400 protein-coding genes, 5 tRNA genes, 3 rRNA genes, 10 pseudogenes and 1 riboswitch (1 of these 419 running past the window's edge) are annotated in these 455,966 nt (G+C 60.0%); of the genes and pseudogenes, 240 read left to right on the plus strand and 178 right to left on the minus strand.

The genetic code is table 11. The features are described 5' to 3' along the window. Positions 1 to 391: 391 nt before the first annotated feature. Positions 392 to 1,117: an ArsR/SmtB family transcription factor gene (locus AB7M23_RS09255; RefSeq protein WP_099773461.1), complete on the plus strand. Its 726-nt coding sequence runs from the start codon at positions 392 to 394 to the stop codon at positions 1,115 to 1,117. Positions 1,118 to 1,186: 69 nt separating this feature from the next. Here the strand turns inward: AB7M23_RS09255 and AB7M23_RS09260 are convergent, their stop codons facing one another. The 6 genes from AB7M23_RS09260 to AB7M23_RS09285 all read right to left on the minus strand — a co-directional run bounded on the left by AB7M23_RS09260 (position 1,187) and on the right by AB7M23_RS09285 (position 7,244). Beyond that, complete coding sequence (locus tag AB7M23_RS09260; RefSeq protein ID WP_099773462.1) at positions 1,187 to 2,140, minus strand: adenosine deaminase; 954 nt, start codon at positions 2,138 to 2,140, stop codon at positions 1,187 to 1,189. A 133-nt stretch (positions 2,141 to 2,273) separates the two neighbouring features. Then, entirely contained in the window at positions 2,274 to 3,629 is a 1,356-nt protein-coding gene (locus AB7M23_RS09265; protein ID WP_454240664.1) for an 8-oxoguanine deaminase, read from the minus strand. Positions 3,630 to 3,749: 120 nt separating this feature from the next. Next, positions 3,750 to 4,436 (minus strand): SDR family oxidoreductase, encoded by a 687-nt coding sequence (locus tag AB7M23_RS09270; protein ID WP_102053401.1) that lies wholly within the window; start codon positions 4,434 to 4,436, stop codon positions 3,750 to 3,752. Positions 4,437 to 4,935: 499 nt separating this feature from the next. Next, the gene (locus AB7M23_RS09275) at positions 4,936 to 5,520 is read right to left on the minus strand and encodes an IMPACT family protein (protein ID WP_065761675.1); all 585 of its coding nucleotides are present in this window, start codon (positions 5,518 to 5,520) and stop codon (positions 4,936 to 4,938) included. Between the two features lie 9 nt (positions 5,521 to 5,529). Further along, positions 5,530 to 6,192, minus strand: a complete 663-nt coding sequence (locus tag AB7M23_RS09280) for a TetR/AcrR family transcriptional regulator (protein WP_099773466.1) — start codon at positions 6,190 to 6,192, stop codon at positions 5,530 to 5,532. A gap of 134 nt (positions 6,193 to 6,326) precedes the next feature. Next, complete coding sequence (locus AB7M23_RS09285; protein WP_065761677.1) at positions 6,327 to 7,244, minus strand: LysR family transcriptional regulator; 918 nt, start codon at positions 7,242 to 7,244, stop codon at positions 6,327 to 6,329. A gap of 114 nt (positions 7,245 to 7,358) precedes the next feature. On the opposite strand from AB7M23_RS09285, the gene AB7M23_RS09290 reads away from it, so the two are divergent. The 13 genes from AB7M23_RS09290 to AB7M23_RS09350 all read left to right on the plus strand — a co-directional run bounded on the left by AB7M23_RS09290 (position 7,359) and on the right by AB7M23_RS09350 (position 27,844). Beyond that, complete coding sequence (locus AB7M23_RS09290; RefSeq protein WP_065761678.1) at positions 7,359 to 8,705, plus strand: aspartate aminotransferase family protein; 1,347 nt, start codon at positions 7,359 to 7,361, stop codon at positions 8,703 to 8,705. A 70-nt stretch (positions 8,706 to 8,775) separates the two neighbouring features. Further along, entirely contained in the window at positions 8,776 to 10,269 is a 1,494-nt protein-coding gene (locus AB7M23_RS09295; RefSeq protein ID WP_065761679.1) for a CoA-acylating methylmalonate-semialdehyde dehydrogenase, read from the plus strand. Between the two features lie 574 nt (positions 10,270 to 10,843). Next, positions 10,844 to 12,380: ribosomal RNA gene (locus AB7M23_RS09300) — 16S ribosomal RNA — on the plus strand. Between the two features lie 84 nt (positions 12,381 to 12,464). Beyond that, positions 12,465 to 12,541: transfer RNA gene (locus tag AB7M23_RS09305), tRNA-Ile, on the plus strand. 6 nt (positions 12,542 to 12,547) lie between these two features. Further along, positions 12,548 to 12,623: transfer RNA gene (locus tag AB7M23_RS09310), tRNA-Ala, on the plus strand. Positions 12,624 to 12,877: 254 nt separating this feature from the next. Next, positions 12,878 to 15,768 (plus strand): 23S ribosomal RNA (locus AB7M23_RS09315). Positions 15,769 to 15,904: 136 nt separating this feature from the next. After that, a 5S ribosomal RNA gene (gene rrf / locus AB7M23_RS09320) occupies positions 15,905 to 16,020 on the plus strand. The 16S, 23S and 5S rRNA genes sit together here with 2 tRNA genes alongside, the layout of an rRNA operon. Positions 16,021 to 16,155: 135 nt before the next feature. Further along, positions 16,156 to 19,623 carry an exodeoxyribonuclease V subunit gamma gene (gene recC, locus AB7M23_RS09325; protein WP_454240665.1) on the plus strand — a complete coding sequence of 1,156 codons (3,468 nt, stop codon included), beginning with the start codon at positions 16,156 to 16,158 and terminating at the stop codon, positions 19,621 to 19,623. Next, positions 19,623 to 23,300, plus strand: coding sequence for an exodeoxyribonuclease V subunit beta (recB, locus tag AB7M23_RS09330; RefSeq protein ID WP_454242160.1), 3,678 nt, complete (start codon positions 19,623 to 19,625; stop codon positions 23,298 to 23,300). Before recC ends, recB begins: the two co-directional genes overlap by 1 nt. Beyond that, positions 23,297 to 25,381 carry an exodeoxyribonuclease V subunit alpha gene (recD, locus tag AB7M23_RS09335; protein WP_454240666.1) on the plus strand — a complete coding sequence of 695 codons (2,085 nt, stop codon included), beginning with the start codon at positions 23,297 to 23,299 and terminating at the stop codon, positions 25,379 to 25,381. Before recB ends, recD begins: the two co-directional genes overlap by 4 nt. Positions 25,382 to 25,496: 115 nt before the next feature. Further along, entirely contained in the window at positions 25,497 to 26,072 is a 576-nt protein-coding gene (locus AB7M23_RS09340) for a YfiR family protein (RefSeq protein WP_454240667.1), read from the plus strand. Positions 26,073 to 26,077: 5 nt separating this feature from the next. Then, positions 26,078 to 27,340 (plus strand): diguanylate cyclase domain-containing protein, encoded by a 1,263-nt coding sequence (locus tag AB7M23_RS09345; protein WP_454242161.1) that lies wholly within the window; start codon positions 26,078 to 26,080, stop codon positions 27,338 to 27,340. A gap of 3 nt (positions 27,341 to 27,343) precedes the next feature. Further along, the gene (locus tag AB7M23_RS09350; RefSeq protein WP_099773471.1) at positions 27,344 to 27,844 is read left to right on the plus strand and encodes an OmpA family protein; all 501 of its coding nucleotides are present in this window, start codon (positions 27,344 to 27,346) and stop codon (positions 27,842 to 27,844) included. Between the two features lie 8 nt (positions 27,845 to 27,852). Here the strand turns inward: AB7M23_RS09350 and AB7M23_RS09355 are convergent, their stop codons facing one another. Beyond that, positions 27,853 to 28,800: a LysR family transcriptional regulator gene (locus tag AB7M23_RS09355; protein WP_099773472.1), complete on the minus strand. Its 948-nt coding sequence runs from the start codon at positions 28,798 to 28,800 to the stop codon at positions 27,853 to 27,855. Between the two features lie 136 nt (positions 28,801 to 28,936). On the opposite strand from AB7M23_RS09355, the gene AB7M23_RS09360 reads away from it, so the two are divergent. Beyond that, positions 28,937 to 30,463: a CoA-acylating methylmalonate-semialdehyde dehydrogenase gene (locus AB7M23_RS09360; protein ID WP_065759307.1), complete on the plus strand. Its 1,527-nt coding sequence runs from the start codon at positions 28,937 to 28,939 to the stop codon at positions 30,461 to 30,463. 10 nt (positions 30,464 to 30,473) lie between these two features. Continuing rightward, the gene (gene mmsB, locus AB7M23_RS09365; RefSeq protein ID WP_454240668.1) at positions 30,474 to 31,361 is read left to right on the plus strand and encodes a 3-hydroxyisobutyrate dehydrogenase; all 888 of its coding nucleotides are present in this window, start codon (positions 30,474 to 30,476) and stop codon (positions 31,359 to 31,361) included. Between the two features lie 60 nt (positions 31,362 to 31,421). On the opposite strand, the gene AB7M23_RS09370 is transcribed toward mmsB, so the two are convergent. After that, positions 31,422 to 31,766 (minus strand): cupin domain-containing protein, encoded by a 345-nt coding sequence (locus AB7M23_RS09370; RefSeq protein ID WP_065759305.1) that lies wholly within the window; start codon positions 31,764 to 31,766, stop codon positions 31,422 to 31,424. 283 nt (positions 31,767 to 32,049) lie between these two features. Here AB7M23_RS09370 and AB7M23_RS09375 point away from each other — a divergent pair, with 283 nt between their 5' ends. From AB7M23_RS09375 to ggt, 3 genes are all read left to right on the plus strand, one after another. Next, positions 32,050 to 32,640: an NAD(P)H-dependent oxidoreductase gene (locus tag AB7M23_RS09375; RefSeq protein WP_099773473.1), complete on the plus strand. Its 591-nt coding sequence runs from the start codon at positions 32,050 to 32,052 to the stop codon at positions 32,638 to 32,640. 67 nt (positions 32,641 to 32,707) lie between these two features. After that, positions 32,708 to 33,604, plus strand: coding sequence for a LysR substrate-binding domain-containing protein (locus tag AB7M23_RS09380; RefSeq protein WP_454240669.1), 897 nt, complete (start codon positions 32,708 to 32,710; stop codon positions 33,602 to 33,604). Positions 33,605 to 33,721: 117 nt separating this feature from the next. Continuing rightward, a complete protein-coding gene (gene ggt, locus AB7M23_RS09385; protein ID WP_454240670.1) occupies positions 33,722 to 35,389 on the plus strand; it encodes a gamma-glutamyltransferase in 1,668 nt (555 codons plus the stop codon). 62 nt (positions 35,390 to 35,451) lie between these two features. Here ggt and AB7M23_RS09390 read toward each other — a convergent pair whose 3' ends face one another. Then, a complete protein-coding gene (locus AB7M23_RS09390; RefSeq protein WP_454240671.1) occupies positions 35,452 to 37,371 on the minus strand; it encodes a methyl-accepting chemotaxis protein in 1,920 nt (639 codons plus the stop codon). A 425-nt stretch (positions 37,372 to 37,796) separates the two neighbouring features. Between AB7M23_RS09390 and pcaH the strand changes: the two genes are divergently transcribed. Next, complete coding sequence (gene pcaH / locus AB7M23_RS09395) at positions 37,797 to 38,516, plus strand: protocatechuate 3,4-dioxygenase subunit beta (protein ID WP_065759301.1); 720 nt, start codon at positions 37,797 to 37,799, stop codon at positions 38,514 to 38,516. Positions 38,517 to 38,527: 11 nt separating this feature from the next. Further along, a complete protein-coding gene (gene pcaG, locus AB7M23_RS09400; protein ID WP_454240672.1) occupies positions 38,528 to 39,133 on the plus strand; it encodes a protocatechuate 3,4-dioxygenase subunit alpha in 606 nt (201 codons plus the stop codon). 67 nt (positions 39,134 to 39,200) lie between these two features. Here the strand turns inward: pcaG and AB7M23_RS09405 are convergent, their stop codons facing one another. Beyond that, a complete protein-coding gene (locus AB7M23_RS09405; protein WP_454240673.1) occupies positions 39,201 to 40,919 on the minus strand; it encodes an FAD-dependent oxidoreductase in 1,719 nt (572 codons plus the stop codon). A 175-nt stretch (positions 40,920 to 41,094) separates the two neighbouring features. Between AB7M23_RS09405 and AB7M23_RS09410 the strand changes: the two genes are divergently transcribed. The 4 genes from AB7M23_RS09410 to AB7M23_RS09425 all read left to right on the plus strand — a co-directional run bounded on the left by AB7M23_RS09410 (position 41,095) and on the right by AB7M23_RS09425 (position 44,773). Beyond that, entirely contained in the window at positions 41,095 to 41,871 is a 777-nt protein-coding gene (locus AB7M23_RS09410; protein ID WP_065759298.1) for an IclR family transcriptional regulator, read from the plus strand. 124 nt (positions 41,872 to 41,995) lie between these two features. Continuing rightward, complete coding sequence (locus AB7M23_RS09415) at positions 41,996 to 43,045, plus strand: Gfo/Idh/MocA family protein (RefSeq protein ID WP_454240674.1); 1,050 nt, start codon at positions 41,996 to 41,998, stop codon at positions 43,043 to 43,045. Between the two features lie 17 nt (positions 43,046 to 43,062). Next, on the plus strand, positions 43,063 to 43,878 hold the full coding sequence (locus tag AB7M23_RS09420) for a sugar phosphate isomerase/epimerase family protein (RefSeq protein ID WP_330521896.1): 816 nt from the start codon (positions 43,063 to 43,065) through the stop codon (positions 43,876 to 43,878). A gap of 16 nt (positions 43,879 to 43,894) precedes the next feature. After that, the gene (locus tag AB7M23_RS09425) at positions 43,895 to 44,773 is read left to right on the plus strand and encodes a DMT family transporter (protein ID WP_454240675.1); all 879 of its coding nucleotides are present in this window, start codon (positions 43,895 to 43,897) and stop codon (positions 44,771 to 44,773) included. 6 nt (positions 44,774 to 44,779) lie between these two features. Here AB7M23_RS09425 and AB7M23_RS09430 read toward each other — a convergent pair whose 3' ends face one another. Further along, positions 44,780 to 46,120, minus strand: a complete 1,341-nt coding sequence (locus tag AB7M23_RS09430) for an MFS transporter (protein WP_065759294.1) — start codon at positions 46,118 to 46,120, stop codon at positions 44,780 to 44,782. Between the two features lie 302 nt (positions 46,121 to 46,422). Here AB7M23_RS09430 and quiC point away from each other — a divergent pair, with 302 nt between their 5' ends. Together quiC and AB7M23_RS09440 are read left to right on the plus strand one after the other, a co-directional pair. Next, a complete protein-coding gene (gene quiC, locus AB7M23_RS09435; RefSeq protein ID WP_454240676.1) occupies positions 46,423 to 48,330 on the plus strand; it encodes a 3-dehydroshikimate dehydratase QuiC in 1,908 nt (635 codons plus the stop codon). A gap of 76 nt (positions 48,331 to 48,406) precedes the next feature. After that, positions 48,407 to 49,075: a TetR/AcrR family transcriptional regulator gene (locus AB7M23_RS09440; RefSeq protein WP_065759292.1), complete on the plus strand. Its 669-nt coding sequence runs from the start codon at positions 48,407 to 48,409 to the stop codon at positions 49,073 to 49,075. 37 nt (positions 49,076 to 49,112) lie between these two features. Here the strand turns inward: AB7M23_RS09440 and AB7M23_RS09445 are convergent, their stop codons facing one another. Both AB7M23_RS09445 and aroQ read right to left on the minus strand, forming a co-directional pair. After that, positions 49,113 to 49,967, minus strand: a complete 855-nt coding sequence (locus AB7M23_RS09445) for a shikimate dehydrogenase (protein ID WP_454240677.1) — start codon at positions 49,965 to 49,967, stop codon at positions 49,113 to 49,115. After that, positions 49,964 to 50,419: a type II 3-dehydroquinate dehydratase gene (gene aroQ, locus AB7M23_RS09450; protein WP_454240678.1), complete on the minus strand. Its 456-nt coding sequence runs from the start codon at positions 50,417 to 50,419 to the stop codon at positions 49,964 to 49,966. Before aroQ ends, AB7M23_RS09445 begins: the two co-directional genes overlap by 4 nt. Before the next feature lie 167 nt (positions 50,420 to 50,586). On the opposite strand from aroQ, the gene AB7M23_RS09455 reads away from it, so the two are divergent. Next, a complete protein-coding gene (locus AB7M23_RS09455) occupies positions 50,587 to 51,753 on the plus strand; it encodes an alkaline phosphatase family protein (RefSeq protein WP_454240679.1) in 1,167 nt (388 codons plus the stop codon). A 27-nt stretch (positions 51,754 to 51,780) separates the two neighbouring features. Here AB7M23_RS09455 and trmA read toward each other — a convergent pair whose 3' ends face one another. From trmA to AB7M23_RS09470, 3 genes and pseudogenes are all read right to left on the minus strand, one after another. Next, positions 51,781 to 52,866, minus strand: a complete 1,086-nt coding sequence (trmA, locus tag AB7M23_RS09460; protein WP_454240680.1) for a tRNA (uridine(54)-C5)-methyltransferase TrmA — start codon at positions 52,864 to 52,866, stop codon at positions 51,781 to 51,783. Then, positions 52,863 to 54,158, minus strand: a complete 1,296-nt coding sequence (locus AB7M23_RS09465) for an NCS2 family permease (RefSeq protein WP_330521904.1) — start codon at positions 54,156 to 54,158, stop codon at positions 52,863 to 52,865. Before AB7M23_RS09465 ends, trmA begins: the two co-directional genes overlap by 4 nt. Positions 54,159 to 54,468: 310 nt before the next feature. Continuing rightward, positions 54,469 to 54,615: pseudogene (locus tag AB7M23_RS09470) on the minus strand (hypothetical protein); the annotation flags it as partial. Between the two features lie 255 nt (positions 54,616 to 54,870). On the opposite strand from AB7M23_RS09470, the gene AB7M23_RS09475 reads away from it, so the two are divergent. The 3 genes from AB7M23_RS09475 to AB7M23_RS09485 are packed head-to-tail and all read left to right on the plus strand — an operon-like array spanning position 54,871 to position 57,498. Beyond that, positions 54,871 to 56,310 (plus strand): cytochrome ubiquinol oxidase subunit I, encoded by a 1,440-nt coding sequence (locus tag AB7M23_RS09475; protein ID WP_454240681.1) that lies wholly within the window; start codon positions 54,871 to 54,873, stop codon positions 56,308 to 56,310. A gap of 3 nt (positions 56,311 to 56,313) precedes the next feature. Beyond that, positions 56,314 to 57,321: a cytochrome d ubiquinol oxidase subunit II gene (gene cydB / locus AB7M23_RS09480; protein WP_065759285.1), complete on the plus strand. Its 1,008-nt coding sequence runs from the start codon at positions 56,314 to 56,316 to the stop codon at positions 57,319 to 57,321. 21 nt (positions 57,322 to 57,342) lie between these two features. After that, entirely contained in the window at positions 57,343 to 57,498 is a 156-nt protein-coding gene (locus AB7M23_RS09485; protein WP_330521907.1) for a DUF2474 domain-containing protein, read from the plus strand. 76 nt (positions 57,499 to 57,574) lie between these two features. On the opposite strand, the gene AB7M23_RS09490 is transcribed toward AB7M23_RS09485, so the two are convergent. Beyond that, on the minus strand, positions 57,575 to 58,699 hold the full coding sequence (locus AB7M23_RS09490) for a methyltransferase (protein ID WP_454240682.1): 1,125 nt from the start codon (positions 58,697 to 58,699) through the stop codon (positions 57,575 to 57,577). Positions 58,700 to 58,798: 99 nt separating this feature from the next. Continuing rightward, a complete protein-coding gene (locus AB7M23_RS09495; RefSeq protein ID WP_454240683.1) occupies positions 58,799 to 59,479 on the minus strand; it encodes a LuxR family transcriptional regulator in 681 nt (226 codons plus the stop codon). 200 nt (positions 59,480 to 59,679) lie between these two features. Here AB7M23_RS09495 and AB7M23_RS09500 point away from each other — a divergent pair, with 200 nt between their 5' ends. Next, positions 59,680 to 60,456 (plus strand): ferredoxin--NADP reductase, encoded by a 777-nt coding sequence (locus tag AB7M23_RS09500; RefSeq protein WP_065759281.1) that lies wholly within the window; start codon positions 59,680 to 59,682, stop codon positions 60,454 to 60,456. A gap of 44 nt (positions 60,457 to 60,500) precedes the next feature. On the opposite strand, the gene mscL is transcribed toward AB7M23_RS09500, so the two are convergent. Next, positions 60,501 to 60,914: a large-conductance mechanosensitive channel protein MscL gene (mscL, locus tag AB7M23_RS09505; protein ID WP_330521911.1), complete on the minus strand. Its 414-nt coding sequence runs from the start codon at positions 60,912 to 60,914 to the stop codon at positions 60,501 to 60,503. A 174-nt stretch (positions 60,915 to 61,088) separates the two neighbouring features. Between mscL and radA the strand changes: the two genes are divergently transcribed. Further along, positions 61,089 to 62,456, plus strand: coding sequence for a DNA repair protein RadA (gene radA, locus AB7M23_RS09510; RefSeq protein ID WP_065759279.1), 1,368 nt, complete (start codon positions 61,089 to 61,091; stop codon positions 62,454 to 62,456). An 80-nt stretch (positions 62,457 to 62,536) separates the two neighbouring features. On the opposite strand, the gene AB7M23_RS09515 is transcribed toward radA, so the two are convergent. Both AB7M23_RS09515 and AB7M23_RS09520 read right to left on the minus strand, forming a co-directional pair. Further along, positions 62,537 to 64,063 carry a nucleobase:cation symporter-2 family protein gene (locus AB7M23_RS09515; protein WP_099773489.1) on the minus strand — a complete coding sequence of 509 codons (1,527 nt, stop codon included), beginning with the start codon at positions 64,061 to 64,063 and terminating at the stop codon, positions 62,537 to 62,539. Between the two features lie 232 nt (positions 64,064 to 64,295). Beyond that, positions 64,296 to 64,661 carry a PilZ domain-containing protein gene (locus tag AB7M23_RS09520; protein ID WP_454240684.1) on the minus strand — a complete coding sequence of 122 codons (366 nt, stop codon included), beginning with the start codon at positions 64,659 to 64,661 and terminating at the stop codon, positions 64,296 to 64,298. 185 nt (positions 64,662 to 64,846) lie between these two features. Between AB7M23_RS09520 and AB7M23_RS09525 the strand changes: the two genes are divergently transcribed. From AB7M23_RS09525 to yjiA, 3 genes are all read left to right on the plus strand, one after another. Further along, positions 64,847 to 66,913, plus strand: a complete 2,067-nt coding sequence (locus AB7M23_RS09525) for a carbon starvation CstA family protein (protein WP_065759276.1) — start codon at positions 64,847 to 64,849, stop codon at positions 66,911 to 66,913. Positions 66,914 to 66,931: 18 nt separating this feature from the next. After that, on the plus strand, positions 66,932 to 67,129 hold the full coding sequence (locus tag AB7M23_RS09530) for a YbdD/YjiX family protein (RefSeq protein ID WP_065759275.1): 198 nt from the start codon (positions 66,932 to 66,934) through the stop codon (positions 67,127 to 67,129). Positions 67,130 to 67,215: 86 nt separating this feature from the next. Continuing rightward, the gene (gene yjiA, locus AB7M23_RS09535) at positions 67,216 to 68,178 is read left to right on the plus strand and encodes a GTPase (RefSeq protein WP_099773491.1); all 963 of its coding nucleotides are present in this window, start codon (positions 67,216 to 67,218) and stop codon (positions 68,176 to 68,178) included. An 8-nt stretch (positions 68,179 to 68,186) separates the two neighbouring features. Here yjiA and AB7M23_RS09540 read toward each other — a convergent pair whose 3' ends face one another. From AB7M23_RS09540 to AB7M23_RS09555, 4 genes are all read right to left on the minus strand, one after another. Beyond that, positions 68,187 to 68,780, minus strand: coding sequence for a hypothetical protein (locus tag AB7M23_RS09540; protein ID WP_454240685.1), 594 nt, complete (start codon positions 68,778 to 68,780; stop codon positions 68,187 to 68,189). A 159-nt stretch (positions 68,781 to 68,939) separates the two neighbouring features. After that, positions 68,940 to 69,512, minus strand: a complete 573-nt coding sequence (locus AB7M23_RS09545) for a hypothetical protein (RefSeq protein WP_454240686.1) — start codon at positions 69,510 to 69,512, stop codon at positions 68,940 to 68,942. 153 nt (positions 69,513 to 69,665) lie between these two features. Next, positions 69,666 to 70,919: a serine hydroxymethyltransferase gene (gene glyA / locus AB7M23_RS09550; RefSeq protein WP_065759272.1), complete on the minus strand. Its 1,254-nt coding sequence runs from the start codon at positions 70,917 to 70,919 to the stop codon at positions 69,666 to 69,668. 163 nt (positions 70,920 to 71,082) lie between these two features. Further along, positions 71,083 to 74,922, minus strand: coding sequence for a sensor domain-containing protein (locus tag AB7M23_RS09555; RefSeq protein ID WP_454240687.1), 3,840 nt, complete (start codon positions 74,920 to 74,922; stop codon positions 71,083 to 71,085). 313 nt (positions 74,923 to 75,235) lie between these two features. On the opposite strand from AB7M23_RS09555, the gene ettA reads away from it, so the two are divergent. Beyond that, a complete protein-coding gene (gene ettA, locus AB7M23_RS09560; protein WP_065759270.1) occupies positions 75,236 to 76,900 on the plus strand; it encodes an energy-dependent translational throttle protein EttA in 1,665 nt (554 codons plus the stop codon). A 280-nt stretch (positions 76,901 to 77,180) separates the two neighbouring features. After that, positions 77,181 to 78,520: pseudogene (gene gdhA / locus AB7M23_RS09565) on the plus strand (NADP-specific glutamate dehydrogenase). Here gdhA and AB7M23_RS09570 read toward each other — a convergent pair. The 4 genes and pseudogenes from AB7M23_RS09570 to AB7M23_RS09585 all read right to left on the minus strand — a co-directional run bounded on the left by AB7M23_RS09570 (position 78,517) and on the right by AB7M23_RS09585 (position 81,802). Continuing rightward, positions 78,517 to 79,014 (minus strand): GreA/GreB family elongation factor, encoded by a 498-nt coding sequence (locus AB7M23_RS09570; RefSeq protein ID WP_099773496.1) that lies wholly within the window; start codon positions 79,012 to 79,014, stop codon positions 78,517 to 78,519. The pseudogene gdhA and the gene AB7M23_RS09570 sit on opposite strands and share 4 nt — an antisense overlap. Positions 79,015 to 79,088: 74 nt before the next feature. Beyond that, positions 79,089 to 79,301, minus strand: a pseudogene (locus AB7M23_RS09575) (hypothetical protein); the annotation flags it as partial. A gap of 83 nt (positions 79,302 to 79,384) precedes the next feature. After that, positions 79,385 to 81,238 carry an Lnb N-terminal periplasmic domain-containing protein gene (locus AB7M23_RS09580; protein ID WP_454240688.1) on the minus strand — a complete coding sequence of 618 codons (1,854 nt, stop codon included), beginning with the start codon at positions 81,236 to 81,238 and terminating at the stop codon, positions 79,385 to 79,387. A 75-nt stretch (positions 81,239 to 81,313) separates the two neighbouring features. Then, on the minus strand, positions 81,314 to 81,802 hold the full coding sequence (locus tag AB7M23_RS09585; protein WP_099773498.1) for a DUF3015 domain-containing protein: 489 nt from the start codon (positions 81,800 to 81,802) through the stop codon (positions 81,314 to 81,316). A 274-nt stretch (positions 81,803 to 82,076) separates the two neighbouring features. Between AB7M23_RS09585 and AB7M23_RS09590 the strand changes: the two genes are divergently transcribed. The 5 genes from AB7M23_RS09590 to AB7M23_RS09610 all read left to right on the plus strand — a co-directional run bounded on the left by AB7M23_RS09590 (position 82,077) and on the right by AB7M23_RS09610 (position 86,762). Then, complete coding sequence (locus tag AB7M23_RS09590) at positions 82,077 to 84,515, plus strand: Lon protease family protein (RefSeq protein WP_065760626.1); 2,439 nt, start codon at positions 82,077 to 82,079, stop codon at positions 84,513 to 84,515. Between the two features lie 168 nt (positions 84,516 to 84,683). Then, positions 84,684 to 85,025, plus strand: coding sequence for a PA4575 family protein (locus AB7M23_RS09595; RefSeq protein ID WP_065760625.1), 342 nt, complete (start codon positions 84,684 to 84,686; stop codon positions 85,023 to 85,025). Between the two features lie 101 nt (positions 85,026 to 85,126). Then, positions 85,127 to 85,615: a TIGR00645 family protein gene (locus AB7M23_RS09600; RefSeq protein WP_065760624.1), complete on the plus strand. Its 489-nt coding sequence runs from the start codon at positions 85,127 to 85,129 to the stop codon at positions 85,613 to 85,615. Positions 85,616 to 85,752: 137 nt separating this feature from the next. Continuing rightward, the gene (locus AB7M23_RS09605; protein ID WP_065760623.1) at positions 85,753 to 86,058 is read left to right on the plus strand and encodes a DUF6482 family protein; all 306 of its coding nucleotides are present in this window, start codon (positions 85,753 to 85,755) and stop codon (positions 86,056 to 86,058) included. A gap of 86 nt (positions 86,059 to 86,144) precedes the next feature. Continuing rightward, complete coding sequence (locus AB7M23_RS09610; RefSeq protein WP_065760622.1) at positions 86,145 to 86,762, plus strand: FKBP-type peptidyl-prolyl cis-trans isomerase; 618 nt, start codon at positions 86,145 to 86,147, stop codon at positions 86,760 to 86,762. Between the two features lie 85 nt (positions 86,763 to 86,847). Here the strand turns inward: AB7M23_RS09610 and AB7M23_RS09615 are convergent, their stop codons facing one another. The 3 genes from AB7M23_RS09615 to AB7M23_RS09625 all read right to left on the minus strand — a co-directional run bounded on the left by AB7M23_RS09615 (position 86,848) and on the right by AB7M23_RS09625 (position 88,608). Then, positions 86,848 to 87,078 carry a PA4570 family protein gene (locus AB7M23_RS09615; protein WP_099773501.1) on the minus strand — a complete coding sequence of 77 codons (231 nt, stop codon included), beginning with the start codon at positions 87,076 to 87,078 and terminating at the stop codon, positions 86,848 to 86,850. 122 nt (positions 87,079 to 87,200) lie between these two features. After that, a complete protein-coding gene (locus tag AB7M23_RS09620) occupies positions 87,201 to 87,542 on the minus strand; it encodes a zinc ribbon domain-containing protein YjdM (RefSeq protein ID WP_065760620.1) in 342 nt (113 codons plus the stop codon). Positions 87,543 to 87,639: 97 nt separating this feature from the next. Beyond that, entirely contained in the window at positions 87,640 to 88,608 is a 969-nt protein-coding gene (locus AB7M23_RS09625; RefSeq protein ID WP_454240689.1) for a polyprenyl synthetase family protein, read from the minus strand. A gap of 252 nt (positions 88,609 to 88,860) precedes the next feature. Between AB7M23_RS09625 and rplU the strand changes: the two genes are divergently transcribed. The 5 genes from rplU to AB7M23_RS09650 all read left to right on the plus strand — a co-directional run bounded on the left by rplU (position 88,861) and on the right by AB7M23_RS09650 (position 92,652). Beyond that, positions 88,861 to 89,172 (plus strand): 50S ribosomal protein L21, encoded by a 312-nt coding sequence (gene rplU, locus AB7M23_RS09630; protein ID WP_065760618.1) that lies wholly within the window; start codon positions 88,861 to 88,863, stop codon positions 89,170 to 89,172. A 34-nt stretch (positions 89,173 to 89,206) separates the two neighbouring features. Continuing rightward, entirely contained in the window at positions 89,207 to 89,464 is a 258-nt protein-coding gene (rpmA, locus tag AB7M23_RS09635; RefSeq protein ID WP_065760617.1) for a 50S ribosomal protein L27, read from the plus strand. Between the two features lie 193 nt (positions 89,465 to 89,657). Beyond that, on the plus strand, positions 89,658 to 90,881 hold the full coding sequence (gene cgtA, locus AB7M23_RS09640) for an Obg family GTPase CgtA (protein ID WP_065760616.1): 1,224 nt from the start codon (positions 89,658 to 89,660) through the stop codon (positions 90,879 to 90,881). Positions 90,882 to 91,063: 182 nt separating this feature from the next. After that, on the plus strand, positions 91,064 to 92,182 hold the full coding sequence (gene proB, locus AB7M23_RS09645; RefSeq protein WP_330521913.1) for a glutamate 5-kinase: 1,119 nt from the start codon (positions 91,064 to 91,066) through the stop codon (positions 92,180 to 92,182). Between the two features lie 11 nt (positions 92,183 to 92,193). After that, positions 92,194 to 92,652 (plus strand): CreA family protein, encoded by a 459-nt coding sequence (locus tag AB7M23_RS09650; protein WP_099773504.1) that lies wholly within the window; start codon positions 92,194 to 92,196, stop codon positions 92,650 to 92,652. 59 nt (positions 92,653 to 92,711) lie between these two features. Here AB7M23_RS09650 and mksF read toward each other — a convergent pair whose 3' ends face one another. Genes mksF through mksB form a run of 3 tightly spaced genes read right to left on the minus strand, consistent with a single transcriptional unit; the run spans position 92,712 to position 97,514 of the window. Beyond that, complete coding sequence (mksF, locus tag AB7M23_RS09655; RefSeq protein WP_454240690.1) at positions 92,712 to 95,540, minus strand: Mks condensin complex protein MksF; 2,829 nt, start codon at positions 95,538 to 95,540, stop codon at positions 92,712 to 92,714. Next, positions 95,537 to 96,247, minus strand: a complete 711-nt coding sequence (gene mksE / locus AB7M23_RS09660) for an Mks condensin complex protein MksE (RefSeq protein ID WP_065760612.1) — start codon at positions 96,245 to 96,247, stop codon at positions 95,537 to 95,539. Before mksE ends, mksF begins: the two co-directional genes overlap by 4 nt. Beyond that, a complete protein-coding gene (gene mksB, locus AB7M23_RS09665; RefSeq protein WP_065760611.1) occupies positions 96,237 to 97,514 on the minus strand; it encodes an Mks condensin complex protein MksB in 1,278 nt (425 codons plus the stop codon). Before mksB ends, mksE begins: the two co-directional genes overlap by 11 nt. A 176-nt stretch (positions 97,515 to 97,690) precedes the next feature. Between mksB and AB7M23_RS09670 the strand changes: the two genes are divergently transcribed. From AB7M23_RS09670 to can, 3 genes are all read left to right on the plus strand, one after another. Then, a complete protein-coding gene (locus AB7M23_RS09670; protein WP_454240691.1) occupies positions 97,691 to 98,476 on the plus strand; it encodes an energy transducer TonB in 786 nt (261 codons plus the stop codon). Further along, a complete protein-coding gene (rimI, locus tag AB7M23_RS09675; protein WP_099773507.1) occupies positions 98,469 to 98,921 on the plus strand; it encodes a ribosomal protein S18-alanine N-acetyltransferase in 453 nt (150 codons plus the stop codon). Before AB7M23_RS09670 ends, rimI begins: the two co-directional genes overlap by 8 nt. Before the next feature lie 76 nt (positions 98,922 to 98,997). Further along, positions 98,998 to 99,636 (plus strand): carbonate dehydratase, encoded by a 639-nt coding sequence (gene can, locus AB7M23_RS09680; RefSeq protein ID WP_065760608.1) that lies wholly within the window; start codon positions 98,998 to 99,000, stop codon positions 99,634 to 99,636. A 48-nt stretch (positions 99,637 to 99,684) separates the two neighbouring features. On the opposite strand, the gene AB7M23_RS09685 is transcribed toward can, so the two are convergent. Beyond that, positions 99,685 to 100,842, minus strand: a complete 1,158-nt coding sequence (locus AB7M23_RS09685; protein ID WP_454240692.1) for a hypothetical protein — start codon at positions 100,840 to 100,842, stop codon at positions 99,685 to 99,687. Positions 100,843 to 100,964: 122 nt separating this feature from the next. On the opposite strand from AB7M23_RS09685, the gene AB7M23_RS09690 reads away from it, so the two are divergent. Then, positions 100,965 to 101,531 carry a D-Ala-D-Ala carboxypeptidase family metallohydrolase gene (locus tag AB7M23_RS09690; RefSeq protein ID WP_454242162.1) on the plus strand — a complete coding sequence of 189 codons (567 nt, stop codon included), beginning with the start codon at positions 100,965 to 100,967 and terminating at the stop codon, positions 101,529 to 101,531. Here AB7M23_RS09690 and AB7M23_RS09695 read toward each other — a convergent pair. Next, positions 101,485 to 102,363, minus strand: coding sequence for a LysR substrate-binding domain-containing protein (locus AB7M23_RS09695; protein ID WP_102051833.1), 879 nt, complete (start codon positions 102,361 to 102,363; stop codon positions 101,485 to 101,487). The genes AB7M23_RS09690 and AB7M23_RS09695 overlap by 47 nt on opposite strands. Positions 102,364 to 102,627: 264 nt before the next feature. Between AB7M23_RS09695 and AB7M23_RS09700 the strand changes: the two genes are divergently transcribed. After that, a complete protein-coding gene (locus AB7M23_RS09700) occupies positions 102,628 to 103,245 on the plus strand; it encodes a LysE family translocator (RefSeq protein WP_065760605.1) in 618 nt (205 codons plus the stop codon). A 153-nt stretch (positions 103,246 to 103,398) separates the two neighbouring features. Here the strand turns inward: AB7M23_RS09700 and AB7M23_RS09705 are convergent. Continuing rightward, a tRNA-Met gene (locus tag AB7M23_RS09705) sits at positions 103,399 to 103,475 on the minus strand. A gap of 183 nt (positions 103,476 to 103,658) precedes the next feature. Between AB7M23_RS09705 and AB7M23_RS09710 the strand changes: the two genes are divergently transcribed. Continuing rightward, entirely contained in the window at positions 103,659 to 104,876 is a 1,218-nt protein-coding gene (locus AB7M23_RS09710; RefSeq protein WP_454240693.1) for an MFS transporter, read from the plus strand. Positions 104,877 to 105,260: 384 nt separating this feature from the next. Then, a complete protein-coding gene (locus AB7M23_RS09715; RefSeq protein WP_330521924.1) occupies positions 105,261 to 106,415 on the plus strand; it encodes an MFS transporter in 1,155 nt (384 codons plus the stop codon). 156 nt (positions 106,416 to 106,571) lie between these two features. Here the strand turns inward: AB7M23_RS09715 and ychF are convergent, their stop codons facing one another. From ychF to AB7M23_RS09755, 8 genes are all read right to left on the minus strand, one after another. After that, positions 106,572 to 107,672, minus strand: coding sequence for a redox-regulated ATPase YchF (ychF, locus tag AB7M23_RS09720; protein ID WP_065761927.1), 1,101 nt, complete (start codon positions 107,670 to 107,672; stop codon positions 106,572 to 106,574). A 21-nt stretch (positions 107,673 to 107,693) separates the two neighbouring features. Continuing rightward, positions 107,694 to 108,278, minus strand: a complete 585-nt coding sequence (gene pth, locus AB7M23_RS09725; RefSeq protein ID WP_065761926.1) for an aminoacyl-tRNA hydrolase — start codon at positions 108,276 to 108,278, stop codon at positions 107,694 to 107,696. Between the two features lie 78 nt (positions 108,279 to 108,356). Further along, positions 108,357 to 108,953: a 50S ribosomal protein L25/general stress protein Ctc gene (locus tag AB7M23_RS09730; RefSeq protein WP_099773530.1), complete on the minus strand. Its 597-nt coding sequence runs from the start codon at positions 108,951 to 108,953 to the stop codon at positions 108,357 to 108,359. Positions 108,954 to 109,092: 139 nt separating this feature from the next. Next, complete coding sequence (locus tag AB7M23_RS09735) at positions 109,093 to 110,034, minus strand: ribose-phosphate pyrophosphokinase (RefSeq protein ID WP_099773531.1); 942 nt, start codon at positions 110,032 to 110,034, stop codon at positions 109,093 to 109,095. A 47-nt stretch (positions 110,035 to 110,081) separates the two neighbouring features. Beyond that, positions 110,082 to 110,156 (minus strand) — tRNA-Gln (locus AB7M23_RS09740). A 34-nt stretch (positions 110,157 to 110,190) separates the two neighbouring features. Continuing rightward, positions 110,191 to 111,042 (minus strand): 4-(cytidine 5'-diphospho)-2-C-methyl-D-erythritol kinase, encoded by an 852-nt coding sequence (ispE, locus tag AB7M23_RS09745; protein WP_454240694.1) that lies wholly within the window; start codon positions 111,040 to 111,042, stop codon positions 110,191 to 110,193. Position 111,043: 1 nt separating this feature from the next. Further along, positions 111,044 to 111,661, minus strand: a complete 618-nt coding sequence (lolB, locus tag AB7M23_RS09750; protein ID WP_454240695.1) for a lipoprotein insertase outer membrane protein LolB — start codon at positions 111,659 to 111,661, stop codon at positions 111,044 to 111,046. Positions 111,662 to 111,665: 4 nt separating this feature from the next. Next, the gene (locus AB7M23_RS09755) at positions 111,666 to 113,393 is read right to left on the minus strand and encodes a tetratricopeptide repeat protein (RefSeq protein ID WP_454240696.1); all 1,728 of its coding nucleotides are present in this window, start codon (positions 113,391 to 113,393) and stop codon (positions 111,666 to 111,668) included. 189 nt (positions 113,394 to 113,582) lie between these two features. On the opposite strand from AB7M23_RS09755, the gene hemA reads away from it, so the two are divergent. From hemA to AB7M23_RS09785, 6 genes are all read left to right on the plus strand, one after another. Further along, a complete protein-coding gene (hemA, locus tag AB7M23_RS09760) occupies positions 113,583 to 114,860 on the plus strand; it encodes a glutamyl-tRNA reductase (RefSeq protein ID WP_065761007.1) in 1,278 nt (425 codons plus the stop codon). Further along, a complete protein-coding gene (gene prfA, locus AB7M23_RS09765; protein ID WP_065761008.1) occupies positions 114,857 to 115,939 on the plus strand; it encodes a peptide chain release factor 1 in 1,083 nt (360 codons plus the stop codon). The genes hemA and prfA overlap by 4 nt, the downstream gene beginning before the upstream one ends. Next, positions 115,940 to 116,770, plus strand: a complete 831-nt coding sequence (gene prmC / locus AB7M23_RS09770) for a peptide chain release factor N(5)-glutamine methyltransferase (protein ID WP_454240697.1) — start codon at positions 115,940 to 115,942, stop codon at positions 116,768 to 116,770. Beyond that, on the plus strand, positions 116,764 to 117,519 hold the full coding sequence (locus tag AB7M23_RS09775) for a molybdopterin-synthase adenylyltransferase MoeB (RefSeq protein ID WP_454240698.1): 756 nt from the start codon (positions 116,764 to 116,766) through the stop codon (positions 117,517 to 117,519). The genes prmC and AB7M23_RS09775 overlap by 7 nt, the downstream gene beginning before the upstream one ends. Continuing rightward, the gene (gene murI, locus AB7M23_RS09780; RefSeq protein WP_454240699.1) at positions 117,512 to 118,309 is read left to right on the plus strand and encodes a glutamate racemase; all 798 of its coding nucleotides are present in this window, start codon (positions 117,512 to 117,514) and stop codon (positions 118,307 to 118,309) included. Before AB7M23_RS09775 ends, murI begins: the two co-directional genes overlap by 8 nt. 115 nt (positions 118,310 to 118,424) lie before the next feature. Beyond that, on the plus strand, positions 118,425 to 118,943 hold the full coding sequence (locus AB7M23_RS09785) for an acyloxyacyl hydrolase (RefSeq protein ID WP_065761012.1): 519 nt from the start codon (positions 118,425 to 118,427) through the stop codon (positions 118,941 to 118,943). A gap of 50 nt (positions 118,944 to 118,993) precedes the next feature. Here the strand turns inward: AB7M23_RS09785 and phrB are convergent, their stop codons facing one another. The 4 genes from phrB to AB7M23_RS09805 all read right to left on the minus strand — a co-directional run bounded on the left by phrB (position 118,994) and on the right by AB7M23_RS09805 (position 123,385). Further along, positions 118,994 to 120,421, minus strand: coding sequence for a deoxyribodipyrimidine photo-lyase (phrB, locus tag AB7M23_RS09790; protein WP_454240700.1), 1,428 nt, complete (start codon positions 120,419 to 120,421; stop codon positions 118,994 to 118,996). A 29-nt stretch (positions 120,422 to 120,450) separates the two neighbouring features. After that, entirely contained in the window at positions 120,451 to 121,338 is an 888-nt protein-coding gene (locus AB7M23_RS09795; protein WP_454240701.1) for a MerR family transcriptional regulator, read from the minus strand. Beyond that, complete coding sequence (locus tag AB7M23_RS09800; RefSeq protein ID WP_454240702.1) at positions 121,328 to 122,296, minus strand: YbgA family protein; 969 nt, start codon at positions 122,294 to 122,296, stop codon at positions 121,328 to 121,330. Before AB7M23_RS09800 ends, AB7M23_RS09795 begins: the two co-directional genes overlap by 11 nt. Before the next feature lie 102 nt (positions 122,297 to 122,398). After that, positions 122,399 to 123,385 carry an NAD(P)/FAD-dependent oxidoreductase gene (locus AB7M23_RS09805; RefSeq protein WP_454240703.1) on the minus strand — a complete coding sequence of 329 codons (987 nt, stop codon included), beginning with the start codon at positions 123,383 to 123,385 and terminating at the stop codon, positions 122,399 to 122,401. Positions 123,386 to 123,572: 187 nt separating this feature from the next. Between AB7M23_RS09805 and AB7M23_RS09810 the strand changes: the two genes are divergently transcribed. Continuing rightward, on the plus strand, positions 123,573 to 124,475 hold the full coding sequence (locus tag AB7M23_RS09810) for a TIGR01777 family oxidoreductase (RefSeq protein WP_454240704.1): 903 nt from the start codon (positions 123,573 to 123,575) through the stop codon (positions 124,473 to 124,475). 13 nt (positions 124,476 to 124,488) lie between these two features. Continuing rightward, a complete protein-coding gene (hemH, locus tag AB7M23_RS09815) occupies positions 124,489 to 125,502 on the plus strand; it encodes a ferrochelatase (RefSeq protein WP_454240705.1) in 1,014 nt (337 codons plus the stop codon). A 64-nt stretch (positions 125,503 to 125,566) separates the two neighbouring features. Here hemH and AB7M23_RS09820 read toward each other — a convergent pair whose 3' ends face one another. Both AB7M23_RS09820 and upp read right to left on the minus strand, forming a co-directional pair. Continuing rightward, positions 125,567 to 126,841 carry a uracil-xanthine permease family protein gene (locus AB7M23_RS09820; protein WP_065761019.1) on the minus strand — a complete coding sequence of 425 codons (1,275 nt, stop codon included), beginning with the start codon at positions 126,839 to 126,841 and terminating at the stop codon, positions 125,567 to 125,569. A 2-nt stretch (positions 126,842 to 126,843) separates the two neighbouring features. Further along, positions 126,844 to 127,482, minus strand: coding sequence for a uracil phosphoribosyltransferase (gene upp / locus AB7M23_RS09825; protein ID WP_065761020.1), 639 nt, complete (start codon positions 127,480 to 127,482; stop codon positions 126,844 to 126,846). Positions 127,483 to 127,644: 162 nt separating this feature from the next. Here upp and AB7M23_RS09830 point away from each other — a divergent pair, with 162 nt between their 5' ends. The 3 genes from AB7M23_RS09830 (at position 127,645) to AB7M23_RS09840 (ending at position 129,150) form a co-directional block, all read left to right on the plus strand. Then, positions 127,645 to 128,202 (plus strand): hypoxanthine-guanine phosphoribosyltransferase, encoded by a 558-nt coding sequence (locus tag AB7M23_RS09830; RefSeq protein ID WP_065761021.1) that lies wholly within the window; start codon positions 127,645 to 127,647, stop codon positions 128,200 to 128,202. A gap of 123 nt (positions 128,203 to 128,325) precedes the next feature. Next, complete coding sequence (locus tag AB7M23_RS09835; protein WP_454240706.1) at positions 128,326 to 128,793, plus strand: hypothetical protein; 468 nt, start codon at positions 128,326 to 128,328, stop codon at positions 128,791 to 128,793. A 69-nt stretch (positions 128,794 to 128,862) separates the two neighbouring features. After that, on the plus strand, positions 128,863 to 129,150 hold the full coding sequence (locus AB7M23_RS09840) for a PA4642 family protein (protein WP_102051843.1): 288 nt from the start codon (positions 128,863 to 128,865) through the stop codon (positions 129,148 to 129,150). Between the two features lie 54 nt (positions 129,151 to 129,204). Here AB7M23_RS09840 and mqo read toward each other — a convergent pair whose 3' ends face one another. Further along, positions 129,205 to 130,710 (minus strand): malate dehydrogenase (quinone), encoded by a 1,506-nt coding sequence (gene mqo, locus AB7M23_RS09845; protein ID WP_065761023.1) that lies wholly within the window; start codon positions 130,708 to 130,710, stop codon positions 129,205 to 129,207. A 605-nt stretch (positions 130,711 to 131,315) separates the two neighbouring features. Next, the gene (locus AB7M23_RS09850; RefSeq protein ID WP_454240707.1) at positions 131,316 to 131,549 is read right to left on the minus strand and encodes a hypothetical protein; all 234 of its coding nucleotides are present in this window, start codon (positions 131,547 to 131,549) and stop codon (positions 131,316 to 131,318) included. A 172-nt stretch (positions 131,550 to 131,721) separates the two neighbouring features. On the opposite strand from AB7M23_RS09850, the gene AB7M23_RS09855 reads away from it, so the two are divergent. After that, positions 131,722 to 132,306: a YajG family lipoprotein gene (locus AB7M23_RS09855; protein WP_065761025.1), complete on the plus strand. Its 585-nt coding sequence runs from the start codon at positions 131,722 to 131,724 to the stop codon at positions 132,304 to 132,306. 69 nt (positions 132,307 to 132,375) lie between these two features. Here AB7M23_RS09855 and AB7M23_RS09860 read toward each other — a convergent pair whose 3' ends face one another. Next, complete coding sequence (locus tag AB7M23_RS09860) at positions 132,376 to 132,582, minus strand: hypothetical protein (RefSeq protein WP_454240708.1); 207 nt, start codon at positions 132,580 to 132,582, stop codon at positions 132,376 to 132,378. Between the two features lie 161 nt (positions 132,583 to 132,743). Here AB7M23_RS09860 and AB7M23_RS09865 point away from each other — a divergent pair, with 161 nt between their 5' ends. Continuing rightward, positions 132,744 to 133,004, plus strand: a complete 261-nt coding sequence (locus tag AB7M23_RS09865) for a hypothetical protein (protein ID WP_454240709.1) — start codon at positions 132,744 to 132,746, stop codon at positions 133,002 to 133,004. A 98-nt stretch (positions 133,005 to 133,102) separates the two neighbouring features. Here AB7M23_RS09865 and AB7M23_RS09870 read toward each other — a convergent pair whose 3' ends face one another. Further along, on the minus strand, positions 133,103 to 134,269 hold the full coding sequence (locus AB7M23_RS09870) for a 1-acyl-sn-glycerol-3-phosphate acyltransferase (RefSeq protein WP_099773545.1): 1,167 nt from the start codon (positions 134,267 to 134,269) through the stop codon (positions 133,103 to 133,105). Positions 134,270 to 134,390: 121 nt separating this feature from the next. On the opposite strand from AB7M23_RS09870, the gene AB7M23_RS09875 reads away from it, so the two are divergent. From AB7M23_RS09875 to AB7M23_RS09885, 3 genes are read left to right on the plus strand one after another with little or no spacing between them, the layout of a single operon-like run. Beyond that, positions 134,391 to 134,573 (plus strand): CPXCG motif-containing cysteine-rich protein, encoded by a 183-nt coding sequence (locus AB7M23_RS09875; protein WP_409276743.1) that lies wholly within the window; start codon positions 134,391 to 134,393, stop codon positions 134,571 to 134,573. Beyond that, positions 134,573 to 134,833, plus strand: coding sequence for a putative signal transducing protein (locus AB7M23_RS09880; RefSeq protein WP_102051847.1), 261 nt, complete (start codon positions 134,573 to 134,575; stop codon positions 134,831 to 134,833). The genes AB7M23_RS09875 and AB7M23_RS09880 overlap by 1 nt, the downstream gene beginning before the upstream one ends. Positions 134,834 to 134,845: 12 nt before the next feature. Then, positions 134,846 to 135,466, plus strand: coding sequence for an SOS response-associated peptidase (locus AB7M23_RS09885; RefSeq protein WP_065759151.1), 621 nt, complete (start codon positions 134,846 to 134,848; stop codon positions 135,464 to 135,466). A 53-nt stretch (positions 135,467 to 135,519) separates the two neighbouring features. Here the strand turns inward: AB7M23_RS09885 and AB7M23_RS09890 are convergent, their stop codons facing one another. Next, a complete protein-coding gene (locus tag AB7M23_RS09890; RefSeq protein ID WP_371917185.1) occupies positions 135,520 to 136,362 on the minus strand; it encodes a methyl-accepting chemotaxis protein in 843 nt (280 codons plus the stop codon). 12 nt (positions 136,363 to 136,374) lie between these two features. Then, positions 136,375 to 137,661: pseudogene (locus AB7M23_RS09895) on the minus strand (HAMP domain-containing protein); the annotation flags it as partial. Positions 137,662 to 137,815: 154 nt separating this feature from the next. On the opposite strand from AB7M23_RS09895, the gene AB7M23_RS09900 reads away from it, so the two are divergent. Then, positions 137,816 to 138,634, plus strand: a complete 819-nt coding sequence (locus AB7M23_RS09900) for a M48 family metallopeptidase (RefSeq protein WP_454240710.1) — start codon at positions 137,816 to 137,818, stop codon at positions 138,632 to 138,634. Positions 138,635 to 138,712: 78 nt separating this feature from the next. Here the strand turns inward: AB7M23_RS09900 and AB7M23_RS09905 are convergent, their stop codons facing one another. The 3 genes from AB7M23_RS09905 to AB7M23_RS09915 all read right to left on the minus strand — a co-directional run bounded on the left by AB7M23_RS09905 (position 138,713) and on the right by AB7M23_RS09915 (position 141,558). Then, a complete protein-coding gene (locus AB7M23_RS09905; protein WP_065759148.1) occupies positions 138,713 to 139,300 on the minus strand; it encodes a TMEM165/GDT1 family protein in 588 nt (195 codons plus the stop codon). A gap of 87 nt (positions 139,301 to 139,387) precedes the next feature. Next, a riboswitch (yybP-ykoY riboswitch) is annotated at positions 139,388 to 139,508 on the minus strand. A 37-nt stretch (positions 139,509 to 139,545) separates the two neighbouring features. Further along, complete coding sequence (locus AB7M23_RS09910) at positions 139,546 to 140,544, minus strand: methyltransferase (protein ID WP_454240711.1); 999 nt, start codon at positions 140,542 to 140,544, stop codon at positions 139,546 to 139,548. Between the two features lie 48 nt (positions 140,545 to 140,592). Further along, entirely contained in the window at positions 140,593 to 141,558 is a 966-nt protein-coding gene (locus AB7M23_RS09915) for a 2-hydroxyacid dehydrogenase (protein WP_454240712.1), read from the minus strand. Between the two features lie 232 nt (positions 141,559 to 141,790). Here AB7M23_RS09915 and AB7M23_RS09920 point away from each other — a divergent pair, with 232 nt between their 5' ends. The 11 genes from AB7M23_RS09920 (at position 141,791) to AB7M23_RS09970 (ending at position 156,415) form a co-directional block, all read left to right on the plus strand. Continuing rightward, positions 141,791 to 142,360 (plus strand): acyl carrier protein, encoded by a 570-nt coding sequence (locus AB7M23_RS09920; RefSeq protein WP_454240713.1) that lies wholly within the window; start codon positions 141,791 to 141,793, stop codon positions 142,358 to 142,360. A gap of 10 nt (positions 142,361 to 142,370) precedes the next feature. Further along, positions 142,371 to 143,648: a beta-ketoacyl-[acyl-carrier-protein] synthase family protein gene (locus tag AB7M23_RS09925; RefSeq protein WP_454240714.1), complete on the plus strand. Its 1,278-nt coding sequence runs from the start codon at positions 142,371 to 142,373 to the stop codon at positions 143,646 to 143,648. A 3-nt stretch (positions 143,649 to 143,651) separates the two neighbouring features. After that, positions 143,652 to 144,713: a beta-ketoacyl synthase gene (locus AB7M23_RS09930; RefSeq protein ID WP_454240715.1), complete on the plus strand. Its 1,062-nt coding sequence runs from the start codon at positions 143,652 to 143,654 to the stop codon at positions 144,711 to 144,713. Further along, on the plus strand, positions 144,710 to 146,008 hold the full coding sequence (locus AB7M23_RS09935) for a beta-ketoacyl-[acyl-carrier-protein] synthase family protein (protein ID WP_454240716.1): 1,299 nt from the start codon (positions 144,710 to 144,712) through the stop codon (positions 146,006 to 146,008). The genes AB7M23_RS09930 and AB7M23_RS09935 overlap by 4 nt, the downstream gene beginning before the upstream one ends. Next, complete coding sequence (locus AB7M23_RS09940) at positions 146,005 to 147,213, plus strand: beta-ketoacyl synthase N-terminal-like domain-containing protein (protein WP_454240717.1); 1,209 nt, start codon at positions 146,005 to 146,007, stop codon at positions 147,211 to 147,213. Before AB7M23_RS09935 ends, AB7M23_RS09940 begins: the two co-directional genes overlap by 4 nt. A 39-nt stretch (positions 147,214 to 147,252) precedes the next feature. Next, positions 147,253 to 150,123 carry an aminotransferase class III-fold pyridoxal phosphate-dependent enzyme gene (locus AB7M23_RS09945; RefSeq protein ID WP_454240718.1) on the plus strand — a complete coding sequence of 957 codons (2,871 nt, stop codon included), beginning with the start codon at positions 147,253 to 147,255 and terminating at the stop codon, positions 150,121 to 150,123. Between the two features lie 9 nt (positions 150,124 to 150,132). Continuing rightward, positions 150,133 to 150,870, plus strand: coding sequence for an SDR family NAD(P)-dependent oxidoreductase (locus AB7M23_RS09950; RefSeq protein WP_454240719.1), 738 nt, complete (start codon positions 150,133 to 150,135; stop codon positions 150,868 to 150,870). Continuing rightward, positions 150,867 to 151,628 carry an SDR family NAD(P)-dependent oxidoreductase gene (locus AB7M23_RS09955; protein WP_454240720.1) on the plus strand — a complete coding sequence of 254 codons (762 nt, stop codon included), beginning with the start codon at positions 150,867 to 150,869 and terminating at the stop codon, positions 151,626 to 151,628. The genes AB7M23_RS09950 and AB7M23_RS09955 overlap by 4 nt, the downstream gene beginning before the upstream one ends. A 77-nt stretch (positions 151,629 to 151,705) precedes the next feature. Then, positions 151,706 to 152,914 carry a DUF1302 family protein gene (locus AB7M23_RS09960; protein WP_454242163.1) on the plus strand — a complete coding sequence of 403 codons (1,209 nt, stop codon included), beginning with the start codon at positions 151,706 to 151,708 and terminating at the stop codon, positions 152,912 to 152,914. Positions 152,915 to 152,948: 34 nt separating this feature from the next. Continuing rightward, positions 152,949 to 153,785: an outer membrane lipoprotein-sorting protein gene (locus AB7M23_RS09965; protein WP_454240721.1), complete on the plus strand. Its 837-nt coding sequence runs from the start codon at positions 152,949 to 152,951 to the stop codon at positions 153,783 to 153,785. A 17-nt stretch (positions 153,786 to 153,802) separates the two neighbouring features. Next, positions 153,803 to 156,415, plus strand: coding sequence for an efflux RND transporter permease subunit (locus AB7M23_RS09970; RefSeq protein WP_454240722.1), 2,613 nt, complete (start codon positions 153,803 to 153,805; stop codon positions 156,413 to 156,415). Positions 156,416 to 156,460: 45 nt separating this feature from the next. On the opposite strand, the gene AB7M23_RS09975 is transcribed toward AB7M23_RS09970, so the two are convergent. Together AB7M23_RS09975 and AB7M23_RS09980 are read right to left on the minus strand one after the other, a co-directional pair. After that, a complete protein-coding gene (locus tag AB7M23_RS09975) occupies positions 156,461 to 156,862 on the minus strand; it encodes a MerR family transcriptional regulator (protein ID WP_454240723.1) in 402 nt (133 codons plus the stop codon). A 181-nt stretch (positions 156,863 to 157,043) separates the two neighbouring features. Next, the gene (locus AB7M23_RS09980; RefSeq protein ID WP_454240724.1) at positions 157,044 to 157,619 is read right to left on the minus strand and encodes an NAD(P)H-dependent oxidoreductase; all 576 of its coding nucleotides are present in this window, start codon (positions 157,617 to 157,619) and stop codon (positions 157,044 to 157,046) included. A gap of 152 nt (positions 157,620 to 157,771) precedes the next feature. Here AB7M23_RS09980 and AB7M23_RS09985 point away from each other — a divergent pair, with 152 nt between their 5' ends. From AB7M23_RS09985 to qhpG, 9 genes are all read left to right on the plus strand, one after another. Further along, a complete protein-coding gene (locus AB7M23_RS09985; protein ID WP_454240725.1) occupies positions 157,772 to 158,401 on the plus strand; it encodes a LysE family translocator in 630 nt (209 codons plus the stop codon). 136 nt (positions 158,402 to 158,537) lie between these two features. Continuing rightward, the gene (locus tag AB7M23_RS09990; protein ID WP_454240726.1) at positions 158,538 to 160,220 is read left to right on the plus strand and encodes a fatty acid--CoA ligase; all 1,683 of its coding nucleotides are present in this window, start codon (positions 158,538 to 158,540) and stop codon (positions 160,218 to 160,220) included. 301 nt (positions 160,221 to 160,521) lie between these two features. Next, positions 160,522 to 162,399 carry a DUF1302 domain-containing protein gene (locus AB7M23_RS09995; protein ID WP_102051854.1) on the plus strand — a complete coding sequence of 626 codons (1,878 nt, stop codon included), beginning with the start codon at positions 160,522 to 160,524 and terminating at the stop codon, positions 162,397 to 162,399. A gap of 27 nt (positions 162,400 to 162,426) precedes the next feature. Beyond that, positions 162,427 to 163,791, plus strand: coding sequence for a DUF1329 domain-containing protein (locus AB7M23_RS10000; RefSeq protein ID WP_454240727.1), 1,365 nt, complete (start codon positions 162,427 to 162,429; stop codon positions 163,789 to 163,791). A gap of 236 nt (positions 163,792 to 164,027) precedes the next feature. After that, complete coding sequence (locus AB7M23_RS10005) at positions 164,028 to 166,748, plus strand: LuxR C-terminal-related transcriptional regulator (RefSeq protein WP_454240728.1); 2,721 nt, start codon at positions 164,028 to 164,030, stop codon at positions 166,746 to 166,748. Between the two features lie 123 nt (positions 166,749 to 166,871). Continuing rightward, positions 166,872 to 168,779 (plus strand): sigma-54-dependent Fis family transcriptional regulator, encoded by a 1,908-nt coding sequence (locus AB7M23_RS10010; protein WP_454240729.1) that lies wholly within the window; start codon positions 166,872 to 166,874, stop codon positions 168,777 to 168,779. Next, positions 168,776 to 170,497, plus strand: a complete 1,722-nt coding sequence (locus tag AB7M23_RS10015) for an ABC transporter ATP-binding protein (RefSeq protein WP_330521934.1) — start codon at positions 168,776 to 168,778, stop codon at positions 170,495 to 170,497. The genes AB7M23_RS10010 and AB7M23_RS10015 overlap by 4 nt, the downstream gene beginning before the upstream one ends. After that, positions 170,487 to 171,161, plus strand: coding sequence for a subtilisin-like serine protease QhpE (qhpE, locus tag AB7M23_RS10020; RefSeq protein ID WP_454240730.1), 675 nt, complete (start codon positions 170,487 to 170,489; stop codon positions 171,159 to 171,161). The genes AB7M23_RS10015 and qhpE overlap by 11 nt, the downstream gene beginning before the upstream one ends. Then, positions 171,158 to 172,468: a flavin-dependent monooxygenase QhpG gene (gene qhpG / locus AB7M23_RS10025; protein ID WP_454240731.1), complete on the plus strand. Its 1,311-nt coding sequence runs from the start codon at positions 171,158 to 171,160 to the stop codon at positions 172,466 to 172,468. The genes qhpE and qhpG overlap by 4 nt, the downstream gene beginning before the upstream one ends. A gap of 3 nt (positions 172,469 to 172,471) precedes the next feature. Here the strand turns inward: qhpG and AB7M23_RS10030 are convergent, their stop codons facing one another. Next, the gene (locus AB7M23_RS10030; protein WP_102051860.1) at positions 172,472 to 173,965 is read right to left on the minus strand and encodes an aldehyde dehydrogenase family protein; all 1,494 of its coding nucleotides are present in this window, start codon (positions 173,963 to 173,965) and stop codon (positions 172,472 to 172,474) included. Positions 173,966 to 174,153: 188 nt separating this feature from the next. Further along, a complete protein-coding gene (locus tag AB7M23_RS10035) occupies positions 174,154 to 175,779 on the minus strand; it encodes a methyl-accepting chemotaxis protein (RefSeq protein WP_454240732.1) in 1,626 nt (541 codons plus the stop codon). Positions 175,780 to 176,261: 482 nt separating this feature from the next. Between AB7M23_RS10035 and peaA the strand changes: the two genes are divergently transcribed. From peaA to AB7M23_RS10070, 7 genes are all read left to right on the plus strand, one after another. After that, a complete protein-coding gene (peaA, locus tag AB7M23_RS10040; RefSeq protein WP_454240733.1) occupies positions 176,262 to 177,839 on the plus strand; it encodes a quinohemoprotein amine dehydrogenase subunit alpha in 1,578 nt (525 codons plus the stop codon). A 78-nt stretch (positions 177,840 to 177,917) separates the two neighbouring features. Further along, positions 177,918 to 179,348, plus strand: a complete 1,431-nt coding sequence (gene peaB / locus AB7M23_RS10045; protein WP_102051863.1) for a quinohemoprotein amine dehydrogenase maturation protein — start codon at positions 177,918 to 177,920, stop codon at positions 179,346 to 179,348. Position 179,349: 1 nt separating this feature from the next. Beyond that, entirely contained in the window at positions 179,350 to 179,673 is a 324-nt protein-coding gene (gene qhpC / locus AB7M23_RS10050) for a quinohemoprotein amine dehydrogenase subunit gamma (RefSeq protein ID WP_065759130.1), read from the plus strand. 29 nt (positions 179,674 to 179,702) lie between these two features. Next, positions 179,703 to 180,821: a quinohemoprotein amine dehydrogenase subunit beta gene (gene peaD, locus AB7M23_RS10055; RefSeq protein ID WP_065759129.1), complete on the plus strand. Its 1,119-nt coding sequence runs from the start codon at positions 179,703 to 179,705 to the stop codon at positions 180,819 to 180,821. Between the two features lie 162 nt (positions 180,822 to 180,983). After that, entirely contained in the window at positions 180,984 to 182,060 is a 1,077-nt protein-coding gene (locus AB7M23_RS10060; protein WP_454242164.1) for a diguanylate cyclase domain-containing protein, read from the plus strand. 135 nt (positions 182,061 to 182,195) lie between these two features. Continuing rightward, positions 182,196 to 183,803 carry a response regulator gene (locus AB7M23_RS10065; protein WP_454240734.1) on the plus strand — a complete coding sequence of 536 codons (1,608 nt, stop codon included), beginning with the start codon at positions 182,196 to 182,198 and terminating at the stop codon, positions 183,801 to 183,803. After that, positions 183,800 to 184,492: a sensor histidine kinase gene (locus tag AB7M23_RS10070; protein ID WP_454240735.1), complete on the plus strand. Its 693-nt coding sequence runs from the start codon at positions 183,800 to 183,802 to the stop codon at positions 184,490 to 184,492. Before AB7M23_RS10065 ends, AB7M23_RS10070 begins: the two co-directional genes overlap by 4 nt. A gap of 260 nt (positions 184,493 to 184,752) precedes the next feature. Here the strand turns inward: AB7M23_RS10070 and AB7M23_RS10075 are convergent, their stop codons facing one another. After that, positions 184,753 to 188,124, minus strand: a complete 3,372-nt coding sequence (locus AB7M23_RS10075) for a M10 family metallopeptidase C-terminal domain-containing protein (RefSeq protein ID WP_454240736.1) — start codon at positions 188,122 to 188,124, stop codon at positions 184,753 to 184,755. Between the two features lie 187 nt (positions 188,125 to 188,311). Here AB7M23_RS10075 and AB7M23_RS10080 point away from each other — a divergent pair, with 187 nt between their 5' ends. From AB7M23_RS10080 to AB7M23_RS10090, 3 genes are all read left to right on the plus strand, one after another. After that, entirely contained in the window at positions 188,312 to 188,812 is a 501-nt protein-coding gene (locus AB7M23_RS10080) for a methylated-DNA--[protein]-cysteine S-methyltransferase (protein WP_454240737.1), read from the plus strand. 91 nt (positions 188,813 to 188,903) lie between these two features. Continuing rightward, on the plus strand, positions 188,904 to 189,548 hold the full coding sequence (locus AB7M23_RS10085; protein WP_330521942.1) for an MBL fold metallo-hydrolase: 645 nt from the start codon (positions 188,904 to 188,906) through the stop codon (positions 189,546 to 189,548). 91 nt (positions 189,549 to 189,639) lie between these two features. After that, positions 189,640 to 190,332 carry an OmpA family protein gene (locus AB7M23_RS10090; protein ID WP_065759119.1) on the plus strand — a complete coding sequence of 231 codons (693 nt, stop codon included), beginning with the start codon at positions 189,640 to 189,642 and terminating at the stop codon, positions 190,330 to 190,332. A gap of 61 nt (positions 190,333 to 190,393) precedes the next feature. On the opposite strand, the gene AB7M23_RS10095 is transcribed toward AB7M23_RS10090, so the two are convergent. The 3 genes and pseudogenes from AB7M23_RS10095 to AB7M23_RS10105 all read right to left on the minus strand — a co-directional run bounded on the left by AB7M23_RS10095 (position 190,394) and on the right by AB7M23_RS10105 (position 193,730). Next, positions 190,394 to 191,290 carry an acyltransferase gene (locus AB7M23_RS10095; protein WP_454240738.1) on the minus strand — a complete coding sequence of 299 codons (897 nt, stop codon included), beginning with the start codon at positions 191,288 to 191,290 and terminating at the stop codon, positions 190,394 to 190,396. A 3-nt stretch (positions 191,291 to 191,293) separates the two neighbouring features. Continuing rightward, positions 191,294 to 193,390 (minus strand): phosphate acetyltransferase, encoded by a 2,097-nt coding sequence (gene pta, locus AB7M23_RS10100; protein ID WP_454240739.1) that lies wholly within the window; start codon positions 193,388 to 193,390, stop codon positions 191,294 to 191,296. A 32-nt stretch (positions 193,391 to 193,422) separates the two neighbouring features. Further along, positions 193,423 to 193,730: pseudogene (locus AB7M23_RS10105) on the minus strand (DUF3565 domain-containing protein). Here AB7M23_RS10105 and AB7M23_RS10110 point away from each other — a divergent pair. Further along, the gene (locus tag AB7M23_RS10110; RefSeq protein ID WP_065759116.1) at positions 193,729 to 194,214 is read left to right on the plus strand and encodes an FKBP-type peptidyl-prolyl cis-trans isomerase; all 486 of its coding nucleotides are present in this window, start codon (positions 193,729 to 193,731) and stop codon (positions 194,212 to 194,214) included. The pseudogene AB7M23_RS10105 and the gene AB7M23_RS10110 sit on opposite strands and share 2 nt — an antisense overlap. A gap of 145 nt (positions 194,215 to 194,359) precedes the next feature. Further along, complete coding sequence (locus AB7M23_RS10115; protein WP_065759115.1) at positions 194,360 to 194,842, plus strand: glutathione peroxidase; 483 nt, start codon at positions 194,360 to 194,362, stop codon at positions 194,840 to 194,842. Positions 194,843 to 194,865: 23 nt separating this feature from the next. Here AB7M23_RS10115 and AB7M23_RS10120 read toward each other — a convergent pair whose 3' ends face one another. Then, positions 194,866 to 196,077, minus strand: coding sequence for a glycosyltransferase family 4 protein (locus AB7M23_RS10120; protein WP_454240740.1), 1,212 nt, complete (start codon positions 196,075 to 196,077; stop codon positions 194,866 to 194,868). A gap of 176 nt (positions 196,078 to 196,253) precedes the next feature. Here AB7M23_RS10120 and AB7M23_RS10125 point away from each other — a divergent pair, with 176 nt between their 5' ends. After that, positions 196,254 to 197,570, plus strand: coding sequence for a methyl-accepting chemotaxis protein (locus tag AB7M23_RS10125; protein ID WP_454240741.1), 1,317 nt, complete (start codon positions 196,254 to 196,256; stop codon positions 197,568 to 197,570). A 55-nt stretch (positions 197,571 to 197,625) separates the two neighbouring features. Here the strand turns inward: AB7M23_RS10125 and cysZ are convergent, their stop codons facing one another. Further along, complete coding sequence (cysZ, locus tag AB7M23_RS10130) at positions 197,626 to 198,384, minus strand: sulfate transporter CysZ (RefSeq protein ID WP_454240742.1); 759 nt, start codon at positions 198,382 to 198,384, stop codon at positions 197,626 to 197,628. Positions 198,385 to 198,650: 266 nt separating this feature from the next. On the opposite strand from cysZ, the gene AB7M23_RS10135 reads away from it, so the two are divergent. Both AB7M23_RS10135 and trxB read left to right on the plus strand, forming a co-directional pair. Further along, on the plus strand, positions 198,651 to 199,250 hold the full coding sequence (locus tag AB7M23_RS10135; RefSeq protein ID WP_330521949.1) for a peroxiredoxin: 600 nt from the start codon (positions 198,651 to 198,653) through the stop codon (positions 199,248 to 199,250). A gap of 126 nt (positions 199,251 to 199,376) precedes the next feature. Next, on the plus strand, positions 199,377 to 200,339 hold the full coding sequence (gene trxB, locus AB7M23_RS10140; RefSeq protein ID WP_065761145.1) for a thioredoxin-disulfide reductase: 963 nt from the start codon (positions 199,377 to 199,379) through the stop codon (positions 200,337 to 200,339). Between the two features lie 93 nt (positions 200,340 to 200,432). On the opposite strand, the gene nadC is transcribed toward trxB, so the two are convergent. Then, positions 200,433 to 201,281, minus strand: a complete 849-nt coding sequence (gene nadC, locus AB7M23_RS10145) for a carboxylating nicotinate-nucleotide diphosphorylase (RefSeq protein ID WP_102051869.1) — start codon at positions 201,279 to 201,281, stop codon at positions 200,433 to 200,435. 175 nt (positions 201,282 to 201,456) lie between these two features. On the opposite strand from nadC, the gene ampD reads away from it, so the two are divergent. The 3 genes from ampD (at position 201,457) to AB7M23_RS10160 (ending at position 205,035) form a co-directional block, all read left to right on the plus strand. Further along, positions 201,457 to 202,023, plus strand: coding sequence for a 1,6-anhydro-N-acetylmuramyl-L-alanine amidase AmpD (gene ampD / locus AB7M23_RS10150; RefSeq protein WP_454240743.1), 567 nt, complete (start codon positions 201,457 to 201,459; stop codon positions 202,021 to 202,023). Next, the gene (ampE, locus tag AB7M23_RS10155) at positions 202,020 to 202,853 is read left to right on the plus strand and encodes a regulatory signaling modulator protein AmpE (RefSeq protein WP_099773570.1); all 834 of its coding nucleotides are present in this window, start codon (positions 202,020 to 202,022) and stop codon (positions 202,851 to 202,853) included. Before ampD ends, ampE begins: the two co-directional genes overlap by 4 nt. A gap of 1,477 nt (positions 202,854 to 204,330) precedes the next feature. Continuing rightward, positions 204,331 to 205,035 (plus strand): methyl-accepting chemotaxis protein, encoded by a 705-nt coding sequence (locus AB7M23_RS10160; RefSeq protein WP_371917186.1) that lies wholly within the window; start codon positions 204,331 to 204,333, stop codon positions 205,033 to 205,035. 27 nt (positions 205,036 to 205,062) lie between these two features. Here the strand turns inward: AB7M23_RS10160 and AB7M23_RS10165 are convergent, their stop codons facing one another. Next, the gene (locus AB7M23_RS10165; RefSeq protein WP_454240744.1) at positions 205,063 to 205,839 is read right to left on the minus strand and encodes a TatD family hydrolase; all 777 of its coding nucleotides are present in this window, start codon (positions 205,837 to 205,839) and stop codon (positions 205,063 to 205,065) included. Positions 205,840 to 205,841: 2 nt separating this feature from the next. After that, the gene (cra, locus tag AB7M23_RS10170; RefSeq protein ID WP_102051872.1) at positions 205,842 to 206,837 is read right to left on the minus strand and encodes a catabolite repressor/activator; all 996 of its coding nucleotides are present in this window, start codon (positions 206,835 to 206,837) and stop codon (positions 205,842 to 205,844) included. A gap of 286 nt (positions 206,838 to 207,123) precedes the next feature. Here cra and ptsP point away from each other — a divergent pair, with 286 nt between their 5' ends. The 3 genes and pseudogenes from ptsP to AB7M23_RS10185 all read left to right on the plus strand — a co-directional run bounded on the left by ptsP (position 207,124) and on the right by AB7M23_RS10185 (position 212,672). After that, positions 207,124 to 209,985, plus strand: a complete 2,862-nt coding sequence (gene ptsP / locus AB7M23_RS10175; protein ID WP_454240745.1) for a phosphoenolpyruvate--protein phosphotransferase — start codon at positions 207,124 to 207,126, stop codon at positions 209,983 to 209,985. Beyond that, on the plus strand, positions 209,985 to 210,935 hold the full coding sequence (pfkB, locus tag AB7M23_RS10180) for a 1-phosphofructokinase (protein WP_454240746.1): 951 nt from the start codon (positions 209,985 to 209,987) through the stop codon (positions 210,933 to 210,935). The genes ptsP and pfkB overlap by 1 nt, the downstream gene beginning before the upstream one ends. A gap of 2 nt (positions 210,936 to 210,937) precedes the next feature. Further along, positions 210,938 to 212,672 (plus strand): annotated as a pseudogene (locus tag AB7M23_RS10185) (PTS fructose-like transporter subunit IIB). Positions 212,673 to 212,677: 5 nt separating this feature from the next. On the opposite strand, the gene AB7M23_RS10190 reads toward AB7M23_RS10185, so the two are convergent. The 5 genes from AB7M23_RS10190 to AB7M23_RS10210 form a co-directional block, all read right to left on the minus strand. Then, the gene (locus AB7M23_RS10190) at positions 212,678 to 213,859 is read right to left on the minus strand and encodes an aminotransferase class V-fold PLP-dependent enzyme (RefSeq protein WP_454242165.1); all 1,182 of its coding nucleotides are present in this window, start codon (positions 213,857 to 213,859) and stop codon (positions 212,678 to 212,680) included. A 31-nt stretch (positions 213,860 to 213,890) separates the two neighbouring features. After that, entirely contained in the window at positions 213,891 to 214,124 is a 234-nt protein-coding gene (locus AB7M23_RS10195) for a DUF3820 family protein (protein ID WP_083199871.1), read from the minus strand. 114 nt (positions 214,125 to 214,238) lie between these two features. Further along, positions 214,239 to 215,732: a diguanylate cyclase gene (locus AB7M23_RS10200; protein ID WP_454240747.1), complete on the minus strand. Its 1,494-nt coding sequence runs from the start codon at positions 215,730 to 215,732 to the stop codon at positions 214,239 to 214,241. A 305-nt stretch (positions 215,733 to 216,037) separates the two neighbouring features. After that, positions 216,038 to 217,327 (minus strand): OprD family porin, encoded by a 1,290-nt coding sequence (locus AB7M23_RS10205; protein WP_454240748.1) that lies wholly within the window; start codon positions 217,325 to 217,327, stop codon positions 216,038 to 216,040. 257 nt (positions 217,328 to 217,584) lie between these two features. Then, the gene (locus AB7M23_RS10210; protein WP_330521960.1) at positions 217,585 to 217,809 is read right to left on the minus strand and encodes a hypothetical protein; all 225 of its coding nucleotides are present in this window, start codon (positions 217,807 to 217,809) and stop codon (positions 217,585 to 217,587) included. A 290-nt stretch (positions 217,810 to 218,099) separates the two neighbouring features. Here AB7M23_RS10210 and AB7M23_RS10215 point away from each other — a divergent pair, with 290 nt between their 5' ends. Then, on the plus strand, positions 218,100 to 219,671 hold the full coding sequence (locus tag AB7M23_RS10215; RefSeq protein ID WP_454240749.1) for a methyl-accepting chemotaxis protein: 1,572 nt from the start codon (positions 218,100 to 218,102) through the stop codon (positions 219,669 to 219,671). Here the strand turns inward: AB7M23_RS10215 and AB7M23_RS10220 are convergent. The 4 genes from AB7M23_RS10220 to norR form a co-directional block, all read right to left on the minus strand. Further along, positions 219,668 to 220,456, minus strand: coding sequence for a YkgJ family cysteine cluster protein (locus tag AB7M23_RS10220; RefSeq protein ID WP_454240750.1), 789 nt, complete (start codon positions 220,454 to 220,456; stop codon positions 219,668 to 219,670). The two genes, AB7M23_RS10215 and AB7M23_RS10220, sit on opposite strands and share 4 nt — an antisense overlap. After that, on the minus strand, positions 220,434 to 220,751 hold the full coding sequence (locus AB7M23_RS10225) for a hypothetical protein (RefSeq protein WP_454240751.1): 318 nt from the start codon (positions 220,749 to 220,751) through the stop codon (positions 220,434 to 220,436). Before AB7M23_RS10225 ends, AB7M23_RS10220 begins: the two co-directional genes overlap by 23 nt. A 78-nt stretch (positions 220,752 to 220,829) precedes the next feature. Continuing rightward, complete coding sequence (locus AB7M23_RS10230; RefSeq protein ID WP_065758893.1) at positions 220,830 to 221,729, minus strand: chemotaxis protein; 900 nt, start codon at positions 221,727 to 221,729, stop codon at positions 220,830 to 220,832. A gap of 71 nt (positions 221,730 to 221,800) precedes the next feature. Beyond that, positions 221,801 to 223,354: a nitric oxide reductase transcriptional regulator NorR gene (norR, locus tag AB7M23_RS10235; RefSeq protein ID WP_454240752.1), complete on the minus strand. Its 1,554-nt coding sequence runs from the start codon at positions 223,352 to 223,354 to the stop codon at positions 221,801 to 221,803. A 156-nt stretch (positions 223,355 to 223,510) separates the two neighbouring features. Between norR and hmpA the strand changes: the two genes are divergently transcribed. The 9 genes from hmpA to alaC all read left to right on the plus strand — a co-directional run bounded on the left by hmpA (position 223,511) and on the right by alaC (position 233,532). Beyond that, a complete protein-coding gene (gene hmpA, locus AB7M23_RS10240; protein ID WP_065758891.1) occupies positions 223,511 to 224,692 on the plus strand; it encodes an NO-inducible flavohemoprotein in 1,182 nt (393 codons plus the stop codon). Between the two features lie 333 nt (positions 224,693 to 225,025). Next, positions 225,026 to 225,532: a disulfide bond formation protein B gene (locus tag AB7M23_RS10245; protein ID WP_454240753.1), complete on the plus strand. Its 507-nt coding sequence runs from the start codon at positions 225,026 to 225,028 to the stop codon at positions 225,530 to 225,532. Positions 225,533 to 226,092: 560 nt separating this feature from the next. Beyond that, positions 226,093 to 227,040 carry a ubiquinol oxidase subunit II gene (cyoA, locus tag AB7M23_RS10250; protein ID WP_065758889.1) on the plus strand — a complete coding sequence of 316 codons (948 nt, stop codon included), beginning with the start codon at positions 226,093 to 226,095 and terminating at the stop codon, positions 227,038 to 227,040. Positions 227,041 to 227,043: 3 nt separating this feature from the next. Beyond that, positions 227,044 to 229,065, plus strand: coding sequence for a cytochrome o ubiquinol oxidase subunit I (gene cyoB / locus AB7M23_RS10255; protein WP_065758888.1), 2,022 nt, complete (start codon positions 227,044 to 227,046; stop codon positions 229,063 to 229,065). Positions 229,066 to 229,068: 3 nt separating this feature from the next. Then, positions 229,069 to 229,692 (plus strand): cytochrome o ubiquinol oxidase subunit III, encoded by a 624-nt coding sequence (gene cyoC, locus AB7M23_RS10260; RefSeq protein WP_454240754.1) that lies wholly within the window; start codon positions 229,069 to 229,071, stop codon positions 229,690 to 229,692. After that, positions 229,693 to 230,022: a cytochrome o ubiquinol oxidase subunit IV gene (gene cyoD, locus AB7M23_RS10265; RefSeq protein WP_065758886.1), complete on the plus strand. Its 330-nt coding sequence runs from the start codon at positions 229,693 to 229,695 to the stop codon at positions 230,020 to 230,022. A 10-nt stretch (positions 230,023 to 230,032) separates the two neighbouring features. Further along, positions 230,033 to 230,920, plus strand: coding sequence for a heme o synthase (cyoE, locus tag AB7M23_RS10270; protein WP_330521966.1), 888 nt, complete (start codon positions 230,033 to 230,035; stop codon positions 230,918 to 230,920). 125 nt (positions 230,921 to 231,045) lie between these two features. Next, on the plus strand, positions 231,046 to 232,176 hold the full coding sequence (locus AB7M23_RS10275) for a hypothetical protein (protein ID WP_454240755.1): 1,131 nt from the start codon (positions 231,046 to 231,048) through the stop codon (positions 232,174 to 232,176). A 123-nt stretch (positions 232,177 to 232,299) separates the two neighbouring features. Next, a complete protein-coding gene (alaC, locus tag AB7M23_RS10280; protein ID WP_065758900.1) occupies positions 232,300 to 233,532 on the plus strand; it encodes an alanine transaminase in 1,233 nt (410 codons plus the stop codon). A gap of 53 nt (positions 233,533 to 233,585) precedes the next feature. On the opposite strand, the gene AB7M23_RS10285 is transcribed toward alaC, so the two are convergent. Further along, entirely contained in the window at positions 233,586 to 234,065 is a 480-nt protein-coding gene (locus AB7M23_RS10285; protein WP_454240756.1) for a GNAT family N-acetyltransferase, read from the minus strand. Positions 234,066 to 234,207: 142 nt separating this feature from the next. Between AB7M23_RS10285 and AB7M23_RS10290 the strand changes: the two genes are divergently transcribed. After that, positions 234,208 to 234,585 (plus strand): YkgJ family cysteine cluster protein, encoded by a 378-nt coding sequence (locus AB7M23_RS10290; RefSeq protein WP_065758882.1) that lies wholly within the window; start codon positions 234,208 to 234,210, stop codon positions 234,583 to 234,585. A gap of 128 nt (positions 234,586 to 234,713) precedes the next feature. Then, positions 234,714 to 235,253, plus strand: coding sequence for a hypothetical protein (locus AB7M23_RS10295; RefSeq protein ID WP_454240757.1), 540 nt, complete (start codon positions 234,714 to 234,716; stop codon positions 235,251 to 235,253). Here the strand turns inward: AB7M23_RS10295 and AB7M23_RS10300 are convergent. Next, entirely contained in the window at positions 235,226 to 235,705 is a 480-nt protein-coding gene (locus tag AB7M23_RS10300) for a DMT family transporter (protein ID WP_454240758.1), read from the minus strand. The genes AB7M23_RS10295 and AB7M23_RS10300 overlap by 28 nt on opposite strands. Positions 235,706 to 235,804: 99 nt before the next feature. Here AB7M23_RS10300 and AB7M23_RS10305 point away from each other — a divergent pair, with 99 nt between their 5' ends. The 3 genes from AB7M23_RS10305 (at position 235,805) to AB7M23_RS10315 (ending at position 240,198) form a co-directional block, all read left to right on the plus strand. Next, positions 235,805 to 236,713 carry a LysR family transcriptional regulator gene (locus tag AB7M23_RS10305; RefSeq protein WP_454240759.1) on the plus strand — a complete coding sequence of 303 codons (909 nt, stop codon included), beginning with the start codon at positions 235,805 to 235,807 and terminating at the stop codon, positions 236,711 to 236,713. Positions 236,714 to 236,842: 129 nt separating this feature from the next. Further along, entirely contained in the window at positions 236,843 to 237,232 is a 390-nt protein-coding gene (locus AB7M23_RS10310; RefSeq protein ID WP_454240760.1) for a lysozyme inhibitor LprI family protein, read from the plus strand. Between the two features lie 389 nt (positions 237,233 to 237,621). Continuing rightward, positions 237,622 to 240,198 carry a sensor domain-containing protein gene (locus AB7M23_RS10315; protein ID WP_454240761.1) on the plus strand — a complete coding sequence of 859 codons (2,577 nt, stop codon included), beginning with the start codon at positions 237,622 to 237,624 and terminating at the stop codon, positions 240,196 to 240,198. Between the two features lie 142 nt (positions 240,199 to 240,340). Here AB7M23_RS10315 and AB7M23_RS10320 read toward each other — a convergent pair whose 3' ends face one another. Together AB7M23_RS10320 and AB7M23_RS10325 are read right to left on the minus strand one after the other, a co-directional pair. Then, positions 240,341 to 240,607, minus strand: coding sequence for a hypothetical protein (locus AB7M23_RS10320; RefSeq protein WP_454240762.1), 267 nt, complete (start codon positions 240,605 to 240,607; stop codon positions 240,341 to 240,343). Positions 240,608 to 240,623: 16 nt separating this feature from the next. Beyond that, a complete protein-coding gene (locus tag AB7M23_RS10325) occupies positions 240,624 to 241,283 on the minus strand; it encodes a M24 family metallopeptidase (RefSeq protein WP_454240763.1) in 660 nt (219 codons plus the stop codon). A 176-nt stretch (positions 241,284 to 241,459) separates the two neighbouring features. Between AB7M23_RS10325 and AB7M23_RS10330 the strand changes: the two genes are divergently transcribed. From AB7M23_RS10330 to AB7M23_RS10340, 3 genes are all read left to right on the plus strand, one after another. Next, complete coding sequence (locus AB7M23_RS10330; RefSeq protein ID WP_454240764.1) at positions 241,460 to 241,849, plus strand: hypothetical protein; 390 nt, start codon at positions 241,460 to 241,462, stop codon at positions 241,847 to 241,849. Between the two features lie 64 nt (positions 241,850 to 241,913). Further along, complete coding sequence (locus AB7M23_RS10335) at positions 241,914 to 242,393, plus strand: sterol desaturase family protein (RefSeq protein WP_454240765.1); 480 nt, start codon at positions 241,914 to 241,916, stop codon at positions 242,391 to 242,393. Between the two features lie 158 nt (positions 242,394 to 242,551). Further along, a complete protein-coding gene (locus tag AB7M23_RS10340) occupies positions 242,552 to 242,821 on the plus strand; it encodes a metal-sensing transcriptional repressor (RefSeq protein WP_065758873.1) in 270 nt (89 codons plus the stop codon). Here the strand turns inward: AB7M23_RS10340 and AB7M23_RS10345 are convergent. From AB7M23_RS10345 to AB7M23_RS10385, 9 genes are all read right to left on the minus strand, one after another. Next, entirely contained in the window at positions 242,818 to 243,123 is a 306-nt protein-coding gene (locus tag AB7M23_RS10345) for a cyd operon YbgE family protein (RefSeq protein WP_065758872.1), read from the minus strand. The genes AB7M23_RS10340 and AB7M23_RS10345 overlap by 4 nt on opposite strands. Continuing rightward, complete coding sequence (gene cydX, locus AB7M23_RS10350) at positions 243,113 to 243,229, minus strand: cytochrome bd-I oxidase subunit CydX (RefSeq protein WP_065758871.1); 117 nt, start codon at positions 243,227 to 243,229, stop codon at positions 243,113 to 243,115. Before cydX ends, AB7M23_RS10345 begins: the two co-directional genes overlap by 11 nt. Positions 243,230 to 243,303: 74 nt before the next feature. After that, on the minus strand, positions 243,304 to 244,443 hold the full coding sequence (gene cydB / locus AB7M23_RS10355; protein WP_454240766.1) for a cytochrome d ubiquinol oxidase subunit II: 1,140 nt from the start codon (positions 244,441 to 244,443) through the stop codon (positions 243,304 to 243,306). A gap of 10 nt (positions 244,444 to 244,453) precedes the next feature. Next, complete coding sequence (locus AB7M23_RS10360; protein WP_454240767.1) at positions 244,454 to 246,028, minus strand: cytochrome ubiquinol oxidase subunit I; 1,575 nt, start codon at positions 246,026 to 246,028, stop codon at positions 244,454 to 244,456. Then, on the minus strand, positions 246,025 to 246,234 hold the full coding sequence (cydP, locus tag AB7M23_RS10365) for a cytochrome oxidase putative small subunit CydP (RefSeq protein ID WP_065758868.1): 210 nt from the start codon (positions 246,232 to 246,234) through the stop codon (positions 246,025 to 246,027). Before cydP ends, AB7M23_RS10360 begins: the two co-directional genes overlap by 4 nt. A 232-nt stretch (positions 246,235 to 246,466) precedes the next feature. Then, on the minus strand, positions 246,467 to 247,672 hold the full coding sequence (locus AB7M23_RS10370) for a benzoate/H(+) symporter BenE family transporter (RefSeq protein ID WP_454240768.1): 1,206 nt from the start codon (positions 247,670 to 247,672) through the stop codon (positions 246,467 to 246,469). A gap of 159 nt (positions 247,673 to 247,831) precedes the next feature. Next, entirely contained in the window at positions 247,832 to 249,322 is a 1,491-nt protein-coding gene (pdxR, locus tag AB7M23_RS10375) for a MocR-like pyridoxine biosynthesis transcription factor PdxR (protein WP_454240769.1), read from the minus strand. A gap of 107 nt (positions 249,323 to 249,429) precedes the next feature. Beyond that, on the minus strand, positions 249,430 to 249,888 hold the full coding sequence (locus tag AB7M23_RS10380) for a GNAT family N-acetyltransferase (protein WP_409280907.1): 459 nt from the start codon (positions 249,886 to 249,888) through the stop codon (positions 249,430 to 249,432). Positions 249,889 to 250,026: 138 nt separating this feature from the next. Next, positions 250,027 to 250,302, minus strand: a complete 276-nt coding sequence (locus AB7M23_RS10385) for a DUF3077 domain-containing protein (protein ID WP_454240770.1) — start codon at positions 250,300 to 250,302, stop codon at positions 250,027 to 250,029. A gap of 690 nt (positions 250,303 to 250,992) precedes the next feature. Between AB7M23_RS10385 and AB7M23_RS10390 the strand changes: the two genes are divergently transcribed. Beyond that, positions 250,993 to 251,931: a hypothetical protein gene (locus tag AB7M23_RS10390; protein ID WP_454240771.1), complete on the plus strand. Its 939-nt coding sequence runs from the start codon at positions 250,993 to 250,995 to the stop codon at positions 251,929 to 251,931. Positions 251,932 to 252,144: 213 nt separating this feature from the next. On the opposite strand, the gene AB7M23_RS10395 is transcribed toward AB7M23_RS10390, so the two are convergent. Then, the gene (locus tag AB7M23_RS10395) at positions 252,145 to 252,906 is read right to left on the minus strand and encodes a DUF4145 domain-containing protein (protein WP_454240772.1); all 762 of its coding nucleotides are present in this window, start codon (positions 252,904 to 252,906) and stop codon (positions 252,145 to 252,147) included. 205 nt (positions 252,907 to 253,111) lie between these two features. Next, on the minus strand, positions 253,112 to 254,008 hold the full coding sequence (locus tag AB7M23_RS10400) for an EcsC family protein (RefSeq protein ID WP_454240773.1): 897 nt from the start codon (positions 254,006 to 254,008) through the stop codon (positions 253,112 to 253,114). Between the two features lie 544 nt (positions 254,009 to 254,552). On the opposite strand from AB7M23_RS10400, the gene AB7M23_RS10405 reads away from it, so the two are divergent. Beyond that, positions 254,553 to 255,014, plus strand: coding sequence for a hypothetical protein (locus tag AB7M23_RS10405; protein ID WP_454240774.1), 462 nt, complete (start codon positions 254,553 to 254,555; stop codon positions 255,012 to 255,014). 46 nt (positions 255,015 to 255,060) lie between these two features. On the opposite strand, the gene AB7M23_RS10410 is transcribed toward AB7M23_RS10405, so the two are convergent. Beyond that, positions 255,061 to 255,780, minus strand: a complete 720-nt coding sequence (locus AB7M23_RS10410) for an SDR family NAD(P)-dependent oxidoreductase (RefSeq protein ID WP_454240775.1) — start codon at positions 255,778 to 255,780, stop codon at positions 255,061 to 255,063. A gap of 217 nt (positions 255,781 to 255,997) precedes the next feature. On the opposite strand from AB7M23_RS10410, the gene AB7M23_RS10415 reads away from it, so the two are divergent. Then, positions 255,998 to 256,726, plus strand: coding sequence for a hypothetical protein (locus AB7M23_RS10415; RefSeq protein ID WP_454240776.1), 729 nt, complete (start codon positions 255,998 to 256,000; stop codon positions 256,724 to 256,726). A gap of 235 nt (positions 256,727 to 256,961) precedes the next feature. On the opposite strand, the pseudogene AB7M23_RS10420 reads toward AB7M23_RS10415, so the two are convergent. Beyond that, a pseudogene (locus tag AB7M23_RS10420) lies at positions 256,962 to 257,270 on the minus strand (transposase); the annotation flags it as partial. A 413-nt stretch (positions 257,271 to 257,683) separates the two neighbouring features. Between AB7M23_RS10420 and AB7M23_RS10425 the strand changes: the two are divergent. The 3 genes from AB7M23_RS10425 (at position 257,684) to AB7M23_RS10435 (ending at position 260,021) form a co-directional block, all read left to right on the plus strand. After that, on the plus strand, positions 257,684 to 258,808 hold the full coding sequence (locus AB7M23_RS10425; RefSeq protein ID WP_454240777.1) for an alkene reductase: 1,125 nt from the start codon (positions 257,684 to 257,686) through the stop codon (positions 258,806 to 258,808). A gap of 93 nt (positions 258,809 to 258,901) precedes the next feature. Further along, positions 258,902 to 259,207 (plus strand): ArsR/SmtB family transcription factor, encoded by a 306-nt coding sequence (locus tag AB7M23_RS10430; RefSeq protein WP_454240778.1) that lies wholly within the window; start codon positions 258,902 to 258,904, stop codon positions 259,205 to 259,207. Between the two features lie 352 nt (positions 259,208 to 259,559). Then, positions 259,560 to 260,021, plus strand: coding sequence for a hypothetical protein (locus AB7M23_RS10435; RefSeq protein ID WP_454240779.1), 462 nt, complete (start codon positions 259,560 to 259,562; stop codon positions 260,019 to 260,021). 197 nt (positions 260,022 to 260,218) lie between these two features. Here the strand turns inward: AB7M23_RS10435 and AB7M23_RS10440 are convergent, their stop codons facing one another. Beyond that, positions 260,219 to 261,181, minus strand: a complete 963-nt coding sequence (locus tag AB7M23_RS10440; protein WP_454240780.1) for a DMT family transporter — start codon at positions 261,179 to 261,181, stop codon at positions 260,219 to 260,221. Positions 261,182 to 261,196: 15 nt separating this feature from the next. Further along, entirely contained in the window at positions 261,197 to 261,433 is a 237-nt protein-coding gene (locus AB7M23_RS10445; protein WP_065758858.1) for a hypothetical protein, read from the minus strand. A 122-nt stretch (positions 261,434 to 261,555) separates the two neighbouring features. Between AB7M23_RS10445 and AB7M23_RS10450 the strand changes: the two genes are divergently transcribed. Further along, positions 261,556 to 262,437, plus strand: coding sequence for a LysR family transcriptional regulator (locus tag AB7M23_RS10450; protein ID WP_454240781.1), 882 nt, complete (start codon positions 261,556 to 261,558; stop codon positions 262,435 to 262,437). A gap of 257 nt (positions 262,438 to 262,694) precedes the next feature. On the opposite strand, the gene AB7M23_RS10455 is transcribed toward AB7M23_RS10450, so the two are convergent. The 6 genes from AB7M23_RS10455 to AB7M23_RS10480 form a co-directional block, all read right to left on the minus strand. Continuing rightward, positions 262,695 to 264,056, minus strand: a complete 1,362-nt coding sequence (locus AB7M23_RS10455) for a purine-cytosine permease family protein (RefSeq protein ID WP_454240782.1) — start codon at positions 264,054 to 264,056, stop codon at positions 262,695 to 262,697. A 14-nt stretch (positions 264,057 to 264,070) separates the two neighbouring features. After that, the gene (locus AB7M23_RS10460) at positions 264,071 to 264,745 is read right to left on the minus strand and encodes a cysteine hydrolase family protein (RefSeq protein WP_065758855.1); all 675 of its coding nucleotides are present in this window, start codon (positions 264,743 to 264,745) and stop codon (positions 264,071 to 264,073) included. A 595-nt stretch (positions 264,746 to 265,340) separates the two neighbouring features. Continuing rightward, entirely contained in the window at positions 265,341 to 265,562 is a 222-nt protein-coding gene (locus AB7M23_RS10465; RefSeq protein WP_065758854.1) for a formate dehydrogenase subunit delta, read from the minus strand. After that, positions 265,559 to 268,447: a formate dehydrogenase subunit alpha gene (fdhF, locus tag AB7M23_RS10470; RefSeq protein ID WP_454240783.1), complete on the minus strand. Its 2,889-nt coding sequence runs from the start codon at positions 268,445 to 268,447 to the stop codon at positions 265,559 to 265,561. The genes AB7M23_RS10465 and fdhF overlap by 4 nt, the downstream gene beginning before the upstream one ends. Beyond that, entirely contained in the window at positions 268,444 to 270,006 is a 1,563-nt protein-coding gene (locus AB7M23_RS10475; protein WP_454240784.1) for a formate dehydrogenase beta subunit, read from the minus strand. The genes fdhF and AB7M23_RS10475 overlap by 4 nt, the downstream gene beginning before the upstream one ends. Continuing rightward, the gene (locus AB7M23_RS10480; RefSeq protein ID WP_454240785.1) at positions 270,003 to 270,479 is read right to left on the minus strand and encodes a formate dehydrogenase subunit gamma; all 477 of its coding nucleotides are present in this window, start codon (positions 270,477 to 270,479) and stop codon (positions 270,003 to 270,005) included. Before AB7M23_RS10480 ends, AB7M23_RS10475 begins: the two co-directional genes overlap by 4 nt. Positions 270,480 to 270,866: 387 nt before the next feature. Here AB7M23_RS10480 and AB7M23_RS10485 point away from each other — a divergent pair, with 387 nt between their 5' ends. Continuing rightward, complete coding sequence (locus tag AB7M23_RS10485) at positions 270,867 to 271,496, plus strand: hypothetical protein (protein ID WP_454240786.1); 630 nt, start codon at positions 270,867 to 270,869, stop codon at positions 271,494 to 271,496. Between the two features lie 106 nt (positions 271,497 to 271,602). On the opposite strand, the gene AB7M23_RS10490 is transcribed toward AB7M23_RS10485, so the two are convergent. Then, positions 271,603 to 272,100, minus strand: a complete 498-nt coding sequence (locus tag AB7M23_RS10490) for a GrpB family protein (protein WP_454240787.1) — start codon at positions 272,098 to 272,100, stop codon at positions 271,603 to 271,605. A 119-nt stretch (positions 272,101 to 272,219) separates the two neighbouring features. Beyond that, positions 272,220 to 272,304 (minus strand) — tRNA-Leu (locus AB7M23_RS10495). A 108-nt stretch (positions 272,305 to 272,412) separates the two neighbouring features. Between AB7M23_RS10495 and queA the strand changes: the two genes are divergently transcribed. The 6 genes from queA (at position 272,413) to AB7M23_RS10525 (ending at position 278,502) form a co-directional block, all read left to right on the plus strand. Next, positions 272,413 to 273,462, plus strand: coding sequence for a tRNA preQ1(34) S-adenosylmethionine ribosyltransferase-isomerase QueA (gene queA / locus AB7M23_RS10500; protein ID WP_065758841.1), 1,050 nt, complete (start codon positions 272,413 to 272,415; stop codon positions 273,460 to 273,462). A 14-nt stretch (positions 273,463 to 273,476) separates the two neighbouring features. Then, positions 273,477 to 274,592, plus strand: a complete 1,116-nt coding sequence (tgt, locus tag AB7M23_RS10505) for a tRNA guanosine(34) transglycosylase Tgt (protein WP_176717408.1) — start codon at positions 273,477 to 273,479, stop codon at positions 274,590 to 274,592. A 46-nt stretch (positions 274,593 to 274,638) separates the two neighbouring features. After that, positions 274,639 to 274,977, plus strand: coding sequence for a preprotein translocase subunit YajC (gene yajC / locus AB7M23_RS10510; RefSeq protein WP_065758839.1), 339 nt, complete (start codon positions 274,639 to 274,641; stop codon positions 274,975 to 274,977). Between the two features lie 63 nt (positions 274,978 to 275,040). After that, positions 275,041 to 276,909: a protein translocase subunit SecD gene (gene secD, locus AB7M23_RS10515; protein ID WP_065758838.1), complete on the plus strand. Its 1,869-nt coding sequence runs from the start codon at positions 275,041 to 275,043 to the stop codon at positions 276,907 to 276,909. A 9-nt stretch (positions 276,910 to 276,918) separates the two neighbouring features. Further along, positions 276,919 to 277,830 carry a protein translocase subunit SecF gene (gene secF / locus AB7M23_RS10520; protein WP_330522003.1) on the plus strand — a complete coding sequence of 304 codons (912 nt, stop codon included), beginning with the start codon at positions 276,919 to 276,921 and terminating at the stop codon, positions 277,828 to 277,830. A gap of 123 nt (positions 277,831 to 277,953) precedes the next feature. Beyond that, a complete protein-coding gene (locus AB7M23_RS10525) occupies positions 277,954 to 278,502 on the plus strand; it encodes a glycine zipper 2TM domain-containing protein (RefSeq protein WP_454240788.1) in 549 nt (182 codons plus the stop codon). A 103-nt stretch (positions 278,503 to 278,605) separates the two neighbouring features. Here the strand turns inward: AB7M23_RS10525 and suhB are convergent, their stop codons facing one another. Then, positions 278,606 to 279,421 carry a type III secretion system regulator SuhB gene (suhB, locus tag AB7M23_RS10530; protein WP_065761348.1) on the minus strand — a complete coding sequence of 272 codons (816 nt, stop codon included), beginning with the start codon at positions 279,419 to 279,421 and terminating at the stop codon, positions 278,606 to 278,608. 145 nt (positions 279,422 to 279,566) lie between these two features. Between suhB and trmJ the strand changes: the two genes are divergently transcribed. The 21 genes from trmJ (at position 279,567) to AB7M23_RS10635 (ending at position 298,200) form a co-directional block, all read left to right on the plus strand. Beyond that, a complete protein-coding gene (trmJ, locus tag AB7M23_RS10535; RefSeq protein ID WP_454240789.1) occupies positions 279,567 to 280,340 on the plus strand; it encodes a tRNA (cytosine(32)/uridine(32)-2'-O)-methyltransferase TrmJ in 774 nt (257 codons plus the stop codon). Further along, positions 280,341 to 281,108, plus strand: a complete 768-nt coding sequence (gene cysE / locus AB7M23_RS10540; RefSeq protein WP_065761350.1) for a serine O-acetyltransferase — start codon at positions 280,341 to 280,343, stop codon at positions 281,106 to 281,108. Positions 281,109 to 281,260: 152 nt separating this feature from the next. Next, a complete protein-coding gene (iscR, locus tag AB7M23_RS10545) occupies positions 281,261 to 281,752 on the plus strand; it encodes a Fe-S cluster assembly transcriptional regulator IscR (protein WP_454240790.1) in 492 nt (163 codons plus the stop codon). Positions 281,753 to 281,794: 42 nt separating this feature from the next. Next, positions 281,795 to 283,009 carry an IscS subfamily cysteine desulfurase gene (locus tag AB7M23_RS10550; protein ID WP_454240791.1) on the plus strand — a complete coding sequence of 405 codons (1,215 nt, stop codon included), beginning with the start codon at positions 281,795 to 281,797 and terminating at the stop codon, positions 283,007 to 283,009. Between the two features lie 46 nt (positions 283,010 to 283,055). Further along, positions 283,056 to 283,442, plus strand: coding sequence for a Fe-S cluster assembly scaffold IscU (iscU, locus tag AB7M23_RS10555; RefSeq protein ID WP_002552476.1), 387 nt, complete (start codon positions 283,056 to 283,058; stop codon positions 283,440 to 283,442). A gap of 28 nt (positions 283,443 to 283,470) precedes the next feature. Continuing rightward, entirely contained in the window at positions 283,471 to 283,794 is a 324-nt protein-coding gene (gene iscA / locus AB7M23_RS10560) for an iron-sulfur cluster assembly protein IscA (RefSeq protein ID WP_454240792.1), read from the plus strand. An 8-nt stretch (positions 283,795 to 283,802) separates the two neighbouring features. Continuing rightward, positions 283,803 to 284,324 (plus strand): co-chaperone HscB, encoded by a 522-nt coding sequence (gene hscB, locus AB7M23_RS10565; protein WP_454240793.1) that lies wholly within the window; start codon positions 283,803 to 283,805, stop codon positions 284,322 to 284,324. A 41-nt stretch (positions 284,325 to 284,365) separates the two neighbouring features. Continuing rightward, the gene (gene hscA / locus AB7M23_RS10570) at positions 284,366 to 286,228 is read left to right on the plus strand and encodes a Fe-S protein assembly chaperone HscA (RefSeq protein WP_454240794.1); all 1,863 of its coding nucleotides are present in this window, start codon (positions 284,366 to 284,368) and stop codon (positions 286,226 to 286,228) included. 3 nt (positions 286,229 to 286,231) lie between these two features. After that, entirely contained in the window at positions 286,232 to 286,573 is a 342-nt protein-coding gene (gene fdx, locus AB7M23_RS10575) for an ISC system 2Fe-2S type ferredoxin (RefSeq protein WP_454240795.1), read from the plus strand. 14 nt (positions 286,574 to 286,587) lie between these two features. Further along, complete coding sequence (iscX, locus tag AB7M23_RS10580) at positions 286,588 to 286,788, plus strand: Fe-S cluster assembly protein IscX (RefSeq protein WP_065761357.1); 201 nt, start codon at positions 286,588 to 286,590, stop codon at positions 286,786 to 286,788. Positions 286,789 to 286,878: 90 nt separating this feature from the next. After that, a complete protein-coding gene (gene ndk / locus AB7M23_RS10585; protein ID WP_065761358.1) occupies positions 286,879 to 287,304 on the plus strand; it encodes a nucleoside-diphosphate kinase in 426 nt (141 codons plus the stop codon). A 28-nt stretch (positions 287,305 to 287,332) separates the two neighbouring features. Next, a complete protein-coding gene (rlmN, locus tag AB7M23_RS10590; protein ID WP_454240796.1) occupies positions 287,333 to 288,478 on the plus strand; it encodes a 23S rRNA (adenine(2503)-C(2))-methyltransferase RlmN in 1,146 nt (381 codons plus the stop codon). Positions 288,479 to 288,491: 13 nt separating this feature from the next. After that, entirely contained in the window at positions 288,492 to 289,250 is a 759-nt protein-coding gene (pilW, locus tag AB7M23_RS10595; RefSeq protein WP_099773610.1) for a type IV pilus biogenesis/stability protein PilW, read from the plus strand. Then, positions 289,250 to 290,302, plus strand: coding sequence for a RodZ domain-containing protein (locus AB7M23_RS10600; protein WP_454240797.1), 1,053 nt, complete (start codon positions 289,250 to 289,252; stop codon positions 290,300 to 290,302). The genes pilW and AB7M23_RS10600 overlap by 1 nt, the downstream gene beginning before the upstream one ends. A 3-nt stretch (positions 290,303 to 290,305) precedes the next feature. Continuing rightward, the gene (gene ispG / locus AB7M23_RS10605) at positions 290,306 to 291,415 is read left to right on the plus strand and encodes a flavodoxin-dependent (E)-4-hydroxy-3-methylbut-2-enyl-diphosphate synthase (RefSeq protein ID WP_065761362.1); all 1,110 of its coding nucleotides are present in this window, start codon (positions 290,306 to 290,308) and stop codon (positions 291,413 to 291,415) included. Between the two features lie 23 nt (positions 291,416 to 291,438). Then, positions 291,439 to 292,728: a histidine--tRNA ligase gene (gene hisS, locus AB7M23_RS10610; protein ID WP_065761363.1), complete on the plus strand. Its 1,290-nt coding sequence runs from the start codon at positions 291,439 to 291,441 to the stop codon at positions 292,726 to 292,728. 39 nt (positions 292,729 to 292,767) lie between these two features. Beyond that, positions 292,768 to 293,409: a YfgM family protein gene (locus AB7M23_RS10615; RefSeq protein ID WP_454240798.1), complete on the plus strand. Its 642-nt coding sequence runs from the start codon at positions 292,768 to 292,770 to the stop codon at positions 293,407 to 293,409. Further along, positions 293,402 to 294,553, plus strand: a complete 1,152-nt coding sequence (gene bamB, locus AB7M23_RS10620) for an outer membrane protein assembly factor BamB (protein ID WP_454240799.1) — start codon at positions 293,402 to 293,404, stop codon at positions 294,551 to 294,553. The genes AB7M23_RS10615 and bamB overlap by 8 nt, the downstream gene beginning before the upstream one ends. Before the next feature lie 116 nt (positions 294,554 to 294,669). Next, the gene (der, locus tag AB7M23_RS10625) at positions 294,670 to 296,136 is read left to right on the plus strand and encodes a ribosome biogenesis GTPase Der (protein WP_099773612.1); all 1,467 of its coding nucleotides are present in this window, start codon (positions 294,670 to 294,672) and stop codon (positions 296,134 to 296,136) included. 136 nt (positions 296,137 to 296,272) lie between these two features. Next, entirely contained in the window at positions 296,273 to 297,421 is a 1,149-nt protein-coding gene (locus tag AB7M23_RS10630; protein WP_454240800.1) for a pyridoxal phosphate-dependent aminotransferase, read from the plus strand. Further along, on the plus strand, positions 297,409 to 298,200 hold the full coding sequence (locus tag AB7M23_RS10635; protein WP_065761960.1) for an amidohydrolase: 792 nt from the start codon (positions 297,409 to 297,411) through the stop codon (positions 298,198 to 298,200). Before AB7M23_RS10630 ends, AB7M23_RS10635 begins: the two co-directional genes overlap by 13 nt. Positions 298,201 to 299,062: 862 nt before the next feature. Here AB7M23_RS10635 and AB7M23_RS10640 read toward each other — a convergent pair. Both AB7M23_RS10640 and AB7M23_RS10645 read right to left on the minus strand, forming a co-directional pair. Then, a complete protein-coding gene (locus AB7M23_RS10640; protein ID WP_454240801.1) occupies positions 299,063 to 301,444 on the minus strand; it encodes a PepSY domain-containing protein in 2,382 nt (793 codons plus the stop codon). 104 nt (positions 301,445 to 301,548) lie between these two features. Then, positions 301,549 to 303,801: a TonB-dependent receptor gene (locus tag AB7M23_RS10645; RefSeq protein WP_454240802.1), complete on the minus strand. Its 2,253-nt coding sequence runs from the start codon at positions 303,799 to 303,801 to the stop codon at positions 301,549 to 301,551. A 219-nt stretch (positions 303,802 to 304,020) separates the two neighbouring features. On the opposite strand from AB7M23_RS10645, the gene AB7M23_RS10650 reads away from it, so the two are divergent. Together AB7M23_RS10650 and AB7M23_RS10655 are read left to right on the plus strand one after the other, a co-directional pair. Further along, positions 304,021 to 304,701, plus strand: coding sequence for a Fe2+-dependent dioxygenase (locus AB7M23_RS10650; protein ID WP_099773616.1), 681 nt, complete (start codon positions 304,021 to 304,023; stop codon positions 304,699 to 304,701). Positions 304,702 to 304,704: 3 nt separating this feature from the next. Beyond that, complete coding sequence (locus tag AB7M23_RS10655) at positions 304,705 to 305,463, plus strand: tetratricopeptide repeat protein (protein WP_454240803.1); 759 nt, start codon at positions 304,705 to 304,707, stop codon at positions 305,461 to 305,463. A gap of 72 nt (positions 305,464 to 305,535) precedes the next feature. On the opposite strand, the gene AB7M23_RS10660 is transcribed toward AB7M23_RS10655, so the two are convergent. Next, a complete protein-coding gene (locus AB7M23_RS10660) occupies positions 305,536 to 306,699 on the minus strand; it encodes a type III PLP-dependent enzyme (RefSeq protein WP_065759367.1) in 1,164 nt (387 codons plus the stop codon). 504 nt (positions 306,700 to 307,203) lie between these two features. On the opposite strand from AB7M23_RS10660, the gene AB7M23_RS10665 reads away from it, so the two are divergent. Continuing rightward, positions 307,204 to 308,787 carry a peptide chain release factor 3 gene (locus AB7M23_RS10665; RefSeq protein ID WP_163934046.1) on the plus strand — a complete coding sequence of 528 codons (1,584 nt, stop codon included), beginning with the start codon at positions 307,204 to 307,206 and terminating at the stop codon, positions 308,785 to 308,787. An 83-nt stretch (positions 308,788 to 308,870) separates the two neighbouring features. Here the strand turns inward: AB7M23_RS10665 and AB7M23_RS10670 are convergent, their stop codons facing one another. From AB7M23_RS10670 to AB7M23_RS10715, 10 genes are all read right to left on the minus strand, one after another. Beyond that, a complete protein-coding gene (locus AB7M23_RS10670) occupies positions 308,871 to 313,958 on the minus strand; it encodes a dermonecrotic toxin domain-containing protein (protein ID WP_454240804.1) in 5,088 nt (1,695 codons plus the stop codon). 142 nt (positions 313,959 to 314,100) lie between these two features. Continuing rightward, positions 314,101 to 315,069, minus strand: a complete 969-nt coding sequence (locus tag AB7M23_RS10675) for a peptide ABC transporter ATP-binding protein (RefSeq protein WP_330522011.1) — start codon at positions 315,067 to 315,069, stop codon at positions 314,101 to 314,103. Beyond that, a complete protein-coding gene (locus AB7M23_RS10680; RefSeq protein ID WP_065759371.1) occupies positions 315,069 to 316,037 on the minus strand; it encodes an ABC transporter ATP-binding protein in 969 nt (322 codons plus the stop codon). Before AB7M23_RS10680 ends, AB7M23_RS10675 begins: the two co-directional genes overlap by 1 nt. A 10-nt stretch (positions 316,038 to 316,047) precedes the next feature. Beyond that, on the minus strand, positions 316,048 to 316,980 hold the full coding sequence (locus tag AB7M23_RS10685; protein ID WP_454240805.1) for an ABC transporter permease subunit: 933 nt from the start codon (positions 316,978 to 316,980) through the stop codon (positions 316,048 to 316,050). A 10-nt stretch (positions 316,981 to 316,990) separates the two neighbouring features. After that, entirely contained in the window at positions 316,991 to 318,001 is a 1,011-nt protein-coding gene (locus AB7M23_RS10690) for an ABC transporter permease subunit (protein ID WP_099773622.1), read from the minus strand. A 74-nt stretch (positions 318,002 to 318,075) separates the two neighbouring features. Next, positions 318,076 to 319,671: an ABC transporter substrate-binding protein gene (locus tag AB7M23_RS10695; RefSeq protein ID WP_454240806.1), complete on the minus strand. Its 1,596-nt coding sequence runs from the start codon at positions 319,669 to 319,671 to the stop codon at positions 318,076 to 318,078. A 74-nt stretch (positions 319,672 to 319,745) separates the two neighbouring features. Next, positions 319,746 to 321,125, minus strand: coding sequence for an OprD family porin (locus AB7M23_RS10700; RefSeq protein ID WP_454240807.1), 1,380 nt, complete (start codon positions 321,123 to 321,125; stop codon positions 319,746 to 319,748). Between the two features lie 92 nt (positions 321,126 to 321,217). Then, the gene (locus AB7M23_RS10705) at positions 321,218 to 322,828 is read right to left on the minus strand and encodes an ABC transporter substrate-binding protein (RefSeq protein ID WP_454240808.1); all 1,611 of its coding nucleotides are present in this window, start codon (positions 322,826 to 322,828) and stop codon (positions 321,218 to 321,220) included. Positions 322,829 to 323,081: 253 nt separating this feature from the next. Next, a complete protein-coding gene (locus AB7M23_RS10710) occupies positions 323,082 to 324,707 on the minus strand; it encodes an ABC transporter substrate-binding protein (protein ID WP_454240809.1) in 1,626 nt (541 codons plus the stop codon). Positions 324,708 to 324,966: 259 nt separating this feature from the next. Next, positions 324,967 to 325,680: an SIMPL domain-containing protein gene (locus AB7M23_RS10715; protein ID WP_102053710.1), complete on the minus strand. Its 714-nt coding sequence runs from the start codon at positions 325,678 to 325,680 to the stop codon at positions 324,967 to 324,969. A 200-nt stretch (positions 325,681 to 325,880) separates the two neighbouring features. Here AB7M23_RS10715 and AB7M23_RS10720 point away from each other — a divergent pair, with 200 nt between their 5' ends. The 4 genes from AB7M23_RS10720 (at position 325,881) to AB7M23_RS10735 (ending at position 330,174) form a co-directional block, all read left to right on the plus strand. Then, positions 325,881 to 327,140, plus strand: a complete 1,260-nt coding sequence (locus AB7M23_RS10720; RefSeq protein WP_065759379.1) for an ATP-binding protein — start codon at positions 325,881 to 325,883, stop codon at positions 327,138 to 327,140. Further along, positions 327,137 to 327,697 carry a response regulator transcription factor gene (locus AB7M23_RS10725; RefSeq protein ID WP_099773628.1) on the plus strand — a complete coding sequence of 187 codons (561 nt, stop codon included), beginning with the start codon at positions 327,137 to 327,139 and terminating at the stop codon, positions 327,695 to 327,697. The genes AB7M23_RS10720 and AB7M23_RS10725 overlap by 4 nt, the downstream gene beginning before the upstream one ends. 110 nt (positions 327,698 to 327,807) lie before the next feature. Further along, positions 327,808 to 328,749, plus strand: coding sequence for an AEC family transporter (locus AB7M23_RS10730; RefSeq protein WP_065759384.1), 942 nt, complete (start codon positions 327,808 to 327,810; stop codon positions 328,747 to 328,749). A gap of 51 nt (positions 328,750 to 328,800) precedes the next feature. Beyond that, a complete protein-coding gene (locus tag AB7M23_RS10735; protein ID WP_454240810.1) occupies positions 328,801 to 330,174 on the plus strand; it encodes an amino acid permease in 1,374 nt (457 codons plus the stop codon). A 26-nt stretch (positions 330,175 to 330,200) separates the two neighbouring features. On the opposite strand, the gene AB7M23_RS10740 is transcribed toward AB7M23_RS10735, so the two are convergent. From AB7M23_RS10740 to gatC, 6 genes are all read right to left on the minus strand, one after another. After that, positions 330,201 to 330,578, minus strand: coding sequence for a carboxymuconolactone decarboxylase family protein (locus AB7M23_RS10740; RefSeq protein WP_065759386.1), 378 nt, complete (start codon positions 330,576 to 330,578; stop codon positions 330,201 to 330,203). 10 nt (positions 330,579 to 330,588) lie between these two features. Next, the gene (locus AB7M23_RS10745; protein ID WP_454242166.1) at positions 330,589 to 331,632 is read right to left on the minus strand and encodes a calcium/sodium antiporter; all 1,044 of its coding nucleotides are present in this window, start codon (positions 331,630 to 331,632) and stop codon (positions 330,589 to 330,591) included. A 61-nt stretch (positions 331,633 to 331,693) separates the two neighbouring features. Next, complete coding sequence (locus AB7M23_RS10750) at positions 331,694 to 332,065, minus strand: septal ring lytic transglycosylase RlpA family protein (protein ID WP_065759388.1); 372 nt, start codon at positions 332,063 to 332,065, stop codon at positions 331,694 to 331,696. A gap of 91 nt (positions 332,066 to 332,156) precedes the next feature. Next, complete coding sequence (gene gatB / locus AB7M23_RS10755; protein WP_065759389.1) at positions 332,157 to 333,602, minus strand: Asp-tRNA(Asn)/Glu-tRNA(Gln) amidotransferase subunit GatB; 1,446 nt, start codon at positions 333,600 to 333,602, stop codon at positions 332,157 to 332,159. A gap of 11 nt (positions 333,603 to 333,613) precedes the next feature. After that, complete coding sequence (gene gatA / locus AB7M23_RS10760; RefSeq protein ID WP_065759390.1) at positions 333,614 to 335,065, minus strand: Asp-tRNA(Asn)/Glu-tRNA(Gln) amidotransferase subunit GatA; 1,452 nt, start codon at positions 335,063 to 335,065, stop codon at positions 333,614 to 333,616. Between the two features lie 16 nt (positions 335,066 to 335,081). Then, positions 335,082 to 335,369, minus strand: coding sequence for an Asp-tRNA(Asn)/Glu-tRNA(Gln) amidotransferase subunit GatC (gatC, locus tag AB7M23_RS10765; protein ID WP_065759404.1), 288 nt, complete (start codon positions 335,367 to 335,369; stop codon positions 335,082 to 335,084). Between the two features lie 203 nt (positions 335,370 to 335,572). Between gatC and mreB the strand changes: the two genes are divergently transcribed. From mreB to tldD, 8 genes are all read left to right on the plus strand, one after another. Further along, positions 335,573 to 336,610 carry a rod shape-determining protein MreB gene (gene mreB / locus AB7M23_RS10770; protein ID WP_008371426.1) on the plus strand — a complete coding sequence of 346 codons (1,038 nt, stop codon included), beginning with the start codon at positions 335,573 to 335,575 and terminating at the stop codon, positions 336,608 to 336,610. 139 nt (positions 336,611 to 336,749) lie between these two features. Next, complete coding sequence (gene mreC / locus AB7M23_RS10775) at positions 336,750 to 337,814, plus strand: rod shape-determining protein MreC (protein ID WP_454242167.1); 1,065 nt, start codon at positions 336,750 to 336,752, stop codon at positions 337,812 to 337,814. Then, the gene (gene mreD / locus AB7M23_RS10780) at positions 337,814 to 338,302 is read left to right on the plus strand and encodes a rod shape-determining protein MreD (protein ID WP_099773634.1); all 489 of its coding nucleotides are present in this window, start codon (positions 337,814 to 337,816) and stop codon (positions 338,300 to 338,302) included. Before mreC ends, mreD begins: the two co-directional genes overlap by 1 nt. Before the next feature lie 34 nt (positions 338,303 to 338,336). Then, positions 338,337 to 338,942: a Maf family protein gene (locus AB7M23_RS10785; RefSeq protein ID WP_099773635.1), complete on the plus strand. Its 606-nt coding sequence runs from the start codon at positions 338,337 to 338,339 to the stop codon at positions 338,940 to 338,942. Positions 338,943 to 339,027: 85 nt separating this feature from the next. Next, complete coding sequence (rng, locus tag AB7M23_RS10790; RefSeq protein WP_065759393.1) at positions 339,028 to 340,485, plus strand: ribonuclease G; 1,458 nt, start codon at positions 339,028 to 339,030, stop codon at positions 340,483 to 340,485. An 88-nt stretch (positions 340,486 to 340,573) separates the two neighbouring features. Further along, positions 340,574 to 344,389, plus strand: a complete 3,816-nt coding sequence (locus AB7M23_RS10795) for a YhdP family protein (RefSeq protein ID WP_454240811.1) — start codon at positions 340,574 to 340,576, stop codon at positions 344,387 to 344,389. Beyond that, a complete protein-coding gene (locus tag AB7M23_RS10800; protein WP_454240812.1) occupies positions 344,389 to 345,240 on the plus strand; it encodes a carbon-nitrogen hydrolase family protein in 852 nt (283 codons plus the stop codon). Before AB7M23_RS10795 ends, AB7M23_RS10800 begins: the two co-directional genes overlap by 1 nt. Positions 345,241 to 345,242: 2 nt before the next feature. Beyond that, a complete protein-coding gene (gene tldD / locus AB7M23_RS10805; RefSeq protein WP_065759396.1) occupies positions 345,243 to 346,682 on the plus strand; it encodes a metalloprotease TldD in 1,440 nt (479 codons plus the stop codon). A gap of 42 nt (positions 346,683 to 346,724) precedes the next feature. Here the strand turns inward: tldD and yjgA are convergent, their stop codons facing one another. Further along, positions 346,725 to 347,249, minus strand: coding sequence for a ribosome biogenesis factor YjgA (gene yjgA, locus AB7M23_RS10810; RefSeq protein WP_065759397.1), 525 nt, complete (start codon positions 347,247 to 347,249; stop codon positions 346,725 to 346,727). A 108-nt stretch (positions 347,250 to 347,357) separates the two neighbouring features. Here yjgA and pmbA point away from each other — a divergent pair, with 108 nt between their 5' ends. After that, positions 347,358 to 348,704 carry a metalloprotease PmbA gene (gene pmbA / locus AB7M23_RS10815; protein ID WP_454240813.1) on the plus strand — a complete coding sequence of 449 codons (1,347 nt, stop codon included), beginning with the start codon at positions 347,358 to 347,360 and terminating at the stop codon, positions 348,702 to 348,704. A gap of 228 nt (positions 348,705 to 348,932) precedes the next feature. Then, positions 348,933 to 350,315 (plus strand): TldD/PmbA family protein, encoded by a 1,383-nt coding sequence (locus AB7M23_RS10820; protein WP_454240814.1) that lies wholly within the window; start codon positions 348,933 to 348,935, stop codon positions 350,313 to 350,315. A gap of 104 nt (positions 350,316 to 350,419) precedes the next feature. Here the strand turns inward: AB7M23_RS10820 and AB7M23_RS10825 are convergent, their stop codons facing one another. The 10 genes from AB7M23_RS10825 to AB7M23_RS10870 form a co-directional block, all read right to left on the minus strand. Then, a complete protein-coding gene (locus AB7M23_RS10825) occupies positions 350,420 to 350,692 on the minus strand; it encodes an HPr family phosphocarrier protein (protein ID WP_065759401.1) in 273 nt (90 codons plus the stop codon). A gap of 18 nt (positions 350,693 to 350,710) precedes the next feature. Continuing rightward, positions 350,711 to 351,565: an RNase adapter RapZ gene (gene rapZ, locus AB7M23_RS10830; RefSeq protein WP_099773637.1), complete on the minus strand. Its 855-nt coding sequence runs from the start codon at positions 351,563 to 351,565 to the stop codon at positions 350,711 to 350,713. A gap of 2 nt (positions 351,566 to 351,567) precedes the next feature. Then, positions 351,568 to 352,032: a PTS IIA-like nitrogen regulatory protein PtsN gene (ptsN, locus tag AB7M23_RS10835; protein WP_409276621.1), complete on the minus strand. Its 465-nt coding sequence runs from the start codon at positions 352,030 to 352,032 to the stop codon at positions 351,568 to 351,570. 12 nt (positions 352,033 to 352,044) lie between these two features. Continuing rightward, complete coding sequence (hpf, locus tag AB7M23_RS10840) at positions 352,045 to 352,353, minus strand: ribosome hibernation-promoting factor, HPF/YfiA family (protein ID WP_065760933.1); 309 nt, start codon at positions 352,351 to 352,353, stop codon at positions 352,045 to 352,047. Between the two features lie 83 nt (positions 352,354 to 352,436). After that, positions 352,437 to 353,930 carry an RNA polymerase factor sigma-54 gene (locus AB7M23_RS10845; protein WP_065760932.1) on the minus strand — a complete coding sequence of 498 codons (1,494 nt, stop codon included), beginning with the start codon at positions 353,928 to 353,930 and terminating at the stop codon, positions 352,437 to 352,439. Positions 353,931 to 354,109: 179 nt separating this feature from the next. Continuing rightward, positions 354,110 to 354,835, minus strand: coding sequence for an LPS export ABC transporter ATP-binding protein (lptB, locus tag AB7M23_RS10850; protein ID WP_454240815.1), 726 nt, complete (start codon positions 354,833 to 354,835; stop codon positions 354,110 to 354,112). Further along, positions 354,835 to 355,359 carry a lipopolysaccharide transport periplasmic protein LptA gene (gene lptA / locus AB7M23_RS10855; protein ID WP_065760930.1) on the minus strand — a complete coding sequence of 175 codons (525 nt, stop codon included), beginning with the start codon at positions 355,357 to 355,359 and terminating at the stop codon, positions 354,835 to 354,837. Before lptA ends, lptB begins: the two co-directional genes overlap by 1 nt. Further along, a complete protein-coding gene (lptC, locus tag AB7M23_RS10860; RefSeq protein WP_454240816.1) occupies positions 355,346 to 355,918 on the minus strand; it encodes an LPS export ABC transporter periplasmic protein LptC in 573 nt (190 codons plus the stop codon). Before lptC ends, lptA begins: the two co-directional genes overlap by 14 nt. A gap of 8 nt (positions 355,919 to 355,926) precedes the next feature. Next, a complete protein-coding gene (locus tag AB7M23_RS10865) occupies positions 355,927 to 356,451 on the minus strand; it encodes a KdsC family phosphatase (protein ID WP_065760928.1) in 525 nt (174 codons plus the stop codon). Beyond that, complete coding sequence (locus tag AB7M23_RS10870; protein ID WP_065760927.1) at positions 356,451 to 357,425, minus strand: KpsF/GutQ family sugar-phosphate isomerase; 975 nt, start codon at positions 357,423 to 357,425, stop codon at positions 356,451 to 356,453. The genes AB7M23_RS10865 and AB7M23_RS10870 overlap by 1 nt, the downstream gene beginning before the upstream one ends. Before the next feature lie 257 nt (positions 357,426 to 357,682). On the opposite strand from AB7M23_RS10870, the gene AB7M23_RS10875 reads away from it, so the two are divergent. From AB7M23_RS10875 to AB7M23_RS10935, 13 genes are all read left to right on the plus strand, one after another. After that, positions 357,683 to 358,492, plus strand: coding sequence for an ATP-binding cassette domain-containing protein (locus tag AB7M23_RS10875; protein ID WP_065760926.1), 810 nt, complete (start codon positions 357,683 to 357,685; stop codon positions 358,490 to 358,492). Then, positions 358,493 to 359,290 (plus strand): lipid asymmetry maintenance ABC transporter permease subunit MlaE, encoded by a 798-nt coding sequence (gene mlaE, locus AB7M23_RS10880; protein WP_065760925.1) that lies wholly within the window; start codon positions 358,493 to 358,495, stop codon positions 359,288 to 359,290. Continuing rightward, entirely contained in the window at positions 359,290 to 359,757 is a 468-nt protein-coding gene (mlaD, locus tag AB7M23_RS10885) for an outer membrane lipid asymmetry maintenance protein MlaD (protein ID WP_065760924.1), read from the plus strand. Before mlaE ends, mlaD begins: the two co-directional genes overlap by 1 nt. Before the next feature lie 9 nt (positions 359,758 to 359,766). Further along, positions 359,767 to 360,420, plus strand: a complete 654-nt coding sequence (locus AB7M23_RS10890) for an MlaC/ttg2D family ABC transporter substrate-binding protein (protein ID WP_454240817.1) — start codon at positions 359,767 to 359,769, stop codon at positions 360,418 to 360,420. Beyond that, positions 360,417 to 360,722, plus strand: a complete 306-nt coding sequence (locus AB7M23_RS10895; RefSeq protein ID WP_454240818.1) for an STAS domain-containing protein — start codon at positions 360,417 to 360,419, stop codon at positions 360,720 to 360,722. The genes AB7M23_RS10890 and AB7M23_RS10895 overlap by 4 nt, the downstream gene beginning before the upstream one ends. A 115-nt stretch (positions 360,723 to 360,837) precedes the next feature. Further along, entirely contained in the window at positions 360,838 to 361,077 is a 240-nt protein-coding gene (locus AB7M23_RS10900; protein WP_065760921.1) for a BolA family protein, read from the plus strand. A 21-nt stretch (positions 361,078 to 361,098) separates the two neighbouring features. Continuing rightward, positions 361,099 to 362,364 carry a UDP-N-acetylglucosamine 1-carboxyvinyltransferase gene (gene murA, locus AB7M23_RS10905; protein WP_065760920.1) on the plus strand — a complete coding sequence of 422 codons (1,266 nt, stop codon included), beginning with the start codon at positions 361,099 to 361,101 and terminating at the stop codon, positions 362,362 to 362,364. 106 nt (positions 362,365 to 362,470) lie between these two features. Beyond that, a complete protein-coding gene (hisG, locus tag AB7M23_RS10910; protein WP_454240819.1) occupies positions 362,471 to 363,106 on the plus strand; it encodes an ATP phosphoribosyltransferase in 636 nt (211 codons plus the stop codon). 127 nt (positions 363,107 to 363,233) lie between these two features. After that, complete coding sequence (hisD, locus tag AB7M23_RS10915; RefSeq protein WP_065760918.1) at positions 363,234 to 364,559, plus strand: histidinol dehydrogenase; 1,326 nt, start codon at positions 363,234 to 363,236, stop codon at positions 364,557 to 364,559. Between the two features lie 2 nt (positions 364,560 to 364,561). Then, positions 364,562 to 365,608 (plus strand): histidinol-phosphate transaminase, encoded by a 1,047-nt coding sequence (hisC, locus tag AB7M23_RS10920; RefSeq protein ID WP_065760917.1) that lies wholly within the window; start codon positions 364,562 to 364,564, stop codon positions 365,606 to 365,608. 119 nt (positions 365,609 to 365,727) lie between these two features. Next, complete coding sequence (locus AB7M23_RS10925; protein WP_454240820.1) at positions 365,728 to 367,014, plus strand: CynX/NimT family MFS transporter; 1,287 nt, start codon at positions 365,728 to 365,730, stop codon at positions 367,012 to 367,014. Positions 367,015 to 367,138: 124 nt separating this feature from the next. After that, positions 367,139 to 367,609, plus strand: coding sequence for a nuclear transport factor 2 family protein (locus AB7M23_RS10930; protein WP_065760915.1), 471 nt, complete (start codon positions 367,139 to 367,141; stop codon positions 367,607 to 367,609). 43 nt (positions 367,610 to 367,652) lie between these two features. Continuing rightward, the gene (locus AB7M23_RS10935) at positions 367,653 to 367,952 is read left to right on the plus strand and encodes a GIY-YIG nuclease family protein (protein WP_065760914.1); all 300 of its coding nucleotides are present in this window, start codon (positions 367,653 to 367,655) and stop codon (positions 367,950 to 367,952) included. On the opposite strand, the gene yejK is transcribed toward AB7M23_RS10935, so the two are convergent. Continuing rightward, the gene (yejK, locus tag AB7M23_RS10940; protein ID WP_065760913.1) at positions 367,933 to 368,940 is read right to left on the minus strand and encodes a nucleoid-associated protein YejK; all 1,008 of its coding nucleotides are present in this window, start codon (positions 368,938 to 368,940) and stop codon (positions 367,933 to 367,935) included. The two genes, AB7M23_RS10935 and yejK, sit on opposite strands and share 20 nt — an antisense overlap. A gap of 410 nt (positions 368,941 to 369,350) precedes the next feature. On the opposite strand from yejK, the gene AB7M23_RS10945 reads away from it, so the two are divergent. Then, complete coding sequence (locus AB7M23_RS10945) at positions 369,351 to 369,632, plus strand: HU family DNA-binding protein (protein ID WP_009398256.1); 282 nt, start codon at positions 369,351 to 369,353, stop codon at positions 369,630 to 369,632. A 51-nt stretch (positions 369,633 to 369,683) separates the two neighbouring features. Here AB7M23_RS10945 and rlmF read toward each other — a convergent pair whose 3' ends face one another. The 5 genes from rlmF to AB7M23_RS10970 form a co-directional block, all read right to left on the minus strand. After that, positions 369,684 to 370,646, minus strand: a complete 963-nt coding sequence (gene rlmF, locus AB7M23_RS10950; protein WP_454240821.1) for a 23S rRNA (adenine(1618)-N(6))-methyltransferase RlmF — start codon at positions 370,644 to 370,646, stop codon at positions 369,684 to 369,686. Between the two features lie 108 nt (positions 370,647 to 370,754). Continuing rightward, complete coding sequence (locus tag AB7M23_RS10955; RefSeq protein ID WP_065760911.1) at positions 370,755 to 373,601, minus strand: valine--tRNA ligase; 2,847 nt, start codon at positions 373,599 to 373,601, stop codon at positions 370,755 to 370,757. A gap of 170 nt (positions 373,602 to 373,771) precedes the next feature. Further along, entirely contained in the window at positions 373,772 to 374,167 is a 396-nt protein-coding gene (locus AB7M23_RS10960) for a DNA polymerase III subunit chi (protein WP_065760910.1), read from the minus strand. Between the two features lie 5 nt (positions 374,168 to 374,172). Then, positions 374,173 to 374,601 carry a DNA polymerase III subunit chi gene (locus AB7M23_RS10965; RefSeq protein ID WP_065760909.1) on the minus strand — a complete coding sequence of 143 codons (429 nt, stop codon included), beginning with the start codon at positions 374,599 to 374,601 and terminating at the stop codon, positions 374,173 to 374,175. A 53-nt stretch (positions 374,602 to 374,654) separates the two neighbouring features. Continuing rightward, positions 374,655 to 376,148 carry a leucyl aminopeptidase gene (locus AB7M23_RS10970; RefSeq protein WP_330522033.1) on the minus strand — a complete coding sequence of 498 codons (1,494 nt, stop codon included), beginning with the start codon at positions 376,146 to 376,148 and terminating at the stop codon, positions 374,655 to 374,657. 282 nt (positions 376,149 to 376,430) lie between these two features. Here AB7M23_RS10970 and lptF point away from each other — a divergent pair, with 282 nt between their 5' ends. Both lptF and lptG read left to right on the plus strand, forming a co-directional pair. After that, positions 376,431 to 377,546 carry an LPS export ABC transporter permease LptF gene (gene lptF, locus AB7M23_RS10975; protein ID WP_330522034.1) on the plus strand — a complete coding sequence of 372 codons (1,116 nt, stop codon included), beginning with the start codon at positions 376,431 to 376,433 and terminating at the stop codon, positions 377,544 to 377,546. Then, positions 377,539 to 378,600 carry an LPS export ABC transporter permease LptG gene (gene lptG, locus AB7M23_RS10980; protein ID WP_065760172.1) on the plus strand — a complete coding sequence of 354 codons (1,062 nt, stop codon included), beginning with the start codon at positions 377,539 to 377,541 and terminating at the stop codon, positions 378,598 to 378,600. The genes lptF and lptG overlap by 8 nt, the downstream gene beginning before the upstream one ends. Positions 378,601 to 378,671: 71 nt before the next feature. Here the strand turns inward: lptG and AB7M23_RS10985 are convergent, their stop codons facing one another. The 16 genes and pseudogenes from AB7M23_RS10985 to gap form a co-directional block, all read right to left on the minus strand. After that, positions 378,672 to 379,169, minus strand: coding sequence for an RDD family protein (locus tag AB7M23_RS10985; RefSeq protein ID WP_454240822.1), 498 nt, complete (start codon positions 379,167 to 379,169; stop codon positions 378,672 to 378,674). A gap of 94 nt (positions 379,170 to 379,263) precedes the next feature. Next, positions 379,264 to 379,476, minus strand: coding sequence for a cold-shock protein (locus tag AB7M23_RS10990; RefSeq protein WP_065760170.1), 213 nt, complete (start codon positions 379,474 to 379,476; stop codon positions 379,264 to 379,266). Positions 379,477 to 379,823: 347 nt separating this feature from the next. Beyond that, a complete protein-coding gene (gene gcvT, locus AB7M23_RS10995) occupies positions 379,824 to 380,948 on the minus strand; it encodes a glycine cleavage system aminomethyltransferase GcvT (protein ID WP_454240823.1) in 1,125 nt (374 codons plus the stop codon). A 30-nt stretch (positions 380,949 to 380,978) separates the two neighbouring features. Beyond that, complete coding sequence (locus AB7M23_RS11000; RefSeq protein ID WP_099773650.1) at positions 380,979 to 382,355, minus strand: L-serine ammonia-lyase; 1,377 nt, start codon at positions 382,353 to 382,355, stop codon at positions 380,979 to 380,981. Positions 382,356 to 382,419: 64 nt separating this feature from the next. Then, complete coding sequence (gcvP, locus tag AB7M23_RS11005) at positions 382,420 to 385,275, minus strand: aminomethyl-transferring glycine dehydrogenase (protein ID WP_454240824.1); 2,856 nt, start codon at positions 385,273 to 385,275, stop codon at positions 382,420 to 382,422. Positions 385,276 to 385,284: 9 nt separating this feature from the next. Next, positions 385,285 to 385,668 (minus strand): glycine cleavage system protein GcvH, encoded by a 384-nt coding sequence (gene gcvH, locus AB7M23_RS11010; RefSeq protein WP_330522038.1) that lies wholly within the window; start codon positions 385,666 to 385,668, stop codon positions 385,285 to 385,287. Positions 385,669 to 385,943: 275 nt separating this feature from the next. Further along, a complete protein-coding gene (locus AB7M23_RS11015) occupies positions 385,944 to 387,452 on the minus strand; it encodes a sigma-54-dependent transcriptional regulator (protein WP_454240825.1) in 1,509 nt (502 codons plus the stop codon). 115 nt (positions 387,453 to 387,567) lie between these two features. Next, a complete protein-coding gene (locus AB7M23_RS11020) occupies positions 387,568 to 387,927 on the minus strand; it encodes a DUF5064 family protein (protein ID WP_454240826.1) in 360 nt (119 codons plus the stop codon). Between the two features lie 52 nt (positions 387,928 to 387,979). After that, positions 387,980 to 388,909 carry a carbamate kinase gene (gene arcC, locus AB7M23_RS11025; RefSeq protein ID WP_065760163.1) on the minus strand — a complete coding sequence of 310 codons (930 nt, stop codon included), beginning with the start codon at positions 388,907 to 388,909 and terminating at the stop codon, positions 387,980 to 387,982. A gap of 105 nt (positions 388,910 to 389,014) precedes the next feature. Next, positions 389,015 to 390,025: an ornithine carbamoyltransferase gene (locus AB7M23_RS11030; RefSeq protein ID WP_065760162.1), complete on the minus strand. Its 1,011-nt coding sequence runs from the start codon at positions 390,023 to 390,025 to the stop codon at positions 389,015 to 389,017. A 69-nt stretch (positions 390,026 to 390,094) separates the two neighbouring features. Beyond that, complete coding sequence (gene arcA, locus AB7M23_RS11035) at positions 390,095 to 391,351, minus strand: arginine deiminase (protein WP_065760161.1); 1,257 nt, start codon at positions 391,349 to 391,351, stop codon at positions 390,095 to 390,097. Positions 391,352 to 391,383: 32 nt separating this feature from the next. Then, positions 391,384 to 392,811: an arginine-ornithine antiporter gene (gene arcD, locus AB7M23_RS11040; protein ID WP_454240827.1), complete on the minus strand. Its 1,428-nt coding sequence runs from the start codon at positions 392,809 to 392,811 to the stop codon at positions 391,384 to 391,386. Between the two features lie 573 nt (positions 392,812 to 393,384). Beyond that, a complete protein-coding gene (locus tag AB7M23_RS11045) occupies positions 393,385 to 394,140 on the minus strand; it encodes a methyl-accepting chemotaxis protein (protein WP_371917225.1) in 756 nt (251 codons plus the stop codon). Between the two features lie 102 nt (positions 394,141 to 394,242). Further along, positions 394,243 to 395,523, minus strand: a pseudogene (locus AB7M23_RS11050) (PDC sensor domain-containing protein); the annotation flags it as partial. Positions 395,524 to 395,648: 125 nt separating this feature from the next. Further along, a complete protein-coding gene (locus tag AB7M23_RS11055; protein ID WP_454240828.1) occupies positions 395,649 to 396,047 on the minus strand; it encodes a YbaN family protein in 399 nt (132 codons plus the stop codon). A 214-nt stretch (positions 396,048 to 396,261) separates the two neighbouring features. Further along, positions 396,262 to 397,263: a type I glyceraldehyde-3-phosphate dehydrogenase gene (gap, locus tag AB7M23_RS11060; protein ID WP_099773652.1), complete on the minus strand. Its 1,002-nt coding sequence runs from the start codon at positions 397,261 to 397,263 to the stop codon at positions 396,262 to 396,264. 267 nt (positions 397,264 to 397,530) lie between these two features. Here gap and edd point away from each other — a divergent pair, with 267 nt between their 5' ends. From edd to AB7M23_RS11110, 10 genes are all read left to right on the plus strand, one after another. Beyond that, a complete protein-coding gene (gene edd / locus AB7M23_RS11065; RefSeq protein ID WP_454240829.1) occupies positions 397,531 to 399,357 on the plus strand; it encodes a phosphogluconate dehydratase in 1,827 nt (608 codons plus the stop codon). After that, the gene (locus AB7M23_RS11070) at positions 399,354 to 400,310 is read left to right on the plus strand and encodes a glucokinase (RefSeq protein ID WP_454240830.1); all 957 of its coding nucleotides are present in this window, start codon (positions 399,354 to 399,356) and stop codon (positions 400,308 to 400,310) included. Before edd ends, AB7M23_RS11070 begins: the two co-directional genes overlap by 4 nt. Before the next feature lie 47 nt (positions 400,311 to 400,357). Next, entirely contained in the window at positions 400,358 to 401,083 is a 726-nt protein-coding gene (locus tag AB7M23_RS11075; RefSeq protein WP_065760153.1) for a response regulator, read from the plus strand. Beyond that, positions 401,064 to 402,524: an ATP-binding protein gene (locus AB7M23_RS11080; protein WP_065760152.1), complete on the plus strand. Its 1,461-nt coding sequence runs from the start codon at positions 401,064 to 401,066 to the stop codon at positions 402,522 to 402,524. Before AB7M23_RS11075 ends, AB7M23_RS11080 begins: the two co-directional genes overlap by 20 nt. Positions 402,525 to 402,696: 172 nt before the next feature. Next, complete coding sequence (locus tag AB7M23_RS11085) at positions 402,697 to 403,959, plus strand: ABC transporter substrate-binding protein (protein ID WP_454240831.1); 1,263 nt, start codon at positions 402,697 to 402,699, stop codon at positions 403,957 to 403,959. Positions 403,960 to 404,045: 86 nt separating this feature from the next. Then, positions 404,046 to 404,954, plus strand: coding sequence for a carbohydrate ABC transporter permease (locus AB7M23_RS11090; RefSeq protein WP_065760150.1), 909 nt, complete (start codon positions 404,046 to 404,048; stop codon positions 404,952 to 404,954). Next, entirely contained in the window at positions 404,947 to 405,792 is an 846-nt protein-coding gene (locus AB7M23_RS11095; protein ID WP_454240832.1) for a carbohydrate ABC transporter permease, read from the plus strand. The genes AB7M23_RS11090 and AB7M23_RS11095 overlap by 8 nt, the downstream gene beginning before the upstream one ends. 3 nt (positions 405,793 to 405,795) lie before the next feature. Further along, a complete protein-coding gene (locus AB7M23_RS11100; protein WP_099773657.1) occupies positions 405,796 to 406,971 on the plus strand; it encodes an ABC transporter ATP-binding protein in 1,176 nt (391 codons plus the stop codon). A 53-nt stretch (positions 406,972 to 407,024) separates the two neighbouring features. Then, entirely contained in the window at positions 407,025 to 408,371 is a 1,347-nt protein-coding gene (locus AB7M23_RS11105) for a carbohydrate porin (RefSeq protein ID WP_454240833.1), read from the plus strand. Between the two features lie 119 nt (positions 408,372 to 408,490). Next, positions 408,491 to 409,345, plus strand: coding sequence for a D-hexose-6-phosphate mutarotase (locus tag AB7M23_RS11110; RefSeq protein ID WP_102052837.1), 855 nt, complete (start codon positions 408,491 to 408,493; stop codon positions 409,343 to 409,345). On the opposite strand, the gene hexR is transcribed toward AB7M23_RS11110, so the two are convergent. Then, entirely contained in the window at positions 409,338 to 410,198 is an 861-nt protein-coding gene (gene hexR, locus AB7M23_RS11115; RefSeq protein WP_218060847.1) for a MurR/RpiR family transcriptional regulator, read from the minus strand. The two genes, AB7M23_RS11110 and hexR, sit on opposite strands and share 8 nt — an antisense overlap. Positions 410,199 to 410,411: 213 nt before the next feature. On the opposite strand from hexR, the gene zwf reads away from it, so the two are divergent. Genes zwf through AB7M23_RS11130 form a run of 3 tightly spaced genes read left to right on the plus strand, consistent with a single transcriptional unit; the run spans position 410,412 to position 413,273 of the window. Then, positions 410,412 to 411,881, plus strand: coding sequence for a glucose-6-phosphate dehydrogenase (gene zwf, locus AB7M23_RS11120; protein ID WP_065760144.1), 1,470 nt, complete (start codon positions 410,412 to 410,414; stop codon positions 411,879 to 411,881). After that, positions 411,868 to 412,581: a 6-phosphogluconolactonase gene (gene pgl, locus AB7M23_RS11125; protein WP_454240834.1), complete on the plus strand. Its 714-nt coding sequence runs from the start codon at positions 411,868 to 411,870 to the stop codon at positions 412,579 to 412,581. Before zwf ends, pgl begins: the two co-directional genes overlap by 14 nt. A gap of 17 nt (positions 412,582 to 412,598) precedes the next feature. Next, positions 412,599 to 413,273 carry a bifunctional 4-hydroxy-2-oxoglutarate aldolase/2-dehydro-3-deoxy-phosphogluconate aldolase gene (locus AB7M23_RS11130; RefSeq protein ID WP_065760142.1) on the plus strand — a complete coding sequence of 225 codons (675 nt, stop codon included), beginning with the start codon at positions 412,599 to 412,601 and terminating at the stop codon, positions 413,271 to 413,273. A gap of 300 nt (positions 413,274 to 413,573) precedes the next feature. Here the strand turns inward: AB7M23_RS11130 and leuA are convergent. The 3 genes and pseudogenes from leuA to xseA form a co-directional block, all read right to left on the minus strand. Further along, positions 413,574 to 415,249, minus strand: a pseudogene (leuA, locus tag AB7M23_RS11135) (2-isopropylmalate synthase). 311 nt (positions 415,250 to 415,560) lie between these two features. Next, positions 415,561 to 416,379 carry a M23 family metallopeptidase gene (locus tag AB7M23_RS11140; protein WP_099773661.1) on the minus strand — a complete coding sequence of 273 codons (819 nt, stop codon included), beginning with the start codon at positions 416,377 to 416,379 and terminating at the stop codon, positions 415,561 to 415,563. A 3-nt stretch (positions 416,380 to 416,382) separates the two neighbouring features. Next, positions 416,383 to 417,762 (minus strand): exodeoxyribonuclease VII large subunit, encoded by a 1,380-nt coding sequence (xseA, locus tag AB7M23_RS11145; RefSeq protein ID WP_454240835.1) that lies wholly within the window; start codon positions 417,760 to 417,762, stop codon positions 416,383 to 416,385. Positions 417,763 to 418,266: 504 nt separating this feature from the next. Between xseA and AB7M23_RS11150 the strand changes: the two genes are divergently transcribed. Next, positions 418,267 to 418,557, plus strand: coding sequence for an immunity protein (locus AB7M23_RS11150; protein ID WP_454240836.1), 291 nt, complete (start codon positions 418,267 to 418,269; stop codon positions 418,555 to 418,557). A 643-nt stretch (positions 418,558 to 419,200) separates the two neighbouring features. Here the strand turns inward: AB7M23_RS11150 and AB7M23_RS11155 are convergent. Further along, a complete protein-coding gene (locus AB7M23_RS11155) occupies positions 419,201 to 420,088 on the minus strand; it encodes a LysR family transcriptional regulator (protein ID WP_454240837.1) in 888 nt (295 codons plus the stop codon). 102 nt (positions 420,089 to 420,190) lie between these two features. Between AB7M23_RS11155 and AB7M23_RS11160 the strand changes: the two genes are divergently transcribed. The 4 genes from AB7M23_RS11160 to guaA all read left to right on the plus strand — a co-directional run bounded on the left by AB7M23_RS11160 (position 420,191) and on the right by guaA (position 424,774). After that, the gene (locus AB7M23_RS11160; protein ID WP_454240838.1) at positions 420,191 to 420,961 is read left to right on the plus strand and encodes a TSUP family transporter; all 771 of its coding nucleotides are present in this window, start codon (positions 420,191 to 420,193) and stop codon (positions 420,959 to 420,961) included. Positions 420,962 to 421,004: 43 nt separating this feature from the next. Next, the gene (locus tag AB7M23_RS11165; RefSeq protein WP_102052829.1) at positions 421,005 to 421,562 is read left to right on the plus strand and encodes a sugar ABC transporter ATPase; all 558 of its coding nucleotides are present in this window, start codon (positions 421,005 to 421,007) and stop codon (positions 421,560 to 421,562) included. An 85-nt stretch (positions 421,563 to 421,647) separates the two neighbouring features. After that, positions 421,648 to 423,117, plus strand: coding sequence for an IMP dehydrogenase (guaB, locus tag AB7M23_RS11170; protein ID WP_099773668.1), 1,470 nt, complete (start codon positions 421,648 to 421,650; stop codon positions 423,115 to 423,117). A 79-nt stretch (positions 423,118 to 423,196) separates the two neighbouring features. After that, entirely contained in the window at positions 423,197 to 424,774 is a 1,578-nt protein-coding gene (gene guaA / locus AB7M23_RS11175) for a glutamine-hydrolyzing GMP synthase (protein WP_065761731.1), read from the plus strand. 155 nt (positions 424,775 to 424,929) lie between these two features. Here guaA and AB7M23_RS11180 read toward each other — a convergent pair. After that, positions 424,930 to 425,124 (minus strand): annotated as a pseudogene (locus AB7M23_RS11180) (PH domain-containing protein); the annotation flags it as partial. Between the two features lie 148 nt (positions 425,125 to 425,272). Between AB7M23_RS11180 and AB7M23_RS11185 the strand changes: the two are divergent. Then, positions 425,273 to 425,674 (plus strand): Rid family hydrolase, encoded by a 402-nt coding sequence (locus tag AB7M23_RS11185; protein ID WP_083199902.1) that lies wholly within the window; start codon positions 425,273 to 425,275, stop codon positions 425,672 to 425,674. Between the two features lie 218 nt (positions 425,675 to 425,892). Here AB7M23_RS11185 and AB7M23_RS11190 read toward each other — a convergent pair whose 3' ends face one another. After that, the gene (locus AB7M23_RS11190; RefSeq protein WP_099773671.1) at positions 425,893 to 426,264 is read right to left on the minus strand and encodes a PH domain-containing protein; all 372 of its coding nucleotides are present in this window, start codon (positions 426,262 to 426,264) and stop codon (positions 425,893 to 425,895) included. A gap of 213 nt (positions 426,265 to 426,477) precedes the next feature. Between AB7M23_RS11190 and AB7M23_RS11195 the strand changes: the two genes are divergently transcribed. Continuing rightward, positions 426,478 to 427,851, plus strand: coding sequence for a multicopper oxidase family protein (locus AB7M23_RS11195; protein WP_102052858.1), 1,374 nt, complete (start codon positions 426,478 to 426,480; stop codon positions 427,849 to 427,851). Further along, entirely contained in the window at positions 427,851 to 428,333 is a 483-nt protein-coding gene (tadA, locus tag AB7M23_RS11200; protein ID WP_454240839.1) for a tRNA adenosine(34) deaminase TadA, read from the plus strand. The genes AB7M23_RS11195 and tadA overlap by 1 nt, the downstream gene beginning before the upstream one ends. 43 nt (positions 428,334 to 428,376) lie before the next feature. Here the strand turns inward: tadA and mltF are convergent, their stop codons facing one another. Continuing rightward, on the minus strand, positions 428,377 to 429,837 hold the full coding sequence (gene mltF, locus AB7M23_RS11205) for a membrane-bound lytic murein transglycosylase MltF (RefSeq protein ID WP_065761800.1): 1,461 nt from the start codon (positions 429,835 to 429,837) through the stop codon (positions 428,377 to 428,379). A 260-nt stretch (positions 429,838 to 430,097) separates the two neighbouring features. On the opposite strand from mltF, the gene purL reads away from it, so the two are divergent. Both purL and AB7M23_RS11215 read left to right on the plus strand, forming a co-directional pair. Further along, on the plus strand, positions 430,098 to 433,997 hold the full coding sequence (purL, locus tag AB7M23_RS11210) for a phosphoribosylformylglycinamidine synthase (RefSeq protein ID WP_330522052.1): 3,900 nt from the start codon (positions 430,098 to 430,100) through the stop codon (positions 433,995 to 433,997). Between the two features lie 5 nt (positions 433,998 to 434,002). Then, positions 434,003 to 434,314 carry a Nif3-like dinuclear metal center hexameric protein gene (locus tag AB7M23_RS11215; protein ID WP_099773673.1) on the plus strand — a complete coding sequence of 104 codons (312 nt, stop codon included), beginning with the start codon at positions 434,003 to 434,005 and terminating at the stop codon, positions 434,312 to 434,314. Positions 434,315 to 434,390: 76 nt separating this feature from the next. Here the strand turns inward: AB7M23_RS11215 and AB7M23_RS11220 are convergent, their stop codons facing one another. Then, a complete protein-coding gene (locus AB7M23_RS11220) occupies positions 434,391 to 434,912 on the minus strand; it encodes a L,D-transpeptidase family protein (protein WP_065759974.1) in 522 nt (173 codons plus the stop codon). Positions 434,913 to 434,941: 29 nt separating this feature from the next. After that, positions 434,942 to 435,496: an NUDIX hydrolase gene (locus AB7M23_RS11225; protein WP_102052824.1), complete on the minus strand. Its 555-nt coding sequence runs from the start codon at positions 435,494 to 435,496 to the stop codon at positions 434,942 to 434,944. Positions 435,497 to 435,630: 134 nt separating this feature from the next. Here AB7M23_RS11225 and AB7M23_RS11230 point away from each other — a divergent pair, with 134 nt between their 5' ends. From AB7M23_RS11230 to purT, 5 genes are all read left to right on the plus strand, one after another. Beyond that, entirely contained in the window at positions 435,631 to 436,230 is a 600-nt protein-coding gene (locus AB7M23_RS11230) for a CoA pyrophosphatase (protein WP_065759972.1), read from the plus strand. A 40-nt stretch (positions 436,231 to 436,270) separates the two neighbouring features. After that, positions 436,271 to 436,795 (plus strand): gamma carbonic anhydrase family protein, encoded by a 525-nt coding sequence (locus tag AB7M23_RS11235; protein WP_454240840.1) that lies wholly within the window; start codon positions 436,271 to 436,273, stop codon positions 436,793 to 436,795. Further along, entirely contained in the window at positions 436,795 to 437,007 is a 213-nt protein-coding gene (locus AB7M23_RS11240; RefSeq protein ID WP_454242168.1) for a DUF1289 domain-containing protein, read from the plus strand. Before AB7M23_RS11235 ends, AB7M23_RS11240 begins: the two co-directional genes overlap by 1 nt. A gap of 52 nt (positions 437,008 to 437,059) precedes the next feature. After that, positions 437,060 to 437,527, plus strand: a complete 468-nt coding sequence (locus AB7M23_RS11245; RefSeq protein WP_065759969.1) for a VUT family protein — start codon at positions 437,060 to 437,062, stop codon at positions 437,525 to 437,527. 95 nt (positions 437,528 to 437,622) lie between these two features. Continuing rightward, on the plus strand, positions 437,623 to 438,804 hold the full coding sequence (gene purT, locus AB7M23_RS11250) for a formate-dependent phosphoribosylglycinamide formyltransferase (RefSeq protein WP_065759968.1): 1,182 nt from the start codon (positions 437,623 to 437,625) through the stop codon (positions 438,802 to 438,804). A gap of 75 nt (positions 438,805 to 438,879) precedes the next feature. Here the strand turns inward: purT and AB7M23_RS11255 are convergent, their stop codons facing one another. The 3 genes from AB7M23_RS11255 to AB7M23_RS11265 form a co-directional block, all read right to left on the minus strand. Beyond that, positions 438,880 to 440,184 carry an MFS transporter gene (locus AB7M23_RS11255; protein WP_099773674.1) on the minus strand — a complete coding sequence of 435 codons (1,305 nt, stop codon included), beginning with the start codon at positions 440,182 to 440,184 and terminating at the stop codon, positions 438,880 to 438,882. A 290-nt stretch (positions 440,185 to 440,474) separates the two neighbouring features. Further along, positions 440,475 to 441,695 (minus strand): transporter associated domain-containing protein, encoded by a 1,221-nt coding sequence (locus AB7M23_RS11260; protein ID WP_454240841.1) that lies wholly within the window; start codon positions 441,693 to 441,695, stop codon positions 440,475 to 440,477. Positions 441,696 to 441,708: 13 nt separating this feature from the next. Further along, positions 441,709 to 442,521: a cytochrome C assembly family protein gene (locus AB7M23_RS11265; protein WP_065759966.1), complete on the minus strand. Its 813-nt coding sequence runs from the start codon at positions 442,519 to 442,521 to the stop codon at positions 441,709 to 441,711. 196 nt (positions 442,522 to 442,717) lie between these two features. Here AB7M23_RS11265 and ffh point away from each other — a divergent pair, with 196 nt between their 5' ends. From ffh to AB7M23_RS11320, 11 genes are all read left to right on the plus strand, one after another. Beyond that, positions 442,718 to 444,094: a signal recognition particle protein gene (gene ffh, locus AB7M23_RS11270; protein WP_065759965.1), complete on the plus strand. Its 1,377-nt coding sequence runs from the start codon at positions 442,718 to 442,720 to the stop codon at positions 444,092 to 444,094. A 245-nt stretch (positions 444,095 to 444,339) separates the two neighbouring features. Next, positions 444,340 to 444,591, plus strand: a complete 252-nt coding sequence (rpsP, locus tag AB7M23_RS11275) for a 30S ribosomal protein S16 (RefSeq protein ID WP_065759964.1) — start codon at positions 444,340 to 444,342, stop codon at positions 444,589 to 444,591. A gap of 5 nt (positions 444,592 to 444,596) precedes the next feature. Beyond that, positions 444,597 to 445,133, plus strand: a complete 537-nt coding sequence (gene rimM, locus AB7M23_RS11280) for a ribosome maturation factor RimM (RefSeq protein WP_099773676.1) — start codon at positions 444,597 to 444,599, stop codon at positions 445,131 to 445,133. A gap of 3 nt (positions 445,134 to 445,136) precedes the next feature. Further along, entirely contained in the window at positions 445,137 to 445,889 is a 753-nt protein-coding gene (gene trmD, locus AB7M23_RS11285; protein ID WP_454240842.1) for a tRNA (guanosine(37)-N1)-methyltransferase TrmD, read from the plus strand. A 42-nt stretch (positions 445,890 to 445,931) separates the two neighbouring features. After that, on the plus strand, positions 445,932 to 446,282 hold the full coding sequence (rplS, locus tag AB7M23_RS11290) for a 50S ribosomal protein L19 (protein ID WP_065759961.1): 351 nt from the start codon (positions 445,932 to 445,934) through the stop codon (positions 446,280 to 446,282). A gap of 94 nt (positions 446,283 to 446,376) precedes the next feature. After that, a complete protein-coding gene (locus AB7M23_RS11295) occupies positions 446,377 to 446,784 on the plus strand; it encodes an acyl-CoA thioesterase (RefSeq protein ID WP_065759975.1) in 408 nt (135 codons plus the stop codon). Between the two features lie 120 nt (positions 446,785 to 446,904). Then, a complete protein-coding gene (gene xerD, locus AB7M23_RS11300) occupies positions 446,905 to 447,801 on the plus strand; it encodes a site-specific tyrosine recombinase XerD (RefSeq protein WP_454240843.1) in 897 nt (298 codons plus the stop codon). 136 nt (positions 447,802 to 447,937) lie between these two features. Next, positions 447,938 to 448,669 carry a thioredoxin fold domain-containing protein gene (locus AB7M23_RS11305; RefSeq protein WP_065759959.1) on the plus strand — a complete coding sequence of 244 codons (732 nt, stop codon included), beginning with the start codon at positions 447,938 to 447,940 and terminating at the stop codon, positions 448,667 to 448,669. A gap of 79 nt (positions 448,670 to 448,748) precedes the next feature. Further along, positions 448,749 to 450,053 carry a homoserine dehydrogenase gene (locus tag AB7M23_RS11310; RefSeq protein ID WP_102052906.1) on the plus strand — a complete coding sequence of 435 codons (1,305 nt, stop codon included), beginning with the start codon at positions 448,749 to 448,751 and terminating at the stop codon, positions 450,051 to 450,053. Between the two features lie 27 nt (positions 450,054 to 450,080). Further along, a complete protein-coding gene (thrC, locus tag AB7M23_RS11315) occupies positions 450,081 to 451,490 on the plus strand; it encodes a threonine synthase (RefSeq protein WP_065759957.1) in 1,410 nt (469 codons plus the stop codon). A 183-nt stretch (positions 451,491 to 451,673) separates the two neighbouring features. After that, complete coding sequence (locus AB7M23_RS11320) at positions 451,674 to 452,135, plus strand: response regulator (RefSeq protein ID WP_454240844.1); 462 nt, start codon at positions 451,674 to 451,676, stop codon at positions 452,133 to 452,135. Here the strand turns inward: AB7M23_RS11320 and AB7M23_RS11325 are convergent. Next, the gene (locus AB7M23_RS11325; RefSeq protein ID WP_454240845.1) at positions 452,099 to 452,977 is read right to left on the minus strand and encodes a TIGR02285 family protein; all 879 of its coding nucleotides are present in this window, start codon (positions 452,975 to 452,977) and stop codon (positions 452,099 to 452,101) included. The two genes, AB7M23_RS11320 and AB7M23_RS11325, sit on opposite strands and share 37 nt — an antisense overlap. 20 nt (positions 452,978 to 452,997) lie before the next feature. Further along, on the minus strand, positions 452,998 to 454,197 hold the full coding sequence (locus AB7M23_RS11330) for a CaiB/BaiF CoA transferase family protein (protein WP_454240846.1): 1,200 nt from the start codon (positions 454,195 to 454,197) through the stop codon (positions 452,998 to 453,000). A 143-nt stretch (positions 454,198 to 454,340) separates the two neighbouring features. Between AB7M23_RS11330 and AB7M23_RS11335 the strand changes: the two genes are divergently transcribed. Further along, positions 454,341 to 454,883, plus strand: coding sequence for a YaeQ family protein (locus tag AB7M23_RS11335; protein ID WP_454240847.1), 543 nt, complete (start codon positions 454,341 to 454,343; stop codon positions 454,881 to 454,883). A gap of 46 nt (positions 454,884 to 454,929) precedes the next feature. Then, on the plus strand, positions 454,930 to 455,966 hold the 5' portion of the coding sequence (gene recJ / locus AB7M23_RS11340) for a single-stranded-DNA-specific exonuclease RecJ (RefSeq protein ID WP_454240848.1). It continues 673 nt past the right edge of the window; only the first 1,037 of its 1,710 coding nucleotides appear in the window; the start codon lies at positions 454,930 to 454,932; the stop codon falls past the right edge of the window.

Consider the following 455,966-nt stretch of genomic DNA (forward strand, 5'->3'; position numbering starts at 1 on the left):
TGTTACGTCAATGAAAGAACATAATTATTAAATAAAACGCTACGAGACATGGTTTTCGTGGCGTGAAGGTTAGAGGGTTGAAAAGGCCGCTTATATCAACCGGCATTAATTTTGTTCAAGGTTGAGGGAAGCACAGAGTATTGTCGGCGTAGCCTCGGGTTTAAGTGATTTTTGTTTCCATGCGCAGGCTTATACTGGCGTTGTCATCGTTTAACAGCGTGAGATGCTTCCATGGCAGGGAACGAACTGCGGGCCTCCCATCATTTGATTTCATCGATCTAGTAGTTGTCTGCGAAACAGTCGGCTCTCTGCGCTCACGGGAGCGGAGCATCGCTGTTGATAGTGTCCTGATCAATTGGCAAAGAGTGACTTTTTCTCGGGGAGTGAAGAGATGAAATCTGTTTCGAGTATAAGCAAAGTTGCAACCTTGCTGGCTGACCCAAAACGTAGCGCCATGCTCTGGGCGTTGATTGATGGGATGGCTCGGCCTTCGGAGGAACTGGCCGTGATGGCCGGGCTGACGCCCTCCTCGGCGTGCGCGCATTTGGCCAGGTTGTCGGCCAGTGGCCTGTTGAAGCTGGAGGCGCGCGGACGTAAACGTTACTTCAAGCTCGCAACGCCCGAGGTTGGGGCGGCCGTTGAGGCGCTGGCCAGTGTTCAGGTCCTCGGGCTTGAGGTGAAAGGCAGCGCGGCCGAGAAAGGCAACCCCAGCATTCCCTTGTCGATGCGTCGGGCACGTTTGTGTGGCGATCACCTGGGAGGCGAGTTGGCGGCCGACCTCTATCAGCGGTTACTTGACTGCGGTTGGTTGGAGTTGGTCGAGCAGCAGCTTGAAGTGACTCAGGAGGGGCGTGTGGAGTTTGCCCGTCTGGGCATTTACATTGAGGCGTTGGCTCAACGACAGCGCAAGATAGGCGTTCCGTGCAATTGTTGCAGTGAGTGGAGTGAGCGGCGTCCGCATCTGGGCGGGGCGTTGGGAAGCAGCGTATTAAAATTGTTTATCCAGTCTGGTTGGGTTCGCGTGAACGATGATTCACGCGCCTTGCATATCACCTCAGCCGGTATGCACAAGATTCGTCAGATGGCTCAACCCGTCGTGGCCAAGGTGGCTGGCTGAAGGCCGTTATCTGTTAGTGTCGCGCGCTAGTTTGGGGTAGTGGCTGGACAGCCACTACCCCATCTGGGCTCAGGCCTTGATCAGACGTGCATCCAGGCTGTTCTGCGCCAGGCGACGGGCCTGGTCTTGGGTCATGCCCAGGTGGGTGTACAGGGCATGGAAGTTTTCCGTGACGTAGCCACCGAAGTAGGCCGGGTCGTCGGAGTTGACCGTGACCTTCACACCGCGCTCGAGCATGTCGAGAATGTTGTGATGGCTCATATGGTCGAACACGCAGAGTTTGGTGTTGGACAGTGGGCAGACGGTCAGTGGAATTTGCTCATCGATGATGCGTTGCATCAATCGCTCGTCCTCGATGGCCCGAACCCCGTGGTCGATACGCTGGATTTTCAGCAGGTCCAGTGCCTCCCAAATGTATTCCGGTGGGCCTTCTTCGCCCGCGTGGGCAACGGTCAGGAAACCCTCGCTGCGGGCGCGGTCGAATACCCGCTGGAACTTGCTGGGTGGGTGGCCGAGCTCCGAGCTGTCCAGGCCAACGGCAATGAATGCATCGCGAAAGGGCAGCGCCTGATCCAGCGTTTTCTGGGCTTCTTCCTCGCTCAGGTGACGCAGGAAACTGAGGATCAGGCCGCTGCTGATACCCAATTGCTTGCGGCCATCTTCCAGTGCGCGGCCAATGCCTCTGAGCACCACTTCAAAAGGAATGCCGCGGTCGGTGTGGGTCTGAGGGTCGAAGAACGGCTCGGTGTGAATCACGTTCTGCGCCTTGCAGCGTTGCAGGTAGGCCCAGGTCAGGTCGTAGAAGTCCTGCTCGGTGCGCAGTACATCGGCGCCTTGGTAATAGAGGTCGAGAAACTCCTGCAGGTTGTTGAACGCGTAGGCCGCGCGCAGGGCTTCGACATCGTTCCAGGGCAGGGCAATCTTGTTGCGTTCGGCCAGGGCGAACAGCAACTCGGGCTCCAGCGATCCCTCCAGGTGCAGGTGCAATTCTGCTTTGGGCAGCGCGTTAAGCCAGTCGTACATAATCGTTTCTCTTCAGGTACAGATGCCGTCATTCTAGCGTGCCTGCACACTGCTAGGATGAGTGATCACGACAGTAATCCCATCGATGGCGCTGTATATGCCATCGATGAGAGCGTGCATTGGCTTCAGTTGCTTAGCCTGCCATCAACGCCGCTGCAGCCTGGCGATGGTTGGCGATGAGTGCTTTGAGGTCCAGGCCGTCGATGTGCCCATCGATGACACGCCAGCGGCCACCGACCATCACTCGATCAGCGCGGTCTGCGCCGCACAGCAGCAGGGCTGAGAGCGGATCGTGGCTGCCGGAGAAGCGCAGTTCGTCGAGTTTGAACAGGGCCAGGTCGGCCTGTTTACCCGGCGCCAGTTCGCCGATGTCGTTGCGCCCGAGCAATTGTGCAGAGCCTTGGGTTGCCCAGCCCAGTACCCGTTCCGGCGTAATGGCTTGCGCACCATAGCGCAGGCGTTGCAGGTACAGGGCCTGGCGAGTTTCCAGCATCATGTTGGAGGCATCGTTGGACGCAGAGCCATCCACACCCAGCCCGACCGGCGCACCGGCATTGCTAAGGTCCATGGTCGGGCAGATACCCGATGCCAGGCGCATGTTGGAACTCGGGCAATGGCAGATGCCCGTGCCGGCTTTGCCGAGGCGGGCGATTTCATCGGGGTTGAAATGAATGCCGTGGGCCAGCCAGGTGCGTGGCCCAAGCCAGCCGACACTGTCCAGGTAGTCAACGGTGCGCAGGCCGAAGCGTTGCAGGCAGAAGTCTTCTTCGTCCAGGGTTTCTGCCAGGTGTGTATGCAGGCGTACATCCATTTCTTCCGCCAGGCTGGCGCTGGCCTGCATGATTTCGCGGGTGACCGAGAAGGGCGAGCAAGGGGCCAGGGCAATCTGGATCTGCGCGCCGTCGCCGCGCTCATGGTAGTTGTGGATAAGCCGCTGGCTGTCCGCCAGGATCACTTCGCCCTGTTGCACAGTTTGCTGCGGCGGCAGCCCCCCATCGGCTTCGCCCAGGCTCATCGAGCCGCGTGTGAGCATGGCACGCATACCCAGTTCCCGCACACTTTCGACTTGCACATCGATGGCCTCTTCCAGGCCTTCGGGAAACAGGTAGTGGTGATCGGCTGCCGTTGTGCAGCCCGACAATAACAGTTCAGCCAGTGCAACCTGGGTGGCCACTTTAAGCCGTTCGGGGGTCAGACGAGCCCAGACCGGGTAGAGCGTTTTGAGCCAGGGGAACAGTGGCTGGTTGACCACCGGCGCCCATGCGCGGGTGAGGGTCTGGTAGAAGTGATGATGGGTGTTGATCAGCCCGGGCAGCAGCACGTGCTCGCGGGCATCGAAGATCTGATCGCAGGGGGCGGCGGGAGATTGTCCCAAGCCAAGAACTTCGTGGATACGGCCATTTTCGATCACCAGGCCGCCGCTGGCGTCAAGGGTGTTGGCGGTGAAAATGGCGAGGGGGTTTTTCAACCAGATGCGGGTCGCAGGCATGGTGCCGGCTCCTCTGAAAGTGGGTTCAGGTTAGCCAGCTCAGTGTTGCCCTGTCTGCTGATCCAGGTCCGCCATGGAGGCGAGACCTGGAGTCTACTGTTTCAGCGGTGGTGATTCAATTCACCAGATCAGGGGCTCGCCTTTGTAGTTGATGAAATACAGGCCACCCCGGCCGCTGTTTGCCTTGACCTGTTCAACCATGCCTCGGGTGCTGGTGGCGACATCAATTTCGGCACCTTCACCGCCCATGTCGGTCTTCACCCAACCCGGGTGCATGGCCAATACGGTCAGGCCGGGGATTTCCAGGGGGCCGTAGAAACTGTTGATCATTGAGTTCAGCGCGGCCTTGCTGGCTTTGTACAAGGCCAGTTCTGGCGCATCGGGAATGCTGATACTGCCTAGGATTGAGCTCATGAAGGCGATCACGCCCCCGTCTGTCTTTACCTGATGGGCAAAGCGCTGGGCGACACGAATGGGCGCTACAGCGTTTGTCATGAACAGTTGACCGACCTCATCGAGGTTCGCGTGCTCAGCGTTCTGGTTGTCCGGGCCCTTGACGCCGGCATTGATGAACAACAGGTCGAAGGTCTGCCCCTTCAGGCGCTGTTGAAGCGCGTCAAGTTGGGCGCTGCTGTTCATCTCCAGTGTCTCGACCTGAACATTCGACACTGCGTTCAGCGCAGCGGCTTTTTGCGGGTCGCGGACGGTGGCTACGACGTTCCAGCCTTCTTCGTTCAGACGCTGCACCAGGCCAAGGCCCAGGCCGCGTGACGCGCCAATGATCAATGCGTTTTTCTGGGTGCTCATGCGTAGGGTTCCTTTCAAGGAGGCGCACGGCATTGCCGCTCACACTGCAGGGTTGAGGGCATTTACCAATGCATGTGCCGAGGCTCATTTGGGAGTGACCTTGAAGCATACTCCAGCCTTCAGCCAAGGTGCAGTTCGGTCGCGATGACGCGGCGGGGCGCCTTCGTCATGACGTTGCACTGAGTGTCAGGATTGTTCAAAAAACAACCAGCTTGCCACAGGCGTGACCGTTCAAGCGCTTGGCTAAGGCGTACACGGTTTATCCACAGGTTGCTCCACAGTATCTGTGTGCAAGGCGAAAACAGAGGTATAAGCGTCAGTGGGCAGTCTTCGATTGGCTATAAATCAACCTAAGCGTCTGATTTTCGGGCAATTGAAGCGCTGTCATCAAATATTGATCAAAATATGATCGTTTGCTTGCAGGCCACGTTTTAAAAGGGCTGTAGAGGAATGCTCAGAGCTTATCCACAGCCAGGCCCACAGTGGATGTGGGCAACTGTCAGGTACGTTCCAACAGGATCCGGCCGCGGCTGAGGTCCGCCAATTGGCGCTGGAGAGGCTCGATGTGCGCTTCGCCAAGGGCAATCTGCACGTCGACGCCATTGGCGGTGAATTGCTCATCCAGCACCAGGCCGTCGACTTCTGCGACGCGTAGTTTGAGCAGTGCCAGTTCGCTGAACGTGCAACTGCAGCGCAGGCCGACTCGGCTGACCAGGCGTCTTTTATCGGCCTGCTGCAGGCACTTGTTGGCGCCACCACCGTAAGCCCGTGCCAAGCCTCCAGTACCTAATTGAATACCGCCGTACCAGCGGATCACCAGCACAACGACCTGGTCGCAGTCCTGGGCTTCAATGGCGGCGAGAATTGGCCGGCCTGCGGTACCACCAGGCTCGCCATCGTCGCTGCTACGGTACTGCTGACCGATTTTCCAGGCCCAGCAGTTATGGGTTGCAGCCAGATCACTGTGTCGCTCAATGAATTGTTGAGCTTCAGTTGGGCTACTGATCGGGCCTGCGAGGGTAATGAAGCGGCTTTTACGGATTTCTTCGCGAAACTCGCAGGTGTCCAACAGAGTTGAAGGCATAAACGATGTTCAATTGGGAGGTGTCAGGCCACAGCCTTTGAGGATGATGTGGATAAGGTTGTTGCTGGCTTCTTCCATGTCCTGCTTGGTCAGGCGGCTACGGCCGGTGACCTGGCAGATCTGGGTCGCGAAGTCTGCGTAGTGCTGGGTACTGCCCCATAACAGGAAGATCAAATGTACTGGATCGACGGGGTCCATCTTGCCAGCGTCGATCCAGCTCTGGAAGACCGCTGCCCGCCCCTGGAACCAGGTGCGATAGTCCTGGTTGAAGTACTCGCTCAGGCACTGGCCGCCACTGATGATCTCCATGGCGAAGATGCGTGAGGCTTGTGGGTTGCGCCGCGAAAACTCGATCTTGGTGCGAATATAGTTGCTCAGCGCAACAGCGGGATCGTCATCGCTGTTCAGGGTGTTGAAGGTGCTGTCCCATAGTTCGAGGATGTTGCTCAGCACCGCAACGTAAAGTCCCAGCTTGTTGGTGAAGTAGTAGTGCAGGTTGGCCTTGGGCAGCCCGGCGTTCTGCGCAATGGTGTTCATGCTGGTGCCTTTGAAGCCATGGCGGGCGAACTCGTCTTCGGCGGCCTTGAGAATAGCTTGCTCGTTCTTTTGGCGTATGCGACCAGCAGGTTTGCCGGAGGCTGTCAGGCGATGCGCAGGGACTTCCAGGGTCATGGGGCGTTTCCGGAAAATACGAAGTAAATGCAGAGCAACAGATAACCCAGTCACGGCTATCAGGCAAGCATCTACCCGCTAAAAAACGCAATCTTCGTGTTTTTTTGGGTGTTTGGTACTGCTGTGCCAGCCTCTTAGCGGGTCGCGGCAAGGCTTTCCAGAAAGCTCTCCAGTACCAGGTGTGGTCGGCGGCCTTTACGGGTTACCCAGGACAACCCCAAATCATAAAAGCGTTCGCTGGCTTTGAGGGCTCGCAAGCGTCCCTGTTGCACCCAGGAACTGGCGTAATGGTCTGGCAGATAACCGATGTAGCGCCCGGTCAGGATCAGAAAGGCCATGCCCTCGCGGTCCGAGGCACTGGCGGTGCAGTTGAGCACTTGATAGTGAGCCTGAATGTCGGCGGGCAAGCGAAACGTCGGAGCAATGGCGTCCTGGGTGTTCAGGCGTTCGTCGTCGAGCTGGCGATCGTCGACGTAGAACAATGGATGCCCCACGGCGCAGTAGAGCAGTGAGCGCTCGCTGTACAGTGGCTCGTACTCCAGCCCGGAGAGCGGGCTGGTTTGTGGTACCACGCCAACATGCAGGCTGCCGTCCAGCACACCTTGCTCGACCTGACTGGGTGCAATCATGCGGATCTGGATACGCACGTCGGGGCCACGATCCTTGAGTTGTGCCAAGGCATGGGTGATCCGCATGTGTGGAAGGGTGACCAGGTTGTCGGTCAGGCCGATGTTCAACTCGCCTCGCAGGTGCTGGTGCAGGCCGTTGACTTCGGTGCGAAAACTTTCAAGTGCGCTGAGCAACTGAAGCGCAGATTGATAGACCTCGCGGCCTTCCTCGGTCAGCGAGAAACCGGCACGGCCCCGTTGGCACAAGCGCAGGCCAAGGCGCTGCTCCAGGTCGCTCATCTGCTGGCTGATTGCTGATCGACCAATGCCCAGTACGTTCTCGGCAGCCGAAAAGCCGCCGCACTCCACCACGCTGCGGTAGATCTTCAGCAAGCGAATATCGAAATCACTGACCTGGGCAAGGGGCTCCGGGCGACGGCTCATAGTTTAGTGCTCGGTTATCTAAAGATTAGAAAAGTAGGCTTTTTCAGACTTTATAGCCGTGACAACTTAGCTGCAACAACACATATCACCCAATCGCCTTGCGAGGTTTGTCCGATGAACATGCCTGAACACGCACCGAACGGTCTGGCCAGCCAGCTCAAGCTGGATGCGCACTGGATGCCGTATACCGCCAATCGTAACTTCCAGCGTGATCCGCGCCTGATCGTCGCCGCTGAAGGCAGTTATCTGACCGATGACAAGGGCCGCAAGATCTACGACGCACTGTCGGGCTTGTGGACCTGCGGTGCCGGCCATACCCGCAAGGAAATCCAGGAAGCCGTGTCGCGTCAGTTGGGTGTCCTCGACTATTCGCCAGCCTTCCAGTTTGGTCATCCGCTGTCGTTCCAACTGGCCGAGAAGATCACCGACCTGACCCCGGGCAATCTGAACCACGTTTTTTATACCAACTCGGGCTCTGAGTGCGCCGACACCGCCGTGAAGATGGTGCGTGCCTACTGGCGCTTGAAAGGTCAGGCGACCAAGACCAAGCTGATCGGTCGTGCCCGTGGCTATCACGGCGTGAACATTGCCGGTACCAGCCTCGGCGGGGTGAATGGCAACCGCAAGATGTTCGGCCAGTTGCTGGACGTCGATCACCTGCCTCACACCGTGCTGGCCAGCAACGCCTTTACCAAGGGTATGCCTGAAGAAGGCGGTATCGCCCTGGCTGATGAGATGCTCAAGCTGATCGAGCTGCATGACGCCTCGAACATTGCTGCGCTGATCGTTGAGCCGCTGGCAGGGTCTGCAGGCGTATTGCCGCCACCGAAGGGCTATCTGAAGCGTTTGCGCGAGATCTGTGACCAGCACAACATTCTGCTGATCTTCGATGAAGTGATTACCGGTTTTGGTCGCATGGGGGCGAACTTTGGCGCTGAGGCCTTTGGTGTTACGCCAGACCTGATGTGTATCGCCAAGCAGGTCACAAACGGCGCCATTCCGATGGGGGCCGTGATTGCCAGTACTGAGATCTACCAGACCTTCATGAACCAGCCGACTCCCGAGTATGCAGTGGAGTTCCCCCATGGCTATACCTACTCGGCGCACCCAGTTGCCTGCGCGGCAGGTATTGCGGCCTTGGACCTGTTGCAGAAAGAAGGCCTGGTTCAGGCTGCCGCTGAGCTGGCGCCGCACTTCGAGAGCGTGCTGCACGGCGTGAAGGGTGCGAAGAACATCGTTGATATTCGTAACTACGGCTTGGCGGGTGCGATCCAGATTGCTGCGCGTGACGGCGATGCCATCGTTCGCCCTTATGAAGCAGCGATGAAACTGTGGAAAGCCGGTTTCTACGTCCGCTTCGGCGGTGACACCCTGCAGTTCGGACCAACCTTCAACGCTAAGCCGCAGGAGCTGGACCGTCTGTTCGATGCAGTCGGCGAAGCGCTGAACCAGGTCGACTGAGCCCTTCTATATATAAGTAGCAGGCGCGGGCAGCCCCGCGCCTGGACTAGCACCCTCTCTGGAGTTCTGCATGAGCATTGTTCAACATTTGATCAACGGCGATCTGGTGTCTGGCGGCGAGCGTACCGCCGAGGTCTTTAACCCGTCCACGGGTCAGGTTATCCACAAGGTAGCGTTGGCCAGCAAGGAAACGGTCCAACAGGCTATCGATGCCGCCAAGGCAGCGTTCCCTGCCTGGCGCAATACACCTGCGGCCAAACGCGCTCAGATAATGTTCCGCTTCAAGCAACTGCTGGAAAAGAACGAAGCGCGTATCTCCCAGTTGATCAGCGAAGAGCACGGCAAGACCCTGGAAGACGCCGCTGGTGAACTGAAGCGGGGTATCGAGAACGTTGAGTTTGCCTGTGCCGCACCCGAAGTACTGAAGGGTGAGTACAGCCGCAATGTCGGCCCGAACATTGACGCCTGGTCCGACTTTCAGCCGCTGGGTGTGGTTGCCGGCATCACTCCGTTCAACTTCCCGGCGATGGTTCCACTGTGGATGTACCCACTGGCCATCGTTTGTGGCAACTGCTTCATCCTCAAACCGTCTGAGCGTGACCCAAGCTCGACGTTACTGATTGCTCAACTGTTGCAAGAGGCTGGCCTGCCTGACGGTGTGCTCAACGTGGTGCACGGCGACAAGGTTGCCGTGGATGCCCTGATTGAAGCACCTGAAGTCAAAGCACTGAGCTTTGTAGGTTCTACGCCAATCGCGGAGTACATCTATAAAGAAGGCGCTGCCCGTGGCAAGCGCGTACAAGCGCTGGGTGGTGCGAAGAACCACGCAGTACTGATGCCGGATGCCGACCTGGATAACGCGGTCAGCGCACTGATGGGTGCCGCTTACGGTTCCTGTGGCGAGCGTTGCATGGCGATCTCGGTTGCCGTATGTGTCGGTGACCAGGTCGCTGATGCATTGGTGGCCAAGCTGGTGCCACAGATCAAGGCGCTGAAAATCGGTGCAGGCACTTCCTGTGGTCTGGACATGGGGCCGTTGGTTACCGGGCAGCATCGCGACAAGGTGGCAGGCTATGTGGAAGACGGTCTCAAGGCCGGTGCCGAACTGGTTGTTGATGGTCGCGGCCTGAGTGTCGCCGGTCATGAGGAAGGCTTCTTCCTGGGGGGCTGCCTGTTTGACCGCGTGACGCCAGAGATGCGCATCTATAAAGAAGAGATCTTCGGGCCAGTGCTGTGCGTCGTACGGGTTAACAGCCTGGAGGAAGCAATGCAGCTCATCAACGAGCACGAGTACGGCAATGGCACATGTATCTTCACTCGCGACGGTGAGGCCGCTCGCTTGTTCTGCGACGAAATCGAAGTGGGTATGGTCGGTGTCAACGTGCCGCTGCCGGTACCGGTGGCTTACCACAGCTTTGGTGGCTGGAAGCGTTCGCTGTTCGGTGACCTGCATGCATATGGCCCGGATGGGGTGCGTTTCTACACCCGCCGCAAGGCAATCACTCAGCGCTGGCCACAACGCGCCAGCCATGAGGCTTCGCAGTTCGCATTCCCAAGCCTGTAAGTGCGGCTAGAAAGAGAGGGGAGGCCGTAAGGCCTCCCCTCTCTTGTTTTAGCCTATTTGGGCGTGATGCATAGAAACGTTACAGATAGTCCTTGACGTGCTGTTTTATATCTCTATAATTCGCCCCACTTCCGGCGCAGTCGAAACGGAAAACTTCTTGTTAATCAACGAGTTAGATGTTTAGTGATGGTGCTGGAAGTGCTTCGGTCGAATAGATCGGCAGCGGTGAAAAAGGTGGTTGACAGCGACTTGAAACGCTGTAGAATTCGCCTCCCGCTAACGAGAGATCGAAGCGAGTCAAGTGGTTGAAGTTGAACGGAAAATTTTGAAAAACTTCAAAATAAACGCTTGACAGAGACAGAGGAAAGCGTAGAATGCGCGCCTCGGTTGAGACGAAAAGCTCTTAACCAACCGCTCTTTAACAATCGAATCAAGCAATTCGTGTGGGTGCTTGTGAAATCAGACTGATAGTCAAAAAGATTATCAGCATCACAAGTGACTACACGAGAAATCGAAATAGTCATTTGAGATTGCTGAGCCAAGTTTAGGGTTTTCTCAAAACCCAAGCAGTATTGAACTGAAGAGTTTGATCATGGCTCAGATTGAACGCTGGCGGCAGGCCTAACACATGCAAGTCGAGCGGATGACGGGAGCTTGCTCCTTGATTCAGCGGCGGACGGGTGAGTAATACCTAGGAATCTGCCTGATAGTGGGGGACAACGTTTCGAAAGGAACGCTAATACCGCATACGTCCTACGGGAGAAAGCAGGGGACCTTCGGGCCTTGCGCTATCAGATGAGCCTAGGTCGGATTAGCTAGTTGGTGAGGTAATGGCTCACCAAGGCGACGATCCGTAACTGGTCTGAGAGGATGATCAGTCACACTGGAACTGAGACACGGTCCAGACTCCTACGGGAGGCAGCAGTGGGGAATATTGGACAATGGGCGAAAGCCTGATCCAGCCATGCCGCGTGTGTGAAGAAGGTCTTCGGATTGTAAAGCACTTTAAGTTGGGAGGAAGGGCAGTAAGCTAATACCTTGCTGTTTTGACGTTACCGACAGAATAAGCACCGGCTAACTCTGTGCCAGCAGCCGCGGTAATACAGAGGGTGCAAGCGTTAATCGGAATTACTGGGCGTAAAGCGCGCGTAGGTGGTTCGTTAAGTTGGATGTGAAATCCCCGGGCTCAACCTGGGAACTGCATCCAAAACTGGCGAGCTAGAGTAGGGCAGAGGGTGGTGGAATTTCCTGTGTAGCGGTGAAATGCGTAGATATAGGAAGGAACACCAGTGGCGAAGGCGACCACCTGGGCTCATACTGACACTGAGGTGCGAAAGCGTGGGGAGCAAACAGGATTAGATACCCTGGTAGTCCACGCCGTAAACGATGTCAACTAGCCGTTGGAATCCTTGAGATTTTAGTGGCGCAGCTAACGCATTAAGTTGACCGCCTGGGGAGTACGGCCGCAAGGTTAAAACTCAAATGAATTGACGGGGGCCCGCACAAGCGGTGGAGCATGTGGTTTAATTCGAAGCAACGCGAAGAACCTTACCAGGCCTTGACATCCAATGAACTTTCCAGAGATGGATTGGTGCCTTCGGGAACATTGAGACAGGTGCTGCATGGCTGTCGTCAGCTCGTGTCGTGAGATGTTGGGTTAAGTCCCGTAACGAGCGCAACCCTTGTCCTTAGTTACCAGCACGTAATGGTGGGCACTCTAAGGAGACTGCCGGTGACAAACCGGAGGAAGGTGGGGATGACGTCAAGTCATCATGGCCCTTACGGCCTGGGCTACACACGTGCTACAATGGTCGGTACAGAGGGTTGCCAAGCCGCGAGGTGGAGCTAATCTCACAAAACCGATCGTAGTCCGGATCGCAGTCTGCAACTCGACTGCGTGAAGTCGGAATCGCTAGTAATCGCGAATCAGAATGTCGCGGTGAATACGTTCCCGGGCCTTGTACACACCGCCCGTCACACCATGGGAGTGGGTTGCACCAGAAGTAGCTAGTCTAACCTTCGGGGGGACGGTTACCACGGTGTGATTCATGACTGGGGTGAAGTCGTAACAAGGTAGCCGTAGGGGAACCTGCGGCTGGATCACCTCCTTAATCGACGACATCAGCTGCTTCATAAGCTCCCACACGAATTGCTTGATTCATTGAAGAAGACGATTAGGTTAGCAACCTTCGATTGGGTCTGTAGCTCAGTTGGTTAGAGCGCACCCCTGATAAGGGTGAGGTCGGCAGTTCGAATCTGCCCAGACCCACCAATTGCTGGGGCCATAGCTCAGCTGGGAGAGCGCCTGCCTTGCACGCAGGAGGTCAGCGGTTCGATCCCGCTTGGCTCCACCACCCCTCTTGCTCAACCGTGTCAAAGCTTAGAAATGAGCATTCCATTGTGATGATGGTGAATGTTGATTTCTGAACTTTTTCAGAATCGTTCTTTAAAAATTTGGGTATGTGATAGAAATAGACTGAATAGCACTTTCACTGGTGTTTATTCAGGCTAAGGTAAAATTTGTGAGTGTCTCTTAAGTCTTTAAGAGTATTGCGAATTTTCGGCGAATGTCGTCTTCACAGTATAACCAGATTGCTTGGGGTTATATGGTCAAGTGAAGAAGCGCATACGGTGGATGCCTTGGCAGTCAGAGGCGATGAAAGACGTGGTAGCCTGCGATAAGCTTCGGGGAGTCGGCAAACAGACTTTGATCCGGAGATCTCTGAATGGGGGAACCCACCTAGGATAACCTAGGTATCTTGTACTGAATACATAGGTGCAAGAGGCGAACCAGGGGAACTGAAACATCTAAGTACCCTGAGGAAAAGAAATCAACCGAGATTCCCTTAGTAGTGGCGAGCGAACGGGGACTAGCCCTTAAGTTGATTTGAGATTAGCGGAACGCTCTGGAAAGTGCGGCCATAGTGGGTGATAGCCCTGTACGCGAAAATCTCTTACCAATGAAATCGAGTAGGACGGAGCACGAGAAACTTTGTCTGAATATGGGGGGACCATCCTCCAAGGCTAAATACTACTGACTGACCGATAGTGAACTAGTACCGTGAGGGAAAGGCGAAAAGAACCCCGGAGAGGGGAGTGAAATAGATCCTGAAACCGTATGCGTACAAGCAGTGGGAGCCTACTTTGTTAGGTGACTGCGTACCTTTTGTATAATGGGTCAGCGACTTATATTCAGTGGCGAGCTTAACCGAATAGGGGAGGCGTAGCGAAAGCGAGTCTTAATAGGGCGTTTAGTCGCTGGGTATAGACCCGAAACCGGGCGATCTATCCATGGGCAGGTTGAAGGTTAGGTAACACTGACTGGAGGACCGAACCGACTACCGTTGAAAAGTTAGCGGATGACCTGTGGATCGGAGTGAAAGGCTAATCAAGCTCGGAGATAGCTGGTTCTCCTCGAAAGCTATTTAGGTAGCGCCTCATGTATCACTGTAGGGGGTAGAGCACTGTTTCGGCTAGGGGGTCATCCCGACTTACCAAACCGATGCAAACTCCGAATACCTACAAGTGCCGAGCATGGGAGACACACGGCGGGTGCTAACGTCCGTCGTGAAAAGGGAAACAACCCAGACCGTCAGCTAAGGTCCCAAAGTCATGGTTAAGTGGGAAACGATGTGGGAAGGCTTAGACAGCTAGGAGGTTGGCTTAGAAGCAGCCACCCTTTAAAGAAAGCGTAATAGCTCACTAGTCGAGTCGGCCTGCGCGGAAGATGTAACGGGGCTCAAACCATGCACCGAAGCTACGGGTGTCACTTAGGTGACGCGGTAGAGGAGCGTTCTGTAAGCCTGTGAAGGTGAGTTGAGAAGCTTGCTGGAGGTATCAGAAGTGCGAATGCTGACATGAGTAACGACAATGGGAGTGAAAAACTCCCACGCCGAAAGACCAAGGTTTCCTGCGCAACGTTAATCGACGCAGGGTTAGTCGGTCCCTAAGGCGAGGCTGAAAAGCGTAGTCGATGGAAAACAGGTTAATATTCCTGTACTTCTGGTTATTGCGATGGAGGGACGGAGAAGGCTAGGCCAGCTTGGCGTTGGTTGTCCAAGTTTAAGGTGGTAGGCTGAGATCTTAGGTAAATCCGGGATCTTAAGGCCGAGAGCTGATGACGAGTGCTCTTTAGAGCGCGAAGTGGTTGATGCCATGCTTCCAAGAAAAGCTTCTAAGCTTCAGATAACCAGGAACCGTACCCCAAACCGACACAGGTGGTTGGGTAGAGAATACCAAGGCGCTTGAGAGAACTCGGGTGAAGGAACTAGGCAAAATGGCACCGTAACTTCGGGAGAAGGTGCGCCGGTGAGGGTGAAGGACTTGCTCCGTAAGCCCATGCCGGTCGAAGATACCAGGCCGCTGCGACTGTTTATTAAAAACACAGCACTCTGCAAACACGAAAGTGGACGTATAGGGTGTGACGCCTGCCCGGTGCCGGAAGGTTAATTGATGGGGTTAGCTAACGCGAAGCTCTTGATCGAAGCCCCGGTAAACGGCGGCCGTAACTATAACGGTCCTAAGGTAGCGAAATTCCTTGTCGGGTAAGTTCCGACCTGCACGAATGGCGTAACGATGGCGGCGCTGTCTCCACCCGAGACTCAGTGAAATTGAAATCGCTGTGAAGATGCAGTGTATCCGCGGCTAGACGGAAAGACCCCGTGAACCTTTACTATAGCTTTGCACTGGACTTTGAATTTGCTTGTGTAGGATAGGTGGGAGGCTTTGAAGCGTGGACGCCAGTTCGCGTGGAGCCATCCTTGAAATACCACCCTGGCAACTTTGAGGTTCTAACTCAGGTCCGTCATCCGGATCGAGGACAGTGTATGGTGGGTAGTTTGACTGGGGCGGTCTCCTCCTAAAGAGTAACGGAGGAGTACGAAGGTGCGCTCAGACCGGTCGGAAATCGGTCGTAGAGTATAAAGGCAAAAGCGCGCTTGACTGCGAGACAGACACGTCGAGCAGGTACGAAAGTAGGTCTTAGTGATCCGGTGGTTCTGTATGGAAGGGCCATCGCTCAACGGATAAAAGGTACTCCGGGGATAACAGGCTGATACCGCCCAAGAGTTCATATCGACGGCGGTGTTTGGCACCTCGATGTCGGCTCATCACATCCTGGGGCTGAAGCCGGTCCCAAGGGTATGGCTGTTCGCCATTTAAAGTGGTACGCGAGCTGGGTTTAGAACGTCGTGAGACAGTTCGGTCCCTATCTGCCGTGGACGTTTGAGATTTGAGAGGGGCTGCTCCTAGTACGAGAGGACCGGAGTGGACGAACCTCTGGTGTTCCGGTTGTCACGCCAGTGGCATTGCCGGGTAGCTATGTTCGGAAGAGATAACCGCTGAAAGCATCTAAGCGGGAAACTTGCCTCAAGATGAGATCTCACTGGAGCCTTGAGCTCCCTGAAGGGCCGTCGAAGACTACGACGTTGATAGGTTGGGTGTGTAAGTGCTGTGAGGCATTGAGCTAACCAATACTAATTGCCCGTGAGGCTTGACCATATAACACCCAAGCAATTTGCGTCGAAAGGCCAGATTGCGGTGTTGTGAAGACGAAACGAACCGAAAGTTTGCGACTCACAACTATCACATACCCGATTTGCTGGAGCGTCGAAAGACGGTCTGGTACACAGAATTTCTTGACGACCATAGAGCATTGGAACCACCTGATCCCATCCCGAACTCAGCAGTGAAACGATGCATCGCCGATGGTAGTGTGGGGTTTCCCCATGTGAGAGTAGGTCATCGTCAAGATTAAATTCCGAAACCCCTATCTGCACATGCAGGTAGGGGTTTTGTCTTTGTGGCCTGGAAAACATCGCCAGCGAGGCCTGTCTCTGCAGCTCATGCTAAGGTTCGAGCCTCTTCACACCGCACCAAGGGATACTCATGCCGCACACCTCCAATCTACAGCCCGGCTTTATGGTGGTTCATGGCAACCGTCTGGATGAACTGCGAAGCCTGGTCGTGGGCTGGATGCGCCGCAATCCGCTGTTGCCGCTGGAGAATGAGATCGCATTGGTGCAAAGCAACGGCATTGCACAGTGGTTGAAGTTGGCTCTGGCTGAAGATCCTGAAGAAGATGATCAGGGCGGTTGCGGTATTGCTGCTGCCATTGACGTGCAACTGCCTGGCAGTTTCATGTGGCAGCTGTACCGCAAAGTGTTGGGGCGTGAGGAGATTCCGGAAACCTCGTTACTCGACAAGGCGCCGCTGACCTGGCGTTTGATGCGTCTACTACCTGAGGTCATTGATCGGCCGCATTTTGAGCCGTTGCAGCGTTTTTTGACCGACGATGCCGATTTGCGCAAGCGCTATCAACTCGCAGAGCGCTTGGCTGATCTGTTCGACCAGTATCAGGTGTACCGCGCCGACTGGTTGCAGGACTGGGCAGAAGGGCACCACCTGCTACGCACCGCACGTGGTGAGTCGAAGCCCTTGCCTGCGGCTAATTGCTGGCAGGCCGAATTGTGGCGAGCGCTGTTGCTGGACGTCGGTACTGAAGGCATGGCGCAGAGTCGTGCGGGTGTTCATCAGCGCTTTATTCAGCGTATCAACGAATTGCAGGAAGCCCCTGCCGGCTTGCCGTCACGGGTTATCGTCTTCGGTATTTCTTCGTTGCCGGCCCAGGCGCTTGAGGCGCTCGCGGGGCTATCTCGTTTCAGTCAGGTGCTGCTGTGTGTACTCAACCCTTGCCGACACCACTGGGCTGATATCGTCGCGGACAAGGACCTTCTGCGTCACCAGTACAAGCGTCAGCAGCGTAAGAGTGGCACCCCGGCAATGATCGATGCCGATGTACTGCACCAGCATGCCCACCCGTTGTTGGCGGCGTGGGGTAAGCAGGGCAGGGATTACATCAATCTGCTCGACAGTTATGACGACCCGAACAGTTATCGTGCGGCGTTCAGCGAAGGGCGTATTGACCTCTTCAGCGACAGCGAACCGCAGAATCTGCTCAACCAGTTGCAGGACGACATCCTCGAGTTGCGGCCGCTGACCGAGACGCGCGCGCTGTGGCCAAGCGTCGACCCACTCAAGGATCGCTCGATACGGTTTCATATTGCGCATAGCCCGCAGCGAGAAGTCGAGATCCTGCACGATCAGTTGCTCGCTCGCTTCAGTGCTGATTCAACCTTGCGCCCTCGCGATGTGATTGTGATGGTGCCGGATGTTGATACCTATGCTCCGCATATTCGTGCCGTATTTGGGCAGATCGCCCGTGACGATTCACGGTTCATCCCCTTCACCTTGGCCGATCAGGGGCAGCGTGGCCGCGATCCGCTGCTGATCGCCCTGGAGCATCTGCTCAAGCTTCCCGACAGCCGCTTCCCGGTCAGCGAGATTCTTGATCTGCTCGACGTCCCGGCCCTCAGGGCGCGTTTCGGGATTAAGGAAAGTGACCTACCGACACTGCATCGCTGGATTGAAGGTGCGGGAGTGCGCTGGGGCTTGAATGCCGAGCAGCGGGCGACACTTGAATTGCCTGCCGGGCTGGAACAGAACAGCTGGCATTTCGGTTTGCGCCGCATGCTGCTGGGGTATGCCGTGGGTGCCGGAGCAAGCTGTGACGGCATCGAGCCCTACGATGAGATCGGTGGGCTGGACGCGGCGTTGATCGGCCCGCTGGTTGCTCTCATTGATGCGCTGGAGGTGGCTTATCGCGAACTGTCCAGCCCAGCTTCTGCAGGCGACTGGGGAGCGCGTTTGAATGCGTTGCTGCAGGTGTTTTTCCGTGCAGAAAACGAGCATGACGACTATCTGCTGGTGCAGTTGCAGTCGCTGTGCGAGGACTGGCTAGAGACCTGCGAGATGGTCGGTCTTGAAGATTTGCTGCCGCTGACCGTGGTGCGTGAAGCCTGGCTGGCCGGGCTTGATCAGGGGCGCCTGTCGCAACGTTTCCTCGCCGGCTCCGTGAACTTTTGCACCCTGATGCCGATGCGGGCAATCCCCTTCAAGGTGATCTGTCTGCTGGGGATGAACGACGGCGACTATCCGCGAGCCCAGCCGCCTCTGGACTTCGACCTCATGGGCAGTGACTACCGTCCGGGTGATCGCTCGCGCCGCGAAGATGACCGTTACTTGTTGCTGGAGGCGCTGCTGTCGGCACGCGATCAACTCTACGTCAGTTGGGTAGGGCGCAGTATTCGTGACAACAGCGAGCGGCCGGCTTCGGTACTGATCGGGCAATTGCGTGATCATCTGGCAGCTGGCTGGACGCTTGCTGGTGGCGAAGCGCAGGACATGGACTCGCTGCTCCATGCGTTGACGGTCGAGCATCCACTGCAACCCTTCAGTGCTCGCTACTTCCATCAGGGCAGTGGTCTGTTCAGTTATGCCAATGAGTGGCGTGCGTTGCATCTGACGGATGCGGGGGAAGCCATTGAGCCGCCTGCCTTGGAGCCTTTCGTGGCTGACGAGCCACTGACCTTGCCATTGCTGCAGGATTTTCTAAGGCATCCCGTACGGCATTTTTTCAGTCAGCGTTTGAAGGTGTTCTTTGAGTCTGCTCAGGCACCGCTGGCTGATGAGGAGCCCTTTGTGCTCGATGCGCTGCAGCGCTACAGCTTGAGTGAGAACCTGTTGGCTGCAGCCCTGGCCGACACGCACGACAGCGAGCGCGCGCTGCTGGCTCAGGCCAACCGCCTGCAAGGGCGTGGCGTGCTGCCGATGGCCGGTTTTGGTGATTGCCTGCGTGACGAGCTCATTGAACCGTTGCCCGACCTGTTGCAGCGTCACCGTCAGCTTTTGGAGCAGTGGCCGCATCGTGTCGACAGCGCCCTGCCCATTCGTTTCGAGTATCGTCACTTGCGTCTTGATGGCTGGCTGGGCCAAGTCTATCGCCGTGAGGGCGATGACCTGTTGAGCATCACTACGTTACCTAACACCATCGGCAGCGGCCGTACCTTGAAGTGGCACCGCTTGATTCACAGTTGGGTCATGCACCTGGCCGCGTGTGCCGTGGGGCTGCCCTTGCACACGGCGGTGGTGGCCAGCGATCAGACCTTGTTGCTCAAGCCATTGGAAAAGGACGCTGCCGAGCAGTTTCTGGGCCACTTGTTGTTGGCTCGACAGGCCGGTATGTCGTCACCGCTGCCCGTGGCGGCGAAGACTGCATTCGCCTGGCTTGAGCAAAGTGATCCAGACAAGGCCCTGGCGGCAGCAGCCAAAGCCTATGACGGTGATGGCATCAGCCATGATGGCGAGCGCAGCGAAAGCACTGCGCTGGCTCGACAGTTCAGTGATTTCGCCGCCCTCACGGCCAGTGAGGAATTCGAAGGCTGGTGTGAGTCGCTTTACCGTCCACTGTATGACGCCGGCTGGCAGTCTGTTGGCCGTGAGGAGGGCCGCTCATGATGCTTGAACCACAACCGCCTTTGGCCCTGAGCTTTCCGTTGCACGGTAGCCAACTGATTGAAGCCAGTGCTGGCACCGGCAAAACCTTCACCATTTCCGCTCTCTATCTGCGCCTGGTGTTGGGGCATGGTGGCGAGCAAGGTTTCGGTCGTGAGTTGTTGCCGCCACAGATTCTCGTGGTGACGTTCACTGATGCCGCAACCAAGGAGTTGCGCGAGCGTATTCGCACGCGTCTGGCAGAGGCCGCACGCTTTTTCCGTGGGGATCTGCTGGAGGCCGACAGCCTGCTGCAACAACTGCGCGAGCAGTTTGATCCCCAGCATTGGGCGGCCTGTGCCAATCGGCTTGAGGTTGCGGCGCAGTGGATGGACGAGGCTGCGGTTTCGACCATTCACAGTTGGTGCCAACGCATGCTGCGTGAGCATGCGTTCGACAGCGGCAGCCTGTTTACCCAAACCCTGGAGACCGATCACAGCGATCTGCTGGGCCAGGTCATGCGCGATTATTGGCGCCGCTTCTGTTATGGCATGCAGGGCGACGCTTTGCAGTGGGTGCGTGCCAACTGGGGCAGCCCCGATGCCTTGTTGCCCAAGGTGCGCGCGTTGTTTGGTCGCCAGCGGGTGGCCAGTGACGCCGATGAACCGCAGGCACTGATCGACGGCGTTCTACAGCAACGTGCCGAGTACCTGCGTGAGTTGAAAGCGCCTTGGGCCCAATGGGCTGCCGAGTTGTTGCAACTCTGCCATGAAGGTCTCGCAGCCAAGCAGGTCGACGGGCGCAAGATGCAGGCGCGTTACTTCGAGCCCTGGTGTGAAAAGCTGAGGGTGTGGGCTACTGAAGAGCAGGCTGAGGAACTCGACCTCGGCACTGGCTTCACCCGCTTTACACCGGAGGGTATGGCAGAAGCCTGGAAAGGTGAGCCGCCACGGCACCCGGCCCTTGAGGCCATGTCGACCCTGCGTGAGCGTTTACAGGCCCTGCCGACTCCAGATGCCAGCCTGCTGGAGCATGCGGCGGCCTGGGTCGGCTCTCGCTTTGAGCAGGAAAAGCGGCGCCGTGCTGAAATGGGCTTCGACGACATGCTGTTGCGACTCGACAGTGCCTTGAGTGGTCCTGCCGGTGAACGCCTGGCCGGGTTGATTCGTGAGCAATTCCCCATCGCGCTGATCGACGAATTCCAGGATACCGATCCCGTCCAGTATCGGATCTTTCAGCGCATTTACCGCATTGAAGAAAACCTGCGCGAGACCGGGCTTTTCCTGATTGGAGACCCCAAGCAGGCTATCTATGCGTTCCGTGGTGCGGACATCTTTACCTACCTGCGAGCCCGTGAGGCCACCGCGGGTCGATTGCATACACTCGATACCAACTTTCGCTCCAGCCAGGCCATGGTTACTGCAGTCAACCATGTGTTCCAGCGTGCCGAGCAACGTACGCAGGGCGCCGGCGCTTTCCTGTTCCGACGCGAAGACGACAACCCGGTGCCGTTCCAGGCGGTCAAGGCTCAAGGCCGAAAGGAGACGCTGCAGGTCGGCGGTCAGGTCGTACCGGCGCTGAATATCTGGCAGCTTGTCAGTGACGAGCCGGTTTCGGCTGCGGTCTACCGGAAACAAATGGCTGCCAGCTGTGCCACTGCCATTGTCGCCTTGCTTAGCGGCGGGCAGCAGGGACGCAGTGGTTTTGTGCAGGCTGAGGGCGAGCTGCGGGGCTGCCAGCCTTCCGATATCGCCATTCTGGTTCGCGACGGCCGAGAGGCGCAGTTGGTTCGCGAAGAACTCGCCGCACGTGGGGTGCGTAGTGTTTACCTGTCGGACAAGGATTCGGTGTTCTCCGCCCAGGAGGCCCATGACCTGTTGTCCTGGCTCAAGGCCTGTGCCGAGCCGGATGTAGAGCGCTTGCTTAAAGCCGCGCTGGCCAGTGTTACCTTGAACTTGCCTCTGAGCGCGTTGGATCAACTGAACCAGGATGAGTTGGACTGGGAACGTTGGGTGATGAAATTCCGTGAGTACCGGCACCTGTGGCGTACTCAGGGCGTTCTGCCGATGTTGCGCCGCCTGCTGCATGACTTCAATTTGCCGCAGGTGCTGATCGCGCGCAGCGATGGCGAGCGGGTACTGACCAACCTCCTGCACCTTGCAGAGCTGTTGCAGCAGGCGGCAACCGAGCTGGATGGCGAGCAGGCACTGATTCGTCACCTGAGCGAACACCTGGCCTCTGGCGGCCAGGCGGCTGAAGAACAGATTCTGCGCCTGGAAAGTGATGAGCAACTGGTCAAGGTCGTGACCATTCACAAGTCCAAGGGGCTTGAGTATCCGTTGGTGTTTCTCCCATTCGTGTGCAGTACCAAACCGGTTGATGGCAAGCGCCTGCCACTGGCCTGGCACGACAGTGAGCGTCAGGCTCAACTGACCCTGACGCCTAACTCTGAGCAGATTGCGCTGGCCGATGATGAGCGTCTGGCCGAGGACCTGCGGTTGCTTTATGTCGCCCTGACGCGCGCACGCCATGCGTGCTGGCTGGGCGTGGCTGACCTCAAGCGGGGGACCAGCAAGGAGTCACTGCTGCACCGATCGGCGCTGGGCTACTTGCTGGGTGGCGGTGTGCCCTTGGATAACTCGGCAGCGCTCGGGCAATGGCTGGCGGCGCTCAGCGATGGGGCCCCGGCAATTCGCTGTGAAGTATTGCCCGAGGCAGAGGCGGCGTGCTTTACCGCAACGCGAAATACGGCCGAGCTGGCACCCCAGAGACTACCCCGCCGCCGTGCTGCCGAGAACTGGTGGATTGCCTCCTACAGTGCGCTGCATATCGGTGAAGACCTTCTGGCGCTGGACAGCTCCCAGGCGCAGCAACTGCTCGACGATGAGCGTGCCGATCCGCTGGTGCTTTCTGAAGCGTTGCCCGGTGGCAGTGATCTCCACCGTTTTCCCCGTGGCCCCAATCCGGGTACCTTTCTGCATGGCTTGCTGGAATGGGCAGGGCGCGAAGGCTTTGCCCGTGTTCGTGAGCAGCCGCATCTCCTGGAAAAGACCGTTGCACAACGCTGCAATCGGCGTGGCTGGACGGGCTGGATTAGCACCTTGAACCACTGGTTGGGGCAACTGATCGAGACGCCAATGCCGTTGGCGCCGAACAGCCCGCCCGTGGTCCTGGGCGAGCTACACCAGTACCAGATCGAGATGGAGTTCTGGTTCGCCAGCCATCAGGTGGATGTCGCCTGCCTTGATCGTCTGGTGGCGCAGTACACTCATAACGGCGAAAACCGTGCAGCCGCCAAGCCGGCACTGCTCAATGGCATGTTCAAAGGCTTTATTGACCTGGCCTTCGAACATGACGGTCGCTACTACGTGACCGATTACAAATCCAACTGGCTGGGCGCGGAGGATTCCGCCTACAGCGAGCAGGCCATGGAAACGGCGATTCTTGAGCATCGGTACGACTTGCAGTACGTCCTCTATCTGTTGGCCCTGCACCGGCAGTTGCGTGTTCGCCTGCCCGATTACGACTATGACCAGCATGTTGGCGGTGCCGTGTTCATGTTCCTGCGTGGGGCGCGTTCGTCGTCCAGAGGCGTGTACTTCGTCAAACCACCACGGGAATTGATTGAGCAACTGGATGCACTGTTTCGTGGCAATTGGCAGCCGCAACAACAGGACCTGTTTGGAGAGCAGCAGCCATGAGCCGTACCTTCACCGACCTTTTGCCATTGCCGCTGGACGCGCAACAGTTGTCGGCCCTGCGCCCCTTGAGCGAGATCAACGATCTGCTGATCCTGCTTGACCGTTGGGTTGAACGCGGTTGGTTACGCGCTCTGGACCGGGCCTTTGTTGCGTTTCTTGGCGAGCTCGACGGGCGTGCCGACCCTCGGGTGTTGCTGGCCGCCGCACTTGCCAGCCATCAGTTAGGGCATGGGCATGTCTGCCTGGATGTGGGCGAGACCCTCGCCGAGCCGGATTTCGCGTTGTCTCTGCCGCCTGAGGGTGACCTCCTGGCGGGGCCGGTGTTACTGCCGTCACAATTGCTTGAGCACCTGGATCAGGCGACCTGGTGTGCAATCCTGTCGAGCAGTGCGCTGGTGGCCCATGCCGGGAATGACGCGCAGACAGACAGACCGCTGGTGCTCTGCGGCCAACGCTTGTACCTGCGCCGGTACTGGGGCTATGAGCGCCAGGTCGACAGCGCCCTGCGTCAGCGTCTGGCACAGCAGGAGGTTGCGGCGGTCGACTTGCGTGCACGGCTTGACCAACTGTTCGAGAGCGGTGCTCCGGCAGGGCAGGTCGATTGGCAAAAACTTGCGTGTGCACTGGCGACCCGTGCGGGGTTCAGCATCATCACGGGTGGCCCCGGCACGGGTAAGACCACGACAGTCGTGCGGTTGCTGGCGTTACTTCAGGCTCCCGCAGTGGATATGGGGCGTCCGTTGCGTATTCGCCTCGCCGCACCGACGGGCAAGGCGGCTGCGCGCCTGACTGAGTCCATCGGTCAGCAAGTGCAGCAATTGGCTGTCAGTGAAACCGTGCGTGAACATATTCCCACCGAGGTCTCGACGGTTCACCGTCTTTTGGGCAGTCGACCTGGTTCGCGGCACTTCCGTCACCACTCGGGCAACCCGCTGCCGTTGGATGTACTGGTGGTCGATGAAGCCTCAATGATCGACTTGGAGATGATGGCCAACTTGCTGGCAGCCTTGCCGCATCATGCCCGGCTTATTCTGTTGGGTGACAAAGACCAATTGGCGTCGGTCGAGGCCGGTGCGGTACTGGGTGACCTGTGTCGTGATGCCGAGGCGGGTTGCTATAGCCCGCAGACTCAGCGCTGGCTGGAGCAGGTCAGTGGCGAACAGCTTGCCGACAGTGGGCTGCAGCCGGGCTCCGCAGAACAGCATGCTCTGGCCCAGCAAGTGGTCATGCTGCGTCACTCCCGACGTTTTGGTGAAGGTAGCGGTATCGGACAACTGGCGCGCTTGGTCAACGCTCAACAAGCGGAGCCGGCGAGGGCGCTGTTGGCAACGGCCATGCATGCGGATCTTCACCTGCTGAGCCTGCGTAGTGAGCAGGATCGAGCACTCGATCGATTGCTGCTGGACGGTATCGGACGTGGAGAAAGCGACGCCAAGGGCTATCGGTACTATCTGCAGGTGATGGGCAGTGAGCGTCCGCCCGAGAATGCCCCGCTGGATGATCCGCGCTGGGGCAACTGGGCCTTGGCGGTATTGCGGGCGTTCGAGACGTTTCAACTGCTCTGCGCGGTGCGAAAAGGGCCTTGGGGGGTAGAGGGGTTGAACCTGCGTGCTACCCAGGCCTTGTCCCGCGCGGGGCTGATCGACAGTGACGCGGTTTGGTACGAGGGCCGCCCGGTGTTGATGACCCGTAACGACTATGGGCTGGGTTTGATGAACGGTGACATCGGTATCGCCCTGCGGTTGCCGGAGGGAGGGAGTGGCGGCAAGCAGGTGCTGCGCGTTGCGTTCCCACGCAGTGACGGCAAGGGCGGTGTGCGCTTCGTGTTGCCAAGCCGGCTGAGCGATGTTGAAACGGTTTACGCGATGACGGTGCATAAGTCCCAGGGCTCGGAGTTTGCCCATACCGCGCTGATTTTGCCGGATGCCTTGAACCCGGTGTTGACCAAGGAACTGATCTACACCGGTATTACGCGCGCCAAGCACTGGTTCAGCCTTATTGAACCGCGGCAGGGTGTATTTCAGGAGGCGGTACGGCGCAAAGTGAAGCGGCTTTCGGGGCTGATGCTGGATCAGACCTGAGTGCTGCGATGCTGCCACACTCCGGATTGCCTCTTGGGGGGGATGGCTCGCGGGGAAAATGGGCATTGTGCTATCTTTGCCCAATTGTCGTGCCCCATTTTGAGAGAATTCCCACATGAACGTGGCCGCCCCGATCCCGGGACGTGTGATGAGCTGGATGCTTGGACTGCTGGGCAGTTTTCTTTTCCTGTGTACCAGCGTGGCCTGTGCTCAGGCTGACAGTAATGCGGCCCATGCGGAGCTTCGTGCCAAGGCTGTCACGCAGGTGGTGCTTGGAATTCTCAGTTATGCGCGTTGGCCGGTTGAACCGGCTCAACTGCGTCTGTGCCTGGTTGGGCCCACCGAATATGCCGATGATCTGGTCAAAGGGACCACCCAGGCCACTGGCCGTCCGGTGTTGGTGCGCCGACTGCTGACCGGTGCTCCACGGATTGTCGATGAGTGTGACGCGGTCTACATCGGTAAGCTCAGTGCTGAAGCGCGCAGCCAGTTACTCAGCGAGATCATTGGTCATCCGCTCCTGAGCATCAGCGAAGCGGACGATCCCTGTACGGTGGGTAGCCTGTTCTGTCTGCGGGTCAATGACACCCATGTGGCTTTTGAGGTCAACCTCGATTCGGTTGCCCGCAGCGGCGTGCGTATTCACCCCAGCGTACTGCAGCTGTCGCGGCGTCGGGCGGTGCAGCCGTGACCCGCCTGCGCAATGGCCTGGGGCGTTTGACCCTGCGTGCGGTGCTTGGGCGACGGCATTTGAGCGTTGCCTTGCTGGCTGTCGGGCTTGCGGGAATCTCTTTGACCCTGATGGGTGTCCTGACGCTGCGAGCCTACGCCAACCACAACTTGCACCTGATCGCCCGGTCGATCAACTACACCGTAGAAGCCTCGGTCGTGTTCAATGACAGCAGTGCGGCCAATGAGGCGCTGGCGCTGATTGCTGCGACTGAAGAAGTCGCCGACGCGAAGGTATTCGACGATAACGGGGATCTGCTGGCGCGCTGGCAACGCCACGACGATGGCATGCTGGCGCCGTTGAAGCGGTACCTGGCGAGCACGTTGCTGGAAGATCCCATCAACCTGCCAGTGGTGCACCAAGGGCAACAGGTCGGTCGAATCGAGCTGGTCGGTCAGGGTGATAGCCTGATGCGCTTTCTGCTCAGTGGCCTGATCGGCATCATGCTGTGTACCGTACTCAGTGCCTTCGGTGCGTTATCCCTGTCGCGTCGTTTGTTCGGCGATATCGTCGGCCCTTTGCGCAACCTTGCCAATGTGGCACATGCGGCACGTTGTGAGCGTCGCTTTGACCGGCGCGTCCCGCCTGCACAGATTGCCGAACTCAACGAGTTGGGCCATGACTTCAATGCGTTGCTTGATGAGCTGGAAACCTGGCAGCACCATCTGCAAAGCGAAAACGCAACCTTGGCGCACAAGGCCAGCCACGACAGCCTCACCGGGTTGCCGAACCGGGCGTTTTTCGAGGGGCGTCTGAGCCGAACCCTGCGTAGCGCGTCGCATAGCCAGGAATCTGTGGCTGTGCTGTTTATCGACAGTGATCATTTCAAGACCATCAATGACACCTACGGTCACGCTGCTGGCGATGAAGTGCTGATCACCGTGGCCAATCGGGTGCGGGCACAGTTGCGTGAGCATGATCTGGTCGCGCGCCTGGGCGGTGATGAGTTTGCGGTGCTACTGGCGCCTATTCAGCGAACCGAAGATGCCGAGCGTATTGCCGACAAGATCATCGCCAGCATGCGCACCCCGATTCATCTGCCTGACGGGCAGGTAGTGGTTTCATCCCTGAGTGTTGGCCTGGCGGTGTATCCCGATGATGGTGATACGCCGACTGAACTGCTTAGCGCTGCGGATGCCGCCATGTATCACGCCAAGCACCTCGGTCGAGGTGGGCGGCACAACGCAGAGTCGGAGCACTCTGCGGCTAGCACAAAAAACAGGAGTTAAACCGTGAGCCGTTCTATCAACCGTCTGCGCTTTCATTTTGTCGCTCTGACGCTTGCTTTGGTTACCCTTGTGGGTTGCCAGAGCGTGCCCCCCAAAGGCCTGAGTGCTGAACAAATTGCGCTCCTGAAGCAGGAGGGGTTCGTTTTGACCGATGAAGGCTGGATGTTCGGTTTGCCTGGCAAAGTCCTTTTTGGCAGTGACCTGGACAGCTTGAATGCGCAGAGCCGGAAAATCGTCGAGCGTATCGGCAAGTCGCTGCTCTCGGTCGATATTCAGCGGGTACGCGTGGACGGTCATACCGACTCGTCGGGCAAGGCCCGTTACAACGAGCAGTTGTCGCTACGCCGTGCGGCCAGTGCAGCAAGCGTGCTGATAGCCGTCGGCATGCGCCCGGAAAACGTTGAGACCCGCGGGCTGGGTAGCCGTGAGCCGGTTGCCAGCAATGACACTGCCGCCGGCCGCACGGAAAATCGTCGGGTCGCTATTGTCGTTGCTTCCGATTAATCAACGAACTAGTCAATAAACACCGTCGAGCGCGACTCGCCCATCAACAGCGCGGTGTTCAGCTCGGTCACTTCGCGGATGTAATCCCACAACAGGGTAATCCGCTTCAACTTGCGCAGATCCTCGCGGCAGTACATCCAGAACTGCCGGGTAATCTCTATTTCCTGCGGCAGGATCGGCACCAGGCGCGGATCCTGTGCGGCCAGGAAACACGGCAAGATGGCCAGCCCGCGGCCCTGTTGAGCGGCCACATACTGAGCGATCACGCTGGTGCTGCGCAGGTTGGCGCTGGCTGCGGGCAACAGGTTGGCCAGGTACAGCAGCTCGGAACTGAAGGCTAGGTCATCGACGTAGCTGATAAACGAATGATCGGCCAGATCACTGACCCGTTGAATCGGTGCATGGTTGTCCAGGTATTCCTGGGTGGCATACAGGCGCAGTCGGTAATCGCACAGTTTGCAGCACACATACGGTCCGTGTTCCGGGCGTTCCAGGGCAATGACAATATCGGCCTCGCGTTTGGACAGGCTGATGAAGTGTGGCAGCGGCAGGATGTCCACTGAAATGGCCGGGTAGTGGTCGAGGAAGTGGCTCAACTGCGGGGTCACGAAAAAGCTGCCGAAGCCTTCGGTGCAGCCCATGCGCACATGCCCGGAGAGGGCAACGCCGGAGCCTGAGACCTGCTCGCAGGCCATGTGCAGGGTACTTTCAATGGACTCGGCATAGCTGAGCAGGCGCTGGCCTTCTGCCGTGAGCACGAAACCACTGGTACGTGATTTCTCGAACAGTAATGTGCCCAGCGCCACCTCCAATGAGGCGATTCGCCGCGACACGGTGGTGTAGTCCACGCCCAGCCGCTTGGCTGCGCTGCTGGCCTTGCGGGTACGCGCCACTTCAAGGAAGAACTTCAGGTCATCCCAGTTCAATGAACCGAGGGAGGTGATGTTTTTTTGCATGTTGGACCGGATTTTATGTGCGTTCTTATTAGAAGTTTGCACATCTATACTCCAAATCAGCCCCTTGACCAAGTGCCCGTCGCGCTTGACGCGCCGAAGGCGATCTCTCCCTAACAACAAATTCAGGAGAAGCCCCATGAACGCATCCCTTACGCCCAACCAGACCAAGGTCGACCAGGTTCGCCTGCTGATCGACGGCCAGTGGGTCGAGTCGAAAACTACAGAATGGCGTGACGTGGTAAACCCTGCGACCCAGCAGGTGCTGGCGCGGGTACCCTTTGCTACTGCCGATGAAGTCGATGCGGCCATTGCGGCGGCTCAACGTGCGTTCAAGACCTGGCGTGATACGCCGATTGGTGCGCGGATGCGCATCATGCTCAAGCTGCAGGCACTGATTCGCGAGCATTCCAAGCGCATCGCGCTGACCCTCAGTGCTGAGCAGGGCAAGACCATTGCTGATGCTGAAGGCGATATCTTCCGCGGCCTGGAAGTGGTCGAGCACGCATGCTCCATCGGCACCCTGCAGATGGGCGAGTTTGCCGAGAACGTTGCCGGTGGTGTTGATACCTACACCCTGCGCCAGCCGATCGGCGTCTGTGCCGGCATTACCCCGTTCAACTTCCCGGCGATGATCCCGCTGTGGATGTTCCCGATGGCCATCGTGTGCGGTAATACCTTTGTCCTCAAGCCGTCCGAGCAGGACCCACTGTCGACCATGATGCTGGTGGAGCTGGCCATCGAAGCCGGTGTGCCGGCTGGCGTACTGAACGTTGTGCATGGCGGCAAGCAGGTGGTTGATGCCCTGTGTACTCATCAGGACATCAAGGCCATTTCGTTCGTCGGTTCGACCGAGGTCGGTACCCACGTCTACAACCTGGCGGGCCAACACGGCAAACGCGTGCAGTCGATGATGGGCGCGAAGAACCATGCCGTCGTGCTGCCGGATGCCAACCGTACGCAAACCCTCAATGCACTGGTGGGTGCCGGTTTTGGTGCGGCCGGTCAGCGCTGCATGGCCACCTCGGTTGCGGTGCTGGTGGGCAAGGCGCGTGAATGGCTACCGGAACTCAAAGAACTGGCGTCCAAGCTCAAGGTCAATGCCGGCAGTGAGCCGGGCACTGATGTCGGCCCGCTGATTTCCAAGCGTGCCAAGGAGCGCGTACTGGGCTTGATCGAGAGCGGTATCCGTGAGGGCGCGAAGCTGGAACTGGACGGCCGCGACGTCAAGGTTCCTGGCTACGAGGAAGGCAACTTCATTGGCCCGACCCTGTTCTCCGGCGTGACCACCGACATGCAGATCTACACCCAGGAAATCTTCGGCCCGGTGCTGGTGGTGCTGGAGGTCGATACCCTTGATGAGGCCATCGCCCTGGTCAACCGCAACCCCTTTGGCAACGGCACTGGCCTGTTTACCCAAAGCGGCGCAGCGGCACGCAAGTTCCAGAGTGAAATCGATGTTGGTCAGGTTGGTATCAACATCCCAATCCCGGTCCCGGTTCCGTTCTTCAGCTTCACCGGTTCGCGCGGTTCCAAGCTCGGTGACCTGGGCCCTTACGGCAAGCAAGTGGTGCAGTTCTACACTCAGACCAAGACCGTCACGGCCCGTTGGTTCGATGACGACAGCGTCAACGACGGTGTGAACACCACCATCAGCCTGCGCTAAGGAGATCGTCATGCGTATTGCATTTATCGGCTTGGGCAACATGGGCGCGCCGATGGCGCGCAACCTGATCAAGGCCGGGCATCAACTGAATCTGTTTGACCTGAACAAGACCATCCTGGCCGAGCTTGCCGAGTTGGGTGGCCAGGTCAGTGCCTCGCCACGGGAAGCGGCAGAAGGCAGCGAGCTGGTGATTACCATGCTGCCAGCCGCCGCCCATGTGCGCAGAGTGTACCTGAGTGAAGACGGCGTGCTGGCGGGTGTGCGTGCCGGTACCCCGGTAGTGGATTGCAGCACCATCGACCCGCAGACGGCTCGTGATGTTGCGGCCGCCGCCGCCAAGCAGGGTGTCGCGCTGGCCGATGCGCCGGTTTCCGGTGGCACGGGCGGCGCCCAGGCGGGCACACTGACCTTCATGGTGGGCGCGAGCGCTGAACTGTTTGCCACCTTGCAGCCGGTACTGGCGCAGATGGGCCGCAACATCGTTCATTGTGGCGATGTCGGCACCGGGCAGATCGCCAAGATCTGTAACAACCTGCTGCTGGGTATCTCGATGGTGGGGGTGTCCGAAGCCATGGCGCTGGGCAATGCCCTGGGTATCGATACCAAGGTTCTGGCGGGGATTATCAATAGCTCCACTGGGCGTTGCTGGAGCTCGGATACCTATAATCCGTGGCCGGGCATCATCGAGACGGCACCGGCTTCGCGCGGCTATACCGGCGGTTTTGGCGCCGAGCTGATGCTCAAGGACCTGGGGTTGGCGACTGAGGCGGCACGCCAGGCTCACCAGCCGGTGATTCTCGGCGCGGTGGCGCAGCAGTTGTATCAAGCGATGAGTTTGCGCGGTGATGGCGGCAAGGACTTCTCCGCGATCGTCGAAGGTTACCGCAAGCCTGAATAGCAAGCTGCGTTGATCACGGGCAGGCCGGCTCCTGTGCAGGAGCTGGCCTGTCGGCTTTGCTTACGCAAAGACGAAGTACTTGCGTACGGTCTCCACCACTTCCCAGGTGCCGCGCATTCCCGGTTCGACGATGAAGATGTCTCCCGCCCGCAGGTGGATCGGCTCTTGGCCATCAGGCGTGATCACGCAGTAGCCTTCCTGAAAGTGGCAGTATTCCCACTTCTCGTAATTGACCCGCCATTTGCCAGGCGTGCAGATCCAGGTACCCATGATCTTGCTGCCATCCTCGCTGGTATAGGCGTTGAGGTTGACGGTGTGCGGGTCTCCGGCGAGTTTCTCCCATTTGCAGGCATCGAGTACCGGTAACGGGTGGGTGTCGCGCAGAACGACGATCGATTTCGACATGAGGGCTCCAGGCAGGCTGAGGAAGTGAACCCGCAGCCTAGCGGGCGGCTCAGCCCCCCGGTTGTCTGGACTCGACATCAAGCTGTCCAGAAGCGCACAAGTCATGAGCCCTGCAATAGATACGCGACTGCAATAATTCGCGTTCAATTCGTGCGCTCCAGTCAAAAGCGTTTTGCCGTCGAGGTGGTTTTTCCGGGCTTTGTTCGTCGTTAACCTGCCCGGCATTCAATTCCATCCGGTTCGCCATCCCAATGGCGTCGACCGGGCACCCGATGAGGCCCCGATGAAAAAAGTCCTGTTGCTCAATGGCGGCAAGAAATTCGCCCACTCCGATGGCCGCTTGAATGAAACCCTGCATGAGGCAGCGCTGGCGTTTCTGGATCGTGCCGGCTTTGACGTCAAATCCACCTACATCGACGGTGGTTATGACAATGCTGAAGAGGTGCAGAAGTTTCTCTGGGCGGACGTGATCATCTATCAAATGCCCGGCTGGTGGATGGGCGCGCCCTGGACCGTCAAGCAGTACCTTGATGAGGTCTTCACCGCCGGTCACGGCAGCCTCTATGCCAGCGACGGTCGAACCCGTTCCGACGCGTCGCAGAAGTACGGCAGTGGCGGCCTTGTTCACGGCAAGCACTACATGATTTCGGCCACCTGGAATGCGCCGCAGCAGGCGTTCGATGACCCTGACGACTTCTTTGAAGGCAAGGGTGTGGACGCCGTGTACTTCCCGTTTCACAAGGCTAATCAGTTCCTCGGCATGACGGGGCTTCCGACTTATCTGGCGGTGGATGTGATGAAGCGCCCGAACGTCGCTGCTGCCGTCACTGCGTATGAGCAACATCTGGCCCGGGTATTCCAGATCCCGGCTTGATGGGTGCTTGCACAAGCCTTTGCAAGCCGCTATCAATCAGCGTTTGGTCGCTGCACAAGGTGTTCGCGTGAAAGCCAGGTCCGATGAGTTACAGGTGTTCGTCTCGGTGATCGAGTGCGGCTCGATTTCCGCTGCGGCCGAGCAGGTCGGGCAGACCCCATCGGCGGTCAGTCGAACCTTGTCACGCCTTGAAGCCAAGCTGTGTACCACGCTGATCAATCGCACCACCCGGCGCATGGACCTGACCGAGGAGGGCCGGTTTTTCTTCGAGCGGGCCAAGGCGATTCTTGCGCAGATGGATGAGCTTGAAGAGCGTTTGTCGTTACACCGTCAGACGCCGTCCGGGCGGCTGCGGATCAACGCGGCGGCGCCGTTCATGCTGCACGCTATCGTCCCTTGGGTGGAGGAGTTCCGTGAGCACTATCCGGACATCCAACTGGAGTTGAACACGGACGACCTGATCATTGACTTGCTGGAGCAGGGTACCGATGTGGCGATCCGCATTGGCGAACTGTCCGACTCCAGCCTGCATGCCCGTTCGCTGGGCTGCAGCCCGCTGCAGATCCTGGCCAGCCCCGAGTACCTGGCGCGGCATGGCACGCCACGGCAGGTTGAAGACCTGGCCGGGCACTCGCTGTTGGGCTTCAGCCAGACCGAGACGCTCAACCACTGGCCTTTGCGCCATGCTGAAGGCGATCGTCTACCCATTCGTCCGAGCCTGTCGGCATCCAGCGGCGAAACCTTGCGCCAATTGGCCTTGGCCGGGGCAGGCATCGCGTGTCTGTCGCACTTCATGAGCCACGAGGACGTGCGTGCCGGACGCCTGCAGCTGATCCTTGCCGATGCCAACAGCGGCTATCGCCAGCCGATCCATGCGGTGTACTACCGCAATACGCAACTGGCCCTGCGCATTCAGTGCTTTCTCGATTTCATTCAGCAAAAGCTGGCGGTCTACGCCTGTTGAGATTTCTGGCGGCGACAGAGGCTGTCTAAACGCGGCTGTTTTCGCTTCGGTGTTTGATATGTCGTTCGACATCAGCCTTAATGGGTGTTCAACGAAAACAACACTAAGGAAGCTTTCATGCGCGTTGTGATGTTCCGACTCCTGACCCTCAGTGCCGCGATTATCGCCAGTTCTTCGGCCTACGCCGTGACCCTGGACGGTGGCGCGGTCGCCGCGCCCGATCAATATGGTGCACAGGTAGCCGCCGAAGTCCTGAAAAAAGGCGGTAACGCGGTGGATGCTGCCGTGGCGACTGCATTCACGCTGGCGGTGACTTACCCCGAGGCTGGCAATATCGGCGGCGGTGGTTTCATGACCCTGTACATGGACGGCAAGCCCTATTTCCTCGACTACCGCGAGATCGCCCCGAAAGCGGCGAACCGCACCATGTACCTGGACGATAAAGGCGAGGTCATCGAGAACCTCAGTCTGGTCGGTGCACGTGCCGCTGGTGTCCCGGGTACGGTGATGGGGTTATGGGAGGCGCATCAGAAATTCGGCAAGCTGCCTTGGGCCGAGCTGCTGACCCCAGCAGTCGGTTACGCCAGGAATGGCTTTAAAGTGGCCTCCAAACAGTACCAGTACCGTGAGGACGCCCTGGGTCTGTTCAAGGACAGCACCAACTTCAATGACTATTTCGGCAGCATGAAGGTCGGCGAAACCTTCAAGCAACCCGAGTTGGCGCAAACCCTGGAGCGTATTGCCAGCAATGGCGTCAGTGAGTTCTATCAGGGCAAGACCGCCGACCTGCTGGTGGCTCAGATGCAGGCCGACAAGGGCTTGATCAGCAAAGATGACCTGAAGGATTACAAGGCTGTCTGGCGTGAGCCGATGCGCATCGACTGGCGCGGCAACACGGTCTACACCGCGCCGTTGCCAAGCTCTGGTGGTATCGCGCTGGCGCAACTGCTGGGCATCAAGGAAAACCGCGCTGCCGACTTCAAGGGCGTTGAGTTGAACTCGGCTCGTTATATCCACCTGCTGGCCGAAATCGAGAAGCGGGTATTTGCCGACCGTGCCGACTACCTCGGCGACCCTGCGTTCAGCAAGGTGCCAGTTGAGCAATTGATTGCCAAGGACTACCTGCTCAAGCGTGCCAAGGAGGTCAATCCGACGGCCATCTCTGAGACGGAGAAAGTTCGCCCGGGCCTGGAACCGCATCAGACCACGCACTTCTCCATCGTCGACAAGCAGGGTAACGCCGTCAGCAACACCTACACCTTGAACTGGGACTATGGCAGTGGCGTTGTCGTCAAGGGCGCTGGCTTCCTGCTCAATGACGAGATGGATGACTTCAGTTCCAAGCCTGGCGTAGCCAACGCCTTCGGTGTGGTCGGCGGCGACGCCAACGCCATCGAGCCAGGTAAGCGCATGCTTTCGTCAATGAGCCCAACGCTGGTAACCCGCGACGGCCAGGTCACCCTGGTTCTGGGCACGCCGGGTGGTTCGCGGATTTTCACCTCGATCTTCCAGGTGTTGAACAACCTCTATGACTACAACCTGCCGCTGGAGAAGGCCGTTGCTGCGCAGCGTGTGCATCATCAGTTGCTGCCTAAGGACACTATCTATTACGACGCTTATGCGCCGTTGAATGGCAAGGTGGCTGATGATCTGAAGAAGATGGGGTACACCCTGGAAGATCAGGGTTGGGAGATGGGGGATATCCAGGCGATCCGGGTCAATGGCACGGCGCTGGAAACCGCCTCCGATCCACGTGGCCGGGGTGTGGGCCACGTGGTGAAGTAACCGGCCTTATCGCTGGCACTGTAGACGCCTGCTGGTGTCGGCAGTGCCAGCGATGTTTCAGGTCAGACGCGGAAGTGGCTGACCATCATCTGCAACTGGTTACCCAGCCGTGCCAGCTCGACGCTGGACGCCGCGGTTTCTTCACTGGCTGCGGAAGTCTGCTCCGAGACATCGCGTACATTGAGGATGCTGCGGCTGATTTCCTCGGCTACGGCACTCTGCTGCTCGGCGGCTGCGGCGATCTGCTGATTCATCGACTGGATGTTCGACACCACGCGGGTGATGTTCTCCAGTGATGCACCGGCTTTACGCGTCAGTTCAACGCTGCTGTCGGTCAGGTTACGGCTGTTCAGCATGACGTTGGCGACCTGTTGGGTACCGCTTTGCAGGCCTGCTACCAGTTCTTCGATCTCTTCGGTGGATTTCTGCGTGCGCTGGGCCAGGCCGCGAACCTCGTCCGCGACCACGGCAAAACCACGACCGGCTTCGCCTGCGCGGGCCGCTTCGATGGCGGCATTCAGGGCGAGCAGGTTGGTCTGCTCGGCGACCGACTTGATCACGTCCATGACGCTGCCGATCTTCTGGCTTTCCTGTTGCAGGTGCCCCATGGCGTCGGTCGAGCGCTTCACTTCTTCGGCCAGGCGTTCGATTTGGGCAATGGCCTGGGCGACGACCTCATCACCCGCACGGGCCTGACCGTCAGCATCGGTTGCCGCTTCTGAGGCCAGCTCGGCGTTGCGCGCCACCTCCTGCACTGTCGTCGCCATTTCATGCATGGCGGTTGCCACCTGATCGGTTTCGACCTTCTGGCTGTTGACTCCGGCATTGGTTTCCTCGGTGACCGCCGAGAGTTCTTCCGCTGCGCTGGCGATCTGGGTGACGCCGTCACGGATGCCTGTGATCAAGTCACGCAGGGTGCTGCCCATGCGCTGTATGCCTTGCTGTAAAACGCCCAACTCGTCTCGGCGGGTCACGCGTAGCTCATGGGTCAGGTCGCCTGCAGCGATTTTCTCGACCACCTTGAGGGTGTCTTGCAGCGGGCGGGTAATCTGGCGGGTAATGATAACCGCGGCCAGTACGCCGAACAGCAGTGCCAGCAGGGTGCTGATGAGTTGCAGTGCACGCGCCTGGGCGCTTTCGTCATCACGACGATCCAGTTGGATCTTATAGAGCTGATCGCTGTATTTGACGATATCGGCGCCTTGTACGGTCATTTCCTGGCGAGCTACGGCGATCTCGGCAATGGCGCTCTTGAAGGTGAGTACGGCGTCACGGTAGGCGAGGATGGCGCTTTCGAACTGCTTCGCGCGGGTGGTTTCGCGTGGCAGGTGATCGTTCAGTTGGCGGACTTCAGTCAGGGCGGCATCCAGTTGTCGCAGAGCCGCCTGCTCGGTCGAAGTACTGAGGTCGGCAATGTAGCTGCGCACTTCCAGGCGCACCATCATCAGTTGTTCCTTGACCCGCGTAATGGCCTGGAATTGCTCAAGACGACGAGGGTCGCCCTCTGGCAAGGCCAGGACATCGCGGTTGATCGACTCGATCAACTCGATGGCGCTGGCGGCGGCTATACCCATCGCATCGCGGGCGGCCAGGGTGGTTCTATAACCGTTGCGCATCTTGTTCAGTGATACCTGATACGCGCTGATGGTCTTGGCCTGCTGCTGCAGCAGTTTGATGTTCTCGGGGCTCTTGAAGCTATTCAGCAGTTTCTGCTGTTGCGCGCTGAACGTGTCGAGTTTGGCTTGAACATTGGCGGCGCTGGTGTCATCGCCGTTGGTCAACATGTATTGCAGGCGCGCAATGCGCATGTTCGTCAGGTCGCTGTTGAGCTGAGTGATGTCGCTCATCCAGTTGCTACGGTCGATCAGGCCACCAAGGCTGGTCCAGCCTGTCAGCGCCAGAAGGCCGGTCAGTAACAGCACCAGGCCGAAGCCCAGGCCGAGTTTCACATTGACGCTGATATTGGCAAACCAGCTGTTCATACCATCCCTCCAGGAACGTTTTACGGTCTTGATCCCGATCGCTGGAAGGTTGTTTTTCTTGGTGCCAGGCGATCCATACGCTGGCTTTATCGGCGGCAGTTCGGGTAGCTGAAACGCTTTTTCAGCAATTCCTACGAAATTGATCAACAAAGTGTTTAGTGAATGTTTCTGCGGCGTTCAGGGCTTCTTCAACGTCTCCTGAATCAAGCCTGCCAGCGCTTGGCCGGTGGAGCCGTGCGTATACCTTTTCGCCATAGCCTATGAAAACTCTTGGGTTAGGCGACGTGAGCGCGCTGCGCTATACATAACCAATTGGTTATGTTTCCCATGGTTCTTTTCAGTTCCCGTCGAAGCCGTCTTGGCCGACACTGGGTGCTCGCCTGCTCCTCCCGGGCTTTTCCACATCCAATAACAAGGAGAACGGCATGTCCGCCACAGACGACAGTCGCTTCGCTATCCGTGATCGCAATTGGCACCCGAAAGCCCTGACCCCCGACTACAAGACCTCTGTTGCCCGGTCGCCGCGTCAGGCACTGGTGAGCATTCCTCAGTCGATCAGCGAAAGCACCGGTCCAGACTTCTCTCACCTGCAGTTTGGTCAGCATGACCATGACCTGTTGCTGAATTTCAACAACGGCGGCCTGCCGGTTGGTGAGCGCATCATCGTTTCCGGTCGAGTGTGTGACCAGTACGGCAAGCCGATCCCGCATACCCTGGTGGAGATGTGGCAGGCCAACGCCGGTGGCCGTTACCGGCACAAGAACGACCGTTACCTGGCGCCTCTGGACCCTAACTTCGGCGGTGTTGGTCGAGCCTTGACCGACCGTGATGGCTACTACAGTTTCCGCACGATCAAGCCCGGTCCTTACCCATGGCGTAACGGGCCGAACGACTGGCGTCCGGCGCACATTCACTTCTCTATCAGCGGCCCGTCGATCGCTACCCGGTTGATTACCCAGCTGTACTTTGAAGGTGATCCGCTGATTCCGATGTGCCCGATCGTCAAGTCGATCGCCAATCCTGAAGCGGTACAGAGCCTGATCGCACGCCTGGACATGACCAACGCGAACCCGATGGATTGCCTGGCCTATCGTTTCGACATCGTGCTGCGCGGCCAGCGCAAGACGCACTTTGAAAACTGCTAAGGAGCCCCGCCATGCCTACTCAACTGCTGCCGGAAACCCCTTCGCAGACCGCCGGTCCTTACGTTCATATCGGCCTGGCACTGGAGGCCGCCGGTAACCCGACTCGCCCTCAGGAAATCTGGAACCGTATGGCGCGTGCCGATGCCCCGGGCCAACAGATCCTGGTGTTTGGCCATGTATACGATGGCAATGGCCATCTGGTGCGCGACTCGTTCCTGGAGTTCTGGCAGGCTGACCACGAGGGTCACTATCAGCCAGATTTCAACCTGGAAAAGCCATTCAACAGCTTCGGTCGTACTGCCACGACCTTTGATGCGGGCGAGTGGAACCTGCACACCATCAAGCCGGGTGTCGCGCTGAATGCCGCCGGTGTGCCAATGGCACCGCACATCAACGTGAGCCTGTTTGCCCGTGGTATCAATATCCACTTGCAGACCCGCTTGTGCTTCGATGATGAAGCCGAGGCCAACGCCAAGTGCCCGGTACTCAACCTGATCGAGCAGCCGCAGCGTCGCGAGACCCTGGTTGCCAAGCGTTGTGAAGTGGACGGTAAACTGGCCTACCGCTTCGACATTCGTATTCAGGGTGAAGGCGAAACGGTGTTCTTCGACTTCTAAGCCTGTAGCGCCATAAAGAAGCCCGCCAATTGGCGGGCTTCTTTATGGGCTGCTGTTTGTAGTGGAGTTACTCGTAGGCTGTTGCGCCGGCAATGTGGCGTCCAGCGATGTAACCAAAGGTCGCGGCCGGTCCCAGGTTGATGCCGCCTGCCGGGTAGTGGCCGCCCATGATGCTGGCCATGTCGGTACCTACCGCATACAACCCGGCAATGGGCTGGCGTTGCTCATCAAGCACCTGGGCGTGCTCGTTGGTCTTGAGGCCAGCGAAGGTGCCGAAGCAGCCCGGTTCAACTTTAACTGCATAGAAGGGGCCTTTCTCGATCGGCGCGACGCAAGGATTGGGGCCATGCAAGGCATCCCCTTGTTTACGGTTGTAGGGTGTAGAGCCACGGCCGAACAACGGGTCTTCGCCGTTGCGCGCATGGCGGTTGTATTGCTCGACGGTCGTACTCAAACCCTGGGGGTCGATACCGCAAGCCTGGGCCAGCGCTTCAAGGGTGTCGCCTTTCTTCAGGTAGCCGGAGCGTACGAAGGGTTCGACCGGCAGTGGGAACGGGCGGGAAATCCCCAGGCCATAACGGCGCTGGAAGGCATGGCTGCAGATCAGCCAGGAGGCCACCTCTTCACCCGGCGCCGCAGCGACCATGGCACTGACATAGTCATAGTAACCGCCGGCTTCGTTGACGAAGCGCTTGCCGTTCGCCAGTACACCGATAATGCCTGGCTTGCCACGTTCGATGATGTGCGGGAAGTGACCGAACGTGCCGTCCTTGTATGGCACCCTGGAGACCGGTGCCCAGGCGACCGGGCTGAGCAGGTCGTCAGCCACCCGGCCGCCGACGCTTTCGCCCAGGCGCAGGCCGTCGCCGTTGGCGCTCAGTGGCGGCAAGGCCAGGTGTTCGTTGCCGGTGGGCGTACGCGGGAACAACGCCTTGCGACGTTCGATATCGTTGGGGAAGCCGCCTGCCGCCAGCACTACCGCATGACGCGCGCGGATCTTAACGGGGCCGTTGCGTGTTTGCACGACGGCGCCAGCCACCCGGTTGTTTTCGTGAATCAGTTCGCTGGCCGGGGCCGACTCCCAGAGCAGTACGCCGAGGTCTTCGGCAGACTTGGCCAGCCTGGCCACCAGTGCAACACCATTGACCAGGTGCATGGCCCGACCGTTGAGCGCCAGGTCGAGCAGGTGCCGGCTGAAGCGCTTGGTCACGTGGAGCAGCGAGCGCCAGGAGCGGGTCAGGGTCAGGAAGGCCGCGAGGTCTTTGCCGGCCATGATCGGCATGCCCATGAACGAGGTTTCGCGCATGGTCTTGCGCAGGCGTTTGAGCAACTTGCCGACTTCGCGAGCATTGTAGGGGGCGGCGATAACCGAACGTCCGCCCGTTCCGGCGCCGGGTGTGTCGCCATGAATATCGGCGATAGCGTTGCCATCGGAAAACTGCAGGGCAGTATGGCGTTCGAAGAACGAGACCATGTGAGGCGCGGCCTCCAGAAACGCATCGATCATTACGGGATCGAAGCGCTCGCCCAGTTCGTGCTCAAGGTAGGTACGGGGCAGTGAACGGTCTTCAATGATACCGGCGCGTTGTGCCAGTGGATTGCAAGGTACCCACATCCAGCCACCGGACCAGGCAGTGGCGCCGCCGAACACCGGGTCTTTCTCGACCACGATGACCTTTTTACCGTGCCAGGCGGCTGTCACGGCGGTGGATAAACCGGCAGCGCCGGAACCGATGACCAGGACATCGCAGTCCACCGTGGTGTGCAAAGAGGTGTCGGCAGGCATTTGAGATCTCACGTTCAGGGTCGAATAGTTTTGTTTTTGGAACTCAATTCCATATTCTATGGTTGCTGTCCGATATCGCCAAGTGCAAAGCGGGCAAAATGGGCGAAGATCGAACAGTGGTTTGCGCTTTCGCCGACGCTCTTTAGAATCGGCAAAATTTTTAGGGACCGTGACCATGGCCGGTAGTCAGATTGAACGTGCGTTAAGCCTTCTCGAAAGCCTCACCAGCGCCCCGCGCGGCCTGCCAATGCAAACGCTGGCTGAGCAACTGGACATCCCCAAGAGTGCTACCCATCGCATGTTGGCCGAGCTGATACGCCTCGGGTATGTGCGGCAAAACCCGGAAAACAGTCGTTATCTGCTGAGTACCAAGCTGGTCGCTTTGGGCTTTCGTTACCTCTCCAGCGCTGGCGCCGATGTGGTTCAACCCGTCCTTGATCAATTGGCCCAGCAAACGGGTGAGCTGGTGCGTCTTGGAGTGATCGACGGCGAGCGCCAAACCTGGATCGCCAAAGCTCAGGGGGCTCGCTCGGGGTTGCGTTATGACCCCGATATGGGCCGGGATGCGCCATTGTTTTACACCGCTTCCGGGCATGCCTGGCTGGCCAGCCTGAGTGATGCGCAGGCCTTGCTGCTGGTGGAGCGCCAAGGGATTGCCCAGCGGGAGGACTTTGGCCCCAATGCCCCGGCTTCCAATGCCGATTTGCTCGAGCGTCTGCGCATTGCCCGTGAGCATGGTTATGCCTGGGTCGTTGAGAGCTCTGCGGTAGGCACCTCGGCACTGGCGGCAGTGGTGCGTCACCCGCTGGACGGGCATGTGGTCGGGGTGCTCAGCGTCGCCGGGCCCAGTGCCCGTATGAGTGAGGCGCGTATGCATGAACTGGCCCCTGCATTGCTGGCTGCGACGGCAGAGTTGTCGGCAGCCTGCCCTGCTTCGGAGTTGTTCCTCTAGCGTTTCTGCCGCGCCATAGCGAATGGCAGCCCTCAGGGCTGCCATTTTTTTTGCTTGCAAGAAAAGTGGAACTGAGTTCTAAATAAAATGCGAATAACAACAACTCACCACGAGGAGCTCGGGCTTGAATCAGCCATTGCGAATTGCCTTGATCGGGGCAGGGGTCATGGGCCGCCAGCACTATCAGCATTTACGAACACTCGACCAGGCACAGCTGTGCGCGGTGGCCGACCCGAATGAAAGTGCGGCTGAGTTTGCTGCCGAGTGCGGTGTGGCGTACTACGCCGATTACCGGCAGATGCTCGCTCTCGCCCGGCCTGAGGCCGTCATCGTCGCCAACCCGAACGCGCTGCATGTGAGTACGGCACTCGACTGCCTGGCGGCAGGGGTGCCTGTGTTACTGGAGAAACCGGTGGGTGTGCAGCTAGGGGAAGTGCGCGAACTGGTCGCGGCCTCGAAGGCTACCGGGTTGCCGGTTCTGGTTGGGCACCACCGTCGACACAATCCCTTGATTGCCCGCGCCCATGAAGTGATATCGCGTGGCGTTTTAGGGCGTTTGACCACCGTCACCGCGCTCTGGCAGTTGCGCAAGCCAGACAGCTACTTCGATATCCCGTGGCGGCGCGAGGCTGGCGCGGGGATGTTGCTGACCAACTTGATCCACGACCTCGACCTGTTGCGTTACTTGTGTGGCGAAGTTCGCCAGGTGCAGGCGATCACCAGCAACGCGGTACGCGGCTTTGGCAATGAGGACTGCGCGGCGGTGTTGCTCCAGTTCGATAACGGCGCGCTGGGCAGCCTGACCGGCTCTGATGCCGTGGCCGCGCCCTGGAGCTGGGAGCTCGACAGTGGCGAGAACCCGGTCTACCCGCGTCAGGCCGATCAGCCCTGCTACCTGTTGGCAGGTACCGCTGGGGCCCTGAGCATTCCTCAGCTCAAGCGCTGGTACTACGCCGAAGCCGGGGAGGGTTGGCATCAACCACTGCTGCAGGTGCAGGAGCCGTTCACTGCCGATGAGGCCCTGCGCCTGCAGCTGCTGCACTTTATCCAGGTCGCTCGTGGCCAGGTTCAGCCGCTGGTCAGTGCGGCTGATGCAGGGCGCACGCTGGCCCTGATCGAAGCCATCCGCGAGGCCGCGCGTACTGGTCGCGCCTGCGCCCCTGCCTGTCTTTAAGCCTTGAAGGAGTCATCATGAATCAACGTGTTATGTCGCTGGCGGCCTTGACGGTGCTGGAGTTGTCCCCGGTGCAGATGGTTGAAGTGGCCGCCCGGGCCGGTTACAGCCATGTTGGCTTGCGCCTGGAGCCCGCCACGCCAGAAGAGCACCATTTCCCCTTGGTACGTGACGCCGAGCTGCGTCGTCAGACCGCTGCACGCCTGCGTGACACCGGTATCAAGGTGCTGGATGTGGAAATCCTGCGGCTCAAACCCGATACCCGTGTCGGGGATTTTGAAGCCTTGCTGAGCGTCGGCGCCGAGTTTGGCGCCACGGAGCTGCTGGTGGCCGGTAACGATCCCGATGAGCAGCGCCAGACCGATAACTTCGCGGCCCTGTGTGACCTTGCCGCTCGCTATGGCCTGCACCCCCATCTGGAGTTCATGCCGTGGACTGATGCGAAGAACCTTACCCAGGCGCGGCGCATTGTCGAGAACGCTGGGCGCGACAATGGTTGCGTGCTGATTGACGCCTTCCACTTCGACCGCTCGGGGTCGTCACTGGAAGCGCTGCGACAACTGCCGCGTTCACGCATGCGCTATGCCCAGTTGTGTGATGTGGCGGGGCCGCGCCCTGACGATATGGCTGAAATCCTGCGTCAGGCGCGTAACGAGCGGCGCTTTCCGGGAGATGGCGATTGCGATCTGCAAGGGTTGTTGCGTTGCTTGCCCAGTGACCTGCCGCTGAGCCTGGAAATTCCTACACGGCAGTTGCTTGAGCAGGGCGTCAGTGCTCTAGAGCGTGCAACGCTGGCACTGGAAAAGACCCTTCAGGTGTTGAGCCTCCGTTGACCTGCGAGCATTGTTGATGACCCGTCCCGCTGCATTAGGTGATGCCACTCGGCCGTTGAAAGGCATTGTTTTGATTGTGGTGGCGACGTTTCTGTTCGCCAGTCACGATGCTTTGTCGAAGTACCTCTCAGGGTTTTACCCGATTCTATGGGTCGTGTGGGCTCGCTACCTGGTTCATACCCTGTTGATGATGGCCATTTTCCTGCCGCAGTCGGGGCTGCGCCTGTTGCGTACGCGTCGACCGGCGCTGCAGGCGTTACGTGCACTATGTCTGCTGGCGACCAGCCTGCTGTTCACCACGGCACTGCAGTTCATCCCGCTGGCCGAAGCGACTGCGGTGAACTTCCTGGCTCCTTTGCTGGTGACGGCGCTGTCTGTGCCGTTGCTGGGAGAGCAGGTTTCCCGAGGGCAATGGCTGGCCGTTCTGGTCAGCTTTGTCGGGGTGTTGGTGATCGTTCATCCGGGAGGCAATCTGTTTACGCCTGCGGTGTTGTTACCGTTCTGTTCGGCGCTGGGTTTTTGCTTCTATCAATTGCTGACGCGCAAGCTCAGTGAAGTCGACAGCCCTAGCGCCAGTAACTTCTTTACCGGTGTCGTGAACACGTTGGTGATGAGTGCGTTGGTGCCTTTCTTCTGGCACACGCCAACCTGGGAGCATGCTGCGCTGGCCGTGGTGCTTGGAGCGTTCGGAATGATTGCGCACCTGTTCCTGACCCAGGCGTTCAGGCATGCAGCACCGGCCATGCTGGCTCCGTTCAGCTACTGCCAGGTGGTGTTTGCGGGCGTATTGGGGTTTGTTCTGTTCGGACACAGCCCGGACAAGGCCGGGCTGGTGGGGATTGCACTGATATGCCTGAGCGGGCTGTGCGCTGCGTGGTTGCAGCGCAAACCCTAGATGCCCTTAGTCAGTGACGGTAGGGATCTTGCGTGGAGCCATGAAGTACATCCACAGCAGGGCGCAGAAGTACATGGCGGGGATCATGGTGAACAGTACGGTGTAGTTGTTTTGGGTGACGGTCAGAACGTAGCCCACCAACTGCGTCATGAACATGCCGCCGATGGCTGCACACATGCCGCCGAAGCCGAACACCGTGCTCATCATGTGCTTCGGTGTGTAGTCCATCACCAGGCTCCAGATGTTGGCCGTCCAGGCCTGGTGTGCGGCGATGGCCAGGGAGATGGCCAGTACCGCGACCCACAGGCTGCTGGCGCCCGCGGCGAAGATCACGCTGACGATGGTGCCGGCGAACAGCAGCATCGAGAGCAACCGCGCCTTGATGGGGGCCATGCCGCGACCAATCAGGAACGAAGACAGGATGCCGCCACCGACACTGCCGAAGTCGGCACTCAGGTAAATCACGATCAACGGGATACCCATTTGGGTCACGTTGATGCCCAGGCTGTACTGCTGATTGAGAAATGGTGGCAGCCAGTACAGATAGAACCAGAACACTGGCGCGGTCAGTGAGTAGGCCAGGGCAAAGGCCCAGGTGCCACGCATGCGCAGGATACGAGAGAACGGCACGCGGGCTTGTTCAGGCTCGGTAGCATTCTGGATGTAGGCCAGTTCGGCCTGGCTGACTGTCGGGTGGTTTTCCGGGTTGAAGTATTTCAGGGCCCAGAACGTCACCCAGACGAGCCCGAGCATGGCCATCGCGATAAACGCAGCCTGCCAGCCCCAGACGCTCAGGATCAGTGGCAGCAGCATTGGCGTGAGCATTGCACCCACGTTGGTGCCGGCATTGAAGATGCCGGTAGCAACGGCGCGTTCGCCAGCCGGGAACCACAGGCGTGTGGTCTTGACGCAGGCCGGGTAGTTGGCCGCCTCGGTCAGGCCGAGGATGAACCGGCAGACCATGAAGCCGACAGCAGAGGTCGCCAGGCCATGTGCGCCTGTCGCGATACTCCAGAGGAGTACGGCGCAGAAGAACACTCGCTTGACGCCGACCCGGTCAATCAGCCGTCCTTGCAGGACGAAACCGATGGCGTAGCCCACCTGGAACCAGAAGTTGATGTTGGCGTAGTCCATCGCTGTCCAGCTCATTTCCTTGGCCAGGATGGGCTGCATGACACCGAGGGCGGCGCGGTCGATGTAGTTCAGTGTGGTGGCGAAGAACACGAGGGCGAGCATGTACCAGCGGGTCTTGCCCACGGCCATGGCGCCACGAATCTTGTCGCCGATACCAGCATGCGGGGTGTTGCCCAGAGGCTGGGCCGAACGGGAGCTTTGTGTGTGGATCATTGTGGGTTACCCGTATTTTTTATGTTTATGGTCAAGCCAGGGTATTGGGTGACGCGCGGCGGTCGCCGAAGTACGCGGCGGTCGATTGATTGGCAGTGGTCGAGAAGCTTTTGGCTTTTTGAGCACGACTGCCCCGTGACGAAATGGTGCGCTACTGCCCGAAAATGGGTCAATTCGTCGAATGCTAATTTGTTCGATAATCGAACACAAAACTAACTAGTTCGTACCTTTTGTGTTGAGCTGCTAAAGTGGGTTGCCAATAATTCGTTCATTGCGCCATGCCTGCCTATCGGAGCCAGAAAATGCAGCGTTCGATTGCCACCGTATCCTTGAGCGGTACCCTGCCGGAAAAACTTGAAGCGATTGCCGCCGCCGGTTTCGATGGCGTCGAAATATTCGAAAATGACCTGCTCTATTACGCCGGCAGCCCTCGCGAGATTCGTCAGCGATGCGCTGATTTGGGGCTCGCGATCACGCTGTTCCAGCCGTTTCGGGACTTTGAAGGGTGCCGCCGCGATCGCCTGGCGCGCAACCTGGACAGGGCCGAGCGCAAGTTCGACCTGATGCAGGAACTGGGCACCGACCTGGTGCTGGTCTGCAGTAACGTTGCCAGTGACTCGTTGGGCGAGCGGCAGATACTGGTCGATGACCTGCGGCTGCTGGCCGAACGTGCGGGGGCTCGTGGCCTGCGTATCGGCTATGAGGCGCTGGCCTGGGGCCGCCACGTCAATACCTGGGAGCAAGTCTGGGATATCGTCAGGGAGGCCGATCATGCCAGCCTGGGGATGATTCTCGACAGTTTCCATACCCTGTCGCTCAAGGGCGACCCACGGGGTATTGCGCAGGTGCCGGGCGAGAAGATTTTCTTCGTGCAGATGGCCGACGCGCCAATCCTGGCCATGGATGTGCTGGAGTGGAGCCGTCATTTCCGCTGCTTCCCTGGGCAAGGTGAATTTGATTTGCCGGGGTTTCTTGCTCCGATTCTTTCGACAGGGTATCGCGGTCCGCTGTCGCTGGAGATCTTCAACGATGGCTTCCGGGCTGCGCCGCCACGGGCCAATGCGGCCGATGGCTTGCGTTCGCTGTTGTACCTGGAAGAGAAGACGCGGCTGTTGCTTGAGCAGTCTGGCCCGTTGCCGGATGACAACCTGCTGTTCACGCCGCCAGCGGCCAGTGCCTACGACGGCATCGAGTTTCTTGAGTTCGCGGTGGATGACGCACTGGGCGCCAAACTCTCGCATTGGCTGGAGCGCCTCGGGTTTACCAAGGCCGGTGAACACCGTTCGAAGAATGTCAGCCTGCTGCGTCAGGGCGATATCAACCTGATCCTCAATGCCGAGCCTTACTCCTTTGCCCACAACTTTTTCGAGAGCCATGGGCCTTCGCTTTGCGCTACGGCCATTCGAGTAAAAGACAGCACGCAAGCGCTGGCACGGGCGGTGGCGTATCACGGGCAGCCTTACCGCGGCCTGGTAGGCCCCAACGAGCGCGAGTTGGCGGCGGTGCGTGCGCCCGATGGCAGCCTGATCTATCTGGTCGACCAGGATGCCGAAGGGCGGACTATCTACGACACTGATTTCAGCCTGGTGCAGCAACCTGCCACGTCCCTGGGCCTGACCCGTATCGATCACATGGCGCTGGCGTTGCCGGCCGATGGCCTGGACAGTTGGGCGCTGTTTTACAAGAGCCTGCTGGACTTCAGTGCCGATGACGAGGTCGTGCTGCCCGACCCTTACGGCCTGGTCAAGAGCCGTGCGCTGCGCAGCCGTTGCAGTTCGATCCGCTTGCCCTTGAACATCTCGGAGAACCGTAATACCGCGATCTCCCATGCCCTGTCGCATTACCGTGGTTCGGGCGTGCATCACATTGCGTTCGATTGTGATGACATCTTTGCCGCAGTGAAGCAGGCCAAGGAAGCCGGTGTTGCCCTGCTCGACATCCCGCTCAACTATTATGACGATCTGGCCGCACGCTTTGACTTCGATGACGAGTTCCTCAGCGAACTGGCCTATTACAACGTGCTGTACGACCGTGATGCCCAGGGCGGCGAGCTGTTTCACGTGTACACCCAGCCATTTGAAGAGCGTTTCTTCTTCGAAGTGCTGCAACGACGCAACGGATACAGTGGCTACGGTGCGGCCAACGTAGCGGTGCGTTTGGCGGCGATGGCCAAGGCACGCAGCGGCAGCCAGGCACAAGTTAAACTTTAGGGGAACAGGCTTCGACTTCCTTCTCAGGCATGCGGGCCTCATAATCACGATGTTCACAGATGGCCATGAGTCCCGTATGACGACAACCCCAGCACTTTGCGCCGCCCCTACCGAGGCGGTGCGCAGAAGCCGCAAGAACAACCCTGAAAAGACGCGGGAGAGCATTCTTCAGGCGGCAATCTGCGAGTTTGTCCAGCAGGGGCTCGCAGGGGCCAGGGTCGATGCGATTGCCGAGCGCACGCATACCTCGAAGCGCATGATCTACTACTACTTCAGCAGCAAGGAGCAGTTGTACATCGAAGTGCTGGAGAAGCTCTACGGCGACATTCGCAGCACGGAAAGCAGTTTGCACCTGGCGGAGCTGGAGCCGCGTCAGGGCATTCGTCGGTTGGTCGAGTTCACCTTCGATCACCACGACCGCAATGTCGACTTTGTGCGAATCGTCTGTAACGAAAACATGCACCACGGTGACTACGTCAAACGCTCATCGGCCATCAGCTCGATGAACAAGACGGTGCTGATGGCGCTGGATGAGATTCTGCGCCGCGGTGCTGCTGAAGGGCTTTTCCGCCAAGGCCTGGAAGCCCTCGACGTGCATTTGCTGATCAGTTCGTTCTGTTTCTATCGGGTCTCGAACCGACATACGTTCGGTGAGATCTTCCAGGTCGATTTCGAGGACAGCGCAGTGAAGGCGCGCCACCGCGAAATGATTTGCGAGTCGGTGCTGCGCTACCTGCAGGCATGAGCCAAGTGCCGCTGCCGCTTGGCAGCGGCTAAACGGATCAGTTCTGAAAACTGCTGAAGTGCTCGATCATCCGCTGGGCATCGGCCGGTACGCCGCTGAACAGCTCAAACGCCTTGACTGCCTGAAACACGGCCATCGTTCCGCCATTCAGTGTCTGGCAACCCAGCGCCCGAGCTTCGCGAAGCAACTCGGTCTCCAGTGGGAAATACACGATTTCAGCTACCCACAGGTTGCTGCGCAGCAGCGCTTTGGGCACCGGCATGCCGGGTAGTTTGGCCATGCCCATCGGCGTGGTGTTGACCAGGCCGTCGGCCTCTGCCATTGCCGCTTCCAGGTCATGCCCAACACGAGCGGGAGCTCCGGGGAAATGCTGGTTGAGGTTATCCACCAGCGCCTGGGCTCGAGCGGACTCGACATCGAAGATGACCAGTTGCGCAACGCCTTCGCCCAGCAAGGCATGAGCCACTGCGGCGCCAGCGCCGCCAGCACCCATCTGCACCACCTGCCGACGTTGTACACCTGTGAGGCCACGGCGAAACCCTTCGGCAAAGCCCAGGCAGTCGGTGTTGTGGCCGATGCGTTTGCCGTCCTTGAGCAGCACGGTGTTGACCGCGCCAATGCCCCGTGCCTCTGGCGACAGCTCATCGAGCAGCGGCAAGATGGCCTGTTTGCACGGGAAGGTGATGTTCAGCCCGGTGAAGCCCATGTGCTCGGCGGCTGTCAGCAGTTCTTCCAGGGCACTGCTGTCGAGCTTCAAGACGTCAAGGTCGATCAGGCGATAGAGGTAGTTAAGACCTTGTGCCGCCCCTTCATGCTCATGCAGTGCAGGGGTGCGTGAAGCCTGGATGCCGGCGCCGATCAGGCCGGCGAGAACGCTGGGTTTATGGTTCATGCCGATTGCTCCTGAGTCGACAGCCATTTAGCGAGATGTTCCAGGGCCAAGCGGTAGCCGTTGATGCCGAAACCGCAGAGCACGGCAACGGCAATGGACGAGACATAGCTGTGATGGCGGAACGACTCACGGGCATGCACGTTGGAAATGTGTACTTCGATAACCGGAAGCTCCACGGCTACCAAGGCGTCGCGGATGGCGACTGACGTGTGGGTCCAGGCTGCCGGATTGATCACGATGGCCGCATATCGACCACGGGCCTGGTGAATCCAGTCGAGTAGTTCGCCTTCATGGTTGGTTTGGCGAAAATCGACTTCCAGCCCCAGTTGGGCGGCACTGCGGCTGCACAGGGCGGACACATCAGCCAGGGTTTCGCGGCCATAGGTAGCCGGCTCTCGGGTGCCTAACAGGTTGAGGTTGGGACCATTGAGGACCAGGACGGTACGACTCATCGGTGGGCTCCGTTGTTGTTCTTGAGTGAGGAAACGCTGTCTCGAGCAAATTGTACTAACTGGTTAATTTGGTCAATTGGCGAGAGCCGGGTTGGCGTTTTTTCTGTTCGCTGATCGAACAGGGTGTGCTAAACCTGTTGTTTAACAACCTGACCACGGAGGGAAATATGGCGGTGCAGAGGGAAGAGAGGCCGTCACTGGAGGCGACCTGGCCGGGGCTTGCTCACCTCACCCAGTCGATTCTGGCGTCATTGGGGGGGAGGGCGTTCAACAACACCTTCAGGTTGGAGGCGGCTTCGGCAACCTGCCTGTTGTTGATCGACGGTCTGGGGTGGCACTTGCTGCACGAGCATGCGCACCGAGCACCATTTCTCGCTGCATTGATGCGCCCTGACGGGTGTTTTCGCGTCGGCTTTCCTGCGACTACCGCGACCAGCCTGGCCTCTATCACTTCGGGCCTGGCCAGTGGCGCCCACGGAATCGTGGGTTGCAGTTTTGCCCTTGACGCGCAGACGGCGCTTTCTCCGCTGACCTGGAGCAGTTCGGCGCTGCAGGGGGAGGGCGCGTGCAGCCCTGTACCTGCGCCCGACGATTTCATCGTTCCGCGCATGGCCTGGTCAAAGGCGGCAGAGCAGGGGATCGCCATCAGTACACTGATGCTTGGTCGCTACGCCACATCGGACTTTTCCAGAGCGATCTACCGTGCTGGCGAGATTCTTCCGGCAGCGGCTTACGAAGCTTATCCGGCATTGGTGCGCAAGGCCCTTGAGGTAGAGCGTCCGGCCTTGTGTTTCGCTTACTTCGGTGACCTGGATTTTGCTGGGCACGTGCATGGGCCGGGCTCCGAGCCGTGGCTCAAACAGCTGGAGATTGCTGACCAATTGGCCCAGTCGATTGCCCTGTACCTGCCCGCAGGTGCCGATCTGAAGGTCATCGCGGACCATGGCATGGTCCGGCTGGACGACGCACAGGTGGTCGATTTCGATGAGGATGCAGCCCTGCAGCAAGGCGTACATGCCGTGGCTGGGGATATACGGGCGCGTCATGTCTACGTGGCGGAGCATCAGCTGGACCGGGTGCTGGCACGCTGGCAAGAGCGCCTCGGCGACGCCTATACGGTGCTGAGCAAGGCCCAGGCAATCAAGCAGAGTCTGTTCGGTGACGTGGTGCTGAGCGGGGCCGAAGCCCGTATTGGCGACCTGATCGTGATACCCCGTGGGCATGGGGGGATCATTCGCAGTCAGGTGGAGAAGCACGCCAGCCAGTGGTTGGGCCACCATGGCGGGCTGGCTGACGAGGATCAATGGGTGCCCTTGTTGCGGTACACCCCCTGACCCTCTTGCCATCAGGATGGCTGTCGATCAACGTCGTACCAACAACACCCCGCTTTCCATGTGGTGGGTGTAGGGGAACTGGTCGAACAATGCACAGCGCTCGATACGGTGTGTGTCGTGCAACTGGGCGATGTTGGCCGCGAGGGTCTCCGGGTTGCAGGAGATGTACAGGATGTTGTCGAAACGTCGTGTCAGCTCACAGGTATCCGGGTCCATGCCCGCACGCGGTGGATCGACGAAGACGCTGCCAAACTGGTAGCTCTTCAGGTCGATCCCTTCCAGGCGACGGAAGGGGCGCACATCATTGAGCGCTTCAGTCAGTTCTTCGGCGGACAGGCGCACCAGGCGTACGTTATCCACAGCGTTGTCATCGAGGTTGTGCAGGGCGGCATTGACTGACGTCTTGCTGATCTCGGTGGCCAGTACCTTGCGAACCCGGGTAGCGAGCGGCAAGGTGAAGTTACCATTGCCGCAGTACAGCTCCAGCAAGTCGTCCTCGCGCTCACCCAGCGCGTCATAGGCCCAGTTCAGCATCTTCTGGTTGACCGTGCCGTTGGGTTGGGTGAACGCGCCTTCGGGCTGACGGTAGCGGAAACTGCGTCCAGCCACCTGCAGCTCTTCAACCGCATAGTCGCGACCGATCACCACACGCTTGCCCTTGGAGCGACCGATGATGCTTGCATTCAGGTCGCTGGCCAACTGCCGCGCTGCAGCCTCCCAGTGCTCGTCCAATGGACGGTGATAGCACAGGGTAATCATCGCGTCACCGGCCAGGGTGGTGAGGAACTCCACCTGGAACAGTTTGAAGCTCAAGGCCGAGCTGGCTTGCCAGGCGGCTTTGAGCTTGGGCATCAGTTCGTTGATACGCAGGCTGGCGATCGGGAAGTCTTCGATCAGGATCGGCGTGTGCTTTTCGCCAGGGGCGAACATTGCATAGAAGCGCTGCTCGTTTTCACGCCACAGGCGGAACTCGGCACGCAGGCGATAGTGCTCGCGCGGTGAGTCGAATACGGCCGGTTCCGGTGCTGCGAAAGGCGCCAGCAACTCGCGCAGGCGAGCGACCTTGGCGTCCAATTGTTGGCTGTAAGTTGCAGGATCGAGGACAGCACTCATGCGTTGAACCAGCCCAGTTTGATGACGAACAGAATTGACAGAATCACCAGCGCCGAATTGACCTCGCGGCCACGGCCAGAGATCAGCTTGATCACCGTCCAGGAAATGAAACCAAAGGCGATGCCGTTGGCAATCGAGTAGGTCAGCGGCATCGCCAGGGCCGTAATGACCACGGGTGCGGCTTCAGTGATGTCGTCCCAGTTTATTTCGGCCAGGCCCGAGGCCATCAGTACGGCGACGAACAGCAGCGCCGGCGCCGTAGCATAGGCGGGCACGCTGCCGGCCAACGGTGCAAAGAACAGCGCCAGCAGGAACAGCACGGCGACCACGACTGCTGTCAGCCCGGTACGTCCACCGGCGCTGACACCAGCGGCCGACTCAATGTAGCTGGTGGTGGTCGAGGTACCCAGCAGCGAACCGGCCATGGCTGCAGTACTGTCGGCGATCAGGGCGCGCCCCATCTTCGGCATGTGGCCGTCCTTGCCCATCAGGCCAGCACGTTTGGCAACGCCAATCAGGGTGCCCGAATTGTCGAACAGGTCGACGAACAGGAAGGCAAAGATCACGCTGATCAGACCAATGTCCAGGGCACCCTTGATATCCAGTTGCAGGAAGGTTGGCGCCAGTGACGGTGGCATCGACATTATCCCGCCGAATTCGCTGAAGCCCAGCGTGATGGAGGCCAGGGTGACGGCGAGAATGCCGATCAGCACGGCACCACGCACCTTCAGTGCTTCCAGTGCGACGATCAGGAAGAAACCCAGGGTGGCGAGTATCGGTGCGGGTTGCTTCAGGTCGCCCAGGCCGACCACGGTTGCCTTGTGGGCGACGACGATGCCAGCGTTGTGCAGGGCGATCAGTGCCAGGAACAGACCGATACCGGCTGCAATCGCCGAGCGCAGCGGCAGCGGGATGCTGTTGACGATCCATTCGCGGATACGAAAAATCGACAGCAGAAAGAACAACACGGCGGAAATGAACACTGCCCCCAGCGCGACTTGCCAGGTGTGGCCCATGTTCAGGACGACGGTGTAGGTAAAGAAGGCGTTCAGGCCCATCCCTGGTGCCAGCGCGATCGGGTAGTTGGCGATCACGCCCATGACGGTCGAGCCGATGGCGGCAGCCAGGCAGGTGGCGACGAAGACCGCGCCTTTGTCCATGCCGGTTTCGCCGAGGATGCTGGGGTTGACGAACAGAATGTAGGCCATCGCCAGGAACGTAGTGACGCCCGCCAGGATTTCGGTGCGCACGTTGGTGTTGTGTGCTTTTAGTTGAAACAGCCTTTCCAGCATGCCTGCTCCCGTGGCGCGCGCTGGCGCCGTGAATGATCGACCCAACTAGCAAAGCACAGACCATACCGGGAGGCTGTGTATTTTCCTTGGGTCGGGAAAAAGCCGCGCATCATACCAGCATGATCGACGAGGAGTAATGCAGATACGCCCATCTTGGGCGCCGGCATGGCACCCGCAGGAGGGCGTGGCGTTGTCTATAAGGGTTTGACCGTGTGCAAGTGATCGCGGGTGGCCAGGCTTGGGAACAGTTTTATCCACAGCCCGGTCACCAGCAGCGTTCCAACACCGCCCCGGCGGCACCCAGTACGGCCAACACCGCCAGGTCAAGGTCAAGCACGCTGCCGGTCAATGGATAGAGGTGCCAACCGATGGCCACGGTGAGCATTTGAAAGCCGCTGGCAGTGAATACCCGAGCGAACCAGAAAGCCCGAGAGTGGGCGGTCAGCGCACCAAACAGCTACCTCGTAAAGGGGGTGAGGCAACCGGTCACGCGGCAATCGACCACATAACCTGCGCAGGCGTTCGGGACTATTCTGTTTTTCATACGTTGATCTGCGTCAATAGTTGCAGATGCAACGAATCGGCCCCGTGGCCGTAAATCCCTACGATTGCTGTTTCCAGAACAACTCCAATGTGTGGCACTCAATAGCCGTGGGGGCAGTTGGCGCAAAGGCATTCGCCGCGCGCCAGATTACCTGACAGAGGAAGCACTATGTTCGGTTTGGAGGCACTCGATCTCGCCCGAATCCAGTTCGCGTTTACCGTCTCGTTCCATATCCTGTTCCCGGCCATCACCATTGGCCTGGCGAGCTACCTGGCGGTGCTCGAAGGCCTGTGGCTCAAGACTAACAACAGCGTTTACCGCGACCTGTATCACTTCTGGTCGAAGATCTTCGCCGTGAACTTCGGTATGGGCGTGGTATCCGGTCTGGTCATGGCGTACCAGTTCGGCACCAACTGGAGCCGTTTCTCCGATTTCGCCGGGGCCGTCACTGGGCCTTTGCTGACCTACGAGGTACTGACCGCCTTCTTCCTTGAGGCCGGTTTCCTTGGCGTCATGCTCTTCGGCTGGAACCGTGTAGGCCGCGGTCTGCACTTTTTCTCCACCCTCATGGTCGCGCTTGGCACCTTGGTCTCGACCTTCTGGATCCTTGCCTCGAACAGCTGGATGCAGACCCCACAGGGTTACGAGATCATTGATGGTCGAGTGATTCCGGTGGACTGGCTGGCCGTCATCTTCAACCCGTCCTTCCCTTATCGTCTGGCGCACATGGCGACCGCGGCGTTTGTCTCGACGGCATTCTTTGTCGGTGCTTCGGCGGCCTGGCATCTACTGCGTGGGCGCGACAACCCGGCGATCCGCAAGATGCTATCGATGGCCATGTGGATGGCCTTGATCGTCGCGCCGGTTCAAGCGGTTATCGGCGATTTCCATGGGTTGAACACCCTCAAGCACCAGCCGGTGAAAATCGCTGCCATTGAAGGGCACTGGGAAAACGTCGGGGACGAGCCGACCCCGTTGATTCTGTTCGGCATCCCCGACATGAAAGCCGAGACCACCCATTTCAAACTGGAGATCCCGGCACTGGGCAGCCTGATCCTGACCCACAGCCTGGATAAACAAGTGCCGGCGATGAAGGAGTTCGCCCCTGAAGACCGGCCGAACTCGACTGTGGTCTTCTGGTCGTTCCGGATCATGGTCGGCCTCGGCATGCTGATGATTGCGGTCGGCCTATGGAGTGTCTGGTTGCGCCTGCGTGGCAGCCTCTACAGTTCGCGGCCATTCCTCTACGTTACCCTGTGGATGGGCCCGTCCGGTTTGATCGCAGTACTCGCCGGGTGGTTCACCACTGAAGTCGGTCGTCAGCCGTGGGTGGTCTATGGCCTGATGCGTACCGCCGACGGTGCGTCGAATCATAGTTACACCCAGTTGGGCGTGACGCTGGTGATGTTCGTGGTGGTGTATTTCGCGCTGTTCGGCGCAGGTTTGGGCTACATGATGCGCCTGGTGCGCAAGGGGCCGAAAACTGACGAAGGCAAGGAAGTCAGCACTGGCGGTCCTGGCCAGCAACGCACACCGGCACGGCCGCTGTCTGCTGCGGGTGACGATAACCACGACGGCGAAAACCTCAGCCTGAACAAGGGGAACTGAATCATGGGTATCGATCTACCGCTGATCTGGGCCGTGATCATCATCTTCGGGATCATGATGTACGTGATCATGGATGGTTTCGATCTGGGGATTGGCATGCTCTTCCCCTTCATCAAGGACGACCGTGACCGCGACGTGATGATGAACACTGTTGCGCCCGTCTGGGACGGTAACGAAACCTGGCTGGTGTTGGGCGGCGCGGCATTGTTCGGCGCCTTCCCGCTGGCCTATGCCGTGGTGCTGTCAGCGCTGTACCTGCCGTTGATGCTGATGCTGGTCGGGCTGATCTTCCGTGGCGTGGCCTTCGAGTTCCGTTTCAAGGCCAAGGCCGACAAGCGTCACATCTGGGACAAGGCGTTCATTGGTGGCTCGCTTGCGGCCACCTTCTTCCAGGGGGTCGCGTTGGGTGCCTTCATTGAAGGCTTCAAGGTGGTCGACCGTTCCTACGCCGGTGGTAGCCTGGACTGGTTGAGCCCGTTCAGCCTGTTCTGTGGCGTGGGCTTGGTAGTCGCCTACACCTTGCTGGGCTGTACCTGGCTGATCATGAAAACCGAAGGCAAGTTGCAGAAGCAGATGCACGATCTGGCGCGGCCGTTGGCGTTGGTGCTTCTGGCGGTGACCGGCATCGTCAGCCTGTGGACGCCGCTTGCGCACCCGGACATCGCCACGCGCTGGTTCAGCCTGCCGAATCTGTTCTGGTTCCTGCCGGTACCGATCCTGGTGCTGGTCACCCTCTATGGTCTGCTCAAGGCAGTGGCGCGTAATGCCCACTACACCCCGTTCCTGCTGACCCTGGTGTTGATCTTCCTGGGCTACAGCGGGCTGGGTATCAGCCTGTGGCCGAACATCATCCCGCCATCGATCTCTATTTGGGATGCTGCTGCGCCACCACAAAGCCAGGGCTTCATGCTGGTCGGCACCTTGTTCATCATCCCGTTCATTCTGGGTTACACCTTCTGGAGCTACTACGTGTTCCGCGGCAAGGTGACCCACGAAGACGGCTACCACTAGGGTTTGAATGGAGGGTGTGAAATGGCTGTTAAAGAAACCGTTAACGCCGAAAAAAAACCGCTCTGGCAACGCTTGGGTTGGTTGGCGGTGATCTGGACGGGCAGCGTCGTGACCTTGGGGATATTCGCTTGGCTGATGCGCCTGTTCATGAGCGCTGCCGGCCTTAGCACCCATTAGGCAAACTCCCATTACCGCCTTGCGGCGGCCTCTCACCCTTCGTAGCGGTTCGCTACGAAGGGTTTTTTTTGCCTGTTCACTTGCGCGCTTTCAACACCACGAACTTGGGGTTGGCCCCGACTTGTTCGACGCCACGGAACAGCCGCGCCAGTTTGCTGTGGTAACCCAGGTGGCGGTTACCGACGATGTAAAGTGCACCGCCGGGGACCAGTGCTTCGCGGGCCTGCTGGAACATGCGCCATGCCAGAAAGTCGCCGACCACCTGCTGCTGATGGAACGGCGGGTTGCACAGCACCACGTCCAGTGAGCGCTCGGGCTGGCTGGCCAGGCCATCGTCGGCGCGCACTTCCACGTCACGCTCACCCAGCGCCGCGTGCCAGTTTTCACGGGCCGACTGAACCGCCATATAGGACTCGTCGACCAGTGTGTACTGTGCCTGAGGGTTGGCCAGCGCACTGACGATCGCCAGCACACCGTTGCCGCAGCCAAGGTCGGCGACCCGCGCTTGCCCGAGGTTCTTGGGCAGGTAGGGAAGGAAGGCCCGTGTGCCGATGTCCAGGCCTTCGCGGCAGAACACGTTGGCATGGTTGAGCAGGTTCAACGCCGGTTCGTCCAGACGATAGCGGGTCGGGTAGGGCGAGGTGAAGGGGGCTTTGCTTTCTGCCGTGGCAATCAGCAAGCGTGCCTTCTTGCGCGCCAGGGAGGCCTGCACCGGGCCGATGTACTTTTCCAGCAGATCGCCAGCGGCACGTGGCAAGTGCTTGATCATCGCGCCAGCGATGACCTGAGCGCCTGGAGCCAGATGCCCCTGCAGGCGAATCAACTGCTCTTCAAGCAACGCCAGGGTTTTGGGAACGCGCACCAGCACGCGTTCGAACGGGCCTTGCCACGCGGCACTGGCCGGAACGAAGGTGACACTGTCAAAGGGCTGACCGTTACGCGGCAGGTTCTTTTCCAGACCGAGCCTTGCCAGGTATGAGTCGCCACTGCTGACCACCTGCACATGACGGCTCAAACTGATGGCCAAGGCACCGAAACTGTCATTCAGTACCAGCACCCGAGCACTGCTCGGCAGCGCCTGTTCGGCCAGGTGCTCAAGCAGGTACTCGTCGGCGGCATCAAACGCTTGTAGGGGGTCGTTGGCTTGTTCGGGTTGGCGGATCAGGTCAAGTTCGGCAAAGGGGTTGATCAGCAAGGGCATGGCATAAGGCTCTGGGGCATCGGCGGCCGTCGCGGCGAGCGACGGCAAGTTGACGACGATTCTACAGGGTTTACACCGCACTGACTGGCGCTTGGCGCGTCATAAAAGGCCATTCATGGCGGCCCGGACAACCGCGCTGGTCTTGTTGTTGGTATTCATCTTGGCCATGACGCTACGGATATGGAAATTAACGGTGCTTTCAGACAAGGCCAGAATACAGGCGATGTCGGCCGCGGTTTTGCCCTCGGCGGACCACTTGAGCACTTCGATTTCCCGAGCAGTCAATTCATATGTCAGGCGTTTGGGTGGGTGAATGCGCTCTACGATCAGGGTGTGTATCAGGTTACATAGCCATAAGGTATGGCAGACCTTGTCAAAGAACTCGGCAGTCGTTGTAGGGCCGTTCGCCCGAAGCACGCTGAGCATGCTCTGATTGCCGCGAGCGTCGTGTATGGCCAGGCTCCAGCCGAAACGCAGGCCAAAGGACTGTGCTTCCTCCCAGTATTCGGGAACCTCGGCAAAAGCGTTGTCATCCCAGAGAATGGCGGCAAGTGATTGCTGACAATGGGTTGCTATGGGGTCAATCTTTATGTAATCGCCCTGTTGGTAGCGCGTGTTCCATTCACTTGGAAAGTTGTTCAGGAGTATGTACTGAGGGGATTGGGTCGCAACGTGCCTGCGGATCGTGAACCCCAGGAAGTCCATGCCGAGTTGCTTTGCCAGGGACAGTGCAATTTCAAACAGCTGCTGTTCGTTGTGTTCATTGAGCAGCTGTTGCATCTGCTTCTGGTTCCAATAGGGCATGGCAAGTCACCTCCTTTTGATGGATCCAAACTCCGTGTGTTTTTGATTGTAGGAAAAGTCCTAGTATTTGCTTGGGTTATTTTGCGATAGCAGGTGCAGGTATCGCTTACTAATCGTCCGTGTTTATGCGGCGCATTTTGCGAGACACTGGTCTTAATCGACGATTGGAGCAGGTCATGACTGCAAGCGAGGAGAAGTTCACGCGTCAAACGCTGTTGGATGTTCAGCCGCTGACCCCGAGTCTGTTCAGTTTGCGGATTACGCGTGACCAGGGGTTTCGTTTCCGTGCCGGGCAGTTCGCGCGCCTGGGCGTGACACGGGCTGATGGCAGTGTGGTCTGGCGTGCGTACTCAATGGTCAGCGCCCCGCACGATGAGTACCTCGATTTCTTTTCCATCGTGGTGCCGGGAGGAGAGTTCACAAGCGAACTCAGCCGTTTGCGTCAGGGCGACAGCCTGCTGATTGATCGCCAGGCCTTCGGGTTTCTGACCCTGGACCGCTTCGTGGGTGGACGTGATCTGTGGTTGTTGGCAACCGGCACGGGTATCGCTCCCTTTCTATCAATCCTGCAGGATTTTGAAGTATGGGAGCGGTTTGAACGCATCAAGTTGGTGTATTCGGTGCGTGAGGCTCGGGAGCTGGCTTATCAGCCGCTGATTGCGGGCCTTGAACAGCGCGATTACTTGGCCGAGTACGCGGGTGCGTTGCAGTTCATTCCCATCGTTACCCGTGAGCAACACCCGGGTGCACTCAACGGGCGCATCACTCGATTGATCGAGAATGGCGAACTGGAGCGTGTTGCCGGTGCAGCACTGACGCCCGAACATTCACGGGTGATGATCTGTGGTAACCCACAGATGATCGATGACACCCGAGCGCTACTCAAACAGCGCGACATGCAATTGAGCCTGAGCCGTCGGCCCGGCCAGGTTGCAGTGGAAAACTACTGGTAGCAGGCATCAGGCGCTGGCGCACGCGGGCGCCAGCGTTGTGTCGCTTACGGCTTGTTGCTTTGGCTCTTGAGCAGGTCACGAATCTCAGTCAGCAGCTCTTCTTCCTTGGTGGGGACGGGGGGCGCGCTGGGTGCTACGGCTTCTTCGCGCTTGAGCCGGTTGATCGCCTTTATCCCCATGAAAATGGCGAAGGCGACGATGATGAAGTCGATGACGGTCTGGATGAACTTCCCGTAGGCCATGACCACTGCGGGCACATCACCTTCGGCGGCTTTCAGGGTGACTGCCAGGTCGCTGAAGTCCACCCCACCAATCAACAGCCCAATGGGTGGCATCACTACATCGCCGACAAAAGATGAGACGATTTTGCCGAAGGCCGCGCCGATAATGATACCGACCGCCATGTCGACCACGTTGCCTTTGACCGCAAAGGCTTTGAATTCACTGAGCACGCCCATGGTTTATTCCCTGTAACAGATGAGATTGGTGAAAGCAGTGTAAATCAGCTATGCGAGTCATGCTTATCGCTGCGGCTACAGACTGTGGTTATACCGAAAAGTTTTGTCTTCCAGGGTTGGCCCCATGGGCTTGCCTGCTCGGCTATCATGGCGGTTTTTCCAGGAGACCGCCCCATGGCCAAAGCCAAGCGCATGTACGGCTGCACCGAGTGTGGTGCGACCTTTCCGAAGTGGGCCGGGCAATGCGGTGAATGCGGCGCCTGGAATACCCTGGTCGAAACCGTGTTGGAAAGTGGCGCAGCCGCAGCGCCCAGTGGCCGCAGTGGCTGGGCGGGGCAGCAGGCGCAGATCAAGACCCTGGCAGAAGTCAGTGTCGAAGAAATTCCGCGTTTCACCACGGCCAGTGTCGAGCTTGACCGTGTGCTGGGTGGCGGGCTGGTGGATGGTTCGGTGGTGTTGATCGGCGGCGACCCGGGTATTGGCAAGTCGACCATCCTGCTTCAAACCCTCTGCAACATTGCGACCCGACTTCCGGCACTTTATGTCACGGGCGAGGAGTCGCAGCAACAAGTGGCCATGCGTGCGCGCCGCCTGGGTTTACCGCAGGACCAGTTGCGGGTCATGACCGAAACCTGCATTGAGAACATCATCGCTACCGCCCGGGCGGAAAAGCCCAAGGTGATGGTTATCGACTCGATCCAGACCATCTTCACCGAGCAATTGCAGTCGGCCCCTGGCGGTGTCTCGCAGGTGCGCGAAAGTGCGGCCTTGTTGGTGCGTTATGCCAAACAGAGCGGTACGGCCATTTTCCTGGTCGGCCACGTGACCAAGGAAGGCGCCTTGGCCGGGCCGCGCGTGCTGGAGCATATGGTCGATACCGTGCTGTATTTTGAAGGTGAGTCCGATGGACGCCTGCGTTTGCTGCGGGCCGTGAAGAACCGTTTTGGTGCCGTCAATGAACTGGGCGTGTTCGGCATGACCGACCGTGGCCTCAAGGAAGTCTCCAATCCTTCGGCCATCTTCCTCACCCGTGCCCAGGAGGAGGTTCCCGGCAGCGTAGTCATGGCCACCTGGGAGGGAACTCGGCCGATGCTGGTGGAAGTTCAGGCGCTGGTTGACGACAGCCACCTGGCGAATCCTCGGCGAGTGACGCTTGGTCTGGATCAGAACCGGCTGGCAATGCTCCTGGCGGTGCTGCACCGCCATGGTGGCATCCCGACCCATGACCAGGACGTGTTCCTCAACGTAGTCGGTGGTGTGAAAGTGCTGGAAACCGCCTCCGACCTCGCACTGTTGGCGGCGGTGATGTCGAGCCTGCGCAATCGCCCCTTGTCCCAGGACCTGCTGGTGTTCGGTGAGATTGGCCTGTCGGGCGAAGTCCGCCCGGTTCCCAGTGGGCAGGAGCGCCTCAAGGAAGCCGCCAAGCATGGCTTCAAGCGCGCCATTGTTCCCAAGGGTAATGCGCCAAAGGAAGCCCCTGCAGGCTTGCAGGTCATTGCGGTCACGCGCCTTGAGCAGGCGCTGGATGCGTTGTTTGAGTAACGCGTCAGGCCTGCAAATGAGAAGGACCGGCGATTCCTCGTCGGCCCTTGCGCGGCTCAGTCGATCAGTCGATCAGTAGATCAGTGTTCAGCCGCAGCGGTTCGTCGTTCTGACGGTGCGCCATGGCCGTGGTCGTGTTCGCTGATGACCGGAATCTCCTTGCCGTCGGCATCGAACAACTTGCCGTCCTCGAAGTAATCACCGTCGCGCAGGGCGGAAATGTCCGAGTAATTGATCGTGCGCTCGTAAGCGGCAGCAAACACCGACTGTTGATCCGAGTTGCCAGTCGTGAAGTGGTTGAACGTCAGGTTCAGAAGAATCGCCATGATCGCCGCCGAGCTGATGCCGGAGTGGAAGATGGTTTCAAACCAGCTTGGGAAGTGGTCGTAGAAGGTCGGTGCAGCGATCGGGATCATGCCGAAGCCCAGCGAGGCGGCGACGATGATCAGGTTCATGTTGTTGCGGTAGTCCACTTTCGACAGCGTGCGAATACCGCTGGCAGCAACCGTGCCGAACAATACGATACCGGCACCGCCCAGTACTGAGGTTGGTACGGCGGCAATGATGCGCCCCATGATTGGCAGAAGCCCCAGCACCACCAGAATCACCCCGCCGGTTGCCACTACGTAGCGGCTCTTGACGCCCGTCACAGCCACCAGGCCAACGTTCTGGGCGAAGGCGCTCTGGGTGAAGGAGCCGAAGATGGGGGCAAGGATGCTCGACGCCATGTCGGCGCGCAGGCCATTGCCCAAGCGCTTGGAGTCAACCTTGGTGTCGATGATTTCGCCAACCGCGAGAATATCCGCGGAGGTTTCTACCAAGGTCACCATGATCACGATGCACATCGACAGAATGGCGGCGATGTGAAAGGTCGGCATACCGAAATGGAACGGTTCAGGAAAGGCCACCAGCGGGCCGTCCAGCACCTTGGAGAAATCCGCCATGCCCAATGACCAGGCAATCAGTGTGCCGATGACCATGGCCAGCAGGATCGACAGGCGAGAGATCGCTGCGCTACCGAGTTTGCTGAGTACCAGCACGATGGCGAAGGTCAGGGCCGCCAGGCCGATGTTGGCCATGCTGCCAAACTCTGGCGATTTGCTGTTGCCCCCCATGACCCAGCGCGCCGCCACGGGCATCAGTGTCAGGCCGATGGTGGTAATGACAATACCGGTGACCAACGGCGGGAAGAACTTGGTAATGCGTGAGAAGACGGGCGTGATCAGGAAGCCTATCAGCGATGCGGCCATGACCGCACCCAACACGCCAGGCAGACCTCCACCGCCTTCACTGCTGAGAATGGCGCCCATGGTTGCCACGCCTGCGAATGAAACGCCCTGTACCAATGGCAACTGGCAGCCAAAGAACGGTAAGCCGAGGGTTTGTAGCAGTGTTGCAAGCCCACCTGCGAACAATGAGGCCGCAATCAACAAACCGATATCTGCCGGCCCCAGTCCCGCGGCCTGGCCGAGAATCAAGGGAACCGCAACGATACCGCCGTACATGGTCAATACGTGTTGCAGGCCGTAAGCCAGGTTGGCGCCGAGGCCTAGGTTTTCGTCTTCGGGACGTTGCGCTGAAGACGTGCTAGCGGAGGACGTATTCATGAGGAGCAGGGTCTCTGTTTTATTGTTGTGGGCCTACTGTAGACAACAAGTGGCGATCATTACCAGAAGAATTGTATACAATTTTTAGATAGCCCGAGCAGATCTGTTGCACGCAATCGGTGTGCCATATTTTCTCATTAATGGTATGCAGGGCGTTTGGCAGGCGCGCCAACGGAGCCTTTTAGCGATCGCTAAAGGCTCTGGTGGGGATTGGGTAGTTGGCTAAACGTTCCTACGCTTCGATCAGTTGCCGCAGTTCGCGCTCAAGTTCTTCCGGGTTGGCCAGGTTCAGTTCGATCAGTCGCCGCAGGTGCGAAATGGAGTCCAGATCAATGAACTGGCAAACGAAACCCATCTGGTTGCCCTCCTCGTGACGCAACTCCACGTGCATCTTCACTTCGTCGTGGTCGTTGAGGTGTATCGAGGCATCGAAACCCTCGATAGGGTCGCCCTGCCAGCCCTCGGGGCATTCGATCAACAACCCCTTGAGCGACAGATCCAGCAGTTTGACGGGCCATCGTCGATCACCTTGCACCAGCTCGGTGCGGGCATCGAAGGGAACACGTTTGAAAAGCCGACGTTCGTGATGGTCGCTCATGGCCAAGCCCTCCGGGGTTCGCAGTCAACTATAGTCCAGCGCTTGTCAGGTACGCGTGTTAGGTGCATAACAGAGCCATGAGTTTCCTGCTCGGGAGGCTCTAGATCGTAGCAGGTATGGCAATGTGCGATGACTCGCCCTAGACTCGTCGGGCAGTCTTTCAATCCACTAGCTGGAAGCTAATCATGAACAACAATAATAGCCTGCTGCGCCACTTGCCGTGGCTAGCGCTGGCAATCATCGGAGCCTGTGCGTTGGGTGTGGTTGCCCTGCGTCGCGGTGAAGCCATCAATGCCTTGTGGATTGTAGTCGCGGCGGTGGCTATCTACCTGGTTGCCTACCGTTACTACAGCCTGTTCATCGCCACCAAGGTGATGCAGCTCGATCCACGTCGGGCGACACCGGCGGTACTCAATAACGATGGTCTGGACTATGTCCCGACCAACAAGCACATCCTGTTCGGCCACCACTTTGCCGCGATTGCTGGCGCAGGGCCGCTGGTCGGACCGGTTCTGGCTGCGCAGATGGGCTATCTGCCCGGTACGCTCTGGCTGATTGCCGGTGTGGTGCTGGCAGGTGCTGTTCAGGACTTCATGGTGTTGTTCCTGTCCACCCGTCGCAACGGCCGTTCGCTGGGTGACATGGTCCGTGAAGAGATGGGCCGGATTCCGGGCACCATTGCCCTGTTCGGCTGCTTCCTGATCATGATCATCATCCTCGCGGTGTTGGCGCTCATCGTGGTCAAGGCCCTGGCCGAGAGCCCATGGGGCATGTTCACGGTGATGGCGACCATCCCGATCGCGATGTTCATGGGCGTTTACATGCGCTACATCCGCCCGGGGCGTATTGGCGAAATCTCGCTGATGGGTGTTGTCCTGCTGTTGCTGTCGATCTGGCTGGGCGGGCAGGTTGCTGCCGATCCGACCTGGTCCAAGGTCTTCACCTTCACCGGCGTACAAATCACCTGGCTGTTGGTGGGTTACGGCTTTGTGGCTGCCGTACTGCCTGTGTGGCTGGTGCTGGCACCCCGTGACTACCTCTCGACCTTCCTCAAGATCGGCACCATCGTAGGTCTGGCGATCGGCATTCTGGTCATCGCGCCTGAGCTGAAAATGCCCGCGCTGACCCAGTTCACCGACGGTACCGGCCCTGTCTGGAAAGGCACCCTGTTTCCGTTCCTGTTTATCACCATCGCGTGTGGTGCGGTATCGGGCTTCCATGCCCTGATCTCCTCGGGTACCACGCCGAAGCTGCTCGACAACGAAACCAACGCCCGCTACATCGGCTACGGCGGCATGCTGATGGAATCGTTCGTAGCCATCATGGCCATGGTCGCTGCTTCGGTGATCGAACCAGGTGTCTACTTCGCCATGAACAGCCCGCCTGCCGTAGTCGGTAGCGATGTGGTCGCGGTGGCGCAGACGGTCAGCAACTGGGGCTTTGCCATCACGCCAGATGTGCTTGAGGGCGTAGCCAAGGACATCGGTGAGCACACCATCCTGGCCCGTGCGGGCGGTGCCCCGACCCTGGCGGTCGGTATCGCGCAGATCCTGCACCAGGTGCTGCCGGGTGAGAACACCATGGCCTTCTGGTACCACTTCGCGATCCTGTTTGAGGCGCTGTTCATCCTCACGGCGGTGGATGCGGGTACCCGTGCCGGACGCTTCATGTTGCAGGATCTGTTGGGCTCCTTCATTCCGGCGCTCAAACGCACTGAGTCGTGGACTGCCAACCTGCTGGCAACAGCCGGTTGTGTGGCCATGTGGGGGTATCTGCTGTACCAGGGCGTGATCGATCCGTTGGGCGGGATCAACACCTTGTGGCCGCTGTTCGGTATCTCCAACCAGATGCTGGCGGGCATTGCGCTGATGCTGGGTACTGTGGTGTTGATCAAGATGAAGCGCCAGCGCTACATCTGGGTCACCCTGTTGCCTGCTGTCTGGCTGCTGATCTGCACCACCACCGCGGGCTTCATCAAGCTGTTCGATCCGAGCCCGGCGGTCGGTTTCCTGGCGCTGGCCGACAAGTACAGTGCGGCACTGGATGCCGGTCAGGTACTGGCACCGGCCAAGGACATCAACCAGATGCAACACGTTATCTTCAACGCCTACACCAACGCGGCGTTGACCGGCCTGTTCCTGTTCGTGGTGTTCAGTATCCTGTTCTTCGCACTGAAGGTCGGTATTGCCGCCCTTGGCAAGAAAGAGCGTAGTGATAAGGAAACCCCGTTCCACCCTGTGCCGGACGCGTAAACACTGAGGAATGCAGTCATGTTCAACGACCTTGGTCGACTGGGTAAGTACCTGGGGCAGGCAGCCCGCCTGATGGTCGGTATGCCCGACTACGACACTTACGTCGAGCATATGCAAACCAAACACCCGGACAAGCCGGTGATGAGCTACGAGGCGTTCTTCAGGGAACGTCAGGAGGCGCGTTACGGGGGGAAGGGTGGGCCCAAGTGCTGTTAACCTTGGCTGACGGCCTGTAATAAACCTGTGGGAGCACGGTACGCCGCGCTCCCACAGTCATTTTTAGCGTTCAGGAGATTTTGCGCGTGCTACCTCCAATCCCCGTTACCGTGCTCAGTGGTTTTCTCGGTGCAGGCAAGACCACCTTGTTGCGCCACCTGCTCAAGGCCGAGCACGGCCTGAAGATCGCCGTGATCGAAAACGAATTCAGCGATGCAGGTATCGACACGGAGCTGCTGGGTGACGAACCGGTGCAGGTCATGACCCTGGCCAATGGTTGTGTTTGCTGCAGCATCCATACCGACCTGACCAAGGCCCTGTTCCTTTTGCTGGAGCGCCTGGACAGTGGCGAGATCGCCTTCGACCGTTTAGTGATCGAATGCACCGGCCTTGCCGACCCCGCACCCGTGGCACAAACCTTCTTCATCGACGAAGAACTGCGTGAGCGCTACATCCTTGATGGCATTATCACCTTGGTCGATGCGGCGCATGCCGACCTCCACCTGACCCAGACCATTGCCCAGGCCCAGGTCGGTTTTGCCGATCGCCTGCTGGTGAGCAAAACCGATCTGGTCGATGCCGCCCAGTTCCAGGCCTTGAGCGAGCGTCTTGGACGGATCAATCGTCGTGCGCCGATTCATGTGGTAGAGCACGGCAAGATCGACCTGTCCGAGTTGCTTGATGTGCGCGGCTTCAATCTCAATGCCGACCTGGGTGGTGGTCTGAGCTTGCGCCCGGTTGCACAAGGCAATAGCGGTGACCGCATAAGCAGCATGGTACTGCGTACCGAGAAGCCCCTGAACATCGACCGGCTCAGCGACTTCATGAATCGCCTGCTCGAAGACCATGGCCGACAGCTGTTGCGTTACAAAGGGGTGCTCAATATTGAAGGCGAGCCACGCCGGCTGGTGTTCCAGGGTGTCTTGAAGTTGTATGGTTTCGACTGGGACCGCGCCTGGGAGCAGGACCAGACGCGGGAGAGCGTCGTGGTGTTCATCGGCGACGATTTGCCTGAAGAACAGATTCGCTCAGCATTCGAGCAGCTGTAGGCTGCTTGTTAACTGGCGCTCAACCAATCGACGTCGCGGGCAAGGATGTTCAAGCGCAATTTGGTGCCCGACGGTGCATAACCAGCGGTCAGGTAGCCGCCGTTACCCTGACCGATGAGCGTCATGCTCATGCTCGCCCCGGTAGCCGCTTCTTCAAGGTTGATCATGGCGAAATCGGTAGGTAGGTTCGAGAGGTCGACCGCTTGGTTGTTGTGCGCATGGCGTAACTGCCAGGCGCAAGGATCAACGCCATCAATCGGGCACGCCTGAGGTACGCCTTCGGCGGTCATGAATACGCCGTGGTTCAGGTATTTGCCGCTGCGCACGTAGAGTCGATACAGTCCTTCGCTGTGTCGGAAATAGAACTCCGTGGGCGAGACATCGCTCACCACATGAAAATCTATCAGGCCGTCGTTGCGGTCTTGCTCCCAGTCTTCGTCGGTACCGCCGAGTGCACCCAGGGCCTGCGAGACTTCCAGCCCTTCAGGTCGTGCAGGGTGAGGCACGATAACGGGACGGTCGGTGGCTTCGTCCAGAGCGATGAGGCTGTGGCCGTTTATCAGCATGTAAGCGGTAAAGGAAAGTTGTTTATCGGTAGGCATAGCAGGTGATCTCCTGATCAGATTTAGCTCCCGTCTTGGGCCTTTCGCCGGTATGACGTGCATCCAGAGGGGCGAGAACCAAGGTAATTTCCCCACGCCGGTGAGGGCAGGAGGAACAATGCCCTGATGGTCGTACCGTGGGGCATTGCGGTTCTATCCTCAGAACTCATCCGGGTAGCTCAGCCAGGGTGCATTGCGCTCCTGGATATCCAGAATGAAACCCAGTGGGCTCCCTCCCGCCGTGTTGAGGTAGGTAGGCTCAGCGTCATGTCGGCTGCTCCGATGCACGAATCCTTTACCTGCACGCTGCAAAAACATGCCAACACGATCATGTTTTATATGCTCAAGTGACGTTTCGCCACGTTGTGGATGGATCAGCTTGAAGGGGATGGGCTCCCGCTCCTTGATCATAAATGCGCCAATGTGGCCATTATCATCGGCACTGATGCCTCGGCCAAAATACGGGCCAAGTGAGCGGACATACAGGTAGTAACCTTCGGGAGCATGCCTGAAGTACAGGGTCAAGGGCTCCACGGTGTTGCCGTTGGCAGGCGGTTGATGGCCTAGCAAATGGGCGTCACTTCGGGGTTGCAACGCCCCGGCCAAGAAGCCTTCGCCGCCGAACGGGGCGATGACTTCTGCCGGAGTTCCCCGCAGGACGTCAAGGCAATGAATGGGGTATGCCTGAGTACGCAGGTGGGCGAGGAACGAGTTCTGTCGATGGGTGGGCATGGTGTTCGCCTTGTAGTTCATTGAGTGACAAAGGCACATGGGCCTTCGTATTCGCTGAACCTAATGACAAGGCGGTTGCCCGCTGCGTTAATTAATTACGCAGGCGAAAAAAAGCCCGGCTCAAGGCCGGGCTCTTCATTCAGCGAACCGCGATCAAGCGCCGTATACCGGCAGCTTGGCGCAGATGGCCTTGACCTTCTCACGAACGGCGTCGATCACCGCTTCGTTGTTCAGGTCGTCCAGGATGTCGCAGATCCAGCCAGCCAGTTCCTTGCACTCAGCCTCTTTGAAGCCGCGAGTGGTCACAGCCGGGGTACCGAAGCGCAGACCGGAGGTGACGAACGGGGAGCGTGGGTCGTTGGGTACCGAGTTCTTGTTGACGGTGATGAAGGCTTTGCCCAGTGCAGCGTCAGCGTCTTTACCCGAGATTTCCTGCTTGATCAGCGAGAGCAGGAACAGGTGGTTCTGAGTGCCACCGGAAACGACGTCGAAACCGCGCTCGATGAAGACGCTGGCCATGGCCTGGGCGTTTTTCACCACTTGTTGCTGGTAAGCCTTGAACTCCGGCTGCAGCGCTTCCTTGAAGCAGATGGCCTTGGCGGCAATCACGTGCTCCAGCGGGCCGCCTTGGGCACCCGGGAATACGGCCGAGTTCAGCTTCTTCTCGATCTCTTCGTTCTTGCGAGCGAGGATCAGGCCGCCACGTGGGCCACGCAGGGTCTTGTGGGTAGTGGTAGTGACCACGTCAGCGAACGGAACCGGGTTCGGGTAAACGCCAGCTGCAACCAGACCGGCAACGTGAGCCATGTCGACGAACAGGTAGGCACCGACCTTGTCGGCGATTTCACGGAAGCGCGGGAAGTCCAGCACTTGCGAGTAGGCGGAGAAGCCGGCAACGATCATCTTCGGCTTGTGTTCCAGGGCCAGACGCTCGACTTCGTCGTAGTCGATCAGGCCGTTGGCATCGATACCGTACTGAATGGCGTTGTACAGCTTGCCCGAAGCGCTGACGCTGGCGCCGTGGGTCAGGTGACCACCGTGTGCCAGGCTCATGCCCAGGATGGTGTCGCCAGCTTGCAGCAGGGCCAGGTAAACGGCGCTGTTGGCTTGCGAACCTGCGTGTGGCTGAACGTTGGCGTAGTCTGCGCCGAACAGCTGCTTGGCGCGGTCGATGGCCAGTTGCTCGACCACGTCGACGTACTCGCAACCACCGTAGTAACGCTTGCCTGGGTAACCTTCGGCGTACTTGTTGGTCAGAACCGAACCCTGGGCTTCCATCACGGCCGGGCTGGTGTAGTTTTCCGAGGCGATCAGCTCGATGTGCTCTTCCTGGCGCTGAGCTTCTTGCTCCATGGCGGCAAAGAGATCGGCGTCGTACTTGGCAATGGTCAAATCACGGCTGAACATGGCGGTCCTCAAGGATCGGGCTGGAAAAGGGAGGCATTCTACCTCATCGGCTTTTGTCTGGCATATGAAAGGGCATCATGTCGCAGACAAGTGGGGCTCATTTGCCGCTGTTTGTGTTGCCCGGCGCCATCCCCGAGCCTGTACAAGGGGGGGATGCGCAGGGTTACTGGAACATGAACAGCGTTTCGTTGCTGAACTGGGCTTCAAACTGGTGGGCCGGCATTGGCCGACCGAACAGGTAGCCCTGAACCTCATCACAACCGTGTTCTCGGAGGAACTCCAGCTGTTCATGGGTTTCCACACCCTCGGCGATTACTGCCAGGTTCAGGCTGTGGGCCATGGCGATGATCGCACGGGCGATCTGGCCATCCTGCTCGCCTTCGGGCAGGCCATCGACGAAGGTGCGGTCGATCTTCAGCACGTCGATCGGGAACTGCTTGAGGTAGTTCAGTGACGAATAGCCAGTACCGAAGTCGTCGACCGCAATGCTCAGGCCGAGGTTTTTCAGGCTGGCGAGTATCTGCATGGCCTCGTTGACCTCGCGCATCAAGATACTTTCGGTCAGCTCCAGTTCCAGGCACGCCGGTGGAACGCCGGTTTCGTTGAGGATCGTGGCGATGCGGGTACCCAGTTGCCCATCGGAAAACTGTCTCGCAGAAATGTTCACCGAAACTTTCGGTACCCGTACCTTGGCCTGGTGCCACTCTTTGAGCTGACGACTGGCTTCACGCAGTACCCAGTCACCGACATCGACCACCAGCCCCAACTCCTCAATCACCGGAATAAAGTCGCCCGGCGGTACCAGGCCACGGGTTGGGTGGCGCCAGCGCAGGAGCGCTTCGGCGCCGGTCAGGCGTTTGCCGTCGCCGCTGAACTGCGGTTGGTAGTACAGGATGAACTCGTTCTGCTCCAGTGCATGGCGCAGGTCGCTTTCCAGCTCCAGGCGCTCCAGCGCACTGGCGTTCATATCCGCCTGGTAGAACTGGAAGTTGTTCTTGCCGCGCTCCTTGGCGTGGTACATCGCGGTGTCGGCGTTTTTCATCAGTTGGCTGAGTTCGCTGCCATCCTGAGGGCTCAGGGCAATACCGATACTGGCGGTGACGAAGAACTCGCGGTTTTCCAGCACAAAGGGACGAACCAGGCTGTTGAGGATCTGTTCGGCCACATTGATGGCGCGGTTCAGCGCCATCTCGCGGGTTGCGCGTGGTTGCAGCAGCAGCGTGAATTCGTCGCCGCCCATGCGCGCAACGGTGTCGTCAGTGTCGACACAGTCGAGCAGGCGTTCGGCCATGTCCTTGAGCATACGGTCGCCGGCCGCGTGGCCAAGGGAGTCATTGATCGGCTTGAAACGGTCCAGGTCGAGGAACATCAGCACCACCCAGGCCTTTTGACGATCAGCTTGCTGCAGTGCGGTGTGCAGGCGGTCCTGGAACAGCGTGCGGTTCGGCAGGTGCGTCAGGGCGTCGTAGTAGGCCAGACGGTGAATGCGTTGTTCGCTGGCCTTGCGCTCGCTGATGTCGGTAAAGAAACACACATAGCTGGCCAGGTCGCCTTCGTCGTCGAGCACAGCGGTAATGCCGACCCAGGCCGGGTAATGCTCGCCGGTGCGACGTTTAAGCCAGACTTCACCTTCCCAGGTGCCGCGGATGTGCAACTGTTTGACCACGTAGCGCAGGTGCGCTTCCTGCTGTTCGTCGACCGTCAGCATATTTGGCAGTTGGTCGAGCACCTCTGCTGCGCTGTAGCCGCTGACGCGGCTGAAGGCTTCGTTGGACTGGACGATATAGCCCGCCGGGTCGGTGATCAGGATGGCCGAAGTCGAGTGCTCAAACACTGTCGCAGCCATGCGCAGGTCTTTTTCAGCGCGGCGCTGCTGGCTGATGTCACGGCCGACGCCGAGTATGCCCTCGAACCGATTGTGCTCATCCCAGACCAGTACCAGGCGCAGTTCGATCGGGATCTTGCGACCATCGGCGCGCAGGCAGTCGAACAGGAACAACTGAGTGGGAAGCTGGGTACGCAATTGCTCCAGTTGTTCTGGAGCGTGCAGGGCACGGTTGAGGCGTTCGATCAGGCTGTAGATGCCGGTCAACTGTGCCGGGTTGGCAATGGTCGATTGCCAGCCGTTCTCGAAAATCCAGTCGACCTCGTAGCCCAATACCGCGTGTACCGAGGGGCTGACATAGTTGGGCTTCAGCATGCTGTCGGTGGAGAAGATGACGTCGCTGATACTTTCGGCAAGCATGCGGTAACGCTGTTCGCTGTCACGCAGCGATTCGCTGGCCTCTATCTGCTCGGTAACGTCTTTGGCCACGCCAATGATGCGGGTGACGTTGCCATCGTTGTCGCGGGTCAGGACCTCTTCGCGAATATCATAACGACGCCAACCCTGGTCACGGTGACGGAAACGTAGCTGGCAGTGCAGTTGTTCCAGGTAGCCACTCTCGCGCTGTTGCTGACGCATCCGGTTGTAGAGTGTGGCGTCTTCAGGGTGCAGAAGGATTTCCCAGAATCGCTCGCCCATCGTCTCCAGTTCGGTACGGGAGTAACCCAGGGTCTGGCCCAGGTGCCGATTGCTGAAGATCATCCGTTGGTTTTGCACGTCCTGCACGTAGAGTTGATCCGGTACGGTACGGACCACGTTCGACCAGAAACTTTCACGCTCCAGCAGCGACAGCTCGACCTGCTTGCGGCTGGTAATATCGCTGATGCTGAGGGTTACCGCTTGATAGTCAGCGCGTTGCTCGGGGAAACGCACCGTCAGCCACAGGTGCAGCTCCTGGTCATCGGCACCACTGAGGCGAACCTCCAGCTCAAGCTGATGTTGATTGTTCAGGACGGCTTCGACCAGTTGCAGGCCAATCCCTTCGTTGTGTGTATCGCCAGCAATCAGGCGTTGCCAGGCACCGTTGCGGCATTCAACCCCCAGCAGTTGCAGGGCGACTTGATTGACCTCGGTGACTTTCAACTCCTGCAGCAACGTGTTGCGCAGGGACCGGTCAAGCAGCAGGCGGTGCTCAAGCTGGTCTTGGCCACGCAGGCGCAGTCGTTCAAGCGTATTGATCAGGCCGGACAAGTCCAGCACACAAAGGGCGACCCCTGTCCCTTCGAAAATATCCTGGTAGCGTCGGCGTCCTTCTTGCAGTGCGCGTTGGCGCTTGCGCATGCTGGCCAATGCCAGCAGCGGCAGCAGGGCGCAGATCAGGCCAAGCAGGCATTTACTGATCAGAGCAGGCAACAGTTGCTGACGACTCAATTCGGCATCGTAGAGGCCGCGCAGTTGCCAGTCGCTGTTATCGAGGAATGTCAGCAGTACGCTCTGCAGTGGCTCGGCGTTGGCTGGCCGTGGCGTTTCAGGTGAGCGATGTTGATTGATGATTTCAGCCGTTCGGCTGTTTTCCAGCAGCCACAAGGGGCGGGTGGGGTTGTCCAGGTGTTCGGCCAGCGCGCTGTAATACTCAGGGCTCAGGCGCAGCAGCCAGTAACCGCTGGTCGGCCGATCTGATTGGCGTAGCAGCAGGTAGATGTAACTGTTGTCACTGTTGTTACTGAAGTAGTACGGGTGGCCATTGCTCAGCCGTATCAATTCTTCAATAGCATGCTGGTCAGGCGATTCGCCGAGGCTGTCGCGCAACGGGCGTGCCTGGCTGTCGAACCAGGCGATGCTGCGCAGTGAGGGCAGTGCGCGCTGCAGATTGGCCACCACCTTCGGTAGCGCGCGGTCGTCCGGGGGCAGCGGGTAGGGTTGAACCTGATTGAGTGCGGTCTGAGCCTTGAGGGCCATGTTCAGGCTCAGGTGATCGGCCAACTCGTTGCTGGAATCCAGGCTGTGTTGGCGCTCATCGGCAAGGGTATGGTGGTACTGATCAATCAATAGCCAGAACAGCAGGCCGAGCAGCAGCAATACCAGGATGGCCAACACCCCTTTCAACGAACCGCGCAACAATGAACCCGAGCTGGAGGGGGCGGTACGCAGGGAGGACGGCTGAGTAAGATTGGTCAAACGTTGATCCTGCGGTATGGCTGGCTGTGGCAGGTTTGAGCTGCTTATTGGGTGCGCACCCTCACGCTCAGCCGTGCAGGCCGATGCGTACTCATAAGCTGGACGCCCGAAGGGCGCTTAGCATGCCTTGAGTTGTGGCGAAGTGCCAGTCCTGTTCGCAGATCCCGACAAAGTGCCATGTCGGCGGCCCAGGCCTGTCTGGTCCTGAGCTTGGGCCTGACGGCTATCGGTTGGCCAAGTTAATAGTCGCTTTTACTTTTTTACGTCATACAATTGGCCCCTTGAATTTACTTGCTTACAGGAGCTCAACGTTTTGGCTCAATACGTCTACACCATGCATCGGCTGAGCAAAGTTGTTCCGCCGAAGCGGGAAATCTTGAAGAACATCTCCCTGTCGTTTTTCCCCGGCGCCAAGATCGGCGTGCTCGGCCTCAACGGTTCGGGTAAATCCACCCTGTTGAAAATCATGGCGGGTGTTGATACCGAGTTCGACGGTGAAGCACGGCCAATGCCGGAGCTGAATGTCGGTTACCTGCCGCAGGAACCACAGCTCGACCCAACCAAAACCGTGCGTGAAGTGGTCGAAGAAGCGGTCAGCGTGATCAAGGATGCCCAGGCTCGCCTGGACGAAGTCTATGCGGCGTACGCCGATCCTGACGCCGATTTCGACAAGCTGGCCGCTGAACAGGCCAAGCTTGAGGCGATTCTGCAGGCCAGCGATGGTCACAACCTGGAGCGTCAGCTGGAAGTGGCGGCCGATGCCCTGCGTCTGCCTGCCTGGGACGCCAAGGTCGAACACCTGTCGGGTGGTGAAAAGCGTCGTGTAGCACTCTGCCGCCTGCTGCTGTCGGCACCGGACATGCTCCTGCTCGACGAACCGACCAACCACCTGGATGCCGACTCTGTCGCCTGGCTCGAGCACTTCCTGCACGACTTCCCGGGTACTGTGGTAGCGATTACCCACGACCGTTACTTCCTCGACAACGTCGCCGGCTGGATCCTCGAACTCGACCGTGGCGCCGGTATTCCGTACGAAGGCAACTATTCGGGCTGGCTGGAAGCCAAGTCGGATCGTCTGGCCCAGGAATCCAAGCAGCAGTCGGCCCATGAAAAGGCCATGAAGGAAGAACTGGAGTGGGTGCGCAAAGGCGCCAAGGCACGCCAGTCGAAATCCAAGGCTCGTCTGCAGCGCTTCGAAGAAATGCAATCGCAGGAATTCCAGAAACGCAGCGAAACCAACGAGATCTATATCCCGGCTGGCCCGCGCCTGGGCGACAAGGTCATCGAGTTCAAGAACGTCACCAAGGGTTATGGCGACCGTGTACTGATCGACAACCTGTCGTTCAGCATGCCTAAAGGCGCCATTGTCGGTGTGATCGGTGGTAACGGTGCCGGTAAATCGACCCTGTTCCGCATGCTGATGGGCAAGGAAACACCAGACTCGGGCACCATCGAGATCGGTGAAACCGTGCAACTGGCCTGTGTCGATCAGAGCCGCGAAGACCTGGACGGCAACAAGACCGTGTTCCAGCAGATCTCCGATGGTTCCGACCAGATCCGTATCGGTAACTACGAAATCCCTTCGCGTACCTACGTGGGTCGCTTCAACTTCAAGGGCGGCGACCAGCAGAAGTTCGTCAAGGACCTCTCCGGTGGTGAGCGTGGCCGTCTGCACCTGGCCCTGACCCTGAAGGAAGGCGCCAACGTCCTGCTGCTCGACGAACCGTCCAACGACCTGGACGTGGAAACCCTGCGTTCGCTGGAAGAAGCCCTGCTGGACTTCCCGGGCGCCGCTATCGTGATCTCTCACGATCGCTGGTTCCTGGACCGCGTGGCCACCCACATCCTGGCCTACGAGGACGATTCCCAGGCGGTATTCTTCGAGGGTAACTACACCGAGTACGAAGCCGACCGCAAGAAGCGTCTTGGCGAAGCTGCTGCCCAGCCGCACCGGGTACGGCACAAAAAACTGGCATAACCGCTCGCGGTTTTGCACTGGAACGGGGCCTTCGGGCTCCGTTTTTTTTTTGCCGAAAAATGTGGCGTACCTGTTGCCTGAAAGGCAGCCTCTCTAAGGCTAAGCATGCGCTGGCCCAGGCAAAACAGCCTGGCTGAAGACGCGCTTGAATGTGTATACATTTACATAAATGCACCATTTAATTTCAAAAAAACGACATTTTGCACTGTCGCAGTGCGCCTTGACTTGATAAAGTCCCGGGAAAAATTCTTACAAGCTAATCATCTGCCGAGACCTTCCCATGATCGAATCCGTCGAAGACTTCCTCGCACGCCTGAAAAAACGTGACCCAGCCCAGCCTGAATTCCATCAGGCGGTGGAAGAGGTACTGCGCAGCCTCTGGCCCTTCCTGGAAGCCAATCCGCACTACCTGCAGGCCGGTATTCTTGAGCGTATGGTCGAGCCTGAGCGCGCGATCCTGTTCCGCGTGTCGTGGGTCGACGATCAGGGCAAGGTCCAGGTCAACCGCGGTTATCGTATCCAGATGAGCAGTGCCATTGGCCCTTACAAGGGCGGCTTGCGTTTCCACCCGTCGGTCAACCTAGGCGTGCTGAAGTTCCTGGCCTTTGAACAGGTCTTCAAGAACTCCCTGACCTCGCTGCCCATGGGCGGCGGCAAGGGCGGCTCTGACTTTGACCCCAAAGGCAAGAGCGACGCTGAAGTGATGCGCTTCTGCCAGGCGTTCATGAGCGAGCTGTACCGCCACATTGGTGCCGACCTTGACGTACCGGCCGGTGATATCGGCGTCGGCGCACGGGAAATCGGCTTCATGTTCGGCCAATACAAGCGCCTGGCGAACCAGTTCACCTCCGTGCTGACCGGCAAGGGCATGACCTACGGCGGCAGCCTGATCCGCCCTGAGGCGACCGGTTACGGTTGCGTTTACTTTGCCGAAGAGATGCTCAAGCGTCAGAACCTGCGCATTGACGGTCGCCGTGTTGCCATCTCCGGTTCCGGCAACGTGGCCCAGTACGCCCCGCGCGCAAGGTCATGGACCTGGGTGGCAAGGTGATCTCCTTGTCCGATTCCGAAGGTACCCTGTATTGCGAAGCGGGCCTGAATGATGAGCAATGGGACGCGTTGATGGCGCTGAAGAACGTCAAGCGTGGCCGCCTCAGTGAGATGGGCGGGCACTTTGGCCTGGAGTTCCGTGCCGGTCAGCGTCCCTGGAGCCTGCCGTGTGACATCGCCCTGCCGTGCGCCACCCAGAACGAACTGGACGCTGACGATGCCCGCACCTTGCTGAGCAATGGCTGCCTCTGTGTGGCCGAAGGTGCAAACATGCCGACCACCCTGGAGGCAGTGGATATCTTCCTTGAGGCCGGCATCCTCTTCGCTCCAGGCAAGGCGTCCAACGCCGGTGGCGTGGCCGTGAGCGGGCTGGAGATGTCGCAGAACGCCATGCGCCTGTTGTGGACTGCTGGCGAAGTGGACAGCAAGCTGCACAACATCATGCAGTCGATCCACCACGCCTGCGTGCATTACGGTGAGGAAAACGGTCGAATCAACTACGTCAAAGGCGCCAACATTGCCGGCTTCGTCAAAGTTGCCGATGCCATGCTGGCTCAAGGCGTCGTTTAAGCCTCCGGTTCGATGGCGATGATCTCGATCGACTGATCACCCGCCGGTCGTCGCCACACCACTTCGTCCCCTGGCTTGGCGCCCAGCAGCGCCCGGCCCAGGGGTGAACCCCAGTTGATCAGGCCGCTTGCGGCATAGGCCTGATCTTCTCCGACCAGTTGAACCTGATGCTGCTGACCGCTTTCATCGGCAAAGGTCACGTGGCTGCCAATCTGCACCTTGTCCCGTGATGCCGCTGGCGCAACCACCAGCGCACTCTGCACCTTGGCATTGAAATAGCGCAGGTCACGCTCGGTCTCCACGAGCCGCTGCTTGTCTGCCTGCTCACCTTGGGCGAGCAGTTCACTGCGCAGCGTGTTCAATTCGGCGACACGCTCATGCAGCAAGGTAAGACCTCGGGCGGTGACGTAGTTGGGTTGCTCGCTGATCTGACGTTCAACGGGCTGATCAGCCTGGTCACCGGCTTGATCTTCATTGACGAATGCACGACTCATGAACGGCTCCTTCTCAGGAGACCCTGCTGACAGACGTGCGCACTCTGGCTGACCCGGTTGCGACCTGTTTGCGTCGCCGCATCGCGGTCTTTCTCCTGCTGCCATTGTTCTTCGTGATCGTCCCAATGGCGGGCACGGTAGTCTTGCAGGTCCTGATGCTCCTGCATGGCCTGGCACTGGCGAAAGCCATTGTCCCAGCCGGCCTCATATTGGCGGTTGTGCAGGTAGCGTGGTACATCTTTGCGAAAGTCGCCAGCTATTAAAGCTGCGGCCTGACAACCGTCACGGTCGTCTCCCGAGTGCTATTGGCAATCGCCGAAAAGGCCAGTGCACAAAGATCCGTACACAGGGGCCAGTACACAGCGGCTAATCAGTAGTTGTACCACTTGAGCTCAAGCATCACCTCGTTCTGCGCTGTGGTGAACGCGCTGAAATCGCGTTTTGCGCTCAGGCGCAGGCCGAGGTTGTTCGACAGCTCCCACTGCTGGTTCAGGCTCAGGCTTCGGCGCACTTCGCCATTGGTAAAGTAATCGCCCTTGGCCTCCAGGCTCAGGTTGCCCAGCCCGTTACGCCACAAAAGGCCGGTGTTGAAGCCCGCTGCTGGCGCAATGAAGCCGGCGAAGTCGGCGTTGTGCTCGACCCTTACGGTTCCAAGGGCAAAGCCGAGCATTTCGTCGCTCAGCGCCCAAGTGCCGCCAGCGCCGCCATTTACATGACTGACCAGGGTTTCGTCACCCTCCCTGCCAAGCACCCGCTCCAGGCCACCTGCGACTTGCCATGACCAGGGTTGCAACAGGGCGTTGCGCGGGGTCAGCGAGCGAATGGTCGCCAGGTCCAGGCGTTGCAGTTGCCACTGGTTGTTTTCGTACTGGCGTAGTTTCAGCTGGAGGATTTCGATTTGCGCCCCCAGCGGGAAGCCATACATATTGTCGTTGAGGTCGTGGTAAGCCATGCGCAGGCCATACTCGGCGAACGCACGGTCTTCTCGTGTGCCCACCCCTAACTGCCAGGTGCGCGACTGATGGCCATCTTCGGGCAGCCCTGGCCGCTTTATATCGAGCTCAGGTGGAGGGTTGCGGTTGATCGCTCGCAGCAGTTCAAAGCTGCGTTTGGCGCGCGCCGGATCACGCTCCTGGCCATTGGCACGGTAGCGTTCCAGGCGGTAGGCGGCGTCTTGCACCAAGGCCTGGCGGTCACGTGGCAGTGCGCTGAACACCGGGCTTTGCAGTTGTGCGGTATCGGCACTGACGGCCAGCACCTGGCGCTGCTCCTCGGCATCCAGTGGCGCTGCGCGCTCCAGCAATTCACGTTCGCGCGAAGGCCGATAGTCGATACGCTCCACCAGCCCCGATTGCTTGACGGCCTTGACGGTGTCGGTAGGAATGGCCGTGAGCGGGAACTGCGAGGTCAGGTCCAGGCTTGGGCGAGCCACCTGTAGCAACTCGAGCAAACGGTAAGAGCAGTTTTCGTCAAAGAAAAAGTAGTCGAAGCGAATCTGTTTGAGTTCCCACACGTGCTCGACCATGCGCCCGGTTTCTTCCGGGGTCAGGTTCAAGCGGTACTCCCACAGGTCGCGGTTTTCCAGGCTGCGGTATTCCGAAAGCTTTTCCTGATAGGGCACCAGTGCAAACAGGCCCGGATAGCCGCCCATCAGGCCTTTCCAGGCATAAAGGATGCTGTTGTCGTTGCCTTCTATGTAGGCGCCAAAGTTGATCGCGTAACTCAGTAACGCCGTGTCGTTCTTTTGCACATCGGCCTGATCGATACGCAGCAGGGTATGGCCGAACATCGATGAGGGGCTGTTCAAGTAGGCTGCCGGGAAGATCATCACCGCACTGTGTGGCGAAACATCCTTGAACCACTGAGGGTATTCCTTGCAGTCCGGTGCGGGCAGGTCATTCAACTGCAGTTGTTCGCGCAGCCAGCGGGTGCGTGCCGGGAACACGCACTGCGCATGCTTGTCACCCAGGCTTGCTGGTGCATAGAGCGCCTGGAGCGTGGCCTTCAACTCCAGATCAGGGTGATGCCCTCCGTCTTTGGCGAGAAAGAAACGTTGGTCGTCGACATAACTTCGCCAGCCACCAAGCTTGGCGGTTTCGTAGTGACCCAAAGCGATCCAGTAGCGATCATTGGCCAACTGGTTCAGGCGGTTGTCGTCGAAAACGGGAGCTGCATGCAACGGGGCGCAGGCACAGAGCGCCAGGTAGGCAAGGCGTTTGAGCATGTCGGGCAACTACGTCTGAATGATGCCGATAGAGGCGAAGAACAACCCGCCCCATCAGGGGCGGGTAGGCCGAGCTTAAGCCTGGGTCGCGTATTTGGCCAGGCGTGGGTCGCTTTTCAAAACTGCCAGGGTATTGGTGTGGACATCTTCAGCGGTGATGTCTGCAGTCTTGAAGATCTCCTGGAAATGTTGGTGGGTGACGGCGGCGAAGTGCGCGCGGTCTTCGGGCGCTACGCCAAGAACGACGGCGTACGTGGTCAGTGCTTCACCTTGGCCTTTGGCCATGTCTTCAGACAGTTCGTTCATCATGCCATTCATGGCGAACCACGACTTGCCGCCATACGTCAGCGCGGCATTGGTCGCGCAGCCGTTAGTGCCGGACGTCATGCCGAACGTTGCGTTACCGGAGGTGCCATTGGTGGTCGATGCAAGGAAGTGGGCCGGTGTACCGCGCTGGCCCTCGAACAGCAGGTTGCCCCAGCCGCAATCCGGGCCGCCAGGCGCCTGGGCCATGGCGTTCAGGGATGCGGCGGCGAACAGAGTACCCAGAAGAATCCGTTTCATAGCATTGTTCTCTTTCTAAGAAGTACAAACCAAAGGTCAGGGTTATCTGGCATATCGGTGAGACCAGTAGCCAGCGCGGGTCGGTTATTTACCCAGCCGCGCAGCCTTCAGTTTAGGCACGATCTAACAGTTCGCTGGTTAATTGCGAAAGATTGCTGGCGGCGCACGTGCAGCGCAGGTTTCGCCCTGTTGCAGAAAGCGTTGAAGAGCCTTGCAAGCCGCAGGTTCCCGGCGCCAGAATGCTTCATCTGCCCCGCCGAAGTAAGGAAGCCCGATGCCCGATCCTGTTGCTGCGAGCCTGCGTCTTGCGCCAGAAGCCTTGACCCGGCCGTTTTCCGCTGAACAGTTCGCTTTTACCACCACCAATGATCTGGAGCCCTTTCGCGGTGTGCTTGGCCAGGAACGTGCCGTCGAAGCCTTGCAGTTTGGCGTCGCCATGCCGCGTCCTGGGTACAACGTTTTTGTCATGGGTGAGCCCGGCACCGGGCGCTTCTCATTCGTCAAGCGCTACCTGAAAGCCGAAGGCAAGCGCCTGCATACCCCCTCGGACTGGGTCTACGTCAACAACTTCGATGACCCGCGCGAAGCCAAGGCACTGGAGTTGCCGCCTGGCAGCGCCGGAGCGTTCATCGCTGATATTGGCGGCTTGATCGACAACCTGCTGGCAACCTTCCCGGCGGTGTTCGAGCACCCCTCGTTCCAGCAGAAAAAAAGCGCCATCGACCGCGGTTTCAATCAGCGCTATGACCGTGCCCTTGATGTCATCGAGCGGGCGTCCCTGGAAAAGGACGTTGCCCTGTATCGTGACAGCAGTAACGTTGCCTTCACCCCGATGAGTGACGGCAAGGCGCTGGATGAGGCCGAGTTTGCGCAGTTGCCTGAAGCCGAGCGTGAGCGTTTCCACGAGGACATTGCCGCACTGGAAGAGCGTCTGAACGAAGAGCTGGCCAGCTTGCCGCAGTGGAAGCGCGAGTCGAGCAACCAGTTGCGTCAGCTCAACGAAGAAACCATTACCCTGGCCTTGCAGCCGCTGTTGTCGCCGCTCTCGGAAAAGTACGCGGAGAACGCCGCCGTCTGCGCCTATCTGCAAGCCATGCAGGTCAACTTGTTGCGCACGGTGGTCGAACAACTGGTCGACGACAGCAAAAGCGACGCGGTGGCCCGCAAGATGCTGGAAGAGCAATATGCGCCAAGCCTGGTGGTTGGGCATCCGGTCAGTGGCGGTGCGCCGGTGGTGTTTGAGCCGCACCCGACTTACGACAACCTGTTTGGCCGTATCGAATACAGCACCGATCAAGGGGCGCTCTACACCAGCTATCGGCAACTGCGTCCCGGCGCGCTGCACCGTGCAAATGGTGGTTTCCTGATTCTTGAAGCCGAGAAAATGCTGGGCGAACCCTTTGTCTGGGATGCGCTCAAGCGTGCCTTGCAATCGCGCAAACTGAAAATGGAGTCACCGTTGGGCGAACTGGGGCGTGTGGCCACCGTCAGCCTTACGCCGCAGATGATTCCGCTGCAGGTCAAAGTCGTCATCATTGGGGCCCGCCAGCTGTACTACGCCCTGCAGGACCATGATCCGGACTTCCAGGAAATGTTCCGGGTGCTGGTGGATTTCGACGAAGACATTCCAATGGTCGACGAGAGCCTGGAACAATTCGCGCAGTTGCTCAAAACCCGTACCAGCGAGGAAGGCATGGCGCCGTTGACTGCCGATGCGGTCGCACGCCTGGCAACCTACAGTGCGCGTTTGGCCGAGCATCAAGGGCGTTTGTCGGCGCGAATCGGTGACCTGTTCCAACTGGTCAGCGAGGCGGACTTCATTCGCCACCTAGCCAACGATGAAATGACCGACTGCGGCCATATCGAGCGGGCGCTCAGGGCCAAGGCCACGCGTACTGGCAGGGTTTCGGCGCGGATTCTCGACGACATGCTTGCCGGGATCATCCTGATCGACACCGAAGGTGCGGCCGTGGGCAAGTGCAACGGCCTGACAGTGCTTGAAGTGGGTGATTCGGCGTTCGGCGTGCCGGCACGGATTTCCGCCACGGTGTACCCAGGTGGAAGTGGCATCGTCGACATCGAGCGAGAGGTCAATCTGGGCCAGCCGATTCACTCCAAGGGGGTAATGATCCTGACCGGTTACCTGGGCAGTCGTTATGCCCAGGAATTCCCGTTGGCCATTTCCGCAAGTATTGCGCTGGAGCAGTCCTACGGTTACGTCGACGGCGACAGCGCCTCCCTCGGTGAGGCCTGTACCCTGATTTCGGCGTTGTCGAGAACCCCGCTCAAGCAGTGTTTCGCTATTACCGGTTCCATCAACCAGTTCGGTGAGGTGCAGGCTGTCGGCGGGGTCAACGAGAAAATCGAGGGCTTCTTCCGGCTCTGCGAAGCCCGTGGCCTGACCGGTGAACAGGGGGCAATCATTCCGCGTGCCAACGTCACGACACTGATGCTCGATGAGCGGGTACTGCAGGCCGTGCGCGCGGGGCAGTTCCACATCTATGCGGTCAGCCAGGCCGATGAGGCATTGAGCCTGCTGGTGGGCGAACCCGCCGGTACGCCCGATGCCGAAGGTCAGTTCCCCGAGGGTAGCGTCAATGCCAGGGTGGTCGAGCGGCTGCGGGAAATTGCCGAGATGATCAGCGACGAGGAGCTCAAGGAGGCGGAGAAAGAGCACGCTGAACAAGCGTTGGTCGAGGTCAAGTCGTCCTGACGGGGGAGGGTGGGCGCCAGGGTCGGTATGACCATTCGGCGCCCGCTGCTGTGCTACCGCTTGTCGCTGTCGGTTTTCTTCTATTCTTCAGATCATGGACAGTCGTAGGTACAGGATAGAGACAGCTCCCGATGGGAGCTGAACAGGGTTTCTCCGAGGATCGTCGCCATGCCGCGCAGCCTCAGCCTTACTCGTCAATGCCTGGGTCTGGTCACCCGCATTGAATGCAGCATTCGTCCGCTGGCCGGTGACAATGGTATGTGGACGCTGCTTTTCGCCGCCGGCATGGCTGGCGAGCAACCTTCCGCGATCAAGGCTCAGGGGCCGTTCCACGGTCCTTACGTCGCTGAGTCAGTACTCAATGCCATCGTCGATAGCCTGACCTTGCATGGGTATCAAGTTGCGGATGGGCCACAGATCTGGTGCATTCACTTGCAGGCACAGCTCAGACGGATCAACGGCGAACGGGTGCATCACGTGGGTGATTTCCAGTTCCATCCAGAGACCTGAGGGCTGCCCCCGGTTGCCTTGCGGCAACCTGACGCGGGCTTTTTCTGTCATTCGTGGCTGGTATACTTGTGCCCGTTTTCTCGCCACCGATGAGTTTTTTAATGGAACGTTTTATCGAAAACACGATGTATGCCTCTCGCTGGCTGCTCGCGCCCATCTACTTTGGTTTGTCCTTGGGGCTGCTGGCGCTGGCACTGAAATTTTTCCAGGAAATCTTCCACGTATTGCCCAACGTGTTTTCCATGGCTGAAGCCGACCTGATCCTGGTGATCCTTTCGTTGATCGACATGTCCCTGGTGGGTGGCCTGCTGGTCATGGTGATGTTCTCCGGCTATGAGAACTTCGTCTCGCAACTGAACATCGATGACGACAAGGAAAAGCTCAGTTGGCTGGGCAAGATGGACTCCACCTCACTGAAGATGAAGGTGGCGGCCTCGATCGTGGCGATCTCCTCGATCCACCTGTTGCGGGTTTTCATGGACGCGCGGAACATCGAGACGCAGTACCTGATGTGGTATGTGATCATCCACATGACCTTTGTGGTGTCTGCGTTCGCAATGGGTTACCTGGACAAATTGACCAAGCACTGATTGCGTTTTGCTCGGTGTGCTTGAAACCGCCCGTCCGTTACAAAACGGACGGGCGGTTGCGTTTCTGGCTTGTACTTTGTTCATCCCTGTACGAAGAATGAACAGTCGCTCGTATGTCCCAGTAGTGAGGTGCTGCAATGAACCTGCACGATCTGAATACCGAGGCCAGGGCTGGTCATGTCGAGGAACTCAACCTGATCGCTATCGAAGGGGGGGATTACCTGCTTGAGGCACGCGTACATGGGCGCGCCCACCCGTTGTCTGATACACGAGGCCAGCGCTTGCGCGTGCACTCTGTGGAAGAGGCGCGCGGGCAGTTGCAGGGGTTGCCAGACCTGCCGCTGAACCTGGTGCATTGGTCGGTGCAGGACGAAATGTGCGGCATGAGCAGCACAGCGGAAGAGGATCTGAAAGTGCCGATTTCCCGGCGTTCGGCCTGGTAGCTGAACTGCTGCGCCGCAGTGTGCTAGGCTGCTCGCCCTTTTCATGAAGGGCGCGGTGTTCGTGCGCCCTGTAGCGGAGCAAGCCAATGTCCGAAATCAACCTGTCTACCGACGAAACGCGCGTCAGCTACGGCATCGGCCGTCAGCTGGGTGGTCAACTGCGTGACAACCCACCACCAGGCGTCAACCTGGAAGCGATCCTGGCCGGTCTGACCGACGCGTTCAATGGCCAGGCTAGCCGTGTCAGCGAAGAAGCGCTGTCGGCCAGCTTCAAGGTCATCCGCGACATCATGCAAGCGCAAGCGGCTGCCAAGGCTGAAGCTGCGGCCGGCGAAGGCAAGGCCTTCCTGGCTGAAAACGCCAAGCGTGAAGGTATCACTACCCTGGCTTCGGGCCTGCAGTTTGAAGTACTGACCGCTGGTGAAGGTGCTAAGCCGACTCGCGATGACAGCGTCCGTACCCACTACCACGGCACCCTGATCGACGGCACTGTCTTCGACAGCTCCTACGAGCGCGGTCAGCCTGCTGAGTTCCCTGTTAGCGGCGTGATCGCTGGCTGGACCGAAGCCCTGCAACTGATGAACGCTGGTAGCAAATGGCGCCTGTACGTACCGAGCGAGCTGGCCTACGGCGCTCAGGGCGTTGGCAGCATCCCGCCGCACAGCGTACTGGTCTTCGACGTCGAGCTGCTCGACGTTCTGTAAGCCCTGGCGTTGCTGGGGGCTCGGCTCTCCGGCAGCGGCAATGCCGGCTTCTGCGCAACCGTGCGGGAGCCAGCGTTGCTGGCGATTACAGCGGGCGCAACGCCCGTGCGTAAGAAAACAGAAACAGGTTGCGCACCAGTTCCTTGAGCACATTCGGCTCGTTTGAATTCAAACCATTCAGGTCCAGATCACCCTGGGCGTGTAGCTCATGCAGTGCATCTTCTTCGAGCACGGCACAGACCTCGCCGGTTTCCCGGTGCAGGATGCGCAGGCAAGGGTGAGGGCGTTCCAGCCAGGCGTCGATCAGATAGGTCATGACTATTCTCCTTGAGGTTTCAATGAGAATAATTCTTATTAGCAAAATAGCAAGAAGTGATTGGCAGTTGCTGCCAGAAGGTCGATCCGAGGCCGTTGCACGGCCCCGAATCCAGGTGCGGGTCAGACTTTACGGACGAACTCGGACTTGAGTTTCATCGCGCCGATGCCGTCGATCTTGCAGTCGATGTCATGGTCGCCGTCACACAGGCGGATGTTCTTGACCTTGGTACCGACCTTGACCACCAGGGACGAACCCTTGACCTTGAGGTCCTTGATCACGGTAACGGTGTCGCCGTCTTGCAGGACGTTGCCCACCGAGTCCTTTTTCACTGCCTCGTCGTTGCCTGCTTCGGCCTCACCGCTGGCGGACCACTCGTGGGCGCACTCGGGGCAGATCAGCATGGCGCCGTCTTCGTAGGTGTATTCGGAGTTGCATTTTGGGCAGGGAGGCAAAGTGCTCACTAAGGTTCCTCTGGGGGTGCGTGCAAAAACCCACATTGTATAAGGTTTTGTCGCTCAGAGGGCAAGCGGGCCCATCCGAAGATGGGCCGGGGAGGGATCAGTGGGTGCGGGCGACGGCGAATTCGCTGAGTTCAACCAGCGCGTCACGGTACTCGCTGGCAGGCAGCACTTCCAGGCAGGCAATGGCGCGAGCGACATAGTCGCGGGCCAGTTGCGCGGTGTAGTCCAGTGCGCCGGCAGCTTCGACGGCCGCCCGGATGCTCTCCAGATCCTCGATACCGCCCTTCTGGATGGCCTGACGAACCAGGGCAGCCTGCTCGACGGTGCCTTCGCGCATGGTGTAGATCAGCGGCAGGGTTGGCTTGCCTTCGGCCAGGTCGTCACCGACGTTCTTGCCCAGGGTTTGCGCATCGCCCTTGTAGTCGAGCAGGTCGTCGACCAGCTGGAAGGCTACGCCCAGGTGGTCACCGAAGGTACGCAGTGCTTCACGCTGAGCGTCACTGGCTTCGGCCAGGGCTGCGGCGCTGTGCGTCGAGGCCTCGAACAGCATTGCCGTCTTGCCGCGGATGACCTCCATGTAGACGTCTTCGGTCGTGCTGGCGTCGCGGATCTTGGACAGCTGCAGTACTTCGCCTTCGGCGATCACGCGGGTCGCCTTGGAGAGAATCTGCATGACCGGCATCGACCCCAGCTCTACCATCATTTCGAACGAGCGCGAGTAGAGGAAGTCGCCGACCAGTACGCTGGGCGCGTTGCCCCACAGGGCGTTGGCGGTGGAACGGCCACGGCGCATGCCGGACATGTCGACGACATCGTCATGCAGCAGGGTCGCGGTGTGCAGGAACTCGATGGTGGCAGCGAGCAGGCGCAGTTGGTCGCCATCGCGGCCCAGTGCCTTGCCGCACAGCAGCACCAGCAGCGGGCGCAGGCGCTTGCCGCCAGCCGACGTGATGTAGTCACCGATTTTCGAGACCAGCGGCACACGTGAAGTCAGCTGCTTCTTGATAATCTCGTCAACGGCGCTGAAGTCGTCCGCTACCGCACGGTAGAAAGCTTGGGGTTGCATCGGCCACAGGTGCTCCATAAAGGTTGCGCGGCATGCTAGGTTGCAGGTCCCGACCTGTCAAGGCGCGGTGCCGGTGGGCCGGGGGCGGTACTTGCAAGCGCCGCGGGGCTTGCGTACAATCGCGCACCCTGAACTTCCTGGGCAGCACCTGCCTTACGCAATTGCACAGGGCCGTTCCAGCCTTATGCAGCCATGCCAGCCAATACTCTTACCTATAAAGAGCTGGGTGAGCAGGATTATCGGAGAAATACCATGTACGCAGTAATTGTTACCGGCGGTAAGCAGTACAAAGTCGCCGAAGGTGAATACCTGAAGATCGAAAAACTGGAAGTCGCTACCGGCGAATCCGTAACCTTCGATCGCGTTCTGTTGGTCGCCAATGGCGATGACGTAAACATCGGCGCACCAGTCGTCGCTGGCGCTAAAGTAGTCGCTGAAGTGATCTCCCAAGGTCGTCACGACAAAGTGCGCATCATCAAGTTCCGTCGTCGTAAGCACCACATGAAGCGTATGGGCCACCGCCAGTGGTTCACCGAGATCAAAATCACCGGTATTCAGGCTTAATTCAGCCTAATCCCCTTATTGGAGAGTTGAACTCATGGCACACAAAAAAGCTGGTGGTAGTACCCGTAACGGTCGCGACTCAGAAGCCAAACGCCTTGGCGTGAAGATGTATGGCGGCCAGGTCATCAAGGCCGGCAACATCATCGTTCGCCAGCGCGGCACCCAATTCCACGCTGGTTACGGCGTTGGCATGGGCAAAGATCACACCCTGTTCGCTAAAATCGAAGGCGTGATCAAGTTCGAGAAAAAAGGCGAGTTCGGTCGTCGTTACGTAAGCGTTGTCGCTGCCTAATAGCGATGTCGCTGGAAAAGCCCTGTCTCGCGACGGGGCTTTTTCGTTTGTGGGGTGAGTCTCTTGCAAAACTGTTTGTATGGGCTGCCGGCGCTGGATTCTACGGTCGTTGACGGGGCCGCCGCGCTCATTTTTGCAAGAGCCTTATGTCTTTGTGTCATTCAACTCGTCGAGACGACGAGAGGCGGTTTTTATGAAGTTTGTTGATGAAGTGTCGATCCGGGTCAAAGCCGGTGACGGTGGCAATGGTTGCATGAGCTTTCGCCGTGAGAAGTTCATCGAGAACGGCGGTCCCAACGGCGGTGACGGTGGTGACGGCGGCTCGGTGTTCATGGTTGCCGACGAGAACCTCAATACCTTGGTCGACTATCGCTATACCCGCCATTTCGAGGCCCAGCGCGGCTCCAATGGCGGCAGCACCGACTGCACCGGCAAGAAGGGCGACGACCTGATCCTGCGTGTACCGGTCGGTACTACCGTGATTGACGCCAGCACCCAGGAAGTCATCGGCGACCTGGTCAAGCCAGGGCAGAAGCTGATGGTGGTCCAGGGCGGCTGGCACGGCCTGGGCAACACGCGCTTCAAGTCCAGTACCAACCGTGCTCCGCGTCAGACCACGCCGGGCAAGCCGGGCGAGCAGCGCGACCTGAAGCTGGAAATGAAAGTGCTGGCCGACGTCGGCCTGCTGGGCCTGCCTAACGCAGGCAAGAGTACGTTCATTCGCTCGGTATCGGCTGCCAAGCCGAAGGTCGCCGATTACCCGTTCACCACCCTGGTGCCGAACCTGGGCGTGGTCAGTGTCGACCGCTGGAAGAGCTTCGTCATCGCCGACATTCCCGGCCTGATCGAAGGCGCTTCCGAGGGTGCTGGCCTGGGTATCCGCTTCCTCAAGCACTTGGCGCGTACTCGCCTCCTGCTGCACCTCGTCGACCTGGCGCCGCTGGACGAGAGCAACAGTGCCGATGCTGCCGAGGTCATTGTCAACGAGCTGACCCGCTTCAGCCCGTCGCTGGCTGAGCGCGATCGCTGGCTGGTGCTGAACAAGACCGACATGCTGATGGACGATGAGCGCGACGAGCGCGTCAAGGAAGTGGTTGAGCGTCTGCAGTGGGAAGGCCCGGTGTACGTGATCTCGGCAATCTCCAAGCAGGGCACCGAGCAGCTTAGCCGCGACATCATGCGCTATCTGGAAGACCGCGCTGATCGCCTGGCCAATGACCCGGCGTATGCCGAAGAGCTGGCGGATCTCGATCAGCGTATTGAAGACGAGGCCCGTGCCCAGCTTCAGGCGCTGGACGACGCACGTGCCCTGCGCCGTAGCGGCGTGAAAAGCGTGCATGACATCGGTGACGATGACGACGACGATTGGGATGAAGAGGACGAAGACGGTCCAGAAATCATTTACGTGCGCGACTGATCCGTTGCAGTACACTAAACGCCGCTTTTTTAAGCGGCGTTTTGCTGTCTGTAGGTGCAGGCTTTGCCCGTGATTGCATCAGCGTGGTACCTGTTAGGCTGCATCGCCGGCAAGGCCGGCTCCTACAAGGCGTAGCAAGCGCTGTTTTTTAGAATCCACAGATCGGCATAGGTTGGAAGAAGATGCGGAGCAAGGTGACGGGTGCCCAGCGCTGGGTCGTGAAAATCGGCAGTGCCCTGCTGACGGCAGATGGCAAAGGCCTGGATCGCGCGGCCATGGGTGTCTGGGTCGAGCAGATGGTGGCGTTGCATGAAGCGGGTGTCGAGTTGGTGCTGGTGTCGTCCGGGGCGGTAGCCGCCGGTATGAGCCGCCTGGGCTGGACCAAGCGACCGAGTGCCATGAACGAGCTGCAAGCAGCCGCTGCCATCGGCCAGATGGGCCTGGTGCAGGCGTGGGAATCGAGCTTCGCTGAACACGGCCGGCACACTGCACAGATCCTTCTGACCCATGATGACCTGTCTGACCGCAAGCGTTACCTGAACGCCCGCAGCACCCTGCGTACGCTGGTAGAGCTGGGAGTTGTACCGGTCATCAACGAAAACGACACGGTGGTCACCGACGAGATCCGCTTCGGTGATAACGACACCCTGGCGGCGCTGGTGGCGAATCTGGTCGAGGCTGACCTGCTGGTGATCCTCACCGACCGCGATGGCATGTTCAATGCCGACCCGCGCACCAACCCCGATGCCGAGTTGATCTACGAAGCCCGTGCCGATGATCCGAGCCTGGATGCCGTGGCGGGTGGTACGGGTGGTGCGCTGGGCCGTGGCGGTATGCAGACCAAGCTGCGCGCTGCGCGCCTGGCGGCCCGCTCCGGGGCGCACACGATCATCGTCGGCGGGCGCCTGGAGCGCGTGCTGGACCGTCTCAAGGCGGGTGAGCGCCTGGGTACCCTGCTGTCGCCTGAGCGTGGCATGCTGGCGGCACGCAAGCAGTGGCTGGCCGGTCACCTGCAAACCCGTGGTACGTTGACCCTTGATGCCGGTGCCGTCCAGGCGCTGCGCGAAGGGCACAAGAGCCTGTTGCCGGTTGGCGTCAAAGGTGTGCAAGGCAGCTTCCGCCGCGGCGAGATGGTGGTCTGCGTCGGTCCGGACGGCCAGGAGATCGCCCGAGGCCTGGCTAACTACAGTGCGCTGGAAGCGCAGAAAATCATCGGCCAGTCCTCCGAGGCCATTGAAAGCCTGCTGGGTTACAGCGCTGAGCCGGAGCTGGTCCATCGCGACAATCTGATTCTGGTATGAGGGAGAACCGTGTGCGTTTGATCAAGGGATTGCTGGGGGCTTTGCTGGCCCTGCCATTGTTGGCCTCGGCCGAGGAAATCGGCCAGGTGTCGACGGTGTTCAAATTTGTTGGGCCGAATGACCGCATCGTGGTCGAAGCGTTCGACGACCCTAAGGTGGAAGGGGTGACCTGCTACTTGTCGCGCGCCAAGACCGGTGGCCTGAAAGGCGGGCTGGGTTTGGCTGAAGACCGTGCCGAGGCGTCCATTGCCTGCCGTCAGGTCGGGCCGATTCGCTTCAAGGAAGAGCTCAAGGATGGTGAGGAGGTGTTCAAGGAGCGCACCTCCTTGGTGTTCAAGACCATGCAGGTCGTGCGCTTCCTGGACAAGAAGCGCAACACCCTGGTGTACCTGGTCTACAGTGACCGGATTATCGAAGGCAGCCCGCAGAATGCGGTGACTGCAATTCCGATCTTGCCGTGGGCTCAGTAATACGGCGTTGAATTCATCGCAGGCAAGCCGTGTTTCCACGGATGCCTGCGATGGCGCCACTACGCTGAAACCGCGTCCTCTTCGTGTGCTACCGCCTTGACCTCTTCGTGGCGGCTGATGAATTTCCAGTCCGCTTCATCGATGTAGATCCCGTTCGGCCCGCTGCCACCTTCCAGGTCAATGGCCACCTTGGCTGAGACTTGCGGCTTGACGCTGGCCAGAATCGGCACAAAGCCCAGTTGCAGGCTGGTCTCCAGCAGCGCCGCCTGGTTGCGCTCGTCGATGTCGGCGGCCTCGTCCAGGTAGTACGGCAGGCGTACGCGACCCGCCAGGTCACGGTCCATCAAGTGCAGCAACAAGTACATGTTGGTCAGTGCCTTGATGGTCATGGTGGTGCCGTTGGAGGCGGCGCCGTCGATGTCGGTATGGATCACTGGCTGACCACCGACCTTGGTAATCTCGAACGCAAGCTCGAACAGGTCCTTGAGGCCCAATTGGTTGTGGTTGGCGGCCACCAGGCGTGCCAGGTACTCCTTGGCTTCCTCGTTCTTGTTGTCCTGCTCGGCACTCTGGCTCAGGTCAAACACCGACAGGGTCTCGCCTTCCTCATATTGACCGGCGCTGTGGATAATCTGATCGATGTGCTTGAGCGCTTCCTTGTTCGGTGCCAGAACAATGCGGAAGCTCTGCAGGTTCGATACCTGGCGCTTGTTGATCTCGCGGTTGAACAACGCCAGCTGGTGTTCAAGGCTGTCGTAGTCGCTGCGGATGTTGCGCAGGGTTCGGGCGATGTCGGTGACTGCGGCGCGGCGGGCCTTGCCCAGGGTCAGGGCTTCGTCCTGGCGGTGGGCGTAGGCGTTGATCAGCAGTTGCAGGCGGCGCTCCATGTCGTCTTCGCTGTCGAACTTGGCCACGCCCTTGAGGCGTACCTGGGCGTACAGCGCTTCGATCTGGCCATCGCAGCGCAGCAAGCCCTGCCAGCTGTCCTGGTAGTCGTTGAGCAGCGGCAGCAGGTTGTCCATGGAGTCGTCCACCGGCTCCATGAACGGGGTGCCGAATGGCAGGTCAGCCGGCAGCAGTTGGCGGCGCCGCAGGGCATCGTCAAGGGTGCGTTGCTTGGCTTCCATGTCAGCGATCTGCCGGCCGACCAGTTGCAGCTTGGCCGACAACTGCTGGACGCGCTCGGTGAAGGCGTCGCTGGAGCGCTTGAGTTCGTCCTGAGCCGCCTCCAGTTGCGCGAGCTGCTCGAGTTTTTCGCCTTCTTCGGCGCTCAGTGTCTGCGCGCGGCGGTAGTCTTCCAGCGCTTTTTGAGCGTCCAGTACCTGTTGGTACAGGGCTTCGGTCTGGGTCTTGCTCGCAGCGCGGTCGGCAGCGACGGCCTGTTGCGTCTTGAGCTGTTTGAGCTCTTTTTCCAGACGCTCTTTCTGGTCGCGCAGGGCCGCGCGGTCGGCCAGTGCCTGCAGCGCAGGGGGTTCAATGTGCGACAGGTCGATAGACAGGCCCGGCACTTCAAAGCGCTCGCCCTTGAAGCGTTCAAGTACCGCTTCCAGGGATTTGACCCACAGTTCGCTGTCGTCCAGTTCGATGCCACGTTCGCCCAGGGGCAGGCTGAACAGGGCGCCGTTGAACAGACGCATCAGGCGCTCGACGTCCTGTTGCGAGAACTCTTCGCGCAGGCGGGCATAGCTGTTGTTGTCGGCGTGGTCGAGTTGCAGCTTGACCGACTTCAGTCGTTTTTCCAGGTCGCGCAGGCGTTCTTCAAGGTCTTCGGCACTGAACTGCCGTGACTGGGCGAGGGCGCCGGCCAGTTCATCGTGGGCGTCCTTGGCTGCCAACAGTTGCTGTTCCAGGACCTTGACGTCATCGATCAGGGCAAAGCGGTGCTTGAGCACTGACAACTCGCCCAGCCAGCGCTGGATGCCGGTGATTTCGCGCTCCAGACGCATCAGTTCCTGGGTACCACCGCGTTGATTGTTCTGCAGGGCGTCCTGCTCGTTGCGGTAGTGTTCAGACTGGATGACCAGTTCTTCCTTGCGGGCCATCGCGTAGTCCTGCCAGGTACCCAGCAGCGAGTCGAGCAGGGGAGACAGGCGGTGCAGTTTGCCGCGCAGAATGTCACGCTGGGTTACGCCGTTGGCCAAGGCCTCGACCAGTGGGCCGGCTGAGACCAGGGCGTTGTAGTCCTGTTCCATGCGGCGTACGTCGCGGAAGGCTTCTTCACAGGCCGCGATATAGTCGACGCTGCCCGAGCGCAGGCTGTGCTCGAAGGCATCGAGGAACAGTTGCTTGAGTTTGGCCGCAGTGATTTCGCGCATGTGCAGCAGGTTGATGAACAGTGCGCGGAAGGTCTTCAGGCTCTGTTCACTGGTGGAGCGCAAGGGAATCAGGGTCAAGTCCAGCGGCACCGACGTGTGCCCGCCGACCAGCAGTCGACGCAGCTCGTCAGGCTTGAGTTCGTAAGCCTTCAGGCCATTGCGCTCGAGGTTGCTGAAGAGCTCTTTCTGGCGCAGGCAGGTGTCGTTCTTCTGGTAGTGAGCCAGGTCCAGCTCGCCGGCATAGGCGAAGAACTGGTGACCGAAACCGCCACCCGGGCCCCGTCCGACCACGCCGATCACGTGCGGGCCGTGGGGCAATGAGACTTCACAGAGGATGTAGCTGGTGTCGCTGGCGAAGTAGAAACGCCGCGACTGCTCCAGGCTGTACTTGCCGAAGCTCATGTCCGACATGCGTGCCAGGATCGGGAACTGCAGGGCGTTGATCGACGCACTCTTGCCCAGGTTGTTGGCGCCGTAGACCGACAGCGGGTGCTCCAGCGGGAACAGACCGAGGCTGTAGCCGGCAGTGTTGAGCAGTGCAAAGCGGCGGATGCCGTAGCGTTCCTGGCTCATGCATCAATCTCCTGTTGCTCTTCGGCGATGGCGCGGGCCAGTGCCTCTTCTTCGGTTTCGTCCAGGTCGTCGAACGGGCCCAGATCCAGCGGGTCGTCAGTCTTGAGCAGTTTCTCGTCGCTGTCCTCGTCGACCAGCACGGGCGTTGGCAGTGGCAACGCGCTGTGCAGGCTGGCGGCCAGGTCGCGGTCCTGCTGGACCGACAGGCACACGTCGAGGAAACGGTGCATCGGCGGCAGGAAGCGGTAGATACCATTCTCTTCGCTGGCAAACCCGAGTTGGGTCATGCGCCGCATGATCTTTTCTTCCAGTTCCTCTGGTGTCTGGACTTCAGCCTGGATGAACAGGTCGCGGTATTTCTCCAGCAGCGACGGCAGCTCATCACGGCCCAGGCTGCCGCCATCCAGCACGGCGATCGGGTCTCGCCCCTGGTCGGCCAGGTGTTCTACCAGAATGAAGGTGAACAGCGAGAGGCGTTGGGCGGTCTTGTTTACTTGCGCGGCGGCTTGCTCGGGGACGAAGTAGTAGAAACCACGGGTATCGCAGACCAGCTCGAAGCCCAAGGCCCTGAACAGGCCGCGGTACTGGTCCTGAAAGTTCGACAGTTGAGCGTAAAGCTCTGGGTCGCGGCGGCTGATGTGGAAGCCTTTGAACAGCTCGCGGAAGATCGGCGCGAGCTGGGACAGTTCGGAAAGATCAAGATGCATGTGAGGTGCTCGCAGTAGGCTCCAGCGGCGTTTCGCGGCTGGACGTCAGGGCGAATGAGCGCAGGCTGACCTGGTGCTCGCGGGTGTGGTAGTCACGGCGCTCAAGGCGTTCGCGGGTAAAGCGCTTTTCCCGCGACAGGCGCGAGAACCAGTACAGCAATTCGTCGGTGGCGCCTTCGGGCTCCTGCTCCAGCAGCCAGGTCATCAGGTCTGGCATTGGCAGGGCGTCGGTACAGCGTTCGAGCATTTCCTTGACCGTGCGCGGTGCGCGCGGCGGTTCGCCCTTCTGGTTCTTGTGCGCCTTGGGGAACTGCGCCGGCTTGGGCTCGAAGCGGGCCAGGGCATAGACATAGGCTTCCACCTGGCTGGCGCTGCCGAGGAAAGTGCTCTGCGGCCGGGTGAACAGGGGCATTGCCGCGTGTGGCACGGCGTCCAGGCCTTTGCGGCGGATCACCGACAGGGCCAGTGCCGCGCCTCGGGTCACGGCGTTGTGTCGGCGCGCTTCTTCACGCAGGGGCAGCAGCAGTTCGCGGGCATGACGCAGTGTCAGTTGCGCGCTGGTCTGCATTTCCAGGATGCGGGCATGGGTGCGCAGCAGCATGTCGTCGTCGACCAGTTGGCCCAGGCGTGCCTGTTCGCCAAGCAGGCGCAACAGCACGGTCTCGACCTTGCGTACACCCTGCTCGAAGGCGCCGTCGGCGTTGACCAGTTGGATCATCGGCTCGACGTACTCGTCCCAGGTCGCCAGAACTTCAGCATAACGCTGGCGCAGGGGAATCTGTCGGTCGCTGGTCTTGGCCCGTTCGGCCACGGCCACCAGTGCCTGTTCGTCGTTGTCGAGCTTTTTCAGAACGTCACGCACCCGCATGTCGAGCAGGCGCAGTTGGCGTGCGAGGTCATTGCCGTCGCGAATGTCGAAGGCGTCCTGGATGTGCCCGGCCAGACGCTCGAGGTGGCGCAGGTAGGCTTCGATTTCCAGGCACAGGCCAAGGCGGTGCTCGCGGCGCAGGTAGGCGAGGAAATCGTGGATCTGGGCGTTCAGTTCAAAACGGTTCGGGCTTTTGGCCACGGGCACCAGAATATCCAGGCGAATCCACACATCGAGCAGGTTGGTGATGTCTTGCGGCGTGCTTTCCAGCTGCTGGGTCGCCAGTTGCAGGCGCAGTTCTGCCAGGCTCAGGGTGCCCTGGTCGAAGCGCTCGCACAACGGCTCGAGCAAGGCCCAGTGTTCGGCTAGGGCGCGCAGGACGCGTTTGGGTTCGATCATTGGCGGGTCGACTCGCTGCCAAATAAAAGCGCCGATTGTACTGCATCATGCGGTTGTCGATTCACCCCTTGATCGCTTGTGGGTATTCTCGGGCGGTTTTCTGCCGATCAACTGCGGCGCCGGGCAGCGAAGGGCGGTAGAATGTGGGCCCTGACTTATCCACAGATGGCCGACCTTTGCTCACCGAGTCCCGCCGCCGCGCTTACCTCAATGCCATGCAAGTAGTGCCTTGGCTGCCGCGTGCCGAACTGCCGTTCGCTGCGCCGTCGCGCCCTGAACTCTTGCTGCCGTTGGAGCCGCTGGTGGAGGAGGTTGCACATTCGCCCGTGCAACAGACCGCCCCCGTCGTTGTGCCGGTGAGCAAGCCGGTTGAGCGGCAGAAAATCGAGATCCCGCGCCCCAGCACCACCCCGCGAGCTGCCAGCAAGCCGCTGGAAGAGGCCGAGGAGGCGGTAGCGCCGGTCAAGGCGGCTGTCGTTCCGCCGCCGCGTTTCGCCTTGCAATTGCTACGTGCAGGGCGTTGCCTGGTGTTGGTCGAGTTGGCCACTGGCGAACCGTTCCAGAGTCGCGATCCGTCCTACTTGCTGCTCAAGGACATGTTGCGTGCCGCAGGCTTGCCAGACAGCCCGCAGATCATCGGTGAGCCCGTGCGCTGGCCGCTGTTGGTGCGGGGCAACCTTGACCAGGGGCCGGAGGCGGCCCGTGACTTCGTGCAGGGCTTTATCCAGGCCCGCCTGGAAGACGCTCCGTGCGCCTGCCTGTGGCTGGTTGGTCTGCCTGCCGTGCGCTTTGCCGGGGAGGCCGACGAGCAGGCTTTTTACCGTGAATTACCGGTCGAGGGCCTGGGGTATGCCTGGGCCTTGCCGGGCCTTGAAGTGTTGATGGACGAGCCGCAACGCAAGGCGGACGTCTGGAAAGCCATGCGTCGGCTGATGGCGCGCTGGAAACCAAGCGATGAGTGACACAATCAGTTTTCGTCGGATGACCGAGGCGGACCTGGATGCCGTACTGAAGATCGAATATGCCGCCTTCAGCCACCCCTGGACCCGAGGGATTTTCCTCGACGGGCTAAAATCCTATGAAATCTGGTTGATGTTCGAGGGTGGGCAACAGGTTGGGCACGGGGTGATCAACGTGATCATCGATGAGGCGCACCTGCTCAACATCACCGTCAAGCCGGAGAGTCAGGGGCGCGGCCTGGGCCTGCGCTTGCTCGAACACCTGATGAAACGTGCCTACGAGCTCAACGGTCGGGAGTGTTTCCTCGAGGTGCGCGCCAGCAACCAGTCTGCCTACCGGCTGTACGAGCGCTACGGCTTCAACGAAGTGGGTCGGCGTCGAGATTATTACCCCATTGCCGGTGGTCGCGAGGATGCGCTGGTGATGGCCTGCACGTTGATCGACTGAAGGCAGTTCCATGCTGCGCGTGACCTGTTCGGCGTGGCGCCTGTCAGAGACTGCGGATCATCTATGAGGCTTGAACATGCACGACCTACAAGAACTGATTGATAACAACGCCCGCTGGGCTGATGCAATCAAACAGGAAGATCCGGAGTTTTTCGCCAAGCTGGCACGCCAGCAAACGCCTGAATTCCTGTGGATCGGCTGCTCTGATGCGCGGGTGCCGGCCAACGAAATCGTCGGCATGCTGCCGGGCGATCTGTTTGTTCACCGTAATGTCGCCAACGTGGTGCTGCACACCGACCTGAACTGCCTGTCGGTGATCCAGTACGCAGTAGACGTACTCAAGGTCAAACACATTCTGGTCACCGGCCACTATGGCTGTGGCGGTGTGCGGGCCTCGATGCAGGATCGCCAGTTGGGCCTGATCGACGGCTGGCTGCGTTCGATCCGTGACCTTTACTACGAGAACCGCGTGGCGCTTTCGCAGTTGGCTACTGAGGAAGAGCAGGTCGACCGCCTGTGTGAGCTGAACGTGATTCAGCAGGTGGCTAACGTTGCTCATACCAGCATCGTTCAAAACGCCTGGCATCGTGGGCAGAGCCTGTCGGTGCATGGCTGCATCTACGGCATCAAGGATGGCCGCTGGAAGAGCCTCAACACCACCATCAGCGGCTTTGAGCAGTTGCCGCCGCAGTATCGCCTGCGCCCACAGGACTGAGTCCTGTAGCCTCATTGTCGGCGTTGGCCGGCAATGAGGCTTGAGCGATCAGATCTCTTCCAGAGGCTGTTGCAGCGTTTGCAAGCTGCGCCTTACCGCATCGGTGTTGCATTTGGCTGCGGCCTGCTCCGGGGTCATTTCCCGAATTGAACGGTAGAACAGCTCACAGGTCTGCGTCTTCGCGGTGACCTGCCATTTTTGCGTGCAGGCATTCAGCGTGGCCTCGGCATCGGCCTTGGGGTTGCTGCCCATGCCGGCCTGCCAGCAGGCGGCGCTGAGGTCCTGGCCCATCATCTTCAAACCCGCCGCGTCTGCCTGGTCCTGATCGCCTGCGTGGTTGGCTTTGTCTGCGGTGTACCAAATGGCGCTGGGGTGGTTTGAGCCCAGTACCGGCACGCGTTGCCCGGTCGTCGGGCTGATAGTCACCAGCCCCAGTACGTTGACGCGTTGGCCATAGGTTTGCTCCACCCAGGTACGTACCGGTGAACCAAATGCCACCATCGGCAGTGAGTCCCCCCTGGCGTTGCGGGTAACCGCCTTGACCATGCTCGTCTGGTAGTCGTTGAAGTACCCGTAGACACCCTCGAGCGCTTTGCCGGCAGAGGCAGGGGCGGCAATCGGGGCAATGTCGACGATGGTCTGGAAGGCCGGCGTGTTATCCACAGGTACACCGTTGACACTCAACAGGTACGCCCAGCGGTCAGTGGTGTTCGAACGCAGGTAATCTTGTGCCTGGGTCAGCGAATAGTCTGGCGGAAAGTGCAGCAGCTCGATGCTGCGGCGATTTTCCAGGGCCATGCCCAGTGGCAGGAACAGCAGCCAGTTGTAGGCCCACTTGCCGTCGCGGTTGAGCTGGCTGGCGCCCTGGTAGGCGAGTTCGCCATTGTCGAGCAGGCGCGTCAGCGGTTCGCCGTAGGTGCTGGGGACGTCTGTAATATCGGCATACAGGGTGCCATTGTCGCGCCCCACCCGGACCGTCGCTTGGGTGTAGCCGTCTCGCGCTACGCTTTGCTTCAGGTAGTGCTCGACGGTCTGTTCCAGCGTCCAGTCCCGGAAGCAGATAGCGCTGCAGTTGTTGGGGTAGGCAAACAACCTGCTGACCCGTTGCTGATCTCCCAGGGTGACCCTGGTATCGGCCTGTGGTGTCGTGCTCAGGGCCAAGGCAGAAAGCCCAAGCGTCAGGGTTAATAAAGTGGTTTTGCGCATAGTTGACTCCATGCCAGTGGCCTCTCTCCTTTTGCTAGTCAGGCCATACTGTATGCATTTCTGTGGGCTTGGGAAGTGGAGCGTTTATGCGGGTGATACGGCGCAAGGTGGCGCTGCCAGTGATGGGCCTGTGGCTCGGTACGTTTGGGGCGTATGCCGATGAGCGCGACGTGCGCATGTTCGCCCTCTGGGCTGGCGACCATGAGACGCGAGTGTTCCGTGACATGCTGGTCGAGGCACGGCTCTACGGCAGGGTTCCAATACATGAGTTGCTGCGTTCAGCCAGCGACTGGCGGCTGTGCGCTGCCGAGCCATTCGCGGTACCGCCTGTGGGGCAATGGCCCGCCGTACGCTCGGCCCTGCAACTGCTCAAGGCCCTGGATGATCAGCACGTCCTGCGCCGCTACGAGGTCGTCTCGGCGTACCGTAATCCCACGCTCAATGCGTGTGCCGGTGGCGCTGTTGGCAGTGCACACACCCGCGCCTTTGCGGTTGACCTGTTGCTGCCGCGTGGTACTGATCCCGCGTCGTTGTGCCGTTTCTGGCAAACCCAAGGTGCTGCCTGGAACATGGGATTGGGGCGCTACCCTACGGGGCGGATTCACATCGATACGGCCGGCTATCGGACCTGGGGTGGGGATTTCAGCTCAGGTTCATCGTATTGCCAGCGGCTTGCGACTGCGCCGTGATCCAGTCAGCGAAGCGTCGGTACGTAGCGTGCTCGGCAATCGGTTGGGGGCAGAGCAGGTAATAAGCTGAGCCGTCCTTGATAAAGCCCTGAGGCGCCTGCAGTTGCCCGGCCGCGATTTCGTCCTGCACCATCAGGAACGAGGCCATTGCCAGGCCCAGGCCAGCCACTGCTGCCTGGATGCACAGGTAGAAATGCTCATAGTCGGCTCGGCTGCAGTCCTGGGCTGACTGCTTGCTCAGGCGTAACCAGGTGTTCCAGGCATTGGGTCGTGAGCCTGTATGCAGCAGCCGTTGCCCGACTAGTCCCTGTGTGGCCAGGGCGTTGTTGCACACCGGGCCTACATATTCGTCACAGACCTTAACGGCGTCCAGGCCTTTGCTCCATGGGAAGTCATCGCGGCGCAGCGCAAGGTCAATACCGCTGCCGATAAAATCCACCGGGCCGCCGGCCGCCACCAGATGGATGTGGATGTCTGGGTGCTCGGCATGGAATTCCGGCAGGCGCGGAATCAGCCATTTCATGGCGATAGTCGGCTCGCAGGAGAGCACCAGAACGTTTTCCCGCGCCTGTTGTTGCAGGCGATAGACCGCACCTTCCAATTGCTCGAACAGCGACTGGGTGGTGCCATGCAGGGCGCGTCCGGCGGCCGTGAGGAAAATCGCCCGGTTGCGTCGCTCAAACAACTGCACCCCGAGGGACTCCTCCAGCAAGCGCACCTGCCGGCTGACGGCACCATGGGTGACGTGCAGCAGTTCGGCGGCGCGAACGAAGCTTTCGGTTTGCGCCGCGACGTCGAAATAGCGGAAGGCGGAGAGGGCGGGCAGCTTCATATCTGTGAGGAAAACTAGCGGATTTGTCGCACTATAAATCGCTTTTTAGCCACAACGAAGCTTTCGATAATAAGCACCGTACAGAACAGATGTTCTGCGGAGGGGGGCATGCTTAATGGGTGCGCGGCGCCTGCATCGCGGGCAAGCCCGGCTCCTACAGGCTGCTCGGTCTTTGTTGGAGCAGGCTTGCCTGCGATGGCGTCGGTGCTAGCCGCCCGAGCAGAGCGAATCTGTGCATTTTACTAGCTGATCGAGGCGCTTTACGTGAATGAATTGATTGCTGTTGCCCTGTTCACCGTTCTGGCGGTGATCAGCCCCGGTGCGGACTTTGCCATGGTCACGCGTAGTAGCTACGCCTTCGGTCGCAGGGCTGGTCTCATGGCGGCGTTGGGGATTGCCTGCGGAGTGCAGGTGCATGTGTTGTACACCGTGCTGGGAATCGCGTTGATCATCAGCCAATCACCGCTGCTGTTTCTGGCGATGAAGGCGTTGGGTGCGGGCTACTTGATTTATCTGGGTTACAAATCCTTCACCAACACCCAACGCATCGCGCTGGGGGATGATGACGGCGCCAGTCGTCTGGGCGTGTTCGCTGCATTGCGCTCGGGCTTTCTGACCAACGCCCTGAACCCCAAGACCATGCTCTTTGTGGTCAGTGCCTATACCCAAGTGGTACAGCCTGACAGCTCGTTGGCGACTGACTTTGGCTATGGCTTCTTCATGTCCTTCGCCCATTGGGTGTGGTTCAGCCTGGTGGCCGTCTTTTTCTCCAGCGATGCCCTGCGGCGCACGATGCTCGATCGTCAGGGGCTGGTGGACAAGGTGATTGGCATGGCTTTGATTGGCCTTGGGGTAGCGGTGGTCTTTGCCAGTGTTCGCTAGTGTGGAGCAAGCGAGCCTTGTTCGGTGCTTGATGTTGGTTTGAGAAGGTATCGATGGGGTGCCAGCGTGTTATGCACTGTCGGGGGATGGGCTGGGTACTTTTTTGCGGGCAATAAAAAAGGGCTTACCTTGCGGTAAGCCCTTTTTAGTACTTGGTGGCTACACAGGGACTTGAACCCCGGACCCCAGCATTATGAATGCTATGCTCTAACCAACTGAGCTATGTAGCCAAGTGGCGCGCATTATTAGCCTGAAACGGATATCTGTCAACACCTGTTTCTAAAAAAAATTCGCGCATGATCAATTGCTTAGCCATTTCGGCCTGTTACGCCTGTATTACACGAAAAACATGGTGCTCTGCTTAAAGGATTCCGGATAATTGGATCCCAATTATCCGGATGGAACGCATTCCCATGGCCTTGAGCAGTGCCCAGTCCAGTTCGCCTTCTACCTTGGCAAGCGCCCAAAGCAGCCCGCTGGTGATGCGAATTATCGCCGCCTGCGCATTGGCGCACTTGATCAACGATCTGATCCAGGCCGTGCTTCCGTCGATCTACCCGCTACTCAAGGCTAATTATGGGCTGAGCTTTGCTCAGATCGGCTTGATTACCCTGACATTCCAGATCACGGCCTCATTGCTGCAGCCTTGGGTGGGCTTTTACACCGACCGCAAACCCATGCCCAACCTGTTGCCGCTGGGCACGCTGTGTACGCTGGTCGGTATTGTGATGCTCGCGTTCGTCGGCAGTTTCTCGATGATCCTGCTGGCCTCGGCGCTGATTGGTATTGGCTCCTCGACGTTCCATCCCGAGACGTCACGTATTGCCCGCCTGGCGTCGGGTGGTCGCTATGGGTTGGCGCAGTCGACCTTCCAGGTGGGTGGTAACGCAGGTTCGGCGTTTGGCCCGTTGTTGGCTGCGGCGATCGTGATTCCGTTCGGGCAGGGCAATGTGGCCTGGTTCGGTCTGTTTGCGGTATTTGCCTTGCTGGTGACCTACGCGCTGAGCCGCTGGTACCGCGAGCACCTGAACCTGTTCAAGGCCAAGCAGGGTCAGCGTGCGAGCCATGGCCTTTCCCGTCAGCGGGTCATCGGCGCCCTTGTGGTGTTGGGGCTGTTGGTGTTCTCCAAGTACTTCTATATGTCCAGCTTCACCAGCTACTTCACGTTCTACCTGATCGAAAAATTCGACCTGTCGGTCACCAGTTCGCAGTTGTACCTGTTCCTGTTTCTCGGTGCGGTTGCGGCGGGTACCTTTTTCGGTGGGCCGATTGGGGACCGGATCGGGCGCAAGGCCGTGATCTGGTTTTCGATCCTCGGGGTGGCACCGTTCACCCTGCTGCTGCCTTATGTCGATCTGTTCTGGACCAGTGTGCTCAGCATGATCATCGGCTTCATCCTGGCCTCGGCCTTTTCGGCCATCGTGGTTTACGCCCAGGAGCTGGTGCCGGGTAATGTCGGGATGATCGCCGGGATTTTCTTCGGCCTGATGTTCGGCTTTGGCGGTATCGGCGCGGCACTGCTGGGCTACCTGGCCGATAGCCATGGGATCGAGTACGTCTACAGCCTCTGCTCGTACCTGCCGCTGTTCGGCCTGCTGGCGATCCTGCTGCCGTCCACAGGCAAGCAGTGAGGTCTGGCTGCGCTGCCAATCGTTACCGACCTTGGTGCTATTGCTCAGGCGTAACGATTGACGGGCGGCGCAGGCTTCCCCTAGAGTGCCGCCCTCCATTTTCTCCAGTAGCCGAACCATGAGCCGCTTCACCCGCCCTTACACGTTGATACAGCCTGTCATGCAGGCCGTAAGGCGTGACTGGCCGAGCGATACGGTGCTCAAACGTCGGCGTAGCGTCCTGTTCGCCTTTACCTTCTCTCCGCCCGCCTGCCCGAACTGACAGGACGGACGCGGGCGTGGTGTTGCCACGCGTGCTTGTCCGTATCGAATACACGCCTTTGTGGTCTGCATGTGTGAGTGCAGGGATATCGCTATCCCTGCGTCAGTGGGTTTGGAGTCAAGATGGACAAGCGTTTTCTGGCGGGCCTTTTGTTCGCGGTTTCTGTTGTTGGCCTGAGCCTGGGGGCGACGTTGCCCTTGGTGTCCCTGCGGCTGTTCGAGGCCGGAGCCGGTACCCTCAAGATCGGCATTGTGTCGGCGATTCCCGCGGCGGGCATGATGCTCTCGGCGTTTATGGTCGACGCCTGCTGTCGGCACCTGACGCGCCGTACCATCTACCTGTTGAGTTTCGGCATGTGCGCCCTCAGCGTCGCACTGATCGAGGTGGCGTTCTCCTCGATCTACCTGCTGTGCCTGTTACGCCTGATGCTGGGGATCGGTATGGGCATTGCGATCATTCTCGGCGAGTCCTGGGTCAATGAGCTGAGTGAAGAGCACAATCGAGGCAAAGTCATGGCGTTGTACGCCACGGCGTTCACCGGTTTCCAGATGGCAGGGCCGACCATGCTGGCGCTGTTCGGCGCGCAAAGCCCGTGGGTAACGATCGTGGTGAGCCTGTGCTACCTGCTGGCGCTGGCCTGCATTGTCTGGACGGTGCCTGATGACTACGTCGAGCATGGCGAGGAGGGCGAGAAGAGCTTTTCCCTGGCGGGCTTTTTCCAGGTGGCACCGGCCCTGTGCATGGGGGTGCTGTTCTTTTCCTTCTTCGATGCGGTGATCCTCTCGCTGTTGCCGGTCTATGCCTCCAGCCATGGCTTCGCCCTGGGCGTTGCGGCGTTGATGGTCACGGTGATCCTGACCGGTGACATGGTGTTCCAATTGCCCTTGGGTTGGTTGGCCGACCGCTGCGAGCGCACGATGGTGCACCTGGTCTGTGGCGTCGTAGCGATGCTGATTGGCGTGGCATTGCCTTGGCTGTTGCAACTACCGTGGCTGCTCTGGCCGATGCTTGTCGTGTTGGGGGCGGTTGCAGGTGGCGTCTATACGCTCGCCCTGGTGCTGATCGGGCAACAATTCAAAGGGCAGGATCTGATTACGGCCAATGCCAGTGTTGGCTTGTTGTGGGGCGTTGGCAGCCTGATTGGGCCGCTGATCAGTGGTATGGCCATGGACATGGCGCCCCATGGGCTGCCAATGGCTCTGGCGGCGGTTGCAGGGCTGTTTGTGTGCTTTGCCCGCGGCTCTAACCGTGCTGCGCGTTTGGCCGCTGAGCGGTAGAGGCTTGCCCGTGAACACTGCATCGCAGCCTGCCTGATGTACCTCGTCTTGATCGCGGGCCAGCACGCTCCCACAGGGGGATCGCGATTGGTCAGAACTGAGTCGCCATAAACGATAAAACCGCGCCAGGGCGCGGTTTTATCGGGTGGTGCGGGCTTAGACGTTAAAGCGGAAGTGCATTACATCGCCATCCTTGACGATGTAGTCCTTGCCTTCCAGGCGCCATTTACCGGCTTCTTTCGCGCCGGCTTCGCCGTTGTACTTGATGAAGTCATCGTAGGAGATCACTTCGGCACGGATGAAGCCTTTCTCGAAGTCGGTGTGGATCACGCCGGCAGCCTGTGGGCCGGTGGCGCCAACGCGAACGGTCCAGGCGCGAACTTCCTTCACGCCAGCGGTGAAGTAGGTCTGCAGGTTGAGCAGGGCGTAGCCCGCGCGGATCACGCGGTTCAGGCCAGGCTCTTCCAGGCCGAGGGATTCGAGGAACATGTCCTTCTCTTCACCGTCGTCCAGTTCGGCGATTTCCGCTTCGATCTTGTTGCACACCGGCACCACGATCGCGCCTTCTTCTTCGGCAATGGCCTTGACCACGTCCAGGTGCGGGTTGTTCTCGAAGCCGTCTTCGGCCACGTTGGCGATGTACATGACCGGTTTGCTGGTCAGCAGGTGGAAGCCACGGATCAGGGCTTTCTCGTCATCGGCCATGTGCTTCATCAGGCTGCGCGCTGGCTTGCCTTCGGTGAAGTGCGGGATGAGCTTTTCCAGAATGGCTTTCTGGGCCAGGGCGTCCTTGTCACCGCCTTTGGCGTTACGCGCGACTTTCTGCAGTTGCTTCTCGCAGCTGTCGAGGTCGGCGAAGATCAGTTCCAGGTCGATGATTTCGATGTCGCGCTTGGGGTCGACACTGTTGGAGACGTGAATCACGTTATCGTCTTCGAAGCAGCGCACCACGTGGGCGATGGCATCGGTCTCGCGGATGTTGGCGAGGAACTTGTTGCCCAGGCCTTCACCTTTCGAGGCGCCGGCTACAAGGCCTGCGATATCGACGAATTCCATGGTGGTGGGCAGCACCCGCTCAGGCTTGACGATTGCAGCCAGGGCGTCCAGGCGTGCATCAGGCATCGGTACGATGCCGCTGTTCGGCTCGATGGTGCAGAAGGGGAAGTTCTCTGCCGCGATACCGGATTTGGTCAAGGCGTTGAACAGGGTGGATTTGCCGACGTTGGGCAGGCCGACGATGCCGCAATTGAATCCCATGGTGAATCCCTCTTCGTGGAGTCAGGCCTTCTGGCTGTGCAGCTCTCTCATCGCACGCGTCCAATCGCCGGCGAGGATGTCCGGCAGCACGCCGAGGGCAAAATCGATACTGGCATCCAGTTTTTCCTGCTCGGCGCGTGGCGCCTTGCCCAGGACAAAACCGGACACCTTGCTGCTGTCACCCGGGTGGCCGATGCCAAGCCGCAGACGGTGAAAGTTATTCTGGTTGCCGAGCTGCGCGATGATGTCGCGCAGGCCGTTGTGCCCGCCGTGGCCGCCACCGAGCTTGAGCTTGGCGACGCCGGGAGGCAGGTCGAGTTCGTCGTGGGCCACCAGGATGGCTTCTGGCGGTATACGGAAAAAACCGGCCAGTGCCGCGACGGCTTGGCCGCTGCGGTTCATGTACGTGGTGGGTATTAGCAGACGAACGTCTTTGCCCTGATAGCTGAACTTGGCTGTCAGGCCGAAATACTTGCGGTCAGCGGTCAGGTTGACGCGCTGGGCGCTGGCGATGCGTTCTACGAAAAGAGCCCCTGCGTTATGCCGGGTCTGTTCGTATTCGGGGCCGGGGTTTCCCAGGCCGACGATCAGTTGAATGGCGGTCACGTCAGGGGCTCTTCCTTGGAGTTGTGGGCCACGCGTTACTGCTGCGTGGCCCGGGCAACACCGGCGTGCTGAGTAAAATTACTCGGCAGCGCCTTCAGCTTCAGGCGCAACACGCGGAGCGTGAACGTTGGCTACTGCCAGGTCGTTGCCGTGAGCCAGTGCGACGAACTCGACGCCTTTCGGAGCTTTCAGGTCCGACAGGTGAACGATGGTGCCGACTTCGGCGTTAGCCAGGTCAACGGTGATGAACTCAGGCAGGTCTTTGGCTTCGCAAGAAACTTCGATTTCAGCCACTACGTGGGAGATCTCGCCGCCTTTCTTGATTGCAGCTTCTTCGTTTACGAAGTGAACTGGAACCTTGGCAGTCAGTTTCTGGCCAGCAACAACGCGAACGAAGTCGGCGTGCAGGATGATGCCTTTCGATGGGTGACGTTGCAGAGCTTTAACAACAACGTTCTGCTTGGCGCCGTCGACATTCAGTTCGATAACGTGGCTGAAAGCAGCTTCGTTTTCGAACAGCTTGGCGATTTCTTTAGCCAGGATGCTGACCGATACAGGGGCAGCGTCGCCACCGTATACAACAGCAGGAACTTGGCTGGCGAGACGACGCAGGCGGCGGCTCGCACCTTTCCCCAGGTCGTTACGCGCTTCGGCGTTCAGGATGAAATCAGTCATTTTGTATCTCCAAAATAGCCTCTCCGGTTTGGCGTTTGCGACCAGCGCCAAAGCGGGGTTGGCAAAAAAGCCCCGCCCCAACAACCAGTGTTGGGGCGGGGCGCTTTACGTCAACGTGATCTCGAAAAGGGCAGGGCCCTTAGCGGAACATCGCGCTGATCGATTCTTCGTTGCTGATGCGGCGAACCGCTTCTGCGACGACCGGTGCGATATCCAGTTGACGGATACGGTCACAGGCTTGAGCTGCGGCGGACAGCGGGATGGTGTTGGTCACCACCAGCTCGTCCAGCACGGATTTCTCGATATTCTCGATCGCCCGACCCGACAGAACAGGGTGCGTGCAATAGGCGTAAACCTTGGCAGCGCCGTGCTCTTTCAGGGCCTTGGCCGCGTGGCACAGGGTGCCAGCGGTATCGACCATGTCGTCGACCAGAATACAAGTACGACCCTCAACATCACCGATGATATGCATCACTTCGGAGTGGTTGGCCTTCTCGCGGCGTTTATCGATAATGCCGAGATCGACGCCCAGCGACTTGGCAACAGCACGTGCACGCACGACGCCACCGATGTCTGGGGAGACAATCATCAGATTTTCGAAACGCTGGTCTTCGATGTCATCCACCAGAACGGGGGAGCCGTAGATGTTATCTACTGGAATATCGAAGAAACCCTGGATCTGGTCAGCGTGCAGGTCGACAGTGAGAACACGGTCGATACCAACGACGGTGAGCATATCAGCAACGACTTTGGCGCTGATTGCAACACGCGCCGAACGCGGACGGCGATCTTGGCGGGCGTAACCGAAGTAAGGAATCACGGCGGTGATTCGGGAGGCAGATGAACGGCGGAAGGCGTCAGCCATCACTACCAATTCCATCAGATTATCGTTGGTTGGCGCACAAGTCGGCTGAATGATAAATACGTCTTTACCGCGGACGTTTTCATTAATCTCAGTGCTGATTTCGCCGTCGGAGAACTTACCGACAGAAACATCACCCAGTGGGATATGCAGCTGACGTACGACACGCCGAGCCAGATCGGGGTTAGCGTTCCCCGTAAAGACCATCATCTTGGACACGCGCAGTACCTGAAGGCTGAGGGTAACCTGGATGAGTATAAGGAAAATGGCAGGGGCGGCTGGATTCGAACCAACGCATGGCAGGATCAAAACCTGCTGCCTTACCGCTTGGCGACGCCCCTGTATCTGTTGCTGCGAGTGCCTAACACTCGATTCCTAGAGCAGACTCTGTAGTGCGCGATGCAACATCGAAACGTTGCTTCCCTTTGCTACAAACCCTGTTTGGGTCTCTGTAAGAAGGGCCAAAACTTTATCAGCTTCAGCTTTGCTTGGGAAGGCCCCAAACACACAACTTCCAGTTCCGGTAAGCCTAGCTTCAGTGAACTTGCTTAGCAAATTCAGTGAGTTACGTACTTCTGGGTAACTCTGCTCTACTACCGGTTGGCAGTCATTTCGACTGTTTCCCTTGGGAACGGGGCGCATCTTAATGGGCGCTGAATCACGTGTCAACAATGGATGTGAAAAAATTTCCGCTGTACTTACAAATACTTGCGGGACGAGCACGACATACCAGGGTTCTTCAGGATCTACCGGGGTGAGCTTTTCGCCCACGCCTTCGGCGAATGCCGCGTGACCGCGGACGAAAACCGGGACGTCGGCGCCCAGGGTCAGGCCCAGTTCGGCCAGTTGGTCCTCACTCCAGCCCAATTGCCAGAGATGGTTGAGGCCGAGCAGGGTGGTTGCGGCGTCTGAGCTGCCGCCACCGATGCCGCCGCCCATGGGCAGAATTTTTTTCAACCAGATATCAACGCCCTTGCTGCAGCCTGAAAGTGTCTGCAGTTTTCGCGCAGCTTTCACGATCAGGTTGCTGTCGTGAGGAACGTTGTCTATTTCGGTGTGCAGGCGTATTTCGCCGTCTTCGCGTAGGGCAAAAGACAGCTCATCGGCGTGGTCGAGAAATTGAAACAGGGTCTGCAGTTCGTGATAGCCATCGGGGCGGCGCCCCAGAATGTGCAGCATCAGGTTCAGTTTGGCCGGTGCCGGCAGTGTCAGGGTGGTCGCGTGCATGTCAGTGCCCCAGCTGGCGTGGCTGCCAGTCCTTGACCACCAGGGTCACGTCCAGGTTCTGACCGTGCAGCTTGAGGCGTTCCGGCAGCCAGTAACCGTTCTGCTGGATGTAGCTCAGGTACTCGACGTTCCAGCCATCCTGGTCGAGGCTGGCCAGGCGGCTGTCACCGCTCAGGGTCAGGCGGCTCTTGCTGCCAGGTGCGGGCAAGCCGCGTACCCACCAGACCAGATGCGACACTGGCAGTTGCCAGCCCAATTGCTCCTCCAGCAAGGTCTCCGGGCTCTGGGCCTCGAAGCGTCCCTGGTTGGCGACCTCCAGTACGACCTTGCCCGGGTGACCGGTCAGGCGGGCGGCGCCCCGGCCCAACGGGCCAGACAGGCGGATATCGTAATAGTCCTGGCGTTGCAGCCAGAACAAGGTGCCGCTACCGGAGTCTTTCGGTGCGCGGATACCCACCTTGCCGTTGATCTGCCAGCCGTCGAGGGTGCTCAGCTGTTGTTTATGCTCGCGCCACAGTTGTGGGCTGCCCTGGCCCTGAAGGGCTTCGCGGGAGCCGAAGCCGGCGCAGCCGGCGAGTAGGGCGATCAGGCTGAAGGTAATGCAGTGGCGCAGGAACATAGGCTTACAGAGTCTCGGATCCGGTCAGACGCAGGAGGGTTTTGCGCAGGATAGGGCTGTCAGGTTGGTCTTCTAAGGCTTTGGCCCAGACATGGCGTGCTTCGCGGCGTTTGCCGTTGGCCCAGAGCACTTCGCCCAGGTGGGCGGCGACTTCGTGGTCAGGGAAGCGTTCCAGGGCCTGGCGCAGCAGGCGTTCAGCTTCGTCGAGGTTGCCCAGGCGGTAGTTGACCCAGCCCAGGCTGTCGAGCACGGCGGGGTCTTCCGGGTTGATCTGGTGGGCTTTTTCGATCAGGCCTTTGGCTTCGGCATAGCGTGTCGTGCGGTCGGCCAGTGTGTAGCCCAGGGCGTTGAGGGCCATGGCATTTTCCGGCTCGCGGCTGATGATGCTGCGCAGGTCCTTTTCCATCTGGGCCAGGTCGTCGCGCTTTTCCGCAAGCATGGCGCGGGTGTAAAGCAGGTTCAGGTCGTCGGGGTACAGCTTGATGGCCTGTTGCAGCACCTGCAGGGCCTGGGCGTCCTTGTTGTTGTTGCCGAGGGTTTCGGCTTCGATCAGGTACAACTGGATAGCGTAGTCCGGTTGGGCTTCACGCGCTGCGGCCAGGCGCCGCGAGGCTTCGGTGGCTCGACCGTTGGCGATGAGAATGTCGGCCTGGCGCAGTTGTGCTGGCAGGTAATCATTGCCGGGGCCAACCTGGGCGTACTCGATCAATGCGCCTTCCGGGTCATTACGCTCTTCATGCAGGCGTCCCAGGTTCAGGTGTGCCGAATCGACCCGGCTACCGCGGGCAATCAGCTCTTGCAGGTAGCTTTCGGCTTCGTTCCAGGCCTTGGCCTCCAGGCTGACCAGTGCCAGTGAGTAGCGCAGCTCGTCATCGTCCGGGTATTGCTGTAGCAGGCTGGCAAACTCGACCTTGGCATCCTCGACCCGGTCCTGTTCGACCAGCATGCGCGCATAGGTCAGGCGCAGGCGCTTGTCGTCGGGGTACTTGCGAATGGTCTTTTGCAGCAGTGGCAGTGCTTCCTTGCCGCGATCGAGGCTTTGCAGCAGGCGTGCCTGCAGCAGTACCGGAGCGATTTCGCCGGCCTCTGGCGGGTGTTTTTCGAGCAGTTCCAGTGCGGCGTTCGCATTGCCATCCTGTTGTAGCAGCAGGGCCTTGCCAAACACCAGCTGACTATTGTCCGGGTACTTCAGCAGCAGGCGGTCGAAACTTTTCTGCAGGCCATCACGGGTTTCCTGATCGGTTTCGGCGGCTGACAGCGCCAGGAAATCGAAGTGCGTGTCACCCTGGCCCTGCAGGACCTTCTCCATGTAGTTCATGGAGTCGTCATAGCGCCCGGCCCGCGCCAGCTGGATTGCAGCGGCGCGTTGCGCATCGAGGCTTTCTGGTGCGTTCTTTGCCCAGATCAGCGCCGTGTCCAGCGCAGCCTGGTCGGCACCGAGGTACTCGGCGATGCGGAAGGCACGTTCTGAGATACCGGCGTCCTGGGTTTTGATGGCTTGGGCAACATAGTTGTCCAACGCGATATCGAAGCGATTGCGCTGGCCTGCCAATTCGGCGGTCAACAGGCTATAGACGGTGTCCTGGCTGAAGGATCCGTAGACCGTGGGCTTGACCTGCTCAGGAGGTGCAGTCTCGGCGGCAGGCGCCTTGGCATCCGGGGAATCCGGAGCCAGGGTCTGGCAGCCCTGAAGCAAGGCAAAGGCAAGGAACAACGCGGAGGATCTATTCATAGTGGGGATTTTGGGCGACTAACCTGCGGTCGGATCATCATGACACAAGCGCTAGGGCAAACCCATAAGTGATGGCCTCTGGAAGTACAGACTTAGGTACTGACTATAGAGACAATAGTGAGCGGTGGTTGTTCTCTAACCTGCGAAGTAGGACAATTATCGGCTTCACGTCATAATCAGCGACCTTGAATGGCCTTTCTTGCACTCGGTATCAACCATAAGACTGCCTCGGTAGACGTACGCGAGCGCGTGGCGTTTACGCCCGAGCAGCTGGTCGAAGCCTTGCAGCAGCTCTGTCGACTCACCGCCAGCCGCGAAGCCGCGATCCTCTCGACCTGCAACCGCAGCGAACTCTACATCGAACAGGACCACCTGGCGGCCGACAGCGTATTGCGCTGGCTGGCCGAATATCACCAGCTCAGCCTCGAAGAGCTGCGTGCCAGTGCCTATGTCCATGAAGATCACGATGCCGTGCGGCACATGATGCGGGTTGCCTCCGGGCTCGACTCGCTGGTGCTGGGCGAGCCGCAGATCCTGGGCCAGATGAAATCGGCGTATGCCGTGGCGCGCGAGGCCGGGACCATCGGCCCCTTGCTGGGGCGTTTGTTCCAGGCCACGTTCAGTGCTGCCAAGCAGGTACGCACCGACACGGCCATCGGCGAAAACCCGGTGTCAGTGGCGTTTGCCGCTGTGAGCCTGGCCAAGCAGATCTTCAGTGACCTTGGGCGTAGCCAGGCGCTGCTGATCGGGGCTGGTGAAACCATTACCCTGGTGGCCCGTCACCTGCATGAGCAGGGGGTGCGGCGCATTGTGGTGGCTAACCGAACCCTGGAGCGTGCGAGCACGCTGGCCGAACAGTTCGGTGCCCATGCGGTGTTGCTGGCAGACATTCCCCATGAACTGGTGCACAGCGATATCGTGATCAGCTCCACCGCCAGCCAGTTGCCGATTCTTGGCAAGGGGGCGGTAGAAAGCGCATTGAAATTGCGTAAGCACAAGCCGATTTTTATGGTGGATATCGCCGTACCTCGGGATATCGAACCAGAAGTCGGTGAGTTGGACGACGTTTACCTGTACACCGTCGATGACCTGCACGACGTTGTCGCCGAGAACCTCAAGAGCCGTCAGGGCGCCGCCCAGGCGGCCGAGGAGCTGGTCTCGGTTGGTGCCGAAGACTTCATGCTGCGCCTGCGTGAGTTGGCGGCGGTGGATGTGCTCAAGGCCTACCGCCAGCAAGGTGAGCGGCTGCGCGACGAGGAATTGCAAAAGGCCCAGCGCCTGCTGGCCAACGGTGCCAATGCCGAGGAGGTCTTGGCGCAGTTGGCCCGTGGCTTGACCAACAAGTTGCTGCATGCGCCGAGTGTGCAGTTGAAAAAGCTCTCTGCCGAAGGCCGCCTCGATGCGCTGGCCATGGCCCAGGAACTCTTTGCCCTCAATGAGGGCTCGACGGATAAACCCCCGCAATGAAAGCGTCGCTGCTCAATAAACTGGATACCCTCCAGGACCGCTTCGAGGAACTGACTGCCCTGTTGGGTGATGCTGAAGTCATTTCCGATCAGACCCGCTTCCGTGCCTATTCCAAGGAGTACGCCGAAGTTGAGCCCGTCGCGGCTGCCTATGCGCAGTGGCGCAAGGTTCAGGACGCGCTTGAGGGGGCTCAGGCGCTGCTCAAGGACAGTGACCCGGATATGCGGGAGATGGCTGTGGAAGAGGTGCGCGAATCCAAGGAGCAGTTGCTCGCACTGGAAAGCCAGTTGCAACGCATGCTGCTGCCCAAGGACCCGAACGATGGGCGCAACGTGTTCCTGGAGATCCGCGCGGGTACGGGCGGGGACGAGGCGGCGATTTTTTCCGGCGACCTGTTCCGCATGTACTCGCGTTATGCCGAGCGACGTGGCTGGCGTTTGGAGATCCTCTCGGAGAACGAGGGCGAGCATGGCGGTTACAAGGAAATCATTGCGCGGGTCGAAGGCGATAACGTCTACGGCAAGCTGAAATTCGAGTCGGGTGCGCACCGCGTACAGCGGGTACCGGAAACCGAATCCCAAGGGCGCATTCATACCTCGGCGTGTACCGTCGCGGTGTTGCCCGAGCCTGACGAGCAGGTGGCAATCGAAATCAACCCGGCTGATTTGCGGGTCGACACTTACCGCTCTTCCGGGGCGGGCGGTCAGCACGTGAACAAGACCGATTCGGCGATTCGTATCACGCACTTGCCGACCGGCATCGTGGTGGAGTGCCAGGAAGAGCGTTCGCAGCACAAGAACCGGGCGCGCGCCATGTCCTGGCTGTCGGCCAAGCTTAATGACATGCAGACCAGCGCGGCACAGAATGCCATTGCCAGTGAGCGCAAGCTGCTGGTCGGCTCGGGCGACCGTTCCGAGCGTATTCGTACCTACAACTACCCACAGGGCCGGGTGACCGATCACCGTATCAACCTGACCCTGTATTCCCTTGATGAAGTGTTGGCGGGCGGGGTCGATGCGGTCATCGAACCATTGCTGGCCGAGTATCAGGCTGACCAACTGGCAGCACTGGGTGAGTAAATGACGATTATTGCCAGCCTGCTTCGCGGTGCGGAGCTGCCGGATTCGCCGACGGCGCGTCTGGATATCGAGTTGTTGCTGGCGGCTGCCATCGGCAAGTCGCGCAGTTACCTGCATACCTGGCCAGAGCGGATCGTCACCAGTGAGGCGGCCCAGACCTTTGCCGACTACCTGCAGCGCCGCCGTGCCGGTGAGCCTGTGGCCTATATTCTGGGGCAGCAGGGGTTCTGGAAACTTGATCTGGAAGTGGCGCCTCATACACTGATTCCGCGTCCGGAAACCGAGCTGCTGGTAGAGGCGGCCCTTGAGCTGCTGCCAGCGCTGCCCGCTCGTGTACTCGATCTTGGTACCGGAACCGGGGCCATTGCGCTGGCACTGGCCAGCGAGCGCCCACAGTGGCAGGTGACTGCCGTCGACCGTGTGCTCGACGCCGTGGCCCTGGCTGAACGCAACCGCCAGCGTCTGCAGCTGGACAACGTCCGGGTGCTCAACAGTCACTGGTTCAGCGCGCTGGACGGTGAGCGTTTCCAGCTGATCATCAGCAACCCGCCTTACATCGCTGCTGCAGATCCGCATCTGGTGGCCGGCGATGTGCGGTTTGAGCCCAGCAGTGCGCTGGTTGCAGGCGAAGATGGCCTGGACGATCTGCGCGCGATCATCACTCAGGCGCCGCAGCACCTGGAGCCGGGCGGCTGGTTGTTGCTTGAGCACGGTTACGATCAGGCCGCGGCGGTACGCGAACTGCTGGCTCAGAACGATTTCGAGCAGATCGAAAGCCGCGATGACCTTGCCGGCCATGAACGTATTACCTTGGGGCGCCTCCTGTGCTGAGCGATCAGGAGCTGTTGCGCTACAGCCGACAGATCCTCCTGGCGCAGGTCGACATCGACGGTCAGTTGAAGCTCAAGGGCAGTAGGGCGTTGATCGTCGGCCTCGGCGGCCTTGGCTCACCAGTCGCGTTGTATCTGGCTGCTGCAGGTGTTGGTGAACTGCACCTGGCTGACTTTGATACGGTCGACCTGACCAACCTGCAGCGTCAGGTCATGCATGACACCCCATCAATCGGCATGAGCAAGGTCGATTCTGCGCTGGCACGCTTGCAGGCGATCAACCCCGAGATTGCCCTGGTGGCCCATCGTACGGCGCTCGACGAAGACTCGTTGGCCGAGGCCGTGCGCGCAGTTGACCTCGTGCTCGACTGCTCGGACAACTTCGGCACCCGTGAGGCGGTCAATCGCGCGTGTGTGGCAGCGGGCAAACCGCTGGTCAGTGGCGCCGCGATTCGCCTGGAGGGGCAATTGTCGGTCTTCGACCCGCGACAGCCACACAGCCCCTGCTACCACTGCCTGTATGGGCATGGCAGTGACGCTGAACTGACCTGCAGCGAGGCGGGCGTGATTGGCCCGCTGGTTGGGTTGGTTGGCAGCCTGCAGGCACTGGAAGCCTTGAAAGTGCTGGCGGGCTTCGGTGAGCCGCTGATTGGGCGGTTGTTGTTGATTGATGCGCTGGGCAGCCGTTTTCGCGAGCTGCGTGTGAAGCGCGACCCGGGGTGTGCCGTTTGCGGTGATCGGCATGGGTGATCCGGCAGCACCCGTCGGGGTTTTCGATTCTGGCGTCGGCGGGTTGTCGGTGCTTGCCGAAATCGCGAGTTTATTGCCCCGCGAGTCACTGCTGTATGTCGCTGATTGCGGACATATTCCCTATGGGGAGAAGTCGCCGGCGTTTATCCGTCAGCGCTGCCAGATCGTTGCCGAATTTTTCCGTGCCCAAGGGGCCAAGGCGATGGTGTTGGCGTGTAACACTGCAACAGTCGCTGCGGTGGCCGACCTGCGGGAACGTTACCCTGACTGGCCGATTGTGGGTATGGAGCCTGCGGTCAAACCCGCTGCGGCAGCAACCCGCAGCGGTGTGGTGGGTGTGCTGGCAACGACGGGTACGCTACAGAGCGCCAAGTTTGCCGCGTTGCTCGATCGCTTCGCCAATGATGTGCGGGTGGTCACCCAGCCGTGCCCGGGCCTGGTCGAATGCATTGAAGCCGGCGATCTAGACAGCCCCTCGTTGCGCCAGTTGCTGCAGGGCTATGTGACACCGCTGTTGGCTGCCGGGTGCGACACGCTGATCCTGGGTTGCACGCATTATCCTTTCCTCAAGCCATTGCTCGCCCAGCTTGTTCCGCCCGACATAGCAATCATCGATACCGGCGCAGCGGTGGCTCGGCAATTGCAACGTTTGCTCGGTGAACGCGGGTTATTGGCGCAGGGGCCAGCCCGACCCGCGCAGTTCTGGACGAGTGCCAGTCCAGCGCATCTGCTGAAAATCCTGCCATTGTTGTGGGGCCAGTCTGAGAACGTGCACAGTCTTGGTTTGTGAAACGCTGGGGGAGAGCGTTTTTGCGGTGCGGAACTGACAACTGATGGCAATTTTCTACTACGTTGTTGAATGAAACAGAAAAACTAAAAACTGCATTAAGAACAGGACGTTTCTCATGAAGAAACTGCTTTGCTTGGCTGCAACTGCAGCCGTGATTCTGGGGCAATCATTTACAGCACAAGCCGCCGATGCATCGGTCTCGGTAGGGCAGACCGGCGACTCGACCATGGTCTATCGCTTTGGTTTGCAATCCAACTGGGATGCCAGTTGGTTGCAGACCAGTGTCGGCCGTGTCACGGGGTACTGGGATGGCGCCTACACCTACTGGGAGGGGGATGAAACCACCAGTAACCACAGCCTGTCGTTTGCACCGGTGTTTGTTTATGAGTTTGCCGGTGAGTCCATCAAGCCTTATGTCGAAGCGGGTATTGGTATCGCAGCCTTCTCCAGCACCGAGCTGGAAAGCAACAGGCTCGGCTCGTCGTTCCAGTTTGAAGACCGTATTGGCTTTGGCCTGCGTTTCGCCGGTGGGCATGAACTGGGTGTGCGTGCCATCCACTACTCTAACGCCGGCCTGACAACGCCCAACGACGGCGTAGAAAGCTACTCGCTGCACTACCGCATGCCACTCTGATTCCCTGGCGTTTACTCGAGCAGCGGCTTAGCTGCTGCTCAACTGCCTCTTCATTCGGGTTTTTGGGGTAAGTGTTTGAACGCACTCAGGGCCCGCTGTCGACTGCTGCCCAGATCCACTATCGGGCCAGGATAGTGACGAACAGCAAACAGCCCGCCCACCGACTGAGGGGCATGGATGGTTTTGTTGTCCAGGTCCGCCAACTCCGGCAACCAATGCCGGATAAAACGTCCCTCACTGTCGAAGCGTTGCGACTGACTGATCGGGTTGAAGATCCGAAAATAAGGGACGGCATCAGTGCCGGTTGATGCGCTCCATTGCCAGCCGCCGTTATTCGCCGCCAGGTCACCGTCGATCAGATGACGCATGAAAAAGCGTTCGCCTTCACGCCAGTCAATCAGCAGGTTTTTGGTCAGGAACATCGCAACGACCATGCGCAGGCGGTTATGCATCCAGCCGGTGGCCAGTAGTTGGCGCATGGCCGCATCGATGATCGGAATGCCGGTGCGCCCTTGCTGCCATGCCTCCAGCTCGTCAGGCGCGTTGCGCCACGGCACCGCTTCGGTTTCCAGGCGGAAAGCGCGGTGTCGCGATACCCGCGGATACCCGACCAGAATATGTTTGTAGAACTCGCGCCACAGCAGTTCATTCACCCAGGTCACAACGCCCTTGTTGCCACTGTCGAACTCGCCTCGATTGTGTGAAAGCGCCGCGTGCAGGCACTGGCGTGGGGAGATCACCCCGGCAGCGAGGTAGGGGGACAACTGGCTCGTGCCAGGCAGCGCCGGAAGGTCGCGCTGATCCTGATAGTCCTCGATGGCGTCCTCGACAAAGGCGTTCAGCCGCCTTTGAGCTTCTTGCTCGCCGGCTGGCCAGAGCGCGCGCAGTGTTTCCGGGACGTTGTTGAAACCCGGTACTGATTCAGGGATCGGGTCGCTAGCAATTGCCAAGGGCTGCTGCGGCGTGGGGCTTGCTATCAGCCGAGGCTGGGCCAGGTGCAGGCGTTCATAGCAGGTTTTGCGAAACTGACTGAACACCTGAAAGTAACCGCCGGTCCTGGTCAATATGCTGCCGGGTTTGAACAGCAACTGGTCCAGATAGCTCACCACCTCGATTCCGGCGTCGCTCAACTGGTTACGTACGGCATCGTCTCGGCGCTGTTCGTGAACCCCGTATTCCTCATTCATGTGCAGTGTCTGCACATGGTGCTCCCGGCACAGCTGTAGCAGAACCTGGGGGGCGTTGTCCCAGTGCTCTGCCTGACGAACCAGTAGTGGAATGTTCAATGCGGCCAGTGACTGGCTGAGGGTTCGCAGGCTGCGTAGCCAGAAGTCGACCTTGCACGGCGCATCGTCATGCGCCAGCCACTGGCTTGGGCTGACCAGCCAGACGGCCAGTGTCGGGCCGCGCTCGGCAGCGGCGGCCAGAGCGGTGTTATCGGACACGCGAAGATCGCTACGCAGCCAGAGGAGTTGCATGTGGGTTCCTTGATATCGCAGGGGTTGAGTTATCGTGAGGCGTCTTGCAACGCTTGCACGACCTCCAACGGGGTGTCGAGCAGGCATAGCCGGGGGTTTTTCACCACCAGTGCCATGAGGTCATCCTGATGGATGCTGATCGCGCTGCCGTCCAGCAGGGTAGGTATCTGGATTGCACTCAGGCTGCGCTCAAGTTGACGCATATCGACCGCCCTGTTCAGGCACAGTAACAGCGCCTGGGGTTGCATGCGTTCGAGGGTCAGCGCCAGCTCGGCGGGGGGCAGTGGCCAGTCGAATACTTCTACCGCGTACCCGGCACTACTGAGCAACCAGGCGCATAGCCACAACCGTGGATCGAAGACCAGGTCTGAGCCGTTGATCAGCAGTACTGCCGGGCCATTGAGTTGGCGGTTGCTGTGATAGAGGCGCGCTCCGAGTTTGCTGCGTAGCCAGCAGTGGAAGAACACTTGTTCCATGCGTGCGCCAAACTGGCTTTGCCAGCGCAGCTCCAGCTCGGCGAACAGGGGTAGCAGCAGTTGCTCGCACAGCGTTGTTGCAGGGTACAAGGCGATCGCCTGATTGAATTGTTGGTCCAGACGGCGTTCCGCCAAGGCAGCGATGCTGCCGGTTATGTCCTGGCGCATGGCCTGCCAGGCACCGTGTTGATCTGTCTGGGAGGCTACCGGACGGCTGTCCAGCAGGGCCTTGATCTGGCCGACAGACACACCACGGTTGAGCCATTGGACGATCTGTTGAATACGCTGCACATGCTCGGTGCTATACAGTCGATGGCCTTTGCCTGTGCGTTGTGGGGTAATCAGGCCATAGCGTCGTTCCCAGGCGCGAAGCGTAACCGGGTTGACGCCGGTGAGGCGTGCAACCTCTCGGATCGGCAGTGGCAGCGGCTCAGATGGCATTGCGCAGGCCAAGGGTTTCAGGGTGTGGCTTCAGGTAGATCTGCTGCTCCAGGTAAGGGTCAGGGTGTCGACGCAGGTGGTGCTTGAGCAGGGTCAGAGGGACGACCAGTGGCACGGTACCGGCTTGATACTGATCAATCGTCTGGCGAATCTCCTCTTTGTCGGCGGCCTCAATGAAATCGCGCAGGTACCCACTCAGGTGCATCAGTACGTTGCCATGGGTGCCGCGATTGGCGCAGCGGCTCAGTGCTTTCATCAGTTGGCTGAAGTAGCGCGGGCCAATTTCTTTGGCGTCATCACTGCGGCTCATGCTACCCAGCAGCTTGCCCAGGACTTTGTACTGTTGTGGGTTGTTTGCCATCAACAGGTACTTGCAGCGGGCGTGGAAGCTGATCAGTGCATGTCGGCTCAGGCCTTGCGCCAGGTATTTTTGCCACTCCGCATACACGTAGACGCGGGTGATGAAGTTCTCACGCAAGGCCGGGTCACACAGGCGACCATCTTCCTCGACAGGAAGATCAGGTCGTTCGGCACAAAACGCTGCGGCGTAGGCACCACGTCCACCCTCTGTGGCCGGGTAGCCGTTGTCTTGATACACCTTGACCCGTTCAAGCCCACAGGACGGCGACTTCTGCATGAAGATATAGCCGCAGATGTCCTGAAGATCATTGGCCATTTGCCGCCCGTAGGCACCAAGCGGGCCAGAGAGATCCAGCTCGGGTTCGCGAGGGTTGATAACACGAGGCTGCTGAGGATCGCCCACCAATCGAATGGCGGCCCGCGGAACGCCCAGGCCGATGGCCATTTCCGGGCACAACGGAACGAAGTCGAAGTACTTGGCCAGTGTCTCGTTGCATAGCTTCGAGGCTTTATGGCCAGCATTGAAGCGTACTTCCTGGCCGACCAGGCAAGCGCTGATGGCGATTTTGGGTTTGTGCGGCAGCTCGTGAGTATCCATGGCGAGTCCAAAACTTGTACAAATTAAATGTTATGTACAGATTTGATCATCATAGATAGGAGGCTGTACAAGTCAAACGATTTGTACAGCTTTTTGGCAAAATCAGTCCAGATGCTCAAGCAGTCGCCGAGCGGCTTCCTGGCCACTCAGCCAGGCCCCTTCAACCCGACCGGACAGGCACCAGTCGCCGCAGGCATACAGGCCCTGGTCAGGGTCAGCCAGCGCACCCCACTCATGGTTGCTGGAAGGGCGTGCATACAGCCAGCGATGGGCAAGGGAGAAGCTCGGCGCTGGCACGGCACAGCCAATCAGCTCGGCGAAGTTGCCGAGCAACTGCTCGATCACGGCCTCCTTGGCGAGGTCGATGTGCTGTTTGCTCCAGTTCGCTGTGGCGTGAAGCACCCAGGTATCAATGTGTTCGTCGCGTCCTGGCTTGCTGCGATTGCGCGCGAGCCATTCGAGAGCGCTGTCTTGTATGAAGCACCCCTGCAGGGGCGTGTCCAGTGGGCTTTCAAACCCCAGCGCAATGGCCCAGGTAGGGTCCATCTGTACGCTGGCGACGGTTGCGGCAAGTTTGGGTGCAGCCGTCAGGAGCTGGGTTGCCTGAGGGGCGGGCACCGCAATGATGACGCGGCTGAACGGGCCATGGCTGCAGCCTTCGGTGTCCTGTAGGTGCCAGTAGTGCTTGCCGCGAAAGACTTCGGCGATCCGGCAATTGAAGTTCACCGTCGAGTCTTTGAGCAAGGCGCGCGTAATCGCGCTCATGCGCGGCACACCGACCCAGCGCACCTGCTCGTCTGGCGAGGGGGTGAGCTGGCCCGCGTTGTAGTTGTAGAGGTGCGGTTTCCACTCTGCGACCGAGCCGTGTGCCTGCCATTCCTGAACCTGGGCAAGGAAGCGTCGGTCGCGGGCAGTGAAATACTGTGCGCCGAGGTCGAGTGCCCCGGCTTCGCTGCGTTTGCTGGCCATGCGCCCACCGCTGCCTCGGCCTTTGTCGAACAGATGCACGGTCTGCCCGGCCTTTTGCAGTGCCTGGGCAGCGGACAAGCCGGCGATGCCTGCGCCGATGATTGCGATAGGTATGGTCATGATGGCCTCTTTGAACCTTTGATACGCAGACTACGCTGTCTGACAAACCTGTACAATGCCTGATCAATGTACAATATTGATCCGCGCGTTACAGCCAGGTTCGCCTATGTTTATCCGAGAGCGATTGGTCAAAAAAGTGCCTTGTTCTTAAAAATAGACCAAGCGTGCGCCACATGAGGACACAGTCATGCATATATTGCTGACCGGCGGTACTGGTTTGATTGGCCAACGGCTTTGCCAGTACTGGCTGGCAAAAGGGCATCAGTTGACGGTGTGGAGTCGACGACCTGAGCAGGTCGGTCGTCTCTGTGGGGCCGGGGTGCGAGGCATTGATCGACTTGAGGCGTTCGGTGATCAAACGCTGGATGCAGTGGTCAATCTGGCGGGGGCCCCCATCGCTGATCGACCTTGGAGCAGTGCGCGGCGCGCGCTGCTCTGGGGTAGTCGGATCACCCTCACCGAGCAATTGCTGGCCTGGCTTGAGCAGCGCCAGCAACGGCCTTCCGTGCTGATCTCCGGTTCGGCTGTGGGTTGGTATGGTGATGGTGGTGAGCGTGAATTGACAGAGGCCTCACGGCCGGTCAAAGAGGATTTCGCCAGCCAGTTGTGCATTGCCTGGGAAGAAACGGCGCAGCAGGCCGAGGCCTTGGGTATTCGCGTCGTACTGGTGCGAACCGGGCTGGTGCTGGCCAGTGAGGGCGGTTTTTTGTCGCGCCTGCGACTGCCATTCAAGCTCGGCCTGGGTGGGCCTATTGGCGATGGGCGGCAGTGGATGCCATGGATTCATATCAATGACGAAATCGCCCTGATTGATTTTCTCTTGCAGCATAACGACGCCAGCGGTCCCTATAATGCCTGCGCACCAGAGCCTGTGCGTAACCGAGAGTTTGCCAAGCGGCTCGGTCGGGCGCTGCATCGGCCAGCCTTTTTACCCCTTCCGGCACCGTTGCTGAGGCTTGGGCTGGGTGAGTTGTCGACGCTGCTGCTGGGTGGCCAGCGTGTGCGCCCCGTGCGCTTGCTGGCAGCTGGCTTCACTTTTCAATTCAATGATGTGCAATCTGCTCTGGATGAATTGTCCAGTCGCCTCTGAAATAGGACGTTGCATGACCGATCATGCTTTGCTGCTGGTCAACTTGGGTTCGCCGGCTTCCACCGATGTCGCCGATGTGCGCCGTTACCTCAATCAATTCCTGATGGACCCGTACGTCATCGACCTGCCTTGGCCGGTTCGCCGGTTGCTGGTCTCGCTGATCCTGATCAAGCGTCCAGAGCAGTCGGCTCATGCCTATGCCTCGATCTGGTGGGACGAAGGTTCGCCGCTGGTGGTCCTGACACGCCGCCTGCAGCAGGCGATGAGCGAGCAATGGACGCACGGCCCGGTGGAAATCGCCATGCGCTATGGCGAGCCTTCTTTGCCCACCGTACTGGCGCGCCTGGCGGCTCAGGGGGTGCGCAAGGTCACGCTGGCGCCGCTGTACCCTCAGTTCGCCGACAGTACTGTCACCACGGTGGTCGAACAGGCGCGGCAGGTCATTGCCGAGCAGAAACTATCGTTTGAGCTGGCAGTGCTGCAGCCGTTCTACGATCAACCAGAGTACATCGACGCACTGGTTGCCAGTGCCAAGCCCTACCTGCAGGAAGATTTCGATCACTTGCTGCTGAGTTTCCATGGCTTGCCCGAGCGTCACCTGACCAAGCTTGATCCTACCGGCAACCATTGCTTCAAGGGTGCCGACTGCTGCCGCACGGCTTCGCCGCAAGTACTTGCCGTGTGCTATCGCGCACAGTGCTATCGCGCGGCCGAGTCTTTTGCCCGGGCCATGGGCCTGCCCGAGGGCAATTGGTCGGTGTCATTCCAGTCCCGGCTGGGGCGGGCGAAGTGGATCGAGCCCTACACCGAAGCGCGCCTGGACGAGTTGGCCAAAGCCGGGGTCAAGCGCTTGCTGGTAATGTGCCCGGCGTTCGTCGCCGACTGCATCGAGACCCTGGAAGAGATCGGCGACCGTGGGCGTGAGCAGTTCATCGAGGCGGGAGGGGAGGAGTTGGTGCTGGTGCCGTGCCTGAATGATCACCCGGATTGGGTACAGGCCCTCAAGACACTCTGCGAAAGGGCGTAAAACACGTGGTGTGGCTGCAGGGGCCAGCACGGCTGGCACCTGCAGGATCAAGCACCCGGTGTATTCAAGGCAACTGATCGTCCAGCGCCTTGTTCTTCCAGCTGTCGTTGCCCGGCAGCAACAGGTTCAGGCCGATGGCAACCACGGCGCACAGGGCAATGCCTTTGAGGCCCCAGTCGCCAGGGCCGGTGCCGCTACCAATCAATACGCCGCCAATACCAAACACCAGTGTCACCGAAACGATCACCAGGTTACGAGCCTCGCTCAGATCGATCTTGTGCCGGATCATGGTGTTCATCCCCACCGCGGCAATCGAACCGAACAGCAGGCAGAGGATGCCACCCATTACCGGTACCGGGATGCTCTGCAGCAGTGCGCCGAACTTGCCGATGAAGGCCAGGCCAATGGCGAAAATCGCCGCCCAGGTCATGATCTTCGGGTTGTAGTTCTTGGTCAGCATCACCGCACCGGTGACTTCGGCATAGGTGGTGTTGGGCGGGCCGCCAAACAGGCCGGCTGTGGTGGTGGCGATGCCGTCACCGAGCAGGGTGCGGTGCAGGCCCGGTGTTTTCAGGTAGTCGCGACCGGTCACGCTACCGACGGCGATGACCCCGCCGATATGTTCGATCGCCGGCGCCAAGGCCACCGGAACGATGAACAGGATGGCTTGCCAGTTGAATGCAGGTGCGGTGAAGTGCGGCAGTGCCAGCCATGGGGCCGCCGCGATCTTGGCCGTGTCGACCACGCCAAACACGAAGGCGAGGGCGAAGCCCACCAGCACGCCAGCGATGATCGGTACCAGGCGGAAGATGCCCTTGCCGAACACGGCGACGATCAGGGTGGTCAGCAGCGCCGGCATGGAGATCAGCATCGCCGTGCTGTAGGGAATCAGCTCAGTGCCGTCACCGGCCTTGCCCATTGCCATGTTGGCGGCAATCGGCGCCATGGCCAGGCCGATCGAAATGATCACCGGACCAATCACTACCGGCGGCAGCAGGCGGTCGATAAAACCGGTGCCCTTGATCTTCACGGCCAGGCCGAGGAAGGTATAGACGAAGCCGGCAGCCATTACCCCGCCCATGGTTTCGGCCAGGCCGAACTGGCCCTTAGCGAGGATGATCGGGGTGATGAAGGCGAAACTGGAGGCCAGGAACACCGGAACCTGACGACCCGTGACCACCTGGAACAGCAGCGTTCCGAGACCCGCGGTAAACAGTGCCACGTTCGGGTCGAGGCCGGTGATCAGAGGCATCAGCACCAGCGCGCCAAAGGCGACGAAGAGCATCTGCGCACCGGAGACGACCTGACGCCAAAGCGGGTCGTTGAACTCATCCTGCATGCTCAGGCGTCCTTCTGCTTGGTACCGAAGATCTTGTCTCCGGCGTCGCCCAGCCCTGGGATGATATAGCCGTCTTCATTGAGGCGTTGGTCGATCGACGCGGTGTAGATCTGTACGTCGGGGTGGGCCTTCTCGACGGCTGCGATACCTTCGGGGGCAGCGACCAGAACCATGGCGCGGATGTCCTTGCAGCCAGCCTTTTTCAGCAGGTCGATGGTGGCAACCATCGAGCCGCCAGTGGCAAGCATCGGGTCGATGATCATTGCCAGGCGCTCGTCGATTTCCGGTACGAGCTTTTCAAGGTAGGTGTGCGCTTCGAGGGTTTCCTCGTTGCGGGCAACACCAACGGCGCTCACCTTGGCGCCTGGGATCAGGCTGAGCACGCCATCGAGCATGCCAATGCCGGCACGCAGGATCGGCACGACGGTGATCTTCTTGCCGGCAATTTTTTCGACCTGGACAGTACCGCACCAACCTTCGATGTCGTAGTTCTCCAGGGGCAGGTCCTTGGTCGCCTCGTAGGTCAGGAGTGCGCCGACTTCCTGGGCGAGTTCGCGAAAATTCTTCGTGCTGATATCGGCACGGCGCATGAGGCCGAGCTTGTGGCGGATCAGCGGATGGCGGATCTCACGGGTAGGCATAGGAAATGGCTCCGGGGGCGGGCAAAAAAACCGCGCTAGATTAATCTATTCGCTTCAGGTGTCCTATAGGTTATCAGGACGTTAGTCCAGAAATGCTTGATCTGATGCCCGTGGGTGCGTACCTTTGCCCGCTTTTCTCAATTGCCGCCCCTGGAGAGCGCCATGTCCGCTGATCTCGAGCACATCCGTCAAGTCATGCGCGAGGCTGACTGCCTGTACACCGAAGCTGAAGTCGAAGCAGCGATTGCCCGCGTGGGTACGCAGATCTGCGCAGACCTGGCCGATAGCAATCCAGTCGTGTTCTGCGTCATGAACGGCGGCCTGATTTTCGCTGGCAAGTTGCTGACACACCTGAACTTCCCGTTGGAGGCGTCGTACCTGCACGCCACCCGCTACCGCAACCAGACCAGCGGCGGCGATCTTTTCTGGAAAGCCAAGCCGGAAGTCTCGTTCATTGACCGCGACGTGCTGATCATCGACGACATCCTCGATGAAGGGCATACCCTCAGCGCCATCATCGACTTCTGCAAGCATGCCGGCGCGCGCACTGTGCACACCGCTGTGCTGATCGACAAAGACCACGACCGCAAGGCCAGTCCGGACCTGAAGGCTGACTATGTCGGCCTGGGCTGTATTGACCGTTACATTTTCGGTTACGGCATGGACTACAAAGGTTACTGGCGCAACGCAGCCGGTATCTACGCGGTCAAAGGGCTGTAAGGCCCGCAACACCCTCGTTGCCGACAAGGTCGGCGCCTTGCAGCATCTCATGTTGCAGGTGCCAGCCTTGCCGGCGATGGGGGCATCCGCCACACTGCAAGGCCATCCGCGAAGGAGCCTGCCGTGCGCCTGTTTATCCCCCTCCTGTTAGCACTGAGCCTCCCTGTCGCTGCTGCGCCGTTGCACAGCCAGTTCTTGCCACCTGATGACCTTTCCCTGCGCCAGGAAAAGCCTGAATCTCAGCAGCTGATGCAGGTCACCGACTATTCCGTGGTGGTCGGCAATCAGCGCCAATCAAATCAGCAACCGATCCCGGTGACATCGCCTCTGGTGTTGCGCTTGAAGGGCAAGCCGCTGAGCAAGGGGGCGACCATCAGCCAGGTCGTGATCAGCTTCGATGCCGAAAGCAAAAGCCTGAAGAAACCGGCGTTTGACGACACGTCGCGCACGCTGACGCTCAACTACCCCCTTGCCCAGTATCGGGTCATTCTTGATTTGCTACGCAACGATACGGTGTATGTGCAATTTTTGACCTATGCCAATGGCCACATCTGGGCGGATCTGCACACGGGAACCGTACGCACGCGTTGAGGCGCGAGGTGGCCCGGGGGTAAACTGCCGACCCCTGAAATGTTCGTGATGGTTCAGCTGGAGTCGGCAATGCGTAAAGACAAGAAACAGGTAATTGGTGATGAGATCGGCGACGCGCAGATCAAGTTGTTCCTCGATTTCGAGCCGGCCGATGCCACTTCGCCGTCGCTGCACAAGCTGATCAAGGCTTATCGCGGTCTGCGGGTCGACGACTTCGAGCGTTTTGTCGGTTTCTTTGTTGAGGCCGGCCTGGATCTCGATGGCAAGGATGAGCAGGGCAATACCTTTGCCACGCTGATCAAGGACCAGCGTAACGCTGCCGACTACATCGAGATCATCGAGAAAGCGCGCGGCTGAGTTTGCCAGGCCCATAAAAAAACGCCCCGAAGGGCGTTTTTTTATGGCTGCAGATCAAGCGTAGTTCTGAGTCGGGCTGGGCTCTGCCAGTTGCAGTGCCTCGTCGTTGTACGCGCTGATTTTGCGGTACAGCGCAGCATCGGCCGCCAGAACCTTTTCCCGTGCCGGGAAAATTTCCTTGAGCTTGGCCGCCCAGGCGCCTTTGGCTTGCTCAGGGAAGCAGCGTTCGATCAGTTCAAGCATGATCGACACGGTTACCGAAGCACCTGGCGATGCGCCCAGCAGGGCAGCAAGGGAGCCGTCTTTGGCTGCGACCAGTTCGGTACCGAACTGCAGAACGCCGCCTTTTTTCGGGTCTTTCTTGATGATCTGCACGCGTTGCCCAGCCACTTCCAGGCGCCAGTCTTGCGCCTTGGCTTCTGGGTAGAAGCGACGCAGCGACTCCAGGCGTTGCTCCATCGACTGCATCACTTCGCTGACCAGGTAGCGGGTCAGGTCCATGTTGTCGCGGGCAACGGCGAGCATTGGGCCAATGTTACCCAAGCGTACTGACAGCGGCAGGTCAAGGAACGAGCCGTGCTTGAGGAACTTGGTGGTGAAGCCGGCATACGGCCCGAACAGCAGGGACGTCTTGCCGTCGACAACACGGGTATCCAGGTGCGGAACCGACATCGGTGGCGCGCCGACCGACGCCTGGCTGTAAACCTTGGCCTGGTGCTGTTTGACGATTTCCGGGTTGTCGCAACGCAGCCACTGGCCGCTGACCGGGAAGCCGCCGAAGCCCTTGCTCTCTTCGATGCCCGACATCTGCAGCAACGGCAGGGCCGCGCCACCGGCGCCAAGGAAGACGAAGCGAGCATCAACTTCACGGCTGCTGCCGCTGTTGACGTCCTTGATGCTGACGGTCCAGCCGCTGCCGTTACGACGCAGGCCGGTGACCTTCTTGCTGTACTTGACCTGTGCATCGGGTGCATTGGCCAGGTGCTTGAGCAACTTGTTGGTCAGGGCGCCGAAGTTGACGTCGGTACCCTTGACGACGCGGGTAGCGGCGATGCGCTGGTCGGCCGGACGGCCTGGCATCATCAGCGGCATCCACTCCTTCATCACCGCTTTGTCTTCGGTGTACTCCATGTCGGCGAACGCATGGTGCTGCTTGAGCAGCTCATAGCGCTTCTTGAGGAAGGCAATGCCTTTCTCACCCTCGACATAGCTCAGGTGTGGAATCGGGTTGATGAATGCCCGCGTTGAGTTGAAAGCACCCTTTTTGCTCAGGTACGCCCAGAACTGACGGGAGACCTCGAACTGGGTGTTGATGTGTACAGCCTTCTTGATGTCGATGCTGCCGTCGGCAGCTTGAGGCGTGTAGTTCAGTTCACACAGCCCGGCATGGCCGGTACCGGCGTTGTTCCACGGGTTGGAACTTTCCGCGGCACCCGAATCCATCAACTCGACGACTTCCAGCTTGACTGCCGGGTCGAGTTCCTTGAGCAGTACGGCCAAGGTGGCACTCATGATGCCTGCCCCTACCAGTACCACATCGACTGCTTCGTTCTGCGCCATTAACGCGTCTCCAAAATCTTCAGCACCAAATTGACAGCATGGGACCCCTGGGTAAGCCAGGATCGCCATGTCCGATTCTTCGCAGGTTTTGCAACTTCAGCGGACACCGCCAACCGGGCTTTGCGTTGCCTATGAACGCATTTTAGTACCCGTGCGGCAATTCGACTTATGGTCAAGGTATCCGTCGTGCGTTATGGACCGGCCTCAGTCGCCCACCTTGGATGAGCGCTGTTGCCAGCTGTTTGGGGCTTGTTGGGACACTGCTGGTGCTTTTGCACATGCCAGACTGTTCATTTTGCTCGCCACACTCTTGTGAAGTTGTGAAACCCGTTTTTTCACGCTCTTTTGGAGACGTGAACCTCAAAATGGGCTGCGCGATGGCAGACCCGACAGGTTCTGTGCAGAGCAAGGGTCGAATGAATCAGACACACTGGCTGGTGCAAGACCTGTGTGGAAGGCTCTCTGTGGGCGGTGCGGAGGGTGCCAATAGTTGGTATTGGCGGTGCTGCGAGGCCCGATCAGGAGACGTCCTTATAATCGGGGGGAGATTATAACGAGGTCTTCGGCAGAAACGACCTTTTTAGCGACATTTCTTGAACCTGTCGTCAGGCGGCGAGTGTTCGCTGAGGGCGGGAGCTCATTGAGTGGGCCATTACTTTGGCACTGGTCGGCAAGGGGCGGTTCAGCCAATGTAGCCGAATTTCGTTGATCTCCACCCAGTGGCCGTCAATTGGTGCGTCGGTGCAGTGTTTGAAAGCCTGGCACAGCCCTGCGCCATCGAGGCGGGCAAAGTAGCGTTCGGGTTGGCGCTTGAACAGCAGGGACCAGAGGGAATTCATGGCAGCGTACCTGTTATGACTGCATCAAGCATAACCGCCAGCAGATGACAGGGTGTTGACAGCGAACCGCTGGCCGTTCACACGGTCTGATTCGCCAGTGGCCAGCCGATGGCTGCTACCGTCGGTGCTGGTTATACTGATGCCCTTTGTTGCTATTCCTGGAGAGATGCGCATGTTGCACCGTCTGTTGTTCGGTTTGATCGCTGTGACCAGTCTGACCCTGGTCGGTTGTGCCCACAGCCCGCAACAACTCAGCCCGCAACCGAAACTCACCGCCCAGCTTGCACCGGTTGGCCATGGTCAACCGGTCGTGGTACGCGTGGTTGATGGTCGTGCTTCGCAGACCTTGGGCACCCGGGGTGGTCTGTACCCTGAAACCAGCGCAATCACGGTTTCCGGTAACGATATCCAGCCAAAATTGCAGGCTCAGGCTGAAGCCGCCGTGCGTTTGCTGGGCTTCACCCCTTCGCCGAATGCCTATAACGCGCCACAGTTGACCGTGACGCTGGTCGAGCTGAAGTATCAGTCGCCCAAAGAAGGCCTGTATGTCACCGAGGCCACCATTGGCGCTACCTTCCGCGCTGATGTCGCCAATGCCAACCGTCGATACAGTGGCCGCTATGGTGCATCCCTCGACCAGCGTTTCGGCATGGCGCCGAATCAGGACACCAATACCCAACTGGTGAGTGATGTGCTCAGCGATGCGCTGACCCGTTTGTTCAAAGACCCGACTGTCGGTCAGGTCCTGGGCGAATAACCCGACGCGTGTTCAGCAAAAAGCCCGCTACCGGGTGTCAGGTAGCGGGCTTTTTTGTACCTGCAGGCATCAGGCCGCTTCGACGTAGAAGTCCAGCATGCTGATACCGGTCTGGCTGTCGACTTCGGGCAGGTGATCATGCGCATGGCCGCCCAGCGCGCAGTACACCAGCCACTGACGGTCCTGAACGTTGAACGCAAGGCCGTCGATCAGCGCCTGCTGTTCATCGCTCTGGGCGATCAGGTAGAGGCGATCCTGGTTTTCGGCGTGCAGCATGACGAAGCTCCGTGTCCTTTCAACGGCCGATAGACTGGCCTAGCTGCATGACGATCGGATGACAGTGGGGCGGTCGTTTGTCGCAAAGCGCAGGACTCGAGCCAAGGCTTGGGTAGAATGCCGGCCTCTGGTTGTCCCGTTTTGCATTTATGAGGTTTTCGATGTCGCTGCAGATGCTCTGGGGGCTGATGGCCGCCCATCCCGCCAAGCTGATCAACGTGCTGGCGTTGGTACTGACCTGTCCGGGCAGCTTTTTGTTGCATGGTGCTCGGCGTCGCGAGGCACGCGCCCTGGCGGGGCGGCCTGCGGATGAGGCGGTGCTCGATGTGACGACTGTGCGGGTCAATCGTTTCTATTACGCGCTGGGCTTTGCCTTCCTGGCAATGGCGCTGCTGCTTTCCTGGGTCAGCACCTGGGTCTGATCAACCGTGCTCGCTACGGGGCGCCTGACCCATCAGGGCTGAGCGTGCACTGCCTGTGCAGGCGCCCGGCGGTGCCGGCGCCTGCAGTTGGCGTGCGGTTAAAGCGCCAAGCCCGCCTTTACCCGGTACTGGTTACGTACCGGCGTCGCGTATTGCAGCACCAGATACGGCCGATGTTCGGCGGGGCAGGCGTCCAGTCGGCGCTGCCATTCGGCCTGCGCCTTGGCCAGTTCATCTGCCGCGAACAGCTCGGAGGCCTTTGGCACCTGTAGGCTCGGGTCGGCGTCGCTCCACTGGGCATAGGCCAGGTAGTGCGCCGGGAACAGGCGATAACCACCGAGAATCTGCCGGTCGATCGCCGCTGCCAACTGCTTGGTGTCTTCGTAAGCTTCGGTGATCGGCGCGGCGAAGTTGATGTGCACCCGGCCTTTGTAGCCCGTGATGCCCTGGGCAATGCTCAGGTCATCTTCTCCTGGTGCCTTGGTGTAGCTGCCGGTGGTGGCGCGAATGTAAAGCTCGCGGGCCTTGGCCAGGTCGCAGGGGTCGTATTCGTAGCTGATCGACACCGGGCTCAGGTTCAGCGAGCGAATCACCTCACCGAATGGCTCGTCCTTGCGGCTCATGTGGAACATCTTGAGGATCGCCGAATCGGTGCGATCATCGCCATCTTTCGCCCGGCCTTCGGCCTGGGCAATCCAGATCGACTGGCCGTCGGTACGGATCGAGTGGTTGATGTAGGCCGAAAGCAGTTGATAGGCCGCCAGTTTCTCACGGCGGCCGGTCAACGAACGGTGCACGATGAAGCTCTTGTTCAGGCGCATCATGTCGCTGACAAATGGCTTCTGCAGCAGGTTGTCACCGATGGCGATGCGCGGGGTTGGCAGGCCGGCATGGTACACGGCGTAGTTGACGAAGGCCGGGTCCATCACGATATCGCGGTGGTTGGCCAGAAACAGGTAGGCCGTACCGGACTTGAGCCCCTCGACGCCGGTGTAGGTCACGCCGTCGGTAGCCCGTTCTATAGTGTGATCGACGTAGAACTCGACCTTGTCCTGCAAGGTTGATACGCAGGTAACCCCGGCGAATTCATGGCGCAGGCGGCGTGCGATCAGGGGTTTGAGCAGCCAACCGAACGCGCCAGCCATGCGCGGGAAGCGAAAGTGGGTGAGGATATCGAGGAAAGCCGGGTCGCTGAGCAGGCGTGCCAGAACAGCAGGGACCTCAGCGTCGTTGTACGGTCGGATGGCATCGAATTCGCCCATCATGCTCTCTTGTTGGAAACGGCTAGGGTAATAGTAAGGCCTGGGTCTGAAAAAACGGCTCAGACACGCAAAGGGCCTGTAAACAGACCGGTGATTATACGCACAAGTCACGCTGGAGGCCGCGATGCTGGAGACTGAGTTCCATGATTGTCCCTACTGTGGGGAAGAGTTTGAAGCGGTGCTCGATCTGTCGGGCGGCGATCAGCAGTATGTCGAGGACTGCCCCGTATGTTGTCGACCGATCGTGTTCATACTGCAGGTCCACGGTGACGAGTGGATGCTCGATCTAAAACGCGAGGACGAGTGATGCAACGGATCTATGAGCCGGAGAATCTGCTTGAGGCTGAATTGCTCTTTGGCATGTTGGTCAGCGAAGGTATCGACGTGCACCTTGCGGGCCGCCACCTGCTGGGCGGTGTCGGCGAGCTTCCCATGCAGGGGCTGCTGGGTTTGACGGTGCCGGACGAGCAGGCAGAGCGCGCACGTCGGCTGATCGCCGAGTACAATGTTGCCCAACCCCTCGCGGGTGATGAACCGGAGAGCCTCCCCGGTATTCTGATTTGCTAGGTTGCCTGCCCCATGTGTGGACGTTACGCCCTGTTTCGCTGGTCTTCGGCCTTTGCCGCCTTGCCTGGCTTTCCCGCCGACCAGCAGGCGCAGTGGAACATTTCGCCCGGTGCGTCGGTGCTGATACAGCGCCGTGTCGACGGTAACCTGGAGCTTGCCAGGGCGCGTTGGGGGCTGACGCCGGCCTGGCTGACCGATCTGTCGCGCACACCGGCTCATGCGCGCGCCGAAACCCTGGCAGAACAGCCAATGTTCCGCGACGCTTTCCGTTTGCGCCGTTGTCTGATGCCGGCCAACGGCTTTTACGAATGGCGCGGTTCAGTGCGCAAGCGGCCTTACTGGTTGACGCCAGGGGAAGGGGCTTCGCTATTCTTTGCGGCTGTCTGGGAAGCCTATCCGGTGCAGGAGCAGGTGTGGCTGAGCACGGCAGTGGTAACCCAGGCTGCGATGAGCCAGCGTCGGCCGCTCATTCTGGACGAGGCTGGCCAGGCTGCCTGGCTGAACCCCGAAACGCCGCTGGCCGAGCTGCATAGCCTGCTGGCCAGCCCTGCCGCGGCACTGCGTGAACGGGTGCTGGCGAACCTGGTCAATGACCCCAAGCTCAATGCGCCGGAGTGCCTGACGCCGGCCTAAGGCCGGCGCTAAAGCAGCACAGGCCCTCTGCGCAGGTGCCTGTCGTCTGAGGCTCAGACCTTGAACTGGTTGATCAGCCGCCGCTGCTGTTCAGCCAGTTTGGTCAGTTCGGCGCTGGCGTTGCTGGACTCGTCCGCACCACCGGCGACCTCGTTGGCCACCTGGCCGATGTTGATCACGTTGCGGTTGATGTCTTCGGCCACCGCACTTTGTTCTTCCGCCGCGCTGGCGATCTGGTTGTTCATGTCGTTGATCACCGAAACGGCCTGGGTGATGCTCTCCAGCGCTTCGGCTGCCTTGGCCGCCTGTTGCACGCTGTCGTCGGTCTTGCCCTGGCTGTCTTCCATGACCTTGACGACATCGCGGGTGCCTTGCTGCAACTGCTGAATCATCTGCTGGATTTCTTCGGTGGCCTTCTGGGTTTTCTGTGCCAGGTTGCGTACTTCGTCGGCGACCACCGCAAAGCCGCGACCTTGCTCACCCGCACGGGCGGCTTCGATGGCTGCGTTCAGGGCCAGCAGGTTGGTCTGCTCGGCGATGGCGCGGATCGCCACCAGAATGGCGTTGATGTTCTCGCTGTCGCGGGCCAGGTTTTGCACGACCCCCACCGCACGGCCTATTTCATTGGCCAGTGCGCTGATCGAGTTGGAGGTGCTGCGCACGATCTGCAGGCCTTCGTTGGCGGCCTGATCGGCGCTGCTGGCGGCTTGGGCTGCATGGGTTGCGTTACGGGCCACGTCCTGCGCTGTGGCGGTCATTTCATGTACTGCCGTGGCTACCAGATCGATTTCGGCCATTTGCTTGTGCACACCCTGGTTGGTGCGAATGGCGATATCGGCGGTGTGTTCAGAGGAGTCGCTGACTTTCTGTACCGAGCTGACCACCTGAGTGATCATTGCCTGCAGTTTACTCAGAAAGGTGTTGAAGCCTTTGGCAATGGCGCCGAGTTCGTCGCTGCGATCACTGGTCAGTCGCCGGGTCAGGTCACCTTCACCCTGAGCGATGTCGTTGAGCATGGCCACCATCTGCCGCAAGGGTCGTGCGATACCGTGGGCCAGCAGCCAGATCACCAACAGGCCGAGTGCGGCGATAGTCAGGCCGACCAGGGTCATTCCGGTGATATCAGTGGCCCGTTGTGCACTCAAGTCGCTCTGCAGCTTATCCAGCTCGGCCATCACCGCGCTGATTGGCAATTGCAGCATCAGGGTCCAGCGAGCGTCGGTATTGCCGATGCGAAACGGCAAGAGCAGCTCGATCTGGCCGTTGCTACGGTCAATCTCGTAACGCAGGTTATCGCCGGTCAGGCTATTCAATGCCTGAGCTTTATTGGCGCCAAGCACATCGCTGGCTTTTTCGCCGAACTTGCTTTCGTCCTTGGTGTAGGCCACCAGGCGTCCGTTGCTGGACACCAGCGCGAGTTCACCGGCGCCATTGTAGAGTTGGCTGTCGGCGGCCTTGAGCATGTCCTGAATGAAGTTCACCGACAGGTCGGCACCCGCAATGCCCTGGAACTGACCGTCTACCATGATGGGCTCGATGAACGAGGCAAGCATGACCACCTTGTCACCCACCTTGTAGGGTGCAGGGTCGATGACACAGGCCTTTTTCGAGTCTTTCGAGCACAGGTAGTACTCGCTGGCGCGCACGCCTGTGGCTAGTTGTGTCGTGTCGTCGACATCGGCCAGTTTATCCACGCCCAGGCTACCGTCGTCGTTGCGGAACCACCAGGGCAGGAAGCGTCCGGTGGCGCTGTCGATGCCGATGATCGAGGTGCCGACGAAGCGCGCATCGTCGTGGTCCAGCGCGTTGGGCTCCCAGCCGAGATAGCTACCGAGGATCAGTGGGTTGCTTGCTACGGTCTGCTTGACCATGGCGATCAGTTGTTCACGCTCGATGTTCAGCAGTGGCTTACCCGTAGCGTCTTTCATGCCCAGCATGGCGTTGCTGGTCGCCAGGCTGCGGGCGATCAGCAGCGGGGCTTCGAGGCCGCGCTGAATCTGGCTGACCTGGGTGCTCGCCAGCGCTGTCAGGCGTTGTTCAATGACGGTTTCGAACTGCTGCTGGGTGCGGCTTTGTACCAGCGTCTGAGTCCGTGCGCCGGAAAACACGGCGTACAGCACCAGTGCAGCAACGATACTCAATACGATGGCGCCAGCAAGGGCTGCCACGGAAAACTGGATCGACTTGAACTTCATCAGGGGCTCCGAGCACACGTAATGGCGTCTGCACAGCGTTATCGGCCCGAAGTGTGAAAAGCATGAGTGCCGTTCGTGAAATGTTCGCGAACGGCAATAGCGTAGTTATCCTAGTCGGCCTAGGATACGCAGCGTGTTTGAATGGAGTGTTTTCATGCGTAAGTTATTTGTAATGGGTGCCTTGAGTGCCAGCGTCCTGCTCAGTGGTTGCCAGGCAATCAATACCACCAGCGGCGGAGCGGTCGGTGTCGAGCGCAAGCAGTACATGTTCAGCATGCTCTCGACCGATGAAGTCAATCAGATGTACGCCCAGTCTTACCAGCAAACGCTCGGCGAAGCGTCGAGCCAAGGCGTGCTCGACAAGGCCAGCAGCAATGCGCGCCGCGTTCAGGCCATCGCTGATCGCCTGATTGCCCAGGCACCACAGTTCCGTCCTGATGCTGCGCAGTGGAAGTGGGAAGTCAACCTGATCCAGAGTGACGAGCTCAACGCCAACTGCGGGCCTGGCGGCAAGATCATTTTCTACAGCGGCCTGATCGACAAGCTGAAACTCAGCGACGATGAAATTGCTGCGGTTATGGGCCATGAAATCGCTCACGCCCTGCGTGAACATGGACGTGAAGCCATGTCCAAGGCGTATGGCATTGAAATGGCCAAACAAGGTGCCGGCGCATTGCTCGGCCTGGGCCAGGACAGCATGGCGCTGGCCGATACCGTGGTGCAGTACAGCCTGACACTGCCCAATAGCCGCGACAATGAAAACGAAGCTGACCTGATTGGCCTGGAGCTGGCCGCGCGAGCTGGTTACAACCCGAATGCCGCGATCACCTTGTGGAACAAGATGAACCAGGCGTCGGGTGGCGCATCGCAGCCTGAGTTCATGAGTACTCACCCGGCCTCCAGCAGCCGGATTGCTGCGTTGCAAGCGGCCATCCCGAAAGTGATGCCGCTGTACCAGCAAGCCAAGCGATAACGCCATACCCCTTGCAAGCAATGAAAGCCGCGCCTCCTGATTGAGGCGCGGCTCCATCCCCGGGAACAGGCGCTTGTGTCAGCTTATCCAGCCGCTGACTTGCATCGCCGAGTACACCGCTACTGCGGCCAGCACGAAGAAGGCTGCGGCTGCCAGGCGACGGATCAGCGTCAGTGGCAGTTTTTCGGCCGCAAAGTTGCCTGCCAGTACCACGGGCACGTTGGCAATCAGCATCCCCAGGGTCGTCCCTAGAATGACCAGGATCAGGTGAGGGTACTGGGCGGCCAGCATCACGGTGGCCACTTGGGTCTTGTCACCGATCTCGGCAATGAAGAATGCAATCAGCGTGGTCAGGAACGGGCCGAAGCGTCGTGCCGTGCTGCCTTCGTCATCGTCCATCTTGTCTGGAACCAGGGTCCACAGGGCGGTAGCGGCAAAGCAGGCGGCGAGGATCCAGTGCAAGGTCACGGCGGAGAAGAAACTGCTGACCCATGCACCCACCGCACCAGCCGCGGCATGGTTGGCCAGGGTTGCGGCGATGATACCGGCAATGATTGGCCAGGGTTTGCGGAAGCGAGCCGCAAGGATGAGCGCGAGCAGTTGGGTCTTGTCGCCAATTTCAGCGAGCGCGACGATTGCGGTTGGGACTAGCAATGATTCCAGCATCAGGATTCCTACGGGGGCGGGTCGACACGGCTATGACACGTACGACCTCCCCGCCCCGGGTAAGGTGTGCGTGTCATAGGTCTTGTCAAACCCTGGGCTCGCTTTGCGGGCCGTGGGTCGCACGCGCCATGGTCTGTGGACCAAGTATGTTGACGCGTACCGGGCGAGCAGGGCGCTCGCGGGAGACTACTCCCCTAGGACGGAGCGGATTCTGCCTAGGCCAGGCCGATTCGGCAAGTGCTGTTTTAACTGCGGGTTGCCTGGTAGATCCGAAAGCCCTGTGCTTCGATGCGCAACTGGCAGTTACCCAGCGCAGCCTCGATCAGCGGTTGATAGCGCAGGAAGTTGTTGGCGACCAAACGCAGTTCTCCACCTTTTTTCAGGTGTTTGGCTGATTTTTGCAGCAGGTTCTCCGATGTCTGGTAGTGAGTGTGCACCCCGGTATGGAACGGCGGATTGCTCAGGATCAGGTCCAGATTGTCGGGGGCCGCGTCGATACCGTCACCACAGATGACCTCACCTTCCAGGCCGTTGGCGGCCAGGGTCAGGCGGCTGCTCTCGACGGCGAAGGCATCCACGTCGAGCAGGGTCACCTGGCTTTGTGGATAACGGCGTTTGACCACTGCGCCGAGCACGCCGGCACCGCAACCGAAGTCCAGCACATGACCGACCGGTAACTGCTCCAGGTGTTCGAGCAGCAGGGCGCTGCCGCGGTCGAGCCGCCCATGGCTGAACACGCCCGGCAGGCTGACCACGGTCAATGGGCCTTCGGCCAGCGGCAACTCGAAACGTTGAGCCAGGCTGTGCAGGTTTGGCGCTTCAGGCACGTTATCGACGGTCACCTGCCACAGTTGGCAATGGCGAGCACTGTCGAGTTTGCGCGGTTTGCCGAAGGCCTGCAGTTGCTTGGCCGCGCCCTCGATGCCGCCGCGTTTTTCCCCCACCAGGTACAACTCGCGGCCCGCCAGGCGTGAGGCCAGCGCGTTGAGCAGGTAACTGGCCAATTCACGGGACTTGGGCAGAAACAGCACCGCCGCCTCGAATGGCTGGGGCGTGATCTCTACACCAAAATGGCTGCGGTCGCTGAAGCGCGCCTGCAGCGCAGCCTGATCGCCAGCATGCCAGCTCCAGCCGTGGGCCGCAGGCAGTTGGCCGAGCAGGTCGTCGGCGGGCAAGCCGGCCAGCAACAGCGAACCCTGAAACAAGTCGGCCTGTCGAAGCAACACTTCACTGCGCGGGTCCATGGACGGCGGCTCCTGAAAAAGGGACGGAGTTTACCAGAAGCCTGGGTGTCAGCTGACAACCCGGCGTGGCTGGCCGGCAAAAAACGCCTGGGCGTTTTCGTGCAACTGCTCGACGATGCGCTGCCGCGCCTCGCGAGCACCCCAGGCGCTGTGTGGCGTGACGATCAGGCGCGGGACATCGGTGGCCAGCAATGGGTTGCCGTTAACGGGGGGCTCGACGCTCAACACATCCGTCGCAGCACCACCGAGATGACCCGAGCGCAATGCATCGGCCAGCGCCTGTTCGTCGATCAGCCCGCCACGGGCCGTGTTGACCACGAATGCACCGGGCCTGAGCAAGGCCAGTTCACGGGCGCCGATCAGGTTGCGGGTGTTGTCAGTGAGCGGGCAGTGCAGGGTCAGTGCATGCACCTGTGGCAACAGTTCATCCAGCGGCAGGCGGTCTTCACGGGGTGGGCGTCCTGGCAGTTGGCCAAACAGCACGCGCATACCGAAGGCTTCGGCCAGACGTGCGACCGCGCCACCCAGTTCGCCATGCCCGAGCATGCCCAGTGTCTTGCCTTCCAGTTCGACAATCGGGAAATCCAGCAGGCAGAACTGTTTCGCCTGCGCCCAGCGACCCGCGGCGACAGCCTGCTGGTAGTCCGTCAGGCGTGTGGCCAGGGCCAGCAACAGGGCCAGCGTGTGCTGGGCCACCGAGGGGGTGCCATAGCCCTGGCAGTTGCTGACGACAATGCCGTGGGCCCGGGCGGCATTCAGGTCGACATTATTGGTGCCGGTGGCGGCTACCAGGATCAGTTTCAAGTCCGGGCAGGCGGCCAGTGTGGCGGCATCCAGCACGACTTTGTTGCTGATGGCCACTGTGGCCCCTTGCAGGCGTTCAACGACCTGGTCCGCTGTGCTGGAAGGATACAGCTGCAACTCGGCGAAACCTTCACGTAGCGTACCGAGGTCAAGGTCGCCCAGATCGAGGGAGCTGTGGTCGAGGAAGACAGCGCGGTGAGGGGTATTCATCAAGGAAGGATTCCAGGTCGGCAAGGAGGTATGGAAACGCGGGCAACGGAGCCACTTGAGGATCTTAGCGCCCAACGTTCGCTCAGGAAACTTGGCACTTTCGTACCGCAGTTCATCACGGGGGGCGCGTTGACTCTCCCCTTAGGGGGAGGGTTTAGCCTTTTCGGATCCAGGAAGTCCCCGATGGGGATTTCCCTGTAACCGAATGCTAAACCTTCTTAGGAGCGGGTGAATGAACAATCCATTGGAGCTGGAGCAGGTAACGCTTAGCGTCCGGGAAATCCTGGCGCAATTGTTGGTACTGGACCTGGACGAAATCGCTGCCGATAACAGCATCGTCGAAGACTTGGGCGCCGACTCGCTGGACATCGTCGACCTGAGTTTTCAATTGGGCCGCCAGTACGGGTGCAGCCTGCCGAAAGTCAGTGTGCTTGATCACACTGTAGCTGTTTGTGGGGATGCGAGTGAGTTTCTGGATGCCGGGCGACTGACCGAGACCGGTGTCGATTTGCTTGAGCGGAGCCTCAGCGCTTATGCACCTGGCCAACTCAAGGCCGGCATGCAGCCTGCCGACGTGTTTGCTGCAACCACCGTGCGCAATTGGGCTCGACAGTGCCACAGCCTGTTCGACCACTTGCCGGACAATTGCCCACAGTGTGGCGCGCAAGAGGCTCGGGTTAACGACCGGCAACAGGTCGTGTGCACAGGCTGCAGTGCGCGGCTGCTACCGTTGGACGGTGACAGCGTGTCGCGTCGCCTGGTGGAGCAGTTTATTGCCACCCGCGCTCAGGCTCTGGCCTAGGAGCGCAGCGATGCGGTCTCACGATGTGTACGTGACTGGCGTTGCGCTGGTCGCGCCGATGGCAATGGATGCCAATGCGTTGTTTGCACGGTTGGCCAACAAACAGTCTTGCCTGCGTGATCACCCTGGTTTCGCCAAGCTGGGCTTCAGCAATTGCGCAGCCGGTTACCTTGATGAGGGGCAATGGCGGGCCATTCGCGAGGCGCGGTTACAGGACGACCAGGAGCTGCCGCGCCAATGCCTGTTGGTGGAGCATGTCGCGCGTCAGGCGCTGGCACATGCCGGCCTTGAACGGTCGGCGTTTGCCCGGGCAGCCAGCGGTGTGTTTCTGGGTTCCAACAAGCACTGCGCCGACAGTACGGCACTGGAGTCGCTCAGCCGCTTTATGGATGCCGAAGCCTGTGTCGATTTTGATGCTTATCTGAGCGCGGCCGGCAAGGCGGGCAGCCCGTTTAGTTACCGGGTTGATCAACCGACCGTGCACCTGGCGTCATTGCTGGATGTCCGTGAGCATGTGTCGACGCATGCCGATGCGTGCGCTGCGGGCACCATTGCCATCGGTAGTGCCTACCGGGCCATTGAGCGCGGCGAGATTGATCTGGCGATCTGCGGTGCTGTCGAACTGATGGCCAACGAGTTGCCGTACTACAGCTTCAACAACCTTGGTGCGTTGTGCCAGCGCAGCGAATGGCCTGCGGCTCAACAAAGCCGACCGTTCATGAACGACCGTTGTGGTTTTGTGATGAGCGAAGGGGCGGCGTTGCTGGTGCTGGAGTCGCGCCGCCATGCCGAGCAGCGTAAAGCCGTCAGCCGTGGCCAGGTGCTGGGCTACGCGAATTTTTGCGAAGCCCAGAAGATTACCTCCAGTAGCCGCGACGGCAGCCTGTATGAGCAGTGCATGGAGGCAGCGATCGAGGATGCCGGGTTGCCCTTGGCGGCGATCCAGCATGTCAATGTTCATGGCACCTCGACGCAGAGCAACGACCGTTGTGAAGCGCTGGCGCTCAAGCGCCTGTTCGGACCGTTGCTGCCCAAGGTGAGTATCACCGCGAACAAGTCGGCGCTGGGCCACTCGTTGGCGGGCAGTGGCGCCATCGAGGCGGTCCTGTCCTTGCTTTCCCTGGAGCACGGTACGGTCTTGCCGACGCTCAACTATGACCCTCAAGGCGCGGAGTTTCCGGAGCTGAATATTCCGACCGACGTGCTGCGCCAATCCATCAATGTGGTGTTGTCCAACTCGTTCGGGTTCGGTGGCATCAACAGTTCGCTGGTTCTGGGGAGGGCCTAGTTCATGCAGTCATTGAATCACCGACCGGTTTATCTGCGCGCGGCTACGGTCCTGAACGCGGCCGGCAGCACATGCGCCGATCTGTTGTCAGTGGTGCCTGAGCCGCAACCGTTGGAATTCGATCCTTCCCGCAAAGGCTTCTGCCTGGCTCCGCCGAAGCTGCCTACGAGCGTGTTTGATCGCAAGATCCAACGTGGTGTCGAACCGCAAGGGCTGCGCTTGCTGAACTGTGTGGCGGGCCTGGCTGACGAATTGGCGACGCTGAAACTGCCGCCACAGCGCGTTGTTCTGACCGCTGCGATCCCGGAGGTCGATGGTCCGAGCACCTGCTGGGAGGCCGTGCAGGCTATTGCCGAGCAACCAGATCAACTGTTGGCACAGTTCATTGCCCATACCCCACCGATGCACGCATTGACCCTGCTTAACAGCAGCGTAATGGCCTATGTGGCTCAAGCGTTGAGTTGTCGTGGTGCCATGGGTGGGTACTGCTCGCAGAGCAATGCCGGCATCGACGCGTTGATCGAAGCCAGTACGCAACTGAGTGAGGGGCGCGGTGAGGCGGCCCTGGTTGTCAGTAGCAGCCCGAACATCACCCCCGCTTTGTACCTGCGTGAAGGCAACGATGCGCAGCGTCTGTACGGCGAGGGCGCTGCAGCCTTGCTGTTGACTACACAGCCTGGGGCCGAACCCTGCCTGCGGATTGCCGGTCTGGCCCGTGGTTACAGCGCCAGCGCCGAACGTTCCGACACCGTGGGGCGGCGGGTTATCGAGCAGGTCCTGAGTCAGGAGCGCCTGGCACTGAGTGACGTGCAACGCATTGTCATCGACCCGGATGACCCGTTGGTATCGCGCCTGTTCGTCGGTGAAGAACGCATCGTCCACAACACACGACAGGTCATTGGCGACCTGGGTGCCAGCGCACTGCCGACCGAGGCTGCGCTGGCACTGTACCGCCAGCGCAGCAGCGCGCGTCCTGCGGCCTACACCCTGCTGCTCAATCGCAGTCAGGCCGGGCACTGGGGCGCCGCACTGTTCGCCGCGCCACAAGGAGAGACAGCAGCATGAGTGGCAATCGTGTAGTGATAACCGGCATGGGTGCCGTAACCGGTTTCGGCTTTGAGTGGCAACACCTCTGGAAGCAGATGCTGCGCGGTAAGCACTGCATCCGTCCGTGGCAACCGGACGGGGTGGCCGAGGGCAGCTTTCCGGTGCGGTTTGCTGCCCCGGTGGACTTGAGCACGATGCCTGCACACTTGTGCGGCCACCCGGCCTGGAAGCAACCTTTGGAACGTCGCAGCCGCTATGGCTGGATCGCCGCCAGCCAGGCCCTGTCAGACAGCGGCCTGGCGCGTGAGGACTTTCGAGAGGCCGCGCTGCTCTGCGCCTCCGGGGCACCTCAGCATATGCTCAGTGACATGCTGCGTAGCGCCGCGCCGCAGGCGGGTGAAGCCCCTGCCTGGAAGTACCTGATGAAACGTCAGGCTGAACTCGACCCCTGTGGCTCACTGCGTCAAGGCAACGACCGTCTGGTTCAGGTGATTGCCAAGGACCTGGGGTGTGAGGGGCCGGTCATCAATATCAGCAGTGCCTGTGCCGGGGCTTCCCAGGCCATTGGCAACGCGTTTCAGATGATTCGCCGGGGCGAGGTCGAACTGGCGTTGGCCGGTGGCGCCGACTCGGTGCTGAGCCTCGATACCTTGACCGCCTTGTACCTGCTTGGCGCCGCGACCAGCGAACAGCGCTGGGGCAAAGAGGTGTGCCGCCCGTTCGATCGCAATCGCAGTGGTTTGGTCGCGGGTGAGGGGGGCGGCTTCCTGGTGCTGGAACGTCTTGACCGCGCCCTGGCTCGGGGCGCCACGGTGTATGCCGAAGTACTCGGCTATGGCAGTAGCCTGGATGGTTACAAAGTCACCGCACCCGACCCGGAGGGGCGCGGTGCAATCCTCGCCATGCAGGCGGCGTTGGATGATGCCGGTGTCGCGCCGGATCAGGTTGATCTGATCAACGCCCATGGCACCTCGACGCCATTGAATGACGCCACTGAAACCGAGGCAATCAAGGTCGTGTTTGCCCAAAACGAACACTATCGACGTCTGGCCATCAGCGCCAACAAGTCCCAGTTCGGCCATTTGATTGCCGCCGCCGGAGCGCCGGAACTGATGGTGACGGCGTTGTCCTGCCGCCACGACCGGATCACCCCGACGCTCAATCTGGATGAGCCAGATGCGCGCTGCGATCTGGATTACACGGCGCACCATGCGGTTGAGCGATCAGTGCAGATTGCCTTGAGCAATTCCTTCGGTTTTGGTGGGCTCAACACTTCGCTGCTGATCGGCAAGTACCGGGAGCAGGCGGCATGAGTGGGTTGATTGCATTGGCTGGCGCTGGCTGTGTGCTGGCCAGCGGTTGGGGCGTCGAGCCCTTCTGGGCGGCGGCTAAGGAGGCCCGTTCAGCACTCGGTCCGTTACGTTCGCCGTTGCTGCGAAGTGAGCAGGTGGTGGCGTTTGGGCAGGTTGCCGACGCCGACCAGCAGCGCTGCCGTAGCGACATTGGCCGTAACCTGCACCGCTATTGCACGCCATCGTTATTCTGGGGCGGCAGCGCCTTGCGCCAGGCTATCGCCGAGGCCGGGGTAGCACCCGGTGCCGATGGTTTGCGCTATGGCCTGTATTGCTGTCAGGGCGGTTACACCCATCCGTCGCTGGCGTCATTCGCCAGCGTGTTGAGCGATTGCCGGCGTGATGGTGTGGCCGATATGCGCGAACTGGCGCACCGAGTGCTGCACGACGGCGTGATCGACCCATTTCTGGTGATCAAGGGCCTGAGCAATGGCTTGCTGGGCGTCCTGAGCCTGGACTTGAAGCTGTATTGCGAAGGCAATGCCTTCATGCAGGGCGTATCGGGCAACCTGGCGGCGTTGCGTGAAGCCAGTGCGGCGTTGCGCAGCCGACGTGTTGACGTAGCCATGGTGGTGGGGACCGGCAGTGAGCTTGACCCACTGGCACTTGCGGCATTGGTTCAGGCGGGTGTGATTGGTGCCGAAGGCGCTGATCAGTTACAGCCCTTTGACTGTCACTCGCGCGGCGGCATTGCTGGGGAAGGCGCTGTCGCTCTGGTACTGCGTCGGCGTGAAGACCTCGACGACCAGCCTCAGGTCTGTCTGGGGGCGTTCTCCAGTCATGCCCGGCTTGAGCAGATCAGTTTGCCGGACCACCAGGCCGACCTGGCGGTGTGCGCAGGCAGTGGCTGGCCGGAAAAAGACCGGCAACTGGCACAGACCCTTGCCCGTGCGGGCGCAGGCCATGTCACCAGCGGTTTGCCGCTGACCGGAATCCTCAGTGCTGCGCCGTTACTGGCCGATGTGCTGCTGGCCCGTTGTGCCCTGCAAGGCCAGTGTGTGCCAGCCATTGCCGGCTTGAACCATCCCGTGCGGGCGGATCTGCCGCTGGTGATGGGCTCGGCCCGCCAGGTGCCGCTGACTGACGCCGTAGTGCTCGGTCAGGACGACAACGGCTTCAGTGCTGCTTGCCACGTATACCTCAGTGATTCGCCCGCTGCTGCGTGAGGCCGTATCACGTTCCCCTTTTCAAAGGATTTGAGCTGCATGAATTATCGTGAATTTGTTCGCCCGAAATACTATGACTTGATGCAGGCCTTAGGCCTGGATTGCCAGTTCAGCCGGGCGCAAGGTAGCCAGTTGTTCTACCGCAACGGACGCGACGAAGAGGTCGTGGTCACCGATTTTCTTGGTGGTTACGGCGCGGCCCTGTTCGGCCACAACGACCCGCAGTTCGTTGAGCAACTCGGCACATTGCTGCGTGACGGCGTGCCATTCAACGCACAGCTGTCGGTGCGAGGCGGAGCCGGCGACCTCGGGCGTGAGCTCAGTGATGCGTTCAATCGCGAGCTGGGGACCGACGAACGCTATGTTTCGACCTTCTCCAACAGCGGTGCCGAAGCAGTGGAAATTGCCGTCAAGCACGCTGAGTTCAGCCGCCAGAACCGCATGCAGGCACAGTTCGATGACATCGATTATGCCCTGACCCAGTTGGTTGAGCGCGTCGGTGCCTACCGTGAGTTGGACCGGGATGACCTGGCGCTGCCGCCAGGGCTGCTGCCCGATAACCTGCTCAAGGTGAGTGTGCGTCAGGTGGTCGAGGCTCTGCGTCAGTACAACCTGGCGCAGTTGTATGTCGAGCCGGTATTCATTGCCCTGCGCGGCAGCTTTCACGGCAAGCTGGTGAACACCGTGCAACTGACCTATGGCAAGCAGTACCGCCAGCCTTTCGCACGTTTTGGATTGAAGGTCGAGTTTGTCGATCCGCAGCAGATCGAGCAACTGCCCGACCTGGCGGCGCGGCATCAGCGCCACTGGCTGGGTTTGAGCTGGGATGGCGAGCGCCTGCAGCTTGAGCGTCAGGTCTTCAGCGCACTGACAGGTGTGCTGCTGGAGCCGATTCAGGGTGAAGGCGGTATTCGTGAGTACCCTGTGGACTTCTACCGCGCCTTGCGACGCTTGTGCAACGAACAGCAGTGCCCGTTGATCATTGACGAAGTACAGGCTGGCTTCGGTCGTACCGGCACTTTCCTCGGCTGTATGCATTTCAACTTGCAGGGCGATTACTACTGCCTGTCCAAGGCCCTGGGTGGTGGCCTGATGAAGATAGCCGCGACAGTGATTCGCGCCAGCCACTATCAGGACGACTTCAGCTATATCCACAGCTCGACCTTCGCCGAGGACGAGGCGTCCTGCCAGATCGCCCGATCGGCCCTGAAACGACTGTTTGCCGACGATCAGGCCATGCTCAAGGCGGTGCGTGAGAAAGGTGAGTACCTCAAGCGCGGCCTGCTTGAATTGCAGACCGCCTACCCGCAGGTCATTGCCGATGTTCGTGGGCGCGGCCTGTTGCTCGGGATCGAGCTGCATGATGTCGCTGCTGGTGGTTCGGTGGTGCAGGCATCGGCCCAGTACAACGATGCACTGGGTTACATGATTGCGGGTTACTTGCTCAAGTTCGAGGCCATGCGTGTGGCGCCGTCGGGCAGCAACTCCAATGTGCTGCGTCTGGAGCCGCCTGCCTGCATCAGTTTTGCCGAGATCGACGCGTTGATCGTGGCCCTGAGCAAGGTCTGCGACCTGCTGCAGCGAGGGGATGCTTTCCCGCTGGCGGCCGGCGTGTGCGCCGACACTGTCGACCGGGTCGATGCACGCAGTACCACGTTTGCAGTGGCGGACCGCGGTTTGCTGGCCGACCCGCACACACCGGTGGTGGCACGGGTTGCCTTCATCAACCACCTGATCGACGCCGACGCCTTGAGCGACGCCGACCCCTCCCTGGGGCTGCTCACTGCCGAGCAGAAGCGGGCCTTCATCCAGCGCACCCGGCCCGAGCGGCGTGTGGCGCCGATAGGGCCGGTACTGATTCGTTCGCGTCTGGGCACCGCCGTGGAGTTCACCCTCTACCCGCTGTGCATGGACTCCAATGACATGGCCGCCTACATCGCCAGTGGCGAGCTGGATGTGATTCGCGATGAGGTCGGCAACCGTATCCTCGATGCCCGCGCCGACGGCAATCGCATTGCCGGCCTTGGCATGTACACCTCGATTGTCACCAACAACTGCCAAGCCCTGAAGATCGCCGATATGGCTCTGACCTCAGGCAACGCCCTGACTATCGGCATGGGCCTTGAGGCGATTGAGCAGGGCTGCCTGCAGCAGGGGCTGGAGCTGTCGGCACAAACGGCGGCCGTTGTCGGTGCGGCTGGCAACGTCGCTTCGACTTACGCTTCGTTGTTGTCGGAGTCGGTCGAGCGCCTGATCCTTATTGGCAGTGGCCGCGAAGGCTCGTTGCGCCGTCTGGAAAAGACCGCGCAACTGATCTACGCCGACGCGGCCCGCTCGGTGCTCAAGGGGCGTGTCGAGCAGGACCGTCTGGCTCGTCGTCTGCTTGATCTGGAGGGTTTCCAGGCGTTGCTCGACAGCCATGCCAGCCAGAGCGACCTCGGCCAGCGTATTCAGCGCCTGGTCGATCAGCAAATGGGAAGCAACGCCTGGATTCGGGTCAGCAACGACCTGCAAGACCTGCGTCAGGCACGCATCGTGTTGTGCGCCGCCAACGCGCCGCAACCATTCCTCAACGCCGAGCATTTTGCCGAGCGCAGTGTGATCTGCGACATCGCCGTTCCGCTGAACGTCGACCAGGCACTGCCTGGCCAGCGTCCGGACGTGCTGTACATGCATGGCGGCATCGTCCAGACGCCGCTGGGCGATGGTCTGGCGAGCAACGTTCGTGCCTACCTGAAGCAGGGGCAGTTGTATGCCTGCATGGCAGAGTCGGTCCTGATGGGCCTGGCCGGCATGAACCAGCACTACTCCTACGGAGATATCAGCCGTGAGCAGGTCCAGCAGATTCGTGCCTTGGCCCGGTTGCATGGCTTTGGCCTGGCGCAGTTCAAAACCGACAATTCGCTCTGAGGAATACCCATGACTAATAAGACTGCCGTGGTGACCGGCGGCAGCCGTGGCATCGGCAAGGCGTTGGTACTGGCCTTGGCCGCTGCTGGCTATCGGGTCGCGTTCAGCTATGTGCGTGGCCGTGAAGCGGCGCAATCGGTGTGTGATGAGACCCGGGCATTAGGCCATGAGGCCCTGGCGCTGGCCTGTGACGTTCGTGACTTGAACAGTGTGACCGGCTTTTTTCAGGAAGCCGAAAGCTGGCTCGGTCATATCGACCTGCTGGTGAACAATGCCGGGATCACCCGGGATGGCCTGCTGGCTACCCAGAGCCTGGAAGACATCACCGAAGTGATTCAGACCAACCTGATCGGCACGCTGTTGTGCTGCCAGCAGGCGATTCCGGGCATGATGCGCCAGCGTCGTGGCTGCATCGTCAACATCAGTTCCGTGGCGGCACAGAAGCCGGGGCGTGGCCAAAGCAACTATGCCGCTGCCAAGGGCGGTGTCGAAGCGCTGACCCGGGCCCTGGCGGTCGAGTTGGCACCGCGCAACATTCGTGTCAATGCCGTGGCTCCGGGGTTGGTGGAAACGGAGATGAGTGCGGCACTGATGGGTGCCCATGCCGACGACATCAATGCGCGGCTGTTGATCAAGCGCTGTGCCAAGCCCGCGGAAATCGCTGCGGCGGTGCTGTACCTGGCCGAGCAAGGGCACTACCTGACCGGTGAAGTGTTGTCGGTCAACGGCGGGATGAAAATGCCATGAGCCAGCCTCGTACCGTTCTGATCACCGGAGCTGCCAAAGGCATTGGTCGCGCTGTCGCCGAGGCCTTTGACGCCCCCGGCAATCACCTGTTGCTGCTCGACCTGGACGTTGCCGAACTGCAGGGCTGGGTTGCCGAGCATAGCTGGCAGGCGCGCGTTGAAACCCATGCGGCCGACATTGCCGACTTGCCGCGCCTGCAGGCGTTTTTCCAGGACTTGTCCGCACGTATTGGTCACGTTGATGTGTTGGTCAACAGTGCCGGTATTTGCAATGAGAACGAGCCCGAAGACCTGGACAACTGGCAGCGGGTGATTTCGGTCAACCTCACGGGGACCTTCCAGGTCACTTCGTTGTGCCTGCCTTTGCTGGCCAGTGGCGGTCGAATCATCAACATGGCCTCGATTCTTGGGCGAGCCGGCAAGGTGCGCAACACCGCGTACTGTGCTTCCAAGCACGGCATCATCGGCATGACCAAGGCTCTGGCGCTGGACCTGGCGCCGCGACGCATTACCGTCAATGCCATCCTCCCGGCCTGGATCGATACGCCGATGTTGCAGGGTGAGTTGGCTGTACAGGCGCGAATCGCGGGGATCAGCCAGCAGGAAATTCTGCGCAACGCCAAGAAAAAGCTGCCAATGCGGCGCTTTATTGCGTCTGCGGAAGTGGCGGCCATGGTGCGTTACCTGGCCAGCCCCGAAGCCGGTGGTGTCACCGCACAAAGCCTCATGATCGACGGTGGCGTCGGGTTGGGGATGTAGGCATGTGCAGTCGAAAATCCGGATTGAGGTGGCTGGTAGTACTGGTGCTGGTTCATGCCGCATCAGCCAGTGCCGAGATGATGCCCGAGCATGCCGAAGGCGAGGTGGGGGTGGCCAGCGCCGTGCGTTTGCACGGCGACGACCGTGTTACGCAGAAAATGGGCTACTTCAAGGCTGCTCTCGAAGACAGCTGGGACAGTGGTTATTACAAGGCCCGTGGGCGGGTGCGCTACGACGCCCGCTATGACGGCAACAACCCTTACAGTGATGAGGCGCGCGACGATTACCGCTTCACTGCGGACTGGCGCCAGTTGTACTGGGGCCACTACGTCGGCGACGGTGAGCTCACCGTCGGCTGGCAGCAAGTGGTGTGGGGCCGGGCCGATGAGTTGCGGGTGCTCGATCAGGTCAACGCTATCGACTACCGCGAGGGCCTGACGGCGTTGCTTGAAGACAGCCGTATCGCCGCGCCGATGGTGCGCCTGACCCAACCGCTCGGCGAGTGGGAGCTGGAGGCGTTGTGGATAACCGAGTTCATCAAGAACCATTTGCCGGCGCAGGGCAGTGAGTTCGATGCGCCGCTGTTCGCCCGCCCGGACCCCACCGTGTTCGCGGTTGAGTCCAGCCCGGATTACGACGGTGCATCCGGCTTCGGCTACGGCCTGAGTGCCAATGGCCGGGTCGGCAGCCTGGACGTGAGTGTGGTTGCCCTGAATGCCCGTCAGCAAGACCCGGTGTATGCCGTGCGCGGGCTCAGTGACGATGGCCGGATCGCCCTGGAGCGGCAGTTTCCCCGCTACTCCATGCTCGGCAGCGGGCTGGCCTTTGATGCCGGGCACAGCATCGTGATCCGCAGCGAGGTGGCTTATTTCGACAATTGGCGGGTGAGCAACCCTTATCGCCAGTACGGTACGGACGAAAGCCCGATGCTCAAAGCACTGCTAGGCGTCGACTACCTGTGGCGCAATTGGTTGATCTCCATGCAATGGCAGGAGCAGCAACTGCTCGACTGGCAGGTCGGCATGCTCCAGGACCGTCGTGATCACCTGTTTACCCTGTCGGGCGAAGGCAATCATTTCCAGGACCGCCTCAAGACCCGCCTGGTGCTGGCGATGTCACCGCCCGCCGGCGATGACCTGCTGATGCAGGGCATTTTCACCTACAAGCCAGTGGACTGGCTGAAGCTGGGCCTGGAAGTCGACTTTTTCGCCGGTCGTCAGGAGCGCCCGTTCGGCGAGTACGACGCCTATGACCAGGTTCGAGTCTCCGCCGGTTACCTGTTCTGAAACCCTCTACCAGACAATGAAAAAGGACATGTTCATGTTGCCGCTAATGAAGGGCCTGTCGGCCGTTGTGATGATGCTGGCCAGTACCGCGACCTTTGCCGCCCAGGCACTTACCGCTGACGACGTTATTCGTCAGGCCCGCGACCGCAATGACGGCAAGAGTTTCATGTCGCAGGTCTCGCTGGTCCTGGTGGACAAGCAGGGCAACACCCGCGTGCGCGAGTTCACCTACCTGCAAAAGGATTACCCGGAGAGTGACAAGTTCACCATGCATTTCTCCGCACCGAGCGATGTGCGTGACGTGGCTTTTCACATCGAAAACCCGCGTGAAGTGCTGGGACAGGAAGACAGCCAGTGGATGTACCTGCCGGTCAGCCGTCAGACCCGCCGGATCTCCACCACCGACAAGCGTGGCTCGTTCATGGGTAGCGACTTTTCCTATGCCGACCTGGACAAGATCCGGGTCACTGATTATCGCCAGACGCTCATGGGTGAAGACACGATCAACGGTCGCGATTGCTACGTCATCGAGCGTGAGCCCACGTCTGATCAGGTGCTGGCCAAGACCGGGTACAACAAGCTCAAGGTCTGGATCGACAAACAGAACTTCCTGGTGATGCGCCAGGACTTCTTTGATGTTCGCGGGGTGATGATCAAGCAGTTGCGCACCCAGAAAGTCGAAACCATCGATAACGTCGACAGCATTACCCTCAGCGAGACCGAGCACTTCGTCAATGGCACTCGCTCGCAACTGCGCTTCAACCGCTTGCAGTACAACGTCGAGCTGGACGACCGCCTGTTCACCCAGACCGCCATCCGCCGTGGCCTGAAAAGCGGCGACACGCCTGAATACACTGTGTCGACGCGTTGAAGGATCGTACTCACGTCATGGAAAGATACCTGAACATCGTTGAGCGCCACGCGAAGCTGATCGTCTTCGTGCTGGTGGCGATCACAGCCTGGTTTACCTACACGCTCGGCGCCTTGATGGCCGATACCAACCCTTATCTGCTCAAGGAGACGCACCCGTCGCGCAAGACCATCCTTGACTTGCAGAAGGAGTTCACCGGGACCTACGACTCGGTGATGGTCGCCTTCAGTAACCCTGAGGGCGTGTTCAACGGCGAGTCGCTCAATGCGCTGTATTCGATGTCCCGTTCGATGCGCCAGCTCATGCTGGCCAACGAACAGGACCGTGAAACCCTTCAACAACTGGTTGCCCGGCACCCCAAGGACTCGACGGCGCAGGCAATCGTGGAGGATGTTCTGGCCGGTGGTTTTGCCCAGAACGATCAGCGTGAATTGCGACGTTTGCGCGACCATGCCCTGGCCAACCATTGGGACAGTCACGATCAGCAGTTTTTGCGCTATCTGGCTGAGCGGGTCAACCCGATCCAGGAAATGGCCTCCATTGCCGACACCGAAAACATCAGCCTCGGTGAAGATGGCCAGCTATGGATTCACAAGACCCTCAATGCCTATGACATGAACCCGGCAGAGGTCGAGGCGTTGGTGATGAACAACGAGCTGCTGGTCGGCGGGGTCGTGTCACCGGATAAGCGCGTAGCGCTGGTGGTGGCGGAACTGGGCACCAAGCAGGACGATGCACAGGCGCAGTTGCGGGCTTATCAGCAGGTGCGCCAGATGGTCGCCGACTATCAGGCGACGCACCCGCAGTTCAAGGATGAGGTGTTCATTGCCGGGATGCCGATTTTTATCGCCGCTCAGCAGGAGATCATCGACCACGACGTTGCGGTGCTGTTTCCGGTGGTTTTCATATTGGTCACCCTGTTGCTGGTGTTTTTCTTCCGCAAGCCGCTGGGTGTCATGCTGCCGTTGTTCAACATCCTCTTCTGTACGGTCTGGACCCTGGGCCTGATGGCCCTGTTCAAGGTGCCGTTCGACCTGTTGACCAGCGTGTTGCCGGTGTTCCTGTTCACCATCTGTTGTGCCGACGCCATTCACGTCATGGCCGAGTACTACGAGCAGCTTAATGCCGGCAAACCCCATCGTGAGGCTGCGCGCCAGACGATGCGGTTGATGGTGACGCCGGTGGTGCTGACCACCGCGACGACCATTGCCACCTTCGTTATCTCGACGACCAACAACATCGTCAGCATCCGGAATTTTGGCGTGTTCATGTCCATCGGCCTGACGGCGGCGCTGATTATCTCGCTGTTGCTGATTCCGGCCTGGATCTTCGTCTGGGGCAAGGACCAGGCACCCGGCAAACGGGCGGTGGTGGGCAAGGAGTCGATGCTGTCGGTGTACCTGGTCAAGTGCTGTGCCTGGCTGATTCGGCGGCGCAAGCCGGCGTTACTGCTGAGCCTGCCATTGTTGGCGCTGATGAGTGTGTTCACCTTCATGGTCGACATCGAAGACTCCGGCATTGCCTACTTCAAGCCGGACAGCGCGGTACGTACCTCGGACGAGTTCATCAACCGCGCCCATGTCGCGGGAACCGCGCCGGGCTGGATCGCCTTTGACAGCAAGGCACCACGCGGCATGCTCGATACCGAGGTGGTGCAGTTCCTCGACAAGCTCGACCAGTTCATTCGCGCTCAGCCGCACGTCAGTTACACCTACTCGCTGGCGACCTACATCAAGCGCATGAACCTGGTGCTCAACGACATGAACCCGGACTACCTGCGCGTGCCGTCGGTTCGTGAACAGGTGCAGGGCTTCGACGAGGACGGCAAGCCGGAGCGTTTCGAGGTTGACGGCAATGCGTTGATCGAGCAGCACATCATGCTGTTCGAGAACGGCGGTGGCTCTGACCTGCGCAACGTGCTCAATGCCGATTACTCAAAGGCCGTGACCTTGTACACCATGACCTCCTCGGTTGCGGGCGACTACCAGGCCATGCTCGACCGGCTTGATGCCTGGGTGAGGCAGAACAAACCGGCTCACCTTGAGGTGACGCATGCGGGGACCGCGTACATCTGGACCGGTGTACTGCAGGAAATCACCCAAGGCCAGGTGTTGAGCTTTACCCTGGCGCTGGTGGTGGTAACGCTGATGATGATGTTCTGGCTCAAGTCGGTACGGCTTGGTCTGCTGGGTATGCTGACCCTGTTGACCACCTCGGTCACCGTCTACGGTTTCATGTACCTGCTGGACATTGAACTGAACATCGGTACGACGTTGGTAACGTTCCTGGTGGTCGGTGTGGTCGACTACGCAGTACACCTGCTGTCACGGATGAAGTTCCTCGTGGAGCAGGGGATGGGCATCGACGACGCGATCCTTGAAGCGATGCAGAGCGTTGGCCGTTCGACCTTGGTCAACGTGGTGATCTTCTCGGTCGGTTTCATGGCGTTGTTCTTCTCGGACTACAAGCCGATCGTCGATCTTGGGGTACTGGTCGCTCTGGCGCTGTTCTCCAGTGGCGTGACGACGTTGCTGCTGGTGACGTTGATCTCGCCATGGTTCTTCGCTGCTATCAAGCCACACGGGGCAGGCGAGTCACGGGTCGCGCATCCTCAGGGCGTGACCGGCTAGGCACGCGCAGCGCCTGTATCGACGCAGTATCTGGTACAGGCGCTTTCAGCCCGGCACAGGGTGCGCCTGTTCCAGGCGGCTCTGCTCGAAGCTGCATTGCTCGCGGGCGTCCTGAACGCTGGCTTCAAATTCGACCAGGCCATCATGCAGGCTTTGCAGCTTGTCGATCTGGGCGCGCAATTCGTGCTTTTTGTTGGCGATCGCCTGCTGGGCCAGGTCCCAGGGAATTTCCTCGCCACGGTAGTCCTGGAAAATCGCCTGCATTTCCTTGAGCTTGAAGCCCAGTTGCTGAGCGCATTTGATGAACGACAGCAGTTCGACAATCTGCTGGCTGTAGATCCGGTACTTGCCTTCGCGCACGGGCTCGGGCAGCAAACCGATCTTTTCATAGTGGCGGATGCATTTGACGGTGGTGCCTGAAAGCTGGGCCGCTTTGCCGATGTACATCGATAGTCCCTTCGTTCCTTGATTGATGGCAACGCACATGCCAACGCACCAGCCGCACCCGGTGGAGCGGGGCTGGGGGCGGTGGGTTGACGTTTGGCGCGCCATCTTTACACAAGGAACTACGGGCGGGAACCCGCCGACCCCGCTGCCAGGGCGGCAGCGGGGTGCCGCCGTGTACGTCTTAGCGACCGGCGAGGGTTCGGGTCTGGGCCAGCCAGGTTTCGCGCTGTGCCGGTTTCGAGCCAAGAATCGGCCCGAACGTCAGGGTGCGGGTCGGCTTGATACCGCAGAACTCCAGCGTGGTCTTGCGCATCTGGTGCAGGCCGGGCATGCGGTAGATCCAGCGGTAGTACCACGGGGGCGTGTCCATGGTCACCAGCAGGTGGGCTGTTCGTCCCTTGAGCAACTTGTCCGGAAAAGCGGAGTCGCTGCGGTATTTGAAGGCGAACCCAGGCAGGAAGACCCGGTCGAAGAAGCCCTTGAGCAAGGCCGGAATGCCGCCCCACCAGATCGGGTAAACGAAGGTCAGGTGATCCGCCCAGAGAATCTGCTTCTGTGCGTCCAACAGGTCGGGCTCAAGTGCCTGGATCTCCTTGTAACCCTCATGCAGGACCGGATCGAAATCCAGTGCCGGGAGGTTCAGCAGGCGAACCTCGTTGCCTGCTTCGGTGGCGGCTTTGACATAGGTGTCGGTCAGCGCGGCACAAAAGCTGTCGGATGAGGGGTGGCCAAGAACGACCAGAATACGTTTGCTCATGGTGACTCCAACTACAGGATGAAGTCGATGAGGGTAGAGTCTGCCCCTAACGGTAGAGTCAAGCAAAAAATCGTTGGTAACTGTGTCTGTTGCTCGGGGTATCGACTGGTCTAAGGTAGGCACCTTACTTAAATCCGTGACAAGGAGTCCCCATGTATTGGGCTGAGTTTCTCACCGTTGCCCTGATTCACTTGCTGGCGGTCGCCAGCCCCGGCCCGGACTTCGCGGTCGTGGTTCGTGAAAGCGTGACCCATGGTCGACGTGCAGGTACCTGGACTGCATTTGGCGTGGGAACAGCGATCTTCCTGCATGTGGGCTATTCGCTGCTGGGCATCGGGCTGATCGTGTCGCAATCGATCATGCTGTTCAATGCGCTGAAGTGGCTGGCGGCGGCGTACCTCTTGTACATCGGCTTCAAGGCCTTGCGTGCCCGCCCCGCCAAGCCTGGTAGCGATGAGGTGCAGGCTGCAACGGTAGAGCGCACCCCGCGCGGTGCCTTTGTCGCCGGTTTCATGACCAACGGCCTGAACCCGAAAGCCACCTTGTTCTTCCTGTCGCTGTTCACGGTCGTCATCAACCCGCATACCCCCCTGCTGGTACAGGCAGGTTATGGTGTGTACCTGGCACTGGCCACTGGCCTGTGGTTCTGCCTGGTGGCGATGTTGTTCAGCCAACAGCGGGTGCGTGCCGGTTTTGCCCGCATGGGGCACTGGTTCGACCGTGCCATGGGGGCTGTACTGGTGGCGCTGGGTATCAAGATCGCGTTTACCGAGATGCATTGATCGATGCCGTTGCCAGCAGGCCGCTGATCCCGGCGTCGTTCAAATCATTCCTTTGGCTGATTTGGACGGCGCAGCGGCGTTCTAAAGTGAAGGTCTGTTTTGACCCAGACCATGCACTTCAGAAAAGGGACACTTCATGTTGCAGACTCGCGTCATTGCCCCTGCCGAGGGCGCTTATGAGTACCCGTTGCTGATCAAGCGCTTGCTGATGTCTGGCGGCCGCTACGAGAAAACCCGCGAGATCGTTTACCGCGACCAGCTGCGCTACAGCTACCTCACCCTGAATGAGCGTATTGCAAGGTTGGCCAACGTATTGACCGAGGCAGGGGTCAAGGCGGGCGACACGGTGGCGGTGATGGATTGGGACAGTCACCGTTACCTGGAGTGCATGTTTGCCATTCCGATGATTGGTGCGGTGGTGCACACCATCAATGTGCGCCTGTCGCCGGAACAGATTCTCTACACGATGAATCACGCCGAAGACCGTTTCGTGCTGGTCAACAGTGATTTTGTCGGCCTTTATCAGGCTATTGCCGGTCACCTGACCACCGTTGAAAAGACGCTGCTGTTGACCGATGGCGAGTCAAAAACCGCCGAGTTGCCAAACCTGATCGGTGAGTACGAACAGCTGCTGGCTGCGGCCAGCCCGCGTTACGACTTTCCGGATTTCAACGAAAACTCGGTGGCAACGACGTTCTATACCACCGGCACGACCGGCAACCCGAAAGGGGTGTACTTCACGCACCGGCAACTGGTGCTGCACACCTTGGGTGCAGCGGCTGTGACCGGCAGCATCGACAGCGTCCGCCTGCTCGGCAGCAACGATGTGTACATGCCGATCACCCCGATGTTTCACGTGCATGCCTGGGGTATCCCTTATGTGGCGACCATGCTCGGTATCAAGCAGGTTTACCCTGGGCGTTACGACCCGGAGCTGCTGGTGGAGCTGTGGCGCAAGGAAAAGGTCACCTTCTCCCATTGCGTGCCGACCATCCTGCAGATGCTGCTCAACGCCAAGGGCGCGCAGGCCCAGGACTTTGCCGGCTGGAAGATCATCATCGGCGGCAGCGCCCTGAACCGTGCGCTATATGAGGCGGCCAAGGCCCGCGGTATCCAGCTCACGGCGGCTTATGGCATGTCGGAAACCTGCCCGCTGGTTTCCTGCGCTCACCTGAACGATGAGTTGCTCGCGGGCAACGAGGATGAGCGCATCACGTACCGGATCAAGGCCGGTGTACCGGTACCCCTGGTAGAGGCGGCGATCATCGACAGTGACGGCAACTTCCTGCCTGCTGACGGTGAGTCCCAGGGCGAGTTGGTGCTGCGAGCCCCTTGGCTGACCATGGGGTATTTCCGTGAGGAGCAGAAGGGCGCCGAGCTCTGGGACGGCGGCTGGTTGCACACCGGCGACGTGGCCACACTGGACAGCATGGGCGTGATCGACATTCGCGACCGGATCAAGGATGTGATCAAGACCGGTGGCGAATGGGTGTCTTCCCTGGAGCTCGAAGACCTGATCAGTCGTCATTCTGCGGTGCGTGAGGTCGCGGTGGTCGGTATCGCCGATCCGCAGTGGGGGGAGCGGCCGTTCGCATTGTTGGTGGTGCGCGAGGGGCACAGCATTGACGCCAGGGGCCTCAAGGAGCACCTGAAACCGTTCGTGGAATTGGGCCATATCAACAAGTGGGCTATCCCCACTCAGATCGCCCTTGTTACCGAAATTCCCAAGACCAGTGTTGGCAAGCTCGACAAGAAGCGTATCCGCCTCGATGTCATTCAATGGCAGGCCAGTAACAGCACCTTTCTTTCCACGCTCTGAGCCCCCGGGGTTCGCGCCGGTCGCGGTGCGAACCCCGAGCCAGACACCTCGCGACTTGTAAAACGGTAATTTTCAGCCATGCTTGGCGCCGCTCAGGCAGGGGCATGCCCATTAGGGCCATGCCTGCCTGCTTGTACACAACAAATCACACTTTAGAGGGATCAAGCCCTGGTACCTGCTGGCTATAGTCGGCCCAGGGGATTTTTAGGAACGGGGGGGAAGTGCAATTGAGCATGCATTCCATTGCGCCGTTTTTAGAAGGACTCACTGCCATAAAAATAAAGAACATGGAGTAGCGTCGATGACATCTGCACATCTGTTTTGGCGTCGGGCAAAACTGCCTTTGGCCGTCAGCCTCGCTTCTACGCTCGCTGGCCCAGCATTCGGCGTCAGTTTCAACATCGGTGAAATCGAAGGCCAGTTCGATTCGTCGCTGTCCGTTGGGGCTAGCTGGTCGACAGCCAAGCCGAACGAGAACCTGATCGGCGTCAACAACGGCGGCAAGGGGCTTTCGCAGACTTCTGACGATGGCCACCTGAACTTCAAGCGCGGTGAGACCTTCTCGAAGATCTTCAAGGGCATCCATGACCTGGAGTTGAAGTACGGCGATACCGGCGTATTTGTGCGCGGCAAGTACTGGTACGACTTCGAACTCAAGGATGAACATCGCGAGTTCAAGGACATCAGCGACTCCAACCGCAAGGAAGGCGCACAGTCTTCTGGCGGGCAGATTCTTGATGCCTTCGTGTACCACAACTATTCCATCGCCGATCAACCCGGTTCGGTGCGCCTGGGCAAGCAGGTGGTGAGCTGGGGTGAGAGTACTTTTATCGGTAACGGCATCAACTCGATCAACCCGATTGATGTGGCGGCTTTCCGTCGGCCAGGCGCCGAGGTGAAGGAGGGCCTGATCCCGGTCAACATGTTCTATGTTTCCCAGAGCCTGACCGACAACCTGTCTGCCGAAGCGTTCTACCAGATCGAGTGGGACCAGACCGTAGTGGACAACTGCGGCACCTTCTTCTCGCAGCCGGACATCATCGCGGATGGTTGCTCGAACAATCTGCGCCTGCTGAACAGCAGCCGTAGCGTTCCCGGGGCGGCCTTGCCCTTGCTTGCGGCCAATGGTGTCGATATCAACGAGGAAGGTGTGCTGGTGCGCCGCAGTGCCGACCGCGATGCGCGTGACAGCGGTCAGTTCGGGGTAGCGTTCCGCTACATGTTCGAACCGCTGGATACCGAATTCGGCGCGTACTTCATGAACTACCACAGCCGTGCGCCTATTTTCAGTGCTACCGGCGCAGACCCTTCGGTGTATCAGGCGGCCGGCAATTTTGGACGCTTGGCTCCGTTGGTTGTTGCCGGGAACTCCAGTTACTTTGTCGAGTATCCCGAGGACATTCGTCTATACGGGCTGAGCTTCTCGACCACCTTGCCTACTGGCACGGCCTGGAGTGGTGAAATCAGCTACCGGCCAAACGCTCCGGTGCAGCTCAATACCACCGATATCCTGTACTCCGCTGTGGTGCCGCTGGGTGGCCCATACACCAATGCCTCCCTGCTGACCGGCGTGCCGGGCGAGGACCAGCACGGCTACCGTCGCAAGGAAGTCACCCAGTTCCAGACCACCCTGACTCACTTCTTCGATCAGGTCATGGGCGCCAGCCGCCTGACCGTTGTCGGCGAGTTGGGGGTTACCCATGTGGGTGGCCTGGAGGACTCCAGCAAACTGCGTTATGGCCGTGACCCGGTCTACGGCCCAGGCCCGCTACCGGCCACTGGTGGGCTGAATACCTGCTCGGCAATTCTCAACACCGGCACAATCAACGGTGCGGGCCCAGGTGCCTCAACTGCCAACCTCAGCCGCAATTGCGAAGATGACGGTTTCACCACCAGCACCTCCTGGGGTTACCGCGCACGGGCCATCTGGGATTACAACGACGTCTTTGCCGGGGTCAACCTCAAGCCGAACATCGCCTGGTCCCATGACGTTTCCGGCTACTCCCCAGGCCCTGGCGGCAACTTCGAGGAAGGCCGTAAAGCCGTCAGCCTGGGCCTGGATGCCGAGTACCAGAACACCTACACCACCAGCCTGTCGTACACCAACTTCTTTGATGGCAAGTACACCACGGTGGACGACCGCGACTTCATCGCCCTCAGTTTCGGCGTGAACTTTTAAGCGCACTGATTCAGGAAGAGCACAACTATGAAAACAACCAAGAGTTTGCTGCAAGCCGGTGTGCTGGGCCTGACCCTGCTGGCCAGCAGCGTCATGGCAGCCGTTCCCGCCAGCGAAGCCGCCAAGCTCGGCGCCAGCCTGACACCGATGGGGGCTGAAAAGGGCCCTAACGCCAATGGTTCGATCCCGGCCTGGAGCCCGTTGCCGAAAACCGCCGGCTCGGTGGATGCCAAAGGGTTCCTCGCCGACCCTTACGGTAACGAGAAGCCGCTGTTCACCATCACGGCGCAGAACGTCGATCAGTACAAAGACAAGCTGGCGCCGGGCCAGGTCGCGATGTTCAAGCGCTACCCTGACACCTACACGATTCCGGTCTACCCGACGCACCGTGGTTCTACCGTTCCCGACGAGGTGTTTGCGGCGATCAAGGAAAACGCCACCGCCACCAAGCTGGTGCAGGGCGGTAACGGCCTTGAGAACTTCAAGACAGCCATTCCTTTCCCGATTCCACAGAGTGGCGTAGAGGTCATCTGGAACCACATCACCCGTTATCGCGGTGGCAGCGTGACCCGCCTGGTGACCCAGGCCACCCCTCAGGCCAACGGTTCGTACAGCCTGGTGTCCTTCCAGGACCAGTTCGTTTTCCGCGACAAGATGAAGGATTACGACCCGAACAACCCGGGCAACATCCTCTTCTACTTCAAGCAGAAAGTGACGGCGCCGGCGCGTCTGGCCGGTGGTGTGCTGCTGGTTCACGAAACCCTCGACCAGGTCAAGGAACCGCGCCTGGCGTGGGTCTACAACGCCGGTCAGCGTCGTGTGCGGCGTGCCCCGCAAGTGTCCTATGACGGCCCGGGTACGGCGGCGGATGGCTTGCGTACCTCCGACAACCTGGACATGTACAACGGCGCGCCGGATCGCTACGACTGGAAGCTTGAAGGCAAGAAGGAGATGTACATCGCCTCCAACAGCTATAAGCTCGACTCGCCGAACCTGAAGTACGCGGACATCCTCAAGGCCGGCCACATCAACCAGGACCTGACCCGTTATGAGCTGCGCCGTGTCTGGCATGTGGTGGCAACCCTCAAGCCCGGTCAGCGTCATATCTATGCCAAACGTGACTTCTACATTGACGAAGACACCTGGCAGGCGGCAGTGATCGACCACTACGACGGTCGCGGCCAGCTGTGGCGTGTGGCGGAAGCCCATTCCCAGGACTACTACAACGTTCAGGTGCCGTGGTACACCCTCGAGACGATCTACGACCTGCAGTCCGGTCGTTACCTGGCGCTGGGCATGAAGAACGAAGAGAAGAAAGCCTACGACTTCGGCTTCACGGCCAACACCAGTGACTTCACCCCTGCAGCGCTTCGCCAGGACGGTGTGCGCTAACGCTGTAACCTCCGTGTGATCCCCAGAACGCCCCGGCTTGCCGGGGCGTTTCTGTTTGCGCCGGTCGCCTGGCTGGCAATCCGTCGGTAGCTGATGCGATGTGCGCGCGGGGCACTGACTTTTTTTGTTGTAGTCTTTTTTGGGTAATACGCGGCAATTGTCTTCAAATGTGCAGGGTAAGCCGTTAGTCTGCCCTGATCCGTTCTGCCGACAATCCAAACCAAAACGAGCCGGTCATGACTGATCTGTCCCGCACGCAAGGATTTTCCAGCCTGGCCGTCAGCGCCCTGGAGGGACGTTTCTATCGTCCGCCATTGCCCGACGCCCATGTGCCGCGCCCGAGGCTGTGCCAGCGTTTGCAGGCCGGATTGGGCGGGCGCCTGTTGTTGGTCAGTGCGCCGGCCGGTTTCGGTAAAAGCTCGCTTGCGGTGGAGTTCTGTCAGGGCCTGCCAGCGCACTGGCAAAGCCTGTGGTTGAGCCTGAACCGACGCGACAGCGACCCAGGGCGTTTCCTTGAGCGCCTGCTTGAAGGGCTTCAGCATTACTGCCCGGCTCTGGGCGCCCAGGCCTTGGGCTTGTTGAAAATGCGCCAGCGGCATCAGCCATTTGCTTTCGAGGAGTGGCTCGACGGCCTGCTGGATGACCTTAGCCGGCATTTGCAGCCCAATAACCCGCTGTTGGTGGTGCTGGACGATTACCACTTGGTACAGGGGCCGGTGCTCGACCGTTGCCTGCAGTTCTTTCTCAACCATCTGCCGCCGGGGCTGGTGCTCTTGGTCACCAGCCGTCAGCGCCCCGACTGGCACCTGGCGCGCCTGCGTTTGTCGCGCCAGTTGTGTGAGCTCAACGAACAAGACTTGCGCCTGACGCCGGATGAGTCCCATGCGGTGCTCGTACAGCACCCCACAGCCCTGCGCGGTCAGGCCCTGGACAACCTGATCCAGCGCAGCGACGGCTGGGTCGCCGGCCTGCGATTCTGGCTGCTGGCAGCCAGCGAATCCGGTACCGACAACGCCTTGCCCCAAGCCCTGCATGGCGGGGAGGGGTTGATTCGTGATTACCTGCTTGAAGAGGTGATCGACTGCCTGCCCAGTGAGGTCCAGGCGTTCCTCTACGATACGGCCTGTCAGGAGCGGTTCTGCAGTGAACTCTGCGATGCCCTGCGCGAGAGCCATGACAGCGCCGACATTCTGCGTTTTCTGCAGGCGCATCAGGTGTTTCTGGTGCCGCTGGACGAGAGCGGTCGTTGGTTCCGTTACCACCACCTGTTTTCCGACCTGCTGCGTAGCCGGCCGACCAGCTTGCCGCTGCCGAGCCTGCATCTGCGCGCCTGTCGCTGGTTCCACAGCCAGGGATTGCTCGATGAGGCTGTCGAGCAGGCGCTGCGTGCCGGGCATCTGGACGTAGCCGCCAACCTGGTGCAGAACCTCTCGGAAGAGCAACTGCTGGCCGAACAGAACGTTGGCATGCTGCTGCGCTGGAAGATGGACTTGCCCGACAGCCTGCTGGTCAGTACGCCACGGTTGATCGTGCTGTACAGCTGGGCGTTGGGGCTGGCCTGTCAGCTGGATGCCGCCGAGGAGCTGGCCAGTCACCTGAGCCGCTTTCTGCCGGCGCCGTCCGCCACGGCGCAAAAATCGATGCTGGCTCAGTGGCTGGCCTTGAGTGGGGTGATCGCCCGCGGGCGTGGTGACCGCGCGCGTACCTTGGCCTACTGCACCGAGGCCCTGCGCAGCCTGCCGCATAAGCGCTACGGGCAGCGGCTGGTGTGTTTGTCGACCTTGTCCAACCTGGCGATTGCCGATGGTGATTTCTGGCGTGCACGTGGCTGGAACCGTGAGGCCCTGGAGTTGGCCCAGCGGGTGGGCAACCCGTTATTCGAGGCCTTGGCCCATTACGACCGGGCGCGCGTGCTGCATGCCCGTGGCGAAATACTCCGGGCGCAGGATGAAGTGCGCCAGGGGCTGCAGCGCCTGCAAGGGCTTTCGGCCCAGCGGCTGTATGCGGCGCGTGCCCGCTTGACCCTGTACGAAGGGTATCTGCTGGCCGCGCGTCTGCAGCCCCAGGCGGGTCGCAGCCGCTTGCGCGCGGGAGTGGTCGAGGCGCGGGCGTGTCGGGACATCAGCGTGTTGATCGGTCATTGCATGATCGCCACGCTCGATGGCCGTGAAGGACGCTTTACCGAGGCGTATGCCGAGCTCGCCGAAGCCGAACGGCTGATGCATATCTGGGACGTGCCACCGATTTTCTATCTGGCAATGATCACCCTGGTCAAATGTGAGCTGTGGTTGGCGCAAGGGCGCATCGACCTGGCTGACGCCTGGTTGCAGCGCCTGGGGCAGACCTATGGCGGCAAACTGGCCGCCGCTGCACCAGAGTTTCACCCGTTGTTGCCGTTGCATATCGAGCTGCAGCAAGCACGTTTGGAGCGCGTACAGGGGCGCAACGAGCAGGCCGAGCAGCGCTTGCTGGCCTTGAATGAGCGGGGGCAGGCCAACGGCGGGCAACTCCTGTGTGTCATGGCGTTGTGTCAGTTAGTGGCCTTGAAGCTGGCCGGCGGTCGCGAGAGCGAAGCCCGCAGCCTGCTGGTACAAAGCCTGGAAGCGGCGAAGGGCGGTACACTGCAACCTTTCCAGATCCTGCTGAACGAGCAACCGGGCTGGCTGCGCGAGCAGCTGCTTGGGCAACCTGTCGGGCCGGTTCGAACCAGTTTGCTGGCCTTGTTGCCGGTGCCTGAAAGCGACACCTCAGGGGCGCCCAGCGAGGCCCTGAGTGCGCGGGAGCTGGCAGTACTGGAGCTGATCGCCCAGGGTTGCTCGAACCAGGAAATCAGCGAGCGTCTGTTCATCTCCCTGCACACGGTGAAAACCCACGCCAGCCATATCAACAGCAAGCTTGGCGTGGAGCGACGCACTCAGGCGGTGGCGCGCGCCAAGGCGTTGGGCCTGTTGAACTAGCGATAAACGATGCTTGGTGATTGCAGCAAGCTTTACGTTAACGTAAAAGAGCAGGAGTGGTGTCCTCGCCGTTTCCTTGGCGTGGGACTTGCTTGAATCGGACAATCCGATCCGGAGCAGCTCATGAACAGAATAAAAACAACAACTGAAGTTCCGCCGTTCGATGCTCGCCTTGCGCGGGAGCGGCTGTCGCTGGAAGGGCAATTGCCCGACGGTATTCTGCGTGCCGAAATCGATGCGTCCTGGCGCCGTAGCCTGGGCCATGGCGTGCCGCTGAACAGCCGTCACGACTTCGACTTGAGTTCGTCGGCCAACCTCGACCTGCTGCTGGCCAGCAACCGCGTGTTGCTGGATGCAGCCACTGCCGAAATCGATTACCTGCGTGCGCGCCAGGGCAAGGACAGTGTGATCATCCTGGCTAACGCTGACGCCACCATCCTGACCATCGAAGGCCAGGCTGACGCCCTGAAGCATGCAGGCCTCGGCGATATCAGGCCGGGCACGTGCTGGAGTGAGTCGGCACGTGGCACCAACGCTCTGGGTACCGCACTGGTTGAGGCGCGTACGGTGCAGATCGATTGTGGCGAACACTACCTGGAGCGGCTCAGTGATTTTTCCTGCACCTCGGTGCCGATCCATTGCCCGCAGGGCGACCTGCTGGGTGTCCTCGATCTGACCCGCCAAGGGCCGCTGGGCAGGGTGCAGGATCGCACCGCGCTGCTGGCGCTGGCAGTCAGTCAGATTGAAGGCCGTTTGTTCAACACCAGCTACCCGGACCAGGTGGTACTGGCATTTCACAGCCGCCGACAGTTTCTCGATTCGCCCTGGCAGGGGCTGGTTGCCCTAGGGCTGGACGGGCAGATCCTTGCCGTCAGTAATCAGGCCTGCCAACTGCTGGGTGTGGCCCGTCCCCAGTTGGTCGGTCAACAGTGTGAAAGCCTGCTGGGCATGCGTTTGGAACAATGGTTGGCGCGCCTGCAATTGGGGCGCGTCGACGCCATCGAGACCGCCAAGGGCGCATTTTTCTACAAAACCCTGCAAGTGCCGCTGCGTGCGATGAGCGTGCCGGTCACGCCCCGGCGCAGTCCTCGCCCGAACATGGAACATCCTGACCTGCAAAGCCTGGGTGCAGGCAATAGCCGCTACGCCCGCGCCCTGCGCATGGCCCGCCAAGGGCTGGTCGGTGAGTTGCCGGTGGTGTTGTTGGGGGAGACCGGTAGCGGTAAGGAAGTGGTGGCGCGTGCGCTGCACCTGGCCAGCCCACGGGCAGCGAAGCCCTTTGTCGCGGTCAACTGCGCGGCGATTCCCGAGGGCCTGATCGAGTCCGAACTGTTTGGCTACCGTGAGGGCGCCTTTACCGGTTCCCGGCGTGGCGGTGTGGTCGGGCGCTTGCAACAGGCCCATGGCGGCACACTGTTCCTCGACGAAATCGGTGATATGCCACTGGCTTTGCAGGCTCGCCTGTTACGGGTGCTGCAGGAGCGCAAGGTGGCGCCGTTGGGCGCCGCCGAAGAACAGGACCTGGATGTTGCGTTGATCTGCGCCACTCACCGCGACCTTAAGCGTCAGGTCGAAGAAGGCCACTTCCGCGAAGATCTGTACTACCGCGTCAATGGCATTAGCGTGCAACTGCCGCCCCTGCGTGAGCGGGAAGACCTCATGGCGCTGGTTGCCAGCCTGTTGGAAAAGCTCGGCGGCAAAGGGGCGTACCTGTCCGATGAATTGTCGGCGCTGTTCATCGGTTATCACTGGCCGGGCAACATCCGCCAACTGGAAATGACCGTGCGCACCTTGCTGGCCATGCGCGAGGAGGGTGAGCTTGAACTGGGCCTTGAACACCTGCCGGACAACCTGCTCGAAACCTTGCGGGGCACCCAAGCGGCTCAGGCCAGTGGGCGGATACGGGACAACGAATTGACCCTGATTCGTCAGGCGTTGGAGCGCCATCATGGCAATGTTTCGGCTGCCGCCCAAGACCTGGGCATCAGCCGTGCGACGCTCTACCGCAAGTTCAAGCAGTTGCAGTCATGATGCGCTGGCTTGCCCGTTTGATCGATCACAAGGACCCTGAAGCCTTGCAGCAGTCCCTGCGCTGGTTGTACGGCTTCGTTCGGCCGCAGCGCATGGCGATTGCCGGGCTGCTGGGGTTGTCCTTGTGTGCCACGCTGCTGGTGCTGGTGCAGCCGTGGCTGACCAAACTCTTGATCGATGATGGCCTGCTGGCGCGTAATTTCCCGGCCCTGGCCACCATTGCCGGCGTGATGGTCTTGGCCGGTATCCTCGGCACGCTGCTGTCGGGGCTCAACCGCTACCTGCACACGCGGCTGTCCGGGCGCATTCTGTTTGCCCTGCGCGATGAAATCTATCGCCACCTTCAGGGCTTGTCGCCGACCTTCTACGGCCAGCGGCGGATTGGTGACTTGATGTCGCGGCTCGACGGTGACGTGGCCGAGATCCAGCGCTTTGCCGTCGACTCGCTGTTCTCGGCCGTGTCCAGCGTGATCGGCTTGGTCTGCGCGCTGGGCATGCTGCTGGCGTTGTCATGGAAGCTGTCGTTGCTGGCGTTGGTGTTGATCCCGCTGGATGTGCTCTGGCTGCGCTGGATGCGGCGCAAGGTCGAGCGTGAGGTGCGCCAGTTGCGCGAGCGTTCGGCGGATGTGTCTTCGTTTCTGGTCGAGACCCTGCCAGCGATGAAGTTCATTCAGTCTGCTGGCCAGCAGCAGCGTGAAGCGCGACGCCTTGACGGGCTCGGCCAGGGTTACATGCAGCAGCTGCTGCGTTTGCAGGTCACTGAGTTCTTCACCCAAGCCGTGCCCGGTACTCTGACTTCGCTGTCGCGCGCCTGCGCCTTTCTGGTGGGCGGCTATTGGGTGGTGCAGGGTACCTGGCAACTGGGCGCACTGATTGCCTTTTCGACCTACCTGGGCATGGCCGTGGGGCCTGTGCAGAGCTTGCTCGGCTTGTACGTGGCGATGCAGCGCATGAGCGTCAGCCTTGGGCGGGTGATGGAGCTGCGCGGTGAGGTGCCGAACGTGGTCAACCCGGCATCACCCCGTGCGATGCCGAGCACGTCCGACTTGCAGTTCGAGGGGGTGTGTTTCGCCCACCCCGGTCGGCCGCCGTTGTTACGTGAGGTACAGGCGTCGATTCCTCAAGGCTGCAAAGTGGCATTGAGTGGTATTTCCGGCGCGGGTAAATCGACCCTGATCGACCTGCTGCAGCGTTTTTACGATCCCCAGGCTGGGCGAATCGTGCTGGGCGGCTGCGACCTGCGTGAGCTGGACCTGTTCGAGCTGCGCCGCCGGGTCGCGGTGGTCAGCCAGGACATTGTGCTGTTTCGCGGCAGCCTGGCCGACAACCTCGCCTACAGCGTGCCGGATGCCAGTCGTGAAGCCATTGCCGAGGTTGCACGTCTGGCGCAACTGGACAGCCTGATCGCCAGCTTGCCCGAGGGCCTCGACAGCCCCTTGGGCGAGCGCGGCCAGCAGTTGTCGGGTGGGCAGAAGCAGCGCATCGCGATTGCCCGGGCCTTGCTTCAGGACCCACTGATTCTGGTGCTGGACGAAGCTACCTCTGCGGTCGATGAAGCGACTGAGCGTGAGGTAATCGGCGCAATTGATCAGCTGTTCCGTGGGCGTACGCGGATTTTGATCAGTCACCGTTCTTCGACCCTGGCCGATGCCGATCTGCGCCTGGAATTGTTTGACGGTCAGTTATCCACAACTGGAGCCGTGAGCCATGAAGCCTGAGGTGCGTATTGGCGTGGTCGACAGTGGCCATGACCTCAGCGGGCAGCCGCCTGTGGCTGCCCGCCGGTTTGCCTTGGCGCACGCCGGTTTGCTTGAACACGAAGCTGAAGCAGATGCACTGGGCCATGGCAGCGCGGTATCTGCGGCCATCCTTGAGCGGGCTGGCGAGGCGCGTTTGTATGTGGCGCAGGTGTTCGATGGCCGTGGGGTGACCAGTGCCTTGCAGGTTGCCGCTGCCATTGAGTGGCTGCTGGCCTGCCAGGTGCGGGTGATCAACCTGAGCCTGGGGCTGCGCGAAGATCGCCCCGCACTGCGCCAGGCCTGCGCCTTGGCGGTGGAGGCCGGTATCCTGCTGTGTGCTTCGAGCCCGGCGCAAGGTGCACCGGTGTACCCAGCGGCCTACCCTGGGGTGTTGCGGGTGACCGGCGATGCCCGTTGCCTGCCGCAGCAGTGGAGCTGGCTGGGCAGCGCCCAGGCCGATGTGGGGGCTTGCGTGCGCAGTGCCGATGGGCGGCTGTCGGGGGCTAGCCTGGGGTGTGCGGCCCTGACCGGACATCTCGCAGCATTCTTGCAGCAGCACCCGGATGCCAGCAATCAAGGGATCCGTGACTGGCTGCATGAGCAGGCACACTATCACGGCCCTGAACGGCGGCTGGCGCCATGAGCCGGGTACTGGTGCTGGGCGCCGGGCCGGCGGGTGCTGCCGTCGCCCTGGGCTTGCGGCGGCTCGGCCATGACGTGTGCGTGGTCAGTGAGTGGCGCCGTTTTGCGGCCCTTGAGGGCGTTTCACCGCGTGTACTCGAAGGCCTGCGTGGGGCGGGGTTGTTGCGTGCCTTGGCCGCTGCCAGCGAGCCTTCGCAGCGGCAGGTGCAGTGGAACGGGCAGCGCACGGCGCAGAACCTGGAATACCTGCTCGACCGACCGCGCTTTGATCAAGGCCTGCGCGATGATCTGCACGCGGCGGGGGTAGCGCTGATCGAAGGGCGGGTGCTGAGTGTCGAGCGTGACGCTGGTCAGATGGGCGTCACGCTTGAAGGTGCGGCGCCCGTGGTTGCTGACTTTCTGGTGGAGGCCCGTGGTCGACAGGCACCGCAGGCGAGCAAGGCGTCGTCGGGCAGGGCCTGGCGCGGGCCGGAAACCCTGAGCCTGTTGAACCGCTGGCAAGGGCAACCGGGCCCGAATGCCAGCGCGGTGCAGAGTTTCGCCGATGGTTGGGTGTGGATGGCACGCCAAGCGGATGGCCGTTGCTACTGGCAACTGACCCTCGACGTTGCCAGCACTCAACTGCCGGACAAGGCCGCGCTGCTGGACTACTGCCGTGCACGGCGTCAGCAATCGGAAATGGCCTGTCGCTTTTTCGGTGCCGCCGAGGAACACGACCTGCACCTGCATGCCCGCAGCAGCACAGCCATTCTCAGCCGGCAGACCGGCGCAGAGGGCTGGCTGCGTGTTGGCGATGCGGCGATGGCCGTTGATCCCTTGTCGGGCAACGGTATCTTTCAATCGCTGTCGTCGGCATTGCAGGCGCCAGCGGTGATCAACACGCTGCTGCAACGGCCTGAACGTGCGGCGTTGGCGTTGCAGTTTCACCAGCAACGGGTCGAGCACCTGTTCTGGCGCTTTGCCCGTAATGGGCGAGACTTCTACGCCCAGGAGCAACAATGGCCTGATGCGCCGTTCTGGCAGGCTCGCAGTTGCTGGCCCGACCAGGCGCCCGCACACCGTGAGGCAGACTTTGCTGCCTTGCAGGTGCAGGCCGGCCCGGTGCTTCGGGATGGCTGGGTGGATGAAGTGGAGCTGGTGGTGAGCCCTGATCAGCCAATGGGTATCTGGCATGTACAGGGCGTGGCGGTGGCACCGTTGGTGAAGCGCCTGAAGCACGAACCGGCCGAGCAGGTGCTGGCCGGTCTGGAGCCTGAGCAGGCGCGGATGATCCGCAGCTGGTTGCTCAGTCAGGGCTATCGCCCCTGAGGCTTACAGCTTGATCAACACCGACTTGAGCTCGGTGTAGTGCTCGATGGCCGCTGCGCCCATCTCGCGGCCCACCCCGGACATCTTGTAGCCACCGAACGGCAGCGCCGGGTCGAGGGCGCTGTGGCAGTTGACCCAGACTGAGCCGGAGCGAATGCGTGGGATCATCCGGTGAACAGCGGCCAGGTCGTTCGACCAGATACTTGCCCCCAGACCATAGGGGCTGTCGTTGGCCATACGCAGGGCGTCGGCCTCGTCATCGAATGGAATCGCCACCAGCACCGGGCCGAAGATTTCTTCCTGCACCAGTGGATGACGCTGATCGACATCGACGATGACCGTTGGTTTGACGAAGTAGCCGGGGCCGAACTGTTCGCCTCCACAGGCAATGCTGGCACCGCTGTTGCGGCCTTGCTCGATGTAGTTGAACACCCGCTGTTGCTGCCGTGCGGAAATCAGCGGGCCCATCTCTACGCTGGGGTCCAGGCCGTTGCCGAGCTTCATGGCGTTGGCAATACCGGCGATATCGGCGACCACATTGTCAAAATGCTTGCGCTGCACATACAGCCGCGAACCGGCGCAGCAGACCTGCCCCTGGTTGAAGAAAATCGCACTGGCAGCACCCGCCGCCGCGCTGGCAAGGTCGGCATCGGCCATGACGATGGTGGGTGATTTACCGCCCAGCTCCAGGGTGACCCGGGTCATGTTGTCCATGGCGATCTTGCCGATCTGCTGGCCGACAGCGGTCGAGCCGGTGAAGGTCAGCTTATCCACCCGTGGGTTACGGGTCAGGGCATCGCCAGCGACGACGCCAGTGCCGGTGACCACGTTGAAGACCCCGGCCGGGTAGCCGGCTTCGAGGGCCAGTTCGGCCAGCTTGAGGGCGCTCAACGGGGTTTCATCGGCGGGCTTGAGTACCACCGTACACCCGGTTGCCAGCGCCGGGCCGAGCTTCCAGCAGGCCAGCAGCAGCGGGAAGTTCCAGGCCACGATAGCGCCGACGACACCGACAGCTTCACGGCGAATGAAGCCGTGAAACTGATCGGCGGGCATCAGCGGCATCGACACATCCACCGTGCTGCCTTCGACCTTGGTGGCCCAGCCGGCCATGTAGCGCAGAAAGTCGATGGACAGTTGCACGTCCATCACCCGTGCCACGGCGGCGCTCTTGCCGTTGTTCAGGCATTCGAGCTGGGCCACGATCTCGGCGTCCCGCTCCAGCAGGTCGGCCAGGCGCCACAACAGGTTCTGCCGTTCGCGCGGGCGGGTGCGGCTCCACGCCGAGTCGTCAAAGGCCTTGCGGGCGGCGAGCACGGCACGTTCGACATCGGCTGGTGTGGCGCTGGGCACCTGGCACAACGGTTCGCCAGTGGCAGGGTTGCGCAGCGTCATCAGCGCACCGTCGGTGGCTTCAACCCAATCGGCACCGATCAACATACGGGGAGCACGCTGCAGAAACGCCTCAACGGCAGGCAGCAGGGGGGCAGTGGCGGACATGGCAAACCTCGTTCTTGTGAGTGAATGCCGTGGGTATTCGCAACCCTTGTGCCAAGCTCAAGAACCCCCTGAAAACAGGGGGCTTGGCTGCTCGAGGCGGGTTCTGGCGTCTCAAACTGAGACAGTGTTGAGACGCGACAACTGCCCTGTTGAAAACAACGCCCTGCGCAGAGGGCGTTGCTGCAGGGTCAGACTTTGAACTGTGCCACCAGCCCGTTCAGTTGCACGGCCAGGTGTGCCAGTGATTGGCTGGCGGCGTTGCTCTGGTTGGCGCCGGCCGAGGTTTGCATCGACAGGTCGCGGATGTTGATCAGGTTGCGATCTACCTCGCGGGCGACTTGGGCCTGCTCCTCGCTGGCACTGGCAATCACCAGGTTGCGTTCGTTGATGGCGGCAATGGCCTGGGTAATCTGTTCCAGCGCATGGCCTGAGGCCAGTGCGGCATCCAGGGTGGCGTGTGCCCGTTCATTGCTGCTGCGCATGGCACTGACTGCGCCCTCGGTACCCTGTTCGATGGTGCCGATCATCGACTCGATTTCCTGGGTCGACTGCTGAGTGCGGTGCGCCAGTGCCCGCACTTCATCGGCCACCACGGCAAAACCACGGCCCGCATCACCTGCACGCGCCGCTTCGATCGCGGCGTTGAGGGCCAACAGGTTGGTCTGCTCGGCAATCGCACGAATCACTTCAAGCACCTGGCCAATGTTGCGCACATCACCGGCGAGGTGTTCAACCTGTTCACAGGTACGGGTGACGTCTTCGGCCAGCAGGCCAATGGAATCGACGGTCTGTTGCACCTGCTGACGACCATGGCGTGCGGTCTGGTCGGTTTCGCCCGAGGCCTCGGAAGTGCTGACCGCATTGCGGGCCACTTCCTCGACCGCGGTGGTCATTTCGTTGACCGCCGTTGCCGCCTGTTCCACTTCGTTGCTCTGCTGGAGCAGGGTCTTGGTGGAGTCATTGGTGACGGCTTGCAACTCTTCTGCGGCCGACGCCAGTTGGCTGGAAGAGTCGGCGATGCGCTGAATGGTCGTGCGCAGGCTGGCCTGCATGCGCTTGAGTGCGTGCAGCAGTTGTGCCGGTTCGTCGCTGCCGACCACGGTCACTTCGCTGCACAGATCGCCACTGGCGATCACTTCGGCGACGCTCACGGCCTGGCTCAGCGGGCGCACGATGCTGCGGGTCAGGACCACAGCGAGCACGATCGTCAGCAGCACGGCGACAATCATCATGGTCAGTACCAGTTCGCTGGCATTACTGAATACCGTGTCGCTTTCCAGCGAGGCCTGCTTGGCCCCTTGTTTGTTCAGGTCGATCAGTACGATCAAGGCCTTGACCATGGCATCGGCATGTTCATAGAGGCTGCCGTTGGCAACATCAATGGCTTGGTCTTGATGCCCTTGCTGCGCCAGCGCGCTGAGTTTTTCCTGCTCAGTCATGTACAGCGCCTTGGCGCGCTGGAAGCCTTCGTAGGCGACCTTTTCTTCGTCCAGGCTAATGAGCTGCTCATAGTTGTGCTGTTGAGTTTGCAGCTGTTGCTTGAGCTCAGTGAGACGTTCCAGGTTGCTTCGCATGTCCTCGTCGGTGCGTACGGTCAGCAGGCGCAGGGTGATTGTCCGTATGCGCGATACGCTCAGAGCCGTGTCATTGAGGGCGAGAATCGAAGGCAGCCAGTTGCGATCAACCACACGCGACTGTTCGTTCATGCGGCGCATTTCCAGCAGCGAGAAGCTTCCGAGCAGCAGCGCCATCAGCGCGATCAAGGCAAAGCCAAGGCCCGCGCGGCGGGAAATTTTCATCGTTCTCAAGAGCATCTGTGTATTCCTTGTGGCAGCAACAAGCGCGACCTGCGAAGCCATTCGCAGGCCAGCGTCAATGCGGCGCTCTTAGGGTGGTAGACCACGGCGTCGTCAGGTTGTGCAGGCAAGGGGTGATGCAACGCACCGTCGAGTCACGCGAGAGGTGCTTGTCTTATGATGGTTTTTTATGACATGCAGGGCGTGGGAGCCCTGATGGAAAGTGGCTCAATGATGGCATTTTGTGCCAGAACGGTAAAGTGCAAGCCGTTCTGTCGCGCCGTCTCAGAGTGCTACAGCTGTCGCGAAATTAAACGCAGCGCAAGCGGTAGAAGTGCTGGAAGCCCTGTAGGAATGGGGTTTTGAGTTCTTGGCATGCAATATGTATCGCTACTGACAGTACCTCTTCAGCCTGTGCATTGCCTGATCCATCCCGGCCGGCAGGAAGAGACCACTAAAAAACAACGATAAGAATAAGCCCCGTGGGAGGTCAGACATCGATGAAGAGAACATTCCGGTTCGCCAGTGCCGGTGGCCTGCTGGCGTTGGCGGTAAGCCTTGCCTTGCAGCCCCAGACCAGCCAGGCACGCGAAGCCCAGGCCATCCTCAAGGAAACCTGCATGGGTTGCCATACGCCTGAGGGTGAGAATGCCTTTAGCCGCATCAGCCATCAGCGCAAAACCCCCGAGGGGTGGCTGATGAGCATTGCGCGCATGCAGACCATGCACCAGTTGAAGATCAGCGATGAAGATCGCCGCACCCTGGTCAAGTACCTGGCCGACAACCAAGGCCTGGCACCCAGCGAAACCGACGGTGTGCGTTATGCATTGGAGCGTCGCCTGAACACCGTCGAGCAGTTCGACGACCAGACCAAGCAGATGTGTGGCCGTTGCCACTCGGGGGCACGGGTGGCCTTGCAGCGTCGCCCTGCGCAGGAGTGGGAGCACCTGGTGAACTTCCACCTCGGCCAGTGGCCGTCGCTGGAGTATCAGGCACTGTCTCGCGACCGCGACTGGTTCGACCTGGCCCGCAAGGAAATGGTGCCATTGCTGGCCAAGCGTTACCCGCTCGACAGCAAGGCCTGGGCCGACTGGCAAAAGTCGATGCCCAAGGCTCAGGCCCTGGTCGGTGACTGGACGTTCAGCGGCCACCTGCCAGGCAAGGGCGAGCTTAACGGGGTGATGAAGGTCACTGCTGCCGAGGGCGATCATTTCACCCTCAGTGTTGATGGCCAGTACGCCGATGGCAGCCCGTTCAAGGGCCAGGGCACGGCCATTCTCTACAGCGGTTATGAGTGGCGCGGTAACGTCGATATCGACGGGGTGAAAATGCGCCAGGTGTTTGCTGCCAATGGCGCTCAGCTCAAGGGCCGGATGTTTGAGACCGCGCACGATGAGCGTGGCCTGGACTTTATCGCCGCGCGGCACGATCACCCACAACTGCTGGCGGTTCAGCCGGGTTACCTGAAGGCCGGCAGCGAAACCGAAGTCAGCCTCATCGGCAGCGGCCTGAACGGTACGCCATCGTTCGGCAAGGGGGTTGAAGTGCTCAAGGTGCTGGAGCAGAGCCCGCAGCGTGTGCGCGTGCTGCTCAAGGCTGCGGCCGATGCTCCGGCAGGGTTGCGCGAGGTGACTGTCGGTGCACTCAAGGGCCAGCAATTGGCGGTGTACCGCGACATTGCCGAGGTCAAGGTGGTGCCGGAGTTCTCGGTGGCACGTATCGGTGACAACGGTGGTTCGACACCGAAGGTTCAGGGCCGCTTCGACGCCGAAGCCTGGGGCCGCAGCGCGGACGGCAAGGCCTACCGCATTGGTGTGTTCCCGGCGCAATGGAAGGTCGAACCGTTTGATGACCGTGCCCGCGAGGATGAAGACGTCAAGTTTGCCGGCAGCATGCAGGCTGATGCGGGTGTGTTCACCCCAGGCGATGCCGGGCCAAACCCGGCGCGCAAGATGTCGACCAACAACGCCGGCAACCTCAAGGTCATTGCGGCGGTGGACGATGCAGGCAAAGCCCACACGGGTGAGGGGCATCTGATCGTCACTGTTCAGCGCTGGAACAATCCACCGATTCCTTGATACGGGCCTGTTACCCCAGCCATATCAGCGGAATGAAAAGGGGGCCGGCAATGCCCGGCCCCGCTTGAGGAGGTTGCGATGGGCGTTACCTTGAACCTGGTGGAGCGCAACCTGCACGAAGTGCAGGTTGATGACGCACGCATGTTGTTCCATATCCCCAGCAGCTCGCTGTTCGCCAGCGATGCGCTGACCGGGGAAATCATCGACGTCCTGCGCGGTGAGGGCTGTTCCAGCGAAACGCTGCAGCAGCGCCTGGCCCCGCGTTTTGGCGGCGAGCAAATCAATGAAACCCTGCGCGAGCTGATCGCCCTGGAACTGGTCAGCGACGGTTCGCCGTTGACCCCCGAAGTGGCGACCAGGCGGGTCGAGCGCACGGCGATCAACACGGTGGTGTTGAACGTCAACACCGGCTGTAACCTGAGCTGCACCTACTGCTACAAAGAGGACCTGGACAAGCCTTCGCAAGGCAAGCGGATGGATGTCGAGACCGCCGTAGCCTCGGTGGAAATGCTGCTCAAGGAGTCGCCGGACGAGTCGGTCTACACCGTGGTGTTCTTCGGCGGCGAGCCGCTGAGCAACCGCAAGCTGATCGAGTACATGGTCGACTACTGCGAGCGGCGTTTCAGTGAGGCGGGCAAGCGGGTCGAGTTCGTCATGACCACTAATGCCACCTTGCTCACCGAAGAAATCGTCGACTACCTCAATGCCCACCGATTCGGTTTGTCGGTGAGTATCGACGGGCCGAAGACCGTGCACGATCGTAATCGCATCACGGTCGGTGGGCAGGGCACCTACGATGTGGTTCGGCGCAAGGTCGACATGTTGCTGTCGCGCTATGACAGCCGCCCGGTCGGCGCCCGTGTCACCCTGACCCGGGGCGTCACCGATGTCGAAACGATCTGGAACCACCTGTTCAACGAACTGGGCTTTGCGGAGGTCGGTTTTGCGCCGGTGACCTCTGGCGATATCAGCGATTACAACCTGAGTAGCGAAGAGCTGGTACAGGTGTTCGCCAACATGAAAGCCCTCGGGCGGCGTTACCTGGAGGCAGCGCTGGAGCACCGAAGCATCGGTTTCTCCAACCTGCACCAGTTGATCACCGACATTCATGAAGGGCACAAGAAGGCGCTGCCTTGCGGGGCCGGGCTGAAGATGCTGGCGGTCGATCACAAGGGGGAGTTGAACCTCTGTCATCGCTTCACCGGCTCGTCGTTGCCAACGTTCGGTAACGTCCACAGCGGGGTCAAGCAGGTCGAACTCAACGACTTTCTCTCACAGCGCCTGGACCGCACCAACACCGGGTGCGACAGCTGCCGCATTCGCAACCTGTGTTCAGGCGGCTGCTACCACGAAAGTTACGCCCGCTATGGCGACCCCGCTCATCCGACCTATCACTACTGCGAACTGATGCGTGACTGGGTGGACTTCGGCATCGAAGTCTACAGCCGGATCATGGCCGAGAACCCGGCCTTCATCAGCCGCTACATCACTCCGCGCAAGGTCCACTGACATGAAGCATCTCAAGCCGATCAATAACAAAGCGCTCAAGCTCGAACAGGCTGCCGACGAGAACCGCATTGAAGAGGTTGTGGCCATGAACTCGGTGGCCGGGTGTGCCTCGACCACGGACCCGGGCTGGGAAATCGATGCCTTCGGTGGCGTTTCGTCGCTGTGCCAACCGATGGAATCAGACCTGTATGGTTGCTCTGACCCTTGCTGGTGGCCGGCCCAGGTGCCGGACATGATGAGCACCTACCCGGACTGGAACAAAGACGCCCAGGCCTCCAACGACAATTGGCGCAACCTGGGGACCGTGTTCCCGGAAGACAAATGAGCCCCCAGCCGAACAAGAGGGATACCCGCATGCTTCAGACTGCAACGCGCGGCCTGGCCGCCATTTTGGTGCTTGGCGCCTGCTCCGGGCCACTGTTGGCCGACGAGGGCAAGGCGCTCAACCGTGGCCACGAGTACATGGTCACCACCAACTACCCGAACAACCTGCACATTCTCGACCTGGCCACCGACAGCCTCTACAAGACCTGCCAGATGCCGGACGCCTTTGGGCCGGGCACCGTGCAGCTGTCGCCAGACCGCACAATTGCCTATGTGTTGAACAACCATTACGCCGACATCTATGGGGTCGAGCTGGACACCTGCAAGCAGGTGTTCCATGCCAGCATTACCCAGCAACCGGGGGAAAAGGCCCGTTCAATGTTTTCCTTCACTGTCAGCCATGATGGCAAGGAGTTGTACACCGTCGCCAACCCGACACGGATGCTCAACGATCGCTATGAAGTGCAGCAGCCGCGCCTGGATGTCTACGCCACCAACGCCGGCATGAGTGCCAAGCCCGTGCGCAGTTTCCCGGCGCCACGCCAGCTGACCATCATGCAGACCGGTGACGACGGCAGCCTGTACATCGCCGGGCCGGACATCTACAAGGTCAACGTGCAGACCGGCAAGTTCGACGTGTTGGTGCCGAGCCGACACTGGAAGCGCCCGCTGTACAGCGCCCCGGATGTGCTCTACGTGTGGAACCAGCAGACCTACCGGCATGATTTCTCGCTGCTCTACACGGCCGCCAAGTTCAAGGACAAGAAGGAAGACCCGGCAACCGCTGACTATGTTTACGGCTTCTTCAACATCGACCTGGCCACCGGCAAGACCAAGACCGTCGACTTTGGCCCGCTGACCGAGATCTACTTCAGTGGCATGGTGTCGCCCAAGGACCCTAACCTGGTCTTTGGCGTGCTCAACCGCTTGGCCAAGTACGACATCAAGCAGAAGAAAATGCTCCAGGCAGCCACCCTGGATCACTCCTACTACTGCATCTCGTTCAACAAGGCCGGCAGCAAGATCTACCTGGCCGGTACCTTCAACGATGTGGCGATTTTCGATGCCGACAGCCTGAAACCGCTGGGCAAGATCAAGTTGCCGGGGGGTGACATGGCAATCACCACGGCCCAGGTCTTTACCCGCTAGTAGAACCGGCGTGGATCTGGCGAGTCGATCAGGCTCGCCAGTTCCCGCCTCACCGAAACGGACCATCGGGTTAGCAGGCTTTTGTGTACAACTTGCTTCGATTAAGATGGCGATTAGCCATTTATTATCGAGTGCCCCGCTGTCATGACGGCAGTCCTGAACGTGCTACTTCTCTGGATGTGCCTTGGCATCGTGGTGCTGCTGATAGTGTGGCGCCGTGCGCTGCACCGCGAGCGCGACCTGAGTGCTCGCCTGGCTGAGCTTCAGGCGCAACTGGCGGGCTCGCCGCCGGGCGTTTGCAGCCAATGTGCCCAAGCGCGTGACATCCTCCCTGATGACATCGAGCGTTTCAAACGCAGCCAGTACTTTGCCCGTATCGGCACATGGGACTGGGATGTCGACACCGAGCAGTTGTACTGGTCTGAAGCCATCTACGGCATGTTCGGCTATCAGGTGGGCGAGATCACCCCCAGTTATGAACACTTCTGCAACAGTGTCCACCCGGACGACCGTCAGCAGGTCAGGGCGGGTGAGTTGCGCTGCATTGAAACCGGCGAAAACCATGACGAGGAGTACCGGGTGATCTGGCCCGATGGTACGGTGCGTTGGCTGCGCGAGACCGGCAATGTGATCAAGGACGCCCACGGCAAAGCCATCAAGATGATGGGGGTGGTACGCGACATCACCGAAGAAAAAGCCTGGGCCAACCAACTGCACAGCATGGCCCATCAGGATGCGCTGACTGGCCTGGCCAACCGCCTGGTCCTTGAGCAGCGGCTGTCGGCGGCACTCGAGCAGGCACGCATCCAACGCACCCGAGTGGCGCTGATTTTTCTCGACCTCAATGGCTTCAAGGCGATCAACGACAGCTACGGTCATGCGGCAGGTGATCAGGTCCTGATTAGCACGGCCAAGCGCCTCAAGAATCTGGTGCGTACGGCCGATACAGTGGCACGTATCGGGGGCGATGAGTTCGTGCTGGTGCTCGAAGGTTTGTCGTCCGACCTGAACATACAACAAGAAATCCATGTGCTTTGCGAAATGATTATCCGGGCACTTTCAATGCCGATGGAGATTGCCAGTGAAACGTGTGTGATCGGCACCAGCCTGGGTGTGGCGGTATTTCCCGACCACGCCACGAGTATGGATAACCTGATCCACACCGCAGACCTGGCGATGTATGACGCCAAGCGCTCGGGGAACAATCAATATCGTCTGGGGAGCCAATTGGGTGTGTGACAGGGCGGTGTTGCAGTGCGTGATAGCCCAACCGTTGGTTATCAGCTGTGCGCCATAGCGGGCTAAAGGGATGAGCCTGTCGTTGTAATCGTTGCTTGCGTGTATCTCCTTACTACCCCATGACAGGTTCCTTGGATGTTGGTTTACAGCCAAAAAAGTTTTCTCATTGTCGATGACTTCTCCGACTTCCGCAGTTCCGTCCGCTCCATGCTGCGCGAATTGGGCGTGCGAGACGTCGACACTGCTGACTGCGGCGAGCAGGCGCTGCGCATGTGTGCGCAGAAACGCTATGACTTCATCCTGCATGACTTTCACTTGGGCGATGGCAAGAAAAACGGCCAGCAAACCCTCGAAGACCTGATGGTCGACAAGCTCATCAGCCATGAGTGCGTGTTCATCATGGTCACGGCTGAGAGCAGCCAGGCAGTGGTGCTCAGTGCTCTGGAACATGAGCCTGATGCCTACCTGACCAAACCGTTCAACCGGATCGGCCTGGCCCAGCGTCTGGAAAAGCTGGTACAGCGCAAAACCTTGCTCAAGCCGATTCTGCAGGCGCTCGACCGTGGCAAACCTGCCGAGGTACTGGCCGCGTGCGAGAACCTCTGCCGCCAGGACCAGCGTTTTGCGCCGTTGTGCCTGCGCTACCGGGCCAACGCCCTGCGTGACCTGAACCGCTATGAAGACCTTGAGCGATTCCTCAAGGCTATTCTCAGCAGCCGTGCCACGCCCTGGGCGTATGCCGCCCTTGGCGCATTACTGTTCAAACGTGGCCAGATTGGCCAGGCCCAGGGCATCTATGAGCAAGCGTTGAAGGCCTTCCCGCTGATGCCTGGCCTGTACGACGGCCTGGCCGATGTACTGACGGCCACCGGCGAAACCAAGCGCGCTCAAAACGTGCTTGAAGAAGCGGTACGCCTGTCGCCGCTGGCCGTGCGTCGGCAGATGCTGTTGGGCAAGCTGGCGCTGGGCAACGAAGACTTCGACAGCGCTTCACGCGCCTACCGTCAGGCGGTCAGCCAGGGCCAGCACTCGCGTTTCAAAGACCCTGAAAGCAACCTGGGCCTGGCCCAGGCCTTGATCAGCAAGAACGGTGGCGGCGGCATGGATGCGCGCACGCGGGTAGAGATCAACTCGGCCTTGAGTGAAGTGGCCAAGGAGTACACCGACGATCAGGGCCTGCAAGTGCGCGCCCGTCTGATGAAAGCCACCAGCCTGATCAAGGCTGGCGACCCCGAGACCGCCGCCAAGCTCACCGAGCAGGCCATGGCTCGCATCGAGGGCATGGACCAGTTCTTCTCTGCCGAAGCAGCCTTGCTGGTGGCGACCCAGCTGCAACAACTGGGGCAGGAAGCGGCCAGTAACGGCATCTTGAAGAACTGCGTTGAGGTGTATGGCGACGACCCGGCGGTGATGAAAAACATCGCAACCCTGACCGATGACCCGGCGATTCTGGGTGGGGGCAACGAAGCCGTCGACCTTAACCGTCAAGGCGTGCGCAGCTACCAGGCCGGCAACCTGGGTGGCGCCCTGGACCTGTTCCGTCGGGCACTGGTGTTGCAGCCGAAGAACATCAGCATCGCCCTGAACACTACCCAGGCACTGCTGCGCCTGGCCGGTGATACGCCAACCGCAGCCGTACTGGAAGAGTGCCGCGCCTGCCTCAGCCGGGTGGCCGGTATTCCTGAAAGTGACGCGCGCTACGAGCGCTATCGCAAACTGCACATACGGGCATTTGGTGGATGAGCGAAAACAAGCAGGGGCTCGACTTCTCCACGGTGATCGCCTCCACCGTACATGACATGAAAAACTCCCTGGCGATGCTCATGCAGACCCACAGCCAATGGCTGGCCCGTTTGCCTGACACGCAACGTGGCGGCAGTGAACTGGGCGTCATGGAGCACGAATTCGCCCACCTCAATGGCATGCTGGTGCAACTGCTGGGCCTGTACAAACTGGGCGTCAACCAGTTGCCGATGTGCCCTGGCTACCACGAGCTGGACGACTTCATCGAAGCGCAACTGGCGGCTCACCAGGACGTGCTGAGCCACCGCGACCTGCTGGCCAGCTACCGGATCGACACCGTCAACCCGCTGGGCTTCTTTGACCGCGAGCTGATTGGGTCGGTGGTGTCCAACATCCTCAACAACGCCATCCGTTACGCCGGCCACGCCCTGCTGATAACCGTCAGCGAAGAAGACGACCAACTGCTACTGAGCGTCAACGATGACGGCCCGGGTTATCCCCTGCAGATGCTCGAACGCCAGAGCGACTACGTGCAGGGCATCAACCCCAGCAGCGGCAGCACTGGCCTGGGCCTCTACTTCGCGGCCCGCATTGCTGCGCTGCATGAACGCGACGGGCTGCAGGGGCGCATTGAAATCGGCAACGGCGGGCCGTTGGGCGGCGGCGTGTTCAGGCTCTACCTGCCGTAAGTGCGCTGTATCGTTGCCATTGTGCTAATACTCCAGCATGTAGCATGGCTTAATGCTGGAATATTGGCACTTTGGGTCTTCTGTACCGGCTTTGGAATGAACTGCGTACGCAGGGAACCCTGCGGGTTCCATCGCCACCAAGGTGTGCTCCCACGGTAGGTGCGCCACCATGCTCACTTCCAATTTTATTCCTGCCTCAAGACACAAGTCGGCTTGGCGTTGAGATTGCCCAGGTTTTTACTGCCTGCGAGTTACCGTCATCAGCCAATCATATCCTGCGCACTGAAGCTGTTGACGCCCACCAGGTGAATCTCGAAGTCAGCGTCCGGGGTGGCGTTGACGTTGCCGTAGAGGATGTGATCGACAAAGCGCACTTGCCCGGCGGCGCTGAACGCATCGGCACCAATGAAGCTGAAGGTGTTGATGCCTTTGGCGAGGACGTTGGCGTCGAGTTTCGACAGGTCGATCTTGTCGCCTTCGCTGCTGTTGAAGTCGGTGATGACGTCGCGTGCGTTGCCTTTGCCCAACTCGTTCAGCAGGTTGAAAACGAACCGGTCGGCGCCGCTGCCGCCAGTGAGTGTGTCGGTGCCGAGGCTGCCGATCAGCAGGTCGTTGCCCGCCCCGCCATTGAGTTGGTCATTGCCTGCACCACCGTTCAGGGTGTTGTTGGCGCTGTTGCCGATCAACACGTTGTTGAGTCCGTTGCCGGTGCCGTTTAGGTTGGCACTGCCGGTAAGGGTCAGGTTCTCCAGGTTGGCACCCAGGGTCCAGTTGACCGAAGCGCGCACGGTATCGATCTCGCGGGGCAGGGTGCTGGTTTCAACGAGGGTGTCGCGCAGGTTGTCGACCACATAAGTGTCGTTGCCGGTACCACCGATCAGGGTGTCGATACCTGCGCCACCGTCCAGCAGGTTGTCACCTGCGTTGCCGGTGATGCGGTTGTTGAGGGTATTGCCGGCGCCGTTCAGGTTGGCACTGCCGGTGAGCGTCAGGTTTTCCAGGTTGGCGCCCAAGGTCCAATTGACCGAAGAGAAGACGCTGTCGATTTCCTTGAGCGATGTTGATCGTTCAATGATGAGGTCGTCGGTGCTGTCGACGTAGTAGGTGTCGTTGCCGGCGCCGCCGTCGAGGGTATCGCTACCGCCAGCGCCGTTGAGCAGGTTGGCGCCGCTGTTGCCCGTCAGGGTGTTGTTCAGTGTGTTGCCGGTCAGCTTGAGTGCGCCACTGCCCAGCAGCGCGCCGTCTTCAACGTTGGCGGCAAGGGTGTAGCTGACGCTGCTGCGCACCAGGTCGCGGCCTTGGCCGCTGGCCTCAATGACTGTGTCGGCGATGTTGTCGACCACATAGATGTCATTGCCGAGGCCGCCGCTGAGGGTATCGGCACCCGCACCGCCGTTTAGCAGGTTGTCGCCTGCGTTGCCGGTCAGCACGTTGTTGCGCGTGTTGCCGGTACCGCTGAGGTTACTGCTGCCGGTGAGCACGAGGTTTTCCAGGTTGGCGCCCAGGGTCCAGTTCACTGAAGTGCGAACCGTGTCGATTTCACTGGCAGAGGTGCTTTGTTCGATGATGACATCGCGCAGGTTGTCGACCACGTAGATATCGTTGCCGGTGCCACCGGTCAGGGTGTCGATCCCGGCACCGCCGTCCAGGATGTTTGCTCCGGCATTGCCGGTGATGCGGTTGTTGAGGGCGTTGCCGGTGCCGTTGATCGCAGCCAGGCCGGTGAGGGTCAGGTTCTCCAGGTTGGCGCCCAAGGTCCAGCTCACTGTTGAAAAGACATTGTCGATCTCGGTTGGCGAGGCGCCTCGTTCGATGACGGTGTCCGCGAGATTATCGATGTAGTAGGTGTCGTTGCCAGCGCCTCCGTCGAGGACATCGGCACCGCCAGCGCCGTCCAGCACGTTGGCGCCACCGTTGCCGGTCAGGGTGTTGTTCAGCGCGTTGCCCACCAGCTTGAGCGCGCCGCTGCCCACCAGCAGGCCGTCTTCGACGTTGGCGGCCAGGGTGTAGCTGATGCTGCTGCGGACCAGGTCGCGGCCTTCGTTGCTGGCCTCGATGACCTTGTCGGCGATGTTGTCGATCACATAGATGTCATTGCCAAGGCCGCCACTGAGGGTATCGGCACCCAGGCCACCTTCGAGCAGGTCATTGCCCGCCCCGCCATTGAGTTGGTCATTGCCTGCGCCACCGTTCAGGGTGTTGTTGGCACTGTTACCGGTCAGCACGTTGTTGCGGGTGTTGCCGGTGCCGTTGAGGTTACCGCTGCCCGTCAGGGTAAGGTTTTCCAGGTTGGCGCCCAGGGTCCAGCTCACTGAGGCACGAACGGTGTCGATCTCGCTGGCCAAGGTGCTGGTTTCAATGATGATGTCGGCGCTGTTGTCGACCACGTAGGTGTCGTTGCCGGTGCCACCGATCAGGGTGTCAACCCCGGCACCGCCGTCCAGCACGTTCGCTCCGGCGTTACCGGTGATGCGGTTATTGAGTGCGTTGCCAGTGCCGTTGGTGTTGGCTTTACCGGTGAGCGTCAGCACTTCAATGTTGGCGCTCAGGGCGTAACTGACTGAGGAGAGAACGGTGTCGATCTCGCTGCTCAGGGTGCTGGTTTCACTGACGATATCGCCGACGTTGTCGACAATATAGGTGTCGTTTCCCGAACCGCCGATCATTGTGTCGCTGCCGCCACGACCATCCAGCACGTTGTTCAGGGCGTTGCCAATCAGGGTGTCGCCAAAGGCCGACCCCGTGGCATTTTCGATTTTTGCGCCATAGGCGATACCCAGCCCGTTGTTGATGGCTGTCGTGTCCGTCTGGTCATAGAAGGCTTTGCCGATGTTGCTGAATTGGCCTTCATTCAAATTGAGGCGTACCGAGGCTTTCTGGTTGCTCGCGTCAAGGGTATCGATGCCGCCGGCATCCCAGAGGGTCTCGAAGACTGATTGGTCGGCGCCCCACTGGTAGGTGTTGTTACCGGTTTGCCATTGGGTGTTTGCGCCATAGAGCTTCTGGATCGCCAGGATGTCCAGCAGCATGGGCGAGGTGGGCTCAAAGGAATAGGCGTTGTTGTAGCTCATTACCGTGTAGTGGACATCGTCGAGCTCTGGCGCCAGTACGGTGTAGTTGTAGGCACTGGTGCTGAAGGGGTGTTTCAGGCCAAGTGCATGGCCAATCTCATGCACAAAGGTCATGTAGTCATAGGTGCCCTTGACCGGTGCCTTGTTGTTGGTTACTGGCCCGATCCAGACATCGCCAGCACTGGGCGCTCTGTCAGGAAAGTAAGCCCAGGCTGCGGTGTCGTCACTCATGTAGGCGTAACCGCCAAAACGCAGGTCGCCGACGTTGCTCGCAGTTTCCTTGACCTGGGTAAACTTGATATTGGCTACCGCAGACCAGCTATTCAGGGCGCTGGTGACGGCGGCCTGTTGCGGCGCAGTCAGGGCATAGCTTGCCTGGTACTCGTTGTCGTCGGTGTAGCGGCGGGCGAAAAGCGAGACGTATGGATCGATGAAGCTGTACGTCAGGTTCGTCGTACTCGCGCCGTTGCCCCAGGCAGTACCAAACAAAAGGCTGTTGAGCTGGACGTTGTTGCTGAGAGAGGCGTACCAGACAGAGGAGTAACCAAGTGGACCGGGCATTTTAGCTTCCTGGGCGAACGGCGGCCTTTCCTTGGGTGGCCGCTACGGTATCGCGCTTTTTATCAGAATCTGTAGCGTTGATACAGGCGAGTTGTTTAATTTGGCGTCAAAAAAACGCGAATTTCATCTGGAGCCTTCAGGTGGAGGATGCGCTGCTGACCTCACGATGATTTATGGAATTCAGGGCATGTCCTACGTATTCAAGATGATGGATTCACCTGTCGGCCAACTGACCCTGATTGCACGCGCGTCCAGGCTCGCCGCAGTGCTCTGGGAAAACGAGAAGCCCAATCGGGTCGTCTTGAGAGCCGTGCGTGAGGCGGTTGAAAACCCGGTGTTGCTGGCCACCGAGCGGCAGCTCGGTGAGTACTTCGCCGGTACGCGAAAGCGCTTTGAGTTGGACCTCGACTTTGTCGGTACTGAGTTTCAATGCAAGGTCTGGCAGGCTCTGTTGACCATCCCGTTTGGCGAAACCCGTAGCTACAGTGACATCGCCCGGCAGATTGGCTGCCCGAAAGCGGTGCGCGCCGTAGGGGCAGCCAACGGCAAGAATCCGATTTCGGTCATTGTCCCTTGCCACCGGGTGATTGGCGCCTCGGGCAGTTTGACCGGCTATGCCGGTGGGTTGGCGGCCAAGCAGTTCCTGTTGGCACTGGAAGGCAGGCAGACACTGGCGCTGGGGTTTTGAATCGACCACCGGCCTGTTTTCACGAAAGTGATATCGGCGGGTTCAGCCGGCTGTGCCAAAATATGCCATCACCTTTTGGCAGGATTACTTCATGCAAACCGCCAGCCCCGCGCTGATCCGCGAAACCTTCCCCGTCGGCCCTTTGCAGTGCAACTGCACCCTGATCGGCGACCCGATTACCAAGAAGGCCATCGTTGTCGACCCGGGCGGCAACCATGAGCAGATTATCGCGCGCCTTGACGCTCACGGTTTGAAGCTGGTCAGTATCATCCATACCCATGCGCACCTGGACCATTTCCTGGCCTCCGGCCTGTTGAAGGAAAAGACCGGTGCTACGCTGCACTTGCACAAGGAAGACCAGTTCCTCTGGGATAACCTGGAAATGCAGTGCCGGATGTTCGGCGTACCCTACACGCCGGTACCGTCGCCGGATCGCTGGCTGGCCGATGACGAAGAGTTGGCGTGCGGTTGTGGGGTTGCCTTGCACACGCCGGGGCATACCCCGGGTTCGATGAGTTTCTGGTTCGCCGATGCCAAGTTGCTGATCGCTGGCGATACGCTGTTTCGCCGAGGTATTGGTCGTACCGATTTGTGGGGCGGCGATCAGCCGACCATTGTCCGTTCGATCAAAGAGCGCCTGTACCGGCTGGATGAGGACGCTACCGTTGTAACCGGGCATGGACCAGACACCCGTTTGGGTGATGAAATGCGGGAAAATCCATTTGTTCGGGCCTGAACCAGGGAATTATTTGCGTTTATCGCGTTCCAAGGCCCGTATAGGTCTGCCAATTTTCGATGTGCTTTAGAATCCCTGTAGGAGCTTTTCCATGTTCACCTCGCGTCGTCTGATTATCGTCGCTACTGCTGTTGCCATGCTGTCCGGTTGTGCCACCCCAAGCCCTTACGATAACCAAGGGCAGGCACAGCAAAGCACTGGAATGAGCAAAACTGCCAAGTACGGCGGCCTGGGCGCGCTGGCCGGCGCAATCGCGGGTGCTGCAATCAACCACGACAACCGTGGCAAGGGCGCACTGATCGGTGCGGCAGCTGTGGGTGCAGCGGCGGCCGGTTACGGCTACTACGCCGACAAGCAGGAAGCGGCACTGCGTGAAAGCATGGCCAACACCGGCGTGGAAGTGCAGCGCCAGGGCGATCAGATCAAGCTGATCATGCCGGGCAACATTACCTTCGGCACCGACTCGTCGGATATCGCCCCAAGCTTCTATTCGCCGCTGAACAACCTGGCCAACTCGTTCAAGCAGTTCAACCAGAACACCATTGAGATCGTTGGCTACACCGACAGCACCGGCAGCCGCCAGCACAACATGGACCTGTCGCAGCGCCGTGCGCAGGCTGTCAGCACTTACCTGACATCCCAGGGCGTGGACAGTTCGCGTCTGTCGGTACGCGGTGCTGGCCCGGATCAGCCGGTTGCGAGCAACGCTGATGCCAATGGCCGTGCACAAAACCGTCGTGTAGAGGTCAACCTGAAGCCGATTCCTGGTCAGCAGTACCAGTAACCGTCGGCCTGTCGCCAGCGAGGCGGATTGCTACGGTATGTAGTAACCCGCCTTGCGGGTATCAGCGTTGACGGTGTAACTGCGCCAAATGCTGATCCTTCTCTTCCCATAGCCGGTTGATCCATTGCTGGAACGCCAGCCGGTACGCGTCATCCTGGTCATAGCTTTTGCCGAGGAACTCCTCGGGAATGGCCAGTTCCTGAATATGCACCGCTACCCGTGTCATCCGCCCGCACAGCAGGTCCCAGAAACCCGGCGCACCGTCTGGGTAGTAGAGGGTCACGTTGATGATCGATTGCAGTTGTTCACCCATGGCATCCAGCACGAAGGCGATGCCGCCGGCCTTGGGCTTGAGCAGGTGCTGGAACGGTGACTGTTGGTCTGCATGTTTGGCCTGGGTGAAGCGGGTACCTTCGGCAAAGTTGAAGATGGCGGTTGGCGTGCCACGAAACTTTGCGCAGGTGCGGCGGGTGGTTTCCAGGTCCTTGCCTTGCTTCTCCGGGTGTTTGGCCAGGTAGGCCTTGGAGTAGCGTTTCATGAACGGAAAGCCCAGCGCCCACCAGGCCAGCCCGATCACCGGTACCCAGATCAGCACGTGCTTGAGGAAGAACTTCAGCGGCCGAATGCGCCGGTTCAGCACGTACTGCAGCACCATGATGTCCACCCAGCTCTGGTGGTTACTGGTGACCAGATAACTGTGCTGGTAGCCGAGCCCTTGCAGGCCCTCCACCTGCCAGTGGGTATGCCTGATCAGGTTCATCCAGCCCTTGTTGTTGCTGATCCAGGCTTCGTGGATGTGGCGCATCAGTTCGTCTGTCAGCTTCTGTGCCGCCGGAAACGGCAAGCACAGCTTGAACAGGCTGACGATGAACAGCGGGGTACAGCACACAAGGGTGTTCAGCCCCAGCAGCAACGAGGCAATGATCCCGCGCACAGGCGCGGGCAGAAAAGCGAGCATGGTTCAACTATCCAGAGAGCGGTTGGCCTGAATCGCAGTCAGGGCAATGGTGTAGACGATGTCGTCGACCTGGGCGCCACGGGGCAGGTCGTTGACCGGTTTACGCAGGCCTTGCAGCATTGGCCCGAGGCTGACGCAGTCGGCACTGCGCTGCACGGCTTTGTGGGTGGTGTTGCCGGTGTTGAGGTCCGGGAAGACGAACACCGTGGCGCGGCCTGCTACCGGGCTGTTTGGCGCCAGTTCGCGAGCGGTGTTTTCGTTGGCCGCCGTGTCGTATTGCAGTGGGCCGTCAATCTGCAGGTCGCGTTGGTTTTCCTGGGCGATCAGGGTGGCTTCGCGTACTTTCTCCACCTCTTCGCCGCTTGCCGAGTCGCCACTGGAGTAACTGATCATCGCCACCCGTGGCGTGATGCCGAAGGCTTCGGCCGAGTCGGCGCTCTGCAGGGCGATTTCGGCCAGTTCGCTGGCGCTGGGGTGCGGGTTCATCACGCAGTCGCCGTACACCAGCACCTGCTCGGGGAAGAGCATGAAGAATACCGACGAGACCAGGGTGCAGCCCGGCGCGGTCTTGATCAGTTGCAGGGCCGGGCGGATGGTGTTGGCGGTGGAGTGCACCAGGCCCGAGACCAGCCCGTCGACTTCGTCCAGCGCCAGCATCATGGTGCCGATGACCACCGGGTCTTCCAGTTGCTGCTCCGCCATTGGCGCATTGAGGCTCTTGCTTTTGCGCAGGTTGACCATCGGCTCGACATAGCGCTCGCGGATCAAGTCCGGGTCGAGGATTTCCAGGCCTTCTGGCAGCTCGATACCTTGGGCGCGGGCCACCGCCTGCACCTCTTGCGGTTTGGCCAGCAGCACACACCGGGCGATGCCGCGGGTCTGGCAGATGGCCGCAGCCTGCACGGTCATGGGCTCGGCGCCTTCCGGCAGGACGATGCGCTTGTTGGCCTGCTGGGCACGTTGGATCAGTTGGTAACGGAACACCGCAGGTGACAGGCGCATCTCCCGTGGGGTGCCACAGCGCTGATGCAGCCAGCTGGCGTCGAGGTGGCTGGCGACGAAGTCGGTGATGATCTCGGCGCGCTCGCGGTCGTCGACCGGAATTTCCTTGTTGAGCTGGTTCAGTTGGTTGGCCGTGTCATAGGAACCCGTGCTCACCGACAGTACCGGCAGGCCTGCCGCCAGTGCTCCCCGGCAGAGTTCGAGGATGCGCGGGTCGGGTTTGCTGTCGCTGGTCAGGAGCAGGCCGGCCAGTGGTACACCATTGATCGATGCCAGGCTGACGGCGAGGATGATGTCATCGCGGTCGCCCGGGGTTACCACCAGGGTGCCAGGCGTAAGCAGTGGCACCGTATTGGCGACGGTACGGGCACAGAGGATGATCTTGTTCATCCGCCGTTGTTCATAGTCCCCGGCGTTGAGCACCTGAGCGCCAAGCAGTTCCGCCACATCGCGGGTGCGCGGTGCATTGAGGTCGGCCTGGTAGGGGATGCAGCCAAGCAGGCGGAAATCTCCGCTGCGCAGCACTGGCGAGTGTTCTTTGAGGCGTGTGGCGAAGGCGTGCATGCTTTCGTCGCTACGCACCTTGTTGAGGATCACCCCTAGCACTTTCGGGTCCTTCGGCCCACCGAACAGTTGTGCTTGCAGCTCGACCCGTCCGGACAGTTCGGCCAGCACGTCGTTCTCCGGTGCCGAGACCAGGATGACCTCGGCATCCAGGCTTTTCGCCAGGTGCAGGTTGACCCGCGCAGCGTAGCTGGCGTGGCGGGTCGGCACCATGCCTTCTACCACGACCACGTCCTTGCCCTCGCAGGCTTGCTGGTAGAGGGTGACTATTTCTTCGAGCAGCTCATCGAGCTGGCCGTCGCCCAGCATGCGCTCGACGTGGGCCAGGCTCAGCGGCTTCGGCGGCTTCAAACCGTGGGTACGCGCGATCAGCTCGGTGGAGCGCTCTGGACCGGTATCACCTGGGTGTGGCTGGGCGATCGGCTTGAAAAAGCCCACCTTCAGGCCGGCCCGCTCCAAGGTGCGGACCAGGCCCAGGCTGATGGAGGTCAGGCCGACACCAAAGTCGGTCGGCGCGATAAAAAATGTCTGCATGCGAGCGTCTCGAGGTGAGCTGTGCAAAAGAATCAATTGCCAAGGGTATCGCTATCGACACCCTGCGCGCACCAGCCGCAGGAAAAAGGCTGGCCGATACGCTGTTGGCGCTGGTCGGCGTCCAGCACCCACGCGCGCGATTGCCAGGGCGGCTGGTGGCGCAGGTGCTGAGTATGGCCGCAGGACAATTCGACCACCCAGTGGCCGTCCTCGTCCTGATGAAAACCGAGAATGCGGCTGTCGCTCATGGTATTCCGTTTGTCTGGGTTACGTTCGCTTTCGGGCGAGGCCTTGGTTACACTTATGGCTCTATATTCTTCTGCAAAAGGTCTCGCCCCATGCTGATCGCCGCCAACAAGGCTGTCTCCATCGACTATACCCTGACCAACGACGCTGGTGAGGTCATCGACAGCTCCGCCGGCGGCGCTCCGCTGGTCTACCTGCATGGCGCAGGCAACATCATCCCGGGCCTGGAGAAGGCTCTGGAAGGCAAGAAAGCCGGTGAGGAACTGAACGTTGCCATCGAACCTGAAGATGCCTACGGCGAATACCTGGCTGAACTGGTCAGCACCCTGAACCGCAGCATGTTCGAAGGTGTCGACGAGCTGGAAGTCGGCATGCAGTTCCACGCTTCGGCGCCGGACGGCCAAATGCAGATCGTCACCATCCGTGATCTGGACGGCGACGACGTTACCGTCGATGGCAACCACCCACTGGCTGGCCAGCGCCTGACCTTCCAGGTCAAAGTGGTTGACGTTCGTGACGCCAGCGAAGAAGAAATCGCGCATCGCCACATCCACGGCGAAGGTGGTCATCACCACTGATTTTCTGCGCTAAGCTCAGGAAGTCGCGAAGGCGGTCGGGACGATCGGTCAGGCACCCACTGGGACCTGCGATCAGCCCGGGCGCCTTTTTAGTGGGCGAGCCAAAAGGGCGCCGTGGCCCGGATTGGCAATAGAGGAGTTAGTCATGAGTGTATTTCACGACCTGAAGTTGCAAGCGCTGGATGGCCAGGAGTTACCCCTGGCGCCCTTCAAGGGCCAGGTGGTGCTGGTGGTCAACGTCGCCTCCAAGTGTGGGTTGACGCCGCAATACGCTGCGCTGGAAAACCTCTATCAGCAGTACAAAGCCAAGGGTTTCAACGTGCTGGGTTTGCCGTGCAACCAGTTTGCCGGGCAGGAGCCGGGCACCGAGAGCGAGATCCAGGCCTTTTGCAGCCTTAACTATGGGGTGAATTTCCCTCTGGGCAGCAAACTGGACGTTAACGGTCCGCAGCGACACCCCCTGTACCGTTTGCTGGCTGGCGAAGGCGCGGAGTTCCCGGGCGATATCACCTGGAACTTCGAAAAATTTCTGGTTGGCAAGGATGGTCGGGTATTGGCTCGCTTTGCTCCGCGTACCGCGCCGGATGATCCGACCGTGGTTCAGGCGATCGAGAAAGCGCTGGGCTAACCGGTTCTAACGGGCGATTTCGTTCACCCGTGAGGTGCGGATGAGCCCGGCTTGATCGTCAGTGGGACAGGTGGTTGGCGCACGCTGGCCGCTTGTTCGCACGCTGTACGCAAGTAAGCCTCGAATTGCTCGACAATCGCTGGCCAGCATTGGCGGCTGGCATGTTGGCGAGCATTCAGGCGTACCCGGCGCAAGGTCTCACTGTCTTCAAGTAGCCAACTGGCGGCGTCGATGAATGCATTCTCGTCACCTGGCATGGCCAGTGCGCCACTGTGCCCGTGGCGGATATGCTGAGCCGCAGCGGCTTCATCGTAGGCAACGACCCCCAGCCCTGACGCCAGGGCTTCAAGCACGACATTGCCGAAGGTTTCCGTGAGGCTGGGGAACAGGAAGATATCCCCGGACGCATAGTGTTCGGCCAAGGCTGTGCCGCGTTGGGCACCACAGAAAATCGCCTGTGGCAGTTGCTGTTCCAGTGCAGCCCGCTGAGGGCCGTCGCCGACCACAATCAGCTTGATGCGCCGCAGTGGATAAGCCTGGCACAGCGCCTCGACACTGCGGCGTAACAGGCCCAGGTTCTTTTCCGCAGCCAATCGCCCGACGTACATCAGGGCAATGTCCTCGTTACCCAACCCCCAGTGTTCACGCAGCGTCTGGCTGCGTCGCGCCGGGTTGAACAGGTTGCTGTCGACACCGCGGGCGAGCAGGCCCAGGCGCTCGAAACCTCGTCGTTGCAGTGTCTGGCGCTGGCTGATGCTCGGTACCAGGGTGGTGTGCGTGCGGTTGTGAAACCAGCGCAGGTAGTGGGTGAGTGCATGCTTCAGCAGGCCCAGACCGTATGGGGCGGTGTACAGCTGAAAGTTGGTATGAAAGCCACTGACCACGGCAATCCCCAAGCGCCGTGCAGCCCGCAAGGCGCTCAAGCCGAGTGGGCCTTCGGTCGCGATGTACAGCACGTCCGGGCGCTGCCGGCGCCAGTGACGCAGGAGTTTGTGCATCGACACCTGGCCCCATTGCAAGCCGGGGTAGCCGGGCAGTGGCCAGCCACGGCACAACAGTGCCTGGTCGTCGCCTGTGCCAGGTAAATCACTTGCCTGGCGCGGGCGCACCAATTCGACATCATGCCCGCGTGAGCGCAAGCCCTCGCTGAGGCGGCCCAGCGTGTTGGCGACCCCGTTGATTTCGGGTGGGAAGGTCTCGCTGACCAGGGCGATGCGCAAGGTATGTGCTGTCATGACGTACAGTTTCATGCCCGTGGATTGCGCAGGCGTGACGGTGGCATGACGGCTTTGTGACGCCTGACCTCGGGGCTTGTGTGACCGAAATATTTCGCATTGGCGCGCTCAAGAATGTCGAACAATCGGCCGATGCAGATGCATTCAATTGAAGGTCTTGCGCTCCAGGGGCGGTAATGTTCAACAGCAAACTGAAAAAAGAAATCCTCCAGCTGCGTGAAGACCTGCTTTCCATGGAACAGGTCAAAAGCAGTCTCGACAGTGAGATGCTGGTACTGCACCTTGACCCGCAGGGCCGTATCGAGTCGGTTAACAGCAACTTCGAGAAAGAGATGCTGTACGACAGCAGCCAGTTGGTTGGCCGTAACATCGAAGAAATCGTTCCGCCTCACGTCAAACAGCTCGATTTTTACACGAAAATGAGCGGTGCCATCACCCGCGGTGAACACCTCAATGGTGCTTTCCGTCTGCTGCGTGGCAACGGCGAGGAAGCCTGGCTGCGTTCGATTTTGCAGCCAGTCAAGAACAGCGCAGGGCGGCTGCAGTACTTTACGCTGCACTCCAGCGACCTGACCCGCACCATTGAAACCTCTCGTGAGCATGAAAGCCTGATCAATGCGCTGATGCGCTCTACGGCTGTGATCGAGTTCAATCTCGACGGCGAAGTGCTCACGGCCAATGACCGCTTTCTGCAGACGATGGGTTATACCCTCGAGAAGCTGCGCGGCAAGCACCACCGGGTGTTCTGTACGCCGGAAGATTACAACTCGCCCGATTATCAGGCGTTCTGGGACAAGCTGCGCCGTGGCGAGTTCATCGTTGACCGTTTCAAGCGCATTGATGCCCATGGGCGTGAAGTCTGGTTGGAGGCGTCCTACAACCCGATCATCGATGCGCACGACGTGCTGTACAAAGTGGTCAAGTTCGCCACGGTAATCACCGATCAGGTCAAGCAGGAACAAGCTGTTGCCGAGGCAGCCAACATTGCCTACGAGACCTCTCAGCAGACCGACGCTAGCGCTCAGAAGGGCGCCGAGGTTGTGACCAATACCGTTGAAGTCATGCGTGGCCTTGAGGCCTACATGCAGGATGCAGCGGAGGGTATCGAGGCATTGGACAAGCAGTCTCAGGTGATCGGCTCGATCATCAAGACCATCAGCGACATTGCCGGGCAGACCAACCTGCTGGCGCTCAACGCGGCCATTGAAGCCGCTCGTGCGGGCGAACAAGGCCGTGGTTTCGCGGTGGTTGCCGACGAAGTACGGCAATTGGCGTCGCGTACCAGCGCCGCCACCGAGGAAATCGCCCGGGTGGTGCAGCAGAACGAACAACTGGCCAAAGCCGCAGTGGACATTATCGACAGCAGCAAGCGTCAGGCCGAACAAGGCCTGGAGCTGGTCGGGCAGACCGGAACGGTGATTGTCGAGATTCAGGACGGCGCCAAGCGCGTGGTCAGCGCGGTGGGCCAGTTCTCCAGCCACCTGGCGAGCTGATGTCGGCCTGACCAGAGACGCTACGGCCTGCCAGATGGCAGGCCGTATCAAGGCGTCAGCTTACCTTCGTCGGCGCTAGCGCCTTGTCACCGTCTTCACGCACCCAGAACACCACGGCCCCCGCTACCGCCGCCGGCATCATCAGGATGTTGACGAACGGGATCAGCAGCGCCAGGTACACCGAGCCGCCGAAGCTCAGGCTCTTCCAGCGTTTTTCCCGCAGCCAGGCGAGCATTTCGTTCCAGCCCAGCTTGTGGTTGTCGGCCGGGTAGTCGATGTATTGAATGGCCATCATCCAGATCCCGAACACCAGCCACAACGGCGCCGCGATCAGGTTGACCACCGGAATCAGCGACAGAATGAACAGGGCGATGGTGCGTGGCAGGAAGTAGCCCAGTTTGCGCAGCTCACGGCTCAGCGTGCGCGGCACCATGGCGACCAGTTCGCTCCAACTGAACGGCGGCGACTGATCACTGCCGCGTATTACCGCTTCGACCTTTTCAGCCAGAAAGCCATTGAACGGGGCGGCGATGATATTGGCGAGCAGGGTGAAGGTGAAGAACACCATCAGCGCTACCAGCACGACAAACAGCGGCCACAGGATATAGCTGAGAAAACTCAGCCAGTTCGGCAGGCTGGGCATCAACGTGTCGACCCACAGGCTGAACTGGTGCCCGGCAAGGTAAACAAGGCCGAAAAACAGTACCAGGTTGATCGTCAAAGGCAGCAACACGAACAGTCGCAGGCCCGGGCTGAGTACCAGTTTTAAGCCCTGGCGCAGGTAGTCCGGGCCAGAAAGAACAGGGGCTTGCATAGAAGGCTCCGCGTGAGGATAAAACGCGCTGACATTACCCAGTTTGGGCACCCGGTGAAAGCCGGCAAGGCTTGGCGACACGCGATGTAACAAAAGCCGAGGTCGCTTGTGACCCTTAGGTCATAGAGGATCAGGCCATTCCCAAGACGGTAAATAGAGGTCGTCTATAAGGTAGATTGTCTAAGGATATTTCCTTAATCTCTGCCACCTCGCTACAGTGCGCACAACTTTTCAACGCCTTCGAATTCAATCTTCAAGGAGTTTTCATGAGCATTCTGGTTAACAAGCAAGCCCCTGATTTCGATGCCGCGGCAGTGCTGGGTGACGGTTCGATCGTTGACAGCTTCAAGCTTTCCTCCCTGCGCGGCAAATACGTCGTGCTGTTCTTCTGGCCGCTGGACTTCACCTTCGTCTGCCCGTCGGAAATCATTGCCCACAACAACCGTATGGACAAGTTCCGTGAGCTGGGTGTTGAAGTGGTCGGTGTTTCCATCGACTCGCAGTTCACCCACCACGCCTGGCGCAACACGCCGGTGGAGAAGGGCGGCATTGGCGAAGTCGAATTCACCATGGTCGCTGACGTTAAACACGAAATCACCCGTGCCTATGGCATCGAGCATGACGCTGGCGTTGCTCTGCGCGCTTCGTTCCTGATCGACCAGAAAGGCGTGGTGCAGCATCAGGTAGTCAACAACCTGCCGCTGGGTCGTGAAGTCGACGAGATGATTCGTCTGGTCGAAGCCCTGCAGTTCACCGAACAGTACGGTGAAGTGTGCCCGGCCGGCTGGCGTCCAGGCCAGAAAGGCATGAAGGCCGATGCCAAGGGTGTTGCCGACTACCTGGCGGAAAACGCCAAGAGCCTGTAACCCGCTGTTTTCAGGACCTGCGGCCAAAAGCCTTCCCCAAGTGCTTCGCAGGTTCTTTTTTATTCCAGCCGGCGATCCCGGCGTTACGACACTGGCCGCTGCAGGCCAGGTCGACAGGAGAGTGTCATGTCTGAAGTACGTCATTCGCGAGTGATCATCCTCGGTTCCGGCCCTGCCGGTTACAGCGCCGCGGTGTACGCTGCCCGTGCCAACCTCAAGCCGCTGCTGATCACCGGCATGCAGGCTGGTGGCCAGTTGACCACTACCACCGAAGTCGACAACTGGCCGGGCGACGCCCACGGCCTGACCGGCCCGGCACTGATGCAGCGTATGCAGGAACACGCCGAGCGTTTCGAGACTGAAGTGGTGTTCGACCACATCAACGCCGTAGACCTGGCGCAAAAGCCGTTCACCCTCAAAGGTGACAGCGCCACCTACACCTGTGATGCACTGATCATCGCCACCGGTGCCAGCGCTCGCTACCTGGGCCTGCCGTCGGAAGAAACCTTCATGGGCAAAGGTGTTTCGGCCTGCGCTACCTGTGATGGTTTCTTCTACCGCAACCGTGAGGTGGCGGTAGTGGGTGGCGGTAACACCGCTGTCGAGGAAGCCCTGTACCTGGCCAACATTGCCAGCAAGGTCACTCTGGTTCACCGCCGCGAGACCTTCCGCGCCGAGAAGATCCTGGTCGACAAGCTGCACGCCCGTGTGGCCGAAGGCAAGATCGTGCTGAAGCTCAACGCCACGCTGGACGAAGTGCTGGGTGACGACATGGGCGTGACCGGTGCGCGCCTGAAGAACAACGATGGCAGCAGCGAAGACATCAAGGTCGACGGCGTGTTCATCGCCATTGGCCATACCCCGAACACGTCGCTGTTCGAAGGCCAGCTGACCCTCAAGGACGGCTACCTGGTAGTCAACGGCGGCCGTGACGGCAACGCCACTGCCACCAACATCGAGGGTGTGTTTGCTGCCGGTGACGTGGCTGACCACGTGTACCGCCAGGCGATCACCTCGGCCGGTGCCGGTTGCATGGCTGCACTGGACGTCGAGCGCTACCTGGATGGCCTGCAGAACGCGGCACATTGATTCTGCGCAGGTAAATGACAAACCCCCGCCTTTGAGCGGGGGTTTGTTTTTTCAGGCCAGGGGCCGCGCACGTGCGGTAAGCCCTCTGAGCCCTTACAGGCTCAGGCGCATCGACAGGTCCACCGCCTTGACGTCCTTGGTCATGGCACCGATGGATATGTAGTCCACACCCGTTTCGGCGACCACCAGCAGGGTGCTTTCGTTGATCCCGCCACTGGCTTCGAGTTTGGCACGGCCAGCATTCAGGCGGACGGCTTCGCGCATGTCGTCCAGGCTCAGTTCATCGAGCATGATGATGTCGGCACCAGCGTCCAGTGCCTGCTTCAGCTCGGCCAGGCTTTCCACTTCGATTTCCACGGGTTTGCCGGGGGCGATGCGGTGTGCCGCGGTGATCGCTTCGGCGATGCCGCCGCTGGCCGCAATGTGGTTTTCCTTGATCAGGAAGGCATCGTAGAGGCCGATCCGGTGGTTGTGGCAGCCGCCGCAGGTGACGGCATACTTCTGCGCCAGGCGCAGGCCTGGGAGCGTCTTGCGGGTGTCGAGCAGTTTGACCTGGGTATGGGCAACCTTGTCAGCGAGGAACTGCGCGTGGGTGGCAACACCGGAGAGCAACTGCAGGAAGTTCAAGGCGCTGCGTTCACCACTGAGCAGCGAGCGTGCCGGCCCTTCAAGGGTGAACAGGATCTGGTTGGGCCTGGCCCGGTCGCCGTCCTTGACCTGCCAATGCACCGCCACCCGAGGGTCGAGCTGGCGGAACACCGCATCCACCCAGGCAGTACCGCTGATGACGCAGTTCTCACGGGTGATGATGGTGGCCTTGGCCAGGCGTTCGGCGGGGATCAGTTGGGCAGTGATATCGCCGCTGCCAATGTCTTCGAGCAACGCACGGCGCACGTTGGCTTCGATTTCGGCAGTCAGATCGGCGAGGCGTAAATTCGGCATGGCGGGCTCCACAAGCTAAGTGGCCGGGATTATAGGTCAGCCCGTGCCGGGGTTGCAGCAAACAAGCGGCGTGTTGTGCAGGGTTTGGCTACTCGAGAACACACTTTTTCACGATACATCTGCCTGTGCGACGGGGCATACTGGCATTGTCTTTGGGTTGCTTTCAGGAATTTCTATGCAGTTGGACCGTGCTACCGGCTGGGTTGCCGGCATCACCCATTGCCCTTCGCCAAACTTTAACGCCCGCCCTGATGGCGAAGCCATTTCCCTGCTGGTGATCCACAATATCAGCTTGCCGCCAGCGCAATTCGCCACCGGCAAGGTTCAGGCGTTCTTCCAGAACCGTTTGGACCCTGGCGAGCACCCGTTTTTCGAGACCATCAAGACCTTGCGCGTTTCTGCGCATTTTTTGATCGAGCGTGATGGTGCCGTCACCCAGTTCGTGTCCTGCCTGGATCGGGCCTGGCACGCCGGTGTCTCGGCATTTGACGGTCGCGAAGGATGTAACGACTTTTCTTTGGGTATCGAACTGGAGGGCACCGACGATATGCCCTTCACCGATGCCCAGTATCAGGCCTTGCAGGTGCTGACCCGGCAACTGCAGGCGGCCTGGCCAGCGATTAGCTGCGAACGGATTCGCGGCCACAGTGAAATTGCCCCGGGTCGCAAGACGGATCCGGGCCCAGCCTTTGATTGGGCGCGTTACCGCGCCGCCCTGCAGGATAGCGAGGAGAAATCATGAGTTTTCTGGTGTTGTTGCTGGTGTTGTGGATCGAGAAGTTTTCGGCGTTGCGTCAGCGCCTGCAACGCGATGGCTTCTTTCTTGGCGAGTTGGCGCGACTGGAGCGTAGCGGCAAAACCCATCCGTGGTGGGCGCTGGGTATTCTGGTGCTGCTGCCGGTGGCGTTGCTGGCGTTGCTCGTGCATGCGCTGGAACCGGTGGCGTATGGTTTGCTGGTCTTTCCGATCCACTTGCTGGTGCTGATTTACAGCTTGGGACGTGGTGATGTGAAGGCGTCGCTGGGCGCATTTCGCGATGCGTGGCGGCGTGGCGATGAGCAGGCCGCACTGCATGTGGCTGAACGTGATCTGGGCTTGGCCGCCGACAATGAAACCATGTTGATTGAGCGGGTTGAAGGGCATCTGCTGTGGCAGGCCTACCAGAGCCTGTTCGCGGTGATTTTCTGGTACTTCCTGCTGGGCCCGGCCATCGCGTTGGGTTACCGCTTGTTGGCATTGACGGCGGCTCATGCGCGTAACGAGGCATTGCGTGACTGTGCAGGGCAGGTACGGCATGCCTTCGATTGGCTGCCCGTACGCTTGTTGGCCTTGAGCTTTGCCTTGGTCGGCAATTTCGTTGCGGTCAGCCGTGCGTTGTTGCACGAATTGCTGAACTGGCACATCAGCGCCGGTCGGCTGATTCACATCGCCGGCCGTGCGGCCGGCGAGCTCTCTCAGGGCGCTGCGGTCGGCCCTGATGGCCTTGCCGATCTGGACACCCTCTGGGAACTGCTGCTGCGTTCCGCCGTACTCTGGTACGCCGGCTTCGCCCTCTGGACCGTCCTTGCCTGAAACCATGGCGGATCGAGCTCGGGCTCGATCCGCCGGTTAACCTTAAGTTACAAAACCCCGCATCGATATGCGTTATACAGGACCTGGTGAACATCGCCGGTGGCCTAGAGCCATTGCGCCTATAGAACAATAAGAATCAAGGAGACGACCCGTGAAGCGCCTCTTGTATCCCGCCGTTGCGCTGATGAACCGCCTGAGTTTCGGGATGAAGTTCAGCCTGATCAGCGTCCTGTTTTTCCTGCCCATGCTGGTGACCAATTTCTATCTGGTCCGCGACGCGTATGCCCAGCTCAATGCCACCCGCGTCGAGTTGCAAAGCCTCGATCTGCTTGGCAGCAGCCTGATGTTGCGCAGTGATCTGGAAACCTTGGGCAACCTGGTGCAGATCAATGCTGTGCTGGGGCAGTCGGGCAAGGCCGAGGATGTCGAGGTGAAAATCTCGGCCCTTGAACAGCAGCTGCTGTCCCGCCTGCAGGGTTTGAGCACGGTATCGGTCGATGAGGCGCAGGTGCGAGCCTTCGAGGACAAACGCAGTGAAATGCTGGCCGTGTTCCAGCGTGCGCAGAGCGAATCGTCCTTGTTGAGCAAGGCAGCCCTGTTTGACAAGCTGCTGGCCCAGGCCCAGGTGCTGAGCAAGCTGATCGCCAGCCAGGCCGGGCTGAGCCAGGATGATGAGCGTGTCGTTCGCCAACTCAGTGAGCTGTTGATCAGCGCAACCCCGCAGGTCACTCAGGCCTTGGGTGAGGGGCGAGCCATGGGCGCCTATTCCCTTGGTCAAGGCTTTCTCAATTCGTCCTCCAGTACCCGTTTCGAGGAACTGCTGCAGGCCCTCGACAAACTCGCAGCGGACTATGCGATCAAGGTGCAGGACGCCCTGGCCACTGAACCGCGGGCGAAGGCGAGCCTGGGGGCGCACGCTGCAGCCAGCCAGGCCACATTGAAGCAGGCCAGTGAGCTGTTCGAGGAGCAGGTGGTCATGGCCGACACCCTTGATGCGCCGTGGCCAGCTTTTTATCAACAGGCTAGCGACTTGATGGCGCAGACCTACCAACTCAACAGTGCAACCCTGGACTTTCTGCGCCTGGAGTTGCAGCAGCGACTGGGGGAATACCGTCAGCACATGACACTGCTGGTGGCGGCACTGGCGGGCATATTCCTGTTGATCGTCTACCTGTACAGCGGCTTCTATGCCTCGACCCGCAGCACGCTGAAGCGTCTTGGCGTTGTGATGGACGAGGTGGCGGCTGGTGACATGACCGTGAACTTCCAGGCCCACAGCCGCGATGAGCTGGGTGAGTTGGGGCAGGTGTTCAATGCCACGGTGCGGCGTATTCACGACCTGATCGAGCAGGTTGGCCAGACCGTGGCGCAGGTTGAGTACCAGGCCGGGCAGGTGCATGCCGTTTCGGCGCGCAGCAACCAGGCGGTCAGCGGTCAGCGGGGGCAGATCGAACAGGTGGCCACGGCGATGAACCAGATGTCGGCGACGGCCCAGGAGGTCGCACGCAGCACGGCGGCGGCGGTCAACAGCGCCCATGGGGTCAATCGGGACACCGTCAGTGGGCGCAGCCTGGTGGCGTTGCAGCAAGGCAGCATTGCCCGCCTGGCCAGTGAGATTGATCAATCGGTACAGGTGATCAACCAGTTGGCCAGTGACAGCCAGGCCATCAGCCGGGTGCTGGAGGTGATCAAGAGCATTGCCGAACAGACCAACCTGCTGGCGTTGAACGCCGCTATCGAAGCGGCCCGTGCCGGCGAGCAAGGCCGTGGCTTCGCCGTGGTGGCCGATGAGGTGCGCACACTGGCCAAGCGCACTCAGCAATCGACCGAAGAAATCGAGCAGATGATTTCACGCTTGCAGGGTGGTGTGGGCGCTGCGGTCAAGGCGATGGACAGCAGCCATCAGATGGCATCGGGGACGGTGGGCCAGTCTGAGCAGGTGCAGCAGGCGCTGGAGAACATTCTGGGTGCCGTCGGTACGATCGTCGACCAGAACCAGCAGATTGCCGCTGCGGTAGAGCAGCAGACCGCGGTAGCCCATGACATCGACCAGAACATCGTGCAGATCAACCGCGCCGCCGAGCATGCCAGTGACGGCGCGCACCAGACCGAAGATGCCAGCCGGCAACTGTCTACCCAGGTGCTGGAGCTCAAGCGTTTGATTGGAGCGTTTCGGGTCTAGGATCAGGCAGGTTCGCTGTACGAGGGGTTACCAGCCAAATAGCTCACAGGCCGTGAGGCTGCTGGCCTCGGCCAACTGCTCGGGCGCAATGCCCATCAGCTCGGCCAGCGCGGTGGCAATCTGTGGCAGGTGTTCCGGGCTGTTGCGCAGCCCGGCAAACATCACCGGTGCCATGTCCGGGGCGTCGGTTTCCAGTACCACGCTGTCCAGTGGCAAACGCGCAATGGTTTTGCGCAGACGCAGTGCCTGTGGCCAGGTGGCCGCGCCACCCAGGCCGAGCTTGAAGCCCAGCTTGATGTACTCCCTGGCTTCTTCGTAACTGCCGGCAAACGCGTGGATTATTCCACCGCGTGCCAGCTTGTAGCGCTTGAGGGTTGCAATGACCTGAGCGTGGCTGCGCCGTACATGCAGCAGTGCTGGCAGGTTGAAGTCAGCTGCCAGCTGTAACTGGCCTTCAAACAGGGCATTTTGCCGATCCCGGTCGAGGGTTTCCAGGTAGTAGTCCAGGCCAAACTCACCCACTGCACACAGCTGGCGCGCGCCGTGCAGGCGGTTCAGCCAGTCTTTCAGTGCCAGCAGATCCTCGGCGCGGTGCTCATCCAGGTACACCGGATGCAGGCCAAACGCGGCATACAACTGTGCGTCGCTTTGCACCAGCTCCCAGATCCGCTGCCAGTTGTCCCGATACACCCCCAGCACCACCATGCGTTCGACACCCTGGGCCCGGGCATTGGCCAGCAATGCTGTGCGGTCAGCATCGAAGTCCGGAAAGTCCAGGTGCGTGTGGGTGTCGATCAGGCGCATGGTCAGGCCGCAAAGATTCGCTGTTTGAAGGTCCGGCCAATGGCATGGACACCCGGCGTGTAATCGTTTTTCTCAACCGCCGCCAAAGCCAGTTTCAGCGCCGTTTCGGCGATCAGCCCGTGTTGCTGGGCCATGGCGTTGACTGGCAGTGGCAGGAAGTCCAGCAACTGGGTGTCACCAAAGGTGCCCAGATGCACAGCACGGGAGTCGGCTGGACGGCTTTGCAGTACGTCGAACACGCCCTGCAGCAGCACGTAGGAGGTGGTCACCAGTGCGTCGGGCAGGCGGCCCAGATCGGCCAGCAGTTCGCCCATCAGGCGACGACCGCAGTCACGGCTGAAGGCCTCGCCCTGATAGTGGCTGATGCTGCCGGTAAAGCCTTCCAGCGCCTGATCGAAGCCACGGGTACGGGCCTGGCTGACGCTCAGTTCGGCACGCGCACCAATCAGGGCGATGTGCTTGGGCGCCGATTCCAGCAGGCTGCGGGTCAACTGCAGGCTGGCGTTCTGGTCATCACTGACCACCGAGCAGAAATGCGCGGCGTCCAGCGTACGGTCGATGGCAATGATCGGCAGGCCTTTAGCCTGCAACTGCCGATAGCTGTCGTCGTCTTCTGGCAGGCAGGTGGCGACAAACAAGGCATCACAACGGCGGGCGCGGAACAGCTGCTGCAACTGCCGCTCGCTGTCGGGGTTGTCGTCGCTGCTGGCGATCAGCAACTGATAGCCCTGGGCGCGGGCGCCTTGCTCCAGCCGTTTGGCGATGCACGCGTAGGAGGGGTTTTCCAGATCAGGCAGGATGAACCCCAGGGTGCGCGTGTGTCGGCTGCGCAGGCCCGCGGCCTGTGGGTTGGGCGTGAAGCCATGTGCATCGACCACTGCACGCACCCGCTCTACAGTACTGTTACTGATGCGTTGCTGTTCGGCCTTGCCATTGATGACATAGCTGGCGGTGGTCACAGACACACCGGCCAGGCGAGCGATATCGCTGAGTTTCACCGAATTATCCTTGTTATTACCAGGTCTTGGCTGCGAAGCCTGACTGGGTAGTTTCGCCGATCTCATCGCAGTAGCGCAGACGACTATTGTCGCAGTTGCCCGACAAGATGGGGCTTCATAGATCGCAGATTATCGAGTAACGTGATCGTCATTATAGATTAAACGTTTCAGCTGGCGCTTTTTCTGCCCTGCTAGCCACCGGCGCCAAGGCCAGACCTCTAAGGACTGTGCTGAAATATCCACAACAATACCTCGGCGCCCACCTGGCGCTGCAAAGGAGAGGGTCATGCTCGAGCTCACCGTAGAGCAGATATCCATGGGCCAGACGGCTGTGGATAAACCGGCCGCACTGCAACTGTTGGCAGACCTGCTGGTCGCTGACGGGTTGGTCGCCGAAGGTTACCTGGCCGGGTTGCAGGCCCGCGAGACACAAGGCTCGACCTTTCTTGGCCAGGGCATCGCTATCCCGCATGGCACTCCACAGACCCGCGACCTGGTGCATACCACCGGCGTGCGGCTGTTGCAGTTTCCCGACGGTGTGGACTGGGGCGACGGTCAGAAGGTTTACCTGGCCATTGGCATCGCCGCCAAATCCGATGAGCACCTGCGGCTTCTGCAACTGCTGACCCGGGCCTTGGGTGAAACCGACCTGGGTGAGGCGCTGCGCCGTGCCTCCTCTGCCGAGGCACTGTTGAAATTGCTGCAGGGCGCACCGCAAGCGTTGGCGCTGGATGCCCAACTGATCGGCCTTGGCGTGCCGTCGGAAGATTTCGAGGAACTGGTCTGGCGCGGTGCACGCCTGCTGCGGCGTGCCGAATGCGTGGGGAACGGCTTTGCGGCAGTGCTCCAGCAAGTCGAGGCCTTGCCGCTGGGCGATGGGCTTTGGTGGTTGCACAGCGAGCAGACGGTGCGGCAACCGGGCCTGGCGTTCGTGACCCCGGCACAACCGCTGCGTTACTTGGGCCAGCCCTTGAACGGGCTGTTCTGCCTGGCCAGCCTGGGCGAAGCCCATCAGGCGCTGCTCGAACGTTTATGCACACTGCTGATCGAAGGCCGTGGCCAGGAACTGTTTCGCGCCACCAGCAGCCGCACGGTATTGGAAGTATTGGGTGGCGAAGTGCCGGTCGACTGGCCCAGCGCACGCATTACCCTGGCCAATGCCCATGGCCTGCACGCGCGCCCGGCCAAGATCCTTGCGCAGTTGGCCAAGGCCTTTGAGGGCGAAATTCGCCTGCGCTTGCCGGAAACCGGCCAGGCTGCCGTCTCGGCGAAGAGCTTGAGCAAGCTGCTCAGCCTGGGCGCTCACCGTGGGCAGGTGCTGGAATTCATCGCCGAGCCAAGCATTGCGGCTGACGCGTTGCCGGCCTTGCTGGCCGCAGTGGAAGAGGGGCTGGGCGAGGAGATCGAGCCGTTGCCGACTCTTGCGCCTGAGCCTGTGGTTGCCGAGGTGATTCAACCGTTGGTTCAGGCCCCGGTGGCAGGTGCGTTGATTCAAGGGGTGGCGGCCGCCCCTGGAATCGCCAGCGGCCCGGCGCATGTGCAGGTGTTGCGCGAATTCGACTATCCGCTGCGCGGTGAATCACCTGCTGTGGAGCGCGAGCGATTGCAGCAGGCACTCGCGGCCGTACGTGACGATATCGACGGGGTGATCAAGCGCAGCCAGGCCAAGGCGATCCGTGAAATCTTCATCACCCACCTGGAAATGCTCGACGATCCCGAACTGGGCGATGAGGTTGAACAGCGTCTGCGCCAGGGTGAAAGCGCCGAAGCCGCGTGGATGGCGGTAATCGATGGCGCAGCCCGACAGCAGGAAGCCCTGCACGATGCCCTGCTCGCTGAACGTGCCGCCGACCTGCGCGACGTCGGTCGCCGGGTGCTGGCGCAGTTGTGTGGCGAGGCCGATGTAGCCTTGCCGGACGCGCCTTATGTGCTGGTCATGGAAGAGGTTGGGCCTTCCGATGTCGCCCGGCTTGACCCGGCCCGTGTTGCCGGCATTCTTACCGCCCGCGGGGGCGCTACCGCGCACAGCGCCATTGTTGCCCGTGCGCTTGGCATTCCTGCGGTGGTGGGGGCGGGGGCGTCAGTGTTGTTGATTGCCCAAGGCACGCCGCTGCTGCTCGACGGCCAGCGCGGACGTTTGCATGTGGCGCCCGAGCCTGCGCTGTTGCAGCGCTCCCTGGCCGAGCGTGACCGTCGTGAACAGCGTTTGCAGGCCGCCCGTGCGCGTCGTCTGGAACCGGCGCATACCCTGGATGGGCACGCGATCGAAGTCTTTGCCAACATCGGTGAAAGCGCGGGTATCGCGGCGGTGGTCGACCACGGGGCCGAAGGCATCGGCTTGCTGCGCACTGAGCTGATTTTCATGGCCCACCAGAGCGCTCCCGATGAAGCGACTCAGGAGGCGGAGTACCGCAAGGTGCTCGATGGTCTCGACGGGCGGCCACTGGTGGTGCGAACCCTTGATGTCGGAGGGGACAAACCGTTGCCCTACTGGCCGATCGAGCAGGAAGAAAACCCGTTCCTCGGTGTACGCGGTATTCGCCTGACGCTGCAACGGCCGCAGATCATGGAGAGCCAGTTGCGGGCCCTGTTGCGCGCCGCCGACAACCGCCCGCTGCGGATCATGTTTCCGATGGTCGGGCAGTTGGAGGAGTGGCGCGAAGCGCGGGCGATGGTCGAGCGCCTACGCGAGGAAATCGAGGTCAGCGACCTGCAGGTCGGGATCATGATCGAAGTGCCTTCGGCGGCGATACTGGCGCCAGTGCTGGCCCGCGAAGTGGACTTCTTCAGCGTCGGCACCAATGACCTGACCCAGTACACCCTGGCCATTGACCGTGGTCACCCGACGCTTTCCGCCCAGGCCGATGGCCTGCACCCTGCGGTACTGCACTTGATCGACACGACGGTGCGTGCGGCCCATGCCCACGGCAAGTGGGTCGGGGTATGCGGCGAACTGGCGGCCGACCCACAGGCGGTGCCAATCCTGCTGGGCCTTGGGGTGGATGAACTGAGCGTGGCGGCGCGCAGCATCGCCGAGGTCAAGGCTCAGGTACGTGAACTGAATTATGAACACACCCGGCAGTTGGCGCGTGACGCGTTGGCTCAGGGTAGCGCCGCCGATGTGCGGGCGCTGGTGGAGATACTCTGATGGCCAAGATCCTGACGCTGACCCTCAACCCGGCACTGGACCTCACCGTTACGCTGGAGCACTTGCAGCCGGGCACCGTCAACCGCAGCAAAGGCCTGCAGGCTCATGCCGCTGGCAAGGGACTCAACGTGGCTCAGGTACTGGCCGACCTGGGGCACCAGGTGACAGTAAGCGGTTTTCTGGGGGCGGATAACCTTCAACCGTTTGAGGCGCTGATTGCACAGCGTGGCTTTGTTGACGGCTTCATTCGTGTTCCGGGGCAGACCCGTAGCAATATCAAGCTGGTCGAAGGCACAGGGCGGGTGACGGACATCAATGGCCCTGGGCCGGAGGTCAACGAATCGGCTTTTGCGGCACTGTTGGAGCGTCTTGAGCACATCGCACCGGGGCATGACGCCGTGGTCGTGGCCGGTAGCCTGCCGCCTGGCGTCACCGTGCAGTGGTTTGCACAACTGCTTGCCCGCCTCAAGGCCTTGGGGCTGAAGGTGGCGCTGGACACCAGTGGCGAGGCCTTGCGGGCCGGCCTTGCCAGCATGCCGTGGTTGGTCAAGCCCAACACCGACGAACTGGCTGAAGTGCTGGAAACGCCGCTGCACAGTTTTACCGAGCAGCACGCCGCAGCGCGCCGTTTGCTGGACCTGGGCATTGAGGAAGTGGTGGTTTCTCAAGGGGCCGAGGGCGTTACCTGGTTCAACGCCCAGGCCACCTTGCACGCCTCGCCGCCCCGCGTGAAGGTCGCCAGTACCGTGGGTGCCGGTGATTCGTTGTTGGCGGGCATGGTCCACGGGCTGCTGACTGGCGACGACGCCAAGACCACCTTGCGGCGGGCAACCGCCATTGCGGCCATGGCCGTGAGCCAGATCGGCTTTGGCATTACCGACCCACAGTACCTCGTGCAGTTGCAGCGTGAGATCCGAATCCACACCCCGGCAGCAGAACAAGAGGGTTGAACATGAAACTGGCGATTGTCACGGCTTGTCCCAACGCCATGGTCTCCAGCGTGCTCAGTGCACGCTTGCTGGAGGCTGCGGCCCGCCGCCAGGGCTATGGCACCAGCGTCGAAGTTCACGACCCGGCACACCCTGAGCGGCAACTTCAGGCGGCGGATATCGACGCGGCTGACTGGGTTCTGGTGGTCAGCAGCGGCCCGCTGGACCTGCAACGGTTTGCCGGCAAGCGGCTGTTTCGCAGCACCCCATCGCAGGCGCTGCAGGATGTTGATCATTTCTTGCGCGAGGCGGCCCAGAAGGCCGAGGTTTATCAGCCGGTGATCGAGGCTGAGGCGCCTGTCGTACAGGGCAAGCGCATTGTCGCCATCACCGCCTGCCCGACCGGTGTGGCTCACACCTTTATGGCCGCCGAGGCGTTGCAGCAGGCAGCGCAGCAACTGGGTTACCAGCTTGAAGTGGAAACCCAGGGTTCAGTCGGCGGCCCGCACACCGCTCAGCGCCCAGGCGATTGCCGACGCGGATGTGGTGTTGCTGGCCGCCGATATCGAAGTGGCCACCGAGCGTTTTGCCGGCAAGCGGATCTACCGCTGCGGCACCGGCATTGCCCTGAAACAGGCGCGCGCTACCCTGGATAAAGCGTTGGCCGAAGGCAAGCAGGAGTCGGCGTCGGCTGGCGGGCAGGCTGCACCGGCCAAGGGTGAGAAGACCGGTGTCTACAAGCACCTGCTGACCGGTGTTTCGTTCATGTTGCCGATGGTGGTGGCAGGTGGTCTGCTGATCGCTCTGTCCTTTGTTTTCGGTATCGAGGCGTTCAAACAGCCAGGCACGTTACCTGCGGCGCTGATGCAGATCGGTGGTGAGGCGGCCTTCAAGCTGATGGTGCCGTTGCTGGCCGGCTACATCGCCTACTCGATTGCCGACCGCCCGGGCCTTGCGCCAGGCATGATTGGCGGCCTGCTGGCCAGCACCCTGGGTGCCGGGTTCATTGGCGGTATCGTCGCCGGTTTTCTCGCCGGGTACAGCGCCAAGGCCATCAACCGCTGGGCGCGACTGCCCAGCAGCCTGGAAGCACTCAAGCCGATCCTGATCATTCCGTTGCTGGCCAGCCTGTTCACGGGCCTGGTGATGATCTATGTGGTCGGCCAGCCAGTGGCGCAGATGCTCGCGGGGCTGACCCATTTCCTCGACAGCATGGGCACCACCAATGCCATTCTCCTCGGCATCCTGCTGGGCGGGATGATGTGCGTTGACCTTGGCGGGCCGATCAACAAGGCTGCGTATGCGTTTTCCGTGGGGCTGTTGGCCTCGCAGAGTTATGCACCGATGGCTGCGACCATGGCGGCGGGTATGGTGCCGCCGATCGGGCTGGGTATTGCCAGTTTTATCGCACGGCGCAAGTTTGCCCAGAGTGAGCGAGAAGCGGGCAAGGCCGCCTTGGTGCTGGGGCTGTGCTTCATTTCCGAAGGCGCAATTCCGTTTGCGGCCAAAGACCCGCTGCGGGTGATTCCCGCCAGCATTGCCGGCGGGGCGTTGACCGGTGCCTTGTCGATGTACTTCGGTTGCAAGCTGATGGCACCCCATGGCGGGCTGTTCGTGCTATTGATCCCGAACGCCATCAACCACGCGCTGCTCTACCTGTTGGCGATTCTCGCCGGTAGCCTGTTGACCGCCGTGTTGTACGCGCTGCTCAAGCGCAGCGACGTTGCCGAGTTGGCGGTCGAGCCGGTCAAGGCCTAAGAGGCTCAGGCGAGTTCGTGCAGGGCGCGGACCAGCACCTGGATATCGTCCGGTGTTGTCGTGAAGCCGGGCGTCACCCGAATGCACGGTCCGCAGGCTGAGCCATCGCGGGCCACGGTGAACAGGTTGTGCTCGTCCAGCAGGCGCCGAACCATGGCCGGCTGGTCAGGCTGGCGGGTAAAGCGCAATGAGGTGATACCGCAGTACAGGCGCGGATCGTCCGGGGTCAGTACTTCGATGCCGGGCAATGCGCGCACCTGCTCAACCCAAAGGTCACGCAGGTAACTCAGGCGTGACCCTTTTACGGCGGCGCCACCCATGGCCCGGTGCTCTTCGAATACAGTCGGCAAGGTCATCCAGGCGGGAATGTTCGGCGTGCCGTACGGCGCCCGCGAGCGGATGTCATCGCGTTGGTAACTCGCCTCGCTCATGTCCGGGTCGATGGCCTGCAGGCGTTCTTCGGCGATGTACAACACCCCCAGGCTCAGCGGCGCGCCGATCCACTTCTGCAGGTTGAAGGCGGCGAAGTCGATGCCTAACTGATCCAGTCTGAAGTCCACCAACCCCAGGGCATGGGCACCGTCGAGCATGACCTCGACACCGTGTGCTCGGGCACAGGCGGCAATGGCCTGCACCGGCATCACCAACCCGGTGCGGTGGGTCACGTAAGTCAGAGCCATCAGCTTGAGTCGAGGGTAGCGCTCGAACGCCTGGCGGTAACTGTCGAGCAGGTTGTCAAAGGTGGCTGGATGCGGATGGCGCAGCTCGATCACTTCCACACCACGGTGGTGCGCCAGCCAGCGCATGGCGCGCTGCACGCTGTCGTATTCCAGGTCGCTGATCAGTACCTGATCGCCTGGGCGCAGGCCATTGTAGTTGCGGATCAGCGACAGCATTGATGCCGATGCGCTTTGCGTCAGGGCCACCGTGTGTGCTGGAACCTGCAACAACTCAGCCAGGGCGGCGTGGATCTGCAGGGTGCCGACCTGATCGAACTGCTGACGCACCGGCAGTGAATTGCCTCGGTTGATCGCCATGATATGCGCTTGGTAGCGCTCGGCGACCGTACGTGTCATGCGACCGAAGTAGCCGTACTCAAGGTTGATCGGCCCAGGCTCGATGTCGTAGCGCGAGGCAACGTTTTGCCAGTAGCCCTCGTCACGGGCCAGAAGGGAGGTCTCAGACAGGGGCAGGTGCTTCATGCGCAGGCTCGCTGTATCAGGGGCGGGGGCGTGGGTGTTTTTTACGCAGGGGAACGAGCAAGTCCGACAGACCGTTGTGGTCGACCTCATGCATCAGCGCCAGCAGGCTGCCCAACTCGCCCTTTGGAAAGCCTTCACGGGCGAACCAGTTCAGGTACTGGCCGGGCAGGTCGGCGATCAAGCGGCCTTTGTACTTGCCGAAAGGCATTTCGCGGGTGACCAGCAGTTCAAGGGCTTCGGGGTTCATGATGCGGCAACAACCTGTGACGTCGAGGGCACGACGATACAGGCATTCTACAGGTGCGCCAAAGGACAGATTCCGTCGAAAAACAGCATACAGATTTGCCCCCGGCGGGCGCTGAGGCTAGACGACCTGATTGCGGCCGTTGTGCTTGGCTTGGTATAGCGCCTCATCGGCAGCCCTCAACAGCGCGTCGAGGCTGTGCTGCGGGCTGTCTGGCGCATGGGTGGCAACGCCGATGCTGACGGTTACCGGCTGCACATCCCCGGCATACGGTGGTTGTGCTTCGATCTGGCGGCGCAGGTTCTCGGCCAGTTGATGGGCGCCCTGCGTATCGGTTTCCGGCAGGATGATCAGAAACTCTTCGCCGCCATAACGGGCGGCAAGGTCTGCTGGCCGACGGATACAGCGCTGGATGGTTGCGGCCACTTTGCGCAGTGCCTGATCGCCGCCCTGATGGCCGTGCCGCTCGTTGAAGGCCTTGAAGCGATCTACGTCCACCATCAGTACCGACAAGGGGCGGGCGTTGCGCTTGGCCCTGGCCCATTCCTGGCGCAGCACCTGGTCCAGGCGCCGCCGATTCGGCAGGTTGGTCAGGCTGTCGGTGGCGGCGAGGGTGGCCAGGCCTTGTTCGGCATCCTGGCGGCGGCGCAGCTCGCGACCCAGCAACAGCGTGAGCCAGAGAATGCCGAGGCACAGCACGCCTGTTGCAGCACCCACCACCAGTGCGGTTCGCAGCCACGATGCGAATACTTCTTCAGTGGGCAGGGCCACAACCACCATCAATGGCAGGTCGGTGACCCGGGAAAAGGTGAACAGACGTTCTTTGCCATCCAGTGACGAGGCTGCGCTAAAGCTGCCTTTGCCTTCTTGCATGGCGCGCTGGAAGTTCGGCTCCTGGCTGAAGTCCTTGCCCACCAATTGGCGGTTGTCCACCGCCGAGTGCCGGGCGAGCAGTACGCCGTTGGTATTGATCAGGTTGATGCTGCCTTCCTGGCCGATGTCCAGGCGCTGGAACAGCTCGTCGAAGTACGACAGGCGTAATGCACCGGCAGCGACGCCAGCAAATCCGCCATGAATGTCCGAGATCCTGCGGCTAAAGCCAATGCACCAGTCCAGGTCGCCGAGCCGCGCCTTGAACGGTTGGCTGATCAGCAGGCCCAGGCCAGGGTTTGCCCGGTGATCCTGGAATACTTTGCTGTCGGCAAAGTTGGCACTGCGTGGGGTCGTGCTGTTGGAGTCAGCGATTACATCGCCGTTACTGTCGAGCCAAAGGATGTCGCCGCGCAATGGCACACTGAAGGCCTGGTTGAACAGCACCTGGTGGCGCAGTTCAGGCGGTATCGTCAGCAGCTCCGGGCGCTGTGCCGCCCAGATCAGGCCCCGCAAGGACAGGTTGTAGAGTTCCACGTTGCGCACAATGTCGGTGTCGATCAACTGCACGATGTTGCGTGCCGAGCGAACGGCGGCCTGCTCGACGTTGGTACGTTCGCGCATCAACAGGAACGTGACGATAGCAACGATCGCCAGAACCGTCAGGCAACTGCCCAGGTTAAGAACCAGTTCCGGATGGCTTCGGTACAGGGCAGAGCGTTGAGGCCGGGTGCGCGAAGTCATGGTTGCCAGTGTTTGACCATAGGTCATGAGCAAGAGGGAGTGCACGGAGGGTGCGCGGCGGCGTATTTTAGGGGTGTGTGTATTGTCGGACAAGATCTAAGGTTATGCATGTCGCTACCTTGTCAGGTCCAACAGATGAACGGCGGGTGCCTTTTGGTGCGCAGGTCTCTGCAGGTGCAGGTCGTGCCTGCGATACGGGCGCTGTGTACGTGCTGGCGCCCGAACGCTCCCATCGCAGGCAAGCCTGCTCCAACAAGGCTCTTGCAGCCCCGAAGGCATGACTGGCTCGCCTGCGATGCTGCAGGTCAGAAAATGTTCAGCGGATACTCGACGATCACACGGTATTCATCGACGTTGTTATCCACCTGCGAATAGCCCTGGCTACCCCGGTGGGCGGCCCAGCGCAGCAGGACGGAAAGGTCCTTGAGGTTGCCTTCCTGGAACACGTACTGCAGGTCGATGTCGCGCTCCCAGTGCTGCGCGTTCTTGCCATCGGGGTTGTACCAGGTTTCGCCGTAGCCTGCGCTGTTCGGGTCGACTTTGGTCAGGTCCAGCTCACCGCGTGAGTAGGACACCACCGAAGTCAGGCCGGGTACGTCAAGGCCCGCGAAGTCATACGCGTACTTGAGCTTCCAGGAGCGCTCGTTGGGGCCGTTGAAGTCCGAGTAGATCTGCGAGTTGTCCAGGTAGATGCTGTCGCCCTGGGTGATGTAGTCGAATGGGGTGTTGCCGTTGACGCGCTGATACACCGCGGTGATCGCATGAAAACCGATACCGACGGTGAAGTGCAGGCTGTAAGTGTTGTTGTCGATGTTGCCCAGCAGCGCATCGCCCGTGTCCTGGGTGTGATAGAAATGCACGCCGGGGTTGAGGCTGACCAGATCGTTCACCTGATAGGTGTAGTCGACGTCGGCGTAGTACTGGTTCCAGATGTCCTTGAGTTCCGCGGCATACAGGCTGGCGGTGAGGTTCGGAATCGAACTCCAGGCTACTCCGGCCCAGTTCAGGTGGCGGCTTTCGCGGTCGTCTGGCAGTTCGCCATAAGAGGTGCCGATGCGGCTGTGCCCGCTTTGGTTGTAGAGCTTGGTGAAGCTGGCCTGGCCGGCGTCGAACATCAGGCCGTCGAGGCTGTTGTTGGTCAGGCTGACCCCGCGGAAGGTCTGCGGCAACATGCGGCTTTCGCCCCCGGCGATCACCGGGTTGTTCAGGAACAGGTCGCCGGCCTTGAGCTCGGTGTCGAAGGCCTTGAGCTTGAGCGCCGCCCCTGCGGTCGAGAAGGAATCCGGAGCCTTGCCATACTCGTAACCTTCTTTGCTGGTACTGCTGACCGGCAGAATGCTGGAGTTGCCGGTACCGCCACCGCCATCGAGCTTCAGGCCGAGCATGGCATGCGCATCAAGGCCGAAGCCGAGTGGGCCTTGCGTGTAGCCCGACTCAAACTTGCCAATGAAGCCCTGGCCCCACTCCTTGTTATCGCGCTGGCCTTGCGAGAGCTGGTTGCGATTCATGTAGTAGTTACGGCTAAGCAATTTGAGGCTGGAGCCTTCGATGAAACCTTCAGCGGGTTCGTCGTCTGCTTGGGCAGTGAAAGGCATCGTTGCAGCCAGTGCAACGAATAGTGGTGTGAATCGTAAAGCAATGCTCACCGTGGTTAACTCCTTGGGTGAAGGTGTGGCTGTTTTTTATTGTGCGAAACAACGATCGTCAGGGGGTAAGGACGATCAGACTCAGGCACTTTTTACCGCGCCAAAAAAAGCCGCTGATCAGCAGCGGCTTTAGACGAAAACCGCACCGGTGAATGCATCACCGGTGCGGTTTTCGGGGGGAGAGCAGAGGGGGCGCTGGGCGCCTGTCAGCTGTCGCTACGGTCACTCGCCGAAACCTTGGACGCTGCGTTTTTCTGGGTTTCCAAGCGGTCTTTACCCTGTTCTGCAATCGCGTGGCGAGCGTTGTCGAGTGCGGCGGCGCGGGCGGCATTCTGAGCCACGAACGCTTGCGACTCTTCGGCCATTACGACCGGCGACAACAACAAAGAAGACAGAACAAAAACGCTGGCAATACCCATACTGTTGGACATTTCGACAAACCTTCTTGCAGAGCAAGTGCTAGTTAGGTGTACATAAATTAGTCGGAAATGTTCGAATGAAACAGAGAGTATTCGGATAAGAACTGTTGCATTTTCGGTAAAAATGGCGGGGCGCGTGCCTGTCCTGGGCGATGTGACTGATCAGTCTGTGAGCATCTTTCGGCTGACAACGCGAGTATGGCCATTTGCCAATATCCTGCTCCAAGTCAATGTTTCAGAAAAAAAACACCTTAGAGTCGAACGCCCTGCCGATTTTCTGCCAACAATAATGAGCGCCCACAATGAAGAGCAATCTGCCTGTGACTGGCCGCAATATGGATTATCCCGGCGATGCCAACATCCTCTCTACCACTGACCTTACCAGCGCGATTACCTACGCCAATGATGACTTTGTCAGCATCAGCGGTTTTAGTCGTGAAGAGCTTATAGGGCAGCACCATAACCTCGTGCGCCACCCGGACATGCCGCCGTTGGCCTTCGAGCAGATGTGGCAGACGCTCAAGCGCGGGCGTTCGTGGATGGGGCTGGTGAAGAATCGTTGCAAGAGTGGCGATCATTACTGGGTCAGTGCATTTGTGACACCGATCACCAGCCAGGGGCAGACGGTTGAGTACCAGTCGGTACGCACCAAACCGGCAGCTGCGCATGTCGAGGCCGCCGAGCGATTGTATGCCCAGTTGCGCAGTGGTCGCACCAGCTGGTTGCAGCGCCTGCCTGTGCCGGGGCTGGAGTGGCAGTTATGGGGCGGCATGAGCCTGGCATTTACCGTGGCAATGGCCGCGCACTGGCTGCTGCCACTGTCGGATCTACTGACCCTGGCGCTGAGCTTTGCACTGAGTGCTGCCGTGGTATTTCCCCTGTTACGGCCCTTTGAACGCTTGCGACGCCGTGCCAAGGCGGTTGCGGACAACCCATTGAGCCAGCAGCTGTATACCGGTCGCCGGGATGGCGTCGGGCAAATCGAGTTTGCCATGCTGATGCTGGAGTCTCAGGTGGGCGCTGTGGTTGGGCGCATTGGCGACACGTCCAAGCGCTTGGCGGTGGAAGCGGCTGAGCTGGCCAGCCACCTGCACAGCAGTCACAACAGTACGCTGGGCCAGCAAAGTGAAACGGATCAGGTGGCTACTGCCATCCACCAGATGGCGGCCAGTGTGGCTCAGGTCGCCAGCAGTGCTCAGCAGGCCTCACAGGCGGCGGACCAGGCTGAAGATGAAACCCAGAGCGGGCAGCAACTGGTTGATCAGAGCCAGAACGCGATTTTGCAGTTGGCCCGTGAGCTGGAGGTTGCCACGCAAGTTATCCACAACCTGGAGAGCCACAGCAGTGAGATTTCCAGTGTGCTGGATGTCATTCGCAGCATTGCCGAGCAGACCAACCTGCTGGCCTTGAACGCCGCCATCGAGGCGGCTCGGGCAGGCGATCAGGGGCGCGGCTTTGCAGTGGTGGCTGACGAAGTGCGCGGCTTGGCGAAGCGCACTGCCCAATCGACTCAGGAAATTCAACGCATGATCGGTGTGTTGCAAAGCGGTGCGCGCGATGCCGTGCTGGCGATGCAACAGAGCAGTACCTATGTCGGCAATAGCGTTGAGCAGGCACAGCGTGCTGCCAGTGCGCTTGATGGCATCAGTCAGCGGGTTACCCAGATCAATGAAATGAGCCTGCAGATTGCGGCGGCGGTCGAGGAGCAAAGCAGTGTCAGTGAAGACATCAACCGCAACATCACCAGCATTCGCCAAGCCAGCGAAGTTACGGTCAGTGCCGGGCAGCGCGGCCACCTGAACTCCAGCAATGTTGCCGAGCTGGCCGAGGGCTTGCGGCAACTGGCTGACGAATTCTGGCGCCGCCGCAGTTAACCGGCCTGAAGTGGAATGAAGCTGTAGTAGGTCGCCGGTTCGCTGGTGACCTGCGCTCCCAGCGTTCGCAGTTGCTCGGCCAATAGCGGATCGGTCACGTGCAGGCGCCAAGCGCTGCCGGTATCGGCAGAGGCCTCGACGTCACGGATTGCACTCGCCATGGCCTCGACGGTCGGCAGGTAGGCGGTGAAACCGTTGCCCTTCACTGCGCTGACATCAATGCCCAGGTGTTGGCAGATCGCAACTTTGGCACGGATATCTTCGCGGTCAGCCTGACGCGATTGCTCGATCAGTGCTGCCAGTTCCGGGTCCTGGAGCTGGTCGCGGTGAATCAACAGCGGCCCATCCTGCCAGGCTTCGGGTGGGCAATCCTTGGCCTCGGGGCGCAGCGGAATGTGCGGGTTGATTTCCATTGGGTAGATGCGGCATACCAGTGGCCGTTCCGTGTAGATGCGGCAGCGGTAATCCGCATCCAGGTTGCGGCAGGGGCCGACGTTGTACGCCGCAAAGGTCACCGCCAGGTGGATCTGGCTCGCGCCGCACGCCACCGGAAAACTGCGGCGCAAGGCATGCTCGCGCTGGCCGTCAGGCAGGCCTGGGCCCTGCTCGAAAAACGCTTCGAGCAAGACAATCAGTTGGCCGCCGGATGCGCTCCAGCGCCCGGCTTCGGCCAGGGTCAGGGGCACATGATGATCGGTACAGCATTTGCCGCAGCCGACGCAATTGAACGGGGTGGAAAGAGACACGGTAGTGGGCTTCTTCTTAACGAACGGGTGTGACGGCATCCCACTCGGTCACGTGGGCAGTACGGGTTTCACGGTGGTACAGGCACAGCTCGGTACCGGCCTTGTTCTTCATGTGCGCAGGCTTGTAGTGCCCCTGCAAGAGGATCGCCGTGTAACCCACGCTGTCATCGAACAAGGCGCTCTGCTTGAGCGGCTTGACTGAGGTGAGTTGGCTGGCGGCTACGCAGGTGGCCAATGCCTGGTGTTGCGCGTCGGCCCAGGCTGCATCGCTGGAGGCGTTCGCCTGGGTGAGTGGCAAGGCCAACAGGCACAGGGTCATTACGGCGTTTCTCATGGTGCGCGCCTCGTGGGCAGTGACGGTTGCTGGCGATTATGCCTCAGACCGACTGCCCGACAAGTGAGCACAATGCCTTCACTGGCCGAAGTCGGCCACCGTACGCGCAGCATGGATCAGGCAGTCGGTCAGCTCCGGTGAGGAAAACTTGGTCAGTACGGCATTGGCTCCGGCGGCCTTGGCTTTCTCGCTGTTCATGGCGCTGTCCAGCGAGGTGTGCAGGAGCACGTAGAGGTGCTGGAAGTCCGGTGTTTCGCGCAGGGTGCGGGTAAAGGCGTAGCCATCCATTTCGGACATCTCGATGTCCGAGACCACCACGTTGATCTCCTGGTCAGTGCCTTGCAGCTCCAGCAGTTTGTCGATGGCTTCCTTGGCGCTGCGGGCGGTGTGGCACTCGATACCCAGGTTGCGCAAGGTGTGTACCGACTGCTGCAGGGCCACCTGGCTGTCGTCGACCACCAGAATATTGGCAGCGCCAAGCACCGCAGCGTCTTCTGGAGCCAGCTCGATATGGGTGTGATCGTGAGGCGCAGGGGTAATGCCGTGAATCACTTTTTCGATGTCCAGCACTTGCACCAGCGTACCGTCGACCTGGGTTACCCCGGTAATGAACGACTTGCCGCCCGAGGCGAAGGGTGGCGGGCGAATGTCGGTACTCAGGCAGTGAACGATCTTGCTCACGGCTTGTACGTGCAGGCCCTGTTTTGAACGGCTGATATCCGTAACGATCAGGCAGCCCCCGTCCGGGTCGAGCAAGGGGCGCTCGCCGATGGCGCGGGACAGGTCGATCACCGACAGCGAGTTGCCGCGCAAGGTGGCGACGCCTTTGACATGCGGGTGGGACTCAGGCAACCGGGTCAGCGGTGGGCAGGCGATAATCTCGCTGACCTTGAGCAGGTTGATGGCCATCAGCTTGCCGCTGCGCAGGGTGAACAACAGCAGCGACAGCGAGTCCGCACGGGCTTTTTGCGAGACCATAGGCACCTTCAAGGTTTAAGAACAGGGTGAGATGTCGGGTTATCGGCCCAGCATCGGCTGGCTTTAATGCGTCAGCGTAGACCGAGGCGCTTGGCCAGGCGATTGAGGTTGGCCCGATCCAGGCCCAGCTCGCGTGCGGCACTCGCCCAATTGTGTTGATGGCGTTCCAGGCTGGTTTTGATCAGGTCGCGCTGGTAGGTGTCCAGCGCCAGGCGCAGGTCGCCGACCACCGTCGCACTGGCAGGGCTTGCAGTGTTGCTGACCGAGGCCGACTCACTGTGGGGTGCCGGCAAGTCGAGGTCGCTGGCGCTCAGGCTGAGAATTTTCGGTCGTTCCGGGTGTTGTCCAAGGGCCTTGAGTGCCGAGCGGCCAATCAAGTGCTCCAGCTCGCGGACATTGCCTGGCCAGTTATAGGCCAGCAGTGCGGCCTGTGCGTCGGGTGTCAGGCGCAGGCTGTTCAGGCCCATGCGGGAGCGGTTCTGTTCAAGGAAGTAGCCACTGATCAGCAGCACATCGCGCCCACGCTCGCGCAGCGGCGGCACCTGCAGAGGGTAGACGCTCAGGCGATGATAGAAGTCGGCGCGGTAGCGACCGGCGCGCACCTCTTCGGAGAGGTCGCGGTTGGTGGCGGCAATCAGGCGCACATCCACCCGATGATCCTGATCCGAACCCAGCCGTTGCAACTGGCCGCTTTGCAGTACGCGCAACAGTTTGGCTTGCACCTGCAGGGATAGCTCGCCCACCTCATCGAGAAACAGCGTGCCGCCGTTGGCCAGCTCGAACTTGCCGCGGCGTTCACCCACTGCGCCGGTAAAGGCCCCACGTACATGGCCGAACAGTTCGCTTTCCACCAGGGTGTCGGGCAGGGCGGCGCAGTTCAGGCTGACCAGCGGCTTGTCGGCGCGTGACGAGGCTGCATGAATGGCCTGGGCCACTAACTCTTTGCCGACCCCGGTTTCGCCGGTGATCAACACGGTCAGGTCGCTGCCGCCTACCAGGGCGATCTCTTCAAGCAGGCGTTTGTGCGGCTTGCTCTGGCCGATCAACTCCCGCTCCTGAAAACCACTGGCCTCGCGGTAGAGTTCGGCCCGTTGGTGTTCGTCCTCTATGCGCAGGGCCAGGCGCTCGATCCGTTCGGCCACCTTGACCGTTGCGGCGGCCAGGCTGGCGAAGGCTTGCAGGGCATCAAGCTCAATCTGCTGAAAGCGTTCCGGGGCGAGTGCGTCCAGGGTAATCAGCCCCCAAGGCTGTTCATCAACGAACAGCGGACAGCCCATGCAGTCGTGTACTTCAAGGTGCTGGTGCAGGCCTTCGACCAGGCCGTCATAAGGGTCGGGCAGGTCGCTGTCGCTGGCAAAGCGTGTGGGTTCGTGACGGCTTAGCAACACCTGAAAACGCGGGTGCTCGCTGATTTTGAAGCGCCGCCCCAGGGTGTCGGTACTCAAGCCGTCGACCGCCAATGGCACGAGCCATTCGCCCTCGCGTTTCAGCAAGGCCGCAGCGTCGCATGGCAACAGGGTTCGCATGGCCTCCAGCAGGCGTCGATAGCGTTCGCGTTCCGGCAGCTCGCGGGACAGGTCGCTAACCAGTGGCAGCAGGGCGGTGAGCAGGGGCTTTGCGGTCATAATGACTCCTGTTGGTCGAAATGACTATAAAACAGATCGGGTCATAATGACTCTATATTTTTTAAGTTATTGATTTTATTGAATTTTAAACTTGGCACGGTTCCTGAATTACTCATGGCAGTTTTTTACAGAAGCCATAGGCTCAGGAGTCCCCTTATGCTCAATGCCCAAGACCGTGCAATCATCAAAGCAACCGTGCCGCTGCTGGAAAGCGGTGGTGAAGCGCTGACCACGCACTTCTACAAGCTCATGCTCAGCGAGTACCCCGAGGTGCGTCCGCTGTTCAACCAGGCTCACCAAGCCAGCGGTGACCAGCCACGTGCATTGGCCAATGGCGTACTGATGTATGCGCGGCATATCGACCAGCTCGAGCAACTGGGGGGGCTGGTCGGGCAGATTATCAATAAGCATGTGGCCTTGCAGATCCTGCCAGAGCACTACCCGATCGTCGGTAGCTGCCTGCTGCGCGCCATTGAAGAAGTGTTGGGCAGTGAAATTGCCACCCCTGAAGTCATTGCCGCCTGGGGGGCAGCCTATCAACAACTGGCCGACATCCTGATCGGCGCCGAAGCCCAGGTTTATGACCAGAAAGCCGAAGCCGTCGGTGGCTGGCGTGGTGCGCGGGTGTTCAAGCTGGCTGCGCGGGTGGAGGAGAGCAGCGAGATCGTTTCCTTCTACTTCGCGCCTGAAGATGGCGGTGCGATTCTGGCGGCAGAGCCGGGTCAGTACATCGGCCTGCAGCTGTTCATCGACGGCGAAGAGCATCGTCGCAACTACTCGCTGTCGGCATTGAGCAAGGGCGGCCAATACCGCATCAGTGTCAAGCGTGAGGAGGGCGGTAAAGTCTCCAACTACCTGCATGAGCAACTGCAGGTGGGCGATACCCTGAACCTGTTCCCGCCGTCGGGCGAGTTCACCTTGGCTGCCAGCGACAAGCCGCTGGTGCTGATCAGTGGTGGCGTAGGCATCACGCCGACGCTGGCGATGGTGGAGGCAGCGCTTTCCACGGGCCGCTTGATTCACTTTATCCACTGCGCCCGTAACGGTGCAGTGCATGCCTTCCGTGGCTGGATCGATGACCTGGCGGCGACGCATCCGCAGTTCAAGCGCTTCTACTGCTACGCCGAAGACGATGGCGCCAGCCCGGCTGCCGATGCCGTGGGGCTGTTGACCCTCGACCAGTTGGATCAGTGGCTGCCGGCTGAGCGTGACCTGGATGCCTACTTCCTCGGGCCCAAGGGCTTCATGGCGACCGTCAAGCGTCACCTGAAAGGCCTGGGTGTGCCGGAGCAGCAGAGCCGTTATGAGTTCTTCGGGCCGGCTGCAGCGCTGGAATAACCCTCCACAATCCCCAGCAAGGCCGACTCCTGCCTGGAGCCGGCCTTGTTGGCGGTTCAATACGCTGCGCCGCAGCGGAAAAAGCTCGATGTGTAAAAACCTTTAAAGGTTAATCCTGCATTAATCAGCTTATCCTTCACTGCCTGATGTCTATCACGCATGCCTCCTTTCCGATACGTTCCGTTGCCCCGAGGTAACGCTCGGCGATCGGCCGAGCCGCGATGGCCGATGCGGGGCGCGAATTTTGCACATTCAAAGGCCAGAGCCAGCGTGTAGACTTTCGTGTGGCGGTCGGCCGCCAGCGGAGTCATTTATCTATTAAAGGGAACGGCAATGAATGAACACGTACAGCGCCTGAATCGAGAGCGGCGCTTTCTGGTTCTGCTGGGGATAATCTGCCTGGCGTTGATCGGAGGCGCACTGTATATGCAGATCGTCCTCGGTGAGGCACCGTGCCCGCTGTGCATCCTGCAGCGGTACGCGTTGCTGCTGATTGCCCTGTTTGCCTTCATCGGTGCGGCCATGCCCGGTAAGCGCAGCCTGACGGTCTTCGAGATACTGGTAGTACTGAGCGCCATAGGCGGCATCGCCGCTGCGGGCAACCATGTCTATATTCTGGCCAACCCGGCCGTCAGTTGTGGTATCGACACCCTGCAACCGATCGTCGACGGGTTGCCGCTGGCTTCGGTTCTGCCGCTGGTGTTTCAGGTCGATGGCTTTTGCTCCACGCCCTACCCGCCGGTAATGGGTTTGTCGCTGGCGCAATGGGCGCTGCTGGCCTTTACCCTGACGGCTGTTCTGGTACCGCTGGGCATCTACCGCAACCGTCGCCAGCCTTAGACAAAAGTCACGCGCCGGGCAAGTGCGCTGCGACATCCGGTGCGCCTTGAATGTCGCAGCAGCATTGATCTGGATCAAGTCGCAGCCCTTGTAGTGCGGGCCTTTCAGGCGTACTGGGAGGGGTGCGACAAACTGTCGCAAAATTGATTTTGAACGATTTATTGTTGCAGTTTCTGTAAAGGACTGTTGCGCAATAAGTCATAGTCAATGCCAAGTTACATATCTACAATCGCCCCCAATTTCCGTTCGGCACCGCTTGCGAGTCGCAGGATTAAAGGAGCTAAGGCTCTTTTCGCTGACTCTGTCGAGCATCGCCAGCGGCGATGCCGGGCTGACCCCCCTCCGTGATTTCCCGCACCAAATGGACTTGGTCTGAAGACAGGCCCGTTGCCTACGAAGTCAAAATAATAACCGTCGTTATATAGGGTTTTGCTGAGTCGCCACAGCGCTCCTCCATGCATGCCCCTATTCGATCCCGTAAATGCTAACGCTTGGCAGGACGAAGTGTTGGCGACCAAAACACAAATTGCATTGAAGCAAGCTGCTCTAGAGGTCGTGAAATGAGTAAAAAGCGTTACCCCAGACTGTTTGGCATTCTGCCCTTTTTAGGCATGCTTTTTCTCAGTGGGTGCAATTGGACCCTGCTCGACCCGAAGGGTCAGGTCGGCATTGAGCAAAAGAACCTTATCCTGATCGCTACCGGCCTGATGCTGTTGGTGGTGATTCCGGTCATCCTGATGACCATCGCATTCGCCTGGAAGTACCGTGCTTCCAACAAGGCGGCCAACTACACGCCTGACTGGTCGCACTCGACCAAGATCGAAGTGGCGGTCTGGACCATCCCGGTACTGATCATCATTGCGCTGGGCTATGTCACCTACAAGACCACCCACTCGCTGGATCCGTATCGCCCTCTGGACTCCGAGGTCAAGCCGGTACAGATCGACGTGGTCGCGCTGGACTGGAAATGGCTGTTCATCTACCCGGAACAAGGCATTGCCACGGTCAACAAGATCGTCTTCCCGGCCAACACCCCGGTTAACTTCCGCGTGACCTCCGATGCGGTCATGAACTCGTTCTTCATCCCGGGCCTGGGCGGTCAGATCTACGCCATGGCCGGTATGACCACCAAGCTGCACCTGATCGCCAACGAGAAGGGTGAGTTCGACGGTATCTCCGCCAACTACAGCGGTGCGGGTTTCACCGGTATGAAGTTCAAGGCAATTGCCACCTCTCAGGCTGATTTCGACGCCTGGGTAAACGAAGTCAAGCAGTCGCCTAAGCAGCTGGAAGCAGCTGAGTACGAGGCTCTGGCCAAACCAAGCGAAAACAATCCGGTTGCGCTGTACGGCGCTGCACCGGCTGACTTCTTCCAGACCATCGTCGACAAGTACGAAGGCATGAAACGTGGCAAGCCTGTGCACCACGAGAAGGAAGCCAGCAAGGAAGTAGCCGCTGTGCAAGAGGTGGACACGAGTATGCATTCAGCTGCTGGGGCAGAGGAGTAAGAGATGTTCGGTAAACTAAGTCTGGATGCGATACCGTATCACGAGCCGATAGTCATGGTGACCATTGCCATGATCGCGCTCGGCGGTATCGCGCTGATCGGTGCTATCACCTATTTCCGCAAGTGGACCTACCTGTGGACTGAGTGGCTGACTTCGGTCGACCACAAGAAAATCGGGGTGATGTACATCATCGTCGCGATGGTCATGCTGCTGCGCGGCTTTGCCGACGCCATCATGATGCGTACCCAGTTGGCCATGGCCACTGGCGGCGGCGAGGGCTACCTGCCGCCCGAACACTATGACCAGATCTTCACCGCTCACGGTGTGATCATGATCATTTTCATGGCCATGCCATTCTTCACCGGCTTGATGAACATCGTCCTGCCGCTGCAGATCGGTGCGCGTGACGTGGCCTTCCCGTTCCTGAACTCCCTGAGCTTCTGGCTGCTGGTGTCCGGCGTTGCGCTGGTCAACATCTCCCTGGGCGTTGGTGAATTCGCCAAGACCGGCTGGGTTGCCTATCCGCCGCTGGCCGGGATTCAGTACAGCCCTGGCGTCGGTGTGGACTACTACATCTGGGCGCTACAGATATCCGGATTGGGGACAACGCTAACGGGCGTCAACTTCCTTGCCACCGTGCTGAAAATGCGCGCGCCTGGCATGAAGCTGATGGACATGCCGATCTTCACCTGGACCTGCACCTGGGCCAACATCCTGATCGTTGCATCGTTCCCGATCCTGACCGCTACACTCGCACTGCTGACTGTTGACCGTTATCTGGACTTCCACATTTTCACCAACGAGCTTGGTGGGAACCCGATGATGTACGTCAACCTGTTCTGGGCGTGGGGTCACCCTGAGGTGTACATCCTGATCCTGCCGGCGTTCGGCGTGTTCTCGGAAGTCATTTCGACCTTCACCGGCAAGCGTCTGTTCGGCCACAAGTCGATGATCTACGCCAGCGGCGCGATCTCGGTACTGGGCTTCGGCGTTTGGCTGCACCACTTCTTCACCATGGGTTCGGGCGCTAGCGTCAACACCTTCTTCGGTCTGGCGACGATGCTGATTTCGATCCCGACCGGTGTGAAACTGTTCAACTGGCTGTTCACCATCTACCAGGGCCGTCTGCGCTTCACCGCGCCAGTATGCTGGACCCTGGGCTTCATGATCACCTTCTCCATCGGTGGTATGACGGGCGTTCTGCTGGCGGTTCCAGGTGCTGACTTCGTTCTGCACAACAGCCTGTTCGTGATTGCTCACTTCCACAACGTGATCATCGGTGGCGCGGTATTCGGCTACATCGCCGGTTTCGCCTTCTGGTTCCCGAAAGCCTTCGGTTTCACCCTGAACGAGAAGTGGGGCAAAGCGGCCTTCTGGTTCTGGATCTCCGGCTTCTACGTGGCCTTCATGCCACTGTACGCGCTGGGCTTCATGGGTATGACCCGTCGTCTGAACAGCTCGACCAACCCTGCCTGGGAACCGTACCTGTACGTTGCCGTGGTTGGTGCGGTGCTGATCCTGTTCGGTATCGCCTGCCAGCTGATCCAGCTGTACGTTTCGATCCGTGATCGCAAGCAGAACATGGACGTTACCGGTGACCCGTGGAACGGCCACACCCTGGAATGGTCGACTTCGTCGCCACCACCGTTCTACAACTTCGCCACCCTGCCAGTTAATGCCGGCCTGGATGCATTCACCGAAGCCAAGCGTGATGGCTCTGCTTACAAGGCTCCTGCCAAGTACAGCGCGATCCACATGCCGAACAACACCGCCACTGGCGTGTGGATGGGTGCACTGATCACTGTGTTCGGTTTCGCCATGATCTGGCACATCTGGTGGCTGGTTGTCGCCAGCCTGGTTGGCACCATTGCGGTCTTCGTTGCTCATGCTGCACGTGACGACCAGGGCTACATGGTTCCTGCAGAGGAAGTCGCCCGCATCGAGGGTGAGCGTTTGAAGGCCTTGGGCCTGGCAACCGGCTCCCCAGTGCATGGCGCACGTGTCGAATCGTTTGAACGGGTTTAATCAATGTCCAGTCATGTATTGAATGCTGATGCTGCTCATGGTCACGACCATGGGCACGAAGAACACCACGACTCGGGCCCGATGACCGTATTCGGTTTCTGGCTCTACCTGATGACCGACTGCATTCTGTTTGCGTCGATCTTCGCGGCCTTCGGGGTACTGTCGAGTAACTTCGCCGGTGGTCCGTCGGGTCATGACATCTTTGAACTGAACTACGTACTGGCTGAAACAGCGCTGCTGCTGTTCTCCAGTATCACCTTCGGTTTCGCGATGCTGGCGATGTACAAGGGCAACAAGAATGGTGTGCTGGCCTGGTTGGCCATCACCTTCCTGTTGGGCCTTGGCTTCATCGTGATGGAAGTCAACGAGTTCCACCTGCTGATCTCTGAGGGCTTCGGTCCTCAGCGCAGCGGCTTCCTGTCGGGCTTCTTTGCACTGGTGGGTACTCACGGTCTGCACGTGACCGGCGGCCTGATCTGGATGGCTGTAATGATGTACCAGATCAACAAGAAGGGTATCACCGCGACCAACAAGACCCGCATGAGCTGCCTGAGCCTGTTCTGGCACTTCCTGGACGTGGTCTGGATCTGCGTGTTCACCGTTGTCTACCTGCTGGGGGTTCTGTAAATGGCTAACGCTCATCATAGTCACGACGCCAGCCACGGCAGCTACAAGTCGTACGCGATCGGTTTCATCCTGTCGGTCATCCTGACGGTCATTCCATTTGGTCTGGTGATGTACCCAAGCCTGCCAAAAGACATGACCATCCTGATCGTGGTGGCCTTCGCAGTGATCCAGGTAGTCGTCCATCTGTTCTACTTCCTGCACCTGGACAGCTCGCGTGAGCAGCGCTGGAACGTCAGTGCCTTCCTGTTCACAGGGCTGGTTATCGTGCTGCTGGTCGGTCTGTCCCTGTGGATCATGTTCAGCATCCACACCAGCATGATGGCGAAGTGAGGTAGACAGCATGTCCTTTAAGCACTTTATCCAAATCACCAAACCGGGGATCATTTTCGGTAACGTGCTTTCTGTGGCAGGCGGTTTCTTCCTTGCCGCGCAAGGGCATGTCGACTTCGCACTGTTCTTGGCGACGGTTATTGGTACTTCGTTGGTGGTGGCGTCCGGTTGCGTGTTCAACAACTGCATCGACCGTGACATCGACCTGAAGATGGAACGTACCAAGAACCGCGCCATGGTTCAGGGCCTGATCTCGCTGAAACTGGCGCTGGTCTACGCCACCCTGCTCGGGGTGGCCGGCTTTGGCCTGCTGTACGTCAAGGCCAACCCGCTGGCGGCGCTGTTTGCCCTGATCGGCTTCGTCATCTACGTCGGCTTCTACAGCCTGTACCTGAAGCGTAAATCGGTGCACGGCACCCTGGTTGGCAGCCTGTCCGGTGCCATGCCTCCGGTGATCGGTTACTGCGCCGTGAGCAACAGCTTCGACCTGGCTGCGCTGACCCTGCTGGTGATGTTCAGCCTGTGGCAGATGCCGCATTCCTATGCGATTGCGATCTTCCGCTTCAACGACTACCTCGCAGCGTCGATTCCGGTACTGCCGGTAAAGCGCGGTATTGGTGTCGCCAAGAAGCACATCCTGCTGTACATCATCGCGTTCCTGCTTGCCACCCTGATGCTCACCATCGGCGGCTACGCCGGCATGAGCTACATGGCGGTAGCAGCGGCCATGGGCATGTACTGGTTGTACATGGCCTGGACCGGCTACAAGGCAGTAGATGATCGCCTCTGGGCACGCAAGCTGTTCGTGTTCTCGATCTTCACCATTACCGCCCTGAGCGTGATGATGTCGCTGGACACCAAAGTGCCGACCGAGTTGTTGCTGACTTACGCGCACTGACAGTCGCCTGCTTCATGAAAAGCCCCGGCTCAATGCCGGGGTTTTTTTTGGGCGCGTTTCCGTATGCCTGCGTTTTTTCGCCGCGTTTAGTCTGCTGCCATCTTCAATCAGATCGAGTTGGCAGCATGAGCATTTTGACAGTGTATTTTTGTGGTACCGGTTCCCATCGTTTTGACGACCTTCACCCCAACTTCTGGGATGGCGAGTTGGTGTCGACGCTGGCCTCTAACACGCAGGGTCGGGAGTTTGCTGATTGGGTCATCATTGATGGCCCAGGAAGCGGCAACCTGCAGGCGGATGAAATGTTTGTTGAAAACAAGGCGTACGGCATGACCGGCACCTTGTTTGGCAGAGGTTGGGATGAAAACGTAGGTCATGCACTGCAGATCATCAAAGGCCGCTGCGATTGGCAGCGTCAGGATTTGACCGAGCAGGAGTACAACCAGCTGAAAGCCGCCGGTGTTCCGATCAAGGACCTTGAGGCCAGTGGTTCCTGGTTCTGGCGTCGCTATAGCTATGGTAAGCGTGACGTTACACCACAGCAGTTGCAGGAACAGATCATCAAGACCTTCCGCAAGAACGGCGTCATCCCTACCCAAGTGAACATGGTTGGCTGGAGCCGTGGTGGCATCAGTTGCCATATGCTGGCCAACGCCATGGCCAACGACGCAGCGCTCAAGCACATACCGGTGAATATCTTTGCAATCGACCCGGTACCTGGCTTGCTCAATTTCCAGGATAACCGGGTAAAACTGGCAGCGAACGTGAAGGAGTATGTAGCGTTCTACGCACGCGACGAGCGCTCCAAAGGCTTCGCCTGTGTCATTCCGCAGACCGCCAGCAGCACCCGTACATGCGTGTACCCGATGCCGGGCCGACACGCTACCCTAGTGGGCAATGCCGCTGCCGACGGTGCCTCGGGGGACAAGGCGTTGGCCGAGCCGGGGTTGATCGTGCGGCATTTCGCGGAAACCTGCCTGACCCGTTGGGGCACCTCGTTGAGCAAGCGTCTGCAGTTGAATGAAGGGCAGTTGAAGGTGCATCACAAGGCCTTGAACGACCACGACCCGCGCTATCAGGCCATGCGCAAGCACTCTTATACCCTCATCACCGAATCGGATAAAAACGAGCGAGCGGTGAGCCTGGGCAGTAACGGTGTGCCGTTTTCTTCGATCCAGGGTAGCCACCTGAGCCCCACATCCGGCTTGGCCGCGCCGCTGGAGTGGCATGACGGGGCGTACAAAGACATCTGCTAAGTTGCTCAATTTTCTTCGGTAGCTCTGGACAGCGGTGACCTTGGCGCTCTATTGTTTGCCTCGGCCACCGCAGTGGCCAACGTCGCTCGGACGGTTCCGGGCGCTTACGTCTTCGAGGAAGCCATGGCTGACCAAGGTTCGCCGCGCCGCTTTGCGCGCATTGATCGTCTCCCCCCTTACGTCTTCAATATCACCGCCGAACTCAAGATGGCTGCACGCCGTCGTGGCGAGGACATCATCGACCTGAGCATGGGCAACCCTGATGGGGCTACGCCACCGCACATCGTCGAGAAACTGGTGCAGGTTGCCCAGCGTGAAGACACCCACGGCTATTCGACATCCCGCGGCATTCCACGCCTGCGCCGCGCCATCTCGCGTTGGTACAAAGAACGCTACGAGGTCGACATCGACCCTGAGAGCGAAGCCATCGTGACCATTGGTTCCAAGGAAGGCCTGGCGCACTTGATGCTTGCCACCCTCGACCATGGCGACACGGTGTTGGTGCCCAACCCCAGTTACCCGATTCATATCTACGGTGCCGTGATCGCAGGCGCCCAGGTGCGTTCCGTGCCGCTGGTGCCGGGGGTGGACTTCTTCAATGAACTGGAGCGGGCGATTCGCGAGTCGATCCCCAAGCCGAAGATGATGATTCTCGGCTTCCCGTCCAACCCGACCGCGCAGTGCGTAGAGCTGGACTTCTTCGAACGCGTGGTGGCACTGGCCAAACAGTACGACGTGCTGGTGGTTCACGACCTGGCCTACGCCGACATCGTCTACGACGGCTGGAAAGCCCCGTCGATCATGCAGGTGCCGGGCGCCAAGGACATTGCGGTGGAGTTCTTCACTTTGTCCAAGAGCTACAACATGGCGGGCTGGCGGATCGGCTTCATGGTTGGTAACCCGGAGCTGGTCAATGCCTTGGCGCGGATCAAGAGCTACCACGACTACGGCACCTTCACACCGCTGCAGGTTGCAGCGATTGCTGCTCTGGAAGGCGATCAGCAGTGCGTGCGCGACATCGCCGAGCAATACCGGCAGCGGCGCAACGTGCTGGTCAAAGGCCTGCACGAGATCGGCTGGATGGTTGAAAACCCCAAGGCCTCAATGTACGTCTGGGCAAAAATCCCCGAGCCGTATGCGCACCTGGGGTCGCTGGAGTTTGCCAAGAAGATGCTGGCCGAGGCCAAGGTCTGCGTATCGCCAGGCATCGGGTTTGGTGATTACGGCGACGATCACGTGCGTTTCGCCCTGATCGAGAACCAGGACCGTATCCGCCAGGCACTGCGTGGTATTCGCCAGATGTTCCGCGCAGACGGCCTGGAACTGCCGAAAGCGACCAAGCCCGCCCGCGATTAAGATCGCAGGCAAGCCTGCACCCACAACGGTTGGGGCAGGCTTGCCTGTGATGCTCAAGCCCTCTGCAGGCGCATCTGCACCAACGCCACCCGCTCACCGCGCTGATTGCTGCGCTCTTCGATCCCATAGGGCACAAAGCCCAACTGTGGGTACAACAACAGGCCGGCGGTGTTCTGGTTGAAGCAGGACAATTCCACGTCCTTGGCCTGGTAGTGCTCCTGTGCCATCGCGATCATTTGTTCGATCAGGTAACGGGCTACACCCTGGCCGCGGGCTGCCGGGTCGACAATCACATTGCCAATCGAGCAGCGCCCACCTCGTTCCCATTCATAGAAGTTGGCGAAACCGACAACCCGCCCATTCAGCTCGACCACCGTTGAGTTGGCGCGCTGATCAATGGAGGCTTGCAACTGTGCCTCGGTCAACGGAAACGAGGCTTTCGGGAACATGAAGTAGAGCTCTTCCGGGCCTTGCGGGAAGGTGCAGAGCAAGGCGAGGTCAGTAGCGATAACAGGGCGGTGAGTCAACGACATCAAAGGCCTCCTTGGCCGGGCAGTAGCAGTTTGTCGGGAACGCGAATTTAATTTTTGCGCCCACTGTTCAAATACTGGGCGAAGCATAGAATATTGCTCGGGTTTCTCCCTATAACGATATTCCTCCCCCCTGTTCCCCATCATGTCCGAAAACAATCCTTGTTTGAATTGCGGTGCCTGCTGCGCGTATTTCCGTGTGTCTTTTTTCTGGGGTGAATGCAGCTCGGCTGGCGGGCTGGTGCCCGACGAGTTGGTCGAGCAGATCAGCCCTAGCCGTGTTGCCATGCTGGGCACAGGGTGTAAGCCCAGCCGTTGCATCGGCCTTGAGGGTGAAGTGGGCAAGGCGGTCAGTTGCTCGCTGTATGAGCAACGCTCAACGCCTTGCCGTGAGTTTGATGCGGCCTGGGTCAATGGCCAACCCAATCCGTCCTGCGATAAGGCGCGGGCGGCCCATGGGTTGCCACCGCTGGAAGCCAACGAGCCGAGTTGGCCGGACGACGACGGCGCCTCAGCCGCCTGAGCCGCCTGGTTTTGTGCGTAACAGCGCGAAAATACAAGCGTCGAGCGGCGTGATCGCTTAGGGTGGCGCACTTTTGAAACGGTCAAATGGATATGACGGTGCGCCCAAGTTACCTCACGATCAGCTTGATGCTGTTCCTATGCAGCCTGTTTTTCGATGCCCTTGAGCTGAACACGGGCAGCGCGTTTTCGGCGATGCATTTGCTGATTGCCGGCTGGTGGGGGGTGATTTTCGAGCTCTATGGCTGGTTCGCCAACCCGTTGCTCGGCCTGGCCTTGCTGTGTCGACGGCGCTGGCCGTGGTTGGCGTTAGTCATAGCCCTGGCGGCCTGGGGGCTGGCGCTTTCCTGCCTGTGGATAAGCCGGGTGCCGGACAACCATAGCTATGATTTTGCCCGTGTGGCCGGGTTTGGTTGGGGCTACTACCTCTGGCTCGCCGCGTTTACAGTGTTTGCCGCAGGGCAGGGCTGGCATTGTTGGCAGCGACGAAAGGGTGTCGAAATACCCCGTTGGCGCCTGCTCGACTGGCTGCTTCTGATCGCACTGAGTGCCACAGTGTTCTGGGTCAGTGGCAACCTCGGGCCGCTGCATCAGGTAAAGGCCGAGCGCCAGACGGTATCTGCCGAGGAACGCATGGCGCCTCATCGGCTGGCCGAGGTGCCCCACTGAACCACCACCATGCCGGCCACGATCAGGCCCACCCCGAACACCCGCAACCCGTTGACCGGTTTGACCGGTAACCCCATCAAGCCCCATTGATCGATGGCCAGTGACGACAGTACCTGGCCGGCGATTACGCAGACGATAAACCCGGCGGCGCCCAAGCGTGGTGTCAGGATCAGTGCTGCCGTGATATAGGCCACACCCGCCACGCCACCCAGCCACGCCCACCAGGGCGCCTGTGCCACCGCTGTCAGTTGCGGCGGCGGTACGCGCATCAGTAGCAGTGCGGGCAGCACCATCAACAGGCTTACCGCCAGCGACACCAGCGTGGCCCACAACGGATGCCCGAGCAAGCGCCCCAATGCGGCATTGCTGCCGGCCTGAAAGGGTACTGCGGCGCCGGCCAACAGGGCGACGGCCAGCGGTACAACGATGGCGGGAGACAGTGACAGGCTCATGGTGTGCATCCTTAAAACGGTGAATAGCAGGCTTGGCGCAGTCTTGAATATCCATTTCAATAATGGAAATTCGAATTATCAACAGGGACTATTCGCGTGATGGATGATCTGCGCCGCATTGATCTGAACCTGTTACTGACCCTGCATGCGCTGCTGGTCGAACAGCATGTCTCTCGGGCAGCCGTGCGTTTGCACCGCAGCCAACCGGCGGTCAGCCATGCGCTGGCGCAGCTGCGCGAACTGTTCGCCGACCCGTTGCTGGTGCGCCAGGGTGGCCGGCTGCAGCTCACTGCCCGAGCACGCGAACTGATGCCGCCCTTGCACGATGCCCTGCAGCAACTTGATGCCTTGCTGGTCAGCCCCGGCTTCGACCCGGCTCGCGCACGCCGCAGTTTTCGCCTGGCCATGTCGGATTACGGCGCTCGAGTGCTACTGCCGCCGTTGCTGGCACGGCTGCGGGGCGAAGCGCCCTCGGTTGATCTGGTCGTCACCCAAGGCAGCCGTGAAGCGATGCTCAGCCAGCTGATTGATGGTGAAATCGACTTGGCGCTGGGCGTGTTTCCGCGCCCGGCGCAGGAGTTGCGCACGGCGTCGCTGTTTGAAGAGACCTTCATTTGCGTCGCCGACCGCGAGCGCTTGCCCCCTGAGGGCGTACTGAGCTTGAGTGCCTGGCTGGCGCGCCCACATGTGTTGGTGGCGATGCGTCCAGGTGCAGACAACGAGATTGACCAGGCCTTGGCGACGCTCGGCGAAAAGCGCCGGGTTGCGTTGGCCCTGCCGCACTGGGGGGTGGCCCAGGGCGTCATTGCCGGTACTGACCTGATTCTCACCGTTGCCCGACGCAGCCTGTCTTGCGACACGCTTGACCCAAGGCTGCAGATCTTCGAGCCGCCGCTGGCAATCAAGGCCTTTGAGTTTCAGCAGGCCTGGCACGAACGCCGTGAAGGCGACGCGGGCCATCGCTGGTTGCGCACCTGCGTGGTCGACGTGTGCCGCAGCACGTACTAATGGGCTGCGCGCGTCTGAGCGAAGGCAATCACTAACCCAAGGGGGCAATGCTTCCCATTGTCTTGGCGCTGCCCGGCCTGCATGCTGCGTCTTTCTGTCGATCTGCTGACGTTCCCAAGGACCTAGAACATGAAAAAAACGACCCTTTGCGCCGCGCTATTGCTGTGTGCAACGACGCAAGCGGTGCTGGCGAAAGACGGCTACTCGGCGGCGTACAGCCAGTGCATGGATGCCTCCGGCGGTGTTACCTCCACCATGAATGAATGCAGTGGCGCCGAGATCAAGCGCCAGGACGCTCGCTTGAACCAAGGCTATAAAACCGCCATGGCCGGGCTGGAACCTGCCCAGCAAGGCAAATTGCGTGATGCTCAGCGTGCGTGGATCAAATACCGTGATGCCAACTGCGGGATGTACTACACCCTTACCGGCGGCACCATGGACATACTCAATGGTGCCGCGTGTACCCTGCGCATGACCAAGGAGCGGGCAGATGAGTTGGCCACGTTGCTTGGGCCATAATGGTGCTTAACCTTGGCAGATCAGCGGTGCTGCATACATAAAAGGATCTGCAAACAGTCATATATGTTCCAAGGTATAGTTACAGGCCCTGGAACATACTCCAGCATGCAGTAGTTATACCTGTTCAAGACAGCACATATCGTCTTCACTGAATCGTTTAATGGCTTTTATCAGGGCGAAGTTCACGGTGTGCCGTGCCCGCGCAGCGTGGCCTGTTCAGCGTTAAAAGGGCTGTTTGGCAGTGCTATTTATTGACTTTGATAAGTGGCAAAAGGATGATGGCAATATGATGGTGTTCTTGAGATTGTTTGAATTCTGTACGCCACGCTTATCCCCATGGGTAGCGGACGGGTCAAGTGTTTAGTTGCTCTATGGAAAGAAGGTCAGCCATGTCCCTGTTGTCGAGCGAACCCTTGCCCCCGACGTTGGAACATAAGGCGCTGCTGAGCATCCTCGATGACTCGCTGGCGATTGCCGAGTTTTCACCTGACGGCATCCTGCTGGCTGCCAACGGCCTCTACCAGAAACTCTTCGGCTATTCACCTTCGCAACTCTGCGGCCTTCACCATCGAATGCTATACGCCAGCAGCCTGAGCGATGTCTCGGCGTGTGATCGGCTATGGGGCAGCCTCAGGAACGGGCAGGCCATCAGCGGCCAGTACCCGTACACGAGTGCTGATGGTCGCCAGCTGTGGTTGGCCGCAACCTATAAAGCGGTCTTCGCGGCTGATGGGCGAGTGGCCAAAGTGGTCCAGTTCGCGGCCGATGTCACTGCCCGTGTCGAGCAGGAGCACCTTGAACACGAGCGTACACGGCTGATCTCGCTGTTTGCCGAGCATTCGCACAATGCGCTGGTGCTGGCGGATCACAAGGGCTGTGTGCTGTTTGCGAATGACGCGGTGCACAGGCTGTTTGGCTACACGCCGCAGGAGTTGCTCGGCAAGCCGCTCATGCAACTGTTCAACAGCCTGCAGGCCCAGATCACGCCCTTGAGCGAGGTGCTTGAACACCTGGACACCGGGAACTCCTACAGCAGTGAAGAACTGCTTTACAGCAAGCATAAACAGCCCCTGCTGTGCGCCTTGCGGGTCAACCCTATTGTTGATGGGCACGGTGCGTTCAGTCACGTCGTCTGCGTGGTCAACGACCTCACCGATGCCAAGATCCATGAGGTGCTGCAGCGCAAGGCGCTGGAGTCGATGGCGGGTGAGGCACCGCTGGCCGAAGTGATGACGCTGATCTGCAACGAAGTCGAGCGCATTGCGCCCGAGGTGGTTGCCTCGATTCTGCGTGTCGATGAACACTGCATGTTGCGCCCGCTGGCCAGCCCAAGCCTGCCGCAGAGTTTCGCACGCGCGCTGGACGGTGTGGTGATTGGCCCCGATGTCGGCTCCTGTGGCACGGCTGCCTTTATCGGTTCGCCGGTACACGTGCGTGATATTGAAAACGACCCGCTCTGGGCGCCCTATAAACACCTGCCACTGCCCCTGGGATTGCGCGCCTGCTGGTCTACACCGATCAAAACCAGCGCAGGCCAGGTGATTGGTACCTTCGCCTTCTATTATCGGGAGGTGCGCGACCCGAGTGAGTTTCACAAGCGTCTGGTGCAGATCTGTACCCACCTGTGCGCCTTGGCCCTGGAGCGCGATAGCGCGCGCCTGAAGATACGTCAGTTGGCGTTCTACGACAGCCTCACCGGGTTGCCCAACCGCAATCTGCTGCTGGCCAATGCCGACCAGGCGATTGCCAGCGCCGAGCGCAACCAGCAGTCGCTGGCGGTCCTGTTCATCGACCTTGACCGCTTCAAGCAAGTCAACGATTCCTTCGGTCATCCGGCGGGCGATGACCTGCTGTGCCTGATCGCCGAGCGCTTGCGCAGCGACGCCTACAACAGCGAGATCATCGGGCGCTGGTCGGGCGATGAGTTCGTCATCGTCCTCAACCCCTGTACCGCCGCCCAGGCTGTCGACACCGTAGAGCGCCTGCAGGCATTGATTTCCATGCCCTGTGACATCGGTGGTATTACCCTGATGCCGTCCGCCAGCATTGGCATCAGCCAGTACCCGGATGACGGTCAGGATATGGAAACCCTGCTGCATTGTGCCGACCTTGCCATGTACCAGGCGAAAACCCGCGGGCGTGGCCGCTTCAGTTTCTTCAGCAACGACATGAACCAGCTTGCTCAAGAACGCCTCACCCTCGAAATCGCGCTGCGTAATGCCCTGCTGGCCCAGCGCCTGCAACTGCACTACCAGCCGTTGGTGAACCTGAAGACGGGTGCCCTGTTGGGCGTTGAGGCGCTGGCACGTTGGCATGACCCGGTCTTTGGCCATGTGTCGCCGACCCGCTTTATTCCACTGGCTGAAGAGTCCGGCTTGATTGGCGCGCTAAGCGATTGGGCGCTCACGCAAAGCTGTCGGCAACTGGCCCAATGGCGCAGTGAGGGCTTGGTAGTGCCGGGGGTATCGGTGAACCTGTCAGCGACCAACTTCCATAACCGCGACCTGCCACGGCAGATCATCGACACGCTCAAGCAATACGCACTGCAGCCCCATGACCTGACTCTGGAAATTACCGAAAGCGTCATGCTCGACCCCAACCCGAGCATCATGCTCAACCTGCACGAATTGCATGCGCTGGGCATTGAATTGGCGATGGACGATTTCGGCACCGGTTATTCCAGCTTGAGCTACTTGCGGCGCATTCCGTTGAGCACCCTCAAGCTGGACAAAAGCTTTGTGCATGACATGGAGCACGACACTGCGGCACAGGCCCTGACCCGCGCAGTGATTCGTATTGGCGAGAGCCTGAACCTCACCGTGGTAGCCGAAGGTGTGGAGAACGAAGCGCAACGTGCGCTGCTTCAGATTCAAGGTTGCGAAGTGGGGCAGGGCTACCTGTTCGCCCGCCCGCTGCCTCCCGAACAGTTGGCCGAATGGTTGGAAAGCACCGCCGGCGGCCTGTGATGCGGCCTGTTGTGCTCAGAAGCGCTAGCCGACGTTGATCATCATCGCCGCCGTACCGAGCAGCACCACTTCCGCGCCCACCGGGCCGAGGTGCGCGCCAACTGAAGACCGCTTGATTACGCCAGTTCAGTACGTTTGGTGATCACTTGTGCCGCAGCAGTTCACAGCGCCGTTTTTTCAGGTTGAGGTTCTGTTTTGCCAGTTCTTCGGCAAGTTCGGCCAAGCGTCTTTCACCGTAAGCGATGACGGCCTCTTTGGAGGGGTACAAGTCCTCGATGTGGTAGTTGCGACCGGCTTCGGTGCAATCGTACGCACTGCCAATGTAGCCCCTGGCGACCAACTCTATCTCCAGGGGCTGAAAGCTGCGTGTCAGCAGCCAGGCTTTGTAAGGGTAGGTTCTCTCGCTCATACCTGTGTTCTGCGTGTCAGGCCAGCAGGTCCTCATAAAATGCCCCATAGGGCTTTTCGGGGTGGGCAATCTGGATTTCAAGGATCCACAGGCCGGCATTCGGGCAGCGCTCGAAATCCCCCAGGTCGCCTCCCCGATAGATCGCATGCGGGAAATCGCTGACACGGTGGCCCTTGATGTTCAGGTTCAAGCGCCAGCCCATGGCCTCGGCTTGCTCCTCGGCGTAGCGATAGAGTTCCTGCCCCGCGACGCGCTCATTGGCCCAACGCTGTTGCACCGTGTCGAACAGCGTTTTGGCGGCAGCGGCGCAGGCCACCATTTGCGCATCCGTACCGGTGGTGAAGGTTGCCCCGGCGTCGCCCTCGTGCCCGCGCCATACCGCACCCATGTCGATGAAGAAAATATCGTCTTCACCCAGCACCGGGTCACCCTCGGAGCGCTCCTTGAACATCTTCAGGGTGTTGCTGCCAAATCGCACCAACAGCGGATGCCAGATGCGTTGCATCTCCAACTCGGCGAGCACCTGCTTGCCCAGTGCAATAGCCTCGGACTCGCGCATGCCGGGACGGATCAATGCCGACAGCATGTCGATCGCGCGCCAGGTCATGGCTTGCGCGTACTTCATGGCCTCGATGTCGTAGACCTCGCCTACGGCTTCCTTGGCGGGTGCGTTCATGCAGGGCTTCCTTTCCTATGACGGTGTTTCGCTATATTAATATCTATATAGCGCCATGTGCGACGGCTTTTTTTGCCGTGTGCTCGAAGCGTCGATCTGCCTGATGTAGGTCAAGCGCAAGTGGGTACGTTGGCCTAGAGTGAAACAACGACCTCCACCCGTTAAGGTGTTCGAACATGAGCAGATCACTCCCCGTAGTTGGCTTGGCGTTGTTACTGGTCAGTTGTGGTGTCGGCGCGCAAACGCCGCCTGACGCAGACCAGCAGTGGCAGCAGCACATGACCGAAATGCGCGAAATGCACGAACGCTGGATGGCCAGCAAAACCCCTGAAGAGCGCCAGGCAATGATGAAGGCTCACCAGCAGGCCATGGGTAACGGCATGTACGAAATGGGCGGCTGCATGGGCGGTGGCAAAATGATGGGTGGGATGAACCAGGGTTCGATGATGAACCAAGGCCCCATGATGAACCTCGACTCCGTGGAAAAAGTCGACAAGGCCATTGCACACATGGAGCAGATGATCGAGCAACTGCGCAAGCATCGGGAAATGCTTTCCAAGCCGTGAGCCTAGACCGTCGGCCAGTGTTCACATACCCTGACGCCGACGTTTACCGAGCCACCTGTTTCCTATGATTGCCCACCTCGCGATATTCCTTTGCACCCTGACGGCCATGGAAGGTGTCGGCTACCTGGCGCACAAGTACGTCATGCATGGCTGGGGCTGGTTTTTGCACCGGTCCCACCATGAAAAACACCTGGGCGCCCTGGAAACCAACGACGTTTACCTGCTGGCCCTCGCACTGGTGGCCGTCGGCCTGATCGCAGAGGGCAACGCCGGCCACGACCCGCTGCAGTGGATCGGTGCAGGCGTGGCGGCGTTTGGTGTGATCTATATCGTCATCCATGACGGCATCGTGCACCGCCACTGGCCGGTGCGACCCAGGCCGCGCCATCCGTACCTGAAGCGGCTGTACCGTGCCCACCTGATGCACCACGCGATAAAAGGCCGGAAAAACAGCGTGTCGTTTGGCTTTCTCTATGCCCCGCCAGTGCGGCGGTTGAAACAGCAACTGCGCGAGCGCCGCGTGAATGGCAAACCGTTGACCTGAGACCGGGTTTCGTTTGCTGGACACGGTACAGTCGGCCATGCAAAGTGGCGGGCCGAAAATGCGACCCACTACGAACAGCATTATTCACGGGAGAAAACCTGAAGGGTTGCTCAGGAAGAGCAGCGTATCGACCTTACGGCGTATTGCAGAGTTCAGACATGATAAAACAACAAGAATCAAAGAGCAGGGATGCCATCCTCAAGCGGCTGGCCCGCGTCGAGGGGCAGGTTCGCGGCATCCAGGCAATGATCACGCGCGGTGATGAGTGTGAGGCGGTTGCCCAGCAGTTCAGTGCGGCACGCAAGGCCCTCGACAAGGCCTATCAGGAAATGTTGGTGTGCCTGGTGGAAGACGCGATCCTCAGCCCTGAACAGAGCAATCAGGAAAAACTCGCCCAGGTTCGCGCCATCTTTACCAAGTACACCTAAGCCACGGCTTGAACGCGGGCTTGCCAGAGGATGGCATAGCCCAGCCCCATCAGCAGCCATCCCAGCAGGGGATGGAAGACGCTGCGCCACAGCCGGCTTTGCGGGTCAAAACCCACTCCATGAATGAAGCCGCTGGAGATACCCAGCATGCTCAGCATGATCAGCCGATGACTGTAGTGGCCATCGGCGTCCAGCATCACCGCCGGGTGGATCAGGAAAATCAACGTCAACGGTGTCGCCAGCAGCAGCGACACAGCGCGGCTGTAACCGCGCTGTAGCCACGGACGGGGCTTACTGGTCACCCGTCACCTCTTCATCAAGGTTCTGGTGGGTTTCCAGCCACAGGGCGTTGATGATGCCGAAGCTGCAGGCCAACAGTACGCCGAGTATCCAGGTGAAGTACCACATGATGTTCTCCTTGCCGCGTTGGGCGGCGGGTGTGCTGATCGGCGCAAGGCAGGCCTGCGCCGAACAGGCTCGGATCAATACAGCCCGTGAGGGTTGGCTTCGATGGTCTTGTTGGTCAGGCGTCCCCACATGCGGGTGTAGCACCACAGCGTGTACCCCAGGATCAGCGGCACGAAAATGCACGCCACGATGAACATGATGCCCAGGGTCTTCTGGCTGGAGACCGCGTCCCATACCGTCAGGCTGGAGGCGGCATCGAGGCTCGATGGAAACACGAACGGGAACAGCGCAAAGCCGGCGGTGCAGATGGTGCCGACAATCGCCAGGCTACTGCCGAGGAAGGCCACGCCCGCGCGGTTCAGTTGGGCACCGAGCAGGGCCAGCAGCGCGCCGGCAAAGCCCAGCGCCGGGGCGATGATCGTCAGCGGGTAGTGGCTGTAGTTGGCCAGCCAGCCGGCGTTACCCACCGCCACCTGTTTGCTCAGTGGGTTGATCGCACCACCGGTGTTGAGCCCATCGGCCAGGGTCAGCCCAGGAATCGAGGCTACCAGCCAGGCGCCCGCACCGGCAAAGGCCGTCAGGTACATCAGGGCGCACAAGCGGGTGGCCACACGCGACCGTGCATGCAGATCGGCATCGGTACGCAGCATCAGCCAAGCCCCGCCGTGCATACTCAGCATGCTCAAACTGACCACGCCAGCGAGCAGGGCGAACGGGTGCAGCAAACCGAAGAACGAGCCTTCGTAGCTGGAGCGCATCAACTCGTCGAGGCGGAACGGCAGGCCCAGAAACAGGTTGCCGAAGGCCACGCCAAACAGCAGGGCTGGTACGGCGCCACCGGTGAACAGGGCCCAGTCCCAGGCATTGCGCCACTTCTGGTTTTCCAGCTTGCTGCGGTAGTCAAAGCCTACCGGCCGGCAGAACAGGGCAAACAGCACCAGCAGCATGGCCCAGTACAACCCGGAAAACGCCACCGCATAGACCATCGGCCACGCCGCGAACAGCGCGCCACCGGCGGTGATGAACCACACCTGATTGCCATCCCAGTGCGGGGCAATGGTATTGATCGCCACCCGCCGCTCATTGTCGGTTTTACCCACAAACGGCATGAGCGCCATGGCCCCCATGTCAAAGCCATCGGTCAAGGCGAAGCCGATCAGCAGCACGCCGATCAACACCCACCACACCAGCTTCAGTGTTTCGTAATCAAACATGATCTGCTCCTCAAGCCTTGACGGTGTGCGCGACAGCGTCACGCTCGAAGTGATAGCGCCCGGTGTGCAGGCTCGACGGGCCAAGGCGGGCAAACTTGATCATCAGGTACATCTCGATCACCAGCAGCAGGCTGTAGAAGGCGATCAGTGCCAGCAGCGAGCCCATCACATCGCCCGCAGACAGCGACGAGGTCGAGAGGTGAACCGGCAGCACTTCGGCAATCGACCACGGCTGACGACCATGCTCGGCCACCACCCAACCGGTCTGGGCGGCAATCCACGGCAGTGGCAGGCTGCACACGGCAAACTTGAGCAGCCATGGCTTGTTCTCGGCATTACGCTTGATCGAGGCCCAGGCGGCCAGCACGAACAGCACCAGCATCAGGAAACCGGACGCCACCATGGCGCGGAAACTCCAGAACATGGTGAAGACATCCGGAATGGTGTCCAGCGAGGCTTGCTTGATATGTGCTTCGCTGGCGTCGACCACGCTCGGGGTGTACTTCTTCAGCAGCAGGCCGTAACCGAGGTCTTTTTTCACCTCATTGAACGCGGCGATATTGGCCTCGCTCTTGTCGCCATGACGCAGCTTCTCCAGCAGGCCATAGGCGATCATGCCGTTACGAATGCGCACCTCGTGGTGAGCGATCAGGTCCTTGATGCCAGTGACCTGCTTGTCCACCGAACGCGTTGCGATGATGCCCATCACGTACGGGATCTTCACCGCATAGTCGGTACGTTGCTGTTCCTGGTTCGGCAGGCCAAACAGGGTGAACGCGGCAGGCGCCGGTTCGGTTTCCCATTCGGCTTCAATCGCGGCCAGTTTGGTCGTTTGTACATCACCGATCTCGTAGCCGGATTCATCACCCAGCAGGATCACCGAAATGGTCGAGGCCAGGCCGAATACTGCGGCAATCGCAAACGAGCGACGGGCAAACGCCAGGTCACGTTTCTTCAGCAGGTAGTAGCTGGAGATCGCCAGCACGAACACGGCGCCTGTCACATAACCGGCAGAGACGGTGTGAACGAACTTCACCTGCGCGACCGGGTTGAACAGCAGCGCGCCGAAATTGGTCAGCTCCATGCGCATGGTTTCAAAGTTGAACTCGGCACCCACCGGGTTCTGCATCCAGCCGTTGGCGATCAGAATCCACAGCGCCGACATGTTCGAGCCAATCGCCACCAGCCAGGTCACGGCCAAATGCTGCACACGGCTCAGGCGGTCCCAGCCAAAGAAGAACAGGCCGATGAAGGTCGACTCGAGGAAGAACGCCATCATCCCTTCAATGGCCAGCGGCGCACCAAAGATGTCCCCCACATAGTGGCTGTAGTAGGCCCAGTTGGTGCCGAACTGGAACTCCATCGTCAGCCCGGTGGTTACCCCCAGGGCAAAGTTGATCCCGAACAGCTTGCCCCAGAACTTGACCATGTCCTTGTACACCTGCTTGCCGGTCATGACATAGACCGACTCCATGATGGCCAGCAGAAACGCCAGCCCCAGGGTCAAGGGCACAAACAAAAAGTGGTACATCGCGGTGACTGCAAATTGCAGGCGCGACAGATCGACTACGGATTCCGAGATCATCTCGGTTTCTCCTCGGTGAGTTGCGAAGGGGGTGGCGTGCCGAATAGGTGGGCGTCGAAGCGCGCACTGCCGTTGACCGGCACCGTTGGTTCACTGAACCAGATGGCTTTTATGCTGAAGAGGATGACCAGCTTGACCACGAGGATGATGCCAATTTCCCGCACCAGCGGGATTCGCCATGGGGATTTGGGGGCATCGTTGGGCACGCTGTGACTCCGAGGTCGATCAGGCGGGCATTGCGACGACGTTCGAGGGGTAAACCTGGCGCCATCCAGCAACGTCTGCTGAGGAGTTTGGCGAGTGTTCCGGGGCTCAGAACACTCATGGCGCAATGCTACGTTATACCCGCGGGGGTATGTAAGGCGCGGCCATTGACGCAAGTCAAGGCCACGCCAAGTAGTGCCCAAACAGGGCAAAAAAACACGGATTGCTCGGCCACTACTGCGCGCGTAAGCCTGCCACCGGTTTGCGCCCGCCATGGATCAACAGATGAACCACCAGGCCCGCGACCAGCCCCCAGAACGCCCCACCGACACCCAGCAAGGTGACATTGGCTGCGGTGGCCAAGAAGGTTATGAGGGCGGTCTCGCGGGTGCGGGCATCCACCATGGCATTGGCCAGGCTGCCGCCAATCGCACCCAGCAAGGCCAAGCCCGCCAGGGTGGTGACGAAGGTGCGCGGCAACACCATGAACAGCGTTGCCAGGGTGACGCCGAAAATACCGACCATCACATACAGCGCGCCACACACCAGCCCGGCGATGTAGCGCTTGGACGGGTCCTCGTGGGCATCCTTGCCCGTGCAGATGGCTGCGGTGATCGCTGCCACATTGAACGCGTGCGCGCCGAACGGGGCCATCAGCAACGAACCCAGGCCGGTGACGGTGAGGATTGGGTTGGCGCTGGTCTTGAAACCGTCATTGCGCAACACCAGCATGCCCGGCATGTACTGCCCGGTCAGGGTGATGACAAACAGCGGCAGCGCCACACCCAGCAGCGAACCCAGCGAGAACTGCGGCACTTCAAACACCGGTGCGGCCAGGCTCAACTGCAGTTGCTGCACGTCGATTCTGTCCTGGGCCAAGAGCAGGGCCAGGCCGATCAGCAGAATGCCGACCACGGCAAAGCGCGAGGTGAAGCGGCGCAGCACCGCATAGGCCAGCACCAGCACAATCACCAACAGCGGGTCGGCGCTGGCGCCACCAAACGCGTTCACGCCAAACTGCAGCAGAATGCCCGCGAGCAGGCCTGCGGCAATACCGCTCGGAATCCAGCGCACCAGTCGCTCAAACGCACCGGACAGGCCCAGCACGATAAAGCCGATTGCCGACAGCATGTAGGCACCGATTACCTCGCCATACGGCGTGAACGGCATCACCGTCGCCAGAAAGGCCACACCCGGTGTAGACCAGGCGGTAATGATCGGTTCACGGTAGTGGTAGCTCAGCCAGGCGCCGGTCACGCCGACGCCGATACTCACCGACCACACCCAGGACGCCGTTTGCGCCGCGCTGAGTTGGGCCAGTTGCGCTGCCTGAAACACCAGCACGAACGTGCCGCCATAGTTCACGATGACTGAAATCAGTGCCGCAATGCTGGGGGATACAAGGTCGCTTGCGCGCAGGCCGGTTGTTGATCGAATCACGCGGGGGTTCCTTCCTGATGGGCTGACAACAGCAGGGAAGCACGTGCCGCATTCCCCGCCGAGTGAGGGAGGAGCGTAGCGCCTGGCTGGTGGGCCCGATCAGTCCAGTTAGCCCACGGCAACCAGACCACATCGGGCCAGCAGCAGGGCGGTAAACGGCTAGGTGATGGCCTTGACCAACCGTTGTATCGCCGTCTCGATCTCATGCGGGGTCAGCGCGGCAAACCCCAGCAACCAGCCGCCGACCGCTGGCGGCGTGGCATACAGCCGGCTCAGCCCGGGCAACAAAACACCGGCCCTGGCCGCTTGCCGGATGGTCTCCGGCTCCGACCAGCCCTCGGCCAGCACACACGGCATGTTCAAGCCGCCCGGTGGCAAGCGCGCCGTGACGATAGGCGAGAGGTGGCGCTCCACCGCATGCGCCATCGCTTCACGGCGTACCGCATAGATCTTGCGCATGGCGCGAATGTGCGCGCCGAAGTGTCCGTCCTCGATAAAGCGCGCCAAGGTCAACTGCGCCAGTTGTGGGGTGTGACCATCGAGAATGCTGCGGGCGTAGCTCATGGGTTTCACCAGTTCCTGCGGCAGCACCATGTAGCCCATGCGCAAACCGGGGAACAGCGACTTGCTGAACGTGCCCAGGTAGATCGTCCGATTGTACTTATCCACACCCTGCACGCAGGCCGTCGGCAAGCCCTCGTAATGAAACTGGCTGTCGTAATCGTCCTCGATGATCCAGCCCTGGCGCTCGGCCGCCCAGGCGGTCAGTTCCAGGCGCCGCTCCAGCGCCAGCGTGGCGCCGGTGGGGTACTGGTGCGACGGCGTCACATACAGGGTGCTGGCGCCGCTGGTGTCGGCGTACAGCCTGTCCGTGCGCAAGCCTTTTTCGTCCACCGGCACCGGCACAATCTTTAACTGCGACAACTCAAAGGCCTTGCGTGCGCCGAAGTAACCGGGGTCTTCCATGAGGATGGGTTTACCGGCATCGACCAACACCTGCGCACACAAGAACAGCGCTTGCCGGGTGCTGCTCAACACCAGCACCTGGTCTGCCGTCACCTTGGCCCCGCGCTCCAGGTTCAAGTAACCGGCGATGGCCTGGCGCAGCGGCTCGGCCCCTTGCGGGTCGCCATGCAACAAGGCGCTGGGGCGATAGTCCTTCAAGGCCTGGCGCTGCAGGCGCTCCCAGATGTTCATCGGGAAGGTACGGGTTTCCGGCAGCCCAGTTGCGAACGCCCTGACCTCCTGCTGATCGGCGACGCCGCCACTGGCCAGGATGTCTGCACCCCGCGCACTGAGCGCCACAGCGCCATCCGCACGGGGCGGCAACCCGGCAAGGTTCGCCTTGCGCGTGCGGGTGCCACGCAAACTGGGCCCGATCTTCTCGGAGACAAAACTGCCAGAGCCTTCACGGCGAACGATATAGCCGTCCAGCTGCAACTGAACGTAGGCCATCTCGACCGTGTCACGCGAGACACCCAACGACTGCGCGAGCGTGCGCGTGGCCGGCAGGCGCGAACCGGGTGCCAGCACGCCGTCCAGAATCAACTGGCGCAGCGCACGCTGCACGCGTACACGCAGTTCCAGGGGCGCCAACTTCGGGTCGGCAATGCGGATCTTGAGCGTATCCAGCTCGAAATTGTGGGGCATGTGGTCCGTCAACCGCGCAACGCTATTCCTTGATAAGCCGGCCATCTTGGTGCGAGCGCACGGCGATGTCCATGACGAACACCACCGTGCCGTGCTGGCCCTGAGCGTTACAGCGCCATGCGGTACTCAATAAAGCCGGAGTTCTCAGCCACCCAGTTGTACAGCTTCTGTGCCCGCTTGTTGGTGTTATGAGTGTGCCAATACAACCGCGCACACTGCTGTTGCCGGGCAAAGCGCTGTACCCACTCGATCAACAACTTACCGGTACCGCCACCCCGAATCGTCGGGGCTACGTACAAGTCTTCGAGGTAGCAGAAGTTATCCACCGACCAGGTTGAACGGTGCAACACCGCATTCACAAAACCGACCAGCTCATCACCCTGCACCGCAACGGCCGAATACACCGGCTCGTTCGGGTCGAGCATGCGCTGGAAGGCCGTGCGCGTGGTTTCCTCGCTCAACGCCACCTCATAGAAATCCTGATAGGCCAGCCACAGCGGCAACCACTGCTCATAGTCGCTGCTTTGCACTGCACGTACCGTTACTGCGGTTTGCTCATTAGCCATTGCACTCACCTGCTACACATCAAGGTTGAACCGGGAAGACGTGCAGGGTAGAGCCATCAACGGCTGCCAAACCGACCACTTTACAGCGCCCGGGCAGGCCAATTACCACCTATGGGCAACGCCTGCCCGAAGCCCGCCTCAATCCACCCCATGCTCCGCCAGCGCCTGGCTTACATCGTCGGTTAGCGCCTTGGCCATCTCCCCCAAATACCACGCCGACCACGCCGCCTGCGCAGAACACTCGCCCATGGCGATATCCAGCGCCAGCGTGTTGGCGCACTTCAGCAGGTTCGAGGCGTATTCAAGGGCGAGGGAAATGGGAATATCAGGATTGACGCGGAAGAGGTGGTCATCCTGGCCGTAACGGCCGAAGGTGGTGGTGCCGGTGGTTTTCAGGTTTTTGAGGTTGGGCATGAGCGGCTTTCCATGTAATTCGGTATCACGGGCACATAACAGCGACCGCAACCGGATAGTGGGTTACGCCTATTTTTCTCAAGCCGCCAAGCTTGGGTCGCTGATATGCAGCGATATGGGGCAGGGTAGCGTGGTGTTGTAGATGGGACAAGTGAGAGGCTTGGTGAGTCGGGGGGATGGAGTGAATAGCGATTCGATTTACGGGGTATGGGGGGGGGGGGCCTGTTTCTGCTGTCGATAGTAGATTTTTTGATGTTTTATTTGGGGTGGAGGCCCTTCGTGGTGGACTGCTTTCGGCCAGGAGCGGTCGATCGCCAAGGGCCTATTTCGACCCAGAGCGGCGATTCGTGAAGGGGTAAAAATCGGCCAAGAGTACACATCTAGTCCGAGTCAACTTCCTCTTAAAGATGGCTCCACTTAGAATTGGTCGCTCAGCGATTCACAACTGCTGATCCGAGGTGCTCTCGCCGTAAGGAGAGAAAAAGCGCGTCATTTACTATTCCCCTGAAGCCAGCACTCCAATCAAACTTTTTCGGGCATCTGTAGACGCTCGTCGTAGAGCAGTGTAGCGTGATGCCATAAAGCCAATCCTCCCCTATGCCTTATAAATTTGCATACTAACGATTTGGAAGTCGGCTAGAAATTACTAATGATCAACTCAAGATTATCTGGTAGGAAATGGAGTTAATAGTGGATTTTAAAACTGCTCGATTAAATGCATACCACCAATGGCCTCACAGTACAAAATTCAAAGCCGAAGAAAAATTTGATTTGTGCTTGGAACAAAACGATAACACGATCCCATTCGTAGCTGCGAAATTAGGTAGGCCTCTGGATAATAACCAAAGCATTTATATTGGGCACTACCTAGATGGCCTAGAATCCCTTCCCCATCGTCCAGATTATATGTTTGACCATTGCTTCCGAGTGATTGATAGCTCATCCCAGATACGTTATCCGAAAAAAGGTTTGAAAGGAGTGGTACAAGGCCTCGGAAAAGAATTGATAAAATCAGCTCCGGCGCAATGGAGGGTTATTACAGATAGCATCTGCCGCAATCTCCCTGCTCCAACATTGATGTTTATTGTTCGACGAATGTGTGAGTCATATGTACCACAAGATGATGCGAGCAAACAGTTCTCTGGGAGAGTGGTTGATTGCACTGGGCAACTGTTTTACGACGAGTTTATCAAGAAATTCAGCATAGATAAGTCGAAAAATATTATACCAATCCCATCTGGAGAGCTTCTCCAATCGGCGTCTAGCTTCATGCGACTTTATCTATCAGGCACAGCAGGCACCCAGAAAAGGCGGAATACTGCTCCCGTTCTTGACCTCACAAATCCCAAAAACATCCTTACCGATGTCCGGAGAATAGAATTTTTGCTTTCCGTTTGGTTATTTACAATGCGAAATGAGCGAGCGCATGGATCAGCTTTAAGCCCCTTCAAAACAAGCAAGGCATCATTGGAGCGGTACGAGAGTTACTATTTTTCCATGTTGGCTTGCTATATATTTTCTCTCGGAGCTTTAAGTCTTTCGGATCCCCATATGATCAAGGCAGCGGAGATCGAGGCGTGCAGTTTATCCAACACCACTCTACAGAGAAATTTCTTTACGCACAGTTGAAGAATTGCAATATGATATGGAATCATGTGCGAGGACTTACAGCCCTGCGCACCTTATTGACAGGGAAATGAGGCGCATGGGGCGCAACTATTGTTTTGCTCCTCTATATTGGTCCGTCGCAATTACTCACAATGCTGTCAAAGTGGCGGATGTATTTTTTTACGAGAATTTGCGCAGAGAAATACATCCGCCACACTTTAAAAGTTGAATTTTTTACTTCTTTTTTGCGCGACGAACTCTACTATTTCTAAGCTCGTCACCTTTTGCCGGTATTTCAAATATAGCATCAAAGGTATGCTCGATAATTTCAATAGCTAAAGCGAGTTCGTTATCTGAGGGGCGGGCTAGTTCATGTACTGCGTCATTGCCCATGAATCGATGCTCATGTAATAAGGTGGCGCTTTTTTCAGTTAAGAAACCTTTCTCATGTAGGCCTGAGATTTTTCCTTCGAGATTTTTCAAGCGCTTTACTTCTAGCGTGCCGTCTGTTTTTACTATGGTTTTAGGTCCGTCAATAACACCAAGTTGAGCGCATAGGCCTTCTATTAGTGCTCTTAAGCCTGCCGCGGTTAATGTATAAGAGTCATTGTTATAGCAGTCAATGGACTCGCGATAAATTCGTCGGAGGTTATGTGGGACTTCCCAAAATTCTTTTACTGGTCGCGTGTTTCCAGAACGTTTTGGGTAAAGGGTTACTCTTTCGCCATCATCATATTCATCGTCACTTATTTGCTGTACGTCTTCAGAGAACCAACTAGCCTGCCTGAATGAGGATGTCATGCATCCTTGACATTGAACCACTTGATGAGAGCTTGCCCAGTCAACAGAAAAGCCGTCATCGTATTCTTCGTTGGCTGAATAATCGTATGAAGTCATGATCATGTGGCGAGTTGGCCGAGCGCATTGGGAACAGTGTTCTTGGATAATGTTTCCTTTAAGTTTGTTCTCAAAGTGTTTTTCTGTTTTTTTTCCCAAGATAACCTCGTGGGCAGTTAGGTGCTAGTAGAGTGTGATCCGAAGATATTCAAGGCAGTCATTCCCGCTGTTTCAAACGCGAATGCGACGCCTAGAATAAATACAGCCATGCTTTAAAATCTGCCGCTATTTTTATTAAAAAGTTGGCGAATTTATTTTAAGATAATAAATTCGTCCTCTTTTTGTGCTCTTTTTTGCGGAGTTCTCACACCGTTTGCGAGGCTTCAGTGTAGTGTGGGTCATAGTCATTTGCGGGTTTTACGGTCACCTCAATCACTTCTGGGCCGTACTTGTGCGCTAGGAAGCGTTCCCGATAAAGGTAGAAGGCTGCATCGCAGACTTTCATTGTGAAGTAGGCGTTGAAACCTCCGCCCACAGCTGCGCCTACAGCGGGAATCGCTTGTGCGAGCTTTGCTTTTGTAAGACGTATGCCCAGGGCTTTGGCTATTTCTTGGATGATCTTCACAAAAACGCTTTTTTCCAGCTCCTGCCAGGTCGCTTTCTTCGCTACATCCTGAGAAATCTTGATCAGTTGAGCCATGGCGAGCGCCTTCGAACTGTCGGTGGGAGAGGAGGCGAGGCCAAGCACGTTGAAGGCGAACAGTCGTTCCTCCTGACGTGAGGTGTCAAAACCGTAGTAGGCAGCGTACTCGCCGATCGCACGAAGGTTAAGTGTGATCAACGCCGGGATATCGACTGCCAGACCAGGTAAGCCCACGACACCCGCCCCAGCGCCTTCTACTAGAGCGATGCCCTTGTATTTAGCGCCGAGGAATCCAACGACCTTATCGATTTGCTCTAAATCCAGGTCGTGAATGTCTTTATGAGCTTTAATCGTGCTGTGTCCGTCGCCACGAAACTCTTCAAAAATTGCTTCTGGTCTTACGCTCCACTGGGCAGCGTCGTGGCAAACGCTGGTCAAGCCCTCAATTGCGCCCTGGATCGCGGGGCCTACACCGGGTGCCTTGAACAAGAGGTCACCTGCTTTGTCCAGCGGCTGGTTTATCACCTTCAGTGCTTGGCCGAACCAGCCAATGTCAGGCTCCTTCCAGCTGTGAATCTCTTTCAGTGCGTGTTGCTCATATTTGCTCAGCTTCGGCATGCTGGATCCTTGGTTGGTGAATCAATCATCAATGATATCGAAAGGCTATTATGCCGTGGATGATTCAATTTCTGTTGCCAATTTTCCAGATGTTGTGATTACGCGATAAGGGTGATCACGCCCGTCTAAGAGTACGTGGAAGCATCGCTCCTGATGCTGGAGTACTGAAGGTGCATTCGCCTGCGACTCACCAAGGAGTGTCCGGTTTTGGCCGATTGCTTCCCTTCACGAGAGACCGCTTTGGGTCGGTTGCTGTCCTTCACGATAGGCAGCTTCTGGCCGACAGATGCCCAACGTGAAAGGCAACTGTGGGGCAATTCAATGCGCCGCATGAGCAAGCCCTTGCTGCAAACTGGCAATGGTAAATCCCCCGTTTGATTGGCGAGTCGCTATCAGGCTCGCTAGCCTTGGCGAGGGGGCGCTGCGATTTAGCTGCGATTGTGTGTATCACCACGACTTCGTTCTTTCGTGTTGGCGCAACGCGCAGTTGGGGCAACTCAGTAAGCTCACGCTCAGAAACCCGTTGATCAGATGAGGTGGCTCTATGAACAAGGCAGTCTTTGCCGTGCTGGCCATTACGGTACTTGCGCAGTCACCGGCTTATGCCATCAGCGAAAAGTACCGTAAGCAACTGGAGCAGTCGGGTTGCACCCAGATGAGCGAGCTTCAGGGGTGCGATATCACCAAGAGCAAGGCCGAAAATGCCAAGGCGGGGTTTGGTGAGCCCGCAGCACCGGCAGCAGACAGCGCCAAAAGCCAGACCCCATATGCCGGGCAGTGGGTGGCTAAAAGTGCTTCAGGTGCGACGGTTGCCACCATTCGTATTGATGAAAAAGAGCATGTTTGGGTGAACGGCAAACCGGTCAAAGCCAAACGCACCGATGGCGGGCTGCAATTTCGGGCTGGCACGATCCTCTTCATGATTCAGGGGGATCGGCGGCTGAAGGGTGAGGATTACTGGACGGATAGTGATGCCGGGACCAAAGGCCTTATTCAGGCCGAATGATGGCGGGGTTTGCAGCCCTCTGTGTGTAATGGCCACTTCTCACTGATCAGAAACGTTCGTCAAGAATCGCTGGCAGTGTCAGCTCCTTGATGTAGCTTGCAGACGATAAGCTCAGCGCCATGCGCACTACCTGCACGACGTCATGCACCGGGATCAGGTGGCCTTCTCCATGTTGTTCGGCCAGCGCTCGCGGTGTACTGAGCGCGTCCTCGGTGTTCAGGTAGCCCAGGTTCAAACACGTTACCCCCAGACGCTGATCTCGGTAGCCCTCTCGCAACGCGTCTGCAATTCCGCGCAGCGCGAACTTGGAGGCACCGAAGGTCACCTCTGGTCGTCCGCTCTGGGGCAGGCCAGAGGTCGAGCCGGTCAGAATTATGCGGGGGGCGTTGCTTTTCAAAAGCACCGGTAGCAGTCGTTTGATCAGCAGGATGGTCGCGGTGATGTTGCAGTTAACAATGGCTTGCAACTGTGCGTCTTGATCCGCCAGAAAGCTGTACGCCGAGTCGAAGGCCAGTTCCTCCCATATGCCTAGGTTGTAAACCAGCGTATCAAGCCCTCCATCTGCTACGGCTTGTTCGATGATCAAGGCCGCAGTGGTTGGTTCGGCAAGGTTGGCCTCGATCCACTGCGCCTCTACACCGGCGACTGGCGTGAAAGCGCTAGGTCGAGTGCGTGATACACCAATCAGCGTGTCGCCTACCTGACCGAGGCCTTCCATCAAGGCTTTGCCTAATCCTTTGCTAGCACCTACCACCATGGTTTTCATCGAGCTACTCCCTACTCGTGTCGTTGCGAGTAGGCATCGCACCAGATGGCCTAGCTATTGGCAATTGGCTAGCTGTTTCAGGATGTAAGGCCCAGAGGCTGGCGAGCAAGCCTGCCGCTGTGTCCGGCAGCTATCTGCGGTAAGCCCTCCCTTTGTCATCCCTCGTGATGTCCAGGCAGCGCAATTAACATCTCGCAAAAGGAGTGGAGTCAGGTTTATGAGTTTCTTCAAAGTTGACGGTTTAAATACGGATAGCTTCGCGCACGATGAAACCATGCGCGCGCTGCTGCAGGGCTGGAAAAAGTCGATTGATCGTTACCTGAGCAATGTTGAAAAAGCTACCGGTGAGTCATGCTGCGACGCGCCTTGGTGGTACAACGAGCGCACCAGTATCAGCGTGCTGGCGGGCGCAGCATGGATTAATCAGTGGTCGGCGCTTGAGGAGTACAGCACGACCAAGCGTGGCGCCCCTGACGAAAATCTTGAAAAAAGTCATCGCACCGGGCGTGCTGATCTGATGGTGCAAACTTCGGAGGTATCGTTTGCATTTGAGGCAAAGCAAGCGTGGCAACGTATTGGCACACGCACCGTAGAGGGGGCCCGTAGCAAAAACATTTTCAAGAAAAAGGACTCCGCTTGGAAGGACGTTAAAGAGTTGAGCGTTCGAGAGGCTGATTATCGCTTTTCAGCAACCTTTGCCTCGCCTTCATTTCCAGACTCAGACTTCCTGAAGTTTTTGGAAATGCCGGGAAAGAAGCCAGTCACTGCATACATCAAGTCTTGGTACGAAGAGTTGCTGGAGCAATTGAGCAATCAAACACGTGGGCGAACCCATTACCTTGCGGCCTACTTTCCAGACCCTGAGAGCGGATTGGTTACTAGCAATCATGGTTTCCATTACCCGGGGGTTGTCCTCATTCTTGAGCAATGCCAGAAGGGTAACTGAAGGCTCATCACGCCAACTAAACAAATCGCCCCTACCAGGCGATGGCAGGGCGCTGACGCCCCCCGCTTTTTAGCGGGGGCGTTTTCTAATCCCAAGGCTGCGGAAAACAGTAGCTCCCGCAGAAAAACCACATGCTCTGCGCGGACCCTTGTGGGAGTTGGCTTGCCAACGATGCTGGCGCCGCAGACTGGTTGACACCCCGCTGACGCTATCGCAGGCAAGCCTGCTCCTATAGATTGTGGACTTCATCTTCAAGGCTTAACCGGCAAAACCAGCGATACGCCAGGTTCAAATGGGCCTCTTCGCACAGCCGACGCTCTGAGCGAATGCCGTAGCAATAGCCCACGATCAGCATGCGGATCATCAGTTCAGGATCAACCGACGGACGCCCGATCGGGCTATAAAAATCGGCGAGGTAATGGCGCAAGTCGCTCAGATCGAGGCACTGATCAATGCTGCGCAGAAGGTGATTGGCGGGGATGTGATCTTCAAGGTTGAAGGAGTAAAACAGTCGCTCCTGCCCACTCGATAACTGTCCCATCATGCTGCTTGCGTCCCTGCTGACCGATGCGAAGATTCTGCCGCAGGCCAGACAGGGGAACTACTTTTTCAACAGAATCGGCCAGAAACGGTCATTAACAGATTACAAAATCCTGGCCGATGCAGACTGCTGTATCTGGTTCTGGGGCGAGGTGTGAAGATAAGTTTTGCCTCGATGCCAGGGAGACTCAGTCCGTCAGAGGGTATGTGCCTGGGCTACAGCTAGTCCATTCCAGGATCTCTGGGGCGGCTGAAGAGATCTAAATATTTGCATTTCTAGATATGTAGATTAAAATCTCGACCATTCGGCAGCCCCTTGATCAGCGCTCCTATTGAACGTGCGTTGAGCTAAAGCCGTCTCAGAAGCGAGATGAAGCGCCTCTTTAAATCTATATTTCTCGATATCTGGATTTGTTAATGAATAGAAACAAACTGTTTAGCTCGACAAAGATCGGCCCCTATGACCTCCGTAATCGTATTGTGCTGCCGCCCCTCACTCGCTCGCGTAGCTCGCAGCCAGGGAACATCCCCAACGACTTAATGGCGACCTACTACCGACAACGAGCTAGTGCGGGTTTCATGGTCACAGAGGGAACTCAGATCGAGCCACGAGGCCAAGGCTATGCTTGGACTCCGGGAATTCACAGCCAAGAACAAATCGAAGGCTGGAAGAAAGTCACCGAAGCGGTACATGCAGAGGGTGGTGTAATTTTTGCGCAGCTCTGGCACGTTGGTCGGGTATCCCACACCTCGCTGCAGCCAAATGGCGATGCTCCTGTAGCGCCATCAGCGCTGCCAGCACGGAGCGTGAAGGTGTTCATCGAAACGGGACCAGGTACCGGTACCTTGGCGGATCCGTCTGAGCCAAGGGAGCTTTCCACTGCAGAGGTGAAAGAGCTCGTCCAGCTCTACGCCAAAGCAGCACATAATGCTCTAGAGGCCGGTTTCGATGGGGTAGAGCTGCACTGCGCCAATGGTTATCTGGTAAACCAATTCATCTCAGCGCACACCAACTGCCGCACGGATGAGTATGGTGGCAGCCTGCAGAACCGCCTGCGATTCTTGCGCGAGATAACACAAGCTGTTGCTGACGTGGTGGGCGCTGATCGTTTAGGTGTTCGATTTGCTCCACTGTTTGCAAGCACCGATGAGCTTCGGGTCTATCTAGGCCTTGTGGAAGATAATCCACACGAGACTTACATTGAGGCCGTCAAAGTGCTCGAGGAAATCGGTGTCGCTTACTTGTCGCTGGCCGAAGCAGACTGGGATGAGGCTCCAGAGCTGCCAGATACATTCCGCAACGCTGTACGAGGGGTCTTCAGTGGCCGCATTCTGTATGCGGGGAAGTACACAGCGGAGCGTGCCACCGCAGCGATTGACGCTGGCTGGGCTGACTTAATCGCCTTTGGTCGCGCCTTCATTGCCAACCCAGACCTTCCACAACGGATCGCCAATGGCTGGCCGCTCAATCCACTGGATGCCAACAGCATGTATGGTGGTACCGATAAAGGGTATGTTGATTACCCCTTCTTCAAAGGCTGACAGCGCCAGAGCTGCGCGCCTCGTCGGAGTGCGCGCAGCAACTGAGATCGAAATATCGTAAAATAGCGAAAAGCCAGCCATGTGCCACTTACTATGAACATCGATCTCAGCGAAGCGCTAAAGGCTCTGGATAATCCCACACGCCTCGCCATCCTCACCTTGCTCAAGAATCCAAGGAAGAACTTTCCCGAGCAGGAAGCAGATCCTGATCAGCTTGGTGTGTGCGTAAGCATCATCCAGGAAAGAGTAGGGCTGTCCCAGTCGACCGTATCAAACTACCTCGCAGCCCTTCAGAGAGCTCAGTTGGTTACGTCTCAGCGCATTGGTCCCTGGACTTACTACAAACGCAATGAGAAGAAGATCGAGCAGTTGCTGAATGCGCTTGAGAAGACCATTTGATACTTGGCGTCGAATAGCTGCTGCATATCGGTGTTGTTGTAGCTCTCAGGCGGTGTGAGCTTCGCCGATCACGAATGGCTGCTTCTGGCCGACAGATGCCCATCGTGAAAGGCAACTGTGGGGCAATTCAATGCGCCGCATGAGCGAGCCCTTGCTGCAAACCGGTAATGGTAATTCCCCCGTTTGATTGGCGAGTCGCGATCAGGCTCGCTAGCCTTGGCCAGGGGCGCTGTGATTTACCTGCGATTGTGTGTATCGCCACGACTTCGTTCTTTCGTGTTGGTGCGACGCGTAGTTGGGGCAACTCAGCAAGCACAGGCTCAGAAACCCGTTGAGCAGATGAGGTGGCGCTATGAACAAGGCAGTCTTTGCCGTGCTGGCCATTACGGTACTTGCGCAATCACCGGCTTATGCCATCAGCGAAAAGTACCGTAAGCAGCTGGAGCAGTCGGGGTGCACCCAGATGAGCGAGCTTCAGGGGTGCGATATCACCAAGAGCAAGGCCGAAAATGCCAAGGCGGGGTTTGTTGAGCCCGCAGCACCGGCAGCAGACAGCACCAAAAGCCAGACCCCATACGCCGGGCAGTGGGTGGCTAAAAGTGCTTCAGGTGCGACGGTTGCCACCATTCGTATTGATGAAAAAGAGCATGTTTGGGTGAACGGCAAACCGGTCAAAGCCAAACGCACCGATGGTGGGCTGCAATTTCGGGCTGGCACGATCCTCTTCATGATTCAGGGGGATCGGCGGCTGAAGGATGAGGATTACTGGACTGATAGTGATGCCGGGACCAAAGGCCTTATTCAGGCCGAATGATGGCGGGGTTTGCAGCCCTCTGTGCGCACTGGCCACTTCTCACTGATCAGAAACGTTCGTCAATAATCGCTGGCAGCGCCAAGCGCACGAGCTGTACGACGTCGAGCACCGGGATCAGGTAGCCCAGGCGCAAAAGGTCACCTCTGGCCGCCCGCTTTTGCTCGACGCGCGTCTTCGTCGTTTTGGAGGGGATTAAGTCAATTTTCGCGGTAGATACCTTCATTCAGGCGTTGATCGCTTGGGGTTGCCCGATTGCAGATCAGGATGCCTGTGATGATCAGGGCGCCTCCTATCAACATCGGACTCGTCAGTTGCTCACCGAGCAACAGTGCGCCCAGCAGAACGGCGGTTAGCGGGTTAAGAGCAATGAACACCCCGGAGCGTGTGACGCCGATTGTCTGGATGCCCTGGTAGTACCAGATGTAGGCCAATGCGGAACCTATTGCACCCAGGTACAGCAGGCTAAAAAAGTCGCCTGTGGATAGCGCACTCACTGAAGCAAAATTGAATTGCCCTGTAGCGGTGGCTGTCGCCGTCAGCATCGCTGCGCCAGCCCAGATGGAGTAGGTCACTGTATGTAAGGAGCCAATTTCGTTGACTATGGTTTTGCAGAACACGCTATAGACCACCCAGCTCAATACGCACCCGAAAATTAAGGCATCACCGCGCCAGTCGCTGTTCTCCGCAAGAAAGGTGTTTGGTGATGTACTGAAAATCACCGCTGCCGCACCCATAAGGCAGAGGCCTATTCCGGAGGTCTTCGTAAACGTGAGTTTTTCCCGGTAAAAGAGGAAGGAAAAAAGGGCCATTACTGCTGGGTTGAGGGCGACGATCAGTGAGGCCCGGGATGCGGTGGTGTAATGGAGCCCATAAAAGAAGAAAAGGTTGTAGGTGTATATGCCGCAGAATCCAAGGCCAAGTATTTTCACCAGTTGAGATCGGTTGATCTTGATAAACATTTTTCTGGAGAAAATCAGGAATAGGGTAAGCGTAGCGCCAGCAAGCATGAACCTCAGGCTTGCCGACAGCATTGGTGGGGTGTCGGAAGAAATGTAGCGACCCGCAACAAACGTTCCGCCCCAAATGATCGCCACCAAGGATAGCTTGAGGTAAGTGAGGCTGTCGGACGCAGGTGTTCTTGCTTTTGATTGAAGGAGCATGATGTAAGCCTGACGTCAGAGTATGGAGGTGGACTTGAATGTGTATGAGTTATCTAGAGCCTGAAGTCTCGGGTTGACCTCGTTAACGTAGTTGCCGGTAATGGCCTCAAACACCGATAGTGTTTGTTTGGATGGTTCTTTAATTTCATTCCTGAGTGCGTATTGGCCAGCCATTCCATACGAAGCCAAGAGTGGTCCATTGATCTCTGGCCATAGCGCCGATACGCCTTCAGTTTTCCATTGAGCGCCCATAAAAATCTCCTTGATTACTGCGATGTCAAAAGGCGCCTAGGCCTATCTCGTTATGCTTCAGTGTTCTATCCTTATGCTGAATTGGGCTCATATGGAAATGAGTGATTACTCATGGTTGTGCGATGACGCTGACTCAGCTCGAAATTTTTATCGTCGTCGCCGGGCGACGTGGGTTCACGCTGGCGGCTGCCCAACTGGGGATCTCCCAGTCAGCGGTGTCTCATGCCATCAGGGCGCTTGAGCAGGAGCTGGGCGTTGAGTTGCTTTTTCGGCACCAGGGCCAGGTCGAATTGACGGACATTGGGGCAAGGTTGCTCCAGCGCGCTCAATCGATGCTCGGGCTGGCTGATGCAATTCGACAAGAAGCCTCTGATGCGCGGAGCATGAAGCTGGGCACCCTGCGCATCGGTTCATTTGGCCCCACGTCATCACAACGATTGCTGCCGCGAATCCTTGCCGACTACCGCAGGATCTATCCTGGTATCGAGGTACATGTGGACGAGGGGCCCGACCGCCAGGTCGTTCAGTGGCTATTGGATAGGCGAGTGGACGTTGGGTTCGTTGCCCTGCCGGAGGCCCAGTTCGATACCTACCCGTTGATCGAGGACCAAATGGTTGCCTTGCTACCTTGTGGGCACCGTTTGGCGGCCAAGGAGGCGGTGACGTTGAATGACTTGTGTTCAGATCCGTTCGTACTGACAGAAGCCGGTTCGTCTGAGTTGGTTTCGCGACTCTTTGTGGCCGCGAGATTGAACCCCCAAATCCGCTATAGAACCTCTCAGCTAATGAGCACCTTGGCTGCAGTGGCGCGGGGCGATGCTGTGACGGTAGTAGCCGAATCCGCTTTGCCTGAACGTGATGCCTCGCAGTACCTCACGAAAGTGCTCGACCCGGCAGTCAGGCGACATGTTGGGATTGCCGTGTTGGACAAGAGCCAATCGTCGCCGGCAGCACGGGCTTTCATTGCCTTGTCTGTGAAGATCTTTCGCAATCAAGTGGTTTGACCTCATGGGCACGCAAGAACCATGGAATCTCCCACAGAACATGCAGTGTTTTGCATGGATCCCTGTGGGAGTTGGCTTGCCAACGATGCAGGCGCCGCCGACGGGTTGGCACCCCGCTGACGCTATCGCAGGCAAGCCTGCATCCCACATAGAACGCCGATGTTCTGCGCCGATCCCTGTGGGAGTTGGCTTGCCAACGATGCAGGCTCCGTGGACGGGTTGACACCCCGCTGACGCCTGCATCCCACGCGTTGCGCTTACACCTTCGCGGTCACGCCTTGCAGGGCTGTGCGCTTGTTCATCAGCCAGTAGTAACTGAGTGCCGGGAACACCAGGCCGACGGCCCATGCCAGGTCAACGCCTTGCAACGCGGTGGCAATCGGCCCGGCGTAAAGCGAGGTGTTCATAAACGGTACTTCAAGCAGGATGGTACTCAGAAACACGCCGATGGCGATCCAGTTCACCCGGCCATAGATACCCTTTGGCTCGAAGATGTCGGCAATCTGGTAAACGCCTTTGCGCAGCGCGTAGTAGTCCACCAGGTTGATGGCCGTCCAAGGGATGAGGAAGTAGCTCATGAAGAAGATGAAGTTCAGGAAGAACTGGATGAAGTCATCTTGAGCCAGTGTGCATAAGCCGGTGGCGGCGGCGCAGATGATGAACATGAACCCGGCCCTTGCGAGAGGGGTTACTTTCAGCGGGGCGAACGGTTCGATCACCGTGACGGTCGACATGAATGCGCCGTAAAGGTTGAACACGTTGATGGCGACCTGGCCGTACAGAATGAACGCGAACATCAGCAGCGTTCCACCGCCGAGCAGCCCCACCAGGTTCAAGCCCACATTGTCTGCAAAGCCGGCCATGGCCTTGGCCAGTACGGCACCGAGCAGCATCATCCAGCTGCCGCCGATGACAGTGCCCAGGTAGCTGTACCAGAACACGTGCCGGGTCGGGGTGCTGGTGGGCAAGTAGCGGGAGTAGTCCGCCACATACGGCGCATAGGACAACTGCCAGGTGACTGCAATGCTGACCGAGGCCAGGAAGCTTGCCAGGTGGAAGCCCTGTGGTGACCATTGCTCAGGCGCCACCGGAAGCGCAAGCGCCAGCAGCGTAGCCGTACCAAACACGCCGATGGAGATGAACGAGAGGGCCTTCTGCAGGCGATGGATCAGTTGGTAGCCGAACAGGGCGACCAAAAAGCACAGTACGCCGAGCAGGACGATGTTGCCCTCGTTGCTGAGCGGGCTCGTGGTGGCGACGGCCTGGGCGGCGAGCAAGGTGTTGCTGACGAAGAACCCCAGGTAGATGAGCATGACGAACAGCAGCGGCACTATCGCGCCGAATACGCCGAACTGGGCTCGGCTCTGGATCATCTGCGGTATGCCCAGCCTCGGCCCCTGGGCGGAATGCGAGGCCATGAAGATCGCGCCGATCATGGAGCCCAGCAGGATGGACAGTGCGCTCCAGAACAGGTTGAGCCCCAGGCTGATCGGCAGCACACCCGCAGCAACGGTGGTGATGTTGGCGTTGGCGCCGAACCAGACAAAGAACAGTGAGCGGGGCTGGCCGTAGCGCTCATGTTCTGGAATGAAATCAATGCTTCTGTTTTCTATTTTCATGGCAGTCTCCGCGTTCAGCAGTCACGGGCAAGGCGGTTTTCGAAGCTGTGGATCGCTTCGACGAACGCTTCGGGGTGGAAGGCGAGGTGATCAGGTTCGAGTGTTCGCACCGAAGACGCCGGTTGGTTTTGCCAATGGCGAAGGAGATGCGCGGTGGAATAGATTTCCAGCCCGTAAATCCAGTTGGAGAGGATCAGCAGCGATGAGTAATGCGCTGCCAGCGTCGTTGCCGTGCAGGCATCTGAAACGAGGCTGAGCTGGAAGTCATGTTGGTAGGCATCGAACAGGCTGGTCATCACGCACACATCGGTCAGCACGCCAAACACCACCAGGTGGCGGATCCCCCGGCTGTGTAACATCTGGGCCAGCCGGGTGCCATGAAAGGCGCTGTAGCGGTGCTTGTCGATCACCACATCGCCGGCCTGTGGGGCCAACGCGTCGATGATCTCAATAGCAGGCGTACCTGCCAGGTAACTGGTCGGCTTGCCGTGCTCGTCCACGGGTTCGCCGGGGGCCAGGTCCCGGCCTTGCGCATCGTTGACGTGGCGGGTGTAGAACAGTGGGATACCCAAGCCCCGGGCGGCGTCGATCAGCGAGGCCGCGTTGGCGACTACGTGGTCAAATCGTTCTAGTGCAAAGCCATCTTCTTTCTGCAAGTCGATAACGAGCACTGCGGTTGTGTTGGTCATCAAGGTCTTCCGGGTGCAGGTCTCCAGGAACGGGCGATTGAAACCGTTTCTAGGGAACCATCGGATAAGGGGCCGCAGCACACCGACAGGGCGGGCGCTACGGTAATGATCGAGAAGAGCTCTCGTCGGGAAGACCGATCAGACTATCTGCCAGAAACCATTCTGTTTGGCCGCAACGCAGGCCGGTAGGCGTTTGAGCATGACCCGCAATGGCGCTGCTGCGCGCCGGAGAAAACCTCTCATGGCACCGGTTGGCAACGCACGCTCACGCCCACAGGCTTTCGGCCAGTGACAGGCATGGGTATTGCCAGTGGGTAATGAGCGATTGGCCATTTGAGGTGCGTCTCGGATGGATTGCCAGAAGGTTCAGCAATATCCGGGCCAGGGATAATGCAGCTCTGTAAGGCGCGTTCTTGAGCGGTTGCGTTTTCAGGTGTTACGTTTGGTATTTGGAATGCCATAATACTGTGCTACCAAGCGTAGCATCAGAACGGTATCCCGCTTCTTTCTGACGCAGCTGCTTCACCCTCTTTAAATGCCCCATAGGTGCCTCGCGCGGCCTGATAGCCGCGCGAGGCCAAGGCCCTGTGTGAACCTAAGCCTCCCAGCCCGAGCCACTGAGCGCTGCCTGCACCAAGGGGTGCAAGTCAGCGCCTTTGTGCGCCGTCTGCCAGGCCAGCAATTCCTTGCGCATGGCGGGCGTCCAGAACATCTGCAAGTGATTACGCACGCCGAGCACGGCCTGTTGCGGGTCGGGTTCGCTGGCGAAGTACTGGGCGATCTGGTTGGCCATCTTGATCAGGTTGGCAGTGCTCATCGGCGTCCCTCGGTGTGTGTGCCGGCAGTGCGAGCCTGGCGGCGTTCGTCGAGCAAGCGCTGTTGTTCGTCACTGAATTCCTGATAACGCTTCTGCCACTCGGAAGGGTGGTAGACGCGGCTGACTTCCACGGCGGTGACCTTGTACTCCGGGCAGTTGGTGGCCCAGTCGGAGTTGTCGGTGGTGATGACGTTGGCCCCCGACTCAGGGAAGTGGAAGGTGGTGTACACCACGCCTGGCGCTACCCGTTCAGTCACCCGTGCGCGCAGTACGGTCTGGCCGGCGCGGCTGCCGATGCCTACCCAGTCACCTTCGTTGATGCCACGGCTTTCGGCGTCGGTCGGATGGATTTCCAGGCGGTCTTCTTCGTGCCAGGCGACGTTGTCGGTACGCCGGGTTTGGGCGCCGACGTTGTATTGGCTGAGGATGCGCCCGGTGGTCAGCAGCAGCGGGTAGCGGCTGTTGACCTTTTCCTCGGTGGGCACGTAGCCGGTGAGCATGAAGCGCCCCTTGCCGCGCACGAATTCCGTGATGTGCATGGTGGGCGTGCCTTCCGGTGCCTCGGCGTTGCACGGCCATTGCAGGCTGCCGTGGCGGTCCAGGGCGGCGTAGCTGACGTTGCTGAAGGTCGGCGTCAGGCTGGCGATTTCATCCATGATTTCTGACGGGTGCTGGTAGTGCATCGGGTAGCCCAGGGCGTTGGCCAGGGCCATTGTGCCTTCCCAGTCAGCCTTGCCACCCAAAGGCTCCATGACCTTGCGTACCCGGGAGATGCGCCGTTCGGCGTTGGTGAAGGTGCCGTCCTTTTCCAGGAACGAGCTGCCCGGCAGGAACACGTGGGCGAACTTGGCGGTTTCGTTGAGGAAAATGTCCTGCACCACCACGCACTCCATGGCCGACAGCGCTGCGGTGACGTGCTGGGTATTGGGGTCGCTCTGGGCGATGTCTTCGCCTTGGCAGTACAGGCCCTTGAAGCTGCCACCCAAGGCGGCCTCGAACATGTTGGGGATGCGCAGGCCGGGGTCCGGTTGCAGGGTGACGTGCCAGGCCTGTTCGAACTGCGCCCGTATCACCCCGTTGGAGATATGCCGGTAGCCGGGCAATTCGTGGGGGAAGGAGCCCATGTCGCAGGAGCCCTGAACGTTGTTCTGCCCACGCAGCGGGTTCACGCCCACGCCTTCGCGGCCGATGTTGCCGGTGGCCATGGCCAGGTTGGCGATGCCCATGACCGCCGTGCTGCCCTGGCTGTGTTCGGTGACGCCCAGGCCATAGTAGATCGCCGCATTGCCGCCCGTGGCGTACACGCGGGCAGCCGCACGGATGTCGGCAGCCGCGACGCCGCAGACGGGGCCAAGGGCTTCCGGCGAGTTTTCCGGGCGGCTGACAAACTCGCGCCAGCGGGCGAAATCGCTGCCCTCGCAACGGGCGTCGATAAAGGCCTGGTTGAGCAGCCCCTCGGTAACGATGACATGGGCCAGGGCGTTGAGCATTGCCACGTTGGTGCCCGGGCGCAGGGCCAGGTGCAGTTCGGCGCGGGCATGCACCGAGTCCACCAGATCAATGCGTCGTGGGTCGATGACGATCAGTCGTGCGCCTTCACGCAGGCGGCGTTTGAGCTGGGAGGCGAACACCGGGTGGGCGTCGCTGGGGTTGGCGCCGATCACCAGGATCACGTCGGCCTGCATCACCGAGTCGAAACTCTGGGTGCCGGCGGATTCGCCAAGGGTTTGTTTCAGGCCATAGCCGGTCGGCGAGTGGCAGACCCGTGCACAGGTGTCGACGTTATTGTTGCCGAAGGCGGCGCGCACCAGTTTCTGCACCAGGTAGGTTTCTTCATTGGTGCAGCGGCTGGAGGTAATGCCACCAATGGCGTCGCGGCCGTATGTTTGCTGCAACCGGCGGAATTCGCTGGCGGCGTAGGTCACAGCCTCATCCCAGCTGACTTCCTGCCAGGGGTCGTTGATGTGCTTGCGGATCATCGGGGTGGTGATGCGATCCGGGTGGGTGGCGTAGCCCCAGGCAAAGCGCCCTTTGACGCAGGAGTGGCCGTGGTTGGCCTGGCCGTTCTTGTCTGGAACCATGCGCACCAGTTGGTCGCCTTTCATCTCGGCGCGGAACGAGCAGCCCACACCGCAATAGGCGCAGGTGGTGATCACACTGTGTTCGGGTTGACCCTGTTCGATCACGCTTTTTTCCATCAGGGTCGCGGTAGGGCAGGCTTGCACACAGGCGCCGCAGGACACGCATTCCGAGTCCAGGAAGTCCTCGCCACCGGCAGCCGCGACCCGCGACTCGAAGCCGCGCCCGGTAATGGTCAGGGCAAAGGTGCCCTGGGTTTCTTCGCAGGCACGCACGCAGCGGTTGCAGACGATGCACTTGCTCGGGTCGTAGTCGAAGTAGGGGTTGGAGGTGTCTTTCTGGTCGGCCAGATGGTTGGCGCCCTCATAGCCGTAACGCACCTCGCGCAGGCCGACCTGGCCGGCCACGGTTTGCAGCTCGCAGTTGCCGTTGGCCGAGCAGGTCAGGCAGTCCAGCGGGTGATCGGAGATGTACAGCTCCATCACGTTGCGGCGCAGGGTCGCGAGCTTCGGCGTCTGGGTGTGCACGCTCATGCCTTCACTGACCGGCGTGGTGCAGGACGCCGGGTAGCCGCGCATACCGTCGATTTCCACCAGGCACATGCGGCAGGAGCCGAAGGCTTCCAGGCTGTCGGTGGCACACAGTTTGGGAATGGTGGTGCCCATCAGCGCAGCGGCGCGCATCACCGAGGTGCCTTCGGGCACGCTGATGCTGCGGCCGTCGATCTTCAGGGTGACCTGCACCTGGCTGTCGCGGGCCGGGGTGCCGAGGTCGATATCGGTGTTCGGGTCGAAGAGCGTGATCATTGGTCGGCCTCCGAGGGCTGCAGACCGAAGTCGGCGGGGAAGTGCTTGAGGGCGCTGGCCACGGGGTAGGAGGTCATGCCGCCCAGCGCGCACAGGGAACCGTACTGCAGGGTGTCGCACAGGTCCTTGAGGATGATCACCTGCTCATCGCGACCGCGCTGGTCGGGTGCGGCCAGCAGGCGGTCGATCACCTCCACGCCCCGGGTCGAGCCGATGCGGCAGGGGGTGCATTTGCCACAGGATTCCTCGGCGCAGAACTGCAGGGCGAAGCGCGCCATGTGGGCCATGTCCAGGCTGTCGTCAGCCACCACCACACCCCCATGACCGAGCATGGCGCCAATGGCGGCGAAGGCTTCGTAATCCAGCGGCGTGTCGAACTGCCCGGGCGGCACCCAGGCGCCGAGCGGGCCGCCGACCTGGGCGGCCTTTAGTGGTCGGCCACTGGCGGTACCTCCACCGTAGTCTTCCACCAGCTCCCTGAGGGTCAGGCCAAAGGCCCGTTCCACCAGGCCGCCGTGACGAACATTGCCCGCCAGTTGGAAGGGCATGGTGCCCAGGGAGCGGCCCATGCCGTAATCGCGATAGAACTGCGCACCCTTGGCCAGAATCAGCGGCACCGAGGCCAGGGTCAGCACGTTGTGCACCAGGGTCGGCAGGCCGAACAGGCCCTGCAAGGCGGGAATGGGGGGCTTGGCACGGACGATACCGCGCTTGCCTTCGAGCGAGTCCAGCAGCGCGGTTTCTTCACCACAAATGTAAGCGCCGGCACCGACGCGCACCTCCAGATCGAAGGTCAGGCCGCTGCCGCCGACATTGGCGCCGAGGTAACCGGCAGCCCGGGCGATATCCAGTGCCTCGCGCAGTGTGGCTACGGCCTGTGGATACTCCGAGCGCACATAAATGTAGCCGTAGCTGGCCCCGACGGTGAGACCGGCAATGGCCATGCCTTCGATCAGCAGGAAGGGGTCGCCTTCCATCAGCATGCGATCGGCGAAGGTGCCGGAGTCGCCTTCGTCGGCGTTGCACACCACGTACTTCTGCGCCGCCTGTGTGCCGCGCACTGTGCGCCACTTGATGCCGGCCGGGAAGGCTGCGCCGCCACGGCCGCGCAGCCCCGAATCGAACACCACGGTCGCGGTCTGCTCGCCACCCAGGGCAATGGCCTGGGTCAGGCCTTCAAAGCCACCATGGGCCCGGTAATCGTCCAGGGACAGCGGCCGGGTAATACCGGCGCGGGCGAACAGCAGGCGCTGTTGGCTTTTCAGATAGGGCAACTGCTCCACCGGGCCCAAGGCCAGCGGGTGGGCGGACGGATCGCCGTGCAGCGCATCGAGCAGGGAGGGCACATCGGCAGCGGTCAGCGGGCCGAAGCCTATTCGGCCTTGCGGGGTGTCCATCTCCAGCAGCGGTTCCAGCCAGTACAGGCCACGAGCGCTGGTGCGTTGCAAGTCCAGCGGCAGGTTACGCTCCCGGGCCTGCGTGGCAAGGGCGGTGGCTACCGCATCGGCACCCACGGCACGGGCAAGCGAATCACAGGGCAGGTAGAGGCGCGGCATCATGCGTCCTCCTGGCAAGCATCGAGCAGGGCATCCAGGCGCTCGGCACTGAGCCGCGCATGCACCTGGCCATCCAGCTCCAGGGCTGGCGAGCAGGCACAGGCACCAAGGCAATACACCGGGCGCAGGCTGATGTTGCCGTCGGCGCTGCTGCCGTGGTCGTCCAGTTGCAGGCGTTCGCGCAACTGCGCGGCGAGCTGCTCGGCGCCGCGACTCTGGCAGGACTCGGCCCGGCACAGGCGCAGGATATGCCGGGCCGGCGGCGCGGTGCGAAAGTCATGGTAGAAGCTGATGACCCCACGAACCTCGGCCTGGCTCTGGTTCAGGGCATGGGCAATCTCGGGGACGGCGGCATCGGGGATGTAACCGATGCTTTCCTGAATCTCATGAAGAATCGGTAACAGTGCGCCGGGTGCGCCTTTGTGGCGCTCCAGCAGACGGGTGACCAAAGGCAGGTGCAACATCTCATCAGGCATACAACATTCCTCACGGTCACGAGCAAACCAGACGGTTGTCGATTGTCCGAGAGTGTCGGCTTCGGCACTCACACCACGTCACGGTAGCGTGGCATGTTCAGGCCGTTGGCCAGGCACCCTGAGCGGGCATCTTGTTGGGCCCCGTGCGGTATTTGCCGCACCTGTTCAGGGCATAACAGGCAGCTTGCCACGCCTCTGTTGATTCATCTGCACCAAAGCGACGTGCTCTGTTCTTTCTGCGACTACCTATTGAGTCTAGAAGAGTACGGCCTGGTGTGTCGTCCTTGGCGGTGGTTCGGCGCAATTTCCGGGATGCTCCTACAGTCGCTAAGGAAGTCTCTTTGATTAAAGACGGAAAAAGTTTATTGCGGTCCAGTGAAGATAAATATGATTCTGTTTTTCGTGCTGTGCCAAACCCTATATCAAATACAAGAGGTGATTATGGCGATTTTACATCCCACGCGGCAGGATTTTTCGGGTCTCATTCATTTGCCAAACATTGCTACCGAAGTGCGTGGTGCGGTTACGTATACCCAGAGCAATGGTTTTGGACCCACAACCTGGGACAAGGCATTCAATGCATGTAAGCAAGCGGCGATAATACGAGGTCGACATCGCCCGGATGTAATCTGGGCACAGGTTCCAGAAAAGTTCTCCAGCCTCAGTCAGCGTTCGCAATGGGACGTAATGCTCCAAACCGCCTATGATCGAGCGTTGCATCGATTTGGTCGCGTTGATCACATAAAGCGTTGCAGGAATGAAAGCGGTTACGGGTTGTACTATTATTTTGGAAATGAGTTTGTCGTTGTTGAGCATACCAGCGACACTAACAGCGTCGTAATAGTAAATAACGTTCCCAAGGTCTATGGTCATTTTCATATAGAAAAAGGTATAAATATTACTAGCGGTGCCGGAGATTGTTTTGCTGTGGAGCGTGCTGTTCGTTTGTCAGTTTGGTCGCCGCTTATCGCACATGATGCTCGTCCGAATTTTGGCCATCACATCTATTATTTGTAATGCTCCTGTGCAGTGGTTATAAAAATAAGGGGAGCTTTATCATTGAAGCAGGTATCTGCATGCTTGGCGCAAGGCCAAGTCCTGCTACGCATCAGGAAGCTGCCTCCTAGGCCGCCCCCATTACTCCGTCGATAAAAGGCGCCTTCTTTGCCAGGTATTCACCGATGCCTCCGGTGTTGCTGGCTTCCAGCTCAAGTTTCAAGTCTTGATACTGCTGGCGAATAACGGGGTCGCGCCTGAGGCGATCCCGGAAGCGAAGCATGCGTTCGATTTGACGATGGCCTGTGAGGCAAACGTGGGCCTTATGGGTTCGTATGCCATCAACATCGCGGCGATAAAAATGGTGGCCTGCGGACAGATCACTTCCCCGGGCGTAGCCGAGCTCACGCATGACGGTGTCTCGACGGGCTTCGTTCAGGTGCGCCGAAACTTCAATGAGAAGGTCAATCTCAGGCTTGGCTGCAAGCCCTGGAACAGCGGTGCTTCCGACATGGTGAATGGCAACAAGCTCTGCGCCGAACGCCGCCTTGATCTGCTCTTTGGCGGTTATAAAGAGGGCAGGCCATCGGCTGTCATAGAGGGATATCGTACTGGTCAGCCCCATGGTGGTTCTTCCTTGAATCCGCAGGCAGGCATCGGCGTAGCGCAGGCACAAAAAAACCGGCTCAATTGGCCGGTTTTTCTGGATCTGAAGGTTGGTAGAACCGTTCAGTTACTGCTGTTTGGTGCCCCGAGGGAGACTCGAACTCCCACTCCTTTCGAAAACGGATTTTGAATCCGCCGCGTCTACCAATTCCGCCATCAGGGCTTGTGGACGCGGAGTATAAAGAGGTGCCTACCGTTGGTCAATCAGCTTTCATGGTGAATTTTTGTCGATTCCGCTAAACTTTCCGGCCCTGTCAAACCGAACACCATCATGCGCGTCGCCGATTTTTCTTTTGAGCTCCCTGATTCCCTGATCGCCCGCCATCCTTTGGCCGAGCGCCGCAGTAGCCGGCTGTTGACCCTCGACGGGCCAACAGGGGCATTGGCGCACCGGCAATTCACCGATTTGCTCGAGCACCTGCGCCCGGGCGATCTGATGGTGTTCAACAATACCCGGGTGATCCCGGCGCGGCTGTTTGGCCAGAAGGCCTCCGGCGGCAAGCTGGAGATTCTGGTCGAGCGTGTGCTGGACAGCCACCGCGTGCTGGCCCATGTGCGCTCCAGCAAGTCGCCCAAGCCCGGTTCGCAGATTGTGATCGACGGCGGCGGTGAGGCCGAGATGGTCGCGCGCCACGATACGTTGTTCGAGCTGCGTTTCGCCGAAGAGGTGTTGCCGCTGCTCGACCGCGTCGGGCATATGCCGCTGCCGCCGTATATCGACCGCCCGGATGAAGGTGCCGACCGCGAGCGTTATCAAACCGTGTACGCCGAGCGTGCCGGTGCGGTGGCCGCGCCAACCGCTGGCCTGCATTTCGATGAAGACCTGCTGGCGAAGATCGCCGCCAAGGGCGTCGACACGGCATTCGTTACCTTGCACGTAGGGGCGGGCACCTTCCAGCCGGTGCGGGTAGAGCGCATCGAAGACCACCATATGCATAAAGAGTGGCTGGAGGTCAGCCAGGACGTGGTCGACGCCGTTGCCGCCTGCCGTGCGCGTGGCGGTCGGGTGGTGGCGGTGGGCACCACCAGTGTGCGTTCGCTGGAAAGCGCCGCGCGCGATGGCGTGCTCAAGCCGTTCAGCGGCGACACCGACATCTTTATCTTCCCGGGCCGGCCGTTTCATGTGGTCGATGCCCTGGTCACCAACTTCCATCTGCCCGAGTCCACGCTGCTGATGCTGGTTTCGGCCTTCGCCGGTTACCCGGAAACCATGGCTGCCTATAAGGCCGCGGTGGAAAACGGTTACCGCTTCTTCAGTTACGGTGATGCCATGTTCATCACCCGCAATCCGGCGCCACGTGGGCCCGAGGATCAAGCATGAGTCGCACCTGTCGTATGTCCTTTGAGTTGCTGGCTACCGACGGCAAGGCCCGTCGGGGTCGGTTGACCTTCCCCCGTGGCGTGGTGGATACCCCGGCGTTCATGCCGGTGGGTACCTATGGCACGGTCAAGGGCATGCTGCCGCGGGATATCGAGGCGATTGGTGCGCAGATCATCCTCGGCAACACCTTCCACCTGTGGCTGCGCCCGGGTACCGAGGTCATCAAGGCCCATGGCGACCTGCACGACTTCATGCAGTGGAAAGGCCCGATCCTCACCGACTCCGGTGGTTTCCAGGTGTTCAGCCTGGGCGCCATGCGCAAGATCAAGGAAGAGGGCGTGACCTTCGCCTCGCCGGTAGACGGCTCCAAGGTGTTCATGGGCCCGGAAGAGTCGATGCAGGTTCAGCGCGACCTGGGCTCGGACATCGTGATGATCTTCGACGAGTGCACCCCGTACCCGGCCGATGAAGACGTGGCACGGGTATCGATGGAGCTGTCGCTGCGTTGGGCACAGCGCTCGAAGAACGCCCATGGCGACAGCACTGCGGCGTTGTTCGGTATCGTTCAGGGCGGCATGCACCAGGACCTGCGCATGCGGTCGCTGGAAGGCCTGGACAAGATCGGCTTCGATGGCCTGGCCATCGGTGGCTTGTCGGTGGGCGAGCCGAAGCATGAAATGATCAAGGTGCTAGATTACCTGCCAGGGCAGATGCCTGCTGACAAACCTCGTTACCTTATGGGGGTAGGCAAGCCGGAAGATCTCGTTGAGGGTGTGCGCCGCGGCGTCGACATGTTCGATTGCGTGATGCCTACGCGCAACGCGCGTAACGGTCATCTGTTTGTCGATACAGGCGTGCTTAAAATCCGCAATGCGTTCCATCGCCATGATGATTCGCCGCTGGACCCAACCTGTGATTGCTACACCTGCCAGAACTTCTCCCGCGCTTATTTGCATCATCTGGATAAATGCGGCGAAATGCTGGGTAGCATGTTGAATACCATCCATAACTTGCGACATTACCAGCGCTTGATGGCTGGTTTGCGCGAGGCTATTCAACAAGGTACATTGGCCGCTTTCGTTGATGCCTTCTACGCCAAGCGCGGGCTGCCTGTGCCGCCTTTGGATTGATGTTTTGCCGACCCTTACAAGTACTATTTCGCAACTGGAGTGCTAAATGAGCTTTCTGATTCCTGCCGCATACGCGGACGCCGCTGCCCCTGCCGCTGCTGGCCCTGCCGGTACCGGTTTTGAGTGGATTTTCCTGGTAGGTTTCCTGGTCATCTTCTACCTGATGATCTGGCGCCCACAGGCCAAGCGTGCCAAAGAGCAGAAGAACCTGCTGAGCAATCTGCAGAAGGGTGACGAAGTTGTTACCAACGGCGGTATCGCCGGCAAGATCGTCAAAGTTGCCGATGACTTCGTAGTGCTCGAAGTGTCCGACTCGGTTGAGCTGAAGTTCCAGAAGGGCGCCGTTGCTGCGACCCTGCCAAAAGGCACGCTCAAGGCGATCTAAGTTTAAGTCTTTTACCAATCGACGGGGCGCGCAAGGCGCCCCGTCTCTTGAACGGGCGGCGTGATGCTGAACAAATACCCTTTATGGAAATACGCGCTGATCGTGCTGGTGCTGGCGGTCGGTTTCATTTATTCCGCTCCCAACCTCTACCCTGACGATCCGGCTGTTCAAATCAGCGGTGCAAGTACTGCGCTGCAGGTTGGCCAGGCCGATCTGGATCGTGCCAGCAAAGCGTTGAGCGATGCCGGTATTCAGGTCAAGGGCGCGAGCCTGGGTGAGAAGGGCAAGGGTGGCCTGCTGCGTTTGACCAAGCAGGAAGACCAGTTGCCTGCCAAGGACGTGGTGCGCAAGGCGCTGGGTGACGATTACGTAGTGGCGCTGAACCTGGCTCAAACCACTCCGCAATGGTTGCGCAAGTTGGGTGCAAGCCCAATGAAGCTGGGCCTGGACTTGTCCGGTGGTGTGCACTTCCTGCTGGAAGTGGACATGGACAAAGCCATTACCGCACGCCTGAAAGTGTATGAAGGTGAAGTCAAAACCCTGCTGCGTAAAGAGCGTGTGCGCTACCGCAGTCTGCCGCAACAAGACGGCAGCATTCAGTTGGGCTTCGCTGACGATGCAACCCGCGAGCAGGCACGTGCCCTGATCCGCAAGAATTTCAACGATTTCGAGCTTACGCCAAGCGAGCGTAACGACATGGCCGTATTGGGCCTGTCGATTTCGCCGGCCAAGCTGATCGAGATTCGTGAGTACTCCATCAAGCAGAACTTGACCACGGTACGTAACCGCGTCAATGAGCTGGGTGTTGCCGAGCCACTGGTTCAGCGCCAGGGTGCCAACCGCATCGTGGTGGAGCTGCCGGGCGTGCAGGACACCGCTGAAGCCAAGCGTATTCTCGGCAAGACCGCCAACCTCGAGTTCCGCCTGGGTGCAGAGCCGGGTGCCTCGAAAGCCACCACCGAATCCTTCGAGTTCCGTGAAGGCGGTCGTCCGCCAGCTGCGGTTGAGCGTGGCCTGATCATCACCGGTGACCAGGTAACCGACGCCCAGGCAAGCTTCGACGAGCATGGCCGCCCGCAGGTGAACATCCGTCTGGATGGCCACGGTGGCGAGCTGATGAGCCGCGCGACCCGTAGCAACGTCGGTCGCAGCATGGCGGTGATCTTCATCGAGCAGAAGCCGACCACTCGCTACGAGAAGCAGGTCGTCAATGGTGTCGAGAAAGACGTTGCCATCCAGACCTTCAAGGAAGAGAAGCGCATCATCAGCCTGGCGACCATTCAGTCGCCGCTGGGTAGCCAATTCCGCATTACCGGCCTGAACGGCCAGGGCGAATCGTCGGAACTGGCCCTGCTGCTGCGTGCCGGTGGCCTGGCTGCGCCGATGTACTTTGCTGAGGAACGTACCATTGGCCCAAGCCTGGGTGCGGACAACATCACCAAGGGTATCGATGCGTCGCTGTGGGGCATGCTGTTCGTCTCGCTGTTCATCATTGCCATTTACCGCTTCTTCGGTGTGATCGCTACAGTGGCACTGGCAGGCAACATGGTGCTGCTGTTGGCCCTGATGTCGGTGCTGGGTGCTACTCTGACCCTGCCGGGTATCGCTGGTATCGTACTGACCATGGGTATGGCGGTTGACGCCAACGTGCTGATCTTCTCGCGGATTCGCGAAGAGCTGGCTAACGGCATGTCGGTTCAGCGTGCGATCCATGAAGGTTTCGACCGTGCCTACACCGCGATTCTCGACGCCAACCTGACCACCCTGTTGGTCGGCGGCATCCTGTTCGCCATGGGTACCGGGCCAGTCAAAGGCTTTGCGGTGACCATGTCCCTCGGGATTTTTACCTCGATGTTCACAGCCATCATGGTGACCCGCGCAATGGTCAACCTGATCTTTGGTGGGCGTGACTTCAAGAAGTTGTGGGTTTAAGGGGCTGCCATGTTACGTACCATTAACTTCATGGGCGTGCGCAACGTTGCGTTCGCCGTCACCATGCTCCTTACCGTACTGGCCTTGTTCAGCTGGTTCCACAAGGGCTTGAACTTTGGTCTGGATTTCACCGGCGGTACGCTCATCGAGCTGACCTACGAAAAGCCGGCTGATCTGGGCAAGGTGCGCGAGGAGCTGGTCAAGGCTGGCTTCGGCGATGCCGTGGTGCAGAGCTTTGGCGCTACCACCGATTTGCTGGTGCGTATGCCGGGCGATGACCCGCAACTGGGCAACCGCGTTGCCGAGGCGCTGCGCAAGGTCAGTGGCGACAACCCGGCCGTGGTCAAGCGTGTCGAGTTCGTCGGCCCGCAGGTAGGTGAAGAGCTGCGTGACCAAGGCGGCCTCGGCATGCTGCTGGCACTGGGCGGCATCATGATCTACCTGGCCTTCCGCTTTCAGTGGAAGTTCGCGGTCGGTGCAATTGTGTCGCTGATCCACGACGTGGTCGTGACCCTGGGTATCCTGTCGTTTTTCCAGATCACCTTCGACCTGACGGTGCTGGCGGCAGTTCTGGCGATCATTGGTTACTCGCTCAACGACACCATCGTGGTCTTTGACCGGGTACGTGAGAACTTCCGCGTACTGCGCAAGGCTTCGCTGATCGAGAACATCAACATCTCCACCACCCAGACCCTGCTGCGTACCGTGGCCACCTCGGTTTCGACCTTGCTGGCGATTGCGGCGCTGCTGTTCTTCGGTGGTGACAACCTGTTCGGCTTCTCCATTGCACTGTTCATCGGTGTTCTGGCGGGTACTTACTCCTCGATCTACATCGCCAACGTGGTGTTGATCTGGCTGAACCTGAGTAGCGAAGACCTGATTCCACCGGTGAAAGCCGAGGAAGTGGACGAGCGTCCGTAAATACGCCGTTTACCCGGTCAGTGGTCCCCAAAAGGCGCGAGTGTTGAACTCGCGCCTTTTTTTATGCTCCAAGGCTAGGAGAAGCACGGGCGATAGCCCGTCTGTACGGTCTGGAGGTTTCACGTGAACAAGTCGATGCTGGTGGGTGCGGTACTGGGTGCTGTCGGTGTGACTGCCGGGGGCGCCATAGCAACCTACAAACTGGTGAATCATGGGCCTGAGTATGCTCAGGTGCTTGGAGTTCAGCCGGTCAAACAAACCATCAAGACGCCACGGGAAGTCTGTAAGGATGTCGCGGTAACCCGCCAGGCGCCGGTCAAGGACCAGCATCAGATTGCGGGTACCGTGATCGGCGCCGTGGCTGGTGGCCTTCTGGGCAACCAGGTTGGCGGTGGTACCGGCAAGAAGATTGCAACCGTGGCCGGTGCGGTGGGTGGCGGTTATGCCGGTAACAAGGTGCAGGAGAACATGCAGAACAAAGATACCTACACCACCACCGAGACGCGCTGTAATACGGTCAATGACCTGAGTGAGAAGGTCGTTGGCTATGACGTGAAGTATTCGATTGGTGACAAGGTCGGCAAGGTGCGCATGGATCGTGACCCGGGCCCACAGATCCCGCTCGACAAGAATGGCCAGCTGATTCTGGGGCAGGCCCCGGCGGGGCAGTGAGTGGATGATGTGACGCTGGCTTGCCAGTGATCAGCGCTCAAATAAAAAGCCCCTGGCCTTTCGGTCAGGGGCTTTGTCATTAGCCTTGTTGCTTGGCTGGAACTCAGCGTTTCAGCGAAGCCGGCAGGTGCGGCTGGATGGCCGTCAGTACTGCCTTGAAGCACTTGATGTTGCCGGCAACGATGTGGCCTTTTTCCAGGAAGTCGTGACCGCCGGTGAAGTCGCTCACCAGGCCGCCCGCTTCTTGAATCAGCAGGGTGCCTGCAGCCATGTCCCATTCAGACAGGCCCGACTCCCAGAACGCATCGAAACGACCGGCGGCCACATAGGCCAGGTCGAGGCTGGCGGCGCCAGCGCGGCGGATGCCTGCGGTCTGGCCAACCAGGGAGCGGAACATGCCCAGGTAGTTGTCCAGGTTGTCCATCTGGTTGTCACGGAACGGGAAGCCGGTGCCCAGCAGTGCGCCTTCCAGGCTGGTGCGGGAGCTGACGCGCAGGCGGCGACCGTTCAGTTGGGCGCCACGGCCACGGCTGGCGGTGAATTCTTCCTGGCGGACAGGGTCCAGAACTACGGCGTGTTCCAGGCGGCCGCGGTACTTGCAGGCGATGCTGACAGCGAAGTGCGGTACGCCACGCAGGAAGTTGGTGGTGCCGTCCAGTGGGTCAATGATCCACAGGTAGTCTTCACCTTCGCCGCTGCCGGCGTGCAGGCCGGTTTCTTCGCCGTAGATGGCGTGGGTAGGGTAAGCCTTGCGCAGGGCCGCGATGATGGTTTGCTCGGCGGCGCGGTCGACCTCGGACACGTAGTCCTTGGCGTCCTTCTCATCAACCTTGATGGTATCCAGGCGCTCGATGGAGCGGAAAATCAGTTCACTGGCGCTGCGGGCGGCGCGCAGCGCGATATTCAGCATGGGCTGCATGGACGTTTCACCTGGGTCGTTAAAGAAAGCCGGACATTCTATCAGAAAACTTTCTGTGAAGAAGGGTGACATTTGCTTTCGTAGCGTAACGTCGGTCGGTTCTGTAAGATTTGCTCCCCCTTTACCGTGTCTGTGAGCCCTTGCCGTGCTGCAAAATATTCGTGTTGTCCTGGTCAATACCAGCCACCCCGGCAATATCGGTGGGGCTGCGCGTGCCATGAAGAACATGGGCTTGTCGCGTCTGGTACTGGTCGATCCGCTCCATTTCCCCTCCCACGAAGCCAGTGCCCGTGCATCGGGTGCCGATGACGTGCTGGCGGGTGCCCAGGTGGTGGCCACGCTTGAAGAGGCGCTGGTCGGTTGTACGTTGGTGATCGGCACCAGCGCTCGTGATCGGCGCATTCCCTGGCCGATGCTCGACCCGCGTGAGTGTGGCGCGAAGGTGGTCGAGGATGCCGGGCAGGGTGCTGAAGTCGCCCTGGTGTTCGGGCGTGAGCACTCCGGCCTGACCAACGACGAGCTGCAGCGATGTCATTATCACGTGCATATCCCGTCCAACCCCGACTTCAGTTCGCTGAACCTTGGGGCCGCCGTGCAGGTGCTCGCCTATGAGGTGCGCATGGCATGGCTGGCCGTCGAGGGGCGGCCGTCGAAAGTCGAGAAAGTCGAAGTGGCGTCGGTGCGCAGTGGCGAGCTGGCGACCATGGATGAGATGGAGCTGTTCTACGAGCATTTGGAAAAGACCCTGGTCGAGATCGGTTTTCTCGACCCGGAGAAGCCCAAGCACCTGATGTCGCGCTTGCGCCGACTGTATGGGCGTAGTTCGGTGAATCGTTCGGAAATGAGTATTTTGCGCGGCATCCTCACGGAAACCCAGAAAGTGGCCCGTGGCGAGCCGCATAAGCGGAAGGATCAATAGATGTTCGAGCGTCTGCGTGAAGATATCCAGAGCGTTTTCCACCGTGATCCGGCGGCGCGCAATGCCTTTGAGGTGCTGACCTGCTACCCGGGTATGCACGCAATCTGGCTGCACCGTGCAGCGCATGCCCTGTGGGTGCGGGAGTGGAAGTGGCTGGCGCGGTTGGTGTCGAACTTCGGCCGTTGGCTGACTGGCATCGAAATTCACCCGGGTGCCAAGGTGGGGCGGCGTTTCTTCATCGATCACGGTATGGGTATCGTGATTGGCGAGACGGCCGAGATCGGCAACGATGTCACCCTGTACCAGGGCGTGACGCTTGGCGGTACCAGCTGGAACAAGGGTAAGCGCCACCCCACGCTGGAAGATGGCGTGGTCGTGGGTGCTGGTGCCAAGGTGCTCGGCCCGTTCACGGTGGGTGCCGGGGCCAAGATCGGCTCCAATGCCGTGGTGACCAAGGCCGTGCCGGCCGGTGCCACGGCGGTAGGTATTCCGGGGCGCATCATCGTCAAGACCGATGCCGAGCAGGAGGCCAAGCGCAAGGCCATGTTTGATGCCTATGGCGTCAGCGAAGACATGCCAGACCCGGTCGCGCGCGCCATTGGTCAGTTGCTTGATCACCTGCATGCGGTGGATGGGCGCCTGGAGGACATGTGCGGTGCCTTGAAAAACCTGGGCAGTGACTACTGTGCCAAGGAGCTGCCTGCCTTGCGCGACGAGGACTTTGCCGAGGTCAAGGCCGAGCCGCGTAGCGACGCCGCGACGCATTGACAGAAGGGGCGTGTGCTCACGCCCTGACTTTGCTATTATTCCGCCGCCGTTCAGGCTCAATCCCGACTAAAGCACTAGGTCTTATAGTTGACTTAAACGCTCGGGAATAGCATACTCGCTCACATCCCGTAACTCCGTGGTACCTACTAGCCATGCGACTGACTACAAAAGGCCGATACGCCGTGACCGCCATGCTCGACCTGGCATTGCACGCGCAGCATGGGCCGGTGTCCCTGGCCGACATTTCCGAGCGCCAAGGCATTTCCCTTTCTTATCTGGAGCAGCTGTTTGCCAAGCTGCGTCGTAGCAGTCTGGTTTCCAGTGTGCGCGGTCCGGGCGGTGGCTATCAGCTGTCGCGAGACATGGGAAGCATTCAAGTCGCGCAAGTTATCGATGCGGTCAATGAATCGGTCGATGCTACGCGCTGCCAGGGCCTGGGTGATTGCCACGCCGGCGATACCTGCCTGACTCACCACTTGTGGTGCGATCTCAGCCAGCAGATTCACGAATTCCTCAGCGGTATCAGCCTGGCTGACCTTGTCACTCGCAGTGAGGTACAAGAAGTCGCCCAGCGTCAGGACTTGCGTCGAATCGCAGGCCGGGCACCGCAGCTGGACAAGATTGAGACGTCCGCCGTCGAATGACCGTTTCGACGCGCGACGCGACCGCCTGATAGGAGATATTCAATGAAGTTGCCGATCTACCTCGATTACTCCGCGACCACGCCGGTCGACCCACGCGTCGCGCAGAAAATGAGCGAGTGCCTGCTGGTCGACGGAAACTTCGGTAACCCGGCCTCGCGCTCCCATGTTTTTGGCTGGAAAGCCGAAGAGTCGGTCGAAAATGCTCGTCGCCAGGTTGCTGACCTGGTCAATGCCGATCCGCGGGAAATTGTCTGGACCAGCGGTGCCACCGAGTCCGACAACCTGGCAATCAAGGGTGTCGCGCACTTCTATTCGACCAAGGGCAAGCACCTCATCACCTCCAAGATCGAGCACAAGGCGGTCCTGGACACCATGCGCCAACTGGAGCGTGAAGGTTTTGAAGTCACCTATATCGAGCCCGGTGAAGACGGCCTGATTACCCCGGCCATGGTTGAAGCGGCACTGCGTGACGACACCATCCTGGTTTCGGTCATGCACGTGAACAACGAAATCGGCACCATCAACGACATCGCCGTCATCGGTGAGCTGACCCGCTCCCGTGGCGTGCTGTTCCATGTCGACGCGGCCCAGTCCACTGGCAAGGTTGAAATCGATCTGCAGAAGCTGAAGGTCGACCTGATGTCCTTCTCGGCCCACAAGACCTACGGTCCCAAAGGTATCGGCGCGCTGTACGTCAGCCGCAAGCCTCGCGTACGCCTTGAAGCCACCATGCACGGTGGCGGTCACGAGCGTGGCATGCGTTCCGGCACCCTGGCCACCCACCAGATCGTCGGCATGGGTGAAGCCTTTGCCATCGCCAAGCAGGAAATGGCCAGCGAAAACCAGCGTATCAAGGCCCTGAGCGAGCGCTTCTTCAAGCAGGTCGAAGGCCTGGAAGAACTGTACGTCAACGGCAGCATGACCGCCCGCGTACCGCACAACCTGAACCTGAGCTTCAACTACGTCGAAGGCGAGTCGCTGATCATGGCGCTCAAGGACCTGGCCGTTTCGTCCGGTTCGGCCTGCACCTCGGCCTCGCTGGAGCCGTCCTACGTGCTGCGCGCCCTGGGCCGCAACGACGAGCTGGCACACAGTTCTATCCGTTTCACCTTCGGTCGCTTCAGCACTGAAGAAGAAATCGACTACGCCGCGCAGAAAGTGTGCGAGGCAGTCACCAAGCTGCGCGAATTGTCGCCGCTGTGGGACATGTACAAAGACGGCGTCGACATCTCCAAGATCGAGTGGGCTGCGCACTAAGTAGTCGCCAGCAAGAGCGGCTCTCTGATGAGGAAGGAATTGCACCATGGCATACAGTGAAAAGGTCATCGACCATTACGAAAACCCGCGTAACGTCGGCAAAATGAATGCCGAGGACCCGGATGTCGGTACCGGCATGGTTGGCGCACCTGCGTGCGGCGACGTCATGCGCCTGCAGATCAAGGTCAACGAGCAGGGTGTTATCGAAGACGCCAAGTTCAAGACCTATGGCTGCGGTTCGGCTATCGCTTCCAGCTCCCTGGCCACTGAGTGGATGAAGGGCAAGACGCTGGACGAGGCTGAAACCATCAAGAACACTCAGCTGGCTGAAGAACTGGCGCTGCCGCCGGTTAAAATCCACTGCTCGGTACTCGCCGAAGACGCCATCAAGGCGGCCGTTCGTGATTACAAGCAGAAGAAAGGCTTGCTCTAAGTCGCTTGTTGCAGGTTAAGGAGTTCCGATGGCTATCAGCATGACAGAAGCCGCCGCCAACCATGTGCGGCGCTCCCTCGAAGGACGTGGCAAGGGTGAAGGTATTCGCCTGGGCGTACGTACCACCGGCTGCTCCGGTCTGGCCTACGTGCTGGAGTTCGTCGACGAGCAGGGCAGTGAGGACAAGGTCTTCGAAAGCTATGGCGTGAAGGTGATCATCGACCCGAAAAGCCTGGTTTACCTTGACGGTACCGAGCTCGATTTCGTCAAGGAAGGGTTGAACGAAGGCTTCAAGTTCAACAACCCCAACGTGCGCGGTGAGTGTGGCTGCGGCGAAAGCTTCAACGTTTGAGGCAGATTGTGGGTACTCCTTGTCATTTCGCCCTGTTTGACCTGCAACCTGGCTTCCGCCTGGACCTCGACAAGTTGGCCACGCGTTATCGCGAACTGGCCCGCGAGGTCCATCCGGACCGCTTCGCCGATGCTTCCGAGCGCGAGCAGCGCTTGGCGCTGGAACGTTCGGCTGGCCTCAACGAAGCCTACCAGACGCTCAAGAGCGCGCCGCGCCGTGCCCGTTACCTGCTGGCGATCGGCGGCCATGAAGTGCCGCAGGAAGTCACCGTCCACGACCCTCAGTTCCTGCTGCAGCAGATGCAGTGGCGCGAGGAGCTCGAAGACCTGCAGGACAGTGCCGACCTCGAGGGCGTGGCAGCCTTCAAGCACCGCTTGAAAGTTGCTCAGGAGGCCCTTAATGAGGACTTCGCCGCTTGCTGGGATGTGGCTGCGCAGCGTGAGCAGGCCGAGCGCCTGATGCGCCGCATGCAGTTCCTCGACAAGCTCGCCTACGAAGTGCGCCAGTTGGAAGAGCGCCTCGACGATTAACCCGGTGCCGCCCTGGCGGCCCCTCTGGTACCCGAATAAGCATGGCCCTACTGCAGATCGCTGAACCCGGTCAGAGCCCTCAGCCCCACCAGCGTCGTCTGGCGGTGGGCATCGACCTTGGCACCACCAATTCGCTGGTCGCTGCGCTGCGCAGCGGTCTTTCCGAACCACTGGCCGATTCCGAAGGTCGGGTTATCCTGCCGTCTGCGGTGCGTTACCACGCTGACCGCGTCGAGGTCGGGCATTCGGCCAAGGCGGCTGCCTCCAGTGACCCGCTCAATACCGTATTGTCGGTCAAGCGCCTGATGGGGCGTGGCCTGGCGGATGTCAAACAGTTGGGTGATCAACTGCCTTACCGCTTTGTCGGCGGTGAGTCGCACATGCCGTTCATCGATACCGTGCAGGGTGCGAAAAGCCCTGTAGAGGTTTCGGCCGAGATCCTGCGGGTGCTGCGCCAGCGTGCTGAAGACACCCTCGGGGGTGAACTGGTGGGTGCGGTGATCACCGTGCCAGCGTATTTCGACGACGCTCAGCGCCAGGCCACCAAGGACGCCGCCAAGCTGGCGGGCCTGAATGTCTTGCGCCTGCTCAACGAGCCAACCGCGGCTGCGGTGGCCTATGGCCTGGACCAGAATGCCGAAGGCCTGGTGGCCATCTATGACCTGGGTGGCGGTACCTTCGATATTTCCATCCTGCGCCTGACCGGTGGTGTGTTTGAAGTGCTGGCTACCGGCGGCGACAGTGCCCTGGGCGGCGACGATTTCGATCACGCCATTGCCAGCTGGATCGTTGAGCAGGCCGGCCTGTCGGCTGACCTCGATCCGGGCGCGCAGCGCCAATTGCTGCAAACGGCGTGTGCCGCCAAGGAAGCACTGACCACGGCCGACAGCGTGCCGGTGGCTTACGGCCAATGGCAGGCTGAGCTGACCCGCGCAGCGTTTGATGCGCTGATTGAACCGATGGTCGCACGCAGCCTCAAGGCTTGCCGTCGTGCCGTGCGCGACAGCGGCATTGAGCTGGACGAAGTCGGCGCCGTGGTAATGGTTGGCGGCTCGACCCGCGTACCGCGTGTGCGCGAGGCGGTCGGCGCACTGTTTGGGCGTACGCCACTGACCGAAATCGACCCGGATCAGGTCGTGGCCATTGGCGCTGCCATTCAGGCGGATACCCTGGCCGGCAATCGTCGCGACGGCGGCGAGTTGCTGCTGCTTGACGTGATCCCGCTGTCCTTGGGCCTTGAGACCATGGGCGGCCTGATGGAAAAGGTGATTCCGCGCAACACCACGATCCCGGTGGCGCGCGCTCAGGAGTTCACCACCTACAAAGACGGCCAGACAGCCATGATGATTCATGTGCTGCAGGGCGAGCGCGAGCTGATCAGCGACTGCCGTTCCCTGGCGCGTTTCGAACTGCGTGGCATCCCTGCCATGGTCGCCGGTGCCGCAAAAATCCGTGTGACCTTCCAGGTCGACGCCGATGGCCTGCTCAGCGTGGCGGCCCGTGAACTGGGTTCGGGTGTCGAGGCCAGCATTCAGGTCAAGCCGTCCTACGGTCTGACCGACGGTGAGATCGCCCGCATGCTCAAGGACTCCTTCGAGCACGCCGGCTTCGACAAGACCGCCCGTCAGTTGCGCGAGCACCAGGTCGATGCTCAGCGCCTGATCGAGGCGGTGCAAGGCGCCCTGGATGTCGATGGTGACCGTTTGCTCAACGCCGAAGAGCGTCTGGCGATCGAGCATCAGATGCACGAGTTGCGTGAATTGATGAACGGCACCGATGGCGCGGCCATCGAGCAGCAGACCAAGCGTCTGTCGCAGGTGACCGATGCTTTTGCAGCCCGCCGCCTTGATTCGACGGTAAAAGCCGCGTTGGCCGGGCGCAACCTGAATGAGATCGAGGAATAACTGATGCCGCAGGTGATTTTTCTGCCCCACGAGAAGTTCTGTCCGGACGGTCTTGTGGTGGAGGTGGAGCCGGGTACTAATATCCTGGAGTTGGCCCACGAGCACCATATCGAGATGGAAAGCGCATGTGGCGGCGTGTGCGCCTGCACCACTTGCCATTGCATTGTGCGTGAAGGTTTCGATTCGCTCGAGGAAGCTGACGAGCTCGAAGAAGACATGCTCGATAAGGCCTGGGGCCTGGAGCGCCAGTCGCGTCTGGCCTGTCAGGTACTCGTGGGTGAGGAAGACCTGACCATCGAGATTCCGAAGTACACGATCAACCTGGCCGCCGAAGCGCCGCACTGATTCAAGGAGCCATCATGAGTCTGAAATGGGTTGATGTACTTGAAATTGCAATCCAGCTTGCCGAAAGCAAGCCGGAAGTCGATCCTCGTTATGTGAACTTCGTCGATCTGCATCAGTGGGTTCTGGCTTTGCCGGAGTTCAGCGACGATCCACAGCGCGGCGGCGAGAAGGTTCTGGAAGCGATCCAGGCCGCCTGGATCGACGAAGCCGACTGAGTACGCTCGGCAGGTTAGGCAATCCCTAAGAACCCGCGTATAATTCGCGGGTTTAATTTTTCGCTTCACTTACTGTTTCTGGAGTTTTCCATGGCTGTTCAACGTACTTTCTCGATCATCAAGCCTGACGCAGTTGCCAAGAACGTCATCGGCGAGATCACCACTCGTTTCGAAAAAGCCGGCCTGCGCGTCGTCGCTTCGAAAATGAAGCAACTGTCCAAAGCCGAAGCTGAAGGCTTCTACGCTGAGCACAGCGCTCGTGGCTTCTTTGGCGACCTGGTTGCCTTCATGACCTCCGGTCCAGTTGTTGTCCAGGTTCTGGAAGGCGAAAACGCCATCGCTCTGAACCGTGAGCTGATGGGCGCTACCAACCCGAAAGAAGCTGCTGCCGGTACCATCCGCGCTGACTTCGCTGAGTCCATCGACGCCAACGCCGTACACGGTTCGGACTCCGAAGCCGCTGCTGCTCGCGAAATCGCTTACTTCTTCGCAGCTACTGAAGTAACCACTCGCTAAGCGAAGGCTGACGAGTGAGGGTGAATCCATGATGACATCGACTGGCAAAATCAACCTGTTGGGTCTAACCCAGCCGGAAATGGAAAAATTCTTCGACTCAATCGGGGAGAAGCGCTTCCGTGCCGGTCAGGTCATGAAGTGGATTCACCACTTTGGCGTTGATGATTTCGACGCCATGACCAACGTCGGCAAGGCCTTGCGCGAAAAGCTCAAGGCCTGTGCCGAGGTTCGCGGTCCGGAAGTGGTCAGCGAGGACATCTCCAGCGACGGTACCCGCAAGTGGGTCGTGCGCGTGGCGTCCGGTAGCTGCGTCGAGACCGTATACATCCCCCAGGGCAAGCGTGGCACGCTGTGTGTCTCGTCCCAGGCCGGTTGCGCCCTGGACTGCAGTTTCTGCTCCACCGGCAAGCAAGGTTTCAACAGCAACCTCACCGCCGCCGAAGTCATCGGCCAGGTGTGGATTGCCAACAAGTCGTTCGGCACTGTGCCGGCCAAGATCGACCGTGCCATCACCAACGTGGTGATGATGGGCATGGGCGAGCCGCTGCTGAACTTCGACAACGTCGTCGCGGCCATGCATTTGATGATGGACGACCTCGGCTATGGCATTTCCAAGCGCCGGGTGACCCTGTCCACCTCCGGCGTGGTACCGATGATCGATGAGTTGGCCAAGCACATCGACGTCTCCCTGGCACTTTCGTTGCACGCGCCGAACGATGCGCTGCGCAACGAACTGGTGCCGATCAACAAGAAGTACCCGCTCAGCGTGGTGCTCGACTCGTGCATGCGCTACATGTCCGAGCTGGGCGAAAAGCGCGTACTGACCATCGAGTACACCCTGCTCAAGGACGTTAACGACAAGCTCGAACATGCCGTGGAAATGGCCGAGCTGCTGAAAAACGTTCCGTGCAAGATCAACCTGATTCCGTTCAACCCGTTCCCGCATTCCGGTTACGAGCGGCCTAGCAACAACGCTATCCGCCGTTTCCAGGACCACCTGCATCATGCCGGCTACAACGTGACGGTGCGCACCACCCGTGGTGAAGACATCGACGCGGCATGTGGTCAGTTGGTCGGTCAGGTCATGGATCGCACCCGTCGTAGTGAGCGTTACATCGCCGTTCGTCAGTTGAACGCTGATGGTGATGCGCCGAACACGGCCGTGCAGAACTGAAGAGAGGATCTCCATGACCCCACGCGCTGCGCTGCCGATCCTGCTGGTCGCTCTGTTGGCAGGCTGTGCGTCGACCGGTGAGCCTGGTACGCCGGTCAGCAGCAAGGCGCGGGTCGAGGCCGTTCAGGCGTATGTTCAGTTGGGTCTGGGGTACTTGAAGCAGGGGTTGACCGAGCGCGCCAAGTGGCCGTTGAAAAAGGCCCTTGAGCTCAATGCTGACGATGCTGATGCGCATGCCGCCCTGGCCCTGGTGTTCCAGGCTGAAGGTGAAGCCGCGCTGGCAGAGCAGCACTTTCGCAAGGCGCTGGCGCAGGCCCCGGACAACACCCGAATTCGTAACAATTTCGGCAGCTTCCTTTATGCTCAAGGCCGCTACACCGATGCCGAGCAGATGTTTCGTCGCGCGGCTGCCGATACCCTGTATCCTGAACGTTCGCGGGTGTTCGAAAGCCTGGGGCTAACGGCCTTGAAGCTTGATCAGCGCGAGCAGGCGCGGGAATACCTGGAAAAGGCTTTACGGCTCAACCGTCATCAACCCCATGCGTTGTTGGAAATGGCTGAGTTGTCTTACGAAGACAGGCATTATGTGCCGGCCCGAGACTTCTACGATCGTTTCAGCCAACTGAGCGACCCCAATGCCCGCAGCCTGCTGCTGGGCAGTCGCCTGGCAACGGTGTTTGAAGAATCGAACAAGGCCGCCGAGCTGGGCCTGCAATTACAACGACTTTATCCCGGTACGCCGGAATATCAGCAATACCTGTCGGAGCAATGATGAAAGCGGCGCATCCCGAAGCAGTAGCAGCGACTCGCGAGAATCCCGGTGAGATTTTGCGTCAGGCCCGTGAAAACAGGGGCTGGTCGCAGGCCGAAGTGGCCCACAAGCTCAACTTGACCGTGAGTTCCCTGAGCAATCTTGAAGCCGGCGCCTTCGACAAGCTGCCTGGGCATACCTTTGCCCGTGGTTATATCCGTGCCTACGCCAAGTTGCTCGACATGGATCAGGCAGCGTTGGTCCAGGCCTTTGACCAGTGCACTGGCACCCATGCCCAGGGCAGCGATGTGCATGCCTTGGGCCGTATTGAAGAGCCTGTGCGGCTGTCGCATAACATTTTGCGTGGTGTGAGCCTCGTGCTGCTGCTGGCGGTGGTCGGCGGTGGTTATTTCTGGTGGCAGGATCAAACCCGTCGGCATGGCAAGGACCTGGCCACCATTGCCATGGAGCATGTCGAGGTCGAGAGCGCCGACGGCACGACGCAAATTCATCCGCTGGACGAGCCGGAAGATCAGGCCGTCGATGCATCGCAACAACCGCAAAGCACTGATTTGAGCCTTGAACAGGCCCAGCCAGACGCGCAAGCCCCTGCACCTGTGACTGAGCCAGCACCGGCACCGGCCTTGGCCCCAGCCGCACCAGTGGCTGTGACGCCTGCCAAACCCGCCGTTGCAGCGGTCGAGCCGGCAGCGCCAGCCGCTCCGGCTGTGCCTGTGGTACCTGTTGCGCCGGCCAAGCCCGTCGTTCCGGCCCCGGCCCCAGTCGTGGCCCCGGCTGCTGTCGTCGCGGCCGCAGAGCCTGCGGTTGCAGGCAGTGGCAAGGTGCATGTTCAATTCAATGCCGATTGCTGGACGTCAGTTATCGACGGCAACGGCAAGGTGCTGTTCAGTGCCATCAAGCGCAAGGGCGACAGCCTGGACGTCAGCGGCAAGCCACCGTTTGCGGTGCGCTTCGGCTACGCCAAGGGCGTGCAACTGAGCTATAACGGTCAGCCAGTCGACCTTGCGCCGTTCACCAGTGGCGAGACCGCTCGCCTGAAGTTGGGACAATAAGTCATGCACGGCGAATCTCCGATCAAACGGCGCGAATCCCGGAAAATCTGGGTAGGTAATGTACCTGTCGGCGGCGATGCACCCATTGCCGTCCAGAGCATGACCAACACCGATACCAACGATGTCGCCGCCACCGTGGCGCAGATCAACCGGCTGGTCGATGCCGGTGTCGATATCGTGCGTGTCTCGGTACCGGACATGGACGCTGCCGAAGCGTTTGGCAAGATCAAACAACAGGTCAGCGTGCCCTTGGTGGCAGACATTCACTTCGACTACCGCATTGCCTTGCGCGTGGCCGAACTGGGTGTCGACTGCCTGCGTATCAACCCGGGCAACATCGGTCGTGAAGACCGTGTGCGTGCGGTGGTCGATGCGGCACGTGACCGTGGTATCCCGATCCGCATTGGCGTCAACGCCGGTTCGCTGGAAAAGGACCTGCAGAAAAAGTACGGTGAACCGACCCCGGCTGCGCTGGTTGAGTCGGCCCTGCGCCATGTCGAGCACCTCGATCGCCTGGACTTCCAGGACTTCAAGGTCAGCGTGAAGGCGTCCGATGTGTTCATGGCCGTCGAAGCCTACCGTTTGCTCGCCAAGCAGATCATCCAGCCGTTGCACCTGGGTATCACCGAAGCCGGTGGCCTGCGTTCGGGGACGGTAAAATCGGCGGTTGGCCTGGGCATGCTGCTTGCCGAAGGGATTGGCGATACTATCCGCATCTCGCTGGCGGCCGATCCGGTCGAAGAAGTGAAGGTCGGTTACGACATCCTCAAGTCGCTGCACCTGCGTTCGCGTGGTATCAACTTCATCGCCTGCCCGAGCTGCTCGCGGCAGAATTTCGATGTGGTCAAGACCATGAACGAGCTGGAAGGGCGCCTGGAAGACTTGCTGGTACCGCTGGATGTTGCGGTCATCGGCTGTGTGGTCAATGGCCCCGGTGAAGCCAAGGAAGCCCATGTCGGGCTGACCGGTGGTACGCCGAACCTGATCTACATCGATGGCAAGCCGTCACAGAAACTGACCAATGACAACCTGGTTGATGAGCTGGAAAAGCTGATCCGTCAGAAAGCGGCCGAGAAGGCCGAGGCCGACGCGGCGCTGATCGCCCGCGGCTGACACCGTATCGCTAAGGATTTCCCGTGAGCAAATCGCTGCAAGCCATCCGTGGCATGAACGACATTCTGCCCGAGCAGACCCCGCTATGGCGCTACTTCGAGAGCACCGTGGCCGGCCTGCTCGACACCTACGGCTATCGTCAGATTCGTACGCCGATTGTCGAGTTCACCGAGCTGTTCAAGCGCTCGATTGGTGAAGTGACCGACATCGTCGAGAAAGAGATGTACACCTTCGCCGACCGTAACGGCGACTCGCTGACCCTACGCCCTGAAGGCACGGCCGCCTGCGTTCGCGCGGTGCTGGAGCACGGCATCAGCGGTGGCGGCCAGGTACAGAAACTGTGGTACATCGGCCAGATGTTCCGTCACGAGCGTCCGCAGAAAGGCCGCTACCGTCAGTTCCACCAGATCGGTGTCGAGGTCTTCAACCTCGACGGTCCGGACATCGACGCTGAGCTGATCGTCCTGACCTGGCGCCTGTGGGGCCTGCTGGGCATTCGCGACGCGGTCAAGCTTGAGCTGAACAGCCTGGGCACCAGCGAAGCCCGTGCGCGCTATCGCGATGCCCTGGTCGAGTTCCTCTCGGCACGCCTGAGCGAACTGGACGAAGACAGCCAGCGTCGCCTGAAAAGCAACCCGCTTCGCATCCTCGACAGCAAGGACCCGAACACCCAGGCGGTACTGGTCGGTGCGCCGAAGCTTGAGGAATACCTGGACGAAGAGTCTCGCGTGCACTTCGAAGGCCTGAAGGCGCGCCTGGATGCCGCTGGCATTCCTTACGTCATCAATACCAAGCTGGTACGCGGCCTGGACTACTACAGCAAGACCGTGTTCGAGTGGGTCACCGACAAGCTCGGTTCCCAGGGGACCGTGTGCGCGGGTGGCCGTTACGACGGTCTGGTCGAGCAGATGGGCGGCAAGCCGACCCCGGGCGTTGGTTTCGCCATGGGTATCGAACGCTTGATCCTGCTGCTGGAAACCCTGGAGCAGATCCCCGAGTCGATCAACCGTCAGGTCGATGTCTACCTGTGTGCGTTCGGCGAGCAGGCCGAGCTGGCTGGCCTGACCCTGAGCGAGAAGCTGCGTGATCGTCTGCCGGGCTTGCGTCTGCAGGTGAACGCCGGTGGTGGCAGCTTCAAGAGCCAGTTCAAGAAGGCCGACAAGAGCGCAGCGCTGTTCGCCTTGATCCTGGGGGACGACGAACTGGCGCAACAAGTGGTAGGTTTCAAACCCCTGCGTGGTCAGGGCGAACAACAAAACATTGCCTGGGATGCTCTGGCCGAGCACCTGGAAGCTTCCCTCGCGCAGGCGTGAAGCGGGTCAACAGCCGATTTGGTGAAAAGGAGTATTGGGGTGTCGAGTACCGATGATGAACAGCTGGTGGCATTCAAGGACTGGTGGCAGCGTAACGGCAAGCCACTGGTAACCGGTGGCCTGCTGGCGCTGGTGGTGGTATTCGGCTGGCAGGCCTGGCAAAAGTACCAGGGCAATCAGTCGCAAGGCGCCTCCAACCTCTACCAGGCCTTGCTGGAAACGACCCTCACGCCGAGCGGTCAGCCTGATACCGCCAAGGTTGCCGAACTGTCCGGCAAGCTCAAGAGCGAGTTCGGCGGTTCTGCCTATGCGCAGTACGCCAGCCTGTTCGTGGCCAAGGTTGCGGTTGAAAGCGGCAAGCTGGATGACGCAGCCGCTGAGCTGAAGAGCGTTATGGACAAGCCGGCCGACGCCACGCTGGGCGAGATTGCCCGCCAGCGTCTGGCCCGCGTGCTGGCTGCGCAGAACAAGGCTGACGAGGCCCTGAAACTGCTTGATGGTGATGCCGACAAAGCCTTCCTGGCCAGCCGCGAAGAGCTCAAGGGCGACCTGCTGGTGCAACTGGGCCGCAGTGCTGACGCCCATAGCGCTTATGAGAAGGCCAAGGCGGCGCTCTCTGACGATGCCGCCATCGGTGGCCTGCAACTCAAGCTTGACGACCTGGCCAAAGGGGATGCCTGACGTGATCGCATGGAAACCTGCCGCAGTGCTGGCCTTGGCTCTTCTGGCCGTGGGTTGCAGCAGCAACAGTAAAAAGGAACTGCCGCCGGCCGAGCTGACTTCGTTCACCGAAGAAGTGGTGCTGAAAAAGCAATGGAGTCGTTCGATCGGTGACGGTCAGGGCGAAACCTTCAATATGCTCGTTCCGGCTATCGAGAACGACCGTATCTATGCTGCGGACGTCAACGGCCTGGTCATGGGCCTTGATCGTCTGAACGGCGACGTGATCTGGAAGAAGAAGCTGGAACTGCCGGTTTCCGGCGCCGTCGGTGTTGGCTATGGCCTGGTCATGGTCGGTACCCTCAAGGGTGACGTCATTGCCCTGGATGCCAGCACCGGTGAAGAAAAGTGGCGCTCGCGCGTTACCAGCGAAGTGCTGGCACCGCCTGCCACCAATGGTGACGTGGTTGTCGTTCAGACTCAGGACGACCGCGTGATCGGTCTGGATGCCAGCACGGGCGACCGCCGCTGGATCTATGAAAGCACCCCGGCCGTACTGACCCTGCGTGGCACAGGCGCGCCGATCGTGACCAACCGTCTGGCGGTTGCCGGGCTGTCGACCGGCAAGGTCATCGCCCTTGATACCCAGAACGGTGTACCGGTCTGGGAACAGCGCGTAGCCATCCCGCAAGGCCGTTCCGAGCTGGACCGTGTCGTGGACATCGATGGTGGCTTGCTGCTGTCGGGTGGTGTGATCTACGTTGCTAGCTACCAGGGTCGTGTTGCCGGCCTGGAACTGGAAAGCGGTCGTGTGCTCTGGCAGCGTGATGCTTCCAGTTCGGCAGGTGTCGCTCAAGGTTTCGGTAACGTCTACGTGAGCGGAGCAACAGGCACGGTCGAAGGTATTGATGAGCGTTCGTCCACCGCACTGTGGAGCAACGATTCGCTGGCACGTCGCCAGTTGTCGGCCCCTGAGGTGTTCTCCAGCTATGTGGCAGTCGGTGACCTTGAGGGTTACCTGCACTTGCTGAGCCAGGTCGATGGTCGTTTCGTTGGCCGTGAGCGCATCGACAGTGACGGCCTGCGCGCGCGTCCGCTGGTGGTGGGTGACACGATTTATGTGTATGGCAACAGCGGCAAGCTGGAAGCGCTGACCATTCGCTGAGTCTATGCTTGAGGCCTGCAAGGGCCTCGGGTTGCGGCACTTTGGTGCCGTCCGAACTCCGGCCGCTGCTGTGCAGCGGCCTTTGTATTTTTTGAATTTACGCAGTGGAGAGCCGCATGGTTCCCGTAATCGCCTTGGTGGGCCGGCCGAACGTCGGTAAATCCACCATGTTCAACCGCCTGACCAAGACCCGCGACGCCATCGTCGGCGACCTGTCCGGTCTGACCCGCGACCGCCAGTATGGTGAGGCGCGCTGGCAAGGGCGTTCTTACATTCTGGTCGACACCGGTGGTATTTCTGGTGACGAGCAGGGCATGGACGAAAAAATGGCCGAGCAGTCGCTGCTGGCCATTGAAGAAGCCGATGTAGTCCTGTTCCTGGTGGATGCCCGTGCGGGCCTGACCGCCGCCGACCAGATGATTTCCGAGCACCTGCGCAAGCGCAACAAGCGCTCGTACCTGGTAGCCAACAAGATCGACAACATCGATCCGCAGATGGCTATCGCCGAATTCTCGCCACTGGGCATGGGCAATGCCTTGCCTGTGGCCGGTTCCCAGGGCCGTGGTATCAATGGCCTGCTGGAAACCGTGCTGGGTGAGTTCCCGCGCGACAAGGACGAGGAAGAAGTCGACCTTAACGTCGCCGAGGGCGAGGAGGCCGTGCGCATTCCTGGTCCGAGCGAGAAGGACGGTATCAAGATCGCCATCATCGGTCGTCCAAACGTCGGCAAGTCGACGCTGGTCAACCGTATGCTCGGCGAAGAGCGGGTGATCGTCTATGACCAACCCGGCACCACCCGCGACAGTATCTACATTCCGTTCGAGCGTAATGAAGAGAAATACACCCTGATCGACACGGCCGGGGTGCGCAAGCGCGGCAAGATCCACGAGGAAGTTGAAAAGTTCTCGGTGGTGAAGACCCTGCAGGCGATCAAGGACGCCAACGTGGTGATCTTCGTCATGGACGCCCGCGAAGGCGTGGTTGACCATGACCTGAACCTGCTGGGCTTCGCCCTTGAAGCGGGCCGTGCGCTGGTGATCGCCCTGAACAAATGGGACGGCATGCAGCCTAGCGAACGCGACTACGTGAAGACCGAGCTGGAACGTCGGCTGTTCTTCGTCGACTTCGCCGACATTCACTTCATTTCGGCGCTGCACGGCACTGGCGTGGGCAACCTGTATCAATCGGTACAGGCCTCGTTCAAGTCTGCGGTGACCCGTTGGCCGACCAGCCGCCTGACCCAGATCCTCGAGGACGCGGTCAGCGAGCACCAGCCGCCGATGGTCAATGGTCGCCGGATCAAACTGCGTTATGCCCACCTTGGTGGCGCCAACCCGCCGCTGATCGTGATCCACGGCAACCAGGTCGAAAAGGTACCGAAGTCGTATTCGCGCTACCTTGAAAACACCTATCGCCGGGTACTGAAGCTGGTCGGTACGCCGATCCGCATCGAGTACAAGGGCAGCGACAACCCGTACGAAGGCAACAAGAACACGCTGACCGACCGCCAGGTCAACAAGAAGCGTCGTTTGATGTCGCACCACAAGAAAGCCGAGAAGAAGCGCAAAGACAAGCGCAAGTAAGCTTTCAGGCCTAATCGCCGGCTGTGCCGGCGATTAGGATCACCTAACCTTTTTCCTGACCGTTCAATCCGCTATGCTCGGGGGCTTACCTCCCGTGCCGCCTCGAGCCGGATGTTCTGTGTAGAAAGAGGGTTACATGATCAGCAGCAAGTTGCCGAACGTCGGCACGACCATCTTTACCACCATGTCCCAGCTCGCCGCGCAAACCGGCGCCCTGAACCTGTCCCAAGGGTTTCCCGACTTCAATGGCCCGCAAGAACTGCTCGATGCGGTAGGCCGCCATATTGCTGCCGGGCACAATCAGTATTCGCCGATGACCGGCTTGCCCGCCTTGCGTGAGCAGGTTGCAGCCAAGATCGCCCGCAGTTATGGCGTAACGGTTGATGCCGATGCTGAAGTGACCATTACTCCCGGTGCGACGGAAGCTATTTTCTGTGCCATCCATGCGGTGATTCGCGCGGGTGACGAAGTGATCGTTTTCGACCCGTGCTACGACAGCTATGAGCCGTCGGTGGCGTTGGCCGGTGGCCGCTGTGTGCATGTGCAGTTGAACCCCAACGATTTCTCCATCGACTGGCAGAAATTCAGCGATGCGCTCAGCCCGCGTACGCGGATGATCATTCTGAACTCGCCACACAACCCGAGTGGGGCGCTGATCAGCCGTGCCGAGCTGGACCAGTTGGCGGCGTTGATTGCCGAGCGCGATATCTACCTGATCAGCGACGAAGTCTATGAACACCTGGTGTTCGACGGCGTAAGCCACGCCAGTGTTCTGGCCCATGAGGCCCTGTATCAGCGCGCTTTTGTGGTCAGCTCGTTCGGCAAGACGTATCACGTTACGGGTTGGAAAACCGGTTATGTGGTTGCGCCGCCGGCCTTGAGTGTGGAATTGCGCAAGGTTCACCAGTACGTGAACTTCTGCGGCGTGACCCCGCTGCAATGGGCGCTGGCCGACTTCATGGCTGCGCACCCGGAGCATGTCGAAGAATTGCCAGCCTTCTACCAGGCCAAGCGTGATTTGTTCTGCGACCTGCTGACGCCCTCGCGCTTCACCTTCAGCCGCGCGGCGGGTACCTATTTCCAGCTGGTGGACTATTCGCAGATCCGCCCTGATCTGAACGACCTCGAGATGTCCGTGTGGTTGACGCGTGAACACGGCGTGGCGACCATCCCGGTATCGGTGTTCTACCAGCAACCTATTCCCGAACAGCGCCTGGTGCGCCTGTGTTTTGCCAAACGCGAGGAGACGCTGCGTCAAGCAGCGGAGAAACTATGCGCGATCTGAGCTCACTGCCTAACCTGAGCGTTGCCCTGGTCCAGACCACATTGGCGTGGCAGGACCGGTTGGCCAACTATGAACATTTTGAAACCCTGATGGAACAGGCCCGTGGCAGCGATTTGATTGTGCTGCCGGAGATGTTCACGACCGGGTTTTCCATGGACTCCGAGCGCCTCGCAGAGCCTGAGAATGGCCCGACGTACAAATGGCTCAAAAGCCAGGCGAAGAAGCTCAACGCGGTGATCACCGGCAGTGTGATCATCCAGGCCGCGGACGGCAGCCATCGTAATCGGCTGCTCTGGGCACGCCCGGACGGCGAAATCCTGCACTATGACAAGCGTCACCTGTTCCGTATGGCCGGTGAGCACAAGCACTACACCCCCGGCGAGCGCCAGGTGCAGTTCGAGATCAACGGCTGGCGGGTGCGCCCACTGATTTGCTATGACCTGCGTTTCCCGGTCTGGAGCCGTGACCCTCAGGACACCGACCTGCTGCTCTATACCGCCAACTGGCCGGCAGCACGGCGTCAGCACTGGAACCGGTTGTTGCCGGCTCGCGGTATCGAGAACCTCTGTTATGTGGCCGCGGTAAACCGGGTGGGTACAGACGGCAAAGGCTTTGCCTACACGGGCGACAGCCAGGTGCTGGATTTCCAGGGTGAGAGCCTGCTCAGTGCAGGAGAGGCGGATGGTGTGTTTACCGTCGTATTGAGCGCAGCCGACCTGGCAGCCTACCGTACGCGTTTCCCGGCGAACCTGGACGCCGACGTCTTCGAGTTGCAGTAAGCGTCATCGCAGGCAAGACCTGCTCCAACAGAGCCCGCGCAGCCTGTAGGAGCCGGGCTTGCCCGCGATGCAGCCGCCGCGAACTCATGGTCACCCCACCGACGCCATCGCAGGCAAGCCAGCTCCAACAGAATGCAGCCTGTAGGAGCCGGGCTTGCCCGCGATGCAGCCGCCGCGAACTCACGGTCACCCCACCGACGCCATCGCAGGCAAGACCTGCTCCAACGAAAATGCAACCTGTAGGAGCCGGGCTTGCCCGCGATGCAGGCGCCGCGAACGCACTGACACCTCACCGACGCCATCGCAGGCAAGCCTCTCCAACAGAAAATGCAACCTGTAGGAGCCGGGCTTGCCCGCGATGCCGACGCCGCGAACTCACGGTCACCCCACCGACGCCATCGCAGGCAAGCCAGCTCCAACAGAGCCCGCGCCAGCTGTGGGAGCCGGGCCTGCCCGCGATGCAGACGCCGCGAACTCACTGTCACCGCGCCGAGGCCATCGCAGGCAAGCCTGCTCCAACAGAAAATGCAGCCTGTAGGAGCCGGGCTTGCCCGCGATGCAGACGCCGCGAACTCACTGGCACCGCGCCGAGGCTATCGCAGGCAAGCCAGCTCCAACAGAGCCCGCGCCAGCTGTGGGAGCCGGGCTTGCCCGCGATACAGACGCCGCGAACTCATGGTCACCCCACCGACGCCATCGCAGACAAGCCAGCTCCAACAGAGCCCGCCAGCTGTGGGAGCCGGGCTTGCCCGCGATGCAGACGCCGCGAACTCGCGGGCACCCCACCGACGCCATCGCAGACAAGCCTGCAACAAAAGCCGAGCAGCCTGTGGGAGGTTTGCCAACGCCAGTGCATCAGGCGTTAGTAGACATCCCGCCGGTAACGCCCTTGCTCGATCAGGTGCTCAACCTCGGCAGTGCCCAGCACTTCCTTCAGCACCGCATCGACCCCACCAGCCATGCCGTGCAGGCTACCGCAGACATACAGCGACGCCCCTTCGGCCAGCCATTGGCGCAACTCAGCCGCCTGTTCGCGCAGGCGATCCTGTACGTAGACTTTTTCTGCCTGATCACGGGAGAACGCCAGGTCCAGGCGTGCCAGTTCACCCGTACGCAACCACCCTTGCAACTCCTCCCGACAGAGGAAGTCGTGTGCTTCGTTACGCTCGCCGAACAGCAACCAGTTGCGCCGCTCGCCTGCTTCTATACGCGCTTTGAGCAGGCTGCGCAGGCCGGCCAACCCTGTGCCGTTGCCGATCAGAATCAGCGGTGCAGGCGTTGCCGGGAGGTGGAAGCCGCTGTTACGCCGCAGGCGCAGGTTGATTGGGCCGGCCAGCGGCGCGTGTTCGGTCAGCCAGCCTGACCCCAGGCCCAGTGCGCCATCAGGGTGTTGCTCCTGGCGCACGATCAACTCCAGCATGCCATCGCTGGCAATCGAGGCGATCGAGTACTCCCGGGGGCTGATCGCAGGATTGTTCTGCGGCAGGATCTCTACCAGATCACCCGCTTCCCAACGTGCCGGCTGTGCTGGCATCAGCCCGAGCAGGTAAACGGCTGACCCTTGGCTTCCTGGGTTGAGCCGTTCGCGCCGGGTGAGCGTCCAGGTTTCGAAGGTCGGTGCCTGCCAGGTACTGGCGACTTGGCTGCCGGTCAACTGTGCCAGTTGTTCTTGCCATTGCTGCAGGGCGTGTGGGTCGGCGTTATCCACTTCTACCGGGGCGAAGCGGGCTTTGGCCCCGCGTGTTCCCAGCCAGTCATGCAGGCGTTTGGCGAAACCGCAGAATTGCGTGTATTGACGGTCACCGAGGGCGAGCAGGGCATAGTCGAGTGAGCCCAGCGCCCAGGGCTGGCCGAGCACCTTGCGCTCGAACGTACGGGCGCTGTCCGGTGCTTCGCCGTCGCCAAAGGTACTCACCACGAACAGGGCCTTGTTCGCCTGGCGCAGGTCGGTTTCGCTCAAGTCAGCCAAGGCCCGCACGTTTACCGCAAAGCCCGCCGCCTGCAACTGCCCGGCGCTTTGCCAGGCCAGTTGTTCGGCGAAACCGCTCTGGCTGGCAAAGCCCACCAACCAGCTGTTTTCACCCGATGCAGGCGCGGTCATACCGTTGCGTGCGACGCGGATCTGGCGTTTCTTGCGCCGACGGTCGAGGTACAGCAACCAGCCGGTGATGAAGAACAGTGGCATGCTCAGGCTGGCCAGCATCATCAGGATGCGCCCGGTCAGGCCGAAGTAACTGCCAACGTGCAGGGCATAGACACTGGCCAGCAGTTGCGCCTTGAACGACTTGTCGGTGAAGCGTTCGTGTTTACGTACCTGACCGTTAGCAGGGTCGAGGGTCAGGGTGTTGAAGGCTCTTTCGTGATCGGCATTTTCAAGCAGGTAGAACAGGGTGGCCGGTTGCCCACCAGCAGGCGGCAGGCGCAGGTTGTAGGTGCTCAGGCCTGGCCCGGCAGCCGTTTGCAGGCTGGACCAGATCGCATCGTAGTCAACCACCAGAGGCGGTGCGTTCCTGTCTGGCGCAGGTGGGCGGCCGCGGCCTTCACCGCGTTTGCGTTGCTCGCCCGCCACCGGCCCGTCGGCCAGCAGTTTGTTCAGGCCTTCGCGGTACCACTCGTAAGACCAGAACAGGCCCGTCAGTGCTGCGAGCAGGTAGAACACCAGGCACCAGGTGCCGGCAACCGCGTGCAGGTCCCAGTTGAAGGCGCGGCCTTTTTTCGCCCAGTCCAGGGTCAGCCAGTTACGCCAGTTCAGCGCCTGGCGCGGCCAGCGCAGGTAGAGGCCAGAAAGGCAGAAGAACACCAGCATCAGGGTGCAGGCGCCGGTGATCTGCCGACCGGTGTCGCCGATGGCCAGGAATCGGTGCAGTTGTAGCATCAGGCCGAAAAAGTCCTGCCCACTGACATCGCCTTGCAGCGCGCCAGTGTATGGGTCGGCATAGCGCATTTCGCCTCGCCGCTCGCCAGGTGGTGGGGTGAAGAATACCCGCGCAGCGTTATCGGTGCGGGTATCGACCCAGAGCATGGCAACCTTGTCGCCGTGCTCGGCCTCTACTCGGCGTACCAGTTCAGCCGGCGGCAATACACCGCCTTCACGCACGTGAACCTTGAGGGCTTCGGGGTTGAACAGACGCAGCAGCTCATCCTGAAATGACACCGCTGCGCCGGTAATGCCCATCAGTGCGAGTACCAGGCCTGCGGTGATACCGAAGAACCAGTGCAGTTGAAACAGGGTTTTTTTCACCACATCGACCACCTTGTCTTGCTGTATACCTGTGCGGGGTATGCACGCTGTCGAGATACATAAAAGCCCCGCTCACTGAAGTGGGCGGGGCTTTGCGTTGAACTGCCTTAGAAGTGGAAGTTCGCGCTCATCAATGCGGTACGCCCTGCTGCGACATGAGCGTAATGGGTCTGGAATACCTGATCGAAGTAGCGCTTGTCGGTCAGGTTCTGCACGTTCAGTTGCAGGTCCACGTTTTTGGTGAGGCGATAGGTTGCCATCGCGTCATAACGCCAGTAGGAAGGCACTTCTACCGAGTTGGCCTCATCACCGAAGCGCGAGTCGACAAAGGTTGCACCGGCACCAACGGTCAGTTTCGGAACGATGTCGTAGGTCGACCAGAAGGTGAAGTTGTTACGTGGCGTGCTCGGCATGTGATTGCCTTCGTTCGCGGCGGTAGAGGTCTTCACTATCTCGCTTTCCATGTAGGTGTAGCCACCATAGACCTTCCACTTCGACGAAAGGTTGCCCGAGTAGGTGAGCTCGACGCCTTGGACACGTTGCTCGCCATCAAGCACCTGGTAGGTGGCGTTGTCCGGATCGGTGACGCGGGCGTTGGTCTTGTCGGTGCGGAACAGGGCTGCTGTCAGCGACAAGTTCTCGTCGAAGAAATCCCACTTGGTGCCTACTTCATAGTTGCGGTTACGTTCCGGCTCGAGGTTGCCATTGGCTGCTGTCAGCTCCAGACCACCGTTACCGCTGGTTTCACCCGAAGGGTTGCTTGAGGTCGACCAAGCGGCATAGATGCTGCCGTTGGGCAGCGGCTTGTAGACCACGCCAAGTTGGTAGTTCCAGAGGTGGGCGTTGTTCTCGCGGGAGAAGCTACCCGCAGGGGTCGTGCGGCCTGCCGTTGCGTAACCGCTTGACTTGGTTTGGTAGTCGTCATATCGAAGACCCAGGTTCAGCGACCATTGTTCGTTGAATTTCAGGGTGTCGAAGACATATGCCGCACTGGTTTTGGTGTTTGTGTCGGTATACGCCGGGCTGTCGGTAATGGTTCCTGACCAGCTGTCATCAGGCGATGGATCATACAGGCTGGTGCAGTCACCCGAGGCTAGCAGGGCAGGGCTGCATGTGGTGCTTTTTCCCGCATCAGAGGTAATGACGTAGCCACGGTTATGGGTGTCGGCATAGGAAAACTCCAGGCCGGTGACCATGCTGTGCTCAATAAATCCAGTATTGAATTTGGCGCTCAGGTCGGTCTGGTTGACCCAGCCTTTTGAGGTCGAGTTGCGGTTTTTGGTCGAGCGATAGACCAGGCCGTTGGCCACGTTGCCTTTACTGTCGTCAGGGTTGGTAACGATATAGTCGAGCGTGGAGCGCGACATGCGGAAGCTGTTGGACAGTGTCAGGTTCTCATTCAGATCGTGTTCGATCTTGATGGTCCCGCTGTCGTTGCTGCTCTTGCGGTAGTCGCGATCATTTAAACCGTAGAAGTTGTCGCGATCGACGTTTGCGGGCTTGTCGACGTTGTACTTGCTGCGGTTTGCACTCTTGGTCAGTGGAATGCCGTAGTCCGGCATATCATCTGTATCCATGTGGTAGTAGCCGACGCTGACGCGGGTATCGGTACCCAGGCCGAAGGCAAAGGAAGGTGCGACCCCCCAGCGGCTTACGTCGACATCGTCACGCCCGGCAACGTTGGCCTCATGCTTCATGAGGTTCAGGCGAAATGCCGAGGTGTCGGTCAGCTGCTTGTTAAGGTCCAGGGTGGTGCGCTTGGTTTGGTCCGAGCCCCAGGTAAATCCACCGTTATAGGCATCGCCAAGTTTGGCACTTTTAGTCACCAGGTTCAGGCTGCCACCGGTGGAACCGGCGCCAGTGAACGCTGAACCAGGGCCCTTGCTGACTTCTACCGATTCGATGTTGAAGATTTCTCGGCTTTGCGAGGCGACATCGCGCATGCCGTCGACAAATACGTCGCTCTCTGCGTTGAAGCCGCGAATGATCGGGCGGTCGCCTGCTGGGTTACCGCCTTCACCTGCACCAAAGGTGATCCCAGGGGTTGTGCGCAAGGCGTCTGCCAGGCTGGTTGCGCCTGTATCACGGATCACTTGTTGCGGAATAACCGTCACGCTTTTAGGTGTTTCGCGTAGTGGGGCAGTGTATTTCTTTGAGGTTGCTGTGTCGGTCTTGTAAGAGGTTTCATCCTGCACGCTGTTGATGCTGGTGGCATCCAGAGCAATCGCCCCATCGTTGGCCGGTGCAGCTTCGGCAGCGTACGCTATGTGCGCAGTAGAGGTGGCGGTAATGGCCACACCGATGGCAGAAGCGAGCAAGCGTGGTGAACTGACAGCGGTTGGCACGTAGTGGCGCGACATTGTTATGACCCCTCCCAAGGTTTCAAGGCCGCGAAATGTAATGTAAATACATACGACTATCAATTGAGAAGAATTGTTATTCGTGTTGAATTTACAATCTTTACATTTTCATCCTGTGTTTTTTGCGGGCTCATTCGTCTTGGCAAGCGCTAAGGGCTTGTAGTGATGCAATAAGAATCAATATCATTGGCGTCTTTTCCGGCCTTAGGTATCCGCGCCATGCTTTTACACATTCCTGGTCTGTTTACGCGCGAGGAAGTGCTGCGTATTCGTGAGGCGCTGGAGCAGGCCGATTGGGCTGACGGCAAGATCACGGCGGGTTACCAGTCGGCCAAGGCCAAGCACAACCTCCAGTTGCCCGAGGGCCATCCATTGGCCAAGGAGATTGGCGCGGCCATGCTTGAGCGCTTGTGGGCCAACCCACGCTTCATGTCTGCGGCCTTGCCCTTCAAGGTCTTCCCGCCGCTGGTCAACTGCTACCGTGAAGGCGGCAACTTTGGCTTTCATATCGACAATGCCGTTCGCCAGCCCCGTGGCAGTCACGAGCGGGTGCGTACCGATCTGTCTTCGACGCTGTTCTTCAGCGACCCTGAGGAGTACGACGGCGGTGAGCTCGAAATTCAGGACACCTACGGGCTGCAGCGGGTCAAGCTGGCGGCTGGCGATATGGTGTTGTACCCGGGGACGAGCCTGCACAAGGTCAACCCGGTCACTCGCGGCGCGCGTTATGCGGCGTTTTTCTGGACCCAGAGCATGATCCGCGAAGACAGCCAGCGTACGCTGTTGTTCGAGATGGACAACGCAATTCAGCAGCTGACTGCCGACGTTCCCGATCATCCATCACTGATTCAGTTGACGGGGACGTACCACAACCTGCTGCGTCGCTGGGCCGAGGTCTGACGCATGGCCTTTCACCTACGCCGTGAAGAAGTGCTCGACGGCGATCAACTGGGCCAGATGCTTGAAGAAAGCCCGGCCAAGGCGGCCCAAGCGCTGTTGATGGCCGCGGGGCAGGGGATCGTCGAGGCTCAGTTGCTGCTGGGGCAGATACTCCTGGACGGGCGCGGTATCGAGCGCGATCCGGCGTTGGCCCGGCGCTGGTTTGCCATTGCTGCCAATCAGGGCAGTGCCATGGCGCATAACATGCTCGGGCGTTGTCTGGAGCATGGCTGGGGGGGCGAGGTGGATGTTGTCGAAGCCGCTCGCCGTTACCGCCTCGCGGCAGAGGCCGGGCTTGATTGGGGGCTGTACAACTATGCCAACCTGTTGGCCACGGGGCGTGGTGTCGCGATAGATCCTGGTGCGGCACTGCGCTGTTATCGGCAAGCCGCTGAGCAAGGGCATGCGAAATCCATGAACCTGTTGGGGCGCTACCTTGAGGAGGGTGTGCATTGCCCGGCCGATGTGTCGGCGGCACACGACTGGTATCGACGCTCGGCTGAAGGCGGGGACTTTCGTGGGCAGTTCAGCCACGCCGGGGTCTTGGCGGCGCGGGGGCAGGTCGAGCAGGCGCTGGGCTGGTTGCGTCAGGCGCTGGTTGCGGGGAATGCAAATTTTCTGACGGTTGCTGCCGCTGCGTTGGAGCAGGCGACACAGCCCGAGATTCGAGCCATGGCGCTGGCCTATCGCACTCGGCTTGGCGAGCTTGGCGTGATGCTGTAAAGCAATCGCCGGCAAGGCCGGTTCCTGCAACCGCTGCAGGAGCCGAGCGTGCCGGCGATAAGGTTCAGCCGTTTACAGGTAGTACGCTTTCAGCGGCGGGAAGCCGTTGAACTCTACCGCGCTGTAGCTGGTGGTGTAGGCGCCGGTCGACAGCCAGTACAGGCGGTCGCCGATAGCCAGGTTCAGTGGCAGGCCGTACTTGTAGTGCTCGTACATGATGTCGGCGCTATCGCAGGTTGGGCCGGCGATCACGACTTCTTCCATCTCGCCTTTTTTCTCGGTCCAGATCGGGAACTTGATGGACTCGTCCATGGTTTCGATCAGGCCGGAGAATTTGCCCACGTCGGTGTAGACCCAACGCTCAACCGCGGTACGCGATTTGCGGGCGACCAGCACCACTTCGCTGACCAGAATACCGGCGTTGGCAATCAGCGAGCGGCCAGGCTCAAGGATGATTTCTGGCAGGTCGTCACCGAAGTCTTCCCTCAGGAAGCGGATGATTTCCTCGGCGTAGGTTTCCAGGCTGTTGGTACGGGTGATGTAGTTGGCCGGGAAGCCGCCACCCATGTTGATCAGCTTCAGTTCGATGCCGTCTTCGTCTTTCAGACGCTCGAAGATCACTTTGACCTTGGCGATGGCCGCGTCCCAGACGCTGATGTCGCGCTGTTGCGAACCCACATGGAAGGAGATGCCGTAAGGCACCAGGCCCAGGTCGCGGGCGAGGATCAGCAGGTCCATGGCCATGTCGGTCTGGCAACCGAACTTGCGCGACAACGGCCAGTCAGCGGTGGTCGAACCTTCGGTCAGGATACGCACGTAGACTTTCGAGCCCGGTGCGGCCTTGGCGATGTTGCGCAGGTCGGCTTCGGAGTCGGTGGCATAAAGACGCACGCCCTTCTCGTAGAAGTAGCGGATGTCCTTGGATTTCTTGATGGTGTTGCCATAGCTGATGCGGTCTGGGGTGACACCGCGGCCCAGCACTTTGTCGAGCTCGTAGATCGAGGCGATGTCAAAGCTCGAACCCTTGTCGCGCAGCAGATCGATGATTTCGACCGCCGGGTTGGCCTTGACCGCGTAGTAGACCTTGGCGAATTCGAAGCCAGCACGCAGGTCGTCATAGGCCTGGCTGATCATCTGGGTGTCGATAAGTACGAACGGGGTTTCTTGCTTGTCGGCGAACGCCTTCATTTTTTGAAAGGTTTCGCGCGCGAAGTAGTCTTCGACCTGAATCGACATGCTTAGGGACTCCATGGGCAAACTAAAAAAATAAGTGGCTGCAGCTGAGCGCCCTCCGTATCCCCACTTTGGTTCGCCTACTTCCCAAGGCATGTCGCCGAAAGCAAAAAGGTCAACCGTGCGGTAAAAAAGGCGCTACGGGTGACCTTGCTGTCTCGTCGTCAGTACTTGAGCCGGATGGATCGTTTCCAGCATGGACGCTCGGCGCGAACTTTAGGACTTGAGGGGTTCAAGATCAACAAAAAATGTCGCGTTTTTGCACACGTCTGTCGCCCGGCGTTGCGCAGTCTCTTTGTAACCGAGCCGCATGACAGATGGATGTCTTTGAAAACAGTCCACATCGGCTCATGCCAAGGCCATTGCTGCGGCCGTTGTACCGGGGCTTGGCCGCTGTACGATCGCTGTGTGTGAGTCTGCCTTGGTCGTTGGGAGTCTCGACTTTGGTCCACCGGCAAGTTCGGGTATAATTTTGGCCCTTTTGAATCCCCAGTCAGGCGATTTCCCATGACCAACCAGGCCGCCGAAGTCGCGAAGCGTCGCACTTTCGCCATTATTTCCCACCCCGATGCGGGTAAAACCACCATCACCGAGAAGCTCCTGCTGATGGGCAAGGCGATTGCCGTCGCCGGTACGGTGAAATCGCGAAAGTCCGATCGCCATGCCACCTCCGACTGGATGGAAATGGAGAAGCAGCGCGGCATCTCCATCACCACCTCGGTGATGCAGTTCCCTTACCGCGATCACATGATCAACCTGCTCGACACCCCGGGCCACGAAGACTTCTCTGAAGATACCTACCGCACGCTGACAGCGGTGGACTCGGCGCTGATGGTCCTCGACGGCGGTAAAGGCGTTGAGCCACGTACCATTGCCCTGATGGATGTCTGCCGCCTGCGCGACACGCCTATCGTCAGCTTCATCAACAAACTCGACCGTGATATTCGTGACCCGATCGAGTTGCTCGACGAGATCGAAGCGGTCCTGAAGATCAAGGCCGCGCCGATCACCTGGCCGATCGGCTGCTACAAGGACTTCAAGGGTGTTTACCACCTGTCCGGCGACTACATCATTGTCTACACCCCGGGCCACGGTCACGAGCGTACCGAGGTGAAGATCATCGAGAAACTCGACTCGGACGAGGCCCGCGCGCACCTGGGTGATGAATACGAGCGGTTCATCGAACAACTGGAACTGGTTCAGGGCGCTTGCCATGAGTTCGACCAGGACGAGTTCATGAACGGTGAGTTGACGCCGGTGTTCTTTGGTACCGCGCTGGGTAACTTCGGTGTGGACCATGTCCTTGACGCCGTGGTCGACTGGGCGCCGCGTCCGCTGCCGCGTGTAGCCAATGAGCGCACGGTGGAGCCGACCGAAGAGAAGTTCAGCGGTTTCGTCTTCAAGATCCAGGCGAACATGGACCCGAAACACCGCGACCGTATCGCCTTCATGCGGATCTGTTCGGGCCGTTACGAGAAGGGCATGAAGATGCGCCATGTACGCACCGGCAAAGACCTGCGTATCGGCGATGCTCTGACCTTCTTCTCCTCCGAGCGTGAGCAACTGGAGGAAGCCTGGGCCGGCGACATCATCGGTTTGCATAACCACGGCACCATCCAGATTGGCGACACCTTCACTGAAGGTGAGAACCTGGGCTTCACCGGCATTCCTCACTTTGCCCCTGAATTGTTCCGCCGCGTTCGCCTTAAAGACCCGCTCAAGTCCAAGCAACTGCGTCAGGGCCTGCAGCAGTTGGCCGAAGAGGGCGCGACCCAGGTGTTCTTCCCCGAGCGCAGCAACGACATCATCCTCGGTGCCGTGGGTGTGCTGCAGTTCGATGTGGTCGCCAGCCGTTTGAAGGAAGAGTACAAGGTTGAATGCGCCTACGAGCCGATCACCGTGTGGTCGGCCCGCTGGATCCAGTGCGACGACAAGAAGAAGCTCGAGGAATTCAAGGTCAAGGCCATGGAAAACCTGGCCATCGACGGTGGTGGTCACCTGACCTACCTGGCGCCGACCCGGGTCAACCTGGCACTGATGGAAGAGCGCTGGCCAGATGTGAAGTTCCGCGCCACGCGCGAGCACCACTAAACCTCGCCGGCAAGCCCGTTCCTGCAACCCAGCACGCCTGAGGCTGTTGTGGGAGACGGGCTTGCCTGCGTACAGGTGTCGCATTAGCCGCCTACGCGAGCTGCCGGTACGCTCGGGCTATGCAGACGTTCACCCATGCGGAAGATCAGCAAGGTCAACGAGTCGGCGTTTTTCAGCATGATTTGCGCACGCTTTTCTGCATCGTTCAGAAAAACCTGACGGGCATCGTCGAGGTTTTTAGCGCCCGTGGTCTGCAGGATGAATCGCCGCCCCTTTCGATCATCGTCACGAATGTCGCGAGGGGCGCCATTCGGGTGATCCTGTATGACAAACAACTCATTGGCCGGTGTGCGGTGTGAGAATGTGGTGTCTTGGCGTTGCCTCAGCCAGAGTGTCTTGGGAACAGGCGCCAGCAGGTTCAGGAAGGGCAAGGTGCCTTCGTTGTAGCAGATGTCGCGCGTGTTGTAGGCCAGGTGCGTGAACTCGTGAACCAGCACGGCTGCCCTGAAAATGGCGGCGGCATCATCCTGCGTGTAGCCTGCACGGAAGGTGAATGTGCTGGCGAAACTGTAGTCAAAGTAGCCGTCGAGCATGAAAATCTGCTTTTCGAGATCCGAAGGCACCGTGAACGCCAGTCCCTCGCTGTTAATTGTGCTTGTACCGATGATGTAGCGTGACGAGGACTGCGGCGAGTAGCTGCCTGACCCCATCATATCGATGACGGCATTGACCGACTCATGCATGTATTGCCGGAGTGGCTCGGTCAGGGCCGGTACACCGAAGAAGTCGCTGACGATGCGTTGGGTTTCTACCGGGACGTGTGTGGCTGGATCGGCGTTGCGCAGGTTTTTCAGGCAGTTCGTCAAGTACATCATGGCGGTGCGATGTGCCTGGCGGATTTTTTGCGCGCGGCTGGGCATCATGTTTTGAATCTGCCGCATTCCGCTCGCGACGATAATGACGTTTTCGCGGCGAGCCTTCCAGCGCGTGTACTGGCCACCTAGCCGGGTGAGTACAGCGCCATGCTCTATCGGAAGCGGCAGCGTCGGGTCGATCTCCCATCGGTTGGCGGCGCTCAGGCGCAAACGAGGGCCAAGGTTATCTTCGGCCTCATCGATCAGGTACCAGTTGGCGTCCGAGAAGGTTGCCCGGTATACGTGTCCATCGATATTGACATAGTGTTTGCCTGTGCCCGCGTCTCTGTAGACCTGAGTCAGGCTGTCGAACACCATTAACTCCAGCGCTTGGGTGGGCGCTTCATAGCGTGCCAAAGGTATGGGGGAGTGCTCGTCAAGGTACAGGTTTTGCCAGAACTGGCGTTCGGCATTAAGGTTTTCTACGTCGCCCAGCGTGCTGGCGCTGTGGCCAATCAGCAGGCTTTGCACCAATACGCACAGCAGTTCGGCGGTATGCGCCGGCCAATCGCTGCCCTCGTCGTTACGTGCAATTTGTAGCACCGTCATTTCTACCTGCCAGGCGCCGAGCAGCAGTCCAATCTTGCCCGGTACGAAAAAACTCAGTTGGTTGAACACAAGCCCGAGGATATGTTTGAGCGAATCCCAGTCAGCCTTTTCGGTGCTGATCAGTTGGGCGTCCAGCATGCGCTTGAGGGTGCGAATGTTTTCCTCGAACAGGTAATGCAGCGCGTTGCCCTTGACTGGCAGGTTGGCAAGGGTAACGGGGCCTGGTCTCGATAACGGCAGGTCGAAGTCCGATTCTGCACTGAAGGGCAAGTGGGGTTCGTCGAAGCCATTGTTGTCATAGCGTCTGCGCAAGGTCTCTGGTAACTGGGCGAGTACCAGGGCTTGCAACGCGGTGTCTGTCTTCAGTTGTGCCAGTAGTGCTGTGGTGCTGCTGAATTCCCTGAACGTAAAACTTTCGCAGTACGGGGCATAGAGCACTACGGGGTCGGTGTCTTCTGCTCGAAACAGGTAGAGGTCAGGGACAATATCGGCGGGTAAATCCGATTGTGCGATCAGCGCCAGCGGTGTCAGTTGGATGCGCTTGCCATCCAGCGGTAAGCGGGCGGTCGCATCGGGCATTTGTACCACTTGCTTCACAACGTTTACGGCAGTTTTACTCAGGTTTCGCTTCAGGTAGGCATTGAATGCACGTTCAAGCATTTGGTCGGGTACTTGGCGGCAAAACAGCTCCAGACGATGGTTGAAGCCGGGGCTGGCAGGGTCAAATGTCTGACTGAACAATGTTTGATAGTTGCTACCAATGTCCAGGCGCCTGACCAGGTCCTTGATGTAGTCCACGTTCATTGCCGCGGGGGGCGCTGCACCGTTTTCCAATTCCAGTGCGGTGATGGGGTTGCTCCAGTCTCGGAAGTGATTCAGTGCATATTCGACCAATGTTTGTCGATGGTGGATGCATTCGCCTGTAGAGCCTGAGGGCACTTCGCCAATGGGCGGTAGCGTTGAGATGCAGGCGATGGTGGTGATGAAAATGCCATCCGGCGGATAGCGTTTGGCCGGAAAGTCGCTATCAAGCTGAGTGGCCAGTCGCTCATAGGCATAGTCCGCGATGGTGGGCATATCGGAGAGGTAATCTTCTTCCGATGTGATGTTGAGCAGGTTGCGCCCCAGGATTTCCAGATAATCGAATTTCTCCTGGTAGGTTGCATCCAGCAGCCACTTCGGGATTGCCGCGCGCACGGTTTGTTCGCGTATTTCACGCTTGAAGCGCAGCAACTGTACTTCGCTGCTGTCCATGGGCGTATAGGTATGCAGCAGTTCCGGCAGACCATTGCCCGACAGCCCGGCATTGATGATCTGATCGAAGACGAACAGGGTGTTGCGCTGGCGAAGGCTGCTGTCGAGGGCTTCGAGCCGTTGCAGCACATTGGTCTTGATCGGGCTCCAGTTCAAGGTCGGAGGTGTCACTTGCGGCGCCATAGGGGCGCTATCCGGCAGCACGCTATCCTCTTCTGCGACGCAATCGTAGAGTGATTCTGCGCTGTGAAAGTTGGTTAGCCGCGCCTGAAGCTTCTGGTTGAGGGACTGGAGTGAAGTGAAGGTTTCGAAGCCTAATGCCCGTGTCCACAGAATCAGGGGGGCTTCTGCTGTTTCCAGGGGGTTGCGTGACAGTAGCAAGAGGTTGGCAACCTGCGTTTCGTGCTTGCCCTTGTAGGTAATGTTCAGTTGCCAAACCATGGCCGGAGCACCCTCCAGCAGCGGCCGGGTGCGTGATATCGGGTAGTTGAGCACCGCTTGGATGAGGTCGATTGCCGGTTGTTCGAGGGTGTTTTTCTGACGAGCCAGCTGCAGTTCCAGCCGCAGTGTCAAGCCGTACAGGTTTTGTGCCGTGTGTCGCTCTTGGTTCTGATTACGCACGACTGCATGGGCCAGATAATGACGAAGTGAGCCGGTCACTTTGTCGACACACTGGTTGATGACCGGGGCTGTCAGTTGCGGCAGCAGCGCTTGAGCGTTGGCGGCCAGGCGGTGTTCTGCCGGCTGTTGAGTCGCCGACGTCGCATTTCGTTTGCTCAGGTTTTCCCAGATCAACTCACTGAGGCTCTGGTTGGGGGTTCCATCGGCGCCGTTCTGCAGCAGGACAGACGCTGCCGGCATGGAGCCGAGTAGGTAGCACAGGTTGTTTTCAATCAGCGACAGGGTGACGGAATCCAGGCTTGGACGGGCTTCCAGCAGTTGTGTGTTGTTCTGTTCCACGCGGCGTTTGATGTGCTTCAGGTCTTGGAGCGAAAGCGTTTCGCTGTTCAAGTCATGCTTGATTGCCGTGAGCGAGGCGCTGCTCTCTCTATCCTTGCGGACATACGGCATCATCAGGCGTGGCAGGCAGGGATCAATCAAGCTCTCCAGCTCAAGGGCTTTCTGACAGACACTGACAAACGCCAATGGGCCTTGTTGCCGCAGGGCCTGGGTCAGGCGCTGGCGCGGTACGCTGAGTAGGCGTTGGGTGTAGGTTTGCAGGGCCGGAGCCTGCATGGGTAGCAGCGGCACGTCACCGATTGCCAGTGTATCCAAGAACGCCTGGCGGTTTGTGTGACGCTTCAGCCCTCCGGTAGGGGTGTAGCTATAGCACGGAGTTGACGGCGCATCCGCAGTGCCCAGCAACATGACGGTTTCCAGCGGAACTGTCGCGGTTGTCGAGGCTGTGGGTTTCAGGTACCAGGCCTGCAGCTCCGGTAAGTGTTCTGCCTTGGACCATTTGATCAGGGTCCTGTACTCCTGGTTGCTCAGGTCGTTACTCCAGGCGAGCTGGGTTAGGGCTTCAAGAAAACGGCTGCGTAACGCATGGGTCAGTTGCTCAGTAGGGCTCAGGCCCTCGGCGCGTGATGCTGCCCAGTGGTTATCAAGCTGAGTGGTGCAGTGCTCACTCAACTGCGCCCGAGTCAGGCGCAGTGCGGTATTGAGTTTCTTTTGGTCTTGCGCGCTGGCTCGCGTGCCGTCGGGGTTCAGCAGTTCATGTGCCCCGTTTCCAATGAGTGTGGGGTCTGCCAGCGTTTCCAGAAGGGTATCGTTCAGGCTTTGGTGATAATCCTGCCCCTGGGCGCGGTTAGACAGGCGCTGAGCGGACACCTTGACCTCCCGTGTAGCGGGGTTGATAGCTGCATCGGGCCACTGCACGCGTAGTTGGGTCACGAAGGCCTGGGTTAGTAGCGTTTCGGGAGCTGGCTGGTTGAGGAGCAGGGTTTGCAGGGTGGTCAGGTTCTGGCCGAGACGTGCATTGATGCTCAGCATCAACCACTCAAATACAGCACCTTCGATCAGGTTGTCTTCCAGTTCCACGACCGGGTCGTTACGCCATTGTCGATAGGCTTCAGCATCGGTGTACTGCAGCAGTGCCATGGCGGTCTCGGCGTTACCGAGCATCTGGATGAGTGCATTGCGAGCCTGCAGACGATCATCGAATTTCATGATGCCCAGTACAGGGTTGTAGATGAACACTGCTGTTTGCGTGGAGTGGCTGATCAGCAGTGTCGAGATCAGGGCAATGGTTTGACCGGATGCGCTCACCGCATCGAGGTAGTCCACGCGTGTATCCGCGCGAGCGTCGGGCTGAGGCGCCGTGCTGGTCAGGCGTGAGAGCTGGTTTGCCTCCACGGCGCTAATACGTTCAGCAGAGGCGGCGTCTTGCAGGTGATCTTCAAAGCGTTTGTGCAGTGCATCGGTGTGATAGTACGGGAGGGTATTGAGGCTCATGGCACAGTCTCGGCAGGTGGTTAGGCTGTCCGGGCTGCTGCACGTGAAAGCAGCACCCCGGCGGTGCGTTCACGGTGCCGGGGTGCGGTGTCTCAAAGGTGATATTTATTTCAAGGGTGCTGCTGACACTGCCATGTCTCTGCTAGAGGAACTGCTCTGCGTAGTGACAGGCGACCTGCCGTGTTTCCACCTGACGGAACGCCGGTACCTCCTGGGCGCAACGTTCGGTGGCGTGCGGGCAGCGCTTGTGGAATGCACAACCTGATGGTGGGTCCAGCGGGTTGGGCAGTTCGCCAGCGATCTTGATTTTCGGTTTGAGCGGGTCCGGGTGCAAGGTCGGGGTGGCTGACAACAAGGCCTGGGTGTAGGGGTGCAGTGGCCTGTTGTAGATGTCTTCTTTCGGGCCCATTTCTGCCGGGCGGCCGAGGTACATCACCAGGACCTGGTCGGCCACGTGTCGCACCACGGCCAGGTTGTGGGAGATGAACACATACGCCGTGTTGAACTCGTTTTGCAGGTCCATGAACAGGTTCAACACTTGCGCCTGGATAGACACGTCCAGCGCCGAGGTTGGCTCGTCGGCCACCAGCACCTTGGGTTGCAGCATCATGGCCCGGGCGAGGGCGATACGCTGGCGCTGACCGCCAGAAAACATATGCGGGTAGCGTTGGTAGTGTTCAGGGCGAAGGCCGACCTGTTGCATCATCGCCTGAACCTTCTCTCGTCGTTCGGCTTTGGAGAGGTGGGTGTTGATCAGCAAGGGTTCGGCGAGTTGGTCGCCAATCTTCTGTCGAGGGTTCAACGAGGCATAGGGGCTCTGGAAAACCATCTGCACATCTTTGCGCAGTTGTTTGCGCTGAGCCTTGTTGGCGCCCGTGACTTCTTGCCCGGCAATTTTCAGGGAGCCGGAGGAGGGTTCTTCAATAAGGGTCAGGGCCCGGGCCAGGGTTGATTTGCCACAGCCGGACTCACCCACGACTGCCAGGGTCTTGCCGGCTTCCAGTTCAAAGGAGACGCCATTCAGCGCGCGAACCAGTGCGTGGCCTTTGAACAGGCCACGGGAGACTTCGTAGTGACGGGTAAGCTCACGGGCGGTAAGAACGACGCTCATTACGCCACCTCCTGGTTCAGCGGGTAGAAACAACGGACCAGGCTGTGGGCCTGTCTGTCCAGGTTCGGACGTTGCTGGCGGCAGTGATCCTGAACGTAGGGGCAGCGCGGTGAGAGCAGGCAGCCCTGTGGTCGGTCATAGCGCCCCGGAACGATACCCGGCAAGGTTGCCAGGCGTGCAGCGCCTTCACTGTGCTCGGGAATGGCCGCCAGCAGCGCTTCGCTGTAAGGGTGCGCAGGCACCTCGAACAGCGTTGGAACCTGGCCAATTTCAACGGCTTGGCCGGCGTACATGACGCATACACGCCTGGCTGTTTCGGCGACCACGGCCAGGTCATGGGTGATCAGGATCAGGGCCATGTCCTGCTCCTGTTGCAGGTTGAGCAGCAACTCCATGATCTGCGCTTGAATGGTGACGTCCAGTGCGGTAGTCGGCTCGTCGGCGATCAGCAACTTGGGCTCGCCCGCAATCGCCATGGCAATCGCCACGCGTTGGCTCATGCCGCCCGAAAGTTGGTGCGGGTAGGCGTCCAGCCGGCTTTCAGCCGCCGGAATTTCGACTTTCTTGAGGAGTTCCAGCGCCCGCTGGCGGGCTGCCTTGCCGCGCAGACCAAGGTGCTGGCGCAGCACTTCCTCGATCTGAAAACCGACGGTATAGCTGGGATTGAGCGCGGTCATCGGGTCCTGGAAGACCATCGCCAAGTCCTTGCCGACGACCTTACGCCGTTGCCGCGCGCTGAGCTTGAGCATGTCGTTGCCGTCGAACGTCATGCTGTCGGCGGTGACGATGCCGGGGGCGTCGATCAGGCCCATCAGTGCCATCATGGTCACGGATTTTCCCGAACCGGACTCGCCGACGATGGCCAGCACTTCGCCTTTTTCCACGCTGAGGTCGAGACCGTCGACCACGGGAACCGCCTTGGCATCGCCAAAGCGCACATTGAGATTGTTGATCTGCAACAGTGACATGGGCGTCTCCTCAGGCGGCATTCTTGAGTTTCGGGTCCAGCGCGTCGCGCAGCCCGTCGCCCATCAGGTTGATTGCCAGCACGCTGAGCAAAATGGTCAGGCCGGGCAGGCTCACGACCCACCAGGCGCGCTCGATGTAATCGCGGGCCGAAGCCAGCATGGTGCCCCACTCGGGAGTTGGCGGTTGCACGCCCAGGCCGAGGAAGCCCAGGGCCGCGGCATCGAGGATGGCCGAGGAAAAACTCAAGGTTGCCTGGACGATCAGCGGTGCCATGCAGTTGGGCAATACGGTGATGAACATCAGCCGTGGCAAGCTGGCACCGGCCAGGCGCGCAGCGGTCACGTAGTCACGGTTCAGTTCCCCCATCACCGCGGCACGGGTCAGGCGCACGTAGGACGGTAACGAAACGATTGCAATGGCGATCACGGTGTTGATCAGGCCAGGGCCGAGAATGGCTACGATGGCCACGGCCAGCAGCAGCGAAGGCAGGGCCAGCATGACGTCCATCAGGCGCATGATCGACGGGCCGAGCAGGCGTGGAAAGAACCCGGCCAACAGCCCCATCAGCACCCCGGGGATCAGCGACATGACTACTGAGGACAGGCCGATCAGCAAGGACAGGCGCGAGCCATGGATCAGTCGCGAGAGCAGGTCGCGGCCGAGCTCGTCGGTGCCGAGGATGAACTGCCAGGTGCCGCCTTCGAGCCAGACCGGCGGGGTCAGCAGGAAATCACGGTACTGTTCGCTTGGCTCATGGGGCGCGACCCATGGCGCGAAGAGCGCACAGAACACGATCAGGCACATGAACAGCAGGCCGGCGAAGGCGCCTTTGTTGCGGGCGAAGGCCTGCCAGAATTCGGTGTACGGCGATGGGTAGAACAGGCTCTGGTCCACGGCGCTGGGCGGCACGGCAGAGGCGGATTTTACGATTGGGTCAGTCATTGTCTCGGCCTCAGCGCTGGTGGCGAATGCGTGGGTTGACCAGGCCGTAGAGGATATCCACGACGAAGTTCACCAGGATCACCAGGCATGCAATCAGCAGGATGCCATTCTGTACCACGGGGTAGTCACGGGCGCCGATGGCTTCGATCAGCCACTTGCCGATGCCCGGCCAGGAAAAGATGGTTTCGGTCAGCACGGCGCCGCCGAGCAGGGTGCCGACCTGCAGGCCGAACACGGTCAGAACCGGGATCAATGCGTTGCGCAGGCCATGCACGAAGACCACGCGGGCAGGCGACAGGCCTTTCGCGCGGGCAGTGCGAATGTAGTCCTCGCGCAGCACCTCGAGCATCGAGGAGCGCGTCATGCGTGCAATCACCGCCAGCGGGATGGTGCCCAGGACGATGGCCGGCAGAATCAGGTGCATGAGCGCATCCTTGAAGGCGCCTTCCTCTTCACTGAACAGGGTATCGATGAGCATGAAACCGGTGATGGGCTCGATGTCGTAGAGCGAGCTGATACGTTCGGAAACGGGTGTCCAGCCGAGGCTGACCGAGAAGAACATGATCAGGATCAGGCCCCACCAGAAAATCGGCATGGAGTAGCCGGCCAGCGAGATCCCCATCACGCCGTGGTCGAGTAGCGAGCCGCGCTTGAGGGCGGCGACCACCCCGGCCAACAGGCCGAACACGCCAGCAAACAGCAGGGCGGCAAGCGCCAGTTCCAGGGTGGCCGGGAACAGGGTGAGAAACTCTTTCCAGACGCTCTCGCGCGTGCGCAGCGATTCGCCCAGATCACCCTGGGCAAGCTTGCTAATGTAGTCCAGGTACTGCACCGGTAATGGTTTGTTCAGCCCCAGCCGCTCCATGGCTTGTGCGTGCATTTCAGGGTCAACGCGACGCTCGCCCATCATCACTTCGACCGGATCACCTGGTATCAATCGTATGAGCGCGAACGTCAGTAAGGTGATGCCGAAGAAGGTCGGGATCAACAGTCCCAGTCGTCGGGCAATAAAACTAAACATGTTCTGGTGTACCTCATCAGCCGGTTAGGCGTACCCGCCAACGCCCGGATAAGGCGCGGGCGGGCGTTGTTGTTCTACTTCACCAGGGTGGTAGCGAAGTTGTTGGTGGTCAGCGGGCTGATGTGGAAGCCCTCGACGTTCTTGCGCATGGCGGTAAACATCTTCGGATGTGCGATGCTGATCCACGGTTGGTCTTCATCGTACACCGCCAGGGCCTTCTCATAGAGTGCTGCGCGCTCACCCGTGTCGATGGTCTCGCGGGCTTTGGTGATCAGCGCCTGGAAGGTCGGGTTACACCAGCGTGCGTAGTTCTCGCCACTTTTTACGGCGTCGCAGCTCAGCAGCGGGCTGAGGAAGTTGTCCGGGTCGCCATTGTCACCGGCCCAGCCGGTCGAGACCATGTCGGGTTCTCCCTTCTTCGCGCGCTTGAGCATTTCTGCCCATTCCATCACGCGGATATCGACCTTCAGACCAATCCTGGCCAGGTCGGCCTGGAGCATTTCTGCGCTCAGTCGCGGGTTGGGGTTGGTCGGGCCACCACCGTTACGGGTGTACAGGGTCAATACGGTGCCTTCCGGTACGCCGGCTTCCTTGAGCAGGGCTCGGGCTTTATCCAGATCCCGGGGTGGGTTCTGGTTGGCGCTGTTGAAGCCAATCAGTGTGGGCGGGTAGGGGTTTATGCCGATCAGCGCGTTGCCTTTGCCAAACAGTTGATCAACATGGGCCTGTTTATCGAAAGCCAGGTTGATCGCTTTGCGTACCCGCACGTCACTGAGGTACTTGTGCTCGGTGTTCAGTGAGATGTAACCGGTGGTCAGGGCCTCCAGTTCATCAACTTTCAGGTCCGGGTCTTTGCGGATACTGGGGATGTCATCGGGCTTGGGGTACAGCGCGACCTGGCATTCATTGGCCTTGAGTTTTTGCAGGCGCACATTGTTGTCGGTGGCGATGGTCAGCACCAGAGGGTCGCTGGGTGGTTTGCCCCGGAAATACTCGGGGTTGGCCTTGAAGCGCACCTGAGCGTCTTTTTTGTAGCGCTGAAAAATGAATGGGCCGGTGCCGATTGGTTGGCTGTTGAGGTTGGCCGTCTTGTTGGTCGCCAGCAACTGGTTGGCATACTCGGCCGAATAGATCGAGGTGAAGGCCATGGCCAGGTCACGCAGGAACGGTGCTTCCGGGCGTGTCAGGGTAAAGGTGACGGTGTGCTCGTCGACTTTCTCGACACCTTTGAGCAGGTCTTTGAAACCCATGCTTTCAAAGTAGGGAAAGCCGACGCTGGCCTTGTCATGCCAGGGATGCTTGGGGTCGAGTTGGCGCTGAAAGCTCCAGAGCACATCGTCGGCATTCAACTCACGGCTTGGGGTGAAGTAGTCGGTTTTGTGGAACTTCACGCCCCGGCGAAGGTAGAACGTGTACGTCAGCCCATCCGGGCTGATTTCCCAGCGCTCGGCCAGGGCCGGTTCGATGTCGGTGGTGCCCGGCTTGAAGTCTACCAGCCGGTTGAACACGGTTTCGGCGGCCGCATCGGCCGTCACTGCGGTGGTGTATTGAACGATGTCGAAGCCTTCCGGGCTGGCCTCGGTACATACCACCAGTGGCTTGGCTGCCACGCCAGCTGCAGTGCTCAACAGTAGGGCTGCCAGGGCAGCCTGAAGGGGTCGCAGTTTCATGAAAGCTCCCAGCGATCAATTAAAGCAGGTTAGTTGCCACGGGCGATTCGTCTAATCACCCGTGGCCATGCCCCCTAAAGGATGTTGAATGGAATGGTGGTCACGACCCGGAACTCGTCCAGGCTACCGTCGGCCTGGGCCTTGCTGGCACGGTGCGCGGTGTAGGTGGCGCGTACCGTGGTGTCTTTGAGCGAGCCGCTCTGCACGGTGTAACTGCTGCCAATGCCGTACTCGTAGTGGTTTTCACCCTCAAGGCCACGCACGTCGTAGCCTGTGCTCGTGTAGTGGGTGCCGTCGATGCCCCAGCCACGGGCGTTATAGATATTAAACTTCAGCCCCGGAACACCATACCCGGCCATGTTCAGGGTGTAGGCGACCTGCAGGGATTTTTCGTTCGGGCCGTTGAAGTCCGAGAGTAGTGAGTTGGCCAGGAAGATGGCGTTGGTGTCATGGAGGTAGTCGAAGTACTCGTTGCCGTTTACCTGCTGGTAGGAAACGCTGAGTTTATGCGCCTGATGGGTCAGGCCTAGCGACAGGCTGTAGGTGTCATTGTCGATCTCACCCAGTTTGCGTTTACCTTCATCCCGGGTTTTGTAGTAGTTCAGCCCCGTGCTCAGGCTCAGCAGTGCGCTGTCGCCCAGCTCGTGCGTGGCGCCGAAATAGTACTGGTTCCAAAGGTCTTCGACATTGGACAGGTAGAGGCTGGTGCGCAAGCTCTTGAGTGGCTGGTAGTTGACGCCTGCCATGCTGATGCGGTCGGTGTACTGGTTGCTGTCGCCATATTCGGAGCGGAACTTGCTCTGGCCTTGCTCGGTTCGGGTCGAGACGCGGTCGAAGGTGCCGGCATCGAACGACAGGTTGTCGAACTCTGCGCTGTGGATGCTCACACCCTGGAAGCTGGAAGGCAGTGCACGGTTGCCAATGTAGGCAATAACCGGCGTGTCGATGGACTGACGGCCTGCCGTGAGGGTGGTGTTGGAGACCCGCGCCTTGAGGTTGGCCAGGCCCATCTTGCTCCATTGGCCAATGACCTCTCCGTCGCTGTGGGTCAGGGTGCGGTTGTTTGGCCCGGCGACGGCGGCGCGGCCTTGCTCAAGCGCAATGGCGTTGTAGGCGGCGACTTCGGTGCTGAAGCCGACAGTGCCTTCGGTGAAACCGGAGGTGTAGTTGAGAATGGTGCCCTGTACCCAGTTGTTGCGGCTATGGGTGTCATGACGGCTACCATCACGTTTGTAGTATTTCCACAGGGGCGCACGGGTAGCACGCTCATGGGCATACCAGTTGCGGGTCGAACCGGACAGGCTCTGCCCTTCGATGAAGCCTTTGGCTTCGTTTTGATCGCTGGTGGATTTGACCGTCACCGGGACGAATGCCTGGCTGATGGGTTCTGCCAGGGCCAGTGTGGACAGGCTACTGAGGGATAAGGCCAGTACTGCGTTCTTGGTTCGTCTCAAGGTAAAACTCCCTTTCTTCTCTTTCTATTAACCGTCCAGCCTCGTGAGCCGGGCGGGTACTGCGGTGGAACTGGTTTGGATGAACCAGGCGTTCAATCCACGCTGACACCTGAGAAGTTGTTGCGGCCGAACGGGCTCACCTTGAAACCCTCGACCTTGGCGCTGAGCGGCTGATTGACGGTCGAGTGAGCGATTGGCGTGATGGGTACCTGTTGCTTCAGGCGCTGTTGGGCTTGCTGGTAGAGCGCGGTACGTTGCACGCGATCGGTGACGGTCTTGGCCTTTTTAACCAGCGCGTCATAGTCCGCATCGCACCACATGGAGTAGTTGTTGCTGCCAATCGCGTCACAGCTGTACAGCGTGCCCAGCCAGTTGTCCGGGTCACCGTTGTCGCCTGTCCAGCCGATCAACGAGATGTCGTGTTCACCGTCCTTGGTGCGCTTGAGGTATTCCCCCCACTCGTAGCTGACAATCCTGACCTTGAAGCCGACCTTGCCCCAATCGGCTTGCAGCATCTCGGCCATCAACTTGGCGTTGGGGTTGTAAGGGCGTTGCACGGGCATGGCCCACAGGGTGATTTCGGTCCCTTCCTTGACGCCTGCGGCCTTGAGCAGTTCGCGTGCCTTTTGCGGGTTGTACCCGGCGTCCTTGAGGGTTTCGTCATACGACCACTGGGTCGGCGGCATGCTGCCGACGGCCAGTTGCCCGGCCTGCTGGTAAACCGCATTGACGATGGCGGGCTTGTTGACCGCCATGTCCATGGCCTGGCGCACCTGCAACTGATCGAACGGTGCGCGCCGGACGTTGTAGGCGATATAGCCAAGGTTGAATCCAGGTTTTTCGATCACCTGCAGCTTCAGGTCCTGCTTGAGTGCATCGAGGTCGGCCGGGCGCGGATTCAGGGTCACCTGGCATTCGTTCTTGCGCAGTTTCTGGACGCGCACCGATGGGTCGACGTTGATCGAGAAAATCAGGCGCTCGACCTTGACCTGGCTGGGGTCCCAATAGGCTTTGTTGGCCTGGTAGCGAATCTGCGAATCTTTTTGGTAGCGCTGGAAGACAAAGGGGCCGGTGCCAATGGGGTGCTGGTTGATGTCGCTCGGTTTTCCGCTGGCCAGCAACTGGTTGGCGTACTCGGCAGAGAGGATCGAGGCGAAACTCATGGCCATGTTCTGGATGAATGCGGCATCGATGCTGTTGAGGGTAAACCTGACGGTATGCGCGTCGAGCTTCTCCACCTTGGCGATGTTCTTGTCCAGGCTCATGCTCACGAAGTAGGGGAACTCGGTAGGGTAGGCCTGGCGAAACGGATGGGCTTTGTCGAGCATGCGCTGGAAGGTGAACAGCACATCATCGGCGTTGAACGTGCGGGTAGGGGTGAAGGCCTTGTTGCTGTGGAACGTGACGCCTTCACGTAAGTGGAAGGTGTAGTGCAAACCATCCCTGGATACCTCCCAGTGGGTTGCCAGTGCCGGTTTGACGACGGTGCTGCCTCGTTCGAATTCCACCAGTCGGTTGTAGATCGGCTCGGCCGCATCGTTGTCGGTGGCACTGGTGTACTGGGCGGTATCGAAACCTGCGGGGCTGCCTTCCGAGCAGAATACCAGGCTGCCTTTGGCCTGAACCTGAGTGGCCAATGCCAGGGGTGTCTGGGCCAGTAGGCCAAGGCCGAGCAAGGTGGCAAATACGGGTGTGTATCGCATGGCGGTCCCTTTCTTTTCTTCTTGTTGAACAGGTCAATGGCATGCAGTCGGCCATAAGCTCGCGCCTGGCCGGATGCACCCTCGACGTTAGGGGGGCAGGGGGCATTCAGGAAGGTAAGAAAGCGGAGGGTGTGAGTAGGATGTTTCTGATTGATGCGTAGGCTGTGTCTTGATGGGGCGTCGGCAGGATATTGGCCTTTGTTAAAGGCTGGCCCCGGCACGCCGTCTGGCGGTACCGGGGTACCCCCAGTGTCTACTGGCTGATGCCGACCCCGTAGAAAGCATTCAAGGCAAACGGACTGATCTTGAAGCCCTGCACGGTTGTACGCATGGGTTGGTAAACCGTTGAATGCGCGATAGGGGTAATCGGCACCTGGTCCTTGATAAGGTGTTGTGCTTGCTTGTATAGCGCGGAGCGCTTGGCTGTGTCGGAGGTGGCCTTGGCTTGCTTGATCAGCGTGTCGTACTCGGTGTTGCACCATTTGGAGAAGTTGTTGCCGTCCACCGCGTCGCAGCCGTAAAGCGTGCCCAGCCAGTTGTCGGGGTCACCGTTGTCGCCGCTCCAGCCGATCAGCATGGCGCCGTTTTCGCCCGCTTTGGCGCGTTTGATGTATTCGCCCCACTCGTAGGTGACGATCTTGGCCTTGATGCCGATTTTGGCCCAGTCCGATTGCAGCATCTCGGCCATCAGTTTGGCGTTGGGGTTGTAGGGGCGCTGAACCGGCATGGCCCACAGGGTTATTTCGGTGCCTTCCTTGATCCCGGCTTCCTTGAGCAATGCCTTGGCTTTTTCCGGGTTGTAGGGGGTGGCCTTGATGGTGTCGTCATACGACCACTGGGTGGGCGGCATGGCATTGACGGCTTCCTGGCCCGCCCCCTGATAGACCGAGTCGATGATCTGCTTCTTGTTCACAGCCATGTCCAGGGCCTGGCGTACCTTGAGCTGAGCCATCGGGTTGGGCTCGTTGCTGCCCTTGATCTTGTCCATCACGTTGTAGGCGATGTACCCCAGGTTGAAGCCGGCTTGCTCGGGCATTTGCAGGTTCGGGTCGCTTTTCAGCGATTGAATATCCGCTGGGCGCGGGAACAAGGTGACCTGGCATTCGTTTTTCTTCAGTTTCTGCATGCGTACCGAAGCATCTGTGGTAATGGCGAAGATCAGGTTGTCCAGCTTCACGTCCTCGGGCTTCCAGTAGTCCTTGTTGCCCTTGAAGCGGATCTGCGCGTCTTTCTGGTACTTGCTGAATACGAAGGGGCCGGTGCCGATTGGCTTCTGGTTGATGTCGGCGGGTTTGCCCTCCTTGAGCAGCTGGTCGGCGTACTCGGCTGATTGAATCGAGGCGAAGCTCATCGCCAGGTTCTGAATGAATGCGGCGTCTACGGTCTTTAGCGTGAATTTGACTGTGTGTTCGTCTATTTTTTCGACTTTGCTGATGTTTTTGTCCATCCCCATGTCGGTGAAGTAGGGGAACTCGGTGGGGTAGGCCTTACGGAATGGCATGTCTGGGTCGAGCATGCGGTTGAAGGTAAACAGCACGTCGTCGGCGTTGAACTCACGGCTTGGCTTGAAGTAGCTGGTGGTATGGAACTTCACCCCCTCACGCAGGTGGAAGGTGTAGCTCAGGCCGTCCTCGGCAGTATCCCAGCGGGTTGCAAGGCCCGGGATAACGGACGTGCCGCCATGTTCAAATTGCGTCAGGCGGTTGAAGACTGTCTCGGCTGAGGCATCGAAGTCGGTTCCGGTGGTGTATTGGCCGGGGTCGAAGCCCGCCGGGCTGCCTTCAGAGCAAAACACCAGGTTGCCTGCCGCGAGGGTGAACGGGGCGCTGGAGAGTAGGCTTGCACCTAAAAGAAACGGAATGACTGCATGTTTAAGCATGGTGGCCTCATTGTTGTCATTTTGATGTGAGGACGGCCTCGTGAGCCGGCCTGCCGGATACTTAAGCAGGCCCCATTGCCAATGCAATATTCAGCGTACTGAGTACGGGGAAAATGTGGAACGATCGTACATGGATGTCGCGTTGGTATAACTATCTGGCTTGTTTAACGCTTAATCGTGAATGTTTATGTTTTTTTACGATGATTTCGTGTAGGTGCGGCTGCGCGGCGAGTGAAAATCGCCGCGCAGTGAGCGGATGTCAGGGCATTTGTACTTCGATCGTACCGTCGGCATTCATGCTGACCTGGCTGGTACCGGCTTCGACCTGCGGGCTGGGTGCGGCCTCGGCATCCATACTGGCTTTCATCATCATGACTGGGCCACGGGCATAGGGTTGCGGATAGCCACTGCTGTTGAGGTTCAGGTTGAGTACTTTGTAACCCTTGCCGCCCAGTGCCTCGGTGGCCAGTTGCGCACGGCTCTTGAAGGCGTTGACGGCATCTTTGAGCAGTTCATCTTCACTGGCCTTGCGGGTGGCTGGTGCAATGGCAAAGTCCATGCCGGCCATTTTCAGGTCTTGCAGCAGTTCACCGGTCAGTTTCGACAGCGCCGGGAAGTCGGTGCTTTCCAGGCGAAGCTCTGCACGTTCACGCCAGCCGGTAATTCTTTGGCCTTTGGTGTCGTAAATGGGGTAGCTGTTGCGGCTGCCCTGGCTGATTTTGATGTCCTTGACTGAGCGTGCCTGCTCCAGGGCCTTATTCATGGTTCGGGTGATTTCGGCTGCGAGCTTGCCAGGGTCGCTATTCTGCGCTTCGCTGTACAAGGTTACGCTCATCAGGTCGCGAGCCACTTCCTTGCTGACTTCAGCGCGCAGGGATACTTGATTGTAACGAGGTTCTTCAGCCAGCACCGGGAGGCTGGCCATCAGACCAGCGGCCAATAGCATTGCAGCACTGCGACGAGGGAAATACATGTAGGGCTCCTTGAAAAAAGGCGTGGTTGATGGTCATCCATTTTCACGCAGACACTTAAGACCCTTGGCAGTGTAGCGAGGTTCAAAAATGCCAGTATGGGCCTGTAAAAAACTGTGGTGTGTTGCCGCATCGCTGCAGACCAGGCCTCACCTTCGGTATACTCGCGACGATTCACCTGGAGCACTCATCAGGAGAGCTCATGCTCGCCCCCGTACAAATACTCTCTGCTACCCGTCAGAACCTCTGGCGCCTGACGTTCATCCGCATTCTGGTTTTGGCGGCCCAGGCCGGTTCCGTGGCCGTTGCCTACTGGACTGATCTGCTGCCGCTGCCGTGGCTGTCGTTGGTTATCACGCTGGGCTTGTCGACGTTGCTCTGCGCCTTCACGGCCTTGCGCTTGCGCCTTTCCCTGCCCGTCACCGAGCTGGAGTACGCCTTTCAGCTGGCTTGTGATCTGCTTATTCACAGCGCCCTGTTGTATTACTCCGGCGGGTCGACCAATCCGTTTGTCTCGTACTACCTGGTACCGCTGGCCATCGCCGCAGTGACCTTGCCGTGGGTCTACTCACTGATCCTGTCAGGCATCGCACTTATTGCTTATAGCCTGTTGCTGGTGCAGTTCTATCCGCTGGAAACCTTCCCGGTTGCGCGGGAAAAAATGCAGATATATGGCATGTGGCTGAGCATCGCGCTGGCTGCAGCGGTGATTACCTTCTTCGCCGCCAAGATGGCCGAGGAGCTGCGCCGTCAGGAGCAGTTGCGCGCCCAGCGTCGCGAGGAAGGCCTGCGTGACGAGCAGTTGCTGGCAGTCGCCACCCAAGCGGCAGGCGCGGCCCACGAGTTGGGAACCCCGCTGGCGACCATGAGTGTGTTGATCAAGGAAATGCGCCAGGACCATTCCGACCCGCTACTGCAGGAAGACCTGCAAGTGCTGCAGGATCAGGTCAAACTGTGCAAGGAAACCTTGCAGCAACTGGTGCGTGCCGCCGAAGCCAACCGGCGCATGGCCGTGGAAGATCAGGACGTCACCTTCTGGCTTGACGAGGCACTGAACCGCTGGCACTTGATGCGCCCAGAGGCCAGTTACCGCTTTCAGCGCCTTGGCCAAGGCAGCATACCGCGCCTGGCGCCGCCACCGGATCTGACCCAGGCGCTGCTGAACCTGTTGAACAATGCCGCCGATGCCTGCCCGGATGGGCTTGAAGTTCATCTGGACTGGAACGACCAGGACATCGTGATCAACATCCGCGACCATGGCCCCGGCGTGCCGGTGGCCATCGCCGAGTCGATCGGGAAACCCTTTTTTACCACCAAGGGCAAGGGCTTCGGCCTGGGCCTGTTTCTGAGCAAGGCCAGCGTCACGCGTGCTGGTGGCTCGGTAAAACTCTATAGTCACGAGGAAGGCGGTACGCTGACCGAGCTACGCCTGCCGCGTGATGCGCGAGGAGATCAACAATGAATGATGAAACCCAGGTCGAAGGCGAAGAGCTGCCGCATCTGTTGCTGGTGGACGATGATGCCACCTTTACCCGCGTGATGGCCCGAGCCATGAGCCGTCGCGGTTTTCGTGTGAGCATTGCTGGCTCGGCTGAAGAAGGGTTGGTGCTGGCTCAACAGGACATCCCCCACTACGCGACACTGGACCTGAAGATGGAGGGCGACTCGGGCCTGGTGCTGCTGCCCAAGCTGCTCGAACTCGATCCGGAAATGCGCGTGGTCATTCTGACCGGCTATTCAAGCATTGCTACCGCGGTTGAGGCGATCAAGCGCGGCGCCTGCAATTACCTGTGCAAACCCGCTGACGCCGACGACGTGCTGGCTGCATTGTTGTCCGAGCACGCAGATCTGGACAGCCTGGTACCGGAAAACCCGATGTCGGTGGACCGCTTGCAGTGGGAGCACATTCAGCGGGTACTCACCGAGCACGAGGGCAATATCTCTGCGACGGCCCGGGCGCTGGGCATGCACCGCCGCACGTTGCAGCGCAAGCTGCAAAAGCGCCCGGTCCGACGCTGACACCTGTGGCTGCTAAATGGCACAAACGACGGCTGAACCGGTGCCTACTTTCTCCCTTTGCTGGCGTATCATTAGCCACCTAACGACAGCCAGCCAACGGGATTGCCTGCATGCTCGCCCTCTTTTTTCAGACGCTGAACATCACTGCGCCTGTGTTTGCGATGTTGTTCATGGGGGTGCTGCTCAAGCGCATTAATGCCATCAACGACGGTTTTATCCATACCGCCTCGTCCCTGGTCTTCAACGTCTGTATGCCAGCGTTGTTGTTCCTGGGGATCTACCACGCGGACCTGAGTGCGGCGGTCAAGCCGGGTTTGCTGCTGTACTTTGTGGTTGCAACACTGGGTGGTTTTTCCCTGGCTTGGGCCTATGCCCTGTGGCGTTGCCCGCGTGAAGACCGTGGTGTCTATACCCAGGGTGCATTTCGTGGCAACAACGGGGTTATTGGTCTGGCGTTGGCGGCGAGTATGTACGGTGATTACGGCATCTCGCTCGGTGCGGTTCTGGCGGGCCTGGTGATCCTGCTCTACAACTCGTTGGCGGCGGTGGTGCTGGCGGTCTACAGCTCCAGCACCAAGTCCGACCCGTGGAGCATTCTCAAGAGCATTTTGCGTAACCCGCTGATTATCAGCGTGCTGCTGGCCACTCCAATGGCGTATGGACAGGTGCCATTGCCGAACTGGTTACTGACCTCCAGCGACTATCTGGCGCAGATGACACTGCCGTTGGCGTTGATCTGTATCGGTGGCACGCTGTCGCTGGCATCGTTGCGCAACAGCGGCAGTCTGGCCATCAGTGCCAGCCTGCTGAAAATGGTCTGGTTGCCGCTGATCGGTACTGTCGGCGCGTGGTTGTGGGGTTTCCGAGGTGCCGAGTTGGGCATTCTGTTCCTCTACTTCGGTAGCCCGACGGCAGCTGCCAGCTACGTGATGGCCCGTGCCGTCAACGGCAACCATGAGCTGGCGGCATCGATCATTGTCATCACCACAGTGGCGGCGGCGCTGACGACAAATATCGGCATCTTCCTCTTGCAGTGGGGCGGCTGGATCTAGATCCTGTCACAAAACAATTCAAACGCTGCCTGACCTGTCCGAGGACATTCCATGCAAGACGAGATCACGCCCGAGCGCTTGCACCGTGGGCTGAAGAATCGCCATATTCAGTTGATCGCCTTGGGCGGAGCCATCGGTACTGGCCTGTTTCTCGGCATTGCCCAAACCATCCAGCTGGCTGGCCCTTCGATTTTGCTGGGGTATGCGGTTGCCGGGCTGATTGCATTTTTTATCATGCGACAGTTGGGCGAGATGGTGGTCGAGGAGCCGGTATCGGGTACGTTCAGCCACTTCGCACACCGTTACTGGAGTGAGTTCGCCGGTTTCATGTCGGGCTGGAACTACTGGGTGCTCTATGTGCTGGTGGGCATGGCCGAGCTGACCGCCGTGGGGATCTACATCCAGTACTGGTGGCCAGGTTTTCCGACCTGGGCCTCGGCAGCAGTGTTCTTTGTGTTGATCAACCTGATGAACCTCAGCCAGGTCAAGGTCTATGGCGAGATGGAGTTCTGGTTTGCCTTGATCAAGGTCGTGGCGATTGTCAGCATGATCGCCTTCGGTGGCTGGTTACTGTTCAGCGGCAATGGCGGCCCGGACGCCAGCGTGGCCAACCTTTGGCAATACGGTGGTTTCTTTCCCAACGGCCTGACTGGGTTGTTGATGGCCATGGCGGTGATCATGTTCTCGTTTGGCGGCCTGGAGCTGGTCGGCATTACTGCCGCTGAGGCCGACAATCCACGCTACAGCATCCCGCGGGCGACCAATCAGGTGATCTACCGCATTCTGCTGTTCTACATCGGGGCGCTGGCGGTGCTGCTGTCGCTCTACCCATGGCAGAAAGTGGTTCAGGGCGGCAGCCCCTTCGTGATGATTTTCCATGCACTGGATAGCAACGTGGTGGCCACGGTACTCAACCTGGTGGTGCTGACGGCAGCACTGTCGGTGTACAACAGCTGCGTGTATTGCAACAGCCGTATGCTGTTTGGCCTGGCAACACAAGGCGATGCGCCGAGGCGCCTGCTCAAGGTCAACGCACGGGGTGTGCCCCTGGCTGCGCTGGGGGTTTCGGCAGTGGCCACCGGGCTGTGTGTGTTGATCAACTATGTGATGCCGGCCAAGGCCTTTGAGTTGCTAATGGCACTGGTGGTGTCATCGTTGGTGATCAACTGGGGCATTATCAGTATCACCCACTTGAAGTTCCGCCGGGCCAAGCAGGCTGCCGGAGAAACGACGTTCTACAAAAGCTGGGGCTACCCGCTGACCAACTACATCTGCCTGGCCTTCCTGGCCCTGATTCTGGTGGTGATGTACTTGACCCCGGGCATCAACATCTCAGTGATGCTGATTCCTGTCTGGCTGGTGCTGTTGCGGCTGGCCTTCTGGCTGAAAAAACGCAACGAGAAGGCTGCCGCCGTTGCCAACTGACGCGCCGAAGGCAGGCGAGTGATCGATCAGCCCTGTTGGTAGCTGTCGATCACTTCCTGGGCGGCACGGAAGGCGTCTATTGCTGCTGGAACGCCGGCATACACCGCGCAATGCAGCAACGCTTCGCGAATCTCTTCTACCGTACAGCCGTTGTTCAAGGCGCCGCGCACGTGGCCCTTGAGTTCTTGCGGGCACTTCAATGCGGTCAGTGCGGCCAGGGTGATCAGGCTGCGGGTTTTCAGCGGCAAGCCTTCTCGGCTCCAGACACTGCCCCAGGCATGTTCGTTGACGAATGCCTGCAGCGGCGCCGTGAAATCGGTAGCGTTACCCAGTGCGCGGTCAACGAAAGCGTCACCCATTACCTGGCGGCGGACCTGTTCGCCGCGTTTCTCGCTGTCACCCATCGTGTTCTCCTTAGTGTTGACGGCGCCAGGCTTGCAGGCTGGTGTAAAGCAGCGTCACCGCTAGCACTGGCAGGATATAGAACAGCATCAATCGCTCAAGCTTCGTCGCCAGCGGCATGCCGGTGGTGAAAGCCACCACGTGCAGACCATAAGCCAGGTACAGGCAGAGAAACACCAGACCTTCGGCGCGGGTGATCCGGTAGCCGGAATAGAACACTGGCAGGGTCAGGACAGCAACGCCGAACATCACTGGCAAGTCGAAGTCCAGTGCATTGGGGGAAATCGACAAGGGCGTCGGGGCCAGCACGCTGGTCAGGCCCAGCACGGCGAGCAGGTTGAACAGGTTGCTGCCAATGACGTTGCCCACGGCGATCTCCCGTTCGCCACGCAAGGCGGCGATCAGTGAGGTGGCCAACTCTGGCAGTGAGGTGCAGACCGCAACCACTGTCAGGCCAATGATTCGTTCGGAGAGTCCCAGGTCGACTGCCACCTCGACCGAGGCTTCCAGCAGCAAATGCCCGGCCAGGCTGAGAAGCCCCAGGCCGGCAGCCATCAGCAAGAGGCTATTGAGCCAGAAGCCTGCGCTGCGCTGTGGCCTTGGCCCTGGGGCCGGATAGGTGCGCGCGTGGTGCCGGGATTGGTGCCAGAGCAGGCTCAGGTAAGCGACCAGTGCGCAGAGCAGCAGGGCGCCTTCCAGGCGACCAAGCCGTTCATTGAGCGCGAGCAGATAGACCAGCAGGCTGGCGCCGATCATCAAGGGGATGTCCAGCCTTACCAACTGTCGGGAAACCCGCAGTGGAATAATCAGTGCGGCCAGGCCAAGGGTTACCAGAACGTTGAAGATGTTGCTGCCGATGACACTGCCGACGGCGACGTCTGGCGCGCCGCTGTAGGCCGCTTGAATACTGACCGTCAATTGCGGTGCGCTGCTGCCGAAAGCTACCAGGCTAAGACCAATGATCAGCGGCCTCACCTGCAGGCTTTCGGCCATGCGCAGGGCGGCACGCACCAGCAGCTCGGCACCTGTGATCAACAGCAGCAGGCCGCTGATCAGTTGCAGCAGGCTGAAGGTCGGTAATGAGGCCAGGTCAAAAATGGTCGTGCTCCCTCAAAGGTCAGTCGCTAAGACCTTGTACCCGTACGCGGGCCGTTCCGCTACGGATCATGCCCAATTGTTCGGCGGCAGCACGGGAGAGATCAATCAGCCGGCCGCGGGTGTGCGGGCCACGGTCGTTAATGCGCACCACCACGCTGCGTTGGTTGTTCAGGTTGGTGACGCGTACCTGCGTGCCGAAGGGCAGGCTGCGGTGCGCAGCGGTCAGTGCGCGTTGATTGAACGGTTCGCCACTGGCAGTACGCTTGCCGTGGTGACGGGCGCCGTAATAGGAGGCCGTACCACTTTCATCGTAACCGTGAGGGTCGATGTCGTGGCTGGCACAGCCGGCAACCAGGGTGAACAGTGCTAGCGCACTAAGCGGACGCCACATGAATCAGATACTCCGAGGTGTGTGCATGGCTGGCAAGGCTGGCTCTTACAAGGTGCAGGCCTGGTAGGAGCCAGCGTTGCCGGCGATGCAATTACCCTTCGAGCTTGCTCTTGAGCAATTGGTTCACTTGCTGCGGGTTGGCCTTGCCTTTGGACGCTTTCATTGCCTGACCGACGAAGAAACCGAACATCTTGCCGCGCTTGGCTTCATCGGCGGCGCGGTACTGCTCGACCTGCTCGGCGTTGGCTGCCAGCACTTCGTCCAGCACTTTCTCGATCGCGCCGCTGTCGGTGACTTGCTTCAGTCCGCGGGCCTCGATGATGGTGTCGGCATCGCCTTCACCGGCGGCCATCGCCTCGAAGACCATCTTGGCGATCTTGCCGCTGATGGTGTTGTCGATGATGCGCGAGAGCATACCGCCCAGTTGTGCGGCACTGACCGGTGATTGCTCGATTTCCAGGCCCAGCTTGTTCAGCAGGCTGCCCAGTTCGACCATGACCCAGTTGGCGGCCAGTTTGGCATCGCCACATACGCCAACCACCTGTTCGAAGTAGTCTGCCTGTTCACGGCTGGAAGCCAGCACGTTGGCGTCGTAGCTGGACAGGCCGAACTGGCTCTGGAAGCGCTCGCGTTTCTGCGGTGGTAGCTCCGGCAGGGTGGCGCGGGTGGCTTCGAGGAAGGCCTCTTCGATGACCACCGGCAGCAGGTCCGGGTCGGGGAAGTAACGGTAGTCGTTGGCTTCCTCCTTGCTGCGCATCGAGCGGGTTTCGTCCTTGTTCGGGTCGTACAGGCGGGTTTCCTGGATGACCTTGCCGCCGTCTTCGATCAGGTCGATCTGGCGTTGCACTTCGCTGTTGATCGCACGCTCGATGAAGCGGAACGAGTTGACGTTCTTGATCTCGCAGCGGGTGCCGAACTCGGCCTGGCCTTTCGGACGAATCGAGACGTTGCAGTCGCAACGCAGCGAGCCTTCGGCCATGTTGCCGTCGCAGATGCCCAGGTAGCGCACCAGCGCATGGATCGCCTTGACGTAGGCCACGGCTTCCTTGGCGCTGCGCATTTCCGGCTCGGAGACGATCTCCAGCAGCGGGGTGCCGGCACGGTTCAGGTCGATGCCGGTGGCGCCGCTGAAGTCTTCGTGCAGGCTCTTGCCGGCGTCTTCTTCCAGGTGCGCGCGGGTAATGCCGATACGCTTGACGGTGCCGTCTTCCAGGGCGATGTCCAGATGGCCCTTGCCGACGATCGGCAGCTCCATCTGGCTGATCTGGTAACCCTTGGGCAGGTCAGGGTAGAAGTAGTTCTTGCGGGCGAACACGTTGTGCTTGCCGATCTCGGCGTCGATCGCCAGGCCGAACATGCAGGCCATGCGCACGGCTTCCTCGTTCAGCACCGGCAGCACGCCGGGCATGCCCAGGTCGATCAGGCTGGCCTGGGTGTTCGGCTCGGCGCCAAAGGTGGTGGCGCTACCGGAGAAAATCTTCGACTGGGTGGCGAGCTGGGTATGAATCTCCAGCCCGATAACAACTTCCCATTGCATGTGTGTATTCCTCAGAAGCCTTTAGGTGCGCGGGTGTGCCAGTCAGTCACTTGCTGATAGCGGTGCGCGACGTTGAGCAGGCGGCCTTCCTGGAAATACGGGGCGAGCAATTGCACGCCGACCGGCAGACCTTCGACGAACCCGGCCGGCATCGACAGGCCCGGCAGGCCCGCGAGGTTGGCGGTGATGGTGTAGACGTCTTCCAGGTACGCAGCAACCGGATCGTTGTTCTTCGCGCCAATCTTCCAGGCCGGGTTCGGCGTGGTTGGGCCGAGAATGACGTCGACCTCGTTGAAGGCGGCCATGAAGTCGTTCTTGATCAACCGACGGATTTTCTGCGCCTGCAGGTAATACGCATCGTAGTAACCCGCCGACAAGGCGTAGGCGCCGACCATGATCCGGCGTTGTACTTCGGCACCGAAGCCTTCGCCGCGCGAGCGCTTGTACAGGTCGGTGAGGTCTTTCGGGTTTTCGCAGCGGTAGCCGAAGCGCACGCCGTCGAAGCGCGACAGGTTGGAAGAGGCTTCTGCCGGCGCGATCACGTAGTAGGCCGGAATGGCGTGCTGCATGTTCGGCAGGCTGATTTCCTTGATGACCGCACCGAGCTTCTCCAGCTCTTTGACGCTGGCCTGGACCAGGTCGGCAATGCGCGGGTCGAGACCGGCACCGAAGTACTCCTTCGGCAGGCCGATGCGCAGGCCTTCAAGGGATGCATTCAGGTTGGCGCTGTAATCGGGCACGGGCTCATCGATGCAGGTGGAGTCCTTGGCATCGAAACCGGCCATGCCTTGCAGCAGCAGTGCGCAGTCTTCGGCGGTGCGGGCCATCGGGCCGCCCTGATCGAGGCTTGAGGCATAGGCGATCATGCCCCAGCGCGAAACACGACCATAGGTCGGCTTGAGGCCGGTCAGGTTGGTCAGTGCCGCAGGCTGGCGGATCGAACCACCGGTATCGGTGCCGGTGGCTGCTGGCAACAGGCGTGCGGCGACAGCCGCGGCCGAGCCACCGGAAGAACCGCCAGGGACGTGCTCGAGGCTCCACGGGTTCTTGACGGCGCCGTAGTAGCTCGATTCGTTGGCCGAGCCCATGGCGAACTCGTCCATGTTGGTCTTGCCCAGGGTGACAGTGCCAGCTTCGGCCAGCTTGCTGACAACGGTGGCGTCGTAGGGCGCCTTGAAGTTGTCGAGCATCTTCGAGCCGCAGCTGGTCCGCACACCTTGGGTGCAGAACAGGTCTTTGTGGGCGATCGGCGCGCCGAGCAGGGCACCGGTCTCGCCAGCGGCACGCCGTGCGTCGGCGGCACGGGCCTGGCTGATGGCCAGCTCTTCGGTGATGCTGATGAAACTGTTAAGTTGTGGGTCGAGTTGCTGAATGCGTGCCAATAGTGCACGGGTCAGTTCTTCGGAGGAAAAACGTTTGTCGGCGAGTCCGCGGGCGATCTCGGCCAGGGTCAGTTGATGCATGGCAGGCTCTTTTCCCTTACTCGATGACTTTCGGAACCAGGTACAGGCCGTTTTCGGTCGCCGGGGCGATGGCCTGGTACTGGTCGCGATGGTTGCTTTCGGTGACCACGTCAGCGCGCAGGCGCTGGCTGGCTTCCAGCGGGTGGGCGAGTGGTTCGATGCCGGTGGTGTCGACGGCTTGCATCTGGTCGACCAGCCCCAGAATACTGTTCAGGGCATCAGTGGTGCGTGGCAGATCGCTTTCATTCAGGCCCAGACGGGCCAAATGAGCAATCTTTTCCACGTCGCAGCGTTGAAGCGCCATGGGAATCTCCAGGGAAACAAAAAAACGGATTTCATCCGTGATGAGGAACATGCCGGCAATTTTACGGTCATACGGCCGCGATCATGTGCTGGCTTGCTCGGAAAAACTGCCAATTTAACATATTGGCGCCTTGCCCAAAATCCCCGCCGTTGTTAGAGTTTGCCGCACTTTTTTACCCACGCGTTGCCTAGGGTCACTTTCCCATGTTCAAGAAACTGCGTGGCATGTTTTCCAGCGATCTTTCCATCGACCTGGGCACTGCCAACACCCTTATTTACGTGCGTGAGCGCGGTATCGTCCTGAATGAGCCCTCGGTCGTGGCCATTCGTACTCACGGCAACCAGAAAAGTGTCGTCGCTGTCGGTACCGAAGCCAAACGCATGCTGGGCCGTACGCCCGGTAACATTGCTGCCATTCGTCCGATGAAGGACGGCGTTATCGCCGATTTCAGCGTTTGCGAAAAAATGTTGCAGTACTTCATCAACAAGGTTCACGAAAACAGCTTCCTGCAGCCCAGCCCTCGTGTGCTGATCTGCGTGCCGTGCAAATCGACCCAGGTCGAGCGTCGTGCCATTCGTGAATCGGCGCTGGGCGCCGGTGCCCGTGAAGTGTTCCTGATCGAAGAGCCAATGGCTGCTGCGATCGGTGCAGGCCTGCCGGTTGAAGAGGCGCGCGGTTCGATGGTCGTCGATATCGGTGGTGGTACCACTGAAATTGCACTGATCTCCTTGAACGGCGTGGTTTATGCCGAGTCCGTGCGTGTGGGCGGCGATCGCTTCGACGAAGCCATCGTGACCTACGTGCGCCGTAACTACGGCAGCCTGATCGGTGAGTCCACCGCCGAGCGCATCAAGCAGGAAATCGGTACCGCTTATCCGGGCGGCGAAGTCCGCGAAGTCGATGTGCGCGGCCGTAACCTGGCAGAAGGCGTTCCACGTGCTTTCACCTTGAACTCCAACGAGGTGCTCGAAGCGCTGCAGGAGTCCCTGGCGACTATTGTCCAGGCGGTCAAGAGCGCGCTGGAGCAGTCGCCACCCGAGCTGGCTTCGGATATCGCCGAACGTGGCCTGGTGCTGACCGGTGGTGGCGCGTTGCTGCGCGATCTGGACAAGCTGCTGGCCCAGGAAACCGGCCTGCCGGTCATCGTCGCCGAAGATCCGCTGACCTGTGTCGCCCGTGGCGGTGGTCGTGCGCTGGAGATGATGGACAAGCACACCATGGACCTGCTCTCCAGCGAGTGATCTTGCCGGCAGCCATCCGATGAGTGGTTTACAGGTAGTGCCAAGGGTGCTACCTGTATGCGGTTGTCGGCGCCTTCAGGCGCCGCATCGCCTTACGCCACGCGTCGGCACGTGTGTTGCCGTATGATTGACCTCCTGAATAGTCGCCCACGAGGAACGGCCCATTAAACCGCTTTTCGCCAAAGGCCCTTCACTGGGTGTTCGCTTGCTCGTGCTGGTGGTGCTTTCGGTCGCCCTGATGGTGGTCGACGCGCGCTTTTCGGTGTTGCAGCCGGTGCGCCAGCAAATGTCGCGGGTACTGATCAAGGCCTACTGGGTTACCAACCTGCCGGAGCAGTTCTGGCAGGGCATCTCCAACCAGTTCGGCAGCCGTGCCGAATTGATGGCCGAGAACGAGAAACTCAAGACCGAGGCGCTGCTACTGCAAGGTCGCCTGCAGAAACTGGCTGCCCTGACGGAACAGAACGTGCGTTTGCGCGAGCTGCTCAATTCCTCGGCATTGGTTAACGAAAAGGTCGAGGTCGCCGAGCTGATCGGTATCGATCCGAACCCATTCACCCACCGTATCCTGATCAACAAGGGCGAGCGTGATGGCGTCGTTCTGGGGCAGCCTGTGCTCGATGCTCGCGGCCTGATGGGGCAGGTGGTCGAACTGATGCCTTACACGTCCCGTGTGCTGCTGCTCACCGATACCACCCATAGCATTCCCGTGCAGGTCAACCGCAATGGCTTGCGCGCCATTGCCAGCGGCACCGGCAACCCGGAGCGCCTTGAGCTGCGTCATGTTGCCGATACCGCCGACATCAAGGAGGGCGACCTGCTGGTCAGCTCTGGCCTCGGTCAGCGGTTCCCGGCGGGTTATCCGGTGGCCACGGTCAAGGAAGTCATACACGACTCAGGCCAGCCCTTCGCTATTGTCCGTGCGGTACCAACGGCGGCTCTCAATCGCAGCCGCTACATGCTGTTGGTGTTCAGTGACAGTCGTTCTCCTGAACAGCGCGCCACCGAAGCGGCCCAGGCCCAGGAAGCCGCGGACCGACAGAAGCTCGCCGTGCCAGGTGATGCCCCGGCCACGGTTGCGCCCGCGCCGGCCACGCCTGCTGCCACGGCACCTGTTGCAGCGCCTGCTGCACCTGCTCCCGCGGCAACTGCCCCGGCCCATGGCGCGGGTGCTGCGCCGGTCAACTCCCGGGAGAGTCACTAATGGTTAGTACCCGAAGCAGAAACGGCTGGGTCATTTGGCTGAGCTTCGTGATCGGCATACTGTTGAGCGTTGCCCCCATGCCAGAGGGCTCCGATCACCTGCGCCCCTTGTGGCTGGCGTTGTTGCTGGTGTTCTGGACGCTGACGCTGCCGCACAAGGTCGGAATGACTACGGCCTTTGTGCTCGGCCTGGCATCCGATGTGCTGTGTGGGACCCTGTTGGGGCAGAACGCGTTGGTGCTGACCTTGATCAGCTTCCTGATCCTGTCGCTGCAGCAGCGGTTGCGCATGTTCCCCATGTGGCAACAGAGCCTGGTGGTGCTGGTGATCTTTGGCCTGGCGCAGTTGGTCCAACTGTGGCTAAGCGCCCTGACCGGTAACCGCCAGCCGACCCTCGCCTTGCTCTGGCCTGCCGTTGTCAGTGCCTTGCTCTGGCCCTGGATCAGCTACGCCTTGCAAGGCTTGCGCCGCCGACTCGGCATCCACTGATTCCACTGCCCGCCGTTGACAGGGAGACGTCAAGATGACTCCGCTTTACCTGGCCTCTGGTTCGCCACGCCGTCGTGAACTGTTGACCCAGATTGGTGTGCCATTCACGGTCATCAGTGCCTCCATCGATGAAACCCCCCTGGCCGATGAGTCGGCCTGTGCTTATGTCGAGCGTCTGGCGCGTGGCAAGGCATTGGCCGGGCTGGCAATGCTCGCCGCCACGGAGGCGCGCGCGCCCTTGGCGGTCTTGGGGGCTGATACCGCGGTGGTTCTGGATGGGCAGATTTTGGGTAAACCGCAGGACCGTGCCGAAGCCCTGGCGATGCTCGCTGCGCTTTCCGGGCGCGAGCATGAGGTGTTGACCGCTGTTGCCATTACCGACGGTTCCCGTTGCGAGAGCCTGTCTGTGAGCAGTCGCGTTGCGTTTCGCTCGATCAGCCCGGCCGAAGCGCAGGCTTACTGGGAGAGTGGCGAGCCGCATGACAAGGCCGGCTCCTATGCAATCCAGGGGCTGGGGGCCGTGTTCGTGCAGGGCCTGAGTGGTAGTTATTCAGCCGTTGTCGGCTTGCCGCTTTGTGAAACGGCCGAACTGCTGGCGCGGTTCGGCATTCCTTGCTGGCAACGCCTCCAGGCCTGTTGAGCGAGGATGCACTGAAGCTGCCAGCGCTCGCCAGCCTTCCATGAGCGAGCCATCATTACCTGAACACCTTTGACGAGAGCCAGCCATGAGTGAAGAGATTCTGATCAATATCACGCCGATGGAATCACGCGTGGCGGTGGTGGAAAACGGTGTCCTGCAAGAGGTGCATGTCGAGCGTACCCAGCGCCGCGGGATTGTCGGCAACATCTACAAGGGCAAGGTGGTGCGTGTCCTGCCGGGTATGCAGGCGGCTTTTGTCGATATTGGCCTGGAGCGCGCAGCGTTCATCCATGCGTCGGAAATCTCCCTGCGTGAAGGGCCGGCAGTCGAGACCATCAGTGCCTTGGTGCATGAAGGTCAGAGCCTGGTGGTGCAGGTGACCAAAGACCCCATCGGTTCAAAGGGCGCTCGCCTGACCACACAGCTTTCGATTCCTTCGCGTTATCTGGTGTACATGCCACGCACCAGCCATGTCGGTATTTCCCTGAAAATCGAAGACGAAGCCGAGCGTGAGCGTCTCAAACAGGTGGTCAGTGACTGCGTGGCCCAGGAAAATATCAAGGATGCCGGTGGTTTCATCCTGCGCACGGCTGCCGAAGGCGCGGGCGCCGATGAAATTCTCATGGACATTCGCTACCTGCGCAGGCTCTGGGAGCAGATTGGCAATCAGATCAAGACCGTGGGCGCGCCGACCGTCATTTATGAGGATCTGGGCCTGGCCTTGCGTACCCTGCGCGACCTGGTCAACCCGAAAATCGAGAAGATCCGCATCGACTCTCGGGAAACGTTCCAGAAAACGACGCAGTTCGTCGCCGAGCTGATGCCGGAAATCGCCGACCGGCTGGAGCATTACCCGGGTGAGCGTCCGATTTTCGACCTTTATGGCGTCGAGGACGAAATCCAGCGTGCGCTGGACCGCAAGGTGCCGCTCAAGTCCGGTGGTTATCTGGTGGTCGACCCGGCTGAAGCGATGACCACGATCGATGTGAACACCGGGGCTTTCGTCGGGCATCGCAACCTTGAGGAGACCATCTTCAAGACCAACCTGGAGGCGGCAACCGCGATCGCCAGGCAACTGCGCCTGCGCAACATTGGCGGGATCATCATCATCGACTTCATCGACATGGAAGACGAAGAGCATCAGCGCCAGGTATTGCGTACGCTGGAGAAGCAGCTCGAACGTGATCATGCCAAGACCAACATCATTGGTATCACCGAGTTGGGCCTGGTGCAGATGACCCGCAAGCGCACCCGTGAAAGCCTCGAGCAGGTGCTCTGCGAGCCCTGCATCAGTTGCCATGGTCGCGGCAAGCTGAAAACACCCGAGACAATCTGTTACGAGATTTTCCGGGAAATCCTTCGCGAGGCCCGCGCCTATCAGGCTGAAGGCTATAGAGTGCTGGCCAACCAGAAGGTGGTGGACCGGTTGCTGGACGAGGAGTCTGGCAATGTTGCCGAACTTGAGGCGTTCATCGGGCGAACGATTCGCTTCCAGGTCGAGTCGATGTATTCCCAGGAACAATACGATGTGGTGCTGCTCTGATTCGCTTTTGTTGTTCATTTGAGCTGTGGCTGCTGGCAAAGCCGGTAGTCCGGGCCATAGTTAAAGCTCGACTCGGGGAGACATCGACATGGAACGTCTGACGCGCGTTCTGATCGCATTGACTCGCTGGGGCTTGGGCGGGTGCGCCCTGCTGACAGTGCTTGTCGCACTTTACGTAAGCCTTGGGCGGCAGTTGGTGCCGTTGGTGGCTGAATACCGGAATGAGGCTCAGGACAAGGCCGAGCAGGCCTTGGGCATGCCTGTCCATATCGGCGCCCTGGAGGGACGCTGGAATGGGTTGGCGCCGGTGTTGCTGGTGCGTGATGTGCAGCTGGGTGATGGCCCCAACGCCTTGCGCCTGGATGCGGTCAGGGTCGTGCCAGACCTTTGGGCCAGCTTGATGGAGCGTCAGCTACGCATTGCCCAGATCGAGTTGGGTGGCCTGCAGGTGAGCCTGCATGAAGATGAGAATGGCCGTTGGGCGCTGAAGGGGTTGCCCGTCACGCAAGAGCAATCACTCGACCCTGAGCAGGTGCTGACCAAACTTCAGGTGGTCTCGAAGGTTTCCCTGTTCGACAGCCAGGTGACCCTTGAGCCGTTCCAGCGTGACCCGACAACCCTTACCTATGTCAGCCTTGGGCTACAGACCGGCAGTGTGCGCCAGCGCCTTGATGCGCGTGCGACCCTGCCCGACGGCCAGCCGCTGGCCTTGAGCCTGCGCAGCCGGATTCGCCCGGCTCAATGGCGTGAGGCGCAACTAGAGGCGTACCTGAGCCTGCCGCAGAGTGACTGGGCCAAGTGGATACCGCCGAAATGGCTGGGGCAGTGGAAGGCCGAGCAGTTGCGTAGTGGCGGCGAGGTCTGGCTCAACTGGTCGAACGGTGCGGTGAGCAGTGCGGTGGTGCGCATGAACGCGCCGCGGTTGCGCGGTGCCTATACCGGGCGCAAAGCCATCGCCCTGGATAACCTGGCCCTCAACGCCTGGTTCCAGCGTAGCGAGCAGGGCTTCGAAGTGGCCGTAGACTCCCTGGCGATGAGCCTGGGCGAAACCCGCTGGGAATCTCGTATCCAGTTGCGCCAGTTGGCGGCCACCGAGAAAACCGAAGAAACCTGGGAGGTGCAGGCCGATCGCCTGGACCTTGCCCCGCTCACGCCGTTGATCGATGCCCTGGCTCCTCTGCCGGACACACTGATGGCCGTGGTTGATGGTCTCAAGGTGACCGGTGGCTTGCGCAACGTGCGGCTGGATATTCGACCCAAGGCCAGTGGCGATCAGCGCCTGAGCTTTGCAGCCAACCTCGACCGGGTGGGGTTTTCGGCCTACCACGGTGCACCGGCGGCAGGAAACGTCAGTGGCAGCATCAGTGGTGACCTTGGTCAGGGTGAGCTACGCCTTGATACCGATGCATTCATGCTGCATCTCGATCCTATCTTCGCCAAACCCTGGCATTACCAGAAAGCCAATGCACGCTTGACCTGGCGTCTGGATCAGGACGGCTTCACCCTCATTGCCCCCTACCTCAAGGTGCTGGGAGAGGAAGGCAAGATCGCTGGCGATTTCCTGATTCGTCTGCTCTTCGACCCTGCGCTTGAGGACTACATGGACCTGCGTGTCGGTCTGGTCGAGGGTGACGGTCGTTACACTGGCAAGTACCTGCCGGCAGTCTTGAGCCCCGCATTGGATGAGTGGCTGCGCACGGCGATTCTCAAGGGTGCGGTCGATGAGGGCTATTTTCAGTACCAGGGCTCGCTGAACCACGGGGCATCCCCTGAGGCCCGGAGCATCAGCCTGTTTTTCAAGGTGCATGATGCGGCCCTCGATTTTCAGCCTGGCTGGCCGACGGTGCACAACGTCGACGGCGACGTGTTCATCGACGATGCTGGGGTGCGGGTAAAGGCCCGCAGTGGAGAGCTGCTCAATACCCAGGTCAGCAACGTGATGGTCGATATTCCCCATGTGGACAGTGGCGAGCACAGCCACTTGTACCTTGATGGCGAATTCTCCGGCGGGCTTGGCGATGGTCTGAAGATTCTCCAGGAGGCACCTATTGGCACCGGGCCGACCTTTGCCGGTTGGGAGGGCGAGGGCAGCCTGGTGGGCAAGCTCAAGCTCGATGTTCCACTGGTGAAGGGGCAACAGCCCAAGGTGCTGGTGGACTTCAGTACGGCTGATGCGCGCCTCAAGATCCGTGAGCCGGCGCTGGAATTGAGCCAGCTCAAGGGTGATTTCCGATTTGATTATGACAAGGGCCTGAGCGGTCAGGGCATTACGGCCCGGGCGTTCGACAAGCCGTTCACTGCGCAGATTTTCGCGGAAGGCAAGCCCGGTCAGTTGCAGACCCGCCTCGCTGCCAAGGGGCAGATCGGGCTCAAGGCGCTGACCGACTGGCTGCAGTTCAGCCAAGCCTTGCCGCTGTCCGGCGAACTGCCCTACGAGTTGCAGGTAGCCTTGGGCAGCCGCAGCAATCAACTGACGATCAACTCCACGCTCAAGGGCCTGGCAATCGATTTGCCTGCACCGTTTGGAAAATCCGCTGGCGAGGTGCGTAACAGCCAGTTTCGGATGAACCTGCAAGGCCCAGAGCGCCGTTACGATGTTGATTACGCAGACCTTGCCAACCTGGTGTACGCCTCGCCGGTGGGCAAGCCCGGCCAAGGGCGCGGCGAACTGTTGTTTGGCGAAGGCAATGCCCAGTTGCCCTCTGCCCAGGGTGTGCGGTTGAGTGGCAAGCTGGCCGAGCTGGACGTGGCGCTTTGGCAGAAACAGCTGGAACGTTATGCCGGAAACGATCCAGGCGGCAGTGCCCGGCAAACCCTCCAGAGTGCCGATGTGAGCATTGGGCAGGTCAAGGCATTCGGTCTTGACCTTAACCAGGCGGTGGTTCGTGTCAACCGTAGCAATGACAGTTGGGGCGTGCGCCTGGACAGCAAGGAGGTCATAGGTAATGCGCGCCTGCCGGATAACCAGGCACAACCAATCACCCTTAATTTGCAGACCATTCATCTGCCGTCGGCTGATCCCGCTGAGGTTACGGCCCCGGATGCCCCAGACCCCTTGGCTACTGTCGATCCGCGCAAAATTCCGGCAATCGACCTGACCATCGGCAAGTTGTTCCTGGGTGACGACCTGTTGGGCAGTTGGTCGCTGAAGCTGCGGCCCACGGCCAAGGGCGTAGCGCTGAAGGATCTGGACCTCAATCTCAAAGGCTTGATGATTGATGGCAATGCTGGCTGGGAGGGTGTGCCGGGGGCGAGCAGTAGTTGGTACAAGGGCCGTCTGGAAGGCAAGGACGTGGCAGATGTGCTCAAGGCCTGGAAGTTCGCACCGACCGTGACCAGTCGGGATTTTCGTCTGGACGCCGACGGCCGCTGGCCAGGCTCGCCCGCCTGGGTTGGCCTCAAGCGGTTTTCCGGCAGCCTTGATGCCTCGCTACGCAAAGGCCAGTTTGTCGAGGTGGAAGGTGGCGCTCAGGCGCTGCGGGTGTTTGGTCTGCTGAACTTCAACTCGATTGGCCGTCGCTTGCGCCTGGACTTCTCCGACCTGCTTGGCAAAGGCCTGAGTTATGACCGGGTCAAAGGCCTTTTGGTCGCCAGTGAGGGCGTCTACGTGACGCGTGAACCGATCACCGTGACGGGGCCCTCAAGTAATCTGGAACTGGATGGCACACTGGACATGGTTCGAGACCGAATCGATGCCAACCTGCTGGTGACCTTGCCGGTGACCAACAACCTGCCATTGGCGGCGTTGATTGTCGGTGCGCCGGCCATTGGCGGTGCCCTGTTCCTGGTTGACCGCCTGCTGGGGGATCGGGTAGCACGTTATGCCAGTGTGCACTATCGCGTCGAAGGCCCGTGGAAAGAGCCTAAGATTAGCTTTATCAAACCTTTCGAGAAGAACCGTTGATGAAAGCAGCCGTGATTCAGATGGTCAGCCAGAGCGATATCGCTGGCAACCTGGCCAAGGCCCACGCATTGCTTGAGCGTGCAGCCCAGGGCGGTGCGCGGCTGGCAGTCTTGCCAGAAAACTTTGCTGCCATGGGGCGTCGTGACAGTGCGGCAATCGGCCGAGCCGAAGCACTTGGCGAGGGGCCGATCCTGCCGTGGTTGAAACAGACGGCACGTGACCTCAGGTTATGGATTGTGGCCGGAACCGTGCCCTTGCCGCCGGTCGGGCAGCCCGACGCGAAAGCCCATGCCTGTTCGTTGCTGATCGACGACCAGGGGCAGCAGGTGGCGCGCTACGACAAGCTGCACCTGTTCGATGTCGATGTGGCCGACAACCGTGGCCGTTATCGTGAGTCCGATGATTATGCCCATGGAAGTCGGGTGGTCGTGGCCGATACGCCGGTTGGCCGTCTGGGGCTCAGTGTCTGCTATGACCTGCGCTTTCCGGAGCTCTATAGCGCCTTGCGCGAAGCGGGGGCTGAATTGATCAGTGCGCCGGCTGCGTTTACCGCGGTAACCGGTGCCGCACACTGGGAAGTGCTGATACGTGCCCGGGCCATTGAAACGCAGTGCTATGTGTTGGCTGCGGCTCAGGGCGGCACTCATCCCGGTCCACGGGAAACCTTTGGTCATGCGGCGATCGTCGATCCATGGGGGCGCATCGTCGCCGAACAGGACACCGGCGAAGCCGTGCTGCTGGCCGAACGCGACAGCAGCGAACAGGCGTCCATCCGGGCGCGGATGCCGGTGGCCTTGCACCGGCGCTTTTTCTCGCAGGACGCCTTGCGGCCTGCGCACACCTCGGAGTGACTATGAGCGAGTTGTTATCCACTGTCAGTGAGCACCTGCTGGCGCCAGGTGGTCTTACCCTGGACAGCCTGCAGTCGGTGCTCGGTGAGCTGGCCGGGCCCGGTATCGATGCCGCCGACCTGTACTTTCAGGGGCAGATTTCCGAGTCGTGGGCACTGGAGGACGGCATTGTCAAAGAGGGCAGCTTCAACCTCGATCAGGGGGTAGGGGTTCGTGCCCAATCCGGTGAAAAAACCGGTTTCGCCTACAGCAATGCGATCAACCTTGAGGCCTTGAGTTCGGCGGCTCGTGCTGCCCGCTCGATTTCCCGAGCTGGACAGAACGGCAGCGTTCAGGCGTTCAAAAGCCAGGACGTGGTGCAGTTGTACTCGCCGGACAATCCGCTTGAGGTCATCAGCCGTGCCGAGAAGGTCGAGCTGCTCAAGCGTGTCGATGCGGCAACCCGCAAGCTGGACCCACGTATCCAGCAGGTCAGTGTCAGCATGGCCGGCGTCTGGGAGCGCATCCTGGTCGCGGCCGCCGACGGTAGCCTGGCTGCCGATGTGCGACCGCTGGTGCGTTTCAACGTCAGCGTGATCGTCGAGCAGAATGGTCGCCGTGAACGCGGCGGCCACGGCGGCGGCGGGCGCACCGACTACCGTTTTTTCACCGATGAGCGTGTCATGGGCTATGCCCGCGAGGCATTGCGTCAGGCCTTGGTCAACCTTGAGGCGGTTCCGGCGCCGGCCGGGACATTGCCGGTGGTTCTCGGCCCGGGCTGGTCAGGGGTGTTGCTCCATGAGGCGGTCGGCCATGGTCTTGAGGGGGATTTCAACCGCAAGGGCAGCTCGGCCTATAGCGGTCGTTTGGGGGAGCAGGTCGCGTCCAGTCTCTGCACCATTGTCGACGACGGTACCCTGGAAGGGCGCCGCGGCTCGCTGAGCGTCGATGACGAAGGTACCCCCACCGAATGCACCACCTTGATCGAGAACGGCATCCTCAAAGGCTACATGCAGGACAAGCTCAATGCCCGCTTGATGGGGATGGCGCGCACCGGTAACGGTCGGCGTGAGTCCTATGCACACTTGCCGATGCCGCGCATGACCAACACCTACATGCGTGCCGGTGACAGCGACCCGGCTGAAATCATCGCTTCGGTGAAGCGTGGCCTGTACTGCGCAAACCTTGGCGGCGGGCAGGTGGATATCACCAGTGGCAAGTTCGTGTTTTCCACCAGTGAGGCTTACCTCATCGAGGACGGCAAAATCACCACACCAGTGAAGGGGGCGACCCTGATCGGTAACGGGCCGGAGGCCATGAGCCGTGTGTCGATGGTCGGCAACGACCTGTCGCTGGACAGTGGTGTCGGCACGTGTGGCAAGGATGGGCAATCGGTGCCTGTTGGCGTTGGTCAGCCGACGCTGAAGATCGATGCGATCACCGTGGGTGGCACGGGCGCATGACGAAAAGGTCGAGCCGGCAGTGTGCCGGCTCGGCTACGAAGATCAGCGCAGGCCGCGCTGGGTTTCGTCGAGGTCGCGGATGTACTTGAAGATCTTGCGGCTGGCAGTTGGCGGCTTGTTGCGCGCCAGCTCATGCTGGGCCTGACGGATCAGCGAGCGCAGCTGCTGGCGATCCGCTTCGGCGTATTCGTTGACGAAACGTTCGAGGTCTTCGTCGGTGCCGCCGATCAGACGGTCGCGCCAGCGTTCAAGGTTGTGGAATCGTTCGTTGTACTGGCGAGTGGAGGCATCGAGTTGGTCCAGCAACGCAAGAATTGCCTCGATGTCCTGATCGCGCATCAATTTGCCGATGAACGACAAATGGCGTTTACGGGCAATGTGTGCGGTGTGTTTGCTGGCATCGGCCAAGGCCCGGCGCAGGGCGTCGGTCAGCGGCAGGCGTGCCAGGGTGTCCGGCTTGAGCGTTGTAAGGCGCTCGCCGAGGTCGACCAGCGCATGCAGCTCGCGCTTGATCTGGGTTTTGCTTTTTTCGCCTTCGTCGAAGGCATCGTCGTAAGAATCAACCATGGTGGCAGTCCGCGTGGAAACGCCGCCATGATAACCAGTCGGGGGCCGCTTGTCCGGCCCGGTCGTGAGTTGACCCGTGCCGAGAGCAGATTTTGAGTGGAGAAGACCATGAGTTCAGTCCAGAGCGTAGGTCCGCAAGCCCTGCCGGCACTGCAGGAGCAGGTCGAGCAGATCATTGCCGAGGCCCGGCGCCAAGGCGCCAGTGCCTGCGAAGTAGCCGTTTCGCTGGAGCAGGGGCTGTCGACCTCGGTGCGTCAACGTGAAGTAGAAACGGTTGAATTCAACCGTGACCAAGGCTTTGGTATCACCTTGTACGTTGGTCAGCGCAAAGGTTCGGCCAGCACCTCGGCCAGCGGCAGTGAGGCGATTCGTGAAACCGTTGCTGCCGCATTGGCGATTGCCAAGCACACCTCCGAAGACGATTGCGCCGGGCTGGCTGATGCCGCTTTGATGGCTCGCGATTTGCCGGATTTCGATCTTTACCATGCCTGGGACATCACTCCGGAACAGGCCATCGAGAAGGCCTTGGCCTGCGAGGCGGCGGCATTCGAGGCCGATCCACGGATCAAGAATGCTGATGGCACCACCCTAAATACCCATCAGGGCTGCCGCGTCTACGGCAACAGCCATGGTTTCATCGGCGGTTATGCCTCGACGCGTCACAGCTTGAGTTGCGTCATGATCGCCGAGGGCGATGGGCAGATGCAGCGCGACTACTGGTATGACGTCAATCGTCAGGGCGAGTTGCTGGCCGACCCGCAGAGCATTGGCCGGCGCGCTGCGCAGCGTGCTGCCAGCCGCCTGGGCGCGCGCCCGGTACCCACCTGCGAGGTGCCGGTGCTGTTCTCGGCGGAACTGGCCGGTGGGCTGTTCAGCAGCTTCCTGACGGCGATCTCCGGTGGAAACCTGTACCGCAAATCGTCGTTCCTCGATGGCGCCATGGGCCAGCAGTTGTTCCCGAATTGGCTGACCCTGGATGAGCGTCCGCACTTGCAGCGCGCCTTGGGCAGTGCAGCCTTCGATGGTGATGGGCTGGCAACCTATGCCAAGCCATTCGTCGAAAACGGTCAGTTGGTGTCTTATGTTCTGGGCACCTATTCCGGGCGCAAATTGGGCATGCCGAGCACCGCCAACGCCGGTGGTGTGCACAACCTGTTTGTCACCCATGGTGATGAAGATCAGGCTGCACTGTTGCGTCGCATGGGGCGCGGCCTGTTGGTCACTGAACTGATGGGGCATGGCCTGAATATGGTGACAGGCGATTACTCCCGTGGCGCGGCAGGTTTCTGGGTGGAGAACGGTGAGATCCAGTTTGCGGTTCAGGAGGTGACGATCGCCGGCAACATGAAAGACATGTTCCAGCAAATCGTTGCAATCGGTAATGATCTGGAAACCCGCAGCAATATCCACACCGGCTCCGTACTGATCGAGAAAATGACGGTCGCTGGTAGCTGATTCCCTTGGGCCTGGCCATAACTATGTAGGATCAGGTCATCTGTTTGCAGGCGTAGAGTCCGTTCTGTCGTTCGATAAGGATACGAACACTGAAACGGACTCTCGTACTGTCGTGGCGTAAGCCCTTCTTCGCTGTTCGTCCTTCTTGAACGTATCGCTTGCCCGGCGAACGTGCGCGTTAGCGCTGCGCAGGCCTCACTTTACCTGGCTCAAGAAAAGGATTTCCCAATGATGAATGATGTGAACAAGGCGCCGGAGGCTGTAGGGCCTGAAAATCTGCCCGACTTGAAGGCGCATGTCGAAGTGCTGCTTGCTGAGGCTCGCGCACAAGGTGCCGATGCCTGTGAAGCGCTTGCGCTGCGTACGGCACACCGTGTGCAGCGGGTGGCAGGTGATCACGTGGACCCCCTGTACACCGACGCTACAGCTTGGCTTGGGCTGGCAGTCTACGTTGGTCAGTGCAAGGCTGAGGTGAGCATCGACCTGAATGAGGGATTCTCGCCTGGTGAAGCGGTGAGTCAGGCCTTGGAAAAGGCGCGGTCGGCTTGCAGTAATCCGTTCACCGGCCTTGCCGATGCTGAGCGCATGGCCTGGGAGCGACGCGACCTTGAGCTTTACCATGATGCGGCATTCAGTGCCGAGGACCAGTTGAATTGGGCTCGTACCTGCGATGCGGCCGCCCTGGCTGCCGATACGAGGATCGTTGAGTCCCGTGGCACAGCCTTCAGTGTTTTGCAGCGCTGCCAGGCCTACGGCAATAGCCATGGTTTTCTGGACGGCTACGCCAGTAGTACCTTTGACCTGAGTTGCTATGTGCGCAGTGCCGCAGACGGTATCAGGCGCACCGGCAGCAACTATGAGGTGCAGCGCAAGATCGAGTTGCTGTCGGACCCGGCGCGTATCGGTGACCTCGCGGCCAGGCGCGCGCTCGGCTATCTGAGCGCACGTTCAATGGAGCAGGTGCACATGCAGGTGCCCGTGGTTTGTGCGCCGAGCGTCTCAGCCTGGCTGCTTGCCTCGTTCGCGCAGGCAATCACCGGCAAGGTGTTGGGCGAGAACGCCTCGTTTCTGGGAGATACCCTCGGTGCTCAGGTCTTCTCTGACGTGGTCACGATTGGGGAGGACCCATGCCTGCCCATGGGCATCGGCAGTTGTCCGTTTGATAGCGAAGGTGTGCTCACCCAAGCGAGGACGTTTGTCGAGAACGGCCAACTGGTTTCCTATGCGCTGGACGCGGAGTCGTCACGTCGCTTCGGATTGGCCAATACCGGCAATGCGATAGGCAGTCTGTTTGATGCTGCACGCAACCTGTCGTTTGCGCCGGGCGAGGATGATCAATCGGCTCTGCTGGTGAAAATGGGCCGTGGTGTACTGCTGTCTGAGGTCAGACCGCCACAGTTGGACCTGAAAAGCGGTGAGTTCTCCATGCGCGGCATTGGTTTCTGGATTGAGCATGGCGAGGTGCAGCATGCGCTGAACCCGTTTACTGTCTCGGGCAATATGAAAGCACTGTTCAAGCAAATCGTTGCCGTAGGCCGTGATCGCGAGCCCGTTGGGCGCTCGTTGGGGCGTTCGCTTCTGATTGAACAACTGGATATCGTGAGTGATTGAGCAACTGTCGTAGTGGATCCTACGTCTGGTAGCTCGGCTTGGTGTTGGGCTACCAGAAGGGTACGCGGCTGCGTGAGACAAGGGGGCCGTAGAATGCTTGTGCGTTATTCGCCTTCGTCAAAGCGATTGTTGATCAGCTCAACCAGTGCGTTGAGTGCCTCTGTGTCGTCTTCACCTTCGGTGTGCAGGTGTACCTGAGTACCTTTGCCTGCTGCGAGCATCATCACGGCCATGATGCTCTTGCCATCGACCAGTTTGTCCGGTGCACGGCCAATTCGTACCTGGCAAGGAAAACGGCCGGCAACGCCAACGAATTTTGCTGCTGCGCGGGCATGCAGGCCCAGCTTGTTGATGATGGTTATTTCAAGAGCAGGCATCGCACAAGAGTCCTGTGGCTAGAGGTCGCGGTGGCGGACCTGGACGTTCTTCAGCGATTGCTGCAGCAACTGACCCAGGCGTTCGGTCAGATAGACCGAGCGATGATGACCACCGGTACAACCGATGGCAATGGTGACATACGCACGGTTGCTGGCGGCAAAGCGGGGTAGCCATTTGAGGAGATACCCGGAGATATCCTGGAACATGTCTTCGACATCCGGCTGGGCGGCCAGGTAGTCGATTACCGGTTGCTCAAGCCCGGAGTGATCCCGCAGCTCTGGCTTCCAGTAGGGGTTGGGCAGGCAGCGCACATCGAACACCACGTCAGCGTCTACGGGCATTCCACGCTTGAAGCCGAATGACTCGACCAGGAATGCAGTGCCCGGCTCGGGTTGATTGAGCAGGCGAAGCTTGATCGAATCTTTGAGCTGGTAGAGGTTCAGGTTGGTGGTGTCGATCTTCAGGTCGGCCAGATCGGAAATAGGACCGAGCAGTTCGGTCTCGACCCGGATGGCCTCAGCCAGCGAGCGCTGAGCGTTGGTCAGCGGGTGACGGCGACGGGTTTCCGAGAAGCGCTTGAGCAGGGTTTCTTCATCGGCGTCCAGATACAGCACATCGCATTGGATATGCCGGTTGCGTGCATCTTCAAGCAGTTCCGGGAACCGGGAGAGATGGCTTGGCAGGTTGCGTGCATCAATGGACACGGCAACCTTGGGCTGCATCAGTTCGGTATTGATCAGCGCACTTTCGGCAAGCTGCGGCAGCAAGCCGGCCGGAAGGTTGTCGATGCAATAGTAGCCATTGTCCTCGAGCACATCGAGGGCAGTGCTTTTACCTGAGCCGGACCGGCCGCTGACGATGATCAAACGCATGTTCAGTGCCCGTTCTGTACATCCAGTACGACCTGATACAGGGACTGGCTATCGCCGGCCGCACGCAGTTTTTCGCGAACGTCCTTGCGGTCAAGCATGCTGGCGATCTGGCGCAGCAGCTCCAGGTGCTCGTCGGTGGCGGCTTCCGGAACCAGCAGTACGAACAGCAGGTCTACGGGAGCACCATCGATGGCGTCGTAATCTATGGGGGCATCCAGGTGGAGCAGCGCACTGATCGGCGCGGCACAGCCACTGAGGCGGCAGTGTGGAATGGCGATACCGTTGCCGAAACCGGTTGAACCCAGTTTTTCGCGGGCAATCAGGCTCTCGAAGACATCTTGCATTTCCAGATCCGGTACTTCCCGGTCAATCAGGTTGGCAATGTGTTCGAGTACGCGTTTTTTACTGCCGCCCGGCACGTTCACAAGTGAACGGCCGGGGGTCAGGATATCTTCAAGTCGGATCATGAGTGGGGGGGATCAGCGAGCGGCTGCACCTTGCAGCAAGGCCTGCTGTTTTTCCTTGTGTTTTTTCAGTTGGCGGTCGAGCTTGTCGGCAAGCAGGTCGATCGCGGCATACATGTCTTCATGCTCGGCATTGGCGACGACTTCGCCGCCAGGGATGCGCAGGGTGGCCTCGATTTTCTGTTTCAGCTTCTCGACCTCCAGAATGACCTGCACATTGGTGATCTTGTCGAAGTGACGCTCAACACGCTCGAGTTTTTCCCCGATATAAGTGCGCAGCGCTTCGGTGACTTCTACTTGGTGTCCACTGATGTTGACTTGCATACAGCTTCTCCTTTTGTTGCCGGTGCATAAAGAGGCAGGTATTGCGCCTGCCACTTGAATTGCGGTGGCACACCTCAGGTGCGTTACATCAGTCGCTTGCGTTCACTCGACGGTGCAATGCCGAGCGATTCGCGGTACTTGGCGACGGTGCGTCGTGCTACCTGGATGCCTTGTGCCTCCAGTAAACCAGCGATCTTGCTGTCACTCAATGGCTTTTTCTGATTTTCCGCTGCAACCAGTTTTTTGATGATCGCGCGAATCGCCGTGGACGAGCATTCTCCGCCTTCGGAGGTGCTGACATGGCTGGAGAAAAAGTACTTCAGTTCGTAAATGCCACGCGGGGTATGCATGTACTTTTGCGTGGTCACCCGGGATATGGTCGACTCGTGCATGCCCACCGCTTCGGCGATGTCGTGCAGTACCAGCGGCTTCATGGCCTCGTCACCGTGGTCGAGGAATCCGCGCTGGTGTTCGACGATCTGGGTGGCAACCTTCATCAGCGTTTCGTTGCGGCTTTGCAGGCTCTTGATGAACCAGCGGGCTTCCTGAAGCTGATTGCGCATGAAGGTGTTGTCTGCGCTGGTATCGGCGCGGCGTACAAAGCCTGCGTACTGTGGATTGACGCGCAGGCGTGGGACGGCTTCCTGGTTCAGTTCAACCAGCCAGCGATCGCTGTCCTTGCGCACGATCACGTCAGGCACCACGTATTCGGGTTCACTGGACTCGATCTGTGAGCCAGGGCGTGGGTTCAGGCTTTGTACCAGTTCGATCACCTGGCGCAGCTCGTCTTCCTTGAGCTTCATGCGGCGCATCAGCTGGCTGTAGTCGCGGCTGCCGAGCAGGTCGATGTAGTCGCTGACCAGTCGTTGCGCTTCAGTCATCCAGGGTGTTTGTGCCGGCATCTGACGCAACTGCAACAACAGGCATTCGCTCAGGTTGCGGGCGCCTATACCGGCAGGCTCGAATTGCTGGATGCGGTGCAGGACGGCTTCCACTTCGTCCAGTTCGATATCGAGTTCCGGGTCGAAGGACTCACAGACCTCTTCCAGTGTTTCGTCGAGATAGCCCTGGTTGTTGATGCAGTCGATCAGGGTGACGGCAATCAGTCGGTCGGTATCCGACATTGGCGCCAGGTTCAACTGCCACAGCAGGTGGCTCTGCAGGCTTTCACCCGCCGAGGTGCGGGTGGTGAAGTCCCACTCGTCGTCATCGTTGCTGGGAAGGCTGCTGGCGCTGGTTTGATAGATATCTTCCCAGGCGGTGTCTACCGGCAGCTCATTGGGAATACGCTCGTTCCACTCACCTTCTTCAAGGCTTTCCACGGGAGTGGCGGTTTCCTGGAAGCTGGTTTCCTGGGATTCCGAGGTCGGCTTGGATTCGGCGTTATCCGCCATCGGGTCGCTGTTATCGAAGTCGTCGCCATCTTCCTGGCGTTCGAGCATCGGGTTGGATTCCAGGGCTTCCTGGATTTCCTGCTGCAGGTCCAGTGTGGAAAGCTGGAGCAGACGGATGGCCTGTTGCAACTGCGGTGTCATCGTCAGTTGCTGGCCCATTCTTAGGACGAGCGATGGTTTCATGGCAGGGGCTTAACACCTTATTCGCCGGCGCACATGCGCCATCCACTACAAGGGCGCCGAAGCGCCTTCTTTAAGCAAATTATATGCCTGAAACCGAGGTGTTTGCCTAGAGCGCTGTAACAAATAAGCCGGTATTTGGGCGGATCGTCAGCGCTCTGGCGGTGCCTCGCACCTCGGGCTTACAGGCGGAACTCGTGACCGAGGTAAACCTCTTTCACCAGTTCGTTGGCCAGGATGGTTTCTGCATCACCTTCGGCGATTAGGCGACCATCGTTGACGATGTAAGCGGTTTCGCAGATATCCAGTGTTTCACGGACGTTGTGGTCGGTGATCAGAACGCCAATGCCTTTGGCTTTCAGGTGGTGGATGATCTGCTTGATGTCGCCGACCGAGATCGGGTCGACACCGGCAAACGGTTCGTCGAGCAGGATAAATTTCGGTGCAGTCGCCAGTGCGCGGGCGATCTCCACACGGCGACGTTCACCACCGGAAAGGCTCATGCCGAGGTTGTCGCGGATGTGGCTGATGTGAAACTCCTGCAGCAGGCTTTCCAGTTCCTTGCGACGCCCTGCGCCGTCCAGCTCCTTGCGTGTTTCCAGGATCGCCATGATGTTGTCGGCCACCGACAACTTGCGGAAGATCGAGGCTTCCTGGGGCAGGTAGCCAATACCCGCGCGTGCACGACCGTGCATCGGCTGGTGGCTGACATCCAGGTCGTCGATGAGCACGCGGCCCTGGTCGGCCTGTACCAGGCCGACAATCATGTAGAAGCACGTTGTCTTGCCGGCGCCGTTAGGGCCGAGCAGGCCGACGATCTGGCCGCTGTCGATTGACAGGCTGACGTCACGTACGACTTGTCGACTCTTGTAGCTCTTGGCCAGGTGCTGGGCTTTGAGGGTTGCCATTACTCGGCCTTCTTCTTCGGCTGGATCACCATGTCGATGCGTGGGCGCGGTGCGGTAATGTTGCTGCCGCGGCCGGCGGTGGCGACCTGAGACTTGGTGTTGTAGACGATTTTCTCGCCTTCGGTGGTGTTGCCTTCGTTGATCACCTTGGCCCGGTCAGTCAGAACCACCAGGTCTTTCAGCGCCTGGTATTGGATCTGCACGGCATAGCCTTGCATCTTGTCCGGTTTTGCGGCGCTTTGTTGCTGTTCGAAATACGCCAGGTTGCCCACCGAAGTGACCACGTCGATATCGCCGGAAGCGGAGCGGGTGATGGTCACGGTGTTGCCTTTGATCATCATCGAGCCTTGGGTGATGATCACGTCGCCGGTGTAGGTGGCAATGCCTTTCTTGTCGTCCAGTTGGGCGTTATCGGCCTGGATGCGGATTGGCTGGTCGCGGTCGTTCGGCAGGGCCAAGGCGCTCGCGCTTCCCAGTGCTGCGCTCAGGCTGAGCAAAAAGGGGAGGGTTTTAACGAGCCTCATACTGTCCTCTTACGTTGGACAGCAGGTCCATCCTGCCGTCTTTCAAATACGCTTTCATTCCCTTGCCCGTAGTGGTTCCACCGGCGCCGTCGATTCTAACGGCTTGCTCGGTTTGAGCATATTGCTTCTGTGGGAATACCGTCATGCGGGTCGTGGTAATAATGGTTTCACGGTTCTGTTCATCGGTGCGGGCAACCCGTACCGAGTCAATCAGTTCGACTTCGGTGCCGTCCGGGTTGACCTCGCCGCGTTCGCTCTGAACGTGCCAAGGGTAGGCGGTGCCGCGGTACATGTGCAGGTCGGGCGTGGTCAGCAGGGTGATCTCGCTGGCCTGCAGGTGCTCGACCTTGTCTGCCGTCATGTCGTATTGCAGCTTGCCGTCAGGTAGAAACTGAACGCTGTGGGCATTGGTGGCGTAATAGTCGATGGCGCCTTTGTCGACAGTGGCCACCGGTTTCTCGAGGAAAGTATCGGGGCCGACCTTCCAGTAGCCAACCGCCGCCAGCAGGACGGCGATCGCCCCGAGCAGCGCAATGTTGCGGATTTTATTGCTGAACATGTGTCGCCCTACAGATAGTTGGCGTTTGCCGCATCGAGGTTGCCTTGGGCTCGCAGGATCAACTCGCAGAATTCGCGAGCGGCACCTTCGCCACCGCGTGCGAGGGTAACGCCATCAGCGTGTTCGCGTACGAAGGCCGCGGCGTTGGCCACGGCCATGCCCAAGCCAACCCGGCGGATGACGGGCAGGTCCGGTAGATCGTCGCCCAGGTAGGCAACCTGTTCATAGTCTAGGCCGAGCTGGCCGAGAAGTTCGTCCAGTACGACCAATTTATCTTCACGCCCTTGGTACAGGTGCGGGATGCCGAGGTTTTTCGCTCGGCGTTCGACCACCGGTGTCTTGCGACCGCTGATGATCGCGGTGGTCACACCCGAGGCCATGAGCATTTTGATGCCTTGACCGTCCAGGGTGTTGAAGGTCTTGAACTCGCTGCCATCTTCGAGGAAATACAGGCGACCGTCGGTGAGGACGCCATCAACATCAAAAACGGCCAGTTTGATGGCCTTGCCGCGCTGCAGCAGATCGGTTTGCATTACATTACTCCCGCACGCAGCAGGTCGTGCATGTTCAGTGCGCCTACCGGGTGATCGTCCGTGTCTACGACGACCAGGGCGTTGATCTTGTGGTCTTCCATGATTTTCAAGGCCTCGGCGGCGAGCATTTCGGCGCGGGCGGTTTTGCCGTGCGGTGTCATCACGTCTTCGATTCGCGCCTTGTGCAGGTCGATGTTGCGGTCGAGCGTGCGGCGCAGGTCGCCGTCAGTGAAGATCCCGGCCAGACGGCCGTCGGCTTCCAGTACCACGGTCATGCCCAGGCCCTTGCGGGTCATTTCCATCAGGGCATCCTTGAGCAGGGTGCCGCGGGCAACCTGGGGCAGCTCGGCGCCGGCGTGCATGACGTTTTCGACTTTCAGCAGCAGGCGTCGGCCCAGTGCGCCGCCGGGGTGCGAGAACGCGAAGTCCTCTGCGGTGAAGCCACGCGCTTCCAGCAGGGCAATGGCCAGTGCATCGCCCAGCACCAGGGCTGCGGTGGTCGAGGAGGTTGGCGCCAGGTTAAGCGGGCAGGCTTCCTGTTGCACGCGGGCGTCAAGGTTGACTTCGGCGGCTTTGGCCAGTGGCGAATCCGGGTTGCCGGTGAGGCTGATGAGTTGAATGCCCAGGCGTTTGATCAGCGGCAGCAGGGTCACGATTTCAGCGGTTGAACCGGAGTTCGACAACGCCAGGATAATATCGTCACGGGTGATCATGCCCATGTCGCCATGGCTGGCTTCGGCAGGGTGGACAAAGAACGCCGGTGTGCCGGTACTGGCCAGGGTTGCGGCGATCTTGTTGCCGATGTGCCCCGACTTGCCCATGCCGACTACCACGACCCGGCCTTTGCTGGCCTGGATCAGCTCGCAGGCCTTGACGAAATCAGCGTCGATATGGGCAAGCAGGCCTTCTACCGCTTCAAGTTCGAGGCGGATGGTGCGTTGTGCGGATTGGATCAGGTCGCTGGATTGGCTCATGTGGAAAATCGGATTGCCTGATGAAAAGGCGGCGATTATAGCGGGAATGCGCGAAAGCCTCACCTGCGAATCGCTGTCAGTGGCGTGTCAGTCGTTCATTTTTGGCTCAAGGAAGTCTGCGCAAGCGCTGCGATGGCCTTGGGGCGGCCCTGTCTGCGGTGCTATAGTTCGCCGCCAGTTCGGCCCGCTCAGGGCGTGCGTGCCTCCATGAAGGAGGTGGACGTCTGAGTGAGAAGGCTGCATCGCAAGGAGTTTAGATGAGCGTTGATAACGCCTACGCGGTCGAGTTGAAGGGCGTAACCTTCAAGCGCGGTTCGCGCAGTATCTTCAATAATGTCGATATACGCATTCCCCGAGGCAAGGTCACCGGCATCATGGGGCCATCCGGGTGTGGCAAGACCACGCTGCTGCGGCTGATTGGTGCGCAGCTGCGACCGGCCAGCGGCGAAGTCTGGGTGGCGGGGCAGAATTTGCCGACCCTGTCACGAAGCGACCTGTTCGATGCACGCAAGCAGATGGGCGTGCTGTTCCAGAGTGGCGCCTTGTTCACGGATCTCGACGTGTTCGAGAACGTCGCCTTTCCCCTGCGCGTTCATACGCAATTGTCTGATGAGATGATTCGCGACATCGTGCTGATGAAGTTGCAGGCGGTGGGCTTGCGCGGTGCCTTCGAGCTGATGCCCGACGAGCTGTCAGGCGGCATGAAGCGCCGTGTGGCGCTGGCCCGTGCAATTGCCCTGGACCCGCAAATCCTCATGTACGACGAACCCTTCGTTGGTCAGGATCCGATCGCAATGGGCGTGTTGGTACGCTTGATCCGCCTGCTCAACGATGCCCTGGGTATCACCAGTATCGTCGTTTCGCATGACCTGGCGGAAACCGCCAGCATTGCCGACTACCTCTATGTGGTGGGTGATGGGCAGGTATTGGGGCAAGGTACGCCGCAGGAGCTGATGAGCTCCGATAACCCCCGTATCCGTCAGTTCATGAAAGGCGATCCGGACGGCCCGGTGCCCTTCCATTTTCCTGCGCCTGACTACCGCGCCGATTTGCTGGGGAAGCGTTAGATGCGCAGAAAATCGTTACTTGAGCGTATTCGTCTTTTCGGTCGTTCGGCCATTGATGTGCTCGCCGTGCTGGGTCGCTCCTGGCTGTTCCTGTTACATGCGTTGATTGGGCGTGGCGGTATTGGCGGCAGCTTTCAGTTGCTGATCAAGCAGCTCTACTCGGTCGGCGTGTTGTCGCTGGCGATCATCGTGGTTTCCGGTATTTTCATCGGCATGGTGCTGTCGTTGCAGGGCTTCAATATCCTGAGCAGCTATGGCTCGGAACAGGCAGTAGGGCAGATGATTGCCTTGACCTTGCTGCGTGAGCTTGGCCCGGTGGTGACCGCGCTGCTGTTCGCCGGGCGGGCCGGTTCTGCATTGACCGCTGAAATCGGCAACATGAAGTCCACCGAGCAACTGTCCAGTCTTGAGATGATCGGTGTCGATCCGCTCAAGTACATCGTTGCCCCACGCCTGTGGGCAGGCTTCATTTCCCTGCCGCTGCTGGCAATGATTTTCAGTGTGGTGGGTATCTGGGGTGGGTCCTGGGTCGCGGTTGACTGGCTGGGGGTCTATGAAGGCTCTTTCTGGTCCAACATGCAAAACAGTGTGTCCTTCACCGATGATGTGCTTAACGGGATCATCAAGAGCCTGGTATTTGCCTTTGTCGTCACCTGGATCGCCGTATTCCAAGGCTATGACTGTGAACCCACCTCAGAGGGGATCAGCCGTGCCACTACCAAGACCGTGGTCTATGCCTCGTTGGCAGTCCTGGGTCTGGACTTTATTCTGACCGCCTTGATGTTTGGAGATTTCTGATGCAAAACCGCACCCTGGAAATCGGTGTCGGCCTGTTCCTCCTGGCCGGGATCCTGGCGCTGCTTCTGCTGGCACTGCGTGTCAGCGGCCTGTCTGCCAGCCCGAGCAGCGATACCTATAAACTTTATGCCAACTTCGACAATATCGCCGGTTTGACGGTCAGATCCAAAGTGACCATGGCCGGTGTCACCATCGGTCGGGTCACGGCCATCGACCTCGACCGCGACAGCTTCACCGGTCGCGTGACCATGGAACTGGAAAAACGCCTGGACAATCTGCCTTCGGACTCCACGGCATCGATCCTGACCGCGGGGTTGCTGGGTGAAAAGTACGTGGGTATCAGTGTCGGTGGCGATGAGACGGTGTTGAAGGATGGCGGCGTCATCCATGACACCCAGTCGTCATTGGTGCTTGAGGACCTGATCGGCAAGTTCCTGCTCAACAGTGTTGGCAAAGAAGCCAAATAAGGAGTTTCTATGATCTCTATTCTGCGACGCGGCCTGCTGGTGTTGCTGGCGGCACTGCCAATGTTTGCGGGCGCGGCAGTGGCCCCGTCGGCTCATGACCTTATCCAGGGCACGACCAATGAACTGCTGTCCGACCTGAAGTCGAATAAAGAGCAGTACAAGGCCAACCCAAGCGCCTTCTACGACGCCCTCAACCGTATCCTCGGGCCGGTAGTGGATGCCGATGGCATCTCGCGCAGCATCATGACCGTTAAGTATTCGCGCAAGGCCACGCCTGAGCAGATGACGCGCTTTCAGGAGAACTTCAAGCGTAGCTTGATGCAGTTCTACGGCAACGCCCTGCTGGAGTACAACAACCAGGGTATTACGGTCAGCCCGGCCAAGGATGAAAGCGGCGATCGGACCAGCGTTGACATGAAGGTCACGGGTAACAACGGCGCGATCTATCCGGTTTCCTACACGTTGGAGAAGATCGATGGCGTCTGGAAAGTGCGCAATGTGATCGTCAATGGCATCAACATCGGCAAGTTGTTCCGTGACCAGTTTGCCGATGCCATGCAGCGTAACGGTAACAACCTGGACAAAACCATCGATGGTTGGGCTGGCGAAGTCGCCAAGGCCAAGGAAACGGCGGAGCAGTCCACCGAGAAGCAGACGCAATGAGCAGTGCCTCTGTTCAGTGGGGTGAGGCCGGTGTCCTGAGCCTTTCGGGTGTTCTGGATTACCGCACGGGCCCGACCTTGCGCAAGGAAGGTAAGGTGCTGATCGCTTCCGAGAAGGCGCCCGCGCTGGTGCTCGACTGCTCGGCGGTGGAGAAGTCGAGTAGTGTAGGCCTTTCCCTGTTACTGGCTTTCATGCGTGATGCCAGTGCAAGCGGGAAAACCGTCGAAGTGCGCGCAATGCCCCAGGATATGCGCGAAATCGCCGAGGTCTATGGCCTCGCCGAACTGTTGGCGGGCCGATAATCGGCCCCCGTCTAGCGGCCCCTCGGTCAGAGTCCTCGTTTACGGGGTTCGCAGGCGAGGGGCTTTTTTGTATGATGGCCGACCCGCGCACACAGGGCGCCGATTGAGGTTGAGCATGCAGGCCGTAGAAGTTAAGAGCTTCCTTGAAGAAAAGTTGCCGGGAACCCGGGTCGAAGTTGAAGGCGAAGGCTGCAACTTCCAGTTGAATCTGATCAGCGACGAGTTGGCGGCCCTGAGCCCGGTCAAACGTCAGCAAGCGATCTATGCTCACCTGAACCCGTGGATCGCCGATGGCAGCATCCATGCGGTAACCATGAAATTTTTCAGCAGCGCAGCCTGGGCTGAGCGCACCTGAGCCAATTGGCGCGAGACTCAAATGGATAAACTGATTATTACTGGCGGTTCTCGTCTTGATGGCGAAATCCGCATTTCCGGGGCGAAGAACGCCGCCCTGCCGATTCTGGCTGCCACCTTGTTGGCTGACGGCCCTGTGACGGTTGGCAACCTGCCACACCTGCACGACATCACCACCATGATCGAGCTGTTCGGACGTATGGGCATTGAGCCTGTCATCGATGAAAAGCTTTCGGTGGAAATTGACCCGCGCAGCATCAAGACGCTGATCGCGCCTTACGAGCTGGTGAAAACCATGCGCGCCTCGATCCTGGTACTCGGCCCGATGGTCGCGCGCTTTGGCGAGGCTGAAGTGGCCCTGCCTGGCGGTTGCGCCATCGGTTCACGTCCTGTCGACCTGCACATTCGTGGCCTTGAAGCCATGGGCGCGAAGATCGAAGTCGAGGGTGGTTACATCAAGGCCAAGGCACCTGAAGGTGGCTTGCGTGGTGCGCACTTCTTCTTCGATACCGTCAGTGTGACCGGTACCGAGAACATCATGATGGCGGCGGCGCTGGCCAAAGGCCGCAGCGTACTGCAAAACGCCGCGCGTGAGCCGGAAGTGGTCGACCTGGCCAACTTCATCAACGCCATGGGCGGCAAGGTTCAGGGCGCTGGCACCGATACCATCACCATCGATGGTGTCGAGCGCCTGGGTTCGGCGACCTACCGCGTCATGCCTGACCGTATCGAGACCGGTACCTACCTGGTGGCTGCCGCCATTACCGGTGGTCGCGTCAAGGTCAAGGACACCGATCCAACCATCCTCGAAGCGGTTCTTGAGAAACTCAAGGAAGCCGGTGCCGAAATCACCACGGGTGAAGACTGGATCGAGCTGGACATGCACGGCAAGCGGCCTAAAGCCGTGAACCTGCGCACCGCCCCATACCCGGCGTTCCCGACGGACATGCAGGCGCAGTTCATCTCCCTCAACGCCATCGCCGAAGGCACTGGCGCGGTGATCGAGACGATCTTTGAGAACCGTTTCATGCACGTGTACGAGATGCACCGCATGGGCGCCTTGATCCAGGTCGAAGGCAACACGGCCATCGTTACCGGGACCAAGACCCTCAAAGGCGCGCCAGTGATGGCGACTGACCTGCGGGCTTCGGCCAGCCTGGTGCTGTCGGCGCTGGTTGCCGAAGGTGATACCCTGATCGACCGCATCTACCACATCGACCGTGGTTATGAGTGCATCGAGGAAAAACTGCAGATGCTGGGCGCGAAGATCCGTCGCGTACCGGGCTAGTCTGCCTGCGGCGCAAGGACGCGCCACACATTGCTGGACCGAATTGAATGCTGTCGAGCCTGCTGTGCGGCTCGACGGGCACATGCCGCATAAGGACCGACGTTTCATGTTGACCATCGCGCTGTCCAAGGGCCGTATTCTTGACGATACCCTGCCGTTGCTGGCAGAGGCGGGCATTGTCCCGACCGAGAATCCGGACAAGAGCCGCAAACTGATCATCCCGACGACCCAGGCCGATGTACGCCTGCTGATCGTGCGGGCCACCGACGTGCCGACGTATGTCGAGCATGGTGCCGCCGATCTGGGTGTGGCTGGCAAGGACGTGTTGATGGAGTACGGTGGTCAGGGCCTTTACGAGCCACTGGATCTGCAGATTGCCAAGTGCAAGCTGATGACCGCTGGCGCAGTCGGTGCTGCCGAACCCAAAGGCCGTCTGCGGGTGGCGACCAAGTTCGTCAACGTTGCCAAGCGCTACTATGCCGAGCAGGGCCGTCAGGTCGATATCATCAAGCTCTATGGCTCGATGGAGCTGGCGCCTTTGATTGGCCTGGCTGACAAGATCATCGACGTCGTCGATACCGGTAATACCCTGCGGGCAAACGGCCTGGAGCCCCAGGATCTGATCGCGACCATCAGCTCCCGCCTGGTGGTCAACAAAGCGTCCATGAAGATGCAGCATGCGCGTATTCAAAGCCTGATCGATACCCTGCGTCAGGCCGTGGAATCGCGACACCGCGGTTGATACCTGCGCGCGACCTTTGCTGTCGCGCCCGTCTATCCGCGTCATAGCCAACTTTTTCAGGTGCCCTCGCGGATCGGCTGCTACGTTAAGGGCGCCTGAGCATCCGCCAATTATTGAGGCCCTCGCTATGACCACGTCCACTGCTATTGCCCGACTCAATGCCGCTGACCCGGATTTCGCCCGACATCTGGATCATCTGCTGAGCTGGGAAAGTGTGTCCGACGACACGGTCAATCAGCGCGTGCTGGACATCATCAAGGCCGTGCGTGAGCGCGGTGATGCCGCACTGGTGGAGTTCACCCAGCGTTTTGATGGGGTTGAAGCCACCTCGATGAGCGACCTGATTCTCGGTCGCGAGCGCCTGGAACTGGCCTTGAGCCGAATCACTGTCGCCCAGCGCGAAGCACTGGAAAAGGCTGCTGCGCGGGTACGCAGCTACCACGAGAAACAGAAGCAGGACTCCTGGACCTACACCGAGGCCGATGGCACCGTGTTGGGTCAGAAAGTCACGCCGTTGGACCGTGCTGGCTTGTACGTACCCGGCGGCAAGGCCTCCTACCCGTCGTCAGTGCTGATGAACGCCATTCCGGCCAAGGTCGCCGGGGTTGCCGAGGTGGTGATGGTCGTGCCGACTCCGCGTGGCGAGGTCAATGAACTGGTACTGGCTGCTGCCTGCATCGCTGGCGTTGATCGCGTCTTCACTATTGGTGGCGCCCAGGCCGTTGCAGCACTGGCCTATGGCACCGAAAGCGTGCCGCAGGTCGACAAGGTGGTAGGGCCGGGCAACATCTACGTCGCAACCGCCAAGCGCCATGTGTTCGGCCAGGTGGGGATCGACATGATTGCCGGTCCTTCGGAAATCCTGGTGGTGTGCGATGGCCTGACCGATCCGGACTGGATCGCGATGGACCTGTTCTCCCAGGCCGAGCATGACGAAGATGCCCAGGCCATTCTGGTCAGCCCGGACGCGGCGTTCCTTGATCGCGTCGCTGCGAGCATCGACAAGCTGTTGCCGACCATGGACCGTGCCGAGATCATCAAGACCTCGATCAATGGCCGTGGCGCCCTGATCCAGGTGCGCGACATGCAGCAGGCTATCGAGGTGGCCAACCGTATTGCCCCCGAGCACCTGGAGCTGTCGGTTGCCGACCCGCAGGCCTGGCTGCCGCAGATCCGCCACGCCGGGGCCATCTTCATGGGCCGTCACACCAGCGAGGCGCTAGGCGACTACTGCGCCGGGCCGAATCACGTCTTGCCGACTTCCGGCACGGCGCGCTTTTCCTCGCCGCTGGGGGTGTATGACTTCCAGAAGCGTTCCTCGATCATCTTCTGCTCCGAACAAGGCGCTTCCGAACTGGGCAAGACTGCTTCGGTCCTGGCCCGTGGCGAATCGCTCAGTGCTCACGCGCGCAGCGCCGAATACCGCATCATTGCCGACAATGAGGGGAACTGAACATGAGTAAATTCTGGAGCCCCTTCGTCAAGGACCTGGTGCCTTACGTGCCGGGTGAGCAGCCGAAACTGGCCAAACTGGTGAAGCTCAACACCAACGAGAACCCCTATGGGCCCTCGCCGAAAGCCCTTGAGGCCATGCGCGCCGAGTTGAATGACAACCTGCGTCTGTACCCCGACCCGAACAGCGATCTGCTCAAGCAGGCAGTGGCCGAGTACTACGGTGTGCAGGGTAACCAGGTGTTCCTGGGTAACGGTTCCGATGAAGTGCTGGCGCACATCTTCCACGGCCTGTTCCAGCATGACGCGCCGCTGTTGTTCCCGGACATCAGCTACAGCTTCTATCCGGTTTACTGCGGCCTTTACGGTATTCCGTACGAGGCGGTAGCGCTGGATGAGCAGTTCCAGATTCGCGTCGAGGATTATCAACGAGCGAATGCCGGGATCATCTTCCCGAACCCCAACGCGCCAACTGGCTGCCTGCTGGCCCTGGACGCCATTGAGCAATTGCTCAAGGCCAACCCGGATTCCGTGGTGGTGGTCGACGAGGCCTATATCGACTTCGGTGGGCAAACGGCGATCAGCCTGGTTGACCGTTATCCGAACCTGCTGGTCACCCAGACCCTGTCCAAGTCGCGTTCGCTGGCCGGCTTGCGTGTGGGCCTGGCGGTCGGTCATCCAGACCTGATCGAGGCGCTGGAGCGGATCAAGAACAGCTTCAACTCCTACCCGCTCGACCGCATGGCCATTGTCGGGGCTGCGGCGGCGTTCCAGGACAAGGCTTACTTTGACGAGACCTGCCGCAAGGTTATCGACAGCCGCGAACATTTGGTGGCCGAGCTCACCGCGCGCGGTTTTGAAGTGTTGCCGTCGGCGGCGAACTTTATCTTTGCCCGTCACCCTGAGCAGGATGCAGCCGGCCTGGCTGCCCGTCTGCGTGAACAGGGCGTGATCGTGCGGCACTTCAAACAAGCGCGTATCGCACAGTTCCTGCGGATCACCATCGGTACCCCGGAGCAGAATCAAGCGTTGCTCGACGCGTTGAACTGATATCGGCTGGGCCCTCTCGCCGGCCAGGCTTGCTCTTGCGCATGTGTATTGCACTGGAGCTGGTCTGGCCGGCGATTGCATTTGTACCGCAGTCTAACCCCTTTGCTGGAGCCCGATGGATGAACCCTGAACACGCTGCTGCCCGTGATCGCGAAGCGCGTGGAGCGGAGCTCGACGAATTGCTGATCGACGCTGAAGCTGACGATGAGCAGGTTCAACAACAGCCCGTGGTATTGCAACGCCCTTGGTTGCTGCTTCTGGGGCTGGTGCTGGTGGCCCTGAACCTGCGCCCGGCGTTGTCGAGCATGGCGCCGGTGCTCGGGCAGGTCTCTGAGAGCCTTGGGCTGAGTGCTTCCCAAGCGGGCTTGCTGACCACCTTGCCCGTGCTGTGCCTGGGCCTGTTTGCACCGTTGGCGCCAGTGCTGGCGCGGCGTTTCGGCAGTGAGCGGGTCGTGCTGGGTGTACTCTTGTGCCTGGCGGCCGGTATTTTCCTGCGCAGCGTCCTGGGCAGTTTCGGGGTGTTTGTCGGCAGCATACTGGCCGGCGCCAGCATCGGGGTGATCGGCGTTTTGTTGCCGGGTATCGTCAAGCGTGATTTTGCCAAGCATGCCGGTACGCTCACCGGCGTCTACACCATGGCCCTGTGCCTCGGCGCTGCAGTTGCTGCTGGTGCCACCGTGCCGCTTGGCCGTTACTTTGATGACAGCTGGTCGATGGGGCTGGGTTTCTGGTTGCTGCCAGCGGTCGTTGCGGCGCTGTTCTGGCTGCCTCAGGCACGTCAGGGCCATGCGGCCCATAGCGTCGCCTACCGGGTGCGCGGCGTGTGGCGTGATCCGCTGGCCTGGCAGGTGACCTTGTACATGGGGCTGCAGTCGTCGTTGGCCTACATCGTCTTCGGTTGGCTCCCGTCGGTGCTGATCGGGCGAGGCCTCAGCCCGACCGAGGCAGGCCTGGTGTTGTCCGGTTCGGTCATTGTTCAACTGCTCAGTTCGTTGACCGCGCCTTGGCTGGCCACCCGGGGCAAGGACCAGCGCTTGGCCATTGTGTTGGCCATGCTGATGACGTTGGCGGGGTTGTTCGGTTGTCTTTATGCGCCGCTGAACGGCCTCTGGGGCTGGGCGGTGGTCTTGGGCTTGGGGCAGGGCGGAGCGTTTGCGCTGGCATTGACCCTGATCGTGCTGCGCTCCCGGGATGCCCATGTCGCGGCCAACCTGTCGAGCATGGCGCAAGGGGTGGGTTACACCCTGGCGTCCCTTGGGCCTTTCGCCGTGGGTGTGGTGCATGACCTGACGGGCGGGTGGACGGCTGTGGGGTGGATTTTCGCGGTGCTCGGTGTCAGCGCCATAGTCTTCGGCCTCAAGGCCGGGCGCGCCTTATATGTGAACGCGACCAGCGAGCGGGTCTGATCCGCGCTGGCGGTCAGCGATTGATTTCAGGTGGTGCGCGCTATTCGCCGTGCAAATGTCCGTAGCTTTTCGGCCTTGGCCCGGACTATCGTTCCAGACTCTCTTCTCGGTAATGGATCTGCCCATGAGCGATGCCCACAGTGCCCTGATCACCCGCTTCTATCAGGCCTTTCAGCGGCTGGATGCCGAGGCCATGGTGGCCTGCTACAGCGACGATGTGCTTTTCAGCGACCCGGCCTTCGGCATTTTGCAGGGCAAGGATGCGGGTGATATGTGGCGCATGCTGACGACTCGCGCCAAGGATTTCTCCCTGACGTTCGACAATGTGCGCGCCGATGAGCGCAGCGGTGGCGCTCACTGGGTGGCCACCTACCTGTTCAACCAGACCGGCCGGGTCGTGATCAACGACATACAGGCTCGCTTCGTGTTTCGCGACGGCAAGATCTGTGAGCACCATGACAGTTTCGAAATGTGGCAATGGGCGCGCCAGGCGTTAGGCATGAAAGGTTTGCTGCTGGGGTGGACGCCATGGCTGCAGGGTAAGGTGAGGGCGCAGGCGTTGAAGGGCTTGCGGACGTTTCAGGCTGCCCGCTGAGGCGGTAAGCTGTGAGCCTTGTCGTCTTCTTTACGAATATGCCGTGACCGATAGCCTCTGTGAACCCACCAGCAAACCTTGGTACGTCTACCTGGTGCGCGCCGCCAACGGCTCACTGTACTGCGGTATCAGTGATAACCCGCAACGACGTTTCGAGGCTCATCAGAAGGGGCGGGGCGCTCGCTATTTCAGCACCAGCCCGGCGGTCGCGCTGGTGTATGTCGAGGTGTGGCCGGACAAGGCTGAAGCCCTGCGCCAGGAGCGGCTGGTGAAGAAGCTGCGCAAAAGTGCCAAGGAGGCGTTGGTCGCCTCCTATCTCGCGGTCAGTCCTTGCGACGCTTGAGCTGATCGGTCAGCTGTGTCGGCAAGCCTTTGATGATCAGTGTTCCGGCTTCCTCGTCATATTCGATCTTCGAGCCAAGCAAGTGCGCTTCGAAGCTGATCGACAAGCCTTCGGCTCGACCGGTGAAGCGGCGGAACTGATTCAAGGTGCGCTTGTCGGCAGGGATTTCCGGTGACAGGCCATAGTCCTTGTTGCGGATGTGGTCGTAGAAGGCCTTTGGGCGGTCCTCATCGATCAGGCTGGAGAGTTCTTCCAGGGTTACCGGCTCACCGGCTTTGGTCTGGCTGGTGGCGTAATCGACCAGGGTCTGGGTTTTCTCTCGGGCGGCTTCCTCGGGCAGGTCTTCGCTTTCGACGAAGTCACTGAAGGCCTTGAGCAGGGTGCGGGTTTCGCCGGGGCCGTCCACGCCTTCCTGACAGCCAATGAAGTCGCGGAAGTATTCCGAGACTTTCTTGCCGTTCTTGCCCTTGATGAAGGAAATGTACTGTTTCGAGTTCTGGTTGTTTTGCCACTCGGAAATGTTGATGCGTGCAGCCAGGTGAAGCTGACCCAGGTCCAGATGGCGCGACGGGGTGACGTCGAGCTCGGCGTTAACCGCCACGCCTTCACTGTGGTGCAGCAGGGCGATGGCCAGGTAATCGGTCATGCCTTGCTGGTAGTGGGCAAACAGCACATGGCCACCCACCGAGAGGTTGGACTCTTCCATCAGCTTCTGCAGGTGTTCGACGGCGACACGGCTGAAGGCGGTGAAGGTCGTACCGTTGTCCAGGTACTCCTTGAGCCAGCCACTGAACGGGTGCGCCCCGGATTCGGCATGGAAGAAACCCCAGGCCTTGCCCTGTTTGGCGTTGTAGCTGTCGTTGAGGTCGGCCAGCAGGTTTTCGATGGCGGTCGACTCGCTCAGTTCAGAGTCGCGGGCATGCAGCACGGCTGGGCTGCCATCGGGCTTTTTGTCGATCAGGTGGACGATGCAATGACGGATCGGCATGGGATTCTCGGCTGAAAAAGGGCAGGGCGCTGCCATATTGCAAAGTCGCCCAGTGTAACCCAGACCTGGGGCTGCGCCGTGTCTGGATGTATTGTGAAATGGCCTTTGTTCATTTTTTGTTCGATTTTTTGCGTTTTTTGGCGCAAACCCCCGAAAAACCTGAACATTTGCCTTGCTTGAGGCGGATATTTATTCGCCTCTGTGGTAGCTTTGCCCCCGTCTTGCGCCCCCCTATGTGGCGCATCGCTGGCAGACCGCTCGTGTCACATCGAACCAAACGTCATTTTGCGTATCTACATACGCGATTGGTGTGGCTGTAACACCGAGCCGCCGGGCATTTGCAGGCCTGGCCCGATAGCTGACGCGGCACTCTGCAAACCAACTGAATTTGATAGGGAAGGAACACCACCATGGCATTGACCAAAGACCAACTGATCGCCGATATCGCTGAAGCTATCGACGCGCCAAAAACCACCGCGCGTAACGCTCTGGAGCAACTGGGCCAGATCGTTGCTGATCAACTGGAAAATGGCAGCGAAATCACTCTGCCAGGTATTGGCAAACTGAAAATCACCGAGCGTCCTGCCCGTACCGGCCGTAACCCATCGACTGGCGCTGCCATCGAAATCGCGGCCAAGAAAGTTGTCAAGTTCGTTCCAGCCAAAGTGCTGACCGACGCTGTCAACAAGTAAGTCGTAAGCTGTTCCTGAAGCCGCGCCTGATGTTTGTCTGGCGCGGCTTTTTCATGCCTGTCGTTCGGCCCAGCGTTGCTGGCGCCATTGTTGCCGGGCGGCTGCGTCCTTGAAGGTCCAGGCCACCAGACGGCTTTGCTTCTGCCCTTGCCCCATCTCGACGACGCGATGCTCGAGAGCGCCCGCCTTGTTCAGGGCCGCCTGAATGCCAGGCAGGTTGGAGGCTTTGGAGACCAGGCTGGTGAACCACAGCACCTGTTGACCCATCGCCGCGCTTTCGGCCACCAGTTGGCTGACGAAACGTATCTCGCCACCCTCGCACCACAGTTCATTGTTTTGCCCGCCAAAGTTGAGCACAGGCAGTTTGCGCTTGGGGTCGGCCTTGCCCAGCGCCCGCCATTTGCGCTGGCTGCCACGGGTGGCTTCGTCGCGCGAGGCATGGAAGGGCGGGTTGCACAGGGTCAGGTCAAAGCGGTCTTCAGCGCTGAGCAGGCCGAGCAGGATGTGTTTGCGGTTGCTCTGCAGGCGAAGGCCAATGGCCTTGCCCAGCCCATTGGCCTGGACGATGGCCTTGGCCGAGGCCAGTGCGACGGCATCGATGTCCGAGCCTACGAAGCGCCAGCGGTAATCGCTATAGCCGAGCAGCGGGTAGATGCAGTTGGCGCCCACACCGATGTCCAGCGCCTGGATTTTCGCCCCGCGAGGAATTTCGCCGGCGTTGTCGTCGGCCAACAGGTCGGCCAGTGCGTGCAGGTAGTCGGCGCGTCCGGGGATGGGCGGGCACAGGTAGTCTGCCGGTATGTCCCAGTGCTGGATGCCGTACTGGGCCTTGAGCAGGGCCCGGTTGAAGACCCTTACGGCCTCGGGGTCGGCAAAATCAATGCTGGGTTTGCCGTACGGGTTCGTGATCAGGAAACGGCCCAGTTCCGGGCTGCTTTTGATCAGTTGGGGAAAGTCATAGCGGCCCTGATGGCGATTGCGCGGGTGCAGGGTCGGTTTGTTGGGTGTGCTCATGAGGGGGTCCTGTGGAACGCATCGCGGGCAAGCTCGCTCCCACACGGTTGGTTGTCAACCTGTAGAAGCGGGCTTGCCCGCGATGGCGTTACGGCGGCGTACTAGCGGTTACAGGCTGGCAATCCGCGCATGCTGCTCGGTGAAGTTGGCCAAGGCCTGCTCGGCTTCAGCCAGCTTGGCGCGCTCCTTGTCGATGACGGCAGGTGGCGCCTTGTCAACGAACGCTGCGTTGGACAGCTTGCCGCCCACGCGCTGGACTTCGCCTTGCAGGCGCTGGATTTCCTTGTTCAGGCGCGCCAGCTCGGCATCCTTGTCGATCAGGCCGGCCATAGGAACCAGTACCTGCAGATCGCCTACCAGTGCGGTAGCGCTCAGCGGTGCTTCGTCCTGCTCGCCCAGCACGGTGAAGGATTCGATCTTCGCCAGCTTCTTGAGCAGCGCTTCGTTTTCCTGCAGGCGGCGCTGGTCTTCGCTGCTGGCGTTCTTCAGGAACAGTTGCAGTGGTTTGCCCGGGCCGATGTTCATTTCGCCACGGATGTTACGCACGCCGAGCATCAGTTCCTTCAGCCACTCGATGTCGCCTTCGGCAGCCGTATCGATGCGGCTGTCGTTGGCCACTGGCCAAGGCTGCAGCATGATCGTCTTGCCTTCTGCACCGACCAGCGGCGCCAGGCGCTGCCAGATTTCCTCGGTGATGAATGGCATGAATGGGTGAGCCAGGCGCAGCGCGACTTCCAGTACCCGTACCAGGGTGCGACGGGTGCCGCGCGCGCGCTCGACAGGCGCGTTTTCGTCCCACAGCACAGGCTTGGACAGCTCCAGGTACCAGTCGCAGTACTGGTTCCAGATGAACTCGTACAGCGCTTGAGCTGCCAGGTCGAAACGGAACTGCTCCAACTGACGGGTCACTTCGGCTTCGGTGCGCTGCAGCTGCGAGATGATCCAGCGATCAGCCAGCGACAGTTCGTAGGCTTCGCCGTTCTGGCCGCAGTCTTCGCCCTTGTCCAGCACGTAGCGGGCGGCGTTCCAGATCTTGTTGCAGAAGTTGCGGTAGCCTTCGACGCGGCCCATGTCGAACTTGATGTCGCGGCCAGTGGACGCCAGCGAGCAGAAGGTAAAGCGCAGGGCATCGGTGCCGTAGCTGGCAATACCTTCCGGGAACTCGGCACGGGTCTGCTTGGCGATCTTCTCGGCCAGTTTTGGCTGCATCATGCCGCTGGTGCGTTTTTCCAGCAGGGCATCGAGGGTGATGCCGTCGACGATGTCCAGCGGGTCAAGGACGTTGCCCTTGGACTTGGACATCTTCTGGCCCTGGCCATCGCGCACCAGGCCGTGGACGTAAACGGTCTTGAACGGTACCTGCGGGGTGCCATCCTCGTTCTTCACCAGGTGCATGGTCAGCATGATCATCCGGGCAACCCAGAAGAAAATGATGTCGAAACCGGTGACCAGCACGTCGGTGGAGTGGAACTTCTTCAGGAATTCGGTCTGCTCTGGCCAGCCGAGGGTCGAGAAGGTCCACAGGCCCGAGCTGAACCAGGTGTCGAGTACGTCGTTGTCCTGGTTCAGGACAACCTCGGCGCCCAGGTTGTGCTTGCTGCGCACTTCCTCTTCGCTGCGCCCGACATAGACCTTGCCGGCTTCGTCGTACCAGGCTGGAATGCGGTGGCCCCACCACAGCTGGCGGCTGATGCACCAGTCCTGAATGTCACGCATCCAGGAGAAGTACATGTTTTCGTACTGCTTCGGTACGAACTGGATACGGCCATCTTCGACGGCGGCAATGGCCGGCTCGGCCAGGGGCTTGGTCGATACGTACCACTGGTCGGTCAGCCACGGCTCGATGACGGTGCCGGAGCGGTCGCCCTTCGGTACTTTCAGGGCGTGGTCGTCAACGCTGACCAGCAGGCCTGCGGCTTCAAAATCGGCGACGATCTGCTTGCGCGCGACGAAACGGTCGAGGTTGGCGTAGCGGGCAGGCAGGGTGGCATCGATGGATTCGTTGACGCTGCCGTCGAGGTTGAATACCTGGGCTGCCGGCAGCACCATGGCGTTCTTGTCGAAGATGTTCAGCAGTGGCAGGTTGTGACGCTTGCCGACTTCATAGTCGTTGAAGTCGTGTGCCGGGGTGATCTTCACACAGCCGGTACCGAATTCCGGGTCGCAGTAGTCATCGGCGATGATCGGAATGCGGCGGCCAACCAGTGGCAGCTCGACGAACTTGCCGATCAGGGCCTGGTAGCGCTCATCGTTCGGGTTAACGGCTACGGCGGCGTCGCCCAGCATGGTTTCCGGACGGGTAGTGGCAACGACCAGGTAATCCTTGCCTTCAGCGGTTTTCGCGCCGTCGGCCAGCGGGTAGCGCAGGTTCCACAGGTGACCTTTCTCGTCGTGGTTTTCCACTTCAAGGTCGGAGATTGCGGTGTGCAGCTTGGTGTCCCAGTTGACCAGGCGCTTGCCGCGGTAGATCAGGCCGTCTTCGTGCAGGCGCACGAAGGCTTCCTTGACCGCTTCGGACAGGCCGTCGTCCATGGTGAAGCGCTCGCGGCTCCAGTCTACCGAGGAGCCCAGGCGGCGGATCTGGCGGCTGATGTTGCCACCGGACTGGTCTTTCCATTCCCAGACCTTTTCCAGGAACTTTTCCCGGCCCAGGTCGTGGCGGCTCTGGCCCTTGGCTTCCAGTTGACGCTCCACCAGCATCTGCGTGGCGATACCGGCATGGTCGGTGCCTGGCTGCCACAGGGTATCGCGGCCCTGCATGCGGCGGAAACGGATCAGGGCGTCCATGATCGCGTTGTTGAAGCCGTGACCCATATGCAGGCTGCCGGTGACATTCGGCGGCGGAATCATGATGGTGTACGGCTCGCCCGCACCTTGCGGGGCGAAGTAATTCTCGGACTCCCAGGTCTGGTACCAGGAAGTTTCAATAGCGTGCGGCTGGTAGGTCTTATCCATGCGCGGCGGGACCCTATGGCGTTTATTCGGGAAAGCCGAGAAGTATAACGGGGAATAGGCGCTGGGGCGTAGCCTGAGGTGATGGCAGGAGGCAGAAAACGTCGTTTCACCCATTGCGGGCACGACCGGTATGGCGATCGCAGAGCAATGCGGGCCAACGGCCCGCGGATTTACTCTGGCAACTGGTTCAGCAAACGCTCAAGACGCGCATCCAGCCGACGCTTGATCTCGGTTTCGATGTGCGGGGCGAAGTCATCGATCACGTCCTGCATGATCAGCTGTGCGGCAGCACGTAACTCAACGTCCAGGTGCAGGAGGGTATCCTGTCTCCTGGCCTGAGGGTCAGGTGCTTCCTGTGCCGGTGGCTGAGCGCTTGGCACTTCAGCTTCAAGCGTTGGCACAACCGGTTCGATGGCCTCTTCAAGCAGCAGTGGAATCTGCTCGTTGTGGTCCACGGTTTCGGTCAGCAAGGGTGGTTGCAGGGTATCGTCGCCGAGCAGTTGGCGGATCGACTCAAGGTCATCCAGCAAGTGCGCGGACTTGGAGTGGGGCGTGGGTTTGTCCATCGTCGTCAGAGTCGCTGTAAGCGGTGATCTTGCAGAGCATAGCCCTGTTGTCGGTAGAAACGGAAACTCTCCCGTGTCGCCTGGCGAATCGCGGGGTCTTCGACCACGATTTCAGCGATGCGGGCAAAACGGTCAGCGAAGCCTGGCACCTTCAGGTCGAGGTTGATCAGCAGGTCCTGATGGCTGCCGGGCGTGTCGCCCAGGCCCAATACCACAGTGGCCTCGGGGTCGTCTTCGGCATTGCTGTGCGGTACGAATGCCTCGCCCTTGAAGCGCCAGAGCAGTTCGTCCAGCTCGTCGCGTTGGGTGCTGTCGCTGCAATTGAGGTAGACCTGGTGGCCGAGGCGCCAGGCTTTCTCGCACAATTTGCAGGCGAACACCAGCCGCGCCGAAAGGGCCGGGCTTGGGAGGATGTAGAAATCGACTTGGCTCATGGTGTGCAGTGCCCGCCGGCTGCGCGTATGCGGCGCAGCCGGGCAGGGCGGCCTCAGCCGTTGGCGCGATCGAGCAGGTACTGGGTCAGCAATGGAACCGGGCGACCTGTAGCGCCCTTGTCCTTGCCGCCACTGACCCAGGCGGTACCGGCGATGTCCAGGTGCGCCCACTCATAGGCCTTGGCAAAGCGCGACAGGAAGCAGCCCGCCGTGATGGTGCCGGCCTTTGGTCCGCCAATGTTGGCGATGTCGGCGAACGGGCTGTCGAGCTGTTCCTGGTACTCGTCGAACAGTGGCAACTGCCAGGCACGGTCATCGGCGCGTTTGCCTGCTTCGAGCAGTTGCGCGACCAAGGCGTCATTGTTGCCCATCAGGCCCGAGGTATGGCTACCCAGGGCAACGATGCAGGCGCCGGTCAGGGTGGCGATATCGATCACTGCCTGCGGCTTGAAACGCTCGGCGTAGGTCAGGGTGTCGCACAGCACCAGGCGGCCTTCGGCGTCGGTGTTGAGGATCTCGACGGTTTGCCCGCTCATGGTCGTGACAATGTCGCCCGGACGGGTGGCGCCGCCGCTTGGCATGTTCTCGGCGCAGGCCAGCAGGCAGACCAGGTTGATGGGCAGTTGCAGTTCGAGCACGGCATGCAGGGTGCCGAAGACGCTGGCAGCACCGCACATGTCGTACTTCATTTCATCCATGCCGGCGCCAGGCTTGAGGCTGATACCACCGGTATCGAAGGTAATGCCCTTGCCCACCAGTACGAACGGCTTCTCGCTTTTCTTGCCGCCCTGGTAGTTGAGCACGATCAGTCGCGGTGGCTGGTCGCTGCCTTGGCCAACGGCGACAAAGGCCCCCATGCCCAGTTCCTTGAGCTTCTTCTCGTCGTGGATTTCGACCTTGAGGTTCTTGTGAGCCTTGCCCAGTGCCTTGGCTTCGTCCGCCAGAAAGCTTGGGTGGCACAGGTTGGGTGGCAGGTTGCCAAGGTCACGGGTATAGCTCATGCCGCTGGCAATCGCACTGGCGTGCTTGACCGCGCGCTCGGTTTCGGCCTGGGTGGCCTTGTCGGTGAGCAGGGTGATTTTCTTCAGTGCACGAGGCTCGGCTTTCTTGCTCTTGAAGCGGTCGAAGACATATTCGCCGTCGAGCAGGGTTTCGGCTAGCAGGCGGGTTTTTTCGTAAGGGGCATCACGGCCAGTGACCGCCACATCGTCCAGCGCCAGCACGGCATCGCTGCCGCCCAGGCCCTTGAGCACGTTCAGTACGCTGGAAACGACTTTGCGCCAGCTGCGATCACCCAGTTCGGCGTCTTTGCCGGTGCCGACCAGCAACAGGCGCTCGGCCTTCAGGCCAGGCAGGCTTTGCAGCAGCAGCGTCTGGCCCACCTTGCCGGCCAGGTCGCCGCGCTTGAGCAGTGCGCTCAGGGCGCCGTCGGTCGCGTCGTCGATGCCTTTGGCGGTGGTGCCGAGTTTGCGGCCTTCACCGACAGCCAGTACCAGGGTGGCGGTCTTCAACGATGCTGCGGCTACACTTTTTACAACCAATTCCATGTCAGGGTCCCCAATGATCGGTCTGTGCGCTGTCTGTGCAGGCGCTTGGAGCGGCCTGGCGGCGCATCTGCGTGCCAGTGATAAAGCCGCCAGTTTGAGCCTGCTGCGCCCAGCCTGACAACCCCGAGATGACGCTTTGCGTACGCCAAGTGACAGGCACGGCCAATCACAGGATAATGCGCCAACTTTTTTGCCGGTTTCACGTCTGCAGCGTGCATCCGGTGCGACTGCTACGTTTCCCTTGTTCGGCTGTTTGAGCCTGACAACCCAGGAGTGTCTGGTTTGATCGTCTTTCGTTATCTGTCTCGCGAGGTCATGCTGACCTTGAGTGCCGTCAGCGCCGTGCTGCTGGTTATCATCATGAGCGGGCGCTTCATCAAGTACCTGGCTCAGGCCGCACAGGGCCTGCTCGACCCGAGCGTATTGTTCATGATCATGGGGTTCCGCTTGCCGGGTTTCCTGCAACTGATCCTGCCGCTGGGCCTGTTTCTGGGCATTTTGCTGGCATACGGCCGGCTCTACCTGGAAAGCGAGATGACCGTGCTCGCCGCCACCGGGATGAGCCAGCAGCGCCTGCTGGCGATGACCATGGCACCGGCCTTGCTGGTGGCCTTGCTGGTGGCCTGGTTGAGCCTGGGCCTTGCGCCTCAGGGCGTTGCGCGGGTGGCACAGATCATCAATGAACAGGACGCCTTGACCGAGTTCGACACCTTGGTTCCGGGACGCTTCCAGACCCTGCGTGACGGTTCACGTGTTACCTATAGCGAGCAGCTATCCGATAACCGTGAGAATCTGGGCGGGGTGTTCATTTCCGAGAAACGCGTCTCCCAGGACAAGAGCAAGGACCGCGGTCCTTCTGTGCTGGTGGCCGAGAAGGGGCGTCAGGAAGTGCAGGCGGATGGCAATCGTTACCTGATCCTGGAAAACGGCTACCGCTATGACGGTAATCCGGGGCAGGCCGATTACCGCATCATCAAGTACGACACCTACGGGGTGTTGTTGCCCAAGCCGGAAGTCAGCGAGGAAGTGACTGATCGGGAAGCAATCCCGACGTCGAAGTTGCTGGGTGCCAAGACCCTGCGCGAGCGCTCCGAGTTGCAATGGCGGATTTCGTTGCCATTGCTGGTGTTTGTCGTGACCGTGCTGGCCGTGCCGCTGTCGCGCGTCAATCCGCGGCAAGGACGTTTCCTCAAGCTGCTGCCGGCGATTCTTTTGTATATGGCGTATCTGACAATGTTGATCGCTGCGCGTGGTGCCCTGGAAAAAGGCAAGCTGCCGATCGCCTTGGGGCTTTGGTGGGTGCATGGCTTGTTCCTGCTCATCGGCCTTGGGTTGATGTACTGGGAGCCGTTGAAGCTCAAGCGTGCTGCCCGCCGTGCGGAGGTGGCCCGTGGTTAAACTCGACCGTTACATCGGCAAGAGTGTGTTCCTGGCAATTATTGCCGTATTGGGGATCATTCTCGGCCTGGCCTCGCTGTTTGCCTACATTGATGAAATGAGCGACATCAGCAACACCTATACCCTGATGGATGCGGCTAGTTTTGTGCTGTTGACCGCGCCGCGTCGGCTCTACGACATGCTGCCGATGGCAGCACTGATCGGTTGCCTGATCGGTCTCGGCAGCTTGGCCAGCAGCAGTGAGCTGACCATCATGCGCGCGGCTGGCGTGTCTATTGGCCGTATCGTCTGGGCAGTCATGAAGCCGATGCTGGTGCTGATGCTGGTCGGCGTGCTGATTGGTGAGTACCTGGCCCCGGTCACCGAAAACAAGGCCCAGGCCGAGCGCTCCCTGGCGCAGGGCGGTGGTGAGGCGCAGTCTTCCAAGCGCGGTATGTGGCATCGTCAGGGTGATGAGTTTGTCCACATCAACAGCGTTCAGCCCAACGGCCTTTTGTATGGCGTAACGCGCTACCGCTTCGACAGCGAGCGCCGCATGCTGACGTCCAGCTTTGCGCGCAAGGCCCAGTATCAGAACGATCACTGGTTGCTCAGTGGCGTCACCACCACGCACTTCCGCGGCGACAGCACTGAAGTGCTCAAGAGCCCCGAGGAGCGTTGGGATGTGGCGGTTACCCCTGAGTTGTTGAATACGGTAGTCGTTGCCCCGGACTCGCTCTCTATTTCCGGGTTGTGGGACTACATTCACTACCTGTCCGACCAGGGCTTGAACAACGCTCGCTACTGGTTGGCGTTCTGGACCAAGGTGATGCAGCCGATTGTGACGGCGGCGCTGGTGCTCATGGCGGTGTCGTTCATCTTTGGCCCGTTGCGTTCGGTGACCTTGGGGCAGCGGGTGTTTACCGGCGTGCTGGTGGGGTTCACCTTCCGGATTGCCCAGGATCTGCTGGGGCCGTCCAGCCAGGTGTTCGGTTTCCCGCCATTGTTGGCGGTGCTGATTCCGGCAGGTATCTGCACGTTGACAGGGGTATGGCTGTTGCGCAGGGCCGGTTAAGCCGTAACGCGCATGAAAAAGCCGACCCTGGGGTCGGCTTTTTCATGGGCGACTGATCACGGTTTCAGCGCTCAGGCCTTTTCCTTGTCCTTCTTGGGGATGCGCACCAGCTGACTGTCGGAATACATGTCATGCCAGCTGCGCTTTTGTTTGTCGATCAATACCCAGAAGAAACCCAGGCCCAGGCACAGCCAGGAGGCGATGGAGACAACAAAGCGCAACAGTGCCTGCCACAGGCCGATGGCGCTGCCATCTGCGTTTTGTACGCGAATCCCCCAGACCTGCATCCCCAAGGTCTGTCCACCGTGGGTCCAGAATTTGGCGAAGAAGCCAAACAGCATGAACACCAGAATGGTCGACAGCAGCGGGTCGGTGTCCAGGGCGCCAGCATCGGTCAGTTCGCGCATCCGCGCCTCGCCGATGAAGGCCATCATGATCATCTTGTAGACCAGGGTGGTGACCATCAGCAGCGCTGTACACAGCAGGAAATCGTAGAACATTGCCGCAAGGCGACGCCCCAGGCCGACGGCTGGGAAATCGCCCTGAGGCTTCAACAGGTGCTTGGGCATACAAGAAGCCCTCCTTGCGCAAAACGCCCATTCTACGGAATAACAGGCACAAAAAAGCCCCTGCTGTTGCCAGCAGGGGCTTTTTATCGGGAAATCAATTTTCCGCGATAACTTCGTCAGCCTGCATGCCTTTTTGGCCCTGCACGGCGATGAAGGTAACTTTCTGGCCTTCTTTCAGGCTCTTGAAGCCGTTGCCCTGAATAGCGCGGAAGTGTACGAACAGATCCGGACCGCTTTCTGGAGTGATGAAACCAAAACCTTTTTCGTCGTTAAACCACTTGACGGTACCGCTCTGACGAGTCGACATAGCTTATTTCCTTTGGAACTTAGAATTAGTAACAGCTTCTTTCAAATGAAAGAGTACTGGGCTGGGTTGCAGGAAAGTAAGAGACGTCGAACGGGTTGTAGCAAATCTCAGAGCTACTGCCCAGGTCACGAACCATAGCGACCCATGCAAACACAGTGAACAGACAATACGCTAACTTTGAAGACAAAAACAAGCCCTGAAAAGCGCCGGATTTTGACCTTTTTAGCCGCTGCTTGGGCGATTTTTTCTGGTGCATTCCAAGCGGTTTTTCGGCTGTGTTCACATGTTGTGAAACGCGTTCGGTTACGAAAATCTCGAACGCGTTTCGTCACGCTTCTGGGCGGGTATCAGCCGCGGTAGTAGCGTTGGGCAACAAAAGGCATCTTGCTGACTTTCATCGCTACGCGTTTGCCACGCACGATGGCCCACACAGGGGTATCCAGAGCGGCATGTGCAGTGTCCAGGTAGCCCATGGCTACAGGGGCGCTCAGGCTCGGGCCGAACCCACCGCTGCAGACACGGCCAATGACGCTGCCGGCTTCATCGACAATCTCGGCGTCCTCACGGACAGGTGTGCGCTCTTGGGGCAGCAGGCCGACCCGCTTGCGTGCAACACCGTCTTGCTGCTGAGCGAAGATCTGCTCGGCACCCGGGAAGCCGCCCGCACGCGCGCCATCGGCACGGCGTACTTTGGAGATGGCCCAGAGCAGGCTGGCCTCGATGGGGGTGGTTTGCGCGTTCATGTCGTGGCCATACAGGCACAGGCCGGCTTCCAGGCGCAGTGAGTCGCGCGCACCCAGGCCGATCGGCGCCACTTCCGGCTCAGCCAGCAGGCGACGTGCCAGGGCGTCGGCATTGGCCGCCGGTACGGAAATTTCAAAGCCGTCTTCACCGGTATAGCCGGATCGGCTGACGTAGCAGTCCACACCCAGCAACTGCACGCTGGTGAACTGCATGAAGGTCATGCCCGCGACTTCGGGAGCCAGACGCTCGAGTACCTTGACTGCCGCCGGGCCCTGCAGGGCCAGCAGGGCGCGTTCCTCAAACAGGGGCTGGATTTCGCACTGGTTGCCGATGTGCTGGCGCAGGTGCGCCAAGTCCTGCTCCTTGCAGGCCGCATTGACCACCAGGAACAAGGTGTCGTTGCCCAGGTTGGCGACCATCAGGTCGTCGAGGATACCGCCCTGTTCGTTGGTGAACATGGCGTAGCGCTGCATGCCTACCGGCAAGTCGATGATGTCCACCGGCACAAGGCTTTCCAGTGCCTTGGCGGCTTCACTGCCCGTCAGGCGGATCTGGCCCATGTGCGAGACATCGAACAACCCGGCCTGTTCACGGCTGTGCAGGTGCTCTTTCATCACCCCCATTGGGTACTGCACGGGCATGTCGTAGCCAGCGAAGGGCACCATGCGTGCGCCCAGTTCCAGGTGCAGGGCATGCAGTGGGGTGGTGTGCAGTGTTTCGGTGGACATTGATGACTCCTTGGGACTTGAGAAGGGGTGTCAGCATTCGATGATGTTGACGGCCAGACCGCCGCGGGCGGTCTCCTTGTATTTGCTTTTCATGTCGGCGCCGGTCTGGCGCATGGTGCGGATAACTTTGTCGAGCGAGACGAAATGCTGCCCGTCGCCACGCAAGGCCATGCGTACCGCATTGATCGCCTTGACCGAGCCCATGGCATTGCGTTCGATGCATGGCACCTGAACCAGCCCGCCGATGGGGTCACAGGTCAGGCCGAGGTTGTGTTCCATGCCGATTTCGGCGGCGTTCTCGACTTGCTGCACACTGCCGCCCATCACTTCGCAGAGGGCACCGGCGGCCATCGAGCAGGCCACACCGACCTCGCCCTGGCAGCCGACTTCGGCGCCGGAGATCGACGCGTTTTCCTTGTAGAGAATGCCAATGGCTGCGGCGGTGAGCAGAAACCGCACAACGCCGTCTTCGTTGGCACCCGGGATAAAGCGCATGTAGTAGTGCAGCACTGCTGGAACGATGCCGGCGGCACCGTTGGTCGGTGCGGTAACCACGCGTCCGCCAAAGGCGTTTTCCTCGTTGACCGCCAGTGCATAGAGGTTGACCCAGTCGAGCACCGAGAGCGCATCACGCAGGTTCGCTTCCGGGTGCTGGCACAATTGGCGGTACAGCGCGGCGGCCCGGCGCTTGACCTTGAGCCCACCCGGCAGGATGCCTTCATTGCGACAGCCAGCGGCCACGCAGTCCTGCATCACCTGCCAGATTCGCAGCAGGCCACTGCGGGTTTCGCTTTCCGGGCGCCAGGCGGCCTCGTTGGCCAGCATGACCTGGCTGATCGAGAGGTTCTGTGTGGTGCAATGGCTGAGCAGTTCCTTGGCAGTCTTGAACGGCAATGGCAGCACCGTGCGGTCCTCGACGATGCGGTCGGCCCCGGCTGCATCGTCGTCCACGACAAAGCCGCCACCGACCGAGTAGTACTCGCGGCTGCGAATTTGCAACCCGGCAGCGTCGAAGGCGCGGAAGATCATGCCGTTGGGATGGTAAGGCAGCGGTTTGCGAATCATCGCCAGGTGCTGCTTTTCAATGAACGCGATGCTGTGTTCGCCTAGCAGTTTCAGCTGTCCGCTGCTGCGGATGGCCTGCAAGCGAGCAGGAATGGTTTCGGTATCGACGTTGTCGGGATGCTCGCCTTCCAGGCCGAGCAAAACCGCCTTGTCGCTGCCGTGGCCCTTGCCGGTGGCGCCGAGCGAGCCGTGCAGTTCGACTTTGACGCTGGCGGTGGCGCCCAGCAGGTGATCGCGGCGTAACCCTTCGGCGAAGCGCGCAGCGGCACGCATCGGGCCGACGGTGTGGGAACTGGAGGGGCCGATGCCAATCTTGAACAGGTCGAAGACGCTTAGTGACATGGTCGTGCCCTCAGGGGTGGGACGGTTGCAGGAGCCGGTTGTGCCGGCTCCTGCCGTTCAGGCATCAGGCGTCCTGATAGCTCTCGATCGACGGGCAAGCGCAGACCAGGTTACGGTCGCCGAACACGTTGTCGACCCGGCCAACCGGCGGCCAGTACTTGGCTTCGATCAGCGTTGGCAGTGGGTACACCGCCTGTTCGCGGCTGTAGCCATGTGCCCATTCACCCACCAGTTCGGCTGCCGTGTGTGGCGCGTTCTTCAGCGGGTTGTCGTCCTTGTCCAGGCTGCCATTTTCTACCGCGCGGATCTCTTCGCGGATGCAGATCATCGCGTTGCAGAAGCGGTCCAGTTCTTCCTTGGACTCACTCTCGGTAGGCTCGATCATCAACGTGCCGGCTACCGGGAAGGACATGGTCGGTGCGTGGAAGCCGAAGTCGATCAGGCGCTTGGCCACATCGTCAACGCTGATACCGCTGCTGTCCTTGAGTGGGCGCAGGTCGAGGATGCATTCATGGGCAACCAGGCCATTGCTGCCGGTGTACAACACAGGATAGTGCTCTTCCAGGCGACGGGCGATGTAGTTGGCGTTGAGGATCGCCATCTGCGAGGCGCGCTTGAGGCCGGCACCACCCATCATGCGAATGTACATCCAGGTGATTGGCAAAATGCTCGCGCTGCCGAACGGTGCGGCACAGACCGCGCCGTCCTTGCGTGCCATGTGCCCGTGGCCTGGCAGGAACGGTGCCAGGTGGGCCTTGACGCCAATCGGACCAACGCCGGGGCCGCCACCGCCGTGCGGGATGCAGAAGGTCTTGTGCAGGTTCAGGTGCGACACGTCGCCACCGAACTTGCCAGGGGCGCACAGGCCGACCATCGCGTTCATGTTGGCGCCGTCGATGTACACCTGGCCGCCGTTGTCATGAATGATTGCGCAGATCTCGCCAATGGCTTCCTCGAACACGCCATGGGTCGACGGGTACGTGATCATCAGGGCGGCGAGGTGTTCGCGGTGCTCGATGGCCTTGGCGCGCAGGTCGTCGATATCGACGTTGCCGCGGGCGTCACAGGCAGTGACGACCACGCGCATACCGGCCATGTGCGCAGTGGCTGGGTTGGTACCGTGGGCCGACGACGGGATCAGGCAGATGTCACGACGATCGTCGCCACGGCTCTGGTGGTAGGCGCGAATGGCCAACAGGCCAGCGTACTCGCCCTGAGAGCCGGCGTTAGGCTGCAGCGATACTGCGTCGTAACCGGTGGCGGCGCAGAGCATGGCCTCCAGCTCGTCAGTCAGTTGCTGGTAACCCTGGCTTTGTTCGGCCGGGGCAAAGGGGTGCAGGTTGCCGAACTCTGCCCAGGTGATCGGAATCATTTCGCTGGCAGCGTTGAGCTTCATGGTGCAGGAGCCCAGCGGAATCATGGTGCGGTCCAGCGCCAGGTCCTTGTCGGCCAGCTTGCGCAGGTAACGCATCAGCTCGGTTTCGCTGTGGTAGCGGTTGAACACCGGGTGCTCGAGGATCGCTGACTGGCGCAGCAGTGCTGTTGGCAGGCGCGATTCGACGCGGGCTGCCAGTGCCGCGAAGTCTGGCAGTGCCTGGCCGTTGGCAAACAGTGCCCAGAGTGTTTCAACATCGGCCTGACGGCTGGTTTCATCCAGCGACAGGCCCAGGCGCTGGGCGTCGATCTGGCGCAGGTTCAGCTGTTGGGCGCGTGCGCGCTCATGCAGCGCAGCGGTGTTGCTGCCGGTGGCCAGGGTGAGGGTGTCGAAGAAGCTCTGTGGCTCGACGGTGACGCCCAGTGCCTGCAAGCCGGCAGCGAGGATGGCGGTCAGCTGGTGGGTGCGCTCGGCGATCTGCTTCAGGCCTTGCGGGCCATGATAGACCGCGTACATGCTGGCGATGTTGGCCAGCAGTACCTGAGCAGTGCAGATGTTGCTGGTGGCCTTCTCGCGGCGAATGTGCTGCTCGCGGGTTTGCATGGCCAGGCGCAGTGCTGTCTTGCCGAAGCGATCGATGGACACACCGACCAAGCGGCCTGGCATGTCGCGCTTGAAGGCGTCGCGGGTGGAGAAGTAGGCGGCGTGCGGGCCGCCGAAGCCCAGCGGAACACCAAAGCGCTGGGCGCTGCCGATGGCCACGTCGGCACCGAATTCGCCTGGTGGCGTCAGCAAGGTCAGGGCCAGCAGGTCAGCGGCGACCGCGACCAGGGCATTGGCGGCGTGGAAGCGTTCGGTCAGCTCGCGGTAGTCGAAGACCTCACCGTTGCTGGCCGGGTACTGCAGCAGGGCGCCGAAGAACGCGCTGACGTCGCTGAGCTCGCGCTCGTCGCCAACCACCACGTCGATACCCAGCGGTTCGGCGCGGGTGCGCAGTACGTCGAGGGTTTGTGGGTGGCAATGCACGGAGGCGAAGAAGGCATGGCTGCCTTTGTTCTTGCTCAGGCGCTTGCAGAAGGTCATGGCTTCGGCAGCAGCGGTGGCTTCGTCGAGCAACGAGGCGTTGGCAATCGGCAGGCCGGTCAGGTCGCTGATCAGGGTCTGGAAGTTCAGCAGGGCTTCCAGGCGGCCTTGGGAAATTTCGGGTTGGTACGGGGTGTAGGCGGTGTACCAGGCCGGGTTTTCCAGCAGGTTGCGCAGGATCGGCGCAGGGGTATGGCAGTTGTAGTAGCCCTGGCCAATAAAGGTCTTGAACAGTTGGTTCTTGCTGGCGATGGCCTTGAGTGCTGCCAGTGCGTCTGCTTCGCTCTGGCCGGCGCCAGCATCGAGCACGCTGGTGCCCTTGATGCTGTCGGGAATCACGCTGGCGCTCATGGCGTCCAGCGAATCAAAGCCCAGGGTGGCAAGCATGCTCTGCTCGTCGCTCTGGCGTGGGCCGATGTGCCGGGCGATGAATTCGTTGGCAGTGCCGAGGTTGATAGTCATGGCGGCTCCTCAGGCGTCGGCGCTGGCTTTGATCAGGCGGTCGTAGGCGTCCTGGTCGAGCAGTTGCTCGACGGCGCTGGCATCGGCCGGGATGAAGCGGAAGAACCAGCCTGCGCCGAGTGGGTCTTCGTTGACCAGCTCAGGGCTGTCTTCCAGGCCGTCGTTGACGGCAACGACTTCGCCGTCGAGTGGCATGTAGACACCACTGGCGGCCTTGACCGACTCGACGGTAGACGCTTCGGCGCCTTTTTCGTAGTGCTGCAGTTCCGGCAGTTGCACATAGACCACATCGCCCAGCGCGTTCTGGGCGAACGCGGTGATGCCAACCGTGACGCTGCCGTCAGCTTCGACACGCAGCCATTCGTGATCTTCGGTAAAACGCAACTCGCTCATGGGAATTCCTCGGGGGACACGGTGACGGGCCGGTTACGCAACCAGGCCTAGGACTGGTAACTCCTTAGCAATTTTGTGGCCACTTCTATAATTTCCTTTTAAATCAATGACTTATGATTTTTCATGAATGCGGGATGACACGGCTGTAGCGAAATCGCTACAGCCGGGGTGCGAGAAAAAAGCTCAAAGGGATCAAAACCTTGCGTTGTAGCGCAAAAACCGTACTGTATCGAAATCGTTACGCCGTAGCGTTTTCAGTACGCTGAATGTCGCTTTCAGTGCTTTCCGGGGATGCCGTACTTGCGCAGGCGATGGGCGATGGCCGTGTGCGAGGTCTGCAGGCGGTTGGCCAACTGCCGGGTGGAAGGGTAGGTGGCATAGAGTTTTTCCAGCAGGCTGCGTTCGAAGTCTTCCACGGCCTGTTCCAGGCTGGTCACTTCACCATCCTGTTCGCGGGCCACAGACGTGCCGGCGATGTCCAGGTCGCCGATGTCCACCAGGCTGCTTTCGCAGATCGCGGCGGCGCGGAAGATCACGTTCTGCAATTGCCGCACGTTGCCAGGCCAGTGGTTGCTGAGCAGGGCAGGGTACGTTCCGGGGGCCAGACGGCAGAGCGGACGCTGGATCTGGGTGCAGGCCTGTTGCATGAAATAGCGGGCCAGCAACAGGATGTCCTGGCCGCGCTCGCGCAGTGGTGGTACTTGCAGGTTCAGCACGTTCAGGCGGTAGAACAGGTCCTCGCGAAAGGTACCCTCGGCGACCATTTTCTCCAGGTTGCGGTGGGTGGCGCTGAGGATCCGCACGTTGACCTTGACCTCACGGTCGCCGCCCACCCGGCGAAAGCTGCCATCGTTGAGAAACCGCAGCAGCTTGGCTTGCAGGTAGGGCGACATTTCGCCGATCTCGTCGAGAAACACCGTGCCCTGGTTGGCCAGTTCCATTAGCCCCGGTTTGCCGCCACGCTGCGCACCTGTGAAGGCCCCGGGGGCATAGCCGAACAGTTCGCTCTCGGCAAGGTTCTCTGGCAGGGCTGCACAGTTCAGGGCCAGGAACGGTGCGGTGTGTCGGCTGCTGATGGCATGGCAGGCGCGGGCCACCAGTTCTTTGCCGGTACCGGTTTCGCCATGGATCAGCAGCGGTGCGTCCAGGGTGGCGACCCGCAGTGCGCGGGCCTTGAGTGTACGTATCGGCGGTGAGTCTCCGAGCAGCGCATCGAAGCCTTCGGCGTGGTCGTGATGCAGGGCCGACAGGCGCTCACCGATGCGGTTGGGTTGGTACAGGGTCAGCAAGGCACCGGCATTGGTGATCGGGGTGGCGTCGAGTAGCAGGCTCTGGCCGTTGAGGACCATTTCACGCATGGGCAAGCGAAAACCGTTTTCGAGCAAGGCATCGAGCAGGCCGGGGTCGCCGAAAAACTCCCCCACTGAGCGCCCCGCCGGCTCCTGGCCGCAGAGCGCAATCAGCGCCGGATTTGCCAGCAGGACTGTACCTGCACTGTCCAGTGCCAGCACTGGGTCGCTCATTGCCGCCAGCAGTGCATCCAGTTGCAAGTGCCGACGCTGGCCGGGGAGGATGTCGACGACCTTCACCGTTTGCACGCCGCGTACATTGAGCAGGGCGTCGTGCAACTCCTCGAGTACATCGGGGCTCAAGGTCGGCGCATCGATGTAGACGTTGGGCGGCACCATCTCCACGGCGTCCAGGTTCAGATGACGGGCACCGAGCAGGGCCAGGACTTCCTGGGTGATACCGACGCGGTCGATGAAGCTGACGTGGATGCGCATGGGGCGTTAACGGGTCTGTACTGCCGGGGGAGGCTAGTATGCCTTGCGCCTGCGATACGGTCGAATCGCTGGCAGGTGTGTGCCCGTTACCACGCTGGCGATGAGGCCCTGACGGCTAGCCGAGATGTTCCGGTTTGATCGGGTCTCCGGGTTTTACGTCGAGCTGTCGGCGCACGTCTTCGAACACCTGGTCGTAGTAACTGTGCATTGAGCCGATGCCTGCGGTTTTGGGCATGCCGTATTGTTGGGCGATGCGTGTTGCATGGCGGGCAAAATCGAAAGCCTGATCCTTGGGCAGGAAGAAGTCTTCCTTGAGGGTATTGCCCTCGATCGTACCGTGAAGGGTAAAGAGCATGCCTTTACCTTCCTTGGGGTCGTGCGTGACTTCATAGTCAAGACACAGGTTGTAGCTGTAGTCATCCTTGTTCAGCGCATGGCGCTCGAAATGCAAATGACCGGGTTCAAACTTGGCCATGGTGTGCTCCTTTGGGGTTAGAACTGACGGGCGCGCACGCCCGTCACACGGGTCAAAGGTAGCGGATACCGGCTGTGGCCGTGCTGACGCGAGTGCCTGCAGTACCTTTGACGATGTCTTCAATGTCGGCCAACGATCCGATGACCGCCACTTTGCCGGTGTTGCGTGCAAAATCGCAAGCTGCCTGCACCTTTGGTCCCATAGAGCCGGCGGCAAAACCGAGTTTTTCCAGTTCGTCCGGGTGCGCCTGGGCGATGGCTTTCTGGGTCGGCTTGCCGTAGTCGATGAACGCCGCACTCACATCCGTAGCAATCACCAACAGGTCCGCTTCCAGTTGTTCAGCCAACAGGGCCGAGCACAGGTCCTTGTCGATCACGGCCTCGATACCCTGGAGCTTGCCGTTGGCATCGTACATCGTTGGGATGCCGCCTCCACCGGCACAGATCACGATACTGCTCTTTTCCAACAGCCATTTGATCGGGCGAATTTCAAAGATGCGCTTGGGTTTTGGGCTGGCGACCACGCGCCGGTACTTGTCGCCGTCCGGGGCGATGGCCCAGCCTTTCTCCTTGGCCAGGCGCTCGGCGTCTTCCTTACTGTAGACCGGGCCGATCGGTTTGCTCGGATGCTTGAACGCCGGGTCATTGGCATCAACTTCGACCTGGGTAAGCAAGGTGGCGAAGGGCACTTCGAAATCCAGCAGGTTGCCCAGTTCCTGTTCGATCATGTAACCGATCATGCCCTCGGTTTCGGCCCCGAGCACATCCAGCGGGTAGGGGGAAACCGACGTATAAGCCGCCGCCTGCAGCGACAGCAGGCCCACTTGCGGGCCATTACCGTGAGCGATGACCAACTGGTTGCCGGGGTGAACCTTGGCGATCTGTTCGGTGGCAATCCGGATATTGGTGCGCTGGTTGTCCGCAGTCATTGGTTCGCCACGGCGCAGCAGAGCGTTACCGCCCAATGCAATAACGATACGCATGGTGATGTCCTTTTAGCGAAAGGGGAGGAAGCACGTTGGCTGTTTGGCAACCGTCACGTGTGGGGGCAGGCAACGCTGCTCCCACACGTGCTTCAGGACGAGGACCTACAGGTCTGCCAGGGTCGACACCAGGATTGCCTTGATGGTGTGCATACGGTTTTCCGCTTGCTCAAAGGCAATACAGGCTGGCGACTCGAAGACGTCGTCGGTCACTTCGATGCCGTTTGCCAGGTGCGGGTACTGCTCGGCGATCTGCTTGCCGACCTTGGTGTCGGCGTTGTGGAAAGCCGGCAGGCAATGCATGAACTTGGTCCGAGGGTTGCCAGTGGCTTTCATCAGTTCGGCGTTGACCTGATACGGCAGCAGTTGCTGGATGCGTTCGCCCCAGGCTTCGACGGGCTCACCCATGGACACCCAGACGTCGGTATGGACAAAGTCGACGCCCTTGACCGCCGCTTTCGGGTCTTCGGTGAGGGTGATACGTGCACCACTTTCTTCGGCGAATTTCTTGCAGCGAGCCACCAGGTCATCATGTGGCCACAGGGCTTTGGGCGCGGCAATGCGCACATCCATGCCCAGTTTGGCGCCGATCAACAGCAGCGAGTTGCCCATGTTGTTGCGGGCATCGCCCAGGTAGGCGTAGCTGATGTCGTGCAGCGGTTTGTCGCTGTTCTCACGCATGGTCAGTACGTCGGCGATCATCTGGGTCGGGTGATACTCGTCGGTCAGGCCGTTGAACACCGGTACGCCAGCGTACTTGGCCAGTTCTTCGACGATCTCCTGCTTGAAGCCACGGTACTCGATGGCATCGTACATGCGCCCGAGCACGCGGGCGGTGTCCTTCATGCTTTCCTTGTGGCCGATCTGCGAGGAGTTGGGGTCGATGTAGGTCACGTTGGCGCCCTGGTCGTAGGCGGCCACTTCAAAGGCGCAGCGCGTGCGGGTCGAGGTTTTCTCGAAGATAAGCGCGATGTTGTTGCCTTTGAGGTGCTGCTGTTCGGTGCCGGTGTACTTGGCGCGCTTCAGGTCGCGTGACAGGTCAAGCAGGTAACGCAACTCGCGTGTGGTGTGGTGTTCCAGGCTCAGCAGGTTACGGTTGTGGATGTTGAACGCCATGATGATTCTCCTTGGATTCGGTGATCGGCCCGGCCAACGCCGGGTAGGCGTGGCCGGGGTGATGGTCGTTTAGTAATCGATCGGGTCACGTACGATTGGGCAGGTCATGCAGTGGCCGCCGCCACGGCCACGGCCCAATTCGCCAGCGCTGATGGTGATGACTTCGACACCGGCCTTGCGCAGCAGGGTGTTGGTGTAGGTGTTACGGTCATAGCCAATGACCACACCAGGCTCCAGGGCCACCACGTTGTTGCCGTCGTCCCACTGTTCGCGCTCGGCAGCGAAGCTGTTGCCACCGGTTTCCACAACGCGCAGTGCTTTCAGGTTCAAGGACTCGGCTACGACATCAAGGAAGGATTTGTTCTCCCGTCGTACGTCCAGGCCGTAGCTGTTCTTGCTGTCCGGACGGATGATGAACGGGATGATTTCCTTGACCACTTCCGGGAAGACCGTGACCAGGTCGCGGTCGCAGAAGCTGAACACAGTGTCCAGGTGCATCGCCGCACGGGATTTCGGCAGGCCGGCAACCACGATTTTCTCTGCGGCGCCCTTGGCGAACAGCGATTGCGCGAGTTGGCCGATGGCTTGGCGCGACGTACGCTCACCCATGCCGATGAGAACCACGCCGTTGCCGATCGGCATCACATCGCCGCCTTCCAGCGTTGCCTGGCCATGGTCCTTGTCCGGGTCGCCGTACCAGATTTCAAAGTCGGCGTTGATAAACTCCGGGTGGAACTTGTAGATGGCGGTGGTCAGCAAGGTTTCCTGGCGTCGGGCCGGCCAGTACATCGGGTTCAGTGTCACCCCGCCGTAGATCCAGCAGGTGGTGTCCCGGGTGAACTGGGTATTGGGCAGCGGTGGCAGCAGGAAGCTGGAGTGGCCGAGGTAGTCGCGGTACATCTTGATGACGCTGGCGCCTTCACTTTCTGGCAGGTCTTCACCGGCCACGCCGCCGATCAGGAATTCGGCCAGCTTGCGGGGCTCCAGGCTTTCCAGCCAGCCGCGCACTTCATTGGTCAGGCCGACGCCGACGGTGTCCGGGGTGATCTTGCGGTCGAGAATCCACTTCAGTGCTTCGGGGTTCTGAATGGTTTCGGTCAACAGGTTGTGCATTTCCAGCACTTCAACACCGCGCTCACGCATCTTGGTGACGAAGTCGAAGTGATCACGCTTGGCCTGGTTGACCCAGATGACGTCATCGAACAGCAACTCGTCGCAGTTGCTCGGCGTCAGGCGCTGATGCGCCAGGCCGGGGGAGCAAACCATCACTTTGCGCAGTTTGCCGGCTTCGGAATGTACGCCGTACTTAACTTTTTCCGTGGACATGGCTTATTTCCTCCAAGTTGCGAATACGGGGGTTACAGGGTCAGGAAGCCGTCATAAAGGCCGTAGGCTGCCACCAGGGCGCCGACGATCACGGCGGCGAAAATCAACTTCTCCACGTTGGTAAAAATGGGTTGGCCGACTTCATGCTTGGCCTTGGCGAACAGAATCACGCCAGGGGCATAGAGCAACGCCGAGAGCAGCAGGTACTTGACGCCGCCGGCGTACAGCAGCCAGATCGCGTAGATCAAGGCAATCGCACCGATGAACAGGTCCTTCTTGCGCTCGGCCAAGGCTTGTTCATAGGTTTCATTGCGTACCGCCAGCAGCACGGCATAGGCTGCCGACCACAGGTAAGGCACCAGGATCATCGAGGTGGCGAGGTAGATCAGCTTCAGGTAGGTGCTGGCAGAGAACAGGGTGATGACCAGGAAAATCTGCACCATGGCATTGGTTAGCCACAGGGCATTGGCCGGTACCTGCTTGGCGTTCTCACGGCGCAGGAATTCCGGCATGGTGTGGTCCTTGGCCGCTGCGAACATGATTTCGGCGCACAGCAACACCCAGGACAGCAGCGCGCCCAGCAGCGAGATGACCAGGCCGACACTGATCAACACCGCGCCCCAGTGACCGACCACGTGCTCAAGCACCGCCGCCATCGACGGGTTTTGCAACTTGGCCAGTTCGGGCTGCGTCATGATGCCCAGCGACAGCACGTTGACCAGCACCAGGAAGAGCAGCACGGTAATGAAACCGATGACCGTGGCCTTACCCACGTCCGAGCGTTTTTCTGCCCGCGCCGAGAAGATGCTCGCGCCTTCGATACCGATGAACACCCAGACGGTGACCAGCATCATGTTGCGCACCTGGTTCATCACGCTGCCCAGGTCCGGGTTCATGCGGCCCCAGATGTCAGCGGTGAAAATGTCCAGTTTGAAGGCAAAGAGGGTGATCAGGACGAACAGCACCAGCGGCACCACCTTGGCGACGGTGGTGATCAGGTTGATGAAGGCCGCTTCCTTGATCCCGCGCAACACCAGGAAGTGTACGGCCCAGAGCAGGATTGACGAGCCGACGATCGCGGCAGGCGTGTTGCCCTCGCCGAAGATCGGGAAGAAATAGCCCAGGGTGCTGAACAGCAGCACGAAGTAGCCGACGTTACCTATCCAGGCGCTGATCCAGTAACCCCAGGCCGATGAGAAGCCCATGTAGTCGCCGAAGCCGGCCTTGGCATAGGCATACACCCCGCCGTCCAGATCCGGTTTGCGGTTGGCCAGGGTCTGGAAGACGAAGGCCAGGGTCAGCATGCCGACTGCGGTAATGGCCCAGCCGATAAGGATGGCTCCGACATCAGCGCTGGCGGCCATGTTTTGCGGCAGTGAAAAGATACCACCGCCAATCATTGAGCCCACCACAAGTGCGACTAGCGCACCGAGCTTTAGTTTTCCAGGAGCGTCTGACATTGGATAACTCCATTCCAGGAGAAGAGAGAGGCCAGCATAAAATTGGCGACTTTTGGATGAACTGATTCAGGTCAGTTCATGGCTACATTCCATTGTTGTTCAACTAGTTAGGCGGTGTATTCCTGTCTGTTTTTGAAGTGCTGCAGCCCCGTCTGGCTGGGCTTTCATGGGTTTTTAGAGCATTTTATCTAGGGTGATTCGAGATTTGACGCTAGCCCCTTTTTCGGGATTCGCAAATTTTTGTCGGGAGAAATTCCTATTAAGTTGATGGAGATCAAGTGCTGTTCAAAACTATTGTTTTAATGCCGTTGGTATAGATGCGCCAGTTATTAGCGCTCTGGTTTGAATGCGTCATTACCTATAAACACGCACGGAACAAATGCCGTTAATTCAGGGTGCATCGCCAACGTTACAAATGCGGGACAGGGCGGGATGTCCGAAGGCTCGGCGCTGGGGAAGGCAACCGCTATCGGTTGTATGTCGGGGAGGAGGTATTGCCGGTGCCGGGGCTTTGCTGGCGTGCGCAGATGCGACCAGAGGTCGATGCTGCGGACGCCAGCATGGGCTAGAGGGTCAAACCTTGAACTGCTCGATCAAGGCCATCTGTTGCGAGGAGAGGGTGTTGAGTCGATTGCTGATTTGCGCCGACTCGGCCGCCTGGCCGGTCAGGGTTTCGGTGACACCACGAATTGCCGAGACGTTGCGGTTGACCTCTTCTGCCACTGAGCTTTGCTGTTCGGCGGCGCTGGCGATCTGAAGGTTCATGTCGCTGATGACTGTCACCGCTTCGCTGATGCGGTTAAGGGCTGCGACGGCCTGATGAATCTGCCCGGCGTTCTCCTGAGCCTTGCCTTGGCTTGCATGCATGGTTGCGACCACGCTGCGGGTATTGCTCTGGAGGCGTTCGATCACCTGGCGAATTTCTTCCACGGACTCCTGGGTGCGCTTGGCCAGGTTGCGCACTTCATCGGCGACCACGGCGAAGCCACGGCCACTCTCACCGGCACGTGCGGCCTCAATGGCGGCATTGAGGGCCAGCAGGTTGGTTTGTTCGGCAATGCTGCGAATGACTTCCAGTACAGAGCCGATCTGTTCGCTGTTGGCCGCCAGGGTTTCGACTTCGCCAACCGCCTTGCTGACATCCTCGGCCAGCAGGGCGATGTCACGGGTGCTGCGCTCGATGATTGCACTGCCGTCCTTGGCGGACTGATCGGCACCACGGGCGGCATTGGCCGCGCTTGCGGCACTGTTGGCGACGTCATGGGCGGTGGCGCTCATTTCATTGGAGGCGGTGGCCACCTGGTCGATTTCGCGGAACTGCACCTGCATGCCGTCGCTGGTACGTTGGGCGATGGCTGAGGACTGGTCGGCGGTGGCGCGTGCTTGAGTGATGCTCTGTTTGATCTGGGCGATGATCGGCTGCAGCTTGTCGAGGAAGCGGTTGAAGCCGCCGGTCAGTCGTCCCAGTTCGTCCTGACGGGCATACTGCAGGCGTTGGGTCAGGTCGCCGTCGCCGCTGGCGATGTCTTCAAGCATCGCGGCCACGCTGTTCAGTGGTCGGGTTACGCCGGTGGCGGTCATCCAGATCACCAGCAGGCCGCCAAGACCGGCCAGGGCTGCGAGCAACAGAACCTTCAGGGTGCCGCTGGTACGGGCCTCTTGCAGCACCTTTTGCAGTGCACTGGCATCGGCCAACAGTACGTCTTTTGGCAGGTCGATCAACACCCCCCAAGGTTTGCTGCCCGGGATCGGTTCGACCGGGTACAGGGCGCGAACCATTGTCCCCTGCTCGATGACGTGAGGGCGTTTGTCGGTAAGCCTTTCCAGTGCCTGCCGACCTTCCTGCCCAAGGGCCTGCTCAATACCTCGGCCGACTTTGCTGGCGTCATTGCTGTTGGCGGCGAGCAGGCCGCCTGAAGAGATGACCAGCAGGTGGCCGGCACCGTCGAACAGTTCGCGCTGGGCGGCGCTGGCAGCGGTTTGCAGATCATCCAGCGCCATGTCGACGCCGGCCACACCAATCACCTTGCCGTCGCTGAGCAGCGGTACGGTAATACTGGTCATCAGCACTTTTTTGCCGCCGACGGTATCTTCATAAGGTTCCAGCAGGCAGGGCTGGGCACTATTGAAAGTGCAGGTGTACCAGCTGTTGTAGGGGGTGCCGCTGAGGTTGAGCTCGGTTTTGGCCAGGTCGCCTTCGACAATCAGTGTGTTCAGCGCGGTGCCTTGGGCGCGGCTCCAATAGGTGGCGAAGCGCCCGCTGTCGTTGCCGCCATTTGCCAGTGTATTAACGAACGCGCTGTCGCGGCCGTCCAGGGCATTGGGCTGGAACACCAGCCAGAGGCCGAGGATGTCGGTGTTGCGATTGAACGCGGTCGCCAGGCTTTGGCTCAGGGCGGCGCGTACACTGGCCGCGTCCATCGTCTGGGCCTGGCCCAGCTTGCGAAGGTCCAGCGCCTGGTCGCCGACGCCAGTGGCCAGGGTCAGCTTGTTGCTGAAGGTGCGTTTGAGCAATTCGGCCTTTTCACCCGCCCGCGCTTGCAGCAACGCCTGTACGTTGCGGGTGAGCATGGTGCTGCTGGCTTTATCGACCAGTTGATCGCTGTCGTGGGACTGGTACAGGTTGATGCTGACGACCAGGGCAACGACCCCCAGCAGGCAGAGGCCGGAAAGCAGAACGATTTTCAGACGAATCGAAAGCGTGTCGAACATGAACGTACTCGCAAATGAACGGGTCGTTGAAAAGCCGAGTTGCTCGGCGCTGTTCGCCAGATGAGTTCAGCGATATCGGTGTATCGGCAGGGCCTTGTTAGACTTTAGTCGTATGTGGTGGGCGGTCATCTGTTTGTCACAGAAACCTGTTCCGGGCGTGACCATATCCACAGGTTGACCAGGACCATGCCCGCAAGGGCGCAAAACAGTGGCCAGCGATGTTCGAGCATTACCAGCATCAGTGCGCTGCACAGCAGCATGCTTACGGAGGCGCTGAGCTTGGTCTTGCGGGTTATCACCTTGCCGTTGTGCCAGTTGTGCAGCATGGGGCCGAACAGGCGGTGATGTTCCAGCCAGTGGCTCAGGCGCGGGGAGCTGCGGGTGGCGGCCCAGGCCGCGAGCAGAATGAACTCGGTGGTCGGCAGGCCGGGAACGAAAATGGCAATCAGGCCAATAGTCAGGCTTGTATAAGCCAGTAGGCCGAACATCAGGCGGGACAACTTGGAGGCGGGTGGGCGAGGCATGGGCGCTTTGACTGTGCGGGTAGGGCCCGGTTGCCGTCAGTGGCGATAGCGGGCTTGAAGGGAGCTTCGTCGCGCAGTTTGCGGCCTTTGGCGATGAAGATCCAGCACGTCTTGGCTTGGCTGCTTGTGTTTACAGGGGCAGGTGCGGCAGGGATATGGCGGCGGGCCGCGAAAGGGAGGCGCTCCCCTTCGCGTTGTTATCGCCTGCATCGACTCATTGCGCGTTGCACAGCGCCAGGCAGTTATCCAGCATGCGGTTGGAGAAGCCCCACTCATTGTCGTACCAGGCCAGCACCTTCAACAGCTTGCCGTTGGCCTTGGTGTGGTTGGCGTCGAAAATCGATGACAGCGGGTTGTGATTGAAATCGCAGGAGACCAGCGGCAGGTTGTTGTAACCGAGGACCTTCGAGTGTTGGCTGGCTTCCTTGAGCAGGGCGTTGACCTCCTCGGCACTCGCCTCGCGCTTGAGGTTCACCGTCAGGTCGACCAGCGACACGTTGATCACGGGTACCCGCACCGCCATCCCGGTCAGTTTGCCGGCCAGTTCCGGCAACACCAGGCCCACCGCCTCGGCGGCACCGGTCTTGCTCGGGATCATCGATTGGGTGGCCGCACGGGCGCGGAACGGGTCGCTGTGGTACACGTCGGTAAGGCTCTGGTCGTTGGTGTAGGCGTGGATCGTGGTCATCAGGCCTTGCTCGATGCCCAGTTCGCGGTGCAGCACCTGGGCCACCGGTGCCAGGCAGTTGGTGGTGCAGGAAGCGCTTGAGATGATCTGGTGCGATTGGCGCAGAATGTCGTGGTTGACGCCATAGACGATGGTGGCGTCAGCGCCCTTGGCCGGTGCCGAGATAATGACTTTGCGTGCCCCGGCAGTAAGATGGGCGGCCGCCTTGGCGCGGTCGGTGAACAGCCCGGTGCATTCAAAGACCACGTCGATGGCCTCGGCCTTCCAGGGCAGCTCGGCAGGGTTGCGAATGGCGCTGACGGCAATGCGGTCACCGTTGACGGTCAGGCTTTCCTGATCGGACGCCACGCTGGCCTCGAATATCCCATGGACGCTGTCGTATTTGAGCAGGTGAGCGTTGATCGCGCTGTCACCCAAATCGTTGATGGCGACGACCTGCAGGTCCTGACGGTAGCCTTGGGTATAGAGTGCACGAAGAATGTTGCGGCCGATGCGGCCAAAGCCATTGATTGCAATTCGTAGGGTCATGGAGCTGCCTCTTGCAGACCAGGTGAAGCCCGAGATGCGAGTGAACACTTCACTGAATCTGATTTTGTTGTTGGAATAACAAGATTATTCCTAAAAAAATAGAAAACAAGCCTTTTTGATGGCAGTATTTTGTTCGATATACAACGAGTGACCTGGCAGGTCGTCCTCCTGATACGACCGATCCCCTGTACAAGAGCCTAGGCGGGGATTGGCGATAAGGGAAACTGCTGCACCGGTCGCAATCACCGCTAGCCTGGAGTCCAGTACATGCATCCGCGCATCCTTGAGGTCACCGAACGGTTGATCGCTCGCAGTCGTCCTACCCGCGAGCGCTACCTGCAACTGATTCGCGGGGCCGCCAGTGACGGACCGATGCGAGCCAAGCTGCAGTGCGCCAACTTTGCCCACGGTGTGGCCGGCTGCGCCCCTCAGGACAAGCAGAACCTGCGCCTGATGAACTCGGCCAACGTCGCCATCGTTTCTGCCTATAACGACATGCTCTCGGCGCATCAGCCCTACGAGCACTTCCCGGAGCAGATCAAGCAGGCATTGCGCGAGGTCGGATCAGTCGGCCAGTTTGCAGGCGGTGTGCCGGCAATGTGCGATGGTGTCACCCAAGGTGAGCCCGGCATGGAACTGGCCTTGGCCAGCCGCGAGGTAATCGCCATGGCGACTGCGGTGGCGCTCTCGCACAACATGTTTGACGCAACGCTGTGCTTGGGGATCTGTGACAAGATCGTTCCCGGACTGATGATGGGTGCGCTGCGTTTCGGTCACCTGCCGACGATGTTCGTCCCGGGTGGGCCGATGCCGTCGGGCATCTCCAACAAGGAAAAAGCCGACGTACGCCAGCGTTATGCTGAGGGCAAGGCCAGCCGCGAAGAGCTGCTGGAGTCGGAGATGAAGTCCTACCACAGCCCCGGCACCTGCACCTTCTACGGCACCGCCAACACCAACCAGTTGCTGATGGAAGTGATGGGGCTGCACTTGCCGGGCGCCTCGTTCGTCAACCCGTACACGCCGCTGCGTGACGCCCTGACCGCCTATGCGGCGCAACAGGTCACGCGGATGACCAAGGCCAGCGGCAACTTCATGCCCTTGGGTGAAATCGTCGACGAGAAGGCGCTGGTCAACTCCATCGTGGCGCTGCACGCCACTGGCGGTTCGACCAACCATACCCTGCACATGCCCGCCATTGCGCAGGCGGCCGGTATCCAGCTGACCTGGCAGGACATGGCCGACCTCTCCGAAGTCGTGCCGACGCTGTCGCATGTCTACCCCAATGGCAAGGCCGACATTAACCATTTCCAGGCCGCTGGCGGCATGGCGTTCCTGATTCGCGAGCTGCTCGATGGCGGCCTGTTGCACGAGGACGTCAACACTGTTGCGGGGCACGGGCTGCGTCGCTATACCCAGGAGCCGTTCCTTGAGGAAGGCAAACTGGTCTGGCGTGACGGCCCTGCGGCCAGCCTGGACGAGAGCATCCTGCGACCACTGGCCCGTCCGTTCTCGCCTGAGGGCGGTTTGCGGGTCATGCAGGGCAACCTGGGGCTGGGCGTAATGAAAGTCTCGGCGGTGGCCCCGGAGCATCAGGTGGTCGAAGCCCCGGCGCGGGTGTTCCATGATCAGCAGGCATTGGCCGATGCCTTCAAGGCCGGCGAGCTGGAGCGCGACTTTGTCGCGGTGATGCGCTTTCAAGGGCCGCGCAGCAATGGCATGCCGGAACTGCACAAGATGACGCCGTTTCTCGGTGTACTGCAAGACCGTGGCTTCAAGGTCGCGCTGGTCACCGACGGGCGCATGTCTGGCGCCTCGGGCAAGATCCCCGCGGCTATCCACGTTTGCCCGGAAGCCTTCGATGGCGGTCCGCTGGCGCGGGTACGCGATGGCGACATCATTCGTGTCGATGGTCATACGGGTACGCTGCTTGTGCGTGTCGATGAGACCGAGCTGGCGGCAAGGCCTCTGGCGCAAGCCCCAACCGGCAATGACCTGGGCTGTGGGCGCGAGCTGTTTGGCTTCATGCGCCATGCGATGAGTTCGGCGCAGCACGGCGCCAGCGCCTTCACCGCTTCACTGGAGGCGCTGAAATGAAGCGTGCGCTGGTGGGTGACATCGGTGGCACCAATGCCCGTTTTGCCTTGTGGGAAAACGATCGGATGCACTCGGTCAAGGTCTATCAGACCGCCGACTACACCAGCCCGGAACAGGCCATCGACGCTTACCTGAGCGACCATGGCCTGGCGCGTGGCGCCTTGGGCGCTGTGTGCCTGGCGGTCGCAGGGCCTGTAGACGGCGATGCGTTTCGTTTCACCAACAACCACTGGCGGCTCAGCCGGCAGGCATTCTGCAAGACCCTGCAGGTGGATGAGCTGCTGCTGATCAACGACTTCTCGGCCATGGCCCTGGGCATGACCCGATTGCAGCCCGGCGAGTTTCGCGAGGTGTGTGCCGGGCAGGCCGAGGCGTTGCGCCCGGCGGTGGTCATCGGCCCGGGCACAGGCCTGGGCGTTGGTACCCTGCTGTCATTGGGCGAAGGGCGCTGGATGGCCTTGCCGGGCGAGGGCGGCCATGTCGATCTGCCGGTCGGCAATGCCCGTGAAGCGGCGATTCGCCAACAGATCGAGCGTGAAATCGGCCATGTCAGCGCTGAAACCGTGCTCAGTGGCGGCGGTTTGCTGCGCTTGTACCAGGCGATCTGCGTATTGGATGGCCATCGTGCAGTGCTGCATACCCCGGCTGCGATCACCGAGGCGGCTCTGGCTGGCGAGCCGTTGGCGTGTTCGGTAATTGAGCAGTTCTGTCGCTTCCTGGGGCGGGTGGCGGGCAACAATGTACTCACCTTGGGCGCACGCGGTGGTGTGTACATCGTTGGCGGCGTGATTCCGCGCTTCGCCGAACTGTTCCTGAACAGCGGTTTTGCCGAGTGTTTTGCTGACAAGGGCTGCATGAGCGGCTATTTCAAGGACGTACCGGTATGGCTGGTGACGGCCGAATTTTCCGGCCTGCTCGGCGCCGGTGTCGCCTTGCAGCAGAAACAGGCCTGAGGGCCTAAGCGTGCAGCGGGCAACAAGACCCGCCAAGGATCAATGCATTGAGTACTGCCGGTAAGTCGATCCTGTTGGTCGATGATGACCAGGACATTCGTGAACTGCTGCAAGCCTACCTGAGCCGTTCAGGCTTTGCCGTGTGCGCGGTGGCCAACGGTCAGGGGTTTCGTCAGGCATTGGACGAGGGTGGTCATGATCTGGTGATCCTCGACGTGATGCTCCCGGATGAAGATGGTTTCAGCTTGTGTCGCTGGACTCGCCAACATCCGCGCCAGTCCCAGGTGCCGATCATCATGTTGACGGCCAGCTCCGATGAGGCCGATCGGGTGATTGGCCTGGAGTTGGGGGCCGACGATTACCTGGGCAAGCCGTTCAGCCCGCGCGAGTTGCAGGCGCGTATCAAAGCCCTGTTGCGCCGGGCCGGTTTTGCTCAGGAGCGTAACGGCGGCGAGGTACTGGCGTTCGATGAGTGGCGGTTGGACACGGTCAGCCACCGGCTGTTTCACCGCGACGGTGAAGAGGTGATTCTGTCGGGGGCGGATTTCGCCTTGCTCAAGCTGTTTCTCGATCATCCGCAACAAATCCTCGACCGTGACACCATCGGCAATGCGACCCGTGGTCGGGAACCGATGCCGCTGGACCGGATTGTCGACATGGCGGTCAGCCGCCTGCGTCAGCGTCTGCGTGACACTGACAAACCACCCCGTTTGATTCGTACTGTTCGCGGCAGCGGTTATCTGCTGGCAGCCCATGTCGCGCCTGCGCACTGAGCGGCGCTGGCGCCTGCCGTGGCCGCGTTCGCTGCTCGGGCGCATGCTGCTGTTGACGTTGTTGGCGGTGTTGCTGGCCCAGGGGCTGGCCAGCCTGATCTGGCTCTCGCAGCTGCGGGCCAGCCAATTGGAGGGCTTGGTGGCCAGTGCGCGCAGCCTGGCTCACTCGATGACCGCCAGCGTCAGCTACTTTCGCTCGCTGCCTGTGGCCTATCGGCCGATGGTGCTGGACCAGTTGCGTAGCATGGGCGGTACCCGTTTCGTGGTGTCGCTCAACGATCATCCATTGGACATGCAGATGTTGCCGGCCACACCGCGCAAAAAAGCAGTGATCGAAGCCGTGGAACAGGTGTTGCGCCAACGCCTGGGTGAGCAAATGAGTATCTCTGTGGAGTTCGTCAGCCCAAAGGAACTGCGGGTGTTCAACAGCGGCCTGAAGTTGGACGAACTGCCGCGATCCTGGGCGCATTATGCGCTGACCCTGGCGCCACTTGATCCGCCGGTGCTGGTGACACAAATCGGTTTGGCGCCGGGTGAGTGGCTGTACATCGCCTCGTTGTTGCCTGAGCCGTACACCAGCCTGGAAGAGGAGGGCGTGCCGGGTCAGCAGATCGGTTTCATGGTGCTGACCAGTACCTTCCTGTTGCTGTTCATCGGTGTACTGGTGCATTGGCAGAGCCGTCCGTTGAAACGCCTGGCGCGGGCGGCGCGGGACCTTTCGTTAGGGGCGGCCGAGGTAGAGCCGGTGGTCGAAGGCGGTGGCAGCGAAGTGGTCGAGGTAGGCCGTGCCTTCAATGCCATGCGCGAGCGCATCAGCCGTTATTTGACGGAGCGCAGCCAGTTGTTCAGCGCGATTTCCCATGATTTACGCACCCCGATCACCCGTTTGCGGCTGCGGGTCGAGTTGTTGGATGACGAGCACGTGCAGCACAAGTTCAGCCGTGATCTGGATGAGCTGGAGATGCTGGTCAAGGGCGCGCTGCAGTGTGTGAAAGATACCGACATCCACGAGAACATCGAACCGATCGATCTTGCGCAGGCGCTGCATGGCCTGATCGAGCCGTACCTGGGGACCGGTCAGGTCACCCTTGAGGGGCAGGTGCTGGCGCCATACCCCGGCAAGCCGCTGGCGCTGCGCCGGTGCATGGGCAACCTGATCGACAATGCGCTCAAGTACGGCCAGCGTGCGCACCTGCGGATCGAGGACAGCGATCAGGCGTTCGTGCTGCATGTCGATGACGAGGGTCCTGGCGTGCCCGAGCAGCGCCTGGAACAGGTGTTCGAGCCACACTTCAGGCTGGCCGGGCAGCAGCAGGGTTATGGCCTTGGCCTGGGGATCGCCCGCAATATCGCTCACAGTCATGGTGGCGAGCTGACCCTGCAAAACCTGCGTGAAGGGGGGCTGCGGGTCACCCTGCGCCTGCCGCGAACCGGTGATTGAGTTCACTGAATTGGCGGTCGGCCGGGACAGGGCGGCGCTTGCACAATGTCACTGTTTGGTGACATTCGCGCATCCCTTCGTTACGTCCAGCGGGCGGGCCTCTGGTTAGACTGCCATGCAGCGCAAGCACCACGACTTGCACCTGCATAACAACAAGAAAAGGTTCCCTTCGATGAATGCGATTACTCGCCTCGCCGCTGTCATTTCTCTTGCCTCCTTGTTCCCCCTGAGCGCCGTCGCTGCCGATCCCGGTACAGTGGAAGTGCTGCACTGGTGGACGTCCGGTGGTGAAGCAAAGGCCGTGGAAACCCTGAAGGAACAGGTCAAGAAAGACGGTTTCGTCTGGAAGGACAACGCCGTTGCCGGCGGCGGTGGCGCAGCCGCCATGACCGTACTGAAAACCCGGGCCATTTCCGGTAACCCCCCTGCCGCCGCCCAGATCAAGGGCCCGGACATCCAGGAGTGGGGCGCCCTCGGCCTGCTGACCGAACTGGATGACGTGTCCAAGGCCAACCACTGGGATGCGTTGCTGCCCAAACAAGTCGCCGACATCATGAAGTACGACGGCCACTACGTTGCGGTGCCGGTGAATATCCACCGAGTCAACTGGCTGTGGATCAACCCGCAGGTGTTCGAGAAAGCCGGTGCCAAGGTGCCGACCACCCTTGATGAGCTCTTTGCTGCTGCCGACAAACTCAAGGCCGCAGGCTTCACTGCGCTCGCCCATGGCGGTCAGCCATGGCAGGACAGCACGGTTTTCGAAGACCTGGCACTGAGCATTCTGGGGACCAAGGGCTATCACGCGGCGTTCGTTGAGCTGGATGAACAGGCCCTGACCGGCGAGAAAATGGTCGAGGTGTTCAAGACCTTGCAGCGCCTGGGTACCTACATGGACCCGAACCGCGCGGGGCGTGACTGGAACATTGCGGCGGCCGAGGTCATCAGCGGCAAGGCGGGCATGCAGATCATGGGTGACTGGGCCAAGAGCGAGTGGACCGCTGCAGGCAAGGTCGCCGGCAAGGACTACCTGTGCGTGGCCTTCCCCGGAACCCAGGGCAGTTTTACCTACAACATCGACTCGCTGGCGATGTTCAAGCTCAAGAACGAGAACGACATCAAGGCCCAGAACGATCTGGCCAAGGTCGCGCTGGAGCCTGAGTTCCAGACCGTGTTCAACCGGAACAAAGGCTCGCTGCCGGTGCGTCAGGACATGGACATGAGCCTGTTCGACGCCTGCACGCAGAAGTCATCGGTGGACTTCAAGGACGCCGAAAAAGGTGACGGTCTGCAACCGAGCATGGCGCACAACATGGCCACGTCGCTGGCCGTGCAGGGGGCCATCTTCGATGTGGTCACCAACTTCCTCAATGACCCGAGCGCCGATCCGGCCAAGGCGGTCAAGCAACTGAGTTCGGCGATCAAGTCGGCCAAGTGAGGCTGTGAGCCTGCTCTACCCGCTGTAGGAGCCGGCCTTGCCGGCGTTGCGGTGCTTCGCGCCGCCCTCCATTCGAGATTCCCACGATGAGCACTGTTGTTGCACTCAACAAGGCCTCGCCCCTCGACGCATTGCAACGCTGGCTGCCAAAACTGGTGCTGGCGCCAAGCATGCTGATCGTCCTGGTGGGGTTCTATGGCTACATCTTCTGGACCTTCCTGCTGTCGTTCACCAACTCCAGTTTCATGCCCAGCTACAAATGGGTAGGTCTGGCGCAGTACGCCAAGCTGCTGGAGAACGACCGTTGGTGGGTGGCGAGCAAGAACCTGCTGGTGTTCGGTGGGCTGTTCATCAGCATCAGCCTGGTGGTCGGCGTGCTGCTGGCGGTGTTGCTCGATCAGCGCATCCGCCGTGAAGGCTTTATCCGCACCATCTACCTGTACCCGATGGCGCTGTCGATGATTGTCACCGGTACTGCCTGGAAGTGGTTGCTCAACCCCGGGCTGGGCCTGGACAAGCTGCTGCGTGACTGGGGCTGGGAGGGCTTTCGCCTGGACTGGCTGGTCGATCCGGACCGCGTTGTCTACTGCCTGGTGATTGCCGCGGTGTGGCAGGCCTCGGGCTTTGTCATGGCCTTGTTCCTGGCGGGCCTGCGGGGTGTCGATCAGTCGATTATCCGTGCCGCCCAGGTCGATGGGGCAAGCCTGCCGAGTATTTACCTGCGCATCGTCCTGCCGAGCCTGCGCCCGGTGTTTTTCAGTGCACTGATGATCCTGGCGCACATTGCGATCAAGAGTTTCGACCTGGTCGCGGCGATGACTGCAGGTGGCCCGGGCTACGCCTCCGACTTGCCGGCGATGTTCATGTACGCCTTCACCTTCAGCCGCGGGCAGATGGGCATGGGCTCGGCCAGCGCGATTCTGATGCTGGGGGCGATCCTGTCGATCTTGGTGCCTTACCTGTACTCGGAATTGAGGAACAAGCGCCATGACTAAGCCTCTTGCTGCGCGTGGCTTCAGCCTCAGTCGCCTGGCCATCTACGGCACCTTGCTGCTGGCTTGTGCGGTCTACCTGATCCCGCTGATCGTGATGCTGCTGACCAGCTTCAAATCACCAGAGGACATCCGCACCGGCAACTTGCTGAGCTGGCCCGAGGTGATCACGGGCATCGGCTGGGTCAAGGCCTGGGAAACCGTGGGTGGCTACTTCTGGAACTCGGTGAAAATCACCGTGCCGGCGGTGGTGGTTTCGACGCTGTTGGGGGCGCTTAACGGGTATGTACTGTCGATGTGGCGCTTCCGTGGCTCGCAGTTGTTTTTCGGCTTGCTGTTGTTCGGTTGCTTCCTGCCGTTTCAGACCGTGCTGCTGCCGGCCTCGTTCACCCTCGGCAAGCTGGGCCTGGCCAGCACCACCACGGGCCTTGTGCTGGTGCATATCGTCTATGGCCTGGCCTTTACCACGCTGTTCTTTCGCAACTACTACACCAGTGTCCCGGATGCCCTGGTGCGGGCGGCACGGCTCGATGGTGCGGGCTTCTTCACCATCTTCGGGAAGATCCTGCTGCCGATGTCGGTGCCGATCATCATGGTCTGCCTGATCTGGCAGTTCACGCAGATCTGGAACGACTTTCTTTTCGGCGTGGTGTTTGCCAGCGGCGATGCCCAGCCCATCACGGTGGCGCTGAACAACCTGGTCAACACCAGCACCGGGGTCAAGGAATACAACGTCGACATGGCGGCGGCGATGATCGCCGGGTTACCGACCCTGTTGGTCTATGTGATGGCTGGCAAGTATTTCCTGCGCGGGCTCACTGCCGGCGCGGTCAAGGGGTGAATTATGGCAACGCTTGAATTGCGCAACGTCAACAAGACCTACGGCAGTGGCCTGCCGGACACCTTGAAGAACATCGAGCTGAAGATCGACTCGGGCGAGTTCCTGATTCTGGTTGGCCCCTCGGGCTGCGGCAAGTCGACCTTGATGAACTGCATCGCCGGGCTGGAGCAGATCAGCGGCGGGGCGATCCTGGTGGATGAGGCTGATATCAGCGGCATGAGCCCGAAGGACCGGGACATTGCCATGGTCTTTCAGTCCTATGCGCTGTACCCGACCATGAACGTGCGGGAGAACATCGCCTTCGGCCTGAAGATCCGCAAGATGCCCGCCGCCGCCATCGAAGAAGAGGTGGCGCGGGTGTCCAGGCTGTTGCAGATCGAGCACTTGCTCAATCGCAAGCCCGGTCAGCTCTCGGGTGGTCAACAACAGCGCGTGGCGATGGGCCGGGCGTTGGCGCGGCGGCCGAAGATCTACCTGTTCGATGAGCCGCTGTCCAATCTCGACGCCAAGTTGCGGGTGGAGATGCGCACCGAGATCAAGCTGATGCACCAGCGCTTGAAGACCACCACGGTCTACGTGACCCACGACCAGATCGAAGCGATGACCCTGGGCGACAAGGTCGCTGTCATGAAGGACGGGCTGATCCAGCAGTTCGGAACCCCGCAGCAGATCTACAACGACCCGGCCAACCTGTTTGTCGCCAGTTTCATTGGCTCACCGCCGATGAACTTCATTCCTTTGCGTCTGCAGCGCAAGGACAGCCGGCTGCTGGCGCTGCTCGACAGTGGTCAGGCGCGCTGCGAGTTGCCGATGGGCATCGACGATGCGGGCCTGGAAGAGCGTGAAGTGATTCTGGGCATTCGCCCCGAACAAGTCTGCCTGGCACCGGAACAGCCCAATGGCCTGCCCAGTATTCGTGCCGAGGTGCAGGTGATCGAACCTACCGGCCCGGACACCCTGGTGTTCGTCAGCCTCAACGGCACCAAAGTCTGCTGTCGCCTGGCGCCTGACTGCCCGGTGCAGGTGGGGGACAACCTGAACCTGCAGTTCGACCCGGCGCGGGTGTTGCTGTTCGACGCCGTAACGGGGGAGCGATTGGGTGTGGTCGGCAACCCGCAAGTGCATGCGCCCAAGGACAATGTAGCCAAGGACAATGTGGCGCAGTTCAAGGGGCGCTGAGCCGTTTGCAGGACGTGTAAATCCATCGATAACAATAAGACGAGGAACAAGGGATGGCTCATTACAAACGCATCAGGTCGCTGGCTCCGCTGACCTTGCTGGCTGCGTTCGGGGTAAACAGTGGTGCTCATGCTGCCGGTGCTTTCGACCCGGAATCGAAATGGATGACCGGAGATTGGGGCGGCACGCGTACCGAGTTGCTGGAGAAGGGTTACGACTTCTCGCTGGAGTACGTGGGCGAGGTGGCTGGCAACCTCAGCGGTGGCTACAACGATGACAAGACGGCGCGCTACAGCGACCAGTTTGCCTTGGGCGTGAAGCTGGACCTGGAAAAGATCCTCGGTTGGCAGGATACCGAGTTCAAGCTGGCCGTTACGGAACGCAGTGGCCGTAACCTGTCCAACGACCGCATCAGTGATCCGCGTGCCGGGCAGTTCAGTTCGGTGCAGGAAGTCTGGGGGCGCGGCCAGACCTGGCGGCTGACCCAGATGTGGATCAAGCAGCAGTATTTCGATCAGGCGCTGGACGTCAAAGTCGGTCGCTTCGGCCCGGGCGAGGACTTCAACAGCTTCCCCTGCGACTTCCAGAACCTGGCGTTCTGTGGATCCCAGGTTGGCAACTGGGTTGGCAGCATCTGGTACAACTGGCCCGTCAGCCAGTGGGCGTTGCGGGTCAAGTACAACATTACCCCGGAGTTCTTCGCTCAGGTCGGCGTGTTTGAGCAGAACCCGTCCAACCTGGAAACCGGCAACGGCTTCAAGCTCAGTGGCAGTGGGACCAAGGGCATGATCCTGCCGGTGGAAATGGTCTGGTCGCCCAAGGTCAACGACCTGCCGGGTGAGTACCGTCTGGGTTACTACTACAGCACCGCCAAGGCTGACGATGTCTTTGAAGACGTCAATGGCCAACCGCAGGCGCTAACCGGTAATGACTTCAAATCGCACAGCAGCAAGCATGGCTGGTGGGTTGTCGCCCAGCAGCAGGTCACTGCGCACAACGGCGATGCCGCACGTGGCTTGAGCCTTTTCGCCAACTTCACTGTTCACGACAAGGCCACCAACGTGGTCGATAACTACCAGCAGGTTGGCCTGGTCTACAAAGGTGCCTTTGACGGGCGACCCAAGGACGACATCGGCTTTGGCGTGGCGCGTATTCACGTGAACGACGATGTGAAAAAACGTGCAGAGTTGCTCAATGACGTCAGTGGTATCAACGACTACGACAACCCGGCGTTCGTCCCTGTCCAGAAGACCGAATACAACGCCGAGCTGTACTACGGTTTTCACGTCACCAACTGGCTGACCGTACGGCCGAACCTGCAGTACGTCCGCAGCCCAGGGGGTGTGGATGAGGTGGACAACGCGGTCGTCGCCGGCTTGAAGATTCAGTCGGTGTTCTGACGTAATATGTTGTAAATTTACGCCATTTGTTGCAGCTGATTGCCGGCTTGCTCAGCACCTGCCTGTAGGTGCTGAGCAAGCCGGCGATAAAGCCCGTCAGTCAATCAGAGTTCCTAGCCATGCAAGAGCATCCGCTCCAGCGCTTTTTCACCTCGCGCCGGCCGCGTCCGACCTTTGAGTGGGAACGCCATCAGCAGCGCGACGTGCTGATCATTGATCACCCACGCTGCCAGGCGGTGTTCAGTCGTCAGGGCGCCCAGTTGCTGCATTTTCAGCCGCAGGGCCAGCGCCCGTGGTTGTGGTGTGCCGCACAGTGGCCACAGGTTGGGGCGATCCGTGGTGGTGTGCCCGTGTGCTGGCCCTGGTACGGTCGTCACCCGAGCGAAGACCTCTGGCCTTCTCATGGTTGGGCACGCCTGCTGGACTGGAAGCTCATCGACAGCTCAGAGGATGCCGAAGGGGTTAGCCTGACCTGGCGTTTGCAGCTGTGTGACTGGCAGGTTGACCTGCAGGCGCGGCTGGGTGATGGCATGGAGTTGCAGTTGCGTACTGAGCATCAGGACAGCTTGCCCTGCCAGTTGAGTCATGCGCTGCTGGCTTACTGGCGTATCAGTGACGTCTCAAAGATAGCGCTGTCTGGGCTCGAAGGTGCGGAAGGTTACGACCAATTGAGTCGTCAAACCTGCCGGCAGAAAGGTGAGCTGAAAGTGCAGGGCGGCTGTCAGCGGGTGTTCCAGAATGCAGCAACGCTACAACTGCACGACCCGGCCTGGAAGCGCCAGCTGTGCATTGACATGGGCGACAGCGAGGACACGGTGGTCTGGCACCCCGGTAGTCGGCCGCTGATGGGTGTCAGTGGCAGCGAAACCCTCGGCTTTGTCTGCGTCGAGGCGACCAGTGGCCACAACGACAGCCTGAGCCTGGCACCGGGCGAGCAGGCTCATCTGCGGCTGCAGGCGCACCTGTTCAATTGAGTTCGTCGTCGATCGGGTAGCGGCTGGCGTTGAGGCTTTCCTTGATTTTGCGCAGGTGTGGCTGGAAGTCCACGCCACGGCGCAGGGTCATGCCGGTTGCCAGTACATCGAGTACCGTCAGCTGGATGATCCGCGAGGTCATCGGCATGTAGATGTCGGTGTCTTCCGGCAGCGGGATGTTCAGGCTAAGGCTGCTGGCCTTGGCCAGTGGTGAGCCGGCAGCGGTCAGGCCGAGCACCGAGGCACCGTTTTCACGGGCAAGGCGTGCGACTTCGACCAGTTCGCGGGTGCGCCCTGTGTAGGAAATGATCACGAACAGTTCGCCGGTGTGCGCCACCGACGCCAGCATGCGCTGCATCAGGACATCGGCATGGGCCGACACGGCAAGGTTGAAACGGAAGAACTTGTGTTGGGCATCCAGTGCCACCGGGGCCGAGGCGCCGAGGCCGAAGAAGTGGATCTGTCGGGCCTGGATCAGCATGTCGACGGCGCGGCTGATCAACTGCGGGTCGAGTTGCTGGCAGGCGCTGTCCAGCGAGGCGATGGCACTGCCGAAGATTTTCTGGGTGTAGGCGGCCGGATCATCGTCGGCCTCGACAGCGCGGCTGACGTAGGCGGCGCCACTGGCCAGGCTCTGCGCCAGTTGCAGTTTGAGTTCCGGGTAGCCGCTGACATCGAACGAGCGGCAGAAGCGGTTCACGGTCGGTTCGCTGACCTTGGCTGCCTGGGCCAGGGCGGCAATGCTGAAGCGCGTCGCTTGCTGAGGGTTGAGCAGGATGACTTCGGCGACTTTGCGCTCGGCCTTGTTCAGCTCTTCAAGGCGGCCCTGGATCTGTTCCAGGAGGTTTCGCACGCGGTCCATGGTTTATGTCCTTGGGTCGAGGATGCAGCCAATAGCGGGCAGCAGCGGGCTTTTTGGGGGTGGCCTATCGTACTGATGGCCTGATTGCTTCACCACTTGAATCTGTCCATGGGGTCAAATGTTGTGTTTATTACTACATAATCCCCTTGATTACTGCCCTTGAACAGGGTATTTGTACGTCAACTTGATAAAAGAACCAACATCATGTCTTCGATCTCCGTTGAGCCTTGTACGTTTGCCCTGTTTGGCGCCCTTGGCGACCTGGCATTGCGCAAGCTGTTTCCGGCGCTGTATCAGCTGGATCGCGCCGGGCTGTTGCATGCCGACACCCAGGTGTTGGCATTGGCCCGCGAGCCGGGCAGCGTCGAGGAGCACCTGCAGCGAATCGAAGCGCACCTGCATGAATTCGTCGAGGCCGGGCAGATAGAGGTCATCCCTCTGCAGCGCTTCCTGGCTCGCCTGAGTTACCTGCATGTGGACTTTCTCAAGGCGGATGACTATCAGGCGCTCGCCGAAAAGGTCGCTCCCCAGGCGCCACTGATCGCCTACTTCGCAACGCCTGCAGCGGTTTATGGCGGCATCTGCGAAAACCTCGACAAGGTCGGCCTCGGCCCGCGTACCCGGGTTGTGCTGGAAAAACCGATTGGCCACGACCTGGAGTCGTCACGGCGGGTCAATGATGCCGTGGCGCAGTTTTTCCCGGAAAACCGGGTCTACCGCATCGACCATTACCTGGGCAAGGAAACCGTCCAGAACCTGATTGCGCTGCGCTTCGCCAACAGCCTGTTCGAAACCCAGTGGAACCAGAATTCGATCTCCCATGTGGAGATCACCGTGGCGGAGAAGGTGGGTATCGAAGGGCGCTGGGGCTACTTCGACAAGGCCGGCCAGCTACGGGACATGATTCAGAACCACCTGCTGCAATTGCTTTGCCTGATCGCCATGGACCCACCTAGCGACCTGTCGGCCGACAGTATCCGTGATGAGAAGGTCAAGGTGCTCAAGGCGCTGGCGCCGATCACCGGTGAAGGCCTCGGCAGCCGCGTGGTACGTGGCCAATACATCGCCGGTTACAGTGAGGGGCGCCCGGTACCGGGATACCTGGAAGAAGACAACGCCAACCCGCAAAGCAATACCGAAACCTTTGTTGCCTTGCGTGCCGACATTCGCAACTGGCGCTGGGCCGGTGTGCCGTTCTACCTGCGTACCGGCAAGCGGATGCCGCAGAAATTGTCGCAGATCGTCATCCACTTCAAGGAACCGCCGCACTACATCTTCGCGCCGGAGCAGCGTTTACAGATCGGTAACAAGCTGATCATTCGTTTGCAGCCGGACGAAGGTATTTCTTTGCGGGTGATGACCAAGGAGCAGGGCCTGGACAAGGGCATGCAGTTACGCAGCGGCCCGTTGCAATTGAATTTCTCCGACACCTACCGCAGTACACGCATCCCCGATGCCTACGAGCGGTTGTTGTTGGAAGTGATGCGCGGCAATCAGAACCTGTTTGTGCGCAAGGATGAAATCGAATACGCGTGGAAGTGGTGCGACCAGTTGATTGCCGGTTGGAAGAGTTCGGGCGAAGCGCCCAAGCCCTACGCCGCCGGGTCCTGGGGGCCGATGAGCTCGATCGCGCTGATAACCCGTGATGGGAGGTCGTGGTATGGCGATATCTGAACTGCAATGGCCGGCTAACGTGGCGGCGCATACCTATGCAAGCCCGGCGCTGCTGGCTGAAGACCTGGCCAAGAATGTCGCCGAGCGCCTGAGTGCGGCCATTGCCGCCAACGGGCAGGCCACCCTGGTCGTCTCTGGTGGTCGTAGCCCGGTGATGTTTTTCCAATGCCTGGCACGCCGGTCGCTGGACTGGTCAAAGGTAGTGGTCAGCCTTGCGGATGAGCGCTGGGTGCCGGTGGAGCATGTCGACAGTAATGCCGGGCTGCTCAAGCGCTACCTGTTGGTCGGGGCGGCGGCCAAGGCTCGTTTTATTGGCCTGTATCGTGCCAGTGCCAGCCTTGAAGCGGCTGCCCTGGACGCCGATCAGGCCTTGGCCGAGTTGCCGCCGATTGATGTGCTGGTGCTGGGTATGGGCGATGACGGGCATACAGCGTCGCTGTTTCCGGCCAGCCCGAACCTTGCCCAAGGCCTGGCAGCCGACAGCCCTCGACGTTGCCTGCCCATGCTGGCGCCGAGCGTTCCGCATCAGCGCCTGAGCATGACCCGTGCCTTGCTGGGGACTGCCGCATTCACTGCCTTGTCCGTGCAAGGGCAAGGCAAACTCGCTACCCTGCGCGCCGCGCTGGCAGGGGATGACCCTGCCGAAATGCCAATTCGCGCCTTTCTACACGCTTCCCTGGATATTTTCTGGTGCCCATGAGCCAAGGACCCGCCGTTATGACCACGCATGAACATTCGCAACCGGGCATCTCCATGGCCGACAAAATCGCGCAGATCGACCGTATCTGCGGTGAGGCGCGCATCCTTCCGGTGATTACCATTGCCCGCGAGGAAGACATTCTGCCGCTGGCCGATGCGCTGGCCGCGGGTGGCCTGAAGACGCTGGAGATCACCCTGCGCTCCGAACATGGCCTGAAAGCCATTCGTATGCTGCGTGAGCAACGCCCCGAGTTGTGCATTGGTGCTGGTACCGTGCTCGACCGCTCGATGCTGAAGGCGGTTGAGGCGGCGGGTGCCCAGTTCATCGTCACCCCCGGCTGTACCCAGGACATCCTTGAGGCGGGCGTCGAAAGCGCCTTGCCATTGCTGCCGGGCATCAGCAGCGCTTCGGAAATCATGATGGGCTATGCCCTGGGCTACCGTCGCTTCAAGCTGTTTCCAGCGGAAATCAGTGGTGGCGTCGCAGCGATCAAAGCCTTTGGTGGCCCGTTTGGTGAGGTGCGTTTCTGCCCGACTGGCGGGGTGAATGAAAGTAACCTGAAGAGCTACATGTCCCAGCCCAATGTGATGTGCGTGGGCGGGACCTGGATGTTCAACAGCGCCTGGGTCAAGGACCGTGACTGGGCGCGTATCCAGGCCTGCAGCGCCGAGGCCTTGGCCCTGCTGGACTGATCCCTATTCGTTATGTGCTACACGGCTTTAGGTGCGCTTGGTCGGCGCACCTTTTTTTTTGCCTGTCAGAAACACAGCAGCCAGTCTGCACCTGCTTCGTTGTAGCAGGCTTGCCTGCGCTGGCTTCGGCGGGGTACCAGTGAGTTCGCGGTGCCTGCATCGCGGGCAAGCCCGGCTCCTACAGGTTGCGCGGTCTTTGGCTTAAAAAAAAGAACCCCCGCAAAAAAGCGAGGGTTCTTCAGTAGCCTGTGCCCGGCTCTTTCAAGACGGGCGTTTTCAACGGCTGGGTGCCAGGCCGGTTTACGCGGCTTTGGCGGCCTGTTGGCTCAGCGAGCGGTTCAGGGCACTGAACAAGGCCTTGAAGCTGGCGGTGGTGATGTTTTCATCGATACCGACGCCATGCACTGGGCGGCCACCGGCCACGCGCAGCTCGATGTAGGCCGCCGCCTTGGCGTTGGTCCCGGCACCGATCGCATGCTCGTTGTAGTCCATGATTTCGACGGCAACCGGCAAGCCGGCAACCAGTGCTTCCAGGGCGCCGTTGCCCTTGCCGCGCCAGTGCAGGGTGGTCTCGCCTTCGCCAGCGACTTCCACTTCCACGGCGCTGTGACCGTTCTCTTCCTGCAGACGGTGGCTAACCAGCGCATACGGCGAGTTGGCCTGCAGGTATTCACGGTGCAGCAAGTTGTAGATCTGCTGAGCGCTCATTTCCAGGCCCAGGCGGTCGGTTTCGCCCTGTACGACCTGGCTGAACTCGATCTGCATGCGACGCGGCAGGCTGATGCCGTATTCCTGTTCGAGCAGGTAGGTGATACCGCCCTTGCCGGACTGGCTGTTCACGCGAATCACTGCCTCGTAGCTGCGGCCGATGTCAGCCGGGTCGATTGGCAGGTACGGTACTTCCCAGAGGGCGTCGTCTTTCTGCTGGGCAAAGCCCTTGCGGATGGCATCCTGGTGGGAGCCGGAGAACGCTGTGTGAACCAGGTCGCCAACATATGGGTGACGTGGGTGCACGGGCAGCTGGTTGCACTCCTCGACCACCTTGCGCACGCCGTCGATGTCGGAGAAGTCCAGTTCAGGGTCGATACCCTGGGTGTAGAGGTTCAGCGCCAAGGTCACCAGGTCGACGTTGCCGGTACGCTCGCCGTTGCCGAACAGGCAGCCTTCGGCACGGTCGGCGCCCGCCATCAAGCCCAACTCGGTGGCAGCAACGCCGGTACCGCGGTCGTTGTGGGTGTGCAGGCTGATGATCACGCTGTCACGACGCGAGATGTTGCGGCAGAACCACTCGATCTGGTCGGCGTAGACGTTCGGCGTCGATACTTCAACGGTGGCCGGCAGGTTGAGGATGACCTTGTGTTCCGGGGTCGGGTTCCAGACTTCGATCACCGCATCGCAGACTTCCTTGGCGAACTCCATTTCGGTGGCGCTGAAGGTTTCTGGCGAGTACTCGAACGTCCAGTGGGTGTCCGGCTGTTGGGCGGCATATTTGACGAACAGCTTGGCTGCGTTCACCGCAATGTCTTTCACGCCTTGCTTGTCCTGGTTGAAGACAATGCGACGGAACGATGGGCTGGTGGCGTTGTACAGGTGGACGATGGCCTTTTTCGCGCCGCGCAGCGACTCGAAGGTACGGGCGATCAAAAGTCTTCACGAGCCTGGGTCAACACTTGAATGGTGGTGTCGTCAGGAATGTGGCCGTCTTCGATCAGGGTGCGAACGAAATCAAAGTCGGTTTGCGAGGCGGAAGGGAACGATGCCTCGATCTCTTTCACGCCAACGCTGACCAGGGTTTTCCAGAAACGCAGCTTCTTCGCCGAGTCCATTGGTTCGATCAGCGACTGGTTACCGTCACGCAAGTCCGAGCTGCACCAGATCGGCGCCTGGGTGATGGTCTTCGATGGCCAGGTGCGATCCGGCAAGTCGATGGTCGGAAACGCGCGGTATTTTTTCGAAGGGTCTTTGAGCATGGACATGGAAGCAATCCTTTAATGTGCGGCCTTGAAAGGGGCCCGCCGAGCAAACAAAAAGATGAAAAGGCGAGGCGACGCGATTCAGCTTGGTAGTCGGGCACTGACCAGGCAAAGGCTGCGGTGTTGGCGAAGCAGGAAGAGGTTCTGGAAGGTTTTCATGAGCTCAACCCTACCCAGTGGGGTGAAAGATGGCAAGCACTCGAAAAAAATTGATAGAAATGCTTAAAAAGTACTTTTTTGCGAGATTTTATAGCGCTTCATAGCGCAAAAGACCGCGCCAATTGCGCGGTCTTTTTAAATGGCGCAAACCTGCCTCAGGGCTGGAAGGCACCGATGAAAATGGCCGGATCGACCCGTGCATCGTTCAGGCTGATGTTCCAGTGCATGTGCGGGCCAGTGGCGCGCCCGGTGGAACCCACCCGCCCGATGACGGCGCCGCGACTCAGCGTCTGCCCGGGTTTTACGTCGATTTTCGACATGTGGCAGAACATGCTGATAAAGCCTTGGCCGTGGTCGACGAAAACGGTATTGCCATTGAAGAAGTAGTTACCCACCAGGATGACCTTGCCATTGGCCGGCGTCTTGATTGGCGTGCCGGCCGGTACGGCGAAGTCCAGGCCCGCATGGGGATTGCGCTCTTCGCCGTTGAAGAACCGACGTACGCCAAAGCGGCTGGACAGGGGGCCGTTGACCGGCTTGTCGAGTAGCAGGTTGCTTGGCAAGCCTGGGCTGAAGCTGCGGTAGGCGCGAACCTGTTCGGCCAGTTCGGCGTCGATGCGCTTCAGGTCAGCCGGGTTGGGATTGACCTGGCGCTTGTTCTTCAGGGTGATGTGCTGCTCTGGGTATTGCTTGCTGCCGACGGTAAAAGCCAGCGTCCGCGTGCCGAGGCTGAGTGTCGCCGGGCCGGGTTTCTGAGTCAGGGGCACGCCGACAATAGCCAGCCATTTGTCCTGTTCCTTTACCACCAGCACCGGTTTGCCATCGAAGCGAGCATTGGGCGCCTGAGCGCCTGGGCCCAAGTCAATGACTGCGACGCCGCCAGGCACCGGCTTGTTCAGTTTCTGGGTGATGTAGCTGGCGTGGGCGGTGCCGGCCAGTGTCAGGCAAAGCAGAAAAGCGAGCAGACGGGGCATGGATCAATCCAGTAGAGAAAGCGTGACCGGGGTCTGGTGGTTGTCTTCGACGCGTACCTGTAACTGACCTTCGCCGAGGCGCGCAGTCAGGCGTTGGCCGTTTTGGGTCTGGCTGGCGCTGCGAATGGCCTGGCCACGCTCATCCAGCAGGATGCTGTAGCCGCGGCCCAGGGTGGCCAGCGGGCTGACCACCTGCAGGGTCTGAACGGTGGCCTGCAACTGCTGGCGACGATCTTTCAGGGTTTCACGCATGGCGCGTGGCAGGCGCTCGGAGAGGCTGTCCAGGCGTTGCTTGAGCAGTGCCAGTGTGCGCCCGGGGTGCTGTGCGGCCAGCCGTGTGTCAAGCCGGGCCAGGCGCTCGCGGCGTTGGTTCAGGCGTTGCTCGAATGCGCGGCGCAGGCGCATATCCAGGTCATCCAGGCGTTGTGCTTGCTGGCGCAGCCGTTCGCCGGGGTGGCGCAGGCGTCGGCTCAGGCCTTCGACACGCAGGCGCGCATGGGCCAGACGGTTTTGCATCTGCAGCAGCAGGCGCCGTTGCAGGCTGTCGATGCGCCGTTGCAGGTCACTGCTGTCTGGCGCCAACAGTTCGGCTGCAGCCGACGGGGTAGGCGCGCGGACGTCGGCGACGAAGTCGCTGATCGAAACGTCGGTTTCATGGCCGACTGCGCTGACGATCGGTGTTACGCAGGCGGCGATGGCTCGGGCCACATCCTCTTCGTTGAAGCACCAGAGGTCTTCAAGCGAGCCGCCGCCACGGGCCAGGATCAGCGCGTCGAAACCCAGGCTGTCGGCCCGTTGCAGTGCGCGAACAATTTGCCCAATGGCTTCACGGCCCTGCACGGCAGTCGGGATCAGGGTCAGCTCAACCTGCGGCGCACGGCGCCGAAAGACACTGATGATGTCGCGGATCACCGCGCCGGTGGGTGAGCTGATAATGCCTATGCGCTGCGGATGCGCGGGCAGGGCAACCTTGCGCTCGCTGCTGAACAGGCCTTCGGCGCCAAGCTTTTCCTTCAGCGCCTCGAAGGCCAGACGCAAGGCGCCATCACCGGCCGGTTCCACGGTGTCGAGAATCAGCTGGTAGTCGCCACGCCCCTCAAACAGAGAGACCTTGCCGCGCACCTTGACCGCCAGGCCATCGCGCAACGCTTGACGCACCCGTGCGGCGTTGTTGCGAAACAGCGCGCAGCGCACCTGGGCACCACTGTCCTTGAGGGTGAAATAGATATGGCCGGAGGCCGGGCGGGCGAGGTTGGATATCTCGCCCTCGACCCAGATACTGCTGAAAACATCTTCAAGCAGCACCCGGGCGCGGCCGTTGAGTTGGCTGACGGTCAGGACTTCGCGGTCCAGACCGAGTCGTTCGAAAGGGTCTCTGATCATGGGCCGCATCATAAAGGATTGTGAGCGCATTGCGCGCTATCGACGGTTCGAATGCAGCCGGTCGCGTCGAGCCGTTGCATCGCTGCTGGCTTGAGAGTGGGTTAAATCGAATGCTCCATGCGTGTGGTCAATGACCTGCGCTGCAGCCGAACAGTGAGGGTTGTTTAGGGAAACGTTGAGCCATTCACCCGTTCGCTTAGGAGAGGTCCTGCATTAATTCTGGAATCGGCTGATATACGCCCTCTAGCTAAAGTTGATTAGCTGTCATGCAGGCACAAGGCAAAGCGGTATGTGCAGCAAGTGCAGGCTGACATTAATGCTGCAATGGCCAATCTCGGGGTATTGGGCAATGCCTCTGCGCTGGAAACAACTCAAAGATGGCTGTAAGCCCTTGAATACCTGACGGTCACGAAAAATAGCGCGTAATGCACGCAGCATAAGCCAATGAAATTTACGCTGGCAGCCCTTTCACCACGATACTCAATGCATTTTGGGGAGTTTGAAATGAGTTATCTAGAGGATGTCATAATCAATGAGCCCATCGCTGACGTGCTGACGGCATTCATTCCCAGAGTTCCATACCAGACGATTGATTATCTGTACGTCCAATTCAAGTTCGAGGTCATCGCCAATGGTGAGCTTATTAAGGTGTATAAACAGCTTTTCAAAGACGGGGTTTTTGTCAAAAACGAAAAAGGCCTGCCGATGAAAGGCCCGAACTGGTCGGTCCCGGATTTTGTAACCTTGAACAAGTACAGGACCGACACGCTGGATACACCCTCCAACCCGGTTTGATCGAGTGAGGGTTCAATCACAACCATTGAGAACATTCCGATCACGTCAGCACGGGGCAGGCGGCCTGTGCTGACGTGATCGGAGTTTTCATGGCCTTTACTGGCGAGGGCAGAAATGAGGGGCTGGAGCGCTATCGAGTGCTCGGCATGAAGATAGGCGTGCATGGGACGATGCTTATACGGTAACCCTTGAGGGCTATGAGGGCTATGAGGGCTATGAGGGCTATGAAGAAGCGGACCCGCTTTACACAGCAGAAGCGGAAGAAGCGTATATCGGCGACAGATGGAAAATGAAATGGGGTGTGAGCAATGAGTTATCTGGAGAAGATCATAGTCAACGAGTCCATCGCTGACGTGCTGACGGCATTAATTCCCATCTCTTCATATCCAATGATTGACTGTATGTACGTTCGATTCAAATTCGAAGTCGTCGCCAGTGGTGAACTTATGAGAGTGTATGAGCAGCTTTTCACAGATGGTGTGTTTGTCACGAACGAAAAAGGCAGGCCTATAAAAGGCCCAAACTGGTCAGCCCCAGATTTTGTAACCTTGAACAAGTACAGGACCGACTCGTTGGATACACCCTCCAACCCGGTTTGATTGAGTGAAGGTTCAATCACAACCACTAACGGTTGGCAGATGAGTCAGCCCTGTTCACGCAGGTGCTTAACAAACTGCTGCACCAACGGCCCGGCATCGCGCCGATAGGCGACGGCCACGGTGCTGGTACAGCCCTCGTCGGCCAGGGGCACGAATGTTAGTCCGCTGGGCGCGATGTCTTTCATGCAGCGCGGTAGCAGGGCCACGCCAAACCCGGCCTGAATCAACTGCAATTGAGTGGTCTTGCGTGACACCACTCGCGCAGCCTTCGGAAAGAATCCCGCATGCATGCATAACTGCGCGGACAGGTAGCTCAAGCCGCCTCGTTGGCGATGGGGGATGGAGATAAAGGCTTCTTCTCGCAATTGCGCCAGGCTGGCTGTGGCCGTGCTGGCCAAGGGGTGGTCGCTGGCCACCGCTAGCAGCAGCGGTTCCTCGAACAGTGGCTCAATGCACAAGGCTTCATGCTGGCGCAGTACGGGGAGGCGCAGCAGGCCCAGCTCCAGCCGGCCATCGACAAGTTCTTCGAGCTGCGCTTCGGAGGACTGCTGGGCAATCTCCATGGAGACCTTTGGGTTGTCCTGCAGGTAGCGGCTGAGCCGGGCGAGCAAGTGCCCTGTCAGCGGTACGGTGCTGGAGTGACTGAGGCGAAGGCTACCGCGCAGGCCATTACCGATTTCGTGGGCCATGCGACTGGCTTTTTCCAGTTCGCTGAGCAGGCTGCGTGCGCGTGGCAGGAACGCCTCGCCCGCCGTTGTCAGGCGCGGCTGGCGGGCGGTGCGCTCGAACAGTGGCGTGTCGAGCAGGTCTTCCAGCACCTTGATCTGCCGGCTCAAGGCCGACTGAGCGATGTACAGGCGCTCGGCGGCGGCACTGAAGCTGCCGCTGTCGGCGATTTCAACGAAGTAGCGCAGCTGTCGCGTGGAGATCATTGAGCTATGCCTTTTAAAGATACCTTCTGCATGAATTGCATATTAGTCGGCATGGCTGGTGAGTGGATAAAGTTTCCGCGTCTTCCTTAGAGGTCGCTCGCTATGACGGTGGCAATGGTGTTTTCCCTACTTCCCTTTTCGGCGATTGACTGGCTGCTGATCCTGTTGGGTGTCGGTGCGGCCTATGTTGTCTTTGGTGTCGCCGGGTTTGGTACAGCGCTGGTCGCGGGGCCGGTGATGATTCAGTTCATGCCGTTGTCGCGGATTATCCCGTTGTTGGTGCTGCTGGATTTCGTGGCGGCGTTTGGTAACTGGCTACCGGCACGCAAGGCTGTGGTTCGCAGCGAGCTGATGCGTCTGCTGCCGTGCATGGCGCTGGGCTGCACCCTGGGTGTGGTGTTCCTGCTCAACCTCAAGTCCGACCTGCTGTTGCTGCTGATGGGGCTGTTTATTACGGCGTATGCCGTCTACAGCCTGGCAGTGACCGTCAAGCCTGCACGCCTGGCGCCTGGCTGGGTGGTGCCAATGGGTACGGTTGGTGGCCTGTTTGGGGCGCTGTTCGGGAGTGGCGGCTTTCTTTATGCGATCTACCTCAATGCCCGGTTGCTCTCCAAGGATCAGGTGCGTGCCACCCAGAGTGCCTTGATCAGTTGCAGTACGCTGGTGCGCCTGAGCCTGTTCCTGCTGGCGGGTGTGTATGCCGACCTGCCGTTGTTGCTGCTGGCGCTGTGCCTGGCGCCGATGATGCTGCTGGGCGTGTGGGTGGGCCGACGGCTGACCCTGAACATGTCGCGCGAAGCGTTTGTGCGCATGGTCACCTGGCTGGTGCTGGCCAGTGGTATTGCACTGATCGGTCGCTATCTGAGTGCCTGAGCACGGGTTAAACTGGCGGCTTTGAATTGGTTTGGCCGTCGTTATGAATACCCAGTGCATCATCGTCCCGAAAATTTCCACGGTCCCGGTACACGAGCCGAGAGCCCGGGCGATCCTGCGTTGGCTAGTGCGCGAAAACATTGTCGAAGAACAGCTGAGCACCTGCGGGCGTACCGGCAATCGCATGGCGTATGCCATTGCGCCGGGCGCACGCAAGGTGGTGCTGCATCCGGAGCTACTGCCGTTCGATCAGCCGATCAATGGCCTTGAGGTGGTCACCAAGCGTTGCATCTATACGCCGGTGCAGGGGTTTCTGGAGGAGGCCGGGTGTGCCGAATGCCGTCGCGAGGTTGGCGAGGCGTTGTTCGAGAGCCTGGAAGAGTGGATGCCTGGGCAGACCGATAACTTCACCTGCCCCGAGTGCGGCCATGAGGACGATATCAACGGCTTCCTGTTCCTGCAGCCGTGTGGTTTTTCCAACCTTGGGTTTATCTTCAACAACTGGGCCGAAGCTGGTTTCAAACCCTCTTTTATCGAAGCATTTGCCGATTGGCTGGACCAGCCCGTGGCCGTGGTGCAGGTGACATTGAACGACAACTGACCGAAGGGCCATCTATACATTGAGTGAAGGCCCGGGTATGAGTATAATGGCGCGCTTCCATTTTTCCCGCCCGGGAGCCCCCGCGATGCTGCGTATCAGCCAAGAAGCCCTGACCTTCGACGACATTCTCCTAGTGCCTGGTTATTCCGAGGTACTGCCCAATGAAGTCAGTCTCAAGACCCGTTTGACCCGTGGCATCGAGCTGAATATTCCGTTGGTTTCCGCCGCCATGGATACCGTGACCGAAGCCCGCCTGGCCATTGCAATGGCACAGGAAGGTGGCATCGGCATCATCCACAAGAACATGACCATCGAGCAGCAGGCTGCCGAAGTGCGCAAGGTCAAGAAGTTCGAGGCTGGCGTGGTCAAAGACCCGATCACCATCGACGCTGACGCTACCGTGCGCGACTTGTTCGAATTGACCCGCCTGAACAATATCTCCGGTGTACCGGTACTGCACAAGGGTGACCTGGTCGGTATCGTGACCTCCCGTGACGTGCGCTTCGAGAACCGTCTGGACGCCACCGTGCGTGAAGTGATGACGCCGAAAGAGCGTCTGGTCACTGTCCGCGAAGGCGCCGACAAGAACGAAGTCCGCGAGCTGCTGCACAAGCACCGTCTGGAAAAAGTCCTGATCGTCGACGAGCAATTCGCCCTCAAGGGCATGATGACCGTCAAGGACATCGAAAAGGCCAAGGCCTACCCGCTGGCCAGCAAGGACGACCAGGGTCGTCTGCGCGTCGGCGCTGCTGTCGGCACCGGCAAGGACACTGGCGAGCGCGTTGCCGCACTGGTTGCTGCTGGCGTTGACGTGGTTGTGGTCGACACCGCGCACGGTCATTCCAAAGGCGTTATCGACCGCGTTCGCTGGGTCAAGGAAAACTTCCCAGAAGTGCAGGTCATCGGCGGCAACATCGCCACTGGCGCTGCGGCCAAGGCACTGGTTGAAGCTGGCGCTGATGCGGTCAAGGTCGGTATCGGCCCAGGCTCGATCTGCACCACCCGTATCGTTGCAGGTGTTGGCGTGCCGCAAATCAGCGCCATCGCCAATGTCTCTGCTGCACTGGAAGGCACCGGTGTGCCATTGATCGCTGACGGCGGTATCCGTTTCTCTGGTGACCTGTCCAAGGCCATCGTTGCAGGCGCTTCCTGCGTAATGATGGGTTCGATGTTCGCCGGTACCGAAGAAGCGCCAGGTGAGATCGAGCTGTTCCAGGGCCGCTCCTACAAGGCGTACCGCGGCATGGGTTCGCTGGGTGCTATGTCCCAGGCCCAGGGCTCTTCCGATCGCTACTTCCAGGACTCCTCGGCCGGTGCCGAGAAGCTGGTACCGGAAGGTATCGAAGGTCGCGTTCCGTACAAAGGCTCCCTGACCGCAATCATTCACCAGTTGATGGGCGGTCTGCGCTCCTCGATGGGTTACACCGGCAGTGCCACCATCGAAGAGATGCGCACCAAGCCTGAGTTTGTCCGCATCACCGGTGCCGGCATGGCCGAGTCCCACGTGCATGACGTGCAGATCACCAAAGAAGCGCCAAACTACCGCGTAGGTTGATGCTTCTGGCAGTACTAGCAAGCGGGGCTGTTATCGACAGCCCCGTGTCGTTTCCGATTACCACTGACGAGATTGAGTCATGGCCCTCGACATTCACGCTCACCGCATCCTGATCCTCGATTTCGGTTCCCAGTACACCCAGCTGATCGCTCGTCGCGTTCGCGAAATCGGTGTGTACTGCGAACTGCATCCGTTCGACATGGACGATGAAGCGATTCGCGAATTCGCCCCGCGCGGCATCATCCTCGCAGGCGGCCCCGAGTCGGTCCACGAAGCCAACAGCCCACGTGCCCCGCAAGCCGTTTGGGACCTGGGTGTACCTGTGTTCGGCATCTGCTACGGCATGCAGACCATGGCCGAGCAATTGGGCGGCAAGGTTGAAGGTTCCGATCTGCGCGAATTTGGTTACGCCCGTGTCGATGTCGTCGGCAAGAGCCGCGTGCTGGACGGCATCGAAGACCATGTAGACGACGATGGCGTATTCGGCCTCGATGTCTGGATGAGCCACGGTGACAAGGTTACCGAGATTCCAGCCGGCTTCCATATTCTGGCCAGCACCCCGAGCTGCCCGATCGCCGGTATGGCCGACGACACCCGTGGCTACTACGGCGTGCAGTTCCACCCGGAAGTGACCCACACCAAGCAGGGCGGTCGCATCCTGTCGCGCTTCATCCTCGACATCTGCGGCTGCGAAGCACTGTGGACTGCGTCGAACATCGTTGAAGACGCCATTGCCCAGGTGCGTGAGCAGGTGGGTTCGGCAAACGTACTGCTGGGTCTGTCTGGCGGTGTCGACTCTTCGGTGGTGGCTGCGCTGTTGCACCGTGCCATTGGCGATCAACTGACCTGCGTCTTCGTCGACAACGGCCTGCTGCGTCTGCACGAAGGTGAGCAAGTGATGGCCATGTTCGCCGAGAACATGGGCGTCAAGGTGATTCGTGCCAACGCCGAGGAACAGTTCCTGTCCAATCTGGCCGGCGAAGCCGACCCAGAGAAGAAGCGCAAGATCATCGGTCGCACCTTCATCGACGTGTTCGATGCTGAGGCGAGCAAGCTGGAGAACATCCAGTTCCTGGCCCAGGGTACCATCTACCCTGACGTGATCGAGTCGGCCGGTGCCAAGAGCGGCAAGGCTCACGTGATCAAGTCGCACCACAACGTTGGTGGCCTGCCAGAGGAAATGAACCTCAAGCTGGTCGAGCCGCTGCGCGAGCTGTTCAAGGACGAAGTCCGCCGTATCGGTCTGGAACTGGGCCTGCCTTACGACATGGTCTACCGTCACCCGTTCCCGGGCCCAGGCCTGGGTGTGCGGATCCTCGGTGAGGTGAAGAAAGAGTACGCCGACCTGCTGCGTCGTGCCGACCACATCTTCATCGAAGAGCTGCGCAAGGCCGACTGGTACCACAAGGTCAGCCAGGCGTTCGTGGTGTTCCAGCCCGTCAAATCCGTTGGCGTGGTAGGTGATGGCCGTCGTTACGCCTGGGTCGTGGCCCTGCGTGCCGTGGAAACCATCGACTTCATGACCGCCCGTTGGGCGCACCTGCCGTACGAGCTGCTGGAAACTGTCAGTGGTCGCATCATCAACGAGATCGATGGCATCTCGCGGGTGACCTACGACGTGTCGAGCAAGCCGCCGGCAACCATCGAGTGGGAATGATCCCGCGTTCGGCATAGGCTACTGACAAACCCCCGCTTTCTAGCGGGGGTTTGTTTTTTAAGCCGAGTGGATTCTGGCACTGATCCCTATAGGCGTTGGCGTGCCAATGATGCCGGCGCCGCATGCTCGCTGACACCCCGCTTCGCGCAGTGCTGTCAGGCAACAATATGTGCAAAGATAAGCTTGGAAATCTCGACGATCGCGGTCTTGCCGGTGAACTTGAACTTCACTTTGCCCAGCGACGAAAAGTAAATTTCCAACTCCGAGTCCAGGTCGAACGTGCCGGAAGTTTCAACCGAGTAGGTCACGATATTTTTGTAGGGCAGGGAGGTGAAATCCTTTTTGCTGCCGTGCATCTTGGTTTCCGCCAAACGTCGGCGGTAAGCCGGGCAGCACAGAAGCATCGCTCACGTTGACGTACCTCGGGGCTAAAACGGGTGGCTTCAGTGTTCATGACTCGATATTCTTGAATCAATATTTTTACAGGTTGGTGTTTTCATGCATAAGAGGATAAATCCAGGTTTTTTATTTGATAGCACACAATACGGATTCAGCCAGGCTGTTGTTTCAAAAGGAAGTAATCACATTTTCTTATCAGGGCAAGTTGCAGCCAATGCAGATCAGTCTCTGCACAGCGTTGGCATGTACGAGCAAGCAATACGGTGCTTAACATGCATTGAAAGGTTGTTGGCAGAAGTCCCTGCGCGCTTGAGTGATGTAACAATTCTCAGAATCTATATACGAGCTGATGCGAGTAATCCAGATTCTCAGAACGATATCTCAAGAGCACTGCATGACTCATTTGGAGACAAGTTGCCAGCCTCCTCGTGGATCTTGGTCTCGGGGTTGGCGAGCCCAGACTGGCTCCTGGAGATTGAAGCTCAAGCCGTTACTGAATAATGTGATCGCGCTCGGGCGTGTAAACGCCTGCGGCAGGCGTTTACACGATTTGTTCTAATGGTTGCCCGGCGAAACGCTGGAAGAAGCCATTGACCGTTACCAGGGCAAGCCTGGATCCCACAGGGAGCGCCCATGTTCTGCGCGGGCCCCTGTGGGAGTTGGCTTGCCAACGATGCAGGCGCCGCATGCTCGCTGGCACCCCGCTTCGCGCAGTGCTGTCAGGCAAAAATATGTGCAGAGATAAGCTTGGAAATTTCGACGATCGCGGTCTTGCCGGTGAACTCGAACTTCACTTTGCCCAGCGACGAAAAGTAAATTTCCAGCTCCGAGTCCAGGTCGAACGTGCCGGAGGTTTCAACCGAGTAGGCCACGATATTTTTGTAGGGCAGGGAGGTGAAATCCTTTTTGCTGCCGGTGAGGCCTTGCACGTTCACCGCGATGATGCGTTTGTTGGTGAACACCACGCCGTCGCGCATGGATTTGTAAGCGTCGATGACGTGTTCGCCGTCTAGCAGCAGGGCGGTTACGCGTTCGGCGTATTCGTCGTTTTGCTTGAGTTTGAAGAAGCCTTTGTTGTTGAAGTCGATCATGCGTGGATATCCCTATGAGGTAAGCAACAGTCCAGGTTTTTCAATGGCAGGGGCTGGTCGTGGGGATTCTGGTGCAGATGGGGTGGCTGCCACAAGGCGGGTGCGACAAAGTCTTCACTTAATCTTTCTCAAATGCAGGTGTATCGTATTCGCCCTTCATCGCTGGCACAGTGCGCCAGCCTGTTGAGTCTGCAGTACGAGGTGCTTGCTCCGATGTCCTTTACCCGGCGACAAATTCTCGGTGGCCTTACTGGCTTGGTGGCGGTTGGCCTGGGGGCGGGTGGTGCTGCGCGCTATTGGCTGGGCAGGACCGATCCGAATGCTGGCCATGACTATGAGCTGATTGCCGCACCCTTGGATGTGGAACTGGTATCGGGCTACAAGACACCGGCGTGGGCGTTTGGGCCTTCGGCGCCGGGCACCGAGTTGCGTGTACGTCAGGGCGAATGGCTGCGTGTACGCTTCATCAATCACCTGCCGGTTCCTACAACTATTCATTGGCACGGCATTCGCCTGCCGCTGGAAATGGATGGCGTACCCTACGTTTCGCAACTGCCGGTATTGCCGGGCGAATACTTCGACTACAAATTCCGTGTGCCGGATGCCGGTAGCTACTGGTATCACCCGCATGTGAGCAGTAGTGAGGAGCTGGGACGCGGGCTGGTGGGGCCGTTGATTGTCGAGGAGCGCGAGCCCACCGGGTTCAAGTACGAGCGCACCCTGAGCCTGAAGAGCTGGCATGTGGACGAGCAAGGGGCCTTTGTGGCCTTCAGCGTGCCTCGTGAAGCTGCCCGGGGTGGTACGGCGGGGCGCTTGCTCACCATCAATGGTGAACCCAATGCTGTTGTCGATCTGCCGGCTGGGCAGATTGTCCGCGTGCGCTTGCTCAACCTGGACAACACCCTGACCTACCGGATCAACCTGCGCGGGAATGCCGAGGCGCGTATTTATGCGCTGGATGGCAACCCGATCACGCCGCGTCCGCTGGGCAAGGACTACTGGTTGGGCCCGGGTATGCGTATTTGTCTGGCGATCAAGGTGCCGCCGGCGGGTGAGGAAATCTCCCTGCGCGATGGCCCGGTACGCTTGGGTACCTTGCGCTCGGTCGCCAGCAATGACACGCCGAGTGACTGGCCGCCAGCGCTGCCGGCCAACCCGGTGGCCGAGCCGGATCTGGCCAATGCCGAGAAGCTCCACTTCAATTTTGAGTGGGCAGGTTCGGTGTCGGTGAATACCGAGAATCGACCGCCGAGCCTGTGGCAGATCAATGGTGTTGCCTGGGACATCACGGATAAGACCTGCTCTGATCGCCCGATTGCTACGCTGAAGAAGGGCAAGAGTTACATCTTCGAGCTGAAGAACATGACCCAGTATCAGCACCCTGTTCACCTGCATGGCATGTCCTTCAAGGTGATTGGGTCGAACCGACGCAAAATCGAGCCGTACTTCACCGACACCTACCTGTTGGGCAAGAACGAACGCGCCCAGGTCGCCTTGGTAGCCGATAACCCGGGAACCTGGATGTTCCACTGTCATGTCATCGATCACATGGAAACCGGCCTGATGGCTGCAATCGAGGTAGCCTGATGCGCCAGCCCCAGATCATTGATCGCAGTCGCGATCAGGTTTTCATGCGGATGGCCCTGGACCTTGCGGCCCAAGGCGCGGCCTTGGGTGAAGTGCCGGTGGGTGCGGTGCTGGTGCAGCATGGTGAGGTCATTGGTCGGGGGTTCAATTGCCCGATCAGTGGCAGTGATCCCAGCGCGCATGCCGAGATGGTCGCCATTCGTGCGGCCGCGCAGGCTGCCAGTAACTACCGCTTGCCGGGCAGCACCCTCTACGTGACGCTGGAGCCGTGCAGCATGTGCGCAGGGCTGATCGTCCATTCGCGTATTGCCCGTGTGGTGTACGGGGCGCTGGAGCCTAAAGCCGGGGTGGTGCAGAGCCAGGGGCAGTTTTTTACCCAGGGTTTTCTCAACCACCGCGTGCTGTTTGAAGGCGGGGTATTGGCCGAGGAGTGCGGCAGTATTCTCACTGAGTTCTTCAAGGCGCGGCGTGCGCGATCCTGAGCGGGCATGCCGCCGGACAGTGCGCGATGACTGACAGCGGGGCTCAGAGGGACGATGGCTGCTCAGGTGGTTTGGTCTTGTTGACCCCCGGCACATGCAGGTTGCCTTCGGCCACCTGATTGCCCTCAAGCTGTGGCTGCGTAACCCAGGTCAGGATGTCGTAGTAGCGACGGATGTTGGCCACGAAGTGCACGGGTTCGCCGCCGCGGGCGTAGCCATACCGGGTTTTGCTGTACCACTGCTTTTGCGACAGGCGTGGCAGCATTTTCTTTACATCCAGCCACTTGTTCGGGTTCAGGCCTTCCCGGGCCGCCAATTTACGTGCGTCGTCCAGGTGGCCGCTGCCCACGTTGTAGGCCGCCAGTGCGAACCAGGTACGGTCCGGCTCTTCGATCTTGTCGTCCAGTTCGTTCTTGACGTGCATGAAGTACTTGGCGCCACCGCTGATGCTCTGCTTGGGGTCCAGTCGATTGGAGACGCCCATGGCCTGGGCCGTGCGTTGGGTGAGCATCATCAGCCCGCGAACGCCGGTCTTGGAGGTGACCTCTGCCTGCCACATCGACTCTTGGTAGCCGATGGCCGCCAGCAGGCGCCAATCAACCTTTTCTTTCTTGGCCGTGGCCTGGAAATGCTTCTCGAAGCGTGGCAAGCGTTGCTGCAGGTGTTGGGCGAAGGTATACGCGCCGACGTAGCCAAGTACATCGACATGGCCGTAATAGCGGTCTTTCAGGCGTTGCAGGGTGCCGTTCTTTTGGGCCTTGTCGAGGAAGGTGTTGATTTCGTTGAGCAGGCTGTTGTCGTCGCCAGCGGCGACGGCCCAGCGCTGGTCGCGGGCGTCCCCCAGATCAAACGCTACCCGTACGTTGGGGAAGTACACCTGGTTCATTGCCAATTCGTTGGAGTCGACCAGGGTCAGGTCGATCTGGCCTTCGTCGACCATGCGCAGCAGGTCGACCACTTCGACCGCCTCGGACTCTTCGTAGCTGAGCTTGGGGTACTGTTTCTTCAGTTCCGCCAACTGCTCGGCATGGGAGCTGCCCTTGAGCACCATGATGCGCTTGCCGACCAGGTCGGTGACGTCGGTAGGGCGTGAGCGGCCGTTGCGATAAATGATCTGGGGCGTGACTTCCAGGTAGGGGTGGGAAAAGCGCACCTGTTGTTTGCGCTGCTCGCTGCTGACCAGGCCGGCGGCCGCCAGAACCGGGCCTTGTGGTTTGCCCAGTTGTCCGAACAGGTCGTCAAGGTTGTCAGCGGTTTCGATCTTCAGCTCTACCCCCAGATCGTCGGCAAAGCGCTTGACCAGTTCGTACTCGAAGCCGGTTTCGCCGTTGCGGTCCTGGAAGTAGGTGGCCGGGCTGTTGCGGGTAACCACGCGCAGCACGCCATCCTCTTTGACTCGCTCGAGTGTGCTGGGTTTTTCAACGCAGGCACCGAGCAGCAGTAAGAGTCCGGTTGCGATGAGCCATTTGGCGCAACGCTGGCGCAAAGCAGTCTGGGCAAACATAACGTGCAGTATACGCAAAGGTCAGGCCCAGCCATATCTCGACAATGGGTGGCTTGTCTGTTAGCGATGGGCAAAAATGTACGTGCAAAACGTAGGGTTTTTACCGTCTTTTTCAATTTAAGAGGTGGCGCTGTTGTAGGCCGTCAGCAGATACCGATATTCGGGCAGGTGTGGATGCAGCGTTTCGAGTGCCTGACGCGCCGGTTTAGGCTACAATGCACGGCCTCTAAGCACACCCCCTTCCTGAGGCTGTCCCGACGATGTTGATCCTGCGCGGCGCTCCTGCCCTTTCTGCCTTTCGCCACGGTAAGTTAATCGAGCAACTGAGCCAGAAAGTCCCCGCTGTTAGTGGTTTGTATGCTGAATTCGCTCATTTCGCCGAGGTTGACGGTGATCTGACCGCCGATCAACAGCAGGTGCTTGCACGTCTGCTCAAGTACGGCCCTAGCGTACCGGTTCAGGAGCCCACTGGCCGCCTGTTTCTGGTAGTGCCACGTTTCGGCACCATTTCGCCCTGGTCGAGCAAGGCCAGCGACATCGCCCACAACTGTGGCCTGACTAATATCCAGCGCCTGGAGCGGGGTATCGCCTTCTATGTCAGCGGTGAGCTGAGCGAGGCTGATGTCGTTGCTGTTGCCGACGTGCTGCACGACCGCATGACTCAGCTGGTGCTGAGCAAGCTGGAAGATGCCGCGGGTCTGTTCAGTCACGCACAACCCAAGCCGTTGACGGCGGTCGATGTGCTGGCCGGCGGCCGTGCCGCACTGGAAAAGGCCAACGTCGAGTTGGGCCTGGCCCTGGCTGACGATGAGATCGATTACCTGGTCAATGCCTTCCTGGGCTTGAAGCGCAATCCGCACGACATCGAGCTGATGATGTTCGCCCAGGCCAACTCCGAGCATTGCCGGCACAAGATCTTCAATGCCAGCTGGGATATCGATGGCGAAAGCCAGGAAAAAAGCCTGTTCGGCATGATCAAGAACACCTACCAACTGCACAGCGAAGGCGTGTTGTCTGCTTACAAGGACAACGCCTCGGTGATCGTAGGTTCCGTGGCCGGTCGTTTCTTCCCGAACCCTGAAACCCGCCAGTACGGCGCGGTGCAGGAGCCGGTCCACATCCTGATGAAGGTCGAGACCCACAACCACCCGACCGCTATTGCGCCGTTCCCGGGGGCTTCTACCGGTTCCGGTGGCGAGATTCGCGACGAAGGCGCTACCGGCCGTGGTGCCAAGCCGAAAGCGGGCCTGACCGGTTTCACCGTGTCCAACCTGCGCATCCCCGGTTTCGAACAGCCTTGGGAAAAGCCTTACGGCAAGCCTGAGCGCATCGTCAACGCGCTGGACATCATGATTGAAGGCCCACTGGGTGGTGCGGCGTTCAACAACGAATTCGGTCGTCCAGCCCTGACCGGCTACTTCCGTACCTTCGAGCAGTCGATCACGACCCCGCACGGTGATGAAGTCCGTGGTTACCACAAGCCGATCATGCTGGCCGGTGGTATGGGCAACATCCGTGAAGACCACGTGCAGAAGGGCGAAATCAGCGTCGGCGGCAAGCTGATCGTGCTGGGTGGCCCGGCCATGCTGATCGGCCTGGGCGGCGGTGCCGCCTCGTCGATGGCGACCGGTTCCAGCTCGGCTGACCTGGACTTCGCTTCCGTTCAGCGGGAAAACCCTGAAATGGAGCGTCGTTGCCAGGAAGTGATCGACCGCTGCTGGCAGCTGGGCGACAACAACCCGATCAAGTTCATTCACGACGTCGGTGCGGGCGGCCTGTCCAACGCTTTCCCTGAACTGGTTAACGACGCCGGTCGCGGTGGTCGTTTCGAACTGCGCAACGTGCCGAACGACGAACCAGGCATGGCACCGCTGGAAATCTGGAGCAACGAATCCCAAGAGCGTTATGTGCTCTCGGTCGATGCGGCCGATTTCGAGCGTTTCAAGGCTATCTGTGAGCGTGAGCGCTGCCCGTTCGCGGTGGTTGGCGAGGCCACTGCCGAACCGCATCTGACCGTTACCGACAGCCATTTCGGCAACAATCCGGTGGATATGCCACTGGACGTGTTGCTGGGCAAGCCGCCAAAAATGCACCGTTCGGTGACCCGTGAAGCGGAACTGGGCGATGATTTCGATCCAAGCGCACTGGCGCTGGATGACTCCATTGATCGCGTATTGCGTCACCCTGCGGTGGCCAGCAAGAGCTTCCTGATCACCATCGGCGACCGCACCATCACGGGTCTGGTTGCTCGCGACCAGATGGTCGGCCCGTGGCAAGTGCCCGTGGCCGATGTCGCTGTCACCGCCACCAGTTTCGATGTCTACACCGGTGAAGCGATGGCCATGGGTGAGCGTACCCCGTTGGCCCTGCTCGATGCCCCGGCGTCCGGTCGCATGGCGATTGGCGAGACCCTGACCAACATGGCTGCCTCGCGGATCGGCAAGCTGTCCGACATCAAGCTGTCGGCCAACTGGATGTCTGCCGCAGGTCACCCGGGTGAAGATGCGCGTCTGTATGACACCGTCAAGGCCGTTGGTATGGAGCTGTGCCCAGAGCTGGGCCTGACCATTCCGGTGGGCAAGGACTCCATGTCCATGAAGACCCGCTGGAGCGAAGAGGGCGAGGAGAAGAGCGTTACCTCGCCGCTGTCGCTGGTTGTCACCGGTTTTGCGCCTGTGACTGACATTCGCAAGACCCTCACCCCAGAGCTGCGTATGGACAAGGGCGAGACCGATCTGATCCTGATCGACCTCGGCCGTGGCCAGAACCGCATGGGTGCCTCGATCCTGGCACAGACCCACGGCAAACTGGGCAGCCAGGCGCCGGACGTCGACGATGCCGAAGACCTGAAAGCCTTCTTCGCCGTGATCCAGGGCCTGAACGCTGACGGTCATCTGTTGGCCTACCACGACCGTTCCGATGGTGGTCTGCTGGTCAGCGCACTGGAAATGGCCTTTGCCGGTCACTGTGGCCTGAGCCTGGAGCTCGACACCCTGACCAGCAAGCGTGAGAAGGTCGCGGCGATTCTTTTCAACGAAGAGTTGGGTGCGGTCATCCAGGTGCGTCAGGACGCTACGGCAGAGGTACTGGCACAGTTCAGCGCCGCAGGCCTTGGTGAGGACTGTGTTGCCGTGATCGGCCAACCGATCAACAGCGCAGAAGTGCAGATCAGCCTGAACGGCGAAGTGCTGTTCGACGGTGAGCGCAGTGTGTTGCAGCGCACCTGGGCGGAAACCAGCTACCGGATCCAGCGTCTGCGTGATAACGCTGACTGTGCCGATCAGGAGTTCAATGCCCTGCTGGAAGAAGACAACCCAGGCTTGAACGCCAAGCTGGGCTTTGACGTCAACCAGGATGTCGCGGCGCCTTACATCAAGACCGGTATTCGTCCGCAAGTGGCTGTACTGCGTGAGCAGGGTGTCAACGGCCAGGTGGAAATGGCCGCTGCGTTCGACCGCGCCGGCTTCAATGCCATCGACGTGCACATGAGCGATATCCTCGCTGGTCGCGTTGACCTGAACGACTTCAAGGGGCTGGTCGCCTGTGGTGGCTTCTCTTATGGTGACGTGCTGGGTGCCGGTGAAGGCTGGGCCAAGTCGGCCCTGTTCAACAGCCGTGCCCGTGATGCCTTCCAGGGCTTCTTCGAGCGTAACGACAGCTTCACCCTGGGTGTCTGCAACGGTTGCCAGATGCTCTCCAACCTGCACGAGCTTATTCCGGGCAGCGAGCTCTGGCCGCACTTCGTGCGTAACCGTTCCGAGCAGTTCGAGGCCCGTGTGGCTATGGTTCAGGTTCAGGAGTCGAACTCGATCTTCCTGCAGGGCATGGCCGGTTCGCGTATGCCGATCGCCATCGCTCACGGTGAAGGTCATGCCGAGTTCCAGAGCCCTGAGGCGCTGCTTGAAGCAGACCTGTCCGGCTGCGTGGCGCTGCGTTTTGTCGACAACCATGGCAAGGTCACCGAAGCTTACCCGGCCAACCCTAACGGTTCGCCGCGTGGTATCACTGGCCTGACCAGCCGCGACGGTCGCGTCACCATCATGATGCCGCACCCTGAGCGGGTCTTCCGTGCCGTACAGAACTCCTGGAAGCCGGACGAGTGGAATGAAGACGGTGCGTGGATGCGGATGTTCCGTAACGCGCGCGTGTGGGTGAACTAAGCCGGATGTACAAGCTCGCCTTCTTCGTACCGCCTAGCCATCTAGAGGTGGTCAAGGCTGCCGTATTCGCCGCCGGTGGCGGCCGAATCGGTGACTATGATTGCTGCGCCTGGCAGGTACTTGGCCAGGGCCAGTTTCGCCCACTGGACGGTAGCCAGCCGTTCATTGGGCAGGCGGGTGTGGTTGAGCAGGTGGAAGAGTGGCGCGTAGAGTTGGTGGTGGCCGACGCGTTGATTGAGTCGGTCGTCACTGCTCTGAAGCAGAGCCATCCGTATGAAACCCCGGCCTATGAAGTCTGGCAGCTCGCCAACTTTTGAGGGGTTCAATAAAAACGCCGCGATCGATACCGATCGCGGCGTTTTTTTATGGGTTCAGTTTACTGCTCTTGCTGCCTCAGGGGCGGATCTCGATCAGGGTGCCGTCCTTGACCAGGCTCCAGACTTCGCGCATGTCGGCGTTCTTCATGGCGATGCAGCCTTCGGTCCAGTCCAGGGTATGGAAGTACCACTCCGGGTACTCGTCATTGAGGGGGGTACCGTGGATCATGATCATGCCGCCAGGCTCGACACCTTCGCGGCGCGCTCGGGCGGCATCGCTGACGTTCGGGTAGGAGACATGCATGGCCAGGTTGTAGCGATCGCTTACCTTGCGCCAGTCAAGCCAGTACAGGCCTTCTGGGGTGCGTTTGTCACCTTCGCGCTGTTTCGGGCCGTTGGGCTGCTTGCCCAGGGAGATGCGGTAGCTCTTGAATGGTTCGCCAGCGCTGATCAGTTGCAGTTGGCGGGCTGATTTTATGACCAGCACTTTCTCGACGGTGCGTTGCTGTGAGACCGGCTTGGTCACGATGGTTTCGGTGAAGGCCGCCTGAGATACCGAGGCCACTGTGAGGCAGAAGAGGGCAAGCAACCAACGCATGAAACAATATCCCTGATAAGTAGCCAGATCTAAGTCGTGAATGACGGGCCGAACAGGGGGGGTAGGCATTCGTTACCGACCGGGAAGCGCTGCTCGACGAGGTCACGATAATAGCATTCTAGGGTACGACTGATGGTGCGGAAAGCCAGCTCATCCCAAGGTATTTCGCTCTTTTCAAACAGCCGTACTTCCAGGCTTTCCTCGCCAATGGCGAAATCCAGATCGCTCAGTTCGGCGCGGAAGAACACGTGTACCTGGTTGATGTGCGGCAGGTCGAACAGTTGGTACAGGCTCATTGGGCCAAGTCGCGCGCAGGCCTCTTCGATGGTCTCGCGGCGAGCGGCCTGTTCGATGGTCTCACCGTTCTCCATGAAACCAGCCGGCAGGGTCCAGTAGCCGCGTCGGGGTTCGATGGCGCGGCGGCACAGCAGTATCTGGCTGCCCCAGATTGGCAGAACGCCGGCGACGATGTTCGGGTTCTGGTAATGAACGGTCTGGCAATGCTCGCACACATAGCGCAGGCGGCTGTCGCCTTCGGGGATGCACTGAATGACCGGTTTGCCGCAGGCGCTGCAGAAATTCATGATCGGATTATCCTGATGGTTAGGCCTATCTTCGCGCCAGTGTCGGCAGGCCCGCAAGCGGGTTTGCCGCAGGGGGTTGGGCAGGGCGGTGCATTTGGTGCATGATGAGGAGAGTCCTTGAGTTGAGAGAGACCATGCTGGACGAGTTACTTCGCCGAGTGAGTAGTCATACACCGAGTACCCTGGAGACGGATCGACGTTTTCCCGAGGCCGCCGTGTTATTGCCCATCACGCGCAGCGACGAGCCTGAGCTGGTGCTCACCTTGCGCGCCAAGGGGCTTTCCACCCATGGTGGTGAAGTAGCCTTCCCGGGTGGTCGACGCGACCCGGAAGACCCCGACCTGATCTTCACCGCCTTGCGCGAGGCCGAGGAGGAGATTGGCCTGCCGCCGGGCCTGGTGGAGGTCATCGGCCCGTTAAGCCCACTGATTTCCCTGCACGGCTTGCGCGTCACGCCCTTTGTCGGGGTGATTCCCGACTATGTCGAGTACCGCGCCAACGATGCTGAAATTGCCGCTGTGTTTACTGTGCCGCTGGCGTTCTTTCGTCAGGACCCGCGCGACCATACGCACCGCATCGACTATCAGGGGCGCAGTTGGTATGTGCCCAGCTACCGATTCGGCGAATACAAGATCTGGGGGTTGTCGGCGATCATGATCGTCGAGCTGGTCAATCTGGTTTACGATGCCGGCATCTGCTTGCACAAGCCGCCAGAGCGTTTCATTCCAATCTGAGCGGGCTCAACCGCCATGATCCAATCGTGAGGAACCACGCATGAAATACCGTCTGGGCGACCTGCGGGTCGAAACTCATCCGCAGAGCTGGGCTGCGCCCACCGCCACGCTGATTGGCAAGGTGCGCTTGCAGGCGGGCGCCAGTGTCTGGTTCGGTGCGGTACTGCGTGGTGACAACGAGCTGATCGACATTGGCGAGAACAGCAACGTTCAGGACGGTACGGTGATGCACACCGACATGGGTTCGCCGCTGACCATCGGTAAGGGCGTGACGATTGGTCACAATGCCATGCTCCATGGCTGCACGGTGGGTGACTACAGCCTGATCGGCATCAACGCCGTAATCCTCAACGGCGTGCGTATCGGCAAGCACTGTATTATCGGCGCCAATGCACTGATTCCCGAAGGCAAGGAGATCCCCGATGGCTCCTTGGTCATGGGCTCGCCGGGCAAGGTCGTGCGCGAGCTGACAGAAGCACAGATGAAAATGCTTGAAGCCAGCGCGGCCCACTACGTTCACAACGCACAGCGTTATGCCCGTGATCTGGCTGAGCAGGAGGCATGATGGTCAGCCCGGAGCGCCCGGTGGCGTCACCTTGTGTCAACGTGTGCGCACTGGACGAGCAGGATATCTGTACCGGTTGTCAGCGTACCGCCAGTGAAATCACGCGCTGGGGGCGCATGGACAACAGTGAGCGGCGTGAGGTGCTGCTGTTGTGCCACGAGCGCGCACTGGCTGCGGGTTTGATACTGTCGACGGCCCAGCCATCGGCTTGAGCCTTACCGGGGCGGTCAAGTATTCTGTCCGGCTTGCCCTTCGGTTGCCCCTATGTTCTTTCTGATTGCTTACATCAGCAGTGTCGTGCTGATCAACTACGCCTTTTCCAGCGCCCCGCACCTGGACATCATCTGGTCTGCCTGGGGTGGTCTGGTGTTTATCCTGCGCGATATGGTGCAAACCCGCTTTGGGCATGGCGCTCTGATCGCCATGCTGGCAGCGCTGGTACTGTCCTACCTCACCTCCGAACCGGCCATCGCCCTGGCCAGCGCCACGGCTTTTGCGGTCTCCGAGTGCATCGACTGGCTGGTCTTCAGTATCACCAAGCGGCCCTTGCATGACCGCCTCTGGCTCAGCTCGGCGCTGAGCATTCCGCTGGATACCTTTATCTTCTTCGGCATGATCGGTGCGCTGACGCCTGCGGTAGTCGGTACTGCATTGGGCTCCAAATTTGCCGGTGTGACGGTGGTCTGGCTGGCGATGGCCTGGCGCGCGCGGAAAAACGCTTACGCCAGCTGAGGCTTAGATGACCGGTTCATGTAAAATGTGCTCCCTATTACCGGGTTGCACCGAGCGCGGGGCGGCCCTGGACTCCTTCCTTTTGAGGACCTGAGATGACCCGTATCGGAACCCCATTGTCGCCGACCGCGACCCGCGTACTGCTGTGTGGCTGCGGCGAGCTGGGCAAGGAAGTGGTAATCGAGCTGCAACGCCTGGGTGTTGAAGTGATTGCCGTGGACCGTTACGCCGATGCGCCGGCCATGCAGGTGGCGCACCGTAGTCATGTGATCAACATGCTCGATGGTGTTGCCCTGCGCGCTGTGATCGAGGCCGAGAAGCCGCACTACATCGTTCCGGAAATTGAAGCCATTGCCACCGCGACCCTGGTCGAGCTGGAAGCTGAAGGCTTTACCGTGGTGCCGACAGCCCGTGCTGCGCAATTGACCATGAACCGTGAAGGCATCCGTCGTCTGGCCGCTGAAGAGCTCGATCTGCCGACCTCGCCGTATCATTTTGCCGACACCTTCGAAGACTATCGCAAGGCTGTTGAAGACCTGGGCTTCCCGTGCGTGGTCAAGCCGGTGATGAGCTCTTCGGGCAAGGGTCAAAGCCTGCTCAAGAGCGCCGATGACCTGCAGAAGGCCTGGGACTACGCTCAAGAGGGCGGTCGTGCCGGCAAGGGGCGGGTGATTATCGAGGGCTTCATTGACTTCGACTACGAAATCACCTTGCTGACCGTGCGACACATTGGCGGTACGACGTTCTGCGCACCTGTCGGCCATCGCCAGGAAAAGGGCGATTATCAGGAGTCCTGGCAGCCGCAGGCCATGAGTCCGGTAGCGCTGGCTGAGTCCGAGCGCGTGGCCAAGGCCGTTACTGAGGCCTTGGGCGGGCGTGGTCTGTTCGGTGTCGAACTGTTCGTCAAAGGCGATCAGGTGTGGTTCAGCGAAGTATCGCCGCGCCCGCATGATACCGGTCTGGTTACCCTGATTTCCCAGGACCTGTCGCAGTTCGCCCTGCATGCGCGTGCCATTCTTGGCCTGCCAATCCCGTTGATTCGTCAGTTTGGTCCGTCGGCGTCGGCGGTCATTCTGGTTGAGGGGCAGTCGCAGCAGACCGCATTTGCCAATCTGGGCGCCGCGCTGAGCGAGCCGGATACCGCGCTGCGTCTGTTTGGCAAACCGGAGGTGAATGGTCAGCGCCGCATGGGTGTGTGCCTGGCGCGTGACGAGTCGATCGAGGCCGCCCGGGCCAAGGCGACCCGCGCTTCGCAAGCGGTCAAGGTTGAGTTGTAAGGTTTAAGCACCCTCGCTAGCAAGCCTGACTCCTGCTGGAGGCAGGCTTGCTAGCGATGAGCTGCAGTGCAGCGCTTAAAGCTCCGAATGTCGCGTTTCTTTCAGGCACAGCACGGCAATCAGGCTCAGCAGAGCCGCCGCCGAAACATAGCCTCCCACCCAGCTCAAGCCCCCCATGCTCACCAGTTTCTGGGCAAAGAACGGTGCTGCCGATGCGCCGACGATGCCACCTAGGTTATAGGCTGCCGAAGCCCCGGTGTAGCGCACATGGGTCGGGAACAGCTCTGGTAGCAGCGCGCCCATCGGCGCAAATGTCACGCCCATCAGAAACAGCTCGATAGCCAGGAACAGGGCTACACCAGTGGTCGAACCCTGAGTCAGCAAGGGCTCCATGGTGAAACCCGACAGGATGGCCAGAATGCCACCGCCAATCAGCACAGGCTTGCGGCCGTAACGGTCGCTGAGCCAGGCCGACAGTGGCGTGGCCAGGGCCATGAACAGCACGGCGAAGCACAGCATGCCCAGGAAGCTCTCGCGGCTATAGCCAAGCGTCGATACGCCATAGCTCAGTGAGAATACGGTGGAAATGTAGAACAGGGCATAGCACACCACCATGGCCGCAGCACCCAGCAGCATGGGCGCCCAATACTGGGAGAACAGCTCTATGACGGGCATTTTGACGCGTTCGTGGCGAGCGACTGCCTTGGCGAATACCGGGGTTTCTTCCAGTTGCAGGCGCACGTAGAGGCCGACAATGACCAGTGCGGCGCTGAGCAGGAACGGAATGCGCCAGCCCCAGCTACGGAATTGTTCATCGGTCAGCAGCAAGGCTAGGGTCAGGAACAGGCCATTGGCCGCCAGGAAGCCGATCGATGGTCCTAGTTGAGGGAACATGCCAAACCAGGCGCGTTTGCCCTTTGGCGCATTCTCGGTGGCCAGCAATGCCGCCCCGCCCCATTCCCCGCCCAGGCCAAGGCCTTGGCCGAAGCGCAGCACGCAGAGCAGGACCGGCGCCCAGGCTCCGATGCTGTCGTAGCCGGGCAGTACGCCGATCAGTGTGGTGCAGACGCCCATCAGCAGTAACGAGGCGACCAGGGTCGACTTGCGCCCGATGCGGTCACCGAAGTGGCCGAACAGCGCCGAACCCAGGGGGCGTGCCAGAAACGCGATACCAAACGTCAGGAAGGCCGAAAGCATCTGCGCGGTGCTGGAGGTCTGGGGAAAGAATACCGGGCCGATGACCAATGCAGCGGCGGTGGCATAGACGTAAAAATCGTAGAACTCGATGGCGGTGCCGATAAAGCTCGCGGTCGCGACGCGTGCGGGCGAGTTGCCTGGGGCGGCTGCGGTTGTGCCGTCGTAGGTGTGGGTGGTTGTCATTCAATGATCCCTGACAGTCAAGTGCTCCATGGGCCGGCGAGTGTGCGCAATGCAAGGCGAGTACTCGGCAAGGCGAGTACTCGCAGGCGTCGAAGCTGTTTTAGTTATGCGTTATTGAGGTGCCAATGAACATGCGCCCTCTGGGGATGGGGGCGGGCGCGAGCAGTGGGTCGGGGTTTGAGCCGCTGCCGGTAAAGCGCGCAATGTTCAGTCAGACTGACTGGCCGAGATTCGCCGGATGCGGGTAGCGGGCGTTACGGCTGGGCTGGGTAAGCGTGCATCGAGTATAGCTAACGGGTTACTGTCCAGACCAGCACGCGACTGGCGCAATTGTCCTCGGTTTCGAGGATTTCCATGCGATATCGGCCTATTTTCAGGCATACAGCGCTTTCGGGGATGCTTTCCAGGGCCTCGGTAACCAGCCCGTTGAGCGTTTTGGGCCCATCGCTGGGCAGGTGCCAGCCGAGGCAGCGGTTCAGTTCGCGCAACGAAGCAGCGCCTTCGATGACAAAACGGCCGTCGGCCTGCGGATGGATATGCGGGTTGTCCAGGCTGTGTTCATCCTCAAACTCGCCGACGATCTCTTCGAGGATGTCCTCCAGGGTGACGATGCCCAGCACTTCACCATATTCGTCGACCACCACGCCGAGGCGGCGCTGCTGTTTGTGGAAATTCAGCAACTGCAACTGCAGGGGCGTGCTTTCGGGGACGAAGTACGGTTCGTAGCAGGTTGCCAGCAAGATTTCCTTGGTCAGTTCGCCCTTGGGGAGCAGGTGGCTGATCTGCCGGGTGTTGAGTACTGCTTCGACCTGGTTGATGTCGCTGTGGAACACCGGCAGGCGCGTGTGGCGGCTGATGATCAGCTGTTCGATGATGGTTTCGATCGAATCATCCAGGTTAATGCCGTCCACGTCGTTGCGCGGCACCAGGATGTCGTTGACCGTCACCTTGTCCAGGGTCTGCAGGCTATGGAGCAGCGGGGCTTTGTGGTGGCCGTGGTCCAGTGCGGCGTCCTGCTCGCTGTGCGTATCCTGCTCGTTGTTGTCGTGCTGGCTGACCGTATTGGCCTTCAGGGCAAAGGGGCGTATCAGCAGGCGGGCAATGCCATCGAACACGCAGGCCAGTGGTTGAATGGCGTGCAGTGGGTACTTGAGCAGGCTGTTGCCGAGGCCAACGATTGCCTCTGGGCAGCGTCGCGCCAGCCGGCGAGGCATGTACTCTGCGAACACCAGAAGGGCTGCGGCTGCGGCTGCGGCGCCTGCCCAGAAGCCGGTATCGCCCATGCAGCGCAGGCCAAGCTGCACGGCCAGGGCAAACACCAGCAGTTTGCCGAGGCTGGCGCAGAGGATCAGGGCGGACAAGGGCAATTCCAGGAGGGGTCGCTCGCCTTGCTGACCGTTGCGCCGCTGCAGCATCTGCTGTCGGGCCGCGTCCACTGTGGCGAAGAGTGCCGACCATATCAGTGCCAGCGCCAGTGCGCCGAGCAGAGGGCCTAGTGGCAGGTTGTCCATAGGTGGCGGCCTGTCAGATATGCAGGATGAATTCGCGTACCAGCTTGCTGCCGAAATAGGCCAGCATCAGCAGGCAGAAACCGGCCAGGGTCCAGCGGATCGCCTTGTGCCCGCGCCAGCCAAGGCGGTTGCGTCCCCAGAGCAGCACGCTGAACACGATCCAGGCCAGGCAGGCCAGTAGCGTTTTATGCACCAGGTGTTGGGCAAAGAGGTTCTCGACGAACAGCCAGCCGGAGATCAGCGAGAGCGACAGCAGCCCCCAGCCGGCCCAGAGAAAGCCAAACAGCAGGCTTTCCATGGTTTGGAGGGGTGGGAAGTTCTTGATCAGGCCAGAAGGGTGCTTGTGCTTGAGCTGGTGGTCCTGCAGCAGTAGCAGCAGTGCCTGGAATACGGCGATGGTGAACATGCCGTAGGCCAGGATCGACAGCAGGATATGCGCAAGGATGCCTGGTTCTTCATTGATCAGCGGCGGCGTGCCGGCAGGTGCGAACTGCGCACTCAAGGCGGTGACCAGCCCGAGTGGGAACAGTAATACCAGCAGGTTTTCCACCGGGATGCGCAGGCAGGCGACCAGCGTCAAGGTGATCACCGCCGTCGCGATCAGGCTGGCGGCACTGAAAAAGTCCAGGCTCAAGCCCAGCGGCGTCAGCAGTTGGCAGTACAGTGCGGTGCCTTGTGCGGCAACGGCAAAGCAGCCTAGCAGGCTGAGCAGGCGTTTGTTGGCCTTGGTGCCCTGTGCGAGGCGTGTACCGTGATAGAGGGTCGCGGCGGCGTAGAGGCAGGCGGCGATCAGATTGGGTAGCAGACTGGGTGACAAGGGGAGCATAAGTCCTGTTAGGCAAGCCCGAAAGAAACTGAGTTTGGCATAGAACGCGTGCACCAAGGAAGACTGCAAGCCGACGGCCTGGTGTGCTTAGTGCTCAGTCTTCGTTATAATCGTCGGCCTGCCTTCGCCCTAGGCTGGCCGAGCGCGCCAGAGGCAGCTGATAAACCTCGGTTCAACAGAGCCTGAAAGGATCCCCATGTTTGAAAACTTGACCGACCGTCTGTCACAGACGCTGCGCCATGTCACCGGCAAAGCCAAACTGACCGAAGACAACATCAAAGACACCCTGCGTGAAGTGCGCATGGCGTTGCTCGAGGCCGACGTCGCCCTGCCGGTGGTCAAGGATTTCGTCAACAAGGTCAAGGAACGTGCGGTCGGCACTGAAGTGTCGCGCAGCCTGACACCAGGCCAGGCGTTCGTGAAGATCGTCCAGGCCGAGCTTGAAGGCCTGATGGGTGCGGCCAACGAAGACCTGGCGCTCAATGCCGCTCCACCTGCCGTAGTCCTGATGGCCGGCTTGCAGGGTGCGGGTAAAACCACCACCGCCGGCAAGCTGGCGCGCTTCCTTAAAGAGCGCAAGAAAAAGACCGTGATGGTGGTGTCTGCCGACGTCTACCGTCCTGCGGCAATCAAGCAGCTGGAAACCCTGGCCAACGATATCGGCGTGACGTTCTTTCCGTCGGATATCAGCCAGAAGCCGGTAGCTATCGCTGAAGCGGCAATTCGCGAAGCCAAGCTGAAGTTCATCGACGTGGTGATCGTCGATACCGCCGGTCGCCTGCACGTCGACGCCGAGATGATGGCCGAGATCAAGCAGCTGCACGCCGCGGTCAAGCCGATCGAGACCCTGTTCGTGGTTGATGCCATGACCGGTCAGGATGCGGCGAACACGGCCAAGGCCTTCGGTGATGCGCTGCCCCTGACCGGTGTGGTGCTGACCAAGGTCGACGGCGATGCCCGTGGTGGTGCTGCACTGTCGGTGCGTGCGATTACCGGCAAGCCGATCAAATTCATCGGTATGGGCGAGAAGACCGAAGCCCTCGAGCCCTTCCACCCGGACCGTATCGCCTCGCGAATCCTGGGTATGGGTGACGTGCTCAGCCTGATCGAGCAGGCCGAGCAGACCCTCGACAAGGAAAAGGCCGACAAGCTGGCCAAGAAGCTGAAGAAGGGCAAGGGCTTCGACCTCGAAGACTTCCGTGACCAGCTTCAGCAAATGAAGAACATGGGCGGCCTCGGCGGCCTGATGGACAAGCTGCCAAGTATCGGTGGGGTCAACCTGGCGCAGATGGGCAGTGCCCAGGGCGCGGCCGAGAAGCAGTTCAAGCAGATGGAAGCGATCATCAACTCGATGACTCCGGCCGAGCGCCGTGACCCCGAGATGATCAGCGGTTCGCGCAAGCGCCGCATCGCCATCGGTTCCGGTACCCAGGTGCAGGACATCGGTCGCTTGATCAAGCAGCACAAGCAAATGCAGAAAATGATGAAGAAGTTCTCCGCCAAAGGCGGTATGGCGAAAATGATGCGTGGCCTGGGCGGCATGATGCCAGGCGGCGGCATGCCGAAGCTGTAACCTCAAATTCAAGGCGTCGGTCGGGCCTGTTGGGCCTGTACCGATGCACTGGGTTCCGCCATTGGCGGATACAAACGCCGCTGTCAGCAGCGGCACAACTGGCAAATCTGCAAGGCGCCCCTGGGGTCGCCGGAAAAAGGCATTTGCAAAAGTCCGTATATTCCTTGAGAATATGCGGCCTTTCGGGCACCCGTGCCCGCTGTGCATTACAGATTTGCAGCACCGACTACAGGAATGATGTTCACATGGTAACCATCCGTCTTGCCCGTGGCGGCTCCAAAAAGCGCCCGTTCTACCACCTCACCGTGACCAACAGCCGCAATGCGCGCGACGGTCGTTTCGTTGAGCGTATTGGCTTCTTCAACCCGGTTGCTGCCGGTGGTGAAGTTCGTCTGTCCGTGAACCAAGAGCGCGCCACCTACTGGCTGAGCCAAGGTGCACAGCCGTCTGAGCGTGTTGCTCAGCTGCTGAAGGACGCTGCTAAGGCTGCTGCCTGAGCAGTATGAACGCGACGCCAGAAAGTGCTGATGACCTGATCGTTGTTGGCAAGATTTTTTCGGTTCACGGCGTTCGCGGCGAGGTGAAGGTTTATTCCTTTACCGATCCGATTGAAAACCTGTTGTCGTACCGTAACTGGACGCTTCGTCGTGACGGTTCGGTAAAACAGGTAGAGCTGGTCAGTGGCCGTTCCACTCAAAAGGACCTGGTCGCGAAGCTCAAGGGGCTCGATGATCGTGATGAAGCGCGTCTTCTGAGCGGTTATGAGATTTGCATCTCACGTAGCCTTTTGCCCAACCTGACCAACGGCGAGTACTACTGGTACCAGCTGGTGGGTCTGAAAGTCATCGACCAACTCGGGCAACTGTTCGGGAAGATCGATCACCTGTTGGAGACCGGCGCGAACGATGTAATGGTGGTCAAGCCCTGTGCTGGCAGCCTGGATGATCGCGAGCGGTTGTTGCCCTATACAGAGCAATGCGTGCTGGCTATCGACCTGGGTGCAGGTGAAATGAGGGTGGATTGGGACGCGGATTTCTAAGCAATGGCGAGCCTGCGCGTAGAAGTCATCACGTTGTTCCCCGAGATGTTCTCGGCCATCAGTGAGTACGGCATTACCAGCCGCGCGGTGAAACAGGGGTTGTTGCAACTGACCTGCTGGAACCCGCGGGACTACACCACAGATCGTCACCATACGGTGGATGATCGGCCGTTTGGCGGTGGTCCGGGGATGGTAATGAAGATCAAGCCTCTGGAAGATGCCTTGGTGAATGCCAGGCAGGCAATCGGGGGGGCGGCGAAGGTTATTTACCTGTCGCCACAAGGCCGTAGGCTGACTCAGTCGGCGGTTAAAGACCTGGCCAAGTCTGAATCGTTGATTCTGATTGCCGGTCGTTATGAAGGCATTGACGAGCGTTTTATTGAAGCTCATGTCGATGAAGAGTGGTCGATTGGTGACTATGTCCTGTCTGGCGGCGAGCTGCCGGCGATGGTACTGATCGATGCGGTTACGCGGCTGCTGCCCGGAGCTTTAGGGCATGCGGACTCGGCGGAGGAAGACTCCTTCACCGATGGTCTGCTTGATTGCCCGCATTACACCCGTCCGGAGGTGTATGCGGATCAGCGTGTTCCCGACGTGTTGCTAAGTGGCAACCATGCACACATCCGGCGATGGCGTTTACAGCAGTCCCTTGGGCGGACCTATGAACGACGCGCCGATCTTCTGGAAAGTCGCTCACTTTCTGGAGAAGAGAAGAAGCTGCTCGAGGAGTATCTCCGCGGGCGGGACGATAGTTAACGTATCGATGGTAGATCCGACGATTTACCTTAGGAGCACAGCATGACCAACAAAATCATTCAGCAGATCGAAGCTGAGCAGATGACCAAAGAGATCCCGACCTTTGCCCCGGGCGACACCATCGTCGTTCAGGTGAAAGTGAAGGAAGGTGATCGCGCTCGTCTGCAGGCTTTCGAAGGCGTTGTTATCGCCAAGCGTAACCGTGGTCTGAACAGTGCTTTCACTGTTCGCAAGATCTCCAACGGTGTTGGCGTTGAGCGTACTTTCCAGACCTACAGCCCGCAAATCGACAGCCTGGCCGTGAAACGTCGTGGTGACGTGCGTAAAGCCAAGCTGTACTACCTGCGCGACCTGTCCGGTAAAGCCGCTCGCATCAAGGAAAAACTGGCTTAAGTCCAGTTTGACCGGCGGCTGCGGCCGCCATGCGAAAAAAGCAGCCTTCGGGCTGCTTTTTTGTTGCCCGAAATTTTTCCAAAATGTGATGTTGATGAGTAGTAGAGAGCAGGAAATCGAGCGTCGTACCGAATTGTCGGTGACCCGTGTAACCAAGGCGGTATTCCCGTCGACCACCAACCACCACAACACCTTGTTCGGTGGCACCGCGCTGGCCTGGATGGATGAAGTGTCGTTCATCGCGGCCACGCGTTTTTGCCGGTTGCCGCTGGTTACCGTCTCCACTGACCGTATCGATTTCAAACACCCGATCGCGGCGGGTTCGATTGTTGAGTTGGTGGGGCGAGTGGTCAAGGTGGGTAACACCAGCCTCAAGGTTGAAGTTGAAGTCTTTGTCGAGAGCATGACCTGCGATGGGCGTGAAAAGGCTATCCATGGCCTGTTCAGCTTTGTTGCGATAGACGAGGAGAAGCGCCCGGTTCCTGTACTGCCAGGGTTCTAGCTGAGGCCTGGGGGTGCAGGCTGACGCATGCAGCGTTTGTTCATTCGGGTTTCCCAGGCTGGCAGTGTTATGGAAGACTAAAGGCATTACGTTGTTTCGTTTGCCTGCCATCGAGTTCACATGCCCGCTCTAGAACACCCGCTGATTGACCAGTTCCTCGATGCCCTGTGGTTGGAAAAGGGCCTGGCCGACAATACCCGTGAGTCCTATCGAAGCGACCTGGCGTTGTTTAACGGCTGGCTTCAGGAAAAAGGCATTGCGTTGCCTGATGCTGGCCGAGAGTTGATTCTCGATCATTTGGCCTGGCGCCTCGATCAGGCTTACAAGCCGCGTTCGACAGCGCGGTTTCTATCGGGCTTGCGTGGCTTCTACCGTTACCTGTTGCGGGAGAAGCTGATTGCTACCGACCCTACATTGTTGGTGGAGATGCCACAGTTGGGCAGGCCACTGCCCAAGTCGCTATCGGAAGCTGATGTCGAAGCGCTGCTGAAGGCCCCCGACCTCAGCCAGCCTATTGGCCAGCGTGACCGTGCCATGCTCGAAGTGCTGTACGCCTGTGGTTTGCGGGTGACCGAGCTGGTCAGCCTGACCCTTGACCAGGTCAACCTGCGCCAGGGGGTATTGCGGGTGATGGGCAAGGGCAGCAAGGAGCGCCTGGTGCCGATGGGGGAGGAGGCGGTGGTGTGGGTCGAGCGGTTTTTGCGTAGCGGCCGCAATGAGCTGCTGGGTGAGCGTCCTAGCGATGTGCTGTTTCCGAGTCAGCGCGGTGAGCAGATGACCCGTCAGACGTTCTGGCATCGGATCAAGCACCAGGCGCTGGTCGCCGGGATCGACAAGGCATTGTCACCGCATACCTTGCGCCATGCGTTTGCCACCCATTTGCTCAATCACGGCGCAGACCTGCGCGTAGTGCAGATGCTGTTGGGGCACAGCGACCTGTCGACCACGCAAATCTATACCCACGTGGCCAGGGCACGCTTGCAGGAACTGCATGCACAGCATCACCCGCGGGGTTGAGGGCATATGTCGTACACAGTCGGAGTGGCGCGGCTTCTGTGGTAGGCTTGGACGGTTTAGCTTTTCAGGCGATGGCCCCGCGTGTTTCCAGCACGGTCTGGCTGTCCAGAGCCCTTGTCCGCCTTCAGGAGTTCCCATGCGCGTGACCCAGATTTTTGCCGCCGCCGCACTGGCGTTGGTCAGTACCTTTGCCGCGGCTGCCGATGAGGCCGAGCAGACCATTCGCAAGACCCTGCAGTCGCTTGAGCTGGATGTGCCAGTGGAGAGCGTTGCGGCCAGCCCGCTCAATGGCCTGTATGAGGTCAAGCTCAAGGGCGGCCGTGTGCTCTATGCCAGTGCCGATGGCCAGTTTGTCATGCAGGGCTACCTGTTTCAGATCCAGGATGGCAAGCCGGTCAACCTGACCGAGAAAGCCGAGCGCCAGGCAATCGCCAAGACCATCAACGGCATTCCAGCCGGGGAAATGGTGGTTTATCCTGCGGTTGGCCAAGCCAAGTCGCACATTACCGTTTTTACCGACACCACCTGCCCGTACTGCCACAAGCTGCACGCCGAAGTGCCTGAGTTGAACAAGCGCGGTATTGAAGTGCGTTATGTTGCTTTCCCGCGTCAGGGCCTTGGCTCACCGGGCGATGAGCAGTTGCAGGCGGTCTGGTGTTCCAGCGACCGCAAGGGCGCACTGGACAAGATGATCGACGGCAAGGAAATCAAGGCGGCCAAGTGTGCCAACCCGGTCAGCAAGCAGTTCCAGCTGGGTCAGTCGATCGGCGTCAACGGTACACCAGCCATCGTGCTGGAGAACGGTCAGGTGATTCCAGGTTACCAACCAGCTGCGCAAGTAGCCAAGCTGGCGTTGGCCGACAAGTAATTCAATCGCGAGCCGCGACCTGAGGTCGTGGCTGTTTTCACGACCGGCCTCATGCCGGTCGTTTAATGGGGAGTTCACAGTGAAACCGGTCAAAGTAGGCATCTGTGGGTTGGGGACCGTCGGTGGCGGTACCTTCAATGTACTTCAGCGTAACGCCGAGGAGATTGCCCGCCGCGCCGGGCGTGGAATCGAAGTGGCACAAATTGCCATGCGTTCGCAAAACCCGAATTGCCAGATTACCGGTACCCCCATTACCGCTGACGTGTTCGAGGTCGCGAGCAACCCTGAGATTGATATCGTCATCGAGTTGATCGGCGGTTACACCATCGCCCGCGATCTGGTGCTCAAGGCCATCGAGAATGGCAAGCACGTGGTCACCGCGAACAAGGCGCTGATCGCAGTGCATGGCAACGAGATTTTCGCCAAGGCCCGCGAGAAGGGCGTTATCGTCGCCTTCGAAGCTGCCGTTGCAGGCGGCATTCCGGTGATCAAGGCGATTCGCGAAGGCCTCTCGGCCAACCGCATCAACTGGGTTGCCGGGATCATCAACGGCACCGGTAACTTCATCCTCACCGAAATGCGCGAGAAAGGCCGTGCATTCCCTGATGTGCTGGCCGAAGCCCAGGCATTGGGCTACGCCGAAGCCGATCCGACCTTCGACGTCGAAGGTATCGACGCGGCGCACAAGCTGACCATTCTGGCGTCCATCGCCTTTGGTATTCCGCTGCAGTTCGACAAAGCCTATACCGAAGGCATCACCAAGTTGACCACGGCTGACGTCAACTACGCCGAGGCACTGGGCTATCGCATCAAGCACCTGGGCGTGGCCCGCAGCACTGCCAATGGTATCGAGCTGCGCGTCCATCCGACCCTGATTCCGTCGGACCGCCTGATCGCCAATGTCAACGGCGTGATGAACGCTGTGATGGTCAATGGCGATGCGGCGGGTTCGACCTTGTTCTACGGCGCGGGTGCCGGCATGGAGCCGACCGCCTCCTCGGTTATTGCCGACCTGGTGGACGTGGTTCGTGCCATGACCTCGGACCCGGAAAACCGTGTGCCGCACCTGGCGTTCCAGCCAGACTCGCTGTCTGCTCACCCGATTCTGCCGATCGAAGCCTGCGAAAGTGCTTACTACTTGCGTATTCAGGCCAAGGATCATCCGGGCGTGCTGGCCCAGGTGGCGAGCATCCTGTCGGAGCGCGGTATCAATATCGAATCGATCATGCAGAAGGAAGTCGAGGAACACGACGGCCTGGTACCGATGATCCTGCTGACTCACCGAGTGCTCGAGCAGCGTATGAACGACGCCATCACCGCGCTGGAAGCCCTGCAGGATGTCGTGGGCAACGTGGTGCGTATTCGCGTCGAACAACTGAACTGAGCAGTCTTTGCGTTAGAGGAATAGGTCATGCGTTACATCAGTACCCGCGGCCAGGCACCGGCCCTGAATTTTGAAGACGTGTTGCTGGCAGGTCTCGCCAGCGATGGCGGCCTGTACGTGCCTGAGAACCTGCCACGCTTCACCCAGGAAGAGATCGCTTCCTGGGCTGGTCTGCCGTACCACGAACTGGCATTCCGAGTGATGCGCCCGTTCGTCACCGGCAGCATTGCCGATGCCGATTTCAAGAAGATTCTCGAAGAAACCTACGGTGAGTTCGCCCACGCAGCCGTTGCTCCGCTGCGTCAGCTGAACAGCAACGAGTGGGTGCTTGAACTGTTCCACGGCCCGACCCTGGCATTCAAGGATTTCGCCCTGCAACTGCTGGGTCGCCTGCTTGACCACGTTCTGGTCAAGCGCGGCGAGCGCGTGGTGATTATCGGTGCTACCAGCGGCGACACCGGCTCGGCCGCTATCGAAGGTTGCCGTCGTTGCGACAACGTCGATATCTTCATCCTGCACCCGCACCAGCGTGTTTCCGAGGTTCAGCGCCGCCAGATGACAACCATCTTCGGTGAGAACATCCACAACATCGCCATCGAAGGTAACTTCGATGACTGCCAGGAAATGGTCAAGGCCAGCTTCGCTGACCAGGGCTTCCTCAAGGGCACGCGCCTGGTTGCCGTGAACTCGATCAACTGGGCGCGGATCATGGCCCAGATCGTCTACTACTTCCACGCTGCCCTGCAGTTGGGCGGCCCGGCGCGTTCGGTTGCCTTCTCGGTGCCAACCGGTAACTTCGGTGACATCTTCGCCGGCTACCTGGCACGTAACATGGGCCTGCCGATCAGCCAACTGATCGTCGCGACCAACCGCAACGACATCCTGCACCGCTTCATGAGCGGTAATCAGTACGTCAAGGAAACCCTGCACGCGACCCTGTCGCCGTCGATGGACATCATGGTTTCGTCGAACTTCGAGCGTCTGCTGTTCGACCTGCATGGTCGTAACGGTGCGGCCATCGCTGAGTTGATGGACAACTTCAAGCAGGGCGGCGGTTTCAGCGTCGAGCAGGATCGCTGGACCGAAGCGCGCAAGCTGTTCGACTCGTTGGCGGTCGACGACGCGCAAACCTGCGAAACCATCGCTGACGTCTTTGCCCAGACCGGTGAAGTACTCGACCCGCACACCGCTATCGGCGTCAAAGCCGCTCGTGAGTGCCGTCGTAGCCTGGACACTCCGATGGTGGTTCTGGGCACAGCGCACCCGGTCAAGTTCCCGGAAGCGGTAGAGAAGGCGGGTGTTGGCAAGGCACTTGAGCTGCCCGCTCACCTGGCCGATCTGTTCAGCCGTGAAGAGAAATGCACGGTGTTGGCGAATGACCTGAAGGCTGTACAAGCCTTCGTCAGCCAGCATGGCAATCGCGGCAAGCCGCTGTAATCGGCTGATCCGAGAAGAGAAAAACCCGTCATTTGACGGGTTTTTTTTCGCTCGTGTTTATGGTGAGTTGATTGTGGACTTATCCCGGCAGTGTTTCGGAATTGTCCTATGGGATGTCTGTGAGGGGTTTTCTAGAGTGTACCCGCGTGTTCGACCGATCACGCCTGCTACAGGAAAACCGCCATGCAAACCCTTAAAGTACTGGTGCTTCAAGAGCAGCCCTTTCAGCTGATGGCATTGCATCAAATGCTCAACGCCAATGGGGTGTTCAACGTGCTCACCGCTGACACCCTGGCATCAGCCATGGACGTACTGACGCGTTGCAAGCAGGTCGACCTGTTGATCTGTGATGACGCCATGTCTGAGCAGGCGAGTGAGGCATTGCTGGCGTACCTGCTCGATCACTCGGGCGTCAGGGCGCTGCTCGTTGTCGGTGAGCTAGATCCTACGTCACCCAACAGCCTCTGCAGCAGGGCGCGCGCGCAAGGGGTATGGGTGTTGGGTGGCCTGCCATGGCCTGTTACGGTGCCGGCGCTGGACCAGCAGTTGCGTCGCTACCGTGAAGGGTATTCATGTGGCAGCGCACGGCCCCAGTCGCTCATGTCGACTCAAGGCGTCTGCGCCGCAGCGTCTGCTGCCCGCTGATCGAAAAAGTGCCGGGCGTGATTCAGGTAGCTGTCGCGCAGCTCCGGATCCAGCCAGCGGGCGTAGGCTGTTGGCATCAGGTCCTGACGCAGTGACTGCAGCAACTGATCAATGTGCTTGATGGCCTCGTTACCTTGCGGGGTATCTGAACAGCCGACGTGGGTGAACTGATAGCGTGGGAGGCCTTTGAGCGGGTATACCGTCAGGTGGTCCGCGTTCAGTTGCTGCTCTTTGCTCAGGTAGCGGATTTCCGGCAGATAGCCCAGTAACAGGTGCAGGCGCCCTAGATGCTGCATCTGCAGCAGGTTGGTCACGGCATCGTTGCCATAGTGTCGACTCAGGGTCTCCTGAGGCGCGGCTTTCAACATGTCATCGATGACCGGGCCGTAGCTGCGTTCGGCGACGATGCCGAGTTTGAGCAAGCGACTGGCAAGCAGCGCTTCCAGGTCGACCTTGCCATCCTTGAGAAACGGCGTGATCAGCGAGGCGTCCTGTTTGCGCACCACCAGGCCGTTACTCAATGCGCCGAGGTTCGGGATTGAATACGTTACATAGCGGTCGCGTTCAGGTGTCCAGATCAACGTCGGGTCGCAGGTGAAGGTCGGCGCTTGCAGCATTTGCAGGGCACGTGCGCGGTTCACCCTGAGGATACTGTGATCGTACTCGGGCATATTGGCGATCAGCTCTTTGAGTAACAGGTCGACCACACCCTGGCCTTTCTGTGGGCCTTCAAAGATTGTCAGTGGCGGAAGGTCGCGCAGTAGCCAAATCAGCGTTTCCTTGGCCCAGGCGGAAGTCGGCAGGGCAATGCCGAGCAGTATGCCCAGCACAGCGCCGAGCATGCTCCGTTTGCGCGCCCTGTTCAGACCGCGCCCTGCTCGCGCAGGCGGGCGACCGCCTGTGGGTCATAGCCCAGGTCGTTCAGCAGGGCATCGGTATGGGCGCCCAGCTCGGGGCCCACCCAATCGCTTGAGCCGGGCGTTTCGGACAGTTTGGGCACGATGCCAGGCATCTTGAAGGGCTTGCCATCGGGCAGCTTGGCCTGTAGGAACATCTCGCGAGCGAGGAATTGAGGGTCGCTGAACATGTCTTCGGCAGAGTAGATGCGGCTGGCGGGCACCTGTGCATCGTTCAGCGTCTGCATCAGGGCGTCCAGTGGCAGGCTCTGGGCCCAGCGGTCGATCACACCATAGAGTTCGTCACGGCGCAGGTCGCGGCCATCGTTGCTGGCCAGTGCCGGATCGTCGGCCAGGTCGTCGCGCCCAATCGCGTGCATGAAGCGCTTGAAGATCGCATCGCCATTGGCGCCGATCTGTACGTGCTTGCCGTCGGCACTGGTATGGATCGATGACGGTGTGATGCCGGGCATGATGTTGCCGGTGCGTTCACGAATGAAACCGAACACGTCGAACTCCGGGACCATGCTTTCCATCATGGCAAAGATGGCTTCATACAGCGCAACGTCGACCACTTGGCCCTGGCCGCCATTGACTTCGCGATGACGCAGGGCCATCAGTGCGCCAATCACGCCCCACAAGGCGGCGATGGAGTCGCCGATGGAGATGCCGGTGCGTACAGGCGGGCGGTCCTCGAAACCGGTGATGTAGCGCAGCCCGCCCATGGACTCGCCGACGGCACCGAAGCCGGGTTGGTCTTTCATCGGGCCGGTCTGACCGAAGCCGGAAAGCCGCACCATGACCAGTTTCGGGTTTAGTGCATGCAGGGTATCCCAGCCCAGCCCGAGCTTTTCCAGTACGCCGGGGCGGAAGTTCTCGATCAGGATGTCTGCGTCGCTGAGCAACTGCTTGAGGATGCCCAGGCCTTCGGGGTGTTTCAGGTTCAGTGTCAGCGACTTCTTGTTGCGTGCCTGCACGAACCACCACAGCGAGGTTCCTTCATACAGCTTGCGCCATTTGCGTAACGGGTCGCCGCCATCCGGGGACTCGACCTTGATCACCTCGGCGCCGAACTCGGCGCAGATACGCGAGGCAAAGGGGCCGGCGATCAGGGTGCCAAGTTCGATGACTTTCAAGCCGGCGAGTGGTTTGCTGGGCGTAGACATTAGGCATCCGTTGCAACTGGGCAGAGCACTGTTTTTATCACAGCTGTGCGACGACAGATACTGCTCTGGCGCAGGTTTGTAAGGGACTGGGTGTCGAGATCGGTTAGACTGGGCGACTTTCTTTTTTCGCAAGAAGCCCGTTCATGGCCCAGCCGTCCACTACCTACAAGTTTGAACTGAATCTTACTGACCTCGATCGCGGTGTGTATGAAAGCGTCAAGCAGACCATCGCCCGCCATCCTTCGGAAACCGAAGAGCGCATGGCCGTACGCCTGCTGGCTTATGCCTTCTGGTACAACGAGCAGTTGGCGTTCGGCCGAGGCTTGTCGGACGTCGACGAGCCGGCACTCTGGGAAAAGAGCCTGGATGATCGCGTCCTGCACTGGATTGAAGTTGGTCAGCCAGATGCCGAACGCCTGACCTGGTGCTCGCGACGCACAGAGCGCACCAGCCTGTTGGCCTATGGCAGCTTGCGTGTCTGGCAAACCAAGGTCGTCGATGCGGTCAAGGGGCTGAAAAACGTCAACATCGCAGCGGTGCCCCAGGACGTGCTGGAGACGCTGGCCACGGACATGCCTCGTGCAATCAAGTGGGACGTGATGATCAGTGAAGGGACCATTTTCGTCACCGATGATCGCGGTCAGCATGAAGTTCAGTTGGAGTGGCTGCTCGGCGAGCGCGTCTGAGCCCACCCTTCGTTTTCCCGAATGCCAGAGAAGCCCTTTTAGCCCCATGCGTATCGAACCGCGGCCCTTGCCGACCACATTGCCGTTCCTTGGCGATCTGCCACCCCTGTTGACCCGTTTGTACGCTGCGCGTGGCGTGCAGTCCGAGGCCGAGCTGGATAAAAGCCTGGCGCGCCTGTTGCCGTACCAGCAGATGAAGGGCATTGATGCGGCGGTCGACCTGCTGGTCGAAGCCCTGGAGCAGCGCCAGCGTATTCTGATTGTCGGTGACTTCGATGCCGACGGCGCCACCGCCAGCACGGTGGGCATACTCGGTTTGCGTTTGCTGGGGGCGGCCCACGTCGATTACCTGGTGCCCAACCGTTTCGAGTTCGGTTACGGCCTGACCCCGGAAATCGTTGCAGTAGCCCTCGAGCGTCAGCCTCAGTTGCTGATTACCGTGGACAACGGCATCTCCAGTGTCGAGGGCGTGGCGGCAGCCAAGGCCGCGGGGCTCAAGGTATTGGTGACCGATCACCATTTGCCCGGCAACGAACTGCCGGCAGCGGATGCCATCGTCAACCCGAACCAGCCGGGCTGCACCTTCCCGAGCAAGGCATTGGCCGGGGTGGGGGTGATCTTCTATGTGCTGATGGCGCTGCGGGCGCGGCTGCGCAGCCTCGGGCATTACGCCAACCGGCCGCAGCCGAACATCGGCGAACTGCTTGATCTGGTGGCCCTGGGCAGCGTCGCCGACGTTGTGCCACTGGATGCGAACAACCGCATTCTGGTGCATCAGGGCCTGGAGCGCATCCGCGCCGGGCGGGCCCGGCCTGGGCTCAAGGCCATTCTGGAAGTGGCCCGACGTGACCATCGGCGTATTACCTCGACTGACCTTGGGTTCATTCTTGGGCCACGGCTCAATGCGGCCGGGCGTCTGGATGACATGAGCCTGGGCATTGAATGCCTGCTCAGCGAGGATGCGGGCCAGGCGCAGGAAATGGCTACCCAACTTGACGAGTTGAACCAGGACCGCAAATCCATCGAGCAGGGCATGCAGCGTGAGGCGCTGGCCCAGCTCAAGGACTTGCCACTGGAGTCGAT

It is taken from the genome of Pseudomonas sp. HLS-6 TE3448, assembly GCF_053629555.1.

Excerpts from the sequence above, each read along its gene's own strand:
- AB7M23_RS11140 (WP_099773661.1), bottom strand. The coding sequence starts at position 416,379 with ATGCCCCGTCTGCTCGCTTTTCTGCTTTGCCTGACACTGGCCGGCACC.
- AB7M23_RS10945 (WP_009398256.1), top strand. The coding sequence starts at position 369,351 with ATGGCATTGACCAAAGACCAACTGATCGCCGATATCGCTGAAGCTATC.
- prfA (WP_065761008.1), top strand. The coding sequence starts at position 114,857 with ATGAAAGCGTCGCTGCTCAATAAACTGGATACCCTCCAGGACCGCTTC.
- gatC (WP_065759404.1), bottom strand. The coding sequence starts at position 335,369 with ATGGCGCTTCAACGCTGCGACGTGGAAAAGATTGCTCATTTGGCCCGT.
- AB7M23_RS10245 (WP_454240753.1), top strand. The coding sequence starts at position 225,026 with ATGAATGAACACGTACAGCGCCTGAATCGAGAGCGGCGCTTTCTGGTT.
- AB7M23_RS10715 (WP_102053710.1), bottom strand. The coding sequence starts at position 325,680 with ATGTATTTCCCTCGTCGCAGTGCTGCAATGCTATTGGCCGCTGGTCTG.
- AB7M23_RS10135 (WP_330521949.1), top strand. The coding sequence starts at position 198,651 with ATGAGCATTCTGGTTAACAAGCAAGCCCCTGATTTCGATGCCGCGGCA.
- AB7M23_RS10630 (WP_454240800.1), top strand. The coding sequence starts at position 296,273 with ATGATCAGCAGCAAGTTGCCGAACGTCGGCACGACCATCTTTACCACC.
- pilW (WP_099773610.1), top strand. The coding sequence starts at position 288,492 with ATGACCCCACGCGCTGCGCTGCCGATCCTGCTGGTCGCTCTGTTGGCA.
- AB7M23_RS10285 (WP_454240756.1), bottom strand. The coding sequence starts at position 234,065 with ATGTCGTTGACTCACCGCCCTGTTATCGCTACTGACCTCGCCTTGCTC.
- arcD (WP_454240827.1), bottom strand. The coding sequence starts at position 392,811 with ATGTCAGACGCTCCTGGAAAACTAAAGCTCGGTGCGCTAGTCGCACTT.
- AB7M23_RS09390 (WP_454240671.1), bottom strand. The coding sequence starts at position 37,371 with ATGAACAGCTGGTTTGCCAATATCAGCGTCAATGTGAAACTCGGCCTG.
- guaA (WP_065761731.1), top strand. The coding sequence starts at position 423,197 with ATGGCCCTCGACATTCACGCTCACCGCATCCTGATCCTCGATTTCGGT.
- AB7M23_RS10125 (WP_454240741.1), top strand. The coding sequence starts at position 196,254 with ATGTTCAACAGCAAACTGAAAAAAGAAATCCTCCAGCTGCGTGAAGAC.
- AB7M23_RS10785 (WP_099773635.1), top strand. The coding sequence starts at position 338,337 with ATGACTCCGCTTTACCTGGCCTCTGGTTCGCCACGCCGTCGTGAACTG.
- AB7M23_RS10220 (WP_454240750.1), bottom strand. The coding sequence starts at position 220,456 with ATGCCGTCACACCCGTTCGTTAAGAAGAAGCCCACTACCGTGTCTCTT.
- AB7M23_RS09990 (WP_454240726.1), top strand. The coding sequence starts at position 158,538 with ATGTTGCAGACTCGCGTCATTGCCCCTGCCGAGGGCGCTTATGAGTAC.
- AB7M23_RS09615 (WP_099773501.1), bottom strand. The coding sequence starts at position 87,078 with ATGACCTATCTGATCGACGCCTGGCTGGAACGCCCTCACCCTTGCCTG.
- AB7M23_RS10295 (WP_454240757.1), top strand. The coding sequence starts at position 234,714 with ATGCTGTTCCTATGCAGCCTGTTTTTCGATGCCCTTGAGCTGAACACG.
- glyA (WP_065759272.1), bottom strand. The coding sequence starts at position 70,919 with ATGTTCAGCCGTGATTTGACCATTGCCAAGTACGACGCCGATCTCTTT.
- AB7M23_RS11335 (WP_454240847.1), top strand. The coding sequence starts at position 454,341 with ATGGCCCAGCCGTCCACTACCTACAAGTTTGAACTGAATCTTACTGAC.
- AB7M23_RS10035 (WP_454240732.1), bottom strand. The coding sequence starts at position 175,779 with ATGCTCTTGAGAACGATGAAAATTTCCCGCCGCGCGGGCCTTGGCTTT.
- AB7M23_RS10800 (WP_454240812.1), top strand. The coding sequence starts at position 344,389 with ATGAAAGCAGCCGTGATTCAGATGGTCAGCCAGAGCGATATCGCTGGC.
- iscU (WP_002552476.1), top strand. The coding sequence starts at position 283,056 with ATGGCATACAGTGAAAAGGTCATCGACCATTACGAAAACCCGCGTAAC.
- AB7M23_RS09255 (WP_099773461.1), top strand. The coding sequence starts at position 392 with ATGAAATCTGTTTCGAGTATAAGCAAAGTTGCAACCTTGCTGGCTGAC.
- lptC (WP_454240816.1), bottom strand. The coding sequence starts at position 355,918 with ATGTTCAGCAATAAAATCCGCAACATTGCGCTGCTCGGGGCGATCGCC.
- AB7M23_RS09600 (WP_065760624.1), top strand. The coding sequence starts at position 85,127 with ATGGAACGTTTTATCGAAAACACGATGTATGCCTCTCGCTGGCTGCTC.
- AB7M23_RS09900 (WP_454240710.1), top strand. The coding sequence starts at position 137,816 with ATGCGTAAGTTATTTGTAATGGGTGCCTTGAGTGCCAGCGTCCTGCTC.
- AB7M23_RS10090 (WP_065759119.1), top strand. The coding sequence starts at position 189,640 with ATGTTCACCTCGCGTCGTCTGATTATCGTCGCTACTGCTGTTGCCATG.
- AB7M23_RS10480 (WP_454240785.1), bottom strand. The coding sequence starts at position 270,479 with ATGCCTGATGAGATGTTGCACCTGCCTTTGGTCACCCGTCTGCTGGAG.
- AB7M23_RS09965 (WP_454240721.1), top strand. The coding sequence starts at position 152,949 with ATGTTGCCGCTAATGAAGGGCCTGTCGGCCGTTGTGATGATGCTGGCC.
- fdx (WP_454240795.1), top strand. The coding sequence starts at position 286,232 with ATGCCGCAGGTGATTTTTCTGCCCCACGAGAAGTTCTGTCCGGACGGT.
- AB7M23_RS09755 (WP_454240696.1), bottom strand. The coding sequence starts at position 113,393 with ATGAATAGATCCTCCGCGTTGTTCCTTGCCTTTGCCTTGCTTCAGGGC.
- AB7M23_RS10385 (WP_454240770.1), bottom strand. The coding sequence starts at position 250,302 with ATGCCCAACCTCAAAAACCTGAAAACCACCGGCACCACCACCTTCGGC.
- AB7M23_RS10430 (WP_454240778.1), top strand. The coding sequence starts at position 258,902 with ATGAACATCGATCTCAGCGAAGCGCTAAAGGCTCTGGATAATCCCACA.
- AB7M23_RS10110 (WP_065759116.1), top strand. The coding sequence starts at position 193,729 with ATGCTGATCGCCGCCAACAAGGCTGTCTCCATCGACTATACCCTGACC.
- lptA (WP_065760930.1), bottom strand. The coding sequence starts at position 355,359 with ATGAGGCTCGTTAAAACCCTCCCCTTTTTGCTCAGCCTGAGCGCAGCA.
- AB7M23_RS10075 (WP_454240736.1), bottom strand. The coding sequence starts at position 188,124 with ATGCCCGGTCCACTTGGTTACTCCTCTGTCTGGTACGCCTCTCTCAGC.
- AB7M23_RS11080 (WP_065760152.1), top strand. The coding sequence starts at position 401,064 with ATGTCGCGCCTGCGCACTGAGCGGCGCTGGCGCCTGCCGTGGCCGCGT.
- rimM (WP_099773676.1), top strand. The coding sequence starts at position 444,597 with ATGAACGCGACGCCAGAAAGTGCTGATGACCTGATCGTTGTTGGCAAG.
- AB7M23_RS10205 (WP_454240748.1), bottom strand. The coding sequence starts at position 217,327 with ATGCCTTTCACTGCCCAAGCAGACGACGAACCCGCTGAAGGTTTCATC.
- AB7M23_RS10875 (WP_065760926.1), top strand. The coding sequence starts at position 357,683 with ATGAGCGTTGATAACGCCTACGCGGTCGAGTTGAAGGGCGTAACCTTC.
- mltF (WP_065761800.1), bottom strand. The coding sequence starts at position 429,837 with ATGTTTGCCCAGACTGCTTTGCGCCAGCGTTGCGCCAAATGGCTCATC.
- AB7M23_RS10160 (WP_371917186.1), top strand. The coding sequence starts at position 204,331 with ATGTCGGCGACGGCCCAGGAGGTCGCACGCAGCACGGCGGCGGCGGTC.
- arcC (WP_065760163.1), bottom strand. The coding sequence starts at position 388,909 with ATGCGTATCGTTATTGCATTGGGCGGTAACGCTCTGCTGCGCCGTGGC.
- AB7M23_RS11245 (WP_065759969.1), top strand. The coding sequence starts at position 437,060 with ATGTTCTTTCTGATTGCTTACATCAGCAGTGTCGTGCTGATCAACTAC.
- AB7M23_RS09290 (WP_065761678.1), top strand. The coding sequence starts at position 7,359 with ATGAACATGCCTGAACACGCACCGAACGGTCTGGCCAGCCAGCTCAAG.
- AB7M23_RS09910 (WP_454240711.1), bottom strand. The coding sequence starts at position 140,544 with ATGGACCCGCGCAGTGAAGTGTTGCTTCGACAGGCCGACTTGTTTCAG.
- qhpC (WP_065759130.1), top strand. The coding sequence starts at position 179,350 with ATGAAGCATCTCAAGCCGATCAATAACAAAGCGCTCAAGCTCGAACAG.
- AB7M23_RS09595 (WP_065760625.1), top strand. The coding sequence starts at position 84,684 with ATGCCGCGCAGCCTCAGCCTTACTCGTCAATGCCTGGGTCTGGTCACC.
- mlaE (WP_065760925.1), top strand. The coding sequence starts at position 358,493 with ATGCGCAGAAAATCGTTACTTGAGCGTATTCGTCTTTTCGGTCGTTCG.
- AB7M23_RS09695 (WP_102051833.1), bottom strand. The coding sequence starts at position 102,363 with ATGAAGCTGCCCGCCCTCTCCGCCTTCCGCTATTTCGACGTCGCGGCG.
- AB7M23_RS10955 (WP_065760911.1), bottom strand. The coding sequence starts at position 373,601 with ATGGATAAGACCTACCAGCCGCACGCTATTGAAACTTCCTGGTACCAG.
- AB7M23_RS10380 (WP_409280907.1), bottom strand. The coding sequence starts at position 249,888 with ATGGCTAATGAGCAAACCGCAGTAACGGTACGTGCAGTGCAAAGCAGC.
- AB7M23_RS09980 (WP_454240724.1), bottom strand. The coding sequence starts at position 157,619 with ATGAGCAAACGTATTCTGGTCGTTCTTGGCCACCCCTCATCCGACAGC.
- AB7M23_RS09690 (WP_454242162.1), top strand. The coding sequence starts at position 100,965 with ATGGGCCTGTGGCTCGGTACGTTTGGGGCGTATGCCGATGAGCGCGAC.
- AB7M23_RS09540 (WP_454240685.1), bottom strand. The coding sequence starts at position 68,780 with ATGCCTACCGATAAACAACTTTCCTTTACCGCTTACATGCTGATAAAC.
- AB7M23_RS11020 (WP_454240826.1), bottom strand. The coding sequence starts at position 387,927 with ATGGCCAAGTTTGAACCCGGTCATTTGCATTTCGAGCGCCATGCGCTG.
- AB7M23_RS11150 (WP_454240836.1), top strand. The coding sequence starts at position 418,267 with ATGAGTTATCTAGAGGATGTCATAATCAATGAGCCCATCGCTGACGTG.
- xseA (WP_454240835.1), bottom strand. The coding sequence starts at position 417,762 with ATGATCAGAGACCCTTTCGAACGACTCGGTCTGGACCGCGAAGTCCTG.
- AB7M23_RS10315 (WP_454240761.1), top strand. The coding sequence starts at position 237,622 with ATGTCCCTGTTGTCGAGCGAACCCTTGCCCCCGACGTTGGAACATAAG.
- AB7M23_RS10455 (WP_454240782.1), bottom strand. The coding sequence starts at position 264,056 with ATGAAAATAGAAAACAGAAGCATTGATTTCATTCCAGAACATGAGCGC.
- AB7M23_RS11030 (WP_065760162.1), bottom strand. The coding sequence starts at position 390,025 with ATGGCGTTCAACATCCACAACCGTAACCTGCTGAGCCTGGAACACCAC.
- AB7M23_RS11105 (WP_454240833.1), top strand. The coding sequence starts at position 407,025 with ATGGCTCATTACAAACGCATCAGGTCGCTGGCTCCGCTGACCTTGCTG.
- AB7M23_RS10900 (WP_065760921.1), top strand. The coding sequence starts at position 360,838 with ATGCAGGCCGTAGAAGTTAAGAGCTTCCTTGAAGAAAAGTTGCCGGGA.
- AB7M23_RS11185 (WP_083199902.1), top strand. The coding sequence starts at position 425,273 with ATGCATAAGAGGATAAATCCAGGTTTTTTATTTGATAGCACACAATAC.
- AB7M23_RS11305 (WP_065759959.1), top strand. The coding sequence starts at position 447,938 with ATGCGCGTGACCCAGATTTTTGCCGCCGCCGCACTGGCGTTGGTCAGT.
- AB7M23_RS10360 (WP_454240767.1), bottom strand. The coding sequence starts at position 246,028 with ATGATCTCGGAATCCGTAGTCGATCTGTCGCGCCTGCAATTTGCAGTC.
- AB7M23_RS10685 (WP_454240805.1), bottom strand. The coding sequence starts at position 316,980 with ATGACTGACCCAATCGTAAAATCCGCCTCTGCCGTGCCGCCCAGCGCC.
- AB7M23_RS10600 (WP_454240797.1), top strand. The coding sequence starts at position 289,250 with ATGAAAGCGGCGCATCCCGAAGCAGTAGCAGCGACTCGCGAGAATCCC.
- AB7M23_RS09545 (WP_454240686.1), bottom strand. The coding sequence starts at position 69,512 with ATGCCCACCCATCGACAGAACTCGTTCCTCGCCCACCTGCGTACTCAG.
- cydB (WP_065759285.1), top strand. The coding sequence starts at position 56,314 with ATGGGTATCGATCTACCGCTGATCTGGGCCGTGATCATCATCTTCGGG.
- trmA (WP_454240680.1), bottom strand. The coding sequence starts at position 52,866 with ATGAGTGCTGTCCTCGATCCTGCAACTTACAGCCAACAATTGGACGCC.
- recB (WP_454242160.1), top strand. The coding sequence starts at position 19,623 with ATGCTTGAACCACAACCGCCTTTGGCCCTGAGCTTTCCGTTGCACGGT.
- zwf (WP_065760144.1), top strand. The coding sequence starts at position 410,412 with ATGTCTTCGATCTCCGTTGAGCCTTGTACGTTTGCCCTGTTTGGCGCC.
- AB7M23_RS10290 (WP_065758882.1), top strand. The coding sequence starts at position 234,208 with ATGTCCGAAAACAATCCTTGTTTGAATTGCGGTGCCTGCTGCGCGTAT.
- AB7M23_RS09610 (WP_065760622.1), top strand. The coding sequence starts at position 86,145 with ATGTCCGAAATCAACCTGTCTACCGACGAAACGCGCGTCAGCTACGGC.
- AB7M23_RS10320 (WP_454240762.1), bottom strand. The coding sequence starts at position 240,607 with ATGAGCGAGAGAACCTACCCTTACAAAGCCTGGCTGCTGACACGCAGC.
- pdxR (WP_454240769.1), bottom strand. The coding sequence starts at position 249,322 with ATGCCCCACAATTTCGAGCTGGATACGCTCAAGATCCGCATTGCCGAC.
- AB7M23_RS10460 (WP_065758855.1), bottom strand. The coding sequence starts at position 264,745 with ATGACCAACACAACCGCAGTGCTCGTTATCGACTTGCAGAAAGAAGAT.
- AB7M23_RS09375 (WP_099773473.1), top strand. The coding sequence starts at position 32,050 with ATGAAAAAAGTCCTGTTGCTCAATGGCGGCAAGAAATTCGCCCACTCC.
- AB7M23_RS11265 (WP_065759966.1), bottom strand. The coding sequence starts at position 442,521 with ATGCTCCCCTTGTCACCCAGTCTGCTACCCAATCTGATCGCCGCCTGC.
- mksE (WP_065760612.1), bottom strand. The coding sequence starts at position 96,247 with ATGCATCTTGATCTTTCCGAACTGTCCCAGCTCGCGCCGATCTTCCGC.
- AB7M23_RS10015 (WP_330521934.1), top strand. The coding sequence starts at position 168,776 with ATGATGCGCTGGCTTGCCCGTTTGATCGATCACAAGGACCCTGAAGCC.
- AB7M23_RS09890 (WP_371917185.1), bottom strand. The coding sequence starts at position 136,362 with ATGATCACTCAGGTGGTCAGCTCGGTACAGAAAGTCAGCGACTCCTCT.
- AB7M23_RS09260 (WP_099773462.1), bottom strand. The coding sequence starts at position 2,140 with ATGTACGACTGGCTTAACGCGCTGCCCAAAGCAGAATTGCACCTGCAC.
- AB7M23_RS10440 (WP_454240780.1), bottom strand. The coding sequence starts at position 261,181 with ATGCTCCTTCAATCAAAAGCAAGAACACCTGCGTCCGACAGCCTCACT.
- rimI (WP_099773507.1), top strand. The coding sequence starts at position 98,469 with ATGAGTGACACAATCAGTTTTCGTCGGATGACCGAGGCGGACCTGGAT.
- AB7M23_RS09810 (WP_454240704.1), top strand. The coding sequence starts at position 123,573 with ATGCATATATTGCTGACCGGCGGTACTGGTTTGATTGGCCAACGGCTT.
- AB7M23_RS11165 (WP_102052829.1), top strand. The coding sequence starts at position 421,005 with ATGAATACCCAGTGCATCATCGTCCCGAAAATTTCCACGGTCCCGGTA.
- AB7M23_RS10300 (WP_454240758.1), bottom strand. The coding sequence starts at position 235,705 with ATGAGCCTGTCACTGTCTCCCGCCATCGTTGTACCGCTGGCCGTCGCC.
- AB7M23_RS09710 (WP_454240693.1), top strand. The coding sequence starts at position 103,659 with ATGGCCTTGAGCAGTGCCCAGTCCAGTTCGCCTTCTACCTTGGCAAGC.
- murI (WP_454240699.1), top strand. The coding sequence starts at position 117,512 with ATGGGTGATCCGGCAGCACCCGTCGGGGTTTTCGATTCTGGCGTCGGC.
- AB7M23_RS10120 (WP_454240740.1), bottom strand. The coding sequence starts at position 196,077 with ATGACAGCACATACCTTGCGCATCGCCCTGGTCAGCGAGACCTTCCCA.
- AB7M23_RS11045 (WP_371917225.1), bottom strand. The coding sequence starts at position 394,140 with ATGCAGGTGCAGTTCCGCGAAATCGACCAGGTGGCCACCGCCTCCAAT.
- rplS (WP_065759961.1), top strand. The coding sequence starts at position 445,932 with ATGACCAACAAAATCATTCAGCAGATCGAAGCTGAGCAGATGACCAAA.
- AB7M23_RS11110 (WP_102052837.1), top strand. The coding sequence starts at position 408,491 with ATGCAAGAGCATCCGCTCCAGCGCTTTTTCACCTCGCGCCGGCCGCGT.
- AB7M23_RS09520 (WP_454240684.1), bottom strand. The coding sequence starts at position 64,661 with ATGAGCGACCATCACGAACGTCGGCTTTTCAAACGTGTTCCCTTCGAT.
- AB7M23_RS11190 (WP_099773671.1), bottom strand. The coding sequence starts at position 426,264 with ATGATCGACTTCAACAACAAAGGCTTCTTCAAACTCAAGCAAAACGAC.
- AB7M23_RS09360 (WP_065759307.1), top strand. The coding sequence starts at position 28,937 with ATGAACGCATCCCTTACGCCCAACCAGACCAAGGTCGACCAGGTTCGC.
- AB7M23_RS10740 (WP_065759386.1), bottom strand. The coding sequence starts at position 330,578 with ATGGGTGACAGCGAGAAACGCGGCGAACAGGTCCGCCGCCAGGTAATG.
- radA (WP_065759279.1), top strand. The coding sequence starts at position 61,089 with ATGGCCAAAGCCAAGCGCATGTACGGCTGCACCGAGTGTGGTGCGACC.
- AB7M23_RS10725 (WP_099773628.1), top strand. The coding sequence starts at position 327,137 with ATGAATGATGAAACCCAGGTCGAAGGCGAAGAGCTGCCGCATCTGTTG.
- AB7M23_RS11160 (WP_454240838.1), top strand. The coding sequence starts at position 420,191 with ATGACGGTGGCAATGGTGTTTTCCCTACTTCCCTTTTCGGCGATTGAC.
- AB7M23_RS10070 (WP_454240735.1), top strand. The coding sequence starts at position 183,800 with ATGAGCGAAAACAAGCAGGGGCTCGACTTCTCCACGGTGATCGCCTCC.
- AB7M23_RS10690 (WP_099773622.1), bottom strand. The coding sequence starts at position 318,001 with ATGTTTAGTTTTATTGCCCGACGACTGGGACTGTTGATCCCGACCTTC.
- AB7M23_RS10895 (WP_454240818.1), top strand. The coding sequence starts at position 360,417 with ATGAGCAGTGCCTCTGTTCAGTGGGGTGAGGCCGGTGTCCTGAGCCTT.
- AB7M23_RS10675 (WP_330522011.1), bottom strand. The coding sequence starts at position 315,069 with ATGAGCGTCGTTCTTACCGCCCGTGAGCTTACCCGTCACTACGAAGTC.
- AB7M23_RS09960 (WP_454242163.1), top strand. The coding sequence starts at position 151,706 with ATGATGCCCGAGCATGCCGAAGGCGAGGTGGGGGTGGCCAGCGCCGTG.
- AB7M23_RS10820 (WP_454240814.1), top strand. The coding sequence starts at position 348,933 with ATGATGAATGATGTGAACAAGGCGCCGGAGGCTGTAGGGCCTGAAAAT.
- hemH (WP_454240705.1), top strand. The coding sequence starts at position 124,489 with ATGACCGATCATGCTTTGCTGCTGGTCAACTTGGGTTCGCCGGCTTCC.
- cysZ (WP_454240742.1), bottom strand. The coding sequence starts at position 198,384 with ATGCAAGCCCCTGTTCTTTCTGGCCCGGACTACCTGCGCCAGGGCTTA.
- AB7M23_RS09940 (WP_454240717.1), top strand. The coding sequence starts at position 146,005 with ATGAGTGGGTTGATTGCATTGGCTGGCGCTGGCTGTGTGCTGGCCAGC.
- mreD (WP_099773634.1), top strand. The coding sequence starts at position 337,814 with ATGGTTAGTACCCGAAGCAGAAACGGCTGGGTCATTTGGCTGAGCTTC.
- AB7M23_RS10330 (WP_454240764.1), top strand. The coding sequence starts at position 241,460 with ATGAGCAGATCACTCCCCGTAGTTGGCTTGGCGTTGTTACTGGTCAGT.
- AB7M23_RS10660 (WP_065759367.1), bottom strand. The coding sequence starts at position 306,699 with ATGTCGATTCAGGTCGAAGACTACTTCGCGCGCGAAACCTTTCAAAAA.
- recC (WP_454240665.1), top strand. The coding sequence starts at position 16,156 with ATGCCGCACACCTCCAATCTACAGCCCGGCTTTATGGTGGTTCATGGC.
- AB7M23_RS10720 (WP_065759379.1), top strand. The coding sequence starts at position 325,881 with ATGCTCGCCCCCGTACAAATACTCTCTGCTACCCGTCAGAACCTCTGG.
- pta (WP_454240739.1), bottom strand. The coding sequence starts at position 193,390 with ATGCAGACATTTTTTATCGCGCCGACCGACTTTGGTGTCGGCCTGACC.
- mscL (WP_330521911.1), bottom strand. The coding sequence starts at position 60,914 with ATGGGCGTGCTCAGTGAATTCAAAGCCTTTGCGGTCAAAGGCAACGTG.
- hisC (WP_065760917.1), top strand. The coding sequence starts at position 364,562 with ATGAGTAAATTCTGGAGCCCCTTCGTCAAGGACCTGGTGCCTTACGTG.
- AB7M23_RS10635 (WP_065761960.1), top strand. The coding sequence starts at position 297,409 with ATGCGCGATCTGAGCTCACTGCCTAACCTGAGCGTTGCCCTGGTCCAG.
- AB7M23_RS11055 (WP_454240828.1), bottom strand. The coding sequence starts at position 396,047 with ATGCCTCGCCCACCCGCCTCCAAGTTGTCCCGCCTGATGTTCGGCCTA.
- peaD (WP_065759129.1), top strand. The coding sequence starts at position 179,703 with ATGCTTCAGACTGCAACGCGCGGCCTGGCCGCCATTTTGGTGCTTGGC.
- ispG (WP_065761362.1), top strand. The coding sequence starts at position 290,306 with ATGCACGGCGAATCTCCGATCAAACGGCGCGAATCCCGGAAAATCTGG.
- AB7M23_RS10085 (WP_330521942.1), top strand. The coding sequence starts at position 188,904 with ATGCAAACCGCCAGCCCCGCGCTGATCCGCGAAACCTTCCCCGTCGGC.
- cydX (WP_065758871.1), bottom strand. The coding sequence starts at position 243,229 with ATGTGGTACTTCACCTGGATACTCGGCGTACTGTTGGCCTGCAGCTTC.
- pcaH (WP_065759301.1), top strand. The coding sequence starts at position 37,797 with ATGTCCGCCACAGACGACAGTCGCTTCGCTATCCGTGATCGCAATTGG.
- AB7M23_RS10970 (WP_330522033.1), bottom strand. The coding sequence starts at position 376,148 with ATGGAATTGGTTGTAAAAAGTGTAGCCGCAGCATCGTTGAAGACCGCC.
- hemA (WP_065761007.1), top strand. The coding sequence starts at position 113,583 with ATGGCCTTTCTTGCACTCGGTATCAACCATAAGACTGCCTCGGTAGAC.
- ffh (WP_065759965.1), top strand. The coding sequence starts at position 442,718 with ATGTTTGAAAACTTGACCGACCGTCTGTCACAGACGCTGCGCCATGTC.
- AB7M23_RS10730 (WP_065759384.1), top strand. The coding sequence starts at position 327,808 with ATGCTCGCCCTCTTTTTTCAGACGCTGAACATCACTGCGCCTGTGTTT.
- AB7M23_RS10400 (WP_454240773.1), bottom strand. The coding sequence starts at position 254,008 with ATGCCGAAGCTGAGCAAATATGAGCAACACGCACTGAAAGAGATTCAC.
- AB7M23_RS10705 (WP_454240808.1), bottom strand. The coding sequence starts at position 322,828 with ATGCGATACACACCCGTATTTGCCACCTTGCTCGGCCTTGGCCTACTG.
- AB7M23_RS09280 (WP_099773466.1), bottom strand. The coding sequence starts at position 6,192 with ATGACCCTGGAAGTCCCTGCGCATCGCCTGACAGCCTCCGGCAAACCT.
- AB7M23_RS09860 (WP_454240708.1), bottom strand. The coding sequence starts at position 132,582 with ATGCTGCACGCCGAAAACCAGGATCGCCTCTACCTGATCGCCCAGAGC.
- AB7M23_RS11225 (WP_102052824.1), bottom strand. The coding sequence starts at position 435,496 with ATGAATTTCTGCAGCGCCTGCGGCAAACCGGTCATTCAGTGCATCCCC.
- AB7M23_RS10865 (WP_065760928.1), bottom strand. The coding sequence starts at position 356,451 with ATGCAAACCGATCTGCTGCAGCGCGGCAAGGCCATCAAACTGGCCGTT.
- AB7M23_RS10450 (WP_454240781.1), top strand. The coding sequence starts at position 261,556 with ATGACGCTGACTCAGCTCGAAATTTTTATCGTCGTCGCCGGGCGACGT.
- AB7M23_RS10225 (WP_454240751.1), bottom strand. The coding sequence starts at position 220,751 with ATGAGAAACGCCGTAATGACCCTGTGCCTGTTGGCCTTGCCACTCACC.
- AB7M23_RS10485 (WP_454240786.1), top strand. The coding sequence starts at position 270,867 with ATGATTCTGTTTTTCGTGCTGTGCCAAACCCTATATCAAATACAAGAG.
- AB7M23_RS09955 (WP_454240720.1), top strand. The coding sequence starts at position 150,867 with ATGAGCCAGCCTCGTACCGTTCTGATCACCGGAGCTGCCAAAGGCATT.
- bamB (WP_454240799.1), top strand. The coding sequence starts at position 293,402 with ATGCCTGACGTGATCGCATGGAAACCTGCCGCAGTGCTGGCCTTGGCT.
- AB7M23_RS10825 (WP_065759401.1), bottom strand. The coding sequence starts at position 350,692 with ATGCCTGCTCTTGAAATAACCATCATCAACAAGCTGGGCCTGCATGCC.
- gcvT (WP_454240823.1), bottom strand. The coding sequence starts at position 380,948 with ATGTCCACCGAAACACTGCACACCACCCCACTGCATGCCCTGCACCTG.
- AB7M23_RS10210 (WP_330521960.1), bottom strand. The coding sequence starts at position 217,809 with ATGTCCAACAGTATGGGTATTGCCAGCGTTTTTGTTCTGTCTTCTTTG.
- AB7M23_RS11085 (WP_454240831.1), top strand. The coding sequence starts at position 402,697 with ATGAATGCGATTACTCGCCTCGCCGCTGTCATTTCTCTTGCCTCCTTG.
- AB7M23_RS10115 (WP_065759115.1), top strand. The coding sequence starts at position 194,360 with ATGAGTGTATTTCACGACCTGAAGTTGCAAGCGCTGGATGGCCAGGAG.
- AB7M23_RS10080 (WP_454240737.1), top strand. The coding sequence starts at position 188,312 with ATGTCCTACGTATTCAAGATGATGGATTCACCTGTCGGCCAACTGACC.
- secF (WP_330522003.1), top strand. The coding sequence starts at position 276,919 with ATGTTACGTACCATTAACTTCATGGGCGTGCGCAACGTTGCGTTCGCC.
- AB7M23_RS11215 (WP_099773673.1), top strand. The coding sequence starts at position 434,003 with ATGTACAAGCTCGCCTTCTTCGTACCGCCTAGCCATCTAGAGGTGGTC.
- AB7M23_RS09525 (WP_065759276.1), top strand. The coding sequence starts at position 64,847 with ATGAACAACAATAATAGCCTGCTGCGCCACTTGCCGTGGCTAGCGCTG.
- peaA (WP_454240733.1), top strand. The coding sequence starts at position 176,262 with ATGAAGAGAACATTCCGGTTCGCCAGTGCCGGTGGCCTGCTGGCGTTG.
- AB7M23_RS09370 (WP_065759305.1), bottom strand. The coding sequence starts at position 31,766 with ATGTCGAAATCGATCGTCGTTCTGCGCGACACCCACCCGTTACCGGTA.
- AB7M23_RS09855 (WP_065761025.1), top strand. The coding sequence starts at position 131,722 with ATGTTGCACCGTCTGTTGTTCGGTTTGATCGCTGTGACCAGTCTGACC.
- AB7M23_RS10305 (WP_454240759.1), top strand. The coding sequence starts at position 235,805 with ATGGATGATCTGCGCCGCATTGATCTGAACCTGTTACTGACCCTGCAT.
- AB7M23_RS11130 (WP_065760142.1), top strand. The coding sequence starts at position 412,599 with ATGACCACGCATGAACATTCGCAACCGGGCATCTCCATGGCCGACAAA.
- AB7M23_RS10655 (WP_454240803.1), top strand. The coding sequence starts at position 304,705 with ATGGCCTTTCACCTACGCCGTGAAGAAGTGCTCGACGGCGATCAACTG.
- mreB (WP_008371426.1), top strand. The coding sequence starts at position 335,573 with ATGTTCAAGAAACTGCGTGGCATGTTTTCCAGCGATCTTTCCATCGAC.
- AB7M23_RS09580 (WP_454240688.1), bottom strand. The coding sequence starts at position 81,238 with ATGCTCAAACGCCTTGCCTACCTGGCGCTCTGTGCCTGCGCCCCGTTG.
- AB7M23_RS10680 (WP_065759371.1), bottom strand. The coding sequence starts at position 316,037 with ATGTCACTGTTGCAGATCAACAATCTCAATGTGCGCTTTGGCGATGCC.
- AB7M23_RS10985 (WP_454240822.1), bottom strand. The coding sequence starts at position 379,169 with ATGCCCAAGCACCTGTTGAAGCCTCAGGGCGATTTCCCAGCCGTCGGC.
- queA (WP_065758841.1), top strand. The coding sequence starts at position 272,413 with ATGCGCGTCGCCGATTTTTCTTTTGAGCTCCCTGATTCCCTGATCGCC.
- AB7M23_RS10550 (WP_454240791.1), top strand. The coding sequence starts at position 281,795 with ATGAAGTTGCCGATCTACCTCGATTACTCCGCGACCACGCCGGTCGAC.
- AB7M23_RS09585 (WP_099773498.1), bottom strand. The coding sequence starts at position 81,802 with ATGAAACGGATTCTTCTGGGTACTCTGTTCGCCGCCGCATCCCTGAAC.
- quiC (WP_454240676.1), top strand. The coding sequence starts at position 46,423 with ATGCAGCGTTCGATTGCCACCGTATCCTTGAGCGGTACCCTGCCGGAA.
- ispE (WP_454240694.1), bottom strand. The coding sequence starts at position 111,042 with ATGCACGCGACCACCCTGACACTGCCGGCACCGGCCAAACTGAACCTG.
- AB7M23_RS09930 (WP_454240715.1), top strand. The coding sequence starts at position 143,652 with ATGCAGTCATTGAATCACCGACCGGTTTATCTGCGCGCGGCTACGGTC.
- AB7M23_RS09625 (WP_454240689.1), bottom strand. The coding sequence starts at position 88,608 with ATGCAACCCCAAGCTTTCTACCGTGCGGTAGCGGACGACTTCAGCGCC.
- AB7M23_RS09905 (WP_065759148.1), bottom strand. The coding sequence starts at position 139,300 with ATGCTGGAATCATTGCTAGTCCCAACCGCAATCGTCGCGCTCGCTGAA.
- AB7M23_RS09425 (WP_454240675.1), top strand. The coding sequence starts at position 43,895 with ATGACCCGTCCCGCTGCATTAGGTGATGCCACTCGGCCGTTGAAAGGC.
- gatA (WP_065759390.1), bottom strand. The coding sequence starts at position 335,065 with ATGCATCAACTGACCCTGGCCGAGATCGCCCGCGGACTCGCCGACAAA.
- xerD (WP_454240843.1), top strand. The coding sequence starts at position 446,905 with ATGCCCGCTCTAGAACACCCGCTGATTGACCAGTTCCTCGATGCCCTG.
- AB7M23_RS10650 (WP_099773616.1), top strand. The coding sequence starts at position 304,021 with ATGCTTTTACACATTCCTGGTCTGTTTACGCGCGAGGAAGTGCTGCGT.
- cydB (WP_454240766.1), bottom strand. The coding sequence starts at position 244,443 with ATGTTTGATTACGAAACACTGAAGCTGGTGTGGTGGGTGTTGATCGGC.
- AB7M23_RS09455 (WP_454240679.1), top strand. The coding sequence starts at position 50,587 with ATGGCGGTGCAGAGGGAAGAGAGGCCGTCACTGGAGGCGACCTGGCCG.
- AB7M23_RS10010 (WP_454240729.1), top strand. The coding sequence starts at position 166,872 with ATGAACAGAATAAAAACAACAACTGAAGTTCCGCCGTTCGATGCTCGC.
- iscX (WP_065761357.1), top strand. The coding sequence starts at position 286,588 with ATGAGTCTGAAATGGGTTGATGTACTTGAAATTGCAATCCAGCTTGCC.
- AB7M23_RS09445 (WP_454240677.1), bottom strand. The coding sequence starts at position 49,967 with ATGAACCATAAACCCAGCGTTCTCGCCGGCCTGATCGGCGCCGGCATC.
- AB7M23_RS10340 (WP_065758873.1), top strand. The coding sequence starts at position 242,552 with ATGATAAAACAACAAGAATCAAAGAGCAGGGATGCCATCCTCAAGCGG.
- AB7M23_RS10325 (WP_454240763.1), bottom strand. The coding sequence starts at position 241,283 with ATGAACGCACCCGCCAAGGAAGCCGTAGGCGAGGTCTACGACATCGAG.
- iscR (WP_454240790.1), top strand. The coding sequence starts at position 281,261 with ATGCGACTGACTACAAAAGGCCGATACGCCGTGACCGCCATGCTCGAC.
- AB7M23_RS11095 (WP_454240832.1), top strand. The coding sequence starts at position 404,947 with ATGACTAAGCCTCTTGCTGCGCGTGGCTTCAGCCTCAGTCGCCTGGCC.
- AB7M23_RS10665 (WP_163934046.1), top strand. The coding sequence starts at position 307,204 with ATGACCAACCAGGCCGCCGAAGTCGCGAAGCGTCGCACTTTCGCCATT.
- AB7M23_RS09915 (WP_454240712.1), bottom strand. The coding sequence starts at position 141,558 with ATGAATACCCCTCACCGCGCTGTCTTCCTCGACCACAGCTCCCTCGAT.
- AB7M23_RS11100 (WP_099773657.1), top strand. The coding sequence starts at position 405,796 with ATGGCAACGCTTGAATTGCGCAACGTCAACAAGACCTACGGCAGTGGC.
- secD (WP_065758838.1), top strand. The coding sequence starts at position 275,041 with ATGCTGAACAAATACCCTTTATGGAAATACGCGCTGATCGTGCTGGTG.
- yejK (WP_065760913.1), bottom strand. The coding sequence starts at position 368,940 with ATGCCGATCCGTCATTGCATCGTCCACCTGATCGACAAAAAGCCCGAT.
- AB7M23_RS10335 (WP_454240765.1), top strand. The coding sequence starts at position 241,914 with ATGATTGCCCACCTCGCGATATTCCTTTGCACCCTGACGGCCATGGAA.
- AB7M23_RS09970 (WP_454240722.1), top strand. The coding sequence starts at position 153,803 with ATGGAAAGATACCTGAACATCGTTGAGCGCCACGCGAAGCTGATCGTC.
- AB7M23_RS09275 (WP_065761675.1), bottom strand. The coding sequence starts at position 5,520 with ATGCCTTCAACTCTGTTGGACACCTGCGAGTTTCGCGAAGAAATCCGT.
- AB7M23_RS09430 (WP_065759294.1), bottom strand. The coding sequence starts at position 46,120 with ATGATCCACACACAAAGCTCCCGTTCGGCCCAGCCTCTGGGCAACACC.
- AB7M23_RS10695 (WP_454240806.1), bottom strand. The coding sequence starts at position 319,671 with ATGAAACTGCGACCCCTTCAGGCTGCCCTGGCAGCCCTACTGTTGAGC.
- AB7M23_RS09355 (WP_099773472.1), bottom strand. The coding sequence starts at position 28,800 with ATGCAAAAAAACATCACCTCCCTCGGTTCATTGAACTGGGATGACCTG.
- qhpG (WP_454240731.1), top strand. The coding sequence starts at position 171,158 with ATGAGCCGGGTACTGGTGCTGGGCGCCGGGCCGGCGGGTGCTGCCGTC.
- AB7M23_RS10475 (WP_454240784.1), bottom strand. The coding sequence starts at position 270,006 with ATGATGCCGCGCCTCTACCTGCCCTGTGATTCGCTTGCCCGTGCCGTG.
- AB7M23_RS11325 (WP_454240845.1), bottom strand. The coding sequence starts at position 452,977 with ATGCTCGGCGCTGTGCTGGGCATACTGCTCGGCATTGCCCTGCCGACT.
- lolB (WP_454240695.1), bottom strand. The coding sequence starts at position 111,661 with ATGTTCCTGCGCCACTGCATTACCTTCAGCCTGATCGCCCTACTCGCC.
- alaC (WP_065758900.1), top strand. The coding sequence starts at position 232,300 with ATGGCTGACCAAGGTTCGCCGCGCCGCTTTGCGCGCATTGATCGTCTC.
- AB7M23_RS11000 (WP_099773650.1), bottom strand. The coding sequence starts at position 382,355 with ATGTCACTAAGCGTCTTCGACCTGTTCAAGATTGGCATCGGCCCCTCC.
- cyoD (WP_065758886.1), top strand. The coding sequence starts at position 229,693 with ATGGCTAACGCTCATCATAGTCACGACGCCAGCCACGGCAGCTACAAG.
- AB7M23_RS10965 (WP_065760909.1), bottom strand. The coding sequence starts at position 374,601 with ATGAGCCAAGTCGATTTCTACATCCTCCCAAGCCCGGCCCTTTCGGCG.
- ndk (WP_065761358.1), top strand. The coding sequence starts at position 286,879 with ATGGCTGTTCAACGTACTTTCTCGATCATCAAGCCTGACGCAGTTGCC.
- purT (WP_065759968.1), top strand. The coding sequence starts at position 437,623 with ATGACCCGTATCGGAACCCCATTGTCGCCGACCGCGACCCGCGTACTG.
- AB7M23_RS09880 (WP_102051847.1), top strand. The coding sequence starts at position 134,573 with ATGCAACGGATCTATGAGCCGGAGAATCTGCTTGAGGCTGAATTGCTC.
- arcA (WP_065760161.1), bottom strand. The coding sequence starts at position 391,351 with ATGTCCACGGAAAAAGTTAAGTACGGCGTACATTCCGAAGCCGGCAAA.
- AB7M23_RS11255 (WP_099773674.1), bottom strand. The coding sequence starts at position 440,184 with ATGACAACCACCCACACCTACGACGGCACAACCGCAGCCGCCCCAGGC.
- cyoE (WP_330521966.1), top strand. The coding sequence starts at position 230,033 with ATGTCCTTTAAGCACTTTATCCAAATCACCAAACCGGGGATCATTTTC.
- yjgA (WP_065759397.1), bottom strand. The coding sequence starts at position 347,249 with ATGGTTGATTCTTACGACGATGCCTTCGACGAAGGCGAAAAAAGCAAA.
- hscA (WP_454240794.1), top strand. The coding sequence starts at position 284,366 with ATGGCCCTACTGCAGATCGCTGAACCCGGTCAGAGCCCTCAGCCCCAC.
- AB7M23_RS09495 (WP_454240683.1), bottom strand. The coding sequence starts at position 59,479 with ATGCAACAGCTGCTCAATGAACACAACGAACAGCAGCTGTTTGAAATT.
- tgt (WP_176717408.1), top strand. The coding sequence starts at position 273,477 with ATGTCCTTTGAGTTGCTGGCTACCGACGGCAAGGCCCGTCGGGGTCGG.
- AB7M23_RS09340 (WP_454240667.1), top strand. The coding sequence starts at position 25,497 with ATGAACGTGGCCGCCCCGATCCCGGGACGTGTGATGAGCTGGATGCTT.
- AB7M23_RS09785 (WP_065761012.1), top strand. The coding sequence starts at position 118,425 with ATGAAGAAACTGCTTTGCTTGGCTGCAACTGCAGCCGTGATTCTGGGG.
- AB7M23_RS09515 (WP_099773489.1), bottom strand. The coding sequence starts at position 64,063 with ATGAATACGTCCTCCGCTAGCACGTCTTCAGCGCAACGTCCCGAAGAC.
- AB7M23_RS10405 (WP_454240774.1), top strand. The coding sequence starts at position 254,553 with ATGAACAAGGCAGTCTTTGCCGTGCTGGCCATTACGGTACTTGCGCAG.
- suhB (WP_065761348.1), bottom strand. The coding sequence starts at position 279,421 with ATGCAGCCCATGCTGAATATCGCGCTGCGCGCCGCCCGCAGCGCCAGT.
- AB7M23_RS09685 (WP_454240692.1), bottom strand. The coding sequence starts at position 100,842 with ATGCGCAAAACCACTTTATTAACCCTGACGCTTGGGCTTTCTGCCTTG.
- mlaD (WP_065760924.1), top strand. The coding sequence starts at position 359,290 with ATGCAAAACCGCACCCTGGAAATCGGTGTCGGCCTGTTCCTCCTGGCC.
- AB7M23_RS11235 (WP_454240840.1), top strand. The coding sequence starts at position 436,271 with ATGAAATACCGTCTGGGCGACCTGCGGGTCGAAACTCATCCGCAGAGC.
- can (WP_065760608.1), top strand. The coding sequence starts at position 98,998 with ATGCACGACCTACAAGAACTGATTGATAACAACGCCCGCTGGGCTGAT.
- ampE (WP_099773570.1), top strand. The coding sequence starts at position 202,020 with ATGAGTTTTCTGGTGTTGTTGCTGGTGTTGTGGATCGAGAAGTTTTCG.
- rapZ (WP_099773637.1), bottom strand. The coding sequence starts at position 351,565 with ATGCGTTTGATCATCGTCAGCGGCCGGTCCGGCTCAGGTAAAAGCACT.
- AB7M23_RS09865 (WP_454240709.1), top strand. The coding sequence starts at position 132,744 with ATGTCGCTGCAGATGCTCTGGGGGCTGATGGCCGCCCATCCCGCCAAG.
- AB7M23_RS10215 (WP_454240749.1), top strand. The coding sequence starts at position 218,100 with ATGAAGAGCAATCTGCCTGTGACTGGCCGCAATATGGATTATCCCGGC.
- AB7M23_RS11330 (WP_454240846.1), bottom strand. The coding sequence starts at position 454,197 with ATGTCTACGCCCAGCAAACCACTCGCCGGCTTGAAAGTCATCGAACTT.
- gcvP (WP_454240824.1), bottom strand. The coding sequence starts at position 385,275 with ATGACTATCAACCTCGGCACTGCCAACGAATTCATCGCCCGGCACATC.
- AB7M23_RS09590 (WP_065760626.1), top strand. The coding sequence starts at position 82,077 with ATGCCCGATCCTGTTGCTGCGAGCCTGCGTCTTGCGCCAGAAGCCTTG.
- thrC (WP_065759957.1), top strand. The coding sequence starts at position 450,081 with ATGCGTTACATCAGTACCCGCGGCCAGGCACCGGCCCTGAATTTTGAA.
- AB7M23_RS10890 (WP_454240817.1), top strand. The coding sequence starts at position 359,767 with ATGATCTCTATTCTGCGACGCGGCCTGCTGGTGTTGCTGGCGGCACTG.
- upp (WP_065761020.1), bottom strand. The coding sequence starts at position 127,482 with ATGCCTACCCGTGAGATCCGCCATCCGCTGATCCGCCACAAGCTCGGC.
- AB7M23_RS10005 (WP_454240728.1), top strand. The coding sequence starts at position 164,028 with ATGACTGATCTGTCCCGCACGCAAGGATTTTCCAGCCTGGCCGTCAGC.
- pfkB (WP_454240746.1), top strand. The coding sequence starts at position 209,985 with ATGGCCAAGATCCTGACGCTGACCCTCAACCCGGCACTGGACCTCACC.
- AB7M23_RS11295 (WP_065759975.1), top strand. The coding sequence starts at position 446,377 with ATGAGTAGTAGAGAGCAGGAAATCGAGCGTCGTACCGAATTGTCGGTG.
- AB7M23_RS09950 (WP_454240719.1), top strand. The coding sequence starts at position 150,133 with ATGACTAATAAGACTGCCGTGGTGACCGGCGGCAGCCGTGGCATCGGC.
- rpsP (WP_065759964.1), top strand. The coding sequence starts at position 444,340 with ATGGTAACCATCCGTCTTGCCCGTGGCGGCTCCAAAAAGCGCCCGTTC.
- prmC (WP_454240697.1), top strand. The coding sequence starts at position 115,940 with ATGACGATTATTGCCAGCCTGCTTCGCGGTGCGGAGCTGCCGGATTCG.
- lptB (WP_454240815.1), bottom strand. The coding sequence starts at position 354,835 with ATGGCAACCCTCAAAGCCCAGCACCTGGCCAAGAGCTACAAGAGTCGA.
- AB7M23_RS09840 (WP_102051843.1), top strand. The coding sequence starts at position 128,863 with ATGCGTAAAGACAAGAAACAGGTAATTGGTGATGAGATCGGCGACGCG.
- purL (WP_330522052.1), top strand. The coding sequence starts at position 430,098 with ATGTTGATCCTGCGCGGCGCTCCTGCCCTTTCTGCCTTTCGCCACGGT.
- AB7M23_RS09440 (WP_065759292.1), top strand. The coding sequence starts at position 48,407 with ATGACGACAACCCCAGCACTTTGCGCCGCCCCTACCGAGGCGGTGCGC.
- mksF (WP_454240690.1), bottom strand. The coding sequence starts at position 95,540 with ATGAGCCAGGAACGCTACGGCATCCGCCGCTTTGCACTGCTCAACACT.
- yajC (WP_065758839.1), top strand. The coding sequence starts at position 274,639 with ATGAGCTTTCTGATTCCTGCCGCATACGCGGACGCCGCTGCCCCTGCC.
- AB7M23_RS10960 (WP_065760910.1), bottom strand. The coding sequence starts at position 374,167 with ATGGACAAACCCACGCCCCACTCCAAGTCCGCGCACTTGCTGGATGAC.
- rpmA (WP_065760617.1), top strand. The coding sequence starts at position 89,207 with ATGGCACACAAAAAAGCTGGTGGTAGTACCCGTAACGGTCGCGACTCA.
- ptsN (WP_409276621.1), bottom strand. The coding sequence starts at position 352,032 with ATGATCCGACTTGAAGATATCCTGACCCCCGGCCGTTCACTTGTGAAC.
- gcvH (WP_330522038.1), bottom strand. The coding sequence starts at position 385,668 with ATGAGCGAGTTGCGTTTTACCGAAGATCACGAATGGCTGCGTGTCGAA.
- rlmF (WP_454240821.1), bottom strand. The coding sequence starts at position 370,646 with ATGAGCACACCCAACAAACCGACCCTGCACCCGCGCAATCGCCATCAG.
- gap (WP_099773652.1), bottom strand. The coding sequence starts at position 397,263 with ATGACCCTACGAATTGCAATCAATGGCTTTGGCCGCATCGGCCGCAAC.
- AB7M23_RS09805 (WP_454240703.1), bottom strand. The coding sequence starts at position 123,385 with ATGACCATACCTATCGCAATCATCGGCGCAGGCATCGCCGGCTTGTCC.
- AB7M23_RS11195 (WP_102052858.1), top strand. The coding sequence starts at position 426,478 with ATGTCCTTTACCCGGCGACAAATTCTCGGTGGCCTTACTGGCTTGGTG.
- AB7M23_RS11320 (WP_454240844.1), top strand. The coding sequence starts at position 451,674 with ATGCAAACCCTTAAAGTACTGGTGCTTCAAGAGCAGCCCTTTCAGCTG.
- AB7M23_RS10310 (WP_454240760.1), top strand. The coding sequence starts at position 236,843 with ATGAAAAAAACGACCCTTTGCGCCGCGCTATTGCTGTGTGCAACGACG.
- proB (WP_330521913.1), top strand. The coding sequence starts at position 91,064 with ATGCGGAGCAAGGTGACGGGTGCCCAGCGCTGGGTCGTGAAAATCGGC.
- AB7M23_RS09605 (WP_065760623.1), top strand. The coding sequence starts at position 85,753 with ATGAACCTGCACGATCTGAATACCGAGGCCAGGGCTGGTCATGTCGAG.
- AB7M23_RS10465 (WP_065758854.1), bottom strand. The coding sequence starts at position 265,562 with ATGAGCACTGCCAACCTGATCAAGATGGCCAACCAGATCGCCCAGTAC.
- AB7M23_RS10425 (WP_454240777.1), top strand. The coding sequence starts at position 257,684 with ATGAATAGAAACAAACTGTTTAGCTCGACAAAGATCGGCCCCTATGAC.
- AB7M23_RS09490 (WP_454240682.1), bottom strand. The coding sequence starts at position 58,699 with ATGCCCTTGCTGATCAACCCCTTTGCCGAACTTGACCTGATCCGCCAA.
- tldD (WP_065759396.1), top strand. The coding sequence starts at position 345,243 with ATGAGCGAGTTGTTATCCACTGTCAGTGAGCACCTGCTGGCGCCAGGT.
- AB7M23_RS10435 (WP_454240779.1), top strand. The coding sequence starts at position 259,560 with ATGAACAAGGCAGTCTTTGCCGTGCTGGCCATTACGGTACTTGCGCAA.
- tadA (WP_454240839.1), top strand. The coding sequence starts at position 427,851 with ATGCGCCAGCCCCAGATCATTGATCGCAGTCGCGATCAGGTTTTCATG.
- pgl (WP_454240834.1), top strand. The coding sequence starts at position 411,868 with ATGGCGATATCTGAACTGCAATGGCCGGCTAACGTGGCGGCGCATACC.
- cysE (WP_065761350.1), top strand. The coding sequence starts at position 280,341 with ATGTTCGAGCGTCTGCGTGAAGATATCCAGAGCGTTTTCCACCGTGAT.
- AB7M23_RS11230 (WP_065759972.1), top strand. The coding sequence starts at position 435,631 with ATGCTGGACGAGTTACTTCGCCGAGTGAGTAGTCATACACCGAGTACC.
- mmsB (WP_454240668.1), top strand. The coding sequence starts at position 30,474 with ATGCGTATTGCATTTATCGGCTTGGGCAACATGGGCGCGCCGATGGCG.
- AB7M23_RS09270 (WP_102053401.1), bottom strand. The coding sequence starts at position 4,436 with ATGAGCACCCAGAAAAACGCATTGATCATTGGCGCGTCACGCGGCCTG.
- AB7M23_RS10845 (WP_065760932.1), bottom strand. The coding sequence starts at position 353,930 with ATGAAACCATCGCTCGTCCTAAGAATGGGCCAGCAACTGACGATGACA.
- AB7M23_RS10735 (WP_454240810.1), top strand. The coding sequence starts at position 328,801 with ATGCAAGACGAGATCACGCCCGAGCGCTTGCACCGTGGGCTGAAGAAT.
- mqo (WP_065761023.1), bottom strand. The coding sequence starts at position 130,710 with ATGGCGCAGAACGAAGCAGTCGATGTGGTACTGGTAGGGGCAGGCATC.
- AB7M23_RS09265 (WP_454240664.1), bottom strand. The coding sequence starts at position 3,629 with ATGCCTGCGACCCGCATCTGGTTGAAAAACCCCCTCGCCATTTTCACC.
- AB7M23_RS10410 (WP_454240775.1), bottom strand. The coding sequence starts at position 255,780 with ATGAAAACCATGGTGGTAGGTGCTAGCAAAGGATTAGGCAAAGCCTTG.
- AB7M23_RS09570 (WP_099773496.1), bottom strand. The coding sequence starts at position 79,014 with ATGAGTCGTGCATTCGTCAATGAAGATCAAGCCGGTGACCAGGCTGAT.
- AB7M23_RS09985 (WP_454240725.1), top strand. The coding sequence starts at position 157,772 with ATGTATTGGGCTGAGTTTCTCACCGTTGCCCTGATTCACTTGCTGGCG.
- AB7M23_RS09485 (WP_330521907.1), top strand. The coding sequence starts at position 57,343 with ATGGCTGTTAAAGAAACCGTTAACGCCGAAAAAAAACCGCTCTGGCAA.
- AB7M23_RS09925 (WP_454240714.1), top strand. The coding sequence starts at position 142,371 with ATGCGGTCTCACGATGTGTACGTGACTGGCGTTGCGCTGGTCGCGCCG.
- AB7M23_RS10795 (WP_454240811.1), top strand. The coding sequence starts at position 340,574 with ATGGAACGTCTGACGCGCGTTCTGATCGCATTGACTCGCTGGGGCTTG.
- AB7M23_RS10165 (WP_454240744.1), bottom strand. The coding sequence starts at position 205,839 with ATGCGCCTGATCGACACCCACACGCACCTGGACTTTCCGGACTTCGAT.
- cgtA (WP_065760616.1), top strand. The coding sequence starts at position 89,658 with ATGAAGTTTGTTGATGAAGTGTCGATCCGGGTCAAAGCCGGTGACGGT.
- cyoB (WP_065758888.1), top strand. The coding sequence starts at position 227,044 with ATGTTCGGTAAACTAAGTCTGGATGCGATACCGTATCACGAGCCGATA.
- AB7M23_RS09405 (WP_454240673.1), bottom strand. The coding sequence starts at position 40,919 with ATGCCTGCCGACACCTCTTTGCACACCACGGTGGACTGCGATGTCCTG.
- AB7M23_RS11220 (WP_065759974.1), bottom strand. The coding sequence starts at position 434,912 with ATGCGTTGGTTGCTTGCCCTCTTCTGCCTCACAGTGGCCTCGGTATCT.
- AB7M23_RS09715 (WP_330521924.1), top strand. The coding sequence starts at position 105,261 with ATGGACAAGCGTTTTCTGGCGGGCCTTTTGTTCGCGGTTTCTGTTGTT.
- phrB (WP_454240700.1), bottom strand. The coding sequence starts at position 120,421 with ATGCAACTCCTCTGGCTGCGTAGCGATCTTCGCGTGTCCGATAACACC.
- AB7M23_RS09295 (WP_065761679.1), top strand. The coding sequence starts at position 8,776 with ATGAGCATTGTTCAACATTTGATCAACGGCGATCTGGTGTCTGGCGGC.
- AB7M23_RS11070 (WP_454240830.1), top strand. The coding sequence starts at position 399,354 with ATGAAGCGTGCGCTGGTGGGTGACATCGGTGGCACCAATGCCCGTTTT.
- AB7M23_RS09500 (WP_065759281.1), top strand. The coding sequence starts at position 59,680 with ATGACTGCAAGCGAGGAGAAGTTCACGCGTCAAACGCTGTTGGATGTT.
- AB7M23_RS09885 (WP_065759151.1), top strand. The coding sequence starts at position 134,846 with ATGTGTGGACGTTACGCCCTGTTTCGCTGGTCTTCGGCCTTTGCCGCC.
- rplU (WP_065760618.1), top strand. The coding sequence starts at position 88,861 with ATGTACGCAGTAATTGTTACCGGCGGTAAGCAGTACAAAGTCGCCGAA.
- AB7M23_RS09920 (WP_454240713.1), top strand. The coding sequence starts at position 141,791 with ATGAACAATCCATTGGAGCTGGAGCAGGTAACGCTTAGCGTCCGGGAA.
- AB7M23_RS09285 (WP_065761677.1), bottom strand. The coding sequence starts at position 7,244 with ATGAGCCGTCGCCCGGAGCCCCTTGCCCAGGTCAGTGATTTCGATATT.
- mksB (WP_065760611.1), bottom strand. The coding sequence starts at position 97,514 with ATGATCGAACCCAAACGCGTCCTGCGCGCCCTAGCCGAACACTGGGCC.
- aroQ (WP_454240678.1), bottom strand. The coding sequence starts at position 50,419 with ATGAGTCGTACCGTCCTGGTCCTCAATGGTCCCAACCTCAACCTGTTA.
- AB7M23_RS11260 (WP_454240841.1), bottom strand. The coding sequence starts at position 441,695 with ATGGACAACCTGCCACTAGGCCCTCTGCTCGGCGCACTGGCGCTGGCA.
- rng (WP_065759393.1), top strand. The coding sequence starts at position 339,028 with ATGAGTGAAGAGATTCTGATCAATATCACGCCGATGGAATCACGCGTG.
- AB7M23_RS09875 (WP_409276743.1), top strand. The coding sequence starts at position 134,391 with ATGCTGGAGACTGAGTTCCATGATTGTCCCTACTGTGGGGAAGAGTTT.
- AB7M23_RS09820 (WP_065761019.1), bottom strand. The coding sequence starts at position 126,841 with ATGCAGGATGAGTTCAACGACCCGCTTTGGCGTCAGGTCGTCTCCGGT.
- trmD (WP_454240842.1), top strand. The coding sequence starts at position 445,137 with ATGGCGAGCCTGCGCGTAGAAGTCATCACGTTGTTCCCCGAGATGTTC.
- murA (WP_065760920.1), top strand. The coding sequence starts at position 361,099 with ATGGATAAACTGATTATTACTGGCGGTTCTCGTCTTGATGGCGAAATC.
- AB7M23_RS09850 (WP_454240707.1), bottom strand. The coding sequence starts at position 131,549 with ATGAATTCCCTCTGGTCCCTGCTGTTCAAGCGCCAACCCGAACGCTAC.
- AB7M23_RS10870 (WP_065760927.1), bottom strand. The coding sequence starts at position 357,425 with ATGAGCCAATCCAGCGACCTGATCCAATCCGCACAACGCACCATCCGC.
- pcaG (WP_454240672.1), top strand. The coding sequence starts at position 38,528 with ATGCCTACTCAACTGCTGCCGGAAACCCCTTCGCAGACCGCCGGTCCT.
- ptsP (WP_454240745.1), top strand. The coding sequence starts at position 207,124 with ATGCTCGAGCTCACCGTAGAGCAGATATCCATGGGCCAGACGGCTGTG.
- AB7M23_RS10670 (WP_454240804.1), bottom strand. The coding sequence starts at position 313,958 with ATGAGCCTCAATACCCTCCCGTACTATCACACCGATGCACTGCACAAA.
- trxB (WP_065761145.1), top strand. The coding sequence starts at position 199,377 with ATGTCTGAAGTACGTCATTCGCGAGTGATCATCCTCGGTTCCGGCCCT.
- AB7M23_RS09870 (WP_099773545.1), bottom strand. The coding sequence starts at position 134,269 with ATGATGGGCGAATTCGATGCCATCCGACCGTACAACGACGCTGAGGTC.
- AB7M23_RS10645 (WP_454240802.1), bottom strand. The coding sequence starts at position 303,801 with ATGTCGCGCCACTACGTGCCAACCGCTGTCAGTTCACCACGCTTGCTC.
- AB7M23_RS10230 (WP_065758893.1), bottom strand. The coding sequence starts at position 221,729 with ATGGTCTCGCAAAAAGCCCGTGCGGACTCGCTGTCGCTGCTGTTGTTC.
- AB7M23_RS09935 (WP_454240716.1), top strand. The coding sequence starts at position 144,710 with ATGAGTGGCAATCGTGTAGTGATAACCGGCATGGGTGCCGTAACCGGT.
- AB7M23_RS09795 (WP_454240701.1), bottom strand. The coding sequence starts at position 121,338 with ATGCCATCTGAGCCGCTGCCACTGCCGATCCGAGAGGTTGCACGCCTC.
- ampD (WP_454240743.1), top strand. The coding sequence starts at position 201,457 with ATGCAGTTGGACCGTGCTACCGGCTGGGTTGCCGGCATCACCCATTGC.
- AB7M23_RS09975 (WP_454240723.1), bottom strand. The coding sequence starts at position 156,862 with ATGTACATCGGCAAAGCGGCCCAGCTTTCAGGCACCACCGTCAAATGC.
- AB7M23_RS10200 (WP_454240747.1), bottom strand. The coding sequence starts at position 215,732 with ATGACTTCGCGCACCCGGCCTCAACGCTCTGCCCTGTACCGAAGCCAT.
- ychF (WP_065761927.1), bottom strand. The coding sequence starts at position 107,672 with ATGGGATTCAATTGCGGCATCGTCGGCCTGCCCAACGTCGGCAAATCC.
- iscA (WP_454240792.1), top strand. The coding sequence starts at position 283,471 with ATGGCTATCAGCATGACAGAAGCCGCCGCCAACCATGTGCGGCGCTCC.
- AB7M23_RS09830 (WP_065761021.1), top strand. The coding sequence starts at position 127,645 with ATGTCCGCTGATCTCGAGCACATCCGTCAAGTCATGCGCGAGGCTGAC.
- pmbA (WP_454240813.1), top strand. The coding sequence starts at position 347,358 with ATGAGTTCAGTCCAGAGCGTAGGTCCGCAAGCCCTGCCGGCACTGCAG.
- AB7M23_RS10030 (WP_102051860.1), bottom strand. The coding sequence starts at position 173,965 with ATGTCCGCCACTGCCCCCCTGCTGCCTGCCGTTGAGGCGTTTCTGCAG.
- nadC (WP_102051869.1), bottom strand. The coding sequence starts at position 201,281 with ATGCCGAATTTACGCCTCGCCGATCTGACTGCCGAAATCGAAGCCAAC.
- AB7M23_RS09420 (WP_330521896.1), top strand. The coding sequence starts at position 43,063 with ATGAATCAACGTGTTATGTCGCTGGCGGCCTTGACGGTGCTGGAGTTG.
- AB7M23_RS11090 (WP_065760150.1), top strand. The coding sequence starts at position 404,046 with ATGAGCACTGTTGTTGCACTCAACAAGGCCTCGCCCCTCGACGCATTG.
- AB7M23_RS09410 (WP_065759298.1), top strand. The coding sequence starts at position 41,095 with ATGGCCGGTAGTCAGATTGAACGTGCGTTAAGCCTTCTCGAAAGCCTC.
- AB7M23_RS10000 (WP_454240727.1), top strand. The coding sequence starts at position 162,427 with ATGAAAACAACCAAGAGTTTGCTGCAAGCCGGTGTGCTGGGCCTGACC.
- AB7M23_RS10095 (WP_454240738.1), bottom strand. The coding sequence starts at position 191,290 with ATGCTCGCTTTTCTGCCCGCGCCTGTGCGCGGGATCATTGCCTCGTTG.
- hmpA (WP_065758891.1), top strand. The coding sequence starts at position 223,511 with ATGCTCAATGCCCAAGACCGTGCAATCATCAAAGCAACCGTGCCGCTG.
- recD (WP_454240666.1), top strand. The coding sequence starts at position 23,297 with ATGAGCCGTACCTTCACCGACCTTTTGCCATTGCCGCTGGACGCGCAA.
- AB7M23_RS09530 (WP_065759275.1), top strand. The coding sequence starts at position 66,932 with ATGTTCAACGACCTTGGTCGACTGGGTAAGTACCTGGGGCAGGCAGCC.
- cyoC (WP_454240754.1), top strand. The coding sequence starts at position 229,069 with ATGTCCAGTCATGTATTGAATGCTGATGCTGCTCATGGTCACGACCAT.
- cyoA (WP_065758889.1), top strand. The coding sequence starts at position 226,093 with ATGAGTAAAAAGCGTTACCCCAGACTGTTTGGCATTCTGCCCTTTTTA.
- norR (WP_454240752.1), bottom strand. The coding sequence starts at position 223,354 with ATGACCGCAAAGCCCCTGCTCACCGCCCTGCTGCCACTGGTTAGCGAC.
- hisG (WP_454240819.1), top strand. The coding sequence starts at position 362,471 with ATGTTGACCATCGCGCTGTCCAAGGGCCGTATTCTTGACGATACCCTG.
- AB7M23_RS10930 (WP_065760915.1), top strand. The coding sequence starts at position 367,139 with ATGAGCGATGCCCACAGTGCCCTGATCACCCGCTTCTATCAGGCCTTT.
- AB7M23_RS11155 (WP_454240837.1), bottom strand. The coding sequence starts at position 420,088 with ATGATCTCCACGCGACAGCTGCGCTACTTCGTTGAAATCGCCGACAGC.
- AB7M23_RS10415 (WP_454240776.1), top strand. The coding sequence starts at position 255,998 with ATGAGTTTCTTCAAAGTTGACGGTTTAAATACGGATAGCTTCGCGCAC.
- fdhF (WP_454240783.1), bottom strand. The coding sequence starts at position 268,447 with ATGATCACGCTCTTCGACCCGAACACCGATATCGACCTCGGCACCCCG.
- AB7M23_RS09945 (WP_454240718.1), top strand. The coding sequence starts at position 147,253 with ATGAATTATCGTGAATTTGTTCGCCCGAAATACTATGACTTGATGCAG.
- AB7M23_RS10065 (WP_454240734.1), top strand. The coding sequence starts at position 182,196 with ATGTTGGTTTACAGCCAAAAAAGTTTTCTCATTGTCGATGACTTCTCC.
- AB7M23_RS09475 (WP_454240681.1), top strand. The coding sequence starts at position 54,871 with ATGTTCGGTTTGGAGGCACTCGATCTCGCCCGAATCCAGTTCGCGTTT.
- AB7M23_RS11240 (WP_454242168.1), top strand. The coding sequence starts at position 436,795 with ATGGTCAGCCCGGAGCGCCCGGTGGCGTCACCTTGTGTCAACGTGTGC.
- peaB (WP_102051863.1), top strand. The coding sequence starts at position 177,918 with ATGGGCGTTACCTTGAACCTGGTGGAGCGCAACCTGCACGAAGTGCAG.
- ggt (WP_454240670.1), top strand. The coding sequence starts at position 33,722 with ATGCGCGTTGTGATGTTCCGACTCCTGACCCTCAGTGCCGCGATTATC.
- AB7M23_RS10750 (WP_065759388.1), bottom strand. The coding sequence starts at position 332,065 with ATGTGGCGTCCGCTTAGTGCGCTAGCACTGTTCACCCTGGTTGCCGGC.
- AB7M23_RS09730 (WP_099773530.1), bottom strand. The coding sequence starts at position 108,953 with ATGACTGATTTCATCCTGAACGCCGAAGCGCGTAACGACCTGGGGAAA.
- qhpE (WP_454240730.1), top strand. The coding sequence starts at position 170,487 with ATGAAGCCTGAGGTGCGTATTGGCGTGGTCGACAGTGGCCATGACCTC.
- gatB (WP_065759389.1), bottom strand. The coding sequence starts at position 333,602 with ATGCAATGGGAAGTTGTTATCGGGCTGGAGATTCATACCCAGCTCGCC.
- edd (WP_454240829.1), top strand. The coding sequence starts at position 397,531 with ATGCATCCGCGCATCCTTGAGGTCACCGAACGGTTGATCGCTCGCAGT.
- AB7M23_RS09465 (WP_330521904.1), bottom strand. The coding sequence starts at position 54,158 with ATGCTGGAAAGGCTGTTTCAACTAAAAGCACACAACACCAACGTGCGC.
- AB7M23_RS10710 (WP_454240809.1), bottom strand. The coding sequence starts at position 324,707 with ATGCTTAAACATGCAGTCATTCCGTTTCTTTTAGGTGCAAGCCTACTC.
- AB7M23_RS11015 (WP_454240825.1), bottom strand. The coding sequence starts at position 387,452 with ATGCGCATCCACGTCAGCTTCATCGACCGCGTCGGTATCACCCAGGAA.
- hisD (WP_065760918.1), top strand. The coding sequence starts at position 363,234 with ATGACCACGTCCACTGCTATTGCCCGACTCAATGCCGCTGACCCGGAT.
- rlmN (WP_454240796.1), top strand. The coding sequence starts at position 287,333 with ATGATGACATCGACTGGCAAAATCAACCTGTTGGGTCTAACCCAGCCG.
- AB7M23_RS10275 (WP_454240755.1), top strand. The coding sequence starts at position 231,046 with ATGAGCATTTTGACAGTGTATTTTTGTGGTACCGGTTCCCATCGTTTT.
- AB7M23_RS09800 (WP_454240702.1), bottom strand. The coding sequence starts at position 122,296 with ATGGATACTCACGAGCTGCCGCACAAACCCAAAATCGCCATCAGCGCT.
- guaB (WP_099773668.1), top strand. The coding sequence starts at position 421,648 with ATGCTGCGTATCAGCCAAGAAGCCCTGACCTTCGACGACATTCTCCTA.
- der (WP_099773612.1), top strand. The coding sequence starts at position 294,670 with ATGGTTCCCGTAATCGCCTTGGTGGGCCGGCCGAACGTCGGTAAATCC.
- hpf (WP_065760933.1), bottom strand. The coding sequence starts at position 352,353 with ATGCAAGTCAACATCAGTGGACACCAAGTAGAAGTCACCGAAGCGCTG.
- AB7M23_RS09995 (WP_102051854.1), top strand. The coding sequence starts at position 160,522 with ATGACATCTGCACATCTGTTTTGGCGTCGGGCAAAACTGCCTTTGGCC.
- AB7M23_RS10925 (WP_454240820.1), top strand. The coding sequence starts at position 365,728 with ATGAACCCTGAACACGCTGCTGCCCGTGATCGCGAAGCGCGTGGAGCG.
- AB7M23_RS10990 (WP_065760170.1), bottom strand. The coding sequence starts at position 379,476 with ATGTCGACTCGTCAGAGCGGTACCGTCAAGTGGTTTAACGACGAAAAA.
- AB7M23_RS10445 (WP_065758858.1), bottom strand. The coding sequence starts at position 261,433 with ATGGGCGCTCAATGGAAAACTGAAGGCGTATCGGCGCTATGGCCAGAG.
- AB7M23_RS10490 (WP_454240787.1), bottom strand. The coding sequence starts at position 272,100 with ATGGGGCTGACCAGTACGATATCCCTCTATGACAGCCGATGGCCTGCC.